Genomic DNA, 461,373 nt, shown 5'->3' with positions numbered 1-461,373 from the left:
GAATATAAGTCGCTGACCCATTATACAAAAGGTACGCAGTCACACCACGAAGGTGCTCCCACTGCTTGTACGTACACGGTTTCAGGTTCTGTTTCACTCCCCTCGCCGGGGTTCTTTTCGCCTTTCCCTCACGGTACTGGTTCACTATCGGTCAGTCAGGAGTATTTAGCCTTGGAGGATGGTCCCCCCATATTCAGACAGGATGTCACGTGTCCCGCCCTACTCATCGAACTCACAGAATGTGCGTTTTTGTGTACGGGAGTATCACCCTGTACCCTGCGACTTTCCAGACGCTTCCACTAACGCACAAACTGATTCAGGTTCTGGGCTGTTCCCCGTTCGCTCGCCGCTACTGGGGGAATCTCGGTTGATTTCTTTTCCTCGGGGTACTTAGATGTTTCAGTTCCCCCGGTTCGCCTCATGCCACTATGTATTCATGACATGATAGTGTGTCGAAACACACTGGGTTTCCCCATTCGGGTATCGTCGGTTGTAACGGTTCATATCACCTTACCGACGCTTATCGCAGATTAGCACGCCCTTCATCGCCTCTGACTGCCTAGGCATCCACCGTGTACGCTTAGTCGCTTAACCTCACAACCCACAAGCGTCCCGCAGGACAGCTCGAAAGCTGCAAGCATTTGAGAGACTCGAACATATCGTTGACTTCATTCTTATTACGGAGAATGAATAACGATACGTCGTTTCAATTTTCAGCTTGTTCCGGATTTTTAAAGAGCGTAATACTTCGCAGCATACTGTTAACCAGTACACTCTGAAGTATTGAAAACAGACAATATGGTGGAGCTAAGCGGGATCGAACCGCTGACCTCCTGCGTGCAAGGCAGGCGCTCTCCCAGCTGAGCTATAGCCCCATACAGTCGTGCAGTAAACCTTGACTACCAAAAATATTGGTAGGCCTGAGTGGACTTGAACCACCGACCTCACCCTTATCAGGGGTGCGCTCTAACCACCTGAGCTACAAGCCTGTCGAGGTGTTTTCTGCTCGTTACTTTTTCATCAGACAATCTGTGTGAGCACTACGCGGGAATGTATCTTGAGGTAAGGAGGTGATCCAACCGCAGGTTCCCCTACGGTTACCTTGTTACGACTTCACCCCAGTCATGAATCACAAAGTGGTAAGCGCCCTCCCGAAGGTTAAGCTACCTACTTCTTTTGCAACCCACTCCCATGGTGTGACGGGCGGTGTGTACAAGGCCCGGGAACGTATTCACCGTAGCATTCTGATCTACGATTACTAGCGATTCCGACTTCACGGAGTCGAGTTGCAGACTCCGATCCGGACTACGACGCACTTTATGAGGTCCGCTTGCTCTCGCGAGTTCGCTTCTCTTTGTATGCGCCATTGTAGCACGTGTGTAGCCCTGGCCGTAAGGGCCATGATGACTTGACGTCATCCCCACCTTCCTCCGGTTTATCACCGGCAGTCTCCTTTGAGTTCCCGACCGAATCGCTGGCAACAAAGGATAAGGGTTGCGCTCGTTGCGGGACTTAACCCAACATTTCACAACACGAGCTGACGACAGCCATGCAGCACCTGTCTCACGGTTCCCGAAGGCACTAAGGCATCTCTGCCGAATTCCGTGGATGTCAAGGCCAGGTAAGGTTCTTCGCGTTGCATCGAATTAAACCACATGCTCCACCGCTTGTGCGGGCCCCCGTCAATTCATTTGAGTTTTAACCTTGCGGCCGTACTCCCCAGGCGGTCGACTTAACGCGTTAGCTCCGGAAGCCACGCCTCAAGGGCACAACCTCCAAGTCGACATCGTTTACAGCGTGGACTACCAGGGTATCTAATCCTGTTTGCTCCCCACGCTTTCGCACCTGAGCGTCAGTCTTTGTCCAGGGGGCCGCCTTCGCCACCGGTATTCCTCCAGATCTCTACGCATTTCACCGCTACACCTGGAATTCTACCCCCCTCTACAAGACTCTAGCCTGCCAGTTTCAAATGCAGTTCCCAGGTTAAGCCCGGGGATTTCACATCTGACTTGACAGACCGCCTGCGTGCGCTTTACGCCCAGTAATTCCGATTAACGCTTGCACCCTCCGTATTACCGCGGCTGCTGGCACGGAGTTAGCCGGTGCTTCTTCTGCGGGTAACGTCAATCGCCGTGGTTATTAACCACAGCGCCTTCCTCCCCGCTGAAAGTACTTTACAACCCGAAGGCCTTCTTCATACACGCGGCATGGCTGCATCAGGCTTGCGCCCATTGTGCAATATTCCCCACTGCTGCCTCCCGTAGGAGTCTGGACCGTGTCTCAGTTCCAGTGTGGCTGGTCATCCTCTCAGACCAGCTAGGGATCGTCGCCTAGGTGAGCCATTACCCCACCTACTAGCTAATCCCATCTGGGCACATCCGATAGCGTGAGGCCCGAAGGTCCCCCACTTTGCTCTTACGAGGTTATGCGGTATTAGCTACCGTTTCCAGTAGTTATCCCCCTCTATCGGGCAGTTTCCCAGACATTACTCACCCGTCCGCCACTCGTCACCCAAGAGCAAGCTCTCTGTGCTACCGTTCGACTTGCATGTGTTAGGCCTGCCGCCAGCGTTCAATCTGAGCCATGATCAAACTCTTCAATTAAAAGTTCGATTTGCTGCAACAAGTGCAGCGATGCTCATCTGTAAAACGTCATAATGAATTTCATTATGTGTTCACTCGTGAGACTTGATATTTTTTGACACCCGGAGGTGTCTGATATCAATCCTGCGAGTGCCCACACAGATTGTCTGATAAATTGTTAAAGAGCGGTGCAATCAGTGCCGAAGCTTCCTGTTGCGAGGTGGCGTATGTTACGCTTTCCTCATTCAGAGTCAATCTTTTTTTGAAGATTTTTCTCTGTCGCTTCAGTTACCTGAAGCTCCTGACCCGGTGACTCGTAAGCCGTTGTTCCGTGTCAGTGGAGGCGCAGTATAGGGATTTTCTGGAGGCTGACAAGGGCTAATTGCAAAAAACTTTTCAAGCGTTTACTTTTCCACCAGAAAGGCTGATTAACGCGCTCTTTTGCTGCTTTATTCAACAAAAATGGGCCAGAGGCCCATTTTTGCTACTCGACTAACCTTACTGATGCGCCACGATTACGCCGTCTTTAACATCCATCCGGATGGTTTTTCCCGGTACCAGCGCCCCGGAAAGGATCTGCTGCGCCAGCGGATTCTCAATTTGCTGCTGGATAGCCCGTTTCAGCGGCCTTGCACCGTACACCGGGTCGAAGCCGTTCTCGCCCAACAGCTGCAACGCCTGATCGGAGATCTGCAACTCAAAGCCGCGTTCTTCCAGGCGCTGATACAGGCGGCCAAGCTGAATACGGGCAATCGAGGCAATATGGTTTTCACCCAGCGGATGGAACACCACCAGCTCGTCAATACGGTTGATAAACTCCGGACGGAAGCTGTGGCTGACCACCGACATCACCAGTTCCTTCATTTCACCGTAGCTCAGCGCACCGAAGCGCTCCTGAATCAGATCGGAACCGAGGTTCGAGGTCATGATCACCACGGTGTTACGGAAGTCCACCGTGCGCCCCTGACCGTCGGTAAGGCGGCCATCGTCCAGCACCTGCAGCAGGATATTGAACACGTCCGGGTGTGCCTTCTCTACTTCATCTAACAGAATGACGGAGTAAGGGCGGCGGCGAACGGCTTCGGTCAGATAACCGCCCTCTTCATAACCGACATACCCCGGAGGTGCCCCCACCAGCCGCGACACCGAATGTTTTTCCATAAACTCGGACATGTCGATGCGCACCATCGCTTCGTCGCTGTCGAACATAAAGTTAGCCAGCGCCTTACAGAGTTCGGTTTTACCCACCCCGGTCGGGCCGAGGAACAGGAACGAACCGATCGGACGGTTGGGATCGGCCAGGCCAGCGCGGCTGCGGCGAATCGCATTAGAGACCGCTTCCACCGCTTCGTTCTGACCAATCACCCGCTTATGCAGTTCCTGCTCCATCCGCAGCAGCTTATCGCGCTCGCCTTCCATCATCCGCGCTACCGGAATACCGGTCCAGCGCGCCAGTACGTCGGCAATCTCAACGTCGGTGACGCGGTTACGCAGCAGACGCATGGTTTTGCCTTCGGCCTGGGTTGCCGCCGCCAGCTGTTTTTCCAGATCCGGGATCTTGCCGTACTGCAGCTCGGACATCTGAGCCAGGTCACCCTGGCGACGCGCCTGCTCCATGGTCAGCTTCGCCTGCTCCAGTTCGGCTTTAATATGCTGGGTACCGGAGAGCGAGGCTTTTTCCGCCTTCCACTCTTCTTCCAGCTCAGAGTATTCACGCTCTTTCTGGCCGAGTTCGTTCTCCAGCATCTCCAGACGTTTGATGCTGGCATCATCAGACTCTTTCTTCAGCGCCTGCTGCTCCAGCTTAAGCTGGATAATCCGCCGCTCCAGGCGATCGAGCGATTCCGGCTTCGAGTCAATCTGCATACGGATGCTGGATGCCGCTTCGTCGATCAGGTCGATCGCCTTATCCGGCAGCTTGCGGTCGGCAATATAGCGGTGCGACAGCGTGGCCGCCGCGACGATGGCCGGATCGGTGATCTGCACATGGTGATGCAGCTCATAGCGTTCTTTCAGGCCGCGCAGGATGGCAATGGTGTCTTCCACCGTTGGCTCAGCGACAAACACCTTCTGGAAGCGACGCTCCAGCGCGGCATCCTTCTCTATATACTGACGATACTCATCCAGCGTGGTGGCACCGACGCAGTGTAGCTCACCGCGGGCCAGCGCCGGCTTCAGCATATTACCGGCGTCCATCGCACCGTCTGCCTTACCGGCACCGACCATGGTGTGCAGCTCATCGATAAACAGAATGACGTTGCCTTCCTGCTTCGACAGATCGTTGAGGACGCCTTTCAGACGCTCCTCGAATTCACCGCGGTATTTCGCCCCGGCCACCAGTGCACCCATATCCAGCGCCAGTACGCGGCGGCCCTTCAGCCCCTCAGGCACTTCGCCGTTGATAATGCGCTGCGCCAGCCCTTCAACGATCGCGGTTTTACCCACGCCGGGTTCACCGATCAGCACCGGGTTATTCTTGGTACGGCGCTGCAGCACCTGAATGGTGCGGCGGATCTCTTCATCACGACCGATCACCGGGTCAAGCTTACCCAGCTCTGCCCGTTCGGTGAGATCGATGGTGTATTTCTTCAATGCCTGACGCTGGTCTTCGGCACCCTGGTCGTTCACGCTGTCGCCTCCGCGCATCTGCTCAATCGCTTTTGTCAGTTTCTCGCTGGTCACCCCAGCCGATTTCAGTAAGTCCGCCAGCGAACCGCGCGATTCCAGCGCCGCCAGCACAAACAGTTCGGAGGAGATAAAGTTGTCGCCGCGCTTTTGCGCCAGCTTGTCGCACAGGTTAAGTACCCGGCCGAGATCGGCAGAGGGCTGCACATCGCCGTCGGTGCCTTCGACCTGCGGCAGACGGCTAAGAGCCTGTTCAATGCCGTTACGCAGTTCGGCCACGTTAACGCCGGCGGCGGTCAGGAGAGGACGAACCGATCCGCCTTCCTGGCTAAGCAGGGCGCTCATCAGGTGCAGAGGTTCAATAAATTGGTTATCGCGGCCAAGGGCCAGAGACTGGGCGTCGGCAAGAGCCAACTGGAATTTGTTAGTAAGACGATCCAGACGCATCATTTCCCCCTTTCAGGTCAGATTGCTACTGGAGATTAGATGAGGTCATCCCTCAAATTTTCAAGGTATCTGACCTGAGTTTTTGGAGAAAAAAACATCATTCCGGACCGTCTTGTGGCGCTAGGTTAACTCAGCCAGATGAAACTTGCCATACGGCCGGTGATTCCATCGCGTCGGAAGGAGAAAAATTGCTCATGCTGGTTAAAAGTGCAGTCACCCCCGCCGAAAACTTGCGCCACACCGGCACCTTGCAGGCGCTGTTTTGCCAGCAGCCAGAGATCGGCGGTGAACTTTTCACCCTGCGGACGGAATGCCGCATCGGCTTCAGCATGCTGGCTGACAAATGCCTCCCGCACCTCGGCACCGACCTCAAATGCGGTCGGGCCGATCGCCGGTCCGAGCCAGCAGCTAATCTCTGACGGCGGAACGGAAAACGCCGCCAGAGTAGCTTCCAGTATCCCGGCACACAGGCCACGCCAGCCGGCATGCGCCGCCGCCACCTGCTGGCCGTCCTGAGAACAGAACAGTACCGGCAGGCAGTCGGCGGTCATCACCGCGCAGACCACGCCCGGCTGCCGGGTCCACACCGCATCGGCTCGCACCGCCGCTGGCATGTCCCCGTTAAGCCGCAGTACCTCGATACCGTGGACCTGCTCCAGCCAGACCGGCATCGCGGGCAGTTCCGCCAGCTGCAGCAGCCGCTGACGATTCTCCTGCACCCGCTGCCCGTCATCACCGACGTGGGCACCAAGATTCAGACTGTCCCAGGGCGCCGTGCTAACGCCCCCGCTGCGTGTGCTGCTGCCGGCGCGTACGTTGGCCGGCACCGTCCATTGCGGGGTAATCAGACCCATTACCAGTCCAGCTGCTCTTTGAACTCTTCGGTATCGGCCTTCAGCGCGGCGATCAGGTCGACCATATCCTGCGGCAGCGGCGCGTGCCACTCCATCTCAATTCCGGTAATCGGATGATAGAGACGCAGCATGGTCGCATGCAGTGCCTGACGGTCAAAACCACGCAGGGTGCTGATGAACGCTTCGGATGCCCCTTTAGGCGGGCGAGGACGACCGCCGTACAGCGGGTCACCGACCAGCGGATGGCTGATGTGCGACATATGGACGCGGATCTGGTGGGTACGGCCGGTTTCCAGACGCAGACGCAGGCGGGTGTGCGCACGGAAATGTTCCATGATGCGGTAGTGGGTGGTCGCCGGCTTGCCCATCGGGTGCACCGCCATATGGGTGCGCTTGGTTGAGTGACGGCTGATCGGCTGATCCACCGTGCCGCCGGCGGTCATACGGCCGATGGCCACCGCTTCGTACTCACGGGTAATTTCACGCCGCTGCAGGGAATCCACCAGGTGGGTCTGCGCCGGAACGGTTTTTGCCACCACCATCAGCCCGGTGGTGTCTTTATCCAGGCGGTGCACGATGCCCGCACGCGGTACATCGGCAATCGCCGGGAAGTGGTGCAGCAGCGCATTCAGCACGGTGCCATCCGGGTTACCGGCACCCGGGTGAACCACCAGATCGCGTGGCTTATTGATCACCAGAATGTCGTCATCTTCATAGACGATAGTCAGTGGGATATCCTGCGCTTCCCAGCGGGCTTCCTCTTCAATCTCGGCATCGATGGTAATTTGCTCACCGCCGAGCACTTTTTCCTTAGGTTTGTCGACAATTTGACCGTTCATAGTGACGCGACGGTCAAGGATCCACTCTTTTATGCGAGATCGTGAATAATCAGGGAACAATTCAGCCAAAGACTGATCTAAGCGTTGTCCGAGTTGCGATTCGGATACCGTTGCGTTGAGTTTTACTAGTTGTGCCATATACAGCTTCTTCGTTAACGTTGGGTTTTCACGGCGATGCCGTTTAATATAATGTGCTATTGTACCTGGTCACTATCGGGAGCTAAACGGACAGCTTTCCTGAATAACACTCTGAGGATAATCAAATCGTCATGATGCGTATGAAATATCTGGTGGCTGCAGCCACGTTGAGCCTGGCATTAGCTGGATGTTCCGGCTCCAAGGACGTGGTGCCTGACAGCCCGCCTGCTGAGATTTATGCCACGGCTCAGCAAAAACTGCAGGACGGTAACTTTAAAGGAGCCATAACGCAACTGGAAGCGCTTGATAACCGCTATCCATTCGGGCCGTACTCCCAACAGGTTCAGCTGGATCTGATCTACGCTTACTACAAAAATGCCGATTTACCGCTGGCGCAGGCTGCCATCGATCGCTTTATGCGTCTGAACCCGACCCATCCGAATATCGATTACGTCATCTATATGCGTGGTCTGACGGATATGGCTCTGGATGACAGCGCCCTGCAGGGCTTCTTTGGTATCGACCGTTCTGACCGCGATCCGAGCCATGCACGTGACGCGTTTAAGGACTTCTCACAGCTGCTGCACGCCTACCCGAACAGCCAGTACGCGACCGATGCCCGCAAGCGCCTGGTGTTCCTGAAGGAGCGCCTGGCGAAGTACGAATTGTCCGTTGCTGAATTCTACACCAAACGCGGTGCCTATGTCGCTGTGGTTAACCGTGTAGAGCAAATGCTGAAGGATTATTCCGATACCGATGCCACCCGCACGGCGCTGCCGCTGATGGAAAACGCTTATCGCCAGCTGCAGCTGAACGCTGAAGCCGAGCGCGTCGCCAAAATCATCGCCGCTAACCAGGCCTGATCGGTGACACAATAAAAAAGCAGCCGTAACAGGCTGCTTTTTTTGCTGTAAAAACAGGCATTTTCACCCGTTTCCCCGCAAGTTAACTTATCAACAATGCCACCGAATATCCCCGGCTGCAAGGCCTGCAGGAGGGTTTCTCTGCCCTTCTCACAGATTTTCCTTCTTTGACAAAAAGTGACAAAAAATCGTGATTTAGATCACACCTTTCCGCGTAAATCGCGCTATGCTGGATCCACCAAGACGGAAATGACAGAGAGGTAACACTATGGTTCTGAACATTACCAGCAAGCAAATGGAAATCACGGCGGCCATCCGCCAGCATGTCGAAGACCGTCTGAGTAAGCTCGAAAAGTGGCAAACCCACCTGATTAATCCGCACATCGTTCTGTCGAAGGAGCCGAAAGAATTCGTTGCCGATGCCACCATCAATACGCCAAATGGCCCGCTGGTCGCCACCGCTAAGCATGAAGACATGTATGCGGCAATTAACGAGTTGATCGGCAAACTTGAGCGTCAGCTGAACAAAGTTCAGCATAAAGGTGAAGCCCGCCGCGCCGCCGCCAGTGTTAAAGACCTCAGCGTGGTTGACGAAGAGTAATCCCCACCCGGAGATAACGCGCCCGCCGGGCGCGTTTTTTATTGACAGAATGAAATTACAGCGGTTACTTTAATCCCCTCAGACCTTATGGACAGCAACATGCACCGTATCCCGTTTTTCTTCGCATTCTTTTTTACCTTCCCATGACCGGGAGGCAATTCGTCGTGTGAGAATGAATGCGAAGACGAACAACAAAGCCTCCCAACCGGGAGGCTTTTTTTTTAGCGACATCTGACAGGTAGCACTTATGACCACCGAGAATCCCCTGCTTGCCCTGCGTGGAAAGATCAGCGCACTCGACGAACAACTGCTGACGCTGCTGGCCCAGCGTCGTGAACTGGCGGTCGACGTCGCCAGAGCAAAAATGGCTACCCATAAGCCTATCCGCGATATCGACCGCGAACGCGACCTGCTGGAGCGACTGATCGCGCTGGGTAAGACTCACCAGCTGGACGCCCACTTTATCACCCGCCTGTTCCAGCTGATTATTGAAGACTCGGTGCTGACCCAGCAGGCTCTGTTGCAGAAACAGCTGAACAACACTAACGCCAGCTCGGCGCGCGTCGCCTTCCTGGGGCCAAAAGGCTCTTACTCGCACCTGGCGTCACGCCACTACGCCGCCCGCCACTTCGATAACGTTATTGAGATCGGCTGTGCCAAGTTCCACGAGATCTTTAACCAGGTAGAGACCGGACAGGCCGAATATGCGGTGCTGCCGGTGGAGAATACCACCTCCGGCTCGATTACCGACGTGTATGATCTGCTGCAACAGACCAGCCTGTCGATCGTCGGTGAAATCACCATGCCGATCGATCACTGCGTGCTGGTCTCAGGCCAAACCGACCTGCAGCAGATTGAGACGGTGTACAGCCATCCGCAGCCGTTCCAGCAGTGCAGCCACTTCATCAATCGTTTCCCGCAGTGGAAAATTGAGTACACCGAAAGCACCGCCGCGGCGATGGAGAAGGTTGCCGCGATGAATTCACCCAAGGTGGCCGCGCTGGGCAGCGAGGCCGGCGGCGAACTGTACGGCCTGCAGGTGCTGGAGCGTAACCTGGCGAACCAGCGGCAGAACATCACCCGCTTTATCGTGCTGGCGCGCAAGCCGATTGACGTGTCGCTACAGGTACCGGCAAAAACCACGCTGATTATGGCCACCGGCCAGCAGGCGGGTGCGCTGGTAGAGGCGCTGCTGGTGCTGCGTCAGCATAATCTGACCATGAGCAAGCTGGAGTCGCGGCCGATTAACGGCAACCCGTGGCAGGAGATGTTCTACATCGACTTCCAGGGCAACCTGCGCACCGAAGCCGTACAGCAGGCGCTGCGCGAGCTGGCACCGATTACCCGTTCGCTGAAGGTGCTGGGCTGTTACCCAAGCGAAAACGTGGTGCCGGTCGAGCCGCAGTAAGCCTGTTACACGCCAATAAAAAAGGGCCCTGCGGCCCTTTTTTCTGTCTTACGCGTTACGGCCGGCTGTCGTTAGCCTGCTTCAGCAGGATGCGGCTCTCGGCCTGGAAGCGCTGGGCGTGGTCACCAAACCACTGCTCAACGCGGCGGAAGCTGGCGATAAACGCCTGCTTATCGCCCTGCTCCAGCAGCCCAATCGCTTCGCCAAACCGCTTGTAGTAGCGTTTGATCAGCGCCAGGTTACTCTCCGACGACATGATAATGTCAGCGTAAAGCTGTGGATCCTGGGCAAACAGACGCCCGACCATTGCCAGCTCCAGCCGGTAGATCGGTGACGACAGCGCCAGCAGCTGGTCCAGCTGCACGTTCTCCTCGGCCAGGTGCAGGCCGTAGGCGAAGGTGGCAAAGTGGCGCAGCGCCTGAATAAAGGCCATATTCTGGTCGTGCTCCACCGCGCTGATGCGGTGCAGACGCGCGCCCCACACTTGGATCTGCTCCAGGAACCACTGATAGGCTTCCGGCTGACGGCCGTCGCACCACACCACCACCTGCTTTGCCAGGCTGCCGCTGTCCGGGCCAAACATCGGGTGCAGGCCAAGTACAGGACCGCCGTGCGCGGCCAGCATCGCCTGCAGCGGTTTGTTCTTCACCGAGCAGAGATCGACAAGGATGCAGTCCTGCGGCAGCGGCGGCAGTTCGGCGATCACCTGTTCGGTCAGATGGATCGGCACGCTGACGATCACCATACCGGCATTCGCCAGCAGCGCGTCGGCGCGATGCCAGTCCTCTTTATCGAGGATCTCGACCTGGTAACCGGACAGGGTCAGCATTCTTTCAAACAGCCGCCCCATCTGGCCGCGGCCGCCGACGATCACCACCGAGCGCAGTCCCGGATTAAGCGTTTTAAAGCCCTTATCGTTTTCACTGGTGTACGACTCGCGCATCACGCGGCGCAGCACATCTTCGATCAGATCCGGGGGCACGCCCAGCTGTTCCGCCTCTTTGCGGCGCGAGGCCAGCATGGAGGCCTCACGCTCGGGGACGTAAATCGGCAGCCCGTAGCGGCTTTTCACCTCACCCACTTCCGCTACCAGCGCCAGCCGTTTCGCCAGCAGATCCAGCAGCGCCTTATCCGTTTCATCGATTTGATCGCGTAGTGCGGTCAGCTCAGCCACCATACTTCATTAACCCTCGTGCGACAGACGCGCCGCCAGTACGCCGTTCAGATCCTGATGGATCTCCCGCAGCAGGCTCTCGGTGGTTTCCCAGTTGATGCAGGCATCAGTGACGGAAACGCCGTAGCGCATCGCGCTGCGCGGCTGCTCGGAAGACTGGTTGCCTTCGTGCAGATGGCTCTCCAGCATCAGGCCCATAATTGAACGGTTGCCGTCTTTGATCTGCGCAACCGCAGACTCAGCAACGCCGGACTGGCGACGGAAGTCCTTATTAGAATTACCGTGACTGCAATCTATCATCAAGGATGGACGGAGTCCCGCCTGCTGCATCTCTTTTTCACATTGTGCGACATCATTCGGACCGTAGTTCGGCGTTTTGCCGCCGCGCAGGATCACATGGCCGTCCGGGTTGCCCTGAGTCTGCAGCAGGCACACCTGGCCGGACTGGTTGATGCCGACAAAACGGTGCGGCATCGCTGCAGCACGCATGGCGTTGATGGCGGTGCCCAGGCTGCCGTCGGTGCCGTTTTTGAAGCCAACCGGCATCGACAGGCCGGAAGCCATCTCGCGGTGGGTCTGCGATTCGGTGGTACGTGCGCCGATCGCTGACCAGCTGAACAGGTCGCCAAGGTACTGCGGGCTGTTAGGATCCAGCGCTTCGGTGGCCAGCGGCAGGCCCATTTCCACCAGGTTCAGCAGCAGCTGGCGGGCAATGTGCAGGCCGGCTTCCATATCGAACGAGTTGTCCATGTACGGGTCATTAATCAGCCCTTTCCAGCCGACGGTGGTACGCGGTTTTTCAAAGTAGACGCGCATCACAATGTAGAGCTGGTCGCCCACCTCATCGGCCAGCGTTTTCAGATGACGGGCATAGTCGAGCGCCGCTTCGGTATCGTGAATCGAGCAGGGCCCGCACACCACCAGCAGGCGGTGATCTTTGCCGCTGATAATGTCAGAGATGGTCTGGCGGGAAGCCGCAATCTGCTGCTCCAGCACGCTGTTCAGCGGGAACTGCTTTTTCAGCTCTTCCGGCGTAATCAGAACCTGTTCGTCAGCGATATGAACGTTATTCAGCGCATCTTTTTGCATGATCGTCATCCTGGAGTATTCGGTTAAAAGGGATCCTCAAGTGAGGTTGAGAGCAACTGTACCAGAATGCGTACAAAACACAAATGACGAACGTACACATTTATTACCACCCACAAACAGGAAGATGACCAGCCAAACAAAAAATAAATAAAAAACATAAAGTTAAATATAATCAGCCGAAAACAACTAACCACAACATTGTAAACTTAAAATTACACTTCAGACTCTGGTTTCGAAAAAAACTTAATCATTTCCGCAACCTGCCGTCCTTGCCTGCGCCAAAGAATTTTTTTATCGTTAAACAGACGCTGTAAAACCGCTCGTTGCCAGGAGGCGACCATGAATATTGTGATCAGGCCCTATGAAGAGAGTGACGCCGCCGCGTTCGCCCGCGCGGTAAACCAGTCGCTGGATACGCTGAAACCCTGGCTGCTGTGGGCTCACGCGGATTTCACCGAGGAGCAGGCGCTTCAGTGGTTTAGCCTCACCCATCTGGAGCGACGTCAGGGAAAATCCGACGAGCTGGGCCTGTTTGCTGAAGATGGCCGCCTGCTGGGCGGGGCCGGGCTACGTTTTCACCCGGATGGCGCGGTACCCTGCTCGATCGGCTACTGGGTAGCCAGCAGTGAACAGCGTAAAGGCGTGGCCCGTCAGGCGGTGCGCCAGCTGGCAGCACGCGCGTTCAGCCGCCCGGAGGTGACGGCGATTGAGATCCTCGCCGCCGAAGAGAACCGTGCCAGCCGGGCGGTGGCGGTCAGCGTCGGGGCTGCGTTAACCGGGATTCATTTCGGACTGATCGTGCTGGAGAGCGGCCCGGTCAGCACCGCCGTCTACCGCCTGAGCCGCCCGCAGTAATGCGGCCAGCGGCTGGCGCTGCCGACCTTCATCATCGAAATTATCCGGGGCCAGCCAACGGGTAATGGCCTGGCCGATCGCGGGCCACTCGCCGTCGATAATCGCGTACCACTGCGAATCGCGCGAGCGCCCCTTGCGCGTCATCATCTGCCGGAAGGTGCCCTCGTAGGTGAACCCCAGCCGCAGCGCCGCGTTACGCGAAGGGGCATTTAGCGCATCACACTTCCACTCGCAGCGGCGGTAGCCCAGCCGGAAGGCGTAATCCAGCAGCAGCCACAGCGCTTCGGTACCGATAACGCTGCGCTGCATCAGCGGCGACCAGGTCACGCCGCCAATCTCCAGCGAACCGTTGGCCGCATCGATACGTAAATAGCTGACCAGCCCCACCGGCAGGTTGCGCTGCTGGCAGATAACGGTAAAGGTGACGAACGTTTTATCCGCCGCCCGGCGGGCCAGCCACAGATGAAAATCGGCCAGCGTCTGCGGCCGCTCCTCGGTCAGGTAGGTCCAGTCACGATCGTCCTCTGCGGTGGCAAAGGCGGCATAGAGCTCGTCGCCGTGCAGCCCGGTGGCCAGCGGCTCCAGCCGGCAACTGCGCCCCTGCAACGGCTGACGGGCGGGTAACGCCGCCGGCTGCCAGTCCGGCAAAGGTGCCCCAACCGGTTGTCCGTACTGATTAAACTGCTGCGTCATTTCTCTCTCCTGTTGGCGAAAAAATTCATCACAACGCGCCGCCGGCACGCTTGCCAGCCAGCAGCCCTTACAGTAGCATCCTTTTTTACCCGCACAGGATACTGAAATGACGCTTCACGTTCGTTTAGCTCTGGTTGGTGACTACCGTGCCGATGCCGTTGCGCATCAGGCCATCCCGCTGGCCACAGAACTGGCCGCCCGCTCGCTCAATCTCGACGTCAGCCCGCACTGGCTGCCAACCCCCGACATTACTGCCCCCGACGTATTGCAGGAATATGATGCTATCTGGCTGGTGCCAGGCAGCCCATACCAGCACGATGACGGTGCCTTTATGGCGATTACCTACGCACGTGAAAACGACGTGCCGTTCCTCGGCTCCTGCGGCGGTTTTCAGTATGCGGTGGTCGAGTACGCCCGCAACGTGCTCGGCTGGCAGGATGCCGGGCATGCGGAGACGGACAGCAGCGGCCGCCTGGTGATTGCCCCGCTCAGCTGTTCTCTGGTGGAAAAAACCGGTGAGATCGTCATTACCCCGGGCACACAGCTGGCCGCGATCTATGGCCAGGAGGTAATTACCGAAGGCTACCACTGTAACTACGGCGTTAACCCGGACTTCGTGGCAGAGCTCTCCGGTCACGCGCTGCGTATCAACGCCCACGATCGCGCCGGCGACGTGCGCGGCATCGAGCTGCCGGGCCAGCGCTTTTTTGTCGCCACCCTGTTCCAGTCGGAGCGGGCGGCGCTGCGTAATGAACTCTCGCCGCTGGTGGTGGCGTTACTGCAGGCGGCTAGCCGCTAGCCAGCGCGCTGCGTGATGCGCAGATCGAAAGCCTGGCGCATGGCGAGGGCCAGCAGGGCTGGTCGGCGCTGTCGCGAAGTTTTATGCGCCGCGCCGGGCGGCTGCCCGATGACTCAGGCCGTCACACCTGAGCGGGTGTCCGTCAGGGGGTGCTGATCACCACCGCCACGCGGCGGTTTTCAGCCCGGCCTTGCGCCGTTTTGTTGCTCTGCACCGGGCTGCTGTCACCCAACCCACGAGTGGTCAGATTGCTGCGTGGGATCCCGGCACCGCGGGCCCAGGCATCGGCCACCACGTTGGCGCGTTTGAGCGACAGCGCTTCGTTATAAGCCTTCTCACCGTAGTTATCGGTGTGCCCGTCAAGGCGTGCGTGGCGCAGGCCGGTGGCAGAGAGCTGCGCCGCCATGCGCTGCACGATGGCGGCGCTTTGTGTGGTCAGCTCGGCCTGGTTTTTGCCAAACAGGATCTTCTCGGACAGGCCGAGCATCCAGCCCTCCGGCACTTCGTTAAAGCCCTGTGCACGCATCGCAGCAACCTGTTGCGCGGTAAATTTTCCCTGAGGAGCTGACTGGCAGCCGGCCAGCAGCAGCGCTAACGCCAGCGCGGCAAACCCGTTTCGCTTGTTCATTGCATTTTCCTTGTGTTATCAGGCCACCCGCGGGCGGCGTTTTTCCTTTTCGCTGTACATGCTGCGATCGGCCGCTTCCATCAGCGCCTCGGCCGTGGCGGCCTGGCAGGCAACGGCATAACCGATGCTCAGCCGCACCGCCAGCGCTACGCCGCTGCTGAGCACCACCGGTTCCTCCATCCGCAGATGGATCGCCGCGATCGTCGCCTGTACCTCGTCTTCATCGTTCAACCCTTCGAGGATCATCGCAAACTCGTCGCCGCCAAAGCGGCAGGCCAGCTGGCGGCTGCCGGCACACTCGCTGAGCCGTGAAGCGATGCTCTGCAACACTTCGTCCCCCGCGGCATGCCCAAAGCGGTCGTTGATGCTTTTAAAGCCGTCACCGTCCATAAACAACAGGGCAGTGCGCAGCTTACGTTCGGCGTCGCTGAGCACGCTATCCAGCGCGCTGGTAAAGGCGGCACGGTTAGCCAGCCCGGTTAACGGATCGCGCAGGGCGCGCTGCAGCAGCGAGTCTCTCTCCTGCTGCTCCCGCCGCTGCCACTTCTCCATCTCATTCAGCAGGCTGTTAAAGTCTTCGCCAAAGGCGTGCAGCTCACTGATCGCCGACGGCGGCACCCGGCGGGAAAACTGACGGGTGGCGCGGATCTCGTGCACCACGCCGGTAATGGTCTGCAAGGCCGAAACCAGCCCGCGATGCAGCCGACGGGTGATCAGTAGCGCGACCAGCGCGGCCAGCAGCAGGCACAGGGTTAATACGGCCAGCGAGCGGTAAACAAAGCGGGTGACGGTACTGTCTTCGCCGGTCAGCGTCAGCGTGCCGATGCGCTGGCCGTTATGCTCGATCGGCTGCTCAACCGGCCGCGGGAACAGCCAGTGGGAGACCATCTCCCCCAGCGGGTCAATATGCTGCGTCCGCTCCTCCGGCCACGCCCAGCGCGCAAGCTCCTCGCCATCGCTGTCGGTGACCACCGCTGACGCGAACTGCCCCTGGCGGCCCAGCTGGGCCAGCGTATCCCGCGCCGCATGAGCGTCGCGAAACACCACCGCCGCCTCCACGCTGTGGCTGACGGTGCTGGCCAGCAGCTGCAGATTCTTCTCCGCATACTGGCGCAGTGAAAGCAGCGAGGTGGCAGAGATAAACAGCCAGGCGATGATAAGCGTCGTGACCACGCTGATCGCGCTGATGCGAATCAGCGTACTTCTGAAGGTGGGCCTGCGGATGTTGCGTTTAGCCATGTCGGTTGCTCCCTGCAGATGCCAGCATTAATACATCGGGATGCACCCGAACGCCGCTTCGACTTAGCGAGTCGAGATTGACCGAGAAACCGACCCGGTCATCGGTAAACTTAAGGCAGAAAGCGCTGCCTGCCGAGCAGTCCGCGGCCTGCTCGGCAATGGTCAGTAACGGACGCGGCAGATAGGCGCCGATCGCCTCCAGCTGCTGCCGCTGCGACTCCTGGCCAAAATAGAGTGCATCACACTGTTCGGCGAGTGCCTGATTGACATCCGCCACCGGGATCGCCTGCCAAAGGTCGGGGCCGGCGTCGATGCCGTCCAGCGCCGCCGCATAGGTAGCGGAGCGAAACACACACAGCCGCGGCACCCCCTTCAGATGCGGCCAGCGGGTGTAGCTGATGATCCCGGCGACGGTTTGCCGCACTCCAGCCGCTAAGACCGGATCGGCTGCCGCAGGGTGCACTTCGCTTCTGAGCGGCAGGCTGGCCGCACTCAGCAGAATCAGTAAACTCACCCGCCACTTTATCGCCATGACGCCTCTTTAGCCCCGGCCACCCGCGTGGCGCTGTCGTGCCAGGTTCTGTCACTTAACTTTAATTAAGAAATATCCTAACATTCAAAAACCCATTCGTCATGATTAGCAAACCTGCTGAGTGACTGAAAATGGGTAAAATTTTCGTAATTCGTCCATTTTCCAGGCAATAAAAAGGCCGATCGTCGATCGGCCCGGTGTACAGGATTGTGCCGTTAAACGTTAGCCGCTCATGCTGGCCGGGGAAACAATCCGCCGCTGACGCCGTTCGAAAACCATCGAAAATGCGCCACCGGCCACCACCAGGCAGGCGCCCGCGATGGTGACCGATTCCGGCAGCGTGTCCCAGAACAGGTAGCCCAGAAATACCGACCAGACCAGCGTGGTATAGTCAAAAGGTGCCAGCAGCGAGGCGTCGGCATAACGCAGGCTTAGGGTCATCAGGATCTGCGTAACGCCGCCGAGCAGACCGCAGCCCAGCAACAGCAACAGCTGGTTAAGATCAGGCACCGTCCAGCCAAATCCCAGCGTGAACAGTGAGGTGATGGTTGTCGTGATGGCAAACCAGAAGGCGATCGCGCCGGGCTGTTCTTTACCGTTAAGGTAGCGGATCTGAATCGAGGCTGCCGCAATGCACACCGCCGCCAGCAACGCCAGGCTCATGCCCAGCACCGACTGCCAGCTGACGCTGCTCAGGGACCCGCTGCGGCCAAAGAACAGATGTCCGGAAAGCATTACCAGAATGCCGGAGAAGCCGGCAATCACCGCCACCCAGCGGTGCAGCTTCACCTTTTCGCGCAGGAAGATGGCCGCCATGATCACCGTAATCATCGGTGCCGCGTAGTTAATTGCGGTCACGTCGGTCAGCGAGAGATAGAGCAAGGCGAGGTAGCTGAAGTAGAGCCCGCCGGTGCCGGCCAGGCCGCGCACCACGTGCCCTTTAATATTGCGCGTGCGGATGCCGTCAATAATTCGCCCCTGGCACCACAGCCAGATAAACAGCGGGATTAGCGCCACAGAAGAACGGAAGAAGATCACTTCGCCGACGGGGATGGTGCCGTCGAGGCCTTTAACGCAGGCCATCATCAGCGTGGAGGTCAGGGCTGCGCCGATCTTCATCGACACGCCGGTAGCGGGACCGGCCTGGTAAGGCATAGGGGATTTCCTGGGAAATGTGATGATATTCACAACCATACTCGCTTTGGCCGCTTTATGAATCCGATTATCAGCGGCTGACGGCATTTTCTGCGGTTTTCATGTCCGGCCGCAAAAAAAAAGGGGCCAACCTTTCGGTCAGCCCCTTGATTATTAACTATCAGATGTCGCTTAAGCGCCCAGACGTTCTTTGATACGTGCAGACTTACCGGTACGCTCACGCAGGTAGTACAGTTTGGCTTTACGCACAGCGCCACGACGTTTAACGGTAATGCTGTCGATTACCGGTGAGTGAGTCTGGAAGACACGCTCAACACCTTCGCCGTTGGAAATCTTACGAACAGTAAATGCAGAGTGCAGACCGCGGTTACGAATAGCGATAACCACGCCCTCGAATGCCTGCAGACGCTTCTTAGCACCTTCCACAACCCATACTTTCACTTCCACGGAATCACCCGGACGGAATGAAGGTACGTCCTGCTTCAGCTGCTCTTGCTCGATTTGCTTGATAATGTTGCTCATAATTAAATCTCTTATCCTGGGTAAACTGATAGTTAGGACGGCAGGCTCGGTGCCTGGCCAGTCGTATCATCGTTTTGTTGACTGACGTGTTCCCGTTGGAACGCGTTCAGCAACTTTGCTTGCTCTTCAGTCAGAGCCAGGTTTTCCAGAAGTTCAGGTCTTCTAAGCCAGGTACGGCCCAGCGACTGTTTCAGGCGCCAGCGGCGAATATCAGCATGGTTGCCCGACAGCAGAACTGGCGGTACTTCCATCCCTTCCAACACTTCAGGGCGGGTGTAGTGTGGGCAGTCCAGCAAGCCGTCTGAGAACGAATCCTCTTCGGCCGACGCCTGTTTACCCAGTACGCCCGGAATTAACCGGGAGACCGAGTCAATCAGCGTCATCGCTGGCAGCTCGCCACCGCTAAGAACGTAATCACCGATCGACCACTCTTCATCGATTTCGGTTTTGATCACGCGCTCATCAATCCCTTCATAACGACCGCACACCAGAATTAACTTCGGGTTAGTCGCCAGTTCGCTCACTCCACCTTGATCGAGTTTGCGCCCCTGAGGTGACAGATAAATCACCTTAGCACCTTCTCCTGCCGCCGCTTTTGCTGCGTGGATGGCATCCCGTAAGGGTTGAACCATCATTAGCATCCCCGGTCCGCCGCCGTAAGGACGTTCGTCCACGGTACGGTGCCGATCATGAGCGAAGTCACGAGGACTCCAGCTCTGGATGCTGAGCAGGCCATTTTTTACTGCCCGGCCGGTGACTCCGTAATCGGTAATTGCGCGAAACATTTCGGGAAACAGGCTGATTATGCCAATCCACATGCTTTGCGCCGGAGTATTACCGCTCAGTTCGGAGCTCAAAAACCAGGATCCCAATCTACCGTAATGATACGGGTAGTGAGATCGACATTCTTGATAACCTGTTCATCAAGGAACGGGATCAGCCGTTCCTGTGCACCGAATGCATCTTTCAGGTTTGCCTTCACGACGAGAACGTCGTTAGAACCGGTTTCCATCAAATCGATGATTTTGCCCAGCTCATAGCCTTCAGTGGTGACTACCTGGCAGCCCATCAGGTCTTTCCAGTAGTAGTCGCCGTTATCCAGCTGTGGCAGCTGCTCTGAATCCACGACAATTTCGCAATTAGTCAGCAGACCCGCGGCGTCACGATCGTCAATGCCTTTGACTTTGATGATCATGTCCTGATTGTGGCGTTTCCAGCCTTCCAGCTCGACACGCTGCCATTGACCCGCCCGCTGGATAAACCACGGCTGATAGTCAAAAATGCTTTCGGCGTCTTCGGTGGAGGAAAACACTTTGAGCCAACCACGGATACCGTAGGCCGAGCCCATCTTACCCAGCACAAGCGGGTTAGCGGGAGGCTGCGAGGTGAGTTGCTTGCTCATGTTGACCACCGTGACAGATTAAGCTGCTTTCTTAGCTTGTTTGATCAGCGCGTTAACGCGATCAGACAGGGTTGCGCCCTGGCCAACCCAGTGCTCAATACGGTCCAGATCCAGACGCAGTGGCTCAGCCTGACCAGAAGCGATCGGGTTGAAGAAGCCTACGCGCTCGATGAAGCGGCCGTTACGTGCATTGCGGCTGTCGGTGACGACTACCTGATAGAACGGACGCTTTTTAGCGCCGTGACGTGCCAAACGAATTGTTACCATAACATCCTCTTTAGTTAATAAAACAGCCGGGCCCCATTGAGGGAACGGGGCCCGGATGCAATATAAAAAGCCCGAAAATTTTACTCTTTTTGGCGCAAAAAGCAACCTAAATCGCTTATCCGCCTCCAGGCTGGCTTAACGGCCCGGGAAGCCTGGCGGCATCATACCTTTCATGCCGCGCATCATCTTCGCCATACCGCCATTTTTCATCTTTTTCATCATGCGCTGCATATCGTCAAACTGCTTAAGCAGGCGGTTAACGTCCTGCACCTGCATACCGGAACCGGTGGCGATACGACGTTTGCGGGAACCTTTGATGATCTCCGGTTTTTCGCGCTCTTTGCGCGTCATCGAGTTGATCATCGCTTCCATACGCACCAGCACTTTGTCGTCCATCTGCGACTTAACGTTGTCCGGCAGCTGACCCATGCCCGGCAGTTTGCCCATCAGGCTGGCCATGCCGCCCATGTTACGCATCTGCTTCAGCTGGTCGAGGAAGTCGTTGAGGTCGAAGCCGTTGCCTTTTTTCAGCTTGCTGGCCAGTTTCTCAGCCTGCGCGCGGTCAACCTTGCTTTCGATATCTTCGATCAGCGACAGCATGTCGCCCATGCCGAGGATACGCGAAGCAATACGCTCGGGATAGAACGGCTCAAGGGCCTCGGTCTTTTCACCGACGCCCATAAATTTGATCGGCTTGCCGGTAATGTGGCGAATGGAGAGCGCCGCACCGCCGCGGGCGTCACCGTCGACTTTGGTCAGAACCACACCGGTGAGCGGCAGCGCTTCGTTAAACGCCTTCGCGGTATTCGCGGCATCCTGGCCGGTCATCGCATCGACCACAAACAGCGTTTCCACCGGATTAATCGCGGCGTGAACCTGTTTGATCTCGTCCATCATCGCTTCGTCGACGTGCAGACGACCGGCGGTATCCACCAGCAGCACGTCATAGAACTTCAGCTTCGCCTGTTGCAGGGCGTTTTTAACGATGTCGACCGGCTTCTGGCTGAGGTCGGACGGGCAGAAATCCACGCCAACCTGTTCGGCCAGCGTTTCCAGCTGGCGGATTGCCGCCGGGCGATAGACGTCGGCGGAAACCACCAGCACCTTTTTCTTGTGCTTTTCGCGCAGGAACTTACCGAGCTTACCGACGCTGGTCGTTTTACCGGCACCCTGCAGGCCCGCCATCAGCACCACCGCTGGCGGCTGCGCGGCGAGGTTCAGCGTATTGTTCTCTTCCCCCATTGCCGCGACCAGTTCGTTTTTAACGATCTTAACGAACTCCTGGCCCGGGGTGAGGCTTTTATTGACGTCATGGCCTACGGCACGCTCTTTCACGCGATTGATAAACTCACGTACCACCGGCAGCGCAACATCCGCCTCCAGCAGCGCCATGCGCACTTCACGCAGCGTGTCTTTAATATTGTCTTCAGTCAGCCTGCCGCGGCCGCTGATATTGCGCAGGGTCTGCGACAATCGATCGGTTAAATTATCAAACATCGTCTCTCGCTCAACGTAATGAGAGGCCGCCGGGGCGACACAAATTGCGCGGATTATAGCATGATCCCCCAGGGCTGTGTCCCGCAATTGCTTACCTCGCTGCCCATCCCTGCCCGCTTTGCGTAACGCGCCGGAGATCGTAACCATTTACCATCAGATCGTTTGGAGCAAGCTGCCGCTGGCGCTATACTGTTTTTTTTCTCAGTCATAGCCGGTACTGACAACATTTATGTCCGTTTTTGCGATTCTGGCGCTGTTTGCCTACTCATCCAGCCTTGCCCTGATTATCCCCAGCCTGCTGCGTAACAACGGCACCTGGCGTCGTCTGGCCGTTCTCTCCGCCACGGTGGCGCTGGTCTGTCATGCCGTGGCGCTGCAGCAGCGTATCTTTGCGCTGGACGGCGGGCAGAACCTCAGCCTGCTGAACATCGGCTCGCTGGTCAGCCTGCTGATCTGCGCGATCATGACCATTGTGGCGTCGCGCAACCGCGGCTGGATCCTGCTGCCGGTGATCTATACCTTTGCGCTGATTAACCTGGCGTTTGCCTCCTTTGTGCCCAACGCCTTTATCACCCACCTGGAGGCCACCCCGGGCATGATGATCCATATCGGGCTGGCGCTGTTTGCCTACGCTACGCTGATCATTGCCGCTCTGTATGCGCTGCAGCTGGCGTGGATTGACTGGCTGCTGAAGACCAAACGGCTGGCGTTCACCAGCGACATCCCGCCGCTGATGACCATCGAGCGCAAGATGTTCCACATCACCCAGATTGGCGTGGTGCTGCTGACCCTGGTGCTTTGTACCGGGTTGTTCTTCCTGCAGGACCTGTTTGCGCGTGAAAATATCGATAAAGCAGTACTGTCGATTCTCGCCTGGTTCCTGTACATCGTACTGTTGTGGGGCCACTATCATGAAGGCTGGCGCGGTCGCCGCGTGGTGTGGTTCAACTGTGGTGGTGCCTTCCTGTTGACCATGGCCTATTTCGGCAGCCGGATGCTGCAGCACGTTTTACTTCACTGACCTGGCCTGCAAGGATTTCCCTTGGAACATATCTCAACGACCACCCTGATCGTGACGCTGGTTATCATGATCCTGGTTTCCGCATACTTCTCCGGTTCTGAAACCGGCATGATGACGCTTAACCGCTACAAGCTGCGTCATCAGGCTAAAAACGGCGACCGCGCGGCGCGGCGCGTTGAGAAGCTGCTGCGCCGCCCCGACCGGCTGATCAGCCTGGTACTGATCGGCAATAACCTGGTCAATATCCTCGCATCTGCGATTGGCACCATCGTCGGTATGCGCCTGTACGGCGACGCCGGGGTAGCGATTGCTACCGGTATTCTGACCTTCCTGGTGCTGGTGTTTGCCGAAGTGCTGCCGAAGACTATCGCCGCGCTCTACCCGGAAAAGGTCGCTTTCCCCAGCAGCGTGCTGCTCGGGCCGCTGCAGGTGGTGATGCTGCCGCTGGTGTGGCTGCTGAATACCATTACCCGCATGCTGATGCGCATGGTGGGGATTAAAACCGACGGCTCCGCCAGCTCGGCGCTGAGCAAAGAGGAGCTGCGCACCATCGTTTATGAGTCACGCTCGCTGATGTCACGGCGCAATCAGGACATGCTGCTGTCAGTGCTCGACCTGGAGAAGGTCGACGTTGAGCAGATTATGGTGCCGCGTAATGAAATTGTTGGCATCAACATCAACGACGACTGGAAATCCATCGTCCGTCAGCTGACCCACTCACCGCACGGGCGTATCGTGCTGTACCGCGAATCGCTGGATGACGCCATCAGCATGCTGCGCGTACGTGAGGCCTGGCGCCTGATGAACGAGAAAAAAGAGTTCACCAAAGAGGTGATGCTGCGCGCCGCTGATGAGATCTACTTTGTGCCGGAAAACACCCCGCTCAACGTGCAGCTGGTGAAATTCCAGCGCAATAAGGAGAAGGTCGGCCTGGTGATCGACGAGTATGGCGATATCAAGGGGCTGGTCACTATCGAAGACATTCTCGAAGAGATCGTCGGTGATTTCACCACCTCAATGTCACCGACGCTGGCCGAGGAAGTGATGCCGCAGAATGACGGCTCGGTGCTGATCGAAGGCAGCGCCAACGTGCGCGAGCTGAATAAGGTGTTCAACTGGACGCTGCCCGCCGAGGACGCCCGCACCATCAACGGTATGGTGCAGGAGGCGCTGCAGGACATTCCACAGCCCAACACCCAGTTGCAGATCGACCACTACGCGATTGATATTCTCGACGTGCAGGACAATATGATTAAGCAGGTGCGGATCACGCCACAGAAGCCGCTGAAGGAGTCGATCGGTTCATAACCCCTGCCCCGCTCGCTGTTCTGCCGGGCGTTCAGACGTAAAAAAGAAGGCGGCCAGTGGCCGCCTTCCTGCTGCTAACAGATTCACATCACTGACGCTAGATCTGCAGCGTTTTCAGCTTTTCAGCCGGCAGCGCCAGATCTTCATTACGGTTAACGCCGATCGGGTTGTCGATAACGTTCTGCGCAATGGCCTTGGCTTCGTCCAGCGAGTGCAGCTGGTAGCTGCCGCACTGGTATTCGTTCAGCTCAGGGATCTGATCCTGGCTGGCCACTTTCAGCACGTCCTGCATCGCCGCTTTCCAGGCTTTCGCCACGCGATCTTCCGCCGGAACGCCGATCAGGCTCATATAGAAACCGGTACGGCAGCCCATCGGCGAGATGTCGATGATCTCCACGCCGTCGCCGTTCAGGTGATCGCGCATAAAGCCGGCAAACAGATGCTCCAGAGTGTGGATACCGCGCTCTGAGAGGATCTCCTTGTTCGGCCGGCAGAAACGCAGGTCAAACACGGTGATGGTATCGCCGGCAGGGGTGTTCATGGTCTTCGCGACACGGACAGCAGGAGCGGCCATGATGGTGTGATCTACGGTAAAGCTATCCAGCAATGGCATGTTGTTACCTCAACGAATGAATTTATTTTAGAAACAGTGAAACTTTTTCTGTTACCGCGCGTCTGAATATATGAAAGACGCGCATTTGTTATCATCATCCCTGACAACAGAGATGTTAATTTGGCCACAGTGATGTGGCCTTTTTCTTTTGGCGCTAGCCTTTATCCTTCAGAAACTCTTCCAGGCTCAGCGTATCACTCTCTTCGATCTCCCGCTGCTTCACTACCGAACGCCGCGCTTCGTCGCTAAACTGCTCTTCGCTCAGAATTTCCAGCGGCTCCTGCAGCAGCTGCTGACGATACTGCTCGGCCAGCGCCATGCCGGTGCCAGCGATGCCGTTATCCTTCAGCGACTGCATAAAGCGCGCGGAGTAGGTCAGTTCCGGATCGTCAAAAGAGGCCGCCAGGCGATCGCACACTTCCTGATAGTGATGCTCACCGTTCTGGCTGTCGAGCGTCACCGCTACCCTGTGCAGATCGCGGAACAGCGCTTTACCGACGTCGGCCAGCGGCTGCTGGGCCGCTTCACAGCCCATGCCAATGGTCTGCCCCGGCTTGCGCCCTTCCAGAATCACCCGATTCCAGTTGTGGCGCGTGCAGGCCAGCTCATCGCTGTTCATCTCCGGGGCCTCTGCCAGCGCACACCAGATCAGGAACAGATCGAGGAAGCGCGCCTGGTTAGCATCAACGCCGATCGGTGAGAACGGGTTGATATCCAGCGAGCGAACTTCAATGTATTCGATGCCGCCGCGCAGCAGCGCATCGGACGGAGCTTCGCCGGAACGGGTCACGCGCTTGGCGCGGATCGGCGCATACAGCTCGTTCTCAATCTGCAGCACGTTGGCGTTCAGCTGCAGCCAGTTGCCCTGCTCATCCTTCACGCCCATCGAAGCAAACTCTGCCGACGGGGTTTTGATCGCCGCCTTAAGGGCGGTGATGTAGTCAGGCAGGTTGTTGAAGGTGATATTCAGCCCGCTCTGCGCCTTATTGGTATAGCCCAGATCGCTTAAGCGCAGCGAAGTGGCATACGGCAGCGACAGCATGCCGCTTTCACTGCGTTCGAACGGCAGTGAACTCTCTTTGCCCTGCAGGAACGAGGAGCAAATCGCCGGCGATGCGCCGAACAGATAGGGGATCACCCAACCGAAACGGTAGTAGTTGCGGATCAGCCGCAGGTAACCGTCGGAGATAGCGTCTTTGCCGCTCTCCGCATCCTCAACACCCGCCCACGCCTGCCAGAACGACAGCGGGAGCGAGAAGTTGTAATGTACGCCTGAAATCACCTGCATCAGCGCACCATAGCGGTTTTTTAACCCCTGACGGTACAGCGTCTTCATCTGACCGATATTGGAGCTGCCGTACTGCGCCAGTTCGATATCCTGCCCCGGCTCAATCAGGCACGGCATGCTCATCGGCCACAACCGCTCGTCGCCCAGTTCGCGCAGGGTATGGCGATGAACGTCGCGAAGGAAGGCCAGCAGGCGATCGATATCGCGATCGACCGGGGTGATAAATTCTAACAACGCTTCGGCGAAGTCGGTGGTGATCCACTTATGGGTCAGCGCCGAGCCGAGAGAAGTCGGGTGGCCGGTGGTGGCAAGGTGGCCATCGGGCCTGACGCGCAGGGTCTCGCGCTCAATACCGCGACCAATGCCTTTAAGTGCATCAGGATGGGCCTGAAGCCAGGTTAGCGCCTGTGATACATCCGGGATCAAATCGACCTCCCGCTCGGAGAAAATTTATTATTGTTAAGCATCATATTCATCGTGGCCTCGCCTGAGGGCGAATCAGTGCCACCACTCCATGCCCTGTAATGTTGCCGTTGCCAGCAAGACGTAACGCAGCGTTTTGCCGACGGCGAGGAAAATCACCACCGGCAGCCAGGCGAACCGCAGCCAGCCGGCCAGCACGCACAGCAGGTCGCCGACCAGCGGCAACCAGCTTAAAAGCAGCGCCGCAGGCCCCAACCGCCGTAGCCAGACCAGCGCGGTGGCATGCCAGCGCCCCTGCTGCTTTAACGGCAGCAGACGGCCAATAACCACGTTGGTTAAGCCGCCAAGGGTATTGCCCAGTGCGGCGGTGACGACCAGACCAACGGCTGAGGCTTTACCCGCCAGCAGCAGCCCAACCAGCACCGCCTCGGAACCGCCGGGCAGCAGCGTGGCGCTAAGAAAACTGCTGACGAACATTGACGCGTAGAGCCAGTCACTCACAGCAGACGAACGTCAACCACGTCCATACCTGCCGCCCGCGCGGCCTGCAGGCCGAAATCAGCATCTTCAAACACCACGCAGCGCGACGGCGGCACGCCGATCAATTCGGCGCAACGCAGAAATGTATCAGGTTGTGGCTTATGACGTTTAACATCATCTGCGCCAACAATCGCATCAAAATGGTCAAGCAGGCCGAGGTGCTGCAACAGCGCGACCGCCATGGCGTGCTCGCTGCCGGTGCCTACCGCCATCGGGCGACGCCCTTTATAGGCTTTTACCACCTCGATTAACGGCAGCGGCTGCACGCTGTCGTACAGCATAGTTTTCAGCAGCGCGTTTTTCTCATCGGCCAGCCGATAAGGATCGAGATCGCGCTGGTGGCTGTCAATCAGCACCTTAGCGATATGCCAGGTGGGGGAGCCGTTCAGGCCAATCACCAACTGGTCATCAAAGGTCATATCGTAGTGTGCCAGCACCTGATGCCAGGCTTTACGGTGTGTGGGCTCGGTATCCAGGATGGTGCCATCCATATCGAAGATCAAGCCATCGTAAGCATCGTACATTCTCTTACCCATCCTGATTGAGGAAACCACACTTTAGCGTAAAGCACTGAAAATGTCGCTGTCAGCATGGATCCGCAAATGCCATGAATAGTATAGGGATTTAGCCTGACGGAAGAAAATGAGGAAAATGCATGAACAAAGCGATGATGAAGAATAGTGAAGCAGGAAGATAACAGAGACAGAGACAGAGACAGAGACAGTATGGTGCATCCAGGAGGATGACTCGGCTTCGCCTCGCACGGTGGCTGGCTGCGATAAACTGCAATATCCCAGTACAAGGTCGCGAAGGTCTTTGAGTAATATGGTGCATCCAGGAGGATTCGAACCTCCGACCGCTCGGTTCGTAGCCGAGTACTCTATCCAGCTGAGCTATGGATGCATTGGGTACTGCTGAGGGGGTACTGCGAGCAGATTAGAATGACTTGCATTTAAGCCTGTAAGAGCTGCCAAACTTCTAAAATATGGTGCACCCAGGAGGATGACTCGGCTTTGCCTCGCCCTGCGGGCCGTTGCTGAAGCAACGTTATCCTCCTTTGTGCTGGCTTTGACACTACTGCTTTCTGCCAGAACAAGGTTGCTGCCAAACTTCTAAAATATGGTGCATCCAGGAGGATTCGAACCTCCGACCGCTCGGTTCGTAGCCGAGTACTCTATCCAGCTGAGCTATGGATGCGTCGGTAAAGCTATTTGGTAAAGCTATAAGGGAGATAATGCGACAAACCTGAGGAGATACTGAAGAAAATCACTGCCACTTGCGGAGAAAGGTTAAACCGTAGAGGTTGCTACCAGTACTTCGAAAGATGGTGCATCCAGGAGGATTCGAACCTCCGACCGCTCGGTTCGTAGCCGAGTACTCTATCCAGCTGAGCTATGGATGCATCGCTAATTCTTGTATTACACAGGGTGCTGACTACTCACCGTGATACAGGGCTGCTAACGCTGTATCGGTACTACCCCAAACTCAGTGCCGCTAATGCCACACTGAAAGAAGATGGTGCATCCAGGAGGATTCGAACCTCCGACCGCTCGGTTCGTAGCCGAGTACTCTATCCAGCTGAGCTATGGATGCAAAATGGCGGTGAGGCGGGGATTCGAACCCCGGATGCAGCTTTTGACCGCATACTCCCTTAGCAGGGGAGCGCCTTCAGCCTCTCGGCCACCTCACCACTAGCACTCTTTCGAGTTGTGCTTCAGAACGTTGTTTCTGCTCATCGGCACTGCGTGGCGCACATATTACTTTCTGGGCGTTGTAAGTCAAACAATTTCTCAGGCTTTTTTAATCAAATGCGTTTGTTTGCACAAAAGCCACGCAAAATGGCGACTTAGAGAACAAAAAGGGTGATTTATCAACAGCAACAGTGCGTTATCCGCCGCAAAATCCTGATAAAGAAAATCCGGTTTGCGGCCCCTTTCCGATTAAAAAGAGCCGAATACAGACCCCCAATGTACGGTAATTATCAGTCACCGCTGCTGAATCGCGGAAAAAACAGGCAATCCAGTGTTAACACCGGCTAATGGCGGCAGATAAAGATGGTTCGCTGCAGAATCTGCATCCGGCTTATCGGAGGGGCTCCGGAACGCGGCCCCCCTACACCATCCAGCCTCAGGGCAAGAAGCGCTGTCCTTTGCACGAGGCTACAGAGCCCTGAACAGGTTCGCTGCAGAATCTGTACCCGGCTTATCGGAGGGGTTCCGGAACGCGGACCCGCTACACCATCCAGCCTCAGGGCAAGAAGCGCTGTCCTTTGCACGAGGCTACAGAGCCCTGAACAGGTTCGCTGCAGAATCTGTACCCGGCTTATCGGAGGGGTTCCGGAACGCGGACCCGCTACACCATCCCTGCGCTCGGCCGGGCACGTCCGTGTGCCCGACGGTCCGCTAACCCGGATCCCCTCCGATTGCCCTCAAGAGCCGTGTTGCTGCCTTAAAACGACATCGTGCCATCCGGTCACTCTGCACTCTGCACTCTGCACTCTGCACTCAGTAACCAGTAACCAGTAACCAGTAACCAGTAACCAGTAACCAAATTCAGCATCGAACGGTTTTTATGTTTTATGCACAGCAACTCAGTAGCTTAGAGGGAGGCCGTTGGGGGGACAGGTTAGCCGGGCGTACGGCGCAGGGATGCGCCGTCCGAGCCCACAGGGACCGTGTTCACGGCGACCCGGCGATCTGCCCGCCAACGGCCGACCCTGCCCCCTGCCCTCCAGCAATGTCCCAGGCAGCGATAGCATGGCCTCAGCGATGCCTTTAGCTGCGTTAACCGTGCCAGCGGCGTTCTGAGTCAGGGAAAGCGATACACGATTAAAAAGAAACAGCGGATTTGGAACTTTGGAGCCAGGGGAGAGGTTTCTGAGTAAAGTGGAGAAAGCAGGAAAAGCGGTTGCGCCTCGCTGCCGGGAGCGAGGCGCAGGATCCGTTAGTAACTCGATGGCTGAGTTTTTTCGGCCTGAATACGTTGATAAATTTCTTCGCGATGCACCGAAACTTCCTTAGGGGCGTTCACACCGATACGAACCTGGTTACCTTTAACACCCAGCACAGTTACAGTCACCTCATCACCGATCATGAGGGTCTCACCAACTCGACGAGTTAGAATAAGCATTCTTTGCTCCTTGAAAGATTAAAAGAGTCGGGTCAACTGTACCCCGGCATTATCCATCATATAACGCGAAATGTAGACTATGACAAATACACCATTTGTGCACCTGCTTGCCAATACATTCTGCTGATATTTAGTTTAGCCGAAAAGCCCACCGTCAACCTGACTTTATGATTACCGGGCGTACCGCGTTACCAAAGCGCCGGAGCACGCGTCTCCGGCCCTCTGTCACGGTACTTCATTATTGTCTTACAGTTTTGCTGCCACCCACGACTCAACGCCGGCCAGCGCCGCAGGCAGTGCCTGAGCATCTGTGCCACCCGCCTGAGCCATATCCGGACGACCACCGCCTTTACCGCCAACCTGCTGGGCCAGTTCGCCCACCAGCTCGCCGGCCTTAACGCGATCGGTCAGATCTTTGGTCACCCCGGCAATCAGAGAAACCTTACCGTCGGCCACCGTTGCCAGCACAATCACCGCAGAGCCGAGCTGATTTTTCAGATCGTCCACCATGGTACGCAGCATCTTAGGCTCGACGTTGTTCAGCGCGCTGACCAACAGTCTGGTGCCTTTCAGCGCGATCGCCTGGCTGCTCAGTGAAGCACTGTCCTTCGCCGCCTGCTGATCTTTCAACTGCTGCAGCTCTTTTTCCAGTGCGCGGGTATGGTCGAGCAGCGCGCGAACTTTTTCATTCAGGTTGCTGCTGTTGGCTTTTACCAGCTGCGCAATATCCTGCAGCTGCTCGCTCTGGCCGACCACCTGGGCCAGCGCGCCCGCGCCGGTCACCGCTTCAATACGGCGCACGCCGGCGGCGGTGCCTGACTCAGAAAGGATGCGGAACAGGCCGATATCACCGGTCCGGTTGGCGTGAATACCGCCGCACAGCTCGGTAGAGAAGTCTTCCATGCCCACCACGCGCACGCGGTCCTCATATTTCTCGCCGAACAGCGCCATCGCGCCCTTCGCTTTCGCCTCTTCCAGATCCATCACCTGGGTTTCAATCGCCAGGTTACGTCGGATCTGCGCGTTGACGATATCCTCAACCTGACGCAGTTCCTGCGGCTTCATCGCTTCGAAATGCGAGAAGTCAAAGCGCAGGTACTTATCATTAACCAGCGAGCCTTTCTGACCGACGTGCTCACCCAGCACCTGGCGTAACGCCTCGTGCAGCAGGTGGGTCGCCGAGTGGTTCAGGCGAATACGGCCACGACGCTGTTCGTCGATCGTTGCTGCGACGCGATCGCCCACGCGCAGCGTACCGCTGTTCACCTTACCGATATGGCCGAACGCTTTGGCATACTTTTGGGTATCGGTCACCGTGAAGCTGACGTTACCGGCGCTCAGTTCACCGGTATCGCCCACCTGGCCGCCCGACTCACCGTAGAACGGCGTTTCGTCCAGCACCACCACGCCTTCCTGACCGGCGCTGATTTCATCAGCGGCTTCGCCGTTAACGAAGATGGCGGTCACCGTAGCGTCGGTCAGCGCCTGCTGCTCGTAGCCTTTGAAGTCGGTGGCTGCGTCAAGACGGATCACGTTGCTGTAATCGGCACCAAAGCCGCTGGCGTCACGGGCACGCTGGCGCTGCTGCTCCATGGCGCGTTCAAAGCCGGCTTCGTCGATTTTCAGATCGCGCTCGCGGCACACGTCAGCGGTCAGATCGACCGGGAAACCAAAGGTGTCGTACAGGCGGAACACGGTGTCACCGTCGAGGGTATCGCCCTGCAGGTTCGCCAGCTCGTCATCCAGCAGCGCCAGACCGCGCTCAAGGGTTTTGGCAAACTGCTCTTCTTCGGTTTTCAGAATCTGCTCAACCTGCGCCTGCTGACGCTGCAGCTCTTCTCCTGCAGCACCCATCACTTCAATCAGCGGGGCAACCAGCTTCCAGAAGAAGGCACCCTGTGCGCCCAGCATATTGCCATGACGCACCGCGCGGCGAATGATGCGGCGCAGCACGTAGCCACGGCTCTCGCTTGACGGGATCACGCCGTCGGCGATCAGGAAGGCACAGGAACGGATGTGGTCAGCAATCACCCGCAGGGATTTGTTGCTGAGGTCGGTCGCGCCGGTCGCCGCGGCCACCGCTTTAATCAGCTTAGCGAACAGGTCGATCTCGTAGTTAGAGTTCACATGCTGCAGCACCGCCGAGATACGCTCAAGGCCCATACCGGTATCCACCGATGGCTTCGGCAGCGGCTGCATGGTGCCGTCAGACTGACGGTTGAACTGCATAAAGACGATGTTCCAGATCTCGATATAGCGGTCGCCATCCTCTTCCGGGCTGCCCGGCGGGCCTCCCCAGATGTGGTCGCCGTGGTCAAAGAAGATCTCAGAGCACGGGCCGCACGGGCCGGTATCGCCCATCTGCCAGAAGTTATCGGAGGCGTAAGCGCCGCCCTTGTTGTCGCCGATGCGGATAATGCGCTCGCGCGGCACGCCGATCTTCTGTTCCCAGATGTCGTAGGCTTCGTCATCGGTCTCGTAGACGGTCACCCACAGTTTCTCTTTCGGCAGGCCGAACCACTCAGGGCTGGTCAGCAGTTCCCACGCGTAGGCGATCGCTTCAGGCTTGAAGTAGTCACCAAAGCTGAAGTTGCCCAGCATTTCAAAGAAGGTGTGGTGACGCGCGGTATAGCCGACGTTTTCCAGATCGTTATGCTTACCGCCGGCGCGCACGCAGCGCTGCGAGGTGGTGGCACGCGAGTAGTTGCGCTTGTCCTGGCCTAAGAAAACGTCTTTAAACTGGTTCATCCCGGCGTTGGTAAACAGCAGCGTCGGGTCGTTGTGCGGGACGAGGGAGCTACTGGCTACAACCTGATGTCCCTTACTCTGGAAAAAGTCGAGAAACGCTTGACGAATCTCCGCAGTGCTCTTGCTCATATTTGTCCTGGAATCACGCTAAAGAACGTTTCGTGGTCTGGGCGGCCCGGTATTGCTGCCGGCAACGGCGACGCACGAACAAAAAGTGGTGAATAAGATAAATTTTCTTCCGGGGGAAGTAAAATCCCATTGCGGGTCAATCGTCAAAATTTGCGAAAATAGCGCGGATATCCTCGCTAAAGAAGCCTTTGCTCATCAGATAACGCTGCACTTTGGCCTTTTCCTTCCAGTCGGTGGGAAAAGGCAGGCCAAACTTGCGTTCCGCCAGCACAAACGCCTGGCGCGCCCAGTCGATTTCCGCCGCAAACATCGCCTGTTCAATCAGCTCTTTCGCCACCCCGCGCTGCCCCAGTTCCAGGCGGATGCGCTGCGGCCCATAGCCCTTACGGCTGCGCGAGCTCAGGTAGCGTTCGGCAAAGCGAGCGTCGTCCAGCCAGTTGTGCTGATAGCACCAGGCCACCACCTGGTCGATCTCCTCGCTGCTCAGCGGTTCCGGCGGCGTCTCCTGCTTTGCAAACTGCGCGGCGCGTTCGGTTGAGATCACCAGCTTACGGCGGAACTCGCTTTCGCTGTGATCGCGCATGGCCAGAATACGCGTGGCCCGCTCCAGCAGTTTGGTCTGTCGGTTTCGTGCGGTGGAGTCTGACATTGGGTATTCCCCTGTGTTGAGGCCGGTGAATGAGGTAAGGGTAACGCCGGGGCAAAATCCTGGCGAGGAGAAATCACGGCAAGCCGGCGGAAGCAGCCGTTTTTCGACAGATAAGGCGGGTATCCGGCGTCATGGCGTGGTAACCCGGTGCGATAAAGAGGGGGATCCGGCGTCATGGCGTAGCATCCCGGTACCATAAGGGTAAGCGTGGGTTTGCGGGCCAGCCTGAGCCATAAAAAAAGGAACGGGGTTACCGTTCCTTTTCATCTGGGTTATCAGCCTGCGGCTCTCAGCTTACCGGCTGATAAGCACGCCAGGGATCAGAAGTCTTCTTCTTTTTCGCTGCCTGCATCCGCTTCGTGCGGAGCCGGAACGAAGTCAGGCTTGTCGTCCTGGTTACCCAGCAGCATCGCACGCAGCTTGGTGTCCAGCTCGTTCGCCAGCGCCGGGTTCTCTTTCAGGAAGTTAGAGGCGTTAGCCTTACCCTGACCAATTTTGTCACCGTTGTAGCTGTACCAGGCACCGGCTTTCTCGATCAGCTTGTGCTTAACGCCCAGGTCCACCAGTTCGCCGAGGGTGTTAATGCCTTCGCCGTACATGATCTGGAACTCAGCCTGCTTAAACGGCGCAGCGATTTTGTTTTTAACCACTTTCACGCGGGTTTCGCTGCCCACCACTTCGTCGCCCTCTTTGATCGCGCCGATACGGCGGATATCCAGGCGCACGGAGGCGTAGAACTTCAGCGCGTTACCGCCGGTGGTGGTTTCCGGGTTACCGAACATCACACCGATCTTCATGCGGATCTGGTTGATAAAGATCAGCAGAGTGTTGGAGTTTTTCAGGTTACCGGCCAGCTTACGCATCGCCTGGCTCATCATACGCGCCGCCAGGCCCATATGTGAGTCACCGATTTCGCCTTCGATTTCCGCTTTTGGCGTCAGCGCCGCTACGGAGTCAACGATGATCACGTCTACCGCGCCAGAACGCGCCAGTGCATCACAGATCTCCAGCGCCTGCTCACCGGTATCCGGCTGGGAGCAGAGCAGGTTGTCGATGTCCACGCCCAGCTTCTTGGCGTAGACCGGGTCAAGGGCGTGCTCGGCGTCGATAAAGGCACAGGTTTTGCCTTTACGCTGTGCCGCGGCGATCACCTGCAGGGTCAGCGTGGTTTTACCGGAAGATTCCGGGCCGTAGATCTCAACGATACGGCCCATCGGCAGGCCGCCGGCGCCCAGCGCGATATCGAGGGATAAAGAACCGGTAGAGATGGTTTCAACATCCATCGTACGGTCTTCACCCAGGCGCATGATGGTACCTTTGCCAAACTGCTTTTCAATCTGGCCGAGCGCTGCTGCCAGTGCTTTTTGCTTGTTTTCGTCGATAGCCATTTCTACTCCTGATCGTGCGGGTAAAGCATACGCGGGCGCTGCTTTGGTTCAAAAATATGCGTTAATTATACTGTATGGTCATACAGTATCAAGCTCTATTTTGCAGAAAGGTGGTCGAGCAGCGTCTGTAGCGCGTGGGCGGTGGCCTGGCGACGAACCGCCTCACGGTCGCCGCTAAACCGGCGGCGCTCTGCCCTCACCTCCCCGCTGGCGCTGGCGAAACCAAACCAGACGGTACCGACCGGTTTTTCATCGCTGCCGCCGTCCGGCCCGGCGATGCCGCTAACCGAGAGCGCGTAATCCGCGCCTGCCGCCTGCAGCGCGCCCTGTGCCATCTCACGCACCACCGCTTCGCTCACCGCGCCGTGCTCCGCCAGCGCAGCGGCGCTGACGCCGATCATCTGCTGCTTGGCTTCGTTGCTGTAGGTGACAAAGCCGCGCTGGAACCAGGCCGAGCTGCCGGCGATGTCGGTCAGCACCTTGGCGATCCAGCCACCGGTGCAGGATTCCGCCGCGGTGACGCTGGCACCTTCGGCCTGCAGCCGCTGGCCCAGACGGGCGCTCAGTTGGTTTAATTCGTTATCGGTCATGCTCTCCCTCCTGCCGAACGTGAAGAGCGAAAGAGTAGCACCTTTCCCCGGCCGGCGGTGCAGAGAAAGCAGATTTTGCGGTGCGCCTTCAGCGGCAGTACGGGCGGTTACGGCGCAGGGACATTTTTCTCAAGGTACGGTGCACAAAGCAGCAGGCCGGTAAGATAAACGGTGAATGCGCGCATATCCGCTACAGATGGGGGAAGGCCATCAGCCGGTTGCCCTCCCCGTTGAACGGTGAACGACATCGGTTAACCCGCCGCGTATCCTGCGCAGACGCAGGAAAGGCACCAGCCGGCTGCCATCCCCGTTGAACACTGAACGACAATGGTTAACCCGCCGCGTATCCTGCGCAGACGCAGGAAAGGCACTAGACGGTTGCCATCCCGTCAGAACGGTTAACCGGCTTTCTGCGCCACCATAAACAGGCGCGGGAAGGCCATCAGCCGGTTACCGTCCTGGCGCGGCGGCAGCGCGCGCTCAATTTCCGCCTGATACTCGGCCAGGTACTGCGCCTGTTCCGCCTCGCTGAGCGCGGCGAGGTAAGGCCGCAACCCGGTGGCGCGCAGCCAGTCAACCACCGCCGCCGCCGAAGGCATCACGTGGTAATAGGTGGTGCGCCAGATATCCACCCGGCAGCCGGCGGCGGTCAGCAGATCGTAGTAGGTTTCGGTGCTGAGCAGCCGCTTGCGGTCGGCGGCGGACGGCGGGATTTTCTCCTGCCACGCCGGGCGCGCTGCGACATCACGCATCAGGCTGTGGGTGGGCTGGTCAAGGTTATCCGGCATCTGCACCGCCAGCACGCCGCCGGGGGCCAGCTGTGCCACCAGGTGCGGCAGCAGCACCGGGTGATCGGTCAGCCACTGCAGCGAGGCGTTGGCATAAATCACATCCTGGGCGGGCCGCGCCTGCCAGCTGCGGATATCGGCCAGCTCGAAGCGACAGCCGGGCAGCCGCTGCCGCGCCTGGTCGATCATCGCCTGCGAGCTGTCCAGCCCGGTGATCTGCGCAGAGGGCCAGGCGCGATGCAGCAGCTCGGTGCTGTTGCCGGGGCCGCAGCCGAGATCGGTGGCGTGATTAATCTGAGTAAGAGGGATGCGCCTGAGCAGTTCTTCAGCCGGGCGCGTACGCTCCGCTTCGAACTGCCGGTAGAGATCGGGGTTCCAGTCTTTCATTGTGCCTCATTGAATGTCAGAACAGACGGGCTAAGTGTAGCCCGTCTGTCACCGCGATAACTCAGCGAAATGCAACAAGGTTTTGCCGCTTACTGCCCCTGACGTGCGCGCCCTACCGCCTCACCCAGCTGCCATACCGCCATCGCATAGTGATTGCTGTGGTTATAACGGGTAATGGCGTAGAAGTTCGGTAAACCGTACCAGTACTGGTAGCTGGTGCCGACGTCAAACTTGAGCAGGCTGACCTGCTGGTTATTATCCAGCGGGATCTGTGGCGACAGCCCCGCCGCCGCCAGCGAGGAGACGCTGTATCGGGTTTTGAAGCCGCTCTCCATGCCCGGTGCCTGGCCGTTAGCCATTACCGCTACCGTGCCGCCGGTTACCCAGCCGTGCGCCTGGAAGTAGTGCGCCACGCTGCCGATAGCGTCGACCGGGTCCCACAGGTTGATATGGCCGTCACCGTTGAAGTCCACCGCGTACTCTTTAAACGCCGACGGCATAAACTGGCCGTAGCCCATCGCGCCGGCGAACGATCCGCGCAGATCCAGCGGATCGTCGCCTTCGGTGCGCGCCATCAGCAGGAAGGTTTCCAGCTCGCCGCTGAAGTAGGCGGCGCGGCGCGGGTAGTTAAAGGCCAGCGTGGCCAGCGCGTCGATGATGCGCGTTTTGCCCATCACCCGCCCCCAGCGCGTCTCCACGCCGATAATGCCGACGATAATTTCCGGCGGCACGCCGTAGGTCTGCTGCGCGCGCTGCAGCGCATCCTGATACTGGCTCCAGAACGCCACGCCGTTCTGCACGTTATCCGGGGTGATAAATTTGCCGCGATAGCGCAGCCAGGCGCCGTTCGGGCCGGTCGGTCCCTGGGCGGTTGGAGCCTGCTTGTCCATCAGCCGCAGCACAAAGTCGAGGTTTTTCGCCTGCGCCAGCACGTCATGCAGCTGCTGGCGCTCAAAGCCGTGCTTGCGCACCATATTATCAATAAAGGCGTTGGCGGCCTGGTTATCGGCAAAGTCGCCGCCCAGCACGCTACCGCTGTGCGAAGGCTGCAGCAGGAAGCCGCCGTTACCTTTAAACGGGTTACCCGTCGGTTCAGCGGTGGCCGGTTTCGGCTGGCTGCTGCAGGCAGAGAGTAAAGCGACAACAGGGAGAAGAGTGGCCAGAGAACGCATCGGATATCCATAAAGCGGTGAGAAAGAGTCAGAAAACTGATGGTAAGCAAAGGGCGGGAAGAGTTAAAGCGGATTTGTGCCGGGGGATGTAAAGAAACGCCAACCCCCGCCCCTGCGGGCGGGGGAGGTCAGTCAGGCCGGGCGGAAACGGCCGAGGTCGTAGTGCTGCGGGAACAGGTCATCCAGCTCCTGCTGATGGGTCACCGCCACTACCGTGGTGCCCGGCAGTTCGCGGCGCACCAGCGCCAGCAGCGCACGGGCGGCGGCGTGATCGAGGCTGCTGGTGGCTTCGTCCAGCCACAGCGTCTCAGGCCGCGCCAGCAGCGCGCGGGCAAAGGCCAGACGCTGGCGTTCGCCGCCGGAGAAGATGCGGTCCCAGTTCAGCTGCTCGTCCAGCCGGTCGCGCCAGGCACCCAGCCCCACCTTGTCCAGCGCCTCACGCAGCGCGTCACTCGCCGCCAGCACCGGCTGCGGATAGCAGAGGATCTCCGCCAGCGTGCCGTGGCCGAGGTAGCTCTGCTGCGGCAGCAGCAGGCTGCGACCTTCCTGCAGCTGCCACTGGCCGTCGTAGTAGGGCCACAGGCCGTTCAGCGTGCGCAGCAGCGTCGATTTACCCAGGCCGCTCTCGCCGGTCAGCTTGCTCCAGCTGCCCGGTTCACAGTGAAACGCCACGTCGTGCAGCAGCGGCTGCCCCTGCGGGGTACGGAAGGAGAGGCTGCCAATCTGCAACCGTTTACCGGCATCTGCCTGCTCCTGCTGCGACTGGTGTTGCAGGATCTCGGCGCGGAACTGCGAAAGGCGCTGCATACTGGCCGACAGCTCGATCAGTGCCGGGTAGACGCGGATAAACCAGCTCAGCACGATATGCACCTGGTTAAAGGCGCTACGGATCTGCATCAGCCCGCCGAAGGTGACGGTTTTATTCAGCAGCAGCGGCAGCGCGGCAAACACCGGCACGATCTGGCTGACGCGGGTGTAGCCGACAATAAACAGATTCATATTACGTTCGGCGTTCATCAGCGAGCGCCAGTTGCCGGTCACCGCCTGGAAGTGGCGCGCGAGGTGACTTTTTTCCTGCTGCTCACCGCCGTACTGGGCGATCTGCTCGGCGTTATCGTGCTTGCGCAGCAGCGAGGCGCGGAAGTTACCCTCCAGACGCTCTTTGCTCACCGTCAGCCCGTGCATTTTTTTACCCAGCAGATGGGTGACCAGCGTACCCGCCAGGGTATAGACCAGCACCACCCACACCAGATAACCGTGGATGGTCCACTCGTTGCCGAACAGAGTGATTTGCTGCACCCCCGAGAGCTGCCAGAGAATAAAGACAAAGGTAAACAGCTGGATCGGGTTCAGCAGCAGATCGACGGTCAGGCCAATCGTTTTGGTGACAAAAATCTCGATATCCTGCGCGATACGCTGGTCGGGGTTATCCACGCGGCCGCTCAGCGACATGCGGTAAAACGCCCGCTTCGCCAGCCAGCTGTCCACCAGCTCGGCGGTCAGCGCGCCGCGCCAGCGGATTATCAACAGCTTGCGGAACCACACTTCATAGACGATGGCGAAAACGTAGATCAGGATATAGAGCGCGTACTCCTTCACCAGCGCATAAATCTTGCCGCCGTCCAGCGCCGTCAGCGCGTCATAGAACGACTTGGTCCACTGTACGAACAGCACGTTAAGCCAGATCACGCTGCCACCCAGCGCCAGCATCACCAGCATAATCAGCCATGCCTGTACGCTGCTGCGCTGGCCCCAGAACGGGCGACACAGCGCCCAGAATTGTCCTGCGGCCTTTTTCACTTTTTCACCTGCTGCGGCAGCGAAATTGAGACCACCCGGTTCTGCGGATTATAGAGCCGGGCTGCCATCGCCTGCACGCCGGCCAGCGTAATGCTGTCGGCCAGCCGTGCGGCGTCGCTGAGATAGCGCGGATCGTTATAGTGGCGATAGCTCAGCTCCAGGCGGCGCTGCAGGGTGTAGATATCCTGCTGGCGCCCCTGCTCGGCGCGGATAAAGTCGCGCTTCTGCACGTCAATCTGCTGCTGGGTGATCTGCTGCGGCAGCTGCGCGAACACCGCCTCCGCCCGCTGCCACAGCTCCTGCGCGCGCTCCGGCGCGCTGGTAAAGCTGACCTCCGTCTCGATGCGCTGGTGGCGATCCGCCAGCTCGCTGTTCATCTGCATGCGGTAGATGCCCAGCGCGTCGTCGCGCAGGCTGGACTTCAGCGCCTGGCTGGCGAGGTTACGGGCAATGCTGACCTGCACCGCCGCCTGCGGCGTCCACGTCTGCGGGGTAAAGCTCCAGCTCTTCACGTCGGCGCGTGGCTCAACGTTCAGCGCCAGCGTCTCCTCGTAGCGGCCGCTGCGCGGCAGCTCCGGCTGTACCGTGGCGACCGGCTGGCGAGGGATGCCGGCCAGGTAGCGTTCGGCCAGCGGCTTCAGCAGCTCCGGCGACATATCGGCCAGAATAAACCAGCTGACCGGCGCGCGGGCGGCCGTCTGCCACTGCGTCAGCAGCGTGCCGGCATCAATCGTTTTCAGCTGCTGCTGCGTCGGCGGCGTCCAGCCCGCGCTGCCGTAGCGCAGCAGACGGGTGGCCTGCGCGCGGGCATTGCCTGCCGATCCGGCATCCACCGCCTGCTGGCGCGCCAGCCGCAGCAGGCTCTCTTTCATCACGTCCGGGTCGATGCCCGCGGCAGTCTGCAACGCATAGTTCAGCGCCAGCAGATCGCCCAGCGCCTCGCGGGAAGACTGGCCGGTGTACTGCAGCTCGTCCGGCAGCTGGCTCACGCCAGACGATACGGCTTTCTGCTGTTTCCACGCCACCAGCTGTTCGCCCTGCCAGCCCTGCGGGCCGCTCTGCCCCACCAGCTGGGTCGCCAGCTGCGACTGCCACGGATTGAGCCCGGCGGTGTTAAAGCCCGCCGCGCTGCGGCCAGACAGCCAGACTTTATCTTTCGCCAGCGGCGTACGCAGCAGCACCACCCGATCGCCGTTGCTCAGCGTCCACTGCTCCACCTGCTGCTGCGGGAAGCTTTTCACCGCAGCGATAGTCCCCGGCTGCGGGGTCACCTTCAGTTCGGTCACCACCTGCTCCACCTTGCGCTGCGGTGGGGCCAGCGTTTCGGTTTTCAGCTGCTCGCGCAGGCGGATGACCGACTGCGCCGTTGGCAGGGTAAACGGCGTGTTGCCGGGAATGCTGAACTGCACCAGCGCATCGCCGGCCGTCAGCCACTGCTGCAGCCGTGCGTTAACCTGCTGATTAGTGATGGTATCCAGCGCCGCCAGCGCCTCACGGCCGCGCTGCTGGCTGCCGGTATACGGCTTGCCCTGCGCCCAGCTGGTGAAGATCTGCTGTACCCAGTCGGCAAACTCACGCTGCTCCGGCTTCGCGGCCATGCGCTGCGCCACTTCGCGGATATCCTGCTTCACGTCGGCAATATCGACGTCGCTCAGGCCGTAACGGCGCACGCGCTCCACCTCACGCAGCAGCACCCGCAGCGCCACCTGGTGCCCGTCGGGCATCACGTCGGCAAATACGCCAAATGCTTCGGTGGTTTTGCCAATATCCGATTTACGCACCACCAGGCCGCCGACTTCCGCCGGCAGCTCCGGCTTCTGCCGACGCATCTGGCGGCTGACGCTGGAGAGGGCGATCTGGCTGATTAGGCGCTGTTCATAGGTGGTGGTGCCCGGATTACTGCGCAGCACCAGCGACAGCTGGCTGCTGCCGCTCTGGCCGTCCTGCAGACGCACCACCTTTAGCTGCGTCTGCAGGCGCGGTTCGTAGTAGTCCCGCTCTGGTACCGCGCCCGCCGGCAGGGTGCCGAAATAGCGCTTAATTTCCGCCGCCGCCGTCTCTGGCCGGAAGTCACCGATCACCAGCAGGCGCATATTGCCCGGATGATACCAGCGCTGATAAAACTGCTGCAGCGTGGTGGCCGGGGTGTTGCGAATAGAAGCCTCAGTGCCGATGGTCGGGCGCTCCGGGTAGCGCGAGCCGTGGCGAATCGCCTGCACGCGCTGCTGGTTCATGCGCTCGGCCACGCCCAGCTTGCCGCGCCACTCTTCCAGAATAATGCGCCGCTCGTCGTCAAGGTCGCGCTGGGTCAGGCGGGCATGCCCGGCCATCTGGCTCAGCGACTCCAGCGCCACGTCCAGCTGCCCCGCTCCGCCCGGCGGGCTGAACATATACAGGGTGCGCTCGTAGTTGGTCATCGCGTTGTAGTGCTGCGCCCGCACCCAGCCGCGCTGGTGCAGCTGGGTGGCCACGCCCTGCGGATACTGCTCGCTGGCGCGGAACACCAGATGCTCCAGCATATGCGCCACGCCGGACTCGTTATCCTGCTCATCGATCGAGCCGACGTCCACGCTCAGCCGCACGTCCACGCGCTGCTTCTGGCCGCTGAGCGGCACCAGCGTATAGCGCAGGCCGTTATCCAGCACGCCTTCGGTAATCTGTGGCAGCGGGCTGAGCGTTTCCGCCGCCCGCGCGCCGTTGAAGAGGAACAGCAGGCTGACGATTGCCACCAGCCCGCTTAAGTTTCGCCATTGCTTCATTGCAAATTTCCTGTACCGGAACGCGCAAACACGCACTCACGGTTTGCTGATTAACCGGGCGGGCGGAAGAGCCGGCCCGGGATGACTGATTTACAGGCAGGCGTTTAAGCCTGCCTGGGATAACGACTTAACCGGCAGGTGTTTAAGCCTGCCCGGCAAAAGGGATAAACCCGGCTGGGGCTAAGCCAGCCGCGATTAAGATGGCTCACCGGGCAACCGCTTACGCCAGCCCGGTTGCCCTCTTACCAGTTGTACGCCACGCCCAGCCAGAACTGACGTCCGGCTTTGTAGGTGACGACTTTGGAGTTGGCACCGGTGGTCTGCGAGGTTTCGATCACCGAGTCCAGCACGTTGATCACGTCCAGCGTCAGGTCAACGCTCTGATCTTTGTACACCGGCTGGTTGTAGCTGAAGCGCCAGTCGTAGGAGATATAGTCCTTAAACTTGATCTTGTCGTACCGGGTGGCGGAACCTTCATAGCTGCCGCAGGCTCCGTCTTCTGACGGACAGCTAACGGTGCTGGTGGTGTAACCGCTGTAACCGGCGGTATAGCCGATATTCTGGTTCCAGTTCAGGCGGATCGCCGGGAAGAAGGTATTGACGTTGACAAAGGCGGTCCACGGCGTGTTGAAGTCCAGCGCATCCATTGCCCCTTTTTCGATTAACTTACCGTCGAAGATCACCATATTTTCATCGGTGTCGCTCTGCTCGTAGTAGGTCTGCGAGCTGGACTTGTTTTTCACGATGCTCGCGCCCAGCGACCAGCCGACGTCGGCCCAGCCAAACTGCATCGGGCTGATCGGCTCGGCGCTTAACGAGAAGGTATCGCCGCGGGTTTTGGCATTGTTATCCAGCACGTAGCTTTTACCACCATCGGCGTCGGTTACCGTTTTACGACCGAACTGATCCTGACCGCTGCGGTTGACCCACTTCGCCGTCCACAGCGTGTCGCCGATGCGCTGGGAAAGCCCAAGTGACAGTTCGTCGCTGTACGGGGTTTTCAGGCTGGAGATATCGTAGTCAATAGCGTTAGTACGCGTATCCCCCACCGTCCAGGCATCGGTTGCGCTGGTACGGGTAAGGATATTGTAAGAGCTGATGCCCTGGCGCAGCTTATAGGCCAGCAGGTTCTGCCCGTAGTAGCGGTTGGCACCACCAAACACGCGGGTGGTGCGGTCGCCAAATACGTCATACGAGGTGGCAAAGCGCGGGGCCAGCGTCAGGTTGCCAAGGAAGTCGTCATACTGGGCGCGCACGCCCGGCGTCACTTCCAGATTGCCGAAGTTCATGCTGTCCTGCAGATAAACCGCATAGTTGGTGTAGTTGCCGCTGACTTCGCGGGCCGGGTACAGGGTCACGCTTTTGAAGTACTGCTCACCGTCGATACAGAAGTCATCGCCTGACTGACAGACCACGTTTCTGTCAATGGTCGAGGTACCCCGGCTCAGATTAACATCCCGAAAACGCTTGTAGCGGGCGCTGTAGAGATCCACTTCCCAGCCAAGGTCTAACTGATGCTGTAGCCCCATAAACTTAATCGGGTTCAGCTCATAGTCCTGCTTCAGCGTGGTGGTACGTTTCTCCGTGGCGAAGGATCCATATCCCCCCAGGTTACCGTTGGCGCTGCCCCAGGTAATCACGTTAGAGACAAAATTACTGGCGGTGGTGTAATGACGCCAGGTCTGATAGGTATCAGACTCATGGTCGATTTTGTTTTCTTCAAACTGGTAACCGGCAAGACTGGTCATTTTCCCCCAGTCAGCCACGTGCTCCCACTCTATATTGGTGCGATAACCGCCGCCGGTATTGGTATAGGAGCCATTTTTGGCGTTAGTTTTAAAATACTTCGATTCATGCGGCGAATACATGCCGGTCAGGCGGAAAATATCGCCGTTATCGGCCAGATAAGTTCCTTTCAGCAAATACGTTTCCGCAAGACGCGTTTGATCGTCCCACTCTTCCAGCGCCGACTGATAAAAAGGAATGGTCGACTTCTGACGGTTATAGGCAAAGATAAAACCGGCTTTATCACTGAGTGGCTGATTCGCAGAGAAGGAGTAAAACTCTTTTTTGAACTTCGGCTGATAGGTGTGTTTGGTGGCCGAGTAAAAATCTTCACCGATGGCTTCATCAATGTGATAGCGCGTCCAGGCGTCGCGGGTCGTGCGGTAGGAAATTTTGCCGGAGGACTTTTCCAGGTCCGGATCTTTCAGGCGCGCATCCACCACCCCGCCGGTAAAGTCACCGTATTTCGCCGAGACGTTGCTGTCGAACACCTCCAGCTGCTCTACCAGCTCAGAGTTGATCCAGTATGACTGGGTGCCGCCAGCGGGCAGATCGGTTGGGGAGAACCCATCGGGATCGTTACTCAGTTCCCCGCCGTTCGCCCCCGGGTTAATGGTGTTGTTGTTCGACAGGCCGTCGATCATAAAGTTGTTGTTATAGAACTTCTCACCGTGGAAGGAGACGTTTTCCGGCGCGATTTCCCCCGGCGTGTTGCTGCTGTCGGTGGTATTGGCGAAGCGCACGTTAGGGTTGTGCTTCAGCAGCTCGGTAATGGTGCCGTTCTGGGTCGGCATCCGGGCGATCTGCTCTTTGGTGAGGATCTGGGTGCCCATCGACTGGCTGGTCGGCGTGGATCGCACCAGAATAGTATCTTCCCCTGCCGTATTCTCAGCCGGGGTATTCTGCTGTGTTTCAGCGTTGTTTAATGACTGAGCGTCCGTATTGTCATCCTGCTGGGCCATAGCCGCAGCTGGCACCAGCGAGAGTGCCATAATAATACCGAGTTTGTTCACTGTTTTTCCCGAGGTTTATAATTGCTGTAGCAAAAAAATATTTTAATTTTCGAGCGCGACCTGGCCATTTAATTTAAACACGATCGAGGCAACCTGGTCGTTAACCGCCGCCTGCGTCTGATAACGCCAGCGTGCAATATCTTTGGTCACCGACTGAGCAAATACGCCGACCGGTGTTTCAGACAGAATTCGCACGTTGGTCACGGTGCCGCTGGCGGTGACGTCAAACTTAATGCGCACCCGCCCTTCCACCCCCAGCGCTTTGGCGCGCTGTGGATAATCGACCCGCCGGTGCAGCGCACGGAAATTCTGGTTATTGCTGCTGCCCGCGCCCCGCGCGGCGTTGCCGCTGTCGCTGCTGCCGGCGTTCAGCGCGCTGCCGGCGGCCTGGCGGGAGCTGCCGCTGGCCGCTGCGGTCTGGCCACCCGTTGCGGCGTTGGCCTGAGCGGTGGCGTGGGTCGATGTGGTTGGCGCGTTCTGCGCAGCAGCGCGGACGACGGCAAGCTTTGCCGGGGCCGCCTGGCTTTCGCTATGACGGGCCGTGCGGCGCTCGGGGTCGGCGGCCTGCTGCGGCGCCACGGGCTGGGCGTTTTTCTGACGCGAAGCCGCCGCTTTCAGCCCGGCATCACGGGCGGCCTCACGCGCACGGGGTAAGGCTATTTCCGGATCGGGCAGGGTCACTTCGGTCGCCAGCGGTCGTGCGCTCTCGCCAGCAACCGCACCGGTGGGTTGCGCAGCGGACGCGCCGGCAGGCAGCGCGGAGGACGGGTTCGCCGCCATGGCGGCAGGTGGTGATGAAGCCGCGGCTGCGGGCTGGCCGTGGCTGGCGCTGAGCACGCTGAAGGCCACCGCGCCGCCGGCGTTACCGGCCATCACCAGCGGCGGCACCCGCTCTTCACGCAGCAGGCCGACGATCAGCGCCACGTGCAGCAGGATCGACAGCGTGACTACGCCGGGCAGCCGCCATTTCACCGGCCAGCGCTCCCCCGTCGTAAACCCGTCTGCTGTCAACGTCTGTGAGTTTTTCACATCCAACCCCTGGTGCCGTTAATAATCTTTTTAGCTAAAAACGCTACATATCATCACGTTATGCCATATAGCTGAATGATAATTATTTTACAAACGATAATTATTAGCAATTAAAATTTACACCTGGCGAACAAAACCGTGCTAAACGTCAACAAATCTGTTGCTAAAAAAAGACTCAACAACTTGAAAAATTGTGGTTTTATACAAACAAACCACGAAGTGTAAAGGCTTACACTGTCAAAATAACTGGGGCTGGCTTACGAACGAGTGGAATGTCCGGCCAACGCGGCAGGATCGGGATAACAGGAACAGATTTTCAGTACCGCAATCAGAGGCGTCAGGCACGGCCTGCGAGTGCAGCAGAATCAGAGGCGGCAGGAACTGCCTGCTATAGCGACAGAATCAGAGAGCAGAAAAGGCCTGCCAGATCGGCAAAATCAGAGAGCGGGAACGGCCTGCCGATACGGCAGGCGCGGACGGATAATCAGCTGAGGAGAATGCGTAGCCGGTTACTGTTTGTAGAAGATTTCGCCGGATTTAGCCGACAGGATCTTCCCTTCTGCATCGGTAATCAGCACATAGTTGCCGCCCATATAGGTCCAGTGGCTGCTGGCCTCCGGTGCCGGCAGGTGGCGGGTTTTCCAGTCGCTGACGATATATTTTTTGCTGCGGTAGAGGTCCGGCACCACGTCACCGAGGGTGAAGCGTTTAAAATCGGCGAAGAAGGTTTTCACCTCATACGGGTCCGCCGGGTTGCTCTGGCTTTCCGCCGCCGCGCCCTGCTCGTCAGCGCCGGAAAGCGCGTTCTGGCTCTGCGGGGTCTGCACCGGCGGGGTTGCCGGAGCGTCCGGGGTAAGCGCTGGGGCAGCAGATTGATCTGCGGCCGCCGGCGCGCTGCTGGTTTCAGGCGCGGCGGCCGGGGCGTCGGCTTCACCGGCGGCAAAGGCGGCTGAGGTCGTAGCAAGGGCCGCTACTGAGAAAACGGCGGAACACAACATGACGTTTAACTTACGCATAGCTTCTCCAAATGGGGTTCACCTGCCGGCCGTTCTGTGCAGCAACCCGGCCGGCCAGTATGAGCGGGCGGGCACCGGTCTCCGCCGTCAGTCAGACGTTAGAGGGCATAACGGTGGAATGGTTCCGGCACAACTGACGCAATATTAATAGGATATCGGCGCCTGCTGTGGGAATTATTGTCAGAAAAGATGACAGCGGCGGGCGGGTAATCCGGGGTTGGCAACGTCAGGGGGCCGGGGCGCGTTCGATCAGGGTTGCTGGCTGAGCAGCATCGCTGCTCCGCAGGGGAGATCGTGGCGCGTACGGTCAGCGTTACCGGTTAAGCAGCGCCGCCTGCCCGCAGGTATTATGCCCCGGCCTGGCGGCCGGGGCGCAGTGGGTCAGCGCGGCGGACCAGGCAACGCCAGCTCCGTGCGCTGCAGGTCGCGGTACAGGCTAATGATATACAGCAGGATCACCAGCGAGAACGGCAGGCCGCACAGCACCACGGCGGTCTGCATGGCGTTGAAGCTGCCCGCAGAGAGCAGCGCACAGCACACCACGGTGGTCACCACCGCCCAGAACACCCGCAGCCATGCCGGTGCATCATCGCGGATTGAGCCGCCGCGCGAGGAGAGGTTAGCGATCATCAGGGTGCCGGAGTCGACCGGGGTAAGAAACAGGAAGAAGCTGATTACCACGGTAAAGCCGGCGGTCACCCGCGTCCACGGCAGCGACGCCAGCAGCTGGTACACCGCCATCGGCGGGTCGTTCAGGGCCACCCTGCCCAGCAGCGCGTTACCCTGTTCCAGCACCAGCGCTATAGCGGTGTTGCCGAACAGCGACAGCCAGGCGAGGGTGAAGCCCAGCGGGATCAGCATCACGCCGAAAATCAGCTGGCGCACGGTGCGCCCGCGTGAGATACGGGCGATAAACAGGCCAACGAACGGTGCCCATGACACCCACCACGCCCAGTAAAACAGCGTCCACATCCCCTGCCAGTGCCGCGCCTGACCATAGAGATAGACGTCGAAGCTTTTTCTCACCAGCGCGGAGAGATAGTCGCCGGTGTTCTGCAGCAGGCCGTTAAGCAGGTGCAGCGTCGGACCGGCGATAAATACAAACAGCAGCAGCAGGCACAGCAGTACCACGTTAACACGCGACAGCATGGCAATCCCCTTCTCTACCCCGCTGACCGCCGCCAGCGTTGCCACCACCATCATCGCCACCAGCAGACCGGTGATAACCAGGGGGGTTTGCGGCACCTGGAACAGGTAGTTCAGCCCTGAGCTGACCAGCAGCGCGCCAATGCCGAGATTGGTCACCATCGAGACAACCGTGACCAGAATACCAAAGCCGTCCACCAGATGGCCGGGCCAGCCGTTGACGCGCTCGCCACACAGGCCGTACAGCGCCGAACGCAGCGCCAGCGGCCGCCCGCCGCGGTAAGCAAACCAGGCGAGCGCCGTCGCGATCAGGGCGTACAGCGCCCAGCCGTGCAGCCCCCAGTGCAGGAAGGTCAGTACCATGGCGTTACGTGCCGCCTGTACCGTGCCCCCGCTCCCTTCCGGCGGCTGCAGGAAATGGTCGAGCGGTTCATAAGCACCGTAGTAGACCAGCGCGATGCCGATCCCGGCGGAAAACAGCATCGCCACCCAGGACAAATAGCTGAATTCAGGCACATCGTGCTCCTGGCCCAGCTTCAGCCCGCCGAAACGCGACAGCGCCAGCCAGAACACAAACAGCATGCACACCACCATCAGCAGCATGTAGTACCAGCCAAACACGTCGGCCATCCCCTGCTGGGCCTGCGCCAGCCAGCGCTGGCTGGCGGCGGGGTAAAGTACGATCGGCAGGCTGAGCAGCGTAATCACCGCCGCGGAGCCGGTAAAGACGGGCAGGTTAAGCCGCTGCGCGGGCGGCGTTTCATCGGGTTGCTGACGAATCACTGTCATGATGTTTTCCATAAGGGGGGAGATAACGGCTGCGTTTAACAAAAATCATCAATAAAAATCTTAATTTACTGATGTTTTCGCAGCATATGCGTGATTAATTGAACGTTCAATTAAAAAAGGCATCGTATTTTTACGAAAAATTCAAAAATGGGATGCAGCGTGGGCGAAGGCGGACACCGCAGATTTACCTAAGCTACGGGCTATCAGATTGGTCGGTTGTAACGTTTATCACTTATAGTAAGAGGCAGTTATTGTAGGGGTATTCACTGAAGCAAACGGAGCCCAACATGAGCATGTCAACCGAGCACGATAGCGATAATAATAACGCCGTACCCGCAGGAAAATGTCCGTTCCCTCACGGTCAGTCTGATGAGAAAAGCGTGCTGGCGCGCGGTGCGGGCAGCGGCACCAATAATACCGACTGGTGGCCCAACCAGCTGAAGGTCGAACTGCTGAATCAGCACTCCTCACGTTCCAATCCTTTAGGCACCGCCTTCGACTACCGCAGCGAATTCAGTAAACTCGACTACTTTGCCCTTAAGGGCGATATCAAAGCGCTGCTGAGCGATTCCCAGTCCTGGTGGCCTGCCGACTGGGGCAGCTATATCGGCCTGTTTATCCGCATGGCGTGGCACAGCGCCGGCACCTATCGCACCATCGACGGGCGCGGCGGCGCCGGCCGTGGCCAGCAGCGTTTTGCGCCGCTCAACGCCTGGCCGGATAACGTCAGCCTCGACAAAGCGCGCCGCCTGCTGTGGCCGGTGAAGCAGAAATACGGTCAGAAGATCTCATGGGCCGACCTGTTTATCCTCGCCGGTAACGTCTCGCTGGAGAATGCCGGCTTCCGCACCTTCGGCTTTGCCGCCGGGCGCGAAGACGTCTGGGAACCGGATCTCGACGTCAACTGGGGCGATGAGAAAGAGTGGCTGGCGCACCGCCATCCGGAAGCGCTGGCCAGCGCGCCGATCGGCGCCACCGAAATGGGCCTGATCTACGTTAACCCGGAAGGACCGGAAGCCAGCGGCGAACCCGCCTCGGCCGCCCCGGCGATCCGCGCCACCTTCGGCAATATGGGCATGGACGACGAGGAGATCGTCGCGCTGATCGCCGGCGGCCATACGCTGGGTAAAACCCACGGTGCCGCTGCCGCCAGCCACGTCGGCGTCGATCCGGAATCCGCCCCGCTGGAAGCGCAGGGCTTCGGCTGGAACAGCAGCTACGCCAGCGGTGCCGGCGCGGATGCCATCACCTCCGGCCTGGAAGTGGTGTGGACGCAAACCCCGACCCAGTGGAGCAACTACTTCTTCGAGAACCTGTATAAATATGAGTGGACCCGGGTCCACAGTCCGGCGGGGGCGATCCAGTTTGAGGCCAGCAACGCCGAGGCGATCATCCCCGATCCGTTCCACCCCGGCCAGAAGCGCAAGCCGACCATGCTGGTCACCGACCTGACGCTGCGTTTCGATCCGGAGTTCGATAAGATCTCCCGCCGTTTCCTCAACGATCCGCAGTCGTTTAACGAAGCCTTTGCCCGCGCCTGGTTCAAGCTGACCCACCGCGATATGGGGCCAAAAGCGCGCTACCTCGGCCCGGAAGTGCCAAAAGAAGACCTGCTGTGGCAGGATCCGCTGCCGGCGGCCAGCCATCAGCCCGGCGCCGAAGAGATTGCCAGCCTGAAGGTGGCGATCGCCGCCAGCGGGCTGAGCGTCGGTGAGCTGGTGTCGACCGCCTGGGCCTCCGCCTCGACCTTCCGCGGCGGCGACAAGCGCGGCGGTGCCAACGGTGCCCGCCTGGCGCTGGCCCCGCAGAACGGCTGGGCGGTGAACGCCACCGCCGCCCGCGTGCTGCCGCAGCTGCAGGCGATCCAGCAGGCGTCCGGCAAGGTCTCGCTGGCCGACGTGATCGTGCTGGCCGGCGTGGTGGCAATTGAACAGGCCGCGGCGGCGGGCGGCATCAGCATCCACGTGCCCTTTACGCCGGGCCGCGTTGACGCGCGCCAGGATCAGACCGACGTGGAGAGCTTCGCGCTGCTCGAACCGCTGGCCGACGGTTTCCGCAACTATCGCCGGGTGCGTGGCGGCTCGTCGACCGAAACGCTGCTAATCGACAAAGCCCAGCAGCTGACCCTCAGCCCGCCGGAGCTGACCGTGCTGGTCGGCGGCCTGCGCGTGCTGGGCACCAACTTCGACGGCAGCCAGCACGGCGTGCTGACCGCGCGCCCAGGCGTGCTGAGCAACGACTTCTTCGTTAACCTGCTGGATATGCGCACCCGCTGGCAGGCGCAGGAAGGATCGAACGAGCTGTTCAGCGGCAGCGACCGCCAGAGCGGCGAACAGCGCTATACCGCCACCCGCGCCGACCTGGTGTTTGGCTCCCACTCGATCCTGCGCGCGGTGGCCGAAGTCTACGCCAGCAACGATGCGCAGCAGAAGTTCGTCGCCGACTTTGTCGCGGCGTGGACGAAGGTGATGGAGCTGGACAGGTTTGATGTGCAGTGAGTGACGGGGCGTAGTGGATACGCCCGATAAGATGCAAGCCCGGTCGCGTCTGGCCGGGCTTAATAGTAAGCAGGAGGATTTCTGAAAGGTAATGGTGCGTTAACAGAGATATTCAGAACGACTTTTGAGTCAACTTTATCCCCAATATCATCCTCATGTTTAAGACGTCAGAACTCTATAGCGTTATAGTCTTCCTGTTCTCTCCTCTTTGGCACAGGGCATCGCCATGAACCGGTATCATGTCTCCAACAGTGAAGGTCAGTTTGAGAAAGGCTCAGGTGAGCAAGTTCTGGCTAACAGGCTGGGAATTTCGCGTACTGATGAAATCGACGACGCTGAACTTATTCTGTTAGAAAAACTCTACCACTCTGTTTTTGAAGAAAAATTCCCGACAGGAAGAATTAATGTTGCCCTGTTGAAAAACTGGCATCGTCGCTGGCTAGGGAACATTTATGAGTGGGCCGGGCAGGAGAGATCGGTCAACATCAGTAAGGGAGGGTTTATGTTTGCTCCTTCAGCACAACTTCCAAAACTACTTGAAGAATTCGATGAAAAATATCTTGCGCTCCACACGCCCTGCAGCGGCCTGGAAGAAGAAGAGCTTATCGCGGCTATTGCTATCGTCCATGTGGAACTGATACTTGTTCATCCGTTCAGGGAAGGAAACGGGCGTTTGTCGCGGTTGTTAGCCGATGTGATGGCAGTTCAGGGAGGCTATAAACCTCTGGATTATCGAAGCTGGGAGCAAAATAAGACCGGCTATGTTTCAGCCATCCATGCCGGTATGTCAATGAACTACGACCCCATGAAGTACTGGGTCAGGCAAGCATTGAGAAACGACTAAACCGCCAGCCGGAGATGGGCAAACCTCTTACGTTTTTCTTCAAGTGAGGCTTCGATCTTAGCGGATGACTGACCGGTCTCTACCGCCGTAGAGGTGGCAACAGAGCGGGCAATATCTGCACGGGACGGCACAGCATAGGGTGCCTGTGTTTTTTTAATTTCGCTCATTATCACTCCCATCAGCCACGTTTCGGTTAATAAATCACTGCCGGTAATTATACCCGTCTTTCTCTGTAAATTCACGGCTTCTGTCCACCGTATCATTCATCTGGCCGCATTTAACAATAACCTTTTTCAGCCCTGTTCATCGAAATGTCGCCACCTCCCCGCCCCACTTTGCGTCCTCCCTGCAGGTTTGTTAACCCGCTCAGCATTGAGCATACGCTGATAGCTAAGGGCCTCCCTGAACAAGGAGCCGGGGTGATATTGACAGTTGTCAGATCAATCCATCTTCAGAACAATTTTCCCAACGTTCAGCCCGGCCTCCATACGCTGATGCGCAGCCGCCGCATCTGACAAAGGATATACGCTGTCGATAACGGGGATCAGCACGCCGTTTGCAAAGCTCGCAAGCCAGTGCTCGCGGAATCTGCGGGACATGGCATGCTTAACGTCCTGCGAACGTGATTTCATCACCGTGCCTGCAATGTGCAGATGACGGTATAACAGCCGGTCGAGCGGGATTTTAGCGTTATCAATGCCGCCCATAATGCCAATCTGAATCAGGCGTCCGCCAAAAGCGAGCGCGTTAATATTACGTTCAAAGTAAGGTGCGCCAATAAAGTCGAGGATCAGATCCACCCCCTTACCGTCGGTTGCCTTATGCACCACCTCTGCGAAGTCCTCATTCTGGTAGTCAATAAGCCAGTCTGCCCCCAGCAGGCGGGCCTGCTCCTGATTAGCCGCTTTTACGGTGGTAAAAATGGTGGCCCCGGTCGCGCGCGCCAGCTGGACCGCGGCCCCTCCTACTCCGCCCGCCCCGGCGTGAATCAAAACCGATTCTCCGGCTTTTAATTTCCCGAGGTGTATCAGCGCTTCATGCGCGGTGACAAACACCTCGGTAATCGCCGCCGCCTGAATATAATCAAGATTATCGGGGATCGGCATCGCCATGCGGTAATCAATGCGCGAGTATTCCGCGTACGCGCCGCCGCCGACGATCCCCATCACGCGGTCACCTGGCCGGTAGCCGGTGACCGCATCGCCTGTCGCAATCACCTCTCCGGCGATTTCCAGCCCCATAAGGGTCGAATCACCAAAATCAGGGCGGCCATACCCCCCTTTACGGTGGGTCAGATCGGCGCGGTTGACACCGGCAGCGTAGGTACGTATCAGCAGATCCTCCGGGCGCAGCTGAGGTTTTTCCACTTCTGCCAGTTTCAGTACGTCCGGCGTGCCAAAGTCTTCAAAGGTGATAGCTTTCATCATCGTCTGCTCCGTTAAGTCAGTGATGTGATGCCGCCGTCTGCGGGTTACAGACCGGCGGCACGTCATTATCGGGTTTCTGCAAAGGTGGCGTTCGCACAGGCAGAAGCGGTGATCGCCGCCGGGAAGCCGGCGTAAAATGCCAGATGCGTGATGACCTCACTCAGTTCCGACTCGGTCAGGCCGTTTTCTATGCCACGACGCAGATGTGCAGGTAACTCATTGGCATGGTTCAGCGCAATAAGGCAGGCGATGGTAATCAGGCTGCGATCGCGCGGTGCCAGCGCCGGATCGGCCCAGACCCCGGAGTAAAGCGGCTGCTCAACAAAATCCGCGAGTTTAGGCGTAAACGGGCGTGCGGCGGCGCGCGGGCTGGTAAAGTCGATAGGTTTCATGATGATATTCTCCGCTTAACTGTTCAGATCTGGCTGATGAATTTGTTGGTCAGATACGGGGCAATCCCTTCACGCCCGCCCTCGGAACCGTGACCGCTCTCTTTCATGCCGCCAAACGGCAGTTCAGTGGCGATGATGCGGTACTGATTAATGCCAATCATGCCGGCCTCAAGCCCGTCCCCGACGTCAAGTGCGGTCCGCGCGCTGCGGGTAAAGGCGTAGGCAGACAGCGCGTAAGGCAGCCGGTTTGCCTCTTCAAGGCCATCGGTGATGGTGTCAAACGGACGCATCACGGCGATCGGACCAAACGGCTCCTCGTGCATGATGCGGGCGCTCAGCGGCACGTTGGCCAGTACGGTGGGCTCAAAGAAGAAGCCGGGACGATCGAGGCGTTTACCACCGGTCAGCACTACCGCTCCCTGTGCTACCGCGTCGTCGACCAGCGCGGCCATTTTCTCCAGCTGCCGTTCGTTGGCCAGCGGCCCTACCTGAGTGCCCTGCGCCATACCGTCACCGATTACCAGTTCCCGGGTGGCCGCCACAAAGCGCCCGACGAAGCGGTCATAAGCACCGCGCTGGATCAGGAAACGCGTTGAGGAGATACAAATCTGCCCGGTGCCGCGGAAGCGGTTTGCCGCACCGTCCGCCGCGGCCGCCTCTATATCGGCATCCTCAAAGACCAGCACCGGCCCGTGACCGCCCAGCTCAAGCGAGATCGGTTTCACGCCCGCAGCGGCGCGTTCAGACAGTAAGCGCCCAACGGGAACGGAACCGGTAAAGGCAACCTTGCGGATAATCGGCGAAGCGATAAGTTTTGCTGAAACCTTGTCAGGGACGCCGAACACGATTTGCAGCACGCCTTTCGGCAAACCCGCATCATCCAGGCAGCGCGCCAGCGCCAGCGCCGTTGCCGGGCTCTCTTCGCCGGGTTTGAGGATCACGCTGCAGCCTGCTGCCAGCGCGGCAGAGAGTTTTCTGGCCGGCGTAATGGCCGGGAAGTTCCACGGGGTAAACGCCGCCACCGGGCCAATCGCCTGCCGCTTAACCAGCTGCTGCACGCCTGGGCGGTTAGCAGGTACCACGCGGCCATCAATACGACGCGCTTCTTCAGCGAACCATTCAAAGTAGTCCGCCGCGCGCTGGACTTCGTCACGGCTTTCCACCAGCGGCTTGCCCTCTTCCAGCGTCATCAGCGTTGCAATATGCTCCGCCCGATCGCGCATCAGAGCGGCGGCTTTTTTCATGATGCGTGCACGCTCATCCGGCACGGTGTTACGCCACAGGGTAAAACTGTCGTGGGCGGTCACCAGCGCCTGGTTCAGGTCGGTATGGGTTGCCATTGGCAGGCGACCGAGGCTCTTACCGTTTGCCGGATTGATCACCGCCAGGGTGTCACGGTCTTCGGCAGTCAGCCACTGGCCGTTAATAAAAAGATAAAGTGGATCATACTGTTGCGTTTGCATAAGGGCTTCCTCTCAGAATAAATCGGTAATCTCTTACTGGTGAGGAGAAGCTTAAGGGAGATGCGTATTGCTGATAAGATAGCCATTACCCACAACAGCTATGCAAAGAATGCACAGATGCAGTCAGAAAAGTTTGCTGAGTTTTTAGGCGTGTTTGTTGATGTCGCCAGGGAGAGCAGTTTCTCCGGTGCAGGCCGCCGGCGCGGGCGTACTCCCTCTTCGGTCGGCCGTCAGATCGACGCGCTGGAATCCTACCTTGAAACGCCGCTGTTCTTACGTTCCACCCGCCACCTGACGCTGACCGATGCCGGAGAAGCGCTGCTGGTCCGCGCGCGGCAGATACTCGATTCTCTGGATGATGCCCGCCAGGAACTGGCCTCGATGAAGGGTGACGTGACCGGCACGCTGCGCGTTGCCTGTTATCCGACGTTTGGCAAGCGCTACGTACTGCCGGTGATGGGTCAGCTTGCCCGCCAGTATCCGGACCTGAATGTTGAACTGGACCTGACGGAGCGGATCGCCGACCCGGTGGCGGAGCGGCTTGACGTGGTCATACGCATCGGCGATATGGCAGACAGTACGCTGATTGGTACGCGCATCGCCATACAGACCCGTGTACTCTGCGCCAGTCCGGCATACCTTGCCCGCGCCGGCGCGCCGGTGGCGCTGAACGAGATTGCCGCCCATCGCCTTATCGACAAGCTGCACGGGGCCGACCTGCTGCGCTGGAGCGATGTGCTCGGCCATCCGGCACGCTGCAGCCATGCTCAGCCCGTTTTCGGCTGCGATGATTTTGAAGCGATGCGCCTTGCCGCTATCGAAGGTCTGGGCATTGCTTACCTGCCCGACTGGGTGGCTGGGCCCGATATTCAGGCCGGTGTACTGACGCAAATCTGCCCGGAATGGGCCGATCACGCTGCCGCATCAACGGGGATCTATGCGCTGCGCGCGCTGCGAAACCCGCCCGCGCGGGTGAGCATCTTTATGGATGCGCTACGCGCTTATATCGGGCAGCCGTTTAGCTGGTCAACCCGCGAGTAGCGCAGCGGGTGCGGCAGCTGACACAAGGGGGAAAGCCTGACGCCGGACGAGTACCGGTTGATGGCTGAAAACACGGAAATCTCAAAAAGTGGCTTATTTGCCGCAAAGAGCTGCGGGTGAAACGATCACCGGAGAGTGAATGGCCGCGCGAAAATCGGCGGCCATGCAGAAGGGTTCGACGCATTAAAACAACCAAATCGTGCGGTCAGAGACGCAGCACTTTACAGGTCGTTAGTGAAGTAAGCGGCTAAACGATCCGCGGTTAACTGGCTGTTAACTTGCGACTCCGGAATGACAATATTGTATTCTTCAAGCTGCATCAGTAAATCAATGAGTTCAACAGAATCCAGTGCCAGGTCGTTAATCAGGCTGTCATGCTGCCCAATTTTTTCAGCTGGAAGGCCACTGGCTTGCTGAATCAGCCCGTATACTCGTGACAGAGCCTGTTCTTTATTCAGTGCCAAAATTACTTACCTTCTGAAAATAAAGTCCGGTTATTGAAAATTTTCTGAGACTCCAGGGACTCAACGGGCGCCCGCTCAACGAAGCACCGCTCCTACACTTTATAAGTGTCTTTCATACTATTACGGATCTTATTGTATGTGTCTTTCAGATCATTTATCTCCACTTCTGCTTCCTTCTGATCGTTATAAGCTCGGGTGATGTGATTGACCGTATTGGTTCCCCGGAAAGAAAAGGGAGAGAGGCTGTTCCATGACGCATTAACCTTATGCTCAGCAGAAGCCGTATTCAGTGAAGAGTGACGCCCCTGGGACGGTGCAGGTTTAACCGTGCCAGATGCACCTTTTGTCGCGGCTGGCTGACGCCGCTCGACCTTACGGACAGGTTGCTCGGATGAAGCCGAAACATCTGAAGAATGCGTATCCGTATCCGGCGAGGGTGGCGTGCTCTCTGCTTTAGCGTCAGTGTTGCTGTTCAGAGTAAATTCCTTGTCCGCTAACGGCTGCACCAGTGCCGCTTGTACCGGCTCAGCCGCAGGCTGCATATCCACATTATCATCATCACCGAAAGCCGTTGCGCTGGCGATGTGAGAAAAATTATCTGGCTTACCAACCTTACGTTGTAATGCCGAAAAGTCATCTAATAGCTTAATTTTCGCTGCATCATCAAGCGGTGCCTTACACAAGGATTCATTAAATTTAGACCGATAACCATCCCCCTCGGCGAGGACATGACCGGGAGAGCCGTATATCACAGCGTTACCACCATTACCTCCATTAATAGTGATATGGATATCACGGGCGTCGGCAGGTACTGACGTGGTGAACCTTTGCGGAGCAACATCGGCATTATCTGCCCCTGTTGCAGGAGGAGGGGTAGCAGCCTGATGTCCTGCATCCGGCTGGTCTGGATCATGATGAATCAGTGTTTTCGCAATAGCGCCGGTGGCATACTCGAAAAATGCACCATTCTGAGTGAGAGTAGCCCAGGACTGGTTAGGCTTAGTCAGCTGGCTGCTCAGCACCTTAAACATATTTTCGCAGGCCTCGAAACTTTTGTTAAATATCTTATCGTCGCTGTCACCGCCATCAGGCCTGTTGTGATGATGCTGCCATGCCTTACGACACTCCTCCTTAAAAGCCTCCTTCTGCTTATTCAATGAATTTTGGCCATATTTGTGCATCAGACGGCCGAGTTCTTTCGAAATTTCATTCTCCATAGAGGGGTTATTTTTAGCATCTCCCTCTGGCTTCATCTCAGACAGGAGAGAGAAAACATTGTTGAAGGCTGACATATCATACGATGCGATATCCCCGGCGATGATCCCCAGCAGCATTTTTGCCTGCTCGCCCTCGTCACTCAGCTTCATACTACGCAGGTTTTCGGGCAGGTTCGCCAACGTCAGTTCGCGGTACATCGCTTTCGCCTCAAGTGACTGTGGCTTCTCTTTAAAAGCCCTGGCCGCAGCAGGATCAGAATTAATAGTCTTAATCACGCTTAATAACGGGCTTTCGGGTATTCTGACGTCAGCAACCGGGCCTGAACAGCCCGTATTGTAAGACTCGCTAAGCGGCCTGTTGGCCATATTGATCTCATTCATTATCCATCTCCTTAAAAGTATATCTGGTGAGGGGTTATGCTGCAGGGGAGTAACACTGCCATTACTCAGGATAAAACAGAGAGTTATTCACAAGATTCAAACCCTGTCTTCTCTGCTGGCAATATGATCGATTCCCGATTGCAAATAACCAGGCTGTCAGAGGTACTGCTGCACGGCCTGCTGAATGGCAGCAGCATAATAGAAATTTCGATGCTGGCAGGCTGATACGCCTTTCCCCTGACGCAAAAATGCGGAAACACTGGTTATAATCCCCAGCCTTTTCAGTTATCAGCTCAGGTTTCTGAATACTTCTTTCGCACTATCGGCGAGGGCGCTGATTGCACCGCTCAGTACTTTATTTAAATTATCAAAAGTACTGTTTGCCTGACTGTAACGCTGCGCAAAGGATTGCATATTACTTTGCAGGCCAGTGCCAACAGCGTTAAAGGAGGCAAGCCAGGCCTGATAGGTTGCCGTTGAAACATCCTGAGGGTCCGCGTCAAGCTCCACGAATTCCCAAGTGGGGGGCATTCGTCGCCAAACTGTTGCCTCCACACCAGCCGGATAGTCAGCCGAATTATCATATTGACTCATGTTCAACGATATTTTCCCGTTAATTTCGAGTTCAAAAGCCGGTGCCATGGTCGTTATCCAATGCTGTTTGGCAACATCATCCATATGTTCCCACCCCTTCACATAACCAAGACTTTTTTCTATTTCATGCCTTTTCTCTCTGAAAGCCTCATAAGCTTTATTTAATATCCTGGGATCAATTTCAACCTTACTACTTTCATTTCCGCTACCGATTGCCTCACCAGCTGCATTTTGTACCGTCTCATTATACGCCTGATACATATCTGCGTAGGCTTTCATCAGTCGCGCATATTCATCAACATAATCGTTTTTTATGCTACCTACCGCCTCGGCAAGCACCTGCCATAAATCCGCGTAGCTGGTGCTGGTGCTGATTTCACTCTTTTTAGCCTGCTTTGCTTCCAACTCCAGCTTCGCTTTTGTCTGTACCTCAGCACGGCGGGCGGTCAGGGCGTTATTACGGAGATCGCTGGAGATCTCGCTGGTGGCCTCTGTCACCACCTCGGCCAGCCGTTGCTGGCAGGCCGCCAGGGCCGTAACGTCAGCCTGCGGCTTATCAAAGGCGGTCATCATCGCCTGCCGCAATTCGCTGGCCTGCAGCAGTTTACCGGTAGCAATCTCCCGCGCGGCGGGGGGCAGCCCTAGCCCGGCAAAAGCGTTGCTCAACGCGTTCATTCTGGCTTCGGTATCAGCAAACGTCTTATCTCCGCTGGACTGCGGGGCCAGGCAACGCAGTATGTTCAGCAATAACGCCGTTTCCCCGCCTGGCGGCGTATGGCCGGTGTGGTAAACCGCCCCTTTGGCCTCCTGCGGCGCAGTGATGCCCGCACCGGTAAGCCCTTTAGCATCAGTCGGCATCGCATGTGCGTCCGCGGCCTTATGGTGGTAGCTGTTCGTGATTTCGGTCATTTCTGGTTCTCCATTTCAGGGCGGAGACCCTCTCTCCGCCGCTGTATCAGGGATTGATCAACGCATACGCTCAGAGATAGATGATGCAGTGCTGTTATTGGTGTTAAGCGCAGCTTCCAGCGCCTGGGTCAGCGCAGTACGGGTTTCACCGGCTTTCTTCGCGGCCTGCTGATGCGCGCCGGAAACTTCGCTGTTTACCGACTGATCGGCACGCGCCAGTTCGGCTTCTCTGGTCTGGCTGGCAGCGGCAACATCATAGGAGTTATTCACAATGCCCTGAGTCGAGTGAATAGCCTGGTTACCAAACTCCGACTGATGACGAATGCTCTGCGTATTGTTCTGAACAGTGCTGTGGTTACGGCGCAGGCTTTCGCTGTTCAGTACGGATTTAGCATCATGACCGGACATGGCACTTTCTACATTACGATCCAGTGGTGAGCCGCGCTGCAGCATAGTATCTGCGCTCTGCTTAATCGCATTCTGATTGGTGCGCAGGCCGTGCTCGAGGTCGTGCGCCTTACCGAGATTCTGGGTGATCGATTTGGACTCCTTACCCAGTGCCTTCAGGCTGCGCGCTGTGGTGGCCCCCTGTGCTGTCACCCCCATCACACCGGCAGTAATCGCCCCGTTCATCCGCTGCTGCGCCGCTTCAATTGTTTTGGTTCCGGCACGTTCCGCGGCGTTAACCATACGAGCCGTGGCGCGGGCGGAGGATTGCGCAGCAGTGGCTTCGGCCTGATTCAGCGTGACATTCACCGTGTTCATCACCTCAATCAGGCGCATATCACCCATTACGTTAATAAAGCGGCTACCGGTACTCTCGACGGCGGTAATATCGGTGCCAGCTTCAATCGCCGGCTGCGAGCGGGTAAGAGCGCCGCCGGCAGACAGCGCACCAGCGCTTGTTACTTCCCGGGAGGGGGTGCTGCTTTCACTGCCTTTGCTGTTTATCTTAGGCGTCGGGATGTGCGAGGCTAACAGCGTTGCTGCTGAGGCGGCAACACCTTCCAGTTTACCGGCATCAGAGGGTGCCTGCAGATCGGCCGACATTTTTACCAGCGCGCTGGCCTGCTCTGCATGCAGCTTCTCCACGCCTTTAGCGGGTTCAGCTAACGCTGGTTTCGCACCGCTATCGCTGAGCATCACGCTTTGCCCGTTCAGCAGTGCCGTAATAACACCGGGCTGGGATGCCAGCGCGCTAAACTCTTTTGCCTTGTGGTAAGGCTGTGCCGCAGAGCCATTGACGTTAGCGGCAGGCTGCTCTGAACTTTCAGAGCGGGACAGATAACGATCCTGTACTGGCTGACCAGCAACCGACAAATTACTCATAATTTAATATCCTTTTTTATTAAATAAACAACAGAATTATCCGGCCACCGAACTCATTTGTCGGGTAATAAACTTACCGGCCTGGGATTTGTTTTCAGCGACGCTGGCAATGTTTTGCATAATGGAATTTACCGTTGCCATCCTGTGACTGAAGCTTTCCACAACGCGATCCATAATTTCATTAAGCAGGTCCTGCAAAACAATACTATTCATCATCTTCGCCTGCGCTTTAGCAGCATCAACCATCATCTCGGCAGTATGGATGCTACCTGCAGTCTGAACCGCAGTATTCGCCATTCCGCCAGCGCTTAACGCCATCTCGGCACGGTTGGCAAACTTCGCAACCTTCACTTCACTCATACCGCTTGCGCGGCCGGCGCCCTGGCTGATGCGTTTTAAGATTTGCCCGACGCTGCTGTCCATCAGCTTTTGCATTAATTTCTGCGTGCTTTTTTGCGCAACCTGCTCCGCAACTTCTTTAACTGCCTCTTTAGCCACGCTTTCCATTACCTGTTTAACGACCTGTTTTTCAATCTCAACAGCCGCCGTTTTCACCACGGTTTTACTGGTTTCCTGGGCCAGCTGAGTGCCAATTTTTTGCATTACCATGCCGGCCACTTTACTGACAGCGCTGCTTGCAACAATCGCGGCGACAACCATCGTGGCGGCGGCGGCGACAGCGCCCAAAATCTGGCCTGCCAGCTCAGCGTTAGCTTTATCAACACCAACCGCTTCGAGCGCGTGCGTCAATAACTGGGCAAAGAATTCCATCATTGGCTGAATAACGCTTTCCATAAGCGGTTGCATCGCCATCTGGATAAAGGAATCGCCCGTAACGGCCTGGTAAATTTCATCGCCCACCGCCAGAGCCAGCCCTATCCCCGCCAGCGCAAGCGATGTACCACCGGTAAAGGCGGCAGCGAGCACACCGACTGCCGTCAGCGCCCATCCAATAGCTTTACCGATGCAGCCCATGGTTTTTTCCATCTCTTCGGCTTTGCGCACCTGCTCATCATATTCTTTGGCTTTTTTCTCGGCGTCTCTGGCTGACGCTTCAGCCAGCACCTGTTTCAGTTTGGCCGCTGAGTTCAGCTCCTCACCCGCGCTTTTGTCAATTAACTGAGCCATCAGCGCCATCAGGAACGTCAGAGAATCACTATTTTCATCCTTCTGATTTCGCTGAGCTTCGATTGCGCTCATCTGCTGTGGAGAAGTGGTTTCCACCAGCTGAGCGGCTTTATCAAGGGTTACCTGCAGATTGCTTTTCGCCTCGGCGACGGCCTGTTTTGCCACTGCCAGCGGTCCGCTGGCAAAATCCTCGTGATCCGCCTGCGCCGAATTCAGATGAGCCTGTGCCAGGGTAACCGCTTTTTTAGCATCATCGATTTGCTGCTGCAGATCCGGCGGAACCACTCTCAATCTGGCAGCCTGGGCTTCCAGTTCTTTTAACCTGCCCTGTTCTTTAGCCAGCAACAACTCTGCGTTCTGAATGGCTTTCTGCAGCCCCTGAGCCTGTTCCTGCGCAGCGGAGAGCGCTTCTTCACGGTTAGCCACCTCCTCTCCCTGCTCTTTCAGCTTGTCCGCCAGCTCACTGTATTTCGCTGATGCCCCGCTGTGCATGGCGTTGAAGGCGTTCAGCTTCGACAACATATTCTGCAGCGAACTCTCCTGGGTAAGATTGGTAATGCGGCCGATCAGCTCAGTAAGCTTTGCTGATGAACTCAGTTCGGGTTCGAGGCTGTTTTTCGTCAGCACACCACGCTCAGCTGCGGGAACGGGTGACTTCAGCTGCGGAATATCCTGTTGTTCGAGCCGCTCACGCCTTCCCGACCCGTTCAGCGCACCGCGGGTCGTTTGCAGTACCTGAAGCAGTTGCTCGGGCTTAAGTACCTGAAGTGCTTCTCTGACGCTGCCCGCACTGGCATGATTTTTTATAGCATCATTACCAAAGCGCTTTGCCTGATCGCTCTGTTTTTTTAACTCTGTCTGAGCGATATCTGACCCGGCGATCAGATGGTCACGCACGCCCGAACTATCAACATGCAAACTCATTATGATTCCTCATTGATATTTTTCGACTAAGGGCTGTCAACATTGCCACTATCAATTTCAGCAAGTGCTGAGAGATAAGCTTCTGCTTTTTTAATCAGCACACTATCGTCACATTGGTTAATTATGATCTCGAAGCATTTTCTCGCCTGAACCGCGCGACGCAACATTAAATTACACTGACCAGCGTAAAACATCGGTCGGTAATCCTGCTTTGAAAGAGAATATGCTAATGCATAAAAATCGATAGCTTTGCTGTAATTTTTCTTCAACTGATATACAGCAGCCAATCCCATTGCATACTCGGGATTGTAAAAATCATAGATGCATAAAAAACGGAATAAACCTTCGGCATCATTCAGCTTGCCATGATGGTAAAAATCATATGCCAGAGAATAAACATCCTGCATAGTCTCATTTGATACACCATGTACGTCTTTCAATGTCGCGCCATTTTGAATGGCATCCAGCAAGTTTCCAGCACAGGAATCTATTTCACTGTCCGTCTCTAAAAAATCCTTATCTTGCATATCTTCAGTTTTTTCTTGATCAATCATTCTCACCACCAACATTACGGGTAAATACGTCTATTCAACGTGGTTTATTTGCAATGCAGCCAGTAGAGTCGACAACAGAATACTACTGTGTCATCACCGCACTGAATACAAAAAAACCGTACAGGGTTAATTTCTTCTGACCTGTGACCAACGGTTACTCTTCGGCCGCCGCTTCCTGCGGGACCATACCGGCCGTTTCCACCTGGCGCAGCCAAATCAGAATATCCATGACATCCATCAGCAAATCGTCTTCCAGCGAAATGAAGCTGTGCTCACGATAGGTATGATAAAGCTTACGGGTTAGCGGTATGTAGCGAACTACCGGCACCCCAATTTCTTCCGCATAAGCAATCGCAGCGCGCGCTTTCATATTGGTTACCCGCAAAGAAATGAACGGCAGTGCGGCAACCTCGGGATTAAAGTAAATGGCCACGGCAATGTGGGTTGGGTTGGCCATCACCACCGCTGAGTTCCTGATTGCAGCCATATCACTGCCGGAGAGAATTTCCTGATGGGCGCGCCGTCTGGCACTTTTTATCTCCGGATTTCCGTCGCTCTCTTTTCGCTCCTGCTTAACCTCGTGCTTATCCATTTTTAGGTCCTTAAAGTGTAAAAAATACTCCACAATAAAATCAGCAACAAGGATAATTAAGGCACAAGATATAAATATAAAAACGGCTTTTAATGTTAAAGCACTCCATGTCATAACCAGCTCAGAAATATCCATTCTGTAAGCCATTAGCGCCACTTTTAAGTCACCACGAATAAATATATTACAAGCACAGACAAAAACAATAAAATACAGAATTGCCTTAACCAGCTCTTTTATCGTGCGCACACTAAAGATTTTCTTAAACCCCTCAACAGGATTCAGTGCTTTAAAATTCAGTTTTAATGCTTTGGTTGCTATTGTAAAACGTGTTTGTAACAAGGTCATAGCAATGCCCGAAACACAGCAGGTAGCAATGAAAGGAAGCGCAAGATGAAAAAAAAGACGTAGTAACACGGCCATAAACTCTTCCATATTGACATCTGCACCCTGCAGCAATATTAACGTATAGAATTCAGTGAAGTCGTGGAAACTCATCATATTTACTAAAAAATAAACACCGATTAGCAACGTTACAGTCGTAATAAGATCCTTACTCTTAAACGTCTGGCCTTTCTTTGCTGATTCATTGCGCCTTTTATCGGTTGGTTTTTCTGTTTTCTCTGCCATACCCCCACCTCCGTCAGGGGAAAAAATTTCGGAACATCACCAGGGAAAACATTTTTAAAGGTTTCTCTGACAAGCCCTGAAATCCGTAGAATAAAAAAACAATGAAAGCAATAAAGCTCTTTACCGTCATTGATAAAGAAAACGGGTTAAGCTGCGGACAATAACGGGCAAATACGCCCAGTAAAATTTCCGATACCATCATCACTATCATCACCGGTGCAGCCATCAGGATGCTGCTCTGTACCAACACGTTTAACATACGGCCAGCGTGCTGCCAGTTAAATCCCGTTAACTCCCCGCCTTGCGGGAAAACATGGTAGCTTTGCACTAATACATCCATCAGTAAGTGCATGCCATCACTGGCAAAAAAGATCGCGCTGAAAGCAAAATTTATGAAACCGGAAAGCACCGATGCCTGCACACCATTGACCGGATCAATACTGTCACTGATAGTGGCACCTCGCTGGTTATCCAGAATCTCGCCCAGCCCGACCGCAATCCAGAAAGGGAGCGCCAGAGTCATCGCCAGTATCAGGCCAACTATGCACTCTTTTAACACCATAATGAGCACTCCCTGCTCCGGCATTATCTGCTGTTCAAAGCAGGGCCAGAGCCCAATGATTACCAGTGAGATAACCGAATTTTTTATAATCAGATTGGACAGTACTCGCTCACCTAACGCTGGCAGCATATAAAAGACAACAGCAAGCCTGGCGTAAGCTATCGCAAAGATGAGCACGCTATGTTGAAAATTGAGATACAACGCAACAAACAGCATATCTAACCGCTTTTATCTGAAGGCCATATTGAAAGCCTGGACAGCGAAATTCATCATCTCGGCAGAAAACCATTCTATCAGCATGAAGATACTGGCAAAAACCGCGAGCATCTTCAGCCCAAATGGCAGTGTTTGTTCCTGGATCTGCATTACCGTCTGAAAAAGACCAACAATAATACCGACTATCGTTGCAAGGGCGATAGGCACGGCTGTCAGTTTTAACACGATGATTAAGGCAGAGTTACCAACAAAGAGAATATTATTCATATCGTCATCAGGTCTGAATATTGCGAAATCAGACCTTTTGTGAGCAAGGTCCAGCCGTTCATCGCAACAAAAAGAATAAGTTTAATAGGAATTGAGATGGTTACAGGACTCATCATCATCATCCCCAGCGCCAGCAAAATACTGGACACCACCATGTCGATCACTACGAAAGGCACATAAAGATAGAAAGCAATTTTAAATGCACTCTGTATCTCACTTAACGCATAGGCAGGCATCAGGGTCATTAAAGAGAGTGTACTAAGATCCTGATCTTCAACTTTAACTTCTGCCCCGTCCGGATCCCGCTGGTGAACCTGATTGAAAAAACGAATCAGCTCATGATCAGAATAACGTACCAGATAGTCACGGTAACTTCCCAGTCCCTGTTCAGCCAGCTGGCTCACTGAATCCATATTATTAAAATCGATGTGATGGTCTTCAATATAGCCAGTAATACTCTGGCAAACCGGCATCATAACGAATGCAGATAAAATGAGCGCCACACCATTCAGAGTTAAATTTGAAGGAACCTGTTGAATACCCAGTGCATTACGTACCATTACCAGCACAATGGAAAACTTTATAAAGCATGTTCCTCCGGCAATAATAAACGGTAATAAAGTAAAAAATGACAGCAACGCAATTAGTGAAATTTCATTGTTCAACATCAGAACAACCCACTCGACCATCGGTCACATCATTAATCTGGTTAATTTCAACTGCCAGACTGCCATTATCCAGAGCGACAAGTTCACCTCGTGCAAAGAACTTTCTGTTGAGGTAAATTTTTATCTTTTTCTCTGCCAGCGAATTGACAGGTAAAACAGTACCAGGAGCAATTTTATCCAGTGTTTCCAGCGTCACAGTGCGGCTGTCGAGCACGAACTCAATATCGACTGGCAGCTGCGACCATTGCAGTAAGGTTTCTTCTTCATCGCGATTTTCCTGCGATTCATCCCAAAGCTGTTGTTCCACAAGTATTTCCTCATTCTGTTGATAACTAAAAGCAAATAAATGTCGCTGGCCGATAACCAGGCGCGGTGAAAAATGTTTTATCAGCAACAAATCACCAACGGATGCATCAAGCAGCATGCTTAGCGGTAAGGCACTGTTTCCCAGTACGTACTGCAGCCTGAAAGAGATCGGCGTCCGCGCTTCATTACCGGCTGTGCCTGAGCTTTCCTGGGCAGCAGGCCAGTCAGTAACCAGCAGAGGGCAAGGCTTAGCAGGCAGTAACAGCATGCGTTCAGGCAGAGCCTGCTGCTGTTGATAAAGGCGCTGTACCGTCCACACGGTGTCATTCACCGTGAAGCTGAGTTGCATAGTGCCCAGCCACTGCGACAGATAAGTCAAAGGCACCTGCTGCCAGGCCAGCTCCGGTAGATGGGCATCCCCCTCACACAGCCAGCGATCGACATCAAGATATGCCTGTACCTCATCCTGCCGCTCGTTAGTCAGTGACATTGACAGATAGCGGCGGTCAGCCTGTAGATTGATAATTTCACTGCCAGCATATTGGCTCATCAGGCGTTTTAAGTGGTTCTGCCAGCCGTCATACTGACGCAGGTAATGGCGTAAGCTCATTCTGCTTCCTCCTCTTCGACGTCCTGCGGTTGCCTGTGTTGCTGCTGTTGGCCATCGCGTTCAGTATCCAGTAACTTCGGTGTGTGGCTGGTCAGTTGGGCGAACTGGCTGGTCAGCGCATCAGCGGCTCGAGTGCCGGAAGGCAAAAGCGTGAGATTGCCATCGCGGCCTGCTTCTGCCGGGATCGACACTTTTACCGAGTGCTCGCCGGACCAGCGCTGAAATTTATATTCCAAATCCAGTGAACGGCTGGCCGGCAGGGAGCCAGCAGCCTGCGCACGAATTTTACTGCGCAACATGGCTTCATCAGATGAAACTGAATGTTCGGTAGCGTGGTTTGCCTGGCTGTCCACTGCAGAAGGCCTGTTGAGCATGACTGCGGGAAGATTTCGCGTTTCGGCATCGGAGTCGGCACGCTTCAACTTAAGATCTCTGGAGCTGAGAGGTGTTGCAGTCACTGGCCATTCTGCAGCTAGCAACTGCTGCTCCTGCCCCGCAGAATCAGCAATTGCTGCATTTTTAAGTGGCAGACTACTGAGATCGTTGCCGCTTCGGGCACGATCATGTTGCCGATTTTTAGCATCTTCACCAGCCAGCCCACTCTTACCAGTGTGGCTGCTGTGCAGTCTGCCCTCTGGGTTAACGACGTTTGACAGGGTTACCTGCGAGAGCCCTTCTGCTCCAGCTTTTTTAAGTTTTGTCGCCACCGGGCCACGTCCTGCAGCGAGCGAACCCGCCACCATTGGCACTGCAGGCGTACTCAGAGCGATAGCAGCAGACTCGATGCTGTCAACAGAGTGTTGCAGGCCAGCTGTCGGGGTCTGACGATGCCTGTTTTCTGCTACAAGCTTGCCACCAGCCGATATGTCATGCTTATCAGCGGCCATTAACCAATGATTAATCAACACGTTTGCAGTTTCTGGCAGAAGAGTATTTTTCTTCTGTTTGACTTTTTCCCGTACGCGAACGTGCACAGATTTTTCATCCAAAGCCTGGGTATACATACCGTTTCTTGCGATTTCAGAAATTTTTCCTGACATGGCTTGCCATCTCCTGAACTTCAGTTTCTCTGTTATTCTCTTTTCTTATTAAATGCATCCGATGATATTTATGCAGATAGTCACTTATTTTATAATGACGCTTATCCAGCAGGCCTAAAGCGGCTCGGAACCGCTCAACTTTCAGTTCTTCTGCATACTGCTCTTCTTCGAGCTGACTGATTTTTAAAACAATCAGCTGCTGATGACTTAACAAGATCCCCTGCTGCCTTATTCCCTGATGGATATCACGTTTACTCAACACACCAGATGGCGTCAGATTTTTTATTTTCTGGTTGATCTCCACAGTTTCTTGATGACACTGTGACCTGCTAGCTTTCAACTGCAGAATCTTATTCTGAGCCTGAGTAATGTCTGAATGAAGCATCTGCTGCTTACGCTCAAGCAAAGAAACGAAACCGCGCCCTCTACGCCAGACATTCATTGATCATTCCCAGGCTGTCTTGCATTTCTGTTCTGTCTGCTATGTTTTGTTTGAGATACGATTCCATGATATTTTTTTTATCAGCCGCTCTATCGTTTTCCTGATTCTCTCCTCGTCGGTACTCTCCGAGATCGATATAGAGTTGCATGTCGCGCTGCCGCACGAGCAGCTCGCGAAACTTCACTGCCATTTGCTGATGTTTCACATCGGTTATCTGATTAAATACTCTGCTGATACTTTGTAAAACATCAATGGCAGGATAATGACCTTTAGCCGCCAGCTTCCTGCTGAGATAAATATGACCATCGAGAATAGAGCGTACTTCGTCGCCGATGACATCAGGCTCATCCTCATTTTCGACCAAAACCGTATAGAACGCTGTCACCGACCCCATCTGGAACCGCCCGGGCCGTTCCAGTAATTTGGGCAGCATCTCAAACACCGAAGCCGGGTATCCCTGACGAGCAGGTAACTCCCCCATAGTCAGTGCTACATCACGCAATGCACGGGCATAACGGGTAATTGAATCAACAAACAGCAGAACGTTTTTGCCACGATCGCTGAAGTAGCTGGCGATTGAGGAGGCGATTTGGGCAGCATTACAGCGTTCCGTACATGAGCGGTCTGAAGTTGCATAAACAATAATCACCTGCGCTCGTCTTGGAGAATTTTTGATCTCTTCAACAAATTCAGTCACTTCACGCCCACGCTCACCAATTAACCCGATGACATAAATATCAGCATCGGAATGCTCGATAATCATATTCATCAGTGAGGTTTTACCGCACCCTGCTGCCGCAAAAATCCCCATACGTTGACCCTTGCCAACGGTTAGCAGGCCATCGATGGCGCGAACGCCAGTGATCATTGTGTCAGTTATGGGCCGTCGCTGAGTAAAATCCTTCGGCACGCCACTGGCGGTAATATACTCTGCATTAATCATTGGCGATAATGGGCGATCGTCCAGACGCCCTCGTATATTGCCGGTAGCATCAATAATGCTACCGGCCATCGCCTCTCCTGCCTGAAGGTGAAAGGGTTTACCTGTAGGCAACAGTACGTTACTACGAGAGAACCCCTGGTTATCATTGAGGAGACTCAACAATGTATGTTCTTTGCTGAAACCAATCACCTGAGCAAGCCCCATAACTTCAGGTTCCAGTATTGATTTCTGAATTTCACATATCTCACCGATACGGGTGCCCGGTAAGTGCGCCTCTACGATATTTCCCTGAATGCGTAAAGGATGGGCAAGATGAACAAAACATTGCGCAATCATGTTATGGAACCTTTTTAGTTACAATAAAACAGAGCGATATTCCAGCATAATCGTCATATAATTATCCAGAACATCCATGAAAGCAGATGATGATTCCAAAAACTCATCTTTTACTTTAGCCCGTAATTGCAGGTCCCCGTCGACTGGATACAGGCAGGGCTGGCCGGTGTAAAAAAACTCCTCATTATAGTTAAACATCACAGGAAAAAGATTAGTACTGCAATACCCTAATGCTGCAAGATTGTAATCGCAGAGCTTAGCCCACACCCATACTTCATCATCTTCATTTTTGATATAAATAGTAGGATTATCATCTTTCAAGTTCAGTGAGATAGTCGAATGATTGCTCAAATCGCCTTCAATGACGTGAGCCATACCTGCATCCTGCAGGATTTCATTAACCAGTTTAACGACATCGTATTTCATTTTTTACCTTCTTTAATTTTCAAGAGAACCAATTACATCAACTTCAACAGTACCTGAAACATCTGCAAAAGAGAGCACCTCCACTTCCGCATAATGACCATCAATAATTTTTTTCACAAACCGACGAATATCGGATGAAACCATAATTATGATATCTCGCGCATCAACACCATTGTTATTAATGCACGTTTCAAGAGATTTTATTATCCCCTCCACCTCTGGCGGGGGTAAGTTAATAAATGTGCCAGCGGATGTCTGGCGAATAGCCCCACGAATCAGATTTTCCATATCATGAGACATTACCAAAGCTCTTATCCGGCCGTTAGATGAAAAACGATTAGAGATGTAGCGTGAGAGTACACCCCGCACATGCTCGACCAGCATAATTGGATCTTTCTCTTTTGGTGCCCACTGGACTAAAGCTTCAAGAATAAGGCGCATATTACGAATCGAAATACGCTCCTGGAGCAGACGCTGAAACACTTCAGTAATACGTTGAACAGTATTATTCCTGTAGCACTCTTTGAGCAACTCCGGATACTTCTTCTCCAAATCGTCCAGTAGCGTTTTCGTTTCCTGTATGCCGAAAAATTCCGTAACGTTATGCACCAACAAGGTTGAAATACAGGCGTAGAACTCATCAGTAGCATTACGTGTGTAAAAACCGAGCTGATGGGCTTTTTCACTGCGTTCCTCAGGAAGCCAGTAATTATACCTGTGAGTCGTTTCAACGACTAATACCTGAGGATCAAGAATCTGCAGTTCTTCACCCCGCAGTAAAACTTTACACATACCAGGCAGAATATTGTAAGCAGCCACTTGAATCTCATTAATGGCAACCTGTAAAACCCCACGTTCAGCATGCTCATCAAAATTGATGGTCACATTTGGCAGCCGCACGCCATATTCAATGAAGAAATTTCTTTTCAGATGCGATACGAAATTATTTCGCTCAAAGTATTCCTCATATCCTCTCCATGCAGTGATAATAAGTGGAATTGTTTCCGGAATAAACTCACCATCAATAATAACAGGTTTGCTTACCAGTTCTGGCTGCCCCTCTTCCTGTAAATTATCCTCTGGGGCATCGCCTTTTTTCTTCTCATCAAGCCAATGTTTAGCATAAATACCCAGTAGTATCGCACCCAGCAGGGTAAATACGGGCAGCGGGAACCCAGGTAGTAAACCCAGCGCAACTGAAAGAATTGCCGTGATCACCAGAATAAATTTGTTCGAAAACAGATCATTAATAATCTTCGCACCGAGATTATTTTTGTTGCTGGTGTTAACCCGGGTAACAATCAGACCACCACCGATTGAGATTAGCAAAGCAGGGATCTGTGCAACCAGCGCATCACCGATGGTAAGCATGGTATAAACTGAAAGCGCATGCGAGATATCCATGCCACGCTGAATGACACCTACAGAGATTCCCCCCAGCAGATTGACAAAGATGATCACAATGCCGGCTATGGCATCACCTTTGATAAACTTCATTGCGCCATCCAGTGCACCATACAACTGACTTTCGGCTTCCAGGTCGGAACGCCGGGATCTGACCTCTTTTTCATCAATCAAGCCTGCTTTTAAATCCGCATCGATGCTCATTTGCTTTCCTGGCATGGCATCGAGCGAAAATCGCGCCGCAACTTCAGCAATACGTTCGGAACCTTTAGTGATAACGATAAATTGCACTATTGTTACAATAAAGAATATAACAAACCCGACGACCAGGTTATCAGCAATTACAAAATCACCGAAGCTGGCAATGATTTCACCGGCATCGGCATCCGCCAGTACCAGTCGACTGGTACTAATAGATATTGCCAGACGAAAGATAGTACTTATCAGTAATATTGAAGGGAATGTAGAAAAATCCAAAACCCTGTTAATATAAAAAGACCCAAGAAAGATAAGTAATGCCATCGTCAGATTGAGACCGATAAGGAAATCGACGAGATAAGTTGGCAATGGGATTACCAGCATCACGACGACCATTATCATAATAACAAGTACGATGAGTTCCGGTCTGGATCCAAGCTTTGAAATAAAGTTCTTAAACATTTTAGTTAACGCACCAATAGAGAGCCAGATAACTCTTTCTTATCGTGTTCAGACCAGACAGAATTTTCTCTCTCTTTCTTACATAATTTTGTTAAAAGCGATGACATCATTTCCAGCACATCATCTTTAACTATTACATCTGAGAAAAGAAAATCAGGGGTCATATTATATACCTTACGTAACGCCTGAATAACTTCCGCACGTTGCCTGACTAATAGCAAGGACAAGTAATCAACAGAAAATGCTGACAGGTGCGGCTTGAAATCCGAAATATTGATAAGTCCCTTCATATACAAACCTACAACATCATCCTCTGAAATGAATTTTCCTTCATTGTTTCTTAGCTGCTCATGAAAGATGAAGGAATTAAAACTTTCATTTAATTCATTATCTAAAGTATTAAGAATACGTGCATCTGAAAGTTTGGCACTCAATGGACCAAACTCATCAAAATGTATACCCGGTTCGTTTGCCTTCATGTCTGCAATCAATGCTGACAACGTAAAGGTAAGTAATCGTTTACGATTGCTGCAGCCAAATTCATCAATCCAGTCCTGATAGATAAAACCTGCAGGCAGCTCCAGCTCAAGAAAGCGTAGATAACTGCTCCTTAAATCCTTCGCAGATAGCGGCTTACCCTCTCCGCGCTTGCTGAACCGCCTGGCAAGTTTTCCAACATTGATTCCGGACTGCATTTTTTGGCGGTCACTGAATTTCTCTAAATCACTTATAGCTTCTTTTACTTTCTTCTTCATTAACTCTGACAGCTTGCGGCTTAAAAGCATTTCGCGAAGAGCCAGCATCAAATCACTGTCATTCGGAAACAAACCGCGAGCAAAGTTAAGAATATTACTCTGGCCATGCAGTTTAGAAACTTGTTTGATTAGCGAATTCAGTTTTTCATCTGCATGATCTTCAAGTATTGCAGAAAATGACTCGTTTTCATTATTACTATTAACATTTTTACGATTCGTTCTATTAAAGCGGCCAAATGCACTGAGCAGGTCAGCCATCTCTTCAGCAGCATTGTTTAACTCTTCCTGCAGATTAACAACCGGCGCATGTTCAGCGGATTCATCAGCAGCATGATTCACCTGATTGTTGGCTGGAGCCCGAATATCAACACGGTGTAAATCTAAACCGCCTGTAGAACGAATAGCCATGTTATCTTGCTCGACTCTGATTACTATTCATGGTTTCACGTAACATTGATACCGTTGATTTCAACCTTACCTCATTCCCGTTCGGCTCACGGCCAAGAACCGGATTTTCATCGTCAAGCCCTTGCCACGGCTGACCATTAATCAGCAAACGGGGCTGAATGAGAAACATGCGAACCATTTTTTTCCGGCTTACGTAGCTGTAATCAAATAATTTCCCCAACAGCGGGATATCACGTAGCAAAGGGATGCCGATATTGTTTTGGGTATCTTCGTCTCGGCCGTATCCACCCACCAAAAGGCCGTACCCTGCCGGCACCCGCGCTTCGGTGCTGATTTGGGTGTTGCTAACGACCGGCAGATTATCCACGCTGTTAGTTTCGCCATTTGCACCAATCTGCGTTCCGCCGTCCTGAATATTCAGAATCATTTCGACTTCCTGCTGATATTGTGTCAGACGTGGAAGCACACTTATCATCGTACCGTAAGTAACTTTCTCCAGAGAGGAGTTGCGCTCCCCCTGTAATTTGGCATAAAAACTGTGGTTGTTATCAAATAGCGCCGGCACATTTTCCTGAGTCAGTATCTCAGGGCGCGAAACAATCTGCGCGTTGCCTTTCTGAGCCAGTGCGGTAACATCAGCAAGAAAATGGGCACTGCTTGCAGGTGCGAGAGTACTCTGGTTAAGGGTTACACCATTACCGCCTATTGTGGCAGCCCCCTGCCATTGAACGCCTAATTTATCCACCGCGTCTTTAGAGATATCAATAATCCAAAGCGAAAGCTGAATTTGTTTTTTGGCAACGTCAATGGCTCGCACAAGATCTTCAACGAAGCTCACCTGGCGTGCTGAACCCTTAATAAGCAGACTGTTAGTATCGGAGTAGGCAACGATTGTCACCGTGTCCGCCTGCACATTGTCCCTGTCACCGAAACTTTGGTGTGAGGCAGATGAACTCAGTGCAGGCAGCGCAGGGAAACGGCCCTCTTCACCAGCCTCTGCGGCCTGAAGGGCGCTTTGAGTCTCTCTGTCAACGGTAATCTGCGCGCCAGCAATCCCCGCACTACCAGCACTACTGCTGGAGTTATTCAACAACTTATTTAAAACAGCCGCTACGCCAGGAATAGTTACCGGCGCATCACGCTGAGTGAAAGTGCGATCGGTAACGAAGGTGTTACGTAGTTTTATCACCCGGATCGTGCTTTCGCCGGTCCCGGTTCGGGAATAAGTCGTGTCGATATGTTTTGCAGCTGCTCCTATCAGCTCTACATACACTGGCGGCCCGGAAACGTAAAATGATCCCGAAGTTCCGTTTGACCTTAAAGGAAAACGGGAATCGTAAAGCCCGGAAGATTGCAGATAGGCAACCAGCCGATCAAAGGGCGCGTACATCAGCCTGACAACTTTGCTTTGGATTTCGCTGCTGTCATAAATATAAACGGAACTTCCGTCGTCATACCAGATGAGCCCGGTACGTGAGGCCAATTTACTTAGCGCTTCCTTGGATCGGTTGAGATCAAAGTTACCTGAGACACGTTTTTTAGCCGCCTCATTACTGACTATGACAGGCTTACCAAGTGCACCACCAATAACATAGAAAAGCTGCCTTATGCTATTGTTACTGGCAACATAGGTATTATCTGAATCAGCCCCGACGCCAGATTCATTATACTGGCTACTGCCTGATTCTTTCTTTTCAAGCAATCCTGCTGAAGCCCAGGTACTGTTCAACGCCCCCGCCAGCAAGATAATCAGACAACATCTGTTTTTTTTAAAAACAGTACTAATCATGGAAAAAACCACCTATTTTCTTAAATTCCTTTGGTGTAATACCAAAAATTTTCTTTATCTCACTGGAAAAATGTGACGAAGACGAGTAACCATTATCACCAGCAATCATGGCGATAGAGTTCTCTTTTTCAATCAGTTGCAAAGCACTTTGTGCCGCACGCCACATCCGTAATTGTTTTTTAGGCCCGCAGGAAAATGTACTGTGGCACAGTTTTCTGAAATGGGACTCTGAAACTCCATAATCTTTGTATGCATTATAGATTTTATACGTGTCTGTTTCTCTGTCTCCATCCATAACCTGAGCCAGAAAAAAACAGGCAACCCAGTAATTTTCCATGGCACAGATGAAGGAAATCAATTCACCCAGGCAACGATCCTCTGGTTGTAAAGTATTGCTAATAAGCAATCCGGTGAACGTTTCCGCCTCAGATTCAACGATTGCAACAAAATCATCTCTTGAAGTAAGCAGAACTGAAGACTGTCCTGACTCACAATGTCTGACCTTTTCTTGCTTATTGCATTTACTCAATTCTTTCTGATAGTTAATGAAAGCAAGAAGTATAATCAGGTTTGACAATGAAAATTTTTCCACATACCACTGACCTCTAAAAAAAACCTCAACAGACCTTTTACTAAGCAATAAAGCTGGTCGGTCTATAAATAATTCTTTATCGTGATTTTCATCTGTCTGCGGCCAGAAAATCGAAGAATCTGAATTCGCTGGCCTGACAAACAAGAGAGATCCATCCAGCTTTACTTTATTATCACTAACCGTTGAATAACGAGAGGTTGTTTTCTGTAAACCTTTCAGGGGGTTAATATTGCAACCCATTGAACCACCTGGTTTTAATTTATTCATGGCATTCCATCCCAGATGAGACCTGCATGTATTTACACTGTTTTTTGATATAACTTCTTAAGCAACCCATTTATCCTATCGACAATCAGAGGCTACATCAACCACACATGCAAGAATTAATAAAGATCAGGTTTTTAATAAATTATTAAAAAAAACATAATGCGCTATGGATTGACCGGTAATAATATTCCGTTATAACATTTCCACATTGATAAGCAAATCAAAAAAGTTCGCAAGAAGCCCTTAATGAATGATTATGATAATAAATTACTCATAAGAGTGACGCATCCTCACCCAGATAATAAAATGGTTCATTTTTAATTATGAATAGCTATATCCATAAAAACATTGTAGAAAATAATCATGATAATTCTCTGCAAAACTACACGCTAAAACTGTTGTTTGGCCCGATGGTTGGCTGCGAACTTCTATTGCCCGCAGAAGATTATTTTTTGTTGATTAATCCTGGCTCGGCACTAAAGGTTGAGGATGAAACCCTTACACCCGCACAGCAGCATGCTGCGCATTATACATTGAATACGCTCTATATTCCCTGTGATACTCATTCACCGAACATCACATTGCGACTTTCTCATCCTTCTGAGAATGAAGGGAAAAACGCATTTCAACTAGAAATCCAGGACTTAAATGGAACCATTACTGAAGTCATTGAAGAGAATGCCGTTTTTTCCTATAAACACATCCACTTTTCCATTAAACGCCATGAGCAAGCCTGGTCTGATGCAGTTTTAAACTTCAATAGTCTTTCTGCATTGCCTCAAAATCCTCTACAACATGGATCTGCCAGCAGTTCTCAGAAAACAACAAAGTTGTACTTATCAGGTCTGTTCCTGACACTTAGCATACTTTTCGCAGCCACTGCTGTCTGGTACAAAAATAGTAATGTTGAGCAACACGTATCAACACTTAGTGATGCGCTCGCTGGTGCCCCAGGCCCTGTCGAAATAGTAAAAGGCCGTGATAATGGCACAATCTACATTCTGACTCAGGGGCTGCCCGAGATGGAATGGGCGACACAGACAATCAATAAACTAAACCAGACGAACAAAGTTCTTCCTGTGTGGCTGAGTAAACACCGTCAGAAGGTCATTGAAGAACTAACGCTGGCAGGCTTCCCGGTGTTACAGATAAATTACGGTTCACCAGAACATCCGGGCATCGCTGTTTATCGTAAAATGTCACCTTCTGAAGTCAAAAGATTCAGAACTGCAGTTCTGAATGCTATTCCTTTTGCTACAGATTTCGCGACTACCCTGAAGAGTAAGGAGCAGCTTCTGGCAGAGGCACGCCAGGGTTTGGATCGCTTAAACATAGTTTACCGGCAGGTGAAGACCGATAATGGATACGTATTAGTTATCCGCGATACTCTGAGTGATAATGTGCTTATGGCTCTGAGAAATTCCATCTTAAACTTTAATCAAAAATGGGGAGAAAAAATCATAAATTTCTCAGTCAATCTTGATGAGGACTGGCTAAAAAACAAATCATATACTACTTCCGCGGAAAATTATATTTTCCTTAATCCAAAACATTGGTACTTCCCACTGAAACAAAGAGAAAAAAATTATGGCTGATATTGGTTACGTTCCTGGGTTTGATGAAAACATTTTTCTGGACAGAACATCTCTGGGTTTTGAGACGGGTGCAGAAAATCTTATGAAGGAATTGAAAAAAGCACAGGATGCTATGGAAAAAGATCCTTCAAACCCAAGTGCACTTGCTGCCTATCAGGGAAAACTGCAGGCATACACTCTGTTCCGTAATGCACAAACCAGTACGGTAAAGGCTTACAAAGATATCGGTGCCAGCATTATTCAGAACTTCAGATAATCTTTGGGTACGGGTTATCCGTACCCTTAACCACCACAAAAACCCGGAGAAAAAATGTTCCCGATCAAAGCAAATGTTTTATCTGGTTATATCCCTGAAAATAACAGTCTCAGTCATCAGGAAGAGATCCCTGCAAGTATTCACGACCATAACTTCACTAACTTAGTTAGCAAAGAATTTAATAAAGTCAGTGAAAGCAACGAGCAGTATAAAGACGTTATTAATAATTTAAGTCAGTCGCCGCGATTCACCAGCGATCCTGAAAAATTGTTAATGCTGCAAAATTATATTGGTGAATACACTAACTATGTATCACTTGTCAGTACACTTGCACGAAAAGCTGTAAGCACAATTGAAACCTTGGAAAAATCGCAGTAATGTTAAAAAAAACTTTGCGTGCGTCCCCGCTGTTGCTGGCGCTCGTCATGCTTACTGCATGTAGTGATATTGTGATACTGGACAACCTGAGTCAGGATCAGGCTAATCAGGTTCTGGCAATATTGCAGCAACATAACATTGCAGTGCAAAAAAATGGTACGCTTAAGTCAGGGTATACGGTTACCGTAAACCCTGTGGAATCCACCGCTGCTCTCTCTGTAATCAGTCAGTATCAACTGCCATGGTCAGCGGATGTACAGATAGCTCAGGCGTTTCCCGAAAGTTCACTGGTGGCTTCACCTAATGCTGAACAGGCTCGTATCCTGTCTCTTCAGGAACAGCGTCTGGCACAGACGCTGAGGGTTATTGCACAGGTGGTAAATGTAAAAGTTCACATCAGCTATCCTCCACTAGATAATACTCTGGCCACTAAAAAAACCGACAACCATGTAGGAGTGTTGATTTCATATAAAGGGGATATTGATGAGAATATTTTCATTTCACAAATAAAATCTCTAATAAAACACAGCCTGGATGATGTACGTTTTGAAAACATATCGGTAGTGCTGTTTCCTGCACCGGTTATTCAGTATGCATCTCCGACCCAGGTTCCTGCTGTACCGACGGGGAGCTGGGCTCTGCTGCTGTCTGTCTTTGGCCTTGCTGCTACCGGGATTGGAGGGTGTTTATTTTATTTAACCCGGCAGCGTTATCAGTCTAAAAGCAGAAGCCAGTTAAAATCCGAAAATGAAGAGTTATCTTCAGATGAATGATAATTTCGACACTGTGTTGAGGATAATGTATGGCCCTGCAGTATATACTCATCCAGACCATCTGGAAGAATTAATGCGTTGCAACAATACGTGGAATGAAGCGCTGATCAATCTCTGGCTGATAGAGTACTATCAGCTTGAAGATTTGCCGGAGGGATGGTCTCCCGGATGTCATACCACGTCATTAATTCTTGCATACTGGAAGCGGCTACCTAATGTTGCTTATCTCATTGGCAGCTATCTTTTGCGTAGCCAGTTAATATTACAGGGTGCCAGGCTGGCAGCGGACACCAGGTTACTGGCGTTTATATCGCTACCCCTGGCACATCAGGTTGATCCCGGTGCCGCCATGCCCTGCGACTCTGCTACCGCTTACGGCATTGCCTTCATCAGGAGCATTTCAGCCAACTTGCCTCATGCTCTGCAACAGCGTATGGCACTGTGCTTTCCGCGCGATAATACGCATGTTATCTGTAAAGCAGCCCCTACCCCGGATCATATCAATTTATTAAAAATGGCCATGATTTATGCGAACGATTAGCACAGCCCGACTCCCTGAGGATCTCGACGATCTGACTATAATCAAGTCACGGGAAAAGAAACAGCACCATCGTATGGCTGCAGCTCTGGAGCGCACGCTCAGCTATTGCGCAGAGGTTAATGCAGAGCACCAGTCACATTCGATTAAAATCAGAGAAGAGAGTGAAAAGGTCGGTTTCACCACTGGCTTTACGCTGTTTTTTAGCCAACTTCTGAGCATGTTTGATGAATATGAAAAAAAACAAACTGCGCGTTTCTCCTCGTTCAGACGAGACATATTCATGAAACTGCAAACATCGTTTCATGACCCTGTTATCGTTGAACGAATCATTCACCACCTGCAGGAGAAAAGCGGGCACCAGAAGGATATGAAAATTATAATACCGCGTCAGGTTCCATTACCTGAGGGGGTAGAATTATCGAATTATCAGTTTACAGATGATAATCACATCACCGTGCAGAATGACAGTGATGCGATCAGATTCCCCAGCGAGTCCCTTTGTCTTCAATGGACAAATGAAGCGAGGAAAGCGCTGGAAGATACAGAAATAGAAATGGCCTCCTTGATTCCTGACACCCTAGCTCAAATCGGCGCACAGCTGATAGCATTAAGTCAATGCAGCCAGACATCTCAATCGGATATGCAAACCTGTGAAACTGGTGAAGACAATGATTCCCTGTAACGATCGATATACTATCAGCAACAGTAGTAAAAGCTTAAATAATGACGATGCAACTGATTACCAGAAAGATCTTCTGCAATTTATCAAAGAAAAACGCCCTGTCGGAACGGGTGACTTTGACAGTCATAATCTCAGCAAATTGATGAAAATGATGAAAGAGAGGTATGAATACCTTTATCCTGGGAACTCTCCCTCCATGTCTGAGCTTAGCAGCACGTTGCTGTATGTTGATGCAACCTTACGAAAATCGATTCATGATGAAGTGAAAACAGCCGAGGAAGAAAGCCTGAAGAACTATGTCTCAGACTATCTTGACAAGTATACAACTCAACTCATAGGTGCTAACACTCTTTTCGAGAGCATGAGGATGAATTTATTATCCAATGATGAAGAAGAAGATTTCTAATTTCATATAACAACTGAAGCATTATTCATTTTTACCAAAACAGAAACCATGAAGTTTAATAAAGCATATCAAACAGCTCTCTTATTTACAGGATTAAGTTTATCATTCGCGGCCGCTGCAATGCCCGAAGACTGCATCATTACGGCCGCGCAATGCTTTAAAGTTAACCCACTTATTATTAAAGCGATAATCTGGCAGGAGTCGAAAAACAAACAAACCGCTGTAAACACTAACAAAAACAATACCGTAGACGTTGGTCTTATGCAGATAAACAGCATACACTTCAGAAAACTAAACAGCCTGGGAATCTCAGAGAGCAACCTTAGAAAAAACAGCTGTGCGAATGTTTTCGCAGGCACATGGATACTTCATAAGGCCATTCAACGTAATGGGTATACCTGGGATGGTGTTGGCAGCTATCACTCAAGTACTCCGGAACACCGTGACCCTTATGTTAAAAAAATCATTAACACGATAGCTTATAAACACTCGTTAATTCGGGACTTAAGGGTTATGGGGCAGGGTAAATTCGAGGATAAATTTAACTGTCCGAATTGAAAACACTCCATACTTTACCCTAAATATCAGATAGGAAATTCTATTAGAAAATCATCAGTAACGAAATCATCACTTGATTATAGCATAAGAAATGAATGCACCGTTCCGGTCATATCTTTTCCTTTCTCAATCCTGCTCCCGCCGCACGCTATCGCGTGCGAAGGGAGAGTAATTATGAAAAATTAAGAAAGGGAAAGAGCCTCAGATTTCATTATTTTAAATCAGCCTTCAGACTTATATGTTTACACAGCCATGTCTGAATTTAATCAAACAAGCTAGAGTAAATTAGCATCACCAGATGATTTGCTAATTTTCTCAAGCTCAAGAATCTTATGCAGAATTAAATTCTGCAGCCCTTTAATGTCATTCAAAGCTGCATCTATTTCCAACTCTGACACTATAGATGAATAACCTCTGATATCTTTGTTACTCTCCCTGTAACGCCGACCGTACTCAACTTCCTGCATAGCTTTTTCAGAATTCCCAGATTCATAGCCAACCACATCTGTTAATATACCATACCCTAACTTTGGTAATGTAATGATGATATTTTTTTCAGTATCATTCAGTTTAACCCGAAGACTTCTTATCACCTGAGCGATGCTTTGTGGTGTCACACATCGGCCCCTCCAGACGGCTGAGTTAAATTCTTGTGCCGTCACCGGATTCGGTGCTCTGTCACACAGCAACGCTAAGGCATCAGCTTCTTTTTTCACTAAACTCATCACTTTATTATCTTTTTTCAGAATCCGTGTGTTACGATTGAAACTGAAGTTAAGAAAATGAATTTCTTCTTTACTATTTTTTTCTACTATCTCTTTCATTATTATAAATCCTTCTTCAGGAATCAGTCATTAAGTGTACTACCCTGGTGGCTGTACGCTGATACCCTGATAATTAATAGCCTGCCACAATACTAAAATGGCCAGGTCAGTATAAAACCACAATCGTAATTTATAAGCACTACTTCATATTAGTATGTTAATTTCTCACAACCGCTTCTTACACTATACAATCAATAAATTACCCCTCTTCCCTTTCTGATAGACATACACAAAAATAATAACAGCGTTAAAAAGCTACGTAATTCCTGAACTCGCCAGTTTTAGCTTTTTAATAAAAATAAATAATCAACATTTCTGACATTGCGACCTCTCATAAAAAACCCAGGCACAGGCACAGGCACAGGCACAGGCACAGGCACAGGAATTTCAATCAACATGCAAATAAATTATGTGAATTAATTATATTTCTCGTTTCCGAGACCGAATAACTATAACTGGTTTCTCCTGTTCACTTTAAGTAACGCCGAATAATTATACACAATAACAGCCACTGGTCAAAACCGATCGCTATCATAAATTTAAAGAAAAAATCAACCCCTTAAAATCTGACTACTTAACTGAAAAAGTTTTTTAAAAGATTCTATAAATTAAGGGTTTTTTATTATAAAAATCATAAAACAATCGCACAGAATCAACAGTTAGCAGGATTCCAGTACGGTTTCCAAAAAATCAGATTTTTCAGTCTTTTGCACACATTTGGTTACAACTTAGTTTCATAGTCGATATGCTTTTTATCGCCATGTCTGGCTCAGAATTTGCCCTCATGCGTATACATTGACTGTCGAGTTTATCTTTCAGGATCTACTCCTTCCGCCTCAGGCTGCGCTCCCCCCCTGAAGCACACGACTGTCAGAGTGATAACGGAATGAATCACACCATGAGGATTATGGATGTTTTCCTTCTGGCTTTGTGGGGTGAAGACTTTACTGTCAAATCCACTGCAGATTGTTCTTACTGAAATCCACTGCGTACCGGCCAGGTTTCACCCAGTACATTGCAGATCATGTTTAATGCTATCTACACAGCGATGATGGGTTTCATAAGACCCGGTGAGTCATTTAATACTTAGTGAGAAAAATAAATGTCAGTAACTGATTTACTCACGGAGGAATGGATATCATATGCTGATGAGCAACTACCAGAGAGCCCTGCTCCCAATAATGCACTACTCCCTTAAGGAGTAAAACATCTCCTTAAAATAATATAAAAACCAACATTTTCATCTAAACATAATTTGACCTGTGGCGCAAACTGCTACAACATGCAGCATGTAAACATTCAACGATGCTGGCATTAATGACAGCCAACTGCAGGTTTGTTTATCACTCTTGCGCATCAATTATTCGTTGTGCACAGAACATATATCCGAAGCTATTAGTAGTACTTATATTATCATCCTTGATGCTTGCGGCTCTGCATTGCGCTATATCGATGGTTACTATATCACCCGTCGAGCGATTTAATGTCAGATTCAGGGTTGAATAATGTGAGTACAGGTGTACGAAACCCGCAGGAGATTACAGACTGACGGGCTTTTGCATAACCCCCTGCGATCGCTGTCACATTGTTTACAATATTATTACCACCCGGGCAAGGAGCCGGCTAATGAACAACATACAGATACGACAAGGTTTACTGTCATCCCTTATCCTGCTGTGCAGTCACAACAGTATTGCGCAAGTCGATATCCCTATATCAGGTGACGGCAATGGCCGCTGGTCGGTAAGTGCCGAATTCAAGAGAACTGAGCTTTGTTGCTCCTTTTACGCAGGCGATCCCATCTTTTTACTAGAATCAAACAGTGTCATTCTTCCGGAAGGTGTGACCGGTCGCATAAATGTGACCGTGACCGGTGAAACGTCCTCCCCCCCCCCAGAACTATCGGTGCACCTTCGACGGTTTGGGCGTGGATCTGACTGAAAATTTTCACGAGATCCCGCTCACCGGATGCCGCGTACCCGATAATAATAATCCTAGTGTTGGAAATTACGAATTCACAACGAATGCCACGGCGACGTTAACTGCGAAACTGACGAATATCGCCTCGACTCAGAAATCCATTAAAATTAAAGATATCAGTATCATGCATCTGGACAAGAATCATCATCATGATGATAGATTTCTTTTAAACGGGGAGATAACCTTACCCCCCGCCAGCCGCTGCTCGATTTCTGCGCCAGCCACGTTAACTCTGCCTGACGTCGGAGCCAGCTCGCTGGGTTCAGCGCCCCCGGGCAATGGAGCCGGTGCCTCTGTCGCCGTTCCCGTCACGCTGGAGTGCCCCCCTGCATCCACAGCAACCCTCACGCTGAACACGCCGAAAGCTGACAATGGCTGCATAGGGACGGACTTGCCCGGTTATGCCATCTGCGTTGATGACGTTGATCTCAGCACCGGCGGCGCAAAGCTCGGGGGGATACAGAATGGGGTGAAGGAACTGTGGCTGCGTGGCGGAAGAGGGAGCGGGAAAGTCACCCCCGGGGTTGGGACGGGCACCCTAACGGTCACGGCCACACCACCGTAACTGCTTATGACCGGTCTGACTACGGTAACAAGCGGCACATCGCTCGTGATAAGGCGGTTATCGTCGCCTTTTCGCTGGAAGGTGACTGCTACCCCTGCAACTGGCCCCTGTGCAGAAAGTTACTATCTGAGTAGGGGTACCTGAATAATTTGACTCATTTACCCTGCCGCCCATTTGCTCAAAATCCCATTCTTGCCCCCCCAGCTTTCTCCCCATCTTGCGTACACCCTTCAGGTTTTACGGGTGTCAGTTTCAGGCCGGCTACGTTACACTAACCGCAACCGGAAAATGGCGACTAAAAAACACAACTCACGCCATTAACCCCTTTTAATTTCAATGGACTAAGTAAAAACAGCGCATGAACGATACCCCTAAACTCACCGCCCATACCCCGATGATGCAGCAGTATCTGCGCCTGAAAGCGGACCACCCTGAGATCCTGCTGTTTTACCGCATGGGGGACTTTTACGAGCTGTTCTATGATGACGCGAAACGTGCCTCGCAGCTGCTGGAGATCTCGCTGACCAAACGCGGTGCCTCGGCCGGTGAGCCGATCCCGATGGCGGGGGTGCCCTATCATGCGGTTGAGAACTATCTGGCCAAGCTGGTGCAGCTGGGGGAGTCGGTGGCGATCTGCGAGCAGATTGGCGATCCGGCGCTGAGCAAAGGGCCGGTTGAGCGTAAAGTGGTGCGCATCGTGACCCCCGGCACCATCAGCGACGAGGCGCTGCTTAACGAGCGCCAGGACAACCTGCTGGCCGCCATCTGGCAGAGCCCGCGCGGCTTTGGTTTCGCCACGCTGGATATCAGCTCCGGCCGCTTCCGCCTGGCCGAGCCGGCCGACCTGGAAACCATGGCCGCCGAGCTGCAGCGCACCAACCCGGCCGAGCTGCTCTATCCGGAAGAGTTTGGCGCCATGTCGCTGATTGAGAACCGCCGCGGGCTGCGCCGCCGCCCACAGTGGGAGTACGAGCTGGATACCGCCCGCCAGCAGCTGAACCTGCAGTTTGCCACCCGCGACCTGAGCGGCTTTGGCGTTGAGCAGGCGCACCACGCGCTGCGCGCGGCGGGCTGCCTGCTGCAGTATGTGAAGGATACCCAGCGCACCTCGCTGCCGCACATCCGTTCGCTGACCATGGAGCGCCAGCAGGACGGCATCATTATGGACGCCGCCACCCGCCGTAACCTGGAAATCACCCAGAACCTCGCCGGCGGCGTGGAGAACACCCTGGCCGCGGTGCTGGATAAAACCGTCACGCCGATGGGCAGCCGCATGCTCAAGCGCTGGCTGCACCTGCCGCTGCGTAACGCCGCCACGATTACCCGCCGCCAGCAGAGCATCAGCGCGCTGCAGAGCTTCAGCGAGGAGCTGTCGCCGCTGCTGCGTCAGGTTGGCGATCTGGAGCGTATCCTGGCGCGCCTGGCGCTGCGCACCGCGCGTCCACGCGATCTGGCGCGCATGCGCCACGCCTTCCAGCAGCTGCCGCAGCTGAACCTGCTGCTGGCCGACGAGCAGACCGAACACCTGCAGACGCTGCGCGATAAAATGGGCGACTTTGCCGAGCTGCGCAGCCTGCTGGAGCAGGCGGTGATCGAGACCCCGCCGGTACTGGTGCGCGACGGCGGGGTGATCGCCCCCGGCTATAACGCCGAGCTGGACGAGTGGCGGGCGCTGGCCGACGGTGCCACCGACTACCTTGACCGGCTGGAGATCCGCGAGCGCGAAAAGCTCGGGCTGGATACGCTGAAGGTCGGCTTTAACGCCATCCACGGCTACTACATTCAGGTCAGCCGCGGCCAGAGCCACCAGGTGCCGATCCACTACGTGCGCCGCCAGACGCTGAAAAACGCCGAACGCTACATTATTCCCGAGCTGAAAGAGTACGAAGACAAGGTTCTGACCTCGAAAGGCAAGGCGCTGTCGCTGGAGAAGGCGCTGTACGAACAGCTGCTGGACCTGCTGCTGCCGCATCTGGAAGCACTGCAGGAGAGCGCCGCCGCGCTGGCCGAACTGGACGTGCTGAGCAACCTGGCCGAGCGTGCCTGGGCGCTGAACTACAGCTGCCCGACGCTGAGCGACGCGCCGGGCATTAAGATTACCGGCGGCCGTCACCCGGTGGTCGAGCAGGTGCTGAAAGAGCCGTTTATCGCCAACCCGCTGTCGCTGTCGCCGCAGCGCCGTATGCTGGTGGTCACCGGGCCGAATATGGGCGGTAAAAGTACCTATATGCGCCAGGCGGCGCTGATCGTGCTGATGGCCTGTATCGGCAGCTTTGTGCCGGCGGAGCAGGCGACGATCGGCCCGGTGGATCGCATCTTCACCCGCGTCGGGGCCGCCGACGACCTCGCCTCCGGCCGCTCAACCTTTATGGTGGAGATGACCGAAACCGCCAATATCCTGCACAACGCCACCGAGCAGAGCCTGGTGCTGATGGATGAGATTGGCCGCGGCACCTCCACCTACGACGGCCTGTCGCTGGCCTGGGCCTGCGCCGAAAGCCTGGCCAACCGCATTAAGGCGATGACGCTGTTTGCCACCCACTACTTTGAGCTGACCACCCTGCCGGACCAGATCGAGGGCGTGGCCAACGTGCATCTCGACGCCGTGGAGCACGGCGACACCATCGCCTTTATGCACAGCGTGCAGGACGGTGCGGCCAGCAAGAGTTACGGTCTGGCCGTGGCGGCGCTGGCCGGGGTGCCAAAAGAGGTGATCAAACGGGCGCGGCACAAGCTTAAAGAGCTGGAGGCGCTCTCCGGTGCCGCCGCCGCCAGTAAAGCGGACGGCTCGCAGCTGCCGCTGCTGGTGGAAGAGACCTCGCCGGCGGTGGAAGCGCTGGAAGCGCTGGATGCCGATTCACTGTCGCCGCGCCAGGCGCTGGAGTGGATCTACCGGCTGAAAGCGCTGGTGTAGCGCGCTATACATAGCATCCTGCAGGCTGTTTCAGGGCGGCGAACGAATCAATCTCCAGTCACAGAGAAAACGCTGTGACTGGGATGCATAAGAGCAGCCAGTGCAGAAGCATTGCCTGAAGGATGGGTGTATGAACAGGCAATAAAAAAAGCGATGACCGGGGTCATCGCTTTTTTTGGCATTACCTTAGACTGATGCAGCGTTACTCGCGAAACAGGGCTTCAATACTCAGCCCCTGTGCCTGCAGGATTTCACGCAGGCGACGCAGGCCTTCAACCTGAATCTGACGAACACGTTCACGGGTCAAACCGATTTCACGACCCACATCCTCCAGCGTTGCCGCTTCATAGCCTAACAGGCCGAAACGACGCGCCAGTACTTCGCGCTGCTTGGCGTTCAGTTCGAACAGCCATTTGACGATGCTTTGCTTCATATCATCGTCCTGCGTGGTGTCTTCCGGGCCGTTGTCTTTCTCATCGGCCAGGATGTCCAGCAGCGCTTTTTCAGAATCCCCACCTAACGGCGTATCAACTGAGGTAATGCGCTCATTGAGGCGCAGCATGCGGCTGACGTCATCAACGGGCTTGTCCAGCTGTTGCGCAATCTCTTCCGCGCTTGGCTCATGATCGAGCTTGTGTGACAGTTCACGTGCGGTACGCAGGTAAACGTTCAGCTCTTTCACGATATGGATCGGCAGGCGAATGGTACGGGTTTGATTCATAATCGCCCGTTCAATCGTCTGACGGATCCACCAGGTGGCATAGGTGGAGAAGCGGAACCCTCTTTCGGGGTCAAACTTCTCTACCGCGCGGATCAGGCCGAGGTTACCTTCTTCAATCAGGTCCAGCAGGGCCAGACCACGATTGCTGTAACGACGGGCAATCTTCACCACCAGGCGCAGGTTGCTTTCAATCATGCGGCGACGTGAAGGTACGTCCCCCCGCAGGGCACGGCGAGCGAAGAAGACTTCTTCTTCAGCCGTTAATAGTGGAGAGTAACCAATCTCTCCCAGATAAAGCTGTGTCGCATCCAGAACGCGTTGCGTTGCACCCTGTGACAACAACTCTTCTTCAGCTAAATCGCTATCACCAGGTTCGTTTCCGACAAGAGCCTTCTCATCAAAAATCTCAGCTCCGTTTTCGTCGAATTCCGCGTCTTCATTTAGATCGTTAACTTTCAGCGTATTCTGGCTCATAAGCGGCTCCTACCCGTGATCCAAGGGCAGAACTGCAAGGTTCTGCCGGACTATCGCTGCGGCAAGTAGCGCAGCGGGTTTACGGATTTCCCCTTGTAACGAATTTCAAAGTGCAGCCTCACCGAACTGGTTCCGGTACTGCCCATGGTGGCGATCTTCTGGCCCGCTTTCACTTCTTGTTGTTCGCGAACCAGCATCGTGTCGTTATGGGCATAGGCACTCAGATAATCATCATTATGTTTGATGATAATCAGATTACCGTAACCGCGCAGGGCATTACCGGCATAAACCACACGACCTGAGGCGGTGGAGACGACGGCCTGACCACGCGACCCCGCGATGTCGATACCTTTGTTGCCTCCTTCGGAAGCAGAGAAGTTATCGATAATCTTACCGTCGGTCGGCCAACGCCAGCTGCCCACCGGGGTGGAGCTGTCCGTTGTACTGCTGACGGTTGGGGCGGTAACCGGTGCTGTTGTCGTTGCAACAGTTGTACCGGACGAAGGCAGCATTTTGCCCCCGCTTGACGTATCTGAATCCTCAGAATACGTAATTACGGGTTGGCGCGCAACAGGTTGCTGAGCGATTTGTGAGCTGACCGGTGGCGGCGTTACCCCACCGGCTTTCGCATCGGCAGTGGTGATCGCGTTACCGCCGGTGATCGGCGTACCTGAGCCGTTAGCCACCTGTAACTGCTGGCCAACGTTGAGCCCGTAAGGCGCGGCGACGTTATTGCGCTGTGCCAGATCGCGGAAATCGTTGCCGGTAATCCACGCAATATAGAACAGAGTATCGCCACGTTTAACGGTATAGGTGTCGCCGCCGTAGCTACCTTTCGGAATATTCCCATACTGGCGATTGTACACAATGCGACCGTTTTCGGTCACCACGTTCTGGGCCGGGGCTGAACTGGCCATGCCGCCGGACGAAGAGGACGACATTGAAGGTGGACGCGCGGGAATAAAACCACCGCCACCGCCGCCACCGCTGTTCGCGCTGCTGATATTGCCACCCGGACTCCCGCCGAGCATGCGGCCGGAATCATTACCGCCAACGGAGCTGATGGGGGCCTGCGTATTGTCGCTGGAACAGCCCGCCAGCCAAAATCCTACCACTGTCACCGCTGCAATACGGCGTAACTTAAATCCTGGGCTTCCCGTGCTCATCTATCCCCCATTACGGCAATACTTCTTTTAATGTGTAAACCGCGACACCATCCGGGCCACCGCCCTGATGCGCAAAGTTATCAGATACTAGCAACATCATTCGGAAGCTGCCATGAAACAGTTGTATAGAAATGTCCTGGAACTCAGGCGAGATCACCCTGCACCAGCGGCACAAAACGCACCGCTTCGATGGTTTCAACCTTAAACTCGCCGCCGTGGCGACGAATGCGCTGCAGCACCTGCTGATCTTCACCAACCGGCAGCACCATAATGCCGCCTTCATCCAGCTGGTTGAGCAGCGCCTTAGGTATCTCCGGCGGGGCGGCGGTGACGATGATGGCATCAAAGGGCCCGCGCGACGGCCAGCCCAGCCAGCCGTCGCCGTGGCGGGTGGAGACGTTATGCAGGTCGAGCTGCTTCAGGCGGCGCTTGGCCTGCCACTGCAGCCCTTTAATTCGCTCCACCGAACAGACGTGTTCGACCAGGTGGGCCAGAATCGCGGTCTGGTAGCCGGAACCGGTGCCGATCTCCAGCACCCGCGAAGCCGGGTTCAGCTCCAGCAGCGAGGTCATGCGCGCCACCATATAGGGCTGGGAGATGGTCTGGCCGGAACCGATCGGCAGCGCCATATTCTCCCACGCCTTATGTTCGAAGGCTTCGTCGACAAAGCGCTCGCGCGGCACCTCTTCGATGGCCTTTAACAGCAGCTCATCGTTAAAGCCCTGCTGGCGCAGCAGCAGCAACAGCGACTCGGTGCGGCCACTTACCATTCAGTACCCACCTCCACGTTGCTCAGCCACGCAGCCACCACCTCCTGCGCCGCGTGGGCGGTCAGGTCAACGTGCAGCGCGGTCACCGAGACATAGCCTTCATCCACGGCGGCAAAGTCGGTGCCCGGGCCGGCATCCAGCTTATCGCCCGGCGGGCCAATCCAGTACAGCGTGTGGCCGCGCGGGTCCTCCAGCGGGATCGCCCGATCGCTCGGGTGGCGGCTGCCGCAGCGGGTGACGCGGATGCCTTTAATCTGATCCAGCGGCAGGTCCGGCACGTTGATATTGAGGATACGCCCGGTGCGCAGCGGTTCGCGCTGCAGGCCGCGCAGGATCGAACAGGTGACGGCAGCCGCCGTTTCATAGTGCTCAAAGCCGTTCAGCGACACCGCCAGCGCCGGCAGCCCGAGGTGACGCCCCTCCATCGCCGCCGCCACCGTACCGGAGTAAATCACGTCATCGCCGAGGTTGGGCCCGGCGTTGATGCCGGAGACCACGATATCCGGCCGCGGCCGCATCAGCGTATTCACCCCAAGATAGACGCAGTCGGTCGGCGTACCGGCCAGCACCGCCACGTCGCCGTTGGCGTGGGTGAAGGTGCGCAGCGGCGTCTCCAGCGTCAGCGAGTTGGAGGCCCCGCTGCGGTTGCGATCGGGAGCAACAACCTGTACCTCAGCAAATTCGCGCAGCGCCTTTGCCAGCACCTGTATACCCGGCGCGTGGATACCGTCATCGTTACTCAGCAATATGCGCATTAAACACCTAACCTGTTGATTTAAAGATAGCCAAACCGTCGGCGCAGGGGTGCTTGCCCGGCAGGGAAACGCAGAGCGCTTATCTGATGGACACCTGCCGAGGGCGGGTTGATTGCTGCATTTTAGCTGGATGACGCGCCGGGCGGTAGGTGTAAGTTTCTGGTTTTAAACCCGACGCAGGCTGACTGCGCGTTCGCTGCGCAGCTTTGGCGGCCGCGGTCATGTTTCCGCTCACACTCTGCCGGTGGCGGCGCGCAGCTTCACCAGGCCATTTTCGCGACAGGTTTCATTTCTGGTAGTTGTTTTTCTGCGCCCCTGCTCACAAAATAGCTGACAATATTCTCCAGCAGGCCTATGCGATGGCGCTTTTCCGCAATCCCTTTTTTAAAAGCAGTGACCAGGCTACCGAACAGGCTTATGAAGATGGCGTTATCGCGCTGTCGCAGGGCAACTGGTACGAGGCTCACCCTTTGCTGAGCCGGGCGGCCGCGGGCGGCCATATCTCCGCCTATTACAATCTGGCGCTGATCTACGCCGCCGGGCATATCACCCCTTACGATATCGATATCGCTGCCGACTGCTATTACAAGGCGGCGATGGGCGGCCATCCGCAGGCTAACGAGCTGCTGTTTATGCTGGAGGCGGCGGACCGCGCCGGGCTTGGCACCATCCACCTGGCGGAGTTTACCCTGCGCAGCCAGGATGCCGACGGCCTGCCGTTTATGACCCTGCTGGCCGGCTGCCGCTTTTATGCCGCAGTCTGTAAGGCATCCGGGGCGACCAGCCAGGTGATCGAGTATGAACTGGAGGCCGCCAGCAACAGCACGCCGCAGTACGTACGCGATTTTGTCACCCGTACCGGCATCCCATACTCCATTTACGGTGGCGGGCTGGAGCGGGTGAAGGAGGGCACCGCCGCCGATCAGATTATCGACGGGCTGAATCAGCTCTACTACAGCATGGTTAAAGCCGGCTTCCCCGATGAGAAGTGCCTGATGGCGCGCTGCACCATCGTCGGCTATCTGGTCTCGAAATCGATGTACGGCCACCGGGCGCAGCCGTTGCTGGGGGTAGACCGGTTTTTCGGTGAAGCGCCGCAGGCGGGCATCAACGGCAGGTCCGTCCGATGACGGATCAGATGAAAGATCGTCTGCACCTCGACGGCCAGACGTTTTTGCTGCGCTGCGAGCCGCTGAACAGTTATATCCGGACGCACAGCATAAAGGTGACGCGCGATCTTAACGATACCGTCAGCTGCTGCTGGCGCGGTTACACCGCCGACTGGCAGATCGCCGAGGACAGGCTGTGGCTCACCGGGCTGCGCGCCGTCATAAAAGATAACGATATTTTGCCGCGGTTTAACTTCCAAACCGGTTTCCCGGTGCTGGCCGACTGGGTCAGCGATGAGGTGGTGTTTTACCAGCGCGATGAGCTGTTTGCCATCAGCTGTACGGTGATTAACGGTACGCTGATAAAGAACCGGTGAACTCAGCCGTTGAGCCAGGCTGAAAGCCCTGCTCCCGGCCAGCAGATGTCACCGCCGACGTGGCCCAGGCGATATCCCTCTCACCACGAGTGAATGACGGGCAGTAAAAAGGCCTGCATTTTCATGCAGGCCTGATAAACGCATCACCGCGTTGCGCAGAAAGCGGGATTATTCATCCGCCCCGTTAGCATCATCCCCGACCCGCAGCAGCTCGCGCACCACGCTGGTGGCGAAGCTGCCGGCCGGCAGCCAGAAGTTCAGCGCCAGCGTGTGGTCGTCCTGCCACGTCCAGCGCAGGTCGCGCGGCACCACCAGCATGGCGCGGCGGGCGGCGTCGACCTTCTCACGGGTCAGCAGCGCGATAAGCGGCTCCTGACCGGCCAGGCTCTGCTGCTCGCACGCCAGCGCGTCATGCAGCGGGCCGGGTTCACCGCTGCCCGGCAGCGGTGCGGTAATTCGCAGCTCACCGGCGTTAACGCGCTGCTGTAAGCTTTCCAGCTCGGCGGCGTCGGCGACAAACCAGCTGCCGCGCCCGGTCAGCTGTAGCGCGTCGCCCGGCAATACCTGGGTTAAGCCGCCCTGCTGTGCCAGACGGTCGCTGACCACCTGATTAAACATCGCGCTGCGCGCGGCGGAGAGCAGGAAGCTGCGCTTGTTGCGCTCGCGCACCTGGATCTCATTTGCCGCCCAGCGCTGCGCCATCAGCAGGTTGCTGCCGCCGTGGCCGAAGCGCTGGCTGCCGAAGTAGTTCGGCACGCCGCCGGCGGCGATCTGCTGCAGCCGCCGTTCGGCGGCGTCACGGTCGTCAATGTCGCGCAGCACCAGGGTGAAAGCGTTGCCCTGCAGCGCGCCGGTGCGCAGCTTGCGGCGGTGGCGCGCGCTCTCCAGCACCTCAACCCCCTCCAGCACGAAGTCGCGCATGTCCGGCGTGGTTTTACCCGGCAGGCGCAGACAGAACCACTGCTCGGTTACCGCGTGGCGGTCCTTCATACCGGCAAAGCTGACGTCGCGCGGGTGAATTTTGACAAACTTCGCCAGCGCCTCGGCCACAAAGCGGGTGTTGCAGCCGGTTTTACGGATGCGCACCAGCAGCTGCTCGCCGTCGCCGTCCGGCGCGTAGCCGAGATCTTCCACCACCACAAAATCCTGCGGGCTGGCCTTGAGCACGCCGCTGGCCTGCGGCTGACCATACAGGTAGCCCTGCTTCGCGAGATCCATTATTCGGCCTTCAGCAGCAGCGCCACGGCTTCACAGGCGATGCCCTCACCGCGGCCGGTGAAGCCCAGCTTCTCGGTGGTGGTCGCCTTGACGTTGACCTGATCCATATGGACGCCGAGATCTTCCGCGATATTGATGCGCATCTGCGGCGAGTGCGGCAGCATCTTTGGTGCCTGGGCGATAATCGTCACGTCGACGTTGCCGACGCGGTAGCCTTTGGCGGCAATCTGGCGCATTGCCTCACGCAGCAGCACGCGGCTGTCCGCGCCTTTGTAGGCGTCATCGGTGTCCGGGAACAGCTTGCCGATGTCGCCCAGCGCCGCCGCGCCGAGCAGCGCGTCGGTCAGCGCATGCAGCGCCACGTCACCGTCCGAGTGGGCCAGCAGCCCTTTCTCGTAAGGGATACGCACGCCGCCGATAATCAGCGGGCCTGGGCCGCCAAAAGCATGTACGTCAAAACCGTGTCCAATACGCATTAGCGCTCCTGTTGGTCAAATTGGGTCAGATAGAAGGCGGCCAGCGCGAGATCTTCCGGTCGCGTGACCTTGAGGTTGTCGCTGCGGCCGCTGACGAGTTCGGGACGATAGCCGCAGTACTCGAGCGCGGAGGCCTCATCGGTGATGGTAGCCCCCTCGCTTAGCGCGCGCTGCAGGCAGTTGCGCAGCAGCGCCAGCGGGAACAGCTGCGGGGTCAGCGCGTGCCACAGCGCCTCACGCTCGACGGTGTGATCGATGCTGCCGTCCGCCATGGAACGCTTCATGGTGTCACGCACCGGGGCCGCCAGAATGCCGCCGGTCTGGCTGGTGGTGGTCAGCGCCAGCAGGCGGCTTAAATCGTCCAGGTGCAGGCACGGCCGCGCGGCATCGTGCACCAGCACCCAGTCAGCCCCTGCCGCCGCCTGCAGGCCGCAAAGCACCGAATCGGCGCGCTGGCCACCGCCGGTGACCACGCTGATGCGCGAGTCGCGGGCGGCCGGCAGCGCGGCAAACCAGCGGTCGTCAGGGCTGATGGCGACAATCACCCGGCTGACCGCCGGGTGCGCCAGCAGCGCCGCCAGGCTGTGCTCCAGAATGGTTTTGCCCGCGATGGTGAGATACTGTTTCGGACGCTCGGACTGCATACGGCTGCCGATACCCGCAGCGGGGACCACGGCAATCACCTGCGGAAAAGAGGCTGGGTTCATCGTTATAGTTACTGGTTAGCTGCTCGGCCCTGCTGCGCGGTTCGTTTACTTTGGTCCGGCACCAGGCGATAGAATACCTCACCGGGTTTAATCATCCCCAGCTCGTTGCGTGCGCGCTCCTCAATCGCCTCCGAACCGCCGTTAAGATCGTCGATTTCGGCAAACAGCTGATCGTTGCGTGCTTTTAGCTTGGCGTTACCGGCCTGTTGCACAGCAACATCACCGTTAACCCGCGTATAGTCGTGTATGCCGTTCTTGCCCAGCCAGAGCGAATATTGCAGCCAGCCAAGAAGTGCAAGTAACAGCAGCGTAAGTTTTCCCATCCCGCCCCCTGAAAAACGGCTCAATCATCCCATAACTTGCGGCACGACTCCACTGTGCCAGCGAAATAGCCGCGCTTTCGCGCCGCAGGCGATAAAACTGCGTTAAAAAACAGCAAAACGGCGTGAATTACCCCGCCACGCGGGTAAAATTTTGTAACGCAGCGATGCACTCTCACACGGAGTGCAGGTAAAATTTAATCGCGCAGCACCGTGCGCTCACACGCAGGGCAGGCCGCTACCAGCCGGTCAGCAGGCTGAACAGCAGCCAGAACAGGCCAAATACCGCCAGCACCGTCACCAGTATGGACCAGAACAGGTGGCCGCGCAGCAGGGTGCAGGCCGCCATACCGGTAAATACCGAAACCGGCAGCAGCGCGAGGAAGAACGGCCAGGTGTAGAGGAACAGAAACAGCGTGTTAGCGCCGTAGAACAGGAAGGGAACGGCCAGCGCCAGCCACCAGGACGCAAATCCGGCCACGCCGCCGGGGAATAACCCGGAGGTCTCCTGACGTTCGTGTTGTTCTTTACCTGCCAGCATGGGGGTGACGTTATTCATAGCTTTCCCGTTAACGACCATCGGGGAGCGGCCGGTGCCGCCCCCCGCCCGGCTGCCCCTGAAAGCGGCGCAGGCCAGAAATGTCTTAGGGTTTGATAATATCGCGCTGGCGCAGCAGATCTAACAGTTGAACGGTTAAAGTTGTTACCAATTGTTCGCCATCCAGATGAATTTCCGGTCGTTCAGGCGCTTCATACACCGCATCGATGCCGGTGAAGTTACGCAGCTCACCGGCGCGCGCCTTCTTGTACAGCCCCTTGGGATCGCGCGCTTCACAGGTCGCCAGCGGCGTGTCGACAAACACCTCGACAAAGCGCCCTTCGTCCAGCAGGTCACGCACCATCTGCCGTTCGGCGCGGTGCGGTGAGATGAAGGCGGTCAGCACCACCAGCCCGGCGTCAGCCATCAGCTTCGCCACCTCACCCACCCGGCGGATATTCTCTTTACGATCGTCATCGCTGAAGCCGAGGTCCCGGCACAGGCCGTGGCGCACGTTGTCACCGTCGAGCAGATAGGTGCTGACGCCGGCACGGTGCAGCGCCTGTTCCAGCGCCCCGGCCACCGTCGATTTACCCGATCCGGAAAGCCCGGTAAACCACAGCACCGCGCCCTGATGGCCGCGCTGCTGTTCCCGCTCCGCACGCGTTACCGCGTGCGAATGCCACACCACGTTGTCGTCGTGTTCGGCCATTACTGACCGCCCAGCAGATCGCGTGCGTTCCAGTGCGGGAAGTGACGACGTACCAGCGCGTTCAGCTCCAGCTCAAAGGCGCTGTAGTTGCCCGCGGCCTGTGCCGTTTCCGCCAGCGGCTGGCGCACCATGCCGGCACCGACGGTGACGTTGCTCAGACGGTCGATCAGGATCAAACCGCCGGTGACCGGGTTCTGCTGATACGGATCCAGCACCACCGGTTCGTCAAAGATCAGATCGACCAGGCCAATGCCGTTCAGCGGCAGTGTGTCCGCCGCGTGCTGCGCGAGGCTGTTAATCTCCACCTGATGCTGAATTTTTTCCACCCGCGCGCGGGTTTTCTTGCCGGCGATCTTAACGTCGAAGCTCTGGCCCGGCGTCAGCGCCTGTTCCGCCATCCACACCACGTCCACCGACGCGCCGCGCACCGCCTGCAGGTCGGCATCGGCGGCCACCAGCAGGTCGCCACGGCTGATGTCGATCTCATCTTTCAGTACCAGGGTAATGGCTTCACCGGCGTGCGCCTGCTGCAGGTCGCCGTCAAAGGTGACGATGCGCGCCACGGAAGATTCGACGCCGGAAGGCAGCACCTTAACGCGCTGGCCGACCTCAATCACCCCGGAGGCCAGCGTACCGGCGTAACCGCGGAAGTCGAGGTTCGGGCGATTGACGTACTGCACCGGGAAGCGCACCGGCTGCTGCTGCGCCTCACGCTGCACCTCAACGGTCTCCAGCACGTCGAGCAGGGTCGGGCCGCTGTACCAGTTCATCGCCGTGCCCGGTGCCGCCACGTTCTCCCCTTCCAGCGCCGACAGCGGCACAAAGCGGATATCAAGGTCGGCAGGCAGCTGGCCGGCGAAGTCCAGATACTCCTGCTTAATCTGCTCAAAACGTTCCTGGCTGTAGTCAACCAGATCCATTTTGTTCACCGCCACCACCAGGTGTCTGATCCCCAGCAGCGTGGAGATAAAGCTGTGGCGACGGGTCTGATCCAGTACGCCTTTACGCGCGTCGATCAGCAGGATCGCCAGGTCACAGGTTGAGGCACCGGTGGCCATATTACGCGTGTACTGCTCGTGGCCGGGGGTGTCGGCAATGATGAACTTGCGCTTCTCGGTAGAGAAGTAGCGGTAGGCCACGTCAATGGTGATGCCCTGCTCGCGTTCGGCCTGCAGGCCGTCGACCAGCAGCGCCAGGTCAAGCTTCTCGCCCTGGGTGCCGTGGCGCTTGCTGTCGTTATGCAGCGTGGAGAGCTGGTCTTCATAGATCTGCCGCGTATCGTGCAGCAGGCGGCCAATCAGCGTGCTTTTGCCGTCATCGACGCTGCCGCAGGTGAGAAACCGCAGCAGGCTCTTATGCTGCTGCGCGTGCAGCCAGGCTTCCACGCCGCCCTGGTCAGCGATCTGTTGTGCAATAATGGTGTTCATGACGGCTCCTTAGAAATAACCCTGGCGTTTCTTCAGCTCCATGGAGCCGGCCTGATCGCGGTCAATCATCCGCCCCTGGCGTTCGCTGGTGGTGGAAACCAGCATCTCTTCAATGATCTCCGGCAGCGTGCCGGCTTCCGACTCAACGGCACCGGTCAGCGGCCAGCAGCCGAGGGTACGGAAACGCACCTTACGCTGTTCGATCTTCTCGCCCGGCTGCAGGTCGATGCGATCGTCATCGATCATCATCAGCATGCCGTCACGCTCCAGCACCGGACGCTCGGCGGCCAGGTACAGCGGAACAATCTCGATATTTTCCAGGAAGATATACTGCCAGATATCCAGCTCGGTCCAGTTGGAGAGCGGGAACACGCGGATGCTTTCGCCTTTGTTGATCTGGCCGTTGTAGTTGTGCCACAGCTCCGGGCGCTGGTTTTTCGGGTCCCAGCGGTGGAAGCGGTCGCGGAACGAGTAGATACGCTCTTTGGCGCGCGACTTCTCTTCGTCACGGCGGGCACCGCCGAAGGCGGCGTCAAAGCCGTACTTGTCCAGCGCCTGCTTCAGACCTTCGGTTTTCATGATGTCGGTGTGCTTGGCGCTGCCGTGGACGAACGGGTTAATGCCCATCGCCACCCCTTCCGGGTTACGGTGGATCAGCAGCTCGGCACCGATGTTCTTCACCGTGCGGTCGCGGAATTCGTACATCTCGCGGAATTTCCAGCCGGTATCAACGTGCAGCAGCGGGAACGGCAGCGTGCCCGGATAAAAGGCCTTGCGCGCCAGGTGCAGCATCACCGATGAGTCTTTCCCGATCGAGTACATCATCACCGGGTTGGAGAACTCTGCCGCCACTTCGCGGATAATATGGATGCTCTCCGCCTCCAGTTGACGCAGATGAGTCAGTCGTTTTTGATCCATAACACCTTTTTCCTCAAGCCAAATTCACAACGGCGGACTCACGCCCGGCCTGCTGTGCAGAATGTTGATACCACGCCAGCTGCTGATGCAGCTTCACCACTTCGCCAATCACCAGCAGCGACGGAGTGGGAGCCTCAGCGGCAAGCGTTTCCAGCTGTTCCAGGGTGCCGGTCAGCACCTGCTGATCCTGGCGGGTGCCGCGACCGATCACCGCCACCGGGGTATGCGGATCGCGGCCGTGGGCAATCAGTTCGCGGGAGATATCCCCGGCTTTGGCGCTGCCCATATAGATCGCCAGCGTCTGGCGGGCGCGGGCCAGCGACGGCCAGTCGGTGCCGGCACCGTCGGCGCGGCACTGGCCGGTAATAAACAGCACGCTCTGCGCGTAGTCGCGGTGGGTCAGCGGGATGCCGGCGTAAGCGGTCGCCCCGGCGGCGGCGGTCACGCCCGGCACCACCTGGAACGGAATGCCGGCCGCCTTCGCCGCCTGCAGCTCTTCGCCGCCGCGGCCAAAGATAAAGGGATCGCCGCCCTTCAGGCGCACCACGCGCTTGCCCTCCAGGGCCAGCTTCACCAGCAGGGCATTGGTCTGCTCCTGCGACAGCACGTGTTCGCTGGCGCGCTTGCCCACGCAGATGCGGTCGGCGTCGCGGCGCACCAGGTCCAGCACTTCCGGGCTGACCAGATGGTCATACAGCACCACGTCGGCCAGCTGCATCACCTGCAGCCCGCGCAGGGTCAGCAGCCCGCTGTCGCCCGGCCCGGCACCGACGAGGATAATCTCGCCCTGCCGGGCTTCCGGTTCGCTGAGCTGCTGGTCGAGGGTCGCTTTCGCACCGCTAATGTTGCCGGAGCCGACCTGGCTGGCAAACAGGCCGTTAAAGGCCTTCTCCCAGAAGCGGCGGCGGTCGGACATTTTGCTGAAGCGGTCTTTGACTTTTTCCCGCCACTGACCGGCGATTTCCGCCATCTGCCCGAGGTTAGCGGGCAGCAGCGTTTCAATCTTCTCACGCAGCAGCCGCGCCAGCACCGGCGCGGTACCGCTGGAGGAGATCGCCACCACCAGCGGGGAGCGATCGACGATAGACGGGAAGATAAAGGAGCATTTCGGCTGGTCATCGACCACGTTGGCCAGCAGGTAGCGATCGGTGGCATCCTGGAATACCTGGCCGTTCAGCTCGCCGTCGTCGGTGGCGGCAATCACCAGAAACACCCGGTCCAGCTGGCTTGCCTGGTAATCCGTTGCCAGCCATGCGATCTGCTGGTCAGCGTGCAGTTCAGCCAGCTCCTCGCACAGCTCGCGGGAGACCACCTGCACGCGCGCGCCGGCGCGACGCAGCAGCTCGATTTTGCGCGCGGCCACGTCGCCGCCACCCACCACCAGCACCGGTTTGTCTCTGATCTGAGCAAAGAGGGGAAGATATTCCACGAGGACCTTATCAATAATCACATAACGTTAACGGGACTATACGTTCCCACATTAAGTCTTATGAAATTACTATTTGGAATGAGTAGTTACCGAATGGAATAACGACCTGGTAAAGCAGCGAACAAAATGTGCTTAACGGATGATATTTCGGGCCTTTCGCCGCAAATGAAATTTTGCAACCGTCCTCACACTTTCATACCGTGGTGACCAAATATTTTGCCTCGTTCGTCACGGGATGACGACTCAGGAATTCCGCTGCTCTCACGACTTCGTGACGGCCTGTTGGTGATGCCGACCGGCCTGGGCCAGCCCGCCAGCCCGGCGGCCTGGCGGCCACTCTGCCGCGGGTGGTGCGCCGGCACTTCCCGCCGCCCTGCACAACCGGGCGCAACGTGATAACCTGAGCGGCATCGATCGCTCACCCGGGCACATCCCCCGCCGCCCCCATGACTGCGTGACGGCGCTGCTGTTGCGGGTCCGCGAACTGACTACCCCCTGATAACGGAGTTCTGCATGTATATTGTGTTCCTGACCTACACCCGCCCGATGGAAGACGTGGAAGCGCTGCTGGAGCCGCACATTGAGTGGATTAACCGCTACTTTAAAGCCGGCGCCTTTATCAGCGCCGGGCGTAAAGATCCGCGCGATGGCGGCATGGTGATGGTGAAGGAGATGGACAGGAAACAGCTGGATCAGATCCTGGCGGAAGATCCGTTCCAGGCGGTGGCGCGCTACGACGTTACCAAAGTGAATATCACCCGCTCGGCGGATAAATTCAGCGGCCTGACCGGGATTTAATCGCAGGCCAGATAACGTTCGGTAATCCCCACCCACAGCGCCGCGCCGGGCAGGATATTGGCATCGTTAAAGTCGTAGTGGCCGTTGTGCACCGGTACGCCGTTGGCCCCCTCGGTGCCGTTACCGATGTTGATATAGCACCCGTTAGGGTGCTGCTCCAGCATCCAGGCAAAATCCTCGCTGGCCATCACCTGCACCCCGTCGTGGCATTTCGCTGCGCCAAACAGCTCAGTCCCTACCTGGCGGGCAAAGTCGGTCGCCTCCGCAGCGTTGATCAGCACCGGGCTGCCGGCGATGTGGCGCAGCTGCGCCGTGGCGCCATATGCCTGCGCGGTCGCGGTGGCAATCGTCTCAATCCTTTCCAGCACCTGCTGGCGCGCGGCCTTATCCAGCGTACGCACGGTCAGCTTCAGGCAGCCGCTGCCGGGGATCACGTTCGCGGTATCGCCCGCCTGCAGGCTGCCGATGGTGACCACCGCCGGGGCGAAGGGATCGACGTTGCGTGCGACGATCGACTGCAGCGCCAGCACGATATGCGCGCATACCAGCACCGTGTCGGTGGCCTTATGCGGAAATGCCCCGTGGCCGCCCACTCCGTTAACATCAATCTCAATCGTATCGCCGGAGGCCATGGTAACGCCCTGGCGGAAGTAAAACTCCCCGGCGGCCAGCCCCGGCAGGTTATGCATGGCAAACAGCATATCGCAGGGGTAGTTGTCGAACAGCCCCTCGTCAATCATCCGGCTGCCGCCGCACAACAGCTCTTCGGCAGGCTGGAAAATCAGGTTCAGCGTGCCGTTGAAGTTGCGCGTCGTCGCCAGATAGCGCGCCGCGCACAGCAGCATGGTGGTGTGGCCGTCATGGCCGCACATGTGCGACACGCCGGGATGCAGGCTGCTCCACGGCAGGCCGCTCTCCTCGACAATCGGCAGCGCATCCATTTCGGCGCGAATGCCGAGTACCCTGCTGCTTTTGCCCATTTTAAGAGTGGCGACCAGCCCGGTGCTGGCGATATCGCGCTGCACCTGATAACCCCACTCTTGCAGCCGCTCCGCCACCAGCTTGCTGGTGCGGTGTTCGTTAAAGCCGGTTTCCGGGTGTTGGTGGATAGCGTGGCGGACGCGGGTGAACTCGGCTTCCAGCGCGCCAACGCCTTGCAGAATGTGGTCAAACATGAAGTCCTTCTCCCTGCTGGTGGCCCCCGCGGAGGGGGAGAGATGGCCGGCCCGGCGTGCTGAGCCCGCCGACAATTCCTCCTAATCTAAGCCAGCCAGCGGCTGCGGGACATTCGTAAAAATACGATAAAAAAAAACGCCCCTGGCAAACCAGGGGCGGCTTCATGGTACAACGGGCAGAGCAGCGGTTACTCGTGCAGACCGCACTCGCGTTTCAGGCCAAAGAAGCGCGTCTCTTCTTCTGCCATGCCCGGCTCCCATTTACGGGTGGTGTGGGTGTCGCCCACCGACAGGTAGCCCTGCTCCCGCAGCGGGTGATAGCCGAGGCCGTGCTGCTGCAGGTACTGATAGACCTGACGGTTGTCCCAGTCGATGATCGGCAACAGCTTGAACACGCCCTTCTTAATCGCCAGCACCGGCAGATGCGCCCGACTGCCGGACTGATCGCGTCGCAGGCCGGCAAACCAGGTCTGCGCGTTCAGCGTCTGCAGCGCGCGGTTCATCGGCTCGACCTTGTTGATCTGGTTATAGCGCTCAATGCCCTCAACGCCCTGCTCCCACAGCTTGCCGTAGCGCGCTTCCTGCCACGCCGCGCTCTGTGCGGCGCGGAACACCTGCAGGTTGAGATCCAGCTTCTCCGTCAGCTCATCAATGAACTGGTAGGTTTCCGGGAACAGATAGCCGGTATCGGTCAGGATCACCGGGATTCCCGGCTTCTGCCGGTTAACCAGGTGCAGGCTCACCGCCGCCTGAATGCCGAAGCTGGAGGTGAGCACCGCCTCACCGGGCAGGTTCTCCAGCCCCCAGATCACGCGATCCTCAGCGGAGAGCTTATCCAGCCGGTTGTTAATTTCGGCGAGCGCCATCACCTGCTCAACCTTCGGTAGTGCCTTCAGTGCGTTGAGATCGAGAACTGCCATATCACGCCTCTTTGACTTCCCAGAAATCCCGTGCCGGGTCGAGTACCGGAGCGATAATGCCGCTACGGATGGTGAAATCACCGAAGCCTTCATCGGCTTCGCGCTCGTTTGCCCAGCGACCAATCAGTTCATCAAGGGTAGCAAGGATCTGCTCTTCGTTGATGTTTTCGCGGTACATGCGCGGAATGCGCGTGCCCATGCGGTTGCCGCCCAGATGCAGGTTGTAACGCCCCGGGGCCTTGCCCACCAGGCCTACTTCAGCCAGCAGCGCACGTCCGCAGCCGTTCGGGCAGCCGGTCACGCGCAGCACGATGTGCTCATCGCCGACGCCGTGGCCGTTCATGATCCCCTCAACGCGGGTGACGAACTCCGGCAGGAAGCGTTCGGCTTCGGCCATCGCCAGCGGGCAGGTCGGGAAGGCCACGCAGGCCATCGAGTTTTCACGCTGATGGCTGACGCTCTCCATCAGGCTGTGGGCGACCGCGATCTGCTCAATACGATCTTTTTCAGCTTCCGGTACGCCGGCGACGATAATGTTCTGGTTGGCGGTCAGGCGGAAATCGCCCTGGTGCACGCGGGCGATCTCGGCGATGCCGCTCTTCAGCGGACGGCCCGGATAGTCCATCAGGCGGCCGTTTTCCACGAACAGCGTCAGGTGCCACTTGTTGTCGATGCCCTTCACCCAGCCGAAGCGGTCGCCGCGGGTGGTGAACGCATACGGGCGCGTCGCCTCAAGGGTAATGCCGGCGCGGCGCTCAACTTCCGCCTTAAAGACCTCCGGACCCACGCGCTCCAGGGTGTATTTGGTTTTGGCGTTTTTACGATCGGTACGGTTGCCCCAGTCGCGCTGGACGGTGACTACCGCCGCCGCCACGTCGAGCACCTTCTCCACCGGCAGATAGCCCAGTTCGGTGGCGGTGCGCGCGTAGGTAGCCTTGTTACCGTGGTCGATAGACAGTCCGCCACCCACCAGCAGGTTAAAGCCGATCAGTTTGCCGTTCTCAGCAATCGCCACAAAGTTCAGGTCGTTGGCGTGCAGGTCGACGTCATTGTGCGGCGGCACCACCACGGTGGTTTTGAACTTACGCGGCAGATAGGTTTCACCGAGGATCGGCTCAACGTCGGTGGTCGCCACCTTCTCCTGATCCAGCCACACTTCCGCATAGGCGCGGGTCTGCGGCAGCAGGTGCTCAGAGAGCTTTTTCGCCCATTCGTAGGCTTCCTGATGCAGTTCAGACTCCACCGGGTTGGAGCTGCACAGCACGTTACGGTTAACGTCGTTGGCGGTGGCCAGCGCGTCCAGCCCGACTTCGTGCAGCATCTGATGCGCCGGCTTCACGTTGCCCTTCAGGATGCCGTGGAACTGGAAGGTCTGACGGTTGGTCAGGCGCACGCTGCCGTAAATGGTGTTATCGGTGGCGAACTTCTCAATCGCCAGCCACTGGGTCGGGGTGATGATGCCGCCCGGCAGGCGGCAGCGCAGCATCATCGCGTGACGCGCGTCCAGCTTCTGCTCCACGCGCTCGGCGCGGATGTCGCGGTCATCCTGCTGGTACATACCGTGGAACCGGATCAGCAGGAAGTTATCGCCGTTAAAACCGCCGGTCAGGCCGTCGTTTAAGTCCTCGGCAATGCCGCCGCGCAGATAGTTGCTCTGTTTTTTCAGGCGCTCGGCGTCAACCAGCTTGCCTTCGACCACCAGCGGGCCCGGGTATTTGATATCGCTCATTAGTACACATCTCGCTGATAGCGGCGCTCAACGCGCAGCTCGCTTAAGAATTCATCTGCCGATTCGGTGTCCATCGCACCGTATTCGGCCACCACGTCCAGTAACGCCTGCTCAACGTCTTTCGCCATGCGGTTAGCATCGCCACACACGTAAATGTGCGCGCCCTCCTGCAGCCAGCGCCACACTTCGGCCCCTCTGGCGCGGATCTTATCCTGCACGTAAACCTTGTGTTTCTGGTCACGCGACCAGGCCAGATCGATATTGGTCAGCAGGCCGTCTTTGACATAACGCTGCCACTCCACCTGATAGAGGAAATCCTCGGTGAAGTGCGGATTGCCGAAGAACAGCCAGTTCCTGCCGGCCGCGCCTTCGGCGTCGCGCTGCTGCATAAAGGAACGGAACGGCGCGATGCCGGTGCCCGGACCAATCATAATCACCGGCGTTTCCGGGTTGGCCGGCAGGCGGAAGTTGTCGTTGTGCTCGATAAACACGCGGATTTCAGCGTCCTCTTCCAGCCGGTCGGCGAGGAAGCTGGAGGCACCGCCGGCGCGCGCACGGCCTTCAATCTCGTAGCGTACCGCGCCAACGGTAATGTGCACCTCGGTCTCGTTCTCGGCCTGTGAAGAGGCGATCGAGTAAAGGCGCGGGGTCAGCGGACGCAGCAGGCCGGTCAGCTGTTCGGCGTTCAGTTCGGTCGGCGCATAGCGCACCATATCGACTATCGGTGTGGTCTGCGCATAGTGCTGCTGCTGCGCTTTCTCCGCGGTCTGCGCCAGCAGCACCTCGTTACGCGACAGCTTTGCGTACTGCTCGACAATCTGCGGCGTGTTCACCGTCAGCTCATAGTGTTTCTGCAGCGCTTCGGCCAGCGGCAGCGTCTGGCCATGCACCCCGACCGGCTCGTCGCCCTTCAGCCACAGCAGGCCGAGCAGCTCCTGCACCAGCTGTGGATCGTTCTCAAACCACACGCCCAGCGCATCGCCGGGCTGATAGCGCAGACCGGAATCGCCGAGGTCGATTTCAATATGGCGCACGTCTTTATCGGAGTCCCGGCCGGTGATCTTCTGATTAACCGCTAAGCTGGCGGTCAGCGGTGCCTCTTTGCTGTACGGGCTGCTGTGGATTTCGTTAACGCTGCCGCTGGTGGCGACAGCCAGCTGTGCCGCGCCGGCGTCCGGCACCCGCGCCTTGAGAATATCGGTCAGCTGTTTGCGCCAGGCTTCTGCCTGCGCCGCATAGTCGACGTCCGCATCCACGCGATCGGCCAGCCGCTCTGCGCCCAGCTCCGCCAGTTTGCTGTCGAAATCTTTCCCTGCCTGGCAGAAGAACTCGTAGGAGGTATCGCCAAGGCCGAACACCGCAAAGGCGTTACCGTCAAGCTTCGGCGCTTTCTTCGACATCAGGAACTTATGTAACGCCACCGCTTCTTCCGGCGCTTCCCCTTCTCCCTGGGTGGAGGTCACCACCACCAGCAGTTTCTCCTGGGCGATCTGCTTGAACTTGTAGTCACCGGCGTTCACCAGGTTAACGTTCAGCTTCACCGCCAGCAGATCGTCACGCAGCTGTTCCGCCAGGCGACGGGCGTTGCCGGTCTGCGAGGCGGAGAGGATGGTCACGGCGGGGATTTCAGCGGCCGCCGGTGCCGGCGCGATCGCCGCACCAGGGGCCTGATTGACCATGCCCCAGAAATACCCGGACAGCCAGGCCAGCTGGGTTGGAGAATAATCACCGGTGGCGGCCTGCAGGCGGGCAAGCTGCTCCGGGTTTAACGGAAGCATGTTGGATGTCATTGCGTCGAAAATTCCACAGTCGAAGGTCTATAGGGGACAGGTTAAGGCCTGGTATAATAACCCTTAAATAAAGGTTGGAAATAATTAATAACCAAAATGACTAAGTGGTTTTTCGGGTAAGCGATAACACCAAAACAGGTTGATTAACCCTATATTTTTCATAAGCTTAAAATCTGCATTTTCCGTTTACACTTTCACTTATTGGCATCCGCCGCTAAACGGGTGCGAAAAAAGCCGTTTTCCGGTATCCTGCCGCGGTTTTCCCGCTAAAAGACTGAGACTGCTATCATGGCCACCACGCTGTTTAAAGATTTTCAATTCGAAGCCGCCCACCACCTGCCGAACGTGCCGGCCGGGCACAAATGCGGCCGCCTGCACGGCCACTCCTTTATGGTGCGGCTGGAAATTACCGGCGAAGTGGACGCGCATACCGGCTGGGTAATGGACTTCTCCGAGATCAAAGCGGCTTTTAAGCCGGTCTACGATCGTCTGGATCACTACAACCTGAACGACATCCCGGGCCTTGAGAACCCGACCAGCGAAGTGCTGGCCGCCTGGATCTGGCAGCAGATGAAACCTGTGCTGCCCCTGCTGAGCGCGGTAATGGTCAAAGAGACCTGCACGGCGGGTTGCGTTTATCGCGGGTAAGTAATGCAGCAGTACAAAAAATAGTCATTGCACACTCCCTGTTTATTTGCGAAAATTTCGAATAAATGCTTTCAGGAACAGGCAATGACCACATTACAGAACAAGCTGCCTTCACAACATGAAGCCGAGCTAGCAAAACTTTGCAGCCGCGAACTTTCTGCCATCCTCGAAACGCGCGCTGAGACTCAGCAGGTCTCCGTGACTGATAAACGTGGCCAGGTCCATAATGTTCGTATTCCGGTCAACGCACTCCGTTTGCTGGTAGATGTGCTGACAGAGCTGGGTGAAGGTAACGCTGTTCGGCTGGTCCCGGTTGGTGCTGAGATGACCACTCAGGAAGCCGCTGATATGCTTAATATTTCCCGTCCGACACTGATTCGCCTTCTGGACTCGGCCGAGCTGCCTTATCATCGCACTGGCAACCGCCGAAAGATTCGCTTTTCCGATGTACTGGCTTACCGGGATCGGCTCAAAAATGCCCGCCTTGATGCACTGGATCAACTTGGGGCAATCGATCAGCAACTCGGAATGGGATACGAATGAGCGCGGGTTATGCCGTAGTACTTGATGCCTGCGTTCTTTATCCGGCACCGTTACGCAGTTTCCTCATGTACCTCGCTGCCGGAGGACAGTTCCGGGCGCACTGGACAGAAGATATCCATGAAGAGTGGATCAGGAACCTGTTACTGAATCGTAAAGAGTTAGCCAGACCTCAATTAGAGCGTGTCAGGGCATTGATGGACAGACATGCTCCCGACGCACGGGTAACCGGATATCGTGAATTAATTGATTCCATTACCGGGCTGCCCGACAAAGACGACCGACATGTTGTGGCTGCAGCGATAGTCGCTCAGGCAGCAGAAATTGTGACATTCAATCTGAAGGATTTTCCGGATGAGGTTCTAACCAGATGGAATTTGCGTGCAATCCACCCCGACAGTTTCATCACCAGCCTGAGCGATTTGGATATTACCCTCGTACTGGAGGCAGCCCGACGCCAACGGGCCAGCCTGAAATCTCCACCTTTTAGCGCTGACGAATTTCTCGATTGCCTGCTGCGCCAGCAGTTACCAGAGACCGTATCGCGACTGCGTCCACTTAGCGGTCTGCTCTAAAGAAGCTCTGATGCTAAAACTGTGCTTTTACAGGCTGGAATCGCTAACAGACTGATTGATTCTCAGGTTTACCCCGCTTTACTTTCCTGTCATCTCCCTGTCATTCCCCCCCACTACATTGTTGGCTCACTCATTAAAGATCAAGAGAATCAACGATGAAGCTGTTAAGCAAACTGTCTGTTCTTGCCCTGGTTTTTTCAGCCTGCGCCCAGGCCAGTACCATTAATATCCTCGACTTTCCGCAGCCGGAAAATAACCCGGAAGAGTTCTACGCCCTGACCGAGATCCCGGCCGGCGGCATTATCAAGTATGAAACCGACGCCAGAACCGGCTTTATTATCGCCGACCGTTTCCAGTCGATGCCGGTAGCCTACCCGGCCAACTACGGCTCACTGACCCAGTCGCTGGGCGGTGACAACGATCCGCTGGACGTTGTCTTCTACACCCGCGCGCCGATGGCCCCCGGTACGCTGATCAAACTGCGCCCGATCGGCGTGCTGAAAATGATCGACGGCGGCGAGTCCGACGATAAGATCGTCGCGGTGCCGGCCAGCAAGATCGACCCGACTTACGACGACATTAAGTCAGTCAGCGACCTGCCAAAGATTGAACAGCAGCGCCTGGAAGCCTTCTTCCGCGTCTACAAACAGCTGCCGGAAGGCCGTAAGAAGGTCGAGCTGAACGGCTTCGGCGATGCCGCCGCCGCCAAAACCGAAATCAAAGCGGCCTATGACGCTTATAAAGCGAAAGCCGCTCAGTAAGGCAACAGGTGCGGGTGGTGACGGGCTGCCCACACCTGTCCCCCCCCCTTTCTGCTTAACCCTTAACTCCCCCCTTACGGCGAATATAACCGTGCCAGTAGTGCGGCCAGCGCTGCTCTTTACCTGAGTTATTTACCAGAGTGGCGAGAATCACCAGCGCAACACTGCCTAACAGAACCGGCGTCAGCAGGAAAGACCAGTTCATCACCTGCTGTCCGGCAAGAATGATTACGATCGGGTTGGCACCAGCAGGGGGATGAACTGTTCGCGTAACCTGCATCAGCAAGATAGCCAGACCGACTGCGACGGACATGACGATCGCTGAATCTCCCAGCGTATAAAGCGCAGTCATGCCCACCGCCGCAGCGATCAGATGCCCGCCGATCACGTTACGAGGCTGTGCCAGTGGCGATGCTGGTACGGCAAACAGCAGTGCGCAGGTTGCCCCAAACGGTGCCATTAGCCAGGGTACGCCGGTTGACGCAGCCAGATACCCCAGCAGCAGGATCCCCAGAGTGCTGCCGATAAATCCCCTGACCAACTGCATCACGCCAGGTCTGGGTGGCAACTGGCCACCGCCGGATAATTTTTTCATCTCTCTCTCCTTAATGCTCAACGTTAAACCACAAGGTTCTGTGGTAGCCTTAAACGTACAGATCTGTACAAGTCAAAATGTACAGATCTGTACACTTAACGGCAATGCTGATTTTGCGGGTAGAGAGGAACAATTTTGTGAGTAAAAGTGAACACATTCTGGACGTTGCTGAGACCCTGTTTAACCAGTTCGGTTATTCAGCCGTAGGGGTTGACCTGATCAGGGATCACGCCAGGGTATCTAAAACGTCGATGTACCGGCATTTTGGTTCCAAAAATAAGCTGATTGAAGCTGTACTGATCCGACGTCATCAGCGTTTTGAAAATACGCTGGGCAAGGCCGTCATCGCCGGTTCGTCCACTGAAGAGAAGCTTAATGCCCTTCTGGATTGGCATTTCGCCTGGTTTCGCGAAGCAGATTTCAAAGGCTGCATGTTTATGCACGCCTTTGCGGAGTTCAAATACGCCGATCGGCTCCTGGCCGATCGTGCACAGCAGCATAAGGCCTGGCTTAAGGCGCTGATTGCCTGCGCTTTTGACGTCGACGAGGCGCGGTCTGAGGTTTGCACGTCACTGCTCCTGACCTGGTTTGAGGGGCTGATCGTCACAGCAGAATTTGGCGACATCGACGCCGATCGCGAACTGTACCGTTCAGGAATGCATGCGCTTGCCGCTACGCGCTTCCCCACTTATGCTCAGTAATGTCTTTGCCCTGCAGGCTTAGCACTGTCAGCCGCTAACCTTTGCCGCCCCTGCCCCCCAGACGTGACTTATTACGACCCGTGCCGCCACTAAAGAGCGGCATCGGGTGCTCAGTCTCTGACAGCTAATGCCGCTTAAGCGCCCTTACTTTCAACCAAACAGATAAGCCCGGCTTTATGTTTTTTTGTCGCAAGCTTAGCCAAAATAAACTTATTCTTATTCCGTCTACTATATTAAATGACGATATAAGGGCGGTTTTCACCACCGTGCTACGCTCCCGCCATAAGTTCAGATAAGAAATACTACGATCCAGGAAAGGTGCCCGATGCCCACATGGCTGACGTTAGCAATAGACTCCTTCTGGCCGATGCTGTACGCCGGCCTGACATTCACCATTCCACTCACCTTAATCTCCTTCGTGCTCGGCCTGTCGCTCGGTTTCCTGGTGGCGCTGGCGCGGTTGTATGGCCCAAAACCGTTAAAGCAGCTGGTGCGTTTCTACGTCTGGCTGATCCGCGGCACGCCGCTGCTGGTGCAGCTGTTTCTGATTTTCTACGCGCTGCCCAGCGCGGGCATCACCATTGACGCCTTCCCGGCGGCGGTGATCGGCTTTACGCTGAACATCGGTGCTTACAGCTCGGAGATCGTGCGCGCTACGCTGCTGTCGGTGCCCAAGGGACAGTGGGAAGCGGCGCATTCGATTGGCATGAGCTGGCCCCAGGCGCTGCGGCGCATCGTCATCCCGCAGGCGGCACGTATCGCCGTGCCGCCGCTGTCGAATACCTTTATTTCACTGGTAAAGGATACCTCACTGGCCTCGGTTATTACCGTGCCCGAGCTGTTCCTCGCCGCGCAGCGCATCGCTGCCGTTACCTATCAGCCGCTGATCCTCTATACCGAAGCGGCGATTATTTATCTGTTAATCAGTTCGGTATTGTCCGCCCTGCAGACGCGGCTGGAAAAAAAGCTGGAAAATACTGCCCCGCGTAAGGTGCATAGCCATGATTAAGTTATCCGGCATTGAGAAAAGTTTTGATGACAACCCGGTCCTGAAGAACATCAACCTGACCATTAACGAAGGCAGCGTCACCGCGCTGATCGGCCCGTCCGGCAGCGGCAAAAGCACCCTGCTGCGCTGCATTAACCTGCTGGAGATCGCGCAGGCGGGTGAACTGACCATCGGCAGCGAGCAGATCGTCTTTACCGGCAGCCCGCGGGTGGGCAGAAAAGACCTGCAGCGCATCGCCGGGCAGACCGGCATGGTATTTCAGAATTTTCAGCTGTTCCCGCACCTGACGGTGATTGAGAACATCACCGAAGGGCTGATCGTGGTACAGAAACAGTCACGTGACCAGGCGCGGGCGCGGGCGGAAGCGCTGCTGGAGAAGGTCGGCATGCTGCATAAGCGGGATGCCTGGCCGTCGACGCTTTCCGGCGGCCAGCAGCAACGCGTGGCGATTGCCCGTGCGCTGGCACCGTCACCCAGGGTGCTGCTGTGCGACGAACCGACCTCGGCGCTGGACCCGGAACTGGCGGTGGAAGTGGTCGCGGTACTCAGGCAGCTGGCGCTGGAGGGCACCACCATGCTGATGGCCACCCACGACCTGCGGCTGGCGGCCAATATCGCCAATAACGTGGTGTTTCTGGAGGCGGGTGAAATCGTCGAATCCGGCACTTCACGCGATATTTTTACCCGGGCACAAAAGACCCGAACCCGGGCGTTTATCTCAACGCTGACCGAAACCCTGCCCGATTCATGGGAAATTTAAACCACAACCACACACGGCATTCAGGAGCACTAAGATGAAAACACTCGCAACGCTGGTCTTTGCAGGCCTGGTTCAGCTCGGCTTCGCAGGCGGCGCACTGGCTGCTGACGATCTGGCAAAAATCCAGTCCGCCGGGGTGCTGAAAATCGGTACCGAAGGCACCTATCCGCCCTTCACCTTCCATGACGCCAGCGGCAAGCTGACCGGCTTCGACGTCGAAATTGGCCGCGAAGTGGCAAAACGCCTCAACGTAAAGGCGGAATTTGTCGAGAGCAAATGGGATGGCCTGGTAGCCGGGCTGGATGCTAACCGGTATGAAGCGGTGATTAACCAGGTGTCGATCACTCCGGCACGTCAGGCGAAGTATGATTTCTCCGAACCCTATATCAGCTCCAAAGCGGCGCTGATCGTGCGTAACGACAACACCAGCGTGAAGACCTTTGAAGATCTGAACGGCAGGAAATCTGCCCAGTCGCTGACCAGCAACTTCGCAGAACTGGCGCGCAAATATAAGGCGGAGATCGTTGGTACCGACGGCTTTAACCAGTCGGTTGATCTGGTCGCCAGCGGCCGCGCCGATGCCACCATCAACGACAACCTGTCGTTCCTCGACTTTAAAAAGCATAAGCCGGACGCGCCGGTGAAAATCGTCGCCACCCAGAGTGACGCCGAGCAGGAAGGGATCCTGATCCGTAAAGGTAATCCGGAGCTGAAGGCGGCGATCGATAAGGCCTTAGCCAGCATTAAGAGTGACGGCACTTACCAGCGCATCTCGCAGCAGTACTTCGGTGCTGACGTGTCGAAATAAGGTAACAGCCCGGCGACAGGCGCGGATCTTCGCGCCTGTCGCAAAGTCCCGCTACGCCCCGCCTGTAAGCCGAGCCGCCATCTGCAAGCCGCACCGATCCGCGTTTAACAACCGTGCCAAACCCTGTAAGCCCCCTCTACTCGCCGTTTAACAATCGTGCCGCTTCATCGCCGCTGAACCACTGCGCCAGAAAATCCAGTAACGCGCGCAGCCGCGGCGACTGGTGCTGGCGTGAGGTGTAGATGGCGTAAACGCCGAGGTCCTCCAGCTGCCACTCGGGCAGCAGCGCCACCAGCTGGCCGCTGGCCAGATACGGCCCGGCGCTGAAGGTCGGCTGCATTGAAATACCGCTGCCGGCCAGCGTGGCGGCCAGCAGCATCACCGAATCGTTGGCGCTGAGATTACCGCTCACCGCCACCGCCTCCAGTTCCTCACCCCGACTGAAGTGCCACAGGCTTTTGCCAAAGTGCGAATAGGCCAGGCAGTTGTGCTGTGCGAGCTGCGCCGGCGTCTGCGGCGTGCCGCTGCGCGTCAGATAGTCCGCTGAGGCGCAGATCACCGACCGGCAGCGATGCAGCGGGCGGGCGATCAGGTTGGGCTCCAGCTGTGAGGTAATGCGCAACGCCAGATCGATGCGCTCCTCCACCAGGTTGACCCGCTGGTTGCTGATATGCAGATCGATACGGATGCGCGGGTGCTGACGCTGGAAGGTGTCAATCGCCGCCATCAGCACGCTCTGCCCCAGCGACAGTGAACAGGAGACGCGCAGCAGCCCAGACAACGCGTCCCCTTCCGGCTGGTTGCTGTTCTCGATTTCCACGGCCAGCGCCATCAGCTGCTGACAGCGGGCCAGCGCATGCTCCCCGGCCGGGGTCAGGCTCAGGCGGCGGGTGCTGCGGTGCAGCAGTCGCGCCCCGGACCAGCTCTCCATCTGCGTCAGATAGCGGGTGACCATCGCCCGCGACATCGCCAGCGTTTCCGCGGCCGCCGACAGGCTGCCGCGCTGAACGATAGTGATAAAAACCTGTGCTGCGGTCAGCCTGTCCATCATATGCCCGTTTTATGCAACAATCTGTTGCCTGATAGTCGGTTTATCCGGCCCGTTTTGCAATCCACAATAGGGGACTTTTCGCATCACAGGTTAACTGCCATGAAACGTTTATCGATTTTACTGCTGGCCGGCGCGGCCAGCGCCCCGCTTTACGCCGCCGAACCGCTGCAGCTGCAGGTTTATAATCCGGGCGAAGCCAGCATTTTCCCGGTCTCCAGCGAGATCATCTCCGGCCCGCACGAAGTGGTGCTGATCGACGCCCAGTTCCAGCGTAACGACGCCGAAGAACTGGTCAGACGCATTAAGGCCACCGGCAAAAAGCTGACCACGGTGTTTATCAGCCAGTCCGATCCCGACTACTACTTCGGCCTCGACACCATTAAGCAGGCGTTTCCACAGGCTAAGATCGTCGCCACCGCCGCCACCGTCGCGCTGATCAACCAGACCAAAGACCATAAGCTGGCGTTCTGGGGCCCGAAAATGGGCGACAACGCGCCAAAATCGCTGATCGTGCCGCAGGTGCTGGCGGGCAGCAGCTTCACCGTTGACGGCCAGATCGTTGAAGTTCAGGGCAGCCACGGCGCGGAGCCGCAGAACGGCTGGCTGTGGGTGCCGGCGCTGAAAACCGTGCTCGGCGGCGTGCAGGTGTCCGGTGACAATATTCACGTCTGGCTGGCGGACGCGCAGACCAAAGCCGCGCGCGAAGTGTGGCAGCAGAAGCTGCAGGCGATCGCCGCGCTGCAGCCGCAGCGGGTGATCCCGGGGCACTTCCTGCCAGGGGCAGCGGAATCATTAGAGTCGGTTAGTTTTACGCTGAACTACCTGAAAAAAGCCGAGGAGACGCTGACGCAGACCAAAGACGCCGTCGCCTTTACCGAGGCGATGAAGGCCAGCTATCCGGCGTTGAAAGACGTGTCGAGCCTGGAACTGAGTGCGAAAGTGCTGAAAGGGGAAATGCAGTGGCCGTAACGGCGTTTGCAAAGGTAACACAGGCGTAGCGGGCGGCAGTCGCAGCGGTAATCCCGTGCGGCAGAGCCGGCCTGAAACGTTCCGTTTACGGCGTCTTCAGGGCTGTGTGCGGTGACGAACGTGGCCTCGATACGTGGCGATGTTCACCGGCGTGGAGAACGCCGGTGAACGTGGCATCAGGCAATATTCAGGTACTTGTGGGTCTGCATCGACAGCCGCCAGTTGCGGGCAATACAGGTGTCGATGCACAGCTTAGTGGCATCGTCCTTCTGGCTGATCGGCTGCAGCGCGATAATCCGCGCCTTATCGTCGATGAGCGTCGCCAGCAGCTCGTCCAGCGCGTCGATATCGCGCTGGCGGGCCACCGGGTGCTTCACTTCATCGGCACGAACCAGCGCCGAATGCAGCACGTCGTAGCCGCCGCGCATATTCACCTTCGGCGACACCGTCACCCAGGTGGTGGCGGTGCAGCGCACCTCATGGGTGCCGCTGGTTTCTATCTGGCATCTGAAGCCCTGCTGCTCCAGTTCGGCGGTCAGCGGCGTCAGGTCGTGAATGCACGGCTCACCGCCGGTAATCACAATATGCTGCGCCGTCCAACCGTGCTGGCGGACAACCGCAATCAGCGCTGCGGCGTCGGCCGCGCCCCAGGCATCGGTTTCCACCGTTTTCAGCAGGATATCGCCCAGTGAGGTTTCCCGATCGGCCAGCTTATCCCAGGTGTGTTTGGTATCACACCAGCTGCAGCCCACCGGGCATCCCTGCAGGCGGATAAAAATTGCCGGAACGCCGGTATAAATCCCTTCGCCCTGCAACGTCTGGAACATTTCATTTATCGGGTACTGCATTGACTTCTCGACTGGTGGCTAAATAACGGGCGCAGATTATGGCAGATTGCGGCAGCAACACCAACCATCCTGTGCCCTCCGGCCGTCCTCAGTCGTTAAAAGGTCTCCCAGTTGCCCTCATCAGCGGCCAGCGCCTTGCGCGGAGCCGCCAGCTGCGGGGTTTTAAGCGCGGGTAACGCGGGCGCCACCCGCGCCACCGCCGCCGGCTGACCAATTTTAAACACCGCCACCGTCTGGGTCAGGCGGCTGGCCTGCTCCTCCAGCGAGGCCGAGGCCGCCGCCGACTGCTGCACCAGCGCGGCGTTCTGCTGGGTCACCCGATCCATCTCGGTGACCGCCACGCCGATCTGGTCGATACCCCGGCTCTGCTCGTCGCTGGCCGAGGCGATCTCGCCCATGATATCGGTGACGCGTACCACCGCGCTGACGATTTCATTCATGGTTTCTCCGGCGGTGGTCACCTGCTGCGAACCGGCGTCGACCCGGCTGACCGAGGCCTCGATCAGGCCCTTAATCTCTTTCGCCGCCTGGGCGCTGCGCTGGGCCAGGTTACGCACCTCCCCCGCCACCACCGCAAAGCCGCGGCCCTGCTCGCCGGCCCGCGCCGCTTCCACCGCGGCGTTCAGCGCCAGAATATTGGTCTGGAAAGCGATGCCGTCGATCACGCTGGTGATATCGGCAATGCGTCGCGAGCTGTCGGAGATTTCGCTCATGGTTTTCACCACGCCGTCAACCACCCGGCCGCCCTTCCCGGCGGTTTCCGAGGCGTTTCTGGCCAGCACCGTTGCCTGGCGGGCGTTATCGGCGTTCTGCTTCACCGTGGCGGTCAGCTGCTCCATGCTGGCGGCGGTCTGCTCCAGCGAGGCGGCCTGCTGCTCGGTGCGCGACGAGAGGTCGCTGTTGCCCTGAGAAATCTCGCTGGCGCCGGTATAGATGGCGTTTGAGCTGTCGCGTACGTTGCTGACGGTGTTAATCAGCGAGTGCTGCATCTGCGTCAGCCCATCGGCCAGCTGGCCCATTTCGCTGCGCCCTTCGACCGCCAGCGTCTGCGACAGGTCACCGGCGGCAATGCGTTGCATATGCGCCAGCAGCTGCTGCAGCGGGGTCAGCAGCACGCGACGGATCCCCTGCCACACCGCGATCAGCAGCACCACCAGTACCACCAGCACCGACGCCAGCGTCCACAGCATATTGCTGTAGCCCTGCTGATTCTGGTCCGTGCCCACCTGCAGCAGCTGACGGTTCTGCTCCCGCCACTGCTCATAGGTGCTCTCCAGCTCATCCTGCGCCTGCTGCGTGTCGAGGTTGCCGTAGGCCTCATAGTTGTTCGCCGCGAGGAACTGAATCGACTGCTGCAGCAGACCGTGCAGCTGCTGGTAGCGCGCGCCGACCGCGTCGGCCAGCGCCGCGCTCTCGCCGCTGACCATTGGCATATTTTGATACTGGCTAAAGTGCTGCTGCGCGTCGTCCAGCGTCTCGCGCGCCTGGCCAAGCAGTTTCGCCATCGCCGCCAGCGAGGCGTCATCGGTCTGCTTCTTCAGCATGCGGATCGCCACGCGGTTAATGGTGACGCGGGTTTTGACCAGCGTCTGCCATGCGTCGCTGAGCTGCCCCTGCTGCTGGGTGAGGATCCCGGCACGGTTGAAGTTGGCCTTATCCTGGCTGATGGCGTTAAACGACAGCCCGCTGGAGACCAGCAGCAGCGCACTGAAAATGAGCAGCATAATAAGGATGCTGGTGACAACTTTAACGTTTTTGAACATGGTGCTCACTCTGTAGTGGGGAGGATGGCGGACACCACTGATTATCGGTTAACAACGGCGGGAACTTTAGCCTCGGCGGCAGGCCGGGTGCCAGAATTTGTGTAGCGACAGGCATAAAAAAACCCCGTCCGCAGACGGGGTTTTGTCGGTTATTCCGCGCCGGTGACGGCGGGGATTAACGCAGCTTACTGGCCTTTAACTTCTTTCAGGCCGTTGAATGGCGCACGGTTGCCCAGCGCTTCTTCAATACGCAGCAGCTGGTTGTACTTAGCTACGCGGTCAGAACGGCTCATAGAACCGGTTTTGATCTGGCCTGCAGCGGTACCGACCGCCAGGTCAGCGATGGTGGCATCTTCGGTTTCACCTGAACGGTGAGAGATCACCGCGGTGTAGCCGGCGTCTTTCGCCATCTTGATCGCAGCCAGGGTTTCGGTCAGTGAACCGATCTGGTTGAATTTGATCAGGATTGAGTTAGCGATGCCTTTATCGATACCTTCTTTCAGGATCTTAGTGTTGGTCACGAACAGATCGTCACCGACCAGCTGGATTTTGTCGCCCAGTACTTTGGTCTGGTATGCGAAGCCCGCCCAGTCAGATTCGTCCAGGCCGTCTTCGATAGAGACGATTGGGTAATCTTTGGTCAGGTCTTCCAGGAAGTGGGTGAACTCTTCAGAGGTGAAGGCTTTGTTGCCTTCGCCAGCCAGCACGTACTTGCCGTCTTTGTAGAATTCAGATGCCGCACAGTCCATCGCCAAGGTAACGTCTTTGCCCAGCTCGTAGCCTGCTGCTTTTACCGCTTCTGCGATAACGGCCAGTGCTTCGGCGTTAGAACCCAGGTTTGGCGCGTAGCCGCCTTCGTCGCCGACCGCGGTGCTCAGGCCTTTAGACTTCAGCACTTTTGCCAGGGTGTGGAACACTTCAGAACCGATACGCAGCGCTTCTTTCAGCGTTTTCGCGCCAACAGGCTGGATCATGAACTCCTGAATGTCGACGTTGTTGTCCGCGTGCTCGCCGCCGTTGATGATGTTCATCATTGGCAGTGGCATAGAGAACTTGCCTGCGGTGCCGTTCAGTTCAGCGATGTGCTCGTACAGCGGCTGACCTTTAGAGGCAGCGGCCGCTTTCGCAGCAGCCAGAGAAACGGCCAGGATGGCGTTAGCGCCAAACTTGGATTTGTTCTCGGTGCCGTCCAGCTCGATCATGATCTTGTCGATGTTAGCCTGGTCTTTCGCGTCTTTACCGGTTACGGCGTCAGCGATAGGACCGTTAACAGCGGCAACGGCTTTGGTTACGCCTTTGCCCAGGAAACGAGATTTGTCACCGTCACGCAGTTCCAGCGCTTCGCGGGAACCGGTAGAAGCACCTGATGGTGCCGCAGCCAGACCAACAAAGCCGCCTTCCAGGTGAACTTCTGCTTCTACAGTCGGGTTACCACGGGAGTCGATGATTTCGCGGCCGATGACTTTTACGATTTTGGACATTAGTTTTTCCTCAGTACAAGTTAACTTAAACTTAGACAACAACGCCCTGAGACCGAAGTTCAGGGCGTTATGAAAACACTTATTTTGCCAAACGCTTCTGGAACTCGTTTGCTGCCTTCACGAAGCCGCTGAACAGCGGATGTCCGTCACGCGGCGTGGAGGTGAACTCCGGGTGGAACTGACACGCAACATACCACGGGTGGTCAGGGATCTCGATGATCTCCACCAGCTGGTCGTCGCCGGAACGACCCGCGACGCGCAGGCCGGCCGCTTCAATCTGCTGCAACAGCATATTGTTCACTTCATAGCGGTGACGGTGACGCTCAACGATGGTGTCGCTGCCGTACAGCTTGCGCACCAGGCTGTCATCGGTCAGCTGGCACTGCTGGCTGCCCAGACGCATGGTGCCGCCCAGGTCGCTCTGCTCGGTGCGCTGCTCAACGTTGCCTTCTTCATCACGCCATTCGGTGATCAGCGCCACCACCGGGTACTTACAGTCCGGCTGGAATTCGGTGGAGTTGGCACCAGGCATGTTCGCCACGTTGCGGGCGAACTCCATCAGCGCCACCTGCATACCCAGGCAGATGCCGAGGTACGGGATATTATTCTCGCGCGCATACTGCGCGGTCATGATCTTGCCTTCCACGCCACGGTAGCCGAAGCCGCCCGGGATCAGGATCGCATCCAGATCCTTCAGCACTTCCACACCGCGGGTTTCCACATCCTGCGAGTCGATCAGCTTAATGTTGACCGTGACGCGGTTTTTCAGGCCGCCGTGCTTAAGGGCTTCAATCACCGACTTATAGGCATCCGGCAGCTCAACGTACTTGCCGACCATACCGATGGTCACTTCCGCGCCCGGATTAGCTTCTTCGTAAATCACCTGCTCCCACTCGGCCAGGTTGGCTTCCGGTGCGTTCAGGTTGAAACGTTTGCAGATAAAGTCGTCGAGGCCCTGCGATTTCAGCATGCCCGGGATCTTGTAGATTGAGTCGACGTCTTTCAGGGAGATTACCGCTTTTTCCGGCACGTTACAGAACAGCGCAATCTTGGCGCGTTCGTTGGCCGGTACGGCGCGGTCAGAGCGGCAGATCAGCACGTCTGGCTGAATGCCGATCGACAGCAGCTCTTTCACGGAGTGCTGGGTAGGTTTGGTTTTCACTTCACCGGCGGCGGCCATATAGGGCACCAGGGTCAGGTGCATATACATGGTGTGCTCACGGCCCACATCCACCGCCATCTGACGGATGGCTTCAAGGAACGGCAGAGACTCGATATCACCGACGGTGCCACCAATTTCAACCAGCACCACATCGTGGCCTTCGCCGCCTTCGATGATGCGCTCTTTGATGGCATTGGTAATGTGTGGGATCACCTGAATGGTCGCGCCCAGATAGTCACCGCGACGCTCTTTGCGCAGCACTTCTGAGTAGATACGGCCGGTGGTGAAGTTGTTGCGGCGGCTCATCTTGGTGCGAATGAAACGCTCGTAGTGACCGAGATCCAGATCGGTTTCTGCGCCGTCGTCGGTGACGTACACTTCACCGTGCTGAGTCGGGCTCATGGTGCCCGGATCGACGTTGATATACGGATCCAGCTTCATGATGGTCACGTTAAGACCGCGCGCTTCAAGGATTGCAGCCAGGGAAGCGGCAGCAATGCCTTTACCCAGAGAGGAAACGACCCCGCCGGTCACAAAAATATAGTTCGTTGTCATGCTGAACCTGAGAATGTAGGTTTAAAGACGATGGAATGAAATACCAGGACGGGAAAATAGTATACCCGAAACACCCCGGAACGACAATTGATCGTTTCCGGTTGTGTTACCGCCACCGCATTTACCGCCCTGACATTACCTGATTTCGCCACGCAGAAGGTTGACGCGCGTCACATTTTTGTTGAATCGTGTCAGCCAATTATTCCTCTGACTTTACCTGCTGCCACGCGGCCTCCATCTGCTCCAGCGTCGCCTGCGGCATACTCATCCCCTGAGCGGTGATAATCTGCTCAACCTGGCGGAAGCGGCGTTCAAATTTGGTGTTGGCCTTTTGCAGCGCGGTTTCGGCTTTTTTGCCCAGATGGCGCGACAGATTGACCGTGGCAAACAGCAGATCGCCAATCTCCTCTTCCAGCTTCTGCTCATCGATCACCGCCTGCTTCGCTTCGTGCATCACCTCGTCGATCTCTTCATACACTTTGTCCAGCACCGGCCCGAGGGTGGTCCAGTCGAAGCCGACGTTGCTGCAGCGCTTCTGGATTTTGTGCGCGCGCATCAGCGCCGGCAGCGCGGCGGGAATATCGTCCAGCGCCGAGTGCTGCGCCTTATCCGCCCGCTCCTCGCTTTTAATCTGCTCCCAGTTGACCAGCACCTCGGCGCTGCTGCCGGCTTGTGCACCGGCAAAGATATGCGGGTGGCGGCGCTCCAGCTTGTCGCTGATGGCGGTGCAGATGTCGTTAAAGTCGAAACGCCCCTGCTCCTGCGCCATCTGCGCATAGAACACCACCTGAAACAGCAGATCGCCCAGTTCGCCGCGCAGGTCGTCGAAATCGGCGCGGTTGATCGCGTCGATCACCTCATAGGTCTCTTCCAGCGTATAGGGTGCGATGGTGGCAAAGGTCTGCTCGCGATCCCACGGGCAGCCGTGCTCAGGGTCACGCAGGGTTTTCATGATGCCCAGCAGGCGATCGAGAGAAGTCATAGTTTTATCCATTTAATTGTGAGAAATAACAAATCACTGCTGAAGAGCAAGTCGCTGATGGTTCCGGTGCATGGCGTATCGGGTATATCCGGAACGCGGACACGCTATAAACACATCCATGTGCGCTCGGCGGCGGCCATCCCTGGCCGCCGACGGTCCGCTAAACCGGATATACCCGATTGCCCGTAACAACGGAAATCGCTGTGAAAGCATATCCAGCTTTTACTTCGAAGCCAGTATTTTAAACGTTAAAAACAGCGATACAACAGGCAGAAAGGGAGGGCGCTGGCGAGCAGGTTAGCCGGGCGTATGCCGCAAGGATGCGGCATCCGAGCCCACAGGGAGGTGTTTACGGCGTCCCGGCGTTCTGTCGCCAGCGGCCGAACCTGGCACCAGAAGGAGAAGCTACGCCCTTAGAACAGCCACACAAATGCAAGAAGGGAGGCCGCTGGCGAGCAGGTTAGCCGGGCGTATGCCGCAAGGATGCGGCATCCGAGCCCACAGGGAGGTGTTTACGGCGTCCCGGCGATCTGTCGCCAGCGGCCGACCAGAGCACCGGAACCTGCAGCGACATAATGCCTGCAACAGCAGCACCTCCGCCACCCAGCCAGTTAATGCAGACGTTTCGCATCGATAATATCCGGCACCTGGTTGAGTCTTGCCAGCACCCGGCTCAGCACCTGCTGGTTATAGATCTCGATATCCATATCGATGGTCGCCAGCTGCTTTTTGGTGTCGCTGTGGCTGGAGACGCCCAGCACGTTGACCTTCTCATTGGCAAGGATGGTGGTGATATCGCGTAACAGGCCGCTACGATCGTTGGCCGTAACACGCACCACCAGCGAATAACCGCTGGAATAGGTTTCCCCCCACACCGCGTCAACAATGCGCTCCGGCGCATGTGACATCAGATCGGCCAGCTGGTCACAGTCGGCACGGTGGATCGAAATGCCGCGCCCCTGGGTGATAAAACCGGTGATGTCGTCGCCGGGGATCGGCTGGCAGCAGCGGGCGATGTGGTGCATCAGGTTGCCGACCCCTTCCACCACCACCCTGCCGCTCTCTTTGCTGCGCGGCACGCTGCTGGCGGTTTTCTGCGTCAGCTGGCGCAGCGCTTCGCGATCTTCCTCTTCGGCGCTCGGCTTGTTGAGCTTCGACTGCAGGTAGTTACTCATCTGGTTGAGGCGAATATCGCCGCCACCGATGGCCGCCAGCAGTTCATCGAGGGTATGGAAGTTATAGCGCGGCAGCAGCAGCCGCTCGGCGTCCTTCAGGCTGATATCGAGATGATCCAGCTCGCTGTCAAGGATCTGCCGCCCGGCGATGATGTTCTTATCGCGATCCTGCTTGCGGAACCAGGCGTGGATCTTCGAGCGTCCGCGGCTGGTGGTAATGTAACCAAGGTTCGGGTTCAGCCAGTCGCGGCTCGGATTCGGCTGTTTCTGGGTGATAATGTCGATCTGATCGCCCATCTGCAGCTGATAGGTGAACGGCACGATGCGTCCACCGATCTTGGCGCCGATGCAGCGGTGGCCGATATCACTGTGGATATGGTAGGCGAAGTCGAGCGGCGTCGAGCCGGCCGGCAGGTCGACCACGTCGCCTTTCGGGGTAAACACGTAGACCCGGTCATCAAACACCTGGCTGCGAACTTCATCGAGCATTTCGCCCGAATCCGCCATCTCTTCCTGCCAGGTAATCAGCTTACGCAGCCAGGCAATGCGCCCTTCATGGCCGGACGCCCCACGGGCACTGCCGGAGGTTGAGCCCTCTTTATACTTCCAGTGGGCGGCCACCCCCAGCTCGGCATCTTCATGCATCTGCCGGGTGCGGATCTGAATTTCAACGGTTTTGCCCTTCGGCCCGAGCACCACGGTGTGGATCGACTGATAGCCGTTGGGCTTCGGGTTAGCGACATAGTCATCAAACTCGTTCGGCAGGTGGCGATACAGCGTATGCACGATACCCAGCGCGCCATAGCAGTCCTGCAGGCGTTCGGCGACGATGCGCACCGCGCGCACGTCGAACAGCTCGTCAAAGGCCAGCGCCTTTTTCTGCATCTTGCGCCAGATGCTGTAGATATGTTTCGGCCGGCCATACACCTCGGCCTTGACACCCTCTTTCTTGATCTCCGCGCGCAGTGACTCGACGAAGGTATCAATATAGCCTTCGCGATCGATGCGCCGCTCGTGCAGCAGTTTGGCAATGCGTTTGTATTCATCGGGGTGCAGGTAGCGGAAGCAGAAGTCTTCCAGCTCCCACTTCAGCTGGCCGATGCCGAGGCGGTTGGCCAGCGGGGCGTAAATATTGGTGCACTCTTTCGCCGCCAGCACGCGCTCGTCTTCCGGCGCGTCCTTCACCTCACGCAGGTGGGCGATGCGCTCCGCCAGCTTGATCACCACGCAGCGGAAATCTTCCACCATCGCCAGCAGCATGCGGCGCACGTTATCCACCTGCTCGGAGGCCATCGAGTCGTTATGGGTGGCTTTCAGCTGGCGGATGGCGTCCATATCGCGCACGCCGTGCACCAGCAGCACGATAGCCTTGCCGAAATGCTCTTCCAGCACCGCTTCGCTGACTACCCCGGCGTCGGCCAGCGGGAACAGCAGCGAGGCCTGCAGGGTTTCAAGATCCATGCTGAGCATGGAGAGGATCTCCACCATCTCCACGCCGCGCCACAGCAGCAGCGTGGCGTCCGGATGGTCCTGGGTCGCCGTTTCACAATAGCGCCAGGTTTCGGCCAGACGTTCACATGACTGTTGGTTAGCGATCCCCAGACTGGTGATCCACTGGTCGGGCGCAAACTCACCGGCCGTATTCAGATGTGCACTTCTTACCGCAACCATATCCTCTCCTGCACGCCCCCCGGTTCGGGGGACCCTTTTCGGCTAAACAGCACCATGAGCCCCGGCACGCGCGATATCACACCCCGCCGCGCACCCTGACCCGTTCCCATTTGGTAGCCGGACGTCAGTACTCTCTGACCGTCCCATGCCCGTCTTCATTCTGTTCAGCGAAACATTATACGCAGCCTTCCCCCCGAATGCTGCAACGCCCTCCACACCTGCGACATTTTAAGCCACTTTTCCGGTTGTGAGAGTAAAACTTCCCATTGTGAAGCGGTAAAACAGCACGCAATTCTGTCGCTGTCGGCCTTATCCAGGGCAGTGTAGGCCATTTCTGCCGACTCGTCAGGCGACTCGCATCAGGGATGATAACGCAGCAACGACCCCCTGCCTGCAGGGCGTTTCGCATTGCGTCAGCCATCGCCGGGTTCGTGGCAGCTGATGCTTATGCGAAAACCGTTCCAGTTTTACGCTAAACTTCGCTGAATGCCTGCGCCTGACGCCGCCTTCGCCGCTGAACATATTAACGCCGTCAGTGCGCACGCACGCTGCACGCTAAAACGGTGCAAGGCGCAGGGCTTGCTCCATAACGAGGCACCAGAACAGGGCATTCGCAGATATCGCCCAGCTCAGTCCCGCTCAGCGGACCAAAACCTCTTTATGATGCGCGGCTTTTGGGCTGCCAGTTCCGGCGCAGAGAGAGTAGAATTGCGTCATTCGTTTCACCGCTGGCTCACGGCGGTGGCAATCATCCACCGTCGCCCTCCGGCGACCCGGGATTCGGCCAGGACGCACCCGCTCGGCGAAGGATCGCCCAGGCCTCGCACAGGGAATACAGCATGACCAAATACAGCCTGCGGGCGCGCATGATGATTCTGATACTCGCCCCCACGTTGATGATCGGGCTGCTGCTGTCGACCTTTTTCGTGGTCAACCGTTATAACGAACTGCAGCGTCAGCTTACCGATGCCGGTACCAACATCATTGAACCGCTGGCGGTCTCCAGCGAGTATGGCATGACCTTTCACAGCCGCGAGTCCGTGCGTCAGCTGGTCAGCCTGCTGCACCGTCGTCATTCAGAAATTGTGCGGGCAATCTCGGTATTCGACGATAAAAATCAGCTGTTCGTCACCTCGAACTACCATCAGTCGCCCGATCTGCTACGCCTGCCGGACCATGCGCCGCTCAGTGGAAAATACTTAAAAGAGCGGCACGGCAATTCGGTGATCCTGCGCACGCCGATCCTTTCGGAAAGCTACTTCCCCGATGAGTCCCCGGGGCAGGAGGCGAAGCCAACCGGCAATCCGCTGGGCTACGTGGTGATTGAACTCGACCTGCAGTCGGTGCGGCTGCAGCAGTACAAAGAGGTATTCATCTCCACCCTGCTGCTGCTGCTGTGCCTGTGCATCGCCATGCTGTTCGCCTACCGGCTGATGCGTGACGTCACCGGACCGATCCGCAATATGGTCAGCACCGTCGACCGCATCCGTCGCGGCCAGCTCGACAGCCGGGTCGAAGGCTATATGCTCGGCGAACTCGACGTGCTGAAAAACGGCATTAACTCGATGGCAATGTCGCTGACCGCTTACCACGAAGAGATGCAGCAGAACATCGACCAGGCAACCTCCGACCTGCGGGAAACGCTGGAGCAGATGGAGATCCAGAACGTTGAGCTGGACCTGGCGAAAAAACGCGCCCAGGAAGCGGCGCGCATCAAGTCCGAGTTCCTCGCCAATATGTCCCACGAGCTGCGCACCCCGCTCAACGGCGTGATCGGCTTTACCCGCCAGACGCTGAAAACCGCGCTGAACACCACCCAGCGTGACTATCTCAACACCATCGAACGCTCGGCCAACAACCTGCTGAGCATCATTAACGACGTGCTGGACTTCTCCAAGCTGGAGGCCGGCAAGCTGGTGCTGGAGACCATTCCGTTCCCGCTGCGCGCCACGCTGGATGAAGTGGTGGTGCTGCTGGCACAGTCGGCGCATGAGAAAGGGCTGGAGCTGACGCTGAATATTCAGAGTGACGTGCCGGATAACGCCATCGGCGATCCGCTGCGCCTGCAGCAGATCGTGGTCAACCTGCTGGGTAACGCGATTAAATTCACCGAGCGCGGCAACGTCGATATCCGGGTGGAGAAACGCGCGCTGAGCAATAATCGCATGGAGCTGGAGGTGCAGATCCACGACAGCGGCATCGGAATTTCCGAGAAACAGCAGTCCCAGCTGTTCCAGGCCTTTCGCCAGGCGGACGCCAGCATCTCACGCCGCCACGGCGGCACCGGGCTGGGGCTGGTGATCACGCAGAGGCTGGTGGGTGAGATGGGCGGTGAGATCTCCTTCCACAGCCGGCTGAACCACGGTTCGACCTTCTGGTTCCATATCAACCTGGCGCTGAACCCTAACGCCGCCAGCGACCCGCGGGTGATGGACTGCATTGCCGGGCACCGGCTGGCCTACGTTGAGGCCAACGTGGCGGCGGCGCGCGCCACGCTCGAGATGCTCAACGCCACGCCGATGCACGTCAGCTACAGCCCGACGCTGGAGGAGTTGCCGGACGCCCACTTTGACGTGCTGCTGCTGGGGATGCCGGTCAGCGCGGTGCCGGAGGCCGGGCTAGGCGGCGAGCAGCTGAAACCGCTGCTGCAGCGCGCCGACAACCTGATTCTGGCGCTGCCTTTCCAGATGCAGATGTGGTCTGAAGAGCTGAAAGCGCGCGGGGTGACCGCCTGCCTGGTTAAGCCGCTGTCGATGACCCGGCTGCTGCCCGCGCTGGTCGACTACCATTCGCGGGAGAGCCGACCGCAGCCGCTGCATACGCGTCTGCCGCTGCGGGTGATGGCGGTGGATGATAATCCGGCCAACCTTAAGCTGATTGGTGCCCTGCTGGAGGAGCAGGCCGAGGAGATCGTGCTGTGCGACAGCGGTGAAGCGGCGATCCAGCAGGCGCGGCTGCAGAAGCTGGACATTATTCTGATGGATATCCAGATGCCGGACATCGACGGCCTGCGCGCCAGCGAGGCGATCCGCGCCCTGCCACAGCATGCAACCACGCCGATCGTCGCCGTCACCGCCCACGCGCTGGAGGGGGAACGCGAACAGCTGATCCACGCGGGGATGAATGACTATCTGGCAAAACCGATCGACGAGCAGAAGCTGAGCGTGCTGCTGGCACGCTATGCCCTGCCGCAGGGTGGCGAACGGCTACCGGTAATCGACGTGCCGGCCTCGCTGGACTGGTCGCTGGCGCTGCGCCAGGCCGCCAATAAGCCCGACCTGGCGGAAGATCTGCTGCGGATGCTGGTGGATTTCCTGCCCGAGGTGCAGAGACTGGTGGAGGAGTCGATGGCGGAGAACAACGCCGCCAGCCTGCGCGATATCATTCACAAGCTGCACGGCAGCGCCAGCTACAGCGGCGTGCCGCGTATGAAGCAGCTTTGCCAGCAGCTGGAGCAGGGCCTGCGCCAGCAGCAGGATATTGCGGCGGTGGAGCCGGAGCTGTTTGAACTGCTGGACGAGATGGAAAACGTGGCGGGGCTGGCGAAGAAACGTCTGAAGCTGTAAGGCATGGCAGGGACGGTAACGGTGCCACCTCCCGACAGAGCTGCCGGTGTTCCCGGCTGGCGTGCAGCACCGGGAACACCGGTCTCTCTGTCGGCAGCGGGCAGGTCAGCCCAACTTTTGCCGGGCATCGCCCGGCAGCAGTTTTATTTCAGCAGCTGCGCCCACTGTTCCACCCACGGCGAGGTGACCTCTTCCGGTTCCGGGTTCTCACCCGCGTCCACCAGCAGCACCTCGCCCACGCGCACCGCGCTGTGCTCCTGCAGCAGCGCGTCAAACTGTTTGCCAGCGCCGCAGAAGTTGCTGTAGCTGCTGTCGCCCAGCGCAATCACGCCGTAACGCAGCGTCGGCTGGTAGCCCAGCTGGTCTTTCATCGCGTGGAACAGCGGCGCAATGCTGTCCGGCAGGTCGCCCTGCCCGGTGGTGGAGGTAATCACCAGCGCCACCTTATCGGCATAACGCTGCCAGTCCGCCAGCGAAGCATCATCGTAAATTTTCACCTGGTGGCCGGCCGCCACCAGCAACGGCTCGGCCTCTTCCGCCACCAGCAGCGCGTTACCGTATACGGTGCCTACAAAAATACCGACTTCAGCCATCTTGTTCTTCCTTACTCAGGTCGCGGTTATTACCGGCCAGCGGCGCCCGCCGGCTCAGAGTTGTTCATATCCTGCAGACTTTGCGGCGGCAACTCAACCCTCGGCACGTCAGGTAGCGTGGCCTGCCAGCCAAACTGTTCCATCATCACCTGCCACACCGCGTCCAGCCCGGCACGCAGCACCAGCGGCTCGCCGGTGACCGGATGGTGAAGGCGCAGTTCGCTGGCGTGCAGCATCAGGCGATTAAGGCCAAAGTGCGTGGCAGCGCTGCGGTTCTGCTTCAGGTCGCCGTGCTTGCTGTCGCCGATGATCGGATGGCGCAGATGGCTCATATGCCGGCGCAGCTGATGTTTACGCCCGGTCTGCGGCAGCATCTCCACCAGCGAATAGCGCGAGCTGGCAAACCGACCGACGGCCACCGGCAGCTCGGCCGTGGCCAGCCCGCGCCAGTGGGTCACCGCCGACTGCGGCGCTTTTTCCTGGCTGAACTTATCGGCGATTTTATCCAGCTCTTCGGTAAGCGGATAGTCCAGCGTCTCATCGCCCTCCAGCCAGCCGCGCACCACCGCATGGTAGGTTTTCTGCAGCTGATGCTGCTCAAACTGCTGTGACAGCAGGCGCGCCACCTCCGACGACAGCGCCATCAGCAGCACGCCGGAGGTCGGGCGATCGAGACGATGCACGGTAAACACGTGCTGGCCAATCTGGTCACGCACCGTCTGCATCACAAACTGCGTTTCATGGCGATCGAGCCAGCTGCGGTGGACCAGCCAGCCGGAAGGTTTGTTGACCGCCACCAGCCACTCATCCTGGTACAGTATTTCCAGCATCAGTTGCCTGACTCAAACAGGTTGTCAAAGGCGGTCAGGCACTGCAACAGGCGCGTGCGGTGCGGCATCGCGGCGTCGAGCGCCACCTCATAGTAAGGGGCAATGGCCAGCGTGGCCGGCAACGGCGCGCCGGCATCCAGCAACGCCTGCATGCGCGGTAAAAATACCCACTGTAGCCACTCCAGCGGCAGCATCGTGCTCACACAGAAGGGTTCGGTGCAGGCAAAGGCCTCACTGTCCGGGGGCTGGTTCTGCCACAGTCCACTCTCTTTCAGGCACTGTTCTGTCGCCTGTAACCGTTCCTGAACCTGCTGATGACGGTTCATGGTCAACCTCTTAGCTGATGCGTAATAAAAAAGGGGGCAAGCATACCGTTTTCACGCGGGCGGCCGCAACTGCGGCGATGGAAAGCGCGCGACGTGGGCCGGCGGGCCTGGATCGAGGCATAAAAAAAGGGAGCACTGTGTTAACAGTGCTCCCGGTTCGTTTGCAGCAATCCCGCTACCTTGATGCTCCCTGCTCTTCCGTGAAAACTCGTCCTTCCGCCATCCGTTGCTGACACCTTCCCGGTGAATATCCCTGTACATCCCTGAGCACCACTCTCCTTAGCGGTTCACATTCTCCGTCCTGGAGGTGTCCCTTATCTCATCCTGAGCTGTTCCCTGTTGCTTCATCGTTGAAGCCTATCCCTGTCGCTATCATCCTGACGGGTCCTGCTCAATCCATTGAGGACATCATCCTGATGTCATCCTGAATCCTGAGCATCCCTTCAATAACGATAATTTTGCCCGATTATCACGACTAAACAAGGTACCTGCGCAGATTATATGTCCCTGCTACGGGCGTTAATTTAGTGCAAAAGGTGCTAAGATCATGATCTGACATAATTTTACATTCTTAGGCGTTAACAGAATGTCAAAATCTTTGGCGATCTCGCACAGCTTTTGTAAGAGATCTCGCACGCCTCATGCAGCCATTAACGAATCAGCTAACGATAAGTGGCTGTAACGAAATAAGAAAATTCTTAAGAGAAGGCGCAATCACTTCACGGTTTTTCTTCCCCAGCTGTTCGAGAATCACTTCACCACTCAGATTACACACCGATATCACCTCCAGCTCCGAGTCGGTGGTGGCAATAAACAGCGTGGGCGACTGCTTTAAACGCCGTTTCATCAGCAGATGGCCGATCAGATTCTCCTGCACCCGAATAAAGTCCTCTTCGCTCCACGCCTGCAGCAGCGACAGCGCCAGACCGTCGCAGCTGGCCGCCATGTCGCCGGCAAACTGGGTGGTCCAGAACGCCGTCAGCGCCGGCTGCAGCTGCAGATCCAGCGCCCGTTCTACCGCCAGCAGATTCTGTGCCAGGGTAAAAGGCTGCGGCTGCCACCAGACGCTCTCCTGCTGCGTCTGCAGCACACAGGGTGAGGGAACCCCGGTCAACTCCGCGCTGGCAGGGGCGTGCCCGCGCTGCTGCTGCCAGAGACTGCAGTAACGTTCGGTAAAATCGCTTAATGCCTGGCCGGTTTCATCAATCATTCTTTTTTCACTCTTTGTATGCTGAGTTACACTAACCGCCTATTGTAGCCCGAACCCGCGTCGGGCTGACTGACCAATTTGCAACTGCGCCTGCCAGCTCAGGCAGTAAGGTAATACGATGTCTTCCTACGACAACCATCAGGCCCTTGACGGCCTGACGCTGGGTAAGCCCACAGAGTACCACGACCGCTACCAGCCGACGCTGCTGCAGGCGGTGCCGCGCAGCCTGAACCGCGAACCGCTGGGTCTGTTCCCGGATAACCTGCCCTTCAGCGGCGCCGATATCTGGACGCTGTACGAACTGTCATGGCTGAATGCGAAGGGTCTGCCGCAGGTGGCGGTGGCGGAGGTGAGCCTCGACGCCGCCAGCCGCAACCTGATCGAATCGAAAAGCTTTAAGCTCTACCTGAACAGCTTCAACCAGACTCCGTTTGCCGACTGGGGCGAGGTGCGCAGCACGCTGGAGCGCGATCTGAGCGCCTGCGCCGAGGGCGACGTCGCCGTCGCGCTGTTCCGCCTGCAGGAGATCGAAGGGCAGCCGATCGGCCACTTTAGCGGCCACTGCATCGACGAGCAGGATATCGCCATCGATAACTATCAGTTCAGTACCGACTATCTGCAGGATGCCACCGGGCAGGAAGTGGTCGAAGAGCAGCTGGTCAGCCATCTGCTGAAGTCCAACTGCCTGATTACCAACCAGCCCGACTGGGGATCGGTACAAATCAGCTACCGTGGCCCGCGTATTCAGCGTGAAGCGCTGCTGCGTTATCTGGTCTCATTCCGCCACCACAATGAGTTTCACGAACAGTGCGTGGAGCGCATCTTCAACGATATTCTGCGTTTCTGCCGGCCAGAAACGCTCAGCGTCTACGCCCGTTATACCCGGCGCGGCGGGCTGGATATCAATCCGTGGCGCACCAACGGCAGCTTCCGTCCGTCACGTTCACGGCTGGTACGTCAGTAAGCCTCATGGTTCACATCGTCAGCGATTGCCCACGCGGGGGAGTGTTTTTTTAGCGCCCGGAGCGCTAAGCTGATGACGGGCAACCAGAAAAGGGTGCCCAGGGATATTTTACCCCGCGGCTGCAGTCGCGGAGTTACCGATCACCCAGGCGGGTGTAAAGGAGTTCACTTGATTACTCAAATCAGCCCACTCGGCTCGATGGATCTGCTTTCTCAACTGGAAGTCGACATGCTGAAGCGCACGGCCAGCAGCGACCTCTACCAGCTGTTTCGTAACTGTTCCCTGGCCGTGCTTAACTCCGGAAGTCTGACCGACAGCAGCCATGAGCTGCTATCCCGCTTCGAAAGTTTTGATATCAACGTGCTGCGCCGCGAGCGCGGCGTCAAATTAGAGCTGATCAACCCGCCGGAAGAGGCGTTCGTTGACGGCCGCTTAATCCGCTCGCTGCAGGCCAACCTGTTTGCCGTACTGCGCGATATTCTGTTTGTGAACGGTCAGATCGACCACGCCGGGCGCTTCCAGCATCTCAACGTGGAAAACTCGGTGCATATCACCAACCTGGTGTTCTCTATTCTGCGCAACGCGCGGGCGCTGCACGTCGGCGAAGAGCCCAACACCGTGGTGTGCTGGGGCGGCCACTCGATCAACGCCGTGGAGTACCAGTACTGCCGCAGCGTCGGCGCCCAGCTCGGCCTGCGCGAGCTGAATATCTGTACCGGCTGCGGGCCGGGGGTGATGGAAGCGCCGATGAAAGGCGCCGCGGTGGGCCACGCCCAGCAGCGATACAAAGAGGGGCGTTTTATCGGCCTGACCGAGCCGTCAATTATCGCCGCCGAGCCGCCGAATCCGCTGGTCAATGAGCTGATCATTATGCCGGACATTGAGAAACGGCTGGAAGCCTTCGTGCGCATTGCCCACGGCATCATTATCTTCCCGGGCGGGGTGGGCACAGCAGAAGAGCTGCTCTACCTGCTGGGGATCCTGATGAACCCGCACAACCACGACCAGGTGCTGCCGCTGATCCTCACCGGGCCAAAAGAGAGCGCCGACTACTTCCGCGGGCTGGATGAGTTTATCGTCAGCACGCTGGGCGAAGCAGCCCGCGTTCACTACCGCATCATTATTGACGATGCGGCCGAAGTGGCACGTCTGATGAAAAAAGCGATGCCGAAGGTGAAAGAGTACCGCCGTGAAACCGGCGACGCCTACAGCTTCAACTGGGCGCTGCGCATTGCGCCGGACCTGCAGGTGCCCTTTATGCCCAGCCATGAAAATATGGCAAACCTCAACCTTTACCCGGATCAGCCCGCCGAGCAGCTGGCCGCCGCGCTGCGCCGCGCCTTCTCCGGCATCGTGGCCGGTAACGTGAAAGACGTCGGCATCCGCGCGATTAAAGAACAGGGGCCGTACAAGCTGCACGGCGATCCGCAGATGATGCGCCGCATGGACGAGCTGCTGCAGGGCTTTGTCGCCCAGCACCGCATGAAACTGCCCGGCAGCGCCTACATCCCCTGCTACGAAATCATCAAGTAACCTCACCCAGCGGCCCGCAGGGCCGCTCAGGGCCAACACTATGATCCATCTGTTAATTATTGACGCGCTGAACCTGATTCGGCGCATTCACGCGGTACAGGGCTCGCCCTGCCAGCAGGCATGCACTCACGCCGTGCAGCAGCTGTTGCTGCACACCGGGGCCAGCCATGCGGTGGCGGTGTTTGACGATGACGACCGCCGCGAAAGCTGGCGGCACAGGCTGCTGCCCGACTACAAAGCGGGGCGTTCGCCGATGCCGGACGCGCTGCACGACGAAATGCCGCTGCTGCGCGCGGCCTTCGCCACCCTTGGCGTGGCCAGCTGGCACTCGCCCGGCGATGAGGCGGATGACCTCGCCGCCACCCTCGCCTGCAAGGTTTCAGCAGCGGGGCATCAGGCAACCATCGTCTCGACCGATAAGGGCTACTGCCAGCTGCTGGCGGCCAACATTCGCATTCGCGACTACTTTCAAAAGCGCTGGCTGGACGTGCCCTTTATCGCCGATGAATTCGGCGTCGCGCCGCAGCAGCTTACCGACTACTGGGGGCTGGCCGGCATCAGCAGCAGTAAAATCGCCGGCGTCCCCGGCATTGGCGGCAAAAGCGCCGCGCAGCTGTTACAGCAGTTTGGCAGCCTGGACGCGATCTATGCACAGCTGGACCAGGTGCCGGACAAGTGGCGCAACCGGCTAAGCGGCGCGCAGCAGCAGGCAGTGATCTGTAAGCAGGTGGCGACGCTGAAAACAGATTTGGTGCTGGAAGGGAATCTGAAGGATCTGCGCCTGCCGGGTTAAGCTAAAGCATTAACGCTCGTCGCGCCGTCCTCCGACCGCACTCCAGATGCGGCGAATATGTACCGTCACCTCTTCGCGATCGTGATACAGCTGACGCGCCTGGATCTGCGCATTGATACCGCTGGCCTTCAGCTTCTCGTCGATCATCGCCAGGTTCTGCGACACCTCTTCGTAGCGCTTTTTCATCGGCAGCTTGAGGTTAAAAATGGCCTCACGGCACCAGCCGTTGACCAGCCAGTCGGCCATCAGGTTAGCCACGCGCACCGGTTTTTCCACCATGTCGCAGACCACCCAGTAGTTGTTATTGCGCGTCGGGCGATACTTAAAGCCGTCCTCACGCTGGTGGAACACCTGCCCGGTGTCCATCAGGCTCGGCGCCATCGGGCCGTTATCTACCGCGTTAACCATCATGCTGCGCTGCACCAGCTGATAGGTCCAGCCGCCAGGGCAGGCGCCGAGATCCACCGCCCACATGCCGCTGGCCAGACGTTCATCCCACTCATCCGCCGGGATAAACACGTGAAACGCCTCTTCCAGCTTCAGGGTCGAACGGCTGGGCGCGTCGGACGGGAACTTCAGCCGCGGGATGCCCATAAAGAACGGCGAGTTGTTGTGCGGCAGGGAGTAACCCACGTAGCAGTGGCCAGGCGCGATAAAGAATACGTGCACCACCGGACGCTTGTTGGTCTCATAGTTGAGCAGCACTTTTTCTTTACGCAGGGCGGCGCGCAGCGGCACGGTAAACTTGCGGCAGAACTTGAGCAGCTCTTTGCTCTCGTTGGTATCCGGCACTTCCACCCGCAGCTCACCCCCCTTCTCCACCGCGCCCACCAGCATGCCGGCCACCGGCGTGATGCGGTCCTCCGGCGGCAGGTCGCGCAGCAGCTCACCGACCACGATCATCTGGCGGGCGAAGATCAGCTGACTGTACGGCAGATCCTTCAGCAGCTTCTCGGCCTCACCGGGCTGATAGCATTCGAACAGCACGTAGGCCGAATCTTCTTTCACCCGGGCAAAGCCGAAAATCTGGTGTTCGGCGGCCTTAGCGGTGATCTCCGCCGCGCACTCTTTCTCAAAACCCTGACGGCAATACAGTAAAATTTTATTCATGGCGTTCTGCCCTTTTTTTCAGACGCAGAGCGCCAACCAACATCAAGATCCAGCCAACCAGCAGGCAGGTGCCGCCGATCGGAGTGATATAAACCCACAACTTCAGGTGTGACAGCGCCAGGCTGTAGAGGCTGCCGCTAAACAGCACCACGCCGAGCGCCAGAAAAGCGCTGCTCCAGTAAAACCAGATATTGGCCCGGCGCAGCATCACCGCGGCGGTACCGAGGATCGCCAGGGTGTGGATCGCCTGGTAATCCAGCCCGGTTTTCAGCCACGCCATTTCAGCGGGGCCGAGAGATTTACCCAGCACGTGGGCACCAAACGCGCCCAGCATGACGTAGAAAAAGCCGCTAATTGCGGCAAAAATTAACATTGCGCGACTGGACATGGTCCATATCCTCAATCAGGGCAGCCCTGCGGTCGGGGCTGGCGTCCATCGATCACTTAAGCGTCCGCCACGGGCAGCTTACTGCTCGTAGCGGAAGCGAAATTTTTCCTGTTCACTGGCGGCTTTGGCCAGGATCCACTGCCGGAAGGCGGCTATTTTACCGAGTTCTGCCTGACTGTCATGACAAACCAGATAAAAAGCATTCTTACTTACCAGCACGTCGTTAAACGGGCAGACCAGCCTGCCGGCTTCAATCTCCGTCTGCGCCATCACGTTATTGGCCAGCGCAATCCCCTGGCCGTGAATCGCCGCCTGCAGCACCATCGCGCTGTGGCTGAAGATTGGCCCCTGCTGCACGTTGATAGCGTTCAGCCCCAGCTGACGGGTATAGGCCTGCCAGTCACGGCGCGAGGCGTCATGCAGCAGCGTATGCTGGCTCAGCGCCGAGGGCGAGGTTAACGGCCGGTCGCCGGTTAACAGCATCGGCGAGCACACCGGCAGCAGATACTCGGCGTAGAGTTTTTCAACCCGCAGGCCCGGCCAGTTACCACGGCCATAGAAAATCGCTACGTCAACGTCATCAGCCAGCTTCATCTCTTCATCGCGGTCGACCGCCTGAATACGCACGTCAATGCCCGGATAATCCGCGTTGAAACTGGTCAGGCGCGGCACCAGCCACTGGATGGCGAAACTCGGCAGCAGGCTGACCGTAAGCGCTCCTTTGGCGCTGCGCGCCTGCAGCTTACGGGTGGCGTCGTTGAGCGCGGTAAAAATCTCTTTGATATCGAGATAGTAGCTCTGCCCCTCTTCGGTCAGCAGCAGCGAGCGGTTACGGCGACGAAACAGCTTAAGCCCGAGGAAATCCTCCAGCGACTTGATTTGGTGGCTGACCGCCGCCTGGGTAACAAACAGCTCTTCTGCCGCTTTGGTAAAGCTCAGATGACGCGCCGCGGCATCAAAAACCCGCAGGGCGTTAAGAGGGGGCAAACGTTTCGACATGATGGATGGGGTCTTTCCCGGCATAAGCGTTGCTTTACAACACCTGGTTACGTATTAGTTTTTTTTATTCGACACATTATAAATTGTCCGTTGAGGAACTGCCAGCAAATACCTATAGTTGCCGCACTTCCTGAGCCGGAACGAAAAGTTTTTGAGGATTGGGTATTAACGTACTGAATCTTTGGCACTTTTGGCTTGTGGGCGTGATGTTGTGTTTGCAATTGACCTGACGATTTTCGGGTCCGGTAGCGTAAGCGACCTTTTATTCCTGTAGATTTACCCTGTCTGTCCATAGTAAATTCTTAGTAGCACCGCTTTTTGCGGTGCTTTTTTTTGCCTGACGTTTACTGGTCCATCTCCGCCATCTCTTTCACATCCGAACGGTTGATCTGCTGCATGTTGCCACTGGCGTCTTTATAGCCGATCATTCCGGTGTCGTTATCCACCGACGGCTTGCCTTTGGCGACGATGGTGCGACCATCATTGGTGTGCATCACGTAGTTGCTGGAGCAGGCGGCCAGAGTAAAGGTCATGGCACAGGCGGCGATTACGGCAGCGATCATTTTCATCTTAAATCTCCTTGCAGATAAATGGGCGTTAATCCCCCGCAGGCGGTTGACCCTGCGCCCCCGGGCAGTAAAAATGCCTGTAACGGGCGGCTTTGTTTTGCGGGTAATGGCATAACGCTGACCTTTTTTAGCATAACGCGCTTTTTTCGCTTTGCCAGAAAGCGACACTGAATTCAGCCTGGTCCTAAAAAACCGGCACTGCCCCGCCCTGATGAGGAGAGTATGACGTCTTTTAACCCCGCGCTGTTCCGCCAGCAGTTTCCGGCGCTCGCCGAAGCCGGCTGCTACCTCGACAGCGCCGCCACCGCGCTAAAACCCCAGGCGGTGATTGACGCCAGCGAACAGTTTTATCGCCTGAGCGCCGGCACCGTTCACCGCAGCCAGTTTGCTGCCGCCCGCCGTCTGACCGAACGCTACGAGAACGCCCGTGACCAGGTGGCCCGCCTGCTGAACGCCGCCGATGCACACGCCGTGGTCTGGACCAAAGGCACCACCGAAGCGATCAACCTGGTGGCACAAAGCTGGCTGCGTCCGCGTCTGCGGCCGGGCGATGAGATTGTCGTCAGCGAAGCGGAACACCATGCCAACCTGGTGCCCTGGCTGATGGTCGCCGAACAGTGCGGCGCGCGGGTGGTGAAGTGGCCGCTGGGCGACGATCGCCTGCCGGATATCCGCCTGCTGCCCGCGCTGCTGAACAACCGTACCCGCCTGCTGGCGGTGAGCCAGATGTCTAACGTCACCGGCGGCTGCCCGGATCTGCCGCAGGCCATCGCCCTTGCCCACGCCGCAGGTGCCAGCGTAATGGTGGACGGCGCACAGGGCGTCGTGCACGGCCCGCCCGACCTGCAGGCTCTGGACGTGGATTTCTATGCGTTCTCCGCCCACAAGCTGTACGGCCCGATGGGCACCGGTGCACTGGTGGCGAAACCGGAGCGGCTGAATGAGATGGTGCCGTGGCAGGGAGGCGGAAAGATGCTGACTGAGGTCAGCTTTGAAGGCTTTACCGCGCAGGCTGTGCCCTGGTGCTTTGAAGCAGGAACCCCCAACGTCGCGGGGGTGATTGGCCTGAGCGCCGCACTCGAGTGGCTGGCAGACGTGGATATCGCGGCTGCCGAGCGCTGGAGTTGCGATCTTGCCAGCCTGGCCGACGCCCGGCTGAGCGCTCTGCCCGGCTACCGCAGCTTCCGCGTCGGCGAGTCCAGCGTGCTGGCGTTTGATATTGCCGGTGTGCACCACAGCGATGTGGTCACGCTGCTGGCGGAAAGTGGCGTGTCGCTGCGCGCCGGCCAGCACTGTGCTCAGCCGCTGCTGGCGGCGCTGGGGGTCAGCGGCACGCTGCGCGCCTCTTTTGCCCCCTATAATTCCCTTGAAGACGTGGACGCGCTGGTCGCGGCCATGACCACCGCACTTGACCTGTTGGCAGACTGAATCATGAACCTGATAGCCCCTCATCCGTTTGGCAGCGAGATTACCCGCGACGCGCTGCTGCAACAGTTTTCCGCTTTTCACCAGTGGGAAGATCGCTACCGCCAGCTGATCCTGCTGGGTAAAAAGCTGCCCGCGCTGGCAGATGAACTTAAAGAGCGGGATATTGAGCTGAGCGGCTGTGAAAACCGCGTCTGGCTGGGGCATCAGCGCCTGGCAGACGGTCGGCTGCATTTTTATGGCGACAGCGAGGGCCGCATCGTGCGCGGCCTGCTGGCGGTGCTGCTGGTGGCGGTGGAGGGGCAAACCCCGCAGCAGCTGGCGGCGGAGGACCCGCTGGCGCTGTTTGACCAGCTGGGTTTAAAAGCGCAGCTGAGCGCCTCACGCAGCGCCGGATTACAGGCGCTGGCTGAAGCGGTATTAAAAATGGCTAATCACCAAAAGTGAATGTTGCACTACCGGAAGGACAAATCTGAAAATAGTTAGCCTCCCGGCGATGATAATCCGAACGGCTGCGGTCGTTTACGACTTTGTCGCGAATGCTGTCGGTACATAAAGGGTTGCGCGACGCACGTTCCCGGTTAGCTTTAATGCTCCAGCTCTGATTATCCTTTTCCCGCTGCTGATACTGTTCCAGGGAGCGGGCTATTTCCCGGGCGTTCCAGCGCCCCTCTGGCTTGCCGCCTGCGCCAGGAGGAGGCAACGGTGCGGAATGACCCGCTGGATTTTTCGCGTTCCAGCTGGCAGGATCTTCAGGCTGCCAGTGGAAAGTGGGACCAGCCGCAGAAACGACAGCAGGTATGATGATTCCGATGATAATGATGAGTCGCGTTTTCATAAATCACCTGCGGGGAGGGTAAACTTAGCCACCACTCTGCGCCGGATATACTCAATCTGAAATCAATCAACGCGTGCAACCGCGGACTTTTGTGCGCTTGCGTTCGCCTTCGCCATCATCTTCTTCAGCACGTGTGACACGGCGACAAAACCAAAGGTCGCGGTAACCATGGTGGCCGCGCCAAACCCGGCTGCACAGTCCATCCGTTTCGGGCCTTCAGCGGTACTGCGTGAGGCGCACACCGTGCCGTCCGGCTGGGGATACATCAGCGCTTCGGTGGAAAACACGCAGTCGATACCCAGCTTGCCCTTGCTGTTTTTCACGATCTTAAAATCGTTTTTCAGCCGTTCGCGCAGCTTAGCCGCCAGCGGATCCTGAATGGTTTTCGCCAGATCGGCCACCTGAATCTGCGTCGGATCGATCTGCCCGCCCGCACCGCCGGTGGTCACCAGCGGCACCTTATTACGCCGGCACCAGGCCAGCAGCGCCGCTTTTGGCCGCACGCTGTCGATGGCATCAATCACGTAGCTGAACCCCTGGTTCATCAGCTCAGCGGTGTTATCCGGGGTGATAAAGTCGTCGACGCAGGTCACCCGGCACTCCGGGTTGATCTCGCGGATACGGGCGGCCATCACCTCGGTTTTCGCCTGGCCGACGTTATCCTTCAGCGCGTGGATCTGACGATTGGTATTGGTGACGCAGACGTCATCCATATCAATCAGGGTGATGGCACCGATACCGGTACGCGCCAGGGCTTCGGCGGCCCAGGAGCCGACGCCGCCGATGCCGACCACGCAAACGTGCGCGTCGGCAAACAGCTGCAGCGCGTCCTGACCATACAAACGCCCGGTGCCGCCAAAGCGTTGCCGCCAGGCGTCAGAAAGAACCGTCATGCACTATTCCTCGAAGAAAACGAAGGGCCACCTGGGTGGCCCGGAGAAAAATTACTGGCTGGCGAGCAGCGCGCCCTGCGCGTCACGCGGCACGGCGGCGGAAGAGAACAGCGGCGTACCGGCTCCCGGTGCGGTTTTCAGTACCCACACGCGGCCATAATGGTTAAACCAGCCCGCCATATGCCCGGCGTCCGGGCCGATGCCCTGGTAGATGTCAAAGTGCTGGCCTTTAATGGCCCCGCCGACGTCCAGCGCCACCATCATGCGCATCTCATATTTTCCGGTAAATTTACCGTTGTTGTCCAGCAGCGGGATCTCCGCCAGCAGCGTGGTCCCCGCCGGGATCAGTGACCGGTCAGAGGCCACCGACGCTTTGGCAATCAGCGGCACCGCGCTGGCCCCGCGCACCGGCGCAAAGTTCTCCGGCTTAAAGAACACGAACGACGGGTTCTGCTCCAGCAGCTCGCGCACCTCCGCTTCGCTGTGCTTCAGGCCCCACTCGCGGATCGCCTGCATCGACATATCTTCACGCTTCACTTCGCCACGATCGATCAGCACCTTACCGATGCTGCGATAGGCGTGGCCGTTCTTGCCGCCGTAGCCGAAGAAGGTCAGCGGCCGGCCGTCGCCGAAGTCCACATACCCGCTGCCCTGCACGTCCATAATAAAGTTATCCATCAGCGAATTGCTGTAGCCGGCAATATAGCGGTCACCCAGCGCACCGCTGTAAATCTGCGCGCGGCTCGGCAGCTGCTTGCCACGCGGACGCGGCGGCATGCGGTAGAGCGGATACTGGAACTCACCCTGGCGGGTGTAACGCGCCTGCAGCACCGGCGTATAATAGCCGGTAAACTGCACGTTGCCGTAGTTGTCAGCCCCTTCCATCTGGTAGGCATTCAGACCGAACTCCCGCAGCTGGCGGGTATCGCCGCCGGCCATCAGCCAGCTCTGCACCGCGCTGAAGGTGCTTACCTGGCGAGAGTAGAGACCGGATGAGCTGCTGCGGACCTGTTGTACCTGGTCGGCATAGTCTTTGCCGTTCACCGGGCGGCCTTTCGCGTTAGGCTGATTGACCAGGCCCAGCGGCTGCTCCAGCTTGCCATCCTTATACTGCTGCCCACGGTCGGTGGGTTTAGAGGAACATGCCGCCAGCAGCGCCAGCAGCGAACCGGTCAGTAAAACTTTAGCCCAACGTCCTTTCATACCTTTATCTACCCTTAACCGGAAATAAGCGAAATCTGCTGCGAAGATAGCAAAGCCGCCCTGAGAATAAAACGTGCGCCACCGCTGCGCGACGGCATTTGTGCAACAATCCAGCGCCTCGCTTAAAAAATGCGTCATCAGGATGATTTTAGCCACTTATCTGCAGAAAGGGGTTGCAAGAAAACTCATCAGGCGTATAGTGCGCATCCACGGACGCGGGATGGAGCAGCCTGGTAGCTCGTCGGGCTCATAACCCGAAGGTCGTCGGTTCAAATCCGGCTCCCGCAACCAATTCACCGCAGTCTGGTGAAGCAGTAAAAGATAGTGTCGTGATGGAAGCGACAAACCACGCGGACGCGGGATGGAGCAGCCTGGTAGCTCGTCGGGCTCATAACCCGAAGGTCGTCGGTTCAAATCCGGCTCCCGCAACCAATTTGCCGCAGTGGTCAGTAGTAAAAAGCGTTTACGGACGCGGGATGGAGCAGCCTGGTAGCTCGTCGGGCTCATAACCCGAAGGTCGTCGGTTCGAATCCGGCTCCCGCAACCAATTTAACACCCTGATGGGTGTTTTTTTGTTTCTGGCGTTTGTAAAACCGTTGAACAAGCGGAACATCGTCCGCTTCTCCCCTGTAATCCTCTGCAAATACCCCTGAAACCGTTACCGGTGCGGGCTGAGCGATGCGCCGTTAGCAAAGTACGCCTTAATCCCGGCCAGAATTGACTCCGCCACCTGCTGCTGAAAGCGCGAGGTGCGCAGCTTACGCTCCTCTTCCACGTTACTGATAAACGCGGTTTCCACCAGAATTGACGGAATATCCGGCGCCTTCAGCACCGCAAAGCCGGCCTGATCCACCGAGCGCTTGTGCAGATGGTTAATATGGCCCATCCGTGACAGCACCTCTTTACCAAACTTCAGGCTGTCGTTGATGGTCAGGCTCTGCACCATATCAAACATGGTGCTGTCGAGATAGCGGTCGCCGCTCATGCTGACGCCGCCGATCAGATCTGATTCGTTCTGCGTCTGCGCGAGGAAGCGGGCGGCGGTGCTGGTCGCCCCTTTGGTCGAGAGCGCAAACACCGAAGAGCCGCGCGCGGCACGGCTGGTAAACGCGTCGGCGTGGATCGAAATAAACAGATCGGCGCGCTGTTTACGCGCCTTCGCCACCCTGACCTTCAGCGGAATAAACACGTCTTCGTTGCGGGTCATATAGGCGCGCATGTTGGGCTGTTTATCGATCAGCGCCTTCAGCCGCCGGCCAATTTTCAGCACCACGTCCTTCTCACGCGTTTTATGCTTGCCCACCGCGCCGGAATCTTCCCCGCCGTGCCCGGGGTCGATCATGATCACGATCGGCCGATCGCGCCCGGCTTTGCCCGGCAGCGGCGCGGCGGCCGGCTGGTCACGCTCCAGATCGCCCTTGTTGTAATTTTCCAGCAGTGCCAGCAGCGGATCGTCGCTCTGTTTGTTCTGCGCCGGATAGAGATCCAGCACCAGGCGGTTGTTGATCCCGGCCACCGGGGCAAGGGTAAACACCTTCGGCGAGACATTCTGCTTCAGTTCCAGCACCAGCCGCACGGTGCGGGCATCGAACTGGCCGACGCGGGCGTTTTTAATATAGGGATCGTCCTGACGTACCAACTTACCAATGCCCTTTAGCGTGTGGTTAAGCTGAATATCTTCTATATCTACCACCACCCGATCGGGATGGCTGAGCGCAAACTGCCTGTATTTTAACGGCCTGCCTGACTCAATGGTCAGGCGTGAGTAGGTCGAGGAGGGCCAGAGGCGGATCGCCACCACGTGGCTGCCTGCGGCCATCCCCACCCCACTCACGCTGAGCAGCAGGCCGGCACCTGCGCCCTGTAACAGCCGTCGTCGGCTGAGAAAAGTTGAATCAGACATGCCACTCCAGATGCGCTAAAACGCGTAATAAAAAGCCAATTGAGACAAATTTGTAAAAACTTTAGCGAAAGCGCCGCCGGGTGTCACCCGGAAAAAGCGAATAAATGCAGTAAATTAGCATTACAGTTTCACGGTAACGGGTGATAATTAAGGAAAAATGTCGCTTGCACCCGACCCCATAAAAGAATAAAAATACATATTTACCGAATAATCATGCAAAGAGGGTTTGCCGTGAAGGAACGCAGTACCGAGCTGGTTCAGGGTTTTCGTCATACCGTTCCCTACATTAACGCCCACCGTGGTAAGACGTTTGTCATTATGCTGAGTGGCGAAGCCATTGAGCATGAGAACTTCTCCAGCATCGTCAACGATATCGGCCTGCTGCACAGTCTCGGCATCCGTCTGGTGGTGGTTTACGGTGCCCGCCCGCAGATCGATGCCAGCCTTTCCGAGCGCCATCTTGAGCCTGTTTATCACAAATATACCCGCGTCACCGACGCGCAGTCGCTGGAGCTGGTCAAGCAGGCCGCCGGCCGGCTGCAGCTGGATATTACCGCCCGCCTGTCGATGAGCCTGAGCAATACGCCGCTGCAGGGCGCGCATATTAATGTGATCAGCGGTAACTTTATCATCGCCCAGCCGCTGGGCGTCGACGACGGCGTCGATTACTGCCACAGCGGCCGCATTCGTCGCATCGATGAAGAGGCGATCCACCGTCAGCTCGACAGCGGCGCGATCGTGCTGCTGGGGCCGGTGGCGGTATCGGTGACCGGTGAAAGCTTTAACCTGACCTCCGAAGAGGTGGCCACCCAGCTGGCGATCAAGCTGAAGGCCGAGAAGCTGATCGGCTTCTGCTCCGAGCAGGGCGTCACCAACCGCGAAGGGCGGATCGTTTCCGAGCTGTTCCCTAACGAGGCGCAGCAGCGCATCGACGAGCTGGAAAACGACGATGACTACCACTCCGGCACCGTGCGCTTCCTGCGCGGCGCGGTGAAGGCCTGCCGCAGCGGCGTGCGCCGCAGCCATCTGATCAGCTACCAGGAGGACGGCTCGCTGCTGCAGGAGCTGTTCTCACGCGACGGTATCGGTACCCAGATCGTGATGGAGAGCGCCGAGCAGATCCGCCGCGCCACCATTAACGACATCGGCGGCATTCTGGAGCTGATCCGCCCGCTGGAGCAGCAGGGGATCCTGGTGCGCCGCTCGCGGGAACAGCTGGAGATGGAGATCGACAAGTTCACCATTATCGAACGCGATAACCTGACCATCGGCTGCGCCGCGCTCTATACCTTCCCGGAAGAGAAGATCGGCGAGATGGCCTGCGTGGCGGTGCATCCGGATTACCGCAGCTCGTCGCGCGGTGAAGCGCTGCTGGAGCGCGTGGCGCTGCAGGCGCGGCAGATGGGGCTGAAAAAGCTGTTCGTGCTGACCACCCGCAGCATCCACTGGTTCCAGGAGCGCGGCTTCAAGCCGGTTGACGTCGAACTGCTGCCGGAAAGCAAAAAGCAGCTGTATAACTACCAGCGCCGCTCCAAGGTGCTGATGGTCGACCTGCGCGAAAACAGCGAGCATATCCGCCAGAGCTGACGCCACCGCAGCACTACGCCTGCAACCCGCGGCCCGGTAAATACCGGGCCGCGGACTTCTGATCGGCTAACACACTCAACGCTCCGCCATCAGCTATCAGCCATCAGCCATTACGCCGATTCATCGTGCCCGTCAGTTGCCAGCGCTATCGTTTCCGGCACCAGCGTATTCAGCCGCTCTACCAGCCCGCTACGCCGCTGCGTGCGCACCTTCACCGCCGCGTTAAATACCGCAGCGTCGCTGTACAGCGTCAGCTGCTGCTTCGCACGGGTGATGGCGGTATAGACCAGTTCGCGGGTCAGTACCGGCGTCATCTGCCCCGGCAGTACCATCAGCGTGTGTTCAAACTCCGAGCCCTGCGATTTATGCACGGTCATGGCATAAGCCGTCTCGTTGGGCGGCAGGCGGCTGGGCTGTACCGGCTTGATGCTGCCGTCCGGCAGCGGGAAGAACACCTTCAGCTCCTGTTCCGCGTTGCGCATCGCGATGCCGATATCGCCGTTAAACAGCCCCAGCGCACGATCGTTGCGGGCGATCATCACCGGCCGCCCGACGTACCAGCGGCCGTTGGCCGCCAGGTTGCGGTGGATCAGCCCGGCGCGCGCCAGCGACGCCTCAATGCGCTCGTTGAGGCCGGAGACGCCAAACGGCCCCTCGCGCAGCGCACACAGCAGCTGAAAGCGCGAGAAGGCCGCCAGCACCTCGCCCGGCGCGGCTCCGGCGGCCAGCAGCTGCAGATAGCCGCGATAGCCGGCCACGCAGTCGGCCAGCAGCTGCTGGTAGTGCTGCGCATCGTTCAGAGGCTGCAGGCGGATATCGCTCAGCCCGGCGGTGAACACCCGGCCCGCCCCGGCGGCATCCCCGGCGTTCACCGCCCGCGCCAGCTGGCCAATCCCCGAGCCGGCGGTAAAGCGGTAGCTGGTGCGCAGCAGGCAGATCATATCGCGCACCGGCGAGGCGAGAGGGTCTTCCACGCCCTGCACCTCACAGCCGGTGATACGGCTCAGTTCGGCGGCGCGCTGCGGGCTGTAGCCCTGTTCGGCGCAGCGGCAGATATCGCCGAGCACCGCGCCGGCCTCCACCGAGGCGAGCTGATCGCGGTCGCCGAGGAAAATCACCCGCGCCTGCGGCGGCAGCGCGGCTATCAGGTGCGCCAGCATCGGCAGGTCAACCATTGAGGCCTCATCCACCACCAGCACGTCAAGGTGCAGCCGGTTGCCGGCGTGGTAGCGCATGCGCTGGCTGCCCGGCAGCGCGCCGAGCAGCCGGTGCAGGGTGGTGGCTTCGGCCGGAAAACGCTGGCGCACCGCTGGCTCCAGTTCCAGCGCCTGCAGGGTTTTGCCCAGCGACTCGGTCAGCCGCGCGGCCGCTTTGCCGGTCGGCGCGGCCAGCTCAATGCGCAGGCCGGCGGGGGACAGCTCGATCAGGCTGGCCAGCACCCGCGCCACGGTGGTGGTTTTACCGGTGCCCGGCCCGCCGGAGATCACCGACACCTGGCGGGTCAGCGCCACCGCGGCGGCGATTTTCTGCCAGTCGCCCGGCTCGCGGCCAAAGTAGCGGTCCAGCGTGCGGCCAAGCGCCGCTTCATCCACGGCCCAGTGCTGCTGGCGCTGGATAAAGCGCGCCACGTCACCTTCGCTCTGCCACATACGGTGCAGGTAGAGGCGTTCGTTGTGCAGCACCAGCGGCGTGGCATCGCCGCCGTCACCCACCGCCGTCTCGGCCAGCAGCAGCGCCTGCCAGTCGGCAGGCTCCCCCGCCGCCAGGCATAACTCCTGCGCCAGCTGCGGGTGCCGCCCGTCAAACAGCGCGGCGGGCCGCAGCTGCGCCAGCGGCAGGCAGACGTGCCCTTCGCCGGCATCGCGACTGACCAGCGCCGCCGCCAGCATCAGCGCCGGTCGGCTGTCGTCGGCCAGCATGCGGGCAAACTGCACGTCCAGCGCGCGCAGCAGGCGCTGGCGGCAGGCCAGATCTAACAGGTCGGCCATGCTCATCGTGCCGTCTCCTCATCGCCACGGAACAGCTGGTCCAGCGCCTCAACAAAGCTCAGCTCAGGGCGGGCGGTGAAGATGCCGTGGCTGCCCTCTTCGCCGTCCAGCCCACGCAGGAACAGATAAATCACCCCGCCAAAGTGCTGCCGGTAGTCATAGTCCGGCAGGCGGTGGCGCAGGTAGCGGTGCAGCGCCAGGGTATAGAGCTGATACTGCAGATCGTAACGGTGCGACTGCATCGCCTGGGCCATAGCCGGCTGGGTGTAGGCGCTCTGGTCCTCACCCAGCCAGTTAGATTTGTAGTCCAGCAGGTAGTATTTGCCCTGCCAGCAGAACACCAGGTCGATAAAGCCCTTCAGCATGCCCTGCACCTGGTGAAACTCCAGCGGCGGCGTCCCGGCCGACAGCGGATCCTGACGCACCAGCGCATCGAGCGCGCCGGCGGTAAGCAGCCTGGAGATCGGCAGGTAGAACTGCAGCTCAACGCGGCAGGCTTCCGGCGACAGCTGATTCAGGCTGACCCCGCTCTCATTTAACGGGGTCTGCAGAATGCGGCTCAGCCAGTCGCGCATCACCGGCAGCCACTCCTCGCTCAGCCCCTGGCCCTGCAGCTGCTCCAGCAGCCAGACGTCATCCAGCGGGGCGGTGAAGTCGATCGCCTCAAACAGGCCGTGCAGGAAAGTGCCGGGTGCCGCACCGCGCGGGAAGCTGTGCGGCGTCAGCTGCCGGGCGCTCTCCGGCTGCGCTTCGCCGACCGCATCGACGTCAAACCGCGGCAGCAGATCCAGCGTCTGCGCCGCACCGTGCTGCTGCAGGCCGGAGTAGCTGGTCACCCGCCAGTCGTCGCGTAAGGCACGCGGCAGCGGCAGGCAGCGCAGGTTTTCCGGCGCTTCAGCTTCCGGCTGGAAGCGCGGTGCGTCGCTGCCCGCAGCGTCAGCCAGCGCGGTATGCTCACACTGCATCGCCGCCAGCAGCGCCTGCAGCGTGGCGGCATCCGCCGCTTCCCCACGCTGTAACAGCCAGCCCAGCGCGCTGCGGTGCAGATCGCTGGCCCCCTCTTTTTTACGCGTTCCCTTTACCAGCGGGGCCACCCCGACGCTGCAGTGATACACCGACCGCGTCAGCGCCACGTACAGCAGGCGCAGATCTTCGGCCAGCCGCTCCTGCTCGGCCAGCGCTGCGCTCTCCTCGTCCGGCTGCAGGTCGAGCAGCGCGGCAAAGGTCTGCCGGTCATGGTAAACGGCGCTGTCGGCCTCGCGGAAGTTGGCGACAAACGGCAGCCACACCAGCGGATACTGCAGCCCTTTGGATTTATGGATGGTAACAATCTGCACCAGATGGCGGTCGCTCTCCAGCCGCAGCTGCTGATTCGCCACCTGGCCGTCGGGCTGCTCCAGCTGCTGCGCCAGCCAGCGTACCAGCGCGTGTTCGCTGTCGAGCCCGGCCGCCGCCTCCTGCAGCAGCTCGCCGAGGTGCAGCAGGTCGGTCAGCCGGCGTTCACCGCCCTCCGAAGCCAGCAGATTCTCGGCCATCTGCCGCTTCAGCATCAGCTCACGCAGCATCGGCAGCACCCCACGCTTCAGCCAGCGCTGGCGATAGTGGTCAAACTCGTCCACCAGCCGATCCCAGGCGCGTTCGTCGCGGCCCAGCTGGTCCAGCGTCAGCGCATCGAAACCAAACAGGCTGCTGGCCAGCGCGGTGCGCAGCGTGCGCTCCTGCTCCGGGTTCAGCACCGCCTGCAGCAGCCACAGCAGCTCACGCGCTTCGTTCGAGGTAAACACGCTGTCGCGGTTCGACAGATACACCGACGGGATCGCCAGCCGCTGTAGCGCATCGCGCATCACCGCGGCTTCGCCACGGCTGCGCACCAGAATGGTAATATCCGACGCCCGCAGCGGCTGCTGGCTGCCGGTTTTGCCGATCAGCGCCAGCCCCTGCTGGCCCGCCGCCAGCCACTGGCTGATTTCAGCGGCGCAGCAGCGGGCCATCGCCTGCTGATAGTCGCTGACCCCGACGCCTTCGCCGGGCTGCAGCCACAGCTTCAGCGCCGGCTGCTCCACGCCGTCAACGGTGAAGCTCAGCCGCTGATTGGGTTCCGCCGCGCTGACCGCGATAAACGGGATTTCGTTAAACAGAAACGGCTGTGGCAGGCGCGCAAACAGCTGATTGACGCTACTGACCATCGCCGGCGAGGATCGCCAGTTGGTCTGCAGCGTGTAGTGGGCGCTAACTTCGGTGCGGGCGCGCATATAGGTAAAGATGTCGGCGCCGCGAAAGGCGTAGATAGCCTGCTTCGGATCGCCGATCAGCAGCAGCGCGCTCTCCGGCTGGCGAACGTACAGCCGGTGAAAGATGCGGTACTGCTGCGGGTCGGTGTCCTGAAACTCATCGATCAGCGCCACCGGATAGCGCTGCCGGACGGCGGCGGCCAGCGCCTCACCGGCGGGCTGCTGCAGCGCGGCGTCAAAGCGCCCGAGCAGATCGTCAAAGCCGAGCTGCGCGTGCAGGCGTTTTTCCTGCTGGGTGATGCGGCGAATGTCGCTCAGCGCGCGGGCAATCAGCAGGTCTTCCAGCGTGCGCGGCTGCGCGAGGAAGTCGTCGATCTGCGCAAACAGCGCGTGGCGCGGCGCTTCGCCTTTTTTAGTCTTGTCGCTAAGCATCTGCTGGCCGAAGCGCTCGAGATCTTTCGGCACCGCATAGTCGAGAGTATCGCTTTGCGCCCACAAGGTGATTTTTTCCAGCCACGCAGGTAAGTGCTTACTACTGTAGCTGCGCCGGTCAACGCCGGAAGCCTCAATCAGCGCCTGCAGATCGCCCGCCGCCAGCCACGCCGCCTTGATCGCCGCAATGCGGCTGATAATCTGCTGGTGCCGCTGCTCCAGCGTTTCATCCGGGTGCGGCGCCGAGCGCAGAGTCGGTGCTTCACCGTTCAGCCATGGCGACAGCGTTTTCAGCAGCGCGTCCGGCCCGGACCACAGCTCGCGCACCGCGGCGGCCACCGGCAGCGGCAGCGGATAGCAGTGGCGACGCCAGAAGTCGGCCGCCGCGCGACGGCGCAGCGGCGTTTCATCTTCGATCAGCTGCTGCTCAAACATCATGCCGGACTCAAAGGCGTTCAGATTAAGCATACGCTGGCAGAAGCCGTGAATGGTGAAAATGCCGGCGTCATCCATCTGCCGCTCGGCGGCCAGCAGCATTGCCGCCGCCTGCGACAGATCGGCGACGCCCGCCATCAGCTCGCGCAGCATCGGGTTGGCGCTGTCGCCGCGCACGCAGGCGATGCGCAGTTCGTGGATATTGGCGCGGATGCGCCCGCGCAGTTCGGCGGTGGCGGCCTCGGTAAAGGTCACCACCAGAATCTCCTCCACGGTCAGCGGCCGCCCGTACGCCGCGTCTCCGCCCAGCCCCAGCAGCAGGCGCAGATAGAGCAGCCCGATGGTAAAGGTTTTACCGGTGCCTGCAGAGGCTTCAATCAGCCGTTCACCTCGCAGCGGCAGGCTTAACGGTTGCAGCGGGCTGGCGGGCTGGCTCATGGCTTATCCTGAATCACCGGGAACGACTGCTGCAGCGTCGACAGATCTTTCCAGGTGGTCCAGCCCGGTGCCACCGCGTAGTCCGCTTTGCCGTGATGGCTGCCGGAGATCTGCGACAGCAGCGCCAGGCCGTTCGGGGCGATTACCGCCTGGTGGAAGAAGTCGGCCAGAGCGGCAGGCGTCAGCTGTTGCACCTGGGCAATCACCTTCTCACGGGTGTCAAAACGGTAATTTTCCCGGCTGAAATCCTTGCTGAAGCGCCCGGCCTCTTCATCCAGCGTCTGCGGGCGCTGTTTCAGCTCGTTGATCATCGCCGCCTGATACTGGGCGAAGTCCTCTTTTTTCATTTCACGCAGCCGTTTTTCCGCCGTCGGGTAGAACGCCTGGAAACGGGTTAACAGGTATGCCGGCTGTTTGACGTTGCTCTGCAGCAGGAAACCGATCCCCCACTGGCGGCCGACCGGCATCTGGAAGGCGAATACCGCATAGCCCAGCTGCTCTTCGGTGCGCAGCTGGTTGTAGAACCACGGCTGAATAATCTGGCTGAGCAGCGCGCTGCTGGCCATGCTCTGATGCTCGCCATAGCCGGTCGGCACGTAGACTGCCGCCAGCGCGGAGTCGGTGCTGCTGCCGGCTTTTTCCAGATTGGCCCGCTTAAGCTGGTCCACCACCACTTCGTTGTTGTGCCACCAGCGCTCACCGGAACAGTTGAGCTGATTTTTCACCTCATCGGCCAGCGTGGTGACCGCTTCCGGGGTCATGTTGCCCACCACCAGCAGTTCCGGGGCGGCTTTTTCCAGCAGCATTTTGCGGTAGTCCGCCAGCTGCTGCAGCGTAACGGTTGGCACAATCTTACGGCGTTCACTGCGCTGGGTGTACGGCAGGCGCGACAGCAGCTGCGCAGGCTGGATCGCCAGCTCAAACGCTTTGCCCTTTTCGGCGGCGTCCAGCCGCTCGATATACCAGGATTTAGCCTGCTCCAGCTGCTGCCCGGTAGGCGTGAAACGGGTGTAGCCGGCAATCAGCTGGTTCATCAGCTTCGGCAGGCGCTGGGTAAAGCCGCTGGCGCTGAAGGTCACCCCGTCATTTTCACCGGTCGAGAAGCTGATGCCGCCCACCGACGCCTGTGAGCTCAGTTCATCCAGCGCCACGCCGGCCAGATAATCATTGAGGGCAAACAGCACCTGGTTCTGCGCGCTGTTCATCGCCTGCTCATTGCGCAGCGACAGGGTGATGCTGGCCTTCGGCTCATCGGCGTAGTACTGGCTGGGCATGTAGAACACCCGCAGCCCCGGCTTGTTGACCAGCTCCTGCGGGCGATCGTAGCCGTGCGCCGGTTTAATCAGGCTGAAATCATCGGGAATGTAGGGGTTGAGCACCGGCAGCGACAAAGTGATTTTGTCGCTTTCCGCCTGCCACTGGCTGAAGGTCTTCGCGCTGATTTTGTCCACCTGATAAGGGGCGTCAACAAAGTAAGCGGTTTTGTTGTGCGGCTCCTGCGGGCTGATATACCAGATACGTGCGTTCTGCGGCGTCATGCCGTCCAGCCGCGCTTTAATCGCCTGCGGGTCGTAGCGGTCGGCAATATAGGAAGCATCCAGCGTGTGCTCAACCGGTACGCGCAGCATGGTATCCACCAGCCACTCGATGTAGTCCATATCACGGGTAATCGACGGGTAGCGGAAGTCCAGGTCGAGCACGTGGGCCACTTCATCGAAGTAACGTTTATCAATGCCGCCGTCGCGCAGGGTCTTCAGGTAGCTGAACACCGCCGCCACGACCCGATCGCGGTTGGCCTGGCCTTTGTCGGTCAGCGAGACGGCAATCGAGAAGATACCGCCGTTGCGGTCAATCATCGGATCGGCCCCGCCGCTGACCGAGTCGGCCAGCCCCTGGCTCTGCAGCCAGTCCGACAGGGTGTTTTTGCTGCGGTTGCCGATCAGGTAGCCGATCAGCGTGTCGGTTTTGCTGCGGAACTTATCGCTGTTATTTTCAATGCGGAATTCGATCTTCAGCTGCTTGCGCGGCTGGGCCGGCACGTAGTGGATCACAATGCCTTTCTGCTGGTCGGTCACCACCGGTACGTCGATCGCCGGCACGGTAGCGTTGTGGCTGGCGACGCGGCCAAAGGTGGCGACGGCAATCTTCTGCAGCTCCGCCAGCGGCTTGTTGCTGTAGATCACCGCTTTCATCAGGTTGGCCGAGTAGTAACGCTGGTAGAAATCCTGCAGCGCATCGTGCAGCTTGCTGCCGGGTTTATCGCGCAGCGTCTCCAGGTTGCCGCCGGCGAACAGCGAGCTCGGGTGCTGCGGGTTAAGCGTTTCCGCCCCCACCTGCGCCATGCGCAGGCCGTCACGCGAACGGGCCATGGTCAGCTCGGCGTTGACCGCGTTACGTTCGCGGTCGGCGTTAACCGGGTCGAGCAGCGGCTCGGCGATGGCGTCCGCCAGCCGGTCGGCGGCCGGTTGCAGGGCGTCATTTTCCACTTCCAGATAGAAGGCGGTACGGTAAGGCGCGGTACTGGCGTTATGGCTACCGCCGTGCTTTTTGAGGAATTCGGCGAGGTTATCCGGCTCCGGGTAGCGTTTGGAGCCCATCAGCACCATATGTTCAAGGTAGTGTGCCAGCCCCTGCTGGTTGCGCGGGTTTTCCAGCGAGCCGACCGGCAGCGCCAGCGCCGCCAGCGACTTGGTGGCCAGCGTGTCGGACACCAGCAGCACGGTCATGCCGTTATCCAGACGGATCGCCTGATACTGGCGCGGATCTTTTTCGCTTTTATGAATGGTTTCCGCGATGGGCTGCCAACCGTTCTCCGCCATACTCAGCGGGCTGAACAGAGCTACTGAGACAAAACAAGCTAACCAGACTGCATAACGACGCATTCAGACTCCTCAACACATGCTACTAATAACGTTATAAAATAACACTACAGGATAGTCTCCTGCTTGTCCCTGAAACTTTACTCTCACGTCCTGCCGGCTCTGCGCCGCATAACGATTACTGCTGCGGCTGGTGCCACTGACGCATCGGCAGCAGCCACCGTTCGGCCGCGGCGGTGAACTGCTGCACGGCCTCGTCATCCAGTTGACGGATCAGCCGCTGCAGTGAGGGGTCGCTGCCCTCGCCCTCTATCTGATAATTGCCCTGCCAGGCGGCCAGCAGCTTCGCCTGGGCTTTCTTCTGCGTGGCCTCATCGCGCAGCAGCGTGCCGCTGTTGCCGTCATAGCTGGCCTCCAGCCAGGCCGCGCCGCTGCGGGTCAGCAGCAGCGGCAGGCACAGCCCCTGCTGATAACCCGCGATATAACCCGCAAGCTGCTGCTGCGCCTGCTCTGCCGCCATCGCCGGGAAGTGCCATTCGCTCTCCAGCCGGCCAAGCATGCGGCTGCTGCCGCTGCCGCCGCTGGCGCAGTAGACCAGATGTTCCAGCCACAGCGTCAGGCCGTCGGTGTAGTTGAGCACACCGGGCCGCCAGCGCAGCAGGCCACTGTCCTGCACCTGGGTCAGCCAGCCGGTCAGCGCCACGCCGCCGCACTCCAGCAGGATCTCGCGGTTCTCCGCCCCGGCGCGCAGATCCTTTACCCGGGCGGCCAGATCGCTCATCTCCTGCTGCTGCTCCTGCCACAACAGCTCGCCGAACGCCCCGTAGGGCAGCGCGCCCGCCGCCCGCTGACGACGGTAGAGCTGCTGGCCGTCGCCGCCGTCTATAAGGCTGTTCAGCAGCTGGCTGTTAAGCTGATAACGGCTCAGCCCGTCCAGCGCGAACGGCTCGGCGTCCGGCAGGCCGCTCTCCTCCAGCTGGAAGCTGACGCCCAGCCGCAGGCTGAAAAACGCCCGCACCGGATGCCGCCAGAAACGCACCAGCCGTTCAAAGCTCAGCGTATTTTCCTCCAGCGGCTCCAGCGTCTGCATAAACGGCGGATGCGCGCTGCCGGCCGCGCTGGCGGCGGGCAGCCACTCGGCGGCGTAGCTGGTAAACTCCGACCCTTCACTGAAGTTTTCCGCCGCAAACGGCATCCGGCTGTGCAGATGCTGCAGGTGTTTAACCACCGCCTGCGCGCTGCTGTCGACGTCGCGATCGCGGTCCGCCGCCAGGCAGAAGCTCTGGCTTATGTACTCCACCAGTTCACTGACCAGCACCGAAGGATATCGTTCCGTATTATCCTGAATCGAGCGGGCGATATAGCTGATATAGAGCTGCTGCTGCGCCGAGTTGAGCGCTTCCAGGAACAGGTAGCGGTCATCGTCACGGCGGCTGCGGTCGCCCTTTTGGCCCTGCTGGCTCATCAGGTCAAAGCCGAGCGGCGGCAGGGTGCGCGGATAAACCCCGTCGTTCATCCCCAGCAGGCAGACCACGCGGAAGGGAATGGAGCGCATCGGCATCAGGGTGCAGAAGTTGACCGGGCCGGCGAGGAAGCGCTGGCTGATGCGCTGCTGGTCGAGCCGCGAGGTCAGCTCATCGCGCAGCAGCGCCAGCGGTACCGCCTGATCAAACCGGGCTTCCAGGCCGTACTGCACCGCCTGCTGCCACTGCTCCTCGATCAGCGTCAGCGCCGCTTCCGTATCGGCATCCCGCACAAAGAAATCATCCAGCATCTGGCGGCACAGCGGCAGCCAGGCGTCCAGCCCGCGCGCCTCGCTCAGCCACTGTCGCCAGCGGTTCAGCTGCATCAGCAGGCCAGCGAGGTTACCCGCCAGCTCGGCGATCAGCCCGCTCGACTCATCGTAAGGCAGGATCCCCTGCCAGTCGCCCGCGTCGCTGTTCATCGCATAGCCCAGCAGCATGCGGGTCAGGCCAAAGTGCCAGGTGTGCTGGCCGGTGGCGGGCAGATCCAGCTCGCGTACGCTGTCATCATCCAGCCCCCAGCGGATGCCGGACTCGGCCACCCAGTGACGCAGCAGGCGCAGGCCCTCTTCATCTACCGCGAAACGCCCTGCCACCGCCGGTACCTCCAGCAATGCCAGCACCTCTTCGGCGGTAAACCGGCTTTCCGGCAGGTTGAGCAACGCCAGATAGGCCTGCAGCGCCGGGTGCGCCTGGCTGGCGCGGCGGTCGGAGATGGCAAACGGCAGCTGGCGCTCCGGCGGCGCGTTGCCAAACACCGCCTGAATAAACGGCGTGTAGGCGTCGATGTCCGCTACCATCACGATAATGTCGCGCGGCGTCAGGCTGGCATCTTCCGCCATCAGCGCCAGCAGCCGGTCCTGCAGCACCTCGACCTCACGCTGGGCGCTGTGGCACTGGTGAATAACGATTGAGCGGTCCTCTTCGGCCAGCACGCGTTTGTCACGGCTGCTGTTCCACTCCCCGGCGGCCAGCCCGAGCACGGCGTTATCTTCCAGCTCCAGCAGGTCGCGCTTGATGGTCTGCAGCAGATTGGTCGGATCGATATCGACGAAGGCCACCACTTCGTTCGGCTCCATCTGCGCCAGCAGATAGAGGTTATCGCGCCCCAGCTTGCCCCACGAGGCCAGCAACGGGTTACTCAGCTGCTGCTCACCCGCCGGGTTAAACAGCGTCGCGGCGCTGCCGCCATCGAGGAACTGCGGCACGTCATGCTGCTGCTGATAGTGTTTGCGATGGCGGTTCTGCAGCTTCGCCAGGAAGGCGTAGTCCTGAATATCGCCCCAGTAGTGGCGGCAGGGGTTGGTAAACAGCAGGTGAATATCAATGTGGCGGCCCAGCGCCTGCAGCGCCTGCAGATAGACCGGCGGCAGCGCTGAAATACCGCAGATAAACACCCGATCCGGCAGGTTGGCCGGACGGGTGGTGCTTTTTTCCAGAGCGTGAATAAAGCGCTGATAGAGGTTGGCACGGTGCCATTCCGGCTGGCCCAGCTGGTGGGTGTACTCCACCAGCGCCGCCCACAGCGGCGCCTGCCAGGCCTGCGCCTCCGCCAGCCCCTCGACTAACTGCCCCTGCTGCCACTGATTCAGCCACTGCGGTCGGTAGACCAGATACTGGTCAAACAGGTCGGCGACCTTAGTCGCCAGCTGGAACAGCTTGCGCTTGTCGTCGTCGTCGCTCAGGTAGTGGCGCAGCGGGGTAAAGGCATCGTCCGCCAGCATTGCGGGCAGGATCGCCATCAGCTTCCAGCTCATGCTGGACTTGTTGAAGGCGCTCTCTTTCGGGATCCCCGGCAGCACGCTTACGAACATGTCCCAGATAAAGCTGGCGGGCAGCGGAAAATCAATGTTGGCGGCAATGCCGAACTCGTCGGCCAGCGACATCTGCAGCCACTGCGCCATGCCGGGGCTCTGTACCAGTACCACCTCCGGGCGCAGCGGATCCTGCAGCGGCTGGTTTTCGATCTGCCATGACGCCAGCGTTTTCAGTATGTCCAGCTGATTGGAGTGGTAAACGGTAAACATAACCAACGGTCCCTTATAAGACGTTTCATTTTTCCGGGGAACTACTTTACCCCGTCCGGCCGGCGATGAACATGTCACAACGCGAGCCTGGTGTGCCGGTTCACCCACCAGGGGGTGAACCGAAGCCCGGCGACTCAGCGCAGCGCAGCTGCGTCAGCTCCGCGCGCCGCCCGGCCGGGCTGACCACCCGCGCCGTCAGCAGCTGGCAACCCGCCGGCCCCGGCTGCTGCAGGCGCTGCCCCTGCCAGCCGCCCGGCACAGCCTGGCCCAGCAGCAGCTGATGGGCGTTGCGCCAGGCGCTGCGCTGCTGCCACTGGCGCTGGAACCCGTCGGCCAGCGCCAGCTGATACTGCATCAGCGCGCTGAAACTGAGGCTAAACAGCAGCAACGCCACTAATGTTTCAATCAGGCTAAAACCCTGCTGGTCAGGCCGGTCTGAGGCAGGTTCCGGTATAAGCCTGCCCCCCTGCTGATGCGCGCGGCGCAGGTCAGAGTCTGGCTGCATTCTCAGGCTATATTGCTGTGGTCTGCATATGACAGGCTTCAGTTTCATATTAAGGCCCTGCTGCCGCGGCCGGTGTCTGGCAGGCGCCACTCTCTTTCAACGGACAAAAATCCAGCCAGCCATGGGCTAAAGGGCGCAGACGTGGTGCGGTTCCGCCCAGCCAGCGCCATAATGCCAGCGTTCTTTCACCGCTGTCGGCGTACAGTAAGCTGCGTGGCTCAGCGTTATTATCAGCGCGCGTCTCGCCGCTGCGCAGGCACGCGCGCCAGCCCTGCGGCTGTAGCCGCTGGCACTGCCAGCCCCCGGTTTGCGGCCAGTTGAGACGCTCACCCCACGCCAGCGCGGAGGCAGCAGCGGCAGACTCCCGGTAATAGCGCCCTTCGCCCGCCACCAGGCTCAGGTTATCGCTGAGCTGGCGGCGGGTGGCATGCAGCAGCAGGCTGCCCATCATCAGCAGAATGACCACCATCAGCAACGTACCGCCGCCACGCTGCTGGCCGATCGCCCTCGTCTCGCTACCGTTCGGGGCAGCGGCTTCGCCACGACGCCAGCCGGGTTCACCGCCGTTGCTCATGGCGACGTTAGCCTCGTTCGTTGCCATCATAGCGACGCTAGCCTCTTTTGTTGCCATCATGACGCCCTCACTACGCCGTCTGTACGCTTCATAGCGGCCTCACCACCGTCATCCGTCACTCGTTATTGACGCCTCCCTGCCCCGCGTCAGTGACTCCCGATCGCCGTACCCTTGAGGAAGACAGTCCCCCTTCATCGCAGAAAGTCCCCTGTCAAACTCGGTTATTTTTACAAATTCTCCGCATTCACCTGCTGCTCCAGCGTCAAGGTTACGGCAGGCCACGCCACCGCGAAGGCGCTGAGTACCAGCCTGAGCTGATGCGCGTGCCGCGCGATCGTGAACTGGCTGATAGCGATCTGGCGAGGGTCGTTCAGTTTTTCCCAGCCTGGCCCCTCGCAGCTCGCCACTCCGCGCTGCATTTCCAGATTGCCCGCGCGCAGCCGGTAGCCCCAGAACTCGCTGTTGTCCCGCCCGACGCCCTCCCACCTGCCGTTACTGTTCTCATCCCAGCGCAGCAGCAGGCAGGCGGACGGCGGCGGGCGAATGCTCAGCGCCGGGCCGGAACAGTGCCCGTTACAGTAGCCGGCACGCCGCAGGGCTTTCTCCAGCCGCCAGGCGATCTGCTGCAGCTCCTCCTGCAGCTGAGCCTGCATCAGCAGCCGCTGAGTATGCTGCACCAGCAGCGGCAGCGTGCGCGTGGCGCCGAGCATCAGCACGCTGCCTACTGCCAGAGCGATTAACACCTCCAGCAAAGTAAACCCCTCCGCCCGCTGCTTTTTCACTGGCGGAACCTGACGACGCTGCCCGTCATACCTGAGTAACTGAACCTGGATCCGTCTATGAACCCGCCTTTGTCCATGAACCCGTAGCTGTCCATGAACCCGTCTTTGTCCATGAACCTGGATCCGTCCATGAACCTGCTTCTGTCCATGAAGCAGAGCATGCGCCTGTCCATGAACCTGAGCACCCGTCTGCCCCGTCACCGGCAGCGCTCTTCGGACTGCGCGCAGATACGCACCCGGCCGCGGGCGGAAACGATAATACGCCGCTCCCCTGCCGGGCTGGCAATCAGCACATGGCCGGGGAAGGCGGTGTTGTTTTTACCGTAGAAACCCATGCCGTCGCTGAGTTCCGGCAGCCGCACTTCCGGCCAGGGGGCCGACAGCTGCCACGGTGACGACGGCCGACAGCGCTCAACGGCGGGGCCGCCGCCGAGGCACCAGCGCGCGCCTGGCTTCAGCCACAGCAGCCGTTCGGCGTTATGCCAGTTGGCGTCGCTGCGCAGGCGCAGCAGCAGCTGGCGGATCTGCGCGGCGCTTTCGTCCAGCCGCTGACGCTGCTGCCAGCGCTGCCAGCCGTGCCAGCCCGCGCTGCTCAGCGCGGCCACCATCGCCAGCACCAGCATCATCTCCAGCAGGGTAAAACCACGTTCGGTCAGGATTTTCATCACGCCAGTTTGCGCCTGCCGGCAGCGGATACCAGCGGCAAAAGCCGCCGATGCGGGCGCTGTTCAGCGGAAGATAAAGAGTTGCAGCAACGCGCCTGATTATTGCGGCGAAGTGCAGAAGTTGGTGAAGTTGGTGAAGTTGGTGAAGTCAGGCAGGAAAGCGTGCCCGGCGTGCTGCGGTAAAGCAGCACGCCGGGCAACAGGGTCAGATCGCCACCGGGGCTTTAATCGCCGGATGCGGGTCGTAACCTTCAATCTCAAAATCGTCGAAGCGGTAGTCGAACAGCGAGTCCGGTTTACGCCTGATGATCAGCTGCGGCAGCGTGCGCGGTTCACGGGTCAGCTGCAGACGCGTCTGCTCCAGATGGTTGCTGTAGAGGTGGGTATCGCCACCGGTCCAGACAAAGTCCCCCACCTGCAGATCGCACTGCTGCGCCATCATATGCACCAGCAGCGCATAGCTGGCGATATTGAACGGCAGGCCGAGGAAGATATCGCAGGAGCGCTGGTACAGCTGGCAGGAGAGTTTGCCATCCGCTACGTAGAACTGGAAAAAGGCGTGGCACGGGGCCAGCGCCATCTCGTCCAGTTCGCCGACGTTCCAGGCAGAGACGATAATGCGCCGCGAGTCCGGGTCAGATTTCAGCTGCTCAACCACCTTCGTCAGCTGGTCGATCTGGCGGCCGTCCGGCGCGCCCCAGCTGCGCCACTGCTTGCCATACACCGGCCCGAGGTCGCCGTTTTCATCCGCCCACTCATCCCAGATCGAGACCTTGTTCTCTTTCAGGTAGGCGATGTTGGTATCGCCGTTGAGGAACCACAGCAGCTCATGAATAATCGAGCGCAGATGGCACTTCTTGGTGGTGACCAGCGGAAACCCTTCCTGCAAATTGAAACGCATCTGGTGGCCGAAAACCGACAGCGTACCGGTACCGGTGCGATCGTTTTTCGGTGTGCCGTGGTCAAGCACGTGCTGCATTAACGCCAGATACTGTTTCATTTTTCCTCACGAATTTTGGGCTGCGGGCGACGACGGTACGCCCAGATAATCATAATCACACCTGCCAGAATCATCGGCACGGAGAGGATCTGCCCCATGCTGATGCCGCTGAACAGGCCAAGCTGCTGGTCCGGCTGGCGGAAGAACTCTACGATAATGCGGAAAGCGCCGTAGCCGATCAGAAACAGGCCAGAGACCGCGCCCATCGGGCGTGACTTACGAATAAACAGGTTGAGGATGATAAACAGCACCACCCCTTCCAGAATCAGCTCATACAGCTGTGAAGGGTGGCGCGGCAGCACGCCGTAGGTCGAGAGCAGCGACTGCCATTCCGGATGGCTGGCCACCAGCGCAATATCTTCGCTGCGCGAGCCGGGGAACAGCATTGCCCACGGCAGGTTCGGATCGACGCGGCCCCACAGCTCGCCGTTGATAAAGTTGCCAAGGCGTCCGGCACCCAGTCCGAACGGGATCAACGGTGCCATAAAGTCAGCCACCTGGAAGAAGTGACGTCTGGTGCGGTGGGCAAAGATCATCATTACCACGATCACGCCGATCAGGCCGCCGTGGAACGACATACCACCGTCCCACACTTTGAACAGGTAGAGCGGATTTTCGAGGAACAAAGGCAGGTTATAGAAGAACACATAACCGATACGTCCGCCGAGGAACACGCCGAGGAAACCAGCGTACAGCAGGTTTTCAACCTCTTCTTTTTTCCAGCCGCTGCCCGGCTTATTGGCGCGGCGCACCGCCAGCCACATGGCGAACACGAAACCCACCAGATACATCAGCCCGTACCAGTGCAGCGAAACCGGCCCGATGGAGAAGATCACCGGGTCGAATTGGGGGAAAGCCAGATAGCCGTTATTCATCTTTCACCATTAGTTGAGTCAATCCTGACAGGCAGCCGCAATCGTCGGCTGCATAAGTCGCGCATCATAGCATAGCGGGAATTTTCGCGGTCCCGCCCGAGTGTAAACTTTGTTAAGAGAGAAGTTGCCTGAGGAACCCGTTCAGCGCCCGCCGCGGATCAGGCCGCCCAGCCCTTTCTGCTCCATAAACGCCGCCACTTCGCTGCGCACCTCGCGGGTGTGCATCGCGGCCAGGCCGGTGCGGGCCAGCGCCTGCGCCTCTTCCAGCTCAATATGGCGCAGCAGATATTTGACCCGCGCCACGTTGCGGCCGTTCATGCTCAGGTGGTGATAGCCCATGCCCACCAGCATCACCACGCTCATCGGGTCGCCGGCCATTTCACCGCACAGGCACAGCTCAATACCGGCCCGTTCTGCCTCATCGGCGATGGTCTGTAACGCCCGCAGCAGCGCCGGGTGCAGGCTGTCGTAGATTGACGCCACCCGGGTGTTGTTGCGATCCACCGCCAGCAGGTACTGGGTCAGGTCGTTGGTGCCGACCGAGATAAAATCGATGCGCCCACGCAGGTGCGGGATCATAAAGATCATCGACGGCACTTCAATCATCACCCCCAGCCGGGGCAGCGGAATAGCGTAACCGAGCATCTCGCTCACTTCCTGACTGGCACGGTCGATCAGCCGTTGTGCCTCGTCGATCTCATCAATGCTGGTGATCATCGGCAGCAGGATGCTGAGGTTGCTGCTGGCCACGTTGGCGCGCAGCATCGCGCGCAGCTGCACGAGGAAAATCTCCGGCTGGTCAAGGGTCAGGCGGATGCCGCGCCAGCCCAGCGCCGGGTTCTCTTCGCTGATTGGCATATAGGGCAGCTGCTTGTCCGCGCCGACGTCCAGCGTGCGCAGCGTCACCGGTTTATCAAGGAACAGCTGCAGCATGCCCTGATACTGCGCCACCTGCTCCTCTTCCGACGGGAAGCCGCTCTGCAGCATAAACGGGATTTCGGTACGGTACAGGCCGACGCCGTCGACCCTGCTGCCCTGGGTTTTTTCATGCTCGGCGCTTAAGCCGGCATTGAGCATTACTTTTACCGTCTGGCCGCTTTTCAGCTGCCCCGGCTGCTCAACCAGCCCTTCGGCCAGCTGGCTCAGTTCGTTCTCCGCGCTGATCAGCCGCTGATATTCGTTGACCAGCACCGCTTCCGGGTCCACCAGCAGCTCGCCGCGATAGCCGTCGACGATCAGCAGGTGGCCCTTCAGCAGCTCCGGCTGAATATCGGCCCCCATCACCGTCGGAATACCCAGCGCGCGCACCATAATCGCCGCATGGGAGTTGGCGGCACCGTCACGCACCACCACCCCGGCCAGCCGTTCACGCGGCAGCTCGGCCAGCGTGGTGGCCGTCAGTTCATCGGCCACCAGCACGAAGCGTTCCGGCCAGGTGTTGGTGCCCTGAATGGTGTCGTCAAGGTGGAACAGCAGGCGCTGGCCAAGCACCCGCAGGTCGCCCGCGCGCTCGCGCAGATAGCTGTCCTGTAGGCTGGCAAACTGGGCGGCAAACTTCTCAATGACCTTTTTAACCGCCCACTCCGCCACCGAGCCGGCCTCAATCTCCGCCAGCAGGTCTTTCTTCAGCCGCGCATCGCTGAGCAGGTGCGAGTAGAGATCGAAGATCGCCGCGCTCTCTTTGTGCAGGCTGGCGGTGAAGCGCTTGCTGTAACGGCGAAACTCCGCCGAGGCTTCCGCCATCGCCAGCGCCAGCCGTTCGCGTTCGCGCACTGAATCGAGCGTTGAGGCCGCCGAGACGTTTTCCAGCGACGGCTGTGAAGAGTCTACCCAACCCTCCGCCACCGCCACACCGGACGCGGCGGCAATCGCCTGAATGCGGGTTTGCCGGTACTGGCCAAACAGCGCGTTAAGCTGGGACTGCGACAGGATCGCCGCCAGCTGCGTCGCCAGCGTGACCAGGAAGGACTCTTCGCTTTCGTCAAACAGGCGATGTTCGCGCTGCTGCACCACCAGCACGCCCAGCAGCTGGCGACGGCTGATGATCGGCACGCCGAGGAACGAGCGAAACTGCTCCTCTTTGACCGAGGGGATATATTTAAAGCTGGGGTGTTTCTGCGCATCGGCAAGGTTGATCGGCTCAGCAAGGCGACCGACCAGGCCGACAATGCCTTCATCAAATGCCAGGGCGACCGTGCGCCCACGCGGCTTTTTTAGCCCACGCGTAGCCATCAGGTAGTAGCAGCGACGATCGTTATCGGCGAGGTAAACCGAGCAGACCTCGGTTTCCATCGCCAGACATATCTCATTAACCAGAATATCCAGCGCCTCGGTCAGACGAGGCGCTGCTGCCACTTTCTCAACTATTTCGCGCAGCTGTGTGAGCATGATCGGTGTGGCTTAACCTCTCTTCCGTCGAAAGGGCGTGTTTCGTGGTGCGGTATTTTCCTGCAGGGGCATCACCACGCTGGCAAACTCTTTCATCACCCGACGATAGACGTCGCGCTTGAAGGAGACCACCTGGCGTACCGGATACCAGAAGCTGACCCACCGCCAGCCGTCAAATTCCGGCGTGCTGCTGGTTTGCATGTTGATATCCGCGTCGTTGCACAACAGCTGCAGGAGAAACCATTTCTGTTTTTGGCCGATACAAACCGGCTTTGTGTCCCAACGCACCAAACGTTTAGGCAACTTATATCGTAACCAGTTTCGGGTGGAGGCCAGAATGCGCACATCCTTACGGTGTAAACCGACTTCCTCGAAAAGCTCGCGGTACATTGCCTGTTCCGCGGTCTCCCCTGGGTTGATGCCCCCCTGGGGAAACTGCCAGGAGTGCTGACCAAAACGTCTGGCCCACAGCACCTGTCCCTGCCTGTTACAAATTACGATACCAACATTCGGGCGGTAGCCATCATCATCGATCACCGGACTACCTCAAACTAAAACTGGATGTTCTGATTGTTTCACACTCCTTACAGACGGTAAACCACTGCTTTAACAGCATGTGCCTGGTCCGGAGTGGGATAACTCTTCATTAACAGGCAAGTTATAAACAGAAAGCGGGGGAAAAAGGCGATCTTATTCACGTTTTCTGTGGATAGCTTTGTGCAGAACTCGCTGAAGAAGTGGGGAAAACTTTTGTGGTCGCTAAACAAGACCTGCCAGCATCAAGGAATAATCTTATATTAATCAGAGGCATTTAGCGGTGTAGCGCCCTTTTCCTGTCCATGTCATTCTGCTGTCATATCCAGCGATCCGCGGACTGGTGATTTTTCGCGCACATATGACGTTATCCACAGAATATGTTGATTACTTGCCCACGACGCAGGCTAAATGGGCAAAAAACCCCTGCGTCAAGGCTGTAAATGGAAACAGTATTATCTTCACGGGCCACTTATCCCACTTTTCTGTGGATAACTACCCGGAAGATCCTGTTCATTGCCGGTGACCAGAAAAGTTAAACCTTACAGAGCCCTGACCGACGGCGGCAGTCGGGCGATAAAAAAACACGATTTATCATGCTATTATTGTTTTTTTCCCCCACTGAATAACCGCACGCCGTGATGCTGTCGTTTGCTGTACTTTTTTTAACCACCGGAGAGCAGATTGAGCGATAACGATTTTCTGCCGCCGCCACGCCATGAAGATGAGCTGATGGCCCGCGCCCGAGGCCTTGCGGGGTACACCCTCGGTGAACTGGCGCACGCCTGTGGTTTAGCTATCCCGCGCGATCTGAAACGCGATAAAGGCTGGGTGGGTATGCTGCTGGAACGCTGCCTGGGTGCCAGCGCGGGCAGCAAGCCGGAGCAGGATTTCGCCGCCATTGGCGTTGAGCTGAAAACCATTCCGATCGACGCGGCGGGCCGCCCGCTGGAAACCACCTTTGTCTGCGTGGCGCCGCTGACCGGCAACAGCGGCGTGACCTGGCTCACCAGCCACGTCCGCCATAAGCTGAGCCGGGTGCTGTGGGTGCCGGTGGAGGGCGATCGGGCCATTGCGCTGCCTGACCGCCACGTCGGGGCCGCGCTGCTGTGGAGCCCGGACGCGGAGGAGGAGCGGCAGCTGCGCCGCGACTGGGAAGAGCTGATGGATATGATCGTGCTCGGCCAGGTGGAGCAGATCACCGCACGCCACGGCGACGTGCTGCAAATTCGCCCTAAAGCGGCCAACAGCAGAGCGTTGACCGAGGGGATTGGCCGCGAGGGGCAGCCGATTATGACCCTGCCGCGCGGCTTCTATCTGAAAAAATCCTTTACCGGTGCGCTGCTGGCGCGGCACTTTTTACTCTGAGCCGCCGGCGGTGGCCAGCGATGTCAAGTTTTCCGGCCTTAACGCCGGACTTTCAGACTGATGTGATTATCACCACGGAATATTTCGTTTATTACTACACTCTTAAGCGTAAACGAATCACAGGGGAGATAACCATGAAGTTGATGACTGGCGCAGCGGCGATCGGCATAGCGATGCTGTTGAGCGGCTGCAGCAGCAGCTATGTAATGGCGACCAAAGACGGGCAGATGATTATGACCGACGGTAAGCCGCAAATTGATAAAGAGACCGGGCTGGTGCAGTACACCGACGAGTCCGGTCATGAGAAGCAGATTAACGGCGACGAGGTTTCCAGCATCGTTGAGCGCTAATCTGACGGCTGTTGCCTGGATGCGCCCGTATTCAGGCAGTTGTTCATCGCTCTGCACAATTCCTCACTTCCCCCACTGCCCCGCCGCGGTTATAGTCGAAAACCGGGATCTGGCACCGTCAGCCAGTGAACGATGCAGGAGTATTCCCTGACCTTCAAAAATGAAAAGGAAGCCGGAAATGCATTATCACCGTATCCCCCACAGCACCCTTGAAATCAGCTCACTGGGCCTGGGAACCATGACCTTTGGCGAGCAGAACAGCGAAGCCGACGCGCATGCCCAGCTGGATTACGCCCTGAGCCGCGGCATCAACCTGATTGATACCGCCGAAATGTATCCGGTGCCGCCGCGCCCGGAAACTCAGGGCCTGACCGAGAGTTATATCGGCAGCTGGCTGAAGGCGCGCGGTAACCGTGACAAGGTGGTGCTGGCCTCGAAAGTTGCCGGACCGGTGCGCGGTGCGGACGCCTCTATCCGCCCGGGACAGGTACTGGACCGTAAAAACATCCGTGCCGCGCTGGATGCCAGCCTGAAACGGCTGAATACCGACTATCTCGATCTTTATCAGCTGCACTGGCCGCAGCGCCAGACTAACTTCTTTGGCAAGCTGAACTATGAATATGCCGATACCACCGCGCCGGTCACGCTGCTGGAGACGCTGGAAGCGCTGAACGAGCAGGTGCGCGCCGGGAAAATCCGCTACATCGGCGTGTCCAATGAAACGCCGTGGGGCGTGATGCGCTATCTGCAGCTGGCGGAAAAACACGAGCTGCCGCGCATCGTCAGCATTCAGAACCCCTACAGCCTGCTGAACCGCAGCTTTGAGGTGGGTCTGGCGGAGATCAGCCATCATGAAGGGGTTGAGCTGCTGGCCTACTCCAGCCTGGCGTTCGGCACCCTGAGCGGCAAGTACCTCAACGGCGCGCAGCCGGCCGGCGCACGCAATACGCTGTTCAGCCGCTTTACCCGCTACAGCGGCGAGCAGTCGCAGCTGGCGATTGCAGAATACGTCGCGCTGGCGAAAAAACACGGGCTGGACCCGTCGCAGATGGCGCTGGCGTTTGTCCGCCAGCAGCCGTTTGTCGCCAGCACGCTGCTGGGGGCGACGACGCTGGAGCAGCTGAAGATCAATATCGACAGCTACGACCTGACGCTGAACGCGGACGTACTGGAAGGGCTGGAGGCGATTCACCGCCGCTTCACTTACCCTGCGCCATAATGTTTCAGGGCGAGGTTTCCCTCGCCCTGTTCTTACGCTTTGTTGTAACGCTGCATTCGCGCCACGCTGTCTTTCATCTGCTGCTGCCAGTCCGGGGTGCGGGCTTCAACCATATCAAAGACCATCTTTTTCACCGACTTAACCAGCTGCGGGGCGGCCTGCTGTGGCGTACCGCTGTGGAAAGGCGGATGCGGATCGTACTGGGTGATCAGCTGAGCATATTCGGCGCTCTCTTTGCCGGCCAGCTCCGCCTGCAGCGTGAGGCCAAAATCCATTCCCGCCGTGACGCCCCCCCCGGTGATGCGGTTACGGTCGATCACCACGCGATCGCTGACCGGTATCGCGCCAAAAGGTTTCAGATCGTCAATCATTGACCAGTGGGTGGTGGCTTTATAGCCCTGCAATAGCCCAGCGGCACCCAGCAGGATTGAGCCAGTACAGACGCTGGTGACCCACTCGGCCTTGCTACCCACCTCGTGCAGCCAGTCGATCATTTCATGCTCTTTCAGCAGCGCATAGGGGTTGCCGGTGCCGGTGATGCACAGCACGTCGACTTTTTTCAGCTCACGGAAGGTGGTGCTGGGGATAAACTGCACGTGCGCTATCTCGCCCTGTACCGGGTTACGGTCACGCCAGACAAAGTGAATATCGAAATTGTCACCACCGAGCATGGTCGCCGGGCCGATGATGTCCAGCGGCGTCATGCCGGGGTAGATCACAAACGCCAGGCTGATGCGTTTGCCTTTGCCGACAGACGTGGCCTGCCCGGGACCATGGCGGTATTCGGGCTGTCCGGCAAACAGTGAACTGCTGGCGCCGGCTCCGATGCTGGCGGCAATCAGTGACAGGGCAGATTTAGCAATAAACTCCCTTCTTTCCATTTCAGATCTCCTTTCGTGCGTCGTTAATCGTGCCCGTATCACAACAGGTGCTGTTAACAACAGGGTTAGGAAGGACGCAATTCTAGATGATTAGCACACGGGTTAAGGTGCAAGTCATGCGTCTGCAAGTGGCCGGGAGAGTACCCGCAACCTGCGTCTGGAAAGGAGAAAAAAGAACTTAAAAAACTTAGCGACCTTAAAGGGCGGGCCACAGAAGCCCGCCCGCAAAGATTAACCGCGCCGCTTCTGCAGCTGATGCCAGCCCCATAGCAGGGCGATGGCCAGCGCAAACAGCGCGCCGAAACCTACGCCGGTGGCAACCGGTGGCGCACCGAGGCGGATCGCCAGCGAGTAGAGGCCAAGCATCAGCAGCATCGCCATATTCTCACCGAGGTTCTGCACCGCGATGGCGTTACCTGCTCCCACCGTCTCTTTGCCGCGCATCTGCAGCAGCGCATTAAGCGGTACCACGAAGAAGCCACCCAGCACGCCAATCACCACCAGCAGCAGGTAAGCGTTGATCGCCTGCTGCTGCAGGGCAAACGCCACTACCGCCACGCCGATCAGTACGCCGGCCGGCATGCAGCGCGCCACGGTTTTCAGCGTCACCAGCTTCGCCGCTGCGATCGCACCGATGACGATGCCGATCGCCACCATCGCGTTAAGCAGCGTCGGCGTTTTGTTATCGCTGATGCCCAGCGCCACCGGCACCCACAGCACCAGCAGGAAGCGCAGCGTCACCCCGGCGCCCCAGAACATGCTGGTGCCGACCAGCGAGAAACGGGTCTCCGGGTTGCGCCACAGCGTGCGGCAGGCGTTGAAGAAGCTGGCGGACATCGCCGCCGGCCGCCACGACTGCCCGCCGCGCGCCGCGGGCAGTTTCGGGATCAGCAGGTTGGCCGCCACCGCCAGCGCGTAGGCCAGCACGCAGGCCGCCAGCGCGCCGGTCAGGTTCCAGTCGGCGAGGAAGCCGCCGGCTACCGAACCGAGCAGGATCGCGGCGATGGTCGAAGACTCCATCAGGCCGTTGGCCTTAACCAGCGTTTCCCCGTCGGTCAGTTCACCGAGGATGCCGTACTTGGCAGGGGAATAGGCCGCCGCGCCGATGCCGACCAGGCTGTAGCCGAGGAAAGGATCAAAGCCGAAGCAGATCACCATCGCGCCCAGCAGCTTCAGGCCGTTGGCTGCCATCATCACCCGCCCTTTGGCAAAGCCGTCGGCAAACTGGCCGACGAACGGCGCGAGAATGATGTAGGTGGCGACAAACACCATCTGCAGCACCGGCTGGCTCCAGTCGGGATAGACCAGCTGCTTGAGCACCGCCAGCGCGGCAAACAGCAGCGCGTTATCACCAAACGCCGACAGGAACTGGGCGACGATCACCGCCATCATCCCCTTCGACAGCAGCGGCTTGCCGCCCGTCGCCAGGTTACTCATCGTTGCCCTCCGGCTTTTCTGCCATCTCACGCAGGGTGACAAAATCCGGTTTACCGCTGCCGAGCAGCGGCAGCTGTTTAATCACGCGGATATCGCGCGGCACCGCCAGCTCCGGGCTGCCCAGCTCACGCGCCGCCTGCAGCAGTTTATCGCGCGACAGTTCCGCATCGGTGGTAAACAGCACCAGCGCTTCACCACGGTTGCCGTCCGGGCGCTGGGTGGCCGCATGTTGTTTATCCGCCGAGGCCTTCAGCGCAATCTGCTCGACGTTCTCCAGAGAGACCATTTCGCCGGCGATTTTGGCAAAGCGCTTCACGCGGCCCAGAATCTGGCAGAAACCACCCTCGTCGAAGCTGACGATATCGCCGGTGTCGTACCAGCCCGCTTCCATCAGCCCTTCGCCGTTATCCGCCACCGGCGCTTCCAGCACGCCAGGGCGCTCAACGCGCAGATAGCCCTTCATAATGTTCGGGCCGCGCAGCTGCAGCAGGCCGCCGTTCTCGATACCCGGTACCGCTATCAGCCGTGAATCCATGCCCGGCAGAATACGCCCGACGGTTTGCGATTTCGCCGCCATCGGCACGTTGATCGCCACCACCGGCGCGCACTCGGTCACACCGTAACCCTCAAGAATACGGATGCCGTACTTCTCAAACCAGACGTCTTTGGTCGCCTGCTGCAGCTTCTCCGCCCCCGCCACCACGTAGCGCAGCCGGGCAAAGTCATACGGATGGGCGAAGCGGGCATAGTTAGCGAGGAAGGTCGAGGTGCCGAACAGCACGGTGCAGTTACGGTCATACACCAGCTCAGGTACGATGCGGTAGTGCAGCGGGCTGGGGTAGAGAAACACCTGCGCGCCGGTCATCAGCGGGGTGAACAGCCCGACGGTGAGGCCAAAAGCGTGGAACAGCGGCAGCGCCGACATAAAGCGGTCACGCGGCGTAAAGTCGGCCACGGTGCGGATCTGCTCAACGTTGGCCAGCAGGCTTTTATGTGAATGCACCACGCCCTTCGGGTGGCCTTCCGAGCCGGAGGTAAACAGCACCATCGCCGCATCTTCCGGCTGCTGCGGCACGGCGGCCAGCGACGGCAGCAGCAGGTGGCTGAGGATCCACAGCTTGTCGCCGGTGGTGACGGTGTCCTTCAAATCCTCAAGGAACACCCATTTGACGCCGGTAATGCCCTCCGGCAGATGCCACAGCTTGCCTTTGTCGAGGAACTGGCGCGAGGTGAAGACGGTTTTCACCTCAGAGGCGGTCAGCGCGCTGGTCAGCCCCTTCACCCCGGCGGTGTAGTTAAGCATCGCCGGCACGCGGCCGCGCATTGAGGCACCGAGAATGGCGGCCGCGGTCACCGTGGCGTTCGGCAGCAGCAGGCCGATAACTTCGCCCTGGTGAGTGTAACGTTCGAGGATACGCCCGACGCCAAGCGATTTTTTCAGCAGGCCGGTGTAGCTGTCGGGGGTGAAACTGACGTCCTCGATGCACGGCTTAAACAGCCCGTAGCGGGTGCGGGCAGAAAGAAACGCCTGATACAGCGTCTCACGCGGGCGCACCGCCATCCGCGCTTCCATCATGATGTGGTGCAGGTGCTCACCGGCCAGACGCCGGCGGTCGCGGGCTTTCGGCGCTTCCGGCATCGGGATGGTGGTTGATGGCAGCACGGTCAGGGTAATGCGCGGGAACAGGCGACGCTTAAATACCCCGGCCAGCCGGCCAAACGGGGTGAACTCCGCGCCTTCAATGCGCAGCGGTACCACGGCGGCCTGCGATTTGGCGGCAACGAAACCGGCACCGTCGTAGATCTTCATCAGCGACCCGGTGACGGTGATGCGCCCTTCCGGGAAGATCACCACCGGGCGGCCTTCATTAACCAGCCGTACCAGCTGCTTCAGCGACATCGGCCGCGTCGGATCCAGCGGCACCACGTCAATAAACTTGCCGACCCAGCGCATATACCACTGTTCGCTGATCGATGAGTAGACGGCAAACACCGGCTTCACCGGCAGAAACAGCGCCAGCAAAATGCCGTCGATAAACGACATATGGTTAGGGGTAATCAGCACCTTGCTCTTATACAGGCCGGAGAGATCGCCGGCCAGCCGGGTGCGAAACAGCACGCGAAACAGCGTGCGGAACAGAGTAAATAACATGCCAGCTCCTGAGCAGGTCACAAGTTGCTGTAACCATGCAGGATATAAAGACACAACTCAATCTGTAACAGAGAATTAATTTACCGCCAGCCGCCCCCCAGCGCCGCGATCAGCTGTACGCTGGTCACCCACTGCGTGCTCTGCAGCTGCAGCAGGCTCTGCTGCTGGCTGAGGCTGCTGTTTTCGGTCGTCGCCACATCGAGATAGTCGATCATTCCCGCCTGGTACTGGTTAAAGGTTACGCGCGCTGACTCCTGCGCCGACGCGGCCGCCTCCTGCTGCGCCTGCAGCTCATCCTGCAGGGTGTGCAGCTCCACCAGGTAATCCTCCACCTCCTGAAAGCCGCTCAGCACCGTCTGACGGTAGCTGGCAACGTCGGCGTCATAGGCGGCGCGCGCCTGATCGACCTTCGCCGAAGTGGCACCAAAGTCGAGCAGCGTGCCGCTCAGCGACGGCCCTAACGACCAGATGCGGTTCGGCAGCGAGAACAGGTTGCTGAACGAGGAGCCGCTGTAGCCGCCGCTGGCGCTGAGGGTCAGATCCGGGTAGTAACCGGCGATCGCCACGCCCACTGCGGCGTTGGCGGCGGCCACCGTGCGTTCCGCCTGGGCGATATCCGGCCTGCGCTGCAGCAGTGCGGACGGCAGCGCGGCCGGGATCGCCGGCAAAGTGGCGTTCAGCGGTGCCGCCGCCAGGCTGAATTCCGCCGGGGTTTTGCCGGTCAGCACCGCGATGGCGTGCTCCAGCTGGGCGCGCTGCCAGCTGAGATCCAGCGCCGAGGCGCGGGCGCTGGCCAGGGTGGTTTGCGCCTGCGCCAGGGTGGCCCGCGACTCGCTGCCCGCCCGGTATTTGTTATTAATTACCGTCAGATAGCGCTGATAGGCGGCAATGCTCTGCTGATACAGGGCAATGCGCTGGTCGAGAATACGCAGCTGGAAGTAGTCCTGCGCCAGCGTTGACTGGGCGCTGAGGGTGATATTGCCCAGTCCGGCGGCGCTGGCCTCTGCGCTGGCCTGGTTCTCTTCCAGCGTGCGGCGCAGTTTGCCCCAGATATCCAGCTCCCAGGAGGCCGAGAGCTGCGCCGAGTGGCTGTTGCTGACCCGCCCGCCGCTGGTCGCCCCGCTGCTGCTGGCCGCCGTGCCGCTGCGGGTTGAGCTGGCGGTAGCGCTGACCGTCGGCAGCAGATCGCGACTGGAGCCAGAGGCCAGCGCCAGCGCCTGGCGGTACTTCGCCTCATACTGCGCCACGTTCTGGTTGGAGATCTGCACCTGACGCAGCAGCGCATCCAGCGTCGGGTCACGATACACCGCCCACCAGTCGCCCTTCTGCTGCGCGTCCTGCGGCGTGGCCTGCTGCCAGCCGCGCGCTTCTTTATAGCGCAGCGCACCCGGTGCCGACGGCCGCTGGTAGTCCGGCCCGACGGCGCAGCCGCCGATCAGCAGTGCCAGCACTACGGGGGTAAGTTTATTCAGTTTCATCAGGCGTTCCTGGGGTGGCGCAGGCGCTGCCACTGGCGTTGCGTGGCGCGGCTGGCACGGTCGAGATAAAGGTAGACCACCGGGGTGGTAAACAGGGTCAGCAGCTGGCTCAGTGCCAGGCCGCCGGCAATCGCCAGCCCCAGCGGGCTGCGCAGGTCGGCATCGCCGCCGCTGCCCAGCGCCAGCGGCAGCGCGCCGAAGAAGGCGGCCAGCGTGGTCATCATAATCGGCCGGAAGCGCATCAGGCAGGCCTGAACGATCGCCTGCTGCGGCGTCATGCCCTGATTGCGTTCGGCGGCCAGCGCAAAGTCGATCATCATAATGGCGTTTTTCTTGACGATGCCGATCAGCAGCAGGATGCCGATCAGCGCAATCACCGTCAGCTGGGTGTCGGTCAGCAGCAGCAGCAGCAGCGCCCCGACCCCGGCCGACGGCAGCGTCGACAGAATGGTCAGCGGATGAATGTAGCTTTCATACAGCATCCCCAGCACGATATACACCGCCAGCAGCGCAGCGAGGATCAGCCACGGCATGGTGCTGGTCAGCCCGACAAACGCCTGCGCGGTGCCGGCAAAACCGGCCTGGATGCTGTCCGGCAGGCCAATTTTCGCCATCGCGGTGTTGATCGCCGCCTGCGCTTCTTCCAGTGACGCACCGTCCTGCAGGTTGAAGGCGATGGTGCTGGTGGCCGACTGCCCCTGATGGTTCACCGACAGCGGCGCGTTGCCGCCGCTGAAGCTGGCGAAAGCGGAAAGCGGGATGCGATCGCCGCTGTCGTTGAGCACGAACAGCTGCTGTAGCGCGGCAGGGTCACGGGTCCAGAGGTCGTTCAGCGACATCACCACGTGGTACTGATTCAGCGTTTTATACAGCGTGGCGATCTGCCGCTGGCTGAAGGCGTTATTCAGCAGCGTATCCAGCATACTGACGTTGACGCCCAGCCGGGTGGCGCGATCGCGGTCGATGGTGATCATCACCTCCTGACCGCCGGTTTCCGAGTCGGAGTCAACGCTGGTCAGCTGCGGGATCTGCTCCAGCGCCGCTTTCACCTTCGGCGTCCAGGTGCGCAGCGTGTTGAGGTCGTCGGCCTGCAGGCTGTACTGGTATGAGGCGTTGGCGCTGCGGCCGCCGATATGCAGATCCTGTGCCGCCATCAGGAACAGCTGCACGCCGGGGATATGCTGCGTTTTGCCGCTCAGGCGGTTGGCCACGGTACTGGCGTCATCGCGCTGCTTAAAATCCTTCAGATGGACGAAGAACATCGCGGTATTACGCGAGCCAAAGGCACCGCCGCCGATCGACGACATCACGCCGTCCACCGCCGGATCCTGCTGGATCAGCGCGGCAAAATGCTTCATCTTCGGCTCCATCGCCTGGAAGGAGACGTTCTGATCGGCGCGCAGCATGCCCATCAGCAGGCCGGTATCCTGGCTGGGGAAGAAGCCCTTCTGCACCACGCCGTAGAGGAACACGTTGAGTACGATGGTCAGCAGCAGGCTGAACAGGGTCAGGCGCTGGTGGCGCATCACCCACGCCAGCCCGACGCTGTAGCTTTCCAGCAGGCGGTTAAGGCCATTTTCAATCCACTGGTACAGCGGGTGCGGGCGCTTTGTGACCGCCGGCTTGCGCTTCAGCAGCCTTGAGCAGAGCATCGGCGTCAGGCTCAGCGACACCCCCATCGAAATCACCAGCGACACGCTGAGCGTGACGGCAAATTCGCGGAACAGGCGGCCAACGATGCTGCCCATCAGCAGGATCGGGATAAACACCGCGATCAGCGACAGGGTCATCGCCAGCACAGTAAAACTCACCTCCTGCGCCCCCTTAATCGCCGCCCGCACCGGGCTGAGCCCCTGTTCGATATAGCGGGTGATGTTTTCCAGCACCACGATGGCGTCGTCGACCACAAAGCCGGTGGCGATAATCAGCGCCATCAGCGACAGGTTATCGAGGCTGTAGTCGAGCAGGTACATCACCGCGCAGGTGCCGATTAACGATACCGGCAGCGCCAGCGCCGGTATCGCCATCGCCCGCAGGTCGCGCAGAAACACAAACACCACGCCGATCACCAGCAGCATGGCGATCAGCAGCGTCTCTTCGGTGTCGTACAGCGAGTCGCGCACGTTGGGCGAACGGTCCACCACCAGCGTCAGGCTGACGTCGGCGGGCAGATCCTGCTTAATCAGCGGCAGCTGCGCCTTAATATCGTCGATGGTCTGCAGCATATTGGCCCCCGCCTGGCGGGTGACGCCGATAGTGACCGACGGCGCACCGTTGTAGAAGCCGACGTTGTATTTATCCTCCACCGCGTCATACACCGTCGCCACGTCGCTGAGGCGCACCGCGCGGCCGTTCTGGTAGCTGACCACCAGATCGCGGTAGTTTTTTGCCTGCTCCTGCTGGCCGTTGCCGTCCACCATCCACGACTGCGTATCGCCCTGCAGCACGCCCTTCGGCAGGTTGCTGGTGCTGCTGGCGACCGCCGTCCGCACCGACTCCAGCGAGATGCCGTAGTGACTCAGCTGCTGCGGCTGCAGGTCAATGCGTACCGCCGGCAGCGAACTGCCGCGCAGCGACACTTCACCGACGCCGGCCACCTGGGCAATTTTCTGCTGAATTTTGCTGTTGGCGAGATCGTACAGTTCGGCGCCGGAACGGGTGGAGGAGGAGAGCGCCATCATCACGATCGGCGCGTCGGAGGGGTTAGCTTTTCGGTAAGTGGGCAGCGACGGCATGCTGCCCGGCAGCAGGCTGCGGGCGGCGTTGATCGCCGCCTGCACGTCGCGCGCCGCGCCGTTAATGTCGCGGTCCAGCGCAAACTGCAGGATGATATCGCTGGAGCCCTGCGAACTCTGCGAGGTCATTTCGGTAATGCCGGCGATCTCGCCCAGCGCGCGCTCCAGCGGCGTCGCCACCGTGGCGGCCATGGTTTCCGGGCTGGCACCCGGCAGGCTGGCGCTGACCATAATGGTCGGGAAGTCCACCTGCGGCAGCGGTGCCACCGGCAGCAGCCGGTAGCCAAGCGCGCCCAGCAGCAGCAGCGCCAGGGTCAGCAGCAGCGTGGCCACCGGGCGGAAGATAAACAGCCGGGTCAGGTTCATTCACGCCCCCGGGCCGCCGCCGCCCGCATCCAGCGTTTGCCGCGCTGCGCCAGGCCGTCGAACCACAGATAGATAACCGGCGTGGAGAACAGCGTCAGCACCTGGCTGACGATCAGGCCGCCTACAATCACCAGCCCCAGCGGCTGGCGCAGTTCGGCACCGGAGCCGGAGGCCAGCATCAGCGGCAGCGCGCCGAGCAGCGCCGCCAGGGTGGTCATCAGGATCGGCCGGAAGCGCAGCAGGCAGGCCTGGTGGATCGCCTCACGCGCGCTCAGCCCCTGCCTGTTTTCCGCCTCCAGCGCAAAGTCGATCATCATAATGGCGTTCTTTTTCACAATGCCGATCAGCAGGATCACGCCGATCAGCGCGATCAGGCTGAACCCGGTACCGGCCAGCAGCAGGGTCAGCAGCGCGCCGACCGCCGCCGAGGGCAGCGTGGAGAGAATGGTCACCGGGTGGATAAAGCTCTCATACAGAATGCCAAGCACCACGTACATGGTCAGCAGCGCGGCGAGGATCAGCCACAGCGTGTTGCCGGTGGCGCTCCGGAACGCTGACGCCTCCCCCTGATAGCGCAGAACGATCGACGACGGCTGCGCCAGTTGGCGGCTCACCTCGCTGATGGCCTGCTGCGCCTGCTCCAGCGAGGTGCCGTCGCTGAGGTTAAACGACACCGTCACCGCCGGGAACTGGTTAATGCGCGTATGCACCAGCGAACCGGTACGCAGGTGGACGGTGGCAATCGCGGTCAGCTTCACCATACCGCTGGTGCCGGAGGAAGAGGAGCTGCTGCTGCCTGATGAGCCTGAACCGCTGCTCGTGCTCGTGGTGCTGGTGCTGCCAGACGCACTGCTGCTGCCCGAGGTCGCCAGCCAGATATCGTCAAACGACGCCGGTGACTGCTGGAACTGCGGTGCCACCTCCAGCACCACGCGATACTGATTCGACTGGGTAAAGATGGTCGAGATCAGCCGCTGGCCAAAGGCGTTATACAGCGCGGTATCCACGTCCGAGGCGGTGATGCCGTAGCGCGCCGCCGCGTCACGGTTCAGCTCAACGTAGGCCACCTGCCCCTGCTCCTGCAGGTTGCTGACCACCGAACTGAACTCCGGCCGCGCGCGCAGCGCCGCCACCAGCGTCGGTGACCAGCTGACCAGGTTTTCACTGTCGGCATCATCAAGGCTGAACTGGTAGCGGTCCGGCGTGACCTGGTCGTTAACCGTCAGATCCTGCGCCGACTGCAGGTAAAGCTGAATGCCCGGCACCTGCGCGGTGGCCTGCTGCAGTTCGGCGATCACCGCATCGGCCCGCTTATCGCGTTCATCCAGCGGCTTGAGGTTAATCTGCAGACGGCCGCTGTTCAGGCTGGTGTTGCTGCCGTCGATGCCAACGGTGCTGGAGACGCTCGCCACCGCCGGATTGTTCCGCACGATCGCCGCCAGCTGCTGCTGTCTTTTCGACATCTCACCGAAGGAGACGTCCTGCGAGGCAATCGTTACCCCCTGGATCAGCCCGGTATCCTGCGCCGGGAAGAAGCCTTTCGGCACCGCCAGCCAGAGCAATCCGGTCAGCACCAGCGTGGCCAGCGCGACGCACAGCGTCAGCCGCTGGTGGTTAAGCACCAGGGTCAGCAGGCGGTCATAGCCGGCGATCAGCTTATCGAACAGCTCGCCGCCCTTGCGTGAGAAACGCGACTGCCGCTCCGGCGGGATATGCTGCAACAGGTATGCGCAGAGCATCGGCGTCAGGGTCAGCGAGATAAACATCGATACCAGGATCGCTACCGCGAGGGTGATGGCGAATTCGCGGAACAGCCGCCCGACCACGTCGCCCATAAACAGCAGCGGGATCAGCACCGCGATCAGCGAGAAGGTCAGCGAGATAATGGTAAAGCCGATCTGCTGCGAGCCCTTCAGCGCCGCCTGCATTGGGGTTTCGCCCTCCTCCAGCCGCCTTGAGATGTTCTCCACCACCACGATGGCATCGTCGATCACAAAGCCGGTGGCGATGGTCAGCGCCATCAGCGACAGGTTGTTCAGGCTGAAGCCGGCCAGGTACATCACGCCAAAGGTGCCGACCAGCGACAGCGGTACCGCAATGCTCGGGATCAGCGTGGCGGCAACGTTGCGCAGGAACAGGAAGGTGACCATCACCACCAGCGCAATCGACAGCATCAGCTCGAACTGCACGTCGCGGATTGAGGCGCGGATGGTCTGGGTGCGGTCGGAGAGAATGCTGACCTTCACGCCGTCCGGCAGCGCGGCCTGCAGCGTCGGCAGCTGTGCCCTGATGCTGTCGACCACCGAAATCACGTTGGCACCCGGCTGGCGCTGTACGCTGATGATAATCGCCGGGCTGTTGTTGGCCCACGCAGACTGATAAACGTTTTCCGCCGCCTGCTCAATCTGCGCGATATCGCGCAGGCGCAGCGCAGCGCCGTTTTTATACGTCAGGATCAGGCTGCCGTACTCGTCGGCGGTGCGCAGCTGGTCGTTGGCGTCGATGGTCACCGAATGGTACGTGCCGTCAAAGCCGCCCTTCGAGCCGTTGACGTTGCCGTTGCTGACCAGCGTGTTGACGTCGGCCAGCGTGAGGCCGTAGGCCGCCAGCGCCTTCGGGTCGACGCGTATGCGGATCGCCGGCTGATGGCCGCCGGCCAGCGTGACCATACCCACCCCGGCGATCTGCGCCAGCTTCAGCGCGATGCGGGTGTTAACCAGGTCCTGCACGCGGGTCAGCGGCAGCGTGTCTGAGGTGGCGGCGAGGGCGATCACCGCGCTGTCCGCCGGGTTGACCTTTTTATAGGTCGGCGGGCTGGGCAGGTCGGTCGGCAGCAGGCTGTCGGCGGCGTTGATCGCCGCCTGCACTTCCTGCTCAGCCACGTCCAGCGACAGGTCCAGCGAGAACCTGAGGCTTATTACCGACGAGCCGCCGGAGCTGCTGGAGCTCATCTGGCTTAAGCCGGACATCTGACCGAGCTGGCGCTCCAGCGGCGCGGTGACCGAGGAGGCCATCACGTCCGGGCTGGCCCCAGGATAGAGGGTGGTGACCTGAATGGTCGGGTAATCCACCTGCGGCAGCGCCGAGGTGGAGAGCAGCCGGTAAGCAAAAATACCGGAAATCAGGATGCCGGCCATCAGCAGGATGGTGGCTACCGGCCGGTTGATAAAGAGGCGTGACGGATTCATGGCGCGGTGCTGCTCTGGTCAGCCGTCTGCTGCTCCGACGTCACCCGTTCAACCCTGCTGCCGCTGCTCAGGCGGTCGATGCCTTCGGTCACCACCTGCTCCCCGTCCCTGACGCCGTCGAGGATCGCCTGCTTATCGCTGCCAAAGGCCGGGCCGGTTTTCACCGCGCGGCGGGTAACGGTGCTGTCCTGGCCGATCACCCAGACAAAGCTGCCGTCGCTGCTCAGCTGCAGCGCCTGGGCCGGTATTACCGTGGCCTGCTTCAGGGTGGCGGTCTGCAGACGCAGATTGACGAACTGATTCGGATAGAGCGCTTCGTCCTGATTGGCAAACAGCGCCTTCAGCGCAATGCTGCCGGTGCTGGTGTCGATCTGGTTGCTGATAAACTGCACCTGCCCCTGCGCCAGCTCGGTGTTGCCCTGCTGGTCAAAGGCGGTGGCGGCCAGGCTGCGATCGTTGTGCAGCGCCCTGATCAGGGTCGGGATATTACTCTGCGGCACGCTGAAGGTCACCGCCGCCGGCTGGGTCTGGGTGATGGTGACGATACCGGTGGTGTCAGAGCTGTGCACCATATTGCCGGCGTCCACCAGCCGCAGGCCAACGCGGCCGCTGACCGGCGCGGTGATGCGCGCATACTCAATATCCAGTTTTGCCGCCGCAATCTGCGCCTCGTCGGTTTTTACCGCGCCGCTGTACTGACCGACGGTCGCCACCTGGCTGTCCAGGTCCTGGCGCGCCAGTGAATCCTGAGCAAACAGCTTCTGATAACGCGTCAGCGTCAGCTGCGCGCTTTTCAGCAGCGCCTGGTTCTGCGCCAGCGAGCCCTGATACTGTGCCAGCGTGGCCTGGTAGCTGCGCGGGTCGATCTGCGCCAGCAGCTGCCCGGCGCTCACCTTCTGCCCCTCTTTAAACAGCACCTGGGTCAGCTGCCCGTCGACGCGGCTGGTCACCGTCACCGTGGCGTTCGGCACCACCGTTCCTAACGCGTTGAGGTACACCGGCACGTCGGCCAGCGTCACCCTGTCAGCGTGCACCGGGGTGGCCGCCCCGGCCATCATCATGCCGGGCGGACCGCCGTGACCGCCGGGGCCGCCCGGGCCACGCATCCCGCCGGGGCCGCCGTGTCCGGAAGGTGCCGACGGCCAGAAACGCCACACCAGGCACGCGATCGACAGCAGCAGAAGGAGAATGACAGCGATTTTACGCCGGGAGTGCGGCCGGGAGGTGGAGTTCAGGGTCATGAGGCTCTTGAGTTAAGGACAGCGTTCAGATAAAACGCGCCTGAAATGCAGACGCGATAAAAGAGTCGGGCGATAATCCATCGCGGTCAGGCCCGGGCTCAGCAGCCGCTGTGCAGGAACCGACCGGGAAGGAAGCGTCAGTGCCCGACTGCATCAGCGGTTGTTGATAGTCATTCCTATTATCGAACAGCGCGTTGTTTAAATTCTATGCGCAGAGCGTAAGGGTTGCGTAAGAAGTACAGGATCCATCCCGCCCGGTCAGGATTTCCAGCCGCCCCCCAGCGCCTTATACAGCGTGATCTGCTGATTCAGCTGCCCCAGCTGCGTGGTAATTCTCGCCTGCTGCGCGCCGTAGAGCGTGCGCTGGGCCACCAGCACGTTAAGGTAGTTGTCCACCCCTTCGCGGTAGCGCAGCGTCGCCAGGTCATAGTTTCGCTGGCTGGCTTTTTCGTCCAGCTGCCGCGCCTGCAGCTCGTCACGGTAGGTATCCTGCCCGGCCAGCGCATCGCTGACGTCCTTAAAAGCGCTCTGAATCGCCTTCTCATAGTCGGCAATCTCAATGCGCTTCTGCAGCTTCGCAATATCCAGATTTGCCGCGTTTACGCCGCCGTCGAATATCGGCAGATTGATGCCCGGGGCAAACGACCAGGCGCCGCTGCCGCCGGAGAGCAGGTGCCCGAGGCTGCCGGAGCTGGAGCCGCCGCTGGCGGTCAGGCTGATGCTCGGGAAGAAGGCCGCGCGCGCCGCGCCGATGCTGGCGTTGGCCGCCTTAAGCGTATGTTCTGCCGCGATAATATCCGGCCTGCGGGTCAGCAGATCGGACGGCAGCCCGGCCGGGGTGGCCGGGAAGCGCCACGCGTTATCCAGCCGCGCGTCGGCCAGCAGATTAGCCGGCAGGTCACTGCCCACCAGCAGCGCCAGCGCGTTCACGTCCTGACGCACCTGACGGGTGTAGCTGGCCACGTCGGCCTGCGCGGTGCGCACCGAGGTTTCGGCCTGCAGCAGATCCTGCTCGCTGGCCACGCCGCCGTTATAGCTGCGCTGGGTCAGGTTGTACGAATCCTGCTGGCTGTTCAGCGTGCTGCCGGCCAGCGCCAGCAGCTGGTTGTCTGAACAGAGCGACAGGTACGCCGAGGCCACTTCGGCAATCAGGCCGATCTGCGTGGCGCGCTCGCTGGCGGCGGTGGCCAGGTACTGCTCCAGCGTCCGGTCGCGCAGGCTGCGCAGACGGCCAAAGAAGTCCAGCTCCCACGAGGTAACGCCCAGGCTGGCGTCATACTGATGGTAGGTGACCGGGCCGCTGGACTGGGTGCTGTACAGCCCGCCCGGCAGATGGGTGCCAGTGCCGCCCGCGCTGAGGTTAACCGACGGCAGCAGTGCCGCACGGTCAATCTGTACCTGGGAACGCGCCACTTCAACGTTCAGCGCCGCCACCCGCAGGTCACGATTATTTGCCAGCGCGCTGGCAATCAGCTTATTCATCACCGGATCGGTGAAGAAGGTCTGCCAGCGGATATCGGCACCGTTGCCCTCGCCGCCGGCGCCGTACCGGTCATACTGGCCTGCTACCGGCAGCGCCGGGCGCTGGTAATCCGGCTGCATGGTGCAGCCGCTCAGCGCCAGCAGCAGCGCCAGCGGCAGCACTCCGAGAGAAAAAGCCTTATGCGTCATTCTGTTGGACCTCTGTTTTGATTTTCTTTTTTCCGGCAAAACGCTGCGCCACTACCACGTAAAACATCGGCACAAAGAAGATGGCGAGGAAGGTCGCGGTGATCATGCCGCCGACCACGGCGGTCCCGATCGAGTGCTGGCTGCCGGCCCCGGCGCCGTGGGAGATGGTCAGCGGCAGCACCCCGAGCACGAAGGCCATCGAGGTCATGATAATGGGCCGGATGCGCAGCTTCGCCGCCTCCAGCGCCGCTTCAACCAGTCCGCGTCCCTCTTTTTCATGCAGGTCTTTGGCAAACTCGACGATCAGAATGGCGTTCTTCGCCGCGAGCCCGACGGTGGTCAGCAGCCCCACCTGGAAGAACACGTCGTTTTCCAGCCCGCGCAGCAGCACGGCGAGAAGGGTGCCGAGCACCCCAAGCGGCACCACCAGCAGCACCGAGAAGGGAATCGACCAGCTCTCATACAGCGCGGCCAGGCACAGAAACACCATCAGAATCGACAGGGTATACAGCGCCGTAGTCTGTGAGCCGGACGACTGCTCCTCCCAGGAGAGGCCGTGCCACTGCACCTTAAAGCCCGCCGGCAGTCTGGCGGCAATCTCCTGCACCGCTTTCACCGCGTCGCCGCTGCTGTAACCGCTGGCCGGGGACCCCATAATCTCCACCGCCGAGACGCCGTTAAAGCGTTCATAGCGCGGCGAGCCGTACTGCCATTCACCGCTGCCAAAGGCGGAGAACGGTACCATGGTGCCGCTGGTGTTACGGAAGTACCATTTGCTGAGGTCTTCCGGCGTGACGCGTGAACCGGCGTTACCCTGCACATAGACCTTCTTGACGCGGCCGTGGTAGATAAACTGGTTCACGTAGCTGGAACCCCAGGCGGTGGAGAGTTCGTTGTCGATATCCTCCAGGCTGATGCCCAGCGCCCGCGCCCGTTCATCATCGATAATCAGGTGGTACTGCGGCTCATCCTCCATGCCGTTAGGACGGGTGGCGAACAGCCGTTTATCCTGTGCCGCCATGCTGAGGAACTGATTACGCGCCGCCATCAGCGCCGCATGCCCCTGGTTGCGGGTGTCCTGCAGGAAGAAGTCGAAGCCGGTGGCGTTACCCAGCTCCATCACCGCCGGCGGCACCAGCGCAAACACTCTGGCATCCTTCATGCTGGCGAAGTGGGCCATGGTGCGCGCGGCAATCTTCTGCACCGACTGGTCACTGTTGCGCTCCGCCCAGGGTTTGAGCAGCACAAAGGCCATCGCGCTGTTCTGGCCGCGCCCGGAAAAGCTGAATCCGTTAGGTTCAAATACGGAGGTTACCGCCGGTTCGTTCTTCGCCAGCCACTGCTGGATCTCATCCAGCACCTGCTGGGTACGCTCGGTGGAGGCGTTGGTTGGCAGCGTGACCTGCATCATCATCACCCCCTGATCCTCATCCGGCAGGAACGAGGTGGGCACCCGCGTGAACAGGTAGCCGGTAGCGAGGACGATCGCCAGGTAGATGACGAGGAACAGGCCACGGCGTGAGATCACCGTGCCCACGCCGCGGGTATAGTGCAGCGTGCCGGCGTCAAACCTGCGGTTGAACCAGCCCGCCAGCCCGGTGGTTTTCTGCTCGGCCGCGCTGGGTTTAAGCAGCGTGGCGCACAGCGCCGGGGTAAAGGTCAGCGCCATCAGCACCGACAGCACCATCGCCGACACGATGGTGATTGAGAACTGGCGATAGATAACCCCGGTGGAGCCGCTGAAGAAGGCCATCGGCAGCAGCACCGCCGACAGCACCAGCGCGATACCAAACAGCGCGCCCTGGATCTGCGCCATCGACTTGATGGTGGCGGCCTTCGGATCAAGATGTTCGTCGTGCATCACGCGCTCGACGTTCTCCACCACCACGATGGCATCATCCACCAGCAGGCCGATGGCCAGCACCATGCCGAACATGGTCAGGGTGTTGATGGTGTAACCGCAGGCGGACAGGATGCCGAAGGTGCCCAGCAGCACCACCGGCACCACCATGGTGGTGATCAGCGTGGCGCGCAGGTTCTGCAGGAATACCAGCATCACCAGGAACACCAGCGCAATCGCCTCAAACAGGGTTTTCACCACCTCCTCAATCGAGGCGCTGACCACCGGCGAGGTGTCATAAGGGAACTCTACTTTCACCCCGGCAGGCAGCGTGTCTTTCAGTCCTTCCACCGTGGCTTTCACCGCGTTCACCGCATCCAGCACGTTACCGCCGCTGGCCAGACGCAGCGCCATACCCGCTGAAGGCTTACCGTTCTGGGTCGCCGAGATGCTGTAATCCTGTGGGCCGAGATCCACGCTGGCCACGTCGCGCAGCCGCACCTGGGAACCGTCGGTATTGACCTTCAGCAGGATATTTTCAAACTGCGATATCTTCTGGAAACGGCTTTTCCCGACGATGGTGGCGCTGAACTTCGCCCCCTCAATGGTCGGCAGCCCGGCCAGTTTACCGCTGGAGACCTGCACGTTTTGCTGGGTGATGGCGGTGGTGACGTCACTGGGGATCAGCTGATACTTGTACAGCTTCGCCGGGTCCAGCCAGATGCGCATGCCGTATTCAGAGCCCAGTACGAAGAAGTCACCCACGCCGGGCGTGCGCGCAATCGGATCTTCCAGTCTGGAGACCAGCAGGTCGGCCAGGTCACCGTTACTCATCCTGCCGTCGGTCGACACCAGGCTGACCACCAGCATAAAGTTAGCCTGGTACTTGCGGACGTTAATCCCCTGCTGGGTGACTTCCGTCGGCAGCTGCGACTCGGCCAGCGACACCTTGTTCTGCACCTGCACCTGGGCGATATCGGGATCGGTGCCCTGATTAAAGGTGACGATAATGGTGGCGCTGCCGTCGCTGGCGCTTTGTGATTCGATATAGCGCAGATTATCAATGCCGTTCAGCTGCTGCTCAATCACCTGCACCACGGTATTCTGGGTGGTTTCCGCGCTGGCGCCCGGATAGGTGACCGCGATCGAAATGGCCGGTGGCGCAATGTTCGGATACTGATTAACCGGCAGCTGCAGGATCGCCAGCGCCCCCACCAGCATCACCACTATTGCGATTACCCAGGCAAAAATCGGGCGCTCTATGAAGAATTCAGACATCAGATTTCCTTACTGCGCGGAGGGATCGGCGGTGGTTAAGTTGGCCTGCGGCGTGGCTTTGATCTGATGCTCGCTGGGGTTTACCTGGCTGCCGACGTGCAGGTTTTGCAGGCCATCCACCACCACCCGGTCACCGGCCTTCAGCCCGCTCTCCACCAGCCATTTACCGTGCTGCATCTCACCGGTGGTTATCGTCTGCTGCGCGATGCGGTTATCAGCCTGCACCACGTAGACATAGGGCCGCCCTTTGTTGTCGTGCATGATCGCCTCCTGCGGGGCGAGGATCCCCTGCTCCGCTATCCCCTGCGGGAAGCTGGCGTGCACAAACATGCCGGGCAGCAGCAGACGTTTCGGGTTAGGAAAGCGCGCGCGCATGGTCACGCTGCCGGTACTTTCATCGACGGTGACTTCCGAAAATTCCAGCTGCCCCGGTTCGTCGTAGGCGGAACCATCTTCCAGCGTCAGTTTTACCGCCGCGGCGTTGTTACCCACCGCCTGCAACTTGCCGTCGGCCAGCGCGCGCCGCTGGCGCAGCAACGCCTGCGAGGATTCGCTGACGTCAACGTAGATCGGGTCCAGCTGCTGGATGGTGGTGAGGTAACTGCTCTGGCCGCTGGTCACCAGCGCCCCCTCGGTGGAGAGCGAGCGACCGATATGCCCGGTAATCGGCGCATAGACGTGGGTGTAGCTGAGGTTAACGCGGGCGCTTTCCAGATCGGCCTTCGCCTCTTTGGCACTGGCCGCCGCATCCTCGTAGGTTTGCTGGCTGACCGCATGCGCGGCGGCGAGCGGCTTGTAGCGGTTGGCCAGCGTCTGCGCATTACTCAGCGTGGCCTGCGCTTTATCGTACGCCGCCTGATACGTTGCCGGATCGATCAGATAGAGCGGATCGCCCGCTTTGACCTCACTGCCCTCTTTAAACAGACGCTTCAGAATAATGCCGCTGACCTGCGGACGGACCTCTGCGGTTCTGACCGCGGTGGTACGGCCGGGTAACTGGCTTAACAGGGTGACCGTTTCAGCGGACAGCGTGACCACCCCGACATCAACGGGCTTATTGCTGGCAACCGGGGCTGCCGTCTGGTCGCAGGCGGCCAGCAGCAGAGCCAGACTCGCGGCAGAGATCCTTAAGCGCATGGTGAATTCTCTTTTAGATGTGATTTGATTAATAATGTGAGTGATCATTCTCATTTAGGGACGTCATTATAGAGAACCTGTAATTCGAAGGTGTTAAGTTTCTGCTAAAGATAGTGTCGAAAGGCTACAAAATAGCGGCGGTACGTGCCGAACAGGCTGAGCTCCGACGGATGACCAGCGTAACCTGAACACGTTATTGCTGCTGAAAGGAGAAGGTAAGCGTATCGATCGCAATTGTGACGGTGTTTACCGGCTGAAAGAGATGCGGGGTGGCCGCTGCGGCGCCGCATAAATCACGGCGAGGCAGCGGCCAGGGGGTAACCGGCTTAGCCGTGGGTGTAGATGGCATCCGGTGGAATATTCATATGTTTCAGTACCGGCCCGATGATGTTACCAAACACCGGTGACGCCACCGATCCGCCAAAGTGATCGCCCGCGGTTGGGTGGTTAATCATAATCACCAGCGCCACCTGCGGATTACTGGCCGGGGCCACGCCGGCGGTATAGTTAATGTACCCCCCGTCGTATTTGCCGCTGTCACCCATTTTTTCGGCAGTGCCGGTCTTGATCGCCAGCCGGTAGCCGGGAACGGCGGCGCGCACGCCGCTGCCGCCGGGCAGGGCATCACTCTCCATCATATGCACCACTTCACGCACCGTCTGCTCGTCGGCCACCCGCTGGCCGAGCACCGGCGGGCTGACTTTGGTAATCGACAGCGGACGATAAATGCCAAATGAACCCAGCGTGGCGTACTCGCGGGCGATCTGCAGCGGCGTGACCCGCAGGCCGTAACCAAAGGAGAAGGTGGCACGCTCGATATCCGCCCAGCGCTGGCGATGCGCCGGGAAGTAGCCGACGCTTTCACCGGTCAGCCCCAGTCCGGTAGGTTTGCCCAGGCCAAACGACTGATAGGTGTCCACCAGCACCTGCGCCGGCATCGCCAGCGCGATATGCGACACGCCGATGTCGCTGGATTTTTGCAGAATGCCGGTCATGGTCAGCCGCGGCCAGTGACCAACGTCGCGGATCAGATGGCCGTTAACCCGGTAAGGCGTGGTGTCCAGCACCGAGTCCGGCCGCACCAGCTTGCGCGCCAGCCCCTCCATAACCACCAGCGGTTTTACCGTGGAACCGGGTTCATAGCTGTCGTTAATCGCCGCGTTGCGCATCTGGTTCGGCGCAACGTCGGCGAAGTTGTTCGGGTTGAAGGAGGGATAGGAGGCCATACCGAGGATTTCGCCGGTGTCGATCTTGATCAGCACCGCCGCACCGGAATCCGCCTTGTTCAGCAGTACCCCATCGCGCAGCTTGCTGTACATCGTAAACTGGTCGAACTTATCAATACTCAGCTGCACCGTTGGCGGCTGGCGCGGTGGCTCGTAGTCGATCATGGCGATGATGTTGCCACTGGCATCCTGACGATACTTCTCCACGCCTGGCGTCCCCTGCAGTAGCTTATCAAAGCCTTTTTCCAGCCCGGTCAGGCCGCTGTTATCCGCCCCGACGATCCCCAGCAGCGGCGCGGTGGCCTCGCTCATCGGGTAAAAACGGCTGTCGTCATAGCGGGTGCTGATACCGGCCAGATGCAGTTTGGCAATATCTTTGGCGATGCCCAGTTCAATCTTGCGCCCCAGATAAAGGAAGCGCCGCTGTGGGTTAGCGTTGATCTGAGCCGCCAGCTGCTCCGGCCGCTGCTCCAGCGCATTCGCCAGATACTGCCATTTGGCGTTGGTGAAATCCGGATGCGCCTCCAGCACCCGCTGCGGATCGGCAATAATATCGCGTGAAGGCACGCTCAGCGCCAGCGCTTCGCCGTTGCGATCCAGCAAGGTTCCCCGGTTGGTCGGCAGCGTCACCGTGCGCAGCGAACGTTCATCGGCCTGCTTTTCCAGCATGGGATGATTGATTAACTGCAGATCGGCCACCCGCGCCAGCAGGAAGACCAGGCAGGCCATCACCCCACAGCAAACCCAGCGAAAACGAACCGGGTTAAAGGTGGGAGCGGGCTGTGAACGCGTCGGCATTTTTTTTAGCGGGGGCATGTTTGTTCCATTGCAGATGCCTGATAAGTTTCTGGCATTTATACAAAAATCGCGTGAAGGATGACAGGGGAACAGTGTTTCAGATCGTGTTTATGGCGGGCAAAAAAAACCTGCGCATCTGCGCAGGTTGGTGAAAAAAAGCGATAATACTTTTGATGTTCACCCATCAATACCTCTGGGACTTGAACTGTAGCAATCTGCCGCATTCCGGCGCTATACGCGAATCGCAACAGTTAACCGCAAAGTGTAACCAGCTATGTGATTTGTAGGGCTTTTCGCAATCTTTTGCTCACCCTTCCTCACACCTGACAAAATTCTTCGTAGCGGCTTCCGGATTTGATTAAACGTGGTTTTCATCGGCGGAAAAGTGGGCAAATATCGACCTGTTCATTGTGTGAACAGGGGATTTATGACTCAATAGAGAGCGGGCTGAAGAAGCAAAGCGGCGGCCCGCCACCACCCAAAAAAGGGATGTCAGGCAATGGGTGCGGTTAAAGAAAAAACTGTCGCTTCTTTTCAACATCAACGATTGGGGCCGCAGGCCCGTAGCAGGGAGCAGCATATGGCTAATTTTGCCGAACAGTTTGGGCAGATGCAGCATGACATCGGGGTGATTAAAATCGATCAGGCGGTCATGATGACCCGCTCTGAACATTTTGCCACCCGGAGTGAGCTACATGAGGTAAAACTGGATGTTCAGGTACTGAAAACTGATGTTCATCATTTAAAACAAGACGTGAAGGAGCTTAAAGAGGATGTGCGCGTTCTGAAAGTGGATGTTCTGGAGTTAAAAGTGGATGTTCTGGCGCTTAAAACCGATATGAAGCAGGTAAAAACCGAGCTGCATGAGTTCAAAGGCACCTTCGATCTGTTCAGAACCGAGGTGGGCAAAGCCTTCGCCGACGCAGAGATCCGCACCAACGATCGCTTTGACGCCCTGAATAGCCGCATCACCTGGACGCTGCTCGCGCCGGCCATCCTTGGCATCATGGCCTGGTTTGCCAAAACCGCCCTGCTGGCGGCCTGATTCGGGCACATTTCCCCCATCCGGCCATCCGCAGGACACCTGGTGTGGGTTACAGACCGCCTTCCGCCTTTTTAATTTCGACCAGACAGCTCATCGCGTTCGGCCCCTGCGTCAGCGATGAAGTACCGATATCCAGCGTTAATACGTTCGGATTACCGGCACGGTCATAGGGCTGCCACGCTTTACCAAAGCCGGGATCGAACCAGGCGCCGGTGGCAATCAGCACCACGCTCTGGCTGACGCCGTCGGTGATGCGAACGCCGGCCTGCATACGTCCGCGATCGTTACTGACCTCAATCACCTCACCGTCAACAATTCCGCGGGCGGCAGCATCCAGCGGATGCATCCACAGCGTTTCACGTCCGGCGGTTTTATTGGCCTGCACCGACGGCGTAGCGTCCATCTGGCTGTGCAGGCGATCGGCAGGCTGGATCGAAATCATATGCAGCGGGAAGCGCTGGCTGGCGTCGGCCCCCAGCCATTCACGCGGCGGCTGCCACTGCGGGTGCGGCGCAAAATCCTCCAGCTGATAGCCGGCGATGGTGTCACTGTAGAGCTCAATCCTGCCGCTGGCGGTCTTGATCGGATGGGCCACCGGATCATGGCGGAACTCCTGCATAAACACCCAGTCTTTCTCCGACGGCGGGATCTCCACGTGCCCCTGCTGCCAGAAGGTGTCAAAGTCCGGGAAGTCGATGCCCTTGCCGCGGTGCGCCAGCGCGCACTGCTGGTAGAGGTGTTGGATCCACCCCATTTCGCTGCGGTTTTCGGTGAAGGTCTCCCGGTAGCCGAGGCGCTCGGCCAGATCGGCGAAAATATCAAAGTCGTGACGCGCCTGATGCTGCGGCTTAATCGCCTGATGCATCGCCAGCACAAAGCGGTCCTTTGACGAGCCGCCAATATCGTTACGTTCCAGCGTCGTCGTCACCGGCAGCACGATATCCGCCATCTGTGCCGCCGGCGTCCAGACGATATCCTGCACGATCACCGTGTCCGGCCGCTGCCAGCCCTCTACCAGACGGTTGAGCTGCTGATGATGGTGGAACGGGTTGCCGCCCGCCCAGTGCACCAGGTGGATCTCCGGATAGGTGTGCGTTTCGCCCTGGAAGGTGTAGGGCGTGCCCGGATGCAGCAGCATATCGGCAATGCGCGCCACCGGGATCGCCTGGCTGGCGATCGGGTTCACCCCGGTTGACATCAGCGGTGAAGGCCCTTCAGTACGCGGATTGCCGACGCTGTTCATCGAGCCGTGACCAAACGAGAACCCGCCGCCGGGCAGGCCGGGCTGACCGAGCATCGAGGAGAGCGCGATCATCATCCAGTACGGCTGTTCGCCGCGATGGGCGCGCTGAACCGAATAGGAGCAGGTGATAAAGCTGCGCTGGCCGCACAGCTGCTGCGCCAGCAGGCTGATGCGGGCAGCAGGAATGCCGGTGATCTCACTGGCCCACTGCGGCGTTTTCGGCTGGCCATCGCTTTCACCCAGCAGATAGGCGCGCAGCTGCGGCCAGCCGACGCAGTGCGACTGCAGGAAGCCGCTGTCCACCGCTCCCCGCCGTTCAATCTCAAAGCCCAGCGCCAGCATCAGCGCCACGTCGGTGTTAGGCCGGATCGGGATCCACTCGGCGTTAACAAACTCCGGACAGTCGTCGCGCATCGGGCTGATATTAACCACCGGTGTGCCTTTGGCGGCCAGCTGCAGCAGCGCCGGCTTCAGGCTGTGCTCCGCCGCACCGCCGGAGGCCACCTGGCCGTTTTTCAGCGCCAGCCCGCCAAAGGCGATAAAAATATCGCAGTGCTGCACCACGCTCGGCCAGTCGGTGACCCGGCCGGTGAGCGGCGCAAAGGTGCCGATGACGTAAGGCAGGAAGAACTGCGCGGCGCCCCAGCTGTAGTTGCCCTGCTGGTCGATGGCGCCGCCGCCCTGGTTGTAGAAGCGCCGTACCAGGGTTCGCGCGTGGTGCACCCTTCCCGCCGATGACCAGCCGTAAGAGCCGTCAAAAATACCGCTCGCGCCGTAGCGATCGCGCACCCGGCGGTTTTCATCGGCCACCAGGTCCAGCGCGGTTTCCCAGTCTACCGCGACAAAATCTTCCCGCCCGCGCAGCGAACGATCGCTGTTCTCACGCGCCCTGAGCCATGACCGGCGCACCATCGGCTGACGGATGCGTTTGTCGGAATAGACCAGTTCCGGAATGCTTTTCAGCATCGGCGACGGATCCCGATCGGCGAAAAACGGCTCGCAGCGCAGCAGCCTGCCCTGCTCTGTTACGGCGGTAAACGCGCCCCAGTGGGCAAGATGCGGGAATTTTTTAACGGTCATTGACGGGATCCGGCTGCGTGATGATTTCTGGAAAGGGAGAATAGCATGTTTCCTGAACGGCGGGCGAGTGGCGGCGGGACGGCGTTGCTACCTGAGAAATCATCGGCTTTGCGATAGCCGCAGCATTCTGACCGCTTGCAGTCGCTGGCGCTTTCCGCAACACTGAAGCCTGTGTAAACGCTTACCCAGTAAGGCAGTAAACCCTATGGCTACCATAAAGGATGTTGCCAGGCTCGCGGGCGTATCGGTCGCGACCGTATCAAGGGTGATCAATCACTCGCCCAAGGCGAGCGAAAGTTCACGCCTGGCCGTAACAGAGGCGATGGAGTCGCTTCATTATCACCCCAACGCCAACGCGCGCGCGCTGGCCCAGCAGTCGACGGAGACCATCGGGCTGGTGGTCGGCGACGTATCCGATCCGTTTTTTGGCGCGATGGTTAAATCGGTGGACGAGATTGCCTGGCAGACCGGCAATTTTCTGTTGATTGGTAACGGTTATCATGACGAGCAGAAAGAGCGCCAGGCGATTGAGCAGCTGATCCGCCACCGCTGCGCGGCGCTGGTGGTTCATGCGAAAAAGGTGCCGGACAGCGAGCTGATCCCGCTGATGAAACAGATCCCGGGTATGGTGCTGCTGAACCGGATAGTGCCGGGGTTTGAGCCACGCTGTATCGCGCTGGATGACCGTTACGGTTCCTGGCTGGCGACCCGCCATCTGATTCAGCAGGGTCATGAAAATATTGCCTTTATCTGCTCGACCCACTCAATCTCCGATGCCACCGATCGTCTGCAGGGTTACTACGACGCCCTGAAAGAGCACGGGATCGCGGTCAACGACCGGCTGGTCGCCTGGGGAGAACCGGATGAGGTCGGCGGTGAGCTGGCGATGACCGAACTGCTCGGTCAGGGTAAAAACTTTACCGCCGTCACCTGCTACAACGACTCAATGGCCGCCGGCGCGCTGGCGGTACTGAGTGATAACGGCGTGCAGGTGCCGGAGCAGATGTCGCTGATCGGCTTTGATGATGTGCTGGTCTCGCGCTACGTTCGCCCGCGCCTGACCACCGTGCGTTACCCGATCGTCACCATGGCACAGCAGGCCGCCGCGCTGGCGCTGGCCTTAGCCAGCGGCCAGGCTCTGCCGGAGGTCACCAACCTGTTCAGCCCGACGCTGGTTCGCCGTCACTCGGTCAGCGCACCGCCCGCCTGAGCCGCCGGCCGGGGGTTTCACCAGGGTCTGAAGAGGGGCCCTGATACGCCAGCCAGACGTTTCCGTCAGACGGCAAAAAGCCGGTCCGGAAGGACCGGCTTTTTGCCGTGATGGCGTGAAGTGCGTCAGCTGCACGTTTGTGCCGCAGACAACGTCGCACTCCCCGGTCTTTTACAGCTCCAGCGCCAGCAGTTCGGCCACCGTCTGCGCACGGCGGATCTGGCGCGGCTGGCCGTTTTCAAACAGCACTTCCGGGATCAGCGGACGGCTGTTGTAGTTAGAGGACATCGAGGCACCGTAAGCGCCGGTGTCGTGGAACACCAGGTAGTCACCAACCTGCACAGCAGGCAGCGCGCGGCTCTCCACCCTGCCGCCCTCCTGCTGGGTGAACACATCACCGGATTCGCACAGCGGCCCGGCCACCACGCTCTCAACGCAGGCCTGTTCATCCAGCTCACGCCCGTCACCGGCGATGGCGGAAATATGGTGATAGCTGCCGTACATGGAGGGACGCATCAGCTCGTTAAAGCCCGCATCCACCAGTACAAAGTGACGGCTGCCCATCTGCTTCACCGCGCGCACCTGGCTTAGCAGCACTCCGGATTCTGCCACCAGGAAACGGCCTGGCTCGATCTCCAGCTTAACCGGGTGACCAAGGTGCTGCGCCACGCGCTGACGCGCGCTGTCCCACAGGCCAAAATAGTGGCGGGTATCGATGGTTTCACCGCCCGGCTGGTAAGGAATCGACAGGCCACCGCCGGCGGAGATCGCCTCCAGGTCCTGGCCAAAATTCACCACCAGGTTGACCATCGCGTCGCACACCTGCTCCAGGTGGCCGTAGTCGACGCCGGAACCGATATGCATATGAATGCCCACCAGTTTAAGCTGGTAGCGCTGAATCGCCTCCAGCGCCAGCGCCATGTCGCCGTGCCAGATACCGTGCTTGCTGTTCTCCCCGCCGGTATTGGTTTTCTGGCTGTGGCCGTGGCCAAAGCCAGGGTTGACACGCAGCCACACCGGGTGCCCGGCTGAGACCGCGCCCAGCTGGTGCAGCATGTCGACCGAACCGGCGTTGACCGGCACCTTCAGCTCCGCCACCCGCGCCAGCGTTGGCTCATCAAGCAGATCGGCGGTAAAGACGATCTCGTCGCCGCCCGGCTGATAACCCGCCGCCAGCGCACGCTCGATCTCGCCCAGCGACACCGAGTCGACCTTCACCCCCGCCTCACGCATCAGGCGCAGAATATGGATGTTCGAGCAGGCTTTCTGCGCGAAGCGTACCACGTCAAACTGCTGCAGCTGGCCGATGCGCTCACGGATAATCTCCGCATCGTAGGCCCAGACCGGGCCGGGATACTGGCGCGCCAGGGCCAGCAGGTTGGTATGGTTCAGGGCGGTGGTGGTATCGGTAAGCGGGCGTGGCATAAGGCGTCTCCATAGGTTGATAACGCTATTACGCCACAGGCGCAGGCGGGATAAAAATATCTGTTTTAATGAAGTCTATTCATTCATGATATGGCTAAGGGTGTTTTAAGGAGTACAGCCCATGGCTGGCGTGTCGCTACGGCATATCGAAATTTTCCACGCGGTGGTCACCACCGGCAACCTCACCGAGGCCGCTACGCTGCTGCATACGTCGCAGCCGACCGTCAGCCGCGAGCTGGCGCGGTTTGAAAAGCTGACTGGCCTGCAGCTGTTCGAGCGGGTACGCGGCCGCCTGCAGCCGACCGTGCAGGGGCTGCGGCTGTTTGAGGAGGTGCAGCGTTCGTGGTACGGGCTGGATCGGATTATCAGCGCCGCCGAGGGGCTGCGGCAGTTCCGCCAGGGCGAGCTGTCGGTGGCCTGTCTGCCGGTGTTCTCCCAGTCGCTGCTGCCGCTGCTGTGCCAGCCGTTTATGCAGCGTTACCCCGAGGTGAGCATGAACATTATTCCGCAGGAGTCGCCGCTGCTGGAGGAGTGGCTGTCGGCCCAGCGCTACGATCTCGGGCTGACCGAAACCACCCACACCCCGGCCGGCACCGGGCGCAGCGAGCTGTTTACGCGTAATGAGGTGTGCGTGCTGCCCGCAGGGCATCCGCTGACGCAGCGCGACTGCCTGACGCCGCAGGATTTTGCCGGGCAGAACTACATCAGCCTGTCGCGCACCGACAGCTACCGCCAGCTGCTGGACGGGCTGTTTCACGAACAGGGGGTACAGCGGCGGATGGTGATGGAGACGCACAGCGCCGCGTCGGTGTGTGCGATGGTCAGGGCGGGAGTGGGAATTTCGATCGTCAACCCGCTGACGGCGCTCGACTACGCCGACAGCGGGGTGATAATGCGGCGTTTCAGCGTTGACGTACCCTTTACCGTCAGCCTGATCCGCCCTCGTCACCGTCCGGCCTCGGCGCTGGTCGAGGCCTTCAGCCAGCATCTGCAGCAGCAGGCTGGCCTGTTCGGCCAGCGCCTTGACCGGCAGCTCGGTTAAGCGTTAACCGCCTGCGGTTCGCCGCGGGTGTTGCGGAAGGTATACAGGCAGATCAGCAGCCCGACCACCGCCAGCACGGCGGCAGAAACCGGTACCGCCGTCAGGCCGTAGCCGCCGCCGATCACCGCCCCGCCGACCCAGGCACCCAGCGCATTGCCGACGTTAAACGCCGAAATGTTCAGCGTGGATACCAGGTTCGGCGCGTCCTTACCGTGGCGCACCACGTTAATCTGCAGCGCCGGCACCATGGCAAAGGTCGCCATCGCCCACAGGAACAGGGTTATCTCCGCCAGCCACAGCGAGTGGCTGGTCCAGCTGAACAGCAGCGAGAACACCGCAATCAGTGAGAAGCTGAGGATCAGGCTGAACGACACACGCCAGTCGGCCAGTTTACCGCCCAGCGTATTGCCGACCGTCAGGCCGGCACCGATCAGGAACAGCGTCCAGCTGACGCCGCGATCGCTGATGCCGGTCACTTCCAGCAACAGCGGCGCAATATAGCTGAACAGCGCAAACATCGCGGCGGCAAAGAACACGGTCATCAGCAGCGACAGCCACAGCCTGCCGTTGTTCAGCGCGCTGACTTCGCTGGCAAGGTGCACCGGCTTTTCATCGCGGTTGGTCGGCAGGCTGACCATCAGGCCAATAAACGCCAGTACGCCAATCACCGAGACGCCCCAGAAGGTGGCACGCCAGCCGAACAGCTGACCAAACCAGGTGCCGAGCGGCACGCCAAGCACGTTAGCCAGCGTTAAGCCGGTAAACATCAGCGCCACGGCGGACGCCTGTTTGCCCGGCGCCACCAGGCTGGCGGCCACCACTGCGCCAATGCCGAAGAAGGCTCCGTGGCACAGCGCGGTGACGATGCGGGCCAGCATCAGCAGGTTATAGGTATAGGCCAGCGCACAGAGAATATTGCCGACGATGAAAATTGCCATCAGCAGGATCAGCGTGCGTTTACGCGGCAGTTTTGCCGTCAGCAGCGCCATGATCGGCGCGCCAATCGCCACGCCCAGCGCATAGCCGCTGATCAGCCAGCCGGCGGATGGGATCGACACCTGCAGATCCTTCGCCACTTCCGGCAACAGACCCATGATGACAAATTCGGTGGTGCCGATGGCAAAAGCGCTAAGCGCCAGCGCCAGTAATGAAACAGGCATAACAGAGACTCCTGGACAAAGAGATGACCCGCTCCCGGCAACGAAGAGGGAGCCCGATCAGAAAACGATGAATCGGTGATAACTGAGAACCAGATCACAGACGGACATTAAAGCACAGCGCCCCCCGCCCTGACAGTCCACTCAAGGCAAGGGTGTATTGCCATTTTTGCAACAATCGGCCTCTGCCACCTCTGTCATTAACATCAGCATCCCTGATGCTTAACAATTAGGAATCCTCTCACCCTTAAAGGCCTTAATCCCCTTAATTTAAGGTGAGTCAGGTTGTTGGGCGATGAAAAAAACACCACCATGCGCCGCAGAAACACCAGCAACTTTCTGCGAAGGGTAAGCCACTGACGACATCAGGCACCGCCGTATCCGACGGAAAGTTATTCACTTACCCGAAGGAAACGTAATGAAAATTTTAATCGCACTGTCAGCCCTCGTCCTCAGCGGATGCTCGGTGGGTGACTACCACTACAGCAAAGAGTCCCTTAAGCGCGTCGATATGACCTTTACCGGCATTCCCACTATCCTCGGTGCCGGTTCGCTCGGCTCGACCATTCCGCTGACGCCGGAGTACAGCCTGACCGCCGCGCACGTGGCGAAGTTCTCACTCCACCGCGTGAAGGCCTGGCACCCCCAGTGCGATCTGGCGGTGATTTACCATGACAACAGCGACCTGAAGCAGTCGCCGGTGTTCCGTAACAGCAACATCGGTGACCGCGTTAACTATTACGGCTACAGCTTTATCAGCGCCATGCCGGTGGCCTCCAGCGGCGTTAACCTGATTAATACCGGCATCGATAACAGCTATAACAAACGCGGCTGCGTGGCGGTGGCCAGCAACGCCGGCGTGGTGAAAGGCATGTCCGGTGGCCCGGTCTACAACGCCAGCGATGATTCGATTGCCGGGGTGATCGTCGGCTACAGCGGCCGCATCAACGATAAGAAAACCGGTGAGAAGCTGTACAGCGACGTATCGCTGTACATTCCTTACGCCGGCTTTGAACAGTGGCTGACCAACGCCATTAACAGCTAATCCAACCCCGCGTGATGCCCGCTAATCTCCGCCCCCTGACGACGGATTAACGGGCATTCTGGCGCGCCGCAATAAAAATGTCGCACCCGGCACTAATGAGATCTTAAGCACGTCCGATAACCCATTGTGTCCGGACGACAACGCTGGCCCGGCCTGCCCGGCCAGCCTTCAGCACCACGGCAGACGCCTTTAACCCCTGATTACGTAAGGTGAATTAACCACTTACCGTTAGGGATCATCCGAAAAAACTCACTCCAGGACCAGGAGGATTGCGATCCCTGTGGGCATCGTTAGGCTTGATGACGAAAAAATACATTAGCCCTCTGCAATAAAAAAAGCCTCAATCACTGCAGAGAGGGGGAAAGGAATCTGGCGGAAAACACGTTTAAACCACCGGGGTTACCTATGCGATCTGCAGTATGCCTGTTAGCGGTCTGCCTGAGCGGCTGCTCAGTCGGCAGCTATCACTACAGTGATGAAACGTCCAAACGGGTCGATATGACCTTTACCGGCATTCCTACCATCCTCGGTGCGGGAACGCTCGGCACCACCATTCCGCTGACCGCGGAATACAGCCTGACCGCGGCCCATGTGGCAAAATATTCGCTCTACCGGGTGAAAGCCTGGCATCCCGAGTGCGACCTGGCGGTGGTCTACCATAAAAATGATGAGCTTAAACAGCAGCCGCGCTTTCGCAACGGCAAGCTGGGCGATCGGGTGAATATGTACGGTTACAGCTTTATCAACGCCCTGCCGATGGCTTCCAGCGGCGTCAATCTGATTAACACCGGTCTGGATAACAACTGGAACAAGCGCAGCTGCGTGGCGGTCGCCAGCAGTGCCGGCGTGGTACAGGGGATGTCCGGCGGCGCGGTGTATAACGCCTCGGACAATACCGTCGCCGGGGTGATTGTCGGCTACAGCCGGCGGCTTGACGATATTAAAACCGGCAAGCTGCTGTATCGTGACGTGTCGCTGTATATCCCTTACGCCCGTTTTAACCAGTGGCTGACGGCGGCGCTGCTCGGCTGAACCGCCATCAGACTTGCGGACTCGCCCGCCCTACTCTTCCTGCAGCACGAACATGCCAAACGGATGGATCTGCAGGAAGAAGCTGTCGCCCGGCGCGGGCTGCAGCTCGGTCGCATTGACCTGCAGCAGCAGCTGTTGCCCCTGCCACTCCACCAGCACCTCGTACTGCGGCCCCATATAGGCCACTTTAATGATGCTGCAACGCTGGCTCGCCTCTCCCCGGGTGCTGAGGGTGATCGCCTCCGGACGCACGCCCACCGTACAGTGCTGACGATCGGCGGCAAAGCCGTCAGGACGCGGGACAGAATAGCCCTGAATCTCCACGCTGGCGGGGAAGATCCGCGCCTGGAAGATATTGATATCGCCCATAAAGCTGGCCATAAAGCGCGAAGCCGGGTAGCGATAGAGCTGCTGCGGTTCGCCGAGCTGCATAATCTGCCCTTTGTTCATTACCAGTACGCTGTCGGAGACCGCAAAAGCCTCGCTCTGATCGTGTGTGACATACAGCGAGGTGATGTTGAACTGCTGCTGCAACTCGCGGATCTTTTCGCGCATGCTGCGGCGCAGGTTGGCGTCCAGGTTACTCAGCGGCTCATCAAACAGCAGCACCTTCGGCTTGAGGATCAGCGCGCGGGCCAGCGCCACGCGCTGCTGCTGGCCACCGGAAATCTGGTCAACGTAGCGGTCGGCAAAGCCCGCCAGGTCAACCAGCTCCAGCGCTTCCTCTACCCGCTCACGGATTTCCGCCTTTGGCCGGCCGGTCATCTTCAGCCCGTAGCCGATGTTCTCCCCCAGCGACATATGCGGGAACAGCGCATAGGACTGAAACACCATGCAGATGTCGCGCTGCTGAATCGAGCGGTGGGTAACGTCCTCACCGTCGATAAAGATCTGCCCGTCGCTGGGCTTTTCCAGCCCGGCAACCATGCGCAGGACGGTGGTTTTTCCGCAGCCCGACGGGCCGAGCAGCGTCACCATCTGCCCCTGCGGAATCGACAGGTTGAGGCCTTCAATCACCGCATTGCTGCCAAATCGCTTGGCGACGTTGCGCAGTTCAACAAAACCTTTTTTAGCCTGGGTTGCTGCAATATTGGCGTTCATAAGCACTCTCTAACTGTTTTTCGCCCGCGAGCGGGCCACGCGCGCTTCACCGACCAGCGCATCGAAAATAAAGATAATTGCCAGCATCACCACGATCAGAATCGAACCGTAGGCGATCGCCATACCGTACTCACCGTCCTCAACGCGGTTGAGGATGTAGGAGGTGGCGACGCGGGTGTCCGGCGTGACGAGGAAGATAATGGCGCTGACGGTGGTGATAGCCCGCACGAAGCTGTAGATCAGCGCCGAGAGGATCGCCGGGCGCAGCAGCGGCAGCACGATGTAAACCATGGTGCGCAGCGAACCGGCGCGCAGGCTGAGGGAGGCTTCGTCCAGCGACTTGTCCAGCTGGCCCAGCCCGGCGATCCCGGCGCGAATGCCTACCGGCACGTTGCGCATCACCATCGAGATAATCACGATCGCGGCGGTACCGGTGAGGTACACCGGCGCGCCGTTAAAGGCGAGGATATAGGAGATACCCGCCACGGTGCCCGGTACGGCAAAGCACAGCATGGTGGAGAACTCGATCACCTTCTTACCGCGGAACTGCTGGCGCACCACCACCCAGGCGATCAACAGGCCAAACAGGGCGGTAATCGGTGCCGCAACGCCGGCAAACAGCAGCGTGTCGAGCAGTGATGGCCATGCGCCCTCGCTGAAGCCCTGGCCGAACAGCTTGCTGAAGTTATCCAGCGTCAGGGTGTAATCCACCCCCCAGTTGACGGTAAAGCTGCCGAAGAAGATGCTGCCGTACAGCAGGACGTTAAAGGCGATCCACACCCACAGCAGGGTCGTCACCGACCACACCAGCGCGCGCGGCAGCGGCTGTACGTCGCCGCGTGAGGATTTGCCGGAGATGGTGACGTAGGAGCGCTTACCGATCCACAGATACTGCACGCAGAACACCAGCAGCGAGAACAGCAGCAGGATCACCCCGAGCGTACTGGCGGAGGTGTAGTCCAGCTGTGCACCGGTGATATAGAAGTAGATCTGGGTGGCCAGCACGTCAAAGTTGCCGCCGAGCACCAGCGGGTTACTGAAGTCGGCCAGCGACTGCACGATGACGATCAGGAACGAGTTGGCCAGCGCCGGCTTCAGCAGCGGCAGAAACACCTGTTGAAAGGTCTGCAGACGGGTAGCGCGCAGCGTATAGGAGGCCTCTTCCAGCGACGGGTGCAGCGTTTTAATCGCGCCGTCGAGGATCATAAAGGACATCGGCGTAAACGCCAGCACCTGGGCCAGCCAGATACCGGTGAAGCCGTACAGCCAGTTGGTGTCGGTCAGGCCGAAGTACGTCACCATCAGCTCGGTAACGTAGCCGGATCGCCCCATCATCAGCGTAACGCCCAGCCCGACCACGAACGGCGGCGTGACGATCGGCAGAATCGAGAACACCCGCCCCAGCAGCGCCGAACGTTTGGCGATGCGCGTGGTGTAGATCGCCAGAATCAGGCCGAAGAAGGTACAGCCTACCCCCACCGCGGCGCTGAGCAGGAACGAGTTCCACACCACCAGCAGGATATGTTTTTGCCCGAGCACGGCCATGAACTGCAGCGGCGCAAAGTCGCCGTTGTCGTCGGTGACCATCGGTTTGAAGATCGCCAGGCTCGGCCAGATGATAAACAGGCCGATTAACGCCACGATGGCAATCAGCGAAGCCAGCACAAAGCGGTCGCCGCCCAGCCACTCCAGCCGCGCCAGCGCCACGGTGATCACCCCACCCAGCCCGATAAGCATGACAATAGTGCCGTAGCCCATGCCGCTACCGGTCAGCGCGGCGCTGGCCACCATCAGCAGGGCGCAGCCCGCCGCCCAGCCCGCGTCAAAGCGGTGGCGCGCAGCCGCGTTGCCGGCCCGCAGCGGCCGCACCAGCAGCAGCAGCGGTGGCAGCAGCCACAGCAGGCTGATATTCAGGCCGGACCAGCCGTAGGCGGCGAGGATCTCGTCCGCCGTCGACTCCATCAGCCCGTAGTTCAGGCTGAAGACCGGCAGCAGCAGGTAGCCCGCCACCAGCAGCGCCAGCCAGATAAAAACAGCATCTTTGCCCTGCGTCTGGCGCAGCGCGATGGTGTTACTCATAGTATTCCCCGGAAGTTGGTACAGCAGGTGAGCGCGCCCGCAGGCGCGCCATCAGGCGGATTACTGGCCCATTTTGACGTCGTTAACCCATTTGGTGATCAGGTGCTTACGCGTCTCGGTCGCCCCGAACTTATCCATGTCGTAGTCAATCAGCTTGAGATCGTCGAGCTTCAGCGAGTTCGGCGATGACTCGGCGGTGGTGTTGGTGAGGATCTGGTAGGACTGGCCTTTTTTCCACGACAGCTCCTGCGCCTCTTTCGACAGCGCCCAGTCAACGAACAGCTTCGCGTTTTCAGCGTTACGGGCGTTTTTCAGGATGCTGACGCCGCCGACTTCATAGCCGGAACCTTCACAGGGTGAAACCAGCGTCAGCGGTGCGCCCTTCTCTTTCTCCAGCGAGTAGTCGTGCAGGAAGCCGATGCCGATCGCCGTTTCACCGCGGGCGGCGTTACGCGCCGGGGCGATGCCGGATTTAGTGTACTGCGAGATGTTGCCGTTAAGCTGTTTCAGGTAGGCAAAGGCCTGATCCTCGCCCCATAGCTGGGTAAAGGTGGCCAGTGCGGTGTAAGCGGTGCCGGAGCTTTGCGGGTCAGCAATCTGAATTTCACCCTTATAGACCGGGTTGGTCAGATCCTTCCAGCACTTAGGCTCCGGCAGGTTCTTCTCCTTCAGCCGCTGGGTATTGACGCCGAAGCCGAGAATGCCGACGTAGATCGCCGAGGAGAAGTTGCCCTTCAGTTTGGCCGGATCGCGGAACTGCGGCATGATCTGCTCAAGGTTCGGTGATTTATACGCCTGCAGCAGCCCCATCTCCCCCGCCTGCGACTGCGGGTCGAGCGTGCCGCCGTACCAGACGTCGGCCTGCGGGTTGTTTTTCTCGGCGTCGACCTTGGCCAGCGTGCTGCCGGAGCCGTTGCGGATAAAGCTGGTTTTCACGTCATACTTTTCGCCGAAGGCTTTGGCTTCTGTTTCACACATGGCGTTGGTGGCGCTGCAGTAGATCACCAGCCGGCCTTGCGCGTGAGCGGTGCCGGCCAGCGTGCCGAGGGATACCGCGGCCACCATCAGGGTAGAGAGCATGTTCAGTTTCATCAGGTTATCCTTATTTTCGGGGGTCGGCAGACCCCGTCATTACGGAGCCTGTTTAAATCTCAACCGGTTCAGCCCGGCAATCAGCAGCGGCATCAACAGCAGGCCGATACAGCCCGCCGCCGCGGTCAGTAAGGCAAAGAATCCGGGCCAGCCGTAGTCCTGCATCAGCTTCGCCAGCGGCCAGCCGGCCAGCGCCGCGCCGAGATAGGCAAACAGCGCCAGAAAGCCGGTGACGGTGCCCGGCGCGTCTTTATGGCTGTACTCCGCCGCCGCCAGGCCAATCAGCATCTGTGGACCAAAGACAAAAAATCCGAGGCTGAAAAAGCTCACCGACAGCAGCGCAGGGTGGTGTACCGGCGCCAGCCACAGCGCGGCCATACTGATAAACAGCCCGCAGGCAAACAGCAAAATCACCGGCGCGCGCTGGCCGCGAAACAGCAGGTCAGAACCCCAGCCGGCGAACAGCGCGCCGATCACCCCGCCCAGTTCAAACAGCGACAGCGTGGCGTTGGCTGCCAGCAGGCTGACGCCGTGGGTTTCGGTCAGCCACAGCGTGCCCCAGTCGTTAAGCGCGATGCGGATCAGATAGACCAGCACGTAGGAGACGCTCAACAGCCAGATAGTGCGGTTGGCCAGAATGTCGCGGCGCAAAATGTGCCGCAGCGTCGACGGCGGGCTGTGCTGCAGCTGCCACAGCTCCAGCGGATCGCGCCGCCACTCGCCGACCGGCGGCAGCCCCAGCGTGGCCGGCTTATCGCGCAGCTGCCAGCACAGCCAGATACCGATGGCGATGCCGACCGCGCCGGGCAGCAGCAGCGCCGCCTGCCAGCCCTGGCTTACCGCCAGCCAGCCTGACAGCAGCGGCACCAGCGCCCCGCCGAGGTTGATGGAGGTATTCCAGCAACCCCACCAGAAGCCGCGCTCATTTCTGGAGTACCAGCTGGTCAGCAGCCGCGCACAGGGTGGCCAGCCCCAGCCCTGGAAAAAGCCGTTCAGCGTCCACACCACCAGCAGCGCACTCCACGAGTGGCACAGGGTAAAGACGATATTCAGTACCCCGGTGGCGATCAGCCCGCAGCCCATAAACCAGCGGGCGGAACAGCGGTCGCTGAGCAGGCCGGAGAAGAACTTCGACGCGCCGTACACCAGGTAAAACAGCGTGCCGAGCAGGCCGATATCCGCCTTATCCAGCCCCAGCTCCAGCTGCAGCACCGGCATCACGTGGCTGATGCTGCGCCGGGTGAGGTAAAACGCGGCGTAGCCGATAACCATCGCGAACAGCAGCCGCGGCCGCCAGTAGCGGTAGCGTTCGGTAATCTGTTCTGGCGTCAGAGCGACGGCAGCCATGTCAACCTCCGGGTGGTTAAGGGCACTATAGGGAAAGCCGTGGGATCGGGCATGAGACTAAGTAGGAAGCGACTAAGACTTATTCCTGGTTATGCCGGGTTTTCGCGTGAATTTGTGGGCAGGTTAACAATTATTTGCGTACCGGGCGGCGGCAACAGCCGCCAGTCGCCGCCTAACGCCCGCACCCGCTCCTCAATACCGCGCAGGCCAAAGCCGCCGCTGACCTCGGCGGGTATGCCGACGCCGTCGTCGCTGACCGTCAGCATCAGCTGGCCGGGGGCTTCGCTGAGGCTGACGCTGACCCGTCGCGCACCGGCGTGTTTGCTGCTGTTGTTCAGCAGCTCCTGCACCACGCGGTAGAGGGTAAAGGTCAGCAGCTCGTCCTTAGGTGCCGCGCTCAGCCGGTAGTCGAGCTCAAATTCAATGCCGCGATCGGCAAAGGAGAACTCGCCGGCCAGGTGCTGCAGCGCCTGATCCAGCGACATTTCGTCCAGCACCGGCGGGCGGATCTGCCGCAGCAGCTGGCGGGTGGTGTGATGGATGCGCTGCGACAGGTCGCCAATCTGCCCGGCCGCCAGCTTTGCCGCCGGCGTGTCGCTGGCGCGCGCCACCAGCATCGCCTGGATCTGGATGGCGGTGATGTTCTGACCAATCTCATCGTGCAGCTCACGGGCGATCGCCTTGCGCACCTGCTCTTCGGTGTCCACCAGCTGCGCCATCAGCCCGCGGCGGGCCAGCAACTCCTTCTCCAGCTGCTGGCGATAGCGCTGCAGATGCTGTGCCAGCTGCTGCTGACGGCTGACGGCAATGCCCAGCCCGATGCCGAGCAGCGCCTGGGTGGAGAGAAACAGCTCCAGCTCGCGCAGGTCGGTAAAGGCACCGCTGGCCTGGCGGGTCAGGGTGATCAGCACGCTGCCGATCATCGCCGACAGCACCCCGCCCTGCCAGCCAAAGCGGTAGGCCATCACCACGTTGGGCAGAAACACCACGATCAGCAGCAGGCGCTCCATCTGTGGCGCGATCGACAGCTGCACGCAGACGCCGATGGCGAACACCACCGAACACCAGATCAGCAGCGAGGTGCGCAGCGGCGGGTCGGGCAGACGCTGCGCTAACATGTCGCTGAGATGCTGCTGACGCAGATATTCGTAGATCAGATAGATAAACGGCGTGAGCAGTACGCCGCCGGTAAAACTGGCCAGCAGCGTCTGGGCCAGCGGCGCGGTCAGACCGAAGCCGACCAGCGCCCCCTGCAGCAGCGCGTTCAGCGCCACGGCGGCCAGCAGCAGCAGCAGGCGCTGCCAGTAGAGGGTGTGCAGATGCCAGGAACGCTGGCAGAGCCAGGCGGGCAGCAGGCTGAGCAGCGGTGACAGCAGGATCGCATAACCGGTCAGCAGCTGTTCCAGCAGCAGCCAGCCCTGAAGCAGCGACACCACGCCCAGCAGCGGCAGCCAGTAGCGTTTCGGCAGCAGGATGGTCAGCGCCAGGTAGAGGCCGCCCGGCAGCAGCAGCGCCGACTGCTGGCTGTCCTGGCTCAGCCACAGGCTGATGGTCCACAGTGCCAGCCAGCTGAGGGCAAAAAACAGCGCCAGCATCAGCGGCAGCATCACCTGGCGCGCCTGCGGCATCAGGGCTGCCCTAACAGCTGGTGCTGCAGGGCGAAATGCACCAGATCCACCGTGCTGGCGCAGTGCAGTTTATCCAGCACGTTAGCGCGGTGAACGTGCACCGTTTTGTGGCTCAGCGCCAGCTGGTCGGCGATCGCCCGGACGCTGGTGCCGACGATCAGCAGGTCAAATACCTGACGTTCTCTTGGCGTCAGCGCGTTCAGCGCGGCCGGCAGCGGCCGGGTCTGGCGCAGCGCCCGCAGCGCATCGGCACAGAGATAGAGCCCGCCAACGCTGACCGATCGCACCGCCTGCACCAGCTCTTCCGGGCCGCAGCGCTTGGTCAGATAGCCGCTGGCCCCTTTATCCATCGCGCTTTGCACAAAGGCGCTGGTGTCATAAATGCTGAGGATGATGGCGCGAAAGCCGGGCCGCTGCTGCCGCAGGCGGCTGAGCAGGTTCAGCCCGCTCTCATCGGGCATGGCAATATCCAGCACCGTAACGTCATAAGGTTCCCGCAGCAGGTGCGGCCACGCCTGCTCGGCGCTGGCAAACTGGCCGGTCACCTGCATATCGCTTTCCAGCGACAGCAGTTGAGCAAAACCGGAACGCACCACCACGTGGTCGTCCACCAGTGCAACATTGATCATTTTCGTTATCCGCCAGATTTTTGCGCCATCATGCCTGGCCGACCGGGGCCAGGCAAACGGCAGCGGGAAAAGTGTTGGGGAGTTAACAGTTCAGGCAGGAAACCAGACCGTCTGAGGAGAAAATCCAGGCTGACCATTTTTCGGCCTGCCGCAAGGGCAGCCATCATACTACAGCAGACAGCCCAGGCCCTTCGGGATCAGTTCATCTGATCTCTCATCCCAGCATAAACTCTACCGCCGCCTGCGCGTGTATAGCAGTAGTATCAAACACGGGCAGCGGGCAGTCGTCGGCGCTGAGCAGCAGGCCGATCTCGGTGCAGCCGAAGATCACCCCTTCTGCGCCCTGCTCCGCCAGCTGCTGGATCACCCGCTGATAAAAGGCCTTAGACGCGGCGGTTAACTGCCCCTGGCACAGCTCGTTAAAGATGATGCGGTTGATCTCCGCGCGATCTGCCGCCTCCGGTACCAGGGTTTCAATACCATGCTGAGCCGCCATCGGCCCACGATAGAAATCCTGCTCCATGGTGTAACGGGTGCCGAGCAGCGCCACCCGCGACAGCCCGGCCTGCTTAATCGCCGCCGCCGTGCCGTCGGCAATATGGATAAACGGCAGACCGCTGCGTTGAATAATCGGCTGCGCCACCTTATGCATGGTGTTGGTACAAAGCACGATGCCCTCTGCCCCCGCCGCCTTCAATGCCAGCGCCGCGTCCGCCAGCGTATCCCCGGCCCGCTCCCAGTCACCGCACGCCTGACAGGCCTCTATCTCATGAAAATCGACGCTCCACAGCACCAGCTTCGCCGAGTGCAGGCCACCGAGCCGCTGTTTAATCCCTTCGTTAATCGCCCGGTAGTAAGGCACGGTGGATTCCCAGCTCATGCCACCGATCAGTCCCAGAACTTTCATTGTTTGTCCTTATTGTGTGCGTCAGGAAGCCCATCGTGCGGGCCGAACGACTGCTGTGGCGGATCTTCCCAGCGGTCGGGACGGGTGGCGAGATACGCCGTATTCTTCGGATACCAGATGCGGTTTTCCGGCTTGCTCGCTTCGCCAACGATCAGCAGATGTGCTTCGCTGTCGCCGTTGTTAATAAAGGTATGGCAGATGCCGGTGCCCGCCGGAAATGCCACCGCGTCGCCCGGTTTCAGCGGCCACAGTTCGCCGTTGATCCACACGGCCGGCTCGCCCTGCAGCACCCAGGCAAACTCCTCTTCCGCACTTTCCGCGTGCGGATAGGACATACGCCGGCCGGGCAGCAGCCGCTCATGATGGATGCCCAGCTTTGTCAGCCCCAGTGCCCTGCCCAGCGGCGCGCCAATTGACATCAGCTCGTCGCTGTCCGGGTAATGTTCATTATCTTCGCCCTCCAGCTCACGCCAGTGACGGATAAAAGCGGGTCGGTTCATGGGACCTCTCATTGAATGGCGGGGTGGAGAGAGTGAATATTGAGGATTTTTTGAGTGGTGTAAACACTAACGCAGAACGTTCTGTGGCGAACCGGCAAAAAAAATGCCGGCCACCTGGGTGACCGGCATGACTGGCCCGCGAACGGGCCGTATGACGAACGCTTACTTGCTGCTCGGGCGCAGAGCCGGGAACAGGATCACGTCGCGGATGGTGTGGCTGTTGGTAAACAGCATCACCATACGGTCGATACCGATGCCGAGGCCAGCCGTTGGCGGCAGGCCGTGCTCCAGCGCGGTAACGTAGTCTTCGTCGTAGAACATCGCTTCGTCATCACCGGCGTCTTTGGCGTTAACCTGCTGCAGGAAACGCTCGGCCTGGTCTTCCGCGTCGTTCAGCTCCGAGAAGCCATTGCCGATTTCACGGCCGCCGATAAAGAACTCGAAGCGGTCGGTGATTTCCGGGTTGTCATCGTTGCGACGCGCCAGCGGCGACACTTCCGCCGGGTACTCGGTGATAAAGGTCGGCTGGATCAGGTGCGCTTCGGCGGTCTCTTCGAAGATCTCGGTGACCACGCGGCCGAGGCCCCAGCTCTTCTCAACCTTGATGCCGATCGCCCGGGCAATCGCCACCGCTTTATCGAAATCGTCCAGATCGCTCAGCTCGGTTTCCGGGCGGTACTTTTTGATCGCTTCACGCATGGTCAGCTTCTCAAACGGCTTACCGAAATCGAAGGTCTCCTCGCCGTAAGGCACCACGGTGGTGCCCAGCACGTCCTGCGCCAGGGTGCGGAACAGGCTTTCGGTCAGCTCGATCAGATCTTTATAATCCGCATACGCCATATAGAGTTCCATCATGGTGAACTCAGGGTTATGACGCGGCGAAATACCTTCGTTACGGAAGTTACGGTTGATTTCGAATACGCGATCGAAGCCGCCGACCACCAGACGCTTCAGGTACAGCTCCGGGGCGATACGCAGGTACATGTCGATGTCCAGCGCGTTGTGATGGGTGATAAACGGACGCGCAGACGCGCCGCCAGGGATCACCTGCATCATCGGGGTTTCCACTTCCATAAAGTCGCGGCCAACCATAAAGCTGCGGATACCGGCCATGATCTGCGAACGCACTTTAAAGGTGTTGCGCGAGGTGTCGTTGGCAATCAGGTCCAGGTAACGCTGGCGGTAGCGGGTTTCCTGATCGTTCAGGCCGTGGAACTTGTCCGGCAGCGGGCGCAGCGCTTTGGTCAGCAGGCGCAGTTCGCTGCAGTGAATCGACAGCTCACCGGTTTTTGTTTTAAACAGCTTGCCGCGGGCACCGACGATATCGCCAAGGTCCCACTTCTTGAACTGCTCGTTGTACACGCCTTCGGCCAGGTCATCGCGCGACGCATACAGCTGAATGCGGCCGCCGACGTCCTGCAGCGTGACGAACGAGGCTTTACCCATGATACGGCGGGTCATCATACGGCCGGCCACGCTGACTTCAATACCCAGCGCTTCCAGCTCTTCGTTCTCTTTATCACCAAATTCAGCGTGCAGCTGCTCAGAGGTGCGGTCACGGCGGAAGTCGTTCGGGAACGGCAGGCCGGTTTCACGTAGCGCCTTAAGCTTTTCGCGACGCGTTTTCAGTTCGTTGTTCAGCTCAAGTGCGGCATCAGCGGCCTGCGGTTGTTGTTCAGACATGTGAGTTCCTTATAGCCCTGCTTTCAAACTTGCTTCGATAAAACGATCCAGATCGCCGTCCAGAACCGCCTGCGTGTTGCGCGTCTCTACGCTGGTGCGCAGATCTTTGATGCGCGAATCGTCCAGTACGTAAGAACGGATCTGGCTGCCCCAGCCAATGTCAGACTTGTTGTCTTCCGCAGCCTGTTTATCCGCATTTTTCTTCTGCATTTCATACTCATACAGTTTGGCGCGCAGCTGCTTGAAGGCCTGATCTTTGTTCTTATGCTGGGAGCGGTCGTTCTGGCACTGCACCACAATGTTGGTCGGCAGGTGGGTAATACGCACCGCGGACTCGGTTTTGTTGACGTGCTGACCACCGGCACCGGAGGCGCGGTAAACGTCAATGCGCAGGTCGGCCGGGTTGATGTCGATATCGATGTTGTCGTCCACTTCCGGGTAGATAAACACCGAACTGAACGAGGTGTGGCGACGACCGCCGGAGTCGAACGGGCTCTTACGTACCAGGCGATGCACGCCGGTTTCAGTACGTAACCAGCCGAACGCATAGTCGCCGATGATCTTGATGGTGGCCGATTTGGTGCCGGCAACTTCACCGTCAGACTCTTCGATGATTTCGGTTTTGTAGCCTTTGGCTTCCGCCCAGCGCAGGTACATACGCAGCAGCATGCTGGCCCAGTCCTGGGCTTCGGTGCCGCCGGAACCGGCCTGAATATCCATATAGCAGTCGGCGCTGTCATATTCGCCGGAGAACATGCGGCGGAATTCTAATTCGCCGAGCTTCTTGTCCAGTACGTCGAGTTCCGCGACCGCCTCGTTAAAGGTCTCTTCGTCGTCGGCTTCGACCGCCAGCTCCAGCAGGCCGCTGACGTCTTCCAGCCCCTGGGTCATCAGATCGAGGGTTTCAACGATGGCCTCCAGCGAGGAGCGCTCTTTACCCAGCGCCTGGGCGCGTTCAGGTTCGTTCCAGACGTCCGGCTGTTCCAGCTCGGCGTTTACTTCCTGCAGGCGTTCTTTCTTAGCATCGTAGTCAAAGATACCCCCGAAGAACGTCGCTGCGCTCGGTGAGATCCTGAATGCGGTTTTTTACCGGATTAATTTCAAACATGATTTTGAGATCTTATGTAGTGATCGAAAAGGGCGTGAATGTAACAAAGCAGTTTAACCGAAACGACGGTCGGTTTGTAGCGCTGATGCTTACAGCGCCCAGAGATGGTCAACGATCAGCTGCAGGTTGCGATTGCCGCGAAACTCGTTAACGTCCAGCTTGTAGGCCAGCTCCACCTGTTTGACGCTCGGGTCCGGCCACAGCGCAGTGTCGATGTTGAAGGCAATGCCGTCAAGCAGCGGCCCGCCGCCGAGCGGTTCCAGCATCATTTTCAGGTGACGCTCGCCGACCAGCCGCTGCTGCAGCAGTTTGAACTTACCGTCAAAGGTCGGCTCCGGGAACGCCTGCCCCCAGGGTCCGGCTTCGCGCAGCAGTTCGGCGGTGGGCAGCGTCAGCTCCTGCGCCATCAGTTCACCGTCGCTCCACACCACGCCCTGCAGCGCGGCTTCATCCAGCCAGTCCCCGACCAGTTCGGCAAAGCGATCGCGGAACGCCGTGAAGTTGGCCTCCTCCAGCGACAGCCCGGCGGCCATCGCGTGGCCGCCAAACTTGACGATCAGCCCCGGGTTAAGGGTGTCCAGCCGCTCCAGTGCGTCGCGCATATGGAAACCCTGAATAGAGCGGCCGGAGCCTTTCAGCGTGCCGTCACCCGCCGGGGCGAAGGCGATCACCGGCCGGTGGAAGCGCTCTTTCAGGCGTGAGGCGAGGATACCGACCACCCCCTGATGCCAGTCGGGATGATACATGGCAATGCCGAGCGGCAGCGCCTCGCTGCTGGCCTCAAGGCCGTTGCACAGCGTCAGCGCCTCCGACTGCATGCCCTGCTCAATCTCTTTCCGCGTCTGGTTCAGCGCATCCAGTTCGTTAGCCAGCATCCGCGCCTGGGCAAGATCCTCGCTCAGCAGCAGCGCCACACCGACCGACATATCGTCAAGGCGGCCGGCCGCGTTCAGCCGCGGCCCGAGGGCAAAGCCGAGGTCGCTGGCCGCAAGGCTGCGGGCATCGCGGTTGGCGATCTCCAGCAGCGCACGAATACCCGGTCGGCACTTGCCGGCGCGGATGCGGCTCAGCCCCTGCCAGACCAGAATGCGGTTGTTGGCGTCCAGCGGCACCACGTCCGCCACCGTGCCCAGCGCCACCAGATCCAGCCATTCGGCCAGGTTCGGCAGCGTGGTGACGCCGCTGTCGCGCAGGCGCGCGCGCAGCGCCAGCATCAGATAAAAGGCCACGCCAACGCCGGCCAGCGCCCGTGACGGGAACTGACAGTCGCTGAGGTTGGGGTTCACGATGGCGTCGGCATCGGGCAGGGTTTCCCCCGGCAGGTGGTGATCGGTCACCACCACCTGAATGCCTTTTTCATGCGCCAGCGCCACGCCGGCGTGGGAAGAGATGCCGTTATCCACGGTGAGGATCAGCTGCGCGCCGCGCGCCGCCGCCTGCTCCACCACCTCCGGGCTGAGGCCGTAACCGTCGTCGAAACGGTTTGGCACCAGGTATTTTACGTTGCTGCCGCCCATCCCGCGCAGCGCCAGCACCGTCAGCGCGGTGCTGGTGGCTCCGTCCGCGTCAAAGTCGCCGACGATCATAATGCAGCGCTGGTCAGCCAGCGCCTGCTGCAGGATCGCGGCGGCGCGGTCGATGCCGCTCAGGCTGTGAAACGGGTGCAGATTTTTGGCGCCGCGCTCCAGTTCGCCGGCCTCGCGCACGTCGCGGTTGGCGTACAGCCGCCGCAACAGCGGATGCAGTTCGTCAGGCAGAGCACTCTGTTCCGTCGCCTGGCGGCGACGAAGGGTAGTTTCAGGTTTATGCAAAATCAGCCGCCGTTTTTCTGGCTATCGAGCAGTTTTTTCAGATCCTGTGGCCCCTGATAACCCGGCACCATCATGCCGTTTTCCAGCAGCATCGCCGGCGTGCCCTGAATGCCGAACAGCACGCCCAGCTTGTAGTGCTGCGCAATGTCAATTTTGCAGTCGGCAGCGGCCACCTTCTCGCCTTTCATCGCGGCGGTAAAGGCCTTGCGCGGGTCGGCGCTGCACCAGATCGACTTCATCTCTTTCGCCACCTGCCCGTTCAGCCCTTCCCGCGGGAAGGCCAGATAACGCACGGTGATACCCAGCGCGTTGTAGTCAGGCATCTGTTCGTGCAGCTTGCGGCAGTAGCCACAGGTGATATCGGTAAACACCGTAATCACGTGCTGCTCCTTCGGCGCTTTATACACGATCATCTCTTTTGCCAGCGCGTCGACCTTACCTTCCAGCAGCTTATTGGTGACGTTGACCGGCTGCGCGCCGCTGACGTCGTACAGTGGCCCCTGGATAAAGTGCTTACCGTCGTCGGTAACGTACAGCACGCCGCTCTCCGACAGCACGGTTTTAAAACCGGCCAGCGGCGAGGGCTGAATTTCGGTCTGCTCCAGGCCCAGTTTTTTCAGCGACTGCTGAATGGCGGCATCGTCAGCCTGCGCAAAGCCGCTGACTGAGGCAATCAGCAGGGAGAGTAACAGGTGCTTTTTCATCTTCTATCCTTATCCGGCCTGCCGTGCAGGCGGTAGTGCTCTGAAATTATGCACGCGGGTGATGCTGCTGATGCAGCTGCCGCAGGCGTTCTGTCGCCACGTGCGTATAAATCTGTGTAGTCGATAAATCACTGTGCCCCAGCAGCATCTGTACCACGCGTAAATCCGCCCCGTGGTTTAACAGATGCGTGGCGAAGGCGTGGCGCAGCACGTGCGGCGACAGTTTTTCACCGTCGATACCCGCCAGTGTGGCGTAATGTTTAATGCGATGCCAGAAAGTTTGCCGGGTCATCTGCTGCGCGCGGTTGCTGGGAAACAGCACGTCCAGCGGCTGGCCGTTCAGCAACATAGGGCGGCCATAGGTAATAAACTGCTCGATCCAGTGCACCGCCTCTTCGCCCATCGGTACCAGGCGCTCTTTATTGCCCTTACCGATCACCCGTACCACACCCTGACGCAGGCTGATATCGCTGAGGGTCAGCCCAACCAGTTCGCTGACGCGCAGCCCGGTGGCGTACAGCAGCTCCAGCATCGCCTTATCCCGCAGTTCAATCGGCTGCTCCAGACACGGGGCCTGCAGCAGCCGCTCGACCTGCGCTTCCGACAGATCTTTCGGCAGGCGCTGAGGCAGCTTTGGCGACGACAGCAGTGCGCTGGGATCGTCGCCGCGCAGCGACTCGCGGTACAGGTACTGAAACAGCCGCCGCATCGCGCTCAGCAAACGGGCTGAGCTGGTAGCCTTGTAGCCGCCCTCCAGCCGTTCAGCGAGAAAGCCCTGCAGACTGACCGCATCCACACTGAGCAGCGACAGCTGCTGATGCGCCAGCCAGCCGGTTAGCGAGCGCAGGTCGAGTCGGTAGGAAGCTACGGTGTTCTCCGCCAGATTGCGTTCGATCCACAAGGCATCGAGGAACTGCTCGACAAGATCGTTATCCTCCACCGGTTTGCTCCTGAATATTGCGGTTTATCTCGCCAGGCGTGGCGTTTTGTGCGCGCTGAACCGCCGCTTTTCACTGCAATATCAGCATAATGATGCCGTCTGCCGCCGCCTGAATGTCGCCCATTATGCCTTATTCCTGACTAAATCTGGTACAATCGCCGCCATGCTTTAAGGAGAGATGAGTTCGATTAAGATGAACATTGGTCTGTTTTACGGCTCCAGCACCTGCTACACCGAGATGGCCGCTGAGAAAATTCGCGATTTTATCGGCGAAGATCTGGTCACCCTGCACAATCTGAAAGACGATTCGCCGGCGCTGATGGAGCAGTACGACCTGCTGATCCTCGGTATCCCGACCTGGGACTTCGGCGAACTGCAGGAGGACTGGGAAGCAGTATGGAGCGACCTGCCCGGCCTTAATCTTCAGGGTAAGGTGATTGCCCTGTACGGCATGGGCGATCAGGGCGAGTACAGCGAGTGGTTCCTCGATGCGCTGGGCATGCTGCATGACGTACTGGCTCCGTGCGGCGCACAGTTTGTCGGCCGCTGGCCGCTCGAAGGCTACGAATTTACCAGTAAAAAACCGCTGACCGCGGACGGTCAGCAGTTCGTGGGCCTGGCGCTGGACGATGTGAATCAGTTCGACCTCACCGATGAACGCATCGCCCAGTGGTGCGAGCAGATCCTGACCGAAATGGCCGAACTGCTGTAGTCGCCTGTCGCTCTGCGGGGCGGTAAGCGCGGTGCTTACCACCGCGCAGGATTGAGATCGGTTAAGCCCGGTTATTTCCACAGCCGAAAACGGCCCTCCTCCTGGTCCTCCGCAGCCGGCGGCTCAGCGACGGGCTGGCGCAGAGCGTACCAGTCAATTTTCCGCGTCAGCCCCATCACCGTCGCCAGCGCCACCATCAGCACCCCGGTGCCCAGCAGCAGCGCGCTGTCTTCGGACTGCAGCAGTTGCCACAGCACCGCGTCCAGCAGCAGCAGACCGCCGGTAAACAGTAGCGCGCGCCGTCCACCTAAAATCGCCTGCAGATAGAAGCCGTTCACGGCCGCACAGGTCAGGCTGGCGGCCAGCCAGGCGAGGTTAAAGCCGATATGTTCGGACAATGCCAGCAGCACCAGGAAGAACATCACCAGCGACAGCCCGACCAGCAGGTACTGCATCGGGTGCACGCGCAGCGCGCTCAGGGTTTCAAACAGGAAGAAGGTCATAAAGGTCAGGCCGATCAGCAGGATGGCGTATTTTACCGCCCGCTGCGTCAGCTGATACTGATCGACCGGGTTGACCACCGTGGCGCTAAAGGCCGGTAGCAGTTGCGCCTGTATTCTGGCGTCATCGTGAAAACGTGAGTTGAGGTTATTGGCAAACCAGCTGCTTTGCCAGCTGGCGCTGAAGCCCTGGGCGCTCACCTCCCGCCGTTCCGGCAGGAAGCCGCCGGTAAAGCCCGGGTGTGGCCAGTTGCTTTTCAGGTCAAAGCGGCTGTTTTTACCCAGCGGCACCACCTGCAGCTGCTGTGTGCCCTGCAGCTTAAGGGTGAAACTGAGTTGCAGCGTCGGCTGTTGCAACAGCGCTGGCGGTAGCACGGCGTGCAGGCCTTCACCGTTACCGTCCAGCTCACTGCCGGGCTGAAAATCGATCGGCTGGCCGCCGGTCTCCAGCGCGCTGACCGCGCTGATACCGCGTGAATCCCCCACCACCAGTACCACCCGCGGCTCGCCGATGACGATCTCCGGTTTCTGCAGATCGCTAAGCCGGCTGCGGTCAAAGCGGGCGTTAACGGTCAGCCCGCTGCGCCACACCTGCCCCTGGTAGATACCGATGGTGCGCGGCTCAACCTGCTGATCGCCGACGATTTTCAGCTCTTCCGGCAGGTAATAGCGCAGATAGTCGAGCCGTTGCGGCTGGTTTTTTTCACCGTCACTGACCAGACGGGTGATGCTGTACGGCACCACGATCAGCGGACCCAGCAGGCGCTGCGGCCCGCTGGTGCTCTGGCTGAGTTTGTCGGCTACCGTATCGCGCCAGGCGCTGCGTTCAGCAATCAGTGAATTGAGCTGGCTAAGCGGCACCAGCAGCAGCAGCAGGCAACCTGCCAGGGTAAGAACTTTCCAGAACAGAGCGGACTTTATCATTAGGGATCTCCTGTGTCAGTGCGCAGAAGATAGCCCCGCCGTGTGGGGTGAAGATGAAGTTGTGTGAAGGGACGGTGAAGTCAGCGGCTATTTTTTAAGGTCAGCAGCGCGCTGACGCCGCCCTGCGGCCGGTTGGTAAGGGCGATGCTGCCCTGATGCAGGCGTGCGACCTCGCGCACAAAGGCCAGACCGAGCCCGCTGCTCTTCTCGCCGTCGTCGCGCGGCAGCGAGTAGAAACGTTCAAAGATATGGCCGATGGCGTAATCGGGGATGCCGCTGCCGTTGTCGCTCACCTGCAGCCAGATCTCATCGGCATCCTGCCCGCCGGTGAAGGTCACGCTGCCGCCGGCGGCGGTGAAATCCAGCGCGTTATCCAGCAGGTTTGCCAGCGCCTGCTCCAGCAGCAGCCGGTCGGCGGCCACGTTCAGCCCCTGCAGCGAGTCGCGATCGATCTGCAGATGTTTGCCCTGCGCCTGTACGATGCGGCTGGCGCAGAGTGATTCAACCAGCGGCAGCAGCGCCACCGGCTGGCACACGATCTCCGGCACATTCTCCAGTTGCGCCTGGCGCAGCAGATGGTCAATCAGCCGCTGCATACGCCGGTTCTGCTGCAGGATATTGCCGGAGAAGCGGCGGATCACCCCGGCGGGCGGGCACTCATGGATAATCTCCGCCGCGCCGCGGATCGCCGCCAGCGGGCTCTTTAATTCGTGGGTCAACGCGTAGACGTAATGCTCGATGTAGCGCTTGCCTTCCAGCTTCAGCCGCATGCTCTCCAGCGCCTGCGCCAGCTTGCGCAACTCGCTGCTGTTCAGCGCCGGCAGCGGCGGCGTGTTACCGGCGCTGACCGCGTCAGCATAACGCGAGAGCCGCCCCAGCGAGCGGTTAATCCACAGCACAAACGCCAGCCCGGTCAGCAGCGCAATCCCCAGCAGCGCCGCCCCGGCCCACAGCACGCGGCGCTCGCTGCGGCGGATCACCGGCAGCATGGTGCTGTTGGCCTTGCCGACGCTGAGCACGCCGACGATGCGGTCGCCCTCACGCACCGGAGCCGCCACGTACATCACCGTGCTGTTCTCATCTTCCGCCACGCTGCGGGTGCTGCGCGCGCCGTACTTGCCGCGCAGGGTCAGCAGGACGTCATTCCAGCGCGAGTAGTCCTGCCCCAGCGCCACGCCCGCCGAGTCAAACAGTACGATGCCGCGATGGTCGGTCAGATACACCCGATACTCGTTACGCCGCTTGACGATGCCGCTGATATTCGCCGCTACCGGGTAGTCGCCAAGCGCGGCAAACGCCTGTGCCAGCTGCCCGTGCGCCGGATGGCCGCTGCGCAGATCGGCACGGGCGAACTGCGCCAGCAGCGTAGCGGTATCCACCAGCGTGCCTTCGGTAGCACGCCGCACGCCAGGCTTAATCTCCTGCAGAAAGATATTCAGCACAAACCAGGCCGCCACCGCCACGATCAGGAAGTAGCCCAGCAGCAGGCGCATGCCGATTTTCATCACCCTACCGCCAGGCTGTAGCCGAGTCCGCGATGGGTTATCAGCACTGCTGCCTCGTCAATCTCCCGCAGCTTGGCGCGCAGAGTTTTAATATGGGTATCCACGGTGCGCTCAAGGCTCTCTTCGGCATCAGTCCACACCTGCGCCATCAGCTGCTGGCGTGAGAATACCCGGTTGGGGGAGTGCAGCAGGGTCTTCAGCAGCAGATACTCGTAGCGCGTCAGCGGCAGCGGCTGCCGGCACCACGTAATGCGCGCGGCTTCATCATCGAGGGTGAAACGGCCGATCGACTGCAGCGACGATGCCGCAATGCGCTGCTGCTTCTGCAGACGCTTCAGCAGGGTACGCACCCGTGCGCAGACTTCACGCGGTGAAAAGGGCTTAGCCACGTAGTCATCCGCGCCAATTTCCAGCCCGAGCAGGCGATCGAGCTCCTCGCTACGGGCGGTAAGGAACAGTACCGGCAGATCGGGCTGACGGGCCAGCAGCTGGCGGCACAGCTCAAAGCCGCTGATATCCGGCAGGCCGACGTCGAGGATCGCCAGGTCCGGCGGGCCGTCAGCCAGCGCATCCAGCAGCGGCAGGCCGCGGGCAAACCAGCGGGTGGTAAAGCCCTCCAGCTGCAGCATATAAATCAGGGTATCGGCAATACTGGCTTCATCCTCCACCAGCCAGACCGTGGCGCCGGACATTACACGTCTCCTTCAGGCATCAGCAGCCGCTGACGCAATAATCGCCATGCCGCCGGCGGCATGGCATCGGCAAACAGCCACAGCCGTTCACGCTTCCCGCGTGCGTTACGCAACGTCAGCAGGATCGCCCACGGCGTGAGCCAGGGGGGCCGCTGCAGGTGCCAGCGCTGTTCACGCCAGCGCAGCTGCCTGCCCAGTGACCAACTGAGGTACCCCGTTCGACGGCGGATACGGCGCTGGCTACGCACGCTTTCCAGCAGCGTCAGCGCCAGTAACACCCCCCACCATGGCGTAACCGATGCAGGCCAGTGGGCCAGCAGCAACGACATCAGCACCGCGCCGTGCAGCAGCAGAGAGAGGCGGCAGGCGCAGCGCGAGAGCCGTAACTCAGATTGCCACCGGGCCACGTTGCTGGTTCCGCTGCTGGATCAGTAACACCATGCGTTTCAGTTCCGGGTCAGCGGGTTCACCGTGGTTCATCAACCAGTTGAACAGGTCGGGGTCATCACTTTTCAGGAGTTGTACAAACACCTGCTTATCGGCATCTGTTAAGGAGTCAAACTCATGCTGGAAGAACGGCATAATTGCCATATCCAGTTCACGCATGCCGCGACGGCACGCCCAGTGAATACGTGATTTATTACTAATATCCATGTGTCTCAACGTCGTTTAATCAACCAGGCGCACAGTGTAACCCGTTTTGCCGCCGCTGTTGATGCCCCAGTACACAGCCTGAGTACCCGCCCGCAAATCAGCAACAACGGTTGCAGGGTTATCACGCGATTTGTGCCGCTTCTTCAGGAAACAGGTTGCAAAGCAGGACGGCTCTTTTAACATGAACAGCAACTTTACCTCATTTTCGCTGAATCAGGATGGCACCATGTCGAGTCTTACTTTCCCGCCGGGCCCGCTGCAGCCCGCATCCCAGCTGCCGCTCACGTTGATTTCACTGGAAGAGTGGGCGCTGGTCACCGCCACCGGCGCTGACCGGGTCAGCTATCTGCAGGGGCAGCTGACGCTGGACGTGGCCGCGCTGGACGCCACCCGGCACCAGCCCGCAGCCCATTGCGATGCGAAAGGCAAGATGTGGAGCAACCTGCGCCTGTTCCACCGTGGAGAAGGGCTGGCCTATATTGCGCGCCGCAGCCTGCGTGATAACCAGCTGCAGGAGCTGAAAAAATATGCGGTCTTCGCCAAAGTGACGCTGGCCGCCGATGACGACGCGGTGCTGCTTGGCGTTGCCGGCCTGGGCGCGCGCGCGGCGCTGGCCGGGGTGTTCAGCCAGTTGCCCGATGCCGACACCCCGGTGGTGCAGCAGGATGAGACCACCCTGCTGTGGCAGGAGCTGCCGGCCGAGCGTTTCCTGCTGGTGACCAGTGCATCACAGGCGCAGGCGCTGGCTGACAAACTGGCCGCAACGGCACAGTTGAATAACAGTAACCAGTGGCTGGCGCTGGAGATCGAAGCCGGCTTCGCGGTGATCGACAGCGCCACCAGCGCGCAGTTTATTCCGCAGGCGACCAATATTCAGGCGCTGAACGGCATCAGCTTTAAGAAAGGCTGCTACACCGGCCAGGAGATGGTGGCGCGGGCAAAATTCCGCGGCGCCAACAAGCGTGCGCTCTACTGGCTGGCGGGGCAAGCCGGCCGGGTGCCTGAGGCTAACGACGCGCTGGAGATGAAGATGGGCGAAAACTGGCGGCGTACCGGTACTATCCTCACCGCCTGCCGGTTAGAAAATGGTGATGTCTGGGTGCAGGCGGTGCTGAACAACGATCTGGAAGCCGATACGGTACTTCGGGTACAGGGCGATGAAGGCGGCGAACTGAGCATCCAGCCGCTGCCTTATGAAATCACCGCCGGCTGACCAGCCTTAACGGATATAAAAATAAATGGCGAAGAAGTGGCACAGGCTGCCACCGAGTACAAAGCCGTGCCAGATGGCATGGTTGTAAGGAATACGCTTCGCCACGTAGAAGATCACCCCCAGCGAGTAGACGATGCCCCCGACGGCCAGCAGCCAGACGCTGCCGGCCGGCAGGCGCAGCACCATCTGATACAGCACCACCAGTGACAGCCACCCCATCAGCAGGTAGGTCACCAGCGACAGCGCGGCAAAGCGGTGCGCGAAGGCCAGTTTAAACACCACCCCGGCCAGCGCAAGGCTCCAGATTACCACCATCAGGCCGTGCGCCAGCGGCGACTTCAGCCCCACCAGCAGAAACGGCGTATAGGTGCCGGCAATCAGCAGATAGATGGCGGCATGGTCAATCTTCTTCAGCCAGTACCTGGCCCGCGGATGCGGGATGGCATGGTACAACGTCGAGGCAAGAAACAGCAGGATTATGCTGCCGCCGTACAGGCTGTAACTGGTGATGGCCAGCGCACCGGCACCGGCGTCGCTTGCCTGGCTCAGCAGCAGCACCAGCCCGATAACGCCCAGCAGGCAGCCGATGCCGTGGCTGATGCTGTTGACCACTTCTTCTGCCAGCGAATACTCCGGCTCCAGAACGTTCTGTTTCACTCTGTTCAACCGCGATCTCCTGCTCCGCCGACTATCGCCCGATGCGATAGCCTGATTTCCTGACAGCCTAACCGAGAAATATTTCAGAGTACACCTGTAAGCTGAAAAAAGTGTGAAACGATATAACACTTTCTGGCATGTAATACGCAAACGTTTCCCTTACACTACGGGCGAATTTTTTCAGGGAGGCGGCGCACACCAAAGGCTGGCTGAGTTAGCCACAGCGCGCGGCGGCCAGGCAGGCCCGCCGCGCCGGCAGGTTTACTCGTATTCGCTCATCGGCACGCAGGAGCAGAACAGATTACGATCGCCGTAAACGTCGTCCAGGCGTTTCACCGTCGACCAGTACTTATTGACGCTGCCTGCCGGGAACACCGCCAGCTCACGGCTGTACGGGTGTGACCACTCGCCAACAATCTCCATCTGGGTGTGCGGCGCGTTGACCAGCGGGTTATCTTCCGCCGGCCACTCACCGCCCGCCACCCGATCGATTTCGCTGCGGATCGACAGCATCGCGTCGATAAAGCGGTCGAGCTCGGTTTTACTCTCCGATTCGGTTGGCTCCACCATCAGCGTGCCCGGCACCGGGAACGACATGGTCGGCGCGTGGAAGCCGTAGTCAATTAACCGCTTGGCAATGTCCAGCTCGCTGATACCGGTTTGCTCCTTCAACGGACGGATATCCAGAATGCATTCGTGCGCCACGTGGCCGTCGGCTCCGGCATACAGCACCGGATAGGATGACTTCAGCCGGGTGGCTATATAGTTGGCGTTGAGGATCGCCACCGAACTGGCCTGCTTCAGCCCTTCCGCCCCCATCATGCGGATATACATCCAGCTGATCGGCAGGATCGAGGCGCTGCCAAACGGCGCGGCGGAAACCGCACCCTGACGGGTCAGCATCCCCTCAATTTCCATGACGCTGTGCCCCGGTACGAACGGTGCCAGGTGCGCCTTCACGCCGATCGGCCCCATGCCGGGACCGCCGCCGCCGTGCGGAATGCAGAAGGTTTTATGCAGGTTGAGGTGCGAGACGTCAGCGCCTATATAGCCCGGCGTGGTGATCCCCACCTGCGCATTCATATTCGCCCCGTCCAGGTAAACCTGGCCGCCAAACTGATGAACGATCTGGCAAACCTCACGGATGGTCTCTTCGTACACGCCGTGGGTAGACGGATAGGTGACCATAATGCAGGAGAGCGTTTCTCCCGCCTGCTCTGCCTTGTTGCGCAGATCGTGCAGGTCGATATTGCCCTGTCTGTCGCAGGCCACCACCACAATATCCATGCCGGCCATCTGCGCCGAGGCCGGGTTGGTACCGTGGGCCGAGGCGGGGATCAGGCAGATATTGCGCGAGCACTCATTACGGCTTTCGTGATAGCGGCGGATCGCCAGCAGCCCGGCATACTCACCCTGCGCGCCGGAGTTTGGCTGCATGCAGAGCGCGTCATAGCCGGTCAGCTGCACCAGCCACTGCGAAAGCTGGCCGATCATCTGCAGATAGCCGCCCGCCTGCTCCGGCGGGCAGAACGGATGTAGCTCGGCGAATTCGGGCCAGGTAATCGGGATCATCTCTGCCGCGGCGTTCAGCTTCATGGTGCAGGAGCCCAGCGGGATCATCGCCTGATTCAGCGCCAGATCCTTGCGCTCCAGGCTGTGCATATAGCGCATCATCTCCGTTTCGCTGTGATAGCGGTTAAACACCGGATGGGTAAGAATCGCCTCACGGCGCAGCAGCGCGTCCGGCAGCGAACGGCTCGCTGTGCTGGCCTGCGCATCCAGCGCGTCGATATCCTGGCCGTGATCGTCGCCCAGCAGTACCGCAAACAGCGTCGCAATATCTTCCCGGCTGGTGGTTTCATCAAGGGTGATCCCCACCGCATGCAGCAGATCGGTACGCAGATTAATGCCAAAGCTCAGGGCGCGGTCGAGCACCGCCGCTTTATCGGCCACCTCTATCGTCAGGGTGTCGAACCAGCTCTGGTGACGCAGCGTCAGCCCGCCGTTCTGCAGCCCGGCGGCCAGAATATCGGTCAGCCGGTGAATGCGGCTGGCGATGCGTTTTAACCCCTGTGGGCCGTGGAAAACGGCATACAGGCTGGCAATATTGGCCAGCAGCACCTGCGAGGTGCAGATATTGGAGTTGGCCTTTTCCCGGCGAATATGCTGCTCACGGGTCTGCATCGCCATGCGCAGCGCGGTGTTGCCGGCGGCATCGCGCGATACGCCGATAATGCGGCCCGGCATCGAGCGCTTAAACTCATCGCGGGCGGCAAAGAAGGCCGCGTGTGGGCCGCCGTAGCCCATCGGCACGCCAAAGCGCTGCGCGGAGCCAAACACAATATCGGCCCCCTGCCTGCCCGGTGCCTCCAGTAGCACCAGCGTCAGCAGATCGGCGGCGACGCTGACCAGCACCTGGCGTTGCTTCAGTTCCGCGATCAGCTGGCCGTAGTTGTGTACTTCGCCGCCGGTGCCCACCTGCTGTAACAGCACGCCAAATACTCCTTCCAGCTCCAGCACCTTGTCGGCTTTGTCGACCAGCACGTCGAAACCAAAGGTCTCGGCGCGGGTGCGCACCACGTCCAGCGTCTGCGGGTGAACGTCGTCGGCCACGAAGAAGCGGTTGGCGTTTTTCAGCTTACTCAGACGTTTGGCCATCGCCATCGCTTCTGCCGCCGCGGTGGCTTCATCCAGCAGCGAGGCGGAGGCGATATCCAGCCCGGTCAGATCCAGCGTCAGCTGCTGGAAGTTAAGCAGCGCTTCCAGCCGCCCCTGAGAGACTTCAGGCTGATAGGGCGTGTAGGCGGTGTACCAGCCCGGATTCTCCAGCATGTTACGCAGGATCACCGGCGGCGTGAGCACCGGCGTATAGCCCATGCCGATATAGGATTTATAACGCTGATTTTGCGCGGCAATCGCCTTGAGCTCGGCCAGCGCCTGATGCTCGGTCACCGCATCGCCCACCGCCGGCGGGCCGGGCAGCTGAATGTCGGCAGGCACAATTGAGGCAATCAGTTCACTGAGTGAATCGGCTCCAACCGCGGCCAGCATCGCTGCCTGCTGCTCGGATGAAGGTCCAATATGGCGGCCGATAAAGGCGCCGTGATGTTCAAGCTGGCTGAGGGTCTGGTTCATGAGCGGTCAATCCTGCGGGTTAGCAGGCCGGCATCCACCGGCCACGGGGAGAGAAGGTTATTCGCTGATGGAACTGCTGTAGGCTTCCGCGCTCAGCAGCGTCGCCAGTTCGGCTTCATTGCTGGCTTTAATGCGGAACAGCCAGCCGTCACCGTAGGGTTCACTGTTAATCAGCTCCGGCGAGGTTTGCAGAACGTCGTTGATCGCGATGATTTCGCCACCGATCGGAGCATAGATATCGGATGCGGCCTTCACCGATTCGGCCACCGCACATTCATCGTCTTTGCCATAAACGTTGCCGACTTCAGGCAGTTCAACAAACACCATATCGCCCAGTAGCTCCTGCGCGTGCTCGGTGATGCCGACGGTATAGATACCGTCGGCATCCTTACGCACCCACTCGTGGCTTTCACAGTACTTCAGTTCACTCGGTACATTGCTCATTCACTGGATCTCCAAAAGGTCGGGAATAATCGTTTTAAATCACTGGCTGACCGCCACGCACGAACGCCGGTTTACAGACCCTGACCGGCATTTCACGGTTGCGGATCTGCACAATGGCCTGCTCGCCAATACCCGCCGGCACCCGTGCCAGCGCAATGCTGTAACCGAGCGTCGGTGAGAACGAGCCGCTGGTAATTACGCCTTCCTGCACGTTGCCGCCGGCATCGGTAAAGCGCACCGGCAGCCCGTTACGCAGCACGCCTTTCTCGGTCATAATCAGGCCGACCAGCTGCATCGTGCCCTTCTCACGCTGGCTCTCCAGCGCTTCACGGCCGATAAACGGCCGATCTGCCGGTTGCCAGGCGATGGTCCAGGCCATATTGGCGGCCAGCGGTGAGACACTCTCATCCATCTCCTGGCCGTACAGGTTCATCCCGGCCTCCAGCCGCAGCGTATCCCGCGCGCCCAGCCCGGCGGGCTGTACTCCTGCCGACAGCAGGCGCTGCCACAGATCCACCACCTGCGCCGCCGGCAGGGCAATTTCATAACCGGATTCGCCGGTATAGCCGGTGGTGGCGATAAACCAGTCGCCCGCCTGCACGCCGAAGAACGGTTTCATGCCTGCTACCGCCGCCCGCTGCGCATCATCCAGCAGCGACTGCACTTTTTGTTGAGCGTTAGGGCCCTGCACCGCCAGCAGCGCCAGGTCATCACGCTCGGTCAGCTCAATGCCGTAAGCCTGTGCCTGCTGCGAGATCCATGCCAGATCGTTCTCGCGGGTGGCAGAGTTGACCACCAGGCGGAAGAAATCTTCAGCGAGGAAATAGACGATCAGGTCGTCTATAACGCCGCCCGAGGCGTTCAGCATGGCGGTGTATAGCGCTTTGCCAGGGGAAGTGAGTTTGGCGACGTCGTTGGCCAGCAGGTAGCGGAGAAACTCCCGCGTACGTGCGCCGTGCAGATCAACAATGGTCATATGGGAAACATCGAACATGCCGGCATCGCGGCGCACCGCATGGTGCTCATCAAGCTGTGAACCATAGTGCAACGGCATCATCCAGCCGTGGAAGTCCACCATCCGCGCCTGCGCGGCCTGATGCTGTTCAAACAACGGGGTTTGCTGAGTCATCATTCCTTACCTGATATCCGGTTGCTGACTAACGCCACATGCCACCGATCGCGGCCGGGCGCAAACGTTACCTTCCTGCTGAACTTACCACCGACGTGCGCGGTTAACCATAAGTTAAACAGGGTCGAACCTGTAGAGTGCACGAAAAGCCCCGAATAATGATGCAGTTTATTTCACTGCTTTAACGAGAGTTAACCCACATAAACAGCATGCTAAGCACAAAAAGGCAGATTTACCTCAGCAATCCGAGACGGCCGGAGGGAAATCCCTCTTCATTCGGCGAACACCATCATTACTAAAACTAATCCGAACTACGGCGTAAAATTAGAATAAATCAAACGATGCGCAAAAAAGGGTCAGTCGTTGCGCCAGAAATGGACAACGTGGGGGGGAGCAGATAACGAATTAAAAATGGGGGCCGTAGCCCTAATGCCGATCAAATTACCTGCTCAACGAATCCGAACCAACCCGTCCTACGCCGGGTTGGTTCCTTTCTGGAAAGATGATTACCCGCAGCAACAGAGGATTTCTGTAATATCCTTCACATCTGCCCGTGTGTTTAGATCAGAATGCATTGTGTCTGAGACGGAAAGAACGGGTGATTCGATCCCATATTTCCACCAGTTCGGCATCGCTGTAAGCAGGTGGGGGCAGCGCATGGTTACTCAACGTCAGGTCAAGATTGGGATGCCTGAAATCCGCTGTTTTTTCATTGGCAACAGCTGTAAACAATAACTGTGCGGACGCGTTACCGGGTGATTTTTCTGACGGCGCAGTGGCAAGCCATTCACTGGTATCAAAACCGGCTATCTGTGTTTTACCTTTACGCAGGGTCCGGGCATTAACCTGAGTCAGATAAGACTGTATTTCACCGCTTCGCTCCAGCATGTTTGTGCTTTCTTTTAAAGCATTATTACTCCAGACAACAAAAGAAAAAACCGGACTGTGCGGATAGACAAAGGTAATATCTTCCTTCGGCTTGCCGTTCCCGTCGCGGATAAACCCTTCTGAGATACAGGTTCCCGGCTGCGTCGGGATTTCATCATTTTTTCGCCCGCTCAGACGGGACATTACATCTTTCAGCTCCGCCAGTTTTGCAGGCTTGGTGTTGGCCATCCATTCGGGTCTTCCAGACTCTTTACGTAGCCAAAACGCACGTTCTTTGGCAAAGTTTGGGTCCGAATAATCGGTAATATCCTGAGTGAGAATAAACGCCACACCATTTATGTACAGATGCCCTTCCAGAATGCGCCCAAATCCTGGCACGCTCTCATTTTTATTGCGGTCAAATATCACCGCATTCTCACTCAGCCGGTACACCTGTTTGAGAAAAGGCCGATCGACGGTTCTCACCGTGTGTCCATGCTGTAATGCCTGCTCCCGCAGTTCGATACGCTGCTCAAACGCCGGACGGTAGAGCCGCTGGCTGCTGATATTCACCTCATTAATCTGAGCACGGTCTTTCAGGGTATTTTCAAATGAGGCCGGTACCTCAAACACATAGCGTCCCACGCACTGGGTTTTGGTGGTGGCAAACAGAGTATCGACCATACGTTTTTCCTTGTCCGTTAACGCCGGTGGCGGATGCACAAACGTCACAAAATTGTGAATATAGAATCCTGCCGCCAGCAGCACTATCGCCAGCGAGGTAAGCAGCTGAAGCGGGATTTTTTTCATGGAGGCGGCACCTGCTGCACGATTTTCACCACCGAGCGGACCGTGAACACCAGGGCATCTGACAGGTCACTGTAAACCGAACGCGAGCGGTCCACGGGGTCAGCGGCATAGGCCCCTTCATGATCGACATCGGTCGCCAGCACGCCCCGAAGACAGGGAGATGAGGTACGGATAGCCGTGACCGGCACGGTGCCGTCACCGGGGGTTCCCGCCGAAATCAGCTCATGGGTTCTTAACGGGGAGAGCTCAAGCGGCTCTCCGGAATCCTTCCGGACCCTCTGCGCCTCCTTCACGTACGGCGGGATCCGCTCTTTCCACGTCAGGAACGCATCAGACGGATTGTCCGCACTGGCACCGTAAAACAGCCAGGTCTGCGGATGATATCTGTCATTTAATTTTTCAATAAACTCCTGAACTTCCTCATTTATCCTCTTCTCATATTTATTCCACTCATCTTCTGTATTATCCAGCAGTAAATCCTGCTCACACAGCCGCCACCAGGCCGTTTTGTTCAGGTAAATTTCCTCATACGGGTTATCCACCGGCAGGGACAGCCGGGTACTGCTACTCTCGATTTTCAGCCAGCCGGTGCCATAAGCACTGCCCGGCAGCAGCTGTAACGGACCGGGGGACTGGGCCAGCACCGGCATCAGCTTTTCTGCGCTGTCGCCGATAATCATACCGGTAATGCCGCGCTCGCCGGTTTTCATGCGCCGGTACGCCGCTGGTGAGCCCAGGTCCGGCATCACGCCGTGCACCATCCCCAGGATGTTTTCCCGTCCGTTCATGTTCTCCGAGTAGTGCCTGGCCACCAGCCCCCCCATTGAGTGGGTGACCAGAATGACTTTGTTCACCGCCAGGCGGTAGTAATACTGTCCCAGCACGCTGCGGATAAAGGTTCCCAGCAGTACCGCCGAATCAGCACAGGACTGCAGCCAGTTGTAACCAAAAACGTGCAGCGGAAATAAAAACCGGTGACCGTGTGCCGCTTCTTCTTTCGTCAGCACCTGTTCCGCCGACTCGTCGCCTATCCTGACGCCGGTAAAACGCTGTCGCGCCGTCTGCTGCTGGACTTCCCTGAAGTGATTTTCCGTCAGGATGTCGTCGTCACTGAGCAGGTACTGCAGCCGGTCGAGCGCCTCCCCGTAGCTCTTGTAAAACGCGCTTCCCCATCCCCGTTCGCGCCGGGAGGGGAATTTTTTCCCGTCCGCATCGTCGTTAAAAATCGCCCCGCTGTCGTCAACCGTTGTGGTCTTCGGATCAAGCAGAAACTTTCTTTTTTCCGGGCTGGCAAGCGGCCATTTTCTAAGCGATGAGGCACTAAACTGCCAGACTTCGCTACTCTGGTTTTTCAAATTTGACCCCATCACCCCCGGAATAAAAATCACCGGGATCACTTTGTCCGGCGGCTTGAGGCAGACCGCCACGTGATTTTTTTCTTTCGGATGGAAAGGGATCTTGAAATAAACCCGCCCGTTATCATCCCAGATCGGGCGATGATATGAACGGTTTTCAGTGTCGTCCATGCGTTAACCTCCTGTTATTTTCGCCGCAAACGGTATCAGCTCTGACCCTGTGCACGATGGTGTGTAAATGCTTTTTCTCAGAGGTGGCCGTTAAGGCGATCACAGAACCGGACAGTAAATTGCTATCAGCCAGTCCCGCAGCGTCATCGTCCGTATATGTGATGCTGCCAGAATTGCCAGCCACGCCACCTTTCTCACTGAGTCGCCCGTCGGGAATACTTTACGCTGACCTACAATCTGGTGCGTTATCAGATGACACAAATGGTATTAACAATCAGATGGTTGCAGATAAATATACTGAACTTCACCGAATCGACTGCATGGGTAACGAAGCTGTTGTGGACACGGGAAGGCGCTTCATCGGAGAGGATCCTGGTGCTGGTCAACTGTGCAGAAATGAGAGTGCGGCCAGTAAAATCTCCGGGGCGGCGGGAAAGATCATTCCCAATGATTGCTGAAGGAGAAGCCTTATAATTACCCGATAGTAAAAAGAAAAAATGCCAGTCAGACTTAACTGACTGGCATTAGGCCGTAGCCCCCACCGTTTTCTTCTGCTTTACAGCATTAACGCAGCCACTCCGGCAGATCGTGCAGGCCCATCGCCTGCTTTAACAGCCGCGGCTTGACGCCGGGCAGCACGTCCGCCAGCGCCAGGCCGACGTCGCGCAGCAGCTTTTTCGCCGGATTGTTGCCGTCAAACAGCTCACGAAAACCCTGCATGCTCGCCAGCATCAGCGCCGCGCTGTGCTTGCGGCTGCGCTCGTAGCGGCGCAGGTAGAGGTGCTGACCGATATCCTTACCCTGCTGCTGCAGGCGACGCACTTCGCCGATCAGCTCTGCCGCATCCATAAAGCCGAGGTTAACGCCCTGGCCTGCCAGCGGATGAATAGTGTGCGCGGCGTCGCCGACCAGCGCCAGCCGGTGCGCGGCAAAGTTGCGCGCGTAGCGGCCGGCCAGCGGGAAGGTCTGACGCTCGCTTTCGACCTGACACAGGCCGAGGCGCAGATCAAAGGCAACGGCCAGCTGCTGGTTAAACACCTCATCAGGCATCGACTGCAGGCGGCTGGCCTCCTGCGGCGACAGTGACCAGACGATGGAACAGAGGTGCGGATCGCTGAGCGGTAAAAAGGCCAGAATGCCGTCGCCGTGAAACACCTGACGCGCCACCGCGCCATGCGGCTGCCCGGTGCGGATGTTGGCCACCAGCGCATGGTGCTGATAATCCCAGAAGGTCAGCGGGATATCCGCCTTGTTGCGCAGCCAGGAATTAGCCCCGTCGGCGGCCACCAGCAGGCGTCCCGTCATCATCGTGCCGTCGCTGAGGGTGACGAAGGCTTCATTCTCGCCAAAGGCCACCTGCTGCAGCTCGGCCGGGGCCAGCAGGGTAATGTCGCTGAGGCTCTGCGCCCGTTGCCACAACGCCTGATGGATCACCTGGTTTTCAATGATATGCCCCAGGTGGGTCAGATCCTGCTGACCGTCGTCAAAAGCAATCTCACCAAAGCTGTCGCGATCCCATACCTGCATGCCGTGGTAGGCGCTGGCCCGCGTCGCCAGAATAGTACTCCAGACGCCGAGATGCTGCAGCAGCCGCTCGCTGGCGGCGTTGATCGCCGACACGCGCAGGGCCGGTGGCGCATCCGCCGCCAGCGCTTGCGGCTGTTCGCGCTCCAGCACCGCCACGCGCAACCCGCTGCCCTGCAGGCCACAGGCCACCGCCAGACCGACCATGCCGCCTCCGGCAATAATCACATCATATGTTTGCATGACTGCTCTCTCCTTAACGCTTAACCCAGCCCAACGTGCGCCCGGCCAGCAAATTACGTAACGGCGGCAGATGGTCCATCGCCATCAGCCCCAGATTGCGCCCGATCACCAGCGGCGCATAGCAGTTAGCAAACAGTCTGACCAGGCCGTCGGTGACGCCGATGGTCGCCGCGGTGTCCGGCCGGCGGCGCTGCTGATAGCGCTGTAGCGTAGTGAAACTGCCGACGTCCTGCCCGTCTCGCCAGCTGGCCGCCACGGTTTCAGCCAGCGACATCACGTCACGCATGCCGAGGTTAAAACCCTGGCCGGCGATCGGATGCAGTGTCTGCGCGGCGTTGCCCACCAGCGCCAGCCGGTGCGATACGTGCTGCCCTGCGCGCTGCAGCCGCAGCGGATAGCTGTCGCGCTGGCCGACCTGGGTAATGCGTCCCAGCCGCCAGCCAAACGCCTGCTGCAGCCGGGTGAGAAACTCATCGTCGCTCCAGCCGTCGACCTGCGCCCGGTTTTCCAGCGGATGGCACCACACCAGCGAACTGCGGCCGGCGGACATCGGCAGCAGCGCCAGCGGGCCGTGTTCGGTAAAGCGCTCGAAGGCACGGCCGTTGTGCGCCTGCTGCGTCGAGACGTTGGCAATCACCGCCACCTGCTGATAATCCTCGCTGTGCCATTGCACGCCGCAGGCGGCCGCTACCGGGGAGCGCGCACCGTCCGCCGCCACCAGCAGCTGGCCGGTCAGCGTTTCGCCATCGGACAGCACCACGCTGACGCCCTGCTGCGAACGGTCCACCTGCGCCACCGTGGCCGGGCAGCGCAGCGTGACGCCCGGCGCCTGCTGCAGGCGGGCGAACAGCCGCTGGCCGACATCGTGCAGTTCCACTACCTGGCCGAGCGCGCTGATGCCGTAATCGGCTGCGTCCAGCGAAACAAAGCTGGCATGGCCGCGATCGCTGACGTGCACGTGGCGAATGGCGGTACCGCAGGGAGCCAACAGCGGCCACAGGTCGATCGCCGCCAGCTGGCGACAGGTTCCTTCGGCAAGGGCAATGGCCCGGCCATCATAGCCGGGATGTGCCCGATTGCCAGGTTCCGTGGCCTCCACCAGCGTCACCGGCAGCGCACCGCCGGTCAGATGAGAGATGGCCAGCGCCAGCGTCGCCCCGGCCATCCCCCCGCCCGTAATAATTATGCTCATTGTTGCTTCGCTGCCGCCATCAGTGCTTCAATTTCGTCGGCATCTTTTACCACCGTCGCGGTCAGGTTTTCGTTGCCTTCAGCGGTGATAAGAATGTCGTCTTCAATGCGGATGCCGATGCCGCGGTACTCCGGCGGCACCTCAGCGTCAGGCGCAATATACAGACCCGGTTCTACGGTCAGCACCATGCCCGGCTCCAGCGGCCGGTCACGATCGACGCCGTAGTGGCCGACGTCGTGCACGTCCAGCCCCAGCCAGTGGCTCAGACCGTGCATAAAGAAGGGACGGTACGCCTGTTCGGCGACCAGCGTAGCCACATCGCCCTGCAGGATGCCCAGCCTGACCAGCCCGCTCACCATCACCTCCACCACCTCAGCGGTCACCGCACGGATGCTGGTGCCGGGGCGATAGAGTTCCAGCGCCCGCTGCAGCGAGGCCAGCACGATGTCGTAAATCGCCCGCTGCGGCGCGCTAAAGGTGCCGCCCACCGGGAAGGTACGGGTGATATCACCGGCATAGCCCTGATACTCGCAGCCGGCGTCGATCAGCACCAGCTGGCCGTCGCGCATCTGCCCCTCATTTTCGGTGTAGTGCAGGATACAGCCGTTGTCGCCGGCACCGACGATAGTGCTGTAAGCGGGAAAGCGTGCCCCGTGACGGTTAAATTCATGCTGGATCTCACCCTCCAGCTGATACTCATACATCCCCGGCCGTGACTGCTGCATCGCCCGGGTATGCGCCAGCGCGCTGATGCGACCGGCTTCACGCATGATCGCCAGCTCTTCCGCCGATTTAAACAGGCGCAGCTCGTGCACCCACGGCCGCCAGTCGGTGACGCTGGCCGGCGCCTGCAGATTTTGCCGCGAGCCGGCGCGCAGTTTATCCAGCGCGGCGAACAGCAGCTGGTCAGCAAAAGCATACTGCCCCTGCGCGTGGTAAACCACATCCAGCCCGTTGAGCAGCAGGTGCAGCTGTGCGCCGAGATCGTCCCAGGGCAGCGCACGATCCACCGCCAGCGCCGCCGGGGCCGCATCCTGCCCCAGACGACGGCCAAACCAGATCTCCGCGGTCAGATCGCGCACGCGGTTAAACAGCACGCTGTGGCTGTGCTTCGCGTCACTCTTGATCAGCAGCAGCAGTGCCTGCGGCTCGTTGAAACCGGTGAAGTACCAGAAGTCGCTGTTTTGCCGGAACGGATACTCGCAGTCGTTACTGCGGGTCACTTCCGGGGCGGCAAAGATCAGTGCCGCACTGCCCGGTACCATTTTTGCTAACAGCGCCTGACGGCGGCGCAAAAACTCTTGCTGGGTCATTGGCATCTCCATGAGTGAGTGATCGGGCCTGGCTGAGCCACAGGGCCGTTTAATCCGTTAGTGCAGGGTCGGCTTGCTCGCCACCGCGTTGACCGGCGGCATCTGACGGGTAAAGGTGTCGTGGCACAGCAGCGCCGCAACGCGCACGTACTCCACCACCTCTTCAAGCGACTGCTCCAGCTCTTCCTGGTCTTCATCTTCATCGTAGCCGAGCTGGGCAATGGTGCGCAGATCGTCAATCGCTTCGCCGGTTTCACCTTTCACTTTGTCGAGCTTCGGTTGGGTGACGCCCAGCCCGAGCAGGAAGTGGTTAACCCAGCCGGCCAGCGCGTCCGCGCGGTCAAAAACGGTGATATCGTCATCTTCCGGCAGGTAGAGCTGAAACAGAAAGCCTTCATCTTCCAGCGATTCACCGATTGCCTGGTGCAACTCCTGCAGCGGAACGCTGAGCACGTGGGAGAAGGCCATGCCTTCATTTGTCAGGTCATGAACCAGTGACTGCCAGCGGCCATCGCGGTTTCCACCGCAGATGATCCCGCTTAGCAGACCATGCATTTCAGCGGGCGTCATGCCGACACCCTGCTGCGTCAGTACGGAGGCCAGGGCGTTATAACCCGGCATGGTATTAGTCAGTGACATACGTTTACTTCGTCGTTGGCTGATGAGTTCGTGTTATGCTACCACCAGGTGCCTCATCGATTCCAGAAAGGGGTTGTTTCTTCTATTTGGGGTAGTTATAGTGGCGCCCCTCCCGAGCCAACGAATGGCCAGGGTGATAGCGGGCGCAGTAATTCAGTCAGGAAGGTGGCATGTCTGCACAACCGGTAGATCTTCAAATTTTTGGCCGTTCTTTGAGAGTAAATTGTCCGCCGGAACAGCAAGATGCGCTGAACCTGGCCGCAGAAGACCTCAATCAGCGTTTGCAAGACTTAAAAGTTCGCACTAGAGTCACTAATACAGAGCAACTGGTGTTTATCGCTGCCCTGAATGTGTGTCATGAGCTGGCGCAGGAGAAGGTTAAAACCCGCGACTATGCGTCTAACATGGAACAACGCATTCGCATGCTGCAGCAGACCATTGAACAGGCATTGCTTGAGCAGGGTCGCATAACTGAACGTACCGGTGCGAAGTTCGAATAACACTTTGGCGTTACCTGTGATAGAGTGACGATGAAGTAAAAAATTCTCTGAGATGTTTGCAAGCGGGCCAGTCCCCTGAGCCGATATTTCATACCAAACAGAGTCTGGCGCTCTGTAGCCTGTGAGCATGCTCGGTCCGTCCGAGAAGCCTGATGGCTACGACGGCAGTCTCACCTTGAACCAAGGGTTCAAGGGTTACAGCCTGCAGCGGCATCTCGGAGATTCCTACCTTTTTTACCGCAGTCCCCTTTTCCCCGGCTTTAATCTTCCTTACGCTAAGCAACATCCCTCTGTTTACGGAGTCAGCCGCGTATGAACCTCAATCTTCACGATCGTCAGGATATTCGCAGACACGTGCGCCATTTACGGCGAGCGCTGAGCGATGAGCAGCAGCGGCAGGCCGCCGATCTGATTGCGGAGCATGCGCTCAGTTTCGCCCCGATTGCCGGGGCAAAGAGTATCGCCCTGTTTCTGTCGGTGGATGGTGAGATCAACACTCGCCCGCTGATTGCCAAACTGTGGCAGCGCAAGCAGCGCGTCTACCTGCCGGTGCTGCATCCGTTCTCCCCCGGTCAGCTGCTGTTTTTGCGCTATGAGCCGCATACTGAACTGCATATCAATCGCCTGCGCATTCCTGAACCGCCGCTGGATATCCGTCAGCTGCTGCCGCTGAGCGAGCTGGACGTGCTGATGGTGCCGCTGGTCGCCTTCGACAGTCAGGGGCAGCGGCTGGGCATGGGCGGCGGGTTTTACGACCGCACGCTGCAAAACTGGCGACAGCACGATTTTCTGCCGGTGGGGCTGGCGCACGACTGCCAGCAGGTGGAGCAGCTGCCGGTGGCCGGGTGGGATATTCCCCTGCCCGCGCTGATAACGCCGTCTAAAATCTGGCAGTGGTAGCCTCACCCTTGCACCTGCGCAGCCACAGGAACAGACAGAGCCAGCAGAAAACCCGCACGGCAGGGCCTGGTGTCTGAAGAGTTAAGTCTGGCGTAATAAAGGTTTGGGGGGAGTTAACGCGGTGTCAGCAGGCCACAGGCATAAAAAAGCCGACTGAAAACAGTCGGCCTTTAACATTACTGGCGCGGAGAATCAGTACAGCAGGCGTGCGCGAATAGTGCCAGGAATGGCCTTCATCAGCTGCAGCGCTTTATCCGCCACGTCCTGTGGTGCATCAACGTCAATCACCACATAGCCCATCTGCGGGGTGGTCTGCAGGTACTGCGCAGAGATGTTGATCCCCTGATCGGCGAAGATCAGGTTGATCGCAGTCAGCACGCCCGGACGGTTCTCGTGGATGTGCAGCAGACGGCTGGCGTTAACGCCGTGCATCGGCAGCGAGGCTTCCGGGAAGTTTACCGCCGACAGCGTTGAGCCGTTGTCAGAGTATTTCACCAGCTTACCGGCCACTTCGGTGCCGATATTCTCCTGCGCTTCCTGAGTAGAACCGCCGATGTGCGGGGTCAGGATCACGTTATCGAAGGCGCTCAGCGGGGAGATAAACGGATCGGTGTTGGTCGCCGGCTCAACCGGGAAGACGTCAATCGCCGCGCCGGCAAGGTGCTTGCTGGCCAGCACTTCACACAGCGCCGGGATATCCACGACCGTACCGCGTGAGGCGTTGATCAGCAGCGAGCCCGGCTTCATCAGCGCCAGCTGCTCTGCGCCCATCATGTTCTGCGTCGACTGGGTTTCCGGCACGTGCAGGCTGACCACGTCGCTCATGTTCAGCAGGTCGGAGAGATGCTGGACCTGAGTGGCGTTACCCAGCGGCAGCTTGCTCTCAATGTCGTAGAAGAACACGTGCATGCCGAGGCTTTCCGCCAGCACGCCAAGCTGCATGCCGATATGGCCGTAGCCGATGATGCCCAGCTTTTTACCGCGCGCTTCATAGGAGCCAACCGCCTGCTTGAACCACTCACCGCGGTGCGCTTTGGCGTTGGCCGCCGGCACGCCGCGCAGCATCAGCAGCAGCTCGCCGATAACCAGTTCAGCGACGGATCGGGTGTTGGAGAAAGGTGCGTTAAAGACCGGAATCCCGCGGATCGCGGCCGCATTCAGGTCAACCTGGTTGGTCCCGATGCAGAAGCAGCCGACGGCAACCAGTTTTTCAGCCGCGGCGAAGATCTCTTCGGTCAGCTGAGTACGCGAACGCAGCCCGATGAAGTGCGCATCGCGGATGGATTCTTTCAGTGCGTCGCTGTCCAGTGCGCCTTTGTGAAATTCGATGTTGGTGTAGCCTGCAGCACGCAGATTCTCTACCGCGCTCTGATGCACGCCTTCCACCAACAGGAACTTAATCCTGTCTTTCTCCAGTGATACTTTTGCCATTTCCCGACCCTATTTAGCAGACTTCAGATGTGGCGTAATCCTGCTATCCGGTGGTTCTGTCAGCGCAGGCGGGCGATGAAAACGCCAAAATGCCGCCCGGCACGGAGTGAACTGCCGCGATATAAGATTGCCTTCTGTCAAAATAACAAAATTTACGCCCGCAGCAATACAAACGATTGCTCTGCTCACCAGCACGGGATATCGCGCCTCAGAATATTACGATAGAAAATCGCTACGCCGTAGTCAGCATCAGGAGGATCACACGACTGGAGCCTGCAATGTGACATAAGTCACCAAATTGCAGCGAACGAAGAAAAGATATTTTTTAGTTAAAAAAAACGGGTACCGACGCTATCGGTACCCGCCAGATCATTTTTTGATGGTTTTCACACCATCGGCGGTGCCAATCAGTGCCACATCGGCCCCACGGGCAGCGAACAGGCCGACGGTCACCACACCCGGCAGCGCGTTGATCGCCTGTTCCAGCGCAATCGGGTCGACAATTTTCAGGTTATGTACGTCGAGAATGATATTACCGTTGTCCGTCAGCACGTTCTGACGGTACTCAGGCAGGCCACCGAGCCTGACCAGCTGACGGGCCACATAGCTGCGCGCCATCGGGATCACTTCCACCGGCAGCGGGAAATTCCCCAGCACGTCAACCTGCTTGGAGGCATCCGCAATGCAGATAAAGCGCTCGGCTACCGCTGCGACGATTTTCTCGCGGGTCAGGGCCGCGCCGCCGCCCTTAATCATCTGCATCTGGCCGTTAATCTCATCGGCACCGTCGACGTAGACCGACAGCGAATCAATTTCGTTGAGGTCGAATACCGGGATACCGAGGCTTTTCAGCTTCTCCGTCGACGCTTCAGAGCTGGAGACCGCGCCTTCAATCTGGTGCTTAATCGAGCCCAGCGCATCGATAAAGTGCGCGGCGGTAGAGCCGGTCCCGACCCCGACAATTGTCCCCGGCGTGACGTAATCCAGCGCCGCCCAGCCGACGGCTTTCTTCAGTTCATCCTGCGTCATGGTATGCCTAAACCCTGTGATCCACTGTGTGCGCGTAGTATAAAGCAAGGCGGCGGAAAATCACCGCTCAGGACGCGGTAAGATGCCAGGATTGCAGGCTTGCCCACAAAGTGATTGATTCACAAAGTGCCGCAAGCGCCGCCCAAATGCGAAAAAGTGTGGCATAGTGCTGTCACCACACCTGAGAGAAGAGTACTACGATTCATGAAACGCCCGGATTATCGAACCCTTCAGGCGCTGGATGCAGTGATTCGCGAGCGCGGCTTTGAACGTGCCGCACAAAAGCTCTGTATTACCCAGTCTGCCGTGTCACAGCGTATCAAGCAGCTGGAGAATATGTTTGGCCAGCCGCTGCTGGTACGAACCGTGCCGCCACGCCCGACCGAGCAGGGGCAGAAACTGCTGGCGCTGCTGCACCAGGTCGAGCTGCTGGAAGAGGAGTGGCTGGGCGATGATAACAGCGGCACCACGCCGCTGCTGCTGTCGCTGGCGGTCAACGCCGACAGCCTGGCGACCTGGCTGCTGCCGGCGCTGAAAACGGTGCTGACCGACTCGCCGGTGCGTCTGAATATTCAGGTGGAGGATGAAACCCGCACCCAGGAGCGCCTGCGCCGGGGTGAAGTGGTCGGGGCAATCAGTATCCAGCCGCAGCCGCTGCCAAGCTGTCTGGTGGATCAGCTCGGGGCGCTGGATTATCTGTTCGTGGGTTCCAAAGAGTTTGCCGCGCGCTATTTCCCGAACGGTGTTACCCGCTCCGCGCTGCTGAAAGCACCGGCGGTAGCCTTTGACCACCTGGACGATATGCATCAGGCGTTTTTACAGCAGAACTTTGACCTGTCGCCGGGCAGCGTGCCCTGCCACATCGTGAACTCGTCGGAAGCCTTTGTACAGCTGGCGCGTCAGGGCACCACCTGCTGCATGATCCCGCACCTGCAGATTGAGCGCGAGCTGGCGGAGGGGGAGTTGATCGACCTGACACCGGGGCTGTTACAGCGCCGGATGCTTTACTGGCATCGCTTTGCACCGGAGAGCCGTTTAATGCGCCGGGTGACCGATGCGCTGCTGGCACACGGTCACCGCGTGCTGCGTCAGGATACCGGCGAGTAGCCGCGCTAAGCAGGGGGCAGGCAACCTGCCCTGCCCCCGTTCGTCACCCTGTTACGGGTTGGCGGCAGCCGGCTGCTGGCCGCGCTGCAGTTCAAACACTACGTCAACCTGATCGTCAAAATGGATGCTCTGCTGCTCGTAGGTCTGCGCAGCTGAGGTCATCGGAGCCGCTTCGGCGGTTTTGTACATGCGCGCCATCGGCATCGGCTGGTAGTTGGCAACGTGATAGCGAATGCTGTACACCGGCCCCAGCGTGGTGCCAAAGCCTTTCGCCAGTTCACCGGCCTGACGGGTCGCGTCCTCAATGGCTGCCTTACGGGCTTTATCGCGATACTGCTCAGGATGTGCCACGCCCAGTTCAACCGTGCGGATTTCGTTCAGACCGGACTTCAGCGCACCGTCCAGCAGTTCATTCAGCTTATCCAGCTGACGCAGCGTCACTTCCACGGTGCGCACCGCACGATAGCCCTTGAGCACTGACTTACCGTCCTTCAGGTAGTCATACTCCGGCTGGGTACGCAGGTTAGCCGCATTGATGTCTTTCTTCTCAATGCCGCTTTTATCCAGGAAATCAAAATACTGTTGCACGCGTGAATCGGCCTGCTTTTTCGCCTCAGCAGCGTCCTTAGCAGAGACGTTCACTTCAATTGCCAGCGTGGCAATATCCGGGGTGGCATCCACGCTGGACTGCCCGGATGTCACCACGTGCGGGCCGTTCGGCAGTTCATCCGCCTGCGCGGCCAGCGGTAAAGTACTCAGTCCAATCATTGCGGCCAGGGCCAGTTTAGTCAGCTTCACTGCTTCCTCCATAAGGCTGTTATCAGCGCAAAATTGCTGCTGTCAGAAGCATAGCCGACAGCAGCGAATTGTTCCGTCAGTTCACGACGAGGCGGCAAATTTTATCGCACTACCTGGGGTCAAACTATCGTTCAATTCTTAAAAGGCGGTGCTATCAGCTTAATCCTAACGCCTGGCAGGCCAGCTTTAAGGCAATTACCCACATGACCAACCCCACGAGCAGATTCACGATGCGCTGCGCCCGCGTCGTGTTAAGCCGTGGAGACAACCACGACGCCATCAGCGCCAGTCCGAAGAACCAGAGAACTGACGTGCTGACTGAACCCAGCGCAAACCAGCGCCGTGCCTCTTCAGGCAACTGCCCGCCAAGGCTGCCCAGCACCACAAAGGTATCGAGATAAACGTGGGGATTGAGCCAGGTCACCGCCATCATGGTGAGAAAAATTCGCCAGCGACTTTGTCTGGCCCCGTTAGCAGCAGCCAGATCAATATCGCCGCTGAATGCGGTGCGCAATGCCCCCCAGCCATACCACAGCAGAAAAGCCACGCCCCCCCAGGTCACCAGATTCAGCAACAGCGGTGACTGATTAAGCAACGCGCTACCACCAAACACCCCGGCGCAGATCAGCGCCACGTCGCTCAGGGTGCAGAGCGCGGCGGTCATCAGGTGATACTGGCGACGGATGCCCTGGTTCATCACAAAGGCATTTTGCGGCCCCAGCGGCAGGATGAGGGCCGCACCCAAGACAACCCCCTGAAAATAAACAGATAACATCGACTATCACCTCAATAACGTTTTATTTTGTGGCAGTGTATAGCGGCAGCATTATTAGGTGAAATTGATAATTTTAATGATGCATCAATAAAACTAATATTAATGAGGTGTGCGGTTAAGGCAAGAAGTGCCGCCCGCAGTCAGGCGCGGATGGCACAGGCGGGCGGTTTACTCAACGGGCTAAGCCGTCTGACAATCAGTTCAGCGGGGCATTTTCCTGCGGCGCATTCTCCGCTGCCTTAACCTGGTGCAGGTGCACGTCCATCTGCGGGTAAGGAATACCGATATTGTGTGCGTCCAGTGTACGCTTGAAGTTTTTCATCAAATCCCAGTAAACGTCCTGCAGATCGCCGGCGTTGCTCCAGCAACGTACCACAAAGTTCAGCGATGAAGCCGCCAGTTCGTTAAGGCCAATCTGCACTCCACGCTCCTGCAGAACACGCGGATCGGCATCGACCACTTCGCGCAGCAGCTTAAGCACCTGATCTACATCCGCATCGTAAGCCACCCCGATAATAAATTCGTTACGGCGCTCCGGCTCGCGGGAGAAGTTAACAATGTTACCGGCTATGATTTTTCCGTTTGGCACCACCACATATTTGCCGTCAGCGCTGCGCAGCGTGGTAGAGAAAATCTGGACGTTCTGTACGGTACCCATCACGCCGCCCAGATCAACAAACTCACCGGTACGGAACGGGCGGAAGGTGACCAGCAGTACGCCAGCCGCCAGATTCGAGAGTGAGCCCTGCAGCGCCAGGCCCAGTGCCAGACCGGCGGCACCCAGTACGGCAATTACCGATGCGGTTTGTACGCCCACGCGCCCCAGCGCGGCAATCAGCGTAAAGGCGATAATACCGTAGCGCACCAGCGCCGAGAGGAAATCGGCCACGGTAGCGTCGATGCTACGCGCGCGCAGCACCCTGTTAACGCCGTTGGAGATAATACGCGCCACGATCATCCCGACAATAACAATGGCAATAGCGGCGACAATGTTCACCGCATAGCTCAGCAACAGCGCCTGGTTACGTACCAGCCATCCGCCGGCGCTGTTGAACCCATTTACCACGTTTAAATCATCCATCATTTTATCCTGTTGTTGGCCCAAACCGGGCGTGCAAAATCTTGCCGTTTACACGACAACCAGTGAATTAAGGGTAAACAATTATGAGGGATGTGCCAAATAAGTCGCGGGATTAGCTGGATATTTCACCTTAAAGATCTTAAAAAGGCCCTGGCGGGCCTTTTTTTACTGCACAAAGATTACAGAACGTCTACGGCGTTCAGCTCTTTGAATGCCTGCTCAAGGCGGACAACCATTGACGCCTGGGCAGAACGCAGCCATACGCGTGGATCGTAGAACTTCTTGTTCGGCTTATCTGCGCCTTCCGGGTTGCCCAGCTGCGCCTGCAGATAACCTTCGTTCTTTTTGTAGTACTGCAGGATGCCGTCCCAGGTTGCCCACTGGGTGTCGGTATCGATGTTCATTTTGATTACGCCGTAACCAATAGACTCTTCGATCTCTGCAGCAGAAGAACCGGAACCACCGTGGAACACGAAGTCCAGCGAGTTGTGCGGCAGGTTGTGTTTCTTGCTGACGTAGTCCTGAGAATCACGCAGGATGGTTGGGGTCAGCTTCACGTTGCCTGGCTTGTACACGCCGTGTACGTTACCGAAAGAGGCCGCGATGGTGAAACGCGGGCTGATTTTGCTCAGCTCGGTGTACGCGTAGTCCACGTCTTCCGGCTGGGTGTACAGCGCAGATGCGTCCATGTGGCTGTTGTCCACGCCATCTTCTTCACCGCCGGTGCAGCCCAGTTCGATCTCCAGGGTCATGTCGAGTTTCGCCATGCGCGCCAGGTATTTAGCAGAGATCTCAATGTTCTCTTCCAGTGACTCTTCAGACAGGTCGATCATGTGAGAAGAGAACAGCGGTTTGCCGGTTTTCGCAAAGTGGGCTTCACCCGCGTCCAGCAGGCCGTCGATCCACGGCAGCAGTTTCTTGGCACAGTGGTCAGTGTGCAGGATCACCGGCACGCCGTACTGTTCAGCCATCAGGTGCACGTGATGGGCACCGGCAATAGCACCGAAAATCGCAGCAGCCTGCGGCTTGTCAGATTTGAAGCCTTTACCGGCGATAAACGCGGCACCGCCGTTAGAGAACTGTACGATAACCGGCGCTTTAACTTTTGCAGCGGCTTCCAGTACGGCGTTGATAGAATCGGTACCCACGCAGTTCACTGCTGGCAGGGCGAATTTGTTCTCTTTCGCTACCTGGAAAATCTTCTGCACGTCGTCACCGGTGACAACGCCTGGTTTTACGAAATCAAAAATCTTAGACATGTTAGCTTGTCCTGTTTTTTGTCGGCCGTTAAGAAGGTTGCCCCGTAGGGCAAATCATACCGGCGGGACGTCATCGTCCCGCCACAGAAATTACTGCTTCGCACGCTCTTCGAGCATGGCTACCGCTGGCAGAACTTTGCCTTCCACGAATTCGAGGAACGCGCCGCCGCCGGTAGAGATATAGGAAATCTTGTCTTCGATACCGAACAGATCGATCGCTGCCAGGGTATCACCGCCGCCGGCGATGGAGAACGCTTCGCTGTCTGCAATCGCCTTAGCGACGATTTCAGTGCCTTTGCGGAAGTTAGGGAATTCGAACACGCCAACCGGGCCATTCCACAGAATGGTTTTGGCGTCTTTCAGCAGGGCAGCCATCGCCAGTGCGGTTTCGTCGCCGAAGTCCATGATCTCTTCGTTGTCCTGCACTTCTGACACTTTCTTCACGGTAGAAGGGGCAGTTTCAGAGAACTCGGTGCCAACGCGGGAGTCAACCGGGACCGGGATACCGTGCTCGTCACGCAGTTTTTTCGCGGCTTCAACGAAATCGGGTTCGTACAGTGACTTACCGACGTTGTTGTCGATAGCGACGAAGGTATTAGCGATACCGCCACCGACGATCACGGTGTCAGCAATTTTCACTAACGAGTTCAGCACGTCGAACTTGGTGGACACTTTAGAACCACCGACTACCGCAACCATTGGACGAGCCGGGTTCTTCAGGGCTTTGCCCAGCGCTTCCAGTTCGGCTGACAGCAGCGGACCGGCACAGGCGACAGGAGCAAATTTGCCCACGCCATGGGTGGACGCCTGCGCGCGGTGTGCGGTGCCGAAGGCATCCATCACAAAGATATCGCACAGGGCTGCGTATTTTTTAGAGAGGGCTTCGTCGTCTTTCTTCTCGCCTTTGTTAAAGCGCACGTTTTCCAGCACCACCAGCTTACCGGCCGCCAGCTCAACGCCGTCGAGGTAATCTTTTGCCAGCGAAACGTTGTCAGCACCCAGCTTCTCTTTCAGGTAGTTGACTACCGGCAGCAGTGAGAACTCTTCGTTGTATTCGCCTTCGGTCGGACGACCCAGGTGGGAGGTTACCATCACTTTAGCACCCTGCTTCAGCGCGGCTTCGATGGTCGGCAGAGAAGCACGGATACGTGCATCTGACGTCACTTTCCCTTCTTTAACCGGTACGTTCAGATCGGCACGGATCAGAACACGCTTACCAGCCAGATCCAGATCGGTCATCTTAATTACAGACATGGTGAACCCTCTCGTTGATTCTCAAAGTTTTGACAGGCGCAAGCCGCGCCCTACCTGAAACCGCTTGTGGCCATCGCTAAGGTAGTGTCGATCATCCGGTTAGCGAAACCCCATTCGTTGTCGCACCAGACCAGCGTCTTGATCAGGTGCTTACCGCTGACCCGCGTCTGCGTGCCGTCGACAATGGCACTGTGCGGATCGTGGTTAAAATCAATAGAGACTAACGGTAATTCCGTGTAGTCAACTATACCACTAAATGCCCCTTCTGATGCACTTTGCAGCAGGTCGTTCACCTCGCGCGCCGTGACCGCATCACGCACGCTGACGCTGAGATCGATCGCCGTGACGTTGATAGTCGGTACGCGCACTGCGATCGCTTCAAAGCGATCGTTAAATTTGGGGAAGATGCGCGTGATACCGGCGGCCAGCCGGGTATCCACCGGAATAATGGACTGGCTGGCGGCACGCGTGCGCCGCAGGTCCGGGTGGTAGGCATCAATCACCTGCTGATCGTGCATCGCTGAATGGATGGTGGTTACCGTGCCGGACTCGATGCCCCAGGCGTCATCCAGCAGTTTGATAATCGGAATAATGCAGTTGGTGGTACAGGAAGCATTAGACACCAGCAGATGCCCGGGTTGCAGTTCCTGCTCGTTCACCCCGAACACCACGGTGGCATCGAGATCGTTACCGCCGGGGTGTGAGAACAGCACCTTTTTAGCGCCGGCCTGCAGATGCGCTTCGCCATCTGCACGGCTGCCATACACGCCGGTACAGTCCAGTACGATATCCACGTTCAGCTCGCGCCACGGCAGTGAGGCAATATCAGGCACATGCAGCAGACGAATGCTGTCATCACCCACCTGGAGCAAATCGCGTTCCTGACGCACGTCCCAGGCAAAGCGCCCGTGGCTGGTATCGTATTTAAGCAGATGCGCCATTCCGGCGGCGTCAGCCAGCTCATTGATCGCCACTACCGTTACCTCGGCGCGACGTCCGGTTTCATACAGCGCACGCAGCACGTTGCGCCCGATACGACCAAAACCGTTAATGGCAATACGAACCGTCATAGTACCCCTGCTAAAAATTCACCATTAGTCTGAATTGGGAGAATAGCCTGAGCCAGCTGCCGCAATTTGTACAGGGAATTCTTATATTACAGAAACATCTGCCTTGCCGCCGGTCATTTCATTTGTCACGACTGAAACGGTTCAGCTAGAGTAATAAAAATCAATGCCGATAGGAATAGTGGGGGTCAACTACCTGCTAAAGATTGGATCTGCGTCACAAAAAAGAGTTTTAACGCGTAAAATTTATCCGATAATCACGCAAGGTTCATCAGCAGGAAAAAGGCGGGATCAGGCTCTGCCATCCCCTGAACCACGCCGCTGGCGGCAGGGTGCAGTCATCATGCAGGCAACGCCCCCCCCTGAACCGGACATAGCGCAGATCGCTGAAAGGGGCAGAGGTAAAAAAAGGCGCTGCAATGCAGCGCCTTGTCTGATAACTACCGGTAAACGGCAGCTCAGAGGATTACAGCAGTTCTTTGGCTTTAGCGACCACGTTATCCACGGTGAAGCCAAACAGGTCAAACAGCTGCTCGGCCGGTGCAGACTCACCGAAGCTGGTCATACCGACGATAGCACCGTTCAGGCCGGTGTATTTGAACCAGTAATCCGCGATGCCCGCTTCAATGGCCACGCGCGCGCTGACGGCTTTCGGCAGCACGGATTCACGGTAGGCCGCATCCTGCTTGTCGAAGGCATCGGTAGACGGCATGGAGACCACGCGCACCTTACGGCCTTCCGCGGTCAGCTTATCGTAAGCGCCGGTTGCCAGCTCAACTTCAGAACCGGTTGCAATCAGGATCAGCTCAGGCGTACCTTCGCTGTCTTTCAGCACATAAGCACCGCGGGCCACGTTAGCCAGCTGCTCAGCGGTACGATCCTGCTGTGCCAGGTTCTGACGTGAGAGGATCAGCGCGGTCGGGCCGTCTTTACGCTCGATAGCGTATTTCCAGGCAATCGCTGATTCAACCTGGTCACACGGACGCCAGGTGCTCATGTTCGGGGTCACGCGCAGGCTGGCCAGCTGCTCAACCGGCTGGTGAGTCGGGCCATCTTCGCCCAGACCGATCGAGTCGTGGGTGTAAACCATCACCTGCTGGATCTTCATCAGCGCGGCCATACGCACGGCGTTACGCGCATATTCAACGAACATCAGGAAGGTCGCGGTGTACGGCAGGAAACCACCGTGCAGGGTAATACCGTTGGCGATCGCGGTCATACCGAATTCGCGCACGCCGTAATGGATATAGTTACCCGCAGCGTCTTCATTGATTGGCTTAGAACCGGACCACATGGTCAGGTTGCTTGGTGCCAGGTCAGCGGAACCGCCCAGATACTCTGGCAGCAGCTTACCGAAGGCTTCGATGGCGTTCTGAGAGGCTTTACGGCTGGCGATTTTCGCCGGGTTAGCCTGCAGCTGTTCAACGAATTTCTGTGACTCTTCAGCCCAGTTTGCCGGCAGCTCATTGTTGACGCGGCGCTTGAACTCGGCGGCCAGTTCCGGGAAGGCTTTCGCGTAGGCGGCGAATTTCTCATCCCATGCGGCTTCTTTCGCCTGACCGGCTTCTTTGGCATCCCACTGCGCGTAGATATCCTGTGGGATCTCAAACGGCGCGTGGTTCCAGCCCAGCTGCTTACGGGTCAGTGCGATCTCATCGTCACCCAGCGGGGCGCCGTGGGAATCATGGGTACCCGCTTTATTTGGTGAGCCGAAACCGATGATGGTTTTGCACATCAGCAGTGAAGGTTTATCCGTGACTGCTTTGGCCTCTTCCACCGCTTTTTTAATCGATTCAGCATCATGACCGTCAATGCCGCGCACCACGTGCCAGCCGTAAGACTCGAAGCGGGTCGCGGTGTCGTCGGTGAACCAGCCTTCAATATGACCATCGATAGAGATACCGTTGTCATCATAGAACGCCACCAGTTTGCCCAGCTTCAGCGTACCGGCCAGCGAGCAGACTTCGTGAGAGATGCCTTCCATCATGCAGCCGTCGCCCATAAACACGTAGGTGTTATGGTCTACCACATCGTGGCCAGGACGGTTGAACTGCGCGGCCAGCGTGCGTTCAGCGATAGCAAAGCCCACGGCGTTAGCAATACCCTGGCCCAGCGGACCGGTAGTGGTTTCAACGCCGGCGGTGTAGCCGTATTCCGGGTGACCTGGAGTTTTGGAGTGCAGCTGACGGAAGTTAGCCAGTTCGCCAATCGGCAGATCGTAGCCGGTGAGGTGCAGCAGGCTGTAGATCAGCATCGAGCCGTGGCCGTTAGACAGCACGAAGCGGTCACGATCGGCCCACAGCGGATTTGTAGGGTTGTGATTCAGAAATTCACGCCACAGGACTTCGGCGATATCAGCCATACCCATAGGGGCACCAGGGTGGCCGGATTTGGCTTTTTGCACCGCATCCATACTTAATGCGCGAATGGCGTTGGCAAGCTCTTTACGAGAAGACATTTTCTACTCCAGGTCGGATTTAACGCTTCACCTTTCTCAACCTATTGTAATCAATGAGTTATCAGGCAAAGCAGAACGAAAGTCGCCCATCAATGTACATGAAATACGGGTAACATGTACATGCCGCGGCAGGTAAAAATCCTCACATTATTTGCGTTTTGAGAATGCCCCGACTAGGCAAGCAATGCCGCAGGCGCTATAACTCAGATTACTGCCGGACGATTACCGCAGCCGTATTTTGCCAACTTTCTGATTTTTTTACCTTGTTACCTGAATGGATGAACTGGAATGAAGAAACGTCTCGCCTTTGCCGCGTTGTCGCTGGCAACCCTGGTTTCTGGCTGTCAGAATTTTGACAGCAACGCTCTGATGCAGTCTGGCGCACAGGCTTTTCAGGCGGTCACGCTGAGCGATGAGCAGGTCAAAGAGCTCAGTGCTAAATCCTGTCAGCAGATGGACGCGGAGAATCAGGTCGCCCCGGCAAGCAGCCCCTACACCCAGCGCCTGAATAAAATTGCCGCCTCGCTGGGCGACAATATTAACGGTACACCGGCCAACTATAAGGTTTACCTGACCAAAGACGTTAACGCCTGGGCGATGGCTAACGGCTGTATTCGCGTCTACAGCGGCCTGATGGACCTGATGACCGACAACGAAGTTGAAGCGGTTGTTGGCCACGAAATGGGCCACGTGGCGCTGGGCCACTCGCGCAAGGCGATGCAGCTGGCTTATGCCACCACCGCCGCGCGTACCGCCGCCGCCTCCGCCGGTGGCGTTGCGGCCTCGCTGTCGCAGTCCCAGCTGGGTGACCTCGGCGAGAAACTGATCGGTGCACAGTTCTCGCAAACGCAGGAGACTCAGGCCGATGACTATTCATTCGACCTGCTGAAAAAACGCGGTGTGAATCCAAACGGTCTGGTAACCAGCTTTGAGAAACTGGCGAAGATGGAAGGCGGCAGCAGTGGCGGCAGCCTGTTCGACTCGCACCCGGCGTCACAGGAGCGGGCCGATCATATTAAGGCGCGTATCGCGGCAGGTAATTAATCCTCACCCGCCTTACGCCCGGTAGCGATTGCCGGTATTAACAAGGGCAGCGCCTGCGGCCTCCAGCCCTTCACAGGCTGAAGGCGTTCAGCCCCTGTTTTCAGTAAAGTGTTTTCTGCGGTGGCCCGGCAAAGTGCAGCGGGCCGATCTCCTGCATGGCCACCTCAATCAGCGACGGGCCTGGCTGCGCCACCGCCTCACTCAACGCGGCGTGAAAACCGGCCGCGGCCGTCACCCTGCGGGCGTTCAGCCCCATCGCCCGGGCCAGCAGCGTGAAGTCCGGGGTATGCAGCCGGTTATAAAACTGCCGCCCTTCAAAGTACTTATCCTGAATGCCGCGCATCACGCCATAGCCGCCGTCGTTCATCACCAGCAGCGTGACGCTGGCGTTTTCCTGCACCAGGGTTGCCAGCTCGCCAAGCCCCAGCGCCAGGCCACCGTCGCCGACCAGCGCCACCACCCTGCTTTCCGGATTGGCAAGCGCAGTACCAATCGCCATCGGCAGCCCCATGCCGATCGCCCCGGCCAGCGAATGGACCCGCGCTCCCGGGCGACTGGTGGGCAGCAAGCGGCTGCCCCACAGACTGCCGGATACGGTGATATCACGGACAAAAATGCCCGATGGTGGCAGAACGGCAGCCACGGCATCGCTCAGCCCGGCATACACGCCACATTGATCGCGCAGATCGGTTTCCGCCGCGCTCACCGCCTGCGCAATTTCGCGATCCCATGCCGGATCGGGACGTTCAGCGGGGACATAAATGGCTGCCAGCGCGCTCAGCAGCGCGGCGCAGTCATAACTGAGCACCTCGTCCGCCGGATAGTTACGGCTGGCGGCAGCAGGGTCGAGGTCAATCTGCAGCAACGGTGACGGCAGCGGCAGCGTCCAGCTGCGGGTTTCGTTGCTGCGCAACCGTGAGCCGGCCACCAGCGTCAGGTCGCAGCGGCGCAACAGCGCCTCAACAGACGGGGAGTTATGAAATGCCCGCAGGCTGCGCGGGTGACTGTCAGCCAGGATGCCGCGCCCGTGCGTGCTGGAGATCACCGCCACGCCGGCATCTGCCAGCTGGCGTACCGCATCGGCGGCCTGCAGCGCCCCGCCGCCCACCCACAACAGTGGCCGTTGAGCCGCCCGCAGACGCTGTGCCAGCGCCGCCACCACGTCGGCTGGCGGTGATGCGGGCTGCAGCGGCCGCACGGCGGGGGTCACCAGACTTAACGGTACCCGGCTGTTCTGGATATCGATCGGAATTTCCAGCGAAACCGGGCCACAGGGTGGCGTTTGCGCCAGCTGAATCGCCCGGTGCAGCATGGCCACCGCCTGCTGTGGGGAGTGCACGCGCAGCGCCTCCTTGCCGCTGGCGCGCAGAAATCCCAGCTGATCGCGGGCCTCATGGATAAAGCTGCAGTCGGCATCCAGGTATGCTTTCTCCACCTGGCCGGTGATATGCAGCAGCGGCGTACCGGCGTTAGCGGCTTCCAACAGCGCGCCGACGGCATTGCCGGCACCGCAACCGGTGCTGGTCAGCGCCACGCCCAGGCCACTAAACCGACCGTGCGCATCCGCCATGCTTACCGCCCCGGCCTCACCGCGGCTGGTGACAAAGCGCAATCTTCCACGCCGCCCGACCGCATCGGCGATCGGTAAATTGTGAATCGAAATAATCCCGTACATCGTGCTGACGCCATACTGCTCAAGGGTGCGGGCCAGCGCTTCACCTACCGTAATGGTTTCACTCATCGTTTGCTTCCCATCAGTTAATCGCTCCAGTGGTTGATCGTTGGGCCCGTGGCCAGATAGATGCTTTTCTGCTGCATCCAGGCACGCAGCCCCTGTAGCCCTTTTTCCCGCCCGAGGCCGCTCTGTTTAACACCACCAAACGGCGTGGAGACTGAAAATACTTTGTAGGTGTTAATCCACACCGTGCCGGCCTCCAGCCGCGCGGCCAGCGCCAGCGCCCGGGTGACATCCCGCGTCCAGATCCCAGCGGCCAGGCCGTAGACCGAATGGTTGGCCGCGGCGATCAGCGCCTCCTCATCATCAAACGGCATCGCCACCAGCACCGGGCCGAAAATCTCCTCCTGACAGACCTGCGCGGCGTTGCTTAATCCGGTGATGATGGTCGGCTGGAACCAGTTACCCGCCGCCAGCGCCGGGTCCGCAGGGATCTCACCGCCACATAAGATTTCCCCCCCCTCACGGCGCGCCAGCGCCACATAGTCAGCAACTGACTGCCGGTGCTGCGGGGAGATTAGCGGCCCCATATGAATCCCGGCCTGCAGCGGATTCCCGAGGCGCAGTCCCCGGGTCAGTTGCAGCAGACGGTCCAGCAGCGGCCGCCAGACGGAACGGTGCACAAACAGCCGCGCACCGGCAATGCACGCCTGGCCTGCCGAGCTGAAGATGCCGTAGCAGATCCCCCGCGCCGCCTGTTCGATATCTGCATCTGCCAGCACGATGGTGGGTGACTTCCCGCCTAACTCCAGCGAGGTGCCAATCAGCCTGTCGGCCGCAATATGCGCCAGCGCCCGCCCGGTGCGGGTACCGCCGGTAAACGAGATTTTTTTCACCAGCGGGTGGCGCACCAGTGCATCACCCACAATGCTGCCCTTACCCGGCAGCACGCTGAACAGTCCAGGGGGGAGGCCTGCCTCCTCAAAGATTGCCGCCAGCTGCAGTGCCATCAGCGGCGTAGCCTCGGCCGGTTTCAGCATTACCGCGTTACCCGCCGCCAGCGCCGGCGCGACTTTCTGCATCTCACTGGCTATCGGTGAGTTCCACGGGGTGACAGCCGCTACCACCCCGATCGGCTCCCAGGTGCTGAAGGTCATCACCTCGCGGCTGCGCTGAGGCGGCAATTCCCCCTCGAGCACCTCACAGGCGGCGGCAAAGTAGTGGGCGGTGGCTGCCGCACTGGCCACCAGCCCGCGCGTTTCCGCCAGTGGCTTGCCGTTATCGCGGGTTTGCAGCTCGGCCAGTGGCTCCAGCCGTGCGGCGATCAGATCGCCCGCCCGATGTAAAATGGCTGCGCGCTGATGGCCAGGCATGCTGCGCCAGTGCGGATCGCGCCAGGCACGCTCACCCGCCTGTACCGCCAGCTCCACATCCTCCAGACTGGCAGCCCGCAGCCAGCCATTGACTGAGCCGTCGGCGGGAAAGGTACTGCAGAAGCGTTCTCCGCCCCCTTCGCGCCAGCTTCCGGCCAGGTAGAGTTTCAGATTTTCCATGAGGACTCCTTCAGAGATCCAGCAACTGGCGACAGGCCTGAACAGCACTCAGCGCCGCGAGCATTGACGTTTTCGGACTGGAAGGCAGCGGATGAGCGTGGATCTCCAGGTACAGTTCGCCAAATCCACCACCGGCATGGACGCGGTGACAGTTGCACTGCGTGTCAGGATCAACGATCAGCTCAACCCGTGTGCGATCCAAACCGATCCCCGCCAGCGCAATGGTGGCAGCCACGTTGGCATTGGCGGGAAAACGCAGCGCGGCTTCCCGGGCGCTGCCGCGAAAAAACACCTCCCGATGGCGGACTGCGTCGAGATCGATCAGCGTCTCTGCCAGGCTTCCGCGCCAGCTGAGCGGGTTTTTACAGGACTGATAAAGCACGCTATCCAGGCCGCCCTCTCGTGCGCTGGTCAACCCGTCAAGGCCCGCTACCGCCCCGGAAAGCAGCGTCAGGCGGCCCCCCCCGGCGCTGGCCGCCTGGCGCAAACGCCGATACAGGGCATCGTCTGCCAGCGCACCGGTAGAGATCACCGCCAGCCGCCAGCCGCGTTGCAGTACCCCCTGGCCGAAGTCAGCAACCGCCTGCTGGCTGGCGCACTCCAGCACCAGATCGGGCCTTCCCGGGCACGCAAGGGGCGACAGCAGGGGAGTAACCTCACCGCCAAAGCGCAGGCGGATAGCGGCATGATGGTGTTCGCGTGCCACAATCCAGCCGACGCAAACGCCCTCCGGCAGGCGGGCAATCAGCTCCTGCGCCATCGCGCCGTAGCCAATCAACACTATTTTTTTCATCGGCGATCCCTATAGCTGGCGGGCGAAGCCGCCGGACACATCCAGCGCGGCACCGGTGGTAAAGGAAGCCAGCGGTGAAGCCAGGAACAGCAACGCCTGCGCCGCTTCCTCCGGTTTCCCCAGCCGCCCCATCGGAATACCGCGTTCTGTGGCCAGCTCCGCAGTCCAGGCCTCCCAGCTCTGCACCGGATCCTGACGCTGCTGATAGCGACGACGCCACTGGCCGGACTCCACCATGCCCAGTAAAATCGAATTGATCCGCACGCCCTTAACGATCAGCTCGTTAGACAGGTTCAGCGTCATATTCAGCAACGCAGCCCGTGCCGCCGACGTGGCGATCATGTGCGGTTCAGGCTGGCGTGCCAGCAGCGAATTCACGCAGGTCACAGACGCGATATCCGACTGCTCGAGCAGTGGCAGAAACGCCTGCAGCGGGTGGATTACCCCGAACAGTTTCAGCCCCGCCTCCCGTAGCCAGGCCTCATGTGGCGTGGCGTCAAAGTGAGCGACATAGCCCTGCCCGGCGTTGTTGATCAGCATATCCACCGCGCCAAACTCGCGACCCACCTGCTGTGCAAAGCGGCCGACCTGCTGCGGATCCAGCACGTCACAGCAGTAAGGCAGCATCTCAGCATGAGGGAACGCCTCGCGCAGCGCCACCTCGGCACTGGCCAGCCGCTCCCGATCGCGGCCGCAGAAGGCGACTTTTGCCTCTGCCGCCAGCAGCAGTTTCACGGTGGCAAACCCAATACCGGAGGAGCCACCGGTGACGACCGCCACCCGCCCCTTAATCTGTAAATTCATCACCTTCTCCTGTGAACAGCCTCAGCAGCTGACGGTTGAAAAACGCCGCGCCGTCGAGATAGCTGGCATGGCCGGCCAGGGGAATAGTCACAAATGGTACCCCCCAGCGGTAAGCCAGCGCCTGTGCGCCGGCAGGCGGCGTAATCGCATCACGATCGCCGCACCACACCTCGACGGGCAGCCGGATTTCTGCCAGCCAGTGGTGAATATCACCCTGCGCCAGCAGCGAGACCGCCTGCAGAAAGCCCGCCACGTTCAGCCGCCGCATGCCTTTGGCCACCGTGGCAACATCGCACTCATCGGCCTGCGGGCGTAATAAGGCGGGGGCGCGCTGCTGCGCCATCTGTTCCAGCCCGCCCGCCAGCTGTTGCTGACGCTGATGAATAATCTCCTGCTGCTTTGCAGGCGGTGCACCGCCATATCCCTGTGCCGGATCGGCCAGCACCAGACGGCTGACCCGTTCCGGGTAACGCACCGCAAACGCACAGGCGATCAACGCCCCCAGCGAATGCCCGACCACCACCGCCTGCCCGACCCCTGCCGCATCGAGCATCCGCGCCAGCGCTCCGGCATAGCAGGCCGCCGTCGGTTTTTCTGCCGCCAGGGGAGCGCTGTCGCCGTATCCGGGGGCGTCCCACGCCAGTATGCGGCAGCAACGTTGCAGCTGCGGATCGTTCAGCTGCCTGTGCCAGCTGGCGCTGCCGGAGCTGATGCCATGCAGCAGCACCAGTGCCGGCCCCGTTCCGCTCTCCTGCCAGGCGGTCATGAGGCGACCGGGTTACGCTTAACACCCGCCAGCGGATGATCGGCAGGATAGGTGGGGATACGCGGTTTAGCGCAGCCGAGCATGACGCACATCAGCGCTTCCTCTTCACCGTGATTTAATAAGCCACGGTACACCCCGGCAGGCACCGAGATCAGATCGCGTTCGTTAAGTACGGTTTCGCAGTAGTTATCGCCCTCTTTCACCATCAGCGTGATGCTGCCTTTCAGCATAAAGAATACCTCTTCGACATCGTCGTGCAGATGCAGCGGGCCTTCACACCCGGCTGGCAGCACCATGGTAGAGAAGGTGAAATGTTCTGCCTCCACGGTATTGCCATCAGCCGCAACGCCGGTTGCCCCGGTTCCGATGTAACGCATCTGCGCCCGGCGGTATTTCGGATCGAAATCTGCCTGGAACTTCAGCGCACTCCAGTCATATTTACGCCCGCTAAAACGCGCGATACGTGATTCCACCCAGGCATCCATCGGGATGCCTGCCGGTTTGACGGCCGTTTTTTCAGTCTCTGACATAGCTTGTCACTCCTCAGTAACGTTGCAACAGCGGCAGCAACAGCACGCATCCCAGCGCGGCCATCACCACCAGAAACATCAGTCCGCTATCCATGCTGTGCGTGGACGCAATCAGCATGCCCATCACCAGCGGGGCCAGCGCGCCGGCAACATTTCCCAGCCCGTTGAAAATGCCACCGGCAGTCGCGCTGACCTCCGGCGGGGTGGCTTTCGCCAGCAGAGCAAAGATATTGGGTGCCCCGGCTCCCCACAGAAAGGTGCTGACACTCATCGCGGTGATTAACAACCCGGTCTGCCGCAGGTGCAGCACCGTCAGCAAACCAAGCGCTGCGCCAGCCAGTGAGATAAAACAGGCCAGCGCCCGGCGATCGATACGGTCGGAGATCCAGGCACCCACGCCTTCCCCGATCAGCATGGCGATAAACGGCAACGATGAAAGCCAGCCCACCTGCCCCAGGTTGATACCCCTTCCCTCCACCAGGTAGCTGGGCAGCCAGCCGTTGATCCCCCACAGGTAGGTAAGAAACGCGATATTGAACAGGCAGATCAGCCAGAAGTGACCGTTACGGTACAGTACGGAACGCGCCATCCTGCGTGGCCGGGCCAGCGTCGGAGAGACTTCGCCACGCTTAAGGTTACGCAGCGCCAGGCGGATGCACACCAGCACCGGCACCGTCAGCAGCGACATACAGAAGAAGGTCCACTGCCAGCCGAAATGGTTGAGGATAAACAGCGACAGCGGGAAGCCAATCGCCGCCCCGAGTGGCGTACCCAGCAGCCATAACATGGTGGCGCGTGCCTGCAGGTGACGGGGGAAATTGTGGCGCACCACCGCAAAAGCCAGCGGAAACAGTGGCCCCTCTGCCACGCCAAGCGTAATGCGCAGCAGCAGCATGATACGGTAAGAGTGGCACAGGCCCATCGCCAGCATCAGCAGGCACCACAGCACCATGAGCCCACTCAGCAGCTTCAGTGGATCAACGCGATCGCCCAGCCCGCTCAACAACATCGACGAGCAGCCGTAGCTGAGCAGAAACGCACTCAGCAGCAGCCCCAGGCGGGTCGTGTCGAAGTTCAGCCCCATCGCCTGCTGAAAGTGGGTATCGGAAAACAGCGCGGCAATACTGACTTTATCGAAGAAGGCCAGCAGTACGCAGGCAAACAGCGCCAGCGGTATCGACCAGCGAACCGGTTCGCTGGCAGCAACGCTACCCTGAGCGGGGTTTAACGGATGTTCAGTGGCGATCATAGCTCCTCCCCGTTCAGCGCAGCGTCATCAGCGAAAACGCCGGATCGGCAAGCTGCTGCGCATCCAGTGGCCGCTGCGTACCGATCCAGCGTTTCGCCAGCTTAATGCTGCGCGCGTCATTAAAGCTCACCAGCTGCTGCAGGCAGTTGTCCTCGCCCAGGCGGAACCACAGCGTGCTGTCACTTTGCTGGCGTACCACGGTTTTGCCTTGCCCCTGCGGCAGGCCGAGGATCTGCATGTTGATGCCATACTGATCTGACCATAACCACGGGATCTCGTCGTAAACCGGTGCAGCGGGGTCGAGCAGTGCTCTCGCGGTGGCAATCGCCTGATTCTGCGCAAAAGCCCAGGACTGCAGTGAGAAGCCAAAGCGCGGATGTCGCGCCACGTCACCCACGGCATAAATCGCCGGATCGCTGGTTTGCCCGCGATCGTCGATCACAATGCCGTTGCCGACCTCCAGCCCAGCCTGCTGCGCCAGTTCCAGATTGAGTTCCACCCCGACCCCGACCACCACCCGATCAAACGACCGTAACGGCACCCGGTCACAGCTGATTTGCGGCAATCCGTGCTGATGAGCGAGCCGCATCTCGCCACAATCGCAATGAATGCTGACCCCCTGTTGCTGGTGCAACGCCAGTAAAGCCTGTGAAACAGCCGGATCGACACTGCGCTGGCAGAGGGCCGGCTGCCGTTCATACAGCGTCACCGCAATCCCGAGGCTGCGTGCCGAGGCGGCAATCTCCAGGCCGATCCAGCCTCCCCCGACCACCGCCAGCTGTCGGCAGTCAGCCAGAGCGGACTTCAGGGACAGCGCGTCATGCCAGCTGCGCAGGGTATGAACGCGCGGATGATTCTGCCACTCGCGCCCCGGCAGACGCGGACGACTGCCGGTGGCAATCAGCAGACGGTCGTAGGGCACGGACTGACCGTTACTCAGCAGCACCGATTTCTGCTGCCGCTGAATACTTTCCGCACGCAGCGGGCGATACCAGGTCAGATCCAGTGCCGCCTGCTGCTCTTCACTGAACAGACGACTCAGCGGGGCGTCGGCTTCCAGCAGTGCTCGTTTGGAGAGCGGTGGCCGCTCGTAAAAATCCCAGGGTTCATCGCTGATGACACTAATCGTTCCCTGATAACCGCTATCGCGCAGCGTTTTCGCCGCCCAGCCTGCGGCCTGGCCACCGCCGATAATCACCATCCCGGCGCTCATCGTATATTCTCCTTCTGCTGGCGACGCGTGGTGTAGTCGATCCCCCCCTCCACCGCCCATTCAGTAAACGAGGTCAGCGAGTGCTCCAGCTCCCGTGGCTGCCAGTTTTCAGTCAGCCAGTCTTCGTTGGTGTAGTACTCAAACGCACCGCCCGTCGGGCTGTTGACGTACCAGAAATAGGCCGAGGAGACCGGGTGGCGACCTGGACCAATGAAGGTGCTCCACTGCTGCTTATTCATCGCCAGGCCACCGCCGATCACTTCATGGATATCGCGCACGGTGAAGGCCACATGATTCAGCCCGCGTTTGCCGCCGGGCAGTTGCAACAGAAACAGATTGTGATGGCCGCCGTGAACACCACAGCGTAAAAACACGGCGCGATCGACATAGCGGTCTGAAACCTGGAAGCCCAGCAGCTCACGATAGAAGCGCTCAGTTTGTGCCAGGTCAGTGACGAAGAACACCACATGACCGATATTGATCGGAGTAGCCTGCTGGTACACCGGACTGGGCCGATCCACCCGGCGTATATCACCCCACTGATTGATCGGCAGCACCGGCAGGCTGACCGGCTGCTGGCGGCCAATCGCCACCCGCAGGGTCATGCCGTTCGGGTCGCAACAGCTGAGCACACCGTCCTGTTCGCTAAAATCAGGCAGCTCACACAAACGCTGTCGCACGGCGGCGAGCGCCGCCGCATCGGTTACTCCCCAGGTGATGCGACGCAGCGTGGAACCGGCCTCAAACGCCGGGGGCAGTTGCGGATCGTCGATCGGGTAGAAAGCCACCTGTGCGCCACTCAGCGTCTGATAGTGGTGACTGCCGGCTTCACCCGCGGCCGACAGGCCAAAATCGGTAATAAATTTGCTGCACAGCGCCGGGTCTTCCACGCCAAATTCAAGCTTTTCGATGCCGGTGATGCTCATAATTAATTGCCTCAATAATCGTCAGTTTTCAGAATTTCGGCGTGCAGACGCCCCCGGCGCGCGGCGCGCGCCCGATAGTCATCCGGAACAGAGCTACTCTGCGGGCGGGTGGTGCCCCAGTAAGCCCGAGATTTTTGCGGCGGCCTCCGCCACCAGCTGTTGTAATCGCGGCCGGTTACCGGCCGGGATCTCATCGACCGGCACCATAATGCTGATCACTGCCACCACGCTGCCCACACGGTTAAATACCGGATAGACAATCGATGAGATGCCGCGGCGAAAGAACGACTCACCAATCACATAGCCGCGCGCCCTGTCGTCCTGCACCATCTGCCATAACCCTTCGCGATCCTGCACATCGCCGTGCGCATTGCCCGGCAACATCGGGCGCGGAAACAGCTGCTCAAAGTCATCGCGGCTGACGCCGGTCAGCAACATACGCCCCAGCGAGGTACGCTGTACCGGCAGCCGCGTACCGATACTGACCTGATTCACCCTGGCATTGGCGGCACTGACCCGGGCGATGTAGATCAGGTCACAGCCATCGCGAATCGCCAGGTGGCTGCTGCACTGGCTGAGGTCACGCAGCCGTTCAATCACCGGCTGGCCGAGCTGCGCGACGTCCAGTGACGCGATATATTCGAACCCCAGCCGCAGGATCATGATGCCCGGCTTGTAGGTGCCATTACGCGGGTTGCGCTCAATGAAGCCAAGGTGTTCAAGGGTCTGTACCACACGCCAGGCACTGGCTTTTGGCATATCCACCAGCCGGTGCAGCTCGGCAAAGGTCATCTCGCGATGCTGTTCACCAAATGCCAGCAGCAGCTGCAATCCCCGCTGCAGGCCAGGCATCAGATAACGGCAGCCCTGCGGTTGTTCGTCCATGACAGCCTTCGCTCCCTAGTTAAAGACAAAACCGCCGTTGACCGGCAGCAGCTGCCCGGTCACAAAGCCGGACAACCCGGAGAGCAGCCACACCACGCTGCCGCTGACATCCTGCGGATGCTGCTCCCCGGCCAGGGCCCGCCCCTGTTCGTAGAGCTGATGGCGCGCAGCGGGGACATAATCGGTGGCTGAAACCCGCGTCAGGCCTGGCGCAATGGCATTCACCCGCAGCCGGCGTTCGCCCAGTTCCCGCGCCATTGAGCGGGTCATGGCAATAATCGCCCCCTTGCTGGCAACGTATGCCAGCAGACGGGGTGCCCCCCACAGCGCCGTATCAGAAGCCACATTGACGATGGCACTCCCTGACGACATCAGCGGCACAGCTGCCCGGCTCACCAGCCAGGTGCCACGCACGTTGACCTGCATCACGCGATCCCACAGTTCGATATCGTGATCCAGCAGGTTTTTACCACCGACACCGGTTGCCAGCCCGGCATTATTGACCAGGCCATCAATTCCACCGCCACGGGCAAGGGTGGCAAATGCCGCCGTCACCGATCCGGGGTCTGAGATATCCACGCTAAGATGCTCAGCCTGGTACCCCTGCTGGAGCAGATCGGCACAACGGCGCTGCAGCTCATCCGCCAGGATATCGAGCATCACCAGCGTTGCCCCCTGTGCCGCAATATCCTGCGCAAACTGCCAGCCCAGTCCGCGTGCCGCCCCGGTCACCACGATGCGTTTTCCCGCCAGTAGCCCGCTCATCACCGTGGCTCCCTGACTTCCGGATGTTCGGCCAGCTGCCCCAGCTGCTGCCGTGCAGCCTTCTGCATCATGCGGCGCAGACGGGAGAGCCCGACATCGTGCTGGTACAGGAACTCATGCTGGCGGGCATCCGGGGCCAGGTTTTCCAGCACCACACGATCCTGCTCCAGCACGTCCCAGTGCAGCCCTTCCAGCCGGTTGCGGTAGAGGAAGCGCCACATATCACGCTGCCAGCCACTGACCTGGCGGATACGCCAGAAGAACACCCGGCAGCGGTTCTCATCTTCCGGTACCACCATGCCGACGATCCAGAAATGCCCGCCCGGCCCGAAGCGCTTCCGGTAAGGGATCGACAGCCGCATCCACTGCGCGCCGCTTTCGCCAAACTCCACCCAGTCGAAGTTGACCCCTTTCTGCCCCTCTTTCTGAAAAATAAAACCGGTGTCGGTGGGCTGGAGTGACATTTCAGCCTGACGATCGCCTTCGGCCATCGAGTGTGAAGAGGAGTGGAGGTAGGTGCCGTGCATCGGGTCCATCACGTTTTCCAGCGCATACTGGTAGTTACAGTTCCAGGCTGCGGTGCACAGAAAGTTGCTGTAGTGCTCACCATCAGCCAGTTCTTCCGGGAACACCAGTTCACTGGCCGGCTGATCTGCCGTAACACCAAACCAGATAAAGATTGCACCATGCGCTTCCTGAATCGTATACGTACGCACACACTGCCGGCCCGCCAGCGGACAGCCTGCTACCGCAGGCACATCTTTTACCGTACCGCTGCCGGCAACTTCGATACCGTGATACCAGCAGGCAATACGGTCACCGAGGTTCCAGCCCATCGATAAGCGAGCACCGCGGTGCGGGCAGCGATCTTCCAGCGCCTGCAGTTCGCCCTGTTGATTACGCCAGACGACGATCTGTTGCCCAAGGCGAGTGATACCGACCGGAGCCGACTGGACTTCCCAGCTGGCCAGCACCGGATACCACAGCCCGCGCAACCCCTGATTAAGATAGTGTTCTGTATCGCCCATGATGACCTCCGCTCAGTAGCCGTTAATACGTAAGAAATCGCAGAAGCTGGCTTCCGTCCAGGCGCTGCCGCTACGGTCAAATACGCGTTGCTGATTCAGCGCCAGAACCAACCCTGCGACGGTCTCCTGGCCCTGTTCAAACAGCGACTCCAGTGCAGCGATCAGCGCGATTTCAAACTTGTCAGGCTGCCGCTGGCGGGTCTGCCAGATAATATTCTGATAATTGCCCGGATGATGGATGGCACCATTACCGCCCTCTCCTGGCGGCAAAAACTGGGCGCTGCCCGGCAGATAAGGATTAAAATCGGTATCACTGCTCATCACTGTTCCTCCCCGATTAATGCAATCTGGATCTGGTTATCCACCACCCGCAACGGATAAATCTGCAGGTCGCGTCCGCCGGGTTCACGCAGACAGCGCCCGGTTTTGATATCAAATACGGCTTCGTGCAGCGGGCACTCCACTTTCCCGTCCTCGACAAATCCCTGGCTCAGCAGAGCCCAGGCGTGCGGACAGATATCTTCCATGGCATAAAACTCACCCTCAACCTGATAAATACCGATCTCTTTACCGCTGACATTACCCGCGTAGGGAAAATCCTCCCGTACCTGCGAGAGACTGCATACCGTTTTCCAGTTCATTATTTCCTGCCCCCGCCATCAGTTTCATATTTGAAACGCTGTCTCACATTCAACACGGCCAATATATAACCAGAGGAGGAATAAGCAATATGCAAAACTGGCAATAAACAGGATTGACGAGAATATCTGGAGCAACTGTGCAAGAGATCACGAAAATATAAAACAAATCAGAATCAATAGAATAAACAAACAAAAAAAACAAAACAACCTTAACCATTAAAAACAATGGATTAAAAAAAATTACTGCAAATAAAACATTTAGAAAACGCCGAAAAAACAACTTCAAAATAGTAAAAGACATCATTTAAAAAACAACAAAAACATGTAATGACAAAAAATATCTCACCTTAAATACAGAAAAACCGCCAGAACCCGTCGAAAAAAATCATTTAAAATAACAAACTCACCTTTTAGCCTGCCAGAATGATTAGAAAAAATAAAAAATATCAGAGACTGTCCAGTTGCTGTCAGCATTGGGAAACACGGGATCCGGGTTGTTGACTCAGGGGAACTAAGGGATGAAACGGCGCAGTTCAGGAGAATGGGAGTAAAAATCAGACAGTGCGCGGACCCGGAACAGCAGACCGCATAATCATGGTGAGAGGCCAGCAAGAGAGATAAAACGGGGCAGCGGCTGGCTGCCCCGTTACGATCGGCAGGGTGTCGCGTTACAGGCTCAGCCCTTATTGGCCGCCTGCACGTGCAGCATATCCAGCGCCAGGCTGGCAGCCGCCAGCGCGGTAATATCCGACTGGTCGTAGCCAGGCGCCACTTCCACCAGATCCATGCCGACGATATTCAGCCCCTGCAGGCCGCGCACCAGTTTGCTGGCTTTATCGCTGGTCAGGCCGCCAATCACCGGCGTACCGGTGCCCGGCGCGTGCGCCGGATCCAGGCAGTCAATGTCGAAGGTCAGATAGACCGGCATATCACCGACGATCTGCTTCACCTCGGCGATGATGTCATCAACGCTGCGATCGTTGACCTGCGCGGCATCCAGCACGTTAAAGCCCAGTGACTTATCGAACTCGGTGCGGATACCGATCTGCACCGAATGCGCCGGATCGATCAGCCCTTCCTGCGGCGCGGTCCAGAACATGGTGCCGTGGTCAAAGGTTGGGCCGTTGGAGTAAGTATCGGTATGCGCATCGAAGTGGATCAGCGCCATTTTGCCGAAGGTTTTTGCATGCGCGCGCAGCAGCGGCAGCGTGATGTAATGATCGCCGCCGAAGGTCAGCATGCGCTTGCCGCTGGCCAGCAGCTTCTCGGCGTGCGCCTGCAGCTTGTCGCTGAAGTCCTGCGCGTCACCGAAGGCGTACACCAGGTCACCGCAGTCGATCACGTTCAGGCGCTGGCGCAGGTCAAACTCCCACGGCCAGCGGCAGCCTTCCCACGCCAGGTTCGTTGAGATCTGGCGGATTGCCCCCGGCCCCAGGCGGCTGCCCGGACGGCCTGAGGTGGCAGCATCAAACGGCACGCCGGTGATCACCCACTCGGCGTTGCTGTCATACGGCTGGAAGTTCAGCGGGAAACGCAGAAAACCGAAGGCGTTGGACACCAGCGAGTTGTCGTACTGATTGCCTAACGTGTTGGTATTCATAACCACTCCTTTCTTTCTTAAGCACCGGTTGGTTGCGGTGCGGATGTGCTTATTGCGCTAAAAAAAATCCCCACCGCGTCGTTAACCCGACGAGGAAGGGATAGTGTGTTTACCGGCGGGATCGCCCGCCGCCGTTAGTGATAAAAATTCTGTTACTCGTCTTCCAGGTAAGTATACCCGTACAGCCCGGCCTCAAACTCTTCGAGGAACTGCGCACGCAGATCGTCGTCGAGGTCGCTCTGCTTAATCTGGTTGCGGAAGTGGGTCAGCAGCTCGTCCGGCTTCAGCTGCACGTACTCCAGCATATCGGCGACCGTATCACCTTCGTCTGACAGCTGCACTTCGATCGAACCGTCGGCGAAGGCAAACACGTCCACCGCTTCGGTATCACCGAACAGGTTGTGCATATTGCCGAGGATCTCCTGATAGGCACCGACCATAAAGAAGCCGAGCATCGGTGGGTTTTCCACGTCGTACTCCGGCATCGGCATGGTGGTGGCAATGCCGTCACCGTCGATATAGTGATCGATGGTGCCGTCAGAGTCACAGGTGATATCCAGCAGCACCGCACGGCGCTCCGGCACCTTGTCCAGGCCTTCCAGCGGCAACACCGGGAACAGCTGGTCGATGCCCCACGCGTCCGGCATCGACTGGAACAGCGAGAAGTTGACGTAAATCTTATCGGCCATGCGCTCCTGCAGCTCGTCGATCACCGGGCGGTGCGCGCGGTTGCTCGGGTCCAGGTGCTGCTGGATATAGTGACAGATGCTGAGATAAAGCTGCTCGGCCCAGGCACGCTGGGTCAGATCGTAGGTGCCCTGTGAGTAGCCGGTATGGATGTCGAACAGATCCATCTGGCTGTCATGCAGCCATTCGCGCAGCGAGCGGCGGTTATTCGGCTCGTGCATCTCCTGCCAGGTATCCCACAGGCTGGCGATCGGGCGCGGTGAGTCGGCGGCCGGAGCCTGCGGCTCGCTGAACTCGTTGCGCTCAACGCCGATAATATTGGAGACCAGCACGGTGTGGTGCGCGGTGACCGCACGGCCGGACTCGGTGATCACCGTCGGGTGCGGCAGGTTATGCTCTTCGCAGGCGTCACCGATAGCCCAGATCACGTTGTTGGCATATTCGTTCAGGCCATAGTTGACCGAGCAGTCGCTCTGCGAACGGGTGCCTTCATAGTCGACGCCAAGGCCACCGCCGACGTCAAAGCACTGAATGTTGACGCCCAGCTTGGCCAGCTCAACGTAGAAACGTGCCGACTCGCGCACGCCGGTGGCGATGTCGCGAATATTGGCCATCTGCGAACCGAGATGGAAGTGCAGCAGCTGCAGGCTCTCGATACGCCCGGCTTCGCGCATAATATCCACCAGCTTCAGTACCTGGGTGGCTGACAGGCCAAACTTGGATTTTTCACCGCCGCTCGACTGCCACTTACCAGAGCCCTGCGACGCCAGGCGCGCACGAATGCCCAGCCGTGGCACCACGTTCAGGCGCTCGGCTTCTTCCAGCACCAGCTTAACTTCGGTCATCTTCTCCAGCACCAGATAGACCTTGTGGCCCATCTTCTCGCCGATCAGCGCCAGGCGGATATATTCGCGGTCTTTGTAGCCGTTACAGACGATCACCGAACGGGTCATGCCGGCATGCGCCAGCACCGCCATCAGCTCGGCCTTCGAGCCGGCTTCCAGCCCCAGCGGTTCGCCGGAGTTGATCAGCGATTCAATGACGCGCTTGTGCTGGTTAACCTTGATCGGATAGACGAGGAAGTAGTCGCCGCGGTAGCCGTATGACTCGCGCGCGCGCTTAAACGCCGCGTTAATGGAGCGCAGGCGGTGCTGCAGGATCTGCGGGAAGCAGAACAGCGCCGGCAGGCGCTGGCCTTCGGCCTCGCGCTCTTTGACCAGCTTCGCCAGGTCGACGCGAGCTTCCGGCACGTCCGGATCGGGACAAACGCTGATATGCCCCAGTTCGTTAACGTCGTAGTAGTTATTGCCCCACCAGGCAATATTGTAGGTGCGCAGCATTTTGCTGGCATCGCGATCGCTCATGGCCACCTCCTGCATTGAGCGGAGTGCACCCTGTTCGCCAGCTGACGAACCCTTGATTGTTTTCATGTCGTCAGACATCGCAGACCTCAAATGGTAATGAATCAATACAGCTTACCGCGGCAGCACCCTGCTGCTGCGGCCACTTACCCATAGCGCAAATTTTCAGCCAGGCGGACTGAAACACCGCAAAACTCGGTTTCTGCAGTATAACATTGTAAAACACGTGGCGGACTCCGTAGTACGAGTCAGAGAAGCACAGCGACAACTCTCAGGATAATCTGAGAGAACCGGGTCACACTGTCGAGAAGATTAGCCTGCGCCAGTGTCGGGATTATGACCAACGCGCATAAAACATCGACAAAAAGAGCGAAAAGACGATCGAAATGAAGGGGCGGAGAGTACGCCGGCGTGGCGTAAATGACCTGACTGGATAACATCCTGGTTCATTACTGTTATCACCTCCACACACACCGGACGGCGTGCGGTAAAGACAAAATCTGCGGGTGAAAGCCAGCACGAGGGGTTCGTCGCTGACGGGCCGGGTGCCGAAACAACGTCATCGTCATGGGCAACGGCGTTTTATACAGCCCGACGGCATCAATTGCAAAATGAAATTATGTCAAATGCGCCCTCTGTCAGGATTTTTTGCCACTTTTCAGCCCGGCGAAAACCGTCCTTCCATCAAAAAATGCTGGCAATCCGCTTAATGACTAACCTAGAATAGCCGTCCAGATGTTAATCCGTCTATACTGGTTAACTTCTAAGCGTCCTGTTTTACCGTACATCTGTACTGCTCATGGCTTTGCCTGTGGGGGCGCTGAGTCTGAGTCTCCGGGCTGGTTTCCAGTCTTCGCGCTATGCAGTCGATTTTTAACCCGAATATTCAAGGTAAAGAATAAAATGGCTAAACACCTTTTTACATCCGAGTCCGTATCAGAAGGACATCCCGATAAAATCGCCGATCAGATCTCTGATGCCGTGCTTGATGCCATCCTCGAGCAGGACCCGAAAGCCCGTGTGGCCTGCGAAACCTATGTGAAGACCGGTATGGTTCTGGTTGGCGGTGAAATCACCACCAGCGCATGGGTGGATATCGAAGAGATCACCCGTCAGACCGTACGCGATATCGGCTATGTTCATTCTGATATGGGCTTTGATGCCAACTCCTGCGCGGTACTGAGCGCGATTGGCAAGCAGTCACCGGATATCAATCAGGGCGTTGACCGCAGCGATCCGCTGGAGCAGGGTGCCGGTGACCAGGGCCTGATGTTTGGCTACGCCACCAACGAGACCGACGTGCTGATGCCAGCGCCGGTGACCTACGCGCACCGTCTGGTGCAGCGCCAGTCAGAAGTGCGTAAGAGCGGCAGCCTGCCGTGGCTGCGCCCGGATGCGAAAAGCCAGATCACCTTCCAGTACGATGACGGCAAAATTGTCGGTATCGACGCGGTGGTGCTGTCAACCCAGCATTCTGAAGACGTGTCGACCAGCGATCTGCGTGAAGCAGTGATGGAAGAGATCATCAAGCCGGTTCTGCCTGCGGAGTGGATCAACGCCAGCACCAAATACCACATCAACCCAACCGGTCGCTTTGTGATCGGCGGCCCGATGGGCGACTGCGGCCTGACCGGGCGTAAAATCATCGTTGATACCTACGGCGGCATGGCCCGTCACGGCGGTGGTGCGTTCTCCGGTAAGGATCCGTCAAAGGTTGACCGTTCTGCAGCCTACGCCGCGCGTTACGTGGCGAAAAACATCGTGGCCGCCGGCCTGGCCGACCGCTGTGAGATCCAGATTTCCTACGCGATTGGCGTGGCTGAACCCACCTCCATCATGGTGGAAACCTTCGGTACCGGTAAAGTTCCCAGCGAGCAACTGACCCTGCTGGTTCGCGAGTTCTTTGAACTGCGCCCGTATGGCCTGATCGAAATGCTCGACCTGCTGCACCCGATCTACCGCGAAACCGCTGCCTACGGCCACTTTGGTCGCGAGCATTTCCCGTGGGAAAAAACTGACAAAGCCGCGCTGCTGCGCGATGCGGCTGGCCTGAAGTAAGTTCCGGCCGGTCATCAGGGCGCCTGCGGGCGCCCTTTTTTTTGCCTGCCGCTCACCGCTCTCCCCCCCTTTTCTCACCGATAAACTGCTGGCCTGCCTCAGCGGCAGGTCACTTGTTCCTTGCCGCTTAATGGGTTTTCACTGGCCGATCGGTACAGGAAATTCTTAAAATGAAAATGGTAACGGTTACACTAACTATTTTCCTTATTTTTCCTGTCATTAACATTACTAAAATCGCTGACTTTACCTTAAAATGCGCCATTTTCAGCGCCATCTGCCAGGCGCTCTGCAGGTTAAGCAGCGAAGCAATAAGCTGCTATGGTTTAACTTCATTTTCACGCCGGGTGTGCTTTGGCAAGGTGTTTTCAGATATTTCAGCTTGTAACCGATTACATCAGTGTGATCTGTCGCACGCGATACGCACCCCGGTTTTCTACGCTTAAAACAACCTATAACAGTTTTATTTAACGGAGGCGCTATGCCTGATAATAACAAACGCAGCAGAACGTCAAACAAGACCATGACCCTGTTTGTCTGCTTCCTCGCCGCGCTGGCCGGCCTGCTGTTCGGCCTGGATATCGGCGTGATTGCCGGCGCGCTGCCGTTCATCGCGAAAGACTTTTCCGTCACGGCCCACCAGCAGGAGTGGATCGTCAGCTCAATGATGTTTGGTGCGGCGATCGGTGCGGTCGGCAGCGGCTGGCTCTCCTCCTACCTCGGGCGTAAGAAGAGCCTGATGATCGGGGCGGTGCTGTTCGTGATCGGTTCCCTGTGGTCGGCGATGGCGCCGAACCCTGAAATGCTGATCGTCGCCCGCGTGCTGCTGGGGCTGGCGGTTGGCGTGGCCTCCTACACCGCGCCGCTGTACCTGTCTGAAATCGCGCCCGAGAAGATCCGCGGCAGCATGATCTCGCTGTACCAGCTGATGATCACCATCGGCATACTGGCCGCTTACCTCTCCGACACCGCCTTCAGCGCCAGCGGCGAGTGGCGCTGGATGCTCGGCATCATTACTATTCCGGCCCTGCTGCTGTTAGTCGGCGTGTTCTTCCTGCCCAACAGCCCGCGCTGGCTGGCGGCGAAAGGCAACTTTCGCGATGCCCAGCGCGTGCTGGACCGGCTGCGGGATACCAGCGAGCAGGCCAAACGCGAACTGGATGAGATCCGTGAAAGTCTGAAAATCAAACAGTCCGGCTGGCAGCTGTTCCGCAGCAACGGCAACTTCCGTCGGGCAGTGTATCTGGGCGTCGGTCTGCAGGTGATGCAGCAGTTTACCGGCATGAACGTGATCATGTATTACGCGCCGAAAATCTTTGAAATTGCCGGCTTTGCCAACACCACCCAGCAGATGTGGGGCACGGTGATCGTCGGCCTGGTTAACGTGCTGGCGACCTTTATCGCCATTGGTCTGGTGGACCGCTGGGGACGTAAGCCGACGCTGAAGCTGGGCTTCCTGGTGATGGCACTGGGCATGGGCATCCTCGGCACCATGCTGCATATCGGCATTCACTCCGCCGGCGCGCAGTACTTTGCCGTGGCGATGCTGCTGATGTTTATCGTCGGTTTTGCCATGAGCGCCGGTCCGCTGATCTGGGTGCTCTGCTCTGAGATCCAGCCGCTGAAGGGGCGTGACTTCGGTATTACCGTCTCTACCGCCACCAACTGGATCGCCAATATGATCGTCGGGGCGACCTTCCTGACCATGCTGAACACGCTGGGCAACGCCAACACCTTCTGGGTCTACGCCGGGCTGAACGTGCTGTTTATCCTGCTGACCATCTGGCTGATCCCGGAGACCAAGAACGTCTCGCTGGAGCACATCGAGCGCAACCTGCTGAGCGGAAAAAAGCTGCGCGATATCGGCCAGCGCGACTAATCCTCGCTCTTTCAGCCTGCTGCCGGAACGTCACTCCGGCTGTCAACGGGCCAGCTTAACCGCTGGCCCGTTTTAGCAGGCGCTCCCGCTGTACAATTGCACTGCCCGCCCGCCAGGCTCTTCCCCACCCCGCCTGTTCTCGTCGGTTACTTACGTCCGCGCCGCTCAGTACTCGCCCCTGCATCCCTGACGCTTCCCCGCTTGCGTTCCTCCTTGTGTTCCCCTCCCTGCCCCCGTATTCTCTGCCAGATGAAACCTCAACGACTTCCCATCGCCCTGCAGCAGGCCGTGATGCGCTCGCTGCGCGACAAGCTGCAGCAGGCCAACCAGCGGCTGGAGCGCAATTATCCGGAACCGAAGGTGGTCTGGCAGCAGCGCGGCACCGCCGCCGGTACCGCATGGCTGGAAAGCTGGGAAATCCGCCTGAACCCGGTGCTGCTGCTGGAAAACCAGCAGGCGTTTATTGATGAAGTCGTGCCGCACGAGCTGGCCCACCTGCTGGTGTGGAAACACTTTGGCCGCGTGGCACCGCACGGCAAAGAGTGGAAATGGATGATGGAGAACGTGCTTGGCGTTCCCGCCCGCCGTACCCATCAGTTCGCCATCAACTCGGTGCGCAGCAACGTGTTTCCCTACCGCTGCCGCTGCCAGCAGCATCAGCTCACCGTACGCCGCCATAACCGCGTGCTGCGCGGCGACAGCCAGTACCGCTGCCTGCAGTGCGGCGATATTTTACAGCCCGGCGAGTTTCCAAACGCGTAAACACGCCAGATAAATCCGTAATACAGACGAAAAATGGCTGATTTATAAGCCCATTATTCGCAATTTCCGGCACTTCTGTTACTCTCCAGCCCCCTTATGAATGACAGATTTTCCGGAATATGCTGCACAAAACAATCCTCCCGCTGGCGACCGTGCTGGCCTGTTTACCGGGGCTGAGCCATGCCCTGAACCCCGATAAATTTCAACAAAACAGCTTCAGCCAGGCCAAGGCCTATGCGGTAGAGATCAACGCCGATGCGCCGGGCAGCTTCTACTGCGGCTGTAAAATCAGCTGGACCGGTAAGAAAGGCACGCCTGACCTCGCCTCCTGCGGCTATCAGGTGAGAAAAAATGCACAGCGCGCCAGCAGGATCGAGTGGGAACACGTGGTCCCGGCCTGGACCTTTGGCCACCAGCTGCAGTGCTGGCAGGAGGGCGGGCGCAAAAACTGTGCGAAAGACGCCGGTTACCGCCGAATCGAGTCTGATTTACACAATCTGCAGCCATCGGTTGGCGAGGTTAACGGCGACCGTGCTAACTTTATGTACGGCCAGTGGCGCGGCGGCGAAGGTCAGTATGGCCAGTGCGCGATGAAGGTCGACTTTAAGAACAAGCTGGCGGAACCGCCGCAGCAGGCGCGTGGGGCGATTGCCCGCACCTGGTTCTATATGCGCGACCAGTACAAAATTTCTATGTCCAGCCAGCAGACGCAGTTGATGACGGCCTGGTCAAAGCTCAATCCGGTTAATAGCTGGGAGTGCGAACGTGATAAACGTATCGCCCGGGTTCAGGGCAATCATAACCCCTATGTACAGCAGGCCTGCCAGCGGTAGAATGGCTTAACCGCGCTGAACAAAGCGACTTTTTTAACTTTTACAGGACTTCCATGCGTATTCCCCGCATTTATCACCCCGAGCCGCTGCAGCCGGGTAGCGAAACGGCGCTCTGCGATGAGGCCGCTAACCACGTCGGCCGCGTGCTGCGCATGGTGCCAGGCCAGTTTCTGGAGTTATTTGATGGCTCCGATCGCGCCTTCAGCGCTGAAATCGTGCAGGCGGATAAAAAAAACGTGCGCGTGCGTATTGGTGACGTCCGCGCCGACAGCCGTGAATCGCCGCTGGATCTGCACCTGGGCCAGGTGATGTCGCGCGGTGAAAAAATGGAATTTACCATCCAGAAAGCGGTAGAACTTGGGGTTAATGTTATCACCCCCTTGTTTTCTGAACGCTGTGGAGTAAAGCTGGACGCCGAACGTATGGCGAAAAAGCTGCAGCAGTGGCACAGGATCGCCATTGCTGCCTGTGAGCAGTGTGGCCGCAACCGCGTGCCGGAGATCCGGGAGGCGATGACGCTGGAAGCCTGGTGCAGCGAGCCGGAAGCCGGCCTGAAGTTAAACCTGCATCCGAGAGCCGAACACAGCATCAACACGCTGCCGCTGCCGGTGGAACGCGTGCGGCTGCTGATTGGCCCCGAAGGCGGGCTGAGCGCGGCTGAGATTGCCATGACCGCCGGGCATGACTTTACCGATATTTTGTTAGGGCCGCGGGTGCTGCGAACGGAAACCACCGCGCTTACGGCCATTACCGCGCTGCAGGTTCGCTTTGGCGATCTGGGCTGAACACCGTTAATTTCATCAAATCTGAGCGTCAGAATACGCAAAGCGGAGAAAAGAATGATAAAGCTTGGCATCGTGATGGACCCGATCACGTCGATTAATATCAAAAAAGACAGCAGCTTTGCCATGCTGCTGGAAGCACAGCGCCGTGGTTATGAAATCCATTATATGGAGATGAACGATCTCTATCTGCGCGGCGGTGAAGGCCGGGCGCGCACCCGCCTGCTGAGCGTTGAGCAAAACTATGAGCAGTGGTTCACCTTCGGCAGCGAGCAGGATATTGCGCTGTCCGACCTGAACGTGGTGCTGATGCGTAAAGATCCGCCGTTTGACACCGAGTTTATCTACGCCACCTACATCCTGGAGCGCGCCGAAGATAAGGGCACGCTGATCGTCAACAAACCGCAGAGCCTGCGCGACTGTAACGAAAAACTGTTCACCGCCTGGTTTGCCGAACATACGCCGGACACGCTGGTGACCCGTAACGCCAGCCAGATCCGCGAATTCTGGCAGCAGCACGGCGACATTATCCTTAAGCCGCTGGACGGGATGGGCGGTGCCTCTATCTTCCGCGTGAAGAAGGAAGATCCTAACCTCTCGGTGATTATCGAGACCCTGACGGAGCACGGTAATTTCTACTGCATGGCGCAGAACTTCCTGCCGGCGATCAAAGATGGCGACAAGCGCGTATTAGTGGTTGATGGCGAGCCGGTGCCTTACTGCCTGGCGCGTATCCCTAAATCCGGCGAAACCCGTGGCAACCTGGCCGCCGGCGGCCGTGGTGAAGCGCGCCCGCTGAGCGAAAGTGACTGGGCGATTGCCCGCGCCATCGGCCCAACGCTGAAAAAGAAAGGGCTGATCTTTGTTGGCCTCGACATCATCGGCGATCGCCTGACGGAAATTAACGTCACCAGCCCGACCTGTATTCGTGAAATCGAAGCGGCCTTCCCGATCTCGATCACCGGTATGCTGATGGATGCCATCGAGAAACGCCTGGCCTGATAGCCGCCGTGGGGCCGGAGTTGCCCCTGTGCCCACCCCTTCACCGCCCGTCTGGTTTCAGCCGGGCGCTGGAACTGCAAGACGACTAAGTATGAATTTACAGCATCACTTTCTTATTGCTATGCCCGCGCTGCAGGACCCCATGTTCCGGCGCTCGGTGGTTTATATCTGTGAACATAACGATGACGGGGCAATGGGGCTGATCGTCAATAAGCCGATGGAGAACCTGACCGTCGAAGGTATGCTGAAGAAACTCAAGATCGACACGGACTCGCGCGATCCGGCCATTAAGCTGGATAAGCCGGTCTTTTCCGGCGGCCCGCTGGCGGAAGATCGCGGTTTTATTCTGCATTCGTCGCAGGGCAGCTTTGGTTCAAGCATTCGCGTGTCTGACAATACGGTGATCACCACCTCACGCGACGTGCTGGAAACGATGGGCACCGCGCAGCAGCCGCAGCAGGTGCTGGTGGCGCTTGGCTACTGCGCCTGGGAAAAAGACCAGCTGGAAGAGGAGCTGCTGGAAAACGCGTGGCTGACCGCCCCCGCCAACAGCAACATCCTGTTTCGCACGCCGATCGCCGAGCGCTGGCGCGAAGCGGCAAAAAGCATCGGCATTGATATCCACAATATTACCAGTGAAGCGGGTCACGCCTGATGAGCCATATGACGTTGTTAGCCTTTGATTTTGGCACGAAAAGCATCGGCGTAGCCATTGGTCAGCAGGTGACCGGTACCGCCCGTCCGCTGGCCGCGCTGAAGGCGCAGGACGGCACGCCCGACTGGGGCAAAATTGAGGCGCTGTTAAAAGAGTGGCAGCCCGATCGGGTGATAGTTGGCCTGCCGCTGAATATGGACGGCAGCGAACAGCCGCTGACCGCGCGTGCACGCAAGTTCGCTAACCGCATCCACGGCCGCTTCGGCGCACAGGTCGACCTGCATGATGAGCGGCTCAGCACCGTTGAGGCCCGTGCTGAACTGTTCGAACGCGGTGGCTTTAAGGCGCTAAGTAAGGGCAGCGTAGACTCGCTCTCTGCGGTGATCATTCTGGAAAGCTGGTTCGAGAATCACTACGCCTGAACACGCCGGCGGCTTGCTCAGACGTTGGTGATGATGGCATCCAGCGCCGCCACCACGCCAGCAATAGTTTTCGGCCAGGGATCCACGCTGTTGATCCATCACTTTTCTGATGCTGGTCATACAATAACCCCCGCTTTGCGCCGCTCCGCCAGGCTCTGCTCAAAGGTCTGCATGCCCTGCTGGCTGCCGGTTTGAATCAGCGCCGGCAGCTGATGGGTTTTGCCTTCACGGATCAGATTGGCCACCGCCGGGGTGTTGATCAGCACCTCAAACAGCGCCACCCGGCCCTCAGGTGCCGCCACCAGCTTCTGCGCCAGCACCGCCTGCAGGCTGCCGGCCAGCTGGCTGCGCACCAGATTTTTCTCGTTACCCGGAAACACGTCCACCAGCCGTTCCACCGCCTGCGCTGCGCCGCGGGTATGCAGCGTGGCCAGCACCAGGTGGCCGGTTTCTGCGGCGCTCAGCGCCAGCTGAATGGTCTCGGCATCGCGCAGCTCGCCCAGCAGGATCACGTCCGGATCTTCCCGCAGCGCCGCACGCAGCCCGTCGCTGAAGCGGCTGAAGTGCAGACCCAGCTCGCGCTGCTGGATCAGCGAACTTGCGCTGTGGTGAATAAATTCCACCGGGTCTTCCAGGGTCAGAATATGCCGCTGCTGCTGCTGGTTCATCGCCCCCACCAGCCCGGCCAGCGTGGTTGACTTGCCGCTGCCGGTCGCGCCGACGATCAGCACCAGCCCCTCTTCCTGCAGCAGCAGCGCGTCGGCTATCGCCGGCAGGCGCAGCGAAACCAGCGGCGGGCAGTCGCTGGCGATCAGCCTCAGCGCCAGCGACAGCCCCAGACGCTGGCGAAACAGGTTGGCGCGCAGCCGGGTGCCCTCCGGCAGCGTCAGGGCGAAATCCACCTGACCATGCAGGTGCAGCGCCTGATGCTGCGCCGTGCTCAGCCAGCGCATGGCGAAGGCCTCCAGCCCGTCGCCCGTCAGCGGCGGCCGCTCGCCAATCGGCTCCAGCCGGCCATGACGACGCCAGAACGGCGAATAACCACTGCAAAGGTGCAGATCCCCGGCATTTTGCTTTACACTGAGGGCCACTAACTCTTCAATATCCATATTAATTCCCTGACTATGAGTTCGACAGAGCACAACCTACAGCAAGTCCGCCAGCGGATCTCAGCGGCGGCACAACGATGCGGGCGCGATCCGCAGGAAATTACGCTGCTTGCAGTCAGCAAAACAAAACCTGCGAGCGCGGTTCAGGAAACCGTCGCCGCCGGGCAGCTGTGCTTCGGTGAAAACTACGTGCAGGAGGGCGTGGATAAGATCCAGCAGCTGGCTAACCCGGCGCTGATCTGGCACTTTATCGGCCCGCTGCAGTCGAACAAAAGCCGCCTGGTGGCGGAGAACTTTGCCTGGTGCCACACCGTCGATCGTCTGCGCATTGCCGCACGGCTGAACGAACAGCGCCCGGCTGAACTGCCGCCGCTTAACGTGCTGATTCAGGTCAATATCAGCGATGAACAGAGCAAATCCGGCATCGCGCTGGCAGACCTGCCGGCGCTGGCCCAGGAGATTGCCCGGCTGCCGCGGCTGGCGCTGCGCGGGCTGATGGCCATTCCGGCACCGGAAGCCGACTATGACCGTCAGCTGGCGGTGTGCCGGCAGATGGCCGATGCGTTCCATCAACTGCAACAGGATTATCCGGACGTGGACACCCTGTCACTGGGGATGAGTGACGATATGGACGCGGCGATTGCCGCGGGCAGTACGATGGTACGCATTGGCACCGCCATCTTTGGCGCACGTGACTACACGGCGCGCAGTTAACCCCAACTACTAAGGAACCCCATGCTAGCGTTGAACTTTCTGGTCACAACGGTAATTGCTATCTACATCAAAGTGCTGCTGCTGCGCATCTGGATGCAGTGGGCGCGCTGTGACTTCTACAATCCGTTTTCACAGTTCGTGGTTAAAATTACCCAGCCGGTGGTGAAACCGCTGCGGCGCGTTATCCCGTCCATCGGGCCGCTGGATACCGCCTCGCTGCTGCTCGCCTGGGTGCTGGCGGTGCTGCTGGGGCCGATCACCCTGCGCCTGTACTATCCCGATCCGATCTTCCTCTATCTGGGGCTGGTGATTGTCGCCAAATCAGCCGGTATGCTGGTGTTCTGGGTGATCATCATTCGTTCACTGATGAGCTGGGTCAGCCAGGGTCGCAACCCGGTCGACATGGTGATGGTGCAGCTGACCGAGCCGCTGATGGCCCCGATTCGCCGCATTATTCCGGCAATGGGCGGCATTGATTTCTCGGCGATGGCGGTGATTTTGATCCTGTATATGCTGAATTTCATCGGACTCGAGTATATCCCCGGCTGGGCCCAGTTCTGATTTAACCGGCGTCTTTTCCGCCGTGGGTGCGTTGGCTGCCCTCGCAAACCCCGGTCACTTACTTGTGTAAGCTCCCGGGGTTTACTCAGTTGCCGCCTTCCCACGACGAAAAATACTTGGTTAAATCTGTGCGAAATGCGCAATGTGACATGCTGAACGATTAAACGGTTGATTCAGGCGGATTTGGGGGGTAGGTAAATCTGTGCTGAAGGCATATTTTATATGGCGAGATGGGTGATGTTGCAGGTTGTTCGGCAGCAAGCCGATGCCAGATAACGATTTTCTGCAAAGCAGTGGGGGATCAGGCATTCATTGCCAGTCATGTTCTTTTACCATTGCTGCATCTTTCACGTCCCCCTGGTTAAAGCTCTGCAAAATCCCCGCGTTTTCCGGTAAAATCGCCTTTATCACTCATATTTTTTGGTTTGCCCCCTGTCGTTTTGCGAAGGCGCGCTGAGCCGCTATCTGTTTACCAGCCTGGATTAACTATGCAAAAAGTTGTACTTGCCACCGGTAACCCCGGAAAGGTTCGCGAACTGGCCGACCTGCTGGCCAAGTTTGGTCTTGATGTTGTCGCGCAGACCGATCTGGGCGTGGAGTCCGCCGAAGAGACCGGCCTGACCTTTATCGAAAACGCCATCCTGAAAGCGCGCCATGCGGCGCAGATTACCAGTCTGCCGGCGATTGCCGACGACTCCGGGCTGGCGGTGGATGCGCTGGGCGGCGCGCCGGGCATCTACTCCGCGCGCTACGCCGGTGAAGACGCCTCCGACCAGCAGAATCTCGACAAGCTGCTGCAGGCGCTGGAAAACGTGCCGGACGGCGAGCGCCAGGCGCAGTTTCACTGCGTGCTGGTCTACGTGCGCCACGCCGCCGATCCGACGCCGCTGGTGTTCCACGGCAGCTGGGCGGGCGAAATTGCCCGCAGCAGCGCGGGCGCGGGCGGCTTTGGCTATGACCCAATCTTCTTTGTGCCGGCGCTGGGCAAAACCGCCGCCGAGCTAAGCAAGAGCGAGAAGCAGGCGGTTTCGCACCGTGGTAAGGCGCTGAAACTGCTGTTGGATGCCATGCAGAATGGTTAATCTGCCTCCGCTCAGCCTGTACATTCACGTGCCGTGGTGCGTACAGAAGTGCCCCTACTGCGACTTCAATTCGCACGCGTTAAAAGGCGAAGTGCCGCACGAAGAGTACGTGCAGCACCTGCTCAACGATCTGGATGCCGACCTGCCGCTGACGGCAGGCCGTGAGGTGAGCACCATTTTCATCGGCGGCGGTACCCCCAGCCTGCTCAGCAGCGCCGCGATGCAGATGCTGCTGGACGGCGTGCGGGCGCGCCTTCCGCTGTCACCAACCGCTGAAATCACCATGGAAGCCAATCCGGGCACGGTGGAGGCTGACCGCTTCAGCGCCTACCAGCGCGCCGGGGTGAACCGTATCTCGATTGGCGTGCAGAGCTTCAGCCCGCAGAAGCTGGAGCGCCTTGGGCGCATTCACGGGCCGGAAGAGGCGAAGCGCGCGGCGAAGCTGGCCGAAGCGCTCGGCCTGCGCAGCTTTAACCTCGATCTGATGCACGGCCTGCCGGACCAGTCGCTGGAAGAGGCGCTGGACGACCTGCGCCAGGCGATTGCCCTTAATCCACCGCACCTGTCGTGGTATCAGCTGACCATAGAGCCGAACACGCTGTTTGCCTCACGGCCGCCGCGCCTGCCGGACGACGACGACCTGTGGGATATCTTTGAACAGGGTCACCAGCTGCTCAGCGCCGCCGGCTACCAGCAGTATGAGACCTCCGCCTACGCCAAACCTGGCTACCGCTGCGAGCATAACCTCAACTACTGGCGTTTTGGCGACTATCTCGGCATCGGCTGCGGCGCGCACGGTAAGCTGACCCAGCCGGATGGCACCATTATCCGCACCACTAAAACCCGCCATCCGCGCGGTTTTATGACCGGTAAATACCTGGATAAGCGTCATGAGGTGGCCGACAGTGAGAAGCCGTTCGAGTTCTTTATGAACCGCTTCCGACTGCTGGAAGCCGCGCCACGTGCCGAGTACCCGCGCTACACCGGGCTGGACGAGCGCAGCGTGCGCCCGCAGCTTGATGAAGCGCTGGCAAAAGGCTACCTGACGGAAACCGCAGAGCACTGGCAGATTACCGAAAAGGGCAAACTGTTCCTTAACTCGCTGCTGGAGCTGTTCCTGACGGAAGAGGAGTAAGGCGTCGCCGCCTTACTTCAGCCCCGCCACCAGCGCCTGGCGCTGACCTTCCAGCACCGTGACCCGGTTACAGACTTCATGGCCGAAGTTCTGGAAGTCCTGCTCCTGGTTGCTCCACTCGGCCTGAATTGCCTGCTGTAAGCCGCCAAGGTTGCCCATAATCGCCTGCAGCGGATTGTCGCCGCCGGTCTGGCGGGTGCCCATCTCGTTGAGACTGTCCTGCACCACGCCACCCATGGCGTTCTGCACCAGCCGTTCACCGTCCTGGCGCACCTGCGCCACCGCCTTATGGTGGAAGGTGAGGCCGTCGCTGCGGTGCTCGATAATGCGGTTCATCTGCTGCTTCAGCTGGCCGTCCAGCGTGGTCAGGCGCTGGCGCACGTTGCTGTTCTGGCCGAGCTTCTGCACGATCACCCGGTCCAGCGCCACCCGCCCCTTCTCCAGCCGCTGCTTCGCGCCGTTATCAATCCACGGCAGGTCACGGCGCAGCGCGTTCTGGTAATCAATCGCTTTCTGCCGCGAGCTGGCGTCAACGCTGAGCGGCTGACCGTTGCGCTGCACGTCGCCACCCGGTGAAATGACCAGGTTACCGCTGGCCCCCACCACCTGAACCTGCTGGGGAGAGATGACGATATCGTCCTGGGGATTAACGCTGCACTGATAGTCAGCCAGAGCCGGGCCGGCGGCCAGCAGCAGTACCGTGGTGATAAGCGCCTTGCGCATAGTGACTTCTCCTTAAAAAAAAGGGCCACGCATGCGTGGCCCTGGCCATCAGCCACCCTGCGGCGAGCGCAGGAGAACTGACGGTGACATGGTCGGATGATTGTTTACTTAGTCATACCAGACGTCAAAAAGTTCGGTCACTTTCACGTCGTTCAGCTTGTGCGCTTCCAGCCACTTAGCGACCAGTTCACGGTGTTCGTCGGTGCACTTACCGGTGTGCTGCATGCAGACCAGGCCTTCCCACTGCAGGTAGCCGCTGGCGTCGAACGCCAGGCCGTTTGGCTCGATCACTTCGGCGATAAACGCATCGAGGGTGGTATCGATGGTTTCATCACTGGTACCTTCGGCAAAGGCAAAACCAACCGAGAAGCCCACTTCCTGGAACTCATCAATATGCATTTTTTTACGAAGACGACGACTGCGCTGTATAGCCATTATTTAACCCTCTCAAACATCAGATCCCAAACACCGTGGCCAAGACGCTGACCACGCTGCTCAAATTTTGTTAACGGCCGCGATTCCGGGCGCGGCACCCAGTTTGCCGTTTCCGACAGATTTTTGTAACCCTCAATGCTGTTCATCACTTCCAGCATGTGCTCAGCGTAGGCTTCCCAGTCGGTGGCCATATGGAATACGCCGCCCGGCTTGAGCTTGCTTTTGACCAGCTCGGCAAAGGGGAGCTGCACGATGCGGCGTTTATTATGCCGCGCCTTGTGCCACGGGTCCGGGAAGAACAGCTGCACCATGCGCAGCGAGTTATCCGGGATCATAGTGTTCAGCACTTCCACCGCATCGTGGCACATCACCCGCAGGTTGCTGACGCCGGCTTCTTCCGCGCTGGCCAGGCAGGCACCGACGCCCGGTGAATGCACTTCAATACCGAGGAAGTTTTGCTGCGGATTGTTAGCGGCCATCGCCACCAGCGAGGCCCCCATGCCGAAACCGATCTCCAGCACCACCGGCCCTTCGCGGCCAAACAGTTCGGTGAAATCTACCGGCTGCGGCTGATACTCCACGCCCATCACCGGCCACAGCGTATCCAGCGCCTGCTGCTGCCCTTTGGTCAGGCGGCCCTGGCGGCGCACAAAGCTGCGGATGCGGCGCATAGCGCGGCCATTTTCATCAAATTCCGGTGAGATAACATCGTTTTTCATGTTTATGCCTGCGGCTGTGCTCTGTATAAAGCGGGCATTATGCCCTCAGGGTGGCAAAACTTAAAGGCCGGCCGATCCTGGCAATCAGTATAGACAGCATTTGGCTGCTTCCCGGCCCGGATTGCATTCCCCGGTAAATAAGGGGTTTTTACTGCGCACCGGGTCAATGCAGCGATTATCCGGTTTACAGCCCCGATTGTCTGTGCTGGAATTCCTGCCTGATTTTTAGAGAAGGTTCGCAGTTCAATGATGCAGGCGTCGCAGTTTTCACAGCAGGTACTGGACTGGTATCAGCGTTTTGGTCGCAAAACCCTGCCGTGGCAGCAGGAAAAAACGCCCTATAAGGTCTGGCTGTCTGAGGTGATGCTGCAACAGACCCAGGTCGCCACGGTGATCCCCTATTTTGAACGCTTTATGGCGCGCTTCCCGACGGTGGCCGATCTAGCCGCCGCGCCGCTGGATGAGGTGCTGCACCTGTGGACCGGACTGGGCTACTATGCCCGTGCGCGCAACCTGCACAAGGCGGCCCAAAAGGTGGTCGAGCAACACGGCGGCCGCTTCCCGGAGACCTTTGAACAGGTCGCCGACCTGCCGGGTATTGGCCGCTCCACCGCCGGCGCGGTGCTGTCGCTCTCCTTAGGCCAGCACTTCCCGATCCTCGACGGCAACGTCAAACGCGTGCTGGCACGCTGCTACGCCGTTGACGGCTGGCCGGGCAGGAAAGAGGTGGAGAAACGCCTGTGGCAGATCGCTGAAGAGGTGACGCCGGCCGTCGGCGTCAGCCAGTTCAATCAGGCGATGATGGATCTTGGGGCGATGGTCTGCACCCGTTCGAAACCGAAATGCGAGCTGTGCCCGGTTAACAGCGGCTGTATCGCTTACGCCCATAACAGCTGGGCCAGATATCCGGGCAAAAAGCCGAAGCAGACCCTGCCGGAGCGCACCGGCTGGCTGCTGCTGATGCAGCAGGGCCAGGACGTCTGGCTGGAGCAACGGCCCCCGGTCGGCCTGTGGGGCGGCCTGTACTGTTTCCCGCAGTTCGCCTGCGAAGAAGAATTACGCCAGATGCTGCGCCGCCGCGGCGTCGACGATCGCCCGTTGCAGCAGATGATCGCCTTCCGCCATACCTTCAGCCATTTTCACCTGGATATCGTGCCAATGTGGCTGGATCTGCCTTCTGCCCGTGCCGCAATGGATGATGGCCCGGGTCTCTGGTATAACTTAGCGCAGCCGCCCGCCGTAGGGCTGGCCGCGCCGGTAGAGCGCCTGTTGCAGCAGCTGCGTCACCCGCAGCAGAGAGCACTGAGCGCACGCGCCACAGAAGAAGAGGAAGAGTAATGAGCCGCACAATTTTTTGCACGTTCCTGCAACGTGATGCCGAAGGGCAGGATTTTCAGTTGTACCCTGGCGACACGGGCAAACGTATCTACAATGAAATCTCGAAAGAAGCCTGGTCGCAGTGGATGACCAAGCAGACCATGCTGATTAATGAGAAAAAACTGAGCATGATGAACCCGGATGACCGTAAGCTGCTGGAGCAGGAGATGATCAAATTCCTGTTCGAAGGCAAAGACGTGCATATCGATGGTTACACCCCGCCAGCAGAATAAGCACCGGGCCCCGCTGAGGGGCTCTTTACACCGTGGGCACTGCACGAAAAGATGAAGAAAAAACTGATAGGTTTGCTGATTATTGCTCCGCTGCTGGTTTCCTGTTCTGGTAAGAAACAGAACACCAACCAGGAAGCCTGGGTGAAAGATACCAACGGCTTTGATATTTTGATGGGACAATTTGCCCACAACATCGAAAATATTTGGGGAATCAACGAAGTTCTGATCGCCGGACCGAAAGATTATGTGAAGTACAGCGATCAATACTATACCCGCAGCCACATCAACTTTGAGGCGGGTAGCATCACCATCGAGACCATCGCGGGTACCGACCCGACCGCCAGCCTGCGCCAGGCGATCGTGACCACCCTGCTGATCGGTGAGGATCCGGGTAACGTCGATCTCTACTCCGACGCTAACGACATTCAAATCAGTAAAGAACCGCTGCTCTACGGCCAGGTGCTGGATAATACCGGCCAGCCGATCCGCTGGCAGGGCCGCGCGGGCACCTTTGCTGACTACCTGATCCAGAACAAGCTGAAGCGCCGCACCTCCGGCCTGCATGTGATCTGGTCGGTAACCATTCCGATGGTGCCGAACCACCTCGACAAGCGTGCGCATAAGTATCTGCCGCTGGTGCGCCAGGCGTCCGAGCGCTACGGCGTCGATCAGTCACTGATTCTGGCGATCATGCAGATCGAGTCGAGCTTCAACCCCTATGCGGTCAGCCACGCCGACGCGCTGGGCCTGATGCAGGTGGTGCAACACTCCGCAGGGGTGGACGTATTCCGGATGAAGGGTAAATGGGGTAAACCGAGCCGCAGTTATCTGCTGGATCCGGAAAACAACATCGACGCCGGTACCGCCTATCTGTCGCTGCTGCAGGGCACCTACCTGAGTGGCATCAGCAATACGACATCGCGCCGCTATGCGGTGATCACCGCCTACAACGGCGGTGCCGGTAGCGTACTGCGGGTGTTCTCCAGCGATAAGGATCAGGCGTTTAACCGCATCAACAACCTGTCGCCGGCGGAGGTTTATCAGCGGTTGACCAACAACCATCCTTCTGCCGAGTCCCGTCGTTACCTCTACAAGGTTAACAACGCGCAGAAGAGCTATCACCGCTACTAACCCTCCCCCGGGAAACGTCCCGGGGATCGGCAGGCCGGTATGACGCCCGTCATCCCGGCCTGCCGGTTACGAAGCCACGGCGACCAGGCCGCCGTTACCCTCACCGAGGCGCAGATTATCGGTTTCACCCTGCAGTTCATACACCTGGTGCTTCAGTGATTCCGAGGACGCCGACAGCGCACCAACCAGAGAAACATTACTCTGCGTCACCCCTTCCAGTTCAGACAAAGCAACATTAATTTGTTCGATACCTTTTTCCTGTTCATCAATGGATATCAGCATCTGTTCCATCAAGCTGTTAACATTGGCTGAGTTAGAAACAATGTCCAGCATGTTTTTCTCTGCATCCGACACCAGCTCCACACCCTGACGGATGTTTTTGTTGGTTATCTCAATCAGCGATTTGATATTTTTTGCCGATTCCGAACTTTTATGGGCAAGGTTTCTTACCTCGCTGGCCACCACCGCAAATCCCCGCCCATGTTCACCCGCCCTGGCCGCTTCAACGGCCGCATTAAGCGAAAGAATATTGGTTTGAAAAGCGATACTGTCAATCATGCCGATAATTTCATTCATCCTTCCGGCACAATCCATAATCGAGGTCATATTGCTCGTCAGATTTTTCATCAACTCGCCGCCGCGATCGGCAGAGGTATGTGACTGACTGGTAAAGCTTTTAAGCTGACGGGTATTCTCGACGTTGTTTTTGGTTCCGGCAGAAATCTGTTCCATGCTGGAGGCCGTCTGCATCAACATCGCTGACTGTTGCTCGGTTTTCGAGGAGAGGCTGGCGCTCTGGTTCTCCAGCGTTTCTGATAAAACAAATACTGATTTCGACGATGCGCGAATATTACTGACCAGATGGCAGAGCTTATCAGAAAGCTTGTTGATGCCTGAATTCAGCCGGCCGGCACAGTTGTTGCCAAACTCAGGGATCTTCAGCGATATCTCGCCAGCATTAATATTGTCTATCGCCACTTTTACCTGGGTAATCGGTACCACCAGATACACGGTGAGATAGACCCACAGGCCAATCAGCAACAGCAAACCTAACCCGTTAAAGAGGTAAAAAGCCGATGCTTCCCGCACAAAAAAGTAGAAAGTGACGTTAACCACCATCAAAAATATCAACAGAAATACAGCGACAAGCGTTCTCACACTGGTGTTTTTGAACATTCTTCATCCCGCCTTATGTTTCGATGACCTTTCCATTTATCTACCATTTGTGCGGGAAGTCTACCGGGCAGAACAAAAAACAACCAACAGCGAACTTAACACAAATTACCGATATTAAACGCCAGTTAACGGGTGGTTTATGGCGTTCATAAAACGTTGAGCATCCGCGCCTCTGCGACCTCCCCCGGACCAATCAAAAACCGGGCTTATTAATAGCTGATAAAAATCAGCAGGTTTCAGCCATCGTGCAGACCAGTTTCCCACAACCTTTTGCCCGGTAGCACACTATCCGCGGGTGATTCGTCATATCAGTAAAAGCACTAAATCAGTCACTAAACTTTAGTATCTGCAATTTAAGAAAAACAGATAAAAACAACGAACTTCCTCACTTTCTTTACGAAAAGACGAAAATATAACAATAAACAGTTGATTAATTTGAGTTAAGATCGAGAATGGTTAAGTAGCAAGCAGAGGTTGTGTTGTTCACCATCACTTCAGCACCCAATCAATTGTTCAATAAAATGAATGAAAAGATCATGCGTGATATTCTGCTGAACGTGACTGACGGGAGAGAGGGTAAGCGCTGCTCCTGAAATCAACACTGGCAAACGGTGACAGGGCTGCCGGTACTATTCTCATACCGTAACAACTGTAAAGATGAGGTTATCGTGGAGCAAAGGGATCAGGCTAATGTGTTGAAACTGACATCAACACGGACAAGAACACGTCGCTTACTGATTGAAACCGCAATGAGGCTGTTTGACAGCGATGTTTTTCCATCTATCACCGAAGTGGCTCAGGAGGCACAGCTGTCACGCGCCACCGCCTATCGCTATTTTCCTACCCAGAGCGCGCTGGTCTCGGCGGCAATGACGGAAATCCTTGGCCCGATAACCAGCTGGCAACCCAAATCGCAGGATGCCTCCTCGCGCGTTGACGAACTGCTGGGTTTTGCCTTCCCGCGGATGCTGCAGCATGAAGGTACCCTGAGGGCGGCCCTGCACCTTTCACTCAGCCAGTGGGCGCAGGCGCGTTCTGCTAACCCGATTCCGCTTAAGGAACGGCTGGTACGAGGTAACCGTAAGGCGTCACTGGTGCAGGCGCTTGAGCCGCTAAAAAAAGAGATGCCCGCCCCGCTGGTCGAACGTGTATTACGCGCTTTATCACTGGTTTACGGATCGGAGATTTTTCTGGTGATGAAGGATATCTGGGGCTGCAATAACGATGAGCTGCAGGACATGAGTAAGTGGATCGCTAACGCTATTCTGCGCCAGGCACGCGAAGAGGCTCAGGTGGCGGCCGGGTAAAACCCGCGCCCGGAGCAGTACAAACAGGTGAAGCACGGCAACAGGGCGATAAACGCCCTGTTGCTGCCTGCGTGTTACCCGCCACTTAACGGGACAATACATAGCCCTGCAGACGCTTAACGCCCTGCGCATCGGTATCCACATACACGCCCTGCAGCTCGGGTGAGAAGCCCGGCAGCAGGTTGAGCCCCGCTTCCAGTGCGAGGAAGTAGCGCTGCACCGCTCCGCCCCACACTTCCCCCGGCACCACGCACAGTACGCCCGGCGGGTACGGCAGCGCGCCTTCAGCCGCAATCCGTCCTTCAGCCTCGGCAATCGCCACCAGCTCGACGTTGCCACGAATAAATTCGCTGTTAGCATCCTGCGGGTTCATCGCCACCGTCGGCAGACTGTGCTGACGGAACATCGCCTTCTGCAGATCTTTCACGTCGTGATTCACGTAGAGATCGTGCATCTCCTGACACAGGCGGCGCAGCGTGTAACCCGCGTAGCGCACCGCGTTTTTACGGTAGATGGTCGGCAGCACGTCGCGCAGCAGCGCATCTTCTTTAATATGCTGCTCAAACTGCGCCAGCTTCGCCACCAGCCGTGCCATCTTCTCCACGCTCTCCGCCGGGGTCAGCAGGAACAGGATCGAGTTAAGGTCGCACTTCTCCGGTACCACGCCGTTTTCCCGCAGGTAGTTGGCGAGAATGGTCGCCGGAATGCCGAAGTCGGCGTATTTACCGCTGGCGGCATCGATCCCGGGCGTGGTCAGCAGCAGTTTGCATGGATCGACCAGATACTGATCCTGCTCATAGCCGGCAAACCCGTGCCAGCGGGCACCGGGTTCGAAGCTGAACCAGCGCGGATCGCTGGCGATGGTCGCCGTGGGCGCATCCTGCCACGGCAGGCCATCAACCTCAGCGGGGATAAACGGTCGGATCAGCTCACAGCGGGCGAGGATCGCTTTACGTGCATCAATGCCCAGCACCACGCACTCGTGCCACAGGCGGCGACCGGCCTCGCCCTGATGCATTCTGGCGTTAATATCCAGCGCGGCAAACAGCGGGTAGAACGGGCTGGTGGAGGCGTGCAGCATAAAGGCGTTATTCAGCCGCTTGTGCGGGCAAAAACGCGGCTGGCCGCGCAGATGGTTATCTTTCTTGTGGATCTGCGAAGTCTGCGAGAAGCCCGCCTGCTGCTTGTGTACCGACTGGGTAACAAAAATTCCCGGATCGGACGGCTTAAGATCGAGCAGCAACGGCGAGCAGGCCTCCATCAGCGGAATAAACTGCTCATAGCCGACCCACGCCGAGTCAAACAGAATGTAGTCACACAGGTGGCCAATGCTGTCGACCACCTTACGCGCGTTATACACCGTGCCGTCGTAAGTGCCCAGCTGGATAATCGCCAGCCGGAACGGCCGCTCCAGCTCTGCGCGCTCCGGGGCCACTTCACGGATCTGCTCACGCAGATACGCTTCATCGAAGCAGCGCGCATCGATGCCGCCGATAAAGCCAAACGGGTTTCGCGCGGTTTCCAGATAGACCGGCGTGGCGCCGGCCTGAATCAGCGCGCCGTGATGGTTAGACTTGTGGTTATTGCGGTCAAACAGCACCAGGTCACCGCGGGTCAGCAGCGCGTTGGTCACCACCTTGTTGGCGCTGGAGGTACCGTTAAGCACAAAGTAGGTTTTATCGGCGTTGAACACCTTCGCGGCAAACTTCTGCGCGTGCTTGGCCGATCCTTCGTGGATCAGCAGGTCACCGAGCTTGACGTCGGCGTTGCACATATCGGCGCGAAACAGGTTCTCACCGAAGAAATCGTAGAACTGCCGACCCGCCGGGTGCTTCTTAAAGAACGCCCCGCCCTGGTGGCCGGGGCAGGCAAAGGTGGTGTTATCCATCGCCACGTATTTGGTCAGCGTCCGGAAGAACGGCGGCAGCAGGTTAGCCTGGTAAGCGGAGGCCGCTTTTTCCAGCAGCGTGGCGTCATCATCATCCCCGGTCAGCAGGCCGTCAGCCTGCGGCAGATCGTCAGCCTGTGACGCATCATCCAGCGCGATAAACACCGGCAGTTCAAAACCGGTGCGCTTAAGCAGCGTCAGGATGCCGCTGCGCGAATCGGAGACAGAGACCACCACCGCGGCAACGTCGGTGAAGTCGGTGTTATCCAGCGTAACGACTTCGCGCCCGGTGCGCAGGTGGATAGCGACGGTGGTACTGGCTGCAATTTTCAGTGGGGTCATAACGCTAATCCTCAGGCGTCAAGGATAAGGGTGCCGGAGCACATTACAGGAACGCAGGCGATGCGCCGCACTCCCGACGAAGAGTCAGGCCTGGTGAGCAGAACGGAGTCCGGCTGCAACCGAAAGGCATGAGTAAAATCAGAACGGGTCTGTTCTTAATGATGGCCAACGGTTAAGCGTAAGAAAGCCTCACCGCACGGTGAGAGAGTGTATCGATAACGTGTGACAAATGGAGGGCAGCCGCGTGCGCAACATCGGCAGATGTTGGCTGCAGGTACTGACTGGCAGCAGTAAACCTTGCATGGCGACGGCCTCTAAAAAAGGGGATGGAACGGCAAAATTTGCGCAATCATGGCATTTTTTACCGGCAGGTTCAACCCATGCGACGTGGTGAGTTATGCAAAAATATTGCCAAAAAATTCACTTTAGCCGGTGGCTGAACTGGCGTAATGCACCCGGTTTCGCCCGGCGTGTTTTGCCGCGTACAGCGCCACGTCAGCCTCGGCGTACAGCTGTTCAAAACGGCTGTGCTGCCCGCCCCAGCTGACGCCGAGGCTGACCGTCACCAGCCGCTCAGGCAGCACCGACAGCGGCGACATATTCAGCGAGGCGTGAATATAGCCCGCCACCACGCCCGCCTGCCCCAGCGTCGCCCCCGGCAGCAGGATGGTAAACTCTTCGCCGCCAACGCGGCCAACGCTGCCGCTGGCCGGTACCGAACGTTCAATACGGCGGATCAGCTCACCGATTACCGCATCGCCGGTCGGGTGACCCCAGGTGTCGTTAATCACCTTAAAGTGATCGATATCCAGCAGGATCAGCGCCGCTTCATCCTGCAGCAGCGCGCTGCTGATGCGGTTGATAATGGCGCTGCGGTTATACACGCCGGTGAGCGGGTCGTGGCTGGCTTCATACTCCAGCCGCTGCGCCAGTTCACGCAGCTGTTCATTCAGCAGGGTCAGCTCGCGTTCGGCACGGTCGCTGCGCGAGATCACCCGCCATGATTCGCGCATCAGCCGCTGATAGTGACCGTTCAGCTCCAGCAGGGCGCTGCGGTAGGTTTCGGCGTCGCGGCCTGGCTGCGCGGCGACCTCCCGCGAGCGCTCAAGAAGGGCATTTTCATCCGTGAACAGCTCGGCCAGGCCGCTCATCCCGCTTCCCCCGGGTGGAAAATCACCTCTAGCGCCGGGAAATCGACGCTCAGCTCCTGACCAAACTCTTCCGCCACGTCATCTTCCGCGTCGTAATACCAGTGCAGCTCTGTCGGCTGCCTCCCCTCCGCCACGCCGTTCAGCAGCGCAAACAGCCCGAACAGCATCTTGGTGCTGGAGCTGTTGAAGTAGCTCAGCGACACGTGAATGCTCAGCATCGGCTGCGGCTGCGGCTGCTCTGCCCAGCCCTCCACCGCGGCCAGCAGCGGGCGGTAAAAGGCCGCCGCGTTCTCCGGCCAGGACTCGCCGCTCAGCGACAGCCTTCCGGCGGAAAAATCAAACTCAACGGCCGGCGTGGTCGCCGTCGCCGGAATCGAAATTGTGTGCATAGTCAGACGGTTCCCCGTTTAAAGTATCGCCTTCAGCCAGAACGCGGAGAGATCCGTCGATTCCACCCGGCGAAAAGTAAACTCCAGCGGCTGGCTGGCATCGCGCGCCAGCGTCAGTAACCCGACGTGCGCCCCTTTACTCCAGGCCGGACTTTCGCTTTGTAGCGCGTGTTTATAAGCCGCCTTAATCTCTGCCGCATCCATCGCGAGGATCTCTTCCAGGCAGCGGGTCAGCCTCGCGGCCTCGTCGCTGCGGATCAGGTTTGCGCTCTCACAAACGTAGCGCCCGTCACGGGTGCCGACGCAGATGGCCCCAAAACGCAGCTCGTCGTTGTCGCGGCACAGCGCGCGGCTGTCCGACGAGTAGCGCATGATGTTCTGCACCATCTCAACAAAGGTGGAGAACAGCCGGCGGCGCAGTGGAAACGAGGCTTCATGCTTCTCCAGATAGAGGCGGATCACTTCACCCATCGCCACCACCCCTGGCTGCGAAAAAAAACCGGTGTAGTGCAGTGCCACCGCGTCGTGTGGCGTATCCGCCAGCAGGCGGCTAAGGATTACATCGCTGGTTATCATGCTCGTTGCCCCGCGGCCCTGGTTACTCAGTATCGAAAGCCTAAAAAGGTCATATCATCACGCCGCGGCTGGTGCCCCTGCCAGCCGGCGTATGCCGCTTCTACCGCCTGCATCAGTTCGCTGGCCGGGCGGTGGCGATGGGTTTCCAGCAGCTGCTGAATGCGTTTACGGCCAAACATAATGTTGCGATCGCCGCCAACCTGATCGCTCAGGCCATCGGTGAAGGTAAAAATCAGGTCGCCGGGGCGCAGCGGCCGCTCGTGACGCGTCCACTGGTAGTCGGCCGGGGTATCGGTGTAGCCGACGCCCATCCGGTCACTGCTCAGCCAGCAGGGTTCGCCGCCGTCCGCCGCCAGCACCAGCGCCGACAGACGTGCACCGGCCCAGATCAGCCGCTGCTGCGCGTTATCGATAAACAGCACCAGCGCGTCGCAGCCGTCGTTGGACAGCGAAGTCTGCTGCGCCGCCTGCTGCTGCCCCAGCGTCTGCTTGATGTAGCCGTTGATCTGCTGCAACAGCAGATCGGGCTGGTCCGGTCCACAGCGGGTCAGCGCTTTTTCCAGCGCCGACGAGAGGATCACCGTCATAAAGGCACCGGGCACGCCGTGACCGGTGCAGTCACCCATCAGCAGCAGCCAGCCGTGCGTAAAGGGCTTAAAGGCATAGTAATCTCCGCCGACGCAGTCGCGCGGCTGCCAGCACAGGCAGCTGTCCCGCAGCTCGCGGCTTAACAGACGTCGCGACTGGTCGAGCATCGCTTCCTGGATCACCCGCGCGTACTCAATGCTCTGCATAATCTGCCGGTGCTGCTCCGCCTGCAGCCCGGAGACGGTCTTAATCAGATCGATACCCAGCCCCATGCCGATATAGTCGCCGTTATCGGTGAGGATAAAGCCGTCGGTCAGCGACTTATCACCGGAGGCGACCATCTGCTGCGCGACGTTTTCCAGCGTGCTTTCGGCATCGATCACCAGCGGACTTTTGTCCATAAAGGCGATGCAGCTTTTACGATCGTAGAGTTCGTGAAAGAAGGGACGGGCCATCTGCGACAGAAACAGATGGCGGTTGATTAAACCAAACGGCCTGCCCTCTTCCACCACCGGCAGCGCGATCAGCCCGTGGTGCCCGGCAAACAGCGCCATCACCGTCAGATTATCGCTTTCCGGCGAAACAACGGGCACGCGAATGCACAGCTCACGCGCGGTGTGCGGGCGCGTAGCCGGGCGGCGAGGGTCAGTGTTACCTGGTGCTAAGTCCATGATCTGTTGCCGGTTGAACAAAGTGAGCACAGCCTGGCAGGCAAATGTGACACTTTTATATCAGCACGGAAGAAAGTCGGGATTTACCCCGTTTATGCCGCCCTAACACCGAACGTCAGCAGATAAGAGGGAAAAGCATAAGAATCGCACCTTCTGAGCAAAAAGAGTGCAAACGGTCGCCTTTTACAAAGAAACCCGTTGACGCCCTGCGCCGGTTACGGTTTAATGCGCCCCGTTGCCCGGATAGCTCAGTCGGTAGAGCAGGGGATTGAAAATCCCCGTGTCCTTGGTTCGATTCCGAGTCCGGGCACCACTATTTAAAGAAACCAGCCTATGGCTGGTTTTTTGCTTTCTGTCGTCTGCAAGGCAGAGATATACCATCCTGCATCTGCCCGCATTATGCTTTTATCATTGTTTCCTGCCAGATTTTTACGAATTCTCCCTGTAGCGCAGGTATTGAAGTCTTCCCAGGTAATCCACAAAACACGATTTCCAGAATCAATCTTATACGCACAGTGCTACCCTGCCTTTTGGCTAATTGCTGAACACTTACGCCAGGTATATACTCACAGTATGTCTTACAGAGGGGATGTATCATGAAACACCGCGTTAGCGTTACCGTAGACAAAGACCATTATCAGGTGCTTAGTGCTGCGGGGATCAACATCTCCGGGCTGGTGAACGAGGCAATTGGCAGGGAAGCTCGCCGCATCAAGGCTGAAGAGTGGAAAAAGGAAAACCGTGAGGGAATGGAGGAAGTCGCCCGATTCATCGCACACAATGGCTCTTTTGCGGATGAAAACAGGAACTGGTGATCATGCAGTTCATTCTTTACGAATACAGGCGAATCAGCCACTACAAAATGTTTGTCGATGTGCAAAGTGACATTGTCGAGACGCCGAAACGGCGGATGGTCATTCCACTGACAGAAGCACATCATCTTTCTGAGAAAGTGAATAAGACGCTATTCCCTCTGATTCCCGTCAATGGTGAAAATTACAGGCTGATGACAACTGAGCTATCGAGCGTTCCTGTTGACGTCATTGGTGGAGCGATTACCGATCTTGGTGACTACGCGGATGATATTAAGAACGCTATTAATCTTATGTTTTGGGGGATTTGAGGTATTCAAAGAGATCTCCTCCCTATATCGATACCAGTATAAGTCAGAGATCCGGAAATTTTAGGCTGGCCTGCAGGCCTCCTAACGTCACCATCGGCATCATCGGATCCAGTGCGGAAGGTTCAAATCCCAGCCGTTCGTGGCCGCCAGCCCCTTGTGCACTGACTGCTCCCAGCCCTCACCTCAGCTCAAATCCACCTGCTGATGCCCGAAGAACCACGTCACCACAAACCCGGCGATATAAGAGATCGCCACACCGGCCGCATACACCGCCATGCCGGCCCAGATCCCCTGCGCGGAGGTCATCAGCGGCAGCGCCACCAGCCCGGACGGGCCAAAGACGGTATTCAGCCCCACCGGCAGCCCCAGCCAGGCGACCAGGCCGATAAAGAAGCCGCCGCAGGCGCCGCCGATACAGGCGGTAACGAACGGCTTCACCCGCGGCAGCGTTACCGCGTAGATCAGCGGCTCCCCTACCCCCAGCAGACCGGGAATAATCGCCCCCTTCACCTGGTTGCGCAGCACGGATCCTTTTGCAGAACGGCAGTAGAGCGCCAGCGCCGCGCCGACCTGGCCGCCGCCGGCCATCGCCAGAATCGGGAACAGCGAGTTAAAGCCCTGCGCATCCATCAGCGCAAAGTAGACCGGGATAAAGCCCTGATGCACGCCGAACACCACCGCAATCAGAAACAGCCCGGCGAGAATGGCGGTGCCGAACGGATTGCCGTTGAGGTGCAGGAACAGCCACGACATGCCCTTAAACAGCTCGCCGCCGATCGGCATAATCAGTGTAAAGGTCAGCGCGCTGGTGATCAGCAGCGTCAGCGTCGAGGTAAGGATCATATCCAGGTTGTCCGGGATCACCTTACGCAGCTGGCGCTCCACCCAGGCGCCGAGAATGGCGGCCAGCAGTACGCCGATAATATTGCCGCGCGGATCGATGGGTAAACCGAAGAAGTTATCGGTGCCGGAGAAGGTGCCGGTGGTGGCTGCCGGGTTGTAGCCGAGCAGGAACAGCGCGGCGATAATCGCACCGTTGACGCCGGAGCCGCCAAACGCCTTCTGCGCGTTATAGCCAATCAGGATCGGCAGGAAGGTAAACAGCCCCTTCCCGAACAGCTTCATCCAGGCAACGATATGCACCACGGTGGCGTTGCGTTCGCTCTCCGCCACGCCGGCCAGCATCCCCTGCTCGATTAAGGTCGCGAAGCCCAGCAGCATCCCGGCGGCGATAAACCCCGGGATCAGCGGCGTAAAGATGGTGGCAAATTTAGCGAGGAACTGGTGCACCGCGCTGGTCTGCTTCGCCTTTATTTTCCGTTTAGTGTCACCGGCCAGCGCCGCTGCGCTCAGCGGTTCACCGCCCGTTGCCGGGGTGCCGTCCTCGCCCCTGCCCCCTGCGGTGCCGTCATCCCCCTCTGCCAGCAGCGCGTTCATCATCTCCGCGGCGGTCTGCGCCTTGCCAGGGCCGAGGATAATCTGCAGCTGGTCGTCGCTGTTGATCACCCCTAACACGCCCGGCAGCGCCTTGAGCTTATCCCGCCGGACTAACCGATCGTCACTGAGCGTCAGACGCAGGCGGGTCATGCAGTGGCCACAGAGGCGGATATTATGCTTGCCGCCTGTCAGCAGCAGAATGTCTGCCATAAGCTGCGGGTTGATCTTCGCCATTATTTACTCTCCGTTTATACCCGATCGCCGGATGTTAACAGCCAATCCCCACGTCAGTTCTGCCCGTTGCAGGCTGACCGGGGGCTAAACGTCGTCTGATGTTCTCACTGAGATCGTTTTACGATATGAGTTACCGGCACCCACACATTAATGGAATAATTGATTATCAAAAACAAAAAATAAAGGAATATTTTATTCATCCGCAAGAATTTGTGAACTGTACGCGGATCCTTCGTTAGCTGACGGGCTAAGCAGTCAGTGCCCTGTGACCAGGATACCCCACACGCCCGTAAGCACCTCCCGTGCTCAAAACCGGGTCCCGATTAGCCTGCGGGCCGGGGCGCTCCGGTTTCGTAGCAAAGCTCACCTTATCACCGGCAGGTTTCAACTATCATCCGCAAAACTTACAGGGATGAACGATGGCCAATTACACACTGCGTCAGCTGAGGTATTTCGTCACCACGGTGGAGTATGGCAGCGTGGCGGAAGCGTCGCGCAGGCTGTTTATCGCCCAGCCTTCTGTCTCAGCGGCGATCAAAACGCTGGAGGATAACTTTGGCGTGCAGCTGCTGATCCGCCACCACGCGCAGGGCGTCTCGCTAACCCCTTCCGGCAGCCGTTTTCACCGCAGGGCGGTAAAGCTGCTGCGGATGGCCCATGAGTTTGAACAGAACGCGCTGGCGGATAGCGATAGTGTGGCGGGTAAAGTTGACGTCGCCTGCTTTGAAACCGTGGCACCGCTGATTCTGCCGAGGCTGATCTGCGGTTTCAAAGCGCGCTATCCCGGCGTGGAGGTGATGATCCGCGACGGCGAGCAGGATGAGCTGCTACAGGGGGTCGCCACCGGCCGCTTTGACCTGGCGCTGCTGTATCAGCATGAGCTGGGCGACACCCTGACCATTGAACCGCTGGTTGCGCCGAGAAAGCCCTATATTCTGCTGCCTGCGAACCACCCGCTGGCAGCACGGCGCGAAGTGTCGCTGACCGATCTCGCCACTGAGCCGATGGTGCTGCTGGACGTACTGCCCAGCCGCAACTACTTTATCAGCCTGTTCACCCGGGCCGGTATCACACCGAATATTGTCTTCAGCTCCCCCTCCCTTGAGCTGGTGCGCGGCATGGTCGGCTGTGGTGCCGGCTTTGCCGTTCTGGTTACCCGGCCAGGCGGCGACCGCAGCTACGATGGCCAGCCGCTGGCGGTGGCAGAACTGCAGGATGAGGTGGAAGGCTCTGCCCTGGCCGCCGTCTGGCTGGCGGACGGGCGGCTGACCAAACCGGCTGAGCTGTTCGTGGCCTTCTGCAAGTCTGAGCTGCCGGGAATGCTGTAACTGTGTGTTAAACATACTAACGTGGTTGTGCGTGGGTTGGGTCACCGGTCAACTTATGTAACGGGGGTATGAAAGGCCACCGCAGGGGTAGCCAGCGCAGAGCATTAACTGCCCGGATCAGGCTCGCCGTGCGGCCTGCGGCGGCGGGCGCTGCGTGCCAGCCGGTAATAGAGTGGTGACGTCACCAGCAGGCCGATAAGCCAGGAGAGATCGGCCCCGTGAACCCAGGCCGCTACCGGGCCGGTATACAGCGGCGTGTTCATAAACGGCAACTGCACCAGAATGCCGATGGCATAAGCCAGCAGCGCCTGCGGGTTGTAGCGGCCGTAGATCCCGCCATCGGCCTGGAAAATAGCGCTGATGTCGTACCGGCCCTGGTGAATGGCGTAGAAGTCGATCAGGTTTATCGCGGTCCAGGGCACCAGAACCACCAGCAGTGCCAGCACCAGGTTCACGAAATGGCCGATAAAATCCGTCGAGGCAAAGAGCGCCGCGACCGAACAGCCCGTCAGGGCGATGACCGACAGCACCGAGCGGCTTTTACCGCCGGGGATCCAGCGCCAGAAAAAGGTCTGCACCAGGGTGATAACCGACATCACTGCGCCATACAGATTCAGCGCGTTATGGCTGATAACGCTCAGCATAAACAGCACCAGCATCAGCGGCCCGATGGCCCCGGTGGCTATCCTGACGGCATCCATGGTCCCGGCCCCTGCGGGAACGGCCAGCACCGCGACGGCGCCAAAAATAAATGACAGGCTCGAGCCGAGCGTTGAGCCAAAATAGGTCGCCCGGAAGGTCGCTGCGACGGGCACTCCGGCAGGCAGATAGCGGGAATAGTCGGAAACATAAGGGGCAAAGGCGATCTGCCAGAGCGCCGCCAGTGATACCGTCGCCAGCCAGCCGTAGAGCGAAAAGCTGCCGCGCGTCAGAAAGTCGGCGCTGTGAATGTGGCTGAAAATATAGCCAAAACCGACAATAATACCGGTGCCCAGCACCCAGCTGGCAATACGGTTAAGCAGATGAATAATGCGGTAGCCAATCATGCCGATAATCCCGGAACCCACGGCGGCAAGAATAATGCCGGCAGGCAAAGGTACGCCGGGGGCAATACCGTGCAGCGATTCACCTGCCAGGACGATATTTGAGGTAAAAAAACCGATATACATCACCCCGGCAATAACCACCACCAGCAGCGCCCCCCGCGAACCGAACTGCGCACGGCTCTGAATCATCTGTGGAATACCCATCTGTGGCCCCTGGGCGGAGTGCAGCGCCATCAGCGCGCCGCCTGCCAGCTGCCCCACAACAATCGCCACAATGCCCCACAGCAAATTCAGATTAAAAACCTGCACGCCAAGTGCACCGGTCACCACCGGCAGCGGCGCGATATTTCCGCCAAACCACAGCGTGAAAAGATCGCGGGTTTTGCCGTGGCGCTCGTTGAGGGGGACAAAGCCAATGGTGTGTTTCTCAAGCAGCGGCGGCGATGTTTCCGTTGTGGACATAGCAGGCTCCGGATTCAGAAAAGTACAAAAAATAGCGGATGCTGGCGCAGCGTTATTGATGGCACCGATCATGCGCAGCGTTTTTTCGCCGGGTAAACCACTATATTTATGGTCAGAAAAAATGAAAAAACTGGGAAGAAGAAGATAGGCTTGTCCATGTTTCACACTTGCTTCATCTCAAACCCGGGTCTCATTGCACCATTTTAGTGCTTTCCCTCCAGGCCTGCCCCCGCTCCGCCCGGTTATCCCCTTGAGCCCACCTGATCCCGCCTGAGCCCACTCCCCCTGGCACACTTTATGCAGCTGATTCTCCGGGCTCCAGGAACAAGGAAGGGATGATGAATAAGAACTATGAAACAGCGCCGCACTTTTATGATGAAATGGTGCTGAGCAATGGACAGTACCGCCCACATTATCGGGAATACTGGCAGTGGCTGCAGCAGGCTGACCGGCAGGCGGTGGCCCGCAAACGTGAAGAGGCAGAGCTGCTGTTTCACCGCCTGGGCATCACCTTTAACGTCTACAACGACGATGGCGGGGCGGAACGCTTAATTCCCTTCGACAGCGTGCCGCGCATTATCCCCGCCAGCGAGTGGGCGATGCTGGATAAAGGCATCCGCCAGCGGGTGCAGGCGCTCAACGCCTTTCTGCACGACATCTACCATGAACAACATATCCTGAAAGCCGGCATCGTCCCCGCCGAACAGGTGCTGGTGAACGACCAGTACCAGCCCTGTATGCAGGGTATCAATCTGCACCGCAATCTGTATGCGCATATCGTCGGGGTGGATATGGTGCGTAACAGCGACGGTGAGTGCTACGTGCTGGAGGACAACCTGCGCACCCCGTCCGGCGTCTCCTACATGCTGGAAAACCGTAAGATGATGATGCGGCTCTACCCGGAGCTGTTCGCCGACCAGCGTATCGCGCCGGTAGAGCGCTACCCGTCGCTGCTGCTGCAGACGCTGCGCGAGAGTTCACCGGTCAACGATCCGGTGGTGGTGGTACTGACCCCTGGCCGTTTCAACAGCGCCTACTTCGAGCACAGCTTCCTCGCCCAGCAGATGGGGGTGGAGCTGGTGGAGAGCGCCGATCTGTTCGTGAAAGACGGCGCCCTGCTGATGCGCACCACGGCCGGCCCCTGCAAGGTGGACGTGGTCTACCGCCGGGTTGATGACGCGTTCCTCGACCCGCTGGCCTTCCGCGCGGACTCGATGCTTGGCGTGCCCGGCCTGCTGTCGGTGTACCGCAGCGGCAACGTGGTGCTGGCCAATGCGATCGGCACCGGCGTCGCGGATGATAAGTCGATCTACCCGTATGTGCCGGACATGGTGCGTTTCTACCTGAATGAAGATCCGATCCTCAATAACGTACCCACCTGGCAGTGTCGCCGCCCGGATGAACTGTCGTGGGTGCTGGCCAACCTTGAACAGCTGGTGGTGAAGGAGGTGCACGGTGCCGGCGGCTACGGCATGCTGATCGGCCCGGTGGCCAGCCGGCAGGAGCTGGCAGACTTCCGTGCGCGCCTGCAGGCCAAACCGCACAACTACATTGCGCAAAACACCCTGGCGCTCTCCACCTGCCCGACCTTTGTTGACCAGGGGCTGGCACCGCGCCATATCGACCTGCGGCCGTTCGCCCTCAGCGGCGCGGAGATCCGGCTGGTCCCCGGCGGGCTGACGCGCGTGGCGCTGACCGCCGGTTCGCTGGTGGTCAACTCGTCGCAGGGCGGCGGCACCAAGGATACCTGGGTTCTGGAGGATGACGCATGCTAAGCCGCACGGCCAGTGGCCTGTACTGGATGGCGCGCTATTTAGAGCGCGCCGAGAATATTGCACGGGTGCTTGACGTCACCCACCGCCTCTCCCTGATGCCGGTACGCGGCAGCCTTAACGATGAGCTGCGCGTGCCGCTGAACCTGACCAACACCAGCGACCTCTACTGGTCGGTCAACGATCGGCTGGCGATGCCGCAGCTGTTCAGCTTTTTTGCCCTCGACGATCGCAACCCCGGCAGCATCTACCACTGCTGGCAGGCCGCGTGGAATAACGCCCATGCGGTGCGCGGCAGCCTCTCTTCCGAACTGTGGGAGAGTATTAACGCCAGCTGGCTGGAGCTGCGCAAACTACGGCGCAGGGGGATCGACGGCGACGGGGCCGACGCCTTCTTTGACTGGGTCAAAGCGCGTTCACACCTGATCCGCGGCGCGATGTTCGGCACGCTGATGCGCGGTGATGCGATGAGTTTTATCCGCCTGGGCACCCTGCTGGAACGGGCCGACTGTACCGCCCGCCTGCTCGACGTCTATCAGTACCTGACCGACGCGGATGATGACACGGTGCGCGAATACTACCGGCTGGATACGCTGCTGCGTTCGGTATCGGCGCGCGAGGCCTATCACACCATCTACAGGCAGCAGCTGGCCGCCGACGGCGTCAATGAGATGCTGATCCTGCGTGAGGAGAGCCCACGATCGCTGCGATCCTGCGTGGAGGAGATCGCCCGCCAGCTCGATCTGATCGGCGGCAGCGGGGACGATCGTCCGCGCTATCTGCTGACGGTGCTGCATGCCCGCCTGCGGTTCAGCAGCTGGCCGTCGCTGCAGAGCGACGGGCTGCACGTCTGGCTGCAACGTTTTCTTGCTGAGCTGGCAGAGATCGCCGACAGCATTCATCACACCTATCTTGAGGCGAAGTAAGATGAAACTGACCATTGAGCACAAGACCTGCTTCAGCTATCAGCATCAGGTTAAACAGAGCACCCAGTACCTGCGGCTGACCCCGCAGGACTCCAGCCACCAGCAGATTATCTCGTGGGAATTGCAGCTGCCGGACCAGGCGGTGTGCACCACCGACGCCTATGGCAACGTGCTGCACGTGCTGACCCTCGACCGTCCGCATCAGCAGATTGAGATCGCCGCGCGCGGCGTGGTGGAGATAATCGAAGGCGGCGATCGGTTTGCGCCAGCGGACGACAGGCTGTCACCGCTGGTGTTTCTGCGCCTCAGCCCGCTGACCCAGCCGGATACGGCCATCCGGGAATTTGCCTGCCGTTATTATCGCGAAGAGGCGCCGCTGGCCAGCCTTGAACGCCTGATGGGAGAGCTGCTGTTGAAGATGCCCTATCAGCCCGGCAGCACCCGGGTCACCGACAGCGCGGCCGAGGTGTTTGCCGCCGGCAGCGGCGTCTGCCAGGATCACAGCCACGTGTTCCTCGCCTGCTGCCGCAGCCTGCAGATCCCGGCGCGCTACGTCAGCGGCTATCTCTACACCGATAATGTGGAACATGTCGCCACCCATGCCTGGGTGGAAGCGTGGCTGGACGGCCACTGGCACAGTTTTGATATTACCAATAACACCCGCAACGTCCGCCATCACCTGCGGCTGGCGATCGGCGTTGACTATCTCGACGCCTGTCCGGTGCGCGGCATGCGCATCGGCGGCGGCAGCGAAGAGATGCAGGCCGTGGCTGCGGTGCAGCAGATGGCTTCCCAGCAGTAATTTTTATCGGATAAATTATGACCTACTGTGTGGCAATGCGTTTATCGTCAGGGATGATTTTCGTTTCCGACTCCCGCACCAATGCGGGCGTTGACCATATTTCGTCGTTTCGGAAGCTGCACGTTTTCCAGCGGGATGGAGAGCGGACGCTGGTGCTGCAGAGCGCCGGGAATCTCGCCACCACCCAGAGCACGCTCAGTCTGCTGCGGCGCGGCTGTGAAGATGACGGCGCGCCAAACCTGATGAACTGTACCAGCCTGTACGACGTGGCGCTGCTGGTCGGCGACACGCTGCGCGCGGTTATCCAGCGTGACGGAGAGGAGTTTGGCGGTTCACTGATGCTGGGCGGGCAGATCAAAGGCGAAGCCCCGCGGCTGTTCCAGATCTATCCGCAGGGCAACTTTATCGAAGCCAGTACCGATACGCCCTACTTCCAGATTGGTGAGAGTAAATATGGCAAACCGATTATCGATCGGGTGCTGCACTATCACACCCCGCTGGAACAGGCGATGCAGTGCGCGCTGATTTCGATGGACTCAACGCTGGCGAGTAATATTTCGGTGGGCCTGCCGCTGGACGTAATGATCTACCCCGGCGACAGCTTCATCTGCGAGCAGCAGTACCATCTGACCGAGAAGCACCCTTACTTTTCTCAGCTGCGTCAGCGCTGGAGCAGCGGCCTGCTCAGCGTCTTTTCACAGCTGCCGCCGTTAAAGCTGGAGGAGTAAGAGAGACAAGGTAAAGGAGGGAGAATTTCAGACCGTCTGAACGGGTATCTCCGACCGGAAATACCCGTTATTGATTAATCCGTTTACTCCACTTCGATCGACGACAGCAGCGCGTTCTGAATAATGCGCTGCGCCAGCATCGCGTCCTGCTTATCCTGGGCGGCCTGCAGCGCCGGGATATCCAGCTTGTCCAGCGCGCGGTAGATATGCTTGAGGAAGCGGATCGACAGCTTCGCCGCCTCCACGCTGTCTTCGCGGAACGGGAACTGGTCGAGCTGCCAGACGCCGTCCCAGTTGTTGATCTTCAGCACGTAGAAGAACTCGAAGATCTCGGTCATATGCACGGTGCCGACCACCAGGTCATCATCCCAGCCGCGCAGGTTGTCGTTTACGTCCATGCCAAACAGGCGGCCACGATCGATAATCAGCTGGGCGGAGTCCGCCGGCGACTCGCCGCCAAACAGCGCGTGACCAAAGTCGAGCAGCACGCCAACGTTATCCAGGCCAATTTCCTCAATGCCCAGCAGGGTGCGCGCCGCCGAGTCCCAGGTCATTTTGACGCGCGGTTCGCGCGGCTTGTACTCGATGGCAAACTTCACGTCCGGGTTGGCCGCCGCCAGCTCGCGCATGCCGTCCACCGCCAGCGCCCACAGCTGCTTGTGGTTGACCTGGAACGGATAGTCCCAGCCGTCCTGCCCCGGCCACACTTTCACGTAGCTGGCACCCAGCTCACGCACCACGTCCGCCGCTTCGTTCATCAGCTTCAGCGCGTCGGCACGGGCCACCGGGTCCGGGTTGGTAAAGGCACCGCGTGACCATTTACGCAGGTAGATCTCGGGGGTGATGCCGATCGCCTGCAGGCCGGCGGCGGCCAGCGCCTCTTTTACCTGAGCCACGGTCACGCCCGGCGAGAACGGGTACGGCACGTCGACGTAAGAGAGGTCGCCGACCTCCGCCGCCAGCGCGATCTGCTCCAGCGTGCTTAACGCCGGGCCGTAGCCATCCACCGCGTAACGGTCGATATAGTTGGCGAAATGCCATAAACCTGCGCCAAACTTCGGATAGTTGTAAGTGCTCATCGTGGTTCTCCATTAGCGGCTAAATGTGTTTGCCTCAGCGCAGCTGCGGCGTTATCAGTCTGTAGTCTGTTAGCGGTGTGCCGTTGCCCTGTTTTCTCAGCCCGGCCTTGCCGCCCCGCCCTCTTCAATCAGCGCCTTCTGCGCCACCACCGCGGCTTTCTGCTGCATGCGGTTCTGCATCTGGTCGATAATCACCGCAATAATGATCACGATGCCCTTAATCACCATCTGCCAGAACTCGCTGACCCCCATCATAATCAGGCCGTCGGCGAGGAAGCCGATGACAAACGCACCGACCAGCGTGCCGAGGATGGTGCCGCGCCCGCCGGCCAGCGAAGTACCGCCCAGCACCACCGCGGCGATGGCGTTCATCTCAAACGAACTGCCGTTGGCCGGGTGGCTGGCCACCAGCTGTGAAGAGACCACAATGCCGGCGATGGCGGCACAGAGTCCGGAGAGCGAATAAACGAGAATTTTCACCCGCTTCACCCGCACGCCGGAAAGCTCTGCGGCACGTTCGTTATCACCGATGGCGTACACCTGACGACCAAACGGCAGGCGGCGTGCGATGTAGGCAATCACCAGCGCCAGCACGATCATCATCCAGATAGCGTAAGGCAGGCCGAGGAAGTAGCCGGCCCCGATCTGGTCAAAGCCGGTATTGCCCAGCTGCGGATTGCCCTGCAGGCCGGGGAAGGTTTCACCGCCGGAGGTGAGCATCGCCGCCCCGCGCAGGATGTACATGGTGCCGAGGGTGCAGATAAACGGCGCAACGTTATAGCGGGTAATGATCCAGCCGTTGGCCGCGCCGATCAGCCCACCGATCAGCAGCACGACCGGCACAATCACCCACACGCTGGGGAAAATAGCGATGCCGAACATCGGCAGCACGATGCCTTTGGTAATCATCCAGCCGGCGATCATCCCGCACAGCCCCAGCGTGGCACCGATCGACAGGTCAATGCCGGCGGTGATAATCACAAAGGTGATGCCCAGCGCGAGGAAGGCGTTGATGGCGATATGTTTGACCATAATCACCATGCTGCCGACGGCGAGAAAGTCCGGCACGGTGATGGCAAAAAAGCCGACGATCAGGATCAGGGCGATAAAGGTACGCATTTTTAACAGCAGCAGGATCAGACTCTCCCGCGAATTAAACGCTCTGGCCGCCGACGCGGGCAGCGCGGTGCCTTGACTGGTTTTCATCTCAGAACCCCTTTGCACTTGCTTTGACCAGCGCCGATTCTTCAGCGGCGGCACGTGGAATATCGGCGGTCAGCTTGCCGCCTGACATCACCAGAATACGGTCGGAGACCGCCATGATCTCTTTCAGATCCGAGGTGGAAAACAGAATGGCGATCCCCTGCTGCGACAGCTGTACCATCATGCGAAACACGTCGGCCTTGGCCCCTACGTCAATACCGCGGCTGGGTTCGTCCAGCAGCAGCAGATTAGGGTTGGTGAGCAGCGAGCGGCCAATCACCACCTTCTGCTGGTTGCCGCCGCTCAGCGCGTTGATGCTGACCTCCGGCGAGGAGACTTTGATCGACAGATTGCTGACCGTCTCCGTCACCACCTCCTGCTCCTGCTGGCGCGAGATAGCAAAACGGTACTGCAGCCGCTGCCACAGGCTGCCGATGGTCAGGTTACTGGCCACCGACGACACCGGGAAAATGCCGGTACGCTTGCGGTCTTCCGGCACCAGGCTCATGCCCATGCGGATACGTTCGGCGGTATCCAGGCGCTGCGGCACCGGCTTGCTGTCCAGCCAGATCTTGCCCAGGTAGTTACGCTGGGTGCCGAGCAGGCACTCAAACAGCTCGGTGCGCCCGGCCCCCATCAGGCCGTAGATGCCGACGATCTCACCGGCGCGCACGTTAAAGGAGACGTTATCCACCAGCGCGTTGCCCGCCGGGCCGACGCAGGTAATATTTTCCGCCTCCAGCACCGGCGCGCCAAACTGGCGATCGTCGGTCAGGAAGCTGGTCACCGGCTCGCTGCCGAGCATCTCCCGCACGATCCACGGCACGTCGATCTCGCTGACCTGCGCTTCCGCCTGAAAACGGCCGTCGCGCAGAATGGTGATCACATCGCCGATCGCCATCAGCTCTTCCAGCCGGTGGGAGATATAGATGATCGACACGCCCTGGCGGGTCAGTTCGCGGATCACCCGGAACAGGATCTCCACTTCGGTTTTGCTCAGCGCCGAGGTCGGTTCATCAAGAATTAAAATATCGGTATTTTCCGCCAGCGCTTTGGCGATCTCCACCAGCTGCTGCTGGCCCACTTTCAGGTTCGCCACCAGCTCGCGCGGGGAGATCGCCTGGTCCAGCCGCTGCATCAGTTCGGCGGTGCGCGCTTCCTGGGTTTTTTCATCAATCGGCCGCAGCCCGCTTTGCAGTTCGCGGCCGAGAAAGATATTTTCCGCTACCGACAGGTTCTCAAACAGGTTCAGCTCCTGGTGCACCATGCCGATCCCGAGCGCGGCCGCCGCCCGGGTGCTGTTCAGCTGCACCTGTTGGCCGTTCAGCCAGATCTCACCGCTGGTGGGCGGTTGTACCCCGGCGAGGATCTTCATCAGCGTGGATTTACCGGCGCCGTTTTCACCAATGATCACGTTGACCTTGCCGCGCCAGACGCGGTAGTCAACGCGGTCCAGCGCCAGCGTGCCGGGGAACAGCATCGACATCGCCCGCGCCTGCAGAATAATCGGATCGAGATCGCTCATTAGGGCGCTTCCTGTTTCATGCTGACGGCGACCACCTCAGGCGGCTGGTTCGGCTGCATCAGCACCGCCAGCACCAGCTGTACCGGTTTACCCACCCAGCTGGCGTCCACCTCAGGCAGCTGTTTCACCGCCTGGCGATTCAGCGCTTTGGTCATCTGCGCAAACTGCACCTGGTTGGTGAACTCTTCAAAGCGAAAACCGGCCGCATCACGGATCGCGTTGCTGCGCACCACCGGGCCAATCATCACCGGCACCGACTCTCCGTTAATGGTCACCGTCAGTTTCCGCTCACGATCTTCCGCCGGGCTGACGGCGGTCACCGTGCCGCTGGCGCGAACAAAAACGCTTTCGCTGGTGCCCGTTTTTACCGTTGTGGATTTGGTTTTCATATCGGCCCAGCCCAGCGCACGATCGGCGGAGGCTTGCAGCACCCGCGGTTCCCAGTTCTCTTCGGCCACCTGTTGCGGCGTCTGGCTGCTGAATCCGGCTTTAGCGGTCGGATCCTTTGGAATGATCGGTTGCCCGTTCGCATCCAGATCGACTACCGTGCAGCCGCTCAGCAGCACGGTAGCGACCAGCAGGCCGGCGAAGGAGAGTTTCATCACCATCATCGGCTCCCGGGTTATTTAGCGAGGTTGAAGACTTTCAGCTTGCTGGCGTTGCTTTCATCAATCAGCACGCAGTCCATCAGCTGCTTCTCTTCCTTCTGCGCTTTGCCGTGGGTCAGGTAGTAGTCTGCCTGTTCAATCGCCATCTGCGCCTGCGCCCAGCCCGGCTGCAGCACCGTGGCCTTGATGTTGCCTTTGTTGATAATCGAGTCGCGCACGTAGTCGCTGCCGTCAAAGCCAACCACGATCACGTTGGTTTTGCCGGCGGCTTTCAGCGCGGCTTCCGCGCCCAGCGCCATGGTGTCGTTACCGGAGATCACGCCGACGATGTTCGGGTTTTTCTGCAGGATGGTTTCCATGCGGCTGAAGGCTTCGGTCTGGCTCCAGTTGGCGCTCTGCTGAGCGACCATCTTCATGTCTTTGTAGTCATCCAGCACGTCGTGGTAGCCCTGCGAGCGCACGCCGGCGTTGGTATCCGACTCTTTGCCCAGCAGCTCGACGTACTCACCCTTACCGTTCAACAGTTTGGCGAACTTCTCCGCCCCCAGCTGTGCGCCCTGGTAGTTGTTGGAGACGATCTGCGCCACCGCTACGCCGGTTTTGTTGATTTCGCGGTCGATCAGGAAGGTCGGGATACCGGCATCTTTCGCCTTCTGCACCGGGCCAACCGTGGCGTCTGCCCCGGCGTTATCCAGCACGATGGCTTTGGCCTTACGGCCGATGGCGGTTTCAATCAGCTGGTTCTGTTTGCTCACGTCGTCATCGTGTGACGCCACCAGCGTGCTGTAGCCCAGCGCCTTAGCCTTAGCCGCCGCGCCGTCGGCTTCTGCTTTGAAGAACGGGTTATCGTGGGACGGGGTGATAATGACAATCAGCCCTTTGTCTGCCGCCAGGGCGGAAGCGCTGAGGGTCATGGCGGAAAGCAACAGGCCGGTAAGCAGGGTACGTTTCATTGACTATCTCCACTGTGAATAAATATTCATGCGTGATTTATTATTCTTTCATCATTGGTGATTGCTCAGATTTAGTCCAGATGTTCAGATCGAAAAGGAGAAGAGGATCACAGGGGATTTATTGATTTTCTTACTTATCAGTAAGATAAAACAGACAATTCATTTTATATCAATGATTTAAAACTGTGACAGAGGTAACAGTTGGCACGGTTTTTCTGTAAATAGCGCTGTTTTTACAGGGAAAATTACGGCGGAAAAAGTGTTCTGAATCATCCGTCGTGCAGGAAAAAATGAACCAGCAAACAGGATATGGGGTGATACGGGTGGAAGCAGAGTCGTTCACCGTGAATAAAAGCCTGATGACCTGCTGCGTCGGTTTTCGCCAAATCGCAGCCGGTTATCTCTCAACAATAACCGGCTACGCGTTTAGTCTGGTGACGTTACTGCCCGAAAAACTTGATATCGGTTGCCGTCGGGATCGTCACGGCGCTGCCCGCTGGGATCAGTTCGCCGCTTTGCGCGTCAAAGCTGAAGCGGCTGATGCTGTTAGAGAAGACGTTTGCCACGTACAGCGACTGGCCGCTCTGGTCAAACGCCAGGGCGCGCGGCTCGATGCCGCCCGCGGCCACCGCGCCTTGCTGCCGCAGTCTCCCCTGCTCGTCGATACGGAATATCAGGATACGGTTATCCGCACCGCGATTCATTACCAGCAGCCAGCGGCCGTCCGGGCTGAGAACAATCCCGGAACCGCTTTTAAACGCCGTCTCATTTTTAGCGTACAACGGCAGGTTCTGCTGCTGCTCCAGCCCCTCTGCGGTGACCGTAAAACCGACCACTTCGGCAGACATCTCAGTCACCAGCCAGGCAAAGCGGCCATCGGCAGAGAACGCCATATGGCGCGGACCGCTGCCGGGCGGCAGCTGTACGTTGCGATCGGCGTCCGGCTGCAGCGGCAGCGCCTTGCTGGCCGCGTAGCGGTAAGCGTGCAGCAGGTCAGCGCCGAGATCGGCGACGTACAGCATGCTACCGTCCGGGCTGAACGTCACCGAGTGGGCGTGGCCGCTGGCCTGGCGATCGGCCACCGCGCCGGAACCGGCGGCATAAGGGAACTCCTGCACCGACTCAGACAGCGCGCCGTTGTTCGCCACCGGGAACACGGCGATGCCGGCACCACCTGGCGCGACCGAGTAGTTGGCGACGATCAGAAAACGGCCGTCCGGGCTGAGCGCCGCGTGGGTGGGCTGCTGCCCGGGGCTGCTGACCGAGTTAACTACCGAGAAACGTCCGTTTGCGTCGCGCGCCAGCGCGGTCACCGCGCCGTTGACCTCTTCGTTGGTGACCCAGGCAAAGCGGCCGTCCGGCGAGCTGGCGATCCACGACGGGCTCTTCATCTTCAGTACGCCGTTTATCTCCAGCGAGCCGTCGGGGTGGCGGGTGAGCTGGTACAACCCCTCGCTGGGTTTTTCCGGTTGCTGTACCCGCGGATCGTCCGGCACCGAGGTCCAGCTCCCTGCCAGTGCGCTTTGCGTTGTCATTATGGGTGTTTCAGCCTGCACGCTCTGCGCGTGGGTTACAGCGGTTGCCGTTGTCATGATCATCATTACCAGTAAGCCTGTTCTGCCGGGTGATAAACGTGGAGACATTGTAACACCTCACCATCAATGAATTATTTCATCCCTCCATATCGTCGGCTGGCAATCACCAGGCCATTAAAACGAGGGTATCATTCAGGGTAGAAGATATCTGTTTTTCAACGAAGAATTAAGTGCAGGAAGGAGACCCAGGGCACAAAAAAATCTGACTGGCGAGGTCAGGTTTTTTATTTTCCCACTCAACCTGTAATGCTCGCGCCGGTGTCAGGCACCCCCTTCCTCACCAGTCAGACAGGTTACTGAAATATATATTTCCGTCTTTTTCACAAGAGCGTTATCACTACGTTTTGGCAGAAAAAATTAATTCACCTGTTACACGAAAAAATAATAAGACCGCTGTTACACGCAGGAATAATAAGACCGTGGTTTTTATATTTTACAATGCCCTTCTGATGCTACTTCCTGATGCGCCAGATAATTAAACTGCTGCAACCCGCCATCTGTGACCAACAGCGCAATATAAACAATTATCCACTCTGTACCATTATTTCCGCAAATTATGTACAAAAAACACTCTGCACACAGGGCTACCATCGCCGGGTAATAGCGTTTTCTGAATATTAATCCGCTAAGGAGAGTCAGCAATGGCCAAAAATATCGATAAAAAGAGAGTAATTAATGACGCCAGCATCGAAGAAAAAGTCAGCCTGCTCTGTGGCAAAGGCTTATGGCGTATGGGGCAGATCCCCCGCTTCGCGACACCCGACGTGGTGATGACGGACGGCACCTACGGCGTGCGCTACAGCGAGTCGCAGATAGACCAGGGAGAGGGGCTCTCCTGTCGCGAATTCTTCGAAGTGGTCGCGCAACGGCCGGTCGGCAGTGAGCCACAGCGTGGCGCGGAAGCGTCGGCACAACAGGGCAACGATCCCGGCCTGCAGCTGTTCGGCACCAGTAAACCGGCTACCTGTTTTCCTAACGGGGCCAGCGTGGCCTGCAGCTGGGATACTGAACTGATGAGAAAAATGGGCGTGGCGCTGGCCGAAGAGTGCCTGGAGATGGGCGTCAGCATTTTGCTCGGCCCCGGGATCAATATCCGCCGCACGCCGCTGGCCGGGCGTGCGTATGAGTACTACTCAGAAGATCCCTTACTGAGCGGAGAGCTGGCGGCGGCACTGATCGACGGCCTGCAGAGCCAGGGGGTGGGGGCCTGCCTGAAACACTTCGCCTGCAATAACTCAGAAATTCGTCGCACCCAGATGGATTCGGTCGTCGACGAGCGGGCGTTGCGGGAGATTTACCTGGCAGGTTTTCGCCGGGCGATTGAAAAATCCGATCCGTGGATGGTGATGACCTCCTACAATCTGCTCAACGGCGTGCAGACCTCCGCGAATCCCTGGCTCACCCACCAGGTGCTGCGTGACGAGTGGCAGTATCAGGGTATTGTGGTATCTGACTGGTATGCGGTGAAACACCGTCCGGCGTCACTGCAGGCCGGTAACGATCTCTCCATGCCGGAAACCCAGACTGACAAAACCGAGCTGGCGGCAGCCGTGGCCAGCGGGCAGGTCCCCCTCAGCCAGCTCGATTTATCCGTAAACCGGGCGCTCGATCTGCTGGAAAAAGCAGAACAAAATAAACGCCCCGGTTTTAAGGCCGATTTTGAGCAGCATCATAAACTGGCGCAGCAAATTGCCGCTGAGAGCCTGGTGTTGCTGAAAAATGAGGGGCAGATCCTGCCGCTTAACGCTGCCCGGCATAAAAAAATCGCCGTAATCGGCCACCCGGCTACCCGGCCGGTGATTCAGGGCAACGGTTGTGCCACCACCCATCCCTGGAAGCTCAATACCCCGCTGGATGAAATCATGCAGCTGGCGGGAGATTTTGATGTCAGCTGGGCACCCGGTACCGCCAGCAATGACAGCAGCGATGCCAGCGCCCTGCGTACCGCCACCGAGGCAGCGGCCAGTGCCGATCTGGCCATTCTGTTTGTCAGTACCCCGATTGGTGAAGATGGCGAGAACAGTGACCGCGAACATCTGTCCATCCAGCCACAGCATGAAGAGCTGTTGAATGCCATCGCCCGCGTGCAGCCGGAACTGGTGGTGGTGATCGCTAACAGCGAGTCGGTGGTCATGCCGTGGCTGGCGAAGGCCCGTGCCGTTATTGAACTGTTTTTTGCCGGCCAGGGGATGGGTAAAGCGGTTGCTCAGGTGCTGCTGGGTGAGGCGAATCCCTGCGGCAAGCTGACGGTCACCGTGCCGAATACGCTGGAAGAGACCCCCGCTTTTCTGACCTATCCCGGTGATAATAACCGCCAGTACTACTCAGAGGGGCTTTACGTCGGCTATCGCTATTACGACAGGCGTAAAATAGAGCCGCTCTTTCCGTTTGGTTTTGGCCTGAGTTACACCACCTTCAGCTATGAAGAGATCGCCCTTTCCACGACCCGGCTGCGGCCGGATGAGACGCTGACGGTAAGCGTCACGCTGAAAAACAGCGGAGACCGGGACGGGAAAGAGATTGTACAACTGTATGTCGCCCCGCCGCACGGCAGGCTGGCACGGCCGGAGCAGGAGCTGAAAGGCTTTGCCAAACTGGAGATCGCTGCCGGTGAGCGCCGGACCGCCTCGATTGAACTGGCCGCGCGCGACCTGGAAATCTGGGATCCGGCTTCAGAGCAGTGGCGAATTGAGCCAGGTGTCTACCGCCTGCTGGCCGGGAAATCATCACGAGATATCGCCCTGGTCGCCACCCTCACCGTGATGGCTGACCGCCTGCCCGCGCCGCTCAGAGAAGACTCTTCACTGACTGATTTGCTTGAACACCCTGCCGCTTTTGAACGGGTTTGCCAGCTGTTCAGCCGAAAAAGCGGCCGATCGCTGCATGAAGCGAGGAAAACGCTGGAGCTGAACGCACCGGACCTGTTTACCAGCGTATTTATCAGCATGGCGACCATTTTTGAACTCGATATCTCACGCGATGAGCTCAACGAGGTGATTAATGGCTGAGCATCATCCGGTCAGTGCTGCCCCCGAAGGGGGCAGCCAGCGGACAGCCGACCCTCTGTCGCAAAACCTCCCGACGATCGCGCTCAGGGAAAAGCTCAGCTATGGCTGCGGCGATCTGTCATCCAACCTGATGTGGGGGGTAACCGCTTCATTTATCCTTTACTACTACACCGACGTCTATCAGATTGCCGTGGAGCGGGTTGCCCTGATGCTGCTGGTGGTCAGGGTGATCGATGCCTGTTTTGATCCGCTGGTAGGCTGGCTGATTGACTGCAGCCGTGATGCGGATATGGTCAGGCGGCTGATCGCCTGGCTGGCGGTGCCGTTCGGGCTGATTGCCTTACTGGCTTTTCTGCCACTCCCGCTGTCCGACAACGGCAAGCTGGCCTGGGCCACGCTGACGTACACCTTACTGGGTGCCATTTACGCGGGCATCAATACCCCCTACGGCATCCTCAGCAGCCTGATGACGCCCCATCCGCAGCAGCGGGTGGTGCTGAATGCCTTCCGCGCGATGGGATCGCAGAGCGGCATGCTGCTGATCGCATTGCTGACCCTGCCCGCCGTTCACTGGCTGGGCGGCGGTAGCAGCCAGCAAAATGAGCTGAAAGGATTTCCGCTGTATATGGCCGGCGTTGGCGCGTTGGGCTGCGGGCTGTGGTTTGTCACCCTGAAGGGCTGTGTTATCCGCTATCGGCCGGAACCACACCGCTTTCCGCTGAAAATCCTGCTCGGGGCGCTGCTGAAAAACCGGGACTGGCTGCTGTGTACCCTGGCCTTCGGGCTTTACTACATTATTCTCAGCGCATTTTACTCCTTCGCCCTCTACTTTGCCCGTGGCGTACTGATGCAGAGCACGGCGTTTGGGGGGTATATCCTGACGCTGATCACCTTCTGTTCGGTAACGGGCAGCGCCTGTGTTCCCCTGCTGATCCGCTACGTCAGCCGCAGAACGCTGTTGCTGGCGGGCTATGTTTGTCAGGCCGCGCTGCTGATACTTATCGGCCTGATTCCGCTCACCCCCCTGCTTTTTATGCTGCTGTTTCCACTGGTGGCGCTGCAGCTGGGAGTTAACTCGCCGATCTACTACTCCATCATCGCCGACAGCATTGACGCAGGGATGGCGAAAACTGGCGTACGTACGGCAGGTCTGGCCTGGTCGCTGAATACCCTGATGACCAAAGTCGCTTATGCCGTAGGCGGCTCTCTTCTGGCCATGATGCTCTCTCTCGGCCATTACGATCCCCAGGCGCTGATCCAGAGCGAACTGACCGCCCGTTATGTAAAAATAGGCTTTATCTGGATGCCGCTGATGGTCTACCTGATCTCGTTGCCGGTGATCTGGCGGTTGCCTCGCGATCGGCAAACTGCCAGCAATAAGTGATTTTGTGCACAGTTTTGCGTACTGAGGCTTGAGCTGAACGCTACTAATGTAACAAATTGGTTAACGGTCTGATGCTCCTGCCCGTTCCGCATGGGCATCCGGTCTGCAATATGGACAAAGTCAGGAAGTGATGTGTAAACATCACTTTTTTTTGCGCCAAATGGCCTGACCATTAGACCTGTAAAAAGTGCAATCTTCCGTCATCTGCCTGAACACAACATGACAATAACGAGAAACAGAGGGTACGTATGTCTTCAACATCAGAGGTTTTGCCTGAAACCACCCGCAGAGTGCTGGGGCTGCCTGCATCATTCTTCCTGCTCGGCATTTCATTAATTTCGATTATTCTCGGTTACACCATTCTCGGCATTAAGCTGGAGGCGCTGCTGTGCATCACTGCGGTGCTGAACGCCTTTGTCGCCATGTGGCTGGGCTACAGCTTCCAGGACATCATTGATGAAATCGTGAAGAAATTCTCTCAGGCGCTGCCGTCACTGATGATCGTGATGTGCGTGGGTGGGGTGATTGGCGTGTGGATGAGCTCCGGCACCATCCCGTACCTGATCACCATCGGCCTGAAGATTATTAACCCGCAGTATCTGGTGCTGATTACCTTCCTGGTCACCAGCATCGTCGCCACCTGTACCGGCACCTCGTGGGGCTCGGCGGGCACCATCGGCGTGGCGCTGATGGGCGTGGCGCACGGGCTGGATGCCAACCTGGCGGCGGTGGCGGGTGCCGTGGTCGGCGGTGCTTACTTCGGCGACAAAATTTCCCCGCTCAGCGGCTCCTCCAACTTTGCGGCGATCGTTAACAACCTCGACCTCTACGATCACATCCGCCACCTGTGCAAGACCACGATCCCGGCTTACCTGATCTCTGCGGTGATCTACTTCTTTATCGGTTTCTGGAGCCAACCGGGCAGCGGCAGCCTCGCTTCCGCACAGCAAACCGTCGATCAGATCCACCAGCTTTATCACACCAGCTGGATCCTCGCGCTGCCGATCTTTATCGTGCTGGCCGGTGCGCTGTTGAAAAAACCGGTGATCCCGGTTCTGCTGTTTACCACCGCCATCTCAATGCTGATCGCCTGGTTTACTCAGGGCATCGGCCTGATTGAAAACCTGAATATCTGGGTTTCCGGTTTCAGCGTCAGCACCCTGACCGATAACCCGGAGGCGGTACCGGCCAGCATTCGTCTGCTGCTGGAGCGCGGTGGCGTGGCCTCGATGATGTCGCTGATTCTGGTGATCCTCTGCGCCTTCTCGTTCGCCGGACCGCTCACGCTGACCCGCGCGCTGGATATTATCATCGGCTACTTCACCCGCATCGTCACCAGCGCCGCAGGTCTGATCTTCTCGACTATCGCCGCCTGCGTGGCGCTGATAGCCGCCACCGGTAACAACAATATCGCCTGCCTGCTGCCCTCAGAACTGTTCAGAAAAGCCTATGAACAGAACGGGCTGCACCGTAAAAATATCTCCCGTACCGTGGAAGACGCCGCCACGGTGATTGAACCACTGATCCCGTGGACCGCGGCCGGGGTGTTTATGGCCGCGACGCTGAACGTGGCGACGCTGGATTATGCCCTGTGGGCCGTGCAGTGTTACGCCGGCTTAATCATTGCCGCTTTCTACGCCGTCACCGGGCTGTGCATTGCGAAAATCGACCCAACCGAAGAAATTAAGGACTAAACGTGAGCAATACAACCTATCTCCCGAGCTGGGACAGCCTTGACCAGCGCCAGACGCCGGCATGGTTCAACCAGGCAAAATTCGGCATCTTTATTCACTGGGGGGTGTTCTCCGTACCCGCATGGCGCAAAGTGGATAACTCGCTGTTTGGCTCTTACGCCGAGTGGTACTACGCCAGCGTTTACGGTAGCTATCGCAATAACGACGATGATTTCCATGCAAAGCATTACGGCAGTGATTTCCTGTACCGCGACTTTGCGCCGCAGTTTAAGGCAGAGCTGTTTGATGCCGATGCCTGGGCGGCGCTGTTTAAGGCCTCCGGCGCGAAATATGTGGTGATGACCACCAAGCACCACGACGGCTACTGCATGTGGCCGACCACCAACGCCCACAAGAAAAACTGGAACAGCGCTGACGTCGGGCCGCAACAGGATCTGCTGGGTGCCGTCACCACGGCGGTACGCGACAGCGGGCTGAAGATGGGGATCTACTACTCGATCATCGACTGGGAGACCAACTGGAGCCACCGCGCCGAGGGTGGTTACTTTGTGCCGGAAAAAGATCGCCTGAAGTTCGGTATCGATGAACAGCGTTATCCACAGGAGATCCTGCTGCCGCAGCTGAAAGAGCTGGTGAACACCTATCAGCCCTGCCTGATCTTCTCCGACGGCGGCGAGTGGGATCTCAGCGAGGAGTTCAGCCAGACCAAAGAGTTTCTCGCCTGGCTGTATAACGACGCGCCGAACAGGGATGAAGTGCTGGTGAACGACCGCTTCTTTAGCGGCATGCCGGGCAATCACGGCGACTACTACAGCACCGAATACAACGATAAAGAGGGCTTCGGCAAAACCCATCCGTGGGAAGAGAGCCGCGGCATTGGCAAATCCTACGGCTTTAACCGCGCCGAACAGCTGGAAGATTACTGCACCTCGCAGCAGCTGGTAGAGCAGCTGATCGGCATCGTCTCGAAGGGCGGCAACTTCCTGCTTAACGTGGGCCCGACCGCCGACGGCCGCATTCCGACGCTGCAACAGGAGCGCCTGCGCGATATCGGCCGCTGGATGGACGTTAACGGCGAGGCTGTCTATGACAGCCAGATCGGCGGCCGTCTGCAGAGCGACGATGCACGCTGCGCCTTCACCCGCGTGGCGGAGGCTGACTACCTGATCGTTAACAAGTGGCTGAGCGAACCGCTGACGCTGAACCTGCAGGCGGGCTACCGGCCGGCTGTCTGTCAGCTGCTGTGCAAGGGTGAGGCGCTCGAAGTGCCGTTCTCCATCAGCGACAACACCCTGACGCTGCAACCGCTGCCGTATCAGTTCGACCGCGGGCTGGAGTACGCCTTTACCTATAAATTTACCGCGTAAACCGGCATAACGGCCAGCCAGTCTGGCCGTTACCACAGCCGGTGCTGCTCTGCCCTGCTGCCCCTGTTCTGAGCGCGTAGCCTGCTGTACGACGGCTTTTTACCTGCCAGCTGCCCCTCTCACTCTCCCTGATGCTGACCTGACTGCCGTTGCAGTGTGGAGCAAGGGATTTTCCCGGATCGTTAATGAGATCTTAATCACATAATTCAGCCACTTAGCCGTGCGGTAAAACCGCTTACCGCCGCCTGCCACCGCTCATCCGCCAATATCACCGCTTAACGACAATTCCCGCCTTTCAACTGGGATTTCCGTCACCCTGAACGGGCATAAAAAAATAATCCCTTTACCCTACTCAGCCTCACCGGCCGCCTGCGTCGGACGCGCTGATAACCAGGTTACTTATGAATAAAAATACCGCTCTCCGGCACCTGCCGTGGATGTTACTCGGCATACTGGGTGCCTGCTGCCTCGCCGTGGTGGCGCTGCGCCGCGGCGAACATATCAGCGCGCTGTGGATCGTCGTCGCCTCGGTGTCGGTCTATCTGGTCGCCTACCGCTACTACAGCCTGTATATCGCCCGGAAGGTAATGAAGCTTGACCCGACCCGTTCCACCCCGGCGGTGCTGAACAACGACGGGCTGAACTACGTACCGACCAACCGCAACGTGCTGTTTGGTCACCACTTTGCGGCGATCGCCGGGGCCGGACCGCTGGTCGGCCCGGTGCTGGCGGCGCAGATGGGCTACCTGCCCGGCGTGCTGTGGCTGCTGGGCGGCGTGGTGCTGGCCGGGGCGGTGCAGGACTTTATGGTGCTGTTTATCTCCTCGCGCCGCAACGGCGCCTCGCTGGGAGAGATCATTAAGAAAGAGATGGGCCCGGTGCCCGGCACCATCGCGCTGTTCGGCTGCTTCCTGATTATGATCATCATCCTCGCGGTGCTGGCGCTGATCGTGGTGAAAGCGCTGGCGGAGAGCCCGTGGGGCGTGTTTACCGTCTGCTCAACGGTGCCGATTGCGCTGTTTATGGGCATCTATATGCGCTTCATCCGCCCGGGCCGCGTCGGAGAAATCTCGGTAATCGGCGTGCTGCTGCTGATCCTCAGCATCTGGTTTGGCGGCATCGTCGCCCACGACCCGTACTGGGGCCCGGCGCTGACCTTTAAGGACACCACCATCACCTTTACGCTGATCGGTTACGCCTTTATCTCGGCGCTGCTGCCGGTGTGGCTGATCCTCGCCCCGCGCGACTACCTCGCCACCTTCCTGAAAATCGGCGTAATCGTCGGGCTGGCGATCGGCATCGTGATCCTTAACCCCGAGCTGAAAATGCCGGCCATCACCCCGTATATCGACGGCAGCGGCCCGCTGTGGAAAGGTGCGCTGTTCCCGTTCCTGTTTATCACCATCGCCTGCGGCGCGGTCTCCGGCTTCCACGCGCTGATCGCCTCCGGCACCACGCCGAAGCTGCTGGCCTGTGAAACCGACGCGCGCTTTATCGGCTACGGTGCGATGCTGATGGAGTCCTTCGTAGCGGTGATGGCGCTGGTTGCCGCCTCGATTATCGAACCGGGCCTCTACTTTGCCATGAACACCCCGCCGGCCGGGCTGGGCATCACCATGCCGAACCTGCACGAGCTGGGCGGCGAGAACGCGCCGCTGATTATGGCGCAGCTGAAGGACGTTACCGCCCAGGCGGCGGCCACCGTCAGCTCGTGGGGCTTTGTTATCTCACCTGAAGAGATCCTGCAGACCGCGAAAGATATCGGCGAACCTTCCGTACTGAATCGTGCCGGTGGCGCACCAACGCTGGCGGTGGGCATCGCCCACGTGTTCGACAAAATCATGCCGGTGGCCGATATGGGCTTCTGGTACCACTTCGGCATCCTGTTTGAGGCGCTGTTTATCCTTACCGCGCTGGACGCCGGTACCCGCTCCGGCCGCTTTATGCTGCAGGATCTGCTGGGTAACTTCGTGCCGTTCCTGAAGAAAACCGACTCACTGGTGGCCGGGATTATCGGCACCGCCGGCTGCGTCGGCCTGTGGGGCTATCTGCTCTATCAGGGCGTGGTGGATCCGCTGGGCGGCGTGAAGAGCCTGTGGCCGCTGTTCGGCATCTCCAACCAGATGCTGGCCGCCGTGGCGCTGATCCTCGCGGCCGTGGTGCTGGTGAAGATGCAACGCACCCGTTATGTCTGGGTGCCGCTTTTGCCCGCCATCTGGCTGCTGATCTGCACCACCTGGGCGCTGGGCCTCAAGCTGCTCAGCAACAACCCGCAGCTGGAAGGCTTCTTCTTTATGGCCGGCGAGTATAAGGCGAAGATGGCGGCGGGCAGCGACACGCTGACCCCGCAGCAGCTGAGCAATATGCAGCATATTGTCATTAACAACTACACCAACGCCGGGCTGAGCATTCTGTTCCTGATCGTGGTGTACAGTATCCTGTTCTACGGCTTCCGCGCCTGGCAGAAAGCCCGCCGCGCGGATACCCGAACCGACTGTGAAACGCCTTACGTCGAGGTGCCGAAAGAGGGAATTAAAACCGTCTCCGGCCACTAAAGGCTCAATCCGGGCGGTGCCGTTAACGGCACCGCTTTTTTCGTTACGGAGAGGAATATGTTTGATAACTTAGGCGCGGCAAAAAAGTATCTCGGCCAGGCCGCGCGGATGCTGGTCGGCATCCCCGACTACGATACCTACGTTGCCCATATGCAGGCCAATCATCCGGACCAGCCGGCGATGACCTATAAAGAATTTTTCCGCGAGCGCCAGCAGGCGCGCTACGGCGGCGATGGTAAAGGCGGCATGCGCTGCTGTTAAGGAACGTTATGAACCCGATTGCAGTTACGGTACTGACCGGTTTTCTCGGTGCCGGTAAAACCACCCTGTTACGCCATATTCTGCACGAACAGCAGGATTACAAAATTGCCGTGATTGAGAACGAGTACGGCGGCGTGGCGATCGACGACCAGCTGATTGGCGACCGCGCCACGGAAATCAGAACCCTGACCAACGGCTGCATCTGCTGCTCGCGCGCCAACGATCTGGAGGATGCGCTGCTCGACCTGCTCGACGGGCTGGATAACGGCACGCTGGCGTTTGACCGGCTGATTATCGAGTGCACCGGCATGGCCGATCCCGGCCCGATTATTCACACCTTCTTCTCGCACGAGGTGCTGTGCCAGCGCTACCTGCTGGACGGCGTGATTACCCTGGTGGATGCGGTGCACGCCGCTGAACAGCTGGGGCGCTTCAGCCTTGCCCAGGCGCAGGTCGGCTACGCCGACCGTCTGCTGCTGAGCAAAACCGACGTGGCCGGCGACAGCGCGGAGCTGGTTGAACGCCTGCAGCGCATCAACGCCCGCGCCCCGGTCCATCCGGTGGTTAACGGCCAGATCGATCTGGCGCTGCTGTTTGACACCCGCGGCTTTATGCTGGAGGAGCAGGTGGTGCAGCCCGCGCCGCGCTTCCGCTTTATCGCGCCTGCCCAGCCGATGATCGCCTCTCTGGTGGTTGAGCTGGACTACCCGGTGGAACTGGCGGCGGTGTCGGCGGCGATGGAAGAGCTGCTCGGCGGCTTTGCCCAGGATCTGCTGCGTTATAAGGGCATGCTGTGGATCGCCGACCAGCCGTGCCGGCTGCTGTTCCAGGGCGTGCAGCGTCTGTACAGCGCCGACTGGGACCGCGAGTGGCAGCCGGAAGAGACGAAGCGCAGCACGCTGGTGTTTATCGGCCAGCAGCTGCCGGAATCGCAGATCCGCGGCACCTTCGAGGCGCTGCGGCCGCGTTAACCCCTGGGCTGTTACAACCCCAGCCGCTCCTTCAGCGGCTTCAGGTAACGGCGGCTGACCGGCACCGTCTGGCCGTTGCGCAGCAGCAGCTCCGCCTGGCCGTTATCCTCCAGGCGGATCTCACGCAGGTGCGCCATGTTCACCAGGTGCTGACGGTGGCAGCGCACCAGCGGCGTGCGGTTCTCCAGCGTGCGCAGCGTCAGCTCGGTAAAGCCCTCCCTGCCGTCCTGACTGGTGACGTACACGCCGCTCAGCCGGCTGCTGACAAACGCCACCTCCTCCATTGGCAGCAACCAGATACGGCTGTGGCCGGTGCAGGGGATAAACTTCAGCGGCTCCGGGCCTTCCAGCGCGGCGATATTCTGCAGCGGCCGCACCTCGCGCAGGCGGGCGAGGGTTTTTTCCAGCCGGGCGGGATCGACCGGCTTAAGCAGGTAATCAAACGCGTGCTCCTCAAACGCCTTCACCGCGTACTCATCAAAGGCGGTCAGAAACACGATCCAGGGGCGCTGCTGCGGATCGAGCATACCGGCCATCTCCAGCCCGCTGATGCGCGGCATCTGAATATCGAGGAACACCACGTCCGGCCGCAGCCGGTTGACCGCGCCCATCGCTTCAATGGCGTTGGCGCTCTCCCCCACAATGGTAATATCGGCCCGATCCTGTAGCAGCACGCGCAGGTTCTCGCGCGCCAGCGGCTCGTCATCGACGATCAGTACATTCAGCATAGGTTTTTTCCTCAGGCGCTCATCGGCAGGCGCAGGGTGATGCGCGTATAGCGCTCCGGCTCGCAGCTGACGCTGATGCCGCAGTCGTCGCCAAAGCGGCCGCGCAGGCGCTTGTCGACCAGGCTCATACCGAGGCCGCTGCCGTCCGCGCCGGGTAGATAGAGTCCGGCATTATCCTCGACGGTCAGCAGCAGATGTTCACCCTCGGTGCGGGCGTCAATGGCGATCACCCCGGTCCCCAGCAGCTGTGAAGTACCGTGCTTGATGGCGTTCTCGACGATCGGCTGCAGGGTGAATGCGGGCAGCCGCAGCTGCGCCAGTGACTCCGGTACCCGCAGATCGACCCGCAGCTGCGAACGGAAGCGGGCCAGCTCAATCTGCAGATAGGCGTTAACGTGCTCCAGCTCGTTGGCCAGCGTCACCACATCGCCCGGTCGCTTGAGGTTTTTGCGGAAAAAGGTCGACAGATACTGCACCAGCTGCGCGGCCTGCGTGCTGTCATGACGGATCACCGCCACCAGCGTATTCAGCGCGTTAAACAGGAAGTGCGGATTGACCTGCGCGTGCAGCAGCTTGATCTCCGACTGCACCAGCAGCGCCTTCTGCCGCTCAAACTGCCCGGCCAGGATCTGCGCCGACAGCAGCTGCGCGATGCCTTCGCCCAGCGTGCGGTTGATCGAGCTGAACAGCCGGTTGCGCGGCTCATACAGCTTGATAGTGCCGATCACCCGCTGATTTTCACCGCGCAGCGGGATCACCAGCGTCGAACCCAGCTTGCAGTTATCATGCAGCGAACAGCGGTAAGGCACCTCGTTACCGTCGGCGTAGACCACCTCGCCGCTCTCAATCGCCCGCCAGGTATAATCCGAGGCGATCGGCGTGCCGGGCAGGTGATGATCGTCACCGGTGCCGGTAAAGGCCAGCAGCTTGTCGCGATCGGTGATCGCCACCGCGCCGATATCCAGTTCGCGATAAAGCACCTGCGCCACCTTCATGCTGTTCTCTTCGTTAAACCCCTGGCGCAGGATCCCCTCGGTTTCTGCCGCCAGCCTCAGCGCGGTGGCCGAGAAGGCCGAGGTGTATTTCTCAAACATCGCCCGCTTGTCGAGCAGGATGCGCATAAACATCGCCGCGCCGACGGTATTGGCGACCATCATCGGCGCGGCGATGTTTTTCACCAGGTGCAGCGCGTCCTGATACGGGCGGGCGATCAGCAGAATAATCGCCATCTGCACCAGTTCCGCCACCAGCGTCACGCCGCCGGCGGTCAGCGGGCTGAACACCCGGTCGGGGCGGCCGCGTTTAAGCAGGTAACTGTGCAACAGGCCGCCGAGCAGCCCTTCGGTAAAGGTGGAAAGCATACAGCTCAGCGCGGTCATCCCGCCCAGCGAATAGCGGTGCAGGCCGCCGGTCAGCCCCACCAGCCCGCCGACCACCGGCCCGCCAAGCAGGCCGCCCATCACCGCGCCGATGGCGCGGGTATTGGCAATCGAGTCTTCGATATGCAGGCCGAAATAGGTACCGAGAATGCAGAAGATTGAGAAGGTGACATAGCACAGCAGCTTGTGCGGCAGGCGGACGGTCACCTGCATCAGCGGGATAAACAGCCGGGTTTTGCTCATCAGCCAGGCGATCACCAGGAACACGCACATCTGCTGCAGCAGCTGTAACACCAGAGTAAAATCGACCATCCTGCCTGCCCGTTCGCCCGTATTGCGGGCACCCTACTCTGTTACGCCGCCGGTTTCAGCGCGCTGATCTTAAAAACGCGATCTGGCGCGCATTTTTCTGCTGAAGCCCGCTCTCCGTTCACCGGCCCCCCTGGCCGTTTTATCAGGTACCGGACAGACGGACGAGTTAAGAGTCAGGCGGGTTAACAGGCAGTCAGGCAGTCAGGCAGCCAGGCAGCCAGGCAGCCAGGCAGCCAGGCAGCCAGGCAGGCTAAGTCACATCAGCCTGCACTGGCTATCTGTACTATGCGTCACCCTGTGCCGATATCCCCAGCGGCTGCACCACCGGGTTACCGGCCCGGTCATGCAGGATCTCGACTTCGACGCCGTAAGTGTCACCGATCAGCTGCGCGTTAATCACTTCGCGCGGCCGCCCCGCGGCCTGCAGCTGACCACCGGCCACCACCAGCAGGTTGTCCGCGTACTGGCAGGCAAGGTTGAGATCGTGCAGCACAATCACCGTTACCCAGTTGCGCGCGCGGGTTTCGCGCCGCACCAGGTTGAGCAACGCCAGCTGATGCTTAAGATCCAGCGCGCTGACCGGTTCATCCAGCAGCATCACCTCAGGCTCACGCATCATCACCTGGGCAAACAGCACCATCTGCCGCTGTCCACCGCTGAGCGAAGCGATATCGCGTTCGGCCAGATGACCAATCCCGGCCTGCTCAAGCCGCTGCATCGCCGCGTCCAGCGTCTCGTCATAGATATGCAGCGACAGCCTGCCCAACCGCCCGAGCACCACCACCTCCAGCACCGTCAGGCCGATATCCGCCGTGCTGTCCTGCGGCAGGTAGGCGATGCCGTCGCGCCACTGCTGCAGCGTTTTTCCGCGCGGCTTGCCGGCGGTTAACTCGCGTTCTCCACAGCGGATCGTACCGGTCGCCAGCGGCAGCTCGCCAAACAGCGCGCCGAGCAGCGTGGTTTTTCCGGTGCCGTTGGGGCCGATAATCACGTGGATCTGCCCGGCGGCCAGCGACGTGCTAAGGCCATTGATAATGGTGCGGCCACCGCGCTGCACCTGAATGCCGTTGAGCGCGATCATAAGGCACTCCTGCGCGGGGCGAAGATCAGCCACAGTAAAAACGGCACGCCGACGATCGCCGTAACAATGCCGACCGGGAACAGCGCGCCGGGCACGATCGATTTCGACAGCACCGACGCCGCCGACAGCATCATCGCGCCGCTCAGCACCGACATCGGCAGCGAGAAGCGCTGATCTTCACCGACCACCATGCGCGCAATGTGCGGCGCCACCAGGCCGATAAAGCCGATCACCCCGACGAAGCTGGTGGCGGTGGCGGTCATTACCGCCACGATCACCAGCACCTTCATGCGCAGGCGGCGCACGTTCACCCCGAGGCTGCGCGCGCGGGTTTCGCCCATACGCAGCGCCGCCAGCTGCCACGAGTCGGCCAGCAACAGCAGGCAGCAGACCAGGGTAACTACGGCGGTGAGGATTAACGTTGGCCAGGTGGCCTTGGTCAGGCTGCCGAACAGCCAGAACAGGATCTGTTGTGACAGCTCCGGCGCGGAGAGAAACTGGATCAGCGACAGCAGCGACTGGAACAGGAACAGCAGCGCGATGCCGCCGAGAATAATGGTTTCAGTGCGCACCCGGCGCATCGAGGCCAGCATAAACAGGAACAGCGCGGCGATCATTGAAAACAGAAACGCGCCGATCGGCACGGCGAACATCGGGTTCAGCCCGAAACCGCCAAACGCCAGGCTGAGCGCGGCACCAAAACCGGCCGCGGCCGCCATTCCCAGCGTGTAGGGGCTGGCCATCGGGTTATTCAGCAGGGTTTGCATCTGCGCGCCGCCGGCGCCCAGCGCCGCGCCGACCACCAGCGCCATCAGCGCCATCGGCAGCCGCAGCTCACGCACGATGGCGTCGGTCATCGCCGCCCGTTCGCCCAGCCCGGTCAGCGAGCGGATCACCTCAGAGGGTGAGAGCATCGACGGGCCGGTGGCGATATCAAACACCAGGCTGACCGCCGTAATCAGTAAAAACAGCAGCACGTAACGCCAGCGCTTACGTTCGCGCGCGCGGTGCGCGGCAATGGCGTTGCGGCTGGCAGAGGGAATAGTCATGGTGGTATCCAGAAAATCACGCGCCGCCGCAGCAGCGCGATCGAAACGATCGGTGAGGTGCCGGACGGCCCGCCAGCGCAGCGGCGGGCCGCCGGGGGGCATCGTTACTTAACGCCGACCACAAAGGTACCTTCCGGGGTGACCGGCAGGTATTTTTTGTAGTAGTTAAGGTAGTTAGCCAGCGGATCGACGTCCCTGAACTGCTCAGGGTAGAGCTGTTTGGCCATATACTGCACCATCGCGAAGTCAGACAGGGTACGTGACGCGCCCTGATAGACGCCGTACACCTTGCCGTTTTTCACCGCCGGCAGTCCGCTCCAGCCTGCACGCTGCTCAAAGCCCTTCAGCTTCGCGCGCGCGTCGTCAATTTTTACCCCCTGCCCCATCGGCAGCGCATTGGGGTTGGCATTGTTCTCACGCCCGGCGATGAAAATAGCATCCGGCTGCGAGGCCAGCACCTGCTCAGGGTTCAGTGGCCCCCACCACTCAACAAACGGCGTGGCGATGTTGTTGCCGCCGGCCGCGGTGGCCATCGCGCCCCACATGTTCTTGCCGTAGGTGAAGGAGTACTCTTCCGGGCCTTTATTGCCAAACTCGACGTACACCTTCGGCTGCGGCTTGCCGGAGGCCTTAACGCGATCGGCCACCTGTTTCAACGACGCCGCATAAAGATCGGCGATTTCCGTCGCCCGCGCGTCCTGCCCGGTCAGCGTGCCCAGCACGCGGGCGGAGGCCACGTGGCGCTCAACGGTCTGCGCGTTAAAGTCGACGACCGCGATCGGAATGCCCTGCTTCTCGATACGCTTGATATCGGCACCCAGCGCCTGATACTGCCAGTCGGCGAGGATCAGCAGGTCCGGGTTAAGGCTCAGCACCTTCTCCACCGAGAAGTTCTGCGCCTCTACTTCGCCCACGTCAGGAATGTCTTTCAGCGACGGGCGGTGCGCCACATGCATCGCCCAGTTAGCCGGCACCCAGCCTTCCCACGCTTCACGCGACAGGCCAACCACCGAATCAAAGGCTTTCTCACCGCCCACGGCCATATAATCTTCAAAGTAGAAACCCAGCACCACGCGCTTGGCAGGCAGGTCGACCTTCACCTGACGGCCGATGACGTCGGTCAGGGTTTTGATTTCAGCCAGGGCTGAGGTGGCGGTTGCCAGCAGGGCAAGCGCCAGCGCACCGGCAACAGCACGGCGTTTAAAGACAGATGAGGACATTGTTTTTTTCCCGAGGTAAGAGAGTCAAATCAGACCGGCTAAATTTAAATGATAATCACTCAACATTGATACATTTATTTACATTACCTGACGATTTCATGGCAAAGGCTCCACATTTGCCGTTTTTTTTTGCGCGAACCACCTGCCGCCCACGCGCCGTTCTGCCTTTGGGCAACGCGTTTTGCGACAGCAGGTACGGGAATCAAGTAAACTCAAGGGTACTACGGACATGACTGACGTATCGCCAACGCCATGCGCCTGCGCCCGCCGCCTGATCCACTGCACAAGGAACCCGCAATCATGTTGCCACGCTTATCCCCGCTCTCTACGCTGCTGCCGCTGCTTGCCTGCGCGCTCAGCGCACCGACCGCTGCCGCACAGGCCATCGATATTCAGGACGAGCGGGTGCTGCTTTCACCGCCGGAAATCAGCGTACGTAACGGTACGCTCTACTATGATGGCAAAATTATTTCCGGCTCGGCAGAGAAAGTGATTAACCAGCTAAAGATGCGCCGGGTAGAGAAAATCTCCCTCAACAGCATCGGCGGCGACGTCGTGGAAGCGATGAAATTAGGCCGTGAGATCCACAAGCGCGGCGTTGACGTTGAGGTGAGAAACGTCTGTGCGTCCGCCTGCGCCAGCTACCTGTTCCCCGCAGGCAAAAACAAATATATTGGCCAGAACAGCTACCTTCTGTGGCACGGCAGCCTGCACAGCCCGGCCAGCGAGATCGCGATGGAAAACAGCGAAGACGGGATGACGGCGCAAAAGTTTGTCACACAGCCCGAATTTATCGCGCTGGCACAACAGGAGAGCCAGTTTTACCAGACGATCGGCGTCAGCGAAAAGATCGCTTATTGCCCACAGCTGCTGGCGGATTACCGGCAGAAATTCCCGGAGAAGTGGTTCTCCTGGTCGCAGGCGGAGCTGGCACGTTTCGGCGTTAAGTCCGTCTACTGGACCACCAGCGCCGTCCGCTGGCAGCGTGAGATGAGCGCGCGCGGGGTAATTTTTGCCGGGGCCTGTGGATGAATGGCGAGCAGAGTCTGAACCGCCATCGATAGCCTGAACAGGGACGAAAAAAAACCGACTTTACCGTCGGTTTTTTTTCGTTACCTGAGCATTCTCGTTGTCGCAATACACTTTACTAAGCCTTATAAGGCCTCAACGCAAACTGAATTAAGGCGAGGTAACCAGCCTGCCCTAATCCGCCCCATTTTCAGGTTGGTAGCCCTGCAACGGAACAATACCTGCTGTATCACTAAGCCAAATAATGTTATCACCCCCTGCCCTGCGGTCAATAAGCAACCGCCTGAAAAACGCACAATATGTGGTTCGAGCTTAAGCTTCGAATGCTTATAATCGCGAAGCTTAATGATTACACGAAGCTGTCTCTGGCAGGTTGCTGAAAAAGGATTTGAAAATTTCCCGGTCGGAAACAGATGGTGCTGCCCGGTTTGCCTTAACCTGCAGAGTGCCTGTTGTTTCACTAAGCCAGAAACGCGCCGCGAGGGAAAACCCAAAGGCATAAGCGGCGTGTGGTGCTCTGTTCAGATAAGGAGCGCACCGGTGATACTGCTGGGAAGCATTCTGCTGATACTGCAAATCCTGCACGTCAGTCTTAGCATTATCGTTGTCGCAAGACAACTTGCCGCAAGACCGTAAGGAGCAGCGGTAACCTGAATCAAGGCGGGGTTTCACCACCCGCCTTTTTTCGTGGCAGCCCGTTAACAGCCGCAGCTTTACCGGCACCCAGCGTAAAGAAGCGCAAATTTCGTCACTTTACGTTATGAACCAGGCTACGATCCGCGGGTGTACAACAACTGAGGACAATTTTCTTTCCGCACCGACGAGAAGCAACAACGCGGATAAGTTGTAAATTATATGGATACTTTGTTCAGAAACGAACGCTTCTGCTTTACCTCAACACGCACCTTCAGCGCCCTCATTACCGGTGAACAACACTGGCGTAACGCACTTTAGTCCTGCTCTTCCGCCTGCGGCATAACGCATTTCTGCGTGGCTTTGCCGACTCTGTTTTCTGCTTTCAGCCCCGTAGCCTCGCGCAAACGGTGGGCTGACGCACGATGATGACTCTCTTGTGGAAGAGATATTATGCGTTACTGGTTCCTGCTGGCTCTGGCCATTGCTTTTGAAATTACCGGCACCCTGTCGATGAAATGGGCAGATGTAAATGACCACCACGGCGGCTATCTGCTGATGCTGGTGATGATCGCCCTGTCCTATATTTTCCTCTCCTTTTCTGTAAAAAAAATCGCTCTCGGCGTGGCTTACGCCATGTGGGAAGGGGTGGGGATCCTGTTTATTACCCTGTTCAGCGTGCTGTTGTTTGATGAGTCCGTATCACTGATGAAAGTCGCCGGACTGGCCACGCTAATCGCCGGTATTGCGCTGATTAAAACGGGCACCCGCAGTAAAACCCCACGAGCCGCACAGACGCAGGCAGGGGGGCATCATGCAGGCGTTTGAATGGGTACATGCCCTCTGGCTGCTGGTGGCCATTCTGCTTGAAATTGCCGCCAATATCCTGCTAAAACTGTCGAACGGCTTTAAACGTAAGGCTTACGGCGTACTCTCCCTGCTGGGCGTGCTGGCCGCATTCAGCGCATTATCGCAGGCGGTGAAAGGCATCGATCTTGCGGTTGCCTACGCCCTGTGGGGTGGCTTCGGCCTGATAGCGACGATTGCAGCGGGCTGGGTGATGTTTGGTCAGCGCCTGAACCGCAAAGGCTGGCTGGGTCTGCTGTTGCTGCTGGCCGGAATGGTGATGATTAAGCTGGCCTGAGCAGAAATGAGGGCGAAAAAAAACCGACGATGACGTCGGTTTTTTATCTCTTTTAGCGATTGGTAGCCGCATAAAGAATCGTACCACCTGAAGTGTGAAGCCATGAAATCGTATCACGTCAACAGGTAAGGTCAATGTCACTCAGTACAGAATACGCACGATTTGCAGGTTATCACATCCCTTTCCCCCATTATAATCAGCCTGCTCACAGCAGTATCAGGTTACCTCTTGCCGGTAGCTGAAAGGACTCATCCCTGGTTTTTCCCAACCGGTAACAGATGGTGCTGCCCGGTTTGCCTGAACCTAAAAGAGTGCCACCTGAATGTGAAGCAGAAATGCGTCGTGAGGGAAAACCCAAAGGCATTAACGGCGTGTGGTGCTCTGTTCAGATAAGGAGCGCACCGGTGATACTGCTGGGAAGCATTCTGCTGATACTGCAAATTCTGCACATCAGCCTTAGCATTATCGTTGTCATCAGACAACTTGCCGCAAGACCCTAAGGGGTAACGGCAACCTGAAGCAAGGCGGGGCTAACCACCCTGCCTTTTTTCGTTCTGCCAGAACGCTGATTATTGTGTATCTGCGCCAGCCAGCCCACATTGATGCATCAATTTCGCCCTTTCAGCCACTGGCAAAGAGAGTGTAAAAACGGTACTTTGTACTTTTGTACTAGCTACAAGGATCAACATGAATATCGGTAACTCCCTCGACGAACTCCGCCGGCAAATCGACACCTTTGATAGTGAACTGGTGAAACTGATCGCGAAACGCGCGACCTGTGTTAAGGCGGCGGCCGCCTTTAAAAAAGACAGCGCTGCCGTGCGCGCGCCGGACCGCGTGCAGCAGGTGGTGGATAAGGTTCGCCTGCAGGCCAGTGAGCAGGGGCTGCCGCCGGAGATTGCAGAAAGCGTCTGGCGGGCGATGATTGGCGCATTTATCGACTATGAACTGCAACAGCATCAGCATCAGCATCAGCATCAGCATCAGCATCAGCAGCTCACCGTCGGTAAGTCCGGCTGATAACCAGCAGTATCTGACACCACAGCGTAATTTGCCGCCTCGCTCACAATTCCCATACACGATTCGGTAATCTCATTGCCTTTCCCCCTCTGCCGCTATAGAACTGTGGGCAGGCGTGTCACTGGTATCAACCAGGCAAGACCTGAAGCTCCCTTAAACCGGGGCTTCAGGTCTTTTTTTTTTGGGAAAAATAAGGGGTGTCAGATGAGCTATCTGGAAACGGCACAAACAATAATTAACCTGGTTGGCGGTGTGAATAACATCGAACATATCGAGCACTGTTCAACCCGGCTGCGGCTGAGCCTGGTGGATAACGCGCGGGTCAACCAGCCAGCGCTGGAAAAAGTGCCGGGCGTGCTGGGCGTGCGGGTCAACGTCCAGTGTCAGGTGATCATCGGCAAAGAGGTGATTGAGATCTACGAGGCGGTGCGCCAGCTGGCAGAAGGCCGCCAGCCTGACGCGGCCAGACCCGGCGCACGTCGCCAGTGGGGGCCGTATCTGATTGACTTTGTGATCAGCATTTTCCAGCCGCTGATCCCGGCGATTGCCGGCGGCGGCGTGCTGAAATCGCTGCTGCTGCTGCTCGACGTAATGGGCTGGCTGACCCGCGATAACTCCACCTGGAAGGTGCTCGACGCCATCGGCTCCGCCCCGCTCTACTTCCTGCCGATTCTGGTGGCGATCACCACCGCCACCAAACTGCGGGTTAATATTCTGGTGGCGGTCTCGGCGGTGTCGGTGCTGGTGCTGCCGGCGATGTCGAAACAGCTGGCGGAGGGGGCACAGTTCCTGTCGTTCGATCTGCTGAATATCGCCTACGCCTCGCAGGTGTTCCCGGCGATCCTCTGCGTGCTGTTCTACGCCCAGACCGAGAAGTTCTTTAACCGCTACTCGCCGTCGGCGCTGCGGGTGTTCCTGTCACCGATGCTGTCGCTGCTGGTCACCGTACCGGTGACGCTGCTGCTGCTCGGCCCACTCGGCTTTGAACTGGGTTCCGGCATGGCCACGGTGATCCTCTGGCTGTACGGCAAGCTGGGCTTTGTCGCCACCGCGCTGCTGGCCGCCGTGCTGCCATTTATGGTCGCCTCCGGTATGCACAAGCCGATGATCCCCTACGCCGTGGCCTCGATGTCGCAGTTCGGCCGCGAGATGCTCTACCTGCCCGCGTCGCTGGCGCACAATATTGCCGAAGCGGCCACCTGCTTTGCCATCTACTTTAAAAGCCGCGACAGGGTGAAAAAGTCCACCGCGCTGTCGGCCGGGCTCTCCGCGCTGTGCGGCATTACCGAACCGGCGCTGTACGGCATTACGCTGCTGAATAAGAAGGCGCTGTATGCGGTGATTATCGGCAGCGTGATCGGCGGCGGCTTTATCGGCTGGATGGCGGTAGAAGCGTTTGCGCTGGTTGGCCCGGGCCTCGCCAGCATCTCAATGTTCGTCTCACCGACCAATCCGGCCAATATTCTCTGGGCGCTGGCCGGTGCCGGGCTGGCCTTTGTGGTGACCTTTGTTGTCACCCTGGCGATCTGGCATGAGGAGCCGCAGGCAACCGCCACCACGCCGACGCGGGTCAACGCGTTCGATCTCAACAGCCCGGCGGAGGGCACGGTGATCCCGCTCTCCTCGGTCAACGATGAGGTGTTCTCTGCCGGTATTATGGGTGACGGCATCGGCGTTATCCCCACGCACGGATCGCTGTATGCCCCGGCGGACGGCACCATCAGCAGCCTGTTTGAGAGCGGCCATGCGCTCAGTATGCTCACCGACAGCGGAGCTGAGATTATTTTCCACATTGGCATTGATACCATCAAGATGGAAGGCCGCAACTTCTGGCCTGAAGTCACTGAAAATCAGCACGTTAAAGCCGGCGATCTGCTGGTCAGGTTTGACCTTGAAGCGATTATTGCCGCCGGCTTCGATCCGGTGGTGGTGATGGTCGTCACCAACAGCGACCGCTTCGAGGTGCTCTCCCCTTCGTCCGACGCTGCCGTCGGCACTCAGCACGTGATGACCTTAAAGGAGTCAGTATGAAACAGAACATCCCGGTATTTCCGCAGAACTTTTTATGGGGCGCGGCCATCGCCGCTAACCAGGCGGAAGGCGCCTGGAACGTGGCGGGCAAAGGCCCGTCCGTAGCCGATGCGATTGCGCATAAGCCGAATATGGACGTAAAGGACTACAGCGGCCATATGGCGCTGAGCGACGAAAATATTCAGGATGCGCTGAACGGCCTGAACGATGAGAAATACCCAAAACGTCGCGGCATCGACTTCTATCATCGTTATAAAGAGGATCTGGCGCTGTTTGCTGAGATGGGCACCAAAGTGCTGCGCGTCTCCATCGCCTGGTCACGCATCTTCCCCTCCGGTGAAGAGGCGCAGCCGAACGAAGCCGGCCTGCAGTTTTATGAAGATCTGTTTAGCGAGATGCGTAAGCACGACATTGAGCCGCTGGTCACCCTCTCCCACTACGAGATGCCGCTGATCCTCAGCGAAAAGTACAACGGCTGGGTGCACCGTAACGTGGTCGATGCCTTCGTCCGTTACTGCAACGTCTGCTTCCATCGTTATAAAGACCTTGTGCGTTACTGGCTGACCTTCAACGAGATCGACAGCATCCATCGCCACCCGTTTACCACCGCCGGGATCCGCGAAGAGAAGTGCGCACCGGGCCATGCCCGGCAGGATATCTATCAGGGCCTGCACCACCAGTTTGTCGCCTCGGCGCTGGTCACCCGCGACTGCCACGCGATTATTCCGGGCAGCCAGGTAGGCTGCATGCTGACCAAACTGACCACCTATGCGCGCACCTGTCACCCGGATGATGTGCAGGCAACGCTGAAGAAAAATCTGGAAAACTACTTCTACGCCGACGTGCAGGTAAACGGCGCCTACCCGCCGCTGATCCTGCGTGACCTGGAGCTGCGCGGCATCCGTCTTGAGATGCAGCCGGACGATCTGGATATTCTGCGCAACCACACCGTCGACTTCGTCTCCTTCAGCTACTACATGTCGCTGACCGAATCGACGCAGCCGGACGCCGAGCGCATCCCGGGCAACACCGTGCTGGGGGTAAAAAACCCCTACCTGCCGGCGTCCGAATGGGGCTGGCAGATCGACCCGGTCGGGCTGAAGATCTCCCTGCTGGAGCTGTATGACCGTTACCAGAAGCCGTTGTTTATCGTGGAGAACGGCCTCGGCTCGCGCGACGAAGTGGTGGACGGAAAAATCCACGACGGCTACCGCATTGACTACTTCAGATCACACTTCGAGCAAATGCTGGCGGCGATCCACGAAGGCGTTGAGCTGATGGGCTTTACCAGCTGGGGAACAATTGACATTATCAGTGCCGGTACTTCACAGATGTCCAAGCGTTACGGATTTATCTATGTTGATCAGGATGATGAAGGCCACGGCTCGCTTGCCCGCCTGCGTAAAGACTCATTCTGGTGGTATCAGAAAGTGATCGCCACCAACGGCAGCGATCTCAGTTAAGTCATCAGGCCGCGGGAAACGCATGTGATAAGAGTTAAGAAGTCGCTGAATAACAGTATGCTGCTGGTTGAACAGGAGGGTCGCGAGATGATCCTGTTTGGCAAAGGCCTGGGCTTTGGCACCAAACCCGGTGCGCTGGTTGACGCCAGTCATATCGAGCAGGTGTTTATTCCGCTGGAGAGCTACAAAGCACAGCACTTTCTTTCTCTGACCGACAGCGTGCCGGCGGCCTTTTTTGACGTTACCCACGACATCATCGCCGTGGCGCAGCCGCAGTACGCTGAGAAGCTGAACAGCGTGCTGCTGTTCACGCTGGCCGAACACCTGTTCTTCGCCGTTGAGCGCAGTAAAAGCGGCATGAACGTGGTGAACAAACTGAGCTGGGAAGTGAAACGCTACTACCCGCGCGAGTATGAACTGGGCCTGCGCGCCACGGCGCTGGTGAACCAGCGCTTTCGCATCACCCTGCCCGACGACGAAGCGGTGCATATCGCCTTTCACCTGATTAACGCCTCCGGTGAGAGCGACAACGGCGACGCCCACCAGCAGGTCCAGCTGGTGAACCGCATTGCCGAAATCGTTCGCTACAAGCTGAACCGCAACCTGGATATCACCACCATCAACTACAACCGCTTTATCACCCATCTGCGCTACTTTGCCGAACGGGTGCTGGCGGGCAAGATCGTCAGTCGCAACGGGGATGATTTCTATCAGGAAATGGTGCGCTTTCACCCACAGGCGATGCAGGTCGCCTGGGCTGTGCGTGACTACGTTGAAGAGAAGCACCAGCTGGTGCTGCCCAACGACGAGCTGACCTGGCTGAGCATTCATATCAGCCGGCTGGCGCAGGGCGAGGTGGAGTAATCAGTAACCAACAGAGCCTGAACGGATGGCACTATCATTCGTTTCAGCGGTTTCCGACTCCCTTGTGACCGGCTGTACGTTCTCACATCGTCGTTGTAACGCACCGACGGCACAGCAATAATCAGCAAATGCCTTATCTTCCTGTGATTCCCCTCCCTGCGTGTCTGATGAAAGGAAGCATAATGACAGTCACCCTGCGGGCCTTATGCTGGCTGACGGCCGCAGCGTTCAGCAACAGCGTCTGCGCCCTCTCTCCGGTCCTGCTCAAACAGGGAATAAATCCTCTGGATATCAATGATGACGGGCGACAGGATTATGTCGTGGTCGCGCAATTCGATAACAACACTTCCCACCCTAATCTTGGTTTGACCTTCTTCGTCGATCGCGGCGACGGCGGCCTCAGCATTATGCCGGTGGCAAACAGCGAGCGGTTTACGTGGTTTGACTACCGCCTGTCGGCGGACGCGGAGTTTCTGGTCGAGGATAATCAGCTGTTTCGCCGCGGCAATACTTTCTGGCTGATCAACGCAGAGAAAAAGGGCGAGAGCCCTTATGACCGCAACCCGTTCCAGCTCTCCTACTATCGGTTTACCCAGTCCGATGACGATCCGGGCGTCCCGCTTTATCAGTGGTCACTGATGAAAAAGACGATCACCCAAAACAGCTACGACTCCGCCACTCAGGCCTGGGCCGAGGTGGATGAGCGGGATCTGCAGCCGTGAAAATCCTGACGGCAATACTGCTAAACGTGTTTTTCGCGCTACCGGTTTTCGCCGCGAGTACGGGCGCTGATTACGCTCAGCTGATTAACGACTTTTATCGCCGACAGCCGCCGCTGTGCCTTGGCGAGACGGTCTGGCCGGTGGCGGCCCTGGCGGCAGCGTCTCCGTGGGAGTCCGGCCGCTTGCACGCGCTGGTCGATGCAGGTCTGGCTGCAAAACGTGGCAGTCGCTTCGCATTAACGCCGAAGGGAGAGCGAAACTGGAAAATCCATGCCGATCTCTGCTACGGCAGAATGGTGGTCAACCGTGTCGGGCGGGTTGAAAAGCTAAGTGCGACAACCACCGCCGTCTGGTTCACTTACTCCCTGTCCGATCGGGAAAAGTGGGCAACCACCCCATCACTGCGGCACGCCTTTAGCGAACTGGATAATTTACTTAGCGGGGAGAGGCATAGCCTGTGGGTGGCGACGCTGGTCATCTCAGCAGGCCAGCTCAGGGTGCAGGATTACCCGGTGCCGGATGAACTGGAGTATTGAAGGAAAGCGAGCTGCCGGATAAATAAAAGCCCCGAACTACGGGGCTGCGGGGCTGTTGGCTGGATATTTTTCAGATAGGCGTTGACGGCGTAGCGCAGGCTCATCTGATTTTGCTACCTTACAGCGCGGCAGCCGTGGGTGAATGCTTCGGCCTGCTTCCATCAGCGAGGCGGGGATCCCCTCCGCCCGCGCGGGGAAATAATGGCAGAGGGTTGAGTGGAAATAACAGCAAAAAAGGCAACGTCAATCGGGCTGATTGCTATCGTCCTGTGGAGCGCCATCGTCGGGCTGATCCGCAGCGTCAGCGAAGGGCTGGGGGCGATTGGCGGGGCGGCGATGATCTACAGCCTGGCATCGCTGGTGCTGCTGCTGACCCTTGGTTTTCCCAAAGTAAAAACCTTCCCGCGCGCCTACCTGATTACCGGCAGCCTGCTGTTTGTCTGCTACGAGCTGTGCCTGTCGCTGTCGCTGGGCTTCGCCAGCACCGGCACCCAGGCGATCGAAGTCGGTATGGTTAACTACCTGTGGCCGGGCATGACCATTCTGCTGTCGGTGATCGTTACCCGGCAGAGATGCAGCCTGCTGATTATTCCCGGCATGCTGGTATCGATCGCCGGCATCTGCCTGGTGCTGGCCGGCGACCGTGCATTCTCCTTCAGCGAAATTGCGGCCAGCGTCGCCTCCAATCCGCTCAGCTACGGGCTGGCGTTTAGCGGCGCGGCGATCTGGGCAATCTACTGCGTGGTGACTAAAAAGATTGCCAACGGCAGCAACGGCATCACCCTGTTCTTTATCCTGACGGCGCTGACGCTGTGGGTGAAATTCCTCGCCGCGCCGCAGCCGGAAATGGTCTTTACTCTGCGGGTGGGGGTGAACCTGCTGCTGGGCGCGATGGCGATGGGCTTCGGCTACGCGGCCTGGAACATCGGGATCCTGCACGGTCACGTCACGGTGCTGGCCACCGCCTCCTACTTTATTCCGGTGATCTCGGCGATGCTGGCGGCGGTGATGCTCAACGCCAGCCTGTCGATCAGCTTCTGGCAGGGTGCCGCGATGGTCAGCCTCGGCTCGCTGCTGTGCTGGTGGTCAACCCGTCAGCGATAATAAATGGCAATATGCTGGCCGTTAATCTGCTCGATGCTGACCAGTACAGCCGCCCCGCCCGGGGCGGCGAACATTAATTCCGCTGCTCGATCACCCCATACCAGCCCAGCCCGTCATAACTCTCGTAGCCCGGGGTCAGCGCGAAGGAGACGGTTCGTCCTTCATCCGGCTGAAAGAAACCACTGCTGCGCCCGTCGGTGTGCAGCGGAAACCGCTCGCCCAGCCTGGCGCTGGCATCGCTGCTGGCCAGGATCCGGTGGTGCGAATCGAGGATCATACAGCGCGTGCGCGACCACTCCTCCTCACTGAGCCGCACCCCGCTGACCACGGCCGTGGCCTGCGGTGCCCAGTCAAAGAAAATCATCAGCGCCCCGATTGGCTTGCCGTGCGCCTCCCCCTGCTCACGGATCGCCGTGGCGTAGGTTGCCACCGACGCATTGTGCAGCTGTGGCAGCTCTGCCACATCGCTGCTTACATAGTCATCGCCGCTGCGGGTCGCCATCGCCTCACTGAATGCCGCCAGATGGCGAACGTTTTGCCCGCTGACTGGATAGCGATCGCCCCGTCCGTTAGCCAGTACGTTGCCCGCAGCATCGGCGATCCAGATATCCAGGTAAACGGTATAGCTGCTGAGGATCACCGCCAGCCGGCGGGCGGCATGCTGACAGGCCGCCGCGTCCGCCGCGCTGACGCAGGCAACCACTGCCGCATCGGTCGCCCACCAGCGCACGTCGCAGGAGCGTTCGTACAGGTTACGATCGATAATGTCGATGGTATTCAGCGCCAGATCGACACAGCGCTGCCCCTGATGATCCCGTAAGCGGGCAATCATGCTGTCACCCAGCGCCGTCAGCTCAGAGAGCGCTCCCGCCAGCTCTTTGTTCAGGCTGGTGGTAATATCCGCGATAACGCCGGAGACGTGTTTCACCTGATTCGCCACCACGGCGAAGCCGCGTCCGGCCTCACCCGCGCGGGCTGCCTCAATCAGCGCATTCAGCGCCAGAAAGGTGGTTTCGCGGTTGATATCATTAATATCGGCAATTTTACCTTCAGCCATTTTGCGAATGTGTTTACTCAGATCGACGATCTCATGCGGATTGGACATCGTTATCAGGGGTCTCCGGCCAGGTGATAGGCGTATCGGCTACCGCCACCGGCAGCACGTCACAAAGCACAAAGTGTAGGGTGGGAAAGTGCGTGCTGTCACCAGCCTGTAACAGACGAAATCACTAATTTGACTTAATTTTCATGACGTTAAGCATAAGCAATTGAATCGCAAACCTTTAGCCAGCCATAGGAAAATATGATGACCACCGCCTGTCACCGCGCCTGGTTATGGTCCTACCACTTCGCTAAAAAACTGTACCCTGCCCGCAAAAAAGCAAAATAGTCGCGTCGAAGATTGTTTTTAAATAACAAAATATTAACCATATGTGCAGCAGGCAGGCTGAATCCCTGAACGGTCCTACCAGTTATCAGTCGGGTGACTCCTCTGCGCAAGCCCCCTCCCGCTCCTTCAGGCCAGCAGGTGAAGACCATGAACATCCCAGTACCACCGGCCGCGCTCTCGTTGTCGGCCCGGCTCAGAGAGCAGATCCAGCAGCTTGAGCTGGCGCCCGGCGCACGCCTGCCTGCCGAGCGTCGGCTGGCGGAAGTGCTCGGGGTATCGCGTTCGTCGCTGCGCGAGGCGCTGCGCACGCTGATTGCCGAAGGCGTACTCTACAGCCGCCACGGCGGCGGTACCTGGCTTTGCGAAACGGACGACAGCGCACGCTGGTCACAGCAGCGTATCGTACAGCCGCTGAAGGCGCTGGTGGCGGGCGACCCCAGCTACCGTGACGATATTCTTGAAGCGCGTCACGCCATTGAGGCCAGCACCGCCTGGTATGCGGCGCTGCGTGCCACCGAAGAGGATAAGCAGAAGCTGCAGGGCTGTTTTGATGCCCTCTGCCAGCAGGAAAGCCGCTCCGAAGAGATGGCTGCCCAGGCCGACGTGCGTTTTCACCTGGCGATCGCCGAGGCCTCACACAACGTGGTGTTACTGCAGACCATGCGCGGCTTTTTCGATCTGCTGCAAACTTCGGTGGCGCACAGCCGCCAGCGGATGTACAGCGCCCCGGACATCCACGCCCGGCTGACCGAACAGCACGCTGAACTGCTGCAGGCGATCCTCGCGGGCGATGCCGAACGCGCGCGCCGCGCAGCACAGCAGCACCTCGGCTTTGTGCACGCCACGCTGAAGACGCTGCAGGAAAATGCGGCCCGGCAGGAGCGTATTTCGCGCCTGCCGGGCGACGAAGATAAGTGGATAAAGGAAGAAAACCGATGATCATTTCAGCCGGCAGCGACTACCGCGCCGCCGCCAGACGCATACTGCCACCGTTTCTGTTTCACTACATTGACGGCGGTGCCTACAACGAGCATACGCTGCGCCGCAACGTCGATGACCTGGCGCAGATCGCGCTGAAGCAGCGGGTGCTGAACGATATGTCTGAGCTGGACCTGCGCACCAGGCTGTTTAACGAAGAACTGTCGATGCCGGTGGCGCTGGCCCCGGTCGGCCTGTGCGGCATGTATGCCCGCCGTGGCGAAGTGCAGGCGGCGCGGGCAGCTTCGGCGAAAGGCATCCCCTTCACCCTCTCCACCGTCTCGGTGTGCCCGATTGAAGAGGTCGCCCCGGCGATGGACCGGCCGATGTGGTTCCAGCTCTACGTGCTGAAGGATCGCGGCTTTATGCGCAACGTGCTGGAACGCGCCAAAGCGGCCGGCTGCTCCACGCTGGTGTTTACCGTGGATATGCCGGTTCCGGGTGCCCGCTACCGCGACGCGCACTCCGGCATGAGCGGCCCGAACGCGGCGCTGCGCCGCTACCTGCAGGCGGTCACTCATCCGCAGTGGGCATGGGACGTCGGCCTGCACGGCAAGCCGCACGACCTCGGCAATATCTCCGCCTACCTCGGCAAACCCACCGGGCTGGAGGACTATATCGGCTACCTGGCGAAGAACTTCGATCCGTCAATCAGCTGGTCCGATCTGGAGTGGATCCGCGAAGCCTGGGACGGCCCGATGGTGATCAAAGGCATTCTCGACGCCGATGACGCCCGCGATGCGGTGCGCTTCGGCGCCGACGGCATCGTGGTCTCTAACCACGGTGGCCGCCAGCTGGACGGCGTGCTCTCCAGCGCCCGCGCCCTGCCGCGCATCGCCGATGCGGTCAAAGGCGATATCACCATTCTGGCCGACAGCGGCATCCGCAACGGGCTGGACGTGGTGCGGATGATCGCGCTGGGCGCAGACAGCGTGCTGCTGGGCCGCGCGTACCTCTATGCGCTGGCTACCGCCGGGCAGGCGGGCGTGGCGAATCTGTTAAGCCTGGTGGAAAAAGAGATGCGCGTAGCGATGACCCTGACCGGTGCCAAAAATATCGCCGCCATCTCACGCGATGCGCTGGTCGACGGTGGGCTGGCGTAATACTGCGCCGCTGGCCTGCACCAACACCGTTGAGCGGCAGGCCACGTCCAGCCGCTCAACGGGCATCCCGCTCCCCCGGCAGCCGCAGGGATTAACCCGATCAGGCGGAAATCCGGGGGCTGAAGGAGGCAGACAGCCATCTGCCCGGTGTTACCGGTACAGCGACAGATTCCCCGTCAGGCGGGTAATCTTCTTTTTCGGTCCGATCAGGCCGATCGCCACCAGCGCGATCTGCGGGCTGCTGACCGAGGAGATACGCTCGCCGTACTCGTCATAGGTTTTGCACGACTGCGCCAGCGCGCTGAACGGCATCACGTAAATTTCGTCATCCTGCTGCGCCGTCTGCAGCAACGCCTGCAGATAGCTCCCTTCCGCCCTCAGCACCGGCAGCGGGGCATAAATCACCCCCGGATAGCTGACCCCGTCTGCGCTGTGCAGATCCGGCCCCACCAGATTATCCACCGTGCGGCCGAAGCTGATGCCGATCACGCTGGCGGCATTCATCGCCAGCCCCGGAGCAAGCTGGGCGTCCACCACGATGGTACAGCGTTGTTGCGTTGCATCAAATTTCATCATCATTCCTGTTCTAATGTGCCGTCGGAGCAATAGTATCGCCCGTTCCACCTGGAAAAGGTGGTCTGAATTGCTTGTAAAAACAGTAAAAAAGGGCAAGATTTACCTGATAACCGCCATCAAAAGACAGGAAATGACCTGATGACCTTAAGCCCCAGTGAGATGCACATTCTCACCCTGCTACAGAACGACGCGCGCATCACCAACCAGGCGCTGGCCGACGAAATCGGCCTGTCCGCCTCGCCCTGCTGGCGCAAAGTGCGCAGGCTGGAGGAGGAGGAGGTGATTCAGGGCTACCGTGCGGTGCTGAATCGCCGCAAAATCGGGCTGGGCGTGATGGTGTTTGTGCGGGTGAGCATCGACAGCCACAGCGAAGCCGATGCGAAAAAGTTCGAACAGCAGGTGACCGCGCTGGATAACGTAGTGGCCTGCTACAGCATCGGCGGCGATGCCGACTTCCTGCTGCAGGTGGTGTCACGGGATCTCGACGCCTTTGCGGAGTTTTCCATGACGGTGATCCGCCGCCTGCCGGGTATAAAAGAGATGCAAAGTATGTTTGTACTGAAGGAAATTAAGCCGCTGGTGGGCTATCCGTTACAAAAATCACGCTGAACCCTTAGCGATGACGAACAGCACCGCTTACCTGTTAGCGGCAGAAGGGCCGATCTCTGGCCGTAAAAGATTAATTTTTTCACACCATACTTTTTTTCCGGTTAGCGACGGAAGTTGCGGGGCTCTGCCGCGCCAATAACGTCCTGTTGCGCGGTTCAACGCTGCAATTCAGCCGCGAGAAGGGTGCGTCAGGCGGGCATCTGTTCACCTGCCCGTCGACCCCCTCCCCTCTTTTGACCTGTGAATAGTCTTAAATTTAAGGAGAAACCTGTAACCTAAGTATATTCTTAAAAACTCTGCAACCTGCGGTAATTAAAACAAAACCGTCACGCGTGACGCTGATATTTCCCCTCAAAGTAAACCCTTATTACAAAATCAAATCATTCAGTTCCTTAATGCTAATTGACTGGCTAAAAATTTGACTTAAGATGAGAGCTGTCTCCTCGCTGAATCTGGCGTTACGTAACGTATCCCGGTAAAGCAGTGCCTGACGTACTGGCTGTAAAACGGGCTTCAGACCTGTTGCAACAGCGCCTCTCTTCAGCACGGCGACAGATAAGTAAGGCTTGATAATTAGTGTGTTATAGGTCGTTATATGGGAAATGAGGGGTAAGAACTTTTACCTTTGGTTTTCCCATGCATCTCTGTTTACATTTACCGGGGAAAATGAAATGGGTGACATCGTCCTTATGAGCATGGCATTCATGCTCATTGCAGTCTCTGCATACAGCTTGATTTCATATATTCGCGACAGAAGAAACTCTTCTTTCCCGAAGAAAAAAAGATAATCCCCTGTTTTACTGGCGGGCTATCCACTTTCCGGCGAGCCATCTGGCTCGCCGGAGATGACGCCATTATTAAGATAAATCTGTAGTCCGCCACTGACAACAAAGGGAGATATGTCTTATTCCCCCAGGAATAATTTAACGTATTATTGACCCATAGCAGCGAAATCCAGTGAGTACCTGATGGCTAAATACTAGGATTAATCGCATACCAATCACGTTAAATAGACCGGGTATCATTATGAATGACTATTTCCTTATTAGCATGGCGACTTTACTGATTGCGGTCTCCGTCTGGAGCCTTCACTCGTGGCTGCACGATGTTAAAAAGAAGTCCTTACCCAGGACCAGGCGCTAATTGAGCACCTGCCGGTCAACACCCGGCGGCCTTTACTGCCGCCAGCCCGTCCCGCCTCCTTTTGTTCCTGCCTTTTTACCACTTGTTAGCGTTATGCTCTCTCTTCGGCCATTCTGAGCCCTCAGCTTACGACCGGCAGCCTGCTGCACCCACCATCGCGGTGAACATTCAGCCCCTTGTCCCGGAAGCATCATGACAACTGAGCGCCGCACGACGGTCAACACAAGCCTGAATTTTTCAGATTGCGTCCTTTTTAGTAGCCGTGTCACTATCAGCCCTGATCAGAACCCGCCGTTTTGACGGCGGAGCAAGCGATGATTTCACGTTACCGATTGAGAGTACAACGATGTCACAAAGCTTCAGCAGGCGCGTCCACTTCTACTACTGCATCCTGGTTGCGCTCAGGATGTATGGCAAAAAGCAGCCGGGGAACGCCAGGGGGAAGAATAATTTCCTGCTGAAATGGCTGCGTAACGCCGAGAACGGCAACCTGTTTCCGCCAGAAATCAGCAGTGAAATCACGTGGCTGCGCGGCAAAATCATCAGCGCCGGCCCCGACGCCGATCTGGAACCGATGCTCGTTTATGTTTACCAGACCGCCCGCCGGGCAGAGGGGATGAAGGATCACTGAGAGCGGCTCTCACCTACACAGCAGGCTTTGAAACGCCTCCGGTACGCTTTACCGGGTGAGCCTCTTCCCCCCCCGCTGGCTAACTCACCCTCTGTCGAGTTGCGACCCCTGTTCAGTTGATAACAAGCTTCTCAACCGCGGAGTTGTCGCCGCTATTATGTTGACTGCCAGCAGCACTGCGGCAAGGTGGTGATCCGCAAAACTACACGGTGAGGCGGCCGGTGGGCCGATAATGTCATTTATCAAGATTTAGCGGAGTGATCGCCCGCGCTATCTCCGGTACGCTTTTGCATTGCCCCTTTTATCAACCGCAAAGGACATGCAATGCATATCAGTGACAACATGCCTGCCGCCCCCTCTCAGCTCAGCGTACTGATCGGCCTGTTTGAACACCTCAACGCTCCGTGGGGAATTAAAGATGCAAAATCGCGCCATCTGTATATGAACAGAGCGGCGTATTCTTATACCAACACCCCCCTTCATTTCAGTCTGGAGGGCAAACTCGACGGTGATTTTCCCGCCTGCTGGGCCGAGTATGCTGACGAAATGGTCGAGCACGATCGACTAACAGAGTCAGCTCAGGATCGCGTGGCGGTAATCGAAACCCACTACTGGTTTGGACGGCCCGACTTACAGCCTTACCTTTGCGAAAAAATCCCGCTATTCGGCCCCGATCGGCAATTCACTGGCGTTATCTGGAGTGCCCGCGGGCTGGATACCCTGACACCGCTAAAATACATCAACAAACAGAAACCCAGCGTTCTGACGACAGAAGCCACCTCCTCGATGTTCAGCCGCGTAGAGTTAAATACGCTCTTTCTTTTACTGCAGCGCCACACCACCAAAGAAATCGCCCGGATTTACAACCTGAGTCCTCGTAGCGTAGAGCACCATATTTATACCCTGTATCAGAAAGCAGGCGTACACAGCTTCAGGCAATTTGAAGAGTATTGCCGGACGATGGGCCTGGATAACTACATCCCCCCGCGCCTGCTGGAAAAAGGAATTCAGTTTATCTGACCACAAGGAGCCCTCTGATGCAGATCGAAGATTATCCCCTCAGCCGTGTGCCGCCTGACCGGCGCGTCTCTTTTCTCAGCGTGGCGGTGGTGCATATGGGTATGCTCACCGCGCTGGACCAGTTTATGCTCGGCGCGGTGCTGGGCAACGGCATGAGCATTATCAGTGCGCTGATGGCGATCCTGGCCGGCAGCGTTATTTTTGGCGCGATCACCTTCGGGCTGGGTTACGCCGGGATGAAAGAGGGGTTGTCCGGCAGCCTGCTGGCGCGCTGGTGTGGTTTTGGCCGCGTGGGATCGATCCTGATTGGTCTGATCGTCGCCATCAGCCTGCTCGGCTGGTTCGGCGTGCAAAATGCGATCTTTGCCCGCTCGCTGAACTTCGCGCTGGGCGGCGGCCCGGGCTTCGCGCTATCGGCCACCCTCTCCGGGCTGCTGCTGACACTGCTGGTAGCGTTTGGCTTTAAGGCGTTACGCTTTACCGCGCGCATTGCCGTGCCGCTGTTTGTTGGCCTGGTCGCGCTGATTGCCTGGCAAACGCTGTCCGGCCAGCAGGTGCCGCCGCTGCTCAACGTGGCAGACAGCGTCACGCCCCTGACCATCAGCGCCGCGGTCACCCTGGTGGTCGGCGGGGCCATCGTCGCCAGCCTGATGACGCCGGACCTGACGCGCTACTCGCGCAGTACAAGGCACGTGGCGGGAACGGTGCTGCTCACCATTATCGCCGGAGAGTTCGTGATTAACGGCCTGGCAATCATGATTTCCCATACGCTGCACACCGCGGATGTGGTCACCATTATGTCGCAGGCGACGGGCGGCATCGGGCTGCTGCTGGTGGTGTTCTCCACCCTGCGCATTAACGATCTCAACCTCTATTCGTCCACGCTGGGGGTGATTAACGCGGTGGAAGGCCTCTGCGGTAAAAAGCTGCGCTATCGCAGCACCACGCTGGCTATTGGCGTGCTGGGCACGCTGCTGTCGGTGCTGGGGATCCTCGATCGTTTCGTTGATTTCCTGACCCTGCTGGGCGTGGTGTTCCCGCCGATCCTCGGCATTATGCTGGTGGACTATTTCCTGCTGCGCAGCCAGCGGGCGGTGCTGGAAAGCAGCCGCCGGCAGGGTACGTTACCCGGCGATGCTGAAACACCCACCTGCGGCTGGCCAGCCATCGCCGCGACGCTGGCCGGCAGTACGGTGGGCCTACTCTGTGAATGGGGCGTGCCGACGCTCAACGCCCTGGTCAGCGCCTGCCTGCTCTATGCCCTGCAGAAACAGTTCCAGAATCGCGTTAGGCCGGCGGCCTTTACGGGTCACCAGCGCGATCCGTGAGTCAAAGCAGAAGCGCTGCGGGGCCAGCGCGCGCATCATGCCCCGCGTCACCCAGTGGCTGGCGTAGTGATCCGGCAGAAAACCCACGAACTGGCCGGTGAGGATCAGAAACGCGATGCCTTCCCGGTCGCTGGCGCTGGCGCTGCAGTTAAACAGCTGGTGCAGGCCGATGGTTTCGGCGGTCATGCGCGAGCCGGGCGCCACCGCATCCAGCGTCTGCAGCTGCGCGTCGTCCGGCAGGGTAGCGCTGCCGAACAGCGGATGCGTATGGCTGCAGTACAGCGACGATCGCTCGGTGTACAGCGGCTGATAGTCCAGCCCGGAGAGCGGCACGGTCAGCGGCAGCGCCCCCACCTGGATACGCCCGTCCAGCAGCCCGCGCTCAATATCGGCCGGGGTGCTCATACTCAGATTGATGCGTACCTCCGGCGCCCGGCGGCGCATCTCCGCCAGCGCGTCGGTAATCTGCATCTGCGGGGTGGTCACCAGATTATTGATCAGCGCGATGCTGAACTCACCGCGCAGCTGTTTATGCAGCTGATTGACCTGCTGACGGAAGGATTCCATCGACGCCAGCAGCGTGTCGCTGAGCCGCAGGATCTCCCGCCCCTCATCGGTCAGCGAAAAACCGGCACGGCCACGCTGGCACAGTCGCATGCCGAGACGCTTTTCCAGATCGCTCATGTGCAGGCTGATCGCCGAGCGGGTGATCCCCAGCAGGCTTTCTGCCGCCGAGAAACTGCCGCACTCTGCCACTGTCTTAAACACACGCAATAGTTTCAGATCAAAATCGCTGACCTGACCAAGAGATTTGCCGCTCATTAGGTGAGTAATTCCTTAACTGATGATGAGTTAATCAGTATTTAACTCACCCATTACTTCGGTGCAAACTGTTTTACCCCCTGTTACCCGGAGATGTGCCATGTCTGTCGCCGATGAAATCAGCCAGCTTAATCTGCAAAGCCACTGGATGCCGTTCAGTGCCAACCGTAACTTCCACCAGGACCCGCGCTTTATCGTGGCGGCCGAAGGCCAGTGGCTGGTGGACGATAAAGGACGCCGTATCTACGACAGCCTCTCCGCACTGTGGACCTGTGGCGCAGGCCACACCCGCAGCGGGATCCAGCAGGCGGTATCACGCCAGCTGGGCACCCTCGACTACTCGCCGGGCTTCCAGTACGGCCATCCGCTGTCATTTAAGCTGGCGGAACGCATTGCCGGGCATCTGCCGGGCGACCTCAGTCACGTGTTCTTTACCGGCTCCGGCTCTGAATCCGCCGATACGGCAGTGAAGATGGCCCGCGCCTACTGGCGCGCCAAAGGTCAGCCGACCAAAACCAGACTGATTGGCCGTGCGCGTGGCTACCACGGCGTCAATGTTGCCGGTACCAGCCTTGGCGGCATCGGCGCTAATCGCAAGATGTTTGGCCAGCTGATGGACGTTGACCACCTGCCGCACACCCTGCAGCCGGGCATGGCCTTTACCAGAGGCATGGCGGAAACCGGCGGCGTGGCGCTGGCCGACGAGATGCTTAAGCTGATTGAGCTGCACGACGCCTCGAATATCGCCGCGCTGATCGTCGAGCCGCTCTCCGGATCGGCCGGGGCGATAATTCCACCGGTGGGTTATCTGCAGCGGTTGCGCGAGATCTGCGATCGGCACGATATTCTGCTGATCTTTGATGAGGTGATCACCGGCTTCGGCCGCATGGGCCGCTGGAGCGGTGCTGAATACTTTGGCGTAACGCCGGATATCCTCAACTTTGCCAAGCAGATTACCAACGGCGCGATCCCGCTGGGCGGCGTGGTGGCAACCAGCGAGATCTATCACACCTTTATGGCACAGAACCTGCCACAGCACGCGGTGGAGTTCGGCCATGGCTATACGTATTCTGCCCACCCGGTGGCCTGTGCCGCCGCGCTGGCAACGCTGGATATTCTGGAAAACGAGCAGCTGATTGAGCAGTCCGCCAGCCTGGCACCGCACTTTGAGCAGGCGCTGCACGGCCTGAAAGGCAGCCCGCACGTGGTGGATATCCGCAACTGCGGCCTGGTCGGTGCGATCCAGCTGGCACCGCGCGGTGCCGACCCGAGCATCCGGCCATTTGAAGCCGGAATGGCGCTGTGGCGCGCCGGTTTCTACGTGCGTTTCGGCGGCGACTGCCTGCAGTTTGGTCCGATGTTTAACGCGCAGCCGGACGATCTCGACCGTCTGTTTAACGCCGTGGGCGACGCCCTGCATCACACTGACTGAGGCTACACAGACAGTCGGTACCGCACTCTATCGACGGCGCGACGGGACAGGCGCGGCCAGCCGGTCTCCGGTCATAAACAGGACGTATTTTTAACGCTCGTCGCCCGGCGAACTGTGTCGCCGGGCCGGTTACTCTGCAACCCTCCTGCTTGTTTGTCGGCAAAATGTGATTATGCAGGCAGTTCCGTAAAAATTATTGGTTATATTCCGTTACTACGCACCAGCAGCAATTGACAGCATGCTTTGTACTGGCCTAATTTCTGGCCGGCAGGCCTGCGGTTATTGCTGTGATAACAGGAATTAATAATGATAATCGAGCGAATACTGAATAATAACGTGGTTATTAGCCTCGACGACCACCGTCAGGAAATGGTGGTCATGGGTAAAGGCATCGCCTTCAATAAAAAGATCGGTGATACTACCGACCCCGACAAAGTAGAGAAAATCTTTTCCCTCAACACGCCTTTCACTGAACAGTTTAAAGCATTACTTAATCTGGTTCCGGCAAGCTGTATTAGCGCTACCGAAGCGATTATCGCTCTGGCTAACGACAACCTGCCCGGTAAATTACACCACAGCCTGTTAATCTCCCTGGTCGACCATCTGTATTATGCGCTGCAGCGCTTTTCGCAGAATATTCATATCCCTAACGCCCTGCAGTGGGAGATTAAAAAACTTTACCCGCAGGAGTTTGCGCTGGGCATGCAGGCGCTGCAGATTATTGCCGAACATACCGGTTCGCAACTGCCGGAAGATGAAGCCGGCTTTATTGCGCTGCACCTGGTGAATGCCCAGCTTAACGACAATATGCAAAACACCGTGCAGATCACCCGTTTTATGCAGGACATTCTGAGCCTGGTACAGTATCACTTTGACCTGGTTTATGAGGAAGAGGGGCTACGCTACCAGCGTTTTGTCACCCACCTGAAATTTTTTGCCTGCCGGGTGCTCGACCATCAGCATATCGACGGGGACGATCCTGCGCTGGCACAGCTGGTGCAGCAGCAGTATCCGGCGGCGCGACGCTGTACCGATAAAATCAACCAGTATACGGAATTACATCACGATCACAGCCTCACTCAGGATGAACGCATGTTCCTGACCATTCATATTGAGCAGCTAAGAAAGTAACCGTTGCCGCGCGCACGGCTATGGACAGATTACGATACGTGAAGCGCTTCACAGATTACAGACAATCCAAAAACAACGCTTGAGTGCGCCCGACATTAGGCTTATAGATATACGCCATAGCAGGATTGTGATCTTCACGCTAATTATCGCGTGCAGAGCAAAACCTAACTGACCCCGCGCGGATCGTCTTATCCCCGCCGGAAGAAGTTAGGTTTTTTTTTGCCTTTAATTTACCGACCAGGATATACGAACCAAATTAAGCCAATGGGATTCGCCATTTTATGCAGAGAAATAATTAACGGCGTCGGTGGCCGGGATAATATTGTCAGCGTGACCCATTGCGCCAACCGTTTACGTTTTAAAAGGATCACCGATGAAAACCCAGTTTCCGAACGATTTTCTGTGGGGTGGCGCGGTCGCTGCTAACCAGGTCGAAGGCGCGTATAACGCCGACGGTAAAGGGCTATCCACTTCCGACTTCCAGCCACACGGCCTGATGTACCCGCCAGGCGAACGGAAGCCGGGCGAGTTCAATCTGAAAGATGTCGCCATCGATTTCTACCATCACTATCCGCAGGACATCGCACTGTTCGCCGGGATGGGCTTTAAAACCCTGCGCACCTCGATTGCGTGGACGCGCATCTACCCGAACGGCGACGAGCAGCAGCCTAACGAGGCCGGTCTGGCGTTCTACGATGCGCTGTTTGACGAGATGCTCAAAAACGGTATCCAGCCGCTGATCACCCTCTCCCACTACGAGATGCCTTACCATCTGGTACAGCACTACGGCGGCTGGGGCAACCGGCAAACTATCGCCTTCTTCGAACGCTACGCCACCACGGTGTTTGAGCGTTATCAGCACAAGGTGAAGTGGTGGCTGACCTTTAACGAGATCAACTGCGCGCTGTTCTCCTGCTTTACCGCGCTGGGCCTGCCGCCGGGCAGCAGCCCGCAGGTGGTTTATCAGGCCATCCACCACCAGCTGGTGGCCAGCGCCCGGGTAGTGAAGGCCTGCCACCGGATTATTCCCGATGCGAAAATCGGCAATATGGTGGCGGCGATGCCGTACTACCCGCTGACCTGCCACCCGGACGACGTGCTGGAAGCGCAGCGCAAAGAGCGTGAATGGCTGTTCTTTTTCGACGTGCAGGCGCGCGGCGAGTACCCGAGCTATATGCAGCGCCGCTTTGATGAGCAACATATCCTGCTGCAAATCAGCGCGCAGGATCGCGACGATCTGCAGGAGACCGTCGACTTCCTGTCGTTCAGCTACTACATGAGCAGCTGCGCCAGCGCCGATCCGCAGAAGCAGCAGGCCACCGGCAATATCCTGAATATGATCCACAACCCGTACCTTAGCGCCTCCGACTGGGGCTGGCAGATTGATCCGGCCGGGCTGCGCCATCTGCTGAATATGCTGTGGGATCGCTACCGTAAACCGCTGTTTATCGTCGAGAACGGGCTGGGGGCCAAAGACCAGATCGAGGAGGACGGCACCATCCGCGATGACTACCGCATCGCCTACCTCAACGATCATCTGGTGCAGGCCGGGGAAGCCATCGCCGACGGCGTGCAGCTGCTGGGTTATACCAGCTGGGGGCCGATCGATCTGGTCAGCGCCTCGACGGCGGAGATGTCCAAGCGCTACGGTTTTATCCACGTTGATCGCGATGACGAAGGTAACGGCACGCTGGAACGCCGCCGCAAGAAAAGCTTTACCTGGTATCAGCAGGTGATCGCCAGCAACGGTGGCTCGCTGGTGAAGCCGGAGCTGGACGGCCGCTGAGGGCATCTGAATTCCGCACGAACGACAGAACCCTGGCAGAGCCGTGACGATAAAGTTAAGCCGCACTGGCTCAGCCGTGTTCCCCGCCGATTTTCCGCTCATCAGCGGCGGAGATTTACTGCCTCTCTTGCCGCACGGCGTAGCCTGCTGTGCGCTTTCGTGACCCCCGGCTCAAAAAACGAACAAAAAACAGACACCGCATTAACAAGCCTTGAGCCTGCCTCCTCCCCGGCCGGAAGATACCCCGCAACGACCTGACAGACTTTCCGCTGCACGTCAGCACGTCAGCACGTCAGCACGTCAGCACGTCAGCACGTCAGCATGTTGAACATCAGTACGTCGGTACGTCACCTGTTATTACGTAGCAGGTCAGTTTGCCAGCACGGGAGGGAACCATGGATTACAGCGCACTCTGTGCCGCCATTATTCAGGGGGTAGGCGGGCAGGATAACGTTATCAAGGTGTTTCACTGCGCCACGCGCCTGCGCTTTACGCTGAAAGAGAACCAGCGTGCCGATTCGGCCGCGCTGAAACAGACCGCCGGGATCATCACCGTGGTGGAAAGCGGTGGCCAGTATCAGGTGGTGATTGGCACCCACGTCGGCGAGGTCTGTCAACAGCTGATCGCGGAGGGGTTGGGCGATCCGCCACCGCCGGTCACCGGTGAAAAGGGTCAATCAGCACCACGCGCCGCTGGCTGTGGCAGAGCGCTGGTCAACAGCGCAATCGATATTATTTCCGCCATCTTCGCACCGCTGCTGCCGCTGCTGATCGCCTCAGGGCTGATGAAAGGGGTACTAACGATCGCCACCCTGCAGCACTGGCTGGATAAGGGCAGCGGAACCTGGACCCTGCTGTATGCCGCCAGCGACGCGATGTTTTTCTTTATGCCGGTGCTGCTCGGCTACACCGCCGGCGGCCGCTTTGGCGGTAACCCGCTGCTCACCATGGTGCTGGGGGCGGCGATGGTGCATCCGTCGCTGATTGCGCTGTTCCATGCCAGCCAGCACAACCCAATGCTGCACGTGCGCTTTATGCTGCTGCCGCTGACCCTGATTAACTACAGTTCGACGGTGATCCCGGTGATCCTCGCGGCTGCCTTTTGCTGCTGGCTGGAAAAACGGCTGAACCGCTGGCTACACGTATCGATACGCGCTTTCTTCACTCCGTTCCTCTGCCTGCTGATCGCCCTGCCCGTTACCTGTCTGCTGATTGGCCCGCTGGCTACCTGGCTCAGTAACGCCATCGGCAACGGCTACAACCAGCTTTGGCTGCTTAGCCCGGTCGCCGCCGGGGCCATTCTTGGTGCCGCCTGGCAGGTCCTGGTGATCTTCGGCCTGCACTGGGGGCTGGTTCCGCTGATGCTGAACAACGTTGCCACGCTGGGCTTTGACACTATCTCGCCGATCACCAGCGCCGCCGTCTGGGCGCAGTCCGCGGCTACCCTCGGCATTCTGCTGCGCACCCGCGACCCGCGGCTCAAAACGCTCGCTGCACCGGCGTTTGTCTCCAGCGTGTTCGGCATTACCGAACCGGCCATCTACGGTGTCAACCTGCCGCTGCGCCGGCCGTTTGTCATCGGCTGCATCTGTGGCGCACTGGGCGGCATGGTCGTCGGCTGGTTTCACGGCATGGCACATAACATCGGTGCACTGGGCATCTTCGCCTTTCCGGCCTTTTTATCGCCGGCGGGGCTCGATCGCGCCTTCTGGGGCACGCTGACCGGCTGCATCGTGGCTTTCGGCTGCGCGTTTGTCAGCAGCTGGCTGTTTGGCATTCCTCACCCCGACCGCAAGGAGAGCAATCATGAAACTTAAACACCTGCTGCCCGGCACACTGCTGCTGCTCGGCAGCCCGCTGGCGCTGGCCGACAGCGGCTGCAACGCCTATGACCGCCTGTTGCCGAGGGGCCCTGAAACGCCGTCAATTGGCTCCGCCTGCGACACGCTGTTTCCCGAGTGGGGCGGCGCACGGCGTAAAATGGCCGACTACGGTTTCTACGCCCAGGCCCAGCTGCTGACCAATCTGACCTATGACGTGGCGGGCAACCGCCGTCACAAACCCAATTACGTCGGGCAGCGGCCGACCACCGGTAACTTTATCCAGTTTGATATGACCTACGATCTGGACCGGCTGGGGCTGCCGGATCGGAGCCAGCTGCACCTGCAACTCGGCTATTCGTATAACAATTACCGTGGCAACGGCCAGGACGGCCACCCCTCGGTGATGGACCTGTCGGTGTACCAGCCGCTGTTCAATCAGCGGGTGATCCTGCATTACGGCTATTCCGACTGGCTGAACCACTTTTACGGCCTCTATCTGGGTGCCAGCACCGCCTCCTCCGCGCTCGGCCCGACCAGCGTGATGCTCAATCAGGCCGGACTGACCAGCCTCAAGCCCAGCCCGGGGCTCGACGTGCGGGTTCTTAGCGCCGATCGTCGCTGGTACGATCATATTGGCGTGGCGCGCAGCCAGAGTTCAGACGGGCTGCAGGCCGATTCGCATTACAACCTCTACGGCCTGCGCTGGAAGGAGCCGCACGCAGGTACCCTGTTGATCAATGAAGTGGGTTATCGGGTTAACGCCGCCAACAGCGACAGGATGACGTGGATCAGGGGCGGATCGGTATATAACAAAACCCCGTACCTCAACTACAACTCAGGCCGGTACAACAGCGAAACCTGGTCGCACTATCTCGCCGCCACCCACCAGCTGACCCAGCCCGATCCCAGCCAGCCCGATCGCGGCTGGTATATCGACGGCAAAACCAACTACGCGCCGGAGAACCGTAACCTCTATATGGCCGACGCCTCGCTAACGCTGTTCAGCATCGGCCCGTTTAAACAGCGCCCGGCGGATATGGTCTCATTCGGGGTGTCTTACAATAAATTCAGCGATGACGCGAAGCACTACTTTCAGCGCAAGGGCCAGTCCGCCGACGGCTTCAGCACCACCGGCTCGGTCGCCTATACGTTACGGGTGATGCACGGCATCTACTGGACCAATCAGCTCTCCTGGACGCACCATCCGGCCATCACCCCGCACGAGGACGATGCCTGGAACCTGGAAACGCAGATGGTGGTGAATTTGTAACGTCAGAGGTTGGTGACTAACGGTATGCTTAGCGGCCAAACAGCTCGCTGTGGGTGCCGAAACGAATCCAGGTGAGCAGCGTTCTTTCAGCGTTAAAGCGGTAAATTAGCAGGTGATCGCCGCCAACATGAAGCTCGCGCTCACCTTTCTGATAATCCTTTCCTTTGAGAGGATGGTCCAGATAATCAGCGGGAATGGGATTACCCGAATAAACCAGCGTCATGGCGACAGCCACTTTATTCATATCATAACGACCGGCGCGCCTGCAGCTGTCCCAGTCCTTTTGGAATTGCTTAGTATTTTCAACGGCAGGCAACAGCCGGGTACGTTTATTCACGGTTAAGTTTATCCATCATCTCGTTGATTGTGCTGTACCCGTCAGCTTCATTTTGACGATGGCGGGCTTCCATCTCATCAGCCTCAGCCATCGCCGCCAGCGTGGTGGCGTTAGGCGTGCGGTTGACTTCAAATGGCAGTCCTTCCTTTATTACCACCTGCTCCAGAAACAGACGGATTGCGGTGCTCAGCGTCAGACCACAGTCACTTAACACCTGCGTTGCATCGCTTTTAAGCGCATTATCGATACGAGCCCTGACGATTGCTTGCATAACTCTCTCCATATACGACGTTGTAGTCACATTGTAGCCACAGCATCGATTAAAAGATAGTCACCGAAAATGTCTATCCTGCCTGCGATAACGCCGCCACACTCTATCCCCCTGTCGGGACAAAACATGCGCAAAAAGGGCGGATTGCGTCATCGCACCACGCACATCGGCCGGGCGCTGATCGGGTCGGGATGGATTTCGGCGTCGATGCTGAATACCGATCGCAGCAGGTCGGGTGTCATCACCTGCCGTGGGCTGCCGCTGGCGACGATACGCCCGGCGGCCATCAGCACCAGATGGTCGCAGTAGCGGCTGGCCTGGTTGAGATCGTGCAGCACGGTGACCACCGTTTTGCCCTGCTGCTGCTGACGGTGGAGCAGCGCCATCAGCTCCACCTGGTGATTGATATCCAGATAAGTGGTCGGTTCGTCGAGCAGCAGCAGCGGCGTCTGCTGCGCCAGCGCCATCGCCAGAAACACCCGCTGCCGCTGGCCGCCGGAGAGTTCGCTGACCTGCCGGTCGGCCAGCCCGTCGACCTGGGTTTCCGCAATCGCCGCCGCTACCTGCTGGCGATCCAGCCCGCTGAGCCGGCCAAACAGGTTCAGCCACGGGCTGCGGCCGTAGCCGACCAGCTCAGCCACGGTGATGCCTTCCGGGGTCACCGGCTGCTGCGGCAGCAGCGCCAGCTGGCGGCCGAGCTGGCGCGGCGTAATGTGGCTTAACGGCGTGTCGTTCAGACGGATCTCCCCGGCACGCGGGGTAAGCAATCCGGCCAGGCAGCGCAGCAGCGTGGATTTGCCACAGCCGTTCGGGCCGAGCAGCGCGGTAATCCGCCCTGCGGGCAGGGTCAGGGAGAGATCGTGCAGGATCGGCGTGCTGCCGTAGCCCGCGCGCAGCCCGGAAACGGTCAGTTGCGTCATCAGCGAGTCCTCATTAACAGCCAGAAAAACCAGGGCGTACCGATAATCGCGGTCAGCACACCGGCGGGCAACTCCAGCGGCGGGTGCAGGGTGCGCGCCAGCAGGTCGGCCAGCAGCAGCAGCAGCGCCCCCACCGCCATCGCGGCGGGCAGCAGCAGCCGGTGGCGGCCGCCGACCAGACGCCGGGTCAGGTGCGGGGCCACCAGGCCGATAAAGCTCAGCGGGCCGCACAGCGCCACGCTAATCGCCGCCAGCGCCAGCGCCAGCAGCAGGATGCGCCGGCGGGCGGCGGGCGGGCTGACGCCGAGTGTGGCCGCCTGCTCCTCGCCCAGCGCCAGCAGATCGAGATCGCGGCACAGCAACAGGCTCAGCGGCAACAGCAGCAGCAGCCACGGCGCGGCGATCTGCACAAACGGCCAGCCACGCCCCCACAGGCTGCCGGTCAGCCACAGCAGCGCCTGGCCCACCTCCAGCGGACGGGTCAGCAGCAGGTAATCGGTCAGGCTGGCATACAGCGCGGTCAGCGCCACGCCGAGCAGCGCCAGCCGCAGCGGCGCGCCGCCGCCGGCCAGCCGCTGCAGCAGCCAGAAAGCCAGCAGCGCTCCGGCCAACGCCAGCAGCGGCAGCCACACCACCGGCAGCGCCGGAAACAGCAGCAGCCCGGCCACCGAGCAGAGACCGGCGGCGTGATTGACGCCGAGGATCTCCGGCGAGGCCAGCGGGTTGCGGATCGCCCCCTGCACCAGCACGCCGGAGGCCGCCAGCGCCGCGCCGACCAGCAGCGCCAGCAGCAGGCGCGGCAGGCGATATTCGATCAGCGCAAAGTGGCGGTCGCTGGCCGGGTCCAGCGCCTGACGCAGCTGGCTGAGGCTCAGCGTTTCGCTGCCGTAACGCAGCGACAGCAGCGCGCCGGTGGCCAGCAGCAACAGTAATAAGGGTGTGACCAGAGAAACTCTTTTCATCTCAGCGTTCCGTCCCCGGCTGCAGATGACCTACCGGCAGACAGGGTCCCCTGCGTCAGTATCGCTATCAGCCTCATGCCCGCCTCCGCACCAGCCAGACAAAAAACGGTGCGCCCACCAGCGCCAGCACCGCACCGGCAGGCAGCTCACCGGGGAAGGCCAGCCCGCGCGCCAGCAGATCGGCCAGCAGCATCAGCAGTGCGCCGAGCAGCAGCGCGGCGGGCAGCAGGCGGCGCAGATCGTGGCCAAACAGCGCCCGTGCCATATGCGGTACCAGCAGGCCGAGAAACGCCAGCGGCCCGGCCACGCTGACGCAGCTACCGACCAGCAGCACCACCAGCAGGTTGATCAGCAGCCGCAGGCGGCCGGGGTGAATGCCCAGCGTGCTGGCACCGTCATCGCCCAGCCGCAGCAGGTTGAGCCGCCCGGCCAGCAGGCAGGCCAGCGGGGCCAGCAGCAGGGTAAACGGCAGCAGCTGCCAGAACTCGCGCCAGCGCACGCTTGAGACGCCCCCCGCCAGCCAGTGCAGCACGCCGTACGCGTGATCTTCCGCCAGCAGCAGCGTGGCGCGGGTCAGCGCCGCGCACAGCGCCGACACCGCCACCCCGGCAAGGATTAGCCGGCTGCGATCGCCGGCCTGCTGCCAGCCGCGCCCCAACAGCATCACCAGTCCCCAGCTGATGCCGCCGCCCACCGCTGCCAGCAGCGCGATCGAATAACCGGCCACCCACGCCGGATTGAAGGCGGTGGCCAGCACCATCGCCAGCGCCGCCCCGGCGTTGATGCCGAGCAGCGACGGCGACGCCAGCGGGTTGCGGGTCAGGGTCTGTAGCAGCGCGCCGGCCAGCGCCAGGCTGGCCCCCAGCAGCATCGCTACCAGGCTGCGCGGCAGGCGCAGGTTAAACACCAGCGCCTGGGCGATACCCGCAGGCGGGCCGGGCAGCAGCGCCGCCAGCGCCTGGCCGGGGCCGATGGCGATCGGTGACCAGCAGAACAGCGACAGCCAGAAGGTCAGCGCCAGCGCGGCCAGCAGCAGACAGATGCGCGGCAACGTGCGATCCCTCAAGGCGTGCTATCCAGCGGCCGGTGATGCAGGATCGCCACCAGCTCGGCGGCGATCTGCTCGGCGGCAAACAGCCCGCGCATCCGCGCCCAGACGTTACTGTCCACTGACGCCACCTGATGCTGCTGCGCCGCCTTCAGCACCTGCCACAGCGGGTCCTGCTGCCAGTCGCGCACGATGCTCTGCTGGCGGTAGTGGGCGACGATCAGCCAGTCGGGATCGAGCGCCAGCAGCTGCTCCAGCGTCAGGCTGGCCAGTGCCGCCTGGCCGACCGGCGGCGGCACCTTAACCCCCAGCGCGGTCAGCACGCTGCCGGTGTAAGCGTCGCTGCTGTGCAGGTTAAACTGCTGTTCGCGCGAGGTACCAAACGCCACCGTGATGCCTTTCGGCAACCGGGCGGCAAACGCCTGCATCCGCTGGCGGTGCTGCGCCAGCCGCTGCTGCATTGCAGCGTCCTTACCCAGCACCTGGCCAATGGTCGCCGCCGACTGCAGGTTCTCCGCCCAGGTCTCATTGCGCGACTTCAGCATCAGCGTCGGCGCGATGCGCTTCAGCTGGCCGAGAATGCCGCCGTGGCGGGCGGCGTCGGCGATTATCAGGTCCGGCTTCAGCGCGGCGATCGCTTCGAGGCTCGGCTGCGCCCGGCTGCCCACCGACTGCCACGGCTGGATGCGCTGGCGCACCGCCGGCAGAATTCGCGCCGCGTCGCCGTCATCGGCCACGCCGATCGGGCTGACGCCCACCGCCGCCAGCGCGTCAACGAAAGACAGCTCCAGCACCACCACCCGCTGCGGCACGCCGTTCAGGGTAAATTCGCCGTTGCTGTCGGTGACGGTCACCGCCTGTACGGTGCTGGTCAGCAGCAAGAGCACGCCGCCGAGCAGCGTCAGAAGGGTGCGAATCATGGCCATTTCTCCGGTTTTATAACGACAAAGCGGACCGCCAGAAGGCGGCCCGTTGGGGACTATACAGACGCCACGCCGCAGAACATCCACACCTCATCCGGCCGCCGGTGAAATGATGGCTCCGCACATTGCCGGACCCTGCGGCGTGAAGCATCAGAACTTCACCGCGCCCTGCATATAGATCGTGCGCGGCTGCCCGGCGTACAGGCCTTTATTGTTGTCATCAAAGGCGCGGGTGAAGTACTCATGGTCAAACAGGTTCTTCACGCCGACGGCAAGGTTGAGGTTGGCGTACTGCGGGCCGAAGTCGTAGCCGGCACGCGCGCCCCACAGCATAAAGCCGGGGATGCGGCCGGTGCTGCCGTCGGCGCTCTCAGCGCGGGTGTTGGCGTTATCCGCATACTGGCCGGACTGGTACTCGCTGTTGACGTTAAAGGTCCAGCTACCGGTCTGGTAATCCAGCCCCAGCGTGCCCTTGTGCTTCGGCGAGAACGGCACCTGGTTGCCGTGGTAGTCACCCTGTTCGCGGATCACCGCGTTGACGTAGGCATAGCTGGCGGAGAACGACAGGTTTTCCAGCGTCGGTGACAGGTCGCCGAGGTCGTAGCGCAGCTTGCTCTCCAGCCCGGTGTGGCGGGTTTTACCACGCGCGGTCACGCTGTCGGTCACCTGGTTCGAGTCGTACTGGTTGCTGAAGTTGATCAGGAACAGCCCGGCTTCCGCCTGCAGCACCTGGTTATCAAAGCGGGTGCCCAGCTCCCAGGTACGCGCTTTTTCCGGTTCGACGCTGCCGCTGCTGACCGCTTTGCCGATCTGGCTGTACTGCACGGTACCGAACGAGCCTTCGGTATTGGCGTAGAGGTTCCACTCGTCGTTGAGGTGATACAGCACGTTCAGCGCCGGCAGCGGCGCGTTGTAACCGATCTCCTGCTTTTCGCCCTTAATAAAGTTGTTCTGGTAGGACTGGATATGCTCGTAGCGCATGCCCGGCGTCAGCGTCCAGTCACCGATATCGATGCGATCGTCAATGTACCAGGCGTGCGCTTCGGTGCCGGACTGGGTGTCGCGATCGTACGGGCTGCTGCCGGTTGGCAGTAGCCGGCTGGTCGCCAGGCTGGTGTAGCGCAGCTCGTGGGTCGACTCGCTGACGTAGCGGTAGCCGATGCCAACTTCGTGCGCGCTGTCGCCAAGGTTAAAGCTCTGGCTGTAGCGCGGTTCCACGCCGCGCACCCAGTACTCGCGCGGCGACAGGGTGATGTTCTTGCCCTGGTCGAGGTAGCCGCTGCGCAGCGTGTTGGTCCAGAAGGTCAGGATATTGAACCTGTGCTGCGCGTCCGGCTGGTACTGATAGCCAAGGCTGGCCAGCTGGCGGCGGCCCCAGAACTCATCGTACGGGCGGGTGGACTGAAAACGGTCAGCGTTATAGTTGGCGCGCGACAGGCCGCCCGGCATCTGCGCCCGGCCTTCGTAGTACTGCAGCAGGCTGGTAAAGGTGTGCTCCTCGTTCGGCGCGTAGCGGGTCTTCAGCATCACGTCGTCGATTTTGGTCGCGCTGTGTTCGCGCCAGTCGCTGCCTCGCGTGCCGGAGTAGAGCAGCGCCGCGCCGAAACCGTTGTCCGCGGTACCGCCGATCAGCAGGTTTCCGCTGCCCTTCGGATCGTTCTGCGACGAGGTCGGCGTCAGCATGCCCTGCATGCCGCCCTCAACGGCAAACTCGTTTGGAATGGCGCGGGTGACAAAATTGACCACGCCGCCGACGCTCTGCGGCCCGTAGCGCACCGCGCCGCCGCCGCGCACCACGTCCACCGCGTCCATATTGCCCAGCGACACCGGGGCCAGCGACAGCTGCGGCTGACCGTAAGGGGCGAACGGCACCGGGATGCCGTCCATCAGCACCGTGGTGCGGCTGGCCAGGCGCGGGTTGAGGCCGCGGATGCCGAAGTTCATCGCCATATCATGGCTGCCGGTGCCGTTATTCTCCGGTGCGTTAACGCCGGGAATGCGGTTCAGCGCTTCACGCAGGGTGGTCGCGCCGCTGCGGGCAAACTCCTCGCGGCGGATCACGTCACGCGCGCCCGCATGTTCAAACACGTCGTTTTCCCGCGCGTCCGCCAGCCAGTCGCCGACCACGGTCAGCGCGCCAGCGGCGGCCGGCTGCGGCTGCGGCGTCAGGGTAAAGGTATTGCCCCCCAGCGCCTTCAGCTGCAGGCCGCTGCCCGCCAGCAGAGCCTGCAGGCCCTGCTCCGGCGCGTAGCTGCCGTTCAGCCCCGGGCTGGTTTTGCCGCGGGTCAGCGCCGCATCCACCGACAGGGTGAGGCCGGCGGTGGCCGCAAACTGGTTAAGCGCGGCGTCGAGATCGCCGGCGGCTATCTGGTAGTGGGCCGCGGCAGGCTGGCTGACGGCGGCGGTGGCCAGGGCCGGTGCCGCCAGCGCCAGCGGCACCAGCGCACAGTGAACGGCAAAGGCCAGAGGGGAAGTATTGCGTAAAACCCACAGCACGCGGGCAGAAGAATCAGACATGACCGTCTCCGAAAAGGGATGTTTTTATACTCTCTGCAGATAAGTCGAATGAGGCGGGCAAAAGGGACAATGCAAATGCGAATTATTTTTCTTATCAGTCAGTCAGGCGGCGCTGACCTTCACCCAGTAACGGCTAACCGTCTGAATTTTCACCGGTAGCGTCTGTACCAGCACCGCCAGCAGCCGGTCGGTATCCGCCAGCGGGAAGGTGCCGCTGACCCGTAAATCCGCCACGCTCGGATCGCAGATCAGCATGCCGTGACGCCAGCGCGCCACCTCAGCCAGCACCTCCTCCAGCCGCCGGTTGCTGACGCTAAGCAGGCCGCGCTGCCAGCCGAGATCGGCGGCGTTCAGCGGCTGCAGGGCTTCAAAACGGCGAGCGGTAAAACGCAGCGTCTGCCCGGCGGGCACCCGCAGGCTCGCCTGCGGATCGGCCTGCAGCGTCACCTCAACCGCGTGACGCTGCACGCTGAGCGTGGTGGCATCATCCCACTGGCGCACGCTGAATTCGGTGCCCAGCGCGCGCAGCCGCCCTTCGCGGGTGCTGACCAGAAACGGCCGCCGTCCGGGGTCAGCGGCGGTGGTGATGGCGATCTCGCCCTGGCTGAGGGCCACCAGCCGCTGTGACGGCGTAAAGTCCAGCCGCACCGCGCTGGCGGTATTCAGCTGCAGCTCAGAGCCGTCCTGCAGCCGCACCCGCCGCTGCTCGCCGGTGGCGGTGTGATAGTCGGCGCGCAGACCGACGCCGACCGGCGAGCGCCACAGCTGCCAGCTGCCGCCAACGCCGAGCAGCAGCAGCAGGCTTTTAAGCACCCGCCGGCGGGTCTGCTGTACCTCGCGGTGGGACTGATGCAGTACCTGGTAGCCGAGATGGCCGGGCAGAGTCTGCAGCTGGCCCTGCAGCGACTCGACGCGCTGCCAGGCCCAGCGGTGGTCCTCATGTTGCTGATACCACTGCTGCCATTTACTGCTCAGCTGCGGGCTGATTTCACCGGCGCACAGCGTGGCGTACCACTGTGCGGCCATCTTCAGCGCCAGCCGCTGCCCGTCGCTAATCTGCAGGTTCACCCGTTCAGCTCCAGACCCAGTCGGAACAGCAGGCAGTGCTCGGTGGCCTTCGCCATATACTTTTTCACCGAGCTGACCGAAACCTGCATCCGTTCGGCGATCTGCGGGTAGGTCAGTCCTTCCAGCTGCGACAGCAGAAACGCCTGGCGCACCTTTTCACCCAGCCCGTCGAGCATGGTGTCAATCTGCTGCAGGGTCTCCAGCAGGCCGTGCTGCAGCTCCGGCGAGGGCATATGCGCTTCCGGCAGTTGCTCCAGCAGGTCCAGCCACGCGCGCTCCAGCGCGTTGCGCCGGAAAAAATCGACCATCACCCGGCGGGCGATAGTGACGAGGAACGACTTTGGCTGACGAACGGACGGCGCGTTGCCGCCGCTCAGCACGCGGAGAAAGGTATCCTGCGCCAGATCGTCGGCATCGGCCATCGACCCTAACCGCTGCGCCAGCCAGCGCTGCAGCCAGCGGTGATGCGACTGATAGAGATCGGCGAAAGGGTCGGCAACGGCCGGATTTACTGGTGTTGGCATACAATGAGACACAACCCGGGTTAAAATTTACCCGGGCAGGATAGTTGATAATGGTTATCATTTCAATCGGCAGCTAACGCCGTCGACAGGCCCGCACGCCTGCGATCAACCGCCGTGGTACGGCCCAGGGACTACCGAATCCCGCACCACCAGCTGACCGCTGAACTGCGGTACCACCACGGCGGGCTGGTCATCAAGCAGCTCCAGCAGTTTGACAAAGGTATGCCTGATCATCTCGCCTACCGGCACGTGAACGGTGGTCAGCGGCGGCACAAAGAAGGCCGCCATGGGAATATCATCGAAGCTCAGCAACGAGATATCCTCGGGAATGCGCTTGCCGGCGGCGTAAAACGCCCGCGCCGCGCCGATGGCCATATCATCGTTACTCGCCACCAGGGCGGTAAAGGTAACTTCCCGCGACAGCAGCTGTAGCCCGGCCTCGTAGCCGGTTTGCGGCGTCCAGGCTCCGTGGGCAATGCGACGCTCGTCCCAGGCAATATGATGCGACCGCAGCGCCCGCCGGTATCCCTCAAGGCGGCTGATACCGGTGGGGGAATCGGCCGCACCGGCAATAAACGCAATATCACGGTGCCCCTGGCTGAACAGATAATTGACGGCGTCAAAGGTATTCTGTTCGTGGCAGGCAAACACGCAGCGTTCGGGGTATTTCTCCAGCCGGCGGTTAACCACAATAATCGGCTTGCTGGTTTGTTCGATAATCTCATCCAGCTCGCGCGTGGTGAGAAAGCGCGGGTAGATAATCACCGCATCGCAGCGCAAATCGAGCAGAAACTCAATCGCCTGGCGCTCCTCACGGGCGTTGTGCTTGCCGTCGGCCAGCAGCAGCTGGCGGCCATGCTGTTCGGTGACGGTGGCCGCCTGGAATAACAGCTCGCTAAAATAGGGGCCGTTATACAGTGTGTTGGTTACCACCAGGCCAATATTATTGGATTTATTGGTTGCCAGATTCCTCGCCAGTAAATTAGGCCGGTAACCGGTCTCTTCTACCGCTTTAAATACCTTATCCTGGGTGGTTTTACTGACATAACTATTGCCTGCTAATACCCGGGACACCGTCGCTTTTGACACGCCCGCTTTATTTGCCACATCCAGCATGGTAACCATAAATATATCCTGCGATGTAAATTCTTGCCGCTATAATAACCCGATTTTAAATCGTGGAACATTGCTGATAAGACGATTATAAAAAACTATACACATTAACAAGTTACAACTAAACCTTGCTACAAATCACACTTTTTCGACTCTGCCTGGCATGCCAGCAACGCCCTTATACCTTACGCCATTATTTTAAAAAATAATTTAAACCGCTCGTTAACCGCTGCTTAACCTGCTTCTGATATAGAAGTTAACCCTGCCAATTACACTGTTTTTTTGTGGTCATCAACGGCGTTTGCGATCCGAATCACAAATCGTTACACTGAATCTGAAACCGGTTGCAGAAACAGGGTTCTTTCCGCTATCAATTAAGAAAAACCAGACCGGAGAACAGCCATGAATAAAATTTTACTCTGTTGTGCTGCAGGTATGTCCACCAGCATGGTGGTCCAGCGGATGGAAAAGGCCGCAAAAGAGAAGAACATCGACGTGGAGATCAACGCGGTAGGACTCGACGAATTCAACGAGCAGATCGGCCATTACGACTGCTGCCTGCTGGGCCCGCAGATCAAGTACAAGCTGGCGGACTTTAAGCCGCTGGCGGATGAGCTGAACAAGCCGATCGCGGTGATCAACACCATGGATTACGGCATGATGAACGGCGACAAGATCCTCACCGAAGCGCTGGCGATGATCAACAACGGCAGGGCCGCGTGATGAGCCGCTTCAGCGAGACCCTGTTTGGGGTGATCGAAAACCGCATCAGTCCGATCGCGGCGCGGTTATCAGGCCAGCGCCACGTGGTGGCAATCAAGGACGGCTTTATCTCCTCGATGCCGTTCCTGATCGTCGGATCCTTTATGCTGCTGTTTGCGCACCCGCCGTTTGGCGCCGACAGCCAGTGGGCGTTCGCCCGGTGGTGGCTGGGTATGGTGGAACGCCACTCCACGCAGATCATGATGCCCTACAACATGACCATGGGCATTATGGCGGTCTACATCTGCGCCGCCATCGCCTATAACCTTGCCATCAGCTACAGGATGAACGGCTTTATGGCCGCCTGCCTGTCGCTGATGTCATTCCTGCTGGTCGCCGCGCCGCAGAGCAACGGCGCGCTGCCGGTGGGATCGCTGGGCGGCGAAGGGATCTTTACCGCGATTATCGTCAGCCTGTATGCCACCGAGCTGATGCACTTCCTGCAGAAGCACAATATTGGCTTTAAGCTGCCCGAACAGGTGCCGCCGAAAATCCGCCAGTCGTTTGACCTGCTGATCCCGATCATGGCGATCTTCATTACCCTGTTCCCGCTCAGCCTGTGGGTGCAGGATCAGTTCGGCATGCTGCTGCCGCAGGCGATTATGGCGATCTTCAAGCCGATCATCTCCGCCTCTGACTCGCTGCCCGCCGTGCTGATCGCCGTACTGCTGTGCCATCTGCTGTGGTTCGCCGGTATTCACGGTGCGGTGATCGTCGGCGGTATTCTGCAGGCGTTCTGGCTGACCAACCTCGGCATTAACCAGCAGGAACTCAACGCCGGCGCGCCGATTACCCAGGTGTTTATCGAGCCGTTCTGGCAGTTCTTTATCGTGGTCGGCGGCTCGGGGGCCACCATGGGGCTGGTGTTCCTCTACCTGCGCAGCCGTTCGGCGCACCTGCGTTCGATTGGCAAGCTGGGGCTGGTGCCGAGCATGTTCAACATCAACGAGCCGATTATCTTTGGTTCTCCGATCGTCATGAACCCGCTGCTGTTTATCCCGTTTATCACCGCGCCGCTGGTTAACGCCACCATTGCGTGGATCGCCACCCGCACCAACATGGTCAATCACGTGGTGTCGTTAGCGCCGTGGACCACCCCCGGCCCGATCGGTGCCGCCTGGTCAACCGGCTGGGACTTCCGCGCGGTGATTCTGGTCGGCGTGCTGATCGCCGTCTCAACGCTGATTTACTACCCGTTCTTTAAAATGTACGAACGCCAGCTGCTGGAGCAGGAACAGCCTGCACCCGCGAAAGAAGATGGCGACCTGAAAGCCGTGGAGGGCTGAAGCATGGATATGGAAACCACCGTAATGGAGCTGATTATTCACGCCGGTGAAGCGCGCTCCTGCTCGATGCAGGCGCTGCGTGCCGCCCGCGGCTATGACTGGCAGGAGGCGGACGCGCAGCTGACCGCCGCCTCGGTCGCTGCCAAAGCGGCCCATAAGATTCAGACCGCGCTGATCGGGGCTGATGAAGGAGTCGGCAAGATCCCCGTCAACCTGATACTGGTTCATGCACAGGACCATCTGATGAACGCCATGCTGTGCCGCGAGCTGGCAGAAGAGATCATCCTTCTGCATCGCGAGGTGCAGGCGCTGAAGCAGGCGCAGTAATCCACGCGGGGCGAGCATATCGCCCCGAACTGAATCCGCGCTGGCAGGAAACGACCAGCCACCACCAAGCAAGGAGTTAATGATGCAATACGGCAAGTTAGCGCCCTTCCCGGACGGTTTTTTATGGGGAGCCTCCACCTCGGCCTACCAGGTTGAGGGGGCATCAACCCTGGACGGTAAAGGCCCCTCGGTCATCGACAAGGCCAGCTTTGACCCGCGCCTGACCGATTTCACCGTCACCAGCGATCACTACCACCGCTTCGCTGAGGATGTGGCACTGTTCGCTGAGCTGGGCCTGAAAACCTACCGCCTTTCGATCTCCTGGAGCCGCCTGTTCCCTGAAGGTACCGGCGAGCTGAACGCCAGAGGCGTAGAGTTTTATCAGAAACTGCTGACTGCGCTGACCGATCGCGGCATCGAGCCGCTGGTCACGCTCTACCACTTTGACCTGCCGTGGGCGCTGCAGGAGAAAGGCGGCTGGTCCGATCCGGCCACCATCGACGCCTTCGAACACTTTGCCCGCACCTGCTTTGAACTGTACGGCGACCGGGTCAGGTACTGGCTGACCATCAACGAACAGAACATCATGATCCTCAAAGGTGACGTCATCGGCACGCTGCCTGCCGGCACCAAAGATCCGCATAAGACCCTGTATCAGCAGAACCACCATATGATGCTGGCGCAGGCGCGGGCGATGATCGCCTGCCACCAGATGCTGCCCGCGGCGAAAATCGGCCCGGCGCCGAATATCTCCTGCGTCTACCCGGCCAGCTGCAAGCCGGCCGACGTGCTGGCGGCGAACAACTTTACCTCGATCCGCAACTGGCTGTATCTCGACCTCGCCTGCCACGGCCGCTACAACACCATCGCCTGGCGTTTTATGCAGGAGAAAGGCTGGCTGCCGACCATCACCGACGCCGAGATGGCGCTGCTGAAGCAGGCGAAACCGGACTTTATCGCCTTTAACTACTACGCGTCGGCCACCGTGGCCGCTGAAGTGAGCGAAGGGGAAGGCGACCAGCGGCCCGATCAGCAGATGGCCGGCATTGATGCCAGTGTCTACATCGGCACCAACAACCCGAACCTGAAGAAAAACCAGTTTAACTGGTACGTCGATCCGGTCGGCTTCCGCATCACCGCCCGCGAGATCTACGATCGCTATCACCTGCCGCTGATCGTCACCGAAAACGGTCTCGGCGCTTACGATGAGCTGGAAGCAGGGAATAAGGTCTATGACGACTACCGCATCGCTTATCTCAGCGACCATCTGCAGCAGCTGCAGCTGGCCATCAGCGACGGCGTGGCGATCTTCGGCTACTGCCCGTGGTCGGCGATCGACCTGGTCAGCACCCATCAGGGGATCAGCAAACGCTACGGCTTTATCTACGTCAACCGCGACGAGCACGATCTGAAGGATCTGGCGCGCTACCGTAAGAAAAGCTTCAGCTGGTACCAGCGGGTGATTAAGACCAACGGCGCGGACCTGAACAAAGAGATCGAATACTGATTCACCGGGGCTTAACCGCCCCGCTACTTACGCTGGCGGAACGCCGTTACTGTCCGCTCTGAGACCTTCAGCCCGGCACCGGCGGCAACGCCAGCGATGTCACGGCAATTTTGCCGTATTGACGACGTTGTTAATCTCACCAGTCAGAATAAAGGAAAGGATTATGTCACAGCAGTTACCAAAAGATTTTCTGTGGGGCGGCGCGGTTGCGGCGCATCAGGTTGAAGGCGGCTGGAACGAAGGCGGCAAAGGGCCAAGCATCGTTGACGTGCTCTCCGGCGGCGCGCACGGCGTGGATCGGGTGATCACCGACGGCATCGACCCGGCGCACCACTACCCGAACCACCTGGCGGTGGATTTTTACCACCGCTATAAAGAAGATATCGCGCTGTTCGCCGAGATGGGCTTTAAGTGCTTCCGCACCTCGATTAACTGGACGCGCATCTTCCCGAACGGCGACGAGCAGCAGCCAAACGAAGCGGGCCTGCAGTTCTACGACGACCTGTTCGACGAGCTGCTGAAGTACAACATTGAACCGGTCATCACCCTCTCCCACTTCGAGATGCCGCAGCACCTGGTAAAAGAGTACGGCGGCTGGCTGAACCGTAAAGTGGTCGACTTCTTTGTGCGCTACAGCGAGGTGGTGCTGCAGCGCTACCAGCACAAAGTGAAGTACTGGATGACCTTTAACGAGATCAACAACCAGCGTAACTGGCGCTACCCGCTGTTCGGCTACTGCAACTCCGGAGTGATTTTCAACGACCACGAAAAGCCGGAACAGGCGATGTACCAGGTGCTGCACCACCAGTTCGTGGCCAGCGCTCAGGTGGTCAAACTCGGCCATCAGATCAACCCCAACCTGCAGATCGGCTGTATGCTGGCGATCGTGCCGCTCTACCCGTGGTCGTGCCACCCGGACGACGTGATGTTTGCCCAGGAGTCGATGCGCGAACGTTACCTGTTCGGCGACGTGCACCTGCGCGGCTACTACCCGTCCTACATCCTGAAGGAGTGGCAGCGCAAGGGCTACCACATTGAGATGCAGCCTGGCGACGAGCAGGCGCTGCGCGAAGGCTGCGCCGACTACCTCGGCTTCAGCTACTACATGAGCAATGCGGTGCAGTACTCGGCGAAGGACAGCGACGGCGGCCGCCATATCGAAGGTTTCCTCGGCAGCCGGCCAAATCCGCACGTTAAAGCCTCCGACTGGGGCTGGCAGATTGACCCGGTAGGCCTGCGCTATACGCTGAACGCCTTCTATGAGCGCTACCAGAAGCCGATGTTTATCGTTGAAAACGGCTTTGGTGCCTACGATACGGTGGAGGCCGACGGCCAGATCAACGATGACTACCGCATCGCTTACCTGCAGGCGCACATCGAGCAGATGAAGATCGCGGTGCTGGAAGATGGCGTCGATCTGATGGGCTACACGCCGTGGGGCTGCCTTGACTGCGTCTCCTTTACCACCGGCCAGTACAACAAGCGTTACGGCTTTATCCACGTGGATAAAAACGACGATGGCAGCGGCACGATGGCCCGTTCGAAGAAGAAAAGCTTCGGCTGGTATCAGCGGGTGATCGCCAGCAACGGCGCGGAGCTGTAAGCCATTCCCCCATCTGCACCGGTACGTTTTACCGCCGGTTAACTAAAAAGACAGCCGCATCCTGCGGCTGTCTTTTTTGCATTGATGCTCTCCGGTGCTGCTCACCGGAGAGCGACGCGGCCGCAGAGCCGGCAGAAATTCAGGCGTTTACGATTGTCCCCCAGATGCGAACGGGTTAATTAATGGAACCGTACATAAAAACAGCAACCCCTGAACATTAGCCCAAAGGAGCATGCAGAATGCGCATCAGCCCCCCCGTCCTGCCCACGGCCCTGAGCGAAAAGGTGCTGGAAAAACTGGGTATGACCCATTACCCGGCAGCAGATCGCCAGAGTCTTGACGCTCTGTATCAGGTCTGTAGCCGCCATATTCCCTACGATAATCTGCGCCGGCGCATCCAGCTTGCCGCACGGCCGGCCGAGCTGCCGCCGCTGATTGCTCCCGAGCGTTTTTTTACCGACTGGCTGAGCGACGGCGTGGGCGGCACCTGCTGGGAGTTCCAGGTCGCGCTGCACGCCCTGCTCAGCGACTGTGGCTTTACCCTGCGCTACGCGATGTCGACGGTGCAGATGCCGGGGCAGGAAGGATCGCTCTATTATCACGGCACGCTGATTGCCGACGTGGACGACCAGCCGCTAATTTTTGACCCGCCGCTGATGCTCGGTGAGCCGCTGCCGTTAAAGCCTCACTCGCTGGAGCATCCGCTGTGGCAAAGCGGCGTACATTTTAGCGACGGCAGCTGGTGCATCACCTGGCGACCGCTGGGCCGCCCGCCGGTCGACTGCCGCCTGTACCACCTGAACGCCTCCGCCGAGGAGGTGCTGGACCAGCGTGAGACCCTGCGCCACCTCGACTACAGCCACTTTTTCGCCTCAACGCTGATCCGCGCGCTGCATGCCGACTCGATTAGCGGCATTGTTAAAGGCGAGTATATCGTGCGCCACGCGGACGGCCATGAAACCCGTCGCCCGCTATCCCACAGCCAGCAGCAGCGTCTGCTCACCGAAGAGTTCGGCATCAGCGAACGGCTGGCGGTGCAGGTACCGGCGGGGTGAGCAAAAATGGCCAGCATCTGATATGAAGATGCTGGTCATTTTTATACGACAAAAAACCCACTGGGAATATCTGTAAAAACGACTCATGACATAAATACTCAACAACATAACAAAATGCTCTTTATGGCTTTCCTTCAGATAAAACCATCAAAAAATTAATGGTAAAAAATCCATAATTACATGTGCAAGAAATGTGTTTCTAATTTATCACATTGATTTTATGTAAATTAACTAACCACTCAAAAGCACCAGTTCTTACATCATTTTTAAATTGTGAAATTCGTCACAAATTGTGATTTAAATCTAATTTAAGTTTTTCACAGGGAATGTTTAACACTAATGAAAAATGACAATTAAAGATCTGAGGAATGATATCATGGAAGGCGAAAAAAATAGAAGCACTAAAAGTTTAGCATTGATTGGTTGCGGTGCATCAACAGTTCTTGTTCTTGAGGCTATAAAGATCAGAATAAAAAATATTACTAGAAATATTGAAATTCACATATTTGAAAAGAAATCGTACTTAGGTAGGGGAATGGCATATGACACGAAAATTAGAAATTTAATTATTAATACCGCACCTGAAACAATGAGTGTTAACTATGAAGACAAAAATGATTTCATTAACTGGCTGCAGGGTAGGGGTATACACTCCCAGCATGGTGTACCTAGACGTATTTATGGAGATTATCTGGAAGAAAAACTAAATGATTGCATTAAAATAATGAGAGAAAACAAGAAAAAAATCAGAATACATAATGAAGAGGTGATAAAAATAATCATATCAGAAAAATACAAAATAATAACACATAGCCAGAGAAAAGATTTTGATTATTGTATACTAGCCACTGGCGCACAAGTTAACAACCCAGTTCATCTCATTAACGATGAGTTCATGACTATATTTAACGAGAAGGAAATCTCAAAAATCAGTAAAAATAAAAAAATATGTATATTAGGATCAGGGCAAAGTGCAATAGATGCATGCATAATGCTTGAGTATTTCAATGTCAGAGGAAACTACACTCTCCTTTCCAGAGGAGGAATATTGCCAGGGGTTAAAAGCATGTATCATGAAAACTCAGCAAAGACAGTGGATAGTTATAACACTAGTATTTTACCTTTCGCAGAGCTAACTAAAATCATACAACTAGCACTCACAAAAAAAATCAAAAAAAAACCTCCCGTAGTAACTCCATTCAACTCTTTGGAAATTATGATTGATGATATAAATAAATTAGAAACAGAAAAATACCCTGAATGGCAAAGGATAATGGCACAATTGACTCCCTGCATTAATAAATCCTGGCAAGGTCTTAACTCTTGTGAAAAGATTCTGTTTTACGAAAAGCATTACAACACATTTCATTATTTAAGAAACACTATAATACAACCAAGTGCTAAACGATTTCTTAAAATAGTCAATACTGGAAGAGTTGAATTAACGTGGGGGTCATACTCTATCATACATCAAAAAAATAAATTCAAGGTAAAAAAATGTGATTCATTACTATATTTTGATTATGTCATAAATGCATCTGGTTTAAGGCCATATGGTCTCAATGAAATTTTTACAGATGAAATTAGCTCTGGGAATTTAAAACTCAACAAGATGAGAGGTATGGACGTAGATTGCAAAAACATGAGGGTATTGAATAAAAAAGGAATGCCCTATAGAGGTTTTTATTCGATTGGTTACCCTACTTACAATTCAATAATCATTCCTAACTCTATAGAATTACTTCGTGAATGTGCAAAATCTTTGGCGGAAAATCTTATTCAATCACTTGGAGAAACAGAATAATGAAAATTATATTTTTAGGCATTAAGAACATAAAATTTTTCTCAGAAGAACTATTGAATAAATTCGAAAAAGTTTTTTTACTTTCTGAGGGTGATACTCAAATAATAAAAACAATGACTGGAGACCAAGTTTTTTATGTAAGTGAAAAATTAGACCATGATCTAAAAACAAAAAAACTAAACTTTGAAGAGTGCATTTCAATTTTAAAAAACATTATAACATTTAAAGATGATGTTAAAATTTTTTGCAACCAGGAAAGCAATCTCAGAGTGGCAGAAAAAATAAGATTACACTTTGGTATTTATGATCATATGTACGGGAAAACCAGTATATTTCTAGATAAAGTAAAAATGAAAAAAACACTCTCAAACACTGAAATAAAAACCCCTAAATACTTAGATTTCGATATAAACATTGAAAATATTATCTTTGATGAATTAAAAAGTCATTTAGGTAATGTATTTATCATAAAACCAAAATCCTCCGTAGGGAGTCGTGGAATTCATGTTATAAAGTCGGAGGTTGATTTCTTAAGGTTCAAAGATATTACATTTAATGACAAGTGTAAGTATCATGCAGAAGAGTTCATTGATGGAAAGTTATATCAATTCGATGTTGTCATACAAAACCATGAAATAATTTATCATAATGTAAGCCGATATAGCTGCCCGATGATGGAACTACAGAATGGAGAAACATTATCTTCCATTATGTTAGATCGTAAAGATGAAATGCATACTCGAATTAGCAATTTTGGAAAAAAATGCATCGCGAAGTTTCAAGTTAAACATGGCTGTTTTCACATGGAAATTTTTCATTCTATTGATGATGAGCTGATATTTCTGGAGGTCGCTGCAAGATCGCCGGGATTAATGACAGTTCCAGCATATTATAGCTGGGAAGGTGTAAACATGTATGATTTGGAATTGCTTTTACAATGCAAAATGAAAATTGACAAAGGTAAATTGATAACCTCGATTACTCCAAAGCCTGCTTTTTTTGTCGTTTACCCTAAAAGGAACGGATTGGTTAAATGTACAAACTCACCTAAAACAGAAGATGATATTGAAGAATCCTGGAAGGTTAAAGAAGGAGAGGTCATAAATGCAACAACTACAAATATCGATTATGCTGCGATTTTCTTTGTTAAATGCAATTCTGTTGAAAGGGTGATGGATGCTTATGAATTTTTCACATTTAAATTTGAAGCAATAACAGTCATTCCATCATAAAGGGTAAAAAAATGATAACTAAAAAGAAAGTACCATTATTTTCACCTTTTAGATATCCTGACTACAGAAATCTTTGCATTGCAAATTTCATTGCAAATATAGGTGCATGGATACAAATATTCGCAAGCGGTTGGCTAATTGCTTCTCAAACTAAAGATCCATCTATCTCAGTCATGTCACAAACAATGACCCAAATCCCCATTTTTATTTTTTCAATGATTGGAGGTGTAATATCTGACAGAATGAACCATTTTCGATACCTTTATATGATAAACATATCCATTTTCATTCTTGTTTTAATACTGGGGTTAGTAACAATGTTTTACTCTCCACAAGTTAATTATATATTGATTTTTACCTTTTTGATTGCATCCGGAACTGCACTAAAAACGTCATCATGGCAAGCCTCGATGTCTACTTTGGTCAACTCTGATGAAATTGAAAGTTCCGCTACTTTAAACGGATTAAGTTACAACTTAGCATCCATAATTGGACCTCTTATCGGAACATTAATATTATTACTATCTCAACCAGGGGTCCTTTACTTAGCTAACGCAGCTTGTTTACTATCCCTTATATTCATATATTACAATATGAAAAAAATAAAAACCCATAAGACTAAAGCATACAACATGCAAATAATTGACTCATTGACACAAGGCATCAGTGAATGTTATAAAAACAAATCATTCCGTCACCTAACCATCATCATCATATTTCTTTTCTTCCCTATTTCTGCATTCCAATCTCTTTTACCAATTTATGTCACAAACACTTTGTCTAGAGGAAGCGTTTTTTTAGGATACCTTATGTGTAACTTCGGATCAGGCGCTGTAATTTCAGCGTTCTTTATGCCTTCAATCAGGTCGAGACTGTTAAGACATAACATACTTACATTATTCTCATTAACCTTAGGCTGGTGCTTTATTGTACTATCCTTCAAACCTCCTTTGATGTTCATTATCCCCACTGTATTTATTGCCGGCTTTGTATGGGCAGGTATCGTTTCAACATCAAACTCTATTGCACAATCTTGTTTTAATAAAGAGATAAGGTCTCGGGCATTATCTATTTATAGCATGTTTTTTTATGGAGCTTTAACACTAGGAAGTATTACCTGGGGTAGAATAGCAAGTTTACTCAACATTCAATCTTCTTTTTTATGCACAGGATCATTATTAATAAGCACATCAGCGTATATATTATTGTTAAATAGAAAGGCAGTTAGAATATAACCAGTTAATAGCAGAATGCAACTAAAAGGAAATAAAGATGGACTCAGTAAAATCAACACTAACTGAACATTGCTGTGATAGGGTACTTGAAAGACTTGGTCTTCCTCGTACTCTTGAACCCAACTTACAAGGACTAACCATGCTTTATCAGGCATGGTGTGAAAAAATTCCTTTTGATAACATCCTGAAAAGAATAATGATGGTAGAGAACTCGAATAATGAACTCCCCGGTTTGTTATCTGAAGACTTCTTCAATAGCTGGCTTAAGTACGGTATTGGTGGAACTTGCTGGGCTAGTCAGGGAGCTTTGAAGTCACTACTTGATAAATTAAGATTTCCGGCCAACTATGTCTTATCGACAATGCTCTCATCAGGAAATGAGAATAGTATAACTCCTGGCCACGGCTCCATTATGGTTAACTTTGGGAATGCTAAATTTATTATCGACCCAACGATGCTGCATGCTAATCCGTTGCCATTACTCGATTATACTAATGATCATCCCGTTTGGAAAACACGAGTGCACTATAAAAATGATTTTTGGTGTGTTAACTGGAAGCCACTTGGAAGGCCATACGTTGATTGTCGCCTGCTAAATATAAATGCATCTTCCCGTGAGTTTATCTATCATCATAAAAAAAGTCGGGACACAAGTCGTTTCAATTCAGCAACAATAATCAGAGTCGCACGTAAAGATTCAATCGTAGGTTTAGTTAAAGGAGAAAAGATAACTCGCAGAAACGATGGGGCTGAAATTCGTCAACAACTAAATCATCGACAACAGCTAGAGTTATTAATTGATGAGCTGAAAATTGATGAGCAATTGGCTATGAAGGTGCCATTGTCATAAATTCGACTATTTTTAACTCGCAGCGCTGTAGAATTAACACAATTAATTCAATAAAAACTTTAATTCGAGAACGATCCTTGTTGAAGGTCAATTGAATGAAAATGAAAAACTCTGCATTACTTTAATATTTTTTGTGTAGAACATATCACTTCAGCCAGATGCTGCTGCACCAGCCGCACGCTCTGCCATCTGCTCCAGCCACGAATTGACACTGGAACGCATTCCAGTAGGATGAGGAGTGAGCGAGAAGCTAACTGCATTAGGATGCAATAGTTAGTGGAAGAACCCCACAGTATCCCTAAATTCTGTGTCAGGGTGAAACCTCAACACCATAGCCTGGTGGTGTAAAACATACAGGCATTAAAAAAACCGCCTTCTGAACAGGGCGGTTTTTTAATGCCTTTTATACAGCAGCTGCCCCTGTCGGTGCTTGTTCAGGCTTTTAGCGCTGGTGTGAAGGAAATTCCACAACACTTTCCCCTCCCAGGAAGCAACGACGGCGAGCATTTGCTGTTTCTGCCGATATGTTCCGATGAACATGTACCTTGCCATCTCATCATCATAAAAAGTTTTCCAAATATCAAAGGGATGCTCTAACGTATCCAGGGCGAGCAAAACAGAACGCTCACGGGCATCCAGCCTCTTTTCCACGATATGCCTCAGGTTGCTTCTGGCAATATTCATGCTGCCAATTGGCGTGCTTTTAGAGACAACCTGCATGCTGGGATCAACAAAACCCATGTGAAACTCGAGTAATGCGACGGCCCCTTCGACACTATTAGCGGCCTGGATTTCAGGTAGGGGATCCCGTCGATTTTCACTGATAAGTTCCCTGAGGTCGGGCAGCATCAGCTCTTTAAAGGTGGGCAAATGACTGATGGCTCTGGCCATGATTACCTTTTCTTTGACCAGTAAATTCCGAATGATTAGATGAGCTTGTCCCTCATCGTGAGCACCAAACAGCTTGCCAGCCAGAGAAACAGACCGTTATGCCAATCATGCGTATATTCAACCCGCGCGACATCTCACCCCTTTTTCCCCGCCGATTTCCCAATTGAGCGGTGCAGATCCTGGATGCGCTTCATCGACTTCATGGTTTTCTGCGGTGCGCCGGAGGCCACCGACATCACCAGCATCTCCAGGCACAGCAGCACCGTGCCGTGCAGCGGCACCTTGCCGTTTTCACCGCCGCGCGGCACGGCGATCACCGTGTGCGCCTCGCGGCTGAAGCGCGAGTCCGGGGCGTTGGTCAGCAGGATCGCCGGAATGCCCAGCCGTCGCGCTTCGGCCAGGGTGGTCAGCCCTTCGCGGTGCGCCGATTTCTGCCCCATCATGATCAGCACGTCACCGCGTTGCAGGTAGAGCAGCTGCTCGGCCAGCAGAATACCGGTGCGGTTAAGTGAAAAGGCCGGCGTGCCGATGCGGGTAAACAGCCGCGCCGTATAGTCCGCGAGGACGCCGGAAGCCCCGATGCCAAACACCGCCACCTGGCGCGCCTCGGCCAGCAGCGCCACCGCCTGTGCCATCGCCGCGCGGTTGCGCGGTTCGCTTAGCGCTTCGCAGGCGCGCAGGTGCCCTTCCACTACGAACTCAATGCTGGCATTAACGTCGCTGGCCAGCGCGCCGAGGGTGGTATCCATCTTTTCCGCCGAGTTGACCGCCGGGCCCAGCCAGCGCTCGATGGTCTGTTTCAGGTCACGCAGTCCGGCAAAGCCGAGCGTCTGAATGGCGCGGATCACCGTGGCGTCCGAACACCGGGTGGCCGCCGCAATCTCCATCGCGGTGTGCTCCAGCACCACCTCACGATGCTCATTGATGTAGCTGACCACCGCGTACAGGCGCGGCGTCAGCAGGTGCGCGCGGGCGCGAAAGCGTTCGCCAAACAGATCGACGCGGCGGCGTGAGGCGTGCGGCAGGCTCATGGTTCCCCCTGCCTTTCCGGCAGCGTGCGGCCGGACAGATGGGACTGCACCTGGGCCACCAGCAGCCCCAGCGCGGCAAACGAGTTGGAAATCACTTCATCGCGCGACAGCAGGACGTAATGCCCCTGGCGGCAGGCCTGCAGGAACTCGCAGAAGCCCGGCATCACCCGGTTCATATCGGCAATTTCGTCCGCCGGCTTACCGCCGGTATCCGCCCGCCAGGTGTCAAACACGTAGTCGGCGTCCAGCTCCGGCAGCTGCTCGGCGCTGACGTCGATGCGGCCGCCGTCGGGGATCGCATCAACCAGCGGCGGGAAGCGGAAGCCGGCGTCGCGCAGCACCCGCCCCAGCGAATGGTAGCTGTGGTGCACGGTAATCTTGCCATTGTTGGCCTGGATCACCGACACGGTCATCTTTTGCGTGTCCACCACGTGGCGCAGCTGCTTAATCTGCTCCTGATAGCGGCGTTCAAGGATCGCCAGCCGCGCCCGGGTGTCGGTCAGTTCCGCCAGCTTCGCGTAGATGCGCGGCGCACCGCCGAGCAGGTGATCGATGCTGACCGTCGGTGCGATCTTCTCCAGCTGTTCGATCGGCGTGTTGCGCCCCGGTTCGGTGATGATCAGGTCGGGTCTGGCCGCCGCCACCGCCTCAATATCGATATCGGCGGTGCCGATAAAGCGGATCGACGAGTTATCAAAATCAACGCCGGTCAGTAATCCGCTGGAGCGCAAAAAATGGCTGCCGTCCGGACGGGTGCGGCCGTGGCTGGCCACCGGCATCACCCCCAGCTCAATCAGCGGAATGGTGATATCCAGATCGTGCAGCGACACGATGCGCAGCGGATGCAGCGGCACCTGCACCGTGCGGCCCAGATCGTCGGTAAAGGCGCGGGTGGCCTGGCCCGGGGCGCGGTCAGCCCGCGCCGCGCCGGCATCGGTAGCGGGGGCAGAAGCGGCCTGAGCTGGTGTTTTGCCCGCTGATTCGCCCGCAGCAGAGGCTGGCGCGTTGGCCGCTGGCACGTTCGCAGCCGCAGAGGCATCCACACCGGGTGCTGTGGCCTGCGCAGCAACTGCCGCCGTGGCGATCGTGGCAGCGCCGCTCAGCAGCAGCGCGGTTAACAGAGTTCGCATAGGGTTCCTTATCACATCAGAGTGCGTCACGGCGACGCCAGAGCAGCAGCAGGAAAAAGGGCGCGCCGATCAGCGCCATCACAATACCGGCCGGGATTTGTAACGGCGCAAACGCCAGCCGCCCGACGCTGTCGGCCAGCAGCACCAGCAGCGCCCCGATCAGCGCGCTGCCGCACAGCAGCGCCACCTGGCCACCGCGCAGCAGCAGACGGGCGATATGCGGGGCGATCAGCCCGACAAAACCCAGGCTGCCGACGCAGGAGACGCTGGCGGCAGTGAGCAGCACCGGGGCAGTAAAGCGCACCCACGCCAGCCGGCGCAGCCGCACGCCCAGCCCGCTGGCCGCACTATCGCCGAGCAGCGCCACATCGGCCGCGCGGGCGGTGAAAAACAGGATCGCCGCCGCCGGCAGCGCCCAGCCGGCGGCCAGCCCCAGCAGTGGCCAGGTGGCCGCGTGCAGGCTGCCCGCCAGCCACATCAGCGCGGTCTGCACGTCACGCACGTCGGCGGTGGTGATAAACACCCCGGTGGCGGCGGCAAACAGCCACGAGACGCCAATGCCGATCAGGATAAAGCGCGGCCGCGAGATATCCCGCGCCAGCGCCACCACCAGCAGCGCCACCAGCAGCCCGCCGGCCATCCCCGCCAGCGGCCGCCACAGCAGGCTGGCGGCCGGAAACAGCAGCACCAGCGTCAGCACCACCGCGCTGGTGCCCTCCTTAACGCCGATCAGTCCCGGGTCGGCCAGCCCGTTACGGGCGATCGACTGCATCGCCGCCCCGGCCATGCCCAGCATCGCGCCACACAGCAGCGCCATCAGCAGGCGCGGCAGGCGGATGTCCCACACAATATAGTGCTGCTCTGCGGCCAGCGACTGCGGATAAAACAGCGCCCGGCCGATGGCGGAGGCGGGCACCGGCAGCGATCCCTGGGTCAGGCTGGCCGCCAGCAGCATCAGCGCCAGCCCGGCCAGCCCTGCGCCCGCCAGCAGCAGACGCGGGCGCAGCAGCAGGCTGTAGCGGCCCAGCCGCAGGTGATGGAACCCGGCCCGACGTTCAGAGGCGATCATTTAAAAGTCCTTGCGGCGATCAGGATAAACACCGGCGCGCCCACCAGCGCGGTCATAATCCCGGTGGCCAGCTCCTGCGGGGCCAGCAGCGTGCGTGCGGCGATATCCGCCAGCAGCAGCAGCAGCGCCCCGGCCAGCGCCGAGAGGGGCAGCACCACGCGCAGATCGTTGCCCACCGCACGCCGCACCAGCTGCGGCACCACCAGGCCGATAAAGCCCACCGGCCCGGCCAGCGATACTGCGGCACCGCACAGCAGCGCGGCGGCCAGCAGCGCGATAAAACGGGTGCGCGCCACCGGCACCCCCAGGCCACTGGCGGCGCGATCGCCCAGTGCCAGCATATTCAGCCGCGGGGCGATCGCCAGCGCCAGCAGCACGCCGGTCAGCGCAGGGATAGCGGCCGCAGCGGCGGCGGGCCAGCGCTGGCCGGCGAGGTCGCCAGCCAGCCAGGTGCGCATCGCCAGCAGCGTCTGCTCATCGAGGATCAGCACCGCCGCGGCGATCGCCGAGGCAAAGGCCGACAGCGCCACCCCGCACAGCGTGACCTTGAGCGGCGTCAGCCCGCTGCGCCCGGCGGAGGCCAGCAGCATCACCAGCGCAAACAGCGCACCGCCCCCGGCGGCGGCCACCAGCGGCCGCAGGCCGAACAGCCCGCTGCCGCTGAGACCGAGCGCGCTGCTCAGCACCACCGCCAGCGCCGCCCCGGCGTTCAGCCCCAGCAGGTGCGGTTCACCCAGCGGATTGCGCACCACCGCCTGCAGCAGCACGCCGGCCACGCCGAGCGCCGCGCCGGTCAACAGCGCGGCCACCAGCCGCAGCAGGCGCAGATCGACGATGACCCGATGATCAAAGTTACGCGGCTGATAGTCGAACAGCGCCTGCAGCACCGTCGCGGGGCCGATGCTGCGGGCACCGATACCGAGATGGAAAACCACTGCCAGCAGCAGCAGGCCGAGCAGGCTCAGGGTGCTCAGCGCCGCGCGCGCCCGGCGGCGCAGCTGCGCCGTCTGCAGCGGGTTCATCCGGCGCTACCCTGGCGCTGCGGGAACGGAATAAAGAACGGTTTCTGCGTCAGCGGGTTAATCGCCGTCTGCACCTGCACGTCAAACACCGCCTCAATCAGTTCGGCACTGCAGGTCTCACCTTCGGCCACCACGGCATGCAGCCGCCCGGCTTTCAGAAACACCAGCCGATCGGCATAGTTAACCGCAAAGTTCATATCGTGCAGCACCACCACCACCGTGCGGCCATGCTCACGGGTCAGCGTCTGCAACAGTTCGAGGATCTCCACCTGATAGCGCAGATCGAGGTACGTGGTCGGTTCATCAAGCAGGATGGTATCGGTCTGCTGCGCCAGCGCCATGGCAATCCAGCAGCGCTGGCGCTGCCCGCCGGAGAGACTCTCGACCGGCAGGTGCGCCAGCGCGTCGGTGTCGGTCAGGCGCAGCGCTTCGGCCACCGCCTGCTGGTCGGCGTCCGACCACTGGCGCATAAAGCCCTGCCACGGATAGCGCCCACGGGAGACCAGCTCAAACACCGTCAGCCCGTCCGGCAGCAGCGGCGTCTGCGGCAGCATGCCGAGCCGGCGGGCGATCTCACGGGTCGGCTGCTGATGAATGGCTTTACCGTCCAGCCGCACGCTGCCGCCCAGCGGCAGCAGCATGCGCGCGATGGTGCTCAGCAGGGTGGACTTGCCACAGCCGTTGGCCCCGGCCAGCACGGTCATTTTCCCCTGCGGAATGGTCAGGCTGACGCCATCCACCACCACCTGGCGGCCATAGCCGACGGACAGGCGATCGACAACGATCCCCTGCTCTGACGGCAGCGCCGCGTGACCTGCTCCGTTTTCCTGCCGTTGTAACATGACCCGCTCCTGCACCGGCTTCGGCCATTAACTCAGCCTGACCGCCCGCACATTAAATAAAAATAACTCTCATTCGTCTTCACGATCATGCGGAGTTAACATGTAGTAGTCAAGCGGCGTATTGTTTTACTACATCGCGATTATTTCGATGCAAAAAACCCTAAAAAAGCAAAGGACTTAATCATATTAAATATATAAAAATCATAATCTTAAATACAAAACATTAATTTCAAATCCGGGCTATTTTGCGACGTAGTCAACCGCTAAAATTTTTGCGTATTTTACGTTTACTACTACATAGCTACATGTTTGAATGATTCTCAATTACATGTCTGGCGGCACCCGTCGCGTTAACGGACAGAGCAGCGGCCACGCCGCTAACCGGGCAATGATGACTTTAGCTCTGCCTCTGCGGGCAGGATCGGACAGTTTGCGGGAATCAAAATAATGACAGAGTTAACATCTGCTATTTCGGGGAAAAAAGGGCGTGCGCTGTTTTCAGCGCTGTTTATTGGCGCACTAAGCGTGCCGGCTGCAGGTGCAGCACAGACTGCGGATGCGGCGGCCATCCTCAATGCCAGTAATGCCAGTAATGCCAGCACAAGCATCAACACTACCAGCAACGCCAGCAATACCGGTGACACCAGCAAAACCGGCGGCGGCAAGACCAGCGACAGCGATACCGGCAACGCCAACAAAGCCGGCAACAGCAACAGCAACAGCAGCAGTGAAACCGGCAGCATCACCGTAACAGCCAAAACCGCTGACGCCAGCCGCACGATGACCAGTGGCTATCAGCCGCTGAATACCAGCACAGCCACGCTGACCACGATGCCGCTGCTCGACGTGCCGCAGGTGGTCAATACCGTCAGCGACCGGGTGATTGCCGACCAGCACGCCACTACGCTTGACGAGGTGTTAAACAACGTCAGCAACGTGGTACAGACCAACACGCTGGGCGGCACCCAGGACGCCTTTGTACGCCGTGGTTTCGGCAGCAACCGCGACGGTTCGGTGCTGACCAACGGCCTGAAAACCGTGCTGCCGCGCAGCTTTAACGCCTCGGTAGAGCGTGTGGAAGTCCTGAAAGGACCGGCCTCAACGCTGTACGGTATTCTCGACCCCGGCGGGCTGATCAACGTGATCACCAAACGCCCGCAGCAGACTTTCAGCGGTTCGATCCAGGGCACCTCGACCAGCTTTGGCGGCGGCAACGGCGCGCTGGACGTCACCGGCCCGATCGCCGGCACCAGCCTGGCCTACCGGCTGATCGGCTCGGTGCAGGATGAGGACTACTGGCGCAACTTCGGCAAGGAGCGCAGCAGCTTCTTCGCGCCGTCGCTGACCTGGTTTGGCGATGACGCCACCATCAACGTTGCTTACTCGCACCGCAACTACAGCACGCCGTTCGATCGCGGCACCATCTTCGATCTGAACACCGGTCACGCGGTCAACGTCAGCCGCGAAACGCGCTTTGATGAGGCATACAACATCACCACCGGCGAATCGCACCTGGCCCAGCTGAACGGCGAATACCGCCTCAACAACCAGTGGACGGCGAAGTTTGACTACAGCTTCAGCCAGGATAAGTACGGCGATAATCAGGCGCGGGTAATGGCCTATGACGCCGCCACCGGCAACCTGACCCGCCGCGTGGATGCCACGCAAAGCTCCACCCAGCAGCAGCACGCCGCACGCTTCGATCTGCAGGGCAACGTGGTGATCGGCGGGCTGTATAACGAGATCCTCACCGGAGTGGCCTACGAGTACTACGACCTGCTGCGCACCGATATGATCCGCTGTAAGAACGTGAAAGATTTCAATATCTACCACCCGTCTTACGGCTCCACCGGCAAATGCACCAGCGTCTCCGCCGCCGACAGCGATCAGCGCATCCGCCAGGTGAGCTACTCCGGCTACGTGCAGGACGCGCTGTACCTGACCGATCAGTGGATTGCGGTGGCGGCGATGCGCTACCAGTACTTTACCGAGTTCGCCGGCAAGGGCCGCCCGTTCAATACCAATACCGACAGCAGCGACAGCCAGTGGGTGCCAAAGCTGGGGCTGGTGTATAAAGCGACGCCAAACGTATCGCTGTTTGCCAACGTCTCGCGCTCGTTTATGCCGCAGTATTCGATTGCCAGCTACATCGGCGAGCTACCGCCGGAGACCGCTACCGCCTATGAGGCCGGTGCCAAGTTCGATCTGTTTGATGGCGTGACCGGCAATATCACGCTGTTCAACATCGATAAAAACCACGTGTTGTATAACGACACGGTAAACGGCGAAACGGTGGCAAAAACCGCCGGTAAGGTGCGTTCCCGCGGCGTGGAAGTTGATCTCGCCGGGCGGCTGACCGATAACGTCAATCTGATCGCCAGCTACGGCTATACCGATGCCAAAGTGATGGAAGACCCGGATTACCAGGGCAAGATGCTGCCCAACGTGCCGCGCCACACCGGTTCACTGTTCATGACCTATGACTTCAACAACGTCTGGGACGGCAATACGCTGACCGTCGGTGGTGGCGGCCATGCGGTGAGCCGTCGCTCCGGCAACAACGGCGAGGACTATTCGTTGCAGGGTTACGCGGTAGCGGATGCCTTCGCCGCTTACAAGATCAAGACGCAGTATCCGGTGACGCTGCAGGTGAACGTGAAGAATCTGTTCGACAAGACCTACTACACCTCATCGATCGCCACCAATAACCTCTCTAACCAGATTGGCGACCCGCGTGAGGTACAGTTTACGGTGAAGATGGACTTCTGACGGCCTCCCGTTCTGGCACCTGCGTTGCTGCTTTAAGGGCATCGCTTTTTGAATTGGTGCCGGGTTCGGCCGTTGGCGACAGAACGCCGGGACGCCGTTAATTTTTTAAAGCCCCAAAATCCGGGCTTTAAAAAATAATCCATCCATGGAGGCTCGGACGGCGCATCCTTGCGCCGTACGCCCGGCTAACCTGCCCGCCAACGGCCTCCCTGCCAGCAATTGCGTAGCTGTTAAGGACATCGCTTTTCGCCTGGGTACTGAAGTCTGAAAAGTGGTTACTGTCTGGTCTGGTTTGGTCTGATTTGGTCTTAAAACAGCGACGCAAAAAAATAGCAGGCAATCGGGGTTTATCCGGATAAGCGGACCTTCGGGCACACGGACGTGCCCGGCAGAGCCCAGGGACGTTATTGGCGTGTCCGCGTTCCGGATAAACCCCGATTAGCCAGGCACCGGCACCTGAAGCGACCCGGCCCAAAGCCACTCCCCGATAAGCCCGTCCCTGTCTTCAAAGCGACTATGCCCTTAGCCCTTAGCCCCCTTCTGCTATAATCAGTCATAACTAAACATTATCCTATCGGCAATTAATGCCGGATTTAGTCGAAAAAGAGATAACCAATTCGTAATAAGAATAATTATCAAACCTATTTAAAAAACAGAAAGATTTATATTTAAATAAAAATTAACCTAACAAAATCAGTTAATTGAAAATTAGTTAAAGAAAAATAGCCTTTGCTATACTTACAGGGTTTTTATTTTAAAAAGATGCGTGCATAATGCGCAGAAATCACCTGTGACCAACAGCCAAAAATAAATTAAGGAGTCATTATGCTGACCAATGAAATGACCGCAAAACTGAACGACCAGCTGAACCTCGAATTCTACTCTGCCAACCTCTACCTGCAGATGAGCGCCTGGTGCACCGATAAAGGCTTTGACGGTGCCGCCGCCTTTATGCGTGAACACTCCCGTGAAGAGATGCAGCATATGCAGCGTCTGTTCGGCTACCTGAGCGACACTGGCGCAATGCCGGTACTGGGCACCATCGACGCCCCACCGGTGACCTTCAACTCGCTGCACGAAGTACTGGACCTGGCCTATCAGCACGAACAGCTGATCACCGGAAAAATTAACGAACTGGCTCATGCTGCCATTACCACCCAGGACTACTCCACCTTCAACTTCCTGCAGTGGTATGTTGCCGAACAGCATGAAGAAGAGAAGCTGTTTAAATCGGTGCTGGATAAGCTGGCGCTGGTCGGTAACAGTGGCCAGGCGCTGTTCTTTGTCGACAAAGATCTGAAAGATCTGAGCGCCAATACCCACAGCCACCAGGCGTAATCTCCCGCCCGATCGCTGAAAAAAACGCCTGATGTGCTGCATCAGGCGTTTTTTTATGGCTGAAAACGGAGAGCGCTGCTGCAGAAAATGCACAGGGCTCCCCTTATACGCTTACTTTGTTGGCTTCAGCGTCACCCAGTATCCCGGCTGATAAGCGATCGGCAGGAACTTCTCGTGGAACTCGCGGAAGGTGGCGTCCGGATCGATATCCTTAAACAGCTCCGGGTGCAGCCATTTGGCGATCGCCTGGATAGCGACAAACTGGTACGGGCTGTCGTAGAACTGGTGCCAGATGGCGTGCGCGTTGCCGTTAGTGGCAACCGGCAGCGTGCTGAAGGCCGGACGGGCCATCAGCGCGGTCAGACGCTGGGTGGCAACGGTCAGATCGGCACCTGGCCCTACGCCCACCCAGCCGCCGGCGGTGTTGTAGTTCTTCCAGTTAGCGCCGGTGACGATCGCCACGTCAGGACGGGCGGCGATAATCTGCTCCGGGTTCAGGGTGCCAAAGGTGCCGGGGATCAGACCCTTTGCGATGTTGATGCCGCCGGCTACTTCCACCATGCGGCCAAAGTTTTCGTCGCCAAACGACATGCAGCACTCTTCGGTGTAGCCACCGGCGCGATCGAGCATCACCTTCGGACGCTTGCCGTGGAAATCCTTCAGGCGGTCGGTGACGATGTCGATCTGCTTTTTGCGGAAGGCGATAATCTCTTCCGCCCGCTGCGGTTTGCCCACCAGCTGGCCCATAATGCGGATGCTTTTCTCCGCGTTCTCAAACGGCTTTTCGCGGAAGTCGATAAACACCACCGGAATGCCGAGCTTGTCGAGCTTCTCGGTCAGCTTAGACTCGTCGGTGGCCGCTTTGGACTCCAGGTTCATCAACACCAGGTCCGGCTTCAGGGTCAGCGCCTGTTCCACGTTAAAGGTGCCGTCTTTGGCACCGCCGAAGGTCGGCAGCTTTTTAATCTGCGGATACTTTTTAGCGTAGATCTCATAGCTGTCGAAATCCGCCTTCGGCAGATCGTCGCGCCAGCCGACCACGCGCTGGAACGGCGCGTCGGTATCAAAAGCGGCCAGCAGATAGATCTGCCGCCCTTCGCCGAGGATCACCCGCTTCACTTCGGATTTGATTTCAACCTTACGCCCGCTGACGTCTTCCACCGTAAACGGTGCCGCCAGCAGTGAAGCAGAGGCGCACAGCCCCGCCACCAGAATTAACGCTTTACCCCAGATCGTCATAGCTACCCCACAAGGACAATGATTATTATTCTCAGAAAAATCGTGCCCCGGCATGCTACGTGCAGGTGAAAATGAAAACAATATCGCGGAAGAAATTTCGTCGGGTGACAGTCACCCTGCCGAAAGGCAGGGGTACCAAAAGCAGCGCGAACGTAAGTCCGCACCAGGCGTGAAACTCAGAACGATAGCCGGTAAAATTTGCTGTCCACCTTCATTACCGGAAAGCTCTCCGGCAGTGCGCTGACCGCAATCTCGTCAAAACCGTTCTTCTCATAAAAGCGGTGCGCAGCAAGGAATTTCGCCGTGGTGCCCAGGTAAACATCCTGTAGCCGGCGTGCCCGGGCATGCTCCAGCAGCGTGTTCAGCAGCGCGGCACCGGTGCCGAACTGACGGCCGCGGTACTCTGCGGCGACAAACATTTTGCGCAGCGCCGCCTGGCGATCGCCAATGTCCTTCAGGCCGATGCAGCCAACAATGACGTCACCGCTGCGCGCTATCCAGAAGCCGCCGTTACCCTGCTGGTAAAAATGCTGCACGTCACGCAGATCCGGCTGCTGATCGGCGGTGATATCAATGCCGAACTCCTGGTTCTGGATGCCAAGGATCAGCGCGATCACCGCCTCCTGATGCTGCGCCTGGTAAGACTCAATCACTATCGATTCACCGGACATCACCGCCTCCTTTATACGGCCAGCGCACGTTCAACGTGCAGCAGGCAGGTGGCAAATACGTCTTCGCTGACTCCCCGCGCGACCGCGTCAGGGTCAGCGTCACCGGTGACGGTAAAGTCAGCCCACCATTCGGCCAGCGTCTGATTGCTGCCCTGCGGGGTGAGCTTAATCACCGCCACATAATCCTTAACCGGCATTGGCCCTTCAACAATCGCGTAATGCAGCTCAAAGGCGTCGGTGTCCAGTTTCAGCAGCTTTTCCCGCACGATGCCGTCCGGTACCGTCAGCCGACGCACCACGCCCGGCTCGGTGTGGCTGGCACCGTTTTCCAGTTCACTGTGGGAGATGGCCGGGTGGATCGCCGGCAGGCCGTTAAAATCGGCCAGCAGCGACCAGATTACGGCGGGCGCGGCGGCAATGGTACGGCTGGCGTAAGCAGTATGGGGCATGATTGTTCCTTAAAAGAGCCTTGAAGGATCATCAATCTAGCACGTTCATATCCTGAGCCGGTTAATCCTTTCAGGCGGCAACAAAAAACCGGTCTCAGGGACCGGTTTTTTTCGCCAGACATTCTCGTTAACGAAAGCGTCGCTGCCTGTACGCCAGAATGTTAACGCCCGGCTACGGCCGCGTCATGCAGGTTCAGGCGCTGCCAGAAGCTCTGCTGTGCGTCGCCAGAGAGCGGGTAACCGGCTTCCAGCGCGGTGCGCACCATCAGCTGACGACGCTGTGCGGCGCTGAGTGCTGGCAGCGCCGCTTCCAGCAGCACTTCTGCCCCTTCCGGCACCACCACCGGCGCGGCTTTCACGCTGGCGCGCGGCAGGTTGTAAGTCATGGTGAAGCGGTAGAAAGTGCGCATGGCCGGGGCCGCGAACGGATCGTCTTTCGCCGCCACCCTCGCGCAGGCCGCCAGCGATGAACCGCACTCTTTCTCCAGCGCCGCACGCAGCTGCTGCTTCGCCTCATCGAACAGCTTGCGGTACGACGGATCGTTAAGGTAATGCGCCACGTTGCGCTGCGCCACCATGCGGGATCCCATCACGTCCAGCGGATAGTGAACGCCGAGCACGATGCGCGAGTAGCCGTAGCGCGCCCCGCGATCGACCAGCGGCACGAAGCGTTCCGGGATCATCTGCGCCAGCAGCAGCGCGTCGGTGTAGCCGGTGTTGGTGTGGCCGCTCGGGAAGGAGCCGCCGTCGGCGGTGTACGGGTGGCCATCTTTCACCACCGCCGTGTCCGGCACCCGATGAATGGTGTTGCCGGCGATCAGGAACGGGCGTTTATAGTCGAAATGCTTTTTCGCCTCACCGGTGCTGACCTCGCTGGCCTTCAGCAGCGCGGCGGCGCGGCCCAGTTCACCCTTGTCGTAGGCGCGAATAAACGCTTCGCCCAGCTTCGGCCCCAGCGCGTCGGCGAGGAAATAGAGGTAGTTCTGCCCTTCCGCCTCCACCAGCGCCTGGCGGCGGGTGGCGTCAGAAGCGTTGAGGTTAATGTTTTCCACGGTGTCGAGGTTCTGCTTCAGCGTCGCCTGCGGCAGCGCGGTAAAACCGCTCAGCAGCGCGATGCCCGCCTGCTGGTTGGCCTTTTTAGCGAAATCGTAGCCGCTGGCCTTAAGCCAGGCTTTATCCACCTGTTTACCGCCCTGCTTTGCCGACTCCAGCTGGCTGCGCATCACGCTGGCGTAGTCCCCTTTGATGCTGGCGATCAGCGCGTTCCGTGCCGCGCTCTCCAGCGCTACGTAGGGCTGGCTGGTGCTGGCCGGGGTGGTGGTACTGGCGATAGCGGCTGCCTGCGGCAGCGTGGTGGCGGCGGCGTGCGCCAGCGGACCGGTCAGCAGCGCGGCGGTCATAAGGGTGAGACGAAAGCGCATGTTTTTATCCTTAGAATCATCAGTCGGTTAACCTTGCCGCCAGCAGGTTAACGCCGCAATATGACGCTTTTTTGACAAGTCACATCCGGATACACTCCGGATTTCCCCGTCGCCTGCCCCCTTCACACCTGCCACGGCAGCACGCCACGGTGCTTACGGCCGAGCAGCGATGCCAGCAGCATCAGCAGCACCACCAGCAGGATCATCAGGCAGCCGACCGCTGCCGCCAGCGTGGATGAGCCGCCCTCGTCGAGGAAGACGATGGTCGGGCCGATGGTTTGCGTGGCGGACGTCACCAGCAGGATCGATACCTGGATTTCATTCAGCGCGGTGAGGAACACCAGAATCGCGCCGGCAATCACCGAAGGTGCCACCAGCGGCAGCAGGATATCGCGCATGCGGCGCAGGAAACCGGCCCCGGCCAGCTGCGCGGCCTCGTCCAGCGATCGTTCAACGCGGGCAAAGCCGGCCAGCGTCGGCCGCAGCACCAGCGCGAGAAAGTTCGACAGGTAGGCGGCAAGGATAATCCACACCGTACCGTACAGGCTGACGTTGAGCAGCGGGATCGGCTTAAGGAAGAACAGCAGCGCGGCGATGCCGGTAACCACGCCGGGCAGCGCGTACGCCAGTTCGCTGGAGAGATGCAGCACCCGCACCAGCCGCGTGCGCCGCCAGCTCAGGTAACAGGCCATAAACAGCGCCATCAGCGTCAGGATCGCCGCCGCCAGCAGCGTCAGCCCGAGGCTGGTCACAAACGCATGGCGCACCGCCGGGTAGTCGAACAGCGCGTTGCGGTAGTTGGCCAGCGTCAGCGACTGCCAGTCAAGCGCCTGGCCAAAGCCCTGGGTCAGCGAGGTGGTCAGCAGCGCTGAAAGCGGCAGCAGCAGGATCAGCGCCATCATCAGCCAGACGGCGATCTCCACCGGCAGGCGCCAGCGCCCCAGCGACTGCTTCAGTCCGTGGGTGCTGCCGTTGACGCGCACGTCGCGCCGCCCGCCGAGCAGGCTGCTGGCGATCATGCCGATCAGCGTAATCGCCGCCAGCAGCAGCGACAGCACCGCCATATCCGGCAGCGCGCCGGGGCCGCTGTTGTTGAGCTGCTGATAGATCAGGGTGATCAGCGTCGGCACCCGCGCCGGAATGCCCAGCATCGCCTGGATACCAAAGTTACCGGCGGCAGAGACAAACGACAGCGCCGCCCCGGCGAAGATCGCCGGGCGGGCCAGCGGCAGGATCACGTCCAGCAGCACCCGGTACGGCGAGGCACCGGTGATGCGTGCCGCCTCGACCAGATCGGCAGGCAGCCGTTGCAGACCGGCGCGCACCGTCAGAAACACCAGCGGCGCGTTATGCAGGCCGAGCAGCACAATAATGCCCGACAGAGAATAGAGCGGCGGCCTGCCGCCATCACCGGGCGACAGGCCTGCCGCCGCCAGCCCCTGCACCAGCAGGCTGGACGGCGACATCGCCTGCACCCAGGCCAGCGCGGTGACCTGCGGTGGGATCATCAGCGGCAGGATAAAGGCGAATACCCAGGCGGCCTTCGCCCGCATATCGCTCAGCGCCACCAGCCAGGCGGCCAGGGTGCCGAGCAGCAGCGCCAGCCCGGTCGAGGCCAGCGCGATAATCAGCGTGTTACCGGTGGCGCTCAGCACCCGCGGCGTCGCCAGCAGCTGCAGCAGGCGCTCGCTGTCCGGCACGCCGGCGGGGGCGATCGCCGCCCAGATCAGCCGCGCCAGCGGCGCGATGGAGAGCAGGCCGATCGCCAGCGCCAGCAGCCACAGCACCCAGCGCTCGCTGCCCGGCCAGCGGGATGTTGGTCGGGCGGCAGCGCCGCGCAGCAGAGAAGGCAACACGCTCATCATCAGCCGCCGAAGATGTCGCTGAATTTTTCGCGTACCTGCTTATCGTCGGCCACCGCTTTGTCGGTATCCAGCGTCAGCAGCTTAATGGTGTCAACCGGCGCAAAGCCCTCCGGGGCAGCCACACGTTTATCAATCGGACGGTTCCCCTGTTCAGCCACCAGCTGCTGGCCTTTTTCGGACAGCATAAAGTCGACAAAGGCCTTCGCCGCCGGCACGTTGTGCGCCCCCTTCAGGATCGCCACCGGCTCGGTGACAAAGGAGGCCCCCTCCTGCGGATAGACCAGGTCGACCGGGCTGCCCTGCTTCTTCGCGCGGATCAGGTCGGCGTCGGTAATCACGCCATATTTAGCGATACCGCTGGCTACCGCCTTCAGCGCCGGGCCGTTACCGCCTTCCGGGGTGATGCCGTTGGCCGCCAGCTTCTGGTAAAACGCCCAGCCAATTGACGGGGTGTTAATCGCGGTGTGCAGATGGTACAGCGCGGCACCGGAGTAAAGCGGGCTGGGTACCGCCACCTGGCCACGGTTGTCGGCGTCGGTCAGCGCCATCCAGCTGTTAACCGGTTTGGCCTTCTGCGTGTTGTAGCCGATCACCGTGGCGATAATTTTGGTGCCAAACCAGGTTTTGTCCTTGTCGTAAAAGTCCGGGCTGATGTGGCTGACCGGCGCACCGGCGTAGGCCATCAGCTGGCCCTCTTTCTTCAGCGCCCCGAGGTTAATCGCATCGGCCACCAGCAGCACGTCAGCCTTCACATCACCGCTCATCATCTCGGTGCGCAGCACGTTCATCAGCTGGGTGGTGCCGTTGCGCGTCCACGACACCTCTATCCCCGGATTGGCGGCCTTAAACGCATCGATGGTCTGCTGCGCGATTTCCGGTGCCTGCGAGGTGTAGACCACCAGCCTGCCGTCGGCGGCAACGGCGGTGGCAGACAGAGAGAGCAGGCCGGTCAGTACCAGAGTGTTTACCTTGCTACGCATAGTGCTGAGATCCTTGAGTGTGAGCCGTTAAGAGGGAATAACCCAGCCGTCGGAGACCGACAGCCGTAAACGATCGCCGGTGCTGACCAGCCGATCGGGAGAAAGGAACAGCGCCAGGCGGCTGTGCGGATCGGCTACCGGTGCCATCTCCAGCTGACGATAACTGCCGCGGTAAACCACCCGCCGCACGTCGGCACAGAAGCCAGGCTGGTCTTCAGCCACCGGCTGCAGATCCGGCGCGTGCAGGCAGACGTTGCCGTCCGGACGTACGCGCTGATCGGGGGAGGCACGCAGGCGATGGCGCTGGCCGAACAGCGTGACCCACGCCTGGCCTGCGCCGTCCGGCTCAATGTCGCTGACCGGTACCACCCGGCCATCGTCGATAAAGCGTGCCACCATCTCGTTGGCCGGCTGGCGATACAGGGTTTGCGGGGTGGCGAACTGCATTACCTCCCCGGCGTGCATCACCACGATGCGATCGGCCAGCGCCATCGCTTCATGCTGGTCGTGGGTGATGTAGATCAGGGTGGCTCCGGCGTGCTGATGGAAGCGGGTAAACTCCTCCTCCATCGCCGCGCGCAGGTGCACGTCAAGGTTAGCCAGCGGCTCATCCAGCAGCACCAGCTGCGGCCGTGTGACCAGGCAGCGCGCCAAAGCCACCCGCTGCCGCTGACCACCGGAAAGGTCGGCGGGCTTACGTGCGCCCATGCCGTGCAGGCCGACCAGCTCCAGCGCGGCGTCGACGCGCTGCTGGCGGATGGCGCGATCCATCCCTTTTATTTTCAGGCTGTATTCGACGTTTTCTGCCACCGACATATGCGGCCACAGGGCATAATTCTGGAAGACGATGCTCAGGTCGCGCTGCTCGGGGGCAAGGTGCTGACCGGGGGCGCTGTAGCAGCGGTCACCGACGGTGATGGTGCCGCTTTCCGGCACTTCAAACCCGGCCAGCGTACGCAGCAGCGTGGTTTTTCCACAGCCGGAGGGGCCGAGCACCGCGATAAATTCTCCGTGCTCAATCTGCAGCGAGACGTCACGCAGCACCGGCTGGCCGCCGAACGACTTGCACAATTTTTCAATCAGGATCGCGGACATAGCGGGTTTCTCCTGCCAGTCAGTTATAGCAACGGCTAAAACATACTGAGGGAAGATGACAGTGGGGTGACAGGCGCAGCTCGGGGGAGTGGATTAAACGGCGGCCGTCCGGCATCATCGCATTATTGCGTAAGACCCGGGCGTCACGCAGACGCTAGTCTTAGCATTCTGACGCCTGCCAGGAAGGGACACTATGAATCTGGATGCGGAATTTACCCTGCGTAAGCTGGAAATTTTTATCGCCTTTATGAACCGCGGCAACCTGACGCGCACCGCCGACGCGCTGGGGATCAGCAACGTCAGCGTACACCGGGCGCTGCACAGCCTTGAGCAGAGCGTTCGCTGCCCGCTGTTTGCCCACCAGGGGCGCAGCCTGGTGCCGCTACCCGCCGCGCATACGCTGTGGGAATACGGCCAGGAGGCGCTGGATATGCTGTCGCGCGGCGTCGAGGAGGCGCGCAAGACCGCCGGGATCGGCCAGGGGCGTATCCGGCTGGGAACCCTCTATTCGCTGACGCTGGAAACCGTGCCGCAGCTGATTATGGGGATGAAAATGCGCCGCCCGGACCTGGAGATGGAGCTGACCATGGACTCCAACGAAACGCTGCAGGCGCGGCTTGAGGACGGGCTGCTGGATGCGATCCTCATCGTCACCTCTGACGCCGTCATTGACCTGAATCGCTTCGAGATGCTGCCGCTGTTTGACGATGATATTTTTCTGGCGGCACCGGCCAACTCGGGGCTGGAGAGCGGCCAGACCGCCGACCTGCGTGATTTTTCAGAGCAGAAGTTTGTCTCGCTGGCCGACGGCTTTGCCACCTCGCAGGGCTTTTATGATGCCTTCGCCGTGGCGGGCTACCAGCCGGAGATCGTTACCCGGGTAAAGGATATCTTCTCGATGCTCAGCCTGGTGCAGGCCGGGGTCGGCTACACCCTGCTGCCCGGCCGCATGAAACGGGTGTATGAAAATTCAGTGCAGCTGCTTAAGCTGGCCGCGCCCTACCAGCGTCGCCAGACCATCTCCATCGTCTTTGAACGCAACCGCGAACACGATCCGAACCTGCTGGCGCTGGCGGCAGAGGGCCGCATGTACCGGCGGCAGCGTGAGGGGGCCGAACGGCAGGCCGGCTGATGCCACGCCGGTCAGAGGCTCCCGCGGGACCACAGTATCGCGATGCTACCTGCAGACCGGCCGCCGCAGGGTAGCGGAAAGGGACAGGGATCGCCGCCCGGCCCGCTGCGAGCAACAGGGTAACGGGAGCATGACGGGCAGACCAGGGTAAGCCGGACCCGCTACCCGCGCCGTTGTGCCGCCCGTTCGGCCAGCCGTTTAATCAGCGCCACGCTGCCCTGCTCCAGCGCCACCGCTTCTCCACCGTTCAGCACCGGCCGGGTTAAACCGGTCAGCACCGCGCCCGGCGGCATCTCCACCGCCAGCCCAACTTCACGTTCTGTTGCGGCAACCATCGCATCATACCAGCGCACCGGGCGGGCCATGTTCTGCGCCAGGTCGGCGGCAATCTGCTGCGGCTGCCACAGCACCCGCGCCGTGCTGCCGCTCAGGTAAGCGGCCTGCGGCCGCGCCAGCGACACCGACTGAAACGCCTCTGCCAGCTGCTCAGCCTGCGTGCCCAGCAGCGGGCAGTGCGACGGTGCGTTAACCGCCAGCCGGTGCACCTTCTGCGCTCCGGCAGCCCGTGCCTGTGCGGCCACCTCCGCCATCGCCACATCGCTGCCGGCGATGACCAGCTGCTGCGGCGCGTTGATGTTCGCCAGCCAGCAGGCGTCGCCCAGCAGCGGCTGCAGCCGTGCCTCATCCAGCCCGATTATCGCGGTCATGCCGTACCCCTGCGGACAGGCCCGCTCCATCAGCGTGCCGCGCAGCGCCACCAGCCGCAGTGCGTCAGCAAAACTCAGCGCCCCGGCAATCACCGCTGCGGCAAACGCGCCGATCGACAGGCCGCAGCAAAAGTCAGGCTGCACGCTCTGCTGCCGCAGGCTGCGGGCGTGCGCCACCCCGGCGATCAGCAGGCACAGCTGCACCGCACGGGTCTGTTGCAGCGCTGACGCCCGATCCAGCTGCCTGACGTCTTCCCCCAGCGCCGTACTGGCCTCGTCCAGCAGCTCGTCACCGCCCGGAAGCTGTTGCAGCATGCCAGGGCGCTGGCTGCCCTGGCCGGGAAAGGTAAACAGGATGTTCACGGCTGCGGGCCCCACGGCTGGCGGGTCAGCAGCGGGCCGCGGGCCGTTTTCAGCAGCACCTGCCCGTCGCGCAGCCACTCAGCGAGGGCAAAGCCGCCATACGGCGTCTCGACCTGGGTATCCACCCGGCAGGGTAGCTGGCTGACAAACTGCTGCCAGGCGCGCAGCGCCTGCTCCGCCACCGGCTGCGGGCAGCGGATCAGCAGGTCGAGGTCGCTCTGATGATGCATCACCGGCACTTCGGTCGCCAGCGCGTAGCCGGCGCTACCGGTGATGCCCCAGATCCAGGGCCAGCGCTGCTGCGCCAGCTGAATCGCCGCCTGCAGCGGCTGCTGCGAGACAAACGGTGAAGCCAGCAGCTGCTGCGGGGTGCTGAGCGCTTCCGGGGCCAGTACCCGCAACACCTGCGCAGGGTCTACCCAGGCCGCCGCCCGCTGCTCACGCTTCAGCCCGCGAATGCCCACCGGAATACGCCCCTGCTGTGGATCGCTGTCGCGGCGCACCACCAGCGGCAGCGCACTGCGCCACTGGCTTGCCACCCAGTCGGGCAGCTCGCCCGATAGCGCGCCAGGCGCTCGTACCCAGAGCAGATCGTGTGGCTGAAAAATCATTCTCGCCTCCTGATGTTTGGCCGCAACGTCACCTGACGGCGATGCCGTCCATTATTACGCTTCTCGTTCACCGCTACCACTGGCTGCGCATCATCTCCCGCACCCGCAACGAACTGCGGCGGTTCTCCGCTCCCAGGCGGCACTGCAGGCCGGGGTCACGCCGCGCGGCGGCCACCGCGGCGGCCAGCGCCTGCTGCACCTGCGCCACGTCTTCGGCGCCTGGCGCGTCCGGCTGGCGAATATCCAGCAGCGCTTCCAGCAGGCCCAGGCTGTGGTAGCTGCCAATGTCGTAGGCCATCGGCGGCACGCTCTGCGCCAGTTTTTCCAGCGCCTCTACGCTGCGCAGGGTGATGCGCGCCGCCGCCGCCTTGCCCATTGCGTGGATCTGCACGCCGGGATCGTTGAAGGCGATCAGCCGGTTGGCCTGGTAACCGTGCGCCAGAAACGCGCCGGACATCGCCCTGCCGACGATCAGCCCGATCACCGGGTGGCCGGCCAGCCGCGCTTCGGCGTAAGCTCCGGCGGCGGCGGCCAGCGACTGGTGGATGCCAAACGCCTCCTCGCGGCGGCCGTAGGCCTGGCTAGGCACGTCGATCACCGCCACGATCGGCCGCTTCAGCGTCCGCTGGCGATCGGCCGCCACGGTCCCGCTGACCACCTTCGCCAGCGTCCAGCCTTCCAGCAGGCCGACCTCACCGCCCGCCGCGCGCGGATAGTGGTTCTGTGCGTCCGCCACCACGGCGATAAAACGCGCGGGTTCGGCGCCCACCTCACCCTCCGCAACCTGCACCGATGCGCACAGCCCTGGCATGCGCGTCGCACCGCCGGTCAGCTGCTGCAACCAGATTTCACCACGCCCCGTTGGCTGATTCATGGCCGTTCCTCCCCGTTAAACAGTGCCGTCACCTGCCGTGCATCCGCCTGCTGCCGCGTGTCTGCCTCTGCCAGGCGCGGCAGATAATAGTCATCACGCTGCGAGCGATGCGGCAGGGGCACGCCGCGATCCAGCGCGTCGCGCATTGCCTGGCGCACCGCCTGCTGGCCGTCCGCCACCATCACATCCGCCAGCCCGCTGCGGCTGCGAACCTCACCGCCGCTCAGGCTCCAGATAAACGGCCGGTCGCGCGAGTCATACTCTTCAATGCCCGCCTCCTGCTCGATCACCTGCGGGCCGTTCAGCCCCAGCCGCGCCTCGCGGGTGACGATCAGCTGGCTGCACAGCCCGGCGGCGATCGACATGCCGCCGAAGCAGCCGACGGTGCCGGCGATGATCCCCACCACCGGGGTATAACGGCGCAGGTCAACGATCGCCGCGTGGATATCGGCAATCGCCGCCAGCCCGAGGTTGGCCTCCTGCAGGCGCACGCCGCCGGTCTCCAGGCACAGCACGGCACGGGTTGGCGTGCCGTTGCGGTGATCGTCCGCCGCCAGCTCCAGCGCCGCCGCCATCTTCGCGCCGGAGACTTCCCCCATGCTGCCCCCCTGAAACGCCCCTTCGATGGCGATGACCACCGCCGGTTCGCCGTCGATGGTGCCCTTCGCCACCACCATGCCGTCATCCGCCTGCGGCACGATGCCCTGCCCGGCCAGCCACGGCGACATCACGCCGTCGAACGGGTCAAGCAGTTCGCGAAAGCTGCCGGCGTCCAGCAGCAGGCGCGCGCGCTGGCGGGCGTTCAGTTCAATAAAGCTGCTGTCGTTACGCACCGGCCACCTCCTCAAATACCTGCTCAATGCGGATCCGCGCCACGCCGGGCGTGGCGGCAAAGTCGTGAATGGTCATCTGCCCGGCGGCCAGCACGCCGAATTCCGCCAGCCGGTCGAACAGCGCCTGCCAGCGGCGTTCGCTGTTGTCCACCGAGGTGGTAATGGTGACGCCGAGCGTGGTGCCGGGCCCGGCAACAAACAGCACTTCCATATCGCCGGAGCCGACCACGCCGGCCAGCGCCCTGCCGTTCAGGCTGCGGGTGGCGGGAACCGTTAAGGTTATCTGTTGCATAACATCCTCTTTATCCTGCTGCGGCAGCATCAGCCACCGCGTGAAAGTCGATCGAGAAACAGGGTCGCCGCCAGCAGATCGGCGGCACCGCCGGGTGAGGCGTTAGCGGCCAGCATCTGCCGGTCAAGCTGCACCAGCGCCGTCCAGCCTGCGGGCTGGCTGACGCCTCCCGCCGCCAGCACCGCGCGTGCCCCCTGCTGCATGGCCGTCAGACCGGCCATTCCGGCGCGTGACAGTACGCAGGTGTCGCTAAGGGTGGTCATCATCGCCAGCAGCGCGTCCAGCTGCGCCTGCTCTTCTGTTGCTCCCTGCCGGCGGCTGGCGTGCAGCTGTGGCAGCGCAAAATCGGTGATATGTGGGAAACCCTGCTGCGCTTCTTCGCGCGCGCCGGGCAGCCGGTAGCGCGCGCTGGCGCACTGGCCGTTGCTGAACTGGCGGGGCATCTGCGCGTCCGGCAGCCGCGCCAGGCGGGCGGCAGCGTCTACCATCCGCGTCAGCGCCTCTGCACCGCTGCCGACGGCATCTTGTGAATCAGCCGTCATCGCCGCGCCGCACACCAGTAGCCCCAGCGCCCAGATCGCGCCGCGATGGGTGTTAACGCCGCCGGTAGCCTGCAACATGCACGCTTCGGCCTCGCGGCCGAGCTGGCCGACCCGCTGGCGCAGCGCGACATCCGCCGGTTGCTGCCAGCAGGCCAGCGCCAGCGCCTGAAAGGCGGGCGTCAGGCTGTGGGCAGACCGCTCCATCAGCGCCAGCGTCAGATCCTGATGCGCGCCGCTGCCGCGCCGGTCGACCAGCCCCGGTTTCGGCGTCAGCCGCACTTCATCCAGCAGGCAGCCGGTGGCCAGCGCCGCCAGCCGCCGTGCCCGTGTTTCCGCTTCCGTCGCGGCGTACTGCCGCAGCAACGTCATTACCAGCTCCGGAATCTGGCCGGCGGCTGATACAGCCCGCCGGACCAGTCGACCAGCTCGGCCACGCTGCCCGCCGCCAGCAGCGAGCGGCTGGCGTCAGTACGGCGAATGCCGAGATCTTCCGGGAAGGCCACTTTGCCTTCGCGCCGCAGCTGTGCCACCCGCTGCGCGCTAACGCCGAGGCCGATATCGGTAATACCCGCTACCGCCGCCACCATCGCCCGCCGCTCCTCCAGCGAGCGCGCGCGGTACAGGTAGGCGATGCCCTCTTCGGTCAGCACGTGGGTGACGTCATCGCCGTAGATCATCACCGGTGCCAGCGGCATCCCGGCGGCTTTCGCCACTTCAACAGCATCCAGTTTTTCCACAAAGCTCGGTTTCGCCCCGGCCTGGAAGGTCTCGACCATCTGCACCACCAGCTTGCGGCCGCGCGCCAGCGGATCCGGCTCTTCGATCATCGCCAGCCACGCCGGGCTGGCATGGCGCCGCCCGTGCGGGTCGTGGCCCATATTCGGCGCGCCGCCAAAGCCGGCCAGCCGCCCGCGGGTCACCGTTGAGGAGTTGGCAAGCCCGTCGATCTGCAGCGTGGAGCCGATAAACATGTCGGTGGCGTACTGACCGGCCAGCTGGCAGAAGGCGCGGTTAGAACGCATCGATCCGTCGGCACCGGTGAAGAACACGTCAGGCCGCGCGGCCACGTATTTCTCCATGCCCAGCTCGCCGCCGAAGCAGTGCACGCTCTCCACCCAGCCGCTTTCGATCGCCGGGATCAGTGTCGGGTGCGGGTTGAGCGCCCAGTGGCGGCAGATTTTGCCCTTCAGGCCGAGCCGTTCGCCCCAGGTCGGCAGCAGCAGCTCAATGGCGGCGGTATTAAAGCCGATACCGTGATTCAGCGACTGCACCTGATGTTCGGCGTAGATCCCTTTGATCGCCATCATTGCCATCAGGATCTGTTCCGGCTTGATCAGCCGCGGATCGCGGGTGAACAGCGGCTCGATAAAGAACGGCCGATCGGCCACCACCACAAAGTCGATCCAGGAGCCGGGGATATCCACCCGCGGCAGGTCGCTTTCGTCATCCACCAGCTCGTTGATCTGCGCGATGACGATACCGTCGTGAAAGGCGGCGGCCTCAACCAGCGCCGGGGTATCTTCGGTGCTGGGGCCAGTGTAGAGGTTACCCTTGCGATCGGCCTTAAAGCCGGCCACCAGCGCCACGTTGGGGGTCAGATCGACAAACAGGCGGGCGTAGAGCTCGATATAGGTGTGGATCGCGCCGATCTCCAGCAGCCCGTCTTCCAGCAGCTGAGAGATGCGCAGGCTCTGCGGCCCGGAGAAGGAGAAGTCCAGCCGGCGGGCGATGCCCTTTTCAAACAGATCGAGATGTTCGCTGCGGCCGACGCTGGGCATGATCATATGCAGATCGTGCAGCTTCTGCGGATCCACCTGCGCCAGCGAGCGCGAGAGGAAGTCGGCCTGCTTCTGGTTATTGCCCTCCATCACTACCCGGTCGCCGGGGGCGATCAGCGCCTCCAGCATTGCGACCAGCGCGTCGGTGGGCAGGACTTTATCGGGCAGGCCGAGGCTGGCGATACGCCGCTGCTTTTCGCGGCGACGCGTATCCCAGGCGCGGGGTGTGGCAGGGGAATGCATGGTGTGACCTCCGGCAGGCGGTGGGCGTGCGTTGCCGCACTCAGACCTGTCAGTGTGCGCGCAGAGTCATGACGCCACAATTACGCACGGCGCTGGGTCGTTAGGCTGGGAGTAATGAAAGAAGAGAAATGAAGTAGATCAGCGCGTTACAGATAACAGAATCAGATAAGCGTCACATAAAGTCATATAAATACGAAAAAAGGACAGCCCGGTGAGGCTGTCCCTTATTCAAGTTCCGGCCATTACAGACGGCCGGTCAGTTGCAGTATCGCAACGATGATTTGCAGCACGGCGTTGATTAACTCAAGCACCAGCAAGGCAATTTCCATCACTTTCTCCCTGTTACGGGAGTGCGCACAGCGCCATGAATGCCCTTGAGCTTCCCTTCACGGTTTGTACCCGGTAACAGGGACATGCGACACTCTGCGGGTGGGGGCAAACCGGGCAGCACCATCTGTTACCGATCGGGATAAACCCTCACTGACTGAACACCCACAGCTCTCGCAACGGCATCCCTGCTCACCGTGCATCAGTATACATTTCGCTCAGATCAAAAAACAATCAGTTGAATCTTGACGTTGAAGCCCTGTTCATCTACCGTAGACCTGTCTGATCTGCTGTGGTCCGGTAAGTTACAGCCTCACTGACAGCATCCCCCGGCGCGAGCGGTGACTCATTCCGGGAAGGTTAATCTCAGGCAGTTGCAGTATCACAACGATGATCGGCATTAAGCGGGTACGGGCTTACTGCTAAGGTTCTCTGCTCAGCAACCAACTGTTGCAGGAACAAAAAAAAGAACCCTCCTCACGGACGGGTTCTTTTTTTATGCGTGCAGTTTAGCGGTCAGGCTGTGGCGTGGTGTTCCGCGCTGGCAGGATGCTGCGAAACCCCGGCCATTTCGGCCATCTCCGCACGGGTTCCCTGCTGCGCCGTCCCCGTCTCTTCTCCCTGCTGATGCACCGCAATATAACGCTGGTAGCGGCTCTCTTTCAGCCGGGTAAGATCCACCAGCACCAGCCCGTCGATGCAGTGGTTAAAGTCCGGGTCGCTGCCGAAATCGATAAACTGCACGCCGCCGGTTTCACACAACTCTGAATACTGCTTGTAGAGCGGCGGAATGCCGGTGCCGAGGTTGGTCAGCAGCCGCTTCAGCGTCTTCAGATCTTCGCCGTAGCTTACGCCGTGAAACTGCGCCAGCACGTCCGGCAGCGAGGCCGGATACGGGCGGCGGGAGGCGGCCAGCGGCAGCGCCGGGGCAAACCACAGGCGGTAGAACGCGACCAGCAGATCGCGCGCCGCCAGCGGCAGGCCGCCGGAGATGGAAACCGGACCGAACAGGTAGCGATACTGCGGGTATTTGGCCAGATATGCGCCGATCCCCAGCCACAGATAGTCAAGGCCGCGTTTGCCCCAGTAAGCGGGCTGGATAAAGCTGCGCCCAAGCTCGATGCCCTGCATCAGAATCGGGTTCATCTGATGGTCGTAGTGGAACAGGCTGTGGCTGTAGATCCCCTCGACGCCCTTGCGCTCTAACTGTTCGGCGGTAGGGATAAAGCGGTAGGCACCGACGATATCCAGCGCCTCTTCGTCCCACAGGATCAGGTGATAGTAGTCATCATCATAGTCATCGAGGTCGCGACGGGTGCCGCTGCCCTCGCCCACCGCGCGGAAGGCAATTTCACGCAGCCGCCCCAGCTCGCGCAGGATCGGCACGTAGTCTTCGCCGTTGCGGCGGTAGAGGTAAATCATTTTGCCGTCCGGCAGCTGGCCAAGCACTTCGCAGCCGGCCAGCGCGCGCTTCAGCACCGCGCGGTCTTCCGCACGGGCGATGGCCGCTTCGGTCTGGAACAGCGCCGGCTTGCCTGCACCGACCCGATACAGGTGACGGCGAAAGCGTGCCGCCAGCGCTTTGGCCGGCGTGTGGCCGTCGTGCCAGCTGGCGTAAGGGATGCGTTTGCCAATCTTCAGCTTCAGCCGCGCGCCGCGGTTATGGAACATCTCTTTGACCAGCAGCAGCATCGACAGCGGCCGGTAGATTTTCGAGGTGAGGTAGAACAGCGCGCTGTTGCGGCCGCTGACGTGGATCGGCACCACCGGCGCGCGGTAGCGGGCCGCCAGCTTAAGGAAGCCGTGGCTCCATTTGCCATCCTTCACCCCTTTGCTGCCGAAGCGTGACACTTCGCCGGCCGGGAAGAAGATCAGCACGCCCTGGTTCTCCATCTGCTCCTGCATCGTCGCCAGCTGCTGGCGGCTGGTGCGGTTGCCCATATTGTCCACCGGCAGCATCAGGCTGCTCAGCGACTCCAGGCAGTTGAGCAGACGATTGGTGACGATTTTCACATCGCGACGTACCTGTGAGACGGCGTGCAGCAGCGCCAGGCCGTCCAGCGTGCCCAGCGGATGGTTGGCAACGATCACCACCGGCCCCTGGCTGGGGATCTGCTCCAGATCGCGTTCGCTGAGTTCGCAGCTGACGTCGAGGTACTCCAGCACCTGTTCCACCATATCCAGCCCCTTCAGGTGGCGGTATTTCTGGTTGAACTGCTGAAACTCTTTTTCGTGCAGCAACACGCGCAGCAGGGATTTTTGCCATGAGGGGGTACGATGCTGAGGGCTGAGTTCTTCCAGTACGGTTTCGATAGTAAACACAGGCGGATCTCCGGGCGTTTTAGCCGACACTACCCAGCGTGGATGAACCGCTTATGGCAAAAAAATGACCGGAATAAGACAGCACTCAGGGCGGTATCCCGTCCGCCTGCCGGGTATCGGCTCCCCTTCGGGCAGTCACACCTCAGCTGAAAAGATAGTTTCAACTGATAACTAATCGGATAATTTGATGGTAAAACGCTCCGTTACAGGTAAAAATATCTCCCCGGATTTAACGAAAAATGAATTATGAACACGGATTTTATTATTCATCACTGGCTGGTTGACTCCGCGTCCGGCTCGCTTATACATCAGCAAACCGGCGAGCAGCGGCGGCTCGGCGAGTTCCAGTTTAAGCTGTTACAGGTGCTGATTGAGCATGTCGGGCAACCGCTCTCACGCGATGAGCTGACCAGCCTGGTGTGGGAACGCCGGGTCATCGGTAATAACAGCCTGCCGAATGCGATTCACGCACTGCGCGTGGCGCTGGATGATAATGGCAAAGAGCAGCGTATCATCCGCACGCTGCCCCGCAAGGGCTATATCCTTGACGCCGACTTTTGCCATTCTGGCCCGTCAGCAGAGACGGTAGCCCCCAGCACCAGCACCCGCGCCGATGAACTACCGGTGAACGAGGAGCTACCGGTGGACGAGGAGCCTGCGCCGTCAGAGGCCGGGCCCCCCGCCATACTGCCAGAGCCCGTCAGCACGCCTCCCCGCCCCAGCCGTTTCTGGCGACGGCTGGTGGCGTGCCAGTGCATGGTGTTGCTGGTGGTGGCCGGCTGGCTGTTCGGCAGACAGATCGCCACCGAGGGGTCTGAAATGACGGAAGTCAGTGCAGGGGTCTACAGCAATATTCGCCTGGTCGAGCTGTATCGCGGCTGGGAGGTCTTCTCTGCAGCGGAAGATTTAAGCAGCCAGCTGGGGCCGGTATTGTTCACCCTTAACCAGCAGCTGGCGAGCAGTAAAATGACGATGGACGTTTACTTCTATGCCTATGGCTCATCACTCAATTACACCCTGTCGCTGAAAAATGCCTGCGGTGCGAAACAGCTGGCGATGAATATCAGTAACTGGCGCACGGATGAAGTACAGCTGAACACACTGATTTCCCGTGAAACACAGAGAAAAATCAATGAAATGGCCAATTGCGCTCGTTAGTGTACTGCTGATTACAGTGCTGCTTTTAGCCGCCGGGCTGATTCACCGGCCCTCCGATAAGGGTGGTGCGCTACTTTTTGACACCTTCACCGGGGAAGATCTACAGCTGGGCTATTACGATCTGCTGGCCAGCCAGCGGGAAATTTACGACACCCACTTCGATCGGCGCGACAACAGCCTGGTGCTCACCCTGACCAGCCCCAATGACAACCGGTTTATGGCGAAAGTCAGCCTTGAACAACCCCAGGCCGACGGTGAAGGCGTCACCTGGCGCTATCGCCCGATCCACTATGCGGACAGCGGCAACGCCAGAATGATCAAAAATATTTTGGGTAACGCGGAGCAGAACGGCGTGCGCTTTGATGCGGTACATTTTGGCAAAGACCTGCTGGCCATTACGCCGTCAGGGCAAATTTTACTGGTCAACTGATACGTCAGGCTGACGGGGCAGCGCTGCCCCGCCAGCGTTAGCGATCGGCAAAACGCGCCCGCCACGCCTTCAGCGTTTCAGGCAGCGCCTGCTTATCCTGCGCGGTGGTGGCATAATGGACGCTGACCCCCTGTTTTCCGCCCGGTTCCACGCGCATCGCCCAGATGTTGCCGTCAGGCGTGTACATCACTATCGCCGCCCGCCGGTTGGCCATCCCTTCGTACCACATCGTGACCACGGTGGCCCCGAGGTTATCCTGGTCATCACCGTAGACAAAGCGGGTGGCCGTGGCCAGATAGTGCGCATAATCACTGCCCACCAGCTGTCGGAAGCGCTCATCCGTGGCTTTATCCGGGAAGATACCGAGGCTCAGTAACGTCGCGTCCGGCCGCGGATCGGCCTCTGCTTTCATATAGATGCCGTCGAAGGCCATGATGCCGGGTAGCAGCACATCACACTTTCCCTGCTGATCGCTGCTCACCTTTAACCGGCCATCCGGCAGGGGGATCAGGATCAGGCCACAATCACCTCCCCATACAGGGTTATAACTCAGCGCCAGGCCGCCATAAAAATCGAGGCTGCTGGTGAAGTCATAACGATGACTGCCGCCCCAGGCTTCCACATCCATGCGGTACTGCCATTTTGCCGGATGCTTGATATTAATCCGCCCGCCGTTGCCCGCCGTAGCGCTGGTGTTCCACCACTGGCCTTCCCAGTCGAAGGTTTGCGGGGTCTGATGCAGCTGGCCAATACCGCTCAGGTAGACTCCCCGCAGGCAGCCTGCGTTGCGGCAGGCATCACGCGTTGCCGCCCACGCCGCGATCCGTTGCGTGGCACCGGGGGGATCCCGCAGCACTTCATCATTAAATGCGTTGCTAAATACGCGATCCAGCCAGCTTAGCTCCGGCACATCGCAGACGGTATTTTCCATCAGGCTGGCCGCTCGTCCGCAGTCCAGCACCTGCACCGGCAGCCCCGATCCGAGTAACAGGCTGCCTGCAAGCAAGGGGAGAAATTTCAACATCATGTATGCTCACGCCTCCATTATCCCGAACCACACCGCGGTGCTGCGGGGCAGCCAAGTTTACACGCCGGGCACTTTTACAGCTACTCTTTCACCCGTTCACCAAACTGTTATAGCCTGATAAACGTGAACTGTGTCTGCTGTTACCGGCAAAAATAGCGTTTACTATCACTCTGTCCGCATTCCATAACAGAGGTAATCCATGGAAGAAGTCAAAAAAATTCTGCTGCGCGAGATTGATAGCCTGAATCGCGCCGAGCAACGCGATAACAAACCGCGCTTCAGCTTCAGCTTTTTGAAAAAACACCCGGGCCTGTGGGCATCGATGTACGGTTGCTACATTCTGACCGTCGCGCTGATCTTTACCACCGACTTTCTCGGCTGGCCGGCCTTCTGGGGCGCGACGCTGTTTATCGTACTGATGAGCGGCCTGATGCTGCTGGACGTGACGCCGAAATACCGCTTCGAGGATATCGACAACGTCAGCGATATTCGCGTCTGCTATTACGGCGAGTGGTACTACATTCGCACCCTGTCGCCGCAGGCGATCAACGATATTCTTAACAACGACAAGGTGCCGGACGAGATCAAACAGGGCGTGGATAAACTGCTGACCAAAAAGGGCGAAGTCGACTTTTACGACGTGTTCCGCCTGACCTGGGGCCAGAAGAGCGCCGCCGCGGTCTAACCCCCTGCCCGCGTGCCGGGCGGTAACGCCGCCGGCCCGGCGATCAGTTCGACGATCAGCCGGCCCAGCGTCGCGACCGCCGCATCGTGTGGCTCCTGCCACCAGGCGGTGTTAAAGCGGAAGTAGTTCGCGTACTGCTCGCTGGATGAGAACATCTTACCCGGCGCAATGCTGATGTTCTGCTCTAACGCCCGGTAGTAAAGCTGGGTGGTATTCACCCCGCCCGGCAGCTCAATCCATAAGAAGTAGCCCCCCCGCGACTCGTTGATGCGCGCGCCGTCGGGCAGATGGCGCTTCAGCGACAGCAGCGCCAGATTTTTACGCTGTTCCAGCACCTGCCGCAGGCGGCGCAGATGCAGATCGTAGCTGCGGGTGCCGAGGTAGGTGGCCAGCGCCTGCTGCATCGGGGCGCTGGTTGACAGCGTACTCATCAGCTGCAGCCGCTGGATGCGCTGGGCATGTTTTCCGGCGGCCACCCAGCCGACGCGAAAGCCGGCCACCAGGTTTTTCGAAAACGACGAGCAGTGCAGCACGTTGTCATTGCGGTCGAAGGCTTTGGCCGGCAGCGGCTTCTCCGCGCCGAAATAGAGCTCGCTGTAGACGTCATCCTCAATCAGCGCCACGTTATGCTGCGCCAGCAGCGCCACCAGCTGCTGCTTGCGGGCTTTGCTCAGGGTGCAGCCAACCGGGTTCTGCTGATTGCTCATCATCCATAACGCCTTGATCGGCCAGCGCTGCAGCGCGCGGCTCAGTTCGTCGAGATCGATGCCGTTCTGCGGGTCGGTGGCGATCGCCACGCTCTTCAGCTTCAGCCGCTCGATTGCCTGCAGCGCGCCATAAAAGGACGGGTTTTCAATTGCCACCCAGTCACCCGGCTCGGTCAGCGCCTGCAGGCTGAGATTCAGCGCTTCCATCGCTCCGTTGGTGATGACAATTTCGTCCGGCGTCACCTGCACCCCCTGTAGCGCATAGCGCTGCGCCAGCGTTTTGCGCAGCGCCTCGTTGCCGGGTGGCAGATTGTGCAGCGCGTCCACCGCCTTCATGCTGTGCGAAACGGTGGTCAGCGCGCGCATCAGCTGGCGCTGCGGAAACAGCTCGGGGTCAGGAAAGGCGGAGCCAAAGGGGATGATGTGCGGATCGCGGCTGGCCTGTAACACATCGAAAATAAAGGCGTTGATATCCACCGACTCCGCCAGCTGCAGCTTCTGATGGCTGACCGGCTGGCTGAGGAATTCGGCGCGCGGCGCCACGTAGTAGCCGGACTGCGGGCGTGACTGGATCCAGCCCTGGCTCTCCAGCACCTGGTAGGCGTGCATCACCGTCATCAGGCTTACGCCGCTCAGGCCCACCTGCTCGCGCAGCGAGGGCAGTTTTTCCCCCGGCAGCCAGATTTCGCTCTCAATTTGCTGGCGAATCTGCGCCACCAGCTGCTCATATTTTGCCACGACTGTTACAGGCCAGATGCAGGAATTGGAGAACTATTATAGGTTGCAGCGCGTTGACAGTAAATCAACCCGTGCTGGCGGGAACGTTCCCGCAGGCCGCCGCCAGACGCGGCACCTGCGGGAAGCGCCGGTCAGTGTGCGCCCTGACGGCTGGCGGCCAGCCCACCGGCGGCGTTATTCGCCGCAGGGCTGGCGTCTTTACTGACATAATCCGCCAGTTCCGGTACCCGATCGGCCGGGATCGGCCGTCCGAGCAGGTAACCCTGCAGGGTGTTACAGCCGAGGCTGGTGAGGAAATCCTGCTGCTCCACGGTCTCCACCCCTTCCGCCACCACCTTCAGATTGAGGGTCTGTGCTAAGGCAACGATGGCGGTGACAATGGTGGCATCTTCCGTCTGCGCCTGTAGCTCGCGGACAAACGCACGGTCGATCTTCAGCTCGCTGGCCGGCAGCCGCTTCAGGTACAGCAGGCTGGAGTAGCCGGTGCCAAAATCGTCGATTGACGCTTTCACCCCCAGTTCGGTCAGCCGGGTGAGGATGCGCACGCTTTCGTCCGGATCGCGCATCGCGGTGGTTTCGGTGACCTCCAGCGTCAGCAGCTCCGCCGGGATCTGGTGCTTCTGCAGCGCCGACACCACCGTTTCCACCAGCCCGCTCTGCTCAAACTGCAGCGCCGACAGGTTGACCGCCACCGACCACTGGGCATTGCCCTGCAGGTGCCACTCGCGCAGCTGGCGGCAGGCTTCATCAATCACCCAGTTGCCGATGCTGATAATCAGGCCGGTTTTCTCCGCCAGCGGCAGAAACACGTCCGGGGTCAGCAGGCCGCGCTGCGGATGCTGCCAGCGCAGTAGCGCCTCAAAGCCGATCACCGGCCCGCTGGGTGCGCAGAACTTCGGCTGGTAGAACAGGCGCAGCTCGTGATGCTCCTGCGCCAGCCACAGATCGTTAATCAGCTGCAGCTGGCTCTGGGCAATGGTGTTCATCGAAGGCTGGAAGAAGGTATAACCGTTACGGCCGTTATTCTTGGTATGGTACATGGCGGCATCGGCGTTAAACATCAGTTCACGCTCGTCGGCTCCGTCCCCCGGGAACACCGCGATACCGATGCTGAGCGACACCACCAGCTCATAGCGGGAGATATCAAACGGCGCTTCCACCGCCTTGACCAGCGCATCGGCAACCGTGGCCGCATCGTTCGGATCGTCGATTTCGATCAGCAGCACAAACTCATCGCCGCCGAGCCGCGCCAGCGTATGGTGGCCATCCATCTTTTCTTTCATCCGTTCGCTGACGGCGATCAGCAGGCTGTCACCGATATGGTGGCCAAAGGCGTCATTGACCGCCTTGAAACCGTCAAGATCCATAAACATCAGCGCGAACTTAGAGTCTTCCCGCGTGGCTTTATTCAGCGCCTGGTCCAGCCGGTCTTCCAGCAGAATACGGTTCGGCAGCCGGGTCAGGTTATCGTGCAGCGCCAGCTGGGCCAGCTCACGGTTGGCTTCGGCCAGCGATGAGGCCAGCACTGAGGTACGCGCCTGCATCCGCGCGTCGAGCATCGATACCAGCAGGGTGATCCCCAGCACCGCCAGCGTGACCACGATCACCAGGATCGCCAGCCAGCTGCTGTTAACCCCCATATGTGCGGTATGACTTTCCATCGGGAAACTGGCGGCGGCCATGCCGGTGTAGTGCATACCGGCGATCGCCAGGCCCATCACCACCGCCGCGCCGCCGCGCTTCAGCGTCAGGTAGCCCATTTTCAGCCGCAGGTGAAAGGCCAGCCACAGCGCGGCACCGGAGGCACCAAAGGCAATCATTACCGACACGGCCACCCAGCCCCAGTGCCAGACAATACCCGGTTCGACCATCAGCGCGGCCATGCCGGTATAGTGCATCGCCACCACGCCGCTGCCCATAATCACCGCGCCACCGGCCAGCCGGTACCACGGCAGCTCGCCATAACAGACCACCCACAGGGCAAACATTGATGCTGCTACCGCGATCAGCATCGACACGCCGGTCAGCAGCGCGTTATAGCTCATCACCACCGGCAGGCTCATCGCCAGCATGCCGATAAAGTGCATCGCCCAGATGCCGACGCCCATCGCAAAGCCGCCGCCCACCAGCCAGACATGCGCCACTTTCCCGGTCGACGTCGCAACCCGGCCAGCCATATCCAGCGCGGTATACGAGGCCATAATAGCGACGATAAAAGATACAGTAACCAGTAGCTGGTCGTAGGAACTCATGAGCATGTGAAAATCCTGGATGCAGAAGCCATATCCTGACTCAGTATAAATAAATTTTGCTGATGTTATTTTTTCTAGGTCACTGAACGGGTCGTTTTCGCCAGCGGGAGGGTCGGTGACACCCTACCGCCAGTAAACGACAGTATGGGGGAGTGAAGCACACCGTTAATCCCTATAATTCATCATGTTTGTTAACACAAATTTTTCGAAGGGGAACCTTATCACCGCCCCTCTCAATAGCCTAGACCGGTATCAGATAAATCTTGATTTATTTTTGCGAGGGAATTTAACAACGTAGGTTTACTTATATTTTATAGCGTTAACAGTTAAATAAAATTTCGAAGATCTCCTTCACAGCCACTTACAGACTGATCTATAGTTAAGTCAAATTGCGCTAACTTGTTAATTCATGTGGCAGAAATTACTGACCTGATTCACACACTGAGTGACAGGCATACAGAATACCCTTGCCCGGTTAAGCCGGGCTTACGTGAAATTTCATCAGGCGAAAAAGCACTTTAATCACTCTAATCAGTAAGGAATGGTTATGAAAACTAAGCTTTTTCTGCTGGGCTGTACGCTTGGGCTCGGTATGGCCTCTTCGGGCTTTGCTGCCACCTCCAACGGGATTATTAACGTCACCCTGACGCTGACCAATGGCTGTCTGGTCAACGGCTCACCGACGCCGACCAGCGGTAATATCAACTTAGGTGCCCTGAGCTTCGGCACCAGCACCACCATCTTTACCGACCTGAACGCGGTGCTGATCGGCAGTGCGGGTAACGGTATCTACGTGCGTTGTACCACCGGCGCCACGCCGACGGTACAGGTGACCGGCAGCGCCAATGCCGCGCCGACCGACGTTGCCAATATCTTTGGCTTTGTCAGCACCGCGCCGCGCTATCTGAAGACGGCGACCGATGCCACCCGCGCCGTGGCCTACACGCTCTATCCGTCTGAAGCATCAACCACGCCGATCGCTAACGGCGTTAACCTGACCGCGTCAGGTACCGCCAGCCCAACGCTGGGAGCCAACTATCCGATCTACGGTCGTATTACCCAGGGGGGCAATAACCCGCTGATCCCGGCCGGCGACTACCTCGACACCATTACCGTCGCGATTAACTACTGATCGAACGTTGGAAAATCAGGGTGCCGTCAGAACGGGGGCGCGGGTTAAGCCGCTGTCGGGCAGGGCTGTTGCTGCTGCTGCTGTTTTGCCATCGCAGCGCGGCGATGCCCGCCGCGGCACCGATGGCGGTCAGCGCCACCATCAGCAACGGCTGCGTTATATCAGGCACCAACCTCGGGGTGATGGGCGCGCTGGATTTTGGCAGCCGCGCCGGGGTTGGCACGGCGACGCTGACCGCCAGCTTTGTCAAAAACGCCACCCTGACGCTGGCCTGTACGCCGGGAACCAGCCTGCTGATGAGCATTAACGGCGGCAGTAATTTCGGCACCAGCCGCAACCTGAAGGTGGCGAATAACACCGATCTGGTGGCTTACACCCTGTACAGCGATGCAGGGATGACCACCGCCATTCCGGTGAATCAGAACGTCACGATACCCACGCTGACCAATGCCAATAATATTACGCTACCCGTCTACGGCCAGCTGTCACTGAGCGGGGTTTACCGCGCAGGTACCTACAGCGATACGTTAACGGTAACGCTGACCTGGTAGTGCGACGGGCGCAATTAAAGGGATGACTATGACCGCTTCTTTCGCCAGGAAACTTGTCTTTGTCGTGCTCAGTCTGATTTCCTGGCACGTCGCTGCCGGCAACTCGGTGCTGATTTCTCCGATCGATCCGAAAATCGGCAGCGACGATAACGCCGCCGAACTGTGGATTGAAAACCGCGGCAGCGATACCACGCTGATGCAGGTGCGCGTGTTCCTCTGGCAGCAGGCCGGCGGCCGCGAACAGTTTCAGACCCAGCAGCAGGTGATGGCCAGTCCGTCGATGGTGCGGATTGAACCCGGCAAAAAACAGCTGATCCGGCTGGTGCGTCAGGTGATGCCCGCTGCCGGTAAAGAGCAGGCTTATCGCATCCTGCTGGATGAGATCCCCACGCCGAAACAGCCGGGCCAGCAGGGCAGCGGGCTGAACTTCCAGATGCGATATTCGGTACCGCTGTTTGTCTACGGTCCCGGCCTCAGCGCGGCCACCGCTAAGCCTCAGCTGAGCTGGCGGCTGCTGAATCAGAACGGCAAAAACGCGCTGGAAATCAGCAACGCCGGCAGCGGCCACGCCCGCCTCAGCGACGTGACGATTGGCGGCCGTAAGGTGTCGGAAGGGCTGCTTGGCTATGTGCTGGCGGGCAGCAGCAATACCTTCCCGATCGGCGTTTCTGCCTCAGCCAGCGGTGAGCTGAATGCCAGCCTCGGCAATAATAAAAGCTGGCGTAGCGGCGCTTCACGCTAGCCGATGGTCACCTGTCGATCGTCTTTACACCGCTGCTGCCTGGCACTGTCCGGGCTGCTGAGCTGCCTGCCCTCGCTGCCGGCCGGCGCGGAGACCTTCGACGGTTTACCCCCGCCGCCAGCGATGGGGGCGGCGCAGCAGCAGAACTATATGCTGGGGCTGTCGGTGAACGGGCGCGACGGCAGCGACCTGGTCCCGGTCGAATTTCGCGACCAGCACTACCTGCTGCGCGCAGAGGATTTGCAAAAAGCCGGCATTCCCGCAGCAAAGTCTGGCAGCGGCCTGGTGGATGTTTCGGCGCTGGACGGGGTAAAAGCCAGCTACGATGCGGCCAGCCAGCGTATTCTGTTGACCGTTCCGGCGGCGTGGCTGCCGCAGCAGATCCTCGGCGAACCGCTCAGCAACCTCCCGCGCTTTGCTGCGCGCAGCAGCGTCGGCGCGCTGTTTAACTACGATATTTACGCCCGGCAGAGCAGCGGCGGCGGCACCCAGCTGTCGGCATGGAACGAGCTGCGCCTGTTCGGCGGTTACGGCCAGTTTTCCACTAACGGCAGCCTGCAGCAGCGCCTGAGCGGAGCGGAGGGCTACAGCGACAACGGCTATATTCGCTACGACAGCTGGTGGGCCAACCAGAATGAGGATGACGTGCTCAGCGTGCGCGTCGGTGACCTGTATACCGATGCTCTGGCATGGAGCAACAGCGTGCGGCTGGGCGGCATCCAGATCGGCCGTGACTTCTCGGTGCGCCCGGACCTGATTACCTACCCGCTGCCGTCGTTTTCCGGCCAGGCGGCGCTGCCCTCCACCGTCGATCTGTTTGTGAACGGCTATAAGGCCAGCAGCAGTAACGTGCAGCCCGGCCCCTTCTCACTGACCAATATGCCGTTTGTTAATGGCGCAGGTAACGCGGTGGTGGTCACCACCGATGCGCTGGGCCGCCAGGTGACCACCACCCTGCCGTTCTACGTCACCGGCAACCTGCTGAAAAGCGGCCTCAGCGACTTCTCGTTTGCCGCCGGCGCGCTGCGCGAAAACTACGGCCTGCAGAGCTTTGACTACGGCCCGGCGGCCAGCAGCGGCTCCTTTCGCTACGGCGTGACCGACTGGCTGACGCTGGAGAGCCATGCGGAAGGTGCAGAGTCGCTGGCGCTGGCCGGCAGCGGCGTACAGGTGCGCATCGGATCGCTGGGGGTAGTAAACGGTTCGATGAGCGGCAGCCGGCTGCAGGGCGAAGGTGGCCGGCAGTACAGCTGGGGCTGGCAGTACACGGCCAACCGCTTCAATCTCAGCACCCAGCATACGCTGCGCGACGCCGGTTATGGCGATCTGGGCGTGTTCGCCGACCGCTACGATCGTGACCTTTCCCCACAGCCGGTCAGCGACGGGCAGCCCGTGCCAGCGACCTATTTTTCCAGCATGAGCCGCCGCATCGGCCAGTACAACGCCAGCGCCACGCTGGATCGCTATGGCAACCTCGGTGCGGCGCTGATCGACATTACCAGCGGCCAGGGCGACCGTACCCGGCTGCTGAACCTGTCGTGGAGCAAAAGTTTATGGGGCAACAGCAACCTGTATCTCTCCGCCAGCCGCGATATGCAGGCCGGGGACTGGTCGGGCATGCTGTCGCTGTCGGTGCCGTTCAGCGACCTGCTCAGCGGCAGCATCAGCGTGGAGCGCAATCAGCAGGGCGATACCGCCCAGCGCTTTTACGTGTCACGTGCGATGCCGACCGACGGCGGTTTTGCCGCCGATGCCGCCTGGGCCAGGCAGGGCAGCAGCAGCGGCGGTGACTACCGCCAGGCGACGCTGCGCTGGCGCACTCAGCAGATTGATACCGCCGCGGGCTACTACGGCACGCAACAGAACAGCACAAGCTTTGCCCAGCTCAGCGGCTCGCTGGTGCTGATGGACGGCGAGGTGCTGCCCGCCAACCAGGTCAACGACGCCTTTGTGGTGGTGAAGACCGGTTATCCCGGCGTTAAGGTGCAGTATGAAAATCAGCTGATGGGGAAAACCAACCGCAACGGCTACCTGCTGGTGCCGCGCGTCAACGCTTACTACCCGGCAAAATACTCCATCGACAGCCTCGACCTGCCCGCCGATATGGCCGCCAGCAGCGTCGAACAGCGCTTCCCGGTAAAGCGCCAGAGCGGCTATCTGCTGAATATGGCGGTCGAGCCGCTGCGCGCCGCCAGCGTCATTTTACACGATGCCGCGGGCCAGCCGCTGCCGGTCGGTTCGATGGTCAGCCGTCCTGGCATGGCCACCGAATACGTCGGCTGGGACGGCATCGTGTGGATGGAGAAACTCTCCGTACATAATCCGATTCGCGTGGATACGCCGGACGGCCGCAGCTGCAGCACGCAGCTGCAGGTGCCCGAAGGCCGTCTGCACTCACTGACCACCTACGGCCCGCTAACGTGCGCACTGCCCCCCCAGCCCGCCCCGTCACCAGCAGGAAACCCGCCATGAAACCGTTACTGTCGCTCCTTACTCTGCTGCTGCTGATGGCGGCAGGTTCCCCGGCGATGGCCGCCTGTACGGTGCCCAGCCCGGTTACCGCCAGCTTTGGCACGGCGACCTCTTTTGCCGTTAACACCACGAGCAGTAACGTTAACTCGACCATCAACGTTAACTGTGGCCCGGGGGCGATCCTCGCGCTGCTGTCATCAGATACGATCGCTCTGAAAGGGACTGCCACGACCTTTAGTTCGCCCCCTTATGCCGCGATGGGGCTCGGCAGCGACGTAATCCCATTCAGGATCTGCTTTGATACCAGCTGCGCCAGTGAACTGCTGACCACCGGCAACACCTATACCATAGACAGCTCTAAGCTGCTGGGGCTTAACCTCGGCGGCAGCACCCAGGTTAACTTCGGGATTCCGGTTTACCTCTATACCCGCACCGGCGCGGTGGTGGCAGCAGGTACCTACACCACCGATGTGTCAATCCTGGTCAGCTGGAACGTCTGTACCGGCATCGGCCTGCTCGGTGCCTGCCTGCTCGGTTCGCAAAATACCGGCTCCTCAACGCTGACCTTACGGGTCAGCACGATCGTGACCAATGACTGCACCACGCTGACCACCCAACCGGTGGCCTTCGGCACCGCGCCGCTGGTCAGCCAGTTCGCGACCTTCAGCGGTAATATCAGCGTTGTCTGTACCAAAGGCAGCACCTATACCGTCGGCATCACCAACGGTCAGCATGCCGTTGGCAATCAGCGTTATATGATCAGCGGCAGCAACCTGCTGGCCTACCAGATCTATAAGGGTACCGGCACCACCTACTGGGGGCCAACCGGCACCGACCGGCAGTCGAGCAGCGCGGTGGCGGCCAATGCCGACTTCATTACCCGCGTTTTCCCGTTTAACGCGCGCATTCTCACCACGCAGAATACGCCGGTGGCGGGCTCCTATACCGATACGGTGTCGGTAGACGTGTCGTTCTGATCGATGAGTAACGGTTAATCACGGCTGGAATTGTTAATTTTTTGTTACTTATCCGTGCGCCAGCGCAACGCCTGCGGTGATCCTCATCACATTAAAACCGTGACGGGCGGGATAAAACGGAGGGAAACCACAAGGAAGCCGTGATGAACAATGTGACCTCCCCCTCCCGCCAGGGTAACGCCCGCACCATCTTTAACGTGACCAGCGGTAACTTCCTGGAAATGTACGACTTTATGGTGTTTGGCTACTACGCCAGCGCCATCGCGAAAACCTTTTTCCCCGGTGACGATCCCTTCGCCTCGCTGATGCTGACGCTGATGACCTTCGGTGCCGGCTTCCTGATGCGGCCGCTGGGGGCGATTATTCTTGGTGCTTATATTGACCGGCACGGCCGCCGCAAAGGTCTGCTGCTGACCCTCGGCCTGATGGCGATGGGCACGCTGACCATTGCGGTGATGCCGGGCTACGCCACGCTGGGCATGGCCGCGCCGGTGCTGATACTGCTCGGGCGGCTGCTGCAGGGCTTCTCGGCCGGGGTCGAGCTGGGCGGCGTGTCGGTGTATCTGTCCGAAATTGCGCCAGAGGGCAGAAAAGGTTTCTTTGTCAGCTGGCAGTCCGGCAGCCAGCAGATTGCGGTAATTTTTGCCGCGCTGCTCGGCCTGCTGCTTAACCACCTGCTGGATAAAGGCCAGGTGACGGAATGGGGCTGGCGCATTCCGTTTATCATCGGCTGTTTAATCGTGCCGTTCCTGTTCTGGATCCGCCGCATGCTGGAAGAGACAGAAGCCTTCAGCCAGCGTAAACACCATCCGACCCTGCGTCAGGTGCTGCGCTCGGTGGTGCGAAACTGGGCGCTGGTGCTGGTGGGCATGCTGATGGTGGTCACCACCACCGTCAGCTTCTATATGATCACCGCCTTCACGCCGACCTTCGGCAAAACGGTGCTGATGATGAGCGATAAGCAGAGCTTTTTCGTCACCCTGTGCATCGGCGTCTCTAACCTGTTCTGGCTGCCGGTGATGGGTGCGCTGTCCGACCGCGTCGGCCGCCGCCCGCTGCTGCTGCTGTTTACCCTGCTGATGATCGCGACGGCCTGGCCGGTGCTGCACTGGCTGGTGAACGCCCCCAGCTTTAGCCACCTGCTGGAGGCCGAGCTGTGGCTGTCGTTCCTTTACGGCAGCTACAACGGCGCGATGGTGGTGTATCTGACCGAGGTGATGCCAGCCGACGTGCGGGCGACCGGCTTCTCGCTGGCCTACAGCCTGGCCACCGCGCTGTTTGGCGGCTTCACCCCGGCCATCTGCAGCTACCTGATCCACGCCACCGGCGACAAGGCGATGCCCGGCGTCTGGCTGAGCATTGCCGCCGTCTGCGGGCTGGCGGGCACGCTGCTGATCCAACCGCTGGTGAAGCAGTACCGGGCGCGCCGGCTGGCGGAACAGGCCGTTTCCTGGCCGTAACCCGAACCTGCTGCCATAAAAAAAGCCGCTACCTGTCGCAGGTTAGCGGCTTTTTTGGATCCGACGCTTACTTCTTCGCGACGGTTTCCATACCCATCAGGCCAATTTTCAGATATCCCGCTTCACGCAGCTTATCCATCACGCTCATCAGCGTTTCATAATCGACGGTTTTATCGGCCTGGAAGAAGATGGTGGTGTCCTTTTTACCGTCGGTCTGCCGGGTCAGCACCTGCACCAGCGTCTCCGGGGTCACCGCATCGTTGCCGATAAACAGCTGGTTATCCGCTTTGATCGACAGATACACCGGTTTTTCCGGGCGCGGCTGCGGCGCACTGGAGGACGCAGGCAGATTGACGCGGACGTCAACGGTGGCGAGCGGCGCGGCGACCATAAAGATAATCAGCAGCACCAGCATAACGTCGATAAACGGCGTTACGTTGATCTCGTGCATTTCACCGTTGCTGTCGAGGTCTTCGTTTAATCGCATGGCCATAACGCTTAACCTACCCGCAGTTTCTGCGCAGACTTAACGCGGTGAGCATCTTCACTGGCGGCCAGGTCAAGATCGCGGCTCTGCAGCAGCAGCACCTGGGCAGCCACGTCGCCCAGCGAGGCTTTGTAGTTGCCGATCAGGCGGGCAAAGACGTTGTAGATCACCACCGCCGGGATTGCGGCGACCAGGCCGATCGCCGTCGCCAGCAGCGCTTCGGCAATCCCCGGTGCCACCACCGCAAGGTTGGTGGTCTGGGTTTTGGCGATGCCGATAAAGCTGTTCATGATGCCCCATACGGTACCGAACAGGCCGACAAACGGCGCGATGGCCCCGATGGTCGCGAGGAAGCCGTTACCGCGGCCGGCGTGGCGGCTGAAGGCGGCTACGCGGCGCTCCAGGCGGAACGCGGTGCGCTCTTTAATACCGTCGTTGTCGTCAGAACCGGCAGAGAGTTCCAGCTCGTTCTGCGCTTCCTGCACCAGTACGCTGCTCAGGCTGTTGGCGCTGAAACCGTCGCTGGTTTTGGTCGCGTCGTCCAGCGAGCGTGCGCCGGAGAGCAGCTGCTGTTCGCGCTTCAGGCGACGGCGCGCCGAGCTGAGTTCGATGCTTTTGCTGAAGAAGATGGCCCAGGTGACAACCGATGCCAGTAACAGCCCAATCATTACCGCTTTTACTACGATGTCCGCATGCTGATACATGCCCCAGACGGAAAGGTCCGTCTGCATCAAATCATTTGTCACGCTGTTTCTCCAACGTCTGAGTACGGATTACGAAAAATTCATCGCGGATCATATCAAAAAAGCGGGGAATTGATAGTAGTTCTCATTACTATTTACACTCTGTAAGGCAATTTTTGAACAACTTTTTGCTTTCTGTGGCTTCGGACACTTGCGTTGTGAAATTTTATCACTTACTCAGACGCTGAATGTCCCCGTGGCGTCAGCCGTGTTAACGTAAAAAAACAGACAAAAGTGACCACAAGGACCCGCCTTACCATGACCAGGAAACTGGAAACCACCTTAATCAGCGCCGGGCGCAGTAAACGTTACACGCAGGGATCGGTAAACAGCGTTATTCAGCGTGCTTCTTCGCTGGTTTTTGACAGCGTGGCGGATAAAAAACGCGCCACCGCAGGCCGTGCCAGCGGCGAGCTGTTTTATGGTCGCCGTGGCACCCTGACCCATTTTTCGCTGCAGGAGGCGATGACCGAGCTGGAAGGCGGCGCGGGCTGCGTGCTCTACCCGTGCGGTGCGGCGGCGGTGGCCAACGCCATTCTGGCCTTTGTCGCCGCCGGCGACCACGTGCTGATCAGCGGTGGTGCCTATGAACCAACCCAGGATTTCGCCAGCAAAATTCTCAGCAAGCTGAACGTCACCACCAGCTGGTTCGATCCGCGCCCCGGCACCGACATCAGCGACCTGGTGCAGGCCAACACCCGCGTGGTATTCCTTGAGTCACCGGCCTCGATCACGATGGAAGTGCCGGACATCCCGGGGCTGGTGGCCGCGGTGCGCCGCAAAGCGCCGGAAGCGATCATCATGCTGGATAACACCTGGGGGGCCGGCATCCTGTTCCGCGCGCTCGATTCTGGCGTGGATATCTCGATTCAGGCCGGCACCAAGTACCTGGTCGGCCACTCCGACGCGATGATCGGCACCGCGGTGGCCAATGAACGCTGCTGGGCGCAGCTGCGTGAAAACTCTTACCTGATGGGGCAGATGGTCGACGCCGATACCGCCTACGTCACCAGCCGCGGCCTGCGCACGCTGGCGGTGCGCCTGCGCCAGCATGAAGAGAGCAGCATCCGCGTGGCGCAGTGGCTGGCGGAGCGGGATGAGGTGGCGGTGGTCAATCACCCGGCGCTGCCGCAGTGCAAGGGGCATGAGTTCTGGCGGCGCGATTTTACCGGCAGCAGCGGCCTGTTCTCGTTTGTGCTGAAAGAGCGGCTCAGCGCCGAACGGCTGGCGCTGTACCTCGACAACTTCAGCCTGTTCAGCATGGCCTACTCGTGGGGCGGCTTTGAGTCGCTGATCCTCGCCAACCAGCCGGAAGAGCTGGCGGACATTCGCCCGGCGGGGGGCGTCGATTTTACCGGCACGCTGGTACGCCTGCACATCGGCCTGGAAAATGCCGATGACCTGATTGATGACCTGCAGGCTGGTTTTACCCGCCTGAACGGCTAAACTCCCTTAACTGACCTCAATAAAGACGCAACGGCGCATGCCGTTCGCGTCTTTGATCAACATCCCGGAACGCATTTGCGGGTAGAATACGACGATAATCGCAGGTAACGGGAATCATAATGGGTGTTTTGCACGAGATTGTTCAGGCGCTGTGGCACCAGGATTTCGCGGCGCTGGCCAATCCGCAGGTAATTTGGGTGGTTTACGGCGTGATGTTTGCCACGCTGCTGCTGGAAAACGGCCTGCTGCCGGCCGCCTTTCTGCCCGGCGACAGCCTGCTGCTGCTGGCCGGGGCGATGGTGGCCAAAGGGGTGATGGGCTTTATCCCGACCATGGTGATCCTTACCGTCGCCGCCAGCCTCGGCTGCTGGCTGAGCTATCTGCAGGGGCGCTGGCTGGGCAATACCCGGGTGGTTAAAGGCTGGCTGCTGCACCTTCCCGCGCACTATCATCAGCGCGCATGGTCAATGTTTAACCGCCACGGCCTGCTGGCGCTGCTGGCCGGGCGTTTTCTGGCGTTTGTGCGGACCCTGCTGCCCACGCTGGCCGGTATCTCCGGCCTCAGCAACCTGCGTTTCCAGCTGTTTAACTGGCTGAGCGGGCTGCTGTGGGTGTCAATTCTGGTGACGCTGGGTTACGCCATCAGCCAGGTGCCGTTTATCAAACGCCACGAGGATCAGGTGATGGCCTGCATGATGGTGCTGCCGCTGGTGCTGCTGTGCCTCGGGCTGATTGGCAGCGTGGCGCTGGTGGTAAAAAGCAAACGGCGCGCAGGCTGACTAAAAGCATTAACTCACGTGGTGGGCAGGGCCGTTGAGGCTGGCCACCGTGCTAACGCTCGCCGGCAGGCCCTGCCGCTGCCCGGCGTTATAACGCCGCACTCTGGCGCATACGCGCCATCTCTTCACCCGGCGTGACGCCAAAGTAGCGCTTAAACTCGCGGGAAAACTGCGACGCGCTCTCATAGCCGACCTTCATCGCCGCCACGCTGGCCTTCATCCCCTCCTGCAGCATCATCATCCGCGCCTGGTGCAGGCGGTAACTCTTCAGATACTGCAGCGGCGAGGTGCTGGTCACCGCCTTGAAGTTGTGGTGAAACGCCGAGACGCTCATATTGGCCTCCGCCGCCAGCAGATCGACGCTCAGGCTGTCGGCAAAGTGGTGCTCAATGCGCCGCAGCGAGCGGGCGATCTGGCTGAGCTGCGTCTGGCGGCTCACCAGCGCCAGCAGCGCCCCGCCGCACGGCCCCTGCAACACGTGGTAGAGGATTTCGCGCACGATCCCGGGGCCGAGCACCCGGGCATCGCGCGGGCGGGTCATCACGTCCAGCAGCCGTTCGGTGGCGCAGAGCATCTCTTCGGTCAGCAGCGCCGAGTGGATGCCGCTCGACTGCGGCACCGGCTGGAAGCCGTCATCGTCACCGATGTCGATCAGCAGATCCTGCAGCCCCAGCGCGTCCACCCGCAGCGACAACCCGGCCAGCGGACGTTCCGGGCTGGCAAAGGTTTCACACTCAAACGGCAGCGGCACCGTCAGCATCAGGTACTTAGTGGCATCGTACTGAAACACGCTGTTACCGAGGTAGCCGGTTTTCTGCCCCTGAAACAGAATGACGATCGCCGGCTGATACATCACCGGCTGCCTGGCCCGGTAGCGGTCAGCGTGGATCAGGCTGATGCCGGGCACCGCCGCCACCGCCCCAGGTTTACCGCTGACCAGCCCGGTGACCTGGCGCGCCAGCCGTTCACAGATTGCCACTCTGTCCATTGCTCTCTCCGCTGAATATGTCGCCCTGCATCATCGCCTCACGCTCTCTGTTTCTCCAGCACTTTGGAGGATCAGGCAAGAAACAGGCAGAAATGTGCATTGAGCAAACGGCGGGCGCTGCGCAGAATGAAGCCAACCCTTTTCTCCCTTCAGCGATTTGGATCCCCTGCCATGAACAATTTCACCCTGCACAACCCCACCCGCATTCTGTTTGGCCGGGGCCAGGTCGCCCAGCTGGCCGCCGAGATCCCCGCCGGCAGCCGGGTACTGATTACCTGGGGCGGCGGCAGCGTTAAGCGCAACGGCGTGCTGGACCAGGTTTATCAGGCGCTGGCCGGTTTTGAGGTCAGCGAATTTGGCGGCATTGAACCGAACCCGAGCTATGAAACGCTGATGCTGGCGGTGGCGCAGGTGCAGCGCGAGAAAATCACCTTCCTGCTGGCGGTAGGCGGCGGTTCGGTGCTGGACGGCACCAAGTTTATCGCCGCCGCGGCGTTTTATCCGCAGGACCCGTGGCACATTCTGCAGACCGGCGGCGCGGAGATCCGCGAAGCGTTACCGGTTGGCTCGGTGCTGACCCTGCCAGCCACCGGTTCCGAAGCCAACCGCAGCGCGGTGATCACCCGCCGCGCTACCCAGGATAAGCAGTCGTTCCGCAACAACCTGCTCTATCCACGCTTTGCCATCCTCGACCCGGAATACACTTACAGCCTGCCGCCGGTGCAGATTGCCAACGGCGTGGTCGACGCCTTTGTGCACATCGTCGAGCAGTATCTGACGTATCCGGTCGACGCACGGGTGCAGGATCGCTTTGCGGAAGGCCTGCTGCTGACGCTGCTGGAAGAGGGGCCGCGTGCGCTGGCCGAGCCGGAGAACTACGCCGTGCGCGCCAATATTATGTGGACGGCAACGCTGGCGCTCAACGGGCTGATCGCCGCCGGCGTGCCGCAGGACTGGGCTACCCATATGCTCGGTCACGAGCTGACCGCGTTGCACGGCATCGATCACGCGCAGACGCTGGCCATCGTGCTGCCGTCGCTGCTGAACATCCAGCGCGAAGGCAAGCGTGAAAAGCTGCTGCAGTTTGCTTCGCGCATCTGGGGGCTGGAGGACGGCGACGAGCAGCAGCGTATCGACGGCGCGATCGCCGCCACCCGCGACTTCTTCGAACGGATGGGCCTCGCCACGCGCATGGCGGACTACCAGCTTGACGGCTCGTCAATCCCGCAGCTGCTGTTGAAACTGGAGCAGAAAGGGCTGACGGCGCTGGGCGAGCGCCAGGACATTACGCTGGCGGTCAGCAGACAGATCTACCTCGACGCACGCTAATCCCCGCCGGTTTTTGCCTTTTCGGCTAGACTTACCGCTATTGACCGGTGCCGATGCGCCGGTTTTTCCGCTATCGCTAAGGAGACTGTATGGCAGAGCAACCGATCATTAAACTGCACGACGGCAACCACATTCCCCAGCTTGGGCTGGGCGTGTGGCAGGCCAGCATTGATGAAGCGCGCCAGGCGGCCGTCGCCGCGCTGCAGGTGGGCTACCGTTCGATTGATACCGCCGCCATCTATAAAAATGAGGAGGGTATCGGCCAGGCGCTGCAGGAGACCGACGTGGCGCGCGACGACATCTTTGTCACTACCAAACTGTGGAACGATGACCAGCTCAACGCCGAACGGGCGCTGGAAACCAGCCTGAAAAAACTGCAGCTGCCGAGCGTCGATCTTTATCTGATGCACTGGCCCTGCCCGCAAAAGGATAGCTACGTGCAGGCCTGGCAGCAGATGATCAGGCTGCAGGAGCAGGGGCTGACCAAAAGCATCGGCGTCTGTAACTTTAATGAACCGCACCTGAAACGGCTGATCGAGGAGACCGGCGTCAGCCCGGTGGTTAACCAGATCGAGCTGCACCCGATGCTGCAGCAGCGCACGCTGCACGCGTGGAACGCGCTGCATCAGATCCAGACCGAGTCGTGGAGCCCGCTGGCACAGGGCGGCAAAGGCGTGTTTGAGCAGGAGGTGATCAAACGGCTGGCGCAGAAGTATGACAAAACCGCCGCGCAGATCGTCATCCGCTGGCACCTCGACAGCGGCCTGGTGGTGATCCCGAAATCGGTCACGCCGTCGCGCATCGCCGAGAACTTCGCCGTGTTCGACTTCCGTCTGGAAAAATCAGAGATGAGCGAAATTGCCGCGCTGGACAGCGGCAACCGGCTGGGGCCGGACCCGGAAGAGCTGAACTAAGCCGCTCCGGCTTAAAGAAAAAGGCGGGGCCGAAAACGGCTCCGCCTTTATCCTGAACAGCCCTGCCAGCGCTAAATGGCCTGCGCCACTTCTTAAGCGCCTGGCGCTGCCAGGGGTAAGCGACGGCTGATATCGCCTGCGATACGCTCACCTGCCCTGCGCCCGATAACGGTTTACAGCGTCTGCTGCACCACCATCTGCCCGGCGCTGCCGCGATCGGCCATCTCCAGCGTCTGGCTGTAGTAGAGGAACGGGAAGTGCTCAGAGGAGGGCTGGGTAAAGGTGACAAACAGCTCCACATCGCCGTCAATCCACACCGTATCTTTCCAGCCGCGATCTTCCGCCATCGGCTGCGCGCCGTTAACCCGTTTGATCAGGAACATCACCCCCTGAATATGGAACGCCTGCGGCGTATCGGCGTGCACCATCCAACGCTCAAAGCTGCCCTGCTGGGCCTGCACGTCAGTGCGGTTCACGTCCCACACCGCGCCGTTAATCCCGGCGGTATCATCCCCGAGGCGGAATTCACGGGTGCGGCTGACGCTGCCCTCAATCATCTGATCCGCCAGCAGCCGCATCGGCAGGTTGTCGGTGACCAGCGGCAGCAGCCCGGTGGGACGCAGGTTCAGAATCAGCGTGGAGGTCAGGATGCTCGACGGCTCAAAGAAACCGCGCAGCCGATCCACCAGCCCGGCGGCTTCACCGGCGGTAATCGACACCTCATCGCCCTGCGACATATCCACCAGCACTTCGCGCCGCTCGCCGGGGGCCAGCGACAGCTGCTGCACCGCCACCGGCGCGGGCAGGAAGCCCTGATCGCTGGCGATGACGTTAAATGGCCTGCCGTCGCTGATGCGCAGCTGATAACGGCGGGCGTTAGAGGCGTTGAGCAGGCGCAGACGCACCCAGCCACGGGAGACCTCAACGTAAGGGTTCTGCACGCCGTTAACCAGCAGCGTATCGCCGACCAGCCCACCCGACGAGGGCGGGTCGTACTCCGGCGCGCCGAAGTTATCCAGCCGCTTATCCTGGATAATCAGCGGGAAATCATCGACGCCGTAGTGGTTAGGGATTGGTAAGGCCTTACTGACTTGATCTTCGACCAGCCACATGCCCGCCAGCCCGCTATAGACGTGCGGCGCCATGTGGCCAGGGGTGTTGGCGTGATACCAGCAGGTGGCGGCGGCCTGGCGAATCGGGATCACCGGCGCCCAGTCCACGCCGGGCGACATCAGCCGCGCCGCGCCGCCCATCAGCGCGCCGGGCACCTGCAGGCCGCTGACGGTCATCGACACCGGCTCATTCAGCCGGTTGCTGTAGATGATCTTCACATCATCGCCGCTCCACACCCGCACCGTCGGGCCGAGGTACAGCCCGTTAATGCCCCACACCTGCGCTTTGCTGCCGCCGGTAAACGACCAGTGGCTGCGCTGCAGGGTCAGGAACAGCGGCTGCCCGCGCTTTGATTCAATCAGCGGCGGTACCGGCAACGGCGTGCCCTGCCCGGCGGCGCGGGCGCTGAACGGCAGCGCCGAGGCGGCGAGTGCCAGGCCGGAGGCCTGAATAAACTGACGACGACTGAAAGACATAACCACTCCGTTAGCCAAAAAACAGCCGCCGGAGCGGCCATAATCCATTTTCCCGATTTGCACCCGGCGCGCCTGCGGCCGATAGCCTGCGTGAGGGCGCGCTGACCCTAGCGGGTGCCGGCCGCCTCGCGCGCGGCGACTTCGGCGTTAAGCTCGTCGAGTTTAGCCGACATCAGCTCGCGGCAGTGGGTGGCCAGCTTGCGCACCGACTGACCTTCAAACGCCTTCACGTCCACCGGCGGCAGCATTTCGATAATTACCAGACCATTATTCAGCCGGTTAAATTTCACTTTATCGTGGGTGTTGGAGACCACCACCGGAATAATCGGCACCCCCGCCGCCACGGCGGCGTGGAAGGCACCGGTTTTAAACGGCAGCAGGCCGCGCCCGCGGCTGCGGGTGCCTTCCGGGAACATCCAGAAGGAGATCTTTTTCTTCTGAAACTGCGCCACCAGCTCACCGATGGTGCCGTGGGCGCTGGCGCGGTTTTCGCGGTCGATCAGCAGGTTGCCGGTCAGCCAGTAGAGCGGGCCAAACAGCGGTACCCACAGCAGGCTCTTCTTACCAACGGTGACGGTGGTCGGCTGCACGATACCGGCGGCGGTGACCATGTCAAAGTTGTTCTGGTGGTTACAGATGTAGATCGCATTGGGGAAATTTTCTGCACCCTGCGGTTTACGGTGTTCCACCTTCAGGCCCAGCACCGGTGCCAGGCGGGCAAACAGATGGCCAAAGGTCGCCACGTGACGCGGATTGCGCGGGCTGAACAGGCACCAGATCGAACCAAATACACACACCAGGATGGAGTAAATCACCACCACGATGATACGTAAAACAGACAGCATAATGACCTCATAATGGCTTGCGGACAGCATATTGCGGCGGGCCACGGCGGCAGGCACGTCGCGAATTAAATACCGGCTGGCGCTAACGTCAGCCGGCAATCACGGGGTTACTCTTCGCTGTCGTCTCGGGCGGGACGCGCCGGCCCGTCAACGTCCACGCGGTCAATACGCTGCAGGCCACGCGGCAGCAGGGTGCCACGGCGGCCGCGCTCGGCGCGGAACTTCTGCAGGTCAGCCGGCTTCAGCGTCAGCTTGCGCTTGCCGACGTGCAGGGTGATGGCATTTTCCGGCGTCAGCAGCAGCAGCCAGGCCAGCCTGTCCTCACCGGAGGCCGCTTCCGCCGAAGGGATTGAGACAATTTTGTTGCCCTTGCCTTTCGCCAGCTGCGGCAGATCGGCCACCGGGAACATCAGCATGCGGCCGGCGGCGGTGATTGCCAGCAGCAGCTCGTCGCCGTTAATCGCCTGCGGATTCATCACCCGCGCGTTTTGCGGCAGCGCCAGCAGCGCCTTACCGGCGCGGTTGCGCGATACCAGGTCGCTGAAGGTACAGACGAAGCCGTAGCCGGCATCCGAGGCCATCAGCAGCTTCTGCTCGTCTGGCGCCATCAGCACCTGCTCCATCACCGCACCCGGTGGCGGCGTCAGCTTGCCGGTCAGCGGCTCGCCCTGGCCGCGCGCGGACGGCAGCGTAACCGCGTCCAGCGCGTAGCTGCGGCCGGTGGAGTCGATAAACACCACCGGCTGATTGCTCTTGCCGCGCGCGGCGGCAAGGAAGGTGTCGCCGGCCTTATAGCTGAGGCCGGTCGGGTCGATATCGTGGCCCTTGGCGCTGCGCACCCAGCCCATCTGTGACAGCACGATGGTTACCGGCTCTGACGGTACCAGCTCGGTTTCGCTGATCGCTTTCGCCTCTTCGCGCTCGCGCAGCGGAGAACGACGATCGTCACCGTAGGCGTCGCTGTCGGCCTGCAGCTCTTTCTTCAGCAGCGTGTTCATCTTACGTTCGGAGCCGAGTACGCCCAGCAGGTAATCACGCTCTTTTTCCAGCTCGGCCTGCTCGCCGCGGATCTTCATCTCTTCCAGCTTCGCCAGGTGGCGCAGTTTCAGCTCGAGGATTGCTTCCGCCTGAGTTTCCGACAGTTCGAAGCGCGACATCAGTACCGGCTTCGGTTCATCCTCGCTGCGGATGATATGGATCACCTCGTCGATATTGAGGAATGCCTTCAGCAAGCCTTCCAGGATATGCAGACGCTTCTCAACCTTCTCCAGCCGGTAGTTGAGGCGGCGGCGCACCGTATCACGGCGATAGACCAGCCACTCGCTGAGGATCTCCAGCAGGTTTTTCACCGCCGGACGGTTATCCAGCCCGATCATATTCAGGTTAATGCGGTAGCTGCGCTCCAGGTCGGTGGTGGCAAACAGGTGGTTCATCACCTGATCCATATCGACGCGGTTAGAACGCGGCACGATCACCAGGCGGGTCGGGTTTTCGTGGTTGGATTCGTCGCGCAGGTCTTCGACCATCGGCAGCTTTTTATTGCGCATCTGCGCCGCGATCTGTTCCAGCACGCGCGCGCCGGAGACCTGGTGCGGCAGCGCGGTGATCACCACATCGCCATCCTCACGCTTCCACACCGCGCGCATGCGCACCGATCCGCGCCCGCTCTGGTAAATTTTGCGGATTTCGCTGCGCGGGGTAATGATTTCCGCTTCGGTCGGGTAGTCCGGCCCCTGCACGATATCCAGCAGCTCATCCAGCGTGGTTTTCGGGCTGTCGATCAGCGCCATCGCCGCTTTCGCCACTTCGCGCAGGTTGTGCGGTGGGATGTCGGTGGCCATGCCGACCGCGATGCCGGTGGTGCCGTTCAGCAGAATATTCGGCAGCCGCGCCGGCAGCATCTTCGGCTCCTGCATGGTGCCGTCGAAGTTTGGAATATAGTCAACCGTGCCCTGCCCCAGCTCGCCAAGCAGCACTTCGGCGTATTTCGACAGGCGTGACTCGGTATAACGCATGGCGGCGAAGGATTTCGGGTCATCCGGCGCACCCCAGTTGCCCTGACCGTCTACCAGCGGGTAGCGGTAGGAGAACGGCTGCGCCATCAGCACCATCGCTTCGTAGCAGGCGCTGTCGCCGTGCGGGTGATATTTACCCAGCACGTCACCGACGGTACGCGCCGACTTCTTAAATTTTGCGCTGTTGTTCAGCCCCAGCTCAGACATGGCATAGACGATGCGGCGCTGAACCGGCTTGAGGCCATCGCCAATATAGGGAAGCGCCCTGTCCATGATCACGTACATGGAGTAGTTGAGATAGGCGTTTTCCGTAAATTTATGCAGGGCAAGGCGCTCTGCGCCGTCCTGCGTCAAGTCGCTCATGTATCTGTTTTCCTCACATCCGGGCGTTAGTGCTTACAGCGGGTTGCGTGCCACACAAGCCTTGTTTGGCGAGGATAGTACCTTATTCGCCGGGGCTCTGCACCGATAACCGCCGGGTTTGTGGCGCAGAACCCATACGACTTTCACCCACGCAGCCGCGGCTCAGCCAGCGGCCTGCGACGCCGTGAGCGCGGGGTCAGCCTGCCGGGTTAGCTTAAAGAAGGCACCGTACAGCGCGGCATCGTTCTGATAGTGGCAGCGGTCAATTTCCGGGAACGGGAAGTCACCAAACTGACGGCTCTCAGCGACCAGCTGAGCAAAGTGGTGGCGCACGCGCTCCAGCAGCACCGGCTGCGCGCTGATGCCGCCGCCAATGACGATTTTCTGCACGTCCAGCGTGCTGTGCAGGTTGAACAACAGCCGGGCAACCTCACGACAGAAGTCATCAAAAATCGCCCGCGCCTGCGGGTCACCGTCGTTAACATAGCGCAGCGCCGTCTCGCCGTCGGTCAGGTCAGCATGGTCTTTGACCTGGTTGATCGCTTTGATGGTGTTGACCGCCGAGGCCAGCTGGCCTGCCCAGCGCACGTCACCGGCGGTGAAGCGGCTGACGATAAAGCTCAGCTCGCCGGCGCGGAAGTGGTTACCGCTGCGCAGCTGATGGTTAAGGATAATGCCGCCGCCCACCCCGGTGCCGAGCGTGATCGCCACTCCGTCTGCCACCCCCTGCAGACTGCCGCCGTACTGTTCGGCACAGGCCACGATTTTGCCGTCATTTTCGATCGCTACCGGCAGGTTATAACGTGCGTTAAGCAGCTCACCGAGGCGCACGCCGTGCAGAAAGCGCAGCGCGCCGCCTTCATAGATCACCTGATTCAGCGGATCGATAGCGCCGGGGCAGCTGATGCCGATGCCGCTGAAGCGGTACGCCAGGCTGTCAATCCCGGCATAGAAATCCGCCAGAAACGCCGCCAGCGAGTCACTCTGTGTGGCCCGCGAGTGCTTTTCGATGATCTCGCCCTGTTGATTAAACACGCCGTACTTTAACCGGGTTCCGCCGATATCAATCGTCAGCCAGACCTTCTCCAGGTGATTGTTCATTTCGCCCCTTTATCCTTTTCCCTGTTATCCCGTGCCAGCATCCGCAATGAGCCGATATTCTGCTGTGGTTTTCGGGATGATTGATGAAACTGCTGAACATAGTAAGCCGCTGTTAAAAATCAGCTTTAGAAAAAACGACTGAGCCAATTATTAGCACAGCGAGTACGAACAGCACGAAAAAATGACACGTTAAATTGCGTTAAGCCTCAGCGGTACTCCCCTTGCTGCCAACAGCCTGTCTCAGCAGGACGCACCTCTTTTGTTGTCCCACCCATTGTCATCTCCGTTTTACACGTCAGATTCAGCCCGGTTTTGCCGATCATTGTTGCCGTCCAGTCAATAATGTTGTGATCATCCACGCATTTTTCCGCTGCGGCTGCCCGGCTAGAATGGCGTCAACTTCATGAACCGAGAGCAACCCCATGAGCAAAATTCTGATCCTTGATGCTGGTAAAACCTTCGCCCACTCCAAAGGCGAACTGAACCATACCCTGACCGGCGTGGCCGCCAGCTTCCTGCGCGACGCCGGGCACGACGTAGAGGTCACCGTGGTGGACGACGGCTACGTGGTCGCCGATGAAATCGAAAAATACCTCGCCGCAGACACGGTGATCTATCAGATGCCCGGCTGGTGGATGGGCGAGCCGTGGACGCTGAAAAAGTATATTGATGAGGTGTTTACCGAAGGCCACGGCAAACTGTACGCCAGCGACGGCCGCACCCGCTCCGACGCGGCGAAGAAGTACGGTTCCGGCGGCCTGCTGCAGGGCAAAAGCTACCTGCTGTCGCTGACCTGGAACGCGCCGCTGCAGGCGTTTACCGACCCGGAACAGTTCTTTGAAGGGGTGGGCGTGGACGGCGTGTACCTGCACTTCCATAAGGCTAACCAGTTCCTCGGTATGCACGGTCTGCCGACCTTTATCTGCAACGACGTCATCAAGCAGCCGGACATCGAAGGCGATATCGCCCGCTGGCGTACGCATCTGGCGGCCGTATTCGGTCAGGCTTAATCCCGGCCGTAAGGCTTGCGTCGGACTTCTGTCGCTGCCAGTCCAGATGCCCGGCGTATCGGGTGTATCCGGAACGCGGACACGCTATAAACACATCCATGTGCGCTCGTCGGCGGCCATCCCTGGCCGCCGACGGTCCGCTAACCCGGATACACCCGATTGCCCGTAATTTCTGATGTCGCTGTCGGATAGATCGCTCTTTGACTACAGCAGCTGCTTCTCCGTCAGCTGTTCGCTAAGAAAATCGAGGAAGCAGCGAATGCGGGTCGAGAGCGCGCTGTTGCGGTAGTAGACCGCATGGATCGGGTGGCTGAGTTGTTTCGTTTCGGCTTCCAGCAGCGGTACCAGCCGGCCGGCCGCCTGATCCTCCCGGCTGAGGTAGTGCGAGATGCGCACAATTCCCTGCCCGTGCACCGCCAGCAGCCGCTGGGTTTCGCCGCTGGAGGTGGCAATCGTCGGGGTGATATGCAGCGGCTCGCCGTTTTCGTCATCCACCGGCCAGCGGTTAAGCTGCTCCGGGTAGCTGAACCCCAGCAGCCGGTGCTGCGCCAGTTCCGCCACACTCTGCGGTGCGCCGTGGCGGGCCAGATAGGCCGGGCTGGCCATCAGCTGCAGACGGCTGCGACCAAGAAAACGTGCATGTAAGGTTGAGTCGCGCAGTTCCCCAATGCGGATGGCGATATCGGTCTGCTGCTCCAGCAGATCGATATTCAGCTCGTCGGTGTTCAGTTCGAGGGTAATCTGCGGATAGCGGCGGGAAAATTCATCCACCAGCGGCACGATAACGTGCAGCATAAACGGCATTGCGGCGTTGATGCGCAGATGGCCGGAGGGGGTTTCCTGCCGCCGGGTAACGGCCTCTTCCGCCACCTCAACGGCATCGAGGATCTGGCGGGCATGCTGCAGAAACAGCTGCCCTTCGTCGGTGAGAACCAGCCGCCGGGTGGTGCGCTGCAGCAGCGTGGTCTGCAGCTTGTTCTCCAGCCGGCTGATGGCGCGGCTGATGCCGGAGGTGGTCTGGTTCAGCTGTTCGGCGGCGGCGGTGATCGAACCGCAGTCGACCACCGCCAGCCAGGCACGCAGCTCTTCAAGGGTGATTTTCACACGGAAATCCTGATAGCGGGCAGTTGCCCGCTATTAAACCCTATTCACCGCGCGAAGTAACCCATCTCATCCCGCTCAGCCATACAGCAGCACCACGGCCGCCACGCTCTGGTTGCGATGGGGTGCGTAGCCGCCGCGTTGCGTTCGCGGCCAGGTGCGCACCCGCTACGGCGCCCGGCTGCGATCAGGTACGCACCCGCAGCCGCGCCTCGATTTTATCGGCCGCCCTGGTCACTACCCAGGCAATCACCATGTAGAACACCACCGCCACCAGGAAGGCTTCCAGGTAGTAGAAGTTCAGCGCGGCGGTCAGCTGCGCCTGGGCGAAGATATCGACCACCTCGATGGCGAAGGCCAGCGACAGCGCCTTCATGATCACCATAAATGCGTTGGCGAGATCGGGGATCGCCGAAACGATAATCTGCGGGAACAGCACCCGGCGAAACAGCTGCCAGCCGCTGTAGCCCAGCGAATGCGCGGCATCGGCCTGCCCGCTGTCAAAGGCGTTCAGCGCCCCTTTTACCACCTCGGCCTGAAACGCCGCCACGCAGGCGGTCAGCGCCACAATCACAATCACCCAGTTCGGCAGCGAGTGGGCGTTAACCTCGACGCTGAGCACCCCGGCGATAAAGTGCAGCGCCGGCGGCAGGCCGTAGTAGGCGAGGAAGATGACGATCACCATCGGCACGCCTTTGAAGACCACCTTGTAGCCGATGACCAACTGACGCAGCAGCGGGATGCGCTTGTGCTCTATCAGCGCAAACAGCCCGCCCAGCAGCGTGGAGAGCAGGAAAATGGTCACCGCCATCAGCAGCGTTACCGGTACGGCGTCAAGAATGCTCAGAAAGTCCGGCAGCAACACATCGGTATCAAACATAGTCTTACTCTCTTAGTCAGACGCTGGCGGTGAATTTAACCTTCGCCGCCCCTTCGCGGGTGTATTTCCCCTGACGCGCTTCGAAGAAGCGCACCACCAGCCACGCTGCCAGGCACAGCAGCGAGTAGAGCACGGCCAGCACCAGGTAGGTGCCAAACTGATACTGGTTGTAGTCGCGCTCCATAATCAGGTGCGCGGTGGCCATCACGTCGGCCGCGCCGATATACATCACCAGCGCCACGTTGTGGATCAGGTAGATCACCGCATTCCCGTAGCCGGGCAGCGCAATATGCAGCGCCTGCGGGCCGATAACGCGGCGGATTTTATGGCGCAGCGGGTAGCCGAGGCTGTCGGCGGCATCGTGCTGGCCGCGCTCGACCGCCAGCCAGGCAGGACGTATTACTTCAGAGAGGTAGCCGCCGTGGTACAGGCTCAGCCCGACCATCGACGCCACCTCTGCTGAGAAGAAATCTTTTATGCCAAACAGACCGGCCACCAGCGGCAGGCCGTAGTAGGCGACAAACAGCTGCAGCACCACCGGGACGCTGCGCGCGTAGGAGACGTACAGATCGGCCAGCTGGCTGAGCAGCAGCACGCGGCGCACGCGCAGGGTGGTGGCGAGCAGCGCCAGCCCAAAACCGACGATCAGGGCGACAAACATTATCGCCAGCGTCAACGGCAAAGCCGAGAGCAGTTCGGGGATCATGGTCGAAAGATGCACGGTGAAACACTCCTCAATGGCAGTTCAGCTTTGCCCGCTGGCCGGCTCAGCAGCGGCCAGCGGTAAATCCGTTACTTGATGTACTTAACTACGTCTTCGCCGAACCACTTCTGCGACAGCTTATCCAGCGTGCCATCTTCTCTGAGCTCTTTCAGCGCCTTAGCGATATCGTCATTCAGCGCCTGATTCTCATCATCGCGGTGGATCAGCACATAGGTGTTGTTGATCGAGACCGGCTCGCTGGCTTTAATGCTCAGCTTCTGGTTATCGATTACCGTCTGCTCGCCCAGATTAGACGGCAGGATCAGCGCGTCATATTTGCCGTTCTGCACTTCCTTCAGGCGGTCCGGGTAAGGGATACCGGCGCTGGAGGCTTTGATGGTCACCTTGTCGCTCGGGTTCTCCTGCTGCCACTGGGTGACAAACTTGTAGACCCCGCCGCCGGCGGTCACCGGCACGATGTTTTTACCGACCAGATCCTTCATGCCGTTGATGTTGCTGTCGCTGCGGCTGTAGATCTTCATCAGGCTGGCACCGAGCGGGCTGTCAGGGATCAGGAACTGCCTGCTGCGGGCCGGGTTTCTGTAATAACCGCCGGTGGCCGCATCATATTTGCCGGTCACCAGGCCGGTCTCCTGGGCGATATCCGCCGCGCCTTCCAGCACAAATTTGTACTGCGGCAGTTTAGCGTTGATCGCGCGCAGCACGTCCGGCTCGTAGCCTTCCGGTTCGTGACCAATCGCGCCCCAGGAGAGCGGTTTGGATTCGGCAGCGGTTGCGATTTTAATGGTGCGAACCGCCTCCGCCGCGTGGGCGAGACCGGCGGTCAGCAGGGTCAGGGCAACGGCGCCAGGCAGAGCCAGACGACGCAAAGCGAAAGTGATTGGCATGTCTCGGTTTCCTTTCATGATCAGATGACGTGTTCAGCGTTAAGAAACTGGGCAAGGCGTGGCGTAGCCGGGCGCTCGAACATCTCTGCCGGGCTGCCCTCGGCCGCCACAATGCCCTGATCCATAAACACGATGCGGTTAGAGATGCTTTTGGCGAACTGCATCTCATGGGTGACCAGCAGCGAGGTTATCCCCGATGAGGCCACGTCTTTAATCACCTTCAGCACTTCCCCCACCAGTTCCGGGTCAAGCGATGAAGTGGGTTCGTCGAATAACATCACGTCCGGACGTACCGCCAGCGCGCGGGCGATGCCGGTGCGCTGCAGCTGGCCGCCGGAGAGCTGGGAAGGATAGTGGTCGAGTTTGGCCGACAGGCCCACGCGCTCCAGCTCCTGCACCGCGATCTCGCGGGCCTCCTGCTTCGACTTGCGCTGCACCACCACCAGCGGGTCCATCACGTTTTCCAGTACCGTCATATTGCGGAACACATTGAACTGCTGGAACACCATCGCGGTGCGCAGGCGGATCGCCTGGATCGCCGCGTTATCCGGTGCCTGATAGTCCATGCGGATCTGATCCAGCGCGATGGTGCCGGAGGCCGGTTTTGCCAGGTAGTTGATGCAGCGCAGCAGCGTGGTTTTTCCGGTGCCGCTCGGCCCGATAATCGACACCACGTCGCCGCGTTGCACCGACAGGTCGACGCCTTTCAGGATTTCGTTGCTGCCGTAGGCCAGCTTGATGTTATTGAGTTCGAGCATGTGCAGGTGGCTCCTGGTTATTTTTCGATCCCGGCATGACCGAGAACGTGCATCAGGCGGTTGGCCCAGCCGAAAATGGCGATGGCGTGGATCAGATCGACGATCTCCGCCTCGTCCAGTCCGACGGCGCGCAGCGCGGCGATATGTTCCGCCGTCGCCGCTGAAGGGGTGACCGAGAGCGCGCGGGCAAACTGCCAGATCGCGGCGTCACGCGGGCCAAGGGTTTCCGCACGGTCAAAGTACAGCGCGCTGATCACCGCCTGGCTGTCGGTCAGCTGGGCATGACGCCGGGCGTGGACCACGGCGCAGTAGGTGCAGCCGTTGACCATCGACGCGCCCAGCGCGCCCAGCTCGCGGTCGGCGCGATCCAGCCCGCCGTCGACGTACATAATCGCGTTAAACAGCACGGTGCGCGCCACGTAACTTTCCGGATCGTGCGCCAGCGTGCGCACGTAGTCGGAGACCTTTTTGTTCGACGGCGTTACCTTCATCGCCTCCAGCTGCGCGGGGGTGGCGTCATTCAGATCCAGCGGCGCGATGTGCGGGTGCCAGCTCAGCGGCTTGAGGCTAATCAGCGGGATCATACGGACCTCATCAGGCGCAGACCGGCGGCAATACGGGTCTGGAAATTGACAAAGGCGACCAGCTCGGAGAGCGCCACAATCTGCGGGTTGCTCAGCCCGGCCTGCTCCAGCAGACGGATATCGCTGGCCTGAGCGTGGGCAGGGGTCAGGGTCACCCGGTCGACGTGGCGCGCCAGCGTGGCCAGCAGTGCATCGGCCGGGGTTTCCCCGGCGGCCAGCGCCAGCAGCGCGGCGTCCGGCTGCTGCTGTGCCAGCTGCGCGTCAAAGTCCGCCACCAGCGCCGCATCGTCGTTCAGCGCAGCGATACGCCGGGCCAGCGCCAGGCGCAGTGCCGCGCTCAGGCCAAGGCCATCCTGCGGCAGCAGCACCGACTGGCGGCACTGCTCGGCACCGTCAACAAACACCGGCCGCAGGCGGCGGGTGTGGTACAGCGCATCCTCCGGGGTCAGGCCAGCGGCCCGATCGATAGCGTCGCTCACAACGCGTTCTCCTTAAGTTCGGGGGTGGAGTCCACCCACTCATCGCCCAGCAGCTCCGGGGTATCGAAGGCCTGCAGGCTGGCGTAATGGGTCGCGACGTCTTCGGCAAACAGCGAGGCGGCAATGCCGCGCACCAGGCGATCGGCTCCGGCGCTGACCGCCGGAATATCGCCGGAAACTTTGCCGTGGCTCAGCATCGCCGCGTCGTTAAAACAGTGGATTTTTGCCAGCAGCGGACAGCTGCCCGGCGCTTTTTCGCGGAATTCAAACGCCGGGCCGAGGTCCGGCGCGGCCAGCATCGCCGGGCGCGGTGCGCCCATTTCCGGCCGGTAGCGGCCATCTGCCCAGCTGCGGATATAAGGCGCGATGGCGGCGAACTCCGGGCGGCCGTTAAAGTCGTTGGTAAAGCCGGTAGCGGCGATCAGGTAGTCGTAGCGCAGCCCGCCCTGAGTCGTGTCGATCAGCAGGCCACCGGTCTCTTCACGCACCGCGTTGATGCCGCAGTCGAGGAAGAAGCGCGCGTTGGCGTGGCGTGAGACGCGCAGCGTTGAAGAGCGCGGCGGTGGCGTCTGGGTGCTGCTGGTGTAGTCAACAAACCGCCACTTCCACGCGTCGTCCAGCGGGTGCATGCCGTGCACCACGCCCTGACTGCCGATGCCGGTCATTTTGTTGATGCGCGGCATCTCACGACGGCGGATCAGCAGATCCACCTGGCCGGCACCGGCTTCCAGCGCGGTCGCCGCGTTATCCATTGACGACGCACCGGCACCGATCACCGCCACGCGTTTGCCCTGCAGCGCGGCGAAATCAATTTCATCGGCGGAGTGCGCCCACAGGCGGCGATCCACGCCCTGCAAAAAGTCCGGCACCGCAAAGCCGCCGAGCCCGGAGCGGCCGGTGGCCAGCACCAGCCGGCGGGTATAAACCCGCCCGGTTTCGGCACCGTTGAGGTCGATGGCGATCAGATCGTCGGCCTGGCTGATGGCGGTCATATGCACGCCGTTGCGCACCGGCAGCTGCAGCACGTGGCGATACCAGACGAGGTAATCCATCCACTGCGCTTTCGGAATTTTATCCAGCGCCTGCCAGGCTTCAGCGCCCCACTGCGCGGTAAACCAGGCGCGGAAGGTTAGCGCGGGCAGGCCCAGCGCCGGGCCGTGCAGGGTTTTCGGCGACCGCAGGGTCTCCATGCGCGCGAAGGTCACCCACGGCCCTTCCTGCCCGGCCGGGGCGGCGTCATAGGCGACAACGTTGTCGATGCCGGTCAGCAACAGCTTCGCCGTGGCCGCCAGGCCGCACATGCCACCGCCGATCACCACCACGTCGCGCACCGGCAGCCCCTGGTATTCCCGGGATGGCACCCAGGATTTAGCGGGCAGTTCCAGCAGCGAAAGATCCTCGCGCAGGCGGGCCTCGAGCGCGGTGAGGCCGTCAGCTGCGGACAAAGGGACAGGATGTGACATAACGATTTCCCTGGCGGGCCTCCGCGCAGCGGAAGCCTGAGTAACAAAACATTACTATCATCAGGACTAAGCATGTTAAATGCGCAATCATCCGGTTAATGCATAGTAAAGAACAAGGTTCGCATAATCCTCCGCGCCCGGAAAGGAGTCAATGCGGCTGCCCGGATTTCAATCAATGGATTTGTTATATGCTATGCAGAAATTGTTATAACCCATGAAATTTACGGCCGACGGAGATGATACCGGGTAAGGGAGTTCGCTGTTTTAGCAGGAGACTGGGTGCGGGAACGGTGGGTGACGCGAAGAGAACAGGACGTTAGCGGGATATAAAGGTATCACAGCGCAGCCGGACAGACAGAGCCGCCGGCTGCGCTGTGCGCCCGCGGTTTTACACTTCGATCTCCGCCGTGTCGCCTTTCTCCTGCAGCCAGTTGCGGCGGTCTTCGGAGCGCTTCTTGGCCAGCAGCATATCCATCACCGCCATGGTCTGATCGACGTCGTCGTCGCCGATGGTCAGCTGCACCAGGCGGCGGGTGTTCGGGTCGAGGGTGGTTTCGCGCAGCTGCAGCGGGTTCATTTCGCCGAGGCCTTTAAAGCGCTGCACGCCCGGTTTGCCCTTCTTACGCTTAAGCTGTTCGAGAATGCCGGCCTTCTCTTCCTCATCCAGCGCGTACCAGACCTCTTTACCCAAATCGATGCGGTAGAGCGGCGGCATCGCCACGTAGACGTGGCCGTTTTTCACCAGGCTGCGGAAGTGGCGCACAAACAGCGCGCAGAGCAGCGTGGCGATATGCAGGCCGTCCGAGTCGGCGTCGGCGAGGATGCAGATTTTGCCGTAACGCAGCTGGCTGAGGTCTTCGCTGTCGGGATCGATGCCGATCGCCACCGAGATATCGTGCACCTCCTGCGAGGCCAGCACTTCGTCTGACGACACCTCCCAGGTGTTGAGGATCTTGCCCTTCAGCGGCATGATCGCCTGATATTCACGATCGCGCGCCTGCTTGGCCGATCCGCCCGCCGAGTCCCCTTCCACCAGGAACAGCTCGGTGCGGTTGAGATCCTGAGCGGAGCAGTCTGCCAGCTTGCCGGGCAGCGCCGGGCCGCTGGTGAGCTTTTTACGCACCACCTTTTTCGCCGCACGCATGCGGCGCTGGGCGCTGGAGATCGCCAGCTCCGCCAGCATCTCGGCAATCTGGATATTCTGGTTCAGCCACAGGCTGAAGGCGTCTTTCACCACGCCGGAGACGAAGGCCGCACACTGACGGGAAGAGAGTCGCTCTTTGGTCTGGCCGGCAAACTGCGGATCCTGCATCTTCACCGACAGCACGTAGGCGCAGCGGTCCCAGATATCCTCGGCCGACAGCTTGACGCCGCGCGGCAGGATATTACGGAATTCACAGAACTCACGCATCGCGTCCAGCAGCCCCTGGCGGAGGCCGTTGACGTGGGTGCCGCCCTGCATGGTCGGGATCAGGTTAACGTAGCTTTCGGTCAGCAGTTCGCCGCCTTCCGGCAGCCACAGCAGCGCCCAGTCCACCGCTTCCACATCACCGGCGAAGGCGCCGACGAACGGTTTTTCCGGCAGCAGCGGCAGGCCGTTGACCGCCTCCATCAGGTAGTCGGTCAGGCCGTCGGCGTAGCACCAGCTCTGCTCGGTGTTATTAACGTGGTCTTTAAAGACGATCTCAACGCCCGGGCAGAGCACCGCCTTGGCCTTCAGCAGGTGCTTAAGGCGCGAGACGGAGAAGCGCGGGCTGTCAAAGAAGGAGACGTCCGGCCAGAACCGCACGCGGGTGCCGGTGTTGCGCTTGCCCACCGTGCCGGTGACGGCAAGTTCCTGCACCTTGTCACCGTTCTCAAACGCCATCTCATAGACTTCGCCGTTGCGGCGCACGGTCACTTCCACGCGGCGCGACAGGGCGTTGACCACCGAGATGCCCACGCCGTGCAGGCCGCCGGAGAACTGATAGTTTTTGTTGGAGAACTTGCCGCCGGCGTGCAGGCGGCAGAAAATCAGCTCAACGGCCGGCACGCCCTCTTCGGGGTGGATATCCACCGGCATGCCGCGCCCGTCGTCGATCACTTCCAGCGACTGGTCGGCGTGCAGAATCACCTCTATGCGTTTGGCGTGACCGGCCAGCGCTTCATCCACGCTGTTGTCGATCACTTCCTGGCCTAAGTGGTTAGGGCGCGCGGTGTCGGTGTACATACCCGGGCGGCGACGCACGGGTTCAAGGCCGCTGAGAACCTCAATGGAATCAGCGTTATAGCTGGACTGAGTCATTGTATGAATCTGATTGGTGGTGGCTAAAAATGATTGCCCCTCTCCCGGTTCGGCTCACTGGTGGGATAATCCCAGGAAGTCGAGTATGGCGGGGAAGTGACGTTCGAATCCGATAAAAGCATGATTTCCGCCCTCTTCAACCGTCTGGCGGCAGGCGCTGTAGTAGTCCAGAGCCTGACGGTAGTCGAGCACTTCATCTCCCGTTTGTTGCAGCAACCAGAGTAAATCCGGTGACTCTAACGGGTCGACCTGCATCACTTTTAGATCGTAAATATGGCGAGACTCTAACACATATTGCTGACCGGTGTACGGGTTCTGGTTCTCGCCCAGGAAATCCGCCAGCAGCTCAAACGGCCGCACGGCAGGGTTGACCACCACCGCCGGCACGGTGAAGCACTGCGACAGCCAGGTGGCGTAGTAGCCGCCCAGCGAGGAGCCGATTAAGCCTAATGGCTCACCTGCCGACTCCAGCACCAGCTCCTCCAGCAGCGCCGCGGCGTCGGCCGGAAAGGCCGGCAGCTGCGGCACCCGCAGCCGGATCTCCGGATGCTGCGCGGCCAGCCATGCGCGGAACTGCGTGGCCTTGGCCGACTGCGGTGAACTGTTGAAGCCGTGCAGGTAGAGCAGCGTGGCCATCGGTCAGTATCCTTCTGAGTCGAGATCCGGGCTGAACCGCTGGGTGGTCAGACGCTCCACCTCGGTTTCCAGCCGGCCGTCGTCGTACAGATCCAGCCAGCGCCAGCCCGGCGGCAGCGCATCAATGGTGAAGTTGGTACAGTGCGGCTTGAACTGCACGCAGGTCGACGGTGAGGTCAGCACCCGACGGCCGTGCCACATCAGGTCCAGCTCCTGGTGAATATGGCCACACAGCAGGTTTTTTGCCAGCGGATAGCGCTGTAAAACGCAGTCGAGCATATGCGGATTGCGCAGGCTGTGCTGATCGAGCCACGAGCAGCCGGACGGCAGCGGATGGTGATGCAACAGCACCAGCGCGTGCCGTTCGGGTGCGCTGGCCAGCACGCTCTCCAGCCACTCCAGCTGGTACTCGCTCAGTTCGCCGTGCGGCACGCCAAACACCTGGCTGTCCAGCAGCACGACCTGCCAGTGTTCACCCAGCAGCACGTGTTTTTGATCGTTGATGCTGGCGGTGGCGGCCAGCGTGTTGAACATTGCCGGCTGAAAATCGTGGTTGCCCGGCAGCCAGACACAAGGTGCCGGCAGACGTGCAATGCCCTCAGCAAAGTGCTGATAGGCTTCGGGGGAGTGGTCCTGCGCCAGGTCGCCGGTGGCGACGATCAGGTCGATATGACGCTGCTGCTCAGCGATGGCATCCAGCACGGCGTCATAACTGGCCCAGGTGTTCACACCCAGCAGCGTTTCGTGTTTACCTGCAAAAAGGTGGGTATCCGTTATCTGTAAAATCCTGACTCTGGACCCACTCGCCACAGGAAGTTTTAACAGGCTTTCCAATCAAAGTCCTTAAGGTTGCCGACGTACCTGTCGCAGTCGCAGCAGGGTTAACACACCGGAACGGCCATCGCGCCATGAGATAAGCAGTAGCGCAGCCACTCGGCAAGAAACTGGTTAATCTGGTGTTTTTCATCACGCTGGTGCAGCTTTTTATTCGGGTAATCATAGCGTGCTTTAAAGCGATAGATCTGCTGCGTGGAACACACTTCCGCCACCATCGCATCATGGTAGAGCCGCACTGACATTGATGGCAGGCTCCAGTAACTGACCGCCGGGGCGGTCTGTCTGACCTCCACCAGCGTAGTGTAACGGGTGGATTCAAGGATGGTAAGCTGATAGCGGGCACCCTTTACCTGATAAGCCACCGATTCACCAGTGCGATCGTCGCGCGGCAGCAGGCGGCGCATCTGGGCAAAATTGGTTTCGCAGACGCGCATCATTTCAGGAAAATCGGGGACGTAACGCTTCATTATTCAGGTTTCCACTCTTCACACAGCTGTTTATGGTGCAGCTGCAGCCATTGCAGGGCAATCACCGCGGCTGCATTATCAATTTTCCCCTGCTCCACCCACTGGTAAGCCTGGCTGCGGCTGACCACGTGTACCAGAATATCCTCATTCTCGTCCTCCAGGCCATGGTTTCCCTGCGCCACGCTGGCATCCACTTCGCCGACGTAAACCGCCAGCCGTTCCGTGGTACCGCCCGCGCTGGAGAGGTAGTTAACGATCGGTTTCAGGCGGCCCGGCGTCAGGCCGGCTTCCTCTTCTGCTTCGCGCCGGGCCACCTGCTCGGCGTTTTCACCGGCTTCGATCATGCCGGCGACCAGCTCCAGCGTCCACGGCGTCGGGCTGGTGTCCCAGGTGGCGATACGGATCTGCTCGATTAGCACCACCTGGTCACGCACGGGATCATAGGGTAGCAGCACTGCGGCGTGGCCGCGTTCAAAAATTTCGCGGCTGACCTCACCGCTCATCTCACCGTTAAACAGGCGGTGGCGGAAGCGGTAGCGTTCCAGCGAAAAAAAACCGCGATACAGGGTCTCACGTGCAATAATTTCTACATCGTTTTTGGTGAAAGTCACTGGAAATTTCTCTTCAGCGGCCATAACGACTTCTCCTCTGTAATCGTGCTCTTATCTACAAATGCAATAGTAACGTACCGATAGTCTGGTTCTTAGTGAATTATTTGCGTAAATTTAGGCAGAATGGCACTTCTCGCCAACTTACGGCAACGATGCTGTCTGTTAGAATCGGCGATAATTTTTCGGCTCATATCAGCGCTACCCTAGCAATTTCGCTGCATTACAAGGAATGCGAATGAACAAACTGCTCCCTTTATTTATTGGTCTGAGCCTGGGCGGCTTCAGCGTCACCAGCCAGGCTGAAAACCTGTTGCAGGTCTATCAGCAGGCGCGTTTATCCAACCCGGACCTTCGTAGCTCTGCAGCCGACCGCGACGCGGCCTTTGAGAAAATCAACGAAGCGCGCAGTCCGCTGCTGCCACAGCTGGGCCTTGGGGCTGACTACGTCTATAACAGCGGCTACCGCGATGCCCGCGATTCAAACAGCACCACAAAAAGTGCCTCGCTGCAGCTGACGCAGACCATCTTTGATATGTCAAAATGGCGCTCGCTGACTCTGCAGGAAAAAACGGCAGGAATTCAGGATGTTTCTTATCAGACCGCGCAGCAGACGCTGATCCTTAATACCGCGACCGCCTACTTCAATGTGCTGAACGCCATCGACACGCTTTCTTATACTGAGGCGCAGAAACAGTCGATCTACCGTCAGCTGGATCAAACTACCCAGCGCTTTAACGTTGGTCTGGTGGCGATCACCGACGTGCAGAACGCCCGCTCACAGTACGACACCGTGCTGGCTAATGAAGTGGCCGCGCGTAACGATCTGGATAACGCGGTAGAAACCCTGCGTCAGGTGACCGGTAACTACTACCCGAGCCTGGCCTCACTGAACGTCGATCGCTTTAAAACTGACAAGCCACAGCCGGTCAACGCGCTGCTGAAAGAGGCGGAAAACCGTAACCTCAGCCTGCTCTCCGCCCGCCTTACGCAGGATCTGGCTCGTGAGCAGATCCGTTCAGCGGAAACTGGCCATATGCCCACGCTGGATCTGACCGCCTCAACCGGCCTGAGCAATAACCGTTACACTGGCGATCGCGCGACACAAAATGATGCGATCACCGGTAACAACCAGGTCGGCTTAAGCTTTAAGCTGCCGCTCTACAGCGGTGGCTCGGTCAGTTCACAGGTGAAACAGGCGCAGTACAACTTTGTTGCCGCCAGCGAGCAGCTGGAAGGCGCACACCGTACTGCGGTGCAGACCGTGCGTTCATCGTTTAACAACGTCAATGCCTCAATCAGCAGCATCAACGCCTATAAGCAGGCGGTTGTGTCGTCACAGAGTTCACTGGACGCGATGGAAGCCGGTTATCAGGTGGGCACCCGCACCATCGTTGACGTGCTGGACGCCACCACCACGCTGTACAACGCCCGCCAGCAACTGGCTAACGCCCGCTACAGCTATATGATCAACCAGCTGAATATCAAATCGGCATTGGGTACGCTGAACGAGGAAGATCTGCAGGTGCTGAACAGGCACCTCGGCAAGGATATCAGCACCGCGCCATCGCAGGTGGCACCAGAGAACGCCGGGCAGGACGCCCGCGCTGACGGTGCAGAGCCGGCCCGCGCGGCGGCTATTCGTCCGGCGGCGGCCAAACCAGCCAGCGGTAACCCGTTCGGCCAGTAACGGTTAGCAGAGTCGCCCGGTTTCAGCACAAGCCGGTCAGCTAATTCTTACAAGGTATTCTTTATCCAGGGCAGCCCACGGGCTGCCCTTTTTTACGCTCTGTGCCGCAGAACGTCTGGCCGTTCACAATCAAACGTATAGCTTGGTAAAGATAAGCCCGCAATCCCTCACGATCGCTTCATTTTCCACCGCTATTCCCCTATCCTAGTCGTTATCTTTGGGCAAAGGAAAATATACGATGAAACGGACTAAACAGATCAATCATGCCTCCTTCCGCAAGAGCTGGAGCGCACGCCACCTTACCCCGGTGGCGCTGGCGGTGACCGCCGTCATTATGCTGGCCGGTTGTGAGCAGGCGGACGAAACCGTCTCGATGTATCAGAACGCCGACGACTGTTCGAAGGCCAACCCGGGCCAGGGCGCGCAGTGCACCACCGCCTTTAACCAGGCCAAAGTGGAAGCCGAGAAGACCGCGCCAAAATACGCCAGCCGTGAAGACTGCGTGGCCGAGTTCGGCGAAGGCCAGTGCCAGCAGACCGCACCGGCGCAGGCCGGCGTGGGCACCACCAACGCGGAAAACCAGTCCAGCGGCAGCTTCTGGATGCCGCTGATGGCCGGTTATATGATGGGCCGCATGATGAGCGGCGGCGCCACCCAGCAGCAGCCGTTGTTCTCACCGAAAGCGGCAGGCAGCCCGGCCGCCGGCCAGTACGTCGATGCCAGCGGTAAGAGCTACGGCGCGGCAACTCCGGGCCGTACCGCCACCGTGCCGAAAAGCGCGATGGCACCGAAACCGGCGACCACCACCACCACCACCCGTGGCGGCTTTGGCGAGTCGGTCGCTAAACAGAACACCATGCAGCGCAGCAGCGCCAGCAGCAATAACAGCAGCAGCCGCTCTTCCGGCACCACCAGCCGCAGCTTCGGGGGCTAAGGCCGCATGAAACGTATTGCGATTGCCGAGCGCCCGGACTGGCGCGAGAAAGCCAACGAGTACGGTTTTCATTTTCATACCATGCACGGCGAGCCGTACTGGTGTGAGGATGCCTACTATGAGTTCACGCTGCAGCAGATCGAGACGCTGGAAGACGCTACCGCTGAACTGCACCAGATGTGCCTGCAGGCGGTGGATCTGGTCACCGGCAGCGAAGAGCTGCTGGAGAAGTTCCGCATTCCAAACCACACCTGGGATTTCGTCCGCGATTCGTGGAAAAGCGGCCAGCCGTCGCTCTACTCGCGGCTGGATCTGGCGTGGGATGGTCAGTCTGCACCTAAGTTGCTGGAGAACAACGCCGATACGCCAACCTCGCTGTATGAGGCGGCGTTCTTCCAGTGGATCTGGCTGGAGGACCAGCTGAAAGCCGGTAAGCTGCCGACAGGCAGCGACCAGTTTAACAGCCTGCAGGAGAAGCTGATCGACCGCTTCAGCGAGCTGCACCAGCAGCACGGATTCAGCTGGCTGCACTTTGCCTGCTGCCGCGATACGGATGAGGATCGCGCCACCATCCAGTATCTGCAGGACTGCGCCACCGAAGCCGGGCTGCCGAGCGAATTCCTGTATATGGATGAGATCGGGCTGGGTGAAAGAGGCCAGTTTACCGACGTGCACGACCAGGTGATCGGCAATATGTTTAAGCTCTATCCGTGGGAGTTTATGCTGCGCGAGATCTTCTCCACCAAGCTGGCCGACGCCGGCGTGCGCTGGCTGGAGCCGGGCTGGAAGAGCATTATCTCAAATAAAGCGATGCTACCGCTGCTGTGGAAGATGTTCCCCGATCACCCGAATCTGCTGGCCGCGTACTTCGCCGAAGATAACGTGCCGCATATGGATAAGTACGTGGTCAAGCCGCTGTTTTCCCGCGAAGGGGCGAATATTCGCATCGTGGAGAACGGTAAGGAGATCGCCCGCGCCGACGGTCCGTACGGGGAGGAAGGGATGATCGTGCAGCAGTTCCATCCGCTGCCGAAGTTTGGCGACAGCTATACGTTGATCGGCAGCTGGCTGGTTAACGATCAACCGGCGGGGATTGGCATTCGCGAGGATCGCGAGCTGATCACTCAGGATCTTTCCCGGTTCTATCCACATACGTTTGTTGAGTGACTGGCTGGAAGTGAGGTGCCCCTGCTGTAAGTAAGGTGCCCCGCTCAGGGAGCCTGTACACTCCGCAAAGACGCAAAAAACGTCATCCATGACAGCTCAGCACGGGACATCCCTGTCCCGTGATGCTTTGCTCCGTGTACAGGCTCCCTTCGCTTTAACTTCTGAGTCGTCTGAAGGTAAAACCGTCAACTCCGTGACCTGCTCAGGGAGCCCGTACGCTCCGCAAAGACGCAAAAAACGTCATCCATGACAGCTCAGCACGGGACATCCCTGTCCCGTGATGCTTTGCTCCGTGTACAGGCTCCCATCGCTTTAACTTCTGAGTCGTCTGAAGGTAAAACCGTCAACTCCGTGACCTGCTCAGGGAGCCCGTACGCTCCGCAAAGACGCAAAAAACGTCATCCATGACAGCTCAGCACGGGACATCCCTGTCCCGTGATGCTTTGCTCCGTGTACGGGCTCCCTTCGCTTTAACTTCTGAGTTGCCTGACTGAAAGCCACTTTGGTGGTTCGTTAGCCTACCTGCACCGACAACATGCTCAGCGATCCCATCTCGATGCCATCCACCGGAATCGAGACGGCTTCGCCTTTGGCGCGTGCGCCGAGGACGTAGAGCAGCGGCAGGTAGTGTTCCGGCGTCGGGTTGGAGAGCGCCGCGCCTTCGTGCTGCATAAAGTTGACCAGCGGATGCTGTTCGCTTTCGCCTTCCCAGGCCAGGTTGTCGCGCACGTACTGGTTGAATGACTCGGCCCACGGGTAGTTCTCGCCGCCGCCCCAGCGCACCATGCGCAGGTTATGCACCACGTTGCCGCTGGCGACGATCATGATGCCCTGCTCGCGCAGCGCGGCCAGCTTGCGGCCCAGTTCAAAGTGATAAGCTGCCGGTTTGGTGGCGTCGACGCTGAGCTGCACCACCGGGATATCCGCATTCGGGTACATTTTGATCAGCACGCCCCAGGATCCGTGGTCGAAGCCCCACTCCAGATCCTGATGCACGATAACCGGCGACAGCGCGTCGGCGATCTGCTGCGCCAGCTGTGGCGATCCCGGTGCCGGGTAGCGGGTATCAAACAGCGCCTGCGGGAAGCCGCCGAAGTCGTGGATAGTGCGCGGTTTCTCCATCGCGGTCACCGCGGTGCCGCGCGTGTACCAGTGGGCGGAAACGGCGATAATCGCTTTCGGGCGCGGCAGGGATTCTCCCAGATGACGCCAGCATTCGGTATATGGGTTTTCTTCCAGCACGTTCATTGGACTGCCGTGGCCAAGGAAAAGCGCAGGCATACGGGAATGGCTCATGATATTGCTCCCAGGGGTAATTTGTTCTGATGAGCACACATTACGCCCTTTCAGGCCGGGAAAAACTCGGATAAGCCTGATGGAGATAGTCAGGAAATTTGAATATGAAAAGGGCCAGCGGAGCCGGCCCTTACGCGGATCAGCTGGCCTGCTGCGTCTCGTGGCTGCGGCGGTACGCCACCAAATCTTCGATGGTCACCACCGGCATGTCGTGTTGCTTCGCGAACACCACCGCTTCCGGCGCGTGCGCCATGGTGCCGTCATCGTTGGTCAGCTCACAGAGTACGCCCGCCGGTTTGAAGCCCGCCAGCGTCACCAGGTCGATGGTGGCTTCGGTGTGGCCGCCGCGGGTCAGTACGCCACCGGCACGGCCGCGCAGCGGGAACACGTGCCCCGGGCGGTTGAGGTCGCTGGGTTTAGCGTTGTCGGCAATCGCGGTGCGGATGGTGGTCAGGCGATCGGCGGCGGAAACGCCGGTGGTGACGCCCTGCGCCGCTTCGATGGTGACAGTAAAGCCGGTGCCGTAAGAGCTGGTGTTGTTCTGCACCATCATCGGCAGATCCAGCTGTTCCAGGCGCTGTTCGGTCAGACACAGGCAGACGATGCCGCTGCCGTGGCGGATGGTCAGCGCCATCTGCTGGACGGTCATGGTTTCGGCGGCGAAGATCATATCGCCTTCATTTTCACGATCTTCATCGTCTAACACCATCACGCCGCGGCCTTCGCGCAGCGCTGCGATAGCACGGGTTACACGCTGTTCAGGCGTGCCAAATTCAGAAAGTAGCGACTGATTCATGGTAAATAAACCTTAATAAATGTATGGGTTACCAGAACCAGGGCGTGCTTAGGAGTGTCAGAAAGTGACAAAAAAATAACGCAGGCGGGCACAAGCCCGACGGAAGCCGTTACTCTCTCCCATCCGGACTCTAACCGTCGGCCCCGGAATTACACCGGATCTGCTGACCTTCAGAATGGCTCCTGAAGCGCTCGCGGGCTTTCAGCTGACGCTGATTTACCGCCGGTGGGGAATTTCGCCCCGCCCTGAGAATAAGCCTAAATACTATAACGCCGTTAAACTGGCGCGGCAACGAACAAAACGCGCAAATTGTTATCCACCGTGCGGATTTAGCCACCCTAACCGGCCCTGAAAACGGCCGATTCTCTCGCCGGTGGCGGTGAGCCGCGCAGCATAATCACCGCGTTGGTCGATCGCAGATGCCGTTAACGGCGTTTTCCGGTTTATCCTTTTGCCATCAGGGATTACACTTAAGCGATACCCGTCACTACCAGGAAGCCGTCATGATTGACACGAAAAAAATTGAACAACTGGCCCGTCAGGTTCACGAATCCATGCCGAAGGGCATTCGTGAGCTGGGTGATGACGTTGAGAAGAAGATCCGCCAGACGCTGCAGGCGCAGCTGACCCGGCTGGATGTGGTGAACCGCGAAGAGTTTGACGTGCAGACGCAGGTGCTGCTGCGCACCCGTGAGAAGCTGGCGGCGCTGGAACAGCGGCTGGCCGTGCTGGAAAGCCGTCCGGCCGCCGCACCTGTCGTTACTGCGACGAGTGCAGCCGTACCCGGCAGCGCTTCCGCCCCTGCCGCAGCACCGGCCGAGCCGGAGCAGCCTGTCGACCTGAAAAAACCGCTCTGACCGGACGCCAGGCGGGCCGTTAACGCTCCGCGATCGGCTCTGCGGGACAATTCCCTCCCAAAGCCGTTCTCCTGCGGCTGCCCCAGGGCAGCCGCCCGGTGCCCGGTTATCCCCCCTTACGGGTGATAATGGTCCTGATGATGTTGCTGGTTGAGATGCCGTCTTCGAAGTTAAGTACGCGCACGTCGCCGCCGTTCGCCCACACCTCTTTGCTGCCCGCGATATCTTCCGGCTTGTAGTCACCGCCTTTCACCAGCAGATCCGGCAGGACGCCGGCGATCAGCCGCTGTGGCGTATCCTCTTCAAAGCTCACCACCCAGTCCACCGCTTCCAGCGCACCCAGCACGATCATGCGGTTTTCCTGCGGGTTAACCGGGCGGGTTTCGCCCTTCAGCCGACGGGTAGAGGCATCGCTGTTGACCGCCACGATCAGCCGGTCACCCAGCTTGCGCGCGTTGGCGAGGTAGGAGACGTGCCCGGCATGCAGGATGTCGAACACGCCGTTGGTCATCACCACTTTTTCACCGCGCTGACGCGCTTTCGCCACTTCAGCCTTCAGCTGCGCTTCATCCATCACGCCAAAGCCGGATTCCGGCCGCGCGTGGATGGCATTTTCCAGCTCAACGGTGGAAACGGTCGAGGTGCCGAGCTTGCCGACCACCACGCCCGCCGCCGCATTGGCGAGGAAACAGCTCTCTTCCAGCGTGTTGCCCGCCGCCAGCGCCGCCGCCAGCACGCCGATCACCGTATCGCCGGCACCGGTAACGTCGAAGACCTCCTGCGCCTGGGTCGGCAGGTGGAACGGCGCTTTGCCCGGCTGCAGCAGGGTCATGCCGTTCTCAGAACGGGTAACCAGCAGCGCGGACAGCGCATGCTGTTGCATCAGAGCGGTGCCGCGCTCGACGATCTCGGCCTCGCTTTTGCACTTACCGACCACCGCCTCAAATTCAGACAGGTTTGGCGTCAACAGGGTGGCGCCGTGATAGCGGCCAAAGTCGGTGCCTTTCGGGTCCACCAGTACCGGTACGCCAGCCTCACGCGCCAGGCTGATAATGGCTTCCACGCTGCTCAGCGCGCCTTTGGCGTAGTCAGAGAGCACCAGCGCGCCGGTATGCGGCAGCGCCTGCGCGATGCGATCGTGCATCGGCTGCGGGTCAACGCCGTCAAAGCCCTCTTCAAAGTCCAGGCGGATCAGCTGCTGGCTGCGCGACAGCACCCGCAGTTTGGTGATCGTCGGGTGGGTAGGAACGGTGACAAAATCACAGGCTACGTTCACGCCGCCCAGGGTGGTGTTGAGCACGCGCGCCGCGTCATCATTGCCGGTCAGGCCCACCAGGCGCGATCCCGCCCCCAGCGAGGCGATATTCATCGCCACGTTAGCCGCGCCCCCGGGACGCTCCTCGATCTGCTCCACTTTGACCACCGGTACCGGTGCTTCAGGAGAAATGCGGCTGGTCGGGCCATGCCAGTAGCGATCCAGCATCACGTCGCCAACCACCAGAACCGCCGCACGCTTAAAATCGGGCAGTGTAACTTTCATTCCAGACACTCCAGACTGCAGTAAAATTCAAAAAATGATGCGCGCGATGATAGCACATTTGTGGCTATGGCTGACCACCGCCGCCGGGCGCGGCGTTACTCACCGAGCCACGCCTGCCAGCTGGCGTTAACCCGCGCTTTTTCGTCGGCAAACGCGCCCTCTTCGACGTGCCCCGGCAGCGCCTGCAGCGCCAGATGGTGCAGGGCATCGCGCAGGGTGACGTAAGCCCGGGTCAGCTCGCGCGCCTCTTCTTCTTCCATAAGCCCGCCGTTGGCCAGCAGTTCGAGGATGCGCACGTTATCCGACCAGCGCGTCAGGGTGTGATCCTGTGCGGCATAGCGTAAGACCATAAACTGGGTGATGAATTCAATGTCGGTGATGCCGCCGCGGTCTGCCTTCAGATCCCAGCGGCCTTTGTGTTTATTGCCGAGGTGCGCGCGCATTTTCTCGCGCATTTCACGTACCTCGGTTTGCAGCGTCTGCGCCTCACGCGGCAGCGCCAGAATATTACGGCGGATCGCCGCAAAACGCTGGCTGAGCGCGGCATCACCCGACACGATGCGCGCACGTACCAGCGCCTGATGCTCCCAGGTCCAGGCTTCGGTGCGCTGATAGTCGTCAAAGGCGTCGAAGGTGCTGACCAGCATGCCTGCCGCGCCGGACGGCCGCAGGCGGGCGTCCACCTCGTAGAGGATGCCGGAGGAGGTGCGGGTGCTGAACAGGTGCATCACCCGCTGCGCCAGCCGCAGGTAGAACTGGCGGCTGTCGATGCTGCGTTCGCCCAGCGTCACCGAGTCGGTCGGGCAGTCGTGCAGGAATACCAGGTCGAGGTCGGAGCTGTAGCCCAGCTCCCAGCCGCCCAGCTTGCCGTAGCCGACCACCGCAAAGCCGCGTTCACCGTCGTGGGTCAGGTGCGAGGGCACACCGTGACGCGCCACCATCATCTGCCACGCCTGCTGCACTACCGCTTCAATCATCGCCTCTGCCAGCCAGGTGAGGTGGTCGCTGACCTTCATCACCGGCAGGGTGCCGGCGATATCCGCTGCGGCAATACGCAGATGCTGCGCCTGCTTAAACTGACGTAACGCCTCCAGCTGCTGCTCTTCGTCCTCTTCCGGGATGCGCAGCAGGTACTGGCGCAGCTCGTCGCGATAGGCGTCGGTGGCGGTGGCCTGATAGAGCGTGGCCGGGTCGAGCAGCTCATCGAGCAGCAGCGGATAGCGTGCCAGCTGGCTGGCGACCATCGGCGAGGCCGCACACAGGCGGATCAGGTGTTTCAGGGCACCGGGGAACTCGGTCAGCAGCTCCAGATAGGTGCTTCGCGTCACCACGCCGAGCAGCAGCGGCGTCAGGCGGCTCAGGGTCACCGATGCATCATCGCGCGGCACTACTTCCGCCAGCAGACGCGGCATCAGCTGATCCAGCGCCTGGCGGCCGCGCGGCCCGATGGTGCGCTTGTCGACGTCGTGGCGGAAGCCGTTGATAGCGTTAAGCAGCTGCTGGCGCGCGTCGCCCGCCAGATGCGGCACCAGCGGTGCCAGCTCCGCCTCTTCCAGCCGGTCCTGCCACAGCACGCCGTAATCGCCCGCGTCACGCTGCTCGTCGGGTTCCGGCGCGTCGTCGCCGATCAGGTCGTCAAAGATGGTGCGTACCGCCGCCATATGCCCGTCGAGCAGCAGCAGCAGCGCCGCCCAGTCGGCAAAACCCATCGCCCAGGCCAGACGCGCGCGGTCCAGCTCGCCGGCGGGCAGCGTCTGGGTCTGTTCGTCGTTGATGCTTTGCAGCAGGTTTTCCAGCCGGCGCAGGAACAGATAGGCGTCGTGCAGCTGGGTCACCTGCTCGCCGTTAAGCAGGTTCAGCTCGCCGATGGCGGCCAGGGTGGGCAGCAGCGCACGCATCTGCAGCGAACGTTCGCGCCCGCCGCGGATCAGCTGAAACACCTGCACGATAAATTCGGTTTCGCGGATGCCCCCCGCGCCGAGCTTGATGTTGTCGGTCAGCCCGCGCCGCCGCACTTCACGGGCGATCATCCCCTTCATATTACGCAGCGACTGGATCACGCTGAAGTCGATGTAGCGGCGGAACACAAACGGCCGCAGCATCTGCTGCAGCTCCAGGCTCCAGCGATCGTTGTCACCGCCCATCAGCCGCGCTTTAACCATCGCGTAGCGCTCCCAGTCGCGCCCCTGCTCCTGGTAATAATCTTCCAGCGCGGCAAAGCTCAGCACCAGCGGGCCGCTGTCGCCAAACGGCCGCAGGCGCATATCCACGCGATAGACGAAGCCGTCAACGGTGGGCTGGTCCAGCACCTTAATCAGCCGCTGGCCGAGGCGGGTAAAGAACTGCGCGTTACTCAACTCGCGGCGGCCGCCCTGGGTAGTGCCGTTTTCCGGCCAGGTGAAGATCAGGTCAATGTCCGAGGAGAAGTTCAGCTCGCCGCCGCCCAGCTTGCCCATGCCGAGGATCAGCAGCGGCTGCGGCTCTCCCGCCGGGTTAACCGGCGTACCGAACTCACGGCAGCAGGCGTGCCACAGCCAGTCGCGGGCGGCCACGATCAGCGTTTCGGCCAGCTCGCTCAGCTGGGTCAGCGACTGCTGCGTGCTGCTGGTCGCCAGCGCCTGCATCCAGGCAATACGGGTCAGCATATGGCGGCGGAACAGCCGCAGCTCACGCATCAGCCCGTTCTCGTCCTGCACCGCAGCCAGCTGCTGCTGCAGCCACCGGGCGTAATGCTGCCACTCGTCCGGCTGCGGCGGTTGCTGCTGCAGCTGCTGCCACCACTCCGGGCGTTTGCTCAGGTTATCGCTGATGAAATCACTGAACGCCAGCACCGCCTGCTGCTGCGCGCCAGCGCTGCTGAACAGCGGATCGAGCCGCGTAATCTGTTCTGCCAGTGCCGGAGGCAGCGGCTGAGATAAAGATGGCACCATAAACACTCCCTGACGATCGGCTGGATAAAGGCAAAACAGGCGGCGGCAAGGCCTCAGGCGTTGCCGTTTTTCCAGAATGGCGGCTGCTTCAGCGCCTGGCGGCGGTGACCGTCCAGCCAGATATCCTGCTGTTCAACGATCGCCGTTTGCAGCAGCTGCCAGTTTTGCAGCCACTCACCGACCACCGCTGGCTCATAGGCACCGGCCAGCAGACGGGCGGCCAGCTGCTGGCGATGGAGGCGGGTCAGCTTGTCCTGATACTCATTGAGCTGATTAACCTGAGCAAAGGTCTCTTTCAGATCGGCACCGATGCGGCCCAGCATGATATCGCTGAAGCGCTTAAAGGAGCCCTGCAGTTTGGCCTCGGCCCGCGCATCGGCGAAGTCACGCCAGCGCTCGGTGACAATCCAGTGAGTAAGTGCTAACTGCGCTTCCAGCCAGAGCGGGCTGAAGCACAGCGCCTGCGGATCAAGGCTGTCGTCCAGCAGCGCCTCTTCCAGCGCGGTCAGACGCTGACGCAGTTCGCTGTTGGCCTTGCGCGGCACCAGCGCGCCGTACAGGGAGAACACCTGGCGCAGCGTTTCCAGCGCGTTTTTGATCTCAACCAGCGCGCCGTTGGTGCCGCGCAGCCACAGCTCTTCATGGTACTGCCACTGCGAGAGCGCCAGCAGTAGCGCGGCGCGCATGCCCTCTTCCACCGTGGCCTTCGGCCGCACCTTCAGCACCGGTAGCGGGCGCAGCGCGCGCGGCGGGTTGCCCTGCGCCAGCGCATAGCCGCGCGCCGCCTTGCTCAGGCTGCCCAAGCGCAGACCGTCCAGCCGGGCCAGTTCGGCGGCCAGCGCCAGCAGATCGTCACGCTGGCCGCTTTTAAGCTCCAGCTCAATCTCCGCCAGCGGCTCGCTCAGTTCGCCCGCGCGCACGTCGCCGCGATCCCAGGCTACTTCAATCTCGCTTTCACGGTAAGTGACCACCCACTTTTCACGGGTGAAGTTGGTGCTGAACAGCGCCTGTAACTGCTGCTGCAGGGCAGCGACATCGGTACCGGCGGGCCACACGTCCGCAGGCAGGCGCTGGATATCCAGCTCGGGTTTTTCGAGGTCGACGTTGTACTCGGGGCGCTGGTGCAGGCCGCCTACGCTCTGACCGGCGGTTTTCAGCGTCATCTCATAACGATCGCCGACCCCACGGATGCGCAGCCCCATATCCCAGCGCCGCAGCTGGTTGTCGGCGGTTTCAAAATAGATATTGGTCAGCGCCTGGCCGGCATGATGCTGATGCGGCAGGGCGGCGAGTTTTTCGGCAACGCCGGCGGCGTCGCTACGGGTAATGAACTTTAATTCGATTTCGATGGTCATAATGTCTTATTTTATGTCGTTACCGGCACGGTAACCTGGGGTTGTGCCACGGAATAACGAGCAGATTAATGCACAAACCGCCGGGCTGTCTCGGGTTTATTATGCTTTCGCGTGGCAGATCGCAGGCCCGGTGAGACCAGGATAGTTCCCATTCAGCTTTCTGCGGGGCCGCTCCAGACTGTGCCTTTGGGTTTTTCCGCATTAACTACAATTAAAGAGTTCGAATGAAATTAACTCACCTGATGGGCCTGACATTGCTGGCCCTCAGCACGGCAGCTACCGTGCACGCCGAAGAGAAACGCTATGTTTCCGACGAACTTTCTACCTGGGTACGCAGTGGCCCGGGTAACGATTACCGCCTGATCGGCACGCTGAACGCCGGTGAAGAAGTCAGCCTGCTGCAGTCCAATGAAAACAGCAAATATGGCCAGATCCGCGACAGCCAGGGGCGTACCACCTGGATCCCACTGGCCCAGCTCAGCCAGCAGCCCAGCCTGCGCACCCGGGTGCCAGAGCTGGAGCAGCAGGTGAAGGATCTCACCGCCAAGCTGGATAATATCGACAGCAGCTGGAACCAGCGTACCGCCGATATGCAGAAGAAAGTGGCCGGCAGCGATGACGCGATTAACGCGCTGAAGGAAGAGAATCAGCAGCTGAAAAACCAGCTGGTGGTGGCGAAGAAGAAGGTCGATGCCGCCAACGTGCAGCTGGATGACAAGCAGCGCGCCATCATCATGCAGTGGTTTATGTACGGCGGCGGCGTGGCGGGCGTTGGCCTGCTGCTCGGCCTGCTGTTGCCGCATATGCTGCCACGCCGGAAGCAAAATAACCGCTGGATGAACTGATCCGCAGCGGCCGTGCCCGGGGGCATCCGTTGATGCCCCTTTTGTCATGCCTGCGATTTAGCCTTTGCGCGCTAAAAATGATAGAGTAAACCCCTGCCCGAACGTCAATTCTGGCCCCCTTTCCCCTGCTGGAGACCCGTTGTGAAAACCTACCTCGTCGGTGGTGCCGTCCGCGATGCCCTGTTAAATCTGCCGCTGAAAGACAAAGACTGGGTGGTGGTAGGTGCCTCACCTGAAGAGATGCTGGCGGCGGGTTATGAACAGGTGGGCCGCGATTTTCCGGTATTTCTGCACCCCGAAAGCCATGAAGAGTATGCGCTGGCCCGCACCGAGCGCAAATCCGGCAGCGGTTACACCGGCTTTGTCTGCTACGCCGCGCCGGACGTAACGCTGGAGCAGGATCTGGCGCGCCGCGATCTGACCATCAACGCCATCGCGCAGGATGACGCCGGACATTATTACGATCCTTACGGCGGCCGCGCCGATCTGCAGCAGCGCCTGCTGCGCCACGTCTCCCCCGCCTTCAGTGAAGACCCGCTGCGCGTGCTGCGCGTGGCCCGCTTTGCCGCGCGCTTCGCCCGCCAGGGTTTTAGCGTGGCGCCAGAAACGCTGACGCTGATGCGCGAGATGACCGCCAGCGGTGAACTGGCGCACCTCACTGCCGAGCGGATATGGAAAGAGACCGAAAACGCCCTGCTGAGCGACAGCCCGCAGATCTATTTTGAAGTACTGCGCGACTGCGGCGCGCTGGCGGTACTGTTCCCCGAGCTGGATGCGCTGTTTGGCGTGCCCGCCCCAGCGCAGTGGCACCCGGAGATCGACACCGGCGTCCACAGCCTGATGACGCTGGCGATGGCGGCCAGGCTCAGCCCGCAGCTGGACATCCGCTTTGCCACCCTGTTCCATGATGTCGGCAAAGGGCTGACCGACCCGGCCAGATGGCCCAGCCATCACGGCCACGGGCCAGCCGGCGTGCCGCTGGTTGCCGATCTCTGCCAGCGGCTGCGCGTGCCTAATCAGGTGCGGGACCTCGCGCTGCTGGTCACCGAGTTTCACGATATCGTGCATACCATTCAACGACAGAGCGCGGAAACGCTGGTGGCGCTGTTTGACCGACTGGACGCCTGGCGTAAACCGCAACGTATTGAGCAGGTGGCGCTGACCAGCGAAGCCGACGCCCGCGGCCGGGGAGGATTTGAGGAGAACCCATATCCGCAGGGAGACTATCTGCGTGCAGCCTTTCAGCAGGTGCTCAAGGTTGAACCGCGCGCAGTCGTCGCCGATGGTTTTAAAGGTGCTGAAGTCCGCGAAGAACTGACCCGGCGGCGGATTGCCGCACTGGCCCGCTGGCAAACCCAGCAATAGCGCCTCACAGTTTGCTCCGTATACAAGCTACCTGAGCCGGGCACGGTGTTAACGTTTTTTGCTTGCTGAAGTCGCTGCCGATTCAGCTGCCCGGCCAGAGTTCCGCGCCGCTTGCTGAAGTTGCTGCTCGTTCAGGTGCCCGGCGTATCGGGTCTGTCCGGAACGCGGACACGCTATAAACACGTCCGTGTGCGCTCGGCAGCGGCCATCCCTGGCCGCTGACGGTCCGCTTATCCGGACAGACCCGATTGCCAGCAATTTCTGCAGTCGCTGTTTTAATTCGGTCCGGATATTGAGCCTGTATCACCTCTTACAGGCGTCTCATGCTGAAAACGCTGAACCTGAAGCGATGGGAGCCTGTACACGGAGCAAAGCATCACGGGCCACGAATGTTCTTCGTGCAGGCAACTCTGAACATAAAGCGAAGGGAGCCTGTACACGGAGCAAAGCATCGCGGGCCATGGATGGCCCGCGCTGAGCTGTCATGGATGACGTTTTTTGCGTCTTTGCGGAGTGTACAGGCTCCCTGAGCTGGGCACACTGCCACAACAGACGACGCCTGTTGCGTCTTTGCGGAGTGTACAGGCTCCCTGAGCCTGCCCCCCAGCCAACTGGCGACTTACCGGCTTACAGCACAAACACCGCGTAAACGGCCGCTGCGATAACAAAGCGATAGATCGCGAACGGGATAAACGAAATCCGTTTGATAATGTGCAGGAAGCTCTTAATCGCAACCAGCGCGACGATAAACGCGGTGACAAAGCCTACGGCAAACATCGGCAGATCGGCCATGCTGAGGAAGCCCATGCTCTTATAGAGATCCAGCGCAGTAGCCCCCATCATCATTGGCACCGCCAGCAGGAACGAAAACTCCGAAGCGGCATAACGGCTGACGCCCATCAGCATCCCGCCGGAAATAGTGGCGCCCGAACGCGAAAAGCCCGGCCACAGCGCCAGACACTGGAAGCAGCCGATCATAAAGGCCTGACGGTAGGTAATATCGTCCACGCCCACCGCTTTCGGCTGTTTCGGCTTCAGCAGCTCTGCGGCAATCAGCAGCACGCCGCCGACCACCAGCGCATACATCACGTTGACCGGGTTAAAAAGCGCTTTGATATGGTCGTGCAGCAGCAGACCAATCACCACCGCCGGCACCATGCCCAGCAAAATATGGATAAGCGTCAGATGACCGGTGCCGGTTCCCTCATGCGCGACCGGCTTACCGCCAAAGTGGATGCCGATCAGCCCAAACAGGCGGCGCCAGAACATCACCACCACCGCCAGAATCGATCCCAGCTGGATCACTACCTCAAACGTTTCGGCCTTATCGCCTTCAAAGCCCAGTAAATGACCGACGATGATCATATGTCCGGTGGACGAAACCGGAAGAAACTCCGTTAATCCCTCAACCACGCCGAGTATCAGTGCCACCCACAGCTGGTGAATATCTGCCATTAAAATCTACCCCTAAGCATACAAATCATTAAAAAGGCGGCCGCATTTCGCGCCCGCCCAATTGTGCTCATACAATGAGACCCGGTTTAAGACAGAGCTTAATGTGATTTGGTTTCATTGTGATGGCAATCATCCTGAATTTATTTCGGATTTGTCCCGCGTTCGATGATCACGCCGACGGTACGCGCTTCGGCCACCGCTCCCGGCTTACTGACCTTAATCCGCACCCACGGCGAGGCGAATTCGCTTAACAGCAGGCTGGCCACCTCTTCCGCCACCCGCTCCACCAGCGCGAACCTGCCGTTCGCCACGTGGCGCAGGATCGCCTCAGAAACGTCCGCGTAGCTCAGGCAGTCAGCGACGTTATCGCTGGCGGCGGCTTTACGGTTATCCCATGCCATTTCGACATCGAACACCAGCTTTTGGGAAATAGTCTGCTCCCAGTCGTAAACGCCAATGGTGGTGATCACCGACAGTTGCTCGATAAATACAATATCCATGAAACGGCTCTCTGTTTTTGTGGTTGCCGATACCATCACCGGCGCTTTATGCGTATTATCCACGGATGCTGACAACAAAACGACCCCAACAGGACGGAACGCTGTTATGAGTGTATTCGCGCTTGGCATGATCCTTTTCGCGTATCTGTGTGGCTCGGTCTCCAGTGCGATTCTGGTGTGCCGGCTGTTCGGATTACCGGACCCCCGCCATAACGGTTCCGGCAACCCGGGTGCCACCAACGTGCTGCGCATCGGCGGCAAAGGCGCGGCGGCCGCGGTGCTGGTGTTTGACGTTCTGAAAGGGATGCTGCCGGTGTGGCTGGCGTATCACTTTGGGCTGCCGCCGCTTTATCTGGGCCTGACGGCGATCGCCGCCTGCCTCGGTCATATCTATCCGGTGTTTTTCCACTTTAAGGGCGGTAAGGGCGTGGCCACCGCGTTTGGCGCGATTGCGCCGATCGGCTGGGACCTGACCGGGCTGATGACCGGCACCTGGCTGCTGACCGTGCTGCTCAGCGGCTACTCATCGCTGGGGGCGATTATCAGCGCGCTGATCGCGCCGTTTTACGTCTGGTGGTTCAAACCGCAGTTCACCTTCCCGGTGGCGATGCTCTCCTGCCTGATCCTGCTGCGCCACCATGACAATATTCAGCGGCTGTGGCGCGGGCAGGAAGGCAAGATCTGGAAGAAGAAGAAAAAGCAGCCGTAAATCCGTGGCTTTTCAGAACGGGTGGCTACGGCACGTCAGCAGCAAACCCACGGCAACGGAAGCGGATCGTCGCCGCTGACGCTGACGGGGTCAGGCGCGGGCAGACCGCCGCACCTGAAGCATACCGGCGAGCGCGATTCCACTGACGATGCCCGCTCCCGAACC

Annotated in this window: 400 protein-coding genes, 11 tRNA genes, 2 rRNA genes, 1 other RNA gene, 1 pseudogene, 1 riboswitch and 1 other annotated feature (1 of these 417 cut by a window edge); of the genes and pseudogenes, 146 read left to right on the top strand and 269 right to left on the bottom strand. The window is 59.0% G+C overall.

Annotated features, from left to right (window positions below; all coding sequences use genetic code 11):
* The 7 genes from GKQ23_RS06360 to rluD form a co-directional block, all read right to left on the bottom strand.
* Positions 1-594: ribosomal RNA gene (locus GKQ23_RS06360) — 23S ribosomal RNA — on the bottom strand; it reaches 2,314 nt to the left of the window's first position.
* 205 nt (positions 595-799) lie between these two features.
* Positions 800-875: transfer RNA gene (locus tag GKQ23_RS06355), tRNA-Ala, on the bottom strand.
* A 37-nt stretch (positions 876-912) separates the two neighbouring features.
* Positions 913-989: transfer RNA gene (locus GKQ23_RS06350), tRNA-Ile, on the bottom strand.
* Between the two features lie 74 nt (positions 990-1,063).
* Positions 1,064-2,603 (bottom strand): 16S ribosomal RNA (locus GKQ23_RS06345).
* Together the 16S and 23S rRNA genes with 2 tRNA genes alongside form the textbook arrangement of a ribosomal RNA operon.
* Positions 2,604-3,080: 477 nt before the next feature.
* Entirely contained in the window at positions 3,081-5,654 is a 2,574-nt protein-coding gene (gene clpB / locus GKQ23_RS06340; RefSeq protein ID WP_212411604.1) for an ATP-dependent chaperone ClpB, read from the bottom strand.
* Positions 5,655-5,779: 125 nt separating this feature from the next.
* The gene (yfiH, locus tag GKQ23_RS06335; RefSeq protein ID WP_056232275.1) at positions 5,780-6,508 is read right to left on the bottom strand and encodes a purine nucleoside phosphorylase YfiH; all 729 of its coding nucleotides are present in this window, start codon (positions 6,506-6,508) and stop codon (positions 5,780-5,782) included.
* Entirely contained in the window at positions 6,508-7,485 is a 978-nt protein-coding gene (gene rluD / locus GKQ23_RS06330; protein WP_056232272.1) for a 23S rRNA pseudouridine(1911/1915/1917) synthase RluD, read from the bottom strand. Before rluD ends, yfiH begins: the two co-directional genes overlap by 1 nt.
* Before the next feature lie 131 nt (positions 7,486-7,616).
* Here rluD and bamD point away from each other — a divergent pair, with 131 nt between their 5' ends.
* The 4 genes from bamD (at position 7,617) to pheA (ending at position 10,357) form a co-directional block, all read left to right on the top strand.
* On the top strand, positions 7,617-8,348 hold the full coding sequence (bamD, locus tag GKQ23_RS06325; protein ID WP_056232269.1) for an outer membrane protein assembly factor BamD: 732 nt from the start codon (positions 7,617-7,619) through the stop codon (positions 8,346-8,348).
* Positions 8,349-8,616: 268 nt separating this feature from the next.
* Positions 8,617-8,949 (top strand): ribosome-associated translation inhibitor RaiA, encoded by a 333-nt coding sequence (raiA, locus tag GKQ23_RS06320; protein ID WP_056232266.1) that lies wholly within the window; start codon positions 8,617-8,619, stop codon positions 8,947-8,949.
* A 98-nt stretch (positions 8,950-9,047) separates the two neighbouring features.
* Positions 9,048-9,172 (top strand) — a sequence feature (Phe leader region).
* Positions 9,049-9,096 carry a pheA operon leader peptide PheL gene (gene pheL, locus GKQ23_RS06315; RefSeq protein WP_199177700.1) on the top strand — a complete coding sequence of 16 codons (48 nt, stop codon included), beginning with the start codon at positions 9,049-9,051 and terminating at the stop codon, positions 9,094-9,096. Its footprint overlaps the feature before it by 48 nt.
* A gap of 24 nt (positions 9,173-9,196) precedes the next feature.
* Positions 9,197-10,357 (top strand): bifunctional chorismate mutase/prephenate dehydratase, encoded by a 1,161-nt coding sequence (gene pheA / locus GKQ23_RS06310; protein ID WP_056232263.1) that lies wholly within the window; start codon positions 9,197-9,199, stop codon positions 10,355-10,357.
* Positions 10,358-10,412: 55 nt separating this feature from the next.
* Here pheA and tyrA read toward each other — a convergent pair whose 3' ends face one another.
* Positions 10,413-11,534: a bifunctional chorismate mutase/prephenate dehydrogenase gene (tyrA, locus tag GKQ23_RS06305; RefSeq protein WP_056232260.1), complete on the bottom strand. Its 1,122-nt coding sequence runs from the start codon at positions 11,532-11,534 to the stop codon at positions 10,413-10,415.
* Between the two features lie 6 nt (positions 11,535-11,540).
* The gene (locus tag GKQ23_RS06300) at positions 11,541-12,620 is read right to left on the bottom strand and encodes a 3-deoxy-7-phosphoheptulonate synthase (protein ID WP_056232257.1); all 1,080 of its coding nucleotides are present in this window, start codon (positions 12,618-12,620) and stop codon (positions 11,541-11,543) included.
* 339 nt (positions 12,621-12,959) lie between these two features.
* On the opposite strand from GKQ23_RS06300, the gene GKQ23_RS06295 reads away from it, so the two are divergent.
* On the top strand, positions 12,960-13,475 hold the full coding sequence (locus tag GKQ23_RS06295; RefSeq protein WP_212410065.1) for a GNAT family N-acetyltransferase: 516 nt from the start codon (positions 12,960-12,962) through the stop codon (positions 13,473-13,475).
* Here GKQ23_RS06295 and GKQ23_RS06290 read toward each other — a convergent pair.
* Positions 13,392-14,168, bottom strand: a complete 777-nt coding sequence (locus GKQ23_RS06290; protein ID WP_212410064.1) for a GNAT family N-acetyltransferase — start codon at positions 14,166-14,168, stop codon at positions 13,392-13,394. The two genes, GKQ23_RS06295 and GKQ23_RS06290, sit on opposite strands and share 84 nt — an antisense overlap.
* 106 nt (positions 14,169-14,274) lie before the next feature.
* Between GKQ23_RS06290 and GKQ23_RS06285 the strand changes: the two genes are divergently transcribed.
* Complete coding sequence (locus GKQ23_RS06285) at positions 14,275-14,967, top strand: CTP synthase (protein ID WP_056232248.1); 693 nt, start codon at positions 14,275-14,277, stop codon at positions 14,965-14,967.
* 142 nt (positions 14,968-15,109) lie between these two features.
* On the opposite strand, the gene GKQ23_RS06280 is transcribed toward GKQ23_RS06285, so the two are convergent.
* The 9 genes from GKQ23_RS06280 to ffh all read right to left on the bottom strand — a co-directional run bounded on the left by GKQ23_RS06280 (position 15,110) and on the right by ffh (position 22,209).
* Positions 15,110-15,595: an OmpA family protein gene (locus GKQ23_RS06280; RefSeq protein ID WP_212410063.1), complete on the bottom strand. Its 486-nt coding sequence runs from the start codon at positions 15,593-15,595 to the stop codon at positions 15,110-15,112.
* Positions 15,596-15,613: 18 nt separating this feature from the next.
* The gene (gene dgcN, locus GKQ23_RS06275; protein WP_056232243.1) at positions 15,614-16,834 is read right to left on the bottom strand and encodes a diguanylate cyclase DgcN; all 1,221 of its coding nucleotides are present in this window, start codon (positions 16,832-16,834) and stop codon (positions 15,614-15,616) included.
* On the bottom strand, positions 16,827-17,366 hold the full coding sequence (locus GKQ23_RS06270) for a YfiR family protein (protein WP_072166266.1): 540 nt from the start codon (positions 17,364-17,366) through the stop codon (positions 16,827-16,829). The genes dgcN and GKQ23_RS06270 overlap by 8 nt, the downstream gene beginning before the upstream one ends.
* Before the next feature lie 222 nt (positions 17,367-17,588).
* Positions 17,589-18,521: a DMT family transporter gene (locus GKQ23_RS06265; protein WP_212410062.1), complete on the bottom strand. Its 933-nt coding sequence runs from the start codon at positions 18,519-18,521 to the stop codon at positions 17,589-17,591.
* A 171-nt stretch (positions 18,522-18,692) separates the two neighbouring features.
* Positions 18,693-19,043 (bottom strand): 50S ribosomal protein L19, encoded by a 351-nt coding sequence (rplS, locus tag GKQ23_RS06260; protein ID WP_056232239.1) that lies wholly within the window; start codon positions 19,041-19,043, stop codon positions 18,693-18,695.
* Between the two features lie 32 nt (positions 19,044-19,075).
* A complete protein-coding gene (trmD, locus tag GKQ23_RS06255; RefSeq protein ID WP_212411602.1) occupies positions 19,076-19,861 on the bottom strand; it encodes a tRNA (guanosine(37)-N1)-methyltransferase TrmD in 786 nt (261 codons plus the stop codon).
* Positions 19,862-19,896: 35 nt separating this feature from the next.
* A complete protein-coding gene (rimM, locus tag GKQ23_RS06250; protein ID WP_056232236.1) occupies positions 19,897-20,445 on the bottom strand; it encodes a ribosome maturation factor RimM in 549 nt (182 codons plus the stop codon).
* Positions 20,446-20,463: 18 nt separating this feature from the next.
* Positions 20,464-20,712 carry a 30S ribosomal protein S16 gene (gene rpsP, locus GKQ23_RS06245; protein WP_004155935.1) on the bottom strand — a complete coding sequence of 83 codons (249 nt, stop codon included), beginning with the start codon at positions 20,710-20,712 and terminating at the stop codon, positions 20,464-20,466.
* 135 nt (positions 20,713-20,847) lie between these two features.
* A complete protein-coding gene (gene ffh, locus GKQ23_RS06240; RefSeq protein WP_056232233.1) occupies positions 20,848-22,209 on the bottom strand; it encodes a signal recognition particle protein in 1,362 nt (453 codons plus the stop codon).
* A gap of 229 nt (positions 22,210-22,438) precedes the next feature.
* Between ffh and GKQ23_RS06235 the strand changes: the two genes are divergently transcribed.
* Positions 22,439-23,230, top strand: coding sequence for an inner membrane protein YpjD (locus GKQ23_RS06235; RefSeq protein WP_212410061.1), 792 nt, complete (start codon positions 22,439-22,441; stop codon positions 23,228-23,230).
* A 21-nt stretch (positions 23,231-23,251) separates the two neighbouring features.
* Positions 23,252-24,538, top strand: a complete 1,287-nt coding sequence (locus GKQ23_RS06230; protein ID WP_101506629.1) for an HlyC/CorC family transporter — start codon at positions 23,252-23,254, stop codon at positions 24,536-24,538.
* A 97-nt stretch (positions 24,539-24,635) separates the two neighbouring features.
* On the opposite strand, the gene luxS is transcribed toward GKQ23_RS06230, so the two are convergent.
* From luxS to GKQ23_RS06120, 22 genes are all read right to left on the bottom strand, one after another.
* Positions 24,636-25,151 carry an S-ribosylhomocysteine lyase gene (luxS, locus tag GKQ23_RS06225; RefSeq protein WP_056232225.1) on the bottom strand — a complete coding sequence of 172 codons (516 nt, stop codon included), beginning with the start codon at positions 25,149-25,151 and terminating at the stop codon, positions 24,636-24,638.
* A gap of 154 nt (positions 25,152-25,305) precedes the next feature.
* Positions 25,306-26,865 (bottom strand): glutamate--cysteine ligase, encoded by a 1,560-nt coding sequence (gshA, locus tag GKQ23_RS06220; protein WP_056232220.1) that lies wholly within the window; start codon positions 26,863-26,865, stop codon positions 25,306-25,308.
* A 72-nt stretch (positions 26,866-26,937) separates the two neighbouring features.
* On the bottom strand, positions 26,938-27,363 hold the full coding sequence (locus tag GKQ23_RS06215; protein WP_056232218.1) for a YqaA family protein: 426 nt from the start codon (positions 27,361-27,363) through the stop codon (positions 26,938-26,940).
* A complete protein-coding gene (gene yqaB, locus GKQ23_RS06210; protein ID WP_056232215.1) occupies positions 27,360-27,926 on the bottom strand; it encodes a fructose-1-phosphate/6-phosphogluconate phosphatase in 567 nt (188 codons plus the stop codon). Before yqaB ends, GKQ23_RS06215 begins: the two co-directional genes overlap by 4 nt.
* A gap of 302 nt (positions 27,927-28,228) precedes the next feature.
* A tRNA-Arg gene (locus GKQ23_RS06205) sits at positions 28,229-28,305 on the bottom strand.
* Positions 28,306-28,522: 217 nt separating this feature from the next.
* Positions 28,523-28,599: transfer RNA gene (locus tag GKQ23_RS06200), tRNA-Arg, on the bottom strand.
* 128 nt (positions 28,600-28,727) lie between these two features.
* A tRNA-Arg gene (locus GKQ23_RS06195) sits at positions 28,728-28,804 on the bottom strand.
* 114 nt (positions 28,805-28,918) lie between these two features.
* A tRNA-Arg gene (locus tag GKQ23_RS06190) sits at positions 28,919-28,995 on the bottom strand.
* 4 nt (positions 28,996-28,999) lie between these two features.
* A tRNA-Ser gene (locus tag GKQ23_RS06185) sits at positions 29,000-29,092 on the bottom strand.
* A gap of 1,253 nt (positions 29,093-30,345) precedes the next feature.
* Positions 30,346-30,531 (bottom strand): carbon storage regulator CsrA, encoded by a 186-nt coding sequence (csrA, locus tag GKQ23_RS06180; RefSeq protein WP_072166264.1) that lies wholly within the window; start codon positions 30,529-30,531, stop codon positions 30,346-30,348.
* A gap of 246 nt (positions 30,532-30,777) precedes the next feature.
* On the bottom strand, positions 30,778-33,408 hold the full coding sequence (gene alaS, locus GKQ23_RS06175; protein ID WP_056232209.1) for an alanine--tRNA ligase: 2,631 nt from the start codon (positions 33,406-33,408) through the stop codon (positions 30,778-30,780).
* A 136-nt stretch (positions 33,409-33,544) separates the two neighbouring features.
* Positions 33,545-34,057 carry a regulatory protein RecX gene (locus tag GKQ23_RS06170; protein ID WP_056232206.1) on the bottom strand — a complete coding sequence of 171 codons (513 nt, stop codon included), beginning with the start codon at positions 34,055-34,057 and terminating at the stop codon, positions 33,545-33,547.
* Positions 34,058-34,377: 320 nt separating this feature from the next.
* Positions 34,378-35,445: a recombinase RecA gene (recA, locus tag GKQ23_RS06165; RefSeq protein ID WP_056232201.1), complete on the bottom strand. Its 1,068-nt coding sequence runs from the start codon at positions 35,443-35,445 to the stop codon at positions 34,378-34,380.
* A gap of 95 nt (positions 35,446-35,540) precedes the next feature.
* On the bottom strand, positions 35,541-36,035 hold the full coding sequence (gene pncC, locus GKQ23_RS06160) for a nicotinamide-nucleotide amidase (protein ID WP_212410060.1): 495 nt from the start codon (positions 36,033-36,035) through the stop codon (positions 35,541-35,543).
* Between the two features lie 398 nt (positions 36,036-36,433).
* Positions 36,434-37,210: a trans-aconitate 2-methyltransferase gene (tam, locus tag GKQ23_RS06155; protein WP_212410059.1), complete on the bottom strand. Its 777-nt coding sequence runs from the start codon at positions 37,208-37,210 to the stop codon at positions 36,434-36,436.
* Between the two features lie 89 nt (positions 37,211-37,299).
* On the bottom strand, positions 37,300-38,382 hold the full coding sequence (mltB, locus tag GKQ23_RS06150; protein ID WP_212410058.1) for a lytic murein transglycosylase B: 1,083 nt from the start codon (positions 38,380-38,382) through the stop codon (positions 37,300-37,302).
* Positions 38,383-38,514: 132 nt separating this feature from the next.
* On the bottom strand, positions 38,515-40,182 hold the full coding sequence (locus GKQ23_RS06145) for an ABC transporter ATP-binding protein/permease (protein WP_212410057.1): 1,668 nt from the start codon (positions 40,180-40,182) through the stop codon (positions 38,515-38,517).
* A complete protein-coding gene (locus GKQ23_RS06140; protein WP_212410056.1) occupies positions 40,179-42,941 on the bottom strand; it encodes a M16 family metallopeptidase in 2,763 nt (920 codons plus the stop codon). Before GKQ23_RS06140 ends, GKQ23_RS06145 begins: the two co-directional genes overlap by 4 nt.
* A 242-nt stretch (positions 42,942-43,183) precedes the next feature.
* Complete coding sequence (locus tag GKQ23_RS06135) at positions 43,184-45,739, bottom strand: TonB-dependent siderophore receptor (protein ID WP_249168484.1); 2,556 nt, start codon at positions 45,737-45,739, stop codon at positions 43,184-43,186.
* A 42-nt stretch (positions 45,740-45,781) separates the two neighbouring features.
* Positions 45,782-46,768: a TonB family protein gene (locus GKQ23_RS06130; protein WP_212410055.1), complete on the bottom strand. Its 987-nt coding sequence runs from the start codon at positions 46,766-46,768 to the stop codon at positions 45,782-45,784.
* A 509-nt stretch (positions 46,769-47,277) separates the two neighbouring features.
* On the bottom strand, positions 47,278-47,784 hold the full coding sequence (locus tag GKQ23_RS06125; RefSeq protein WP_212410054.1) for an RcnB family protein: 507 nt from the start codon (positions 47,782-47,784) through the stop codon (positions 47,278-47,280).
* A gap of 381 nt (positions 47,785-48,165) precedes the next feature.
* Positions 48,166-49,719, bottom strand: coding sequence for a BCCT family transporter (locus tag GKQ23_RS06120; RefSeq protein WP_212410053.1), 1,554 nt, complete (start codon positions 49,717-49,719; stop codon positions 48,166-48,168).
* Positions 49,720-50,012: 293 nt separating this feature from the next.
* Between GKQ23_RS06120 and katG the strand changes: the two genes are divergently transcribed.
* Together katG and GKQ23_RS06110 are read left to right on the top strand one after the other, a co-directional pair.
* Positions 50,013-52,217: a catalase/peroxidase HPI gene (katG, locus tag GKQ23_RS06115; protein WP_212411598.1), complete on the top strand. Its 2,205-nt coding sequence runs from the start codon at positions 50,013-50,015 to the stop codon at positions 52,215-52,217.
* A gap of 226 nt (positions 52,218-52,443) precedes the next feature.
* Entirely contained in the window at positions 52,444-53,061 is a 618-nt protein-coding gene (locus GKQ23_RS06110) for a Fic family protein (RefSeq protein ID WP_212411596.1), read from the top strand.
* On the opposite strand, the gene GKQ23_RS06105 is transcribed toward GKQ23_RS06110, so the two are convergent.
* The 4 genes from GKQ23_RS06105 to GKQ23_RS06090 form a co-directional block, all read right to left on the bottom strand.
* Positions 53,058-53,228 (bottom strand): hypothetical protein, encoded by a 171-nt coding sequence (locus GKQ23_RS06105; protein WP_212410052.1) that lies wholly within the window; start codon positions 53,226-53,228, stop codon positions 53,058-53,060. The genes GKQ23_RS06110 and GKQ23_RS06105 overlap by 4 nt on opposite strands.
* A gap of 273 nt (positions 53,229-53,501) precedes the next feature.
* Entirely contained in the window at positions 53,502-54,488 is a 987-nt protein-coding gene (locus GKQ23_RS06100; protein ID WP_249168483.1) for an NAD(P)H-quinone oxidoreductase, read from the bottom strand.
* Between the two features lie 65 nt (positions 54,489-54,553).
* Complete coding sequence (locus GKQ23_RS06095; RefSeq protein WP_056232177.1) at positions 54,554-54,880, bottom strand: carboxymuconolactone decarboxylase family protein; 327 nt, start codon at positions 54,878-54,880, stop codon at positions 54,554-54,556.
* 23 nt (positions 54,881-54,903) lie between these two features.
* Complete coding sequence (locus tag GKQ23_RS06090) at positions 54,904-56,343, bottom strand: NAD-dependent succinate-semialdehyde dehydrogenase (protein WP_212410051.1); 1,440 nt, start codon at positions 56,341-56,343, stop codon at positions 54,904-54,906.
* A gap of 60 nt (positions 56,344-56,403) precedes the next feature.
* Here GKQ23_RS06090 and GKQ23_RS06085 point away from each other — a divergent pair, with 60 nt between their 5' ends.
* Positions 56,404-57,384 carry a LysR family transcriptional regulator gene (locus GKQ23_RS06085; RefSeq protein ID WP_249168482.1) on the top strand — a complete coding sequence of 327 codons (981 nt, stop codon included), beginning with the start codon at positions 56,404-56,406 and terminating at the stop codon, positions 57,382-57,384.
* Positions 57,385-57,605: 221 nt separating this feature from the next.
* Here GKQ23_RS06085 and GKQ23_RS06080 read toward each other — a convergent pair whose 3' ends face one another.
* From GKQ23_RS06080 to GKQ23_RS05990, 19 genes are all read right to left on the bottom strand, one after another.
* Positions 57,606-57,848 (bottom strand): acyl carrier protein, encoded by a 243-nt coding sequence (locus GKQ23_RS06080; RefSeq protein WP_249168481.1) that lies wholly within the window; start codon positions 57,846-57,848, stop codon positions 57,606-57,608.
* A gap of 92 nt (positions 57,849-57,940) precedes the next feature.
* Positions 57,941-59,446 carry a hypothetical protein gene (locus tag GKQ23_RS06075; RefSeq protein WP_212410050.1) on the bottom strand — a complete coding sequence of 502 codons (1,506 nt, stop codon included), beginning with the start codon at positions 59,444-59,446 and terminating at the stop codon, positions 57,941-57,943.
* 288 nt (positions 59,447-59,734) lie between these two features.
* Positions 59,735-60,949: an IpaD/SipD/SspD family type III secretion system needle tip protein gene (locus GKQ23_RS06070; RefSeq protein ID WP_212410049.1), complete on the bottom strand. Its 1,215-nt coding sequence runs from the start codon at positions 60,947-60,949 to the stop codon at positions 59,735-59,737.
* A gap of 57 nt (positions 60,950-61,006) precedes the next feature.
* Positions 61,007-62,278 (bottom strand): type III secretion system protein, encoded by a 1,272-nt coding sequence (locus tag GKQ23_RS06065; RefSeq protein WP_212410048.1) that lies wholly within the window; start codon positions 62,276-62,278, stop codon positions 61,007-61,009.
* A 36-nt stretch (positions 62,279-62,314) separates the two neighbouring features.
* Positions 62,315-64,330 (bottom strand): type III secretion system translocon subunit SctE, encoded by a 2,016-nt coding sequence (sctE, locus tag GKQ23_RS06060; protein ID WP_212410047.1) that lies wholly within the window; start codon positions 64,328-64,330, stop codon positions 62,315-62,317.
* Positions 64,331-64,356: 26 nt separating this feature from the next.
* Positions 64,357-64,857: a type III secretion system translocator chaperone SicA gene (gene sicA, locus GKQ23_RS06055; RefSeq protein WP_249168518.1), complete on the bottom strand. Its 501-nt coding sequence runs from the start codon at positions 64,855-64,857 to the stop codon at positions 64,357-64,359.
* A 181-nt stretch (positions 64,858-65,038) separates the two neighbouring features.
* Complete coding sequence (locus GKQ23_RS06050) at positions 65,039-66,103, bottom strand: EscU/YscU/HrcU family type III secretion system export apparatus switch protein (RefSeq protein WP_212410045.1); 1,065 nt, start codon at positions 66,101-66,103, stop codon at positions 65,039-65,041.
* Positions 66,104-66,116: 13 nt separating this feature from the next.
* Complete coding sequence (sctT, locus tag GKQ23_RS06045; RefSeq protein WP_212410044.1) at positions 66,117-66,881, bottom strand: type III secretion system export apparatus subunit SctT; 765 nt, start codon at positions 66,879-66,881, stop codon at positions 66,117-66,119.
* A gap of 12 nt (positions 66,882-66,893) precedes the next feature.
* The gene (sctS, locus tag GKQ23_RS06040) at positions 66,894-67,148 is read right to left on the bottom strand and encodes a type III secretion system export apparatus subunit SctS (RefSeq protein WP_212410043.1); all 255 of its coding nucleotides are present in this window, start codon (positions 67,146-67,148) and stop codon (positions 66,894-66,896) included.
* Positions 67,145-67,813 carry an EscR/YscR/HrcR family type III secretion system export apparatus protein gene (locus GKQ23_RS06035; RefSeq protein WP_371820200.1) on the bottom strand — a complete coding sequence of 223 codons (669 nt, stop codon included), beginning with the start codon at positions 67,811-67,813 and terminating at the stop codon, positions 67,145-67,147. Before GKQ23_RS06035 ends, sctS begins: the two co-directional genes overlap by 4 nt.
* Positions 67,803-68,732, bottom strand: coding sequence for a FliM/FliN family flagellar motor switch protein (locus GKQ23_RS06030; protein ID WP_212410042.1), 930 nt, complete (start codon positions 68,730-68,732; stop codon positions 67,803-67,805). Before GKQ23_RS06030 ends, GKQ23_RS06035 begins: the two co-directional genes overlap by 11 nt.
* A complete protein-coding gene (locus tag GKQ23_RS06025) occupies positions 68,729-69,772 on the bottom strand; it encodes a type III secretion system needle length determinant, SpaN/EivJ family (protein ID WP_212410041.1) in 1,044 nt (347 codons plus the stop codon). Before GKQ23_RS06025 ends, GKQ23_RS06030 begins: the two co-directional genes overlap by 4 nt.
* Entirely contained in the window at positions 69,753-70,214 is a 462-nt protein-coding gene (locus tag GKQ23_RS06020; RefSeq protein ID WP_212410040.1) for a type III secretion system protein, read from the bottom strand. Before GKQ23_RS06020 ends, GKQ23_RS06025 begins: the two co-directional genes overlap by 20 nt.
* Positions 70,198-71,493 (bottom strand): type III secretion system ATPase SctN, encoded by a 1,296-nt coding sequence (gene sctN / locus GKQ23_RS06015; RefSeq protein ID WP_212410039.1) that lies wholly within the window; start codon positions 71,491-71,493, stop codon positions 70,198-70,200. The genes GKQ23_RS06020 and sctN overlap by 17 nt, the downstream gene beginning before the upstream one ends.
* Positions 71,494-71,511: 18 nt before the next feature.
* Positions 71,512-71,919 carry a hypothetical protein gene (locus tag GKQ23_RS06010; protein WP_212410038.1) on the bottom strand — a complete coding sequence of 136 codons (408 nt, stop codon included), beginning with the start codon at positions 71,917-71,919 and terminating at the stop codon, positions 71,512-71,514.
* A gap of 12 nt (positions 71,920-71,931) precedes the next feature.
* Complete coding sequence (locus GKQ23_RS06005; protein WP_212410037.1) at positions 71,932-73,983, bottom strand: EscV/YscV/HrcV family type III secretion system export apparatus protein; 2,052 nt, start codon at positions 73,981-73,983, stop codon at positions 71,932-71,934.
* Between the two features lie 5 nt (positions 73,984-73,988).
* Positions 73,989-75,146, bottom strand: coding sequence for a type III secretion system gatekeeper subunit SctW (sctW, locus tag GKQ23_RS06000; RefSeq protein ID WP_212410036.1), 1,158 nt, complete (start codon positions 75,144-75,146; stop codon positions 73,989-73,991).
* A 1-nt stretch (position 75,147) separates the two neighbouring features.
* Positions 75,148-76,935 (bottom strand): type III secretion system outer membrane ring subunit SctC, encoded by a 1,788-nt coding sequence (gene sctC, locus GKQ23_RS05995; protein WP_212410035.1) that lies wholly within the window; start codon positions 76,933-76,935, stop codon positions 75,148-75,150.
* Entirely contained in the window at positions 76,928-77,794 is an 867-nt protein-coding gene (locus GKQ23_RS05990) for a helix-turn-helix domain-containing protein (protein WP_249168480.1), read from the bottom strand. The genes sctC and GKQ23_RS05990 overlap by 8 nt, the downstream gene beginning before the upstream one ends.
* A 323-nt stretch (positions 77,795-78,117) precedes the next feature.
* Between GKQ23_RS05990 and GKQ23_RS05985 the strand changes: the two genes are divergently transcribed.
* The 8 genes from GKQ23_RS05985 (at position 78,118) to GKQ23_RS05950 (ending at position 82,983) form a co-directional block, all read left to right on the top strand.
* Positions 78,118-79,389 carry a PrgH/EprH family type III secretion apparatus protein gene (locus tag GKQ23_RS05985; protein WP_212410034.1) on the top strand — a complete coding sequence of 424 codons (1,272 nt, stop codon included), beginning with the start codon at positions 78,118-78,120 and terminating at the stop codon, positions 79,387-79,389.
* Complete coding sequence (gene sctF / locus GKQ23_RS05980) at positions 79,382-79,645, top strand: type III secretion system needle filament subunit SctF (RefSeq protein ID WP_212410033.1); 264 nt, start codon at positions 79,382-79,384, stop codon at positions 79,643-79,645. Before GKQ23_RS05985 ends, sctF begins: the two co-directional genes overlap by 8 nt.
* 54 nt (positions 79,646-79,699) lie before the next feature.
* Entirely contained in the window at positions 79,700-80,023 is a 324-nt protein-coding gene (gene sctI / locus GKQ23_RS05975) for a type III secretion system inner rod subunit SctI (RefSeq protein ID WP_212410032.1), read from the top strand.
* Entirely contained in the window at positions 80,023-80,796 is a 774-nt protein-coding gene (gene sctJ / locus GKQ23_RS05970; protein WP_212410031.1) for a type III secretion system inner membrane ring lipoprotein SctJ, read from the top strand. The genes sctI and sctJ overlap by 1 nt, the downstream gene beginning before the upstream one ends.
* On the top strand, positions 80,789-81,337 hold the full coding sequence (locus tag GKQ23_RS05965) for a hypothetical protein (RefSeq protein ID WP_212410030.1): 549 nt from the start codon (positions 80,789-80,791) through the stop codon (positions 81,335-81,337). The genes sctJ and GKQ23_RS05965 overlap by 8 nt, the downstream gene beginning before the upstream one ends.
* Before the next feature lie 73 nt (positions 81,338-81,410).
* The gene (locus GKQ23_RS05960; RefSeq protein ID WP_249168479.1) at positions 81,411-82,019 is read left to right on the top strand and encodes a type III secretion protein; all 609 of its coding nucleotides are present in this window, start codon (positions 81,411-81,413) and stop codon (positions 82,017-82,019) included.
* Positions 81,988-82,425, top strand: a complete 438-nt coding sequence (locus GKQ23_RS05955; protein ID WP_212410028.1) for a hypothetical protein — start codon at positions 81,988-81,990, stop codon at positions 82,423-82,425. Before GKQ23_RS05960 ends, GKQ23_RS05955 begins: the two co-directional genes overlap by 32 nt.
* 48 nt (positions 82,426-82,473) lie before the next feature.
* Positions 82,474-82,983 carry a lytic transglycosylase domain-containing protein gene (locus tag GKQ23_RS05950; protein WP_212410027.1) on the top strand — a complete coding sequence of 170 codons (510 nt, stop codon included), beginning with the start codon at positions 82,474-82,476 and terminating at the stop codon, positions 82,981-82,983.
* A gap of 275 nt (positions 82,984-83,258) precedes the next feature.
* Here the strand turns inward: GKQ23_RS05950 and GKQ23_RS05945 are convergent, their stop codons facing one another.
* On the bottom strand, positions 83,259-83,807 hold the full coding sequence (locus tag GKQ23_RS05945; protein ID WP_212410026.1) for a winged helix-turn-helix domain-containing protein: 549 nt from the start codon (positions 83,805-83,807) through the stop codon (positions 83,259-83,261).
* Positions 83,808-85,734: 1,927 nt separating this feature from the next.
* Between GKQ23_RS05945 and GKQ23_RS05940 the strand changes: the two genes are divergently transcribed.
* Both GKQ23_RS05940 and mutS read left to right on the top strand, forming a co-directional pair.
* A complete protein-coding gene (locus GKQ23_RS05940) occupies positions 85,735-86,352 on the top strand; it encodes a hypothetical protein (protein WP_212410025.1) in 618 nt (205 codons plus the stop codon).
* Between the two features lie 358 nt (positions 86,353-86,710).
* Positions 86,711-89,266, top strand: coding sequence for a DNA mismatch repair protein MutS (gene mutS / locus GKQ23_RS05935; protein WP_212410024.1), 2,556 nt, complete (start codon positions 86,711-86,713; stop codon positions 89,264-89,266).
* 202 nt (positions 89,267-89,468) lie between these two features.
* Here mutS and rpoS read toward each other — a convergent pair whose 3' ends face one another.
* The 4 genes from rpoS to surE form a co-directional block, all read right to left on the bottom strand.
* Complete coding sequence (gene rpoS / locus GKQ23_RS05930) at positions 89,469-90,461, bottom strand: RNA polymerase sigma factor RpoS (RefSeq protein WP_056232169.1); 993 nt, start codon at positions 90,459-90,461, stop codon at positions 89,469-89,471.
* Positions 90,462-90,511: 50 nt separating this feature from the next.
* A complete protein-coding gene (gene nlpD, locus GKQ23_RS05925) occupies positions 90,512-91,627 on the bottom strand; it encodes a murein hydrolase activator NlpD (protein ID WP_056232167.1) in 1,116 nt (371 codons plus the stop codon).
* 143 nt (positions 91,628-91,770) lie between these two features.
* A complete protein-coding gene (locus GKQ23_RS05920) occupies positions 91,771-92,397 on the bottom strand; it encodes a protein-L-isoaspartate(D-aspartate) O-methyltransferase (RefSeq protein WP_056232165.1) in 627 nt (208 codons plus the stop codon).
* Positions 92,391-93,152, bottom strand: a complete 762-nt coding sequence (gene surE, locus GKQ23_RS05915) for a 5'/3'-nucleotidase SurE (RefSeq protein WP_056232162.1) — start codon at positions 93,150-93,152, stop codon at positions 92,391-92,393. The genes GKQ23_RS05920 and surE overlap by 7 nt, the downstream gene beginning before the upstream one ends.
* Positions 93,153-93,511: 359 nt before the next feature.
* Between surE and GKQ23_RS05910 the strand changes: the two genes are divergently transcribed.
* Positions 93,512-94,282 carry a sel1 repeat family protein gene (locus GKQ23_RS05910; RefSeq protein ID WP_056232158.1) on the top strand — a complete coding sequence of 257 codons (771 nt, stop codon included), beginning with the start codon at positions 93,512-93,514 and terminating at the stop codon, positions 94,280-94,282.
* Between the two features lie 8 nt (positions 94,283-94,290).
* Positions 94,291-94,638 carry a hypothetical protein gene (locus GKQ23_RS05905; RefSeq protein ID WP_212410023.1) on the top strand — a complete coding sequence of 116 codons (348 nt, stop codon included), beginning with the start codon at positions 94,291-94,293 and terminating at the stop codon, positions 94,636-94,638.
* A gap of 168 nt (positions 94,639-94,806) precedes the next feature.
* Here the strand turns inward: GKQ23_RS05905 and truD are convergent, their stop codons facing one another.
* From truD to cysG, 9 genes are all read right to left on the bottom strand, one after another.
* Positions 94,807-95,856 (bottom strand): tRNA pseudouridine(13) synthase TruD, encoded by a 1,050-nt coding sequence (gene truD, locus GKQ23_RS05900; protein WP_212410022.1) that lies wholly within the window; start codon positions 95,854-95,856, stop codon positions 94,807-94,809.
* A complete protein-coding gene (gene ispF / locus GKQ23_RS05895) occupies positions 95,856-96,332 on the bottom strand; it encodes a 2-C-methyl-D-erythritol 2,4-cyclodiphosphate synthase (protein WP_056232149.1) in 477 nt (158 codons plus the stop codon). Before ispF ends, truD begins: the two co-directional genes overlap by 1 nt.
* Positions 96,332-97,039 carry a 2-C-methyl-D-erythritol 4-phosphate cytidylyltransferase gene (ispD, locus tag GKQ23_RS05890; RefSeq protein WP_212410021.1) on the bottom strand — a complete coding sequence of 236 codons (708 nt, stop codon included), beginning with the start codon at positions 97,037-97,039 and terminating at the stop codon, positions 96,332-96,334. Before ispD ends, ispF begins: the two co-directional genes overlap by 1 nt.
* An 8-nt stretch (positions 97,040-97,047) precedes the next feature.
* Positions 97,048-97,362 carry a cell division protein FtsB gene (ftsB, locus tag GKQ23_RS05885; RefSeq protein WP_212410020.1) on the bottom strand — a complete coding sequence of 105 codons (315 nt, stop codon included), beginning with the start codon at positions 97,360-97,362 and terminating at the stop codon, positions 97,048-97,050.
* Between the two features lie 235 nt (positions 97,363-97,597).
* Positions 97,598-97,918, bottom strand: coding sequence for a DUF3561 family protein (locus tag GKQ23_RS05880; RefSeq protein ID WP_056232366.1), 321 nt, complete (start codon positions 97,916-97,918; stop codon positions 97,598-97,600).
* A gap of 85 nt (positions 97,919-98,003) precedes the next feature.
* Positions 98,004-98,609 carry an adenylyl-sulfate kinase gene (cysC, locus tag GKQ23_RS05875; protein ID WP_056232141.1) on the bottom strand — a complete coding sequence of 202 codons (606 nt, stop codon included), beginning with the start codon at positions 98,607-98,609 and terminating at the stop codon, positions 98,004-98,006.
* Entirely contained in the window at positions 98,609-100,036 is a 1,428-nt protein-coding gene (cysN, locus tag GKQ23_RS05870; RefSeq protein ID WP_212410019.1) for a sulfate adenylyltransferase subunit CysN, read from the bottom strand. Before cysN ends, cysC begins: the two co-directional genes overlap by 1 nt.
* A gap of 9 nt (positions 100,037-100,045) precedes the next feature.
* On the bottom strand, positions 100,046-100,954 hold the full coding sequence (gene cysD, locus GKQ23_RS05865; protein WP_056232136.1) for a sulfate adenylyltransferase subunit CysD: 909 nt from the start codon (positions 100,952-100,954) through the stop codon (positions 100,046-100,048).
* A gap of 13 nt (positions 100,955-100,967) precedes the next feature.
* Positions 100,968-102,383, bottom strand: coding sequence for a siroheme synthase CysG (gene cysG, locus GKQ23_RS05860; protein ID WP_212410018.1), 1,416 nt, complete (start codon positions 102,381-102,383; stop codon positions 100,968-100,970).
* Between the two features lie 513 nt (positions 102,384-102,896).
* Between cysG and GKQ23_RS05855 the strand changes: the two genes are divergently transcribed.
* A complete protein-coding gene (locus GKQ23_RS05855) occupies positions 102,897-103,181 on the top strand; it encodes a YciI family protein (protein WP_212410017.1) in 285 nt (94 codons plus the stop codon).
* On the opposite strand, the gene GKQ23_RS05850 is transcribed toward GKQ23_RS05855, so the two are convergent.
* The 4 genes from GKQ23_RS05850 to cysJ all read right to left on the bottom strand — a co-directional run bounded on the left by GKQ23_RS05850 (position 103,178) and on the right by cysJ (position 108,795).
* Positions 103,178-104,356 carry a M20 aminoacylase family protein gene (locus GKQ23_RS05850; RefSeq protein WP_212410016.1) on the bottom strand — a complete coding sequence of 393 codons (1,179 nt, stop codon included), beginning with the start codon at positions 104,354-104,356 and terminating at the stop codon, positions 103,178-103,180. The two genes, GKQ23_RS05855 and GKQ23_RS05850, sit on opposite strands and share 4 nt — an antisense overlap.
* A gap of 188 nt (positions 104,357-104,544) precedes the next feature.
* Positions 104,545-105,276, bottom strand: a complete 732-nt coding sequence (locus GKQ23_RS05845; RefSeq protein WP_101505298.1) for a phosphoadenylyl-sulfate reductase — start codon at positions 105,274-105,276, stop codon at positions 104,545-104,547.
* A 1-nt stretch (position 105,277) separates the two neighbouring features.
* Positions 105,278-107,005 carry an assimilatory sulfite reductase (NADPH) hemoprotein subunit gene (cysI, locus tag GKQ23_RS05840; protein WP_212410015.1) on the bottom strand — a complete coding sequence of 576 codons (1,728 nt, stop codon included), beginning with the start codon at positions 107,003-107,005 and terminating at the stop codon, positions 105,278-105,280.
* Entirely contained in the window at positions 107,005-108,795 is a 1,791-nt protein-coding gene (gene cysJ / locus GKQ23_RS05835; RefSeq protein ID WP_101505299.1) for an NADPH-dependent assimilatory sulfite reductase flavoprotein subunit, read from the bottom strand. The genes cysI and cysJ overlap by 1 nt, the downstream gene beginning before the upstream one ends.
* A 288-nt stretch (positions 108,796-109,083) precedes the next feature.
* Here cysJ and queD point away from each other — a divergent pair, with 288 nt between their 5' ends.
* From queD to GKQ23_RS05815, 4 genes are all read left to right on the top strand, one after another.
* Positions 109,084-109,443, top strand: a complete 360-nt coding sequence (gene queD, locus GKQ23_RS05830) for a 6-carboxytetrahydropterin synthase QueD (RefSeq protein ID WP_048917133.1) — start codon at positions 109,084-109,086, stop codon at positions 109,441-109,443.
* An 84-nt stretch (positions 109,444-109,527) separates the two neighbouring features.
* Positions 109,528-109,986, top strand: coding sequence for a helix-turn-helix domain-containing protein (locus GKQ23_RS05825; protein ID WP_072166260.1), 459 nt, complete (start codon positions 109,528-109,530; stop codon positions 109,984-109,986).
* A complete protein-coding gene (locus GKQ23_RS05820) occupies positions 109,983-110,558 on the top strand; it encodes a PIN domain-containing protein (protein WP_212410014.1) in 576 nt (191 codons plus the stop codon). Before GKQ23_RS05825 ends, GKQ23_RS05820 begins: the two co-directional genes overlap by 4 nt.
* Positions 110,559-110,713: 155 nt before the next feature.
* Entirely contained in the window at positions 110,714-111,319 is a 606-nt protein-coding gene (locus GKQ23_RS05815; RefSeq protein WP_212410013.1) for an inorganic diphosphatase, read from the top strand.
* 55 nt (positions 111,320-111,374) lie between these two features.
* Here GKQ23_RS05815 and GKQ23_RS05810 read toward each other — a convergent pair whose 3' ends face one another.
* The gene (locus tag GKQ23_RS05810; protein WP_212410012.1) at positions 111,375-111,914 is read right to left on the bottom strand and encodes an HPP family protein; all 540 of its coding nucleotides are present in this window, start codon (positions 111,912-111,914) and stop codon (positions 111,375-111,377) included.
* A gap of 137 nt (positions 111,915-112,051) precedes the next feature.
* On the opposite strand from GKQ23_RS05810, the gene GKQ23_RS05805 reads away from it, so the two are divergent.
* The 4 genes from GKQ23_RS05805 (at position 112,052) to GKQ23_RS05790 (ending at position 115,192) form a co-directional block, all read left to right on the top strand.
* Entirely contained in the window at positions 112,052-112,615 is a 564-nt protein-coding gene (locus GKQ23_RS05805; RefSeq protein WP_249168478.1) for a TetR/AcrR family transcriptional regulator, read from the top strand.
* 325 nt (positions 112,616-112,940) lie between these two features.
* Complete coding sequence (locus GKQ23_RS05800; RefSeq protein WP_056232103.1) at positions 112,941-113,624, top strand: amino acid ABC transporter permease; 684 nt, start codon at positions 112,941-112,943, stop codon at positions 113,622-113,624.
* Complete coding sequence (locus tag GKQ23_RS05795; protein ID WP_212410010.1) at positions 113,617-114,384, top strand: amino acid ABC transporter ATP-binding protein; 768 nt, start codon at positions 113,617-113,619, stop codon at positions 114,382-114,384. Before GKQ23_RS05800 ends, GKQ23_RS05795 begins: the two co-directional genes overlap by 8 nt.
* 34 nt (positions 114,385-114,418) lie before the next feature.
* The gene (locus GKQ23_RS05790; protein ID WP_056232099.1) at positions 114,419-115,192 is read left to right on the top strand and encodes an amino acid ABC transporter substrate-binding protein; all 774 of its coding nucleotides are present in this window, start codon (positions 114,419-114,421) and stop codon (positions 115,190-115,192) included.
* Positions 115,193-115,328: 136 nt separating this feature from the next.
* On the opposite strand, the gene GKQ23_RS05785 is transcribed toward GKQ23_RS05790, so the two are convergent.
* On the bottom strand, positions 115,329-116,240 hold the full coding sequence (locus GKQ23_RS05785; RefSeq protein WP_056232361.1) for a LysR family transcriptional regulator: 912 nt from the start codon (positions 116,238-116,240) through the stop codon (positions 115,329-115,331).
* A gap of 102 nt (positions 116,241-116,342) precedes the next feature.
* On the opposite strand from GKQ23_RS05785, the gene GKQ23_RS05780 reads away from it, so the two are divergent.
* Positions 116,343-117,212 (top strand): MBL fold metallo-hydrolase, encoded by an 870-nt coding sequence (locus GKQ23_RS05780; protein WP_212410009.1) that lies wholly within the window; start codon positions 116,343-116,345, stop codon positions 117,210-117,212.
* A gap of 176 nt (positions 117,213-117,388) precedes the next feature.
* On the opposite strand, the gene queE is transcribed toward GKQ23_RS05780, so the two are convergent.
* From queE to relA, 6 genes are all read right to left on the bottom strand, one after another.
* Entirely contained in the window at positions 117,389-118,060 is a 672-nt protein-coding gene (queE, locus tag GKQ23_RS05775) for a 7-carboxy-7-deazaguanine synthase QueE (RefSeq protein WP_212410008.1), read from the bottom strand.
* A 95-nt stretch (positions 118,061-118,155) separates the two neighbouring features.
* Complete coding sequence (locus GKQ23_RS05770; RefSeq protein WP_212410007.1) at positions 118,156-119,823, bottom strand: methyl-accepting chemotaxis protein; 1,668 nt, start codon at positions 119,821-119,823, stop codon at positions 118,156-118,158.
* 185 nt (positions 119,824-120,008) lie between these two features.
* Positions 120,009-121,304, bottom strand: a complete 1,296-nt coding sequence (gene eno, locus GKQ23_RS05765) for a phosphopyruvate hydratase (RefSeq protein WP_056232090.1) — start codon at positions 121,302-121,304, stop codon at positions 120,009-120,011.
* Between the two features lie 79 nt (positions 121,305-121,383).
* Positions 121,384-123,021 (bottom strand): glutamine hydrolyzing CTP synthase, encoded by a 1,638-nt coding sequence (gene pyrG / locus GKQ23_RS05760; protein ID WP_056232088.1) that lies wholly within the window; start codon positions 123,019-123,021, stop codon positions 121,384-121,386.
* 199 nt (positions 123,022-123,220) lie between these two features.
* Positions 123,221-124,003, bottom strand: coding sequence for a nucleoside triphosphate pyrophosphohydrolase (mazG, locus tag GKQ23_RS05755; protein ID WP_212410006.1), 783 nt, complete (start codon positions 124,001-124,003; stop codon positions 123,221-123,223).
* Positions 124,004-124,614: 611 nt separating this feature from the next.
* Positions 124,615-126,849: a GTP diphosphokinase gene (gene relA / locus GKQ23_RS05750; RefSeq protein WP_056232085.1), complete on the bottom strand. Its 2,235-nt coding sequence runs from the start codon at positions 126,847-126,849 to the stop codon at positions 124,615-124,617.
* 839 nt (positions 126,850-127,688) lie between these two features.
* On the opposite strand from relA, the gene barA reads away from it, so the two are divergent.
* Positions 127,689-130,415, top strand: a complete 2,727-nt coding sequence (gene barA, locus GKQ23_RS05745; protein WP_212410005.1) for a two-component sensor histidine kinase BarA — start codon at positions 127,689-127,691, stop codon at positions 130,413-130,415.
* A 143-nt stretch (positions 130,416-130,558) separates the two neighbouring features.
* Here the strand turns inward: barA and GKQ23_RS05740 are convergent, their stop codons facing one another.
* The 4 genes from GKQ23_RS05740 to syd all read right to left on the bottom strand — a co-directional run bounded on the left by GKQ23_RS05740 (position 130,559) and on the right by syd (position 133,374).
* Positions 130,559-131,008 (bottom strand): flavodoxin, encoded by a 450-nt coding sequence (locus tag GKQ23_RS05740; protein WP_056232079.1) that lies wholly within the window; start codon positions 131,006-131,008, stop codon positions 130,559-130,561.
* Between the two features lie 29 nt (positions 131,009-131,037).
* Positions 131,038-131,838, bottom strand: a complete 801-nt coding sequence (gene truC, locus GKQ23_RS05735; protein WP_212410004.1) for a tRNA pseudouridine(65) synthase TruC — start codon at positions 131,836-131,838, stop codon at positions 131,038-131,040.
* Positions 131,838-132,164, bottom strand: coding sequence for a YqcC family protein (locus GKQ23_RS05730; protein ID WP_212410003.1), 327 nt, complete (start codon positions 132,162-132,164; stop codon positions 131,838-131,840). Before GKQ23_RS05730 ends, truC begins: the two co-directional genes overlap by 1 nt.
* Before the next feature lie 658 nt (positions 132,165-132,822).
* On the bottom strand, positions 132,823-133,374 hold the full coding sequence (gene syd, locus GKQ23_RS05725) for a SecY-interacting protein (RefSeq protein WP_212410002.1): 552 nt from the start codon (positions 133,372-133,374) through the stop codon (positions 132,823-132,825).
* A gap of 118 nt (positions 133,375-133,492) precedes the next feature.
* On the opposite strand from syd, the gene queF reads away from it, so the two are divergent.
* From queF to xni, 3 genes are all read left to right on the top strand, one after another.
* Positions 133,493-134,338 (top strand): NADPH-dependent 7-cyano-7-deazaguanine reductase QueF, encoded by an 846-nt coding sequence (gene queF, locus GKQ23_RS05720; RefSeq protein ID WP_212410001.1) that lies wholly within the window; start codon positions 133,493-133,495, stop codon positions 134,336-134,338.
* Positions 134,339-134,506: 168 nt separating this feature from the next.
* Positions 134,507-135,871, top strand: a complete 1,365-nt coding sequence (gene ppnN, locus GKQ23_RS05715; RefSeq protein ID WP_056232066.1) for a nucleotide 5'-monophosphate nucleosidase PpnN — start codon at positions 134,507-134,509, stop codon at positions 135,869-135,871.
* A gap of 40 nt (positions 135,872-135,911) precedes the next feature.
* On the top strand, positions 135,912-136,664 hold the full coding sequence (xni, locus tag GKQ23_RS05710) for a flap endonuclease Xni (protein ID WP_212410000.1): 753 nt from the start codon (positions 135,912-135,914) through the stop codon (positions 136,662-136,664).
* Positions 136,665-136,673: 9 nt separating this feature from the next.
* On the opposite strand, the gene rlmM is transcribed toward xni, so the two are convergent.
* The 4 genes from rlmM to GKQ23_RS05690 form a co-directional block, all read right to left on the bottom strand.
* On the bottom strand, positions 136,674-137,774 hold the full coding sequence (rlmM, locus tag GKQ23_RS05705) for a 23S rRNA (cytidine(2498)-2'-O)-methyltransferase RlmM (protein ID WP_101505310.1): 1,101 nt from the start codon (positions 137,772-137,774) through the stop codon (positions 136,674-136,676).
* A complete protein-coding gene (locus GKQ23_RS05700) occupies positions 137,767-138,162 on the bottom strand; it encodes a DUF423 domain-containing protein (protein WP_056232058.1) in 396 nt (131 codons plus the stop codon). The genes rlmM and GKQ23_RS05700 overlap by 8 nt, the downstream gene beginning before the upstream one ends.
* Before the next feature lie 78 nt (positions 138,163-138,240).
* The gene (locus GKQ23_RS05695; RefSeq protein WP_212409999.1) at positions 138,241-139,161 is read right to left on the bottom strand and encodes a transcriptional regulator GcvA; all 921 of its coding nucleotides are present in this window, start codon (positions 139,159-139,161) and stop codon (positions 138,241-138,243) included.
* A 344-nt stretch (positions 139,162-139,505) separates the two neighbouring features.
* Entirely contained in the window at positions 139,506-139,730 is a 225-nt protein-coding gene (locus tag GKQ23_RS05690) for a YgdI/YgdR family lipoprotein (protein WP_212409998.1), read from the bottom strand.
* Positions 139,731-139,952: 222 nt separating this feature from the next.
* Between GKQ23_RS05690 and csdA the strand changes: the two genes are divergently transcribed.
* Positions 139,953-141,158 carry a cysteine desulfurase CsdA gene (csdA, locus tag GKQ23_RS05685; protein WP_212409997.1) on the top strand — a complete coding sequence of 402 codons (1,206 nt, stop codon included), beginning with the start codon at positions 139,953-139,955 and terminating at the stop codon, positions 141,156-141,158.
* A 3-nt stretch (positions 141,159-141,161) separates the two neighbouring features.
* On the top strand, positions 141,162-141,602 hold the full coding sequence (csdE, locus tag GKQ23_RS05680; protein WP_212409996.1) for a cysteine desulfurase sulfur acceptor subunit CsdE: 441 nt from the start codon (positions 141,162-141,164) through the stop codon (positions 141,600-141,602).
* Here csdE and GKQ23_RS05675 read toward each other — a convergent pair.
* The 3 genes from GKQ23_RS05675 to mltA all read right to left on the bottom strand — a co-directional run bounded on the left by GKQ23_RS05675 (position 141,586) and on the right by mltA (position 144,089).
* Positions 141,586-141,993, bottom strand: coding sequence for a hypothetical protein (locus GKQ23_RS05675; protein WP_212409995.1), 408 nt, complete (start codon positions 141,991-141,993; stop codon positions 141,586-141,588). The genes csdE and GKQ23_RS05675 overlap by 17 nt on opposite strands.
* Before the next feature lie 62 nt (positions 141,994-142,055).
* Entirely contained in the window at positions 142,056-142,886 is an 831-nt protein-coding gene (gene tcdA / locus GKQ23_RS05670) for a tRNA cyclic N6-threonylcarbamoyladenosine(37) synthase TcdA (RefSeq protein ID WP_212409994.1), read from the bottom strand.
* Between the two features lie 51 nt (positions 142,887-142,937).
* Positions 142,938-144,089, bottom strand: a complete 1,152-nt coding sequence (gene mltA, locus GKQ23_RS05665) for a murein transglycosylase A (RefSeq protein WP_056232044.1) — start codon at positions 144,087-144,089, stop codon at positions 142,938-142,940.
* A gap of 214 nt (positions 144,090-144,303) precedes the next feature.
* On the opposite strand from mltA, the gene GKQ23_RS05660 reads away from it, so the two are divergent.
* From GKQ23_RS05660 to GKQ23_RS05650, 3 genes are all read left to right on the top strand, one after another.
* Positions 144,304-144,380: transfer RNA gene (locus tag GKQ23_RS05660), tRNA-Met, on the top strand.
* Between the two features lie 64 nt (positions 144,381-144,444).
* Positions 144,445-144,521: transfer RNA gene (locus GKQ23_RS05655), tRNA-Met, on the top strand.
* Between the two features lie 38 nt (positions 144,522-144,559).
* Positions 144,560-144,636 (top strand) — tRNA-Met (locus tag GKQ23_RS05650).
* A gap of 111 nt (positions 144,637-144,747) precedes the next feature.
* On the opposite strand, the gene amiC is transcribed toward GKQ23_RS05650, so the two are convergent.
* Positions 144,748-145,992 carry an N-acetylmuramoyl-L-alanine amidase AmiC gene (amiC, locus tag GKQ23_RS05645; RefSeq protein WP_101505312.1) on the bottom strand — a complete coding sequence of 415 codons (1,245 nt, stop codon included), beginning with the start codon at positions 145,990-145,992 and terminating at the stop codon, positions 144,748-144,750.
* Positions 145,993-146,205: 213 nt separating this feature from the next.
* On the opposite strand from amiC, the gene argA reads away from it, so the two are divergent.
* Entirely contained in the window at positions 146,206-147,579 is a 1,374-nt protein-coding gene (gene argA / locus GKQ23_RS05640; RefSeq protein WP_162237176.1) for an amino-acid N-acetyltransferase, read from the top strand.
* A 110-nt stretch (positions 147,580-147,689) separates the two neighbouring features.
* Here argA and recD read toward each other — a convergent pair whose 3' ends face one another.
* From recD to rppH, 12 genes are all read right to left on the bottom strand, one after another.
* Positions 147,690-149,567 (bottom strand): exodeoxyribonuclease V subunit alpha, encoded by a 1,878-nt coding sequence (gene recD, locus GKQ23_RS05635; protein ID WP_371820094.1) that lies wholly within the window; start codon positions 149,565-149,567, stop codon positions 147,690-147,692.
* Positions 149,568-149,569: 2 nt separating this feature from the next.
* Positions 149,570-153,103, bottom strand: a complete 3,534-nt coding sequence (gene recB, locus GKQ23_RS05630) for an exodeoxyribonuclease V subunit beta (RefSeq protein WP_212409992.1) — start codon at positions 153,101-153,103, stop codon at positions 149,570-149,572.
* A complete protein-coding gene (gene ptrA, locus GKQ23_RS05625; protein WP_101505314.1) occupies positions 153,100-155,985 on the bottom strand; it encodes a pitrilysin in 2,886 nt (961 codons plus the stop codon). Before ptrA ends, recB begins: the two co-directional genes overlap by 4 nt.
* A gap of 115 nt (positions 155,986-156,100) precedes the next feature.
* Positions 156,101-159,472: an exodeoxyribonuclease V subunit gamma gene (gene recC / locus GKQ23_RS05620; protein WP_212409991.1), complete on the bottom strand. Its 3,372-nt coding sequence runs from the start codon at positions 159,470-159,472 to the stop codon at positions 156,101-156,103.
* Positions 159,473-159,572: 100 nt separating this feature from the next.
* The gene (locus GKQ23_RS05615; protein ID WP_082502260.1) at positions 159,573-159,977 is read right to left on the bottom strand and encodes a prepilin-type N-terminal cleavage/methylation domain-containing protein; all 405 of its coding nucleotides are present in this window, start codon (positions 159,975-159,977) and stop codon (positions 159,573-159,575) included.
* 49 nt (positions 159,978-160,026) lie between these two features.
* Complete coding sequence (locus GKQ23_RS05610; RefSeq protein ID WP_249168477.1) at positions 160,027-160,581, bottom strand: DUF2509 family protein; 555 nt, start codon at positions 160,579-160,581, stop codon at positions 160,027-160,029.
* A 197-nt stretch (positions 160,582-160,778) separates the two neighbouring features.
* Complete coding sequence (locus tag GKQ23_RS05605) at positions 160,779-161,333, bottom strand: prepilin peptidase-dependent protein (protein WP_212409990.1); 555 nt, start codon at positions 161,331-161,333, stop codon at positions 160,779-160,781.
* 197 nt (positions 161,334-161,530) lie between these two features.
* Positions 161,531-161,998: a prepilin peptidase-dependent protein gene (locus GKQ23_RS05600; RefSeq protein WP_212411576.1), complete on the bottom strand. Its 468-nt coding sequence runs from the start codon at positions 161,996-161,998 to the stop codon at positions 161,531-161,533.
* Positions 161,999-162,203: 205 nt separating this feature from the next.
* A complete protein-coding gene (gene thyA / locus GKQ23_RS05595) occupies positions 162,204-162,998 on the bottom strand; it encodes a thymidylate synthase (protein WP_212409989.1) in 795 nt (264 codons plus the stop codon).
* Positions 162,995-163,873, bottom strand: coding sequence for a prolipoprotein diacylglyceryl transferase (lgt, locus tag GKQ23_RS05590; RefSeq protein ID WP_212409988.1), 879 nt, complete (start codon positions 163,871-163,873; stop codon positions 162,995-162,997). Before lgt ends, thyA begins: the two co-directional genes overlap by 4 nt.
* 141 nt (positions 163,874-164,014) lie before the next feature.
* Positions 164,015-166,261, bottom strand: a complete 2,247-nt coding sequence (gene ptsP, locus GKQ23_RS05585; RefSeq protein WP_212409987.1) for a phosphoenolpyruvate--protein phosphotransferase — start codon at positions 166,259-166,261, stop codon at positions 164,015-164,017.
* A gap of 12 nt (positions 166,262-166,273) precedes the next feature.
* Complete coding sequence (rppH, locus tag GKQ23_RS05580) at positions 166,274-166,798, bottom strand: RNA pyrophosphohydrolase (RefSeq protein ID WP_056232011.1); 525 nt, start codon at positions 166,796-166,798, stop codon at positions 166,274-166,276.
* A 729-nt stretch (positions 166,799-167,527) separates the two neighbouring features.
* On the opposite strand from rppH, the gene mutH reads away from it, so the two are divergent.
* The 3 genes from mutH (at position 167,528) to GKQ23_RS05565 (ending at position 169,732) form a co-directional block, all read left to right on the top strand.
* Entirely contained in the window at positions 167,528-168,163 is a 636-nt protein-coding gene (gene mutH, locus GKQ23_RS05575) for a DNA mismatch repair endonuclease MutH (RefSeq protein ID WP_212411574.1), read from the top strand.
* 134 nt (positions 168,164-168,297) lie between these two features.
* Complete coding sequence (locus GKQ23_RS05570; RefSeq protein WP_056232009.1) at positions 168,298-168,513, top strand: YgdI/YgdR family lipoprotein; 216 nt, start codon at positions 168,298-168,300, stop codon at positions 168,511-168,513.
* A 178-nt stretch (positions 168,514-168,691) separates the two neighbouring features.
* Positions 168,692-169,732: an NADP(H)-dependent aldo-keto reductase gene (locus GKQ23_RS05565; protein WP_056232007.1), complete on the top strand. Its 1,041-nt coding sequence runs from the start codon at positions 168,692-168,694 to the stop codon at positions 169,730-169,732.
* Positions 169,733-169,764: 32 nt separating this feature from the next.
* Here GKQ23_RS05565 and GKQ23_RS05560 read toward each other — a convergent pair whose 3' ends face one another.
* The 11 genes from GKQ23_RS05560 to GKQ23_RS05510 form a co-directional block, all read right to left on the bottom strand.
* The gene (locus GKQ23_RS05560) at positions 169,765-170,613 is read right to left on the bottom strand and encodes a DJ-1/PfpI family protein (RefSeq protein WP_212409986.1); all 849 of its coding nucleotides are present in this window, start codon (positions 170,611-170,613) and stop codon (positions 169,765-169,767) included.
* 231 nt (positions 170,614-170,844) lie between these two features.
* Entirely contained in the window at positions 170,845-172,050 is a 1,206-nt protein-coding gene (gene lplT, locus GKQ23_RS05555) for a lysophospholipid transporter LplT (protein ID WP_212409985.1), read from the bottom strand.
* Positions 172,043-174,202, bottom strand: a complete 2,160-nt coding sequence (gene aas / locus GKQ23_RS05550) for a bifunctional acyl-ACP--phospholipid O-acyltransferase/long-chain-fatty-acid--ACP ligase (RefSeq protein WP_212409984.1) — start codon at positions 174,200-174,202, stop codon at positions 172,043-172,045. Before aas ends, lplT begins: the two co-directional genes overlap by 8 nt.
* An 80-nt stretch (positions 174,203-174,282) precedes the next feature.
* The gene (locus GKQ23_RS05545) at positions 174,283-175,680 is read right to left on the bottom strand and encodes an efflux transporter outer membrane subunit (RefSeq protein WP_212409983.1); all 1,398 of its coding nucleotides are present in this window, start codon (positions 175,678-175,680) and stop codon (positions 174,283-174,285) included.
* Entirely contained in the window at positions 175,680-178,781 is a 3,102-nt protein-coding gene (locus GKQ23_RS05540) for an efflux RND transporter permease subunit (RefSeq protein ID WP_212409982.1), read from the bottom strand. Before GKQ23_RS05540 ends, GKQ23_RS05545 begins: the two co-directional genes overlap by 1 nt.
* Positions 178,778-181,969 (bottom strand): efflux RND transporter permease subunit, encoded by a 3,192-nt coding sequence (locus GKQ23_RS05535; protein ID WP_212409981.1) that lies wholly within the window; start codon positions 181,967-181,969, stop codon positions 178,778-178,780. The genes GKQ23_RS05540 and GKQ23_RS05535 overlap by 4 nt, the downstream gene beginning before the upstream one ends.
* Positions 181,966-183,210, bottom strand: coding sequence for an MdtA/MuxA family multidrug efflux RND transporter periplasmic adaptor subunit (locus tag GKQ23_RS05530; protein WP_212409980.1), 1,245 nt, complete (start codon positions 183,208-183,210; stop codon positions 181,966-181,968). Before GKQ23_RS05530 ends, GKQ23_RS05535 begins: the two co-directional genes overlap by 4 nt.
* A gap of 258 nt (positions 183,211-183,468) precedes the next feature.
* Positions 183,469-184,881: an efflux transporter outer membrane subunit gene (locus GKQ23_RS05525; RefSeq protein ID WP_212409979.1), complete on the bottom strand. Its 1,413-nt coding sequence runs from the start codon at positions 184,879-184,881 to the stop codon at positions 183,469-183,471.
* A complete protein-coding gene (locus tag GKQ23_RS05520; protein WP_212409978.1) occupies positions 184,871-187,999 on the bottom strand; it encodes an efflux RND transporter permease subunit in 3,129 nt (1,042 codons plus the stop codon). The genes GKQ23_RS05525 and GKQ23_RS05520 overlap by 11 nt, the downstream gene beginning before the upstream one ends.
* Positions 188,000-188,008: 9 nt before the next feature.
* On the bottom strand, positions 188,009-189,136 hold the full coding sequence (locus GKQ23_RS05515) for an efflux RND transporter periplasmic adaptor subunit (RefSeq protein WP_212409977.1): 1,128 nt from the start codon (positions 189,134-189,136) through the stop codon (positions 188,009-188,011).
* Between the two features lie 326 nt (positions 189,137-189,462).
* The gene (locus tag GKQ23_RS05510; protein ID WP_056231972.1) at positions 189,463-191,178 is read right to left on the bottom strand and encodes a penicillin-binding transpeptidase domain-containing protein; all 1,716 of its coding nucleotides are present in this window, start codon (positions 191,176-191,178) and stop codon (positions 189,463-189,465) included.
* A gap of 481 nt (positions 191,179-191,659) precedes the next feature.
* Between GKQ23_RS05510 and GKQ23_RS05505 the strand changes: the two genes are divergently transcribed.
* Positions 191,660-192,205: a hypothetical protein gene (locus GKQ23_RS05505; RefSeq protein WP_212409976.1), complete on the top strand. Its 546-nt coding sequence runs from the start codon at positions 191,660-191,662 to the stop codon at positions 192,203-192,205.
* A gap of 49 nt (positions 192,206-192,254) precedes the next feature.
* Here GKQ23_RS05505 and GKQ23_RS05500 read toward each other — a convergent pair whose 3' ends face one another.
* On the bottom strand, positions 192,255-194,528 hold the full coding sequence (locus GKQ23_RS05500; RefSeq protein ID WP_212409975.1) for a molybdopterin guanine dinucleotide-containing S/N-oxide reductase: 2,274 nt from the start codon (positions 194,526-194,528) through the stop codon (positions 192,255-192,257).
* Between the two features lie 205 nt (positions 194,529-194,733).
* Here GKQ23_RS05500 and galR point away from each other — a divergent pair, with 205 nt between their 5' ends.
* Positions 194,734-195,738, top strand: a complete 1,005-nt coding sequence (gene galR / locus GKQ23_RS05495; RefSeq protein ID WP_212409974.1) for an HTH-type transcriptional regulator GalR — start codon at positions 194,734-194,736, stop codon at positions 195,736-195,738.
* Positions 195,739-195,909: 171 nt separating this feature from the next.
* Here galR and lysA read toward each other — a convergent pair whose 3' ends face one another.
* Positions 195,910-197,163, bottom strand: coding sequence for a diaminopimelate decarboxylase (gene lysA / locus GKQ23_RS05490; protein WP_212409973.1), 1,254 nt, complete (start codon positions 197,161-197,163; stop codon positions 195,910-195,912).
* A 121-nt stretch (positions 197,164-197,284) separates the two neighbouring features.
* Between lysA and GKQ23_RS05485 the strand changes: the two genes are divergently transcribed.
* Positions 197,285-198,205: a LysR family transcriptional regulator gene (locus GKQ23_RS05485; protein ID WP_056231960.1), complete on the top strand. Its 921-nt coding sequence runs from the start codon at positions 197,285-197,287 to the stop codon at positions 198,203-198,205.
* Here the strand turns inward: GKQ23_RS05485 and GKQ23_RS05480 are convergent.
* Complete coding sequence (locus GKQ23_RS05480) at positions 198,202-199,365, bottom strand: MFS transporter (RefSeq protein WP_212409972.1); 1,164 nt, start codon at positions 199,363-199,365, stop codon at positions 198,202-198,204. The two genes, GKQ23_RS05485 and GKQ23_RS05480, sit on opposite strands and share 4 nt — an antisense overlap.
* 415 nt (positions 199,366-199,780) lie before the next feature.
* Here GKQ23_RS05480 and GKQ23_RS05475 point away from each other — a divergent pair, with 415 nt between their 5' ends.
* Positions 199,781-200,407: a trypsin-like peptidase domain-containing protein gene (locus GKQ23_RS05475; protein ID WP_056231955.1), complete on the top strand. Its 627-nt coding sequence runs from the start codon at positions 199,781-199,783 to the stop codon at positions 200,405-200,407.
* Positions 200,408-200,812: 405 nt separating this feature from the next.
* A complete protein-coding gene (locus tag GKQ23_RS05470; protein ID WP_056231953.1) occupies positions 200,813-201,439 on the top strand; it encodes a hypothetical protein in 627 nt (208 codons plus the stop codon).
* Positions 201,440-201,469: 30 nt separating this feature from the next.
* On the opposite strand, the gene fbpC is transcribed toward GKQ23_RS05470, so the two are convergent.
* The 13 genes from fbpC to xerD all read right to left on the bottom strand — a co-directional run bounded on the left by fbpC (position 201,470) and on the right by xerD (position 216,968).
* Positions 201,470-202,540 (bottom strand): ferric ABC transporter ATP-binding protein, encoded by a 1,071-nt coding sequence (gene fbpC / locus GKQ23_RS05465; protein ID WP_212409971.1) that lies wholly within the window; start codon positions 202,538-202,540, stop codon positions 201,470-201,472.
* Between the two features lie 9 nt (positions 202,541-202,549).
* Positions 202,550-204,619 (bottom strand): iron ABC transporter permease, encoded by a 2,070-nt coding sequence (locus GKQ23_RS05460; protein WP_101505331.1) that lies wholly within the window; start codon positions 204,617-204,619, stop codon positions 202,550-202,552.
* A gap of 60 nt (positions 204,620-204,679) precedes the next feature.
* The gene (locus GKQ23_RS05455) at positions 204,680-205,711 is read right to left on the bottom strand and encodes an ABC transporter substrate-binding protein (RefSeq protein WP_212409970.1); all 1,032 of its coding nucleotides are present in this window, start codon (positions 205,709-205,711) and stop codon (positions 204,680-204,682) included.
* A 39-nt stretch (positions 205,712-205,750) separates the two neighbouring features.
* On the bottom strand, positions 205,751-207,058 hold the full coding sequence (gene uhpC, locus GKQ23_RS05450) for an MFS transporter family glucose-6-phosphate receptor UhpC (protein ID WP_212409969.1): 1,308 nt from the start codon (positions 207,056-207,058) through the stop codon (positions 205,751-205,753).
* Between the two features lie 89 nt (positions 207,059-207,147).
* Complete coding sequence (locus tag GKQ23_RS05445; RefSeq protein ID WP_212409968.1) at positions 207,148-208,686, bottom strand: MASE1 domain-containing protein; 1,539 nt, start codon at positions 208,684-208,686, stop codon at positions 207,148-207,150.
* A complete protein-coding gene (locus GKQ23_RS05440) occupies positions 208,686-209,315 on the bottom strand; it encodes a response regulator transcription factor (protein ID WP_212409967.1) in 630 nt (209 codons plus the stop codon). The genes GKQ23_RS05445 and GKQ23_RS05440 overlap by 1 nt, the downstream gene beginning before the upstream one ends.
* 214 nt (positions 209,316-209,529) lie before the next feature.
* Positions 209,530-210,222 (bottom strand): amino acid racemase, encoded by a 693-nt coding sequence (locus GKQ23_RS05435; protein WP_212409966.1) that lies wholly within the window; start codon positions 210,220-210,222, stop codon positions 209,530-209,532.
* Complete coding sequence (locus GKQ23_RS05430) at positions 210,219-210,722, bottom strand: cupin domain-containing protein (RefSeq protein WP_212409965.1); 504 nt, start codon at positions 210,720-210,722, stop codon at positions 210,219-210,221. The genes GKQ23_RS05435 and GKQ23_RS05430 overlap by 4 nt, the downstream gene beginning before the upstream one ends.
* A gap of 162 nt (positions 210,723-210,884) precedes the next feature.
* The gene (gene lysS, locus GKQ23_RS05425; RefSeq protein ID WP_056231928.1) at positions 210,885-212,405 is read right to left on the bottom strand and encodes a lysine--tRNA ligase; all 1,521 of its coding nucleotides are present in this window, start codon (positions 212,403-212,405) and stop codon (positions 210,885-210,887) included.
* Positions 212,406-212,414: 9 nt separating this feature from the next.
* A protein-coding gene (gene prfB, locus GKQ23_RS05420; protein WP_101505333.1) for a peptide chain release factor 2 occupies positions 212,415-213,513 on the bottom strand; the annotation gives its coding sequence in 2 pieces (ribosomal slippage) (positions 212,415-213,437 and positions 213,439-213,513; 1,098 coding nt in all).
* Positions 213,514-213,602: 89 nt separating this feature from the next.
* Complete coding sequence (recJ, locus tag GKQ23_RS05415) at positions 213,603-215,324, bottom strand: single-stranded-DNA-specific exonuclease RecJ (protein ID WP_212409964.1); 1,722 nt, start codon at positions 215,322-215,324, stop codon at positions 213,603-213,605.
* A gap of 2 nt (positions 215,325-215,326) precedes the next feature.
* Positions 215,327-216,028 carry a bifunctional protein-disulfide isomerase/oxidoreductase DsbC gene (dsbC, locus tag GKQ23_RS05410; RefSeq protein WP_056231920.1) on the bottom strand — a complete coding sequence of 234 codons (702 nt, stop codon included), beginning with the start codon at positions 216,026-216,028 and terminating at the stop codon, positions 215,327-215,329.
* Between the two features lie 46 nt (positions 216,029-216,074).
* Positions 216,075-216,968 carry a site-specific tyrosine recombinase XerD gene (gene xerD, locus GKQ23_RS05405; RefSeq protein ID WP_056231917.1) on the bottom strand — a complete coding sequence of 298 codons (894 nt, stop codon included), beginning with the start codon at positions 216,966-216,968 and terminating at the stop codon, positions 216,075-216,077.
* A gap of 193 nt (positions 216,969-217,161) precedes the next feature.
* Here xerD and fldB point away from each other — a divergent pair, with 193 nt between their 5' ends.
* Positions 217,162-217,680, top strand: coding sequence for a flavodoxin FldB (fldB, locus tag GKQ23_RS05400; RefSeq protein WP_056232341.1), 519 nt, complete (start codon positions 217,162-217,164; stop codon positions 217,678-217,680).
* 71 nt (positions 217,681-217,751) lie between these two features.
* Here fldB and creD read toward each other — a convergent pair whose 3' ends face one another.
* The 6 genes from creD to GKQ23_RS05370 all read right to left on the bottom strand — a co-directional run bounded on the left by creD (position 217,752) and on the right by GKQ23_RS05370 (position 222,147).
* Positions 217,752-219,104, bottom strand: coding sequence for a cell envelope integrity protein CreD (gene creD, locus GKQ23_RS05395; protein WP_212409963.1), 1,353 nt, complete (start codon positions 219,102-219,104; stop codon positions 217,752-217,754).
* 80 nt (positions 219,105-219,184) lie between these two features.
* Positions 219,185-220,609 carry a two-component system sensor histidine kinase CreC gene (creC, locus tag GKQ23_RS05390; protein WP_212409962.1) on the bottom strand — a complete coding sequence of 475 codons (1,425 nt, stop codon included), beginning with the start codon at positions 220,607-220,609 and terminating at the stop codon, positions 219,185-219,187.
* A complete protein-coding gene (gene creB / locus GKQ23_RS05385) occupies positions 220,609-221,301 on the bottom strand; it encodes a two-component system response regulator CreB (protein ID WP_056231911.1) in 693 nt (230 codons plus the stop codon). Before creB ends, creC begins: the two co-directional genes overlap by 1 nt.
* On the bottom strand, positions 221,301-221,708 hold the full coding sequence (locus GKQ23_RS05380; protein WP_212409961.1) for a protein YgfX: 408 nt from the start codon (positions 221,706-221,708) through the stop codon (positions 221,301-221,303). Before GKQ23_RS05380 ends, creB begins: the two co-directional genes overlap by 1 nt.
* Positions 221,689-221,955 carry an FAD assembly factor SdhE gene (gene sdhE, locus GKQ23_RS05375; RefSeq protein WP_056231907.1) on the bottom strand — a complete coding sequence of 89 codons (267 nt, stop codon included), beginning with the start codon at positions 221,953-221,955 and terminating at the stop codon, positions 221,689-221,691. Before sdhE ends, GKQ23_RS05380 begins: the two co-directional genes overlap by 20 nt.
* A 15-nt stretch (positions 221,956-221,970) precedes the next feature.
* Positions 221,971-222,147, bottom strand: coding sequence for a hypothetical protein (locus GKQ23_RS05370; RefSeq protein ID WP_212409960.1), 177 nt, complete (start codon positions 222,145-222,147; stop codon positions 221,971-221,973).
* Positions 222,148-222,181: 34 nt separating this feature from the next.
* On the opposite strand from GKQ23_RS05370, the gene ygfZ reads away from it, so the two are divergent.
* A complete protein-coding gene (gene ygfZ / locus GKQ23_RS05365) occupies positions 222,182-223,168 on the top strand; it encodes a tRNA-modifying protein YgfZ (protein WP_212409959.1) in 987 nt (328 codons plus the stop codon).
* A gap of 6 nt (positions 223,169-223,174) precedes the next feature.
* Here ygfZ and GKQ23_RS05360 read toward each other — a convergent pair whose 3' ends face one another.
* From GKQ23_RS05360 to GKQ23_RS05315, 10 genes are all read right to left on the bottom strand, one after another.
* Positions 223,175-223,825, bottom strand: coding sequence for a hemolysin III family protein (locus tag GKQ23_RS05360; protein ID WP_212411566.1), 651 nt, complete (start codon positions 223,823-223,825; stop codon positions 223,175-223,177).
* Positions 223,826-224,086: 261 nt separating this feature from the next.
* Positions 224,087-226,960 carry an aminomethyl-transferring glycine dehydrogenase gene (gene gcvP, locus GKQ23_RS05355; protein ID WP_212409958.1) on the bottom strand — a complete coding sequence of 958 codons (2,874 nt, stop codon included), beginning with the start codon at positions 226,958-226,960 and terminating at the stop codon, positions 224,087-224,089.
* Between the two features lie 57 nt (positions 226,961-227,017).
* Complete coding sequence (gene gcvH / locus GKQ23_RS05350) at positions 227,018-227,404, bottom strand: glycine cleavage system protein GcvH (RefSeq protein ID WP_056231901.1); 387 nt, start codon at positions 227,402-227,404, stop codon at positions 227,018-227,020.
* Between the two features lie 34 nt (positions 227,405-227,438).
* Positions 227,439-228,533 carry a glycine cleavage system aminomethyltransferase GcvT gene (gene gcvT / locus GKQ23_RS05345; protein WP_056231898.1) on the bottom strand — a complete coding sequence of 365 codons (1,095 nt, stop codon included), beginning with the start codon at positions 228,531-228,533 and terminating at the stop codon, positions 227,439-227,441.
* 564 nt (positions 228,534-229,097) lie between these two features.
* Positions 229,098-230,210 carry a T6SS immunity protein Tli4 family protein gene (locus GKQ23_RS05340; RefSeq protein WP_212409957.1) on the bottom strand — a complete coding sequence of 371 codons (1,113 nt, stop codon included), beginning with the start codon at positions 230,208-230,210 and terminating at the stop codon, positions 229,098-229,100.
* Positions 230,207-231,736, bottom strand: a complete 1,530-nt coding sequence (locus tag GKQ23_RS05335) for a triacylglycerol lipase (RefSeq protein ID WP_212409956.1) — start codon at positions 231,734-231,736, stop codon at positions 230,207-230,209. Before GKQ23_RS05335 ends, GKQ23_RS05340 begins: the two co-directional genes overlap by 4 nt.
* 564 nt (positions 231,737-232,300) lie before the next feature.
* Positions 232,301-233,503, bottom strand: coding sequence for an FAD-dependent 2-octaprenylphenol hydroxylase (gene ubiI, locus GKQ23_RS05330; protein WP_056231886.1), 1,203 nt, complete (start codon positions 233,501-233,503; stop codon positions 232,301-232,303).
* A gap of 13 nt (positions 233,504-233,516) precedes the next feature.
* Positions 233,517-234,695 carry a 2-octaprenyl-6-methoxyphenyl hydroxylase gene (ubiH, locus tag GKQ23_RS05325; RefSeq protein WP_212409955.1) on the bottom strand — a complete coding sequence of 393 codons (1,179 nt, stop codon included), beginning with the start codon at positions 234,693-234,695 and terminating at the stop codon, positions 233,517-233,519.
* Positions 234,692-236,008, bottom strand: coding sequence for a Xaa-Pro aminopeptidase (gene pepP / locus GKQ23_RS05320; protein ID WP_212409954.1), 1,317 nt, complete (start codon positions 236,006-236,008; stop codon positions 234,692-234,694). Before pepP ends, ubiH begins: the two co-directional genes overlap by 4 nt.
* 57 nt (positions 236,009-236,065) lie before the next feature.
* Entirely contained in the window at positions 236,066-236,647 is a 582-nt protein-coding gene (locus tag GKQ23_RS05315; RefSeq protein WP_056231877.1) for a YecA family protein, read from the bottom strand.
* Positions 236,648-236,817: 170 nt separating this feature from the next.
* Between GKQ23_RS05315 and zapA the strand changes: the two genes are divergently transcribed.
* The 3 genes from zapA (at position 236,818) to GKQ23_RS05300 (ending at position 238,047) form a co-directional block, all read left to right on the top strand.
* Positions 236,818-237,147: a cell division protein ZapA gene (gene zapA / locus GKQ23_RS05310; RefSeq protein WP_056231872.1), complete on the top strand. Its 330-nt coding sequence runs from the start codon at positions 236,818-236,820 to the stop codon at positions 237,145-237,147.
* Positions 237,148-237,188: 41 nt separating this feature from the next.
* A non-coding RNA gene (gene ssrS, locus GKQ23_RS05305) (6S RNA) lies at positions 237,189-237,373 on the top strand.
* An 86-nt stretch (positions 237,374-237,459) separates the two neighbouring features.
* Positions 237,460-238,047: a 5-formyltetrahydrofolate cyclo-ligase gene (locus GKQ23_RS05300; protein WP_212409953.1), complete on the top strand. Its 588-nt coding sequence runs from the start codon at positions 237,460-237,462 to the stop codon at positions 238,045-238,047.
* Between the two features lie 192 nt (positions 238,048-238,239).
* Here the strand turns inward: GKQ23_RS05300 and serA are convergent, their stop codons facing one another.
* Together serA and rpiA are read right to left on the bottom strand one after the other, a co-directional pair.
* Complete coding sequence (serA, locus tag GKQ23_RS05295; protein WP_056231866.1) at positions 238,240-239,478, bottom strand: phosphoglycerate dehydrogenase; 1,239 nt, start codon at positions 239,476-239,478, stop codon at positions 238,240-238,242.
* Positions 239,479-239,847: 369 nt separating this feature from the next.
* Entirely contained in the window at positions 239,848-240,507 is a 660-nt protein-coding gene (gene rpiA / locus GKQ23_RS05290; RefSeq protein WP_212409952.1) for a ribose-5-phosphate isomerase RpiA, read from the bottom strand.
* A 204-nt stretch (positions 240,508-240,711) separates the two neighbouring features.
* Here rpiA and GKQ23_RS05285 point away from each other — a divergent pair, with 204 nt between their 5' ends.
* The gene (locus GKQ23_RS05285) at positions 240,712-241,614 is read left to right on the top strand and encodes a LysR family transcriptional regulator ArgP (protein WP_056231861.1); all 903 of its coding nucleotides are present in this window, start codon (positions 240,712-240,714) and stop codon (positions 241,612-241,614) included.
* Positions 241,615-241,665: 51 nt separating this feature from the next.
* Here GKQ23_RS05285 and GKQ23_RS05280 read toward each other — a convergent pair whose 3' ends face one another.
* From GKQ23_RS05280 to tkt, 7 genes are all read right to left on the bottom strand, one after another.
* Positions 241,666-242,424 (bottom strand): oxidative stress defense protein, encoded by a 759-nt coding sequence (locus GKQ23_RS05280; protein WP_212409951.1) that lies wholly within the window; start codon positions 242,422-242,424, stop codon positions 241,666-241,668.
* 142 nt (positions 242,425-242,566) lie between these two features.
* On the bottom strand, positions 242,567-243,187 hold the full coding sequence (gene argO / locus GKQ23_RS05275; protein ID WP_212409950.1) for an arginine exporter ArgO: 621 nt from the start codon (positions 243,185-243,187) through the stop codon (positions 242,567-242,569).
* A 196-nt stretch (positions 243,188-243,383) separates the two neighbouring features.
* Positions 243,384-244,268, bottom strand: a complete 885-nt coding sequence (gene mscS / locus GKQ23_RS05270; protein WP_212411564.1) for a small-conductance mechanosensitive channel MscS — start codon at positions 244,266-244,268, stop codon at positions 243,384-243,386.
* A 179-nt stretch (positions 244,269-244,447) separates the two neighbouring features.
* Positions 244,448-245,527 carry a class II fructose-bisphosphate aldolase gene (gene fbaA / locus GKQ23_RS05265; protein WP_212409949.1) on the bottom strand — a complete coding sequence of 360 codons (1,080 nt, stop codon included), beginning with the start codon at positions 245,525-245,527 and terminating at the stop codon, positions 244,448-244,450.
* A gap of 90 nt (positions 245,528-245,617) precedes the next feature.
* Positions 245,618-246,781 (bottom strand): phosphoglycerate kinase, encoded by a 1,164-nt coding sequence (gene pgk, locus GKQ23_RS05260; RefSeq protein WP_101505340.1) that lies wholly within the window; start codon positions 246,779-246,781, stop codon positions 245,618-245,620.
* Between the two features lie 50 nt (positions 246,782-246,831).
* On the bottom strand, positions 246,832-247,851 hold the full coding sequence (gene epd, locus GKQ23_RS05255; protein ID WP_056231841.1) for an erythrose-4-phosphate dehydrogenase: 1,020 nt from the start codon (positions 247,849-247,851) through the stop codon (positions 246,832-246,834).
* Positions 247,852-248,314: 463 nt separating this feature from the next.
* On the bottom strand, positions 248,315-250,306 hold the full coding sequence (gene tkt / locus GKQ23_RS05250; protein WP_056231839.1) for a transketolase: 1,992 nt from the start codon (positions 250,304-250,306) through the stop codon (positions 248,315-248,317).
* A gap of 288 nt (positions 250,307-250,594) precedes the next feature.
* Here tkt and GKQ23_RS05245 point away from each other — a divergent pair, with 288 nt between their 5' ends.
* Positions 250,595-251,350, top strand: coding sequence for a M48 family metallopeptidase (locus GKQ23_RS05245; RefSeq protein WP_212409948.1), 756 nt, complete (start codon positions 250,595-250,597; stop codon positions 251,348-251,350).
* Between the two features lie 100 nt (positions 251,351-251,450).
* On the opposite strand, the gene GKQ23_RS05240 is transcribed toward GKQ23_RS05245, so the two are convergent.
* From GKQ23_RS05240 to speA, 16 genes are all read right to left on the bottom strand, one after another.
* Complete coding sequence (locus tag GKQ23_RS05240; RefSeq protein WP_212409947.1) at positions 251,451-253,091, bottom strand: thiamine pyrophosphate-binding protein; 1,641 nt, start codon at positions 253,089-253,091, stop codon at positions 251,451-251,453.
* Positions 253,092-253,108: 17 nt separating this feature from the next.
* Entirely contained in the window at positions 253,109-254,578 is a 1,470-nt protein-coding gene (locus tag GKQ23_RS05235) for an aldehyde dehydrogenase (RefSeq protein ID WP_212409946.1), read from the bottom strand.
* A 10-nt stretch (positions 254,579-254,588) separates the two neighbouring features.
* Entirely contained in the window at positions 254,589-255,371 is a 783-nt protein-coding gene (locus GKQ23_RS05230) for an aspartate dehydrogenase (RefSeq protein ID WP_212409945.1), read from the bottom strand.
* Positions 255,372-255,380: 9 nt separating this feature from the next.
* A complete protein-coding gene (locus tag GKQ23_RS05225) occupies positions 255,381-256,175 on the bottom strand; it encodes an SDR family oxidoreductase (RefSeq protein ID WP_212409944.1) in 795 nt (264 codons plus the stop codon).
* Positions 256,159-256,941, bottom strand: a complete 783-nt coding sequence (locus GKQ23_RS05220) for an alpha/beta fold hydrolase (RefSeq protein ID WP_212409943.1) — start codon at positions 256,939-256,941, stop codon at positions 256,159-256,161. Before GKQ23_RS05220 ends, GKQ23_RS05225 begins: the two co-directional genes overlap by 17 nt.
* The gene (locus GKQ23_RS05215; RefSeq protein ID WP_056231820.1) at positions 256,938-257,471 is read right to left on the bottom strand and encodes a cupin domain-containing protein; all 534 of its coding nucleotides are present in this window, start codon (positions 257,469-257,471) and stop codon (positions 256,938-256,940) included. The genes GKQ23_RS05220 and GKQ23_RS05215 overlap by 4 nt, the downstream gene beginning before the upstream one ends.
* Positions 257,472-257,484: 13 nt before the next feature.
* Positions 257,485-258,720, bottom strand: coding sequence for an MFS transporter (locus GKQ23_RS05210; protein WP_212409942.1), 1,236 nt, complete (start codon positions 258,718-258,720; stop codon positions 257,485-257,487).
* A gap of 13 nt (positions 258,721-258,733) precedes the next feature.
* Complete coding sequence (locus GKQ23_RS05205; protein ID WP_212409941.1) at positions 258,734-259,933, bottom strand: NAD(P)/FAD-dependent oxidoreductase; 1,200 nt, start codon at positions 259,931-259,933, stop codon at positions 258,734-258,736.
* Entirely contained in the window at positions 259,930-260,859 is a 930-nt protein-coding gene (locus tag GKQ23_RS05200; protein ID WP_212411562.1) for a VOC family protein, read from the bottom strand. Before GKQ23_RS05200 ends, GKQ23_RS05205 begins: the two co-directional genes overlap by 4 nt.
* A 93-nt stretch (positions 260,860-260,952) precedes the next feature.
* Entirely contained in the window at positions 260,953-261,744 is a 792-nt protein-coding gene (locus GKQ23_RS05195) for an IclR family transcriptional regulator (RefSeq protein ID WP_212409940.1), read from the bottom strand.
* A 15-nt stretch (positions 261,745-261,759) separates the two neighbouring features.
* A complete protein-coding gene (locus tag GKQ23_RS05190; protein WP_212409939.1) occupies positions 261,760-262,509 on the bottom strand; it encodes an SDR family oxidoreductase in 750 nt (249 codons plus the stop codon).
* Complete coding sequence (locus GKQ23_RS05185; protein WP_212409938.1) at positions 262,509-263,537, bottom strand: aromatic ring-hydroxylating dioxygenase subunit alpha; 1,029 nt, start codon at positions 263,535-263,537, stop codon at positions 262,509-262,511. The genes GKQ23_RS05190 and GKQ23_RS05185 overlap by 1 nt, the downstream gene beginning before the upstream one ends.
* A 12-nt stretch (positions 263,538-263,549) precedes the next feature.
* Positions 263,550-263,858, bottom strand: a complete 309-nt coding sequence (locus tag GKQ23_RS05180) for a recombinase-like helix-turn-helix domain-containing protein (protein ID WP_212409937.1) — start codon at positions 263,856-263,858, stop codon at positions 263,550-263,552.
* Positions 263,858-264,178 (bottom strand): non-heme iron oxygenase ferredoxin subunit, encoded by a 321-nt coding sequence (locus tag GKQ23_RS05175; protein WP_056231801.1) that lies wholly within the window; start codon positions 264,176-264,178, stop codon positions 263,858-263,860. The genes GKQ23_RS05180 and GKQ23_RS05175 overlap by 1 nt, the downstream gene beginning before the upstream one ends.
* A 676-nt stretch (positions 264,179-264,854) precedes the next feature.
* Positions 264,855-265,778, bottom strand: a complete 924-nt coding sequence (gene speB, locus GKQ23_RS05170) for an agmatinase (protein ID WP_212409936.1) — start codon at positions 265,776-265,778, stop codon at positions 264,855-264,857.
* A 152-nt stretch (positions 265,779-265,930) separates the two neighbouring features.
* Positions 265,931-267,907, bottom strand: coding sequence for a biosynthetic arginine decarboxylase (gene speA, locus GKQ23_RS05165; protein WP_056231796.1), 1,977 nt, complete (start codon positions 267,905-267,907; stop codon positions 265,931-265,933).
* Positions 267,908-268,729: 822 nt separating this feature from the next.
* Between speA and metK the strand changes: the two genes are divergently transcribed.
* The 8 genes from metK to ruvX all read left to right on the top strand — a co-directional run bounded on the left by metK (position 268,730) and on the right by ruvX (position 276,216).
* Positions 268,730-269,884: a methionine adenosyltransferase gene (gene metK / locus GKQ23_RS05160; protein ID WP_056231790.1), complete on the top strand. Its 1,155-nt coding sequence runs from the start codon at positions 268,730-268,732 to the stop codon at positions 269,882-269,884.
* A 478-nt stretch (positions 269,885-270,362) separates the two neighbouring features.
* Positions 270,363-271,760 carry a sugar porter family MFS transporter gene (locus GKQ23_RS05155; protein WP_056231787.1) on the top strand — a complete coding sequence of 466 codons (1,398 nt, stop codon included), beginning with the start codon at positions 270,363-270,365 and terminating at the stop codon, positions 271,758-271,760.
* Between the two features lie 249 nt (positions 271,761-272,009).
* A complete protein-coding gene (locus GKQ23_RS05150; protein ID WP_101505350.1) occupies positions 272,010-272,522 on the top strand; it encodes a SprT family zinc-dependent metalloprotease in 513 nt (170 codons plus the stop codon).
* 119 nt (positions 272,523-272,641) lie between these two features.
* Positions 272,642-273,355: a deoxyribonuclease I gene (gene endA / locus GKQ23_RS05145; RefSeq protein ID WP_056231781.1), complete on the top strand. Its 714-nt coding sequence runs from the start codon at positions 272,642-272,644 to the stop codon at positions 273,353-273,355.
* A 53-nt stretch (positions 273,356-273,408) separates the two neighbouring features.
* The gene (rsmE, locus tag GKQ23_RS05140; RefSeq protein WP_056231779.1) at positions 273,409-274,140 is read left to right on the top strand and encodes a 16S rRNA (uracil(1498)-N(3))-methyltransferase; all 732 of its coding nucleotides are present in this window, start codon (positions 273,409-273,411) and stop codon (positions 274,138-274,140) included.
* Between the two features lie 54 nt (positions 274,141-274,194).
* Positions 274,195-275,139 (top strand): glutathione synthase, encoded by a 945-nt coding sequence (gene gshB / locus GKQ23_RS05135; protein ID WP_056231776.1) that lies wholly within the window; start codon positions 274,195-274,197, stop codon positions 275,137-275,139.
* Between the two features lie 91 nt (positions 275,140-275,230).
* Entirely contained in the window at positions 275,231-275,794 is a 564-nt protein-coding gene (locus GKQ23_RS05130; protein WP_056231773.1) for a YqgE/AlgH family protein, read from the top strand.
* A complete protein-coding gene (gene ruvX / locus GKQ23_RS05125; RefSeq protein WP_199177616.1) occupies positions 275,794-276,216 on the top strand; it encodes a Holliday junction resolvase RuvX in 423 nt (140 codons plus the stop codon). Before GKQ23_RS05130 ends, ruvX begins: the two co-directional genes overlap by 1 nt.
* Before the next feature lie 116 nt (positions 276,217-276,332).
* On the opposite strand, the gene GKQ23_RS05120 is transcribed toward ruvX, so the two are convergent.
* Positions 276,333-277,325 (bottom strand): type IV pilus twitching motility protein PilT, encoded by a 993-nt coding sequence (locus GKQ23_RS05120; protein ID WP_212409935.1) that lies wholly within the window; start codon positions 277,323-277,325, stop codon positions 276,333-276,335.
* A gap of 15 nt (positions 277,326-277,340) precedes the next feature.
* Here GKQ23_RS05120 and GKQ23_RS05115 point away from each other — a divergent pair, with 15 nt between their 5' ends.
* The 4 genes from GKQ23_RS05115 (at position 277,341) to hemW (ending at position 280,817) form a co-directional block, all read left to right on the top strand.
* Positions 277,341-278,039 (top strand): YggS family pyridoxal phosphate-dependent enzyme, encoded by a 699-nt coding sequence (locus tag GKQ23_RS05115; RefSeq protein ID WP_212409934.1) that lies wholly within the window; start codon positions 277,341-277,343, stop codon positions 278,037-278,039.
* A 21-nt stretch (positions 278,040-278,060) separates the two neighbouring features.
* Complete coding sequence (locus tag GKQ23_RS05110) at positions 278,061-278,600, top strand: YggT family protein (RefSeq protein ID WP_056231762.1); 540 nt, start codon at positions 278,061-278,063, stop codon at positions 278,598-278,600.
* 488 nt (positions 278,601-279,088) lie between these two features.
* The gene (locus tag GKQ23_RS05105; protein ID WP_056231757.1) at positions 279,089-279,682 is read left to right on the top strand and encodes an XTP/dITP diphosphatase; all 594 of its coding nucleotides are present in this window, start codon (positions 279,089-279,091) and stop codon (positions 279,680-279,682) included.
* Positions 279,675-280,817: a radical SAM family heme chaperone HemW gene (gene hemW, locus GKQ23_RS05100; RefSeq protein ID WP_056231755.1), complete on the top strand. Its 1,143-nt coding sequence runs from the start codon at positions 279,675-279,677 to the stop codon at positions 280,815-280,817. The genes GKQ23_RS05105 and hemW overlap by 8 nt, the downstream gene beginning before the upstream one ends.
* 12 nt (positions 280,818-280,829) lie before the next feature.
* Here hemW and GKQ23_RS05095 read toward each other — a convergent pair whose 3' ends face one another.
* From GKQ23_RS05095 to trmB, 3 genes are all read right to left on the bottom strand, one after another.
* Positions 280,830-281,540 carry a DUF2884 domain-containing protein gene (locus GKQ23_RS05095; RefSeq protein ID WP_056231752.1) on the bottom strand — a complete coding sequence of 237 codons (711 nt, stop codon included), beginning with the start codon at positions 281,538-281,540 and terminating at the stop codon, positions 280,830-280,832.
* A gap of 108 nt (positions 281,541-281,648) precedes the next feature.
* Positions 281,649-281,975: a YggL family protein gene (locus tag GKQ23_RS05090; RefSeq protein ID WP_056231750.1), complete on the bottom strand. Its 327-nt coding sequence runs from the start codon at positions 281,973-281,975 to the stop codon at positions 281,649-281,651.
* Complete coding sequence (gene trmB, locus GKQ23_RS05085) at positions 281,975-282,694, bottom strand: tRNA (guanosine(46)-N7)-methyltransferase TrmB (RefSeq protein WP_056231747.1); 720 nt, start codon at positions 282,692-282,694, stop codon at positions 281,975-281,977. Before trmB ends, GKQ23_RS05090 begins: the two co-directional genes overlap by 1 nt.
* A gap of 249 nt (positions 282,695-282,943) precedes the next feature.
* On the opposite strand from trmB, the gene mutY reads away from it, so the two are divergent.
* From mutY to mltC, 3 genes are read left to right on the top strand one after another with little or no spacing between them, the layout of a single operon-like run.
* A complete protein-coding gene (gene mutY, locus GKQ23_RS05080; RefSeq protein WP_199177618.1) occupies positions 282,944-284,032 on the top strand; it encodes an A/G-specific adenine glycosylase in 1,089 nt (362 codons plus the stop codon).
* Positions 284,032-284,304 carry an oxidative damage protection protein gene (locus GKQ23_RS05075; protein WP_056231741.1) on the top strand — a complete coding sequence of 91 codons (273 nt, stop codon included), beginning with the start codon at positions 284,032-284,034 and terminating at the stop codon, positions 284,302-284,304. The genes mutY and GKQ23_RS05075 overlap by 1 nt, the downstream gene beginning before the upstream one ends.
* 51 nt (positions 284,305-284,355) lie before the next feature.
* On the top strand, positions 284,356-285,435 hold the full coding sequence (gene mltC, locus GKQ23_RS05070) for a membrane-bound lytic murein transglycosylase MltC (RefSeq protein WP_056231739.1): 1,080 nt from the start codon (positions 284,356-284,358) through the stop codon (positions 285,433-285,435).
* Positions 285,436-285,501: 66 nt separating this feature from the next.
* Here mltC and GKQ23_RS05065 read toward each other — a convergent pair whose 3' ends face one another.
* Entirely contained in the window at positions 285,502-286,611 is a 1,110-nt protein-coding gene (locus tag GKQ23_RS05065) for a methyl-accepting chemotaxis protein (protein WP_056231736.1), read from the bottom strand.
* 668 nt (positions 286,612-287,279) lie between these two features.
* On the opposite strand from GKQ23_RS05065, the gene GKQ23_RS05060 reads away from it, so the two are divergent.
* A complete protein-coding gene (locus GKQ23_RS05060; RefSeq protein WP_212409933.1) occupies positions 287,280-287,918 on the top strand; it encodes a TetR/AcrR family transcriptional regulator in 639 nt (212 codons plus the stop codon).
* A gap of 85 nt (positions 287,919-288,003) precedes the next feature.
* On the opposite strand, the gene GKQ23_RS05055 is transcribed toward GKQ23_RS05060, so the two are convergent.
* The 5 genes from GKQ23_RS05055 to GKQ23_RS05035 all read right to left on the bottom strand — a co-directional run bounded on the left by GKQ23_RS05055 (position 288,004) and on the right by GKQ23_RS05035 (position 293,523).
* A complete protein-coding gene (locus tag GKQ23_RS05055; protein ID WP_212409932.1) occupies positions 288,004-290,148 on the bottom strand; it encodes an ornithine decarboxylase in 2,145 nt (714 codons plus the stop codon).
* A gap of 425 nt (positions 290,149-290,573) precedes the next feature.
* Positions 290,574-291,299 (bottom strand): GGDEF domain-containing protein, encoded by a 726-nt coding sequence (locus GKQ23_RS05050; RefSeq protein ID WP_212409931.1) that lies wholly within the window; start codon positions 291,297-291,299, stop codon positions 290,574-290,576.
* A complete protein-coding gene (locus GKQ23_RS05045) occupies positions 291,296-291,688 on the bottom strand; it encodes a DUF1987 domain-containing protein (protein ID WP_212409930.1) in 393 nt (130 codons plus the stop codon). Before GKQ23_RS05045 ends, GKQ23_RS05050 begins: the two co-directional genes overlap by 4 nt.
* An 18-nt stretch (positions 291,689-291,706) precedes the next feature.
* Positions 291,707-292,264 (bottom strand): SiaB family protein kinase, encoded by a 558-nt coding sequence (locus GKQ23_RS05040; protein ID WP_056231727.1) that lies wholly within the window; start codon positions 292,262-292,264, stop codon positions 291,707-291,709.
* A gap of 26 nt (positions 292,265-292,290) precedes the next feature.
* Entirely contained in the window at positions 292,291-293,523 is a 1,233-nt protein-coding gene (locus GKQ23_RS05035; RefSeq protein WP_212409929.1) for a SpoIIE family protein phosphatase, read from the bottom strand.
* Positions 293,524-293,760: 237 nt separating this feature from the next.
* Between GKQ23_RS05035 and GKQ23_RS05030 the strand changes: the two genes are divergently transcribed.
* The 3 genes from GKQ23_RS05030 to ccdB all read left to right on the top strand — a co-directional run bounded on the left by GKQ23_RS05030 (position 293,761) and on the right by ccdB (position 294,646).
* A tRNA-Phe gene (locus tag GKQ23_RS05030) sits at positions 293,761-293,836 on the top strand.
* 283 nt (positions 293,837-294,119) lie between these two features.
* Positions 294,120-294,338, top strand: coding sequence for a type II toxin-antitoxin system antitoxin CcdA (gene ccdA, locus GKQ23_RS05025; protein WP_212409928.1), 219 nt, complete (start codon positions 294,120-294,122; stop codon positions 294,336-294,338).
* 2 nt (positions 294,339-294,340) lie between these two features.
* Positions 294,341-294,646, top strand: a complete 306-nt coding sequence (gene ccdB, locus GKQ23_RS05020) for a type II toxin-antitoxin system toxin CcdB (RefSeq protein ID WP_212409927.1) — start codon at positions 294,341-294,343, stop codon at positions 294,644-294,646.
* A 183-nt stretch (positions 294,647-294,829) separates the two neighbouring features.
* Here ccdB and murP read toward each other — a convergent pair whose 3' ends face one another.
* Positions 294,830-296,317 (bottom strand): PTS N-acetylmuramic acid transporter subunit IIBC, encoded by a 1,488-nt coding sequence (gene murP, locus GKQ23_RS05015; RefSeq protein ID WP_212409926.1) that lies wholly within the window; start codon positions 296,315-296,317, stop codon positions 294,830-294,832.
* 419 nt (positions 296,318-296,736) lie between these two features.
* On the opposite strand from murP, the gene GKQ23_RS05010 reads away from it, so the two are divergent.
* Positions 296,737-297,645 (top strand): LysR family transcriptional regulator, encoded by a 909-nt coding sequence (locus GKQ23_RS05010; RefSeq protein WP_212409925.1) that lies wholly within the window; start codon positions 296,737-296,739, stop codon positions 297,643-297,645.
* A 104-nt stretch (positions 297,646-297,749) separates the two neighbouring features.
* Here the strand turns inward: GKQ23_RS05010 and GKQ23_RS05005 are convergent, their stop codons facing one another.
* The gene (locus GKQ23_RS05005; protein ID WP_101505364.1) at positions 297,750-299,153 is read right to left on the bottom strand and encodes a cytosine permease; all 1,404 of its coding nucleotides are present in this window, start codon (positions 299,151-299,153) and stop codon (positions 297,750-297,752) included.
* A gap of 338 nt (positions 299,154-299,491) precedes the next feature.
* Here GKQ23_RS05005 and GKQ23_RS05000 point away from each other — a divergent pair, with 338 nt between their 5' ends.
* From GKQ23_RS05000 to GKQ23_RS04985, 4 genes are read left to right on the top strand one after another with little or no spacing between them, the layout of a single operon-like run.
* Positions 299,492-300,928: a circularly permuted type 2 ATP-grasp protein gene (locus GKQ23_RS05000; RefSeq protein ID WP_199177617.1), complete on the top strand. Its 1,437-nt coding sequence runs from the start codon at positions 299,492-299,494 to the stop codon at positions 300,926-300,928.
* Positions 300,922-301,851: an alpha-E domain-containing protein gene (locus GKQ23_RS04995; RefSeq protein ID WP_212409924.1), complete on the top strand. Its 930-nt coding sequence runs from the start codon at positions 300,922-300,924 to the stop codon at positions 301,849-301,851. The genes GKQ23_RS05000 and GKQ23_RS04995 overlap by 7 nt, the downstream gene beginning before the upstream one ends.
* 1 nt (position 301,852) lies before the next feature.
* A complete protein-coding gene (locus GKQ23_RS04990; RefSeq protein ID WP_212409923.1) occupies positions 301,853-302,653 on the top strand; it encodes a transglutaminase family protein in 801 nt (266 codons plus the stop codon).
* A gap of 17 nt (positions 302,654-302,670) precedes the next feature.
* Entirely contained in the window at positions 302,671-303,381 is a 711-nt protein-coding gene (locus GKQ23_RS04985; protein WP_212409922.1) for a proteasome-type protease, read from the top strand.
* A gap of 83 nt (positions 303,382-303,464) precedes the next feature.
* Here the strand turns inward: GKQ23_RS04985 and GKQ23_RS04980 are convergent, their stop codons facing one another.
* The 6 genes from GKQ23_RS04980 to GKQ23_RS04955 form a co-directional block, all read right to left on the bottom strand.
* Positions 303,465-304,460, bottom strand: coding sequence for a sugar phosphate isomerase/epimerase (locus tag GKQ23_RS04980; protein ID WP_056231694.1), 996 nt, complete (start codon positions 304,458-304,460; stop codon positions 303,465-303,467).
* A 96-nt stretch (positions 304,461-304,556) separates the two neighbouring features.
* Positions 304,557-305,666 (bottom strand): ABC transporter permease, encoded by a 1,110-nt coding sequence (locus tag GKQ23_RS04975; RefSeq protein WP_212409921.1) that lies wholly within the window; start codon positions 305,664-305,666, stop codon positions 304,557-304,559.
* A 1-nt stretch (position 305,667) separates the two neighbouring features.
* Positions 305,668-307,188 carry a sugar ABC transporter ATP-binding protein gene (locus tag GKQ23_RS04970; protein WP_212409920.1) on the bottom strand — a complete coding sequence of 507 codons (1,521 nt, stop codon included), beginning with the start codon at positions 307,186-307,188 and terminating at the stop codon, positions 305,668-305,670.
* Positions 307,188-307,799, bottom strand: a complete 612-nt coding sequence (locus tag GKQ23_RS04965; protein ID WP_233208913.1) for a DUF2291 family protein — start codon at positions 307,797-307,799, stop codon at positions 307,188-307,190. Before GKQ23_RS04965 ends, GKQ23_RS04970 begins: the two co-directional genes overlap by 1 nt.
* Positions 307,800-307,810: 11 nt before the next feature.
* Complete coding sequence (locus GKQ23_RS04960) at positions 307,811-308,749, bottom strand: D-ribose ABC transporter substrate-binding protein (protein WP_056231686.1); 939 nt, start codon at positions 308,747-308,749, stop codon at positions 307,811-307,813.
* Positions 308,750-309,189: 440 nt separating this feature from the next.
* Complete coding sequence (locus GKQ23_RS04955) at positions 309,190-310,284, bottom strand: lactonase family protein (RefSeq protein WP_212409919.1); 1,095 nt, start codon at positions 310,282-310,284, stop codon at positions 309,190-309,192.
* A 701-nt stretch (positions 310,285-310,985) separates the two neighbouring features.
* On the opposite strand from GKQ23_RS04955, the gene GKQ23_RS04950 reads away from it, so the two are divergent.
* The 7 genes from GKQ23_RS04950 (at position 310,986) to yjiA (ending at position 321,584) form a co-directional block, all read left to right on the top strand.
* The gene (locus tag GKQ23_RS04950) at positions 310,986-313,352 is read left to right on the top strand and encodes a beta-glucosidase (RefSeq protein ID WP_212409918.1); all 2,367 of its coding nucleotides are present in this window, start codon (positions 310,986-310,988) and stop codon (positions 313,350-313,352) included.
* On the top strand, positions 313,345-314,736 hold the full coding sequence (locus GKQ23_RS04945; protein ID WP_212409917.1) for an MFS transporter: 1,392 nt from the start codon (positions 313,345-313,347) through the stop codon (positions 314,734-314,736). The genes GKQ23_RS04950 and GKQ23_RS04945 overlap by 8 nt, the downstream gene beginning before the upstream one ends.
* Positions 314,737-314,984: 248 nt before the next feature.
* Complete coding sequence (gene nhaC, locus GKQ23_RS04940) at positions 314,985-316,430, top strand: Na+/H+ antiporter NhaC (protein ID WP_072166253.1); 1,446 nt, start codon at positions 314,985-314,987, stop codon at positions 316,428-316,430.
* Positions 316,431-316,432: 2 nt separating this feature from the next.
* Positions 316,433-317,797, top strand: a complete 1,365-nt coding sequence (locus tag GKQ23_RS04935; RefSeq protein ID WP_056231678.1) for an alpha-L-fucosidase — start codon at positions 316,433-316,435, stop codon at positions 317,795-317,797.
* A gap of 401 nt (positions 317,798-318,198) precedes the next feature.
* Positions 318,199-320,352 (top strand): carbon starvation CstA family protein, encoded by a 2,154-nt coding sequence (locus GKQ23_RS04930; RefSeq protein ID WP_056231676.1) that lies wholly within the window; start codon positions 318,199-318,201, stop codon positions 320,350-320,352.
* Positions 320,353-320,409: 57 nt separating this feature from the next.
* A complete protein-coding gene (locus GKQ23_RS04925; protein WP_056231673.1) occupies positions 320,410-320,613 on the top strand; it encodes a YbdD/YjiX family protein in 204 nt (67 codons plus the stop codon).
* A gap of 8 nt (positions 320,614-320,621) precedes the next feature.
* Complete coding sequence (gene yjiA, locus GKQ23_RS04920; RefSeq protein ID WP_056231671.1) at positions 320,622-321,584, top strand: GTPase; 963 nt, start codon at positions 320,622-320,624, stop codon at positions 321,582-321,584.
* An 11-nt stretch (positions 321,585-321,595) separates the two neighbouring features.
* Here the strand turns inward: yjiA and btsR are convergent, their stop codons facing one another.
* The 5 genes from btsR to GKQ23_RS04895 form a co-directional block, all read right to left on the bottom strand.
* Complete coding sequence (gene btsR / locus GKQ23_RS04915) at positions 321,596-322,312, bottom strand: two-component system response regulator BtsR (protein WP_056231668.1); 717 nt, start codon at positions 322,310-322,312, stop codon at positions 321,596-321,598.
* An 11-nt stretch (positions 322,313-322,323) separates the two neighbouring features.
* The gene (locus GKQ23_RS04910; RefSeq protein ID WP_056231665.1) at positions 322,324-324,003 is read right to left on the bottom strand and encodes a sensor histidine kinase; all 1,680 of its coding nucleotides are present in this window, start codon (positions 324,001-324,003) and stop codon (positions 322,324-322,326) included.
* 283 nt (positions 324,004-324,286) lie between these two features.
* Complete coding sequence (locus GKQ23_RS04905; protein WP_212409916.1) at positions 324,287-325,084, bottom strand: ABC transporter ATP-binding protein; 798 nt, start codon at positions 325,082-325,084, stop codon at positions 324,287-324,289.
* Complete coding sequence (locus tag GKQ23_RS04900; protein ID WP_212409915.1) at positions 325,081-326,235, bottom strand: iron ABC transporter permease; 1,155 nt, start codon at positions 326,233-326,235, stop codon at positions 325,081-325,083. Before GKQ23_RS04900 ends, GKQ23_RS04905 begins: the two co-directional genes overlap by 4 nt.
* 2 nt (positions 326,236-326,237) lie before the next feature.
* Positions 326,238-327,353, bottom strand: a complete 1,116-nt coding sequence (locus tag GKQ23_RS04895; RefSeq protein ID WP_212409914.1) for an ABC transporter substrate-binding protein — start codon at positions 327,351-327,353, stop codon at positions 326,238-326,240.
* Positions 327,354-327,653: 300 nt separating this feature from the next.
* Between GKQ23_RS04895 and GKQ23_RS04890 the strand changes: the two genes are divergently transcribed.
* From GKQ23_RS04890 to yddG, 10 genes are all read left to right on the top strand, one after another.
* On the top strand, positions 327,654-328,385 hold the full coding sequence (locus tag GKQ23_RS04890) for a hypothetical protein (protein WP_212409913.1): 732 nt from the start codon (positions 327,654-327,656) through the stop codon (positions 328,383-328,385).
* 1,083 nt (positions 328,386-329,468) lie between these two features.
* Positions 329,469-329,843, top strand: a complete 375-nt coding sequence (gene mdtJ, locus GKQ23_RS04885; RefSeq protein WP_056231657.1) for a multidrug/spermidine efflux SMR transporter subunit MdtJ — start codon at positions 329,469-329,471, stop codon at positions 329,841-329,843.
* Positions 329,830-330,159 carry a multidrug/spermidine efflux SMR transporter subunit MdtI gene (gene mdtI, locus GKQ23_RS04880; RefSeq protein ID WP_212409912.1) on the top strand — a complete coding sequence of 110 codons (330 nt, stop codon included), beginning with the start codon at positions 329,830-329,832 and terminating at the stop codon, positions 330,157-330,159. Before mdtJ ends, mdtI begins: the two co-directional genes overlap by 14 nt.
* Before the next feature lie 687 nt (positions 330,160-330,846).
* Entirely contained in the window at positions 330,847-331,179 is a 333-nt protein-coding gene (locus GKQ23_RS04875; protein ID WP_212409911.1) for a chorismate mutase, read from the top strand.
* A 204-nt stretch (positions 331,180-331,383) separates the two neighbouring features.
* Positions 331,384-333,210, top strand: coding sequence for a beta-glucoside-specific PTS transporter subunit IIABC (locus GKQ23_RS04870; protein ID WP_212409910.1), 1,827 nt, complete (start codon positions 331,384-331,386; stop codon positions 333,208-333,210).
* Entirely contained in the window at positions 333,207-334,673 is a 1,467-nt protein-coding gene (locus GKQ23_RS04865; RefSeq protein WP_212409909.1) for a glycoside hydrolase family 1 protein, read from the top strand. Before GKQ23_RS04870 ends, GKQ23_RS04865 begins: the two co-directional genes overlap by 4 nt.
* Positions 334,674-334,697: 24 nt before the next feature.
* Positions 334,698-335,537: a PRD domain-containing protein gene (locus GKQ23_RS04860; RefSeq protein ID WP_056231643.1), complete on the top strand. Its 840-nt coding sequence runs from the start codon at positions 334,698-334,700 to the stop codon at positions 335,535-335,537.
* Between the two features lie 182 nt (positions 335,538-335,719).
* Complete coding sequence (locus GKQ23_RS04855) at positions 335,720-336,259, top strand: hypothetical protein (RefSeq protein WP_056231642.1); 540 nt, start codon at positions 335,720-335,722, stop codon at positions 336,257-336,259.
* Positions 336,256-336,795, top strand: a complete 540-nt coding sequence (locus GKQ23_RS04850) for a carbapenem biosynthesis protein CpmH (protein WP_212409908.1) — start codon at positions 336,256-336,258, stop codon at positions 336,793-336,795. The genes GKQ23_RS04855 and GKQ23_RS04850 overlap by 4 nt, the downstream gene beginning before the upstream one ends.
* A 222-nt stretch (positions 336,796-337,017) precedes the next feature.
* Positions 337,018-337,899, top strand: coding sequence for an aromatic amino acid DMT transporter YddG (gene yddG / locus GKQ23_RS04845; protein ID WP_212411560.1), 882 nt, complete (start codon positions 337,018-337,020; stop codon positions 337,897-337,899).
* A 73-nt stretch (positions 337,900-337,972) separates the two neighbouring features.
* Here the strand turns inward: yddG and GKQ23_RS04840 are convergent, their stop codons facing one another.
* Positions 337,973-339,004 (bottom strand): methyl-accepting chemotaxis protein, encoded by a 1,032-nt coding sequence (locus tag GKQ23_RS04840; protein WP_056231640.1) that lies wholly within the window; start codon positions 339,002-339,004, stop codon positions 337,973-337,975.
* Positions 339,005-339,436: 432 nt separating this feature from the next.
* On the opposite strand from GKQ23_RS04840, the gene lldR reads away from it, so the two are divergent.
* Both lldR and lldD read left to right on the top strand, forming a co-directional pair.
* Entirely contained in the window at positions 339,437-340,228 is a 792-nt protein-coding gene (gene lldR, locus GKQ23_RS04835) for a transcriptional regulator LldR (protein WP_056231637.1), read from the top strand.
* Positions 340,225-341,370 (top strand): FMN-dependent L-lactate dehydrogenase LldD, encoded by a 1,146-nt coding sequence (gene lldD / locus GKQ23_RS04830; protein WP_056231635.1) that lies wholly within the window; start codon positions 340,225-340,227, stop codon positions 341,368-341,370. Before lldR ends, lldD begins: the two co-directional genes overlap by 4 nt.
* A gap of 150 nt (positions 341,371-341,520) precedes the next feature.
* Here the strand turns inward: lldD and GKQ23_RS04825 are convergent, their stop codons facing one another.
* On the bottom strand, positions 341,521-341,943 hold the full coding sequence (locus tag GKQ23_RS04825; protein WP_056231633.1) for a DUF2000 domain-containing protein: 423 nt from the start codon (positions 341,941-341,943) through the stop codon (positions 341,521-341,523).
* Positions 341,944-342,084: 141 nt separating this feature from the next.
* Between GKQ23_RS04825 and GKQ23_RS04820 the strand changes: the two genes are divergently transcribed.
* The 5 genes from GKQ23_RS04820 to GKQ23_RS04800 all read left to right on the top strand — a co-directional run bounded on the left by GKQ23_RS04820 (position 342,085) and on the right by GKQ23_RS04800 (position 346,677).
* A complete protein-coding gene (locus GKQ23_RS04820) occupies positions 342,085-342,555 on the top strand; it encodes an Lrp/AsnC family transcriptional regulator (protein ID WP_056231631.1) in 471 nt (156 codons plus the stop codon).
* A gap of 602 nt (positions 342,556-343,157) precedes the next feature.
* Positions 343,158-343,343, top strand: a complete 186-nt coding sequence (locus GKQ23_RS24155; protein ID WP_371820075.1) for a small membrane protein — start codon at positions 343,158-343,160, stop codon at positions 343,341-343,343.
* A gap of 701 nt (positions 343,344-344,044) precedes the next feature.
* Positions 344,045-344,329: a hypothetical protein gene (locus GKQ23_RS04810; protein WP_212409907.1), complete on the top strand. Its 285-nt coding sequence runs from the start codon at positions 344,045-344,047 to the stop codon at positions 344,327-344,329.
* Between the two features lie 324 nt (positions 344,330-344,653).
* Positions 344,654-345,349, top strand: a complete 696-nt coding sequence (locus tag GKQ23_RS04805) for a PAS and helix-turn-helix domain-containing protein (RefSeq protein ID WP_249168476.1) — start codon at positions 344,654-344,656, stop codon at positions 345,347-345,349.
* Between the two features lie 14 nt (positions 345,350-345,363).
* Positions 345,364-346,677: a cytosine permease gene (locus GKQ23_RS04800; RefSeq protein ID WP_249168517.1), complete on the top strand. Its 1,314-nt coding sequence runs from the start codon at positions 345,364-345,366 to the stop codon at positions 346,675-346,677.
* Here GKQ23_RS04800 and GKQ23_RS04795 read toward each other — a convergent pair.
* Positions 346,606-347,499: pseudogene (locus tag GKQ23_RS04795) on the bottom strand (LysR family transcriptional regulator); the annotation flags it as partial. The gene GKQ23_RS04800 and the pseudogene GKQ23_RS04795 sit on opposite strands and share 72 nt — an antisense overlap.
* 100 nt (positions 347,500-347,599) lie before the next feature.
* Here GKQ23_RS04795 and GKQ23_RS04790 point away from each other — a divergent pair.
* From GKQ23_RS04790 to GKQ23_RS04765, 6 genes are all read left to right on the top strand, one after another.
* Positions 347,600-348,931, top strand: coding sequence for an aspartate aminotransferase family protein (locus GKQ23_RS04790; RefSeq protein WP_212409906.1), 1,332 nt, complete (start codon positions 347,600-347,602; stop codon positions 348,929-348,931).
* A 306-nt stretch (positions 348,932-349,237) separates the two neighbouring features.
* The gene (licT, locus tag GKQ23_RS04785) at positions 349,238-350,062 is read left to right on the top strand and encodes a BglG family transcription antiterminator LicT (protein WP_212409905.1); all 825 of its coding nucleotides are present in this window, start codon (positions 349,238-349,240) and stop codon (positions 350,060-350,062) included.
* A gap of 264 nt (positions 350,063-350,326) precedes the next feature.
* On the top strand, positions 350,327-350,488 hold the full coding sequence (locus GKQ23_RS24150) for a PTS transporter subunit EIIB (RefSeq protein ID WP_212409904.1): 162 nt from the start codon (positions 350,327-350,329) through the stop codon (positions 350,486-350,488).
* Positions 350,436-351,848, top strand: a complete 1,413-nt coding sequence (locus GKQ23_RS04775) for a glycoside hydrolase family 1 protein (protein WP_212409903.1) — start codon at positions 350,436-350,438, stop codon at positions 351,846-351,848. Before GKQ23_RS24150 ends, GKQ23_RS04775 begins: the two co-directional genes overlap by 53 nt.
* 395 nt (positions 351,849-352,243) lie before the next feature.
* Positions 352,244-353,665 carry a PTS transporter subunit EIIC gene (locus tag GKQ23_RS04770; protein WP_056231612.1) on the top strand — a complete coding sequence of 474 codons (1,422 nt, stop codon included), beginning with the start codon at positions 352,244-352,246 and terminating at the stop codon, positions 353,663-353,665.
* Complete coding sequence (locus GKQ23_RS04765; RefSeq protein WP_101505382.1) at positions 353,655-354,941, top strand: carbohydrate porin; 1,287 nt, start codon at positions 353,655-353,657, stop codon at positions 354,939-354,941. Before GKQ23_RS04770 ends, GKQ23_RS04765 begins: the two co-directional genes overlap by 11 nt.
* 28 nt (positions 354,942-354,969) lie before the next feature.
* On the opposite strand, the gene GKQ23_RS04760 is transcribed toward GKQ23_RS04765, so the two are convergent.
* The 10 genes from GKQ23_RS04760 to GKQ23_RS04715 form a co-directional block, all read right to left on the bottom strand.
* Positions 354,970-355,278, bottom strand: a complete 309-nt coding sequence (locus GKQ23_RS04760; RefSeq protein ID WP_212409902.1) for a type II toxin-antitoxin system YafQ family toxin — start codon at positions 355,276-355,278, stop codon at positions 354,970-354,972.
* The gene (locus GKQ23_RS04755; RefSeq protein WP_249168475.1) at positions 355,271-355,549 is read right to left on the bottom strand and encodes a type II toxin-antitoxin system RelB/DinJ family antitoxin; all 279 of its coding nucleotides are present in this window, start codon (positions 355,547-355,549) and stop codon (positions 355,271-355,273) included. The genes GKQ23_RS04760 and GKQ23_RS04755 overlap by 8 nt, the downstream gene beginning before the upstream one ends.
* A gap of 149 nt (positions 355,550-355,698) precedes the next feature.
* On the bottom strand, positions 355,699-356,469 hold the full coding sequence (gene fecE, locus GKQ23_RS04750; RefSeq protein WP_212409900.1) for a Fe(3+) dicitrate ABC transporter ATP-binding protein FecE: 771 nt from the start codon (positions 356,467-356,469) through the stop codon (positions 355,699-355,701).
* Entirely contained in the window at positions 356,469-357,431 is a 963-nt protein-coding gene (fecD, locus tag GKQ23_RS04745) for a Fe(3+) dicitrate ABC transporter permease subunit FecD (RefSeq protein WP_212409899.1), read from the bottom strand. Before fecD ends, fecE begins: the two co-directional genes overlap by 1 nt.
* 73 nt (positions 357,432-357,504) lie before the next feature.
* Positions 357,505-358,482: an iron-dicitrate ABC transporter permease FecC gene (fecC, locus tag GKQ23_RS04740; protein WP_249168474.1), complete on the bottom strand. Its 978-nt coding sequence runs from the start codon at positions 358,480-358,482 to the stop codon at positions 357,505-357,507.
* 11 nt (positions 358,483-358,493) lie between these two features.
* Positions 358,494-359,399: a Fe(3+) dicitrate ABC transporter substrate-binding protein gene (locus tag GKQ23_RS04735; protein ID WP_212409897.1), complete on the bottom strand. Its 906-nt coding sequence runs from the start codon at positions 359,397-359,399 to the stop codon at positions 358,494-358,496.
* Positions 359,400-359,552: 153 nt separating this feature from the next.
* Positions 359,553-361,919 carry a TonB-dependent Fe(3+) dicitrate receptor FecA gene (gene fecA / locus GKQ23_RS04730; RefSeq protein WP_212409896.1) on the bottom strand — a complete coding sequence of 789 codons (2,367 nt, stop codon included), beginning with the start codon at positions 361,917-361,919 and terminating at the stop codon, positions 359,553-359,555.
* 102 nt (positions 361,920-362,021) lie between these two features.
* A complete protein-coding gene (fecR, locus tag GKQ23_RS04725) occupies positions 362,022-362,987 on the bottom strand; it encodes a ferric citrate uptake sigma factor regulator FecR (protein WP_056231594.1) in 966 nt (321 codons plus the stop codon).
* Positions 362,984-363,511, bottom strand: coding sequence for a ferric citrate uptake sigma factor FecI (gene fecI / locus GKQ23_RS04720; protein ID WP_212409895.1), 528 nt, complete (start codon positions 363,509-363,511; stop codon positions 362,984-362,986). The genes fecR and fecI overlap by 4 nt, the downstream gene beginning before the upstream one ends.
* 105 nt (positions 363,512-363,616) lie before the next feature.
* The gene (locus GKQ23_RS04715; protein WP_056231589.1) at positions 363,617-364,636 is read right to left on the bottom strand and encodes a LacI family DNA-binding transcriptional regulator; all 1,020 of its coding nucleotides are present in this window, start codon (positions 364,634-364,636) and stop codon (positions 363,617-363,619) included.
* Positions 364,637-365,026: 390 nt separating this feature from the next.
* On the opposite strand from GKQ23_RS04715, the gene GKQ23_RS04710 reads away from it, so the two are divergent.
* The 10 genes from GKQ23_RS04710 (at position 365,027) to GKQ23_RS04665 (ending at position 376,285) form a co-directional block, all read left to right on the top strand.
* Complete coding sequence (locus GKQ23_RS04710) at positions 365,027-365,347, top strand: PTS sugar transporter subunit IIB (RefSeq protein ID WP_056231587.1); 321 nt, start codon at positions 365,027-365,029, stop codon at positions 365,345-365,347.
* Positions 365,347-366,672, top strand: coding sequence for a PTS sugar transporter subunit IIC (locus tag GKQ23_RS04705; protein WP_212409894.1), 1,326 nt, complete (start codon positions 365,347-365,349; stop codon positions 366,670-366,672). Before GKQ23_RS04710 ends, GKQ23_RS04705 begins: the two co-directional genes overlap by 1 nt.
* A gap of 3 nt (positions 366,673-366,675) precedes the next feature.
* On the top strand, positions 366,676-366,999 hold the full coding sequence (locus tag GKQ23_RS04700; protein ID WP_056231582.1) for a PTS lactose/cellobiose transporter subunit IIA: 324 nt from the start codon (positions 366,676-366,678) through the stop codon (positions 366,997-366,999).
* 82 nt (positions 367,000-367,081) lie between these two features.
* Complete coding sequence (locus GKQ23_RS04695) at positions 367,082-368,506, top strand: glycoside hydrolase family 1 protein (protein WP_212409893.1); 1,425 nt, start codon at positions 367,082-367,084, stop codon at positions 368,504-368,506.
* 163 nt (positions 368,507-368,669) lie between these two features.
* Positions 368,670-370,109 (top strand): 6-phospho-beta-glucosidase, encoded by a 1,440-nt coding sequence (locus GKQ23_RS04690; RefSeq protein WP_212409892.1) that lies wholly within the window; start codon positions 368,670-368,672, stop codon positions 370,107-370,109.
* A gap of 239 nt (positions 370,110-370,348) precedes the next feature.
* Positions 370,349-371,164 carry an arylamine N-acetyltransferase gene (locus GKQ23_RS04685; RefSeq protein WP_212409891.1) on the top strand — a complete coding sequence of 272 codons (816 nt, stop codon included), beginning with the start codon at positions 370,349-370,351 and terminating at the stop codon, positions 371,162-371,164.
* 376 nt (positions 371,165-371,540) lie between these two features.
* A complete protein-coding gene (locus GKQ23_RS04680; protein ID WP_212409890.1) occupies positions 371,541-372,968 on the top strand; it encodes an FAD/NAD(P)-binding protein in 1,428 nt (475 codons plus the stop codon).
* Positions 372,968-374,200, top strand: coding sequence for an acetyl-CoA carboxylase biotin carboxylase subunit family protein (locus GKQ23_RS04675; protein ID WP_212409889.1), 1,233 nt, complete (start codon positions 372,968-372,970; stop codon positions 374,198-374,200). The genes GKQ23_RS04680 and GKQ23_RS04675 overlap by 1 nt, the downstream gene beginning before the upstream one ends.
* 11 nt (positions 374,201-374,211) lie before the next feature.
* Positions 374,212-375,435 (top strand): MFS transporter, encoded by a 1,224-nt coding sequence (locus GKQ23_RS04670; RefSeq protein ID WP_212409888.1) that lies wholly within the window; start codon positions 374,212-374,214, stop codon positions 375,433-375,435.
* Positions 375,436-375,472: 37 nt separating this feature from the next.
* Positions 375,473-376,285 (top strand): arylamine N-acetyltransferase, encoded by an 813-nt coding sequence (locus tag GKQ23_RS04665; protein ID WP_212409887.1) that lies wholly within the window; start codon positions 375,473-375,475, stop codon positions 376,283-376,285.
* 393 nt (positions 376,286-376,678) lie between these two features.
* Here the strand turns inward: GKQ23_RS04665 and GKQ23_RS04660 are convergent, their stop codons facing one another.
* From GKQ23_RS04660 to GKQ23_RS04635, 6 genes are all read right to left on the bottom strand, one after another.
* Complete coding sequence (locus GKQ23_RS04660) at positions 376,679-377,176, bottom strand: PBECR2 nuclease fold domain-containing protein (protein ID WP_212409886.1); 498 nt, start codon at positions 377,174-377,176, stop codon at positions 376,679-376,681.
* Between the two features lie 134 nt (positions 377,177-377,310).
* Positions 377,311-378,207: a MurR/RpiR family transcriptional regulator gene (locus GKQ23_RS04655; protein WP_056231570.1), complete on the bottom strand. Its 897-nt coding sequence runs from the start codon at positions 378,205-378,207 to the stop codon at positions 377,311-377,313.
* Positions 378,204-379,337, bottom strand: a complete 1,134-nt coding sequence (locus GKQ23_RS04650; RefSeq protein WP_249168473.1) for an ABC transporter substrate-binding protein — start codon at positions 379,335-379,337, stop codon at positions 378,204-378,206. Before GKQ23_RS04650 ends, GKQ23_RS04655 begins: the two co-directional genes overlap by 4 nt.
* 16 nt (positions 379,338-379,353) lie before the next feature.
* Positions 379,354-380,406 carry an iron ABC transporter permease gene (locus tag GKQ23_RS04645; RefSeq protein WP_212409885.1) on the bottom strand — a complete coding sequence of 351 codons (1,053 nt, stop codon included), beginning with the start codon at positions 380,404-380,406 and terminating at the stop codon, positions 379,354-379,356.
* The gene (locus tag GKQ23_RS04640) at positions 380,403-381,428 is read right to left on the bottom strand and encodes an iron ABC transporter permease (RefSeq protein ID WP_101506001.1); all 1,026 of its coding nucleotides are present in this window, start codon (positions 381,426-381,428) and stop codon (positions 380,403-380,405) included. The genes GKQ23_RS04645 and GKQ23_RS04640 overlap by 4 nt, the downstream gene beginning before the upstream one ends.
* The gene (locus tag GKQ23_RS04635) at positions 381,425-382,270 is read right to left on the bottom strand and encodes an ABC transporter ATP-binding protein (RefSeq protein WP_212409884.1); all 846 of its coding nucleotides are present in this window, start codon (positions 382,268-382,270) and stop codon (positions 381,425-381,427) included. The genes GKQ23_RS04640 and GKQ23_RS04635 overlap by 4 nt, the downstream gene beginning before the upstream one ends.
* A 447-nt stretch (positions 382,271-382,717) precedes the next feature.
* Here GKQ23_RS04635 and GKQ23_RS04630 point away from each other — a divergent pair, with 447 nt between their 5' ends.
* Together GKQ23_RS04630 and ftnA are read left to right on the top strand one after the other, a co-directional pair.
* Positions 382,718-385,039, top strand: coding sequence for a TonB-dependent siderophore receptor (locus GKQ23_RS04630; RefSeq protein ID WP_371820071.1), 2,322 nt, complete (start codon positions 382,718-382,720; stop codon positions 385,037-385,039).
* An 825-nt stretch (positions 385,040-385,864) separates the two neighbouring features.
* Complete coding sequence (gene ftnA, locus GKQ23_RS04625) at positions 385,865-386,377, top strand: non-heme ferritin (RefSeq protein WP_056231562.1); 513 nt, start codon at positions 385,865-385,867, stop codon at positions 386,375-386,377.
* 111 nt (positions 386,378-386,488) lie between these two features.
* On the opposite strand, the gene GKQ23_RS04620 is transcribed toward ftnA, so the two are convergent.
* The 7 genes from GKQ23_RS04620 to GKQ23_RS04590 all read right to left on the bottom strand — a co-directional run bounded on the left by GKQ23_RS04620 (position 386,489) and on the right by GKQ23_RS04590 (position 394,097).
* Complete coding sequence (locus tag GKQ23_RS04620; RefSeq protein WP_056231559.1) at positions 386,489-387,616, bottom strand: ABC transporter substrate-binding protein; 1,128 nt, start codon at positions 387,614-387,616, stop codon at positions 386,489-386,491.
* A 176-nt stretch (positions 387,617-387,792) separates the two neighbouring features.
* Positions 387,793-388,287: a GNAT family N-acetyltransferase gene (locus tag GKQ23_RS04615; RefSeq protein ID WP_212409883.1), complete on the bottom strand. Its 495-nt coding sequence runs from the start codon at positions 388,285-388,287 to the stop codon at positions 387,793-387,795.
* Positions 388,288-388,298: 11 nt separating this feature from the next.
* Entirely contained in the window at positions 388,299-388,736 is a 438-nt protein-coding gene (locus GKQ23_RS04610) for an SRPBCC family protein (RefSeq protein WP_056231553.1), read from the bottom strand.
* A 161-nt stretch (positions 388,737-388,897) separates the two neighbouring features.
* Positions 388,898-390,157, bottom strand: coding sequence for a phosphatase PAP2 family protein (locus tag GKQ23_RS04605; RefSeq protein ID WP_212409882.1), 1,260 nt, complete (start codon positions 390,155-390,157; stop codon positions 388,898-388,900).
* 122 nt (positions 390,158-390,279) lie between these two features.
* A complete protein-coding gene (locus tag GKQ23_RS04600) occupies positions 390,280-392,019 on the bottom strand; it encodes an iron ABC transporter permease (protein WP_212411553.1) in 1,740 nt (579 codons plus the stop codon).
* A 2-nt stretch (positions 392,020-392,021) separates the two neighbouring features.
* Positions 392,022-393,002, bottom strand: coding sequence for an ABC transporter substrate-binding protein (locus GKQ23_RS04595; protein ID WP_212409881.1), 981 nt, complete (start codon positions 393,000-393,002; stop codon positions 392,022-392,024).
* A gap of 27 nt (positions 393,003-393,029) precedes the next feature.
* Complete coding sequence (locus GKQ23_RS04590) at positions 393,030-394,097, bottom strand: ABC transporter ATP-binding protein (protein ID WP_212409880.1); 1,068 nt, start codon at positions 394,095-394,097, stop codon at positions 393,030-393,032.
* A 193-nt stretch (positions 394,098-394,290) separates the two neighbouring features.
* Between GKQ23_RS04590 and GKQ23_RS04585 the strand changes: the two genes are divergently transcribed.
* Complete coding sequence (locus GKQ23_RS04585; protein WP_212409879.1) at positions 394,291-395,229, top strand: LysR family transcriptional regulator; 939 nt, start codon at positions 394,291-394,293, stop codon at positions 395,227-395,229.
* Positions 395,230-395,390: 161 nt separating this feature from the next.
* Here the strand turns inward: GKQ23_RS04585 and mdcH are convergent, their stop codons facing one another.
* From mdcH to GKQ23_RS04545, 8 genes are all read right to left on the bottom strand, one after another.
* Positions 395,391-396,299: a malonate decarboxylase subunit epsilon gene (gene mdcH, locus GKQ23_RS04580; protein ID WP_212409878.1), complete on the bottom strand. Its 909-nt coding sequence runs from the start codon at positions 396,297-396,299 to the stop codon at positions 395,391-395,393.
* Entirely contained in the window at positions 396,296-396,910 is a 615-nt protein-coding gene (locus GKQ23_RS04575) for a malonate decarboxylase holo-ACP synthase (protein ID WP_212409877.1), read from the bottom strand. The genes mdcH and GKQ23_RS04575 overlap by 4 nt, the downstream gene beginning before the upstream one ends.
* 73 nt (positions 396,911-396,983) lie before the next feature.
* Positions 396,984-397,784 (bottom strand): biotin-independent malonate decarboxylase subunit gamma, encoded by an 801-nt coding sequence (gene mdcE, locus GKQ23_RS04570; protein ID WP_212409876.1) that lies wholly within the window; start codon positions 397,782-397,784, stop codon positions 396,984-396,986.
* Positions 397,781-398,617 carry a biotin-independent malonate decarboxylase subunit beta gene (locus GKQ23_RS04565; RefSeq protein ID WP_212409875.1) on the bottom strand — a complete coding sequence of 279 codons (837 nt, stop codon included), beginning with the start codon at positions 398,615-398,617 and terminating at the stop codon, positions 397,781-397,783. Before GKQ23_RS04565 ends, mdcE begins: the two co-directional genes overlap by 4 nt.
* Positions 398,610-398,909: a malonate decarboxylase acyl carrier protein gene (mdcC, locus tag GKQ23_RS04560; RefSeq protein ID WP_212409874.1), complete on the bottom strand. Its 300-nt coding sequence runs from the start codon at positions 398,907-398,909 to the stop codon at positions 398,610-398,612. Before mdcC ends, GKQ23_RS04565 begins: the two co-directional genes overlap by 8 nt.
* Positions 398,910-398,938: 29 nt before the next feature.
* Positions 398,939-399,820: a triphosphoribosyl-dephospho-CoA synthase gene (locus GKQ23_RS04555; protein ID WP_212409873.1), complete on the bottom strand. Its 882-nt coding sequence runs from the start codon at positions 399,818-399,820 to the stop codon at positions 398,939-398,941.
* The gene (gene mdcA, locus GKQ23_RS04550; protein WP_056231522.1) at positions 399,820-401,472 is read right to left on the bottom strand and encodes a malonate decarboxylase subunit alpha; all 1,653 of its coding nucleotides are present in this window, start codon (positions 401,470-401,472) and stop codon (positions 399,820-399,822) included. Before mdcA ends, GKQ23_RS04555 begins: the two co-directional genes overlap by 1 nt.
* A gap of 843 nt (positions 401,473-402,315) precedes the next feature.
* Positions 402,316-404,121: a lysophospholipid acyltransferase family protein gene (locus GKQ23_RS04545; RefSeq protein WP_212409872.1), complete on the bottom strand. Its 1,806-nt coding sequence runs from the start codon at positions 404,119-404,121 to the stop codon at positions 402,316-402,318.
* 246 nt (positions 404,122-404,367) lie between these two features.
* On the opposite strand from GKQ23_RS04545, the gene GKQ23_RS04540 reads away from it, so the two are divergent.
* Positions 404,368-405,279 (top strand): transcriptional regulator, encoded by a 912-nt coding sequence (locus GKQ23_RS04540; protein ID WP_101505993.1) that lies wholly within the window; start codon positions 404,368-404,370, stop codon positions 405,277-405,279.
* Positions 405,280-405,295: 16 nt separating this feature from the next.
* Positions 405,296-405,709 (top strand): hypothetical protein, encoded by a 414-nt coding sequence (locus GKQ23_RS04535; protein WP_146005481.1) that lies wholly within the window; start codon positions 405,296-405,298, stop codon positions 405,707-405,709.
* Between the two features lie 37 nt (positions 405,710-405,746).
* Here GKQ23_RS04535 and GKQ23_RS04530 read toward each other — a convergent pair whose 3' ends face one another.
* The gene (locus GKQ23_RS04530; protein ID WP_212409871.1) at positions 405,747-406,736 is read right to left on the bottom strand and encodes a lysozyme inhibitor LprI family protein; all 990 of its coding nucleotides are present in this window, start codon (positions 406,734-406,736) and stop codon (positions 405,747-405,749) included.
* A 199-nt stretch (positions 406,737-406,935) separates the two neighbouring features.
* Between GKQ23_RS04530 and GKQ23_RS04525 the strand changes: the two genes are divergently transcribed.
* Complete coding sequence (locus GKQ23_RS04525; RefSeq protein ID WP_212409870.1) at positions 406,936-407,421, top strand: YlaC family protein; 486 nt, start codon at positions 406,936-406,938, stop codon at positions 407,419-407,421.
* Here the strand turns inward: GKQ23_RS04525 and GKQ23_RS04520 are convergent.
* A complete protein-coding gene (locus GKQ23_RS04520; RefSeq protein WP_212409869.1) occupies positions 407,418-408,866 on the bottom strand; it encodes a PLP-dependent aminotransferase family protein in 1,449 nt (482 codons plus the stop codon). The two genes, GKQ23_RS04525 and GKQ23_RS04520, sit on opposite strands and share 4 nt — an antisense overlap.
* Positions 408,867-408,997: 131 nt before the next feature.
* Positions 408,998-411,124, bottom strand: a complete 2,127-nt coding sequence (locus GKQ23_RS04515; protein ID WP_212409868.1) for a bifunctional diguanylate cyclase/phosphodiesterase — start codon at positions 411,122-411,124, stop codon at positions 408,998-409,000.
* Between the two features lie 541 nt (positions 411,125-411,665).
* On the opposite strand from GKQ23_RS04515, the gene GKQ23_RS04510 reads away from it, so the two are divergent.
* The 6 genes from GKQ23_RS04510 (at position 411,666) to GKQ23_RS04485 (ending at position 418,452) form a co-directional block, all read left to right on the top strand.
* On the top strand, positions 411,666-412,250 hold the full coding sequence (locus GKQ23_RS04510) for a spore coat protein U domain-containing protein (RefSeq protein ID WP_212409867.1): 585 nt from the start codon (positions 411,666-411,668) through the stop codon (positions 412,248-412,250).
* A gap of 104 nt (positions 412,251-412,354) precedes the next feature.
* Positions 412,355-412,801 carry a spore coat U domain-containing protein gene (locus GKQ23_RS04505; RefSeq protein WP_212411551.1) on the top strand — a complete coding sequence of 149 codons (447 nt, stop codon included), beginning with the start codon at positions 412,355-412,357 and terminating at the stop codon, positions 412,799-412,801.
* A 28-nt stretch (positions 412,802-412,829) separates the two neighbouring features.
* On the top strand, positions 412,830-413,543 hold the full coding sequence (locus GKQ23_RS04500) for a molecular chaperone (RefSeq protein WP_212409866.1): 714 nt from the start codon (positions 412,830-412,832) through the stop codon (positions 413,541-413,543).
* A 3-nt stretch (positions 413,544-413,546) separates the two neighbouring features.
* Positions 413,547-416,015: a fimbria/pilus outer membrane usher protein gene (locus GKQ23_RS04495; protein ID WP_212409865.1), complete on the top strand. Its 2,469-nt coding sequence runs from the start codon at positions 413,547-413,549 to the stop codon at positions 416,013-416,015.
* The gene (locus GKQ23_RS04490) at positions 416,012-416,992 is read left to right on the top strand and encodes a spore coat U domain-containing protein (protein ID WP_212409864.1); all 981 of its coding nucleotides are present in this window, start codon (positions 416,012-416,014) and stop codon (positions 416,990-416,992) included. The genes GKQ23_RS04495 and GKQ23_RS04490 overlap by 4 nt, the downstream gene beginning before the upstream one ends.
* A 143-nt stretch (positions 416,993-417,135) precedes the next feature.
* Positions 417,136-418,452, top strand: coding sequence for an MFS transporter (locus GKQ23_RS04485; protein WP_212409863.1), 1,317 nt, complete (start codon positions 417,136-417,138; stop codon positions 418,450-418,452).
* 67 nt (positions 418,453-418,519) lie between these two features.
* Here the strand turns inward: GKQ23_RS04485 and exbD are convergent, their stop codons facing one another.
* Positions 418,520-418,945: a TonB system transport protein ExbD gene (gene exbD / locus GKQ23_RS04480; protein ID WP_212409862.1), complete on the bottom strand. Its 426-nt coding sequence runs from the start codon at positions 418,943-418,945 to the stop codon at positions 418,520-418,522.
* A 5-nt stretch (positions 418,946-418,950) separates the two neighbouring features.
* Positions 418,951-419,685, bottom strand: a complete 735-nt coding sequence (gene exbB / locus GKQ23_RS04475) for a tol-pal system-associated acyl-CoA thioesterase (protein WP_056231487.1) — start codon at positions 419,683-419,685, stop codon at positions 418,951-418,953.
* A 255-nt stretch (positions 419,686-419,940) separates the two neighbouring features.
* On the opposite strand from exbB, the gene metC reads away from it, so the two are divergent.
* Together metC and GKQ23_RS04465 are read left to right on the top strand one after the other, a co-directional pair.
* Positions 419,941-421,128 carry a cystathionine beta-lyase gene (gene metC, locus GKQ23_RS04470; protein ID WP_056231482.1) on the top strand — a complete coding sequence of 396 codons (1,188 nt, stop codon included), beginning with the start codon at positions 419,941-419,943 and terminating at the stop codon, positions 421,126-421,128.
* A gap of 119 nt (positions 421,129-421,247) precedes the next feature.
* A complete protein-coding gene (locus GKQ23_RS04465; RefSeq protein ID WP_056231479.1) occupies positions 421,248-421,907 on the top strand; it encodes a DedA family protein in 660 nt (219 codons plus the stop codon).
* An 88-nt stretch (positions 421,908-421,995) separates the two neighbouring features.
* Here the strand turns inward: GKQ23_RS04465 and GKQ23_RS04460 are convergent, their stop codons facing one another.
* Positions 421,996-422,895 carry an AraC family transcriptional regulator gene (locus GKQ23_RS04460; protein ID WP_056231477.1) on the bottom strand — a complete coding sequence of 300 codons (900 nt, stop codon included), beginning with the start codon at positions 422,893-422,895 and terminating at the stop codon, positions 421,996-421,998.
* Positions 422,896-423,066: 171 nt separating this feature from the next.
* Between GKQ23_RS04460 and yqhD the strand changes: the two genes are divergently transcribed.
* Together yqhD and dkgA are read left to right on the top strand one after the other, a co-directional pair.
* Positions 423,067-424,224 carry an alcohol dehydrogenase gene (gene yqhD / locus GKQ23_RS04455; protein ID WP_056231474.1) on the top strand — a complete coding sequence of 386 codons (1,158 nt, stop codon included), beginning with the start codon at positions 423,067-423,069 and terminating at the stop codon, positions 424,222-424,224.
* An 89-nt stretch (positions 424,225-424,313) separates the two neighbouring features.
* Positions 424,314-425,138, top strand: coding sequence for a 2,5-didehydrogluconate reductase DkgA (gene dkgA / locus GKQ23_RS04450; protein ID WP_212409861.1), 825 nt, complete (start codon positions 424,314-424,316; stop codon positions 425,136-425,138).
* Between the two features lie 173 nt (positions 425,139-425,311).
* On the opposite strand, the gene ftsP is transcribed toward dkgA, so the two are convergent.
* The 4 genes from ftsP to GKQ23_RS04430 all read right to left on the bottom strand — a co-directional run bounded on the left by ftsP (position 425,312) and on the right by GKQ23_RS04430 (position 431,051).
* Positions 425,312-426,727 carry a cell division protein FtsP gene (gene ftsP, locus GKQ23_RS04445; protein ID WP_212409860.1) on the bottom strand — a complete coding sequence of 472 codons (1,416 nt, stop codon included), beginning with the start codon at positions 426,725-426,727 and terminating at the stop codon, positions 425,312-425,314.
* Between the two features lie 107 nt (positions 426,728-426,834).
* Entirely contained in the window at positions 426,835-427,572 is a 738-nt protein-coding gene (locus GKQ23_RS04440; RefSeq protein ID WP_212409859.1) for a 1-acylglycerol-3-phosphate O-acyltransferase, read from the bottom strand.
* Between the two features lie 107 nt (positions 427,573-427,679).
* Positions 427,680-429,950: a DNA topoisomerase IV subunit A gene (gene parC, locus GKQ23_RS04435; protein ID WP_212409858.1), complete on the bottom strand. Its 2,271-nt coding sequence runs from the start codon at positions 429,948-429,950 to the stop codon at positions 427,680-427,682.
* A gap of 162 nt (positions 429,951-430,112) precedes the next feature.
* On the bottom strand, positions 430,113-431,051 hold the full coding sequence (locus GKQ23_RS04430) for an ROK family protein (protein ID WP_212409857.1): 939 nt from the start codon (positions 431,049-431,051) through the stop codon (positions 430,113-430,115).
* Between the two features lie 422 nt (positions 431,052-431,473).
* On the opposite strand from GKQ23_RS04430, the gene GKQ23_RS04425 reads away from it, so the two are divergent.
* Positions 431,474-432,061 (top strand): NAD(P)H-dependent oxidoreductase, encoded by a 588-nt coding sequence (locus GKQ23_RS04425; RefSeq protein ID WP_212409856.1) that lies wholly within the window; start codon positions 431,474-431,476, stop codon positions 432,059-432,061.
* A 204-nt stretch (positions 432,062-432,265) separates the two neighbouring features.
* Here GKQ23_RS04425 and GKQ23_RS04420 read toward each other — a convergent pair whose 3' ends face one another.
* The 13 genes from GKQ23_RS04420 to nudF all read right to left on the bottom strand — a co-directional run bounded on the left by GKQ23_RS04420 (position 432,266) and on the right by nudF (position 443,796).
* Positions 432,266-433,165, bottom strand: a complete 900-nt coding sequence (locus GKQ23_RS04420) for a LysR family transcriptional regulator (protein ID WP_212409855.1) — start codon at positions 433,163-433,165, stop codon at positions 432,266-432,268.
* Positions 433,166-433,349: 184 nt separating this feature from the next.
* On the bottom strand, positions 433,350-434,042 hold the full coding sequence (locus GKQ23_RS04415; RefSeq protein ID WP_212409854.1) for an amino acid ABC transporter permease: 693 nt from the start codon (positions 434,040-434,042) through the stop codon (positions 433,350-433,352).
* A 16-nt stretch (positions 434,043-434,058) separates the two neighbouring features.
* Positions 434,059-434,748 (bottom strand): amino acid ABC transporter permease, encoded by a 690-nt coding sequence (locus GKQ23_RS04410; protein ID WP_199177656.1) that lies wholly within the window; start codon positions 434,746-434,748, stop codon positions 434,059-434,061.
* An 86-nt stretch (positions 434,749-434,834) separates the two neighbouring features.
* The gene (locus GKQ23_RS04405; protein ID WP_212409853.1) at positions 434,835-435,653 is read right to left on the bottom strand and encodes a transporter substrate-binding domain-containing protein; all 819 of its coding nucleotides are present in this window, start codon (positions 435,651-435,653) and stop codon (positions 434,835-434,837) included.
* Positions 435,654-435,673: 20 nt separating this feature from the next.
* Positions 435,674-436,411 (bottom strand): amino acid ABC transporter ATP-binding protein, encoded by a 738-nt coding sequence (locus GKQ23_RS04400; protein WP_212409852.1) that lies wholly within the window; start codon positions 436,409-436,411, stop codon positions 435,674-435,676.
* A 17-nt stretch (positions 436,412-436,428) separates the two neighbouring features.
* Entirely contained in the window at positions 436,429-436,995 is a 567-nt protein-coding gene (locus GKQ23_RS04395) for a peroxidase-related enzyme (RefSeq protein WP_212409851.1), read from the bottom strand.
* Positions 436,992-437,474 (bottom strand): hypothetical protein, encoded by a 483-nt coding sequence (locus GKQ23_RS04390; RefSeq protein WP_212409850.1) that lies wholly within the window; start codon positions 437,472-437,474, stop codon positions 436,992-436,994. Before GKQ23_RS04390 ends, GKQ23_RS04395 begins: the two co-directional genes overlap by 4 nt.
* Positions 437,471-438,937, bottom strand: a complete 1,467-nt coding sequence (locus GKQ23_RS04385; protein ID WP_212409849.1) for an NAD(P)-binding domain-containing protein — start codon at positions 438,935-438,937, stop codon at positions 437,471-437,473. The genes GKQ23_RS04390 and GKQ23_RS04385 overlap by 4 nt, the downstream gene beginning before the upstream one ends.
* 388 nt (positions 438,938-439,325) lie before the next feature.
* Entirely contained in the window at positions 439,326-441,221 is a 1,896-nt protein-coding gene (gene parE, locus GKQ23_RS04380) for a DNA topoisomerase IV subunit B (RefSeq protein ID WP_056231441.1), read from the bottom strand.
* Between the two features lie 54 nt (positions 441,222-441,275).
* The gene (gene yqiA / locus GKQ23_RS04375; protein ID WP_056231439.1) at positions 441,276-441,857 is read right to left on the bottom strand and encodes an esterase YqiA; all 582 of its coding nucleotides are present in this window, start codon (positions 441,855-441,857) and stop codon (positions 441,276-441,278) included.
* Between the two features lie 3 nt (positions 441,858-441,860).
* Positions 441,861-442,691, bottom strand: a complete 831-nt coding sequence (cpdA, locus tag GKQ23_RS04370) for a 3',5'-cyclic-AMP phosphodiesterase (protein ID WP_212409848.1) — start codon at positions 442,689-442,691, stop codon at positions 441,861-441,863.
* Between the two features lie 47 nt (positions 442,692-442,738).
* On the bottom strand, positions 442,739-443,161 hold the full coding sequence (locus tag GKQ23_RS04365; RefSeq protein ID WP_056231433.1) for a DUF1249 family protein: 423 nt from the start codon (positions 443,159-443,161) through the stop codon (positions 442,739-442,741).
* Positions 443,161-443,796: an ADP-ribose diphosphatase gene (gene nudF, locus GKQ23_RS04360; RefSeq protein ID WP_056231431.1), complete on the bottom strand. Its 636-nt coding sequence runs from the start codon at positions 443,794-443,796 to the stop codon at positions 443,161-443,163. Before nudF ends, GKQ23_RS04365 begins: the two co-directional genes overlap by 1 nt.
* Before the next feature lie 211 nt (positions 443,797-444,007).
* On the opposite strand from nudF, the gene tolC reads away from it, so the two are divergent.
* From tolC to GKQ23_RS04345, 3 genes are all read left to right on the top strand, one after another.
* The gene (gene tolC, locus GKQ23_RS04355; RefSeq protein ID WP_212409847.1) at positions 444,008-445,459 is read left to right on the top strand and encodes an outer membrane channel protein TolC; all 1,452 of its coding nucleotides are present in this window, start codon (positions 444,008-444,010) and stop codon (positions 445,457-445,459) included.
* A 238-nt stretch (positions 445,460-445,697) separates the two neighbouring features.
* The gene (locus tag GKQ23_RS04350; protein WP_101505985.1) at positions 445,698-446,393 is read left to right on the top strand and encodes a DUF1190 family protein; all 696 of its coding nucleotides are present in this window, start codon (positions 445,698-445,700) and stop codon (positions 446,391-446,393) included.
* 6 nt (positions 446,394-446,399) lie between these two features.
* Positions 446,400-447,560 carry a glutathionylspermidine synthase family protein gene (locus tag GKQ23_RS04345; protein WP_212409846.1) on the top strand — a complete coding sequence of 387 codons (1,161 nt, stop codon included), beginning with the start codon at positions 446,400-446,402 and terminating at the stop codon, positions 447,558-447,560.
* Positions 447,561-448,073: 513 nt separating this feature from the next.
* Here the strand turns inward: GKQ23_RS04345 and ygiD are convergent.
* Both ygiD and ribB read right to left on the bottom strand, forming a co-directional pair.
* A complete protein-coding gene (ygiD, locus tag GKQ23_RS04340) occupies positions 448,074-448,856 on the bottom strand; it encodes a 4,5-DOPA dioxygenase extradiol (protein ID WP_212409845.1) in 783 nt (260 codons plus the stop codon).
* A 139-nt stretch (positions 448,857-448,995) separates the two neighbouring features.
* Positions 448,996-449,652 (bottom strand): 3,4-dihydroxy-2-butanone-4-phosphate synthase, encoded by a 657-nt coding sequence (gene ribB / locus GKQ23_RS04335; protein ID WP_212409844.1) that lies wholly within the window; start codon positions 449,650-449,652, stop codon positions 448,996-448,998.
* Between the two features lie 107 nt (positions 449,653-449,759).
* Positions 449,760-449,909: riboswitch (FMN riboswitch) on the bottom strand.
* Positions 449,910-450,155: 246 nt separating this feature from the next.
* Here ribB and GKQ23_RS04330 point away from each other — a divergent pair.
* On the top strand, positions 450,156-450,509 hold the full coding sequence (locus GKQ23_RS04330; RefSeq protein ID WP_056231413.1) for an accessory factor UbiK family protein: 354 nt from the start codon (positions 450,156-450,158) through the stop codon (positions 450,507-450,509).
* Positions 450,510-450,615: 106 nt separating this feature from the next.
* Here the strand turns inward: GKQ23_RS04330 and hldE are convergent, their stop codons facing one another.
* The 3 genes from hldE to GKQ23_RS04315 all read right to left on the bottom strand — a co-directional run bounded on the left by hldE (position 450,616) and on the right by GKQ23_RS04315 (position 456,334).
* Complete coding sequence (gene hldE / locus GKQ23_RS04325) at positions 450,616-452,049, bottom strand: bifunctional D-glycero-beta-D-manno-heptose-7-phosphate kinase/D-glycero-beta-D-manno-heptose 1-phosphate adenylyltransferase HldE (protein WP_212409843.1); 1,434 nt, start codon at positions 452,047-452,049, stop codon at positions 450,616-450,618.
* 95 nt (positions 452,050-452,144) lie between these two features.
* The gene (gene glnE, locus GKQ23_RS04320) at positions 452,145-454,979 is read right to left on the bottom strand and encodes a bifunctional [glutamate--ammonia ligase]-adenylyl-L-tyrosine phosphorylase/[glutamate--ammonia-ligase] adenylyltransferase (protein ID WP_212409842.1); all 2,835 of its coding nucleotides are present in this window, start codon (positions 454,977-454,979) and stop codon (positions 452,145-452,147) included.
* Between the two features lie 53 nt (positions 454,980-455,032).
* Complete coding sequence (locus GKQ23_RS04315) at positions 455,033-456,334, bottom strand: inorganic triphosphatase (RefSeq protein WP_212409841.1); 1,302 nt, start codon at positions 456,332-456,334, stop codon at positions 455,033-455,035.
* 224 nt (positions 456,335-456,558) lie between these two features.
* Here GKQ23_RS04315 and GKQ23_RS04310 point away from each other — a divergent pair, with 224 nt between their 5' ends.
* Both GKQ23_RS04310 and GKQ23_RS04305 read left to right on the top strand, forming a co-directional pair.
* Positions 456,559-457,179, top strand: a complete 621-nt coding sequence (locus tag GKQ23_RS04310; protein WP_056231402.1) for a TIGR04211 family SH3 domain-containing protein — start codon at positions 456,559-456,561, stop codon at positions 457,177-457,179.
* A 141-nt stretch (positions 457,180-457,320) separates the two neighbouring features.
* Complete coding sequence (locus tag GKQ23_RS04305) at positions 457,321-458,544, top strand: multifunctional CCA addition/repair protein (RefSeq protein WP_212409840.1); 1,224 nt, start codon at positions 457,321-457,323, stop codon at positions 458,542-458,544.
* Positions 458,545-459,171: 627 nt separating this feature from the next.
* Here the strand turns inward: GKQ23_RS04305 and bacA are convergent.
* Positions 459,172-459,999 carry an undecaprenyl-diphosphate phosphatase gene (gene bacA / locus GKQ23_RS04300; protein WP_212409839.1) on the bottom strand — a complete coding sequence of 276 codons (828 nt, stop codon included), beginning with the start codon at positions 459,997-459,999 and terminating at the stop codon, positions 459,172-459,174.
* A 140-nt stretch (positions 460,000-460,139) separates the two neighbouring features.
* Positions 460,140-460,499 (bottom strand): bifunctional dihydroneopterin aldolase/7,8-dihydroneopterin epimerase, encoded by a 360-nt coding sequence (gene folB / locus GKQ23_RS04295; RefSeq protein WP_056232307.1) that lies wholly within the window; start codon positions 460,497-460,499, stop codon positions 460,140-460,142.
* Positions 460,500-460,605: 106 nt separating this feature from the next.
* Between folB and plsY the strand changes: the two genes are divergently transcribed.
* Positions 460,606-461,208: a glycerol-3-phosphate 1-O-acyltransferase PlsY gene (gene plsY / locus GKQ23_RS04290; RefSeq protein ID WP_056231394.1), complete on the top strand. Its 603-nt coding sequence runs from the start codon at positions 460,606-460,608 to the stop codon at positions 461,206-461,208.
* The last annotated feature ends 165 nt before the right edge of the window (positions 461,209-461,373 follow it).

It is taken from the genome of Erwinia sp. E602 (genome assembly GCF_018141005.1).
GTDB lineage: Bacteria > Pseudomonadota > Gammaproteobacteria > Enterobacterales > Enterobacteriaceae > Erwinia.
This window is presented reverse-complemented; position numbering and strand designations above follow the sequence as displayed.

Excerpts from the sequence above, each read along its gene's own strand:
- clpB (WP_212411604.1), bottom strand. The coding sequence starts at position 5,654 with ATGCGTCTGGATCGTCTTACTAACAAATTCCAGTTGGCTCTTGCCGAC.
- yfiH (WP_056232275.1), bottom strand. The coding sequence starts at position 6,508 with ATGGGTCTGATTACCCCGCAATGGACGGTGCCGGCCAACGTACGCGCC.
- rluD (WP_056232272.1), bottom strand. The coding sequence starts at position 7,485 with ATGGCACAACTAGTAAAACTCAACGCAACGGTATCCGAATCGCAACTC.
- bamD (WP_056232269.1), top strand. The coding sequence starts at position 7,617 with ATGATGCGTATGAAATATCTGGTGGCTGCAGCCACGTTGAGCCTGGCA.
- raiA (WP_056232266.1), top strand. The coding sequence starts at position 8,617 with ATGGTTCTGAACATTACCAGCAAGCAAATGGAAATCACGGCGGCCATC.
- pheA (WP_056232263.1), top strand. The coding sequence starts at position 9,197 with ATGACCACCGAGAATCCCCTGCTTGCCCTGCGTGGAAAGATCAGCGCA.
- tyrA (WP_056232260.1), bottom strand. The coding sequence starts at position 11,534 with ATGGTGGCTGAGCTGACCGCACTACGCGATCAAATCGATGAAACGGAT.
- GKQ23_RS06300 (WP_056232257.1), bottom strand. The coding sequence starts at position 12,620 with ATGCAAAAAGATGCGCTGAATAACGTTCATATCGCTGACGAACAGGTT.
- GKQ23_RS06295 (WP_212410065.1), top strand. The coding sequence starts at position 12,960 with ATGAATATTGTGATCAGGCCCTATGAAGAGAGTGACGCCGCCGCGTTC.
- GKQ23_RS06290 (WP_212410064.1), bottom strand. The coding sequence starts at position 14,168 with ATGACGCAGCAGTTTAATCAGTACGGACAACCGGTTGGGGCACCTTTG.
- GKQ23_RS06285 (WP_056232248.1), top strand. The coding sequence starts at position 14,275 with ATGACGCTTCACGTTCGTTTAGCTCTGGTTGGTGACTACCGTGCCGAT.
- GKQ23_RS06280 (WP_212410063.1), bottom strand. The coding sequence starts at position 15,595 with ATGAACAAGCGAAACGGGTTTGCCGCGCTGGCGTTAGCGCTGCTGCTG.
- dgcN (WP_056232243.1), bottom strand. The coding sequence starts at position 16,834 with ATGGCTAAACGCAACATCCGCAGGCCCACCTTCAGAAGTACGCTGATT.
- GKQ23_RS06270 (WP_072166266.1), bottom strand. The coding sequence starts at position 17,366 with ATGGCGATAAAGTGGCGGGTGAGTTTACTGATTCTGCTGAGTGCGGCC.
- GKQ23_RS06265 (WP_212410062.1), bottom strand. The coding sequence starts at position 18,521 with ATGCCTTACCAGGCCGGTCCCGCTACCGGCGTGTCGATGAAGATCGGC.
- rplS (WP_056232239.1), bottom strand. The coding sequence starts at position 19,043 with ATGAGCAACATTATCAAGCAAATCGAGCAAGAGCAGCTGAAGCAGGAC.
- trmD (WP_212411602.1), bottom strand. The coding sequence starts at position 19,861 with ATGTGGATTGGCATAATCAGCCTGTTTCCCGAAATGTTTCGCGCAATT.
- rimM (WP_056232236.1), bottom strand. The coding sequence starts at position 20,445 with ATGAGCAAGCAACTCACCTCGCAGCCTCCCGCTAACCCGCTTGTGCTG.
- rpsP (WP_004155935.1), bottom strand. The coding sequence starts at position 20,712 with ATGGTAACAATTCGTTTGGCACGTCACGGCGCTAAAAAGCGTCCGTTC.
- ffh (WP_056232233.1), bottom strand. The coding sequence starts at position 22,209 with ATGTTTGATAATTTAACCGATCGATTGTCGCAGACCCTGCGCAATATC.
- GKQ23_RS06235 (WP_212410061.1), top strand. The coding sequence starts at position 22,439 with ATGTCCGTTTTTGCGATTCTGGCGCTGTTTGCCTACTCATCCAGCCTT.
- luxS (WP_056232225.1), bottom strand. The coding sequence starts at position 25,151 with ATGCCATTGCTGGATAGCTTTACCGTAGATCACACCATCATGGCCGCT.
- yqaB (WP_056232215.1), bottom strand. The coding sequence starts at position 27,926 with ATGTACGATGCTTACGATGGCTTGATCTTCGATATGGATGGCACCATC.
- csrA (WP_072166264.1), bottom strand. The coding sequence starts at position 30,531 with ATGCTTATTCTAACTCGTCGAGTTGGTGAGACCCTCATGATCGGTGAT.
- alaS (WP_056232209.1), bottom strand. The coding sequence starts at position 33,408 with ATGAGCAAGAGCACTGCGGAGATTCGTCAAGCGTTTCTCGACTTTTTC.
- GKQ23_RS06170 (WP_056232206.1), bottom strand. The coding sequence starts at position 34,057 with ATGTCAGACTCCACCGCACGAAACCGACAGACCAAACTGCTGGAGCGG.
- recA (WP_056232201.1), bottom strand. The coding sequence starts at position 35,445 with ATGGCTATCGACGAAAACAAGCAAAAAGCACTGGCAGCAGCGCTCGGC.
- pncC (WP_212410060.1), bottom strand. The coding sequence starts at position 36,035 with ATGACCGATAACGAATTAAACCAACTGAGCGCCCGTCTGGGCCAGCGG.
- tam (WP_212410059.1), bottom strand. The coding sequence starts at position 37,210 with ATGAAAGACTGGAACCCCGATCTCTACCGGCAGTTCGAAGCGGAGCGT.
- mltB (WP_212410058.1), bottom strand. The coding sequence starts at position 38,382 with ATGCGTTCTCTGGCCACTCTTCTCCCTGTTGTCGCTTTACTCTCTGCC.
- GKQ23_RS06140 (WP_212410056.1), bottom strand. The coding sequence starts at position 42,941 with ATGAAGCAATGGCGAAACTTAAGCGGGCTGGTGGCAATCGTCAGCCTG.
- GKQ23_RS06125 (WP_212410054.1), bottom strand. The coding sequence starts at position 47,784 with ATGCGTAAGTTAAACGTCATGTTGTGTTCCGCCGTTTTCTCAGTAGCG.
- GKQ23_RS06120 (WP_212410053.1), bottom strand. The coding sequence starts at position 49,719 with ATGACAGTGATTCGTCAGCAACCCGATGAAACGCCGCCCGCGCAGCGG.
- katG (WP_212411598.1), top strand. The coding sequence starts at position 50,013 with ATGTCAACCGAGCACGATAGCGATAATAATAACGCCGTACCCGCAGGA.
- GKQ23_RS06110 (WP_212411596.1), top strand. The coding sequence starts at position 52,444 with ATGAACCGGTATCATGTCTCCAACAGTGAAGGTCAGTTTGAGAAAGGC.
- GKQ23_RS06105 (WP_212410052.1), bottom strand. The coding sequence starts at position 53,228 with ATGAGCGAAATTAAAAAAACACAGGCACCCTATGCTGTGCCGTCCCGT.
- GKQ23_RS06100 (WP_249168483.1), bottom strand. The coding sequence starts at position 54,488 with ATGATGAAAGCTATCACCTTTGAAGACTTTGGCACGCCGGACGTACTG.
- GKQ23_RS06095 (WP_056232177.1), bottom strand. The coding sequence starts at position 54,880 with ATGAAACCTATCGACTTTACCAGCCCGCGCGCCGCCGCACGCCCGTTT.
- GKQ23_RS06090 (WP_212410051.1), bottom strand. The coding sequence starts at position 56,343 with ATGCAAACGCAACAGTATGATCCACTTTATCTTTTTATTAACGGCCAG.
- GKQ23_RS06085 (WP_249168482.1), top strand. The coding sequence starts at position 56,404 with ATGCGTATTGCTGATAAGATAGCCATTACCCACAACAGCTATGCAAAG.
- GKQ23_RS06075 (WP_212410050.1), bottom strand. The coding sequence starts at position 59,446 with ATGAATGAGATCAATATGGCCAACAGGCCGCTTAGCGAGTCTTACAAT.
- GKQ23_RS06070 (WP_212410049.1), bottom strand. The coding sequence starts at position 60,949 with ATGACCGAAATCACGAACAGCTACCACCATAAGGCCGCGGACGCACAT.
- GKQ23_RS06065 (WP_212410048.1), bottom strand. The coding sequence starts at position 62,278 with ATGAGTAATTTGTCGGTTGCTGGTCAGCCAGTACAGGATCGTTATCTG.
- sctE (WP_212410047.1), bottom strand. The coding sequence starts at position 64,330 with ATGAGTTTGCATGTTGATAGTTCGGGCGTGCGTGACCATCTGATCGCC.
- sicA (WP_249168518.1), bottom strand. The coding sequence starts at position 64,857 with ATGCAAGATAAGGATTTTTTAGAGACGGACAGTGAAATAGATTCCTGT.
- GKQ23_RS06050 (WP_212410045.1), bottom strand. The coding sequence starts at position 66,103 with ATGGCAGAGAAAACAGAAAAACCAACCGATAAAAGGCGCAATGAATCA.
- sctT (WP_212410044.1), bottom strand. The coding sequence starts at position 66,881 with ATGCTGTTTGTTGCGTTGTATCTCAATTTTCAACATAGCGTGCTCATC.
- sctS (WP_212410043.1), bottom strand. The coding sequence starts at position 67,148 with ATGAATAATATTCTCTTTGTTGGTAACTCTGCCTTAATCATCGTGTTA.
- GKQ23_RS06030 (WP_212410042.1), bottom strand. The coding sequence starts at position 68,732 with ATGAGCTTACGCCATTACCTGCGTCAGTATGACGGCTGGCAGAACCAC.
- GKQ23_RS06025 (WP_212410041.1), bottom strand. The coding sequence starts at position 69,772 with ATGTCAGGAAAAATTTCTGAAATCGCAAGAAACGGTATGTATACCCAG.
- GKQ23_RS06020 (WP_212410040.1), bottom strand. The coding sequence starts at position 70,214 with ATGAATGTCTGGCGTAGAGGGCGCGGTTTCGTTTCTTTGCTTGAGCGT.
- sctN (WP_212410039.1), bottom strand. The coding sequence starts at position 71,493 with ATGATTGCGCAATGTTTTGTTCATCTTGCCCATCCTTTACGCATTCAG.
- GKQ23_RS06010 (WP_212410038.1), bottom strand. The coding sequence starts at position 71,919 with ATGAAATACGATGTCGTTAAACTGGTTAATGAAATCCTGCAGGATGCA.
- GKQ23_RS06005 (WP_212410037.1), bottom strand. The coding sequence starts at position 73,983 with ATGTTTAAGAACTTTATTTCAAAGCTTGGATCCAGACCGGAACTCATC.
- sctW (WP_212410036.1), bottom strand. The coding sequence starts at position 75,146 with ATGGCTATTCGTTCTACAGGCGGTTTAGATTTACACCGTGTTGATATT.
- sctC (WP_212410035.1), bottom strand. The coding sequence starts at position 76,935 with ATGATTAGTACTGTTTTTAAAAAAAACAGATGTTGTCTGATTATCTTG.
- GKQ23_RS05990 (WP_249168480.1), bottom strand. The coding sequence starts at position 77,794 with ATGAATAAATTAAAACCAGGTGGTTCAATGGGTTGCAATATTAACCCC.
- GKQ23_RS05985 (WP_212410034.1), top strand. The coding sequence starts at position 78,118 with ATGAATAGCTATATCCATAAAAACATTGTAGAAAATAATCATGATAAT.
- sctF (WP_212410033.1), top strand. The coding sequence starts at position 79,382 with ATGGCTGATATTGGTTACGTTCCTGGGTTTGATGAAAACATTTTTCTG.
- sctI (WP_212410032.1), top strand. The coding sequence starts at position 79,700 with ATGTTCCCGATCAAAGCAAATGTTTTATCTGGTTATATCCCTGAAAAT.
- sctJ (WP_212410031.1), top strand. The coding sequence starts at position 80,023 with ATGTTAAAAAAAACTTTGCGTGCGTCCCCGCTGTTGCTGGCGCTCGTC.
- GKQ23_RS05965 (WP_212410030.1), top strand. The coding sequence starts at position 80,789 with ATGAATGATAATTTCGACACTGTGTTGAGGATAATGTATGGCCCTGCA.
- GKQ23_RS05960 (WP_249168479.1), top strand. The coding sequence starts at position 81,411 with ATGGCTGCAGCTCTGGAGCGCACGCTCAGCTATTGCGCAGAGGTTAAT.
- GKQ23_RS05950 (WP_212410027.1), top strand. The coding sequence starts at position 82,474 with ATGAAGTTTAATAAAGCATATCAAACAGCTCTCTTATTTACAGGATTA.
- GKQ23_RS05945 (WP_212410026.1), bottom strand. The coding sequence starts at position 83,807 with ATGAAAGAGATAGTAGAAAAAAATAGTAAAGAAGAAATTCATTTTCTT.
- mutS (WP_212410024.1), top strand. The coding sequence starts at position 86,711 with ATGAACGATACCCCTAAACTCACCGCCCATACCCCGATGATGCAGCAG.
- rpoS (WP_056232169.1), bottom strand. The coding sequence starts at position 90,461 with ATGAGCCAGAATACGCTGAAAGTTAACGATCTAAATGAAGACGCGGAA.
- nlpD (WP_056232167.1), bottom strand. The coding sequence starts at position 91,627 with ATGAGCACGGGAAGCCCAGGATTTAAGTTACGCCGTATTGCAGCGGTG.
- GKQ23_RS05920 (WP_056232165.1), bottom strand. The coding sequence starts at position 92,397 with ATGGTAAGTGGCCGCACCGAGTCGCTGTTGCTGCTGCTGCGCCAGCAG.
- surE (WP_056232162.1), bottom strand. The coding sequence starts at position 93,152 with ATGCGCATATTGCTGAGTAACGATGACGGTATCCACGCGCCGGGTATA.
- GKQ23_RS05910 (WP_056232158.1), top strand. The coding sequence starts at position 93,512 with ATGGCGCTTTTCCGCAATCCCTTTTTTAAAAGCAGTGACCAGGCTACC.
- GKQ23_RS05905 (WP_212410023.1), top strand. The coding sequence starts at position 94,291 with ATGAAAGATCGTCTGCACCTCGACGGCCAGACGTTTTTGCTGCGCTGC.
- truD (WP_212410022.1), bottom strand. The coding sequence starts at position 95,856 with ATGGATCTCGCGAAGCAGGGCTACCTGTATGGTCAGCCGCAGGCCAGC.
- ispF (WP_056232149.1), bottom strand. The coding sequence starts at position 96,332 with ATGCGTATTGGACACGGTTTTGACGTACATGCTTTTGGCGGCCCAGGC.
- ispD (WP_212410021.1), bottom strand. The coding sequence starts at position 97,039 with ATGAACCCAGCCTCTTTTCCGCAGGTGATTGCCGTGGTCCCCGCTGCG.
- ftsB (WP_212410020.1), bottom strand. The coding sequence starts at position 97,362 with ATGGGAAAACTTACGCTGCTGTTACTTGCACTTCTTGGCTGGCTGCAA.
- GKQ23_RS05880 (WP_056232366.1), bottom strand. The coding sequence starts at position 97,918 with ATGAATAACGTCACCCCCATGCTGGCAGGTAAAGAACAACACGAACGT.
- cysC (WP_056232141.1), bottom strand. The coding sequence starts at position 98,609 with ATGGCCGAACACGACGACAACGTGGTGTGGCATTCGCACGCGGTAACG.
- cysN (WP_212410019.1), bottom strand. The coding sequence starts at position 100,036 with ATGAACACCATTATTGCACAACAGATCGCTGACCAGGGCGGCGTGGAA.
- cysD (WP_056232136.1), bottom strand. The coding sequence starts at position 100,954 with ATGGATCAAAAACGACTGACTCATCTGCGTCAACTGGAGGCGGAGAGC.
- GKQ23_RS05855 (WP_212410017.1), top strand. The coding sequence starts at position 102,897 with ATGTATATTGTGTTCCTGACCTACACCCGCCCGATGGAAGACGTGGAA.
- GKQ23_RS05850 (WP_212410016.1), bottom strand. The coding sequence starts at position 104,356 with ATGTTTGACCACATTCTGCAAGGCGTTGGCGCGCTGGAAGCCGAGTTC.
- GKQ23_RS05845 (WP_101505298.1), bottom strand. The coding sequence starts at position 105,276 with ATGGCAGTTCTCGATCTCAACGCACTGAAGGCACTACCGAAGGTTGAG.
- cysI (WP_212410015.1), bottom strand. The coding sequence starts at position 107,005 with ATGAGCGATATCAAATACCCGGGCCCGCTGGTGGTCGAAGGCAAGCTG.
- cysJ (WP_101505299.1), bottom strand. The coding sequence starts at position 108,795 with ATGACATCCAACATGCTTCCGTTAAACCCGGAGCAGCTTGCCCGCCTG.
- queD (WP_048917133.1), top strand. The coding sequence starts at position 109,084 with ATGGCCACCACGCTGTTTAAAGATTTTCAATTCGAAGCCGCCCACCAC.
- GKQ23_RS05825 (WP_072166260.1), top strand. The coding sequence starts at position 109,528 with ATGACCACATTACAGAACAAGCTGCCTTCACAACATGAAGCCGAGCTA.
- GKQ23_RS05820 (WP_212410014.1), top strand. The coding sequence starts at position 109,983 with ATGAGCGCGGGTTATGCCGTAGTACTTGATGCCTGCGTTCTTTATCCG.
- GKQ23_RS05815 (WP_212410013.1), top strand. The coding sequence starts at position 110,714 with ATGAAGCTGTTAAGCAAACTGTCTGTTCTTGCCCTGGTTTTTTCAGCC.
- GKQ23_RS05810 (WP_212410012.1), bottom strand. The coding sequence starts at position 111,914 with ATGAAAAAATTATCCGGCGGTGGCCAGTTGCCACCCAGACCTGGCGTG.
- GKQ23_RS05800 (WP_056232103.1), top strand. The coding sequence starts at position 112,941 with ATGCCCACATGGCTGACGTTAGCAATAGACTCCTTCTGGCCGATGCTG.
- GKQ23_RS05795 (WP_212410010.1), top strand. The coding sequence starts at position 113,617 with ATGATTAAGTTATCCGGCATTGAGAAAAGTTTTGATGACAACCCGGTC.
- GKQ23_RS05790 (WP_056232099.1), top strand. The coding sequence starts at position 114,419 with ATGAAAACACTCGCAACGCTGGTCTTTGCAGGCCTGGTTCAGCTCGGC.
- GKQ23_RS05785 (WP_056232361.1), bottom strand. The coding sequence starts at position 116,240 with ATGGACAGGCTGACCGCAGCACAGGTTTTTATCACTATCGTTCAGCGC.
- GKQ23_RS05780 (WP_212410009.1), top strand. The coding sequence starts at position 116,343 with ATGAAACGTTTATCGATTTTACTGCTGGCCGGCGCGGCCAGCGCCCCG.
- queE (WP_212410008.1), bottom strand. The coding sequence starts at position 118,060 with ATGCAGTACCCGATAAATGAAATGTTCCAGACGTTGCAGGGCGAAGGG.
- GKQ23_RS05770 (WP_212410007.1), bottom strand. The coding sequence starts at position 119,823 with ATGTTCAAAAACGTTAAAGTTGTCACCAGCATCCTTATTATGCTGCTC.
- eno (WP_056232090.1), bottom strand. The coding sequence starts at position 121,304 with ATGTCCAAAATCGTAAAAGTCATCGGCCGCGAAATCATCGACTCCCGT.
- pyrG (WP_056232088.1), bottom strand. The coding sequence starts at position 123,021 with ATGACAACGAACTATATTTTTGTGACCGGCGGGGTCGTTTCCTCTCTG.
- mazG (WP_212410006.1), bottom strand. The coding sequence starts at position 124,003 with ATGACTTCTCTCGATCGCCTGCTGGGCATCATGAAAACCCTGCGTGAC.
- relA (WP_056232085.1), bottom strand. The coding sequence starts at position 126,849 with ATGGTTGCGGTAAGAAGTGCACATCTGAATACGGCCGGTGAGTTTGCG.
- barA (WP_212410005.1), top strand. The coding sequence starts at position 127,689 with ATGACCAAATACAGCCTGCGGGCGCGCATGATGATTCTGATACTCGCC.
- GKQ23_RS05740 (WP_056232079.1), bottom strand. The coding sequence starts at position 131,008 with ATGGCTGAAGTCGGTATTTTTGTAGGCACCGTATACGGTAACGCGCTG.
- truC (WP_212410004.1), bottom strand. The coding sequence starts at position 131,838 with ATGCTGGAAATACTGTACCAGGATGAGTGGCTGGTGGCGGTCAACAAA.
- GKQ23_RS05730 (WP_212410003.1), bottom strand. The coding sequence starts at position 132,164 with ATGAACCGTCATCAGCAGGTTCAGGAACGGTTACAGGCGACAGAACAG.
- syd (WP_212410002.1), bottom strand. The coding sequence starts at position 133,374 with ATGATTGATGAAACCGGCCAGGCATTAAGCGATTTTACCGAACGTTAC.
- queF (WP_212410001.1), top strand. The coding sequence starts at position 133,493 with ATGTCTTCCTACGACAACCATCAGGCCCTTGACGGCCTGACGCTGGGT.
- xni (WP_212410000.1), top strand. The coding sequence starts at position 135,912 with ATGATCCATCTGTTAATTATTGACGCGCTGAACCTGATTCGGCGCATT.
- rlmM (WP_101505310.1), bottom strand. The coding sequence starts at position 137,774 with ATGAATAAAATTTTACTGTATTGCCGTCAGGGTTTTGAGAAAGAGTGC.
- GKQ23_RS05700 (WP_056232058.1), bottom strand. The coding sequence starts at position 138,162 with ATGTCCAGTCGCGCAATGTTAATTTTTGCCGCAATTAGCGGCTTTTTC.
- GKQ23_RS05695 (WP_212409999.1), bottom strand. The coding sequence starts at position 139,161 with ATGTCGAAACGTTTGCCCCCTCTTAACGCCCTGCGGGTTTTTGATGCC.
- GKQ23_RS05690 (WP_212409998.1), bottom strand. The coding sequence starts at position 139,730 with ATGAAAATGATCGCTGCCGTAATCGCCGCCTGTGCCATGACCTTTACT.
- csdA (WP_212409997.1), top strand. The coding sequence starts at position 139,953 with ATGACGTCTTTTAACCCCGCGCTGTTCCGCCAGCAGTTTCCGGCGCTC.
- csdE (WP_212409996.1), top strand. The coding sequence starts at position 141,162 with ATGAACCTGATAGCCCCTCATCCGTTTGGCAGCGAGATTACCCGCGAC.
- GKQ23_RS05675 (WP_212409995.1), bottom strand. The coding sequence starts at position 141,993 with ATGAAAACGCGACTCATCATTATCATCGGAATCATCATACCTGCTGTC.
- tcdA (WP_212409994.1), bottom strand. The coding sequence starts at position 142,886 with ATGACGGTTCTTTCTGACGCCTGGCGGCAACGCTTTGGCGGCACCGGG.
- mltA (WP_056232044.1), bottom strand. The coding sequence starts at position 144,089 with ATGAAAGGACGTTGGGCTAAAGTTTTACTGACCGGTTCGCTGCTGGCG.
- amiC (WP_101505312.1), bottom strand. The coding sequence starts at position 145,992 with ATGTCTGATTCAACTTTTCTCAGCCGACGACGGCTGTTACAGGGCGCA.
- argA (WP_162237176.1), top strand. The coding sequence starts at position 146,206 with ATGCAAAGAGGGTTTGCCGTGAAGGAACGCAGTACCGAGCTGGTTCAG.
- recD (WP_371820094.1), bottom strand. The coding sequence starts at position 149,567 with ATGGCCGACCTGTTAGATCTGGCCTGCCGCCAGCGCCTGCTGCGCGCG.
- recB (WP_212409992.1), bottom strand. The coding sequence starts at position 153,103 with ATGAGCCAGCCCGCCAGCCCGCTGCAACCGTTAAGCCTGCCGCTGCGA.
- ptrA (WP_101505314.1), bottom strand. The coding sequence starts at position 155,985 with ATGCGTCGTTATGCAGTCTGGTTAGCTTGTTTTGTCTCAGTAGCTCTG.
- recC (WP_212409991.1), bottom strand. The coding sequence starts at position 159,472 with ATGTTTACCGTTTACCACTCCAATCAGCTGGACATACTGAAAACGCTG.
- GKQ23_RS05615 (WP_082502260.1), bottom strand. The coding sequence starts at position 159,977 with ATGCAGCCAGACTCTGACCTGCGCCGCGCGCATCAGCAGGGGGGCAGG.
- GKQ23_RS05610 (WP_249168477.1), bottom strand. The coding sequence starts at position 160,581 with ATGATGGCAACGAACGAGGCTAACGTCGCCATGAGCAACGGCGGTGAA.
- GKQ23_RS05600 (WP_212411576.1), bottom strand. The coding sequence starts at position 161,998 with ATGAAAATCCTGACCGAACGTGGTTTTACCCTGCTGGAGATGATGCTG.
- thyA (WP_212409989.1), bottom strand. The coding sequence starts at position 162,998 with ATGAAACAGTATCTGGCGTTAATGCAGCACGTGCTTGACCACGGCACA.
- lgt (WP_212409988.1), bottom strand. The coding sequence starts at position 163,873 with ATGAATAACGGCTATCTGGCTTTCCCCCAATTCGACCCGGTGATCTTC.
- ptsP (WP_212409987.1), bottom strand. The coding sequence starts at position 166,261 with ATGCTCACACAGCTGCGCGAAATAGTTGAGAAAGTGGCAGCAGCGCCT.
- mutH (WP_212411574.1), top strand. The coding sequence starts at position 167,528 with ATGGCCCGCGCCCGAGGCCTTGCGGGGTACACCCTCGGTGAACTGGCG.
- GKQ23_RS05570 (WP_056232009.1), top strand. The coding sequence starts at position 168,298 with ATGAAGTTGATGACTGGCGCAGCGGCGATCGGCATAGCGATGCTGTTG.
- GKQ23_RS05565 (WP_056232007.1), top strand. The coding sequence starts at position 168,692 with ATGCATTATCACCGTATCCCCCACAGCACCCTTGAAATCAGCTCACTG.
- GKQ23_RS05560 (WP_212409986.1), bottom strand. The coding sequence starts at position 170,613 with ATGGAAAGAAGGGAGTTTATTGCTAAATCTGCCCTGTCACTGATTGCC.
- lplT (WP_212409985.1), bottom strand. The coding sequence starts at position 172,050 with ATGAGTAACCTGGCGACGGGCGGCAAGCCGCTGCTGTCGAAGGGGATG.
- aas (WP_212409984.1), bottom strand. The coding sequence starts at position 174,202 with ATGTTATTTACTCTGTTCCGCACGCTGTTTCGCGTGCTGTTTCGCACC.
- GKQ23_RS05545 (WP_212409983.1), bottom strand. The coding sequence starts at position 175,680 with ATGAAACTGAATAAACTTACCCCCGTAGTGCTGGCACTGCTGATCGGC.
- GKQ23_RS05540 (WP_212409982.1), bottom strand. The coding sequence starts at position 178,781 with ATGAACCTGACCCGGCTGTTTATCTTCCGCCCGGTGGCCACGCTGCTG.
- GKQ23_RS05535 (WP_212409981.1), bottom strand. The coding sequence starts at position 181,969 with ATGAATCCGTCACGCCTCTTTATCAACCGGCCGGTAGCCACCATCCTG.
- GKQ23_RS05530 (WP_212409980.1), bottom strand. The coding sequence starts at position 183,210 with ATGACCCTGAACTCCACCTCCCGGCCGCACTCCCGGCGTAAAATCGCT.
- GKQ23_RS05525 (WP_212409979.1), bottom strand. The coding sequence starts at position 184,881 with ATGACGCATAAGGCTTTTTCTCTCGGAGTGCTGCCGCTGGCGCTGCTG.
- GKQ23_RS05520 (WP_212409978.1), bottom strand. The coding sequence starts at position 187,999 with ATGTCTGAATTCTTCATAGAGCGCCCGATTTTTGCCTGGGTAATCGCA.
- GKQ23_RS05515 (WP_212409977.1), bottom strand. The coding sequence starts at position 189,136 with ATGCGCTTAAGGATCTCTGCCGCGAGTCTGGCTCTGCTGCTGGCCGCC.
- GKQ23_RS05510 (WP_056231972.1), bottom strand. The coding sequence starts at position 191,178 with ATGCCCCCGCTAAAAAAAATGCCGACGCGTTCACAGCCCGCTCCCACC.
- GKQ23_RS05505 (WP_212409976.1), top strand. The coding sequence starts at position 191,660 with ATGGGTGCGGTTAAAGAAAAAACTGTCGCTTCTTTTCAACATCAACGA.
- GKQ23_RS05500 (WP_212409975.1), bottom strand. The coding sequence starts at position 194,528 with ATGACCGTTAAAAAATTCCCGCATCTTGCCCACTGGGGCGCGTTTACC.
- galR (WP_212409974.1), top strand. The coding sequence starts at position 194,734 with ATGGCTACCATAAAGGATGTTGCCAGGCTCGCGGGCGTATCGGTCGCG.
- lysA (WP_212409973.1), bottom strand. The coding sequence starts at position 197,163 with ATGCCACGCCCGCTTACCGATACCACCACCGCCCTGAACCATACCAAC.
- GKQ23_RS05485 (WP_056231960.1), top strand. The coding sequence starts at position 197,285 with ATGGCTGGCGTGTCGCTACGGCATATCGAAATTTTCCACGCGGTGGTC.
- GKQ23_RS05480 (WP_212409972.1), bottom strand. The coding sequence starts at position 199,365 with ATGCCTGTTTCATTACTGGCGCTGGCGCTTAGCGCTTTTGCCATCGGC.
- GKQ23_RS05475 (WP_056231955.1), top strand. The coding sequence starts at position 199,781 with ATGAAAATTTTAATCGCACTGTCAGCCCTCGTCCTCAGCGGATGCTCG.
- GKQ23_RS05470 (WP_056231953.1), top strand. The coding sequence starts at position 200,813 with ATGCGATCTGCAGTATGCCTGTTAGCGGTCTGCCTGAGCGGCTGCTCA.
- fbpC (WP_212409971.1), bottom strand. The coding sequence starts at position 202,540 with ATGAACGCCAATATTGCAGCAACCCAGGCTAAAAAAGGTTTTGTTGAA.
- GKQ23_RS05460 (WP_101505331.1), bottom strand. The coding sequence starts at position 204,619 with ATGAGTAACACCATCGCGCTGCGCCAGACGCAGGGCAAAGATGCTGTT.
- GKQ23_RS05455 (WP_212409970.1), bottom strand. The coding sequence starts at position 205,711 with ATGAAACTGAACATGCTCTCTACCCTGATGGTGGCCGCGGTATCCCTC.
- uhpC (WP_212409969.1), bottom strand. The coding sequence starts at position 207,058 with ATGGCTGCCGTCGCTCTGACGCCAGAACAGATTACCGAACGCTACCGC.
- GKQ23_RS05445 (WP_212409968.1), bottom strand. The coding sequence starts at position 208,686 with ATGCCGCAGGCGCGCCAGGTGATGCTGCCGCTGATGCTGGCGCTGTTT.
- GKQ23_RS05440 (WP_212409967.1), bottom strand. The coding sequence starts at position 209,315 with ATGATCAATGTTGCACTGGTGGACGACCACGTGGTGGTGCGTTCCGGT.
- GKQ23_RS05435 (WP_212409966.1), bottom strand. The coding sequence starts at position 210,222 with ATGAAAGTTCTGGGACTGATCGGTGGCATGAGCTGGGAATCCACCGTG.
- GKQ23_RS05430 (WP_212409965.1), bottom strand. The coding sequence starts at position 210,722 with ATGAACCGACCCGCTTTTATCCGTCACTGGCGTGAGCTGGAGGGCGAA.
- lysS (WP_056231928.1), bottom strand. The coding sequence starts at position 212,405 with ATGTCTGAACAACAACCGCAGGCCGCTGATGCCGCACTTGAGCTGAAC.
- dsbC (WP_056231920.1), bottom strand. The coding sequence starts at position 216,028 with ATGAAAAAGCACCTGTTACTCTCCCTGCTGATTGCCTCAGTCAGCGGC.
- fldB (WP_056232341.1), top strand. The coding sequence starts at position 217,162 with ATGAACATTGGTCTGTTTTACGGCTCCAGCACCTGCTACACCGAGATG.
- creD (WP_212409963.1), bottom strand. The coding sequence starts at position 219,104 with ATGATAAAGTCCGCTCTGTTCTGGAAAGTTCTTACCCTGGCAGGTTGC.
- creC (WP_212409962.1), bottom strand. The coding sequence starts at position 220,609 with ATGAAAATCGGCATGCGCCTGCTGCTGGGCTACTTCCTGATCGTGGCG.
- creB (WP_056231911.1), bottom strand. The coding sequence starts at position 221,301 with ATGTCCGGCGCCACGGTCTGGCTGGTGGAGGATGAAGCCAGTATTGCC.
- sdhE (WP_056231907.1), bottom strand. The coding sequence starts at position 221,955 with ATGGATATTAGTAATAAATCACGTATTCACTGGGCGTGCCGTCGCGGC.
- ygfZ (WP_212409959.1), top strand. The coding sequence starts at position 222,182 with ATGTCGAGTCTTACTTTCCCGCCGGGCCCGCTGCAGCCCGCATCCCAG.
- gcvP (WP_212409958.1), bottom strand. The coding sequence starts at position 226,960 with ATGAACCAGACCCTCAGCCAGCTTGAACATCACGGCGCCTTTATCGGC.
- gcvH (WP_056231901.1), bottom strand. The coding sequence starts at position 227,404 with ATGAGCAATGTACCGAGTGAACTGAAGTACTGTGAAAGCCACGAGTGG.
- gcvT (WP_056231898.1), bottom strand. The coding sequence starts at position 228,533 with ATGACTCAGCAAACCCCGTTGTTTGAACAGCATCAGGCCGCGCAGGCG.
- GKQ23_RS05340 (WP_212409957.1), bottom strand. The coding sequence starts at position 230,210 with ATGAAAAAAATCCCGCTTCAGCTGCTTACCTCGCTGGCGATAGTGCTG.
- GKQ23_RS05335 (WP_212409956.1), bottom strand. The coding sequence starts at position 231,736 with ATGGACGACACTGAAAACCGTTCATATCATCGCCCGATCTGGGATGAT.
- ubiI (WP_056231886.1), bottom strand. The coding sequence starts at position 233,503 with ATGCAAACATATGATGTGATTATTGCCGGAGGCGGCATGGTCGGTCTG.
- ubiH (WP_212409955.1), bottom strand. The coding sequence starts at position 234,695 with ATGAGCATAATTATTACGGGCGGGGGGATGGCCGGGGCGACGCTGGCG.
- pepP (WP_212409954.1), bottom strand. The coding sequence starts at position 236,008 with ATGACCCAGCAAGAGTTTTTGCGCCGCCGTCAGGCGCTGTTAGCAAAA.
- GKQ23_RS05315 (WP_056231877.1), bottom strand. The coding sequence starts at position 236,647 with ATGTCACTGACTAATACCATGCCGGGTTATAACGCCCTGGCCTCCGTA.
- zapA (WP_056231872.1), top strand. The coding sequence starts at position 236,818 with ATGTCTGCACAACCGGTAGATCTTCAAATTTTTGGCCGTTCTTTGAGA.
- GKQ23_RS05300 (WP_212409953.1), top strand. The coding sequence starts at position 237,460 with ATGAACCTCAATCTTCACGATCGTCAGGATATTCGCAGACACGTGCGC.
- serA (WP_056231866.1), bottom strand. The coding sequence starts at position 239,478 with ATGGCAAAAGTATCACTGGAGAAAGACAGGATTAAGTTCCTGTTGGTG.
- rpiA (WP_212409952.1), bottom strand. The coding sequence starts at position 240,507 with ATGACGCAGGATGAACTGAAGAAAGCCGTCGGCTGGGCGGCGCTGGAT.
- GKQ23_RS05285 (WP_056231861.1), top strand. The coding sequence starts at position 240,712 with ATGAAACGCCCGGATTATCGAACCCTTCAGGCGCTGGATGCAGTGATT.
- GKQ23_RS05280 (WP_212409951.1), bottom strand. The coding sequence starts at position 242,424 with ATGGAGGAAGCAGTGAAGCTGACTAAACTGGCCCTGGCCGCAATGATT.
- argO (WP_212409950.1), bottom strand. The coding sequence starts at position 243,187 with ATGTTATCTGTTTATTTTCAGGGGGTTGTCTTGGGTGCGGCCCTCATC.
- mscS (WP_212411564.1), bottom strand. The coding sequence starts at position 244,268 with ATGGATGATTTAAACGTGGTAAATGGGTTCAACAGCGCCGGCGGATGG.
- fbaA (WP_212409949.1), bottom strand. The coding sequence starts at position 245,527 with ATGTCTAAGATTTTTGATTTCGTAAAACCAGGCGTTGTCACCGGTGAC.
- pgk (WP_101505340.1), bottom strand. The coding sequence starts at position 246,781 with ATGTCTGTAATTAAGATGACCGATCTGGATCTGGCTGGTAAGCGTGTT.
- epd (WP_056231841.1), bottom strand. The coding sequence starts at position 247,851 with ATGACGGTTCGTATTGCCATTAACGGTTTTGGTCGTATCGGGCGCAAC.
- tkt (WP_056231839.1), bottom strand. The coding sequence starts at position 250,306 with ATGTCTTCTCGTAAAGAGCTTGCCAACGCCATTCGCGCATTAAGTATG.
- GKQ23_RS05245 (WP_212409948.1), top strand. The coding sequence starts at position 250,595 with ATGAAGAAACGTCTCGCCTTTGCCGCGTTGTCGCTGGCAACCCTGGTT.
- GKQ23_RS05240 (WP_212409947.1), bottom strand. The coding sequence starts at position 253,091 with ATGAGTGAAACCATTACGGTAGGTGAAGCGCTGGCCCGCACCCTTGAG.
- GKQ23_RS05235 (WP_212409946.1), bottom strand. The coding sequence starts at position 254,578 with ATGGAAAATCTGAAACTCTACCTGGCCGGAAGCTGGCGCGAAGGGGGC.
- GKQ23_RS05230 (WP_212409945.1), bottom strand. The coding sequence starts at position 255,371 with ATGAAAAAAATAGTGTTGATTGGCTACGGCGCGATGGCGCAGGAGCTG.
- GKQ23_RS05225 (WP_212409944.1), bottom strand. The coding sequence starts at position 256,175 with ATGAATTTACAGATTAAGGGGCGGGTGGCGGTCGTCACCGGTGGCTCC.
- GKQ23_RS05220 (WP_212409943.1), bottom strand. The coding sequence starts at position 256,941 with ATGACCGCCTGGCAGGAGAGCGGAACGGGGCCGGCACTGGTGCTGCTG.
- GKQ23_RS05215 (WP_056231820.1), bottom strand. The coding sequence starts at position 257,471 with ATGTCAGAGACTGAAAAAACGGCCGTCAAACCGGCAGGCATCCCGATG.
- GKQ23_RS05210 (WP_212409942.1), bottom strand. The coding sequence starts at position 258,720 with ATGATCGCCACTGAACATCCGTTAAACCCCGCTCAGGGTAGCGTTGCT.
- GKQ23_RS05205 (WP_212409941.1), bottom strand. The coding sequence starts at position 259,933 with ATGAGCGCCGGGATGGTGATTATCGGCGGTGGCCAGGCCGCAGGCTGG.
- GKQ23_RS05200 (WP_212411562.1), bottom strand. The coding sequence starts at position 260,859 with ATGAGCATCACCGGCATCGAAAAGCTTGAATTTGGCGTGGAAGACCCG.
- GKQ23_RS05195 (WP_212409940.1), bottom strand. The coding sequence starts at position 261,744 with ATGGACGAACAACCGCAGGGCTGCCGTTATCTGATGCCTGGCCTGCAG.
- GKQ23_RS05190 (WP_212409939.1), bottom strand. The coding sequence starts at position 262,509 with ATGAGCGGGCTACTGGCGGGAAAACGCATCGTGGTGACCGGGGCGGCA.
- GKQ23_RS05185 (WP_212409938.1), bottom strand. The coding sequence starts at position 263,537 with ATGGGCGATACAGAACACTATCTTAATCAGGGGTTGCGCGGGCTGTGG.
- GKQ23_RS05180 (WP_212409937.1), bottom strand. The coding sequence starts at position 263,858 with ATGAGCAGTGATACCGATTTTAATCCTTATCTGCCGGGCAGCGCCCAG.
- GKQ23_RS05175 (WP_056231801.1), bottom strand. The coding sequence starts at position 264,178 with ATGAACTGGAAAACGGTATGCAGTCTCTCGCAGGTACGGGAGGATTTT.
- speB (WP_212409936.1), bottom strand. The coding sequence starts at position 265,778 with ATGAATACCAACACGTTAGGCAATCAGTACGACAACTCGCTGGTGTCC.
- speA (WP_056231796.1), bottom strand. The coding sequence starts at position 267,907 with ATGTCTGACGACATGAAAACAATCAAGGGTTCGTCAGCTGGCGAACAG.
- metK (WP_056231790.1), top strand. The coding sequence starts at position 268,730 with ATGGCTAAACACCTTTTTACATCCGAGTCCGTATCAGAAGGACATCCC.
- GKQ23_RS05155 (WP_056231787.1), top strand. The coding sequence starts at position 270,363 with ATGCCTGATAATAACAAACGCAGCAGAACGTCAAACAAGACCATGACC.
- GKQ23_RS05150 (WP_101505350.1), top strand. The coding sequence starts at position 272,010 with ATGAAACCTCAACGACTTCCCATCGCCCTGCAGCAGGCCGTGATGCGC.
- endA (WP_056231781.1), top strand. The coding sequence starts at position 272,642 with ATGCTGCACAAAACAATCCTCCCGCTGGCGACCGTGCTGGCCTGTTTA.
- rsmE (WP_056231779.1), top strand. The coding sequence starts at position 273,409 with ATGCGTATTCCCCGCATTTATCACCCCGAGCCGCTGCAGCCGGGTAGC.
- gshB (WP_056231776.1), top strand. The coding sequence starts at position 274,195 with ATGATAAAGCTTGGCATCGTGATGGACCCGATCACGTCGATTAATATC.
- GKQ23_RS05130 (WP_056231773.1), top strand. The coding sequence starts at position 275,231 with ATGAATTTACAGCATCACTTTCTTATTGCTATGCCCGCGCTGCAGGAC.
- ruvX (WP_199177616.1), top strand. The coding sequence starts at position 275,794 with ATGAGCCATATGACGTTGTTAGCCTTTGATTTTGGCACGAAAAGCATC.
- GKQ23_RS05120 (WP_212409935.1), bottom strand. The coding sequence starts at position 277,325 with ATGGATATTGAAGAGTTAGTGGCCCTCAGTGTAAAGCAAAATGCCGGG.
- GKQ23_RS05115 (WP_212409934.1), top strand. The coding sequence starts at position 277,341 with ATGAGTTCGACAGAGCACAACCTACAGCAAGTCCGCCAGCGGATCTCA.
- GKQ23_RS05110 (WP_056231762.1), top strand. The coding sequence starts at position 278,061 with ATGCTAGCGTTGAACTTTCTGGTCACAACGGTAATTGCTATCTACATC.
- GKQ23_RS05105 (WP_056231757.1), top strand. The coding sequence starts at position 279,089 with ATGCAAAAAGTTGTACTTGCCACCGGTAACCCCGGAAAGGTTCGCGAA.
- hemW (WP_056231755.1), top strand. The coding sequence starts at position 279,675 with ATGGTTAATCTGCCTCCGCTCAGCCTGTACATTCACGTGCCGTGGTGC.
- GKQ23_RS05095 (WP_056231752.1), bottom strand. The coding sequence starts at position 281,540 with ATGCGCAAGGCGCTTATCACCACGGTACTGCTGCTGGCCGCCGGCCCG.
- GKQ23_RS05090 (WP_056231750.1), bottom strand. The coding sequence starts at position 281,975 with ATGGCTATACAGCGCAGTCGTCGTCTTCGTAAAAAAATGCATATTGAT.
- trmB (WP_056231747.1), bottom strand. The coding sequence starts at position 282,694 with ATGAAAAACGATGTTATCTCACCGGAATTTGATGAAAATGGCCGCGCT.
- mutY (WP_199177618.1), top strand. The coding sequence starts at position 282,944 with ATGCAGGCGTCGCAGTTTTCACAGCAGGTACTGGACTGGTATCAGCGT.
- GKQ23_RS05075 (WP_056231741.1), top strand. The coding sequence starts at position 284,032 with ATGAGCCGCACAATTTTTTGCACGTTCCTGCAACGTGATGCCGAAGGG.
- mltC (WP_056231739.1), top strand. The coding sequence starts at position 284,356 with ATGAAGAAAAAACTGATAGGTTTGCTGATTATTGCTCCGCTGCTGGTT.
- GKQ23_RS05065 (WP_056231736.1), bottom strand. The coding sequence starts at position 286,611 with ATGTTCAAAAACACCAGTGTGAGAACGCTTGTCGCTGTATTTCTGTTG.
- GKQ23_RS05055 (WP_212409932.1), bottom strand. The coding sequence starts at position 290,148 with ATGACCCCACTGAAAATTGCAGCCAGTACCACCGTCGCTATCCACCTG.
- GKQ23_RS05050 (WP_212409931.1), bottom strand. The coding sequence starts at position 291,299 with ATGAGCGGCCTGGCCGAGCTGTTCACGGATGAAAATGCCCTTCTTGAG.
- GKQ23_RS05045 (WP_212409930.1), bottom strand. The coding sequence starts at position 291,688 with ATGCACACAATTTCGATTCCGGCGACGGCGACCACGCCGGCCGTTGAG.
- GKQ23_RS05040 (WP_056231727.1), bottom strand. The coding sequence starts at position 292,264 with ATGATAACCAGCGATGTAATCCTTAGCCGCCTGCTGGCGGATACGCCA.
- GKQ23_RS05035 (WP_212409929.1), bottom strand. The coding sequence starts at position 293,523 with ATGGACTTAGCACCAGGTAACACTGACCCTCGCCGCCCGGCTACGCGC.
- ccdA (WP_212409928.1), top strand. The coding sequence starts at position 294,120 with ATGAAACACCGCGTTAGCGTTACCGTAGACAAAGACCATTATCAGGTG.
- ccdB (WP_212409927.1), top strand. The coding sequence starts at position 294,341 with ATGCAGTTCATTCTTTACGAATACAGGCGAATCAGCCACTACAAAATG.
- murP (WP_212409926.1), bottom strand. The coding sequence starts at position 296,317 with ATGGCGAAGATCAACCCGCAGCTTATGGCAGACATTCTGCTGCTGACA.
- GKQ23_RS05010 (WP_212409925.1), top strand. The coding sequence starts at position 296,737 with ATGGCCAATTACACACTGCGTCAGCTGAGGTATTTCGTCACCACGGTG.
- GKQ23_RS05005 (WP_101505364.1), bottom strand. The coding sequence starts at position 299,153 with ATGTCCACAACGGAAACATCGCCGCCGCTGCTTGAGAAACACACCATT.
- GKQ23_RS05000 (WP_199177617.1), top strand. The coding sequence starts at position 299,492 with ATGAATAAGAACTATGAAACAGCGCCGCACTTTTATGATGAAATGGTG.
- GKQ23_RS04995 (WP_212409924.1), top strand. The coding sequence starts at position 300,922 with ATGCTAAGCCGCACGGCCAGTGGCCTGTACTGGATGGCGCGCTATTTA.
- GKQ23_RS04990 (WP_212409923.1), top strand. The coding sequence starts at position 301,853 with ATGAAACTGACCATTGAGCACAAGACCTGCTTCAGCTATCAGCATCAG.
- GKQ23_RS04985 (WP_212409922.1), top strand. The coding sequence starts at position 302,671 with ATGACCTACTGTGTGGCAATGCGTTTATCGTCAGGGATGATTTTCGTT.
- GKQ23_RS04980 (WP_056231694.1), bottom strand. The coding sequence starts at position 304,460 with ATGAGCACTTACAACTATCCGAAGTTTGGCGCAGGTTTATGGCATTTC.
- GKQ23_RS04975 (WP_212409921.1), bottom strand. The coding sequence starts at position 305,666 with ATGAAAACCAGTCAAGGCACCGCGCTGCCCGCGTCGGCGGCCAGAGCG.
- GKQ23_RS04970 (WP_212409920.1), bottom strand. The coding sequence starts at position 307,188 with ATGAGCGATCTCGATCCGATTATTCTGCAGGCGCGGGCGATGTCGATG.
- GKQ23_RS04965 (WP_233208913.1), bottom strand. The coding sequence starts at position 307,799 with ATGATGGTGATGAAACTCTCCTTCGCCGGCCTGCTGGTCGCTACCGTG.
- GKQ23_RS04960 (WP_056231686.1), bottom strand. The coding sequence starts at position 308,749 with ATGAAACGTACCCTGCTTACCGGCCTGTTGCTTTCCGCCATGACCCTC.
- GKQ23_RS04955 (WP_212409919.1), bottom strand. The coding sequence starts at position 310,284 with ATGACAACGCAAAGCGCACTGGCAGGGAGCTGGACCTCGGTGCCGGAC.
- GKQ23_RS04950 (WP_212409918.1), top strand. The coding sequence starts at position 310,986 with ATGGCCAAAAATATCGATAAAAAGAGAGTAATTAATGACGCCAGCATC.
- GKQ23_RS04945 (WP_212409917.1), top strand. The coding sequence starts at position 313,345 with ATGGCTGAGCATCATCCGGTCAGTGCTGCCCCCGAAGGGGGCAGCCAG.
- nhaC (WP_072166253.1), top strand. The coding sequence starts at position 314,985 with ATGTCTTCAACATCAGAGGTTTTGCCTGAAACCACCCGCAGAGTGCTG.
- GKQ23_RS04930 (WP_056231676.1), top strand. The coding sequence starts at position 318,199 with ATGAATAAAAATACCGCTCTCCGGCACCTGCCGTGGATGTTACTCGGC.
- GKQ23_RS04925 (WP_056231673.1), top strand. The coding sequence starts at position 320,410 with ATGTTTGATAACTTAGGCGCGGCAAAAAAGTATCTCGGCCAGGCCGCG.
- yjiA (WP_056231671.1), top strand. The coding sequence starts at position 320,622 with ATGAACCCGATTGCAGTTACGGTACTGACCGGTTTTCTCGGTGCCGGT.
- btsR (WP_056231668.1), bottom strand. The coding sequence starts at position 322,312 with ATGCTGAATGTACTGATCGTCGATGACGAGCCGCTGGCGCGCGAGAAC.
- GKQ23_RS04910 (WP_056231665.1), bottom strand. The coding sequence starts at position 324,003 with ATGGTCGATTTTACTCTGGTGTTACAGCTGCTGCAGCAGATGTGCGTG.
- GKQ23_RS04905 (WP_212409916.1), bottom strand. The coding sequence starts at position 325,084 with ATGATCGCGCTCAACGGCATTCAGGTGCAGCGCGGTGGCCGCACCATT.
- GKQ23_RS04900 (WP_212409915.1), bottom strand. The coding sequence starts at position 326,235 with ATGCCCCCCGGCGGCCCGCCGCTGCGCTGGCGGGCCGTCCGGCACCTC.
- GKQ23_RS04895 (WP_212409914.1), bottom strand. The coding sequence starts at position 327,353 with ATGTCCTCATCTGTCTTTAAACGCCGTGCTGTTGCCGGTGCGCTGGCG.
- GKQ23_RS04890 (WP_212409913.1), top strand. The coding sequence starts at position 327,654 with ATGTTGCCACGCTTATCCCCGCTCTCTACGCTGCTGCCGCTGCTTGCC.
- mdtJ (WP_056231657.1), top strand. The coding sequence starts at position 329,469 with ATGCGTTACTGGTTCCTGCTGGCTCTGGCCATTGCTTTTGAAATTACC.
- mdtI (WP_212409912.1), top strand. The coding sequence starts at position 329,830 with ATGCAGGCGTTTGAATGGGTACATGCCCTCTGGCTGCTGGTGGCCATT.
- GKQ23_RS04875 (WP_212409911.1), top strand. The coding sequence starts at position 330,847 with ATGAATATCGGTAACTCCCTCGACGAACTCCGCCGGCAAATCGACACC.
- GKQ23_RS04870 (WP_212409910.1), top strand. The coding sequence starts at position 331,384 with ATGAGCTATCTGGAAACGGCACAAACAATAATTAACCTGGTTGGCGGT.
- GKQ23_RS04865 (WP_212409909.1), top strand. The coding sequence starts at position 333,207 with ATGAAACAGAACATCCCGGTATTTCCGCAGAACTTTTTATGGGGCGCG.
- GKQ23_RS04855 (WP_056231642.1), top strand. The coding sequence starts at position 335,720 with ATGACAGTCACCCTGCGGGCCTTATGCTGGCTGACGGCCGCAGCGTTC.
- GKQ23_RS04840 (WP_056231640.1), bottom strand. The coding sequence starts at position 339,004 with ATGTCCAATCCGCATGAGATCGTCGATCTGAGTAAACACATTCGCAAA.
- lldR (WP_056231637.1), top strand. The coding sequence starts at position 339,437 with ATGAACATCCCAGTACCACCGGCCGCGCTCTCGTTGTCGGCCCGGCTC.
- lldD (WP_056231635.1), top strand. The coding sequence starts at position 340,225 with ATGATCATTTCAGCCGGCAGCGACTACCGCGCCGCCGCCAGACGCATA.
- GKQ23_RS04825 (WP_056231633.1), bottom strand. The coding sequence starts at position 341,943 with ATGAAATTTGATGCAACGCAACAACGCTGTACCATCGTGGTGGACGCC.
- GKQ23_RS04820 (WP_056231631.1), top strand. The coding sequence starts at position 342,085 with ATGACCTTAAGCCCCAGTGAGATGCACATTCTCACCCTGCTACAGAAC.
- GKQ23_RS24155 (WP_371820075.1), top strand. The coding sequence starts at position 343,158 with ATGAGGGGTAAGAACTTTTACCTTTGGTTTTCCCATGCATCTCTGTTT.
- GKQ23_RS04810 (WP_212409907.1), top strand. The coding sequence starts at position 344,045 with ATGTCACAAAGCTTCAGCAGGCGCGTCCACTTCTACTACTGCATCCTG.
- GKQ23_RS04805 (WP_249168476.1), top strand. The coding sequence starts at position 344,654 with ATGCATATCAGTGACAACATGCCTGCCGCCCCCTCTCAGCTCAGCGTA.
- GKQ23_RS04790 (WP_212409906.1), top strand. The coding sequence starts at position 347,600 with ATGTCTGTCGCCGATGAAATCAGCCAGCTTAATCTGCAAAGCCACTGG.
- licT (WP_212409905.1), top strand. The coding sequence starts at position 349,238 with ATGATAATCGAGCGAATACTGAATAATAACGTGGTTATTAGCCTCGAC.
- GKQ23_RS24150 (WP_212409904.1), top strand. The coding sequence starts at position 350,327 with ATGGGATTCGCCATTTTATGCAGAGAAATAATTAACGGCGTCGGTGGC.
- GKQ23_RS04775 (WP_212409903.1), top strand. The coding sequence starts at position 350,436 with ATGAAAACCCAGTTTCCGAACGATTTTCTGTGGGGTGGCGCGGTCGCT.
- GKQ23_RS04770 (WP_056231612.1), top strand. The coding sequence starts at position 352,244 with ATGGATTACAGCGCACTCTGTGCCGCCATTATTCAGGGGGTAGGCGGG.
- GKQ23_RS04765 (WP_101505382.1), top strand. The coding sequence starts at position 353,655 with ATGAAACTTAAACACCTGCTGCCCGGCACACTGCTGCTGCTCGGCAGC.
- GKQ23_RS04755 (WP_249168475.1), bottom strand. The coding sequence starts at position 355,549 with ATGCAAGCAATCGTCAGGGCTCGTATCGATAATGCGCTTAAAAGCGAT.
- fecE (WP_212409900.1), bottom strand. The coding sequence starts at position 356,469 with ATGACGCAACTGACCGTTTCCGGGCTGCGCGCGGGCTACGGCAGCACG.
- fecD (WP_212409899.1), bottom strand. The coding sequence starts at position 357,431 with ATGAAAAGAGTTTCTCTGGTCACACCCTTATTACTGTTGCTGCTGGCC.
- GKQ23_RS04735 (WP_212409897.1), bottom strand. The coding sequence starts at position 359,399 with ATGATTCGCACCCTTCTGACGCTGCTCGGCGGCGTGCTCTTGCTGCTG.
- fecA (WP_212409896.1), bottom strand. The coding sequence starts at position 361,919 with ATGTCTGATTCTTCTGCCCGCGTGCTGTGGGTTTTACGCAATACTTCC.
- fecI (WP_212409895.1), bottom strand. The coding sequence starts at position 363,511 with ATGCCAACACCAGTAAATCCGGCCGTTGCCGACCCTTTCGCCGATCTC.
- GKQ23_RS04715 (WP_056231589.1), bottom strand. The coding sequence starts at position 364,636 with ATGGTTACCATGCTGGATGTGGCAAATAAAGCGGGCGTGTCAAAAGCG.
- GKQ23_RS04710 (WP_056231587.1), top strand. The coding sequence starts at position 365,027 with ATGAATAAAATTTTACTCTGTTGTGCTGCAGGTATGTCCACCAGCATG.
- GKQ23_RS04705 (WP_212409894.1), top strand. The coding sequence starts at position 365,347 with ATGAGCCGCTTCAGCGAGACCCTGTTTGGGGTGATCGAAAACCGCATC.
- GKQ23_RS04700 (WP_056231582.1), top strand. The coding sequence starts at position 366,676 with ATGGATATGGAAACCACCGTAATGGAGCTGATTATTCACGCCGGTGAA.
- GKQ23_RS04695 (WP_212409893.1), top strand. The coding sequence starts at position 367,082 with ATGCAATACGGCAAGTTAGCGCCCTTCCCGGACGGTTTTTTATGGGGA.
- GKQ23_RS04690 (WP_212409892.1), top strand. The coding sequence starts at position 368,670 with ATGTCACAGCAGTTACCAAAAGATTTTCTGTGGGGCGGCGCGGTTGCG.
- GKQ23_RS04685 (WP_212409891.1), top strand. The coding sequence starts at position 370,349 with ATGCGCATCAGCCCCCCCGTCCTGCCCACGGCCCTGAGCGAAAAGGTG.
- GKQ23_RS04680 (WP_212409890.1), top strand. The coding sequence starts at position 371,541 with ATGGAAGGCGAAAAAAATAGAAGCACTAAAAGTTTAGCATTGATTGGT.
- GKQ23_RS04675 (WP_212409889.1), top strand. The coding sequence starts at position 372,968 with ATGAAAATTATATTTTTAGGCATTAAGAACATAAAATTTTTCTCAGAA.
- GKQ23_RS04670 (WP_212409888.1), top strand. The coding sequence starts at position 374,212 with ATGATAACTAAAAAGAAAGTACCATTATTTTCACCTTTTAGATATCCT.
- GKQ23_RS04665 (WP_212409887.1), top strand. The coding sequence starts at position 375,473 with ATGGACTCAGTAAAATCAACACTAACTGAACATTGCTGTGATAGGGTA.
- GKQ23_RS04660 (WP_212409886.1), bottom strand. The coding sequence starts at position 377,176 with ATGGCCAGAGCCATCAGTCATTTGCCCACCTTTAAAGAGCTGATGCTG.
- GKQ23_RS04655 (WP_056231570.1), bottom strand. The coding sequence starts at position 378,207 with ATGAGCCTGCCGCACGCCTCACGCCGCCGCGTCGATCTGTTTGGCGAA.
- GKQ23_RS04650 (WP_249168473.1), bottom strand. The coding sequence starts at position 379,337 with ATGCGAACTCTGTTAACCGCGCTGCTGCTGAGCGGCGCTGCCACGATC.
- GKQ23_RS04645 (WP_212409885.1), bottom strand. The coding sequence starts at position 380,406 with ATGATCGCCTCTGAACGTCGGGCCGGGTTCCATCACCTGCGGCTGGGC.
- GKQ23_RS04640 (WP_101506001.1), bottom strand. The coding sequence starts at position 381,428 with ATGAACCCGCTGCAGACGGCGCAGCTGCGCCGCCGGGCGCGCGCGGCG.
- GKQ23_RS04635 (WP_212409884.1), bottom strand. The coding sequence starts at position 382,270 with ATGTTACAACGGCAGGAAAACGGAGCAGGTCACGCGGCGCTGCCGTCA.
- GKQ23_RS04630 (WP_371820071.1), top strand. The coding sequence starts at position 382,718 with ATGACAGAGTTAACATCTGCTATTTCGGGGAAAAAAGGGCGTGCGCTG.
- ftnA (WP_056231562.1), top strand. The coding sequence starts at position 385,865 with ATGCTGACCAATGAAATGACCGCAAAACTGAACGACCAGCTGAACCTC.
- GKQ23_RS04620 (WP_056231559.1), bottom strand. The coding sequence starts at position 387,616 with ATGACGATCTGGGGTAAAGCGTTAATTCTGGTGGCGGGGCTGTGCGCC.
- GKQ23_RS04615 (WP_212409883.1), bottom strand. The coding sequence starts at position 388,287 with ATGTCCGGTGAATCGATAGTGATTGAGTCTTACCAGGCGCAGCATCAG.
- GKQ23_RS04610 (WP_056231553.1), bottom strand. The coding sequence starts at position 388,736 with ATGCCCCATACTGCTTACGCCAGCCGTACCATTGCCGCCGCGCCCGCC.
- GKQ23_RS04605 (WP_212409882.1), bottom strand. The coding sequence starts at position 390,157 with ATGCGCTTTCGTCTCACCCTTATGACCGCCGCGCTGCTGACCGGTCCG.
- GKQ23_RS04600 (WP_212411553.1), bottom strand. The coding sequence starts at position 392,019 with ATGAGCGTGTTGCCTTCTCTGCTGCGCGGCGCTGCCGCCCGACCAACA.
- GKQ23_RS04595 (WP_212409881.1), bottom strand. The coding sequence starts at position 393,002 with ATGCGTAGCAAGGTAAACACTCTGGTACTGACCGGCCTGCTCTCTCTG.
- GKQ23_RS04590 (WP_212409880.1), bottom strand. The coding sequence starts at position 394,097 with ATGTCCGCGATCCTGATTGAAAAATTGTGCAAGTCGTTCGGCGGCCAG.
- GKQ23_RS04585 (WP_212409879.1), top strand. The coding sequence starts at position 394,291 with ATGAATCTGGATGCGGAATTTACCCTGCGTAAGCTGGAAATTTTTATC.
- GKQ23_RS04575 (WP_212409877.1), bottom strand. The coding sequence starts at position 396,910 with ATGATTTTTCAGCCACACGATCTGCTCTGGGTACGAGCGCCTGGCGCG.
- mdcE (WP_212409876.1), bottom strand. The coding sequence starts at position 397,784 with ATGAATCAGCCAACGGGGCGTGGTGAAATCTGGTTGCAGCAGCTGACC.
- mdcC (WP_212409874.1), bottom strand. The coding sequence starts at position 398,909 with ATGCAACAGATAACCTTAACGGTTCCCGCCACCCGCAGCCTGAACGGC.
- GKQ23_RS04555 (WP_212409873.1), bottom strand. The coding sequence starts at position 399,820 with ATGACGTTGCTGCGGCAGTACGCCGCGACGGAAGCGGAAACACGGGCA.
- mdcA (WP_056231522.1), bottom strand. The coding sequence starts at position 401,472 with ATGCATTCCCCTGCCACACCCCGCGCCTGGGATACGCGTCGCCGCGAA.
- GKQ23_RS04540 (WP_101505993.1), top strand. The coding sequence starts at position 404,368 with ATGAACACGGATTTTATTATTCATCACTGGCTGGTTGACTCCGCGTCC.
- GKQ23_RS04530 (WP_212409871.1), bottom strand. The coding sequence starts at position 406,736 with ATGATGTTGAAATTTCTCCCCTTGCTTGCAGGCAGCCTGTTACTCGGA.
- GKQ23_RS04525 (WP_212409870.1), top strand. The coding sequence starts at position 406,936 with ATGGAAGAAGTCAAAAAAATTCTGCTGCGCGAGATTGATAGCCTGAAT.
- GKQ23_RS04515 (WP_212409868.1), bottom strand. The coding sequence starts at position 411,124 with ATGCTCATGAGTTCCTACGACCAGCTACTGGTTACTGTATCTTTTATC.
- GKQ23_RS04510 (WP_212409867.1), top strand. The coding sequence starts at position 411,666 with ATGAAAACTAAGCTTTTTCTGCTGGGCTGTACGCTTGGGCTCGGTATG.
- GKQ23_RS04505 (WP_212411551.1), top strand. The coding sequence starts at position 412,355 with ATGCCCGCCGCGGCACCGATGGCGGTCAGCGCCACCATCAGCAACGGC.
- GKQ23_RS04500 (WP_212409866.1), top strand. The coding sequence starts at position 412,830 with ATGACCGCTTCTTTCGCCAGGAAACTTGTCTTTGTCGTGCTCAGTCTG.
- GKQ23_RS04495 (WP_212409865.1), top strand. The coding sequence starts at position 413,547 with ATGGTCACCTGTCGATCGTCTTTACACCGCTGCTGCCTGGCACTGTCC.
- GKQ23_RS04490 (WP_212409864.1), top strand. The coding sequence starts at position 416,012 with ATGAAACCGTTACTGTCGCTCCTTACTCTGCTGCTGCTGATGGCGGCA.
- GKQ23_RS04485 (WP_212409863.1), top strand. The coding sequence starts at position 417,136 with ATGAACAATGTGACCTCCCCCTCCCGCCAGGGTAACGCCCGCACCATC.
- exbD (WP_212409862.1), bottom strand. The coding sequence starts at position 418,945 with ATGGCCATGCGATTAAACGAAGACCTCGACAGCAACGGTGAAATGCAC.
- metC (WP_056231482.1), top strand. The coding sequence starts at position 419,941 with ATGACCAGGAAACTGGAAACCACCTTAATCAGCGCCGGGCGCAGTAAA.
- GKQ23_RS04465 (WP_056231479.1), top strand. The coding sequence starts at position 421,248 with ATGGGTGTTTTGCACGAGATTGTTCAGGCGCTGTGGCACCAGGATTTC.
- GKQ23_RS04460 (WP_056231477.1), bottom strand. The coding sequence starts at position 422,895 with ATGGACAGAGTGGCAATCTGTGAACGGCTGGCGCGCCAGGTCACCGGG.
- yqhD (WP_056231474.1), top strand. The coding sequence starts at position 423,067 with ATGAACAATTTCACCCTGCACAACCCCACCCGCATTCTGTTTGGCCGG.
- dkgA (WP_212409861.1), top strand. The coding sequence starts at position 424,314 with ATGGCAGAGCAACCGATCATTAAACTGCACGACGGCAACCACATTCCC.
- ftsP (WP_212409860.1), bottom strand. The coding sequence starts at position 426,727 with ATGTCTTTCAGTCGTCGTCAGTTTATTCAGGCCTCCGGCCTGGCACTC.
- GKQ23_RS04440 (WP_212409859.1), bottom strand. The coding sequence starts at position 427,572 with ATGCTGTCTGTTTTACGTATCATCGTGGTGGTGATTTACTCCATCCTG.
- parC (WP_212409858.1), bottom strand. The coding sequence starts at position 429,950 with ATGAGCGACTTGACGCAGGACGGCGCAGAGCGCCTTGCCCTGCATAAA.
- GKQ23_RS04430 (WP_212409857.1), bottom strand. The coding sequence starts at position 431,051 with ATGAACAATCACCTGGAGAAGGTCTGGCTGACGATTGATATCGGCGGA.
- GKQ23_RS04425 (WP_212409856.1), top strand. The coding sequence starts at position 431,474 with ATGAGCAAAATTCTGATCCTTGATGCTGGTAAAACCTTCGCCCACTCC.
- GKQ23_RS04415 (WP_212409854.1), bottom strand. The coding sequence starts at position 434,042 with ATGTTTGATACCGATGTGTTGCTGCCGGACTTTCTGAGCATTCTTGAC.
- GKQ23_RS04410 (WP_199177656.1), bottom strand. The coding sequence starts at position 434,748 with ATGATCCCCGAACTGCTCTCGGCTTTGCCGTTGACGCTGGCGATAATG.
- GKQ23_RS04405 (WP_212409853.1), bottom strand. The coding sequence starts at position 435,653 with ATGCCAATCACTTTCGCTTTGCGTCGTCTGGCTCTGCCTGGCGCCGTT.
- GKQ23_RS04400 (WP_212409852.1), bottom strand. The coding sequence starts at position 436,411 with ATGCTCGAACTCAATAACATCAAGCTGGCCTACGGCAGCAACGAAATC.
- GKQ23_RS04395 (WP_212409851.1), bottom strand. The coding sequence starts at position 436,995 with ATGATCCCGCTGATTAGCCTCAAGCCGCTGAGCTGGCACCCGCACATC.
- GKQ23_RS04385 (WP_212409849.1), bottom strand. The coding sequence starts at position 438,937 with ATGTCACATCCTGTCCCTTTGTCCGCAGCTGACGGCCTCACCGCGCTC.
- parE (WP_056231441.1), bottom strand. The coding sequence starts at position 441,221 with ATGACTCAGTCCAGCTATAACGCTGATTCCATTGAGGTTCTCAGCGGC.
- yqiA (WP_056231439.1), bottom strand. The coding sequence starts at position 441,857 with ATGGCCACGCTGCTCTACCTGCACGGCTTCAACAGTTCACCGCAGTCG.
- GKQ23_RS04365 (WP_056231433.1), bottom strand. The coding sequence starts at position 443,161 with ATGAAGCGTTACGTCCCCGATTTTCCTGAAATGATGCGCGTCTGCGAA.
- nudF (WP_056231431.1), bottom strand. The coding sequence starts at position 443,796 with ATGGCCGCTGAAGAGAAATTTCCAGTGACTTTCACCAAAAACGATGTA.
- tolC (WP_212409847.1), top strand. The coding sequence starts at position 444,008 with ATGAACAAACTGCTCCCTTTATTTATTGGTCTGAGCCTGGGCGGCTTC.
- GKQ23_RS04350 (WP_101505985.1), top strand. The coding sequence starts at position 445,698 with ATGAAACGGACTAAACAGATCAATCATGCCTCCTTCCGCAAGAGCTGG.
- GKQ23_RS04345 (WP_212409846.1), top strand. The coding sequence starts at position 446,400 with ATGAAACGTATTGCGATTGCCGAGCGCCCGGACTGGCGCGAGAAAGCC.
- ygiD (WP_212409845.1), bottom strand. The coding sequence starts at position 448,856 with ATGAGCCATTCCCGTATGCCTGCGCTTTTCCTTGGCCACGGCAGTCCA.
- ribB (WP_212409844.1), bottom strand. The coding sequence starts at position 449,652 with ATGAATCAGTCGCTACTTTCTGAATTTGGCACGCCTGAACAGCGTGTA.
- GKQ23_RS04330 (WP_056231413.1), top strand. The coding sequence starts at position 450,156 with ATGATTGACACGAAAAAAATTGAACAACTGGCCCGTCAGGTTCACGAA.
- hldE (WP_212409843.1), bottom strand. The coding sequence starts at position 452,049 with ATGAAAGTTACACTGCCCGATTTTAAGCGTGCGGCGGTTCTGGTGGTT.
- glnE (WP_212409842.1), bottom strand. The coding sequence starts at position 454,979 with ATGGTGCCATCTTTATCTCAGCCGCTGCCTCCGGCACTGGCAGAACAG.
- GKQ23_RS04315 (WP_212409841.1), bottom strand. The coding sequence starts at position 456,334 with ATGACCATCGAAATCGAATTAAAGTTCATTACCCGTAGCGACGCCGCC.
- GKQ23_RS04310 (WP_056231402.1), top strand. The coding sequence starts at position 456,559 with ATGAAATTAACTCACCTGATGGGCCTGACATTGCTGGCCCTCAGCACG.
- bacA (WP_212409839.1), bottom strand. The coding sequence starts at position 459,999 with ATGGCAGATATTCACCAGCTGTGGGTGGCACTGATACTCGGCGTGGTT.
- folB (WP_056232307.1), bottom strand. The coding sequence starts at position 460,499 with ATGGATATTGTATTTATCGAGCAACTGTCGGTGATCACCACCATTGGC.
- plsY (WP_056231394.1), top strand. The coding sequence starts at position 460,606 with ATGAGTGTATTCGCGCTTGGCATGATCCTTTTCGCGTATCTGTGTGGC.